Source organism: Microbacterium sp. 22296 (genome assembly GCF_052045385.1).
Classification (GTDB): Bacteria; Actinomycetota; Actinomycetes; order Actinomycetales; family Microbacteriaceae; genus Microbacterium.
Map to the genome: position 1 here is coordinate 111,790 of NZ_JBQEOS010000003.1, position 448,050 is coordinate 559,839.

The window sequence follows — 448,050 nt, forward strand, 5'->3', positions numbered from 1 at the left end:
CACGACCTGGGTCGGGAAGGCGGTTCGGGATGAGCTACGACGCCGGCGCGCTGATCTTCAAGATCCAGACGGCGGGGGCGCAGACCTTCCAGTCGGACATGTCGTCGGCGGACCAGGCGATCGAGAAAGTCGGCCGGACATCCGCTGAGGCCACCCCCAAGGTCGAGCGCACCGGCGACGCCGTCGACAAGACCGGCAAGAAGGCGAAGGACGCGAAGGCGCCCCTCGACGAGCAGGCGAAGTCAACGAAGGGCGTCGGCGACGAGTCCGAGACCGCGTCGAAGAAGCAGCAGAAGCAGGCCCAGTCGACCGAGGAGCAGATCGCGGCAGCCCGGGAGCTGTCGAAGGTCCTCCTGGTCGCTGGTGCCGCCACCGCCGCCGTGGTGGCGCTGTCGGTGGCGAAGTACGCCGAGTTCGACAAGGCCATGTCGCAGACGGGCGCCGCCACCATGGCCACCGCTGCCGAGCAGAAGGAGCTCGGCGAGGCCGCGCTGAAGGCCGGCGCCGACACCGCCTACTCGGCGTCCGAAGCCGCCGCCGCGGAGGAGGAGCTCGCCAAGGCGGGCCAGTCCGTCTCCGACATCGTCGGCGGCTCCCTTAACGGCGCGCTCGCTCTCGCCGCCGCGGGGCAGCTGCAGGTCGCCCGGTCTGCCGAGATCATGGCGACCACGCTCACCCAGTTCCGTCTCCCGGCATCCGAGGCCGCCCATGTCTCCGACGTCCTCGCGGCTGGAGCCGGCAAGGCGCAGGGGTCGGTCGACGACCTCGCGCTCGCGCTGAGCTACGTCGGACCCCTCGCTGGGTCCGTGGGTCTCTCCCTCAACGAGACCGCCGGGACGATCGCCTACTTCGCGACGCAGGGCATCATCGGCGAGAAGGCCGGCACCTCCCTCCGCGGTGTGCTCGCCAGCCTCCAAGCACCGTCCGCGGCCGCAGAGAAGGAGCTCGCGAAGTACAACATCAGCGTCTTCGACGCGCAGGGCAACATGCTCTCCCTCGCGGGCATCGCCGACCAGCTGCAGAGCAAGCTCGGCGGCCTCACCGAGCAGGAGCGTCTCGCCGCGCTCGGCCGGATCTTCGGCAACGAGTCCCTCAACGCCGCGACGCTGCTCTACGAAGGCGGCTCCGCCAAGATCACCGAGTGGACCGACGCGGTCGACGACTCTGGGTACGCCGCCGAGCAGGCCGCCATGCGGCAAGATAACCTCGCCGGCGACATCGAGAAGCTGGGCGGGGCATTCGACACCGCCCTGATCCGCACCGGGTCCGGCGCGAATGACGTACTCCGACAGATGGTGCAGATCGCGACCCTGCTGGTCGACAGCTACGGCGAGATGCCCGCGCCGGTGCAGACCACCGCGCTCGTGCTCGGCGTCGCCGCCGCCGCGACGCTGCTGTTCGCGGGCGGCGCCGTGCAGGTGCGCGCCCGCCTGATCGAGCTGCAGACCGAGTTCGCCAAGACCAACGCCAGCATGCGCACCACCGCGCTCGTCGGCGCGGGTGCGGCGCTCGCGCTCACTGGCATCGTCACCGTCATCGCGCTCGTCGTCGCCCGACAGGCGGAGATGAACGCGGGTGCGGCCGAGTTCGCGGACACCCTCGACGACGTGACCGGAGCGGCCACCGAGAACACGCGCGCCATGATCGCGAAGAAGCTGGCCGACGCCGACGTCTTCGAGCAGGCCACGAAGATCGGCATCAGCCAGAAGGAGCTCACCGACGCCCTCTACGAGGGTGGCGACGCTGCGCAGTCGGTCGTCGAACGGTTCAAGTCAGCAAGCGCCGCGACAGGCGGATTCGACATCGGCCTGTCCAACGCGAGCCAGGCCGTCCGCGACATGAGCACCCAGCTCGACGACTCGAAGACCCGTCACGACGACGTCAAGGCCGCCACCGAGGGATCGACGGCCGCGACAGGGGCGGGCACGGAGGTCACGAAGACTGCGGCCGCCGCATACCTCGAGGCGTCCGAGGGTGTCCGCTCCCTGGAGGACGAGCTCAGCAGCCTCATCGACACCATCAATGAGGCGAACGGCGTGGGCCAGGACGCGGTCAGCGCGAATATCGACTACCGGGACGCTCTCTCGAAGGTCGACGAGACCATCCAGAAGGCCCGCGAGGGCCAGGAGGGCTATTCGCTCTCTCTGGACCAGGGCACCCAGGTCGGCCGTGACAACCTCGGCATGCTGAACGACCTGGCAGCCTCGTCGCAGAACGCAGCCGACAAGCAGTTCGCGCTCGATGGCAACACGCAGAGCTATCGGGCCTCGCTCGAGGCTGGCCGGCAGGCGCTCATCCAGCGGGCGCAGGACCTCGGGTACAACGCCGACGAAGCTGCGTCCCTGGCGGATCAGATCTACCGGATCCCCTCCGAGACGGAGTGGGAGGTCATCGCGCAGACCTCCGGCGCACGGCGTGAGCTGGAGGGATTCTTCACGTCGTACAACGGGCGTCGGATCAACGTGACCGTCGACGCCACCGGCGGGCAGACCTACCAGATCGCTGGGACGACGGTGAAGTACAACGCCGACGGCGGGAAGGTCGAGTTCTACGCGGACGGCGGCCGACGCGGCGAGAACCACGTCGCGCAGTTCGCTCGCGCCGGCACCTACCGGGTGTGGGCCGAGGACGAGACCGGCGGCGAGTGGTACCTGCCCAACTCCCCCGCCAAGCGCGACCGGTCCCTCGTCATCGCCCAACAGATGCTCAACGAGTGGGGCTTCGAGATGGTGCCGAAGGGCGCTTCCTCGGGTGCCGCTGTGGGCACTTCGTCCGCTGCACCCTCGCTGGACGGCATGGTCATCACGGGCACCCTCCAGATCGGCGGCGACGGTCTCGGCCGCATCATCGACGGGCGCATCCACCAGGCGCGCTCCGAATCCAGCCGCAACCTGACCAGTGGGGAGTCCTCACGGTGATCGCAACCCTCGTCGCTCGCACCGACTTCGCCCCCGTCCCGCGAGTCGAGTTCCGTCTCGACCCGCTCGACGTGGTCGACGGCGGAGCGTCCGCCGCGGCCGGAACGAACGTGATCAGCGGGGGCACGCCCGCAAGCACGGGCAGCGAGGTCAACGGTGGCGCGGCATCCCTCGTCGCTGTCGACGTGCCCACCGGCACGGAAACCGTCACGCTGTGGCGTCTCGACGCCGACCGAGACCGGAAGATCCAGGGGGCGGTCAACCGCCCCCTCGGGTCGACGGTCTCGATCCTCGACTACGCCGCCCCGCCGAACGCCTCATGCACGTACGAGATCGAGTTCGAGAACGCGTCCGGCCCGATCGGTCGCGCCACGGTCGGGACCACGTTCCTCCCCTGGCATGCCCCCTCGGAGTACGTGCTCATCCAGAACCCGCTCAACCCGAACCTCAACGCGCTCGTGAAGAACATGGCGGGCTCGTGGCCGTCGATCCAGCGCACCGTCCCCGGTGTCGACATCGTCACCGAGGGTGAGGACCTGCCCATCTTCGTCGGCGCCGGTCCCCTCAGCGGCATCCAGGACCTCGCGGTCGACTTCCTCGCCGAGACGCGCGAGACCGCCGGGAAGGTCTGGGCGACACTCGGCACCCGACAGAACCCGCAGATCAAGGTGTGGCTGATCCGCTCCCCCAACCCCGGCGTACTGCCCGCGGTGTTCTACGGCCGAGTGTCCGCGCCCCAGGAAATCGACGAGACCGTCAGCGAGTCGACCGCGACCCGCGTGTCTCGGTTCCGCGCGACGCTGACGGAGACCCGACAGCCCGCACCGGCGTTGCTCGCACCATCGCTCCGATACTCCGACCTCGCGGCAGCCCTCGGTGGCAGCTACACCAGCATCGCGCGGGCGCTGCCGAGGTACAGCCAGTGGGCATCTGCATGGGAATACGCCGGCGCCGCCGGGTGAGGAGGCCCCCGTGAGGCAGGTGTCCGACCGCACAGCGCAGGCCCTCGCCGACGGCGGGTACGACGTGCAGTGGGTCTTCGACCTCATATACGACGGCGACCGTCGACTCCCCAACGTCGAGATCGAGCGGGCGCCGGCGCTCACCTGGGACGGCACACGGTTCGTCGTCGCGACGGGCACCTCCCGCGTGGTGTGGACCGACGACCACGCGAGGTCGCTCATCCCGCACGATATCGGTGACTGGTTCTCCCCGTTCGGCGCCGAGATGCAAGTCGACTGCCTGATCGGCGGAGGTGTGTTCACTGAGCGCATCCCGCAGGGTCGGCTGGTCATCACCGACGTCCCGGACGCTGTCGAGGCGCGCATGCTCTGGGAGGGACGCCTCATCCACCCCGGTGAAGCGTTCACCGTCGAGCTCAAGGACCCTCTCGTGAGAGTGCAGCGCGACGACTTCCCCTTTCCCACGACGCCGGCGACGTCCTCGACGTGGGCCGAAGTGCAAGCCATCACCGGGCTACCCGTCATCCGCAATGTGCCGGATGCCGCGGTCCCGACGATCGCGTACGAAGGGTCGCGCGAGGACGCGGTGAAAGCGCTGTTCGACCGGATCGACGCGTGGCCGCACGTCGATTCTTCGGGCGCGCTCACTGCTCGGCCGAAGGCGTGGCCGGACCCCGTCGGCTCGCTGCGGAACGTTCTGTCCGCGCCGTCCTCGATGACGTCGACCTACACCTACAACCGCGTCGTCGTCGTCGGGAAATCGCCCACCGGGGATCCTCTCTACGGCGTGCGAGAGATCACGGCAGGGTTCCTCCGTGTCCGCAACCACGACGGCTCGCAGTCGCCCTACGGCGGCGCCACCTACCGGTACGCGTCGGAGATGCTCACCACCCAAGAACAGGTCGACGCGTACGCCGCGGAGCTGCTCCCCCGCGTCGCCCGCGTCCGCTCCGTGACCCGCCAGGTGACGGTCGCGTTCACCCCGCTCATCGAGGTCGGCGATGTCCTCACCTTCGCCGACACCGGACGCTTCGGTGGCGACCCCGTCCGCGTTCAGCGCGTCGTGCCCGGGGACGGGGTGACGTCGCTCATGGTGGAGGTGCCCGATGCTGGATGACGCCGCGGTCCGCCTCCTCCTTGGCAAGAAGAGCCGCGTCACCACCTACGTCGGCCGGTACGTCGGCAACGAAGGCATGACGGCGCTCGTCGACCTCGGCGCCGAACGCATCCACGTCCCCTTCCTCACGAGCATCGTTCCCGAGGTGAACGAAGCCGTGCACGTCTGGTCAATCGACGGGTCACTCTTCCTGGTGGGCACGACTGCGCCGAAGCCCGGCATGGGAATCGTCGTCACCGCCGTCGGCGCGGACCAGGTGAGGGTCACGACCGACTTCGGCGACTTCGTCATGCCGTACGGACCCCCGACGGAACCCCCGGTGTCCGGGGACACCGTCGCGGTGATCTGGCCGGGACCGTCCTGCGTGAAGCTGTCCACGTCCCCCGAGCCTGTCCTCCCGCCGCCCCCGCCAGACGGTGGCGGCGGCTCCTCACCGCAGGTGCACACGCAGGTCTTCCGCGCCGTCGACGCTGGGTCCACGGACCGAGGTTCCACCCGCTGGTGGACAGACCGCCCGTACGCCTCGAACTCCACCTTCGGCGCCTGGTTCTACGGCAGCCAGATCAAGGACACCATCCCCGCCGGCGCCGAGTTCGTGAGCCTCGAGATCTACATCGCCTACCAGCAGCGGCAGGGCGATGCGCCACGCTTCGCTCTCCACGACCAGCGCGGAAAAGCCGGTGTGCCCGGGTTCTGGGGCTACACCGAGTGGGCTCCTGCAGGCGGCGACTTCCGCACGCCGCCGGACCCGGCGGGCTGGTTCCACGCCCTCAAAGCGGGCGGTGACCGCTGGGGCGTCGGGCTGAACCAGGGCGGCTACAACATCTTTCGTTCGCTCGCGCAGGACGGTCAGTCCGGCGCACTCAAAATCACATGGAGGTCCTGATATGGGCTGGGTCGAAAACGCCGACGGGACTGTCACCATCACAGACGACGCGGCCAGCGGCGGCGGCCCCGCCGAGGACATGCAGAAAATCCACGACGTCGCCGTGCGCCTCGGTGGCCTCCTCAAGGGCACGCGCCAGGCGCGTGAGAACCTCACCGCCTCACAGACCCGGAACGGGTGGGTCTACGTCGAGACGGACACCGGTGGTGTCTACGAGCGCATCAGCGGCGAGTGGCGGCTCATCGCGGGCGGGAACCGGCTCACCACGTACCGCAGCAACACAGCGTTGCCCGGCGTCGTGACTCCCCTCATCCGCACGGGCTTCGCGTCGGGACGCACCGAGCCCGGCGGTCAGCTGATCCACAACTTCGCGGAAGCGTTCCCGTCAGCCTGCATCGGCGTCGTGCTGATGATCGACAACCAGTCGAACTTCGCCCCGACGGCGGGCGCTTACCCGTACCTCATCGCCACGACCGTGACTCGACAGGGTTTCCAGTCGTTCTGGCCGGACCGAGCCAACACGGAAGTGGCGACAGCCTTCATCGCCTACGGCTACTGAACGGAGAGCACCGTGACCATCGACAGCATTCCCGGCCGCGACCAGATCGTCGAGATCCTCAAGGCCGAAGGTGCCCCACCGCACATCGTGCTCGACATCGGCGGCAGCGCCGACCTGAACGGCGACGGCCTCGTCCGCGCGTTCCTCGACGAGCACGGCGAGCTGCAGATCGAGGACGTGTGACATGGGCTACTCATTCCCCGGTCAGCGCGTCGACCTCGGCGGCGGCCGCGGCTGGCTCGACCGCCCCCATGCCGATTCCATCTTCCGCATCGACCGTGAGATCGGGCACCTCCTGCAGATCACGGAGGCCGGGCGCACCTGGGACGAGCAGAACGCCCACTTCCAGACCTACCTCCGAGTCGGATACCCGATAGCCCTGAGCCCGGACACGCCCAGCGTGCACCAGGAGGGCGGCGCGATCGACTCCAACGAGGCGCAGCAGATGCAGACGCGCATGGAAGACCACGGGTGGCGGCGCACCGTCTACCGGTGGGTCAACGGCGTCTGGACCCTCGTCGAGCGCTGGCACTACGAGCGGTTCGCGCACCTCGACAACCACCGCAACGACCCGGCGCTCGCCGGCGGGAACGCCACACCCATCTCCGAGGAGGACGACATGTTCGACGACCAGGCCAGGCAGGACGCGAAGGACCGCCACGCGGAACTCATGACGGCGCTCGAGAAGGTGCACCGCGCCGCAGCGCCGTACAAGATCATCTCGTGGGGCACCGGGCTGATCGCAGTCAACCCGATGAACGGAAAGTTCTGGATCCTGCCCGCCGGCTACTCCGAGCTGCTGCAGGGCCTCGGCTACACGGGCGGGAGCGCGTTCCGCGCCGACGACGCGCAGCTCGGGTTCGCAACGGGGTTCCTGCCCGCCACCATCGGCGACACAGTCGAGGTTGGCGGGGACGGCTTCACCGACGCCGACCTTGAGGCCATCAAGACGGCCATCGCTCAGGCGCAGGTGGCGGTCACGCCCGAGCAGCTGCAGACCCTCCTCGACACGGTCGGCGCCGCGGCGCGCGACGGTGGCGAGGAAGGTGCGAAGAAGGCGCTGCAGGAGCTCACGTTCGTCGTCACGGCGTCCTGATGGTCGCCGTCCGTGTGAAGCGGGCCTGGGAGTCGATCACCGAGCCCCGCCACCTCAAGCTGACCTACTTCGTGCTGTACGGGGTGGCGCTGATGACGGGCTTCGCGACTCTCCTGCGCCCGCCGCAGTCCATCGAGGGTGCTCTCGGGACGCCGCTCACGGCAGCGTGGGCGGCGTTCGTCATCATGGGAGCCTTCGGGGGCCTGCTGACGGTGTTCCCGGGGTGGTGGTTCGCTGAGCGCCTGTCGATCGTCATGATCTGGGTGGGCGCGGCGATCTACTTCATCGTCGTCCTGTCGTTGCACCTCTCGCAGTCCGGGTCTCGCCTCACGCAGATGGGGTGGATCGCGCTCGGCGCGGGCCTGTTCTTCGTTCGCTGGTTGCTCATCAGGAAGTACACCTTCGAGCCCCGGGGGTGACGTGGATACCGCACAACTGCTGACCCTGCTTCTCACCTCGTCCGTCGTCGGCGGAGTGCTCACCAAGTCCATCGACTGGATCCGGGACGCCCGGGCCGGTCACATGGAACGCCGGCGCGCTGAGGTCGACAAGGCCATCGGGGAGCGCGACCGCGCCCGCGCCGACCGCGACCAGGCGCTGCTCGACCTCGCCGCCGAGAAGGCCGCACGAGCGGCCGACGTGGGCTGGTGGGAACGGTGGGCTCGCATCCTCGAGGAAGCCCTCGCGCTCGCGCGCCGACGCTTCATCGACGCGCCGTGCACCGACCCCGACGAGCTCGAGCCCTACCCGCCGCGGCCCAGCCGCGACAAACCCTGACCCCGGCACCGTGTCGGGGTCTTCGTCTTGAAAGGACACCCCCGCATGAACACTCCCGAGATCTGGTTCAAGGGCCAGCGAGTCCTCCGCACGATCGTGCAGGCGCTCGTCATCCTCGTGCCCATCGTGAACGGTGTCGGCCTCGCCGGCGCCGCGTACCTGCGTGAGCAGACCGACGTGGTCATCCCCCCGTCCGTCTTCCTCGTGCTGAACGCGATCGTCGCTGTCACCGCCCTGCTCATGGGTCTGTCGGCGCGCGTCATGGCGGTCCCCGGTGTGAACGACATCCTCACCCGCGTCGGCCTCGGTTCGGTGCCGAAGTCGCGCGTCCAGGACGGCGCCGCGCTGCCCGACCCCAAGGTCTCGACCCGCGCCGAGTTCCAGGCCGCGCTCGACGACCGCGACGACTCCGGCCAGTGACCCATGACGGGCAGGGCGGGCGAGCGCGTGACGCCGCTCATGCGCCAGATGCACGTGTTCTTTGTCCTCGCGGACATCGACCTCGCCCTGCTCGTCGTCCTCATCCACTGCCTCGTCTGGCGGTCCTTATGATCGCCGGCGCTGGCGCCCTCACCATCTACTTCTCTCCCCGCCGCGGTCGCACCCGCACTGTCCGAACGGAGTAGCCGCATGGCTCTTGCTCAGATCATCCTCCGTCGCGGCACGGCCGCCGAGTGGGCCACCTCTAACCCGGTCCTCGCCGCAGGTGAGTTCGGTTACGACACGACCGCGAAGCGGGCGAAGGTCGGCGACGGGGCCGCAGCTTGGACTGCGCTCTCGTGGGTGACGATGAGCGCCGCTGACGTCGCTCGCCTGGAATCCGCGGCAGAGGCTCTGAACGGAGCCACAGCTCCGACGGACGCCGCGATGGCGAGCGTGCAGGCGAATCCCGCGTCTGCGTTCGTGCAGGCGCAGCGGCTTACGATCAGCGGCATCGTCGCCCCGGACTTCCAGCGCCTCGAGCGCAACCTCGAAGGCGTCCCCCTGACCGTCTACGGCGATTCGCAGGCGAAGAACCCCAGCCAGGGCGCGGACACCGGCACCCAGTTCTCTGATCGGCTGAACGGACGCCAGCGGTTCCGCAACTACGACAACCGCGGCGTCGCCGGCACCACCATGGGGGAGATCGCGTCAGCAGTCGTGTCGTCGTGGTCGGCGAACTCGCGCGGGCTGGTGCTGGTGTGCTCCGGGATCGGCAACACGTCCACCCAGTATGGTGCCGACGGGCAGGCGTCCGCGGCGCGCGCGTTCCGCACGATCATGGCCGTGCTGTCGTCGCGGGCACGGTTCCCGTTCTCGTCGACGACGTTCGCGTTCGACGGGTCGTGGTCCGCGGGCGCGTCCGGGGTCGCCAACGCCGTCTTCGACTTCGGCGTGAACGGCGACACCGCCTACCTGCTCGTCAACACCTCCACCGGCTCCGGCGGGGTGCTCGAGATCCGCGACGGCAGCCGCCTCATCACCACCATCGACACGGGCAGCCACAAGGCGGTCTTCCCCGGGGCGTACAAACTCAGCGGACTAGGGTCCGGCGATCACATCCTCCGCGGCAAGCTGATCTCCGGATCGGTCACGGTCGTCGGCCTCGTCATCCCCTCAGCGACACCCGCACAGATCGCGTGGGTGACCGTCGAACCGTCCCGATCCAACGTCGCCCAACGGCAGACGTACGTCGACGCATGCGCTGCAGTCCTGACCGACTTCCCCACCGTGGTGCGCATCACCCCGGCATCGGACTGGAACCCGCTGCAGCACATCAGCGACGAGGACGGTCTGCACCTCAACGATCGCGGCAACGCCTACATGGCCGACCGCATCGAGACGGTCCTCGCGAGCACCCTCGACTTCTCGCAGGGCCTCAACCGGCTCACCCGGACCACCGCCGCCGCCGCGTACACGGGGCCGATCCCGAACCCGCTCATCGTGGTCACGACGTACTCGGGTGACAGCTTCGACCGCCCTAACGGGGTACTCGGTAACAGCGAGGTCGGGAACAAGGCGTGGACGCTGTCGACCGCTTCGTCGGTGTCGATCGTCGACAACGCGGCGGAGTGGGCCACCGCGTCCGCCACGGCGGGTACCATCGCGTACGTCGATGACGGGCAGGGCGGCGGCAAGTTCACCGCGGAGGGCATCAACGCCCAGTCGTTCGGCCTATTCGCCTGTGGTGACGCGTCGCTGAACGGGTACTACTTCTTCCACAGCAACAACAACGGCTGGCGCATCGGTATCCGCACCTCTTCGGGCTTCACTGCTCTCGCGACGGCAGGGTCCACCACGCCTCCTTCGAGCGCCGTGACCATCGCGCTCGTGAGAGGAGCGAACGGGGCACTCTCGGGCTTCGTCGACGGAACGCCCGTCGTAAGCGCGACCGACACGACCTACAGCGGCACCCGACACGGCATCATTTCACTCGTGGCCGGACGCCGAATCACCGCCTGGCGCCACACCGATCAATAATCCATCGGAGGCTCTAGCTGCGTGTGAACTCTGAACGCATGTACCGCCCTCGGCGAGCCTTATCGGGCTCGTCGGGGGCGGTTTCGTCGTTCCTAGGCGCCGCGGCGTAAGCGGCCACGATGCCCGCGACCGGGAAATACAGGAACGGGTCGATGAGCTGGTTCGACACCCACCCACCTAGCAGCCAGACAACGACGCCCACCGCGAGGTAGACCGTCAGACCATGCTCAAAGCCGCGCGCCTTCCACGCGTCCCGGATGCTCAGCACCCAGTAGCTGCCGACAGCGAGGAACAGCAGAAGACCACCCGCGGCGAGGAGCTGGAGGTAGATGTTATGAGCGAGGAGCACATACTCGATGCCGAGTCCGTGCAGCGGTGAGTGCTGAAAATCGAGGAGCGCCTGGGCGGCGAGGGCGGCGCGCCCCTCGTCGCTCTGCACAGCATTGGTGCTCGTGAATCGGAAGAGCTCGGACGTCTGCTCGATGATCGAAGGGGCGAGCACGAGTGCGTAGACCACGACCGCAGTGATGAGGCCGAGGAGCCAGGGGATGACGCGACGGCTTCGTGTGGCGAAGAGCAGCACGAGCAGGATGCCGACGATGACACCGGCTTGAGCGGCACGCGATCCAGAGAAGATCGCACCGGCGGAAGTGATCGCAACGAGCAGTAGTCCGAGCCAGCGGCGGCGACCCATGATCCAGAGTGCTGCAGGGGCGGCGATGGCGCAGCTGATTCCGAGGCTGTTGGGGTGAAAGCTGAGACCTGCGCCGCGGCTGAGTCCGTTCTCGAAGCCGAGGAGAGTGAGGGAGATATTCGTGATACCGGCGAAGTCGAGGACGGCGACGAGCCCACTCACCGCTGCGCCGACGACCCATGCCGAGATGACGCGGGGTACCCACGCGGGTCGCCGGCGGGCCGCGTGAGCCAGCACAGCCGGGAGGATCGTCATCGCGAGCAGCCACTGACCGGCGCGGACCCACGGGTTGATGGTGGTGACGTCGAGGGCGGTCACATACTCGAATCGACCCAGCAAATAGGACGGGTCGACGGGAACGACCGCGTGCACGCCCAGCACGATTGCAACGGCCAGCGCGGGGAGCCAGATCCACGCCCGGGTGCGTCCTGGTGCACGTGCAGCGAGCGAGTCGAAGGCGATCAGGATGGCGGCTAAGACGAGGAATAGGACGCCGGGGCGGTTCCCGGCGATGCTGAGTGCGTTCCACGGTGACGTGAGCGCGGCGGCCATGAGGAGCACGCCCCCGACGTCCGTCAATGTCCACTTGCCGGGTCTTATTGTCGTGGCGACATTCGCGCCGGGAGGGATCAAGCGCGACCGGCCCATTGTCGACTGGTACCCGTAGCTGTTCCCCATGCGCCCGATTGTATGTGACCGATCAGTCGATTCATTCCGACTCCTGATAGCACCACCCAGAACGAAGAAGCCCCCGGCTCCCCTGTTCATGACGAGCGGATTGCCGGGGCGTTTCGTCGTTCACCGGGTGCGCAGTATCTCCCGCAGCGGCCGCGGCCATCTCGCCCGACCACTCGATCACCGAGGCCGGGTCGTAGCGTCCGTGCACGTCAGGGAGCGGACCGACACCGGACTCGTTCCAGGCGCGAAGAGTGGAGCGGCGGACGCCGAGGTGGCATGCTGCTGCGCGGGCGGTGAGATGTTTGCTGGTCATCATGGTGACGACGCTAGGAGGCGTGGCATACACGCCACCGCTATCCGTCTCGGACTTCACCCGGCCCCTCACCCCGCGGGCGTCGGCGGCACGTACGCGGGCCCGAAGCCGGTCGTCCCGTGCGCGGGCGCAGAGCGCTTCTCTCGACCCGTCGGCGCCCACTCCTCGGCGCCCGGGACGCTCTCGATGATCGCGGCCACCAGCACTGCGGTGTGCTCATCGTCGTAGTAACCCGCCCACCGGCCTACCTCGAACGCGAGCACGTCGCCCCGGTCGCCAGCCACATCGAACAGCTCGGCGATGACGGGCGCCGGGTCGGTCGTGTACCTGTTGCGCGAGCAGATCGTCGACAAGTGGATGCCGAGCGCGACGTCGGGGTGCAGCGGACGGGACATGCGGCGAGGGTACGCTCCACCACCGACAACGAGAACGCCCCTCCCGCATTCGGCGTGCTGGGAGGGGCGTTCTGTCGCGTCAGGCGGGCGCGTGGAGTGGCTCAGCCCACCTTGGTCCAGGTGCCGCAGCGCTTCGTCTGGAAGTCTTGACCATCGCCGACAGTGACGGTCAGGACACCCGTTGAACCCAGGTCGTTCGACTCAATGTCGTCGTAGTTCGTGCCGGAAACGTAGATGGCCCAGTAGCAGCTGCTGTTCGAATTCTGAGTGCGGTAGGTGCCCGCCTCCATCGAGACGCCGACGGTATACGTCCCGTCGGCGAGAGACGTCTGCCGGACGAACTGCTCCTTCGCCGTGATCGCGTCCTCGCGTCCCTTCACCGCCGCCTCACGATCAGCGATTGCCCCCTCCGCGGCCGCCACCGTCTGCTCCCGCTCTGTGAGCTCAGCCTGCGGGACGAGGTTCCCCACCGCACGGTCGCGGTCGGACTCTGCGCGGGTCACGCTCGACTCGAGCTGCGAGATCGTGGTTGCCTGCTCCGCGCTCCGGTCACGAAGCACCGCCCAGTTCGAGGCGTTCTGCGCGGCGATGCTGCTCGCGACGATAGTGCCGATGATGCCCAGTGCGGCGACCGATGCGACCGCTACGACACCGGCGCGCACGCCGACTGACGAAATGTTCCAGAGGGTCTTCGGGCCGGGCTTCGGCGGGGCGACGTCTGATGACGTCGGGCTCGTGGGCGTACTCATGATCGTGCTCTTTCTGATGGTGCCCGCGTCCCCCAGTGGGCGGGCGTCGCACAACGATAGCGAGAGCTTGCGGGGTGGGCCGATCGCGATACCGAAACGTGACGGCGGCAATGTCGGAGGTCACCTGCAGACTGGCCACATGACCAGCATCCTCACGACGGAGCTGCTCGACTTCGAAGAGCAGTGGCCTAGATGGTCCGGCTCGAAGGACGAGGCGATCCGCGCGCGCTTCGACGTCACGCCGGCACGGTACTTCCAGGTCCTGCACCGCGTCATCGACACCCACGACGCTCTCGCCGCGCGCCCCATGCTCGTGCATCGCTTGAGGCGGCGGCGCGACGAAGCCGTGCAGCATCACCGTCGTCGCCACGCGAGTTGAAAGCGATGGGTTTCCGATGGGCTGGGCCCGATCTGACCGATCATCGAGGTCGAGGTCCCCGGAAAAACGTGCCGGCTACAGGACTTGAACCTGCAACCCCCGTATTACAAGTACGGTGCGCTACCAATTGCGCCAAGCCGGCGTGAGACACCGCGGGCGTCTCGGAGGACGAGTCTAGGCCGTGGGCCGCATCACTCGCGGTGCATACCGCTCCGGCGGTCCCAGTCGAGGGACTTGAACTGCAGGAACGAGCAGAGGTTGCCGGCGATGACGAGCTCGGCCGCGAGACTGGCCATCTCGTGCGGTGTGAGCGTGAGGTCATCGGGGCGTGCGCTGAGCGTCGCCTCCCACAACGGTTCGTCGTAGCCGCGGGGCTGCATGTAGATCGACGCGTTCGCGTTCGACAGGCTGATCACCACGAGGCCGGTGTCCTGGCCGTCCGCGTCCTCTTGGTCGACGACCTTGATCTTGCCCGCGACGAGGTGGCCCTGGTCGCGGAATTCCTGCACCCAGATCTTCAGCTGATCACGGGACCGCCGCGGCGGGGAGTCCTCGATCTCATCGTTCATGACAACAGAATCGCACACCGTCGCCTCCGCCGAGAGATCGGTTCAGCCCGCGGGCGTGGTCGACGGTGCCGGGGTAGCGGTGGAGTAATAGGCGTTGCTGTCGACCGTGAGCACGAACTGCGCGAACTCCTTCGCGTCGTCCATGTTGCCGACGTACGGCGTGCCGTTCACGAGCACGGTGGCGGTGGAGGTGAGCGCTTGTCCGTCCGTACCGGGCAGCCCCTTGATCGCGCGATCGGTGGCGGCCTTCGCCCAGGCGGTGTAGGTCTCGTCCTCGATGCACGACCGCACGGTCGCGACGTCGCTCACCCCCGCGCCCTGAGCCATGTCGGCCAGCTGCTGGTCGCTGTAGCCGTCGGTGTCGACGGCGGGCTGCGTGGTGAGCAGCTCGTGGTTGAAGGCGAAGAAGCGGTCCGAGGCGTGGGTCGCCACGCACGCGGCGGCTCCGGCGGCGCGCAGGCTGTACTTCGTGCCGTTCGACTTCGACGTGAGCATGGCCACGGGGTAGTAGGTGAGCGTGGCGGCGTCGTCGCCCACCCACTTCGACAACTGCGTCGCGTTGGCGGATTGGAACTCGCGCGCCTCCGTGGAGAGGTAGTCGACGTAGACGCGGATGTCGACGGGAGCGGCCGTCGAGGTCGGCTCGGGGGTGGGCTCCGCGGTCGGTGCAGCCTCGGCCGCCTTGGTCGCGGCCGTGCCGTCGACGGTCTGGTCGGCCAGGGGGTTCGCGACCTGCGGAGCGTTGGTGATGAGGAATCCGTCGTCGCTGGCGGCACCCGGAAGCGCTTGCGAGCGGTCTTCGCGCGAGTTCAGCGCGGCCGAGACGCCCACGGCGCCGATGCCGATCACCGCGACGGCGCCGACGGCGATGGCGGAGCGCCGCGCGATGCGCCAGCGCGTCTGCTTCGCCTTGACCTGCTGCGCCTTCTCGCGCACCGCTTCGCGACGGTCGCGTTCGGCGGGCGCATTCGCTGAGGGGTCGTGGGACATGAAACCTTCCGGACGCGGGTGATCGCCGCATGAAACGAGGGGGTTCGCACGGGTGGGCGAACGAGGACCGATGGTAGCCACGCTGGCTGAGAAATGACCAGACACGTGCCATACTGACCCTGCGTGCACTGTCGCGCGCACGGGGTCGCCCCCGTTCATTCCATTCACTACGGATCGTCCGGCACGTACCTGCCGGTGAAGGAGAAGAAAACATGGCGTCCGTCACCTTCGACAACGCAACCCGTCTGTACCCCGGCGGAACCCGCGCCGCCGTCGACAAGTTGAGCCTCGACGTCGCAGACGGTGAGTTCCTCGTCCTCGTCGGCCCCTCCGGCTGCGGCAAGTCCACGTCGCTGCGCATGCTCGCCGGCCTCGAAGAGGTCAACTCGGGCCGCATCCTGATCGGTGACCGCGATGTCACCGACGTGCCCCCGAAAGACCGCGACATCGCGATGGTGTTCCAGAACTACGCGCTGTACCCGCACATGACCGTCGCCGAGAACATGGGCTTCGCGCTGAAGATCGCCGGTGTCGGCAAAGAGGACCGCGCCGCCCGCGTGCTCGAGGCCGCCAAGCTCCTCGATCTCGAGCAGTACCTCACGCGCAAGCCGAAGGCCCTCTCGGGTGGTCAGCGTCAGCGCGTCGCCATGGGCCGCGCGATCGTCCGTCAGCCCCAGGTGTTCCTCATGGACGAGCCGCTGTCGAACCTCGACGCCAAGCTCCGCGTCCAGACGCGCACCCAGATCGCGTCGCTGCAGCGTCGCCTCGGCGTCACCACGGTCTACGTCACGCACGACCAGACCGAGGCCCTCACCATGGGCGACCGCATCGCGGTCCTCAAGGACGGCCTTCTCCAGCAGGTCGGCACCCCGCGCGACCTCTACGAGACCCCGAAGAACGTCTTCGTCGCCGGCTTCATCGGCTCGCCCGCGATGAACCTCTTCACGGCCGACCTGGCCGAGGGCGGCGTGCGCTTCGGCGACATGGTCGTCCCCGTCGAGGCCGACACGATCGGCAAGGCGCACGGCTCCGAGGTCACCATCGGTGTGCGCCCCGAAGACATCCAGGTCGCCCCGGCCGACGGCCGCGGCCTGAAGGTCGTCGTCGACCTCGTGGAAGAGCTCGGCGCCGACGGTTACCTCTACGGTCACACCGAGATCAACGGCAAGCGCACCGACCTGGTCGCGCGCGTCGACGGTCGCCGTCACCCCAACGCGGGCGAGACGGTCGTGCTGGCTCCGGTCCCCGGCCACGTGCACGTGTTCGACCTCGAGTCGGGCGACCGCCTGACCGACCGGGCCATCGCTTCGGCCTGACCCACGCACCGACGCGGCGCGTCCCCGGTCCCNGGGCCGGGGGCGCGCCGCACTGTTTCCCGGAGGTTCCCGTGTCCGAATCCCTCAGCATCACGGCCAGCGCCGTCGATCCGGGGCTCCTGCAGCTGCCGTGGTCGACGGGACTCGGCGAGTGGCCGAGCAGCCACATCGTGGCGCTTCCCAAGGGCATCTCGCGTCACCTCGTGCGCTTCGCCACCCTTTCCGGTCGCGTCGTCGCCATCAAGGAGACGACCGAGGAGATGGCGCGTCGCGAGTACGACATGCTCGGCAACCTCGACCGCCTCGCCGCGCCCTGCGTCGACCGCATCGCGGTGATCGCCGGGCGCACCGATGCATCGGGCCGGCCGTTGCCCGCCGCGCTCGTCACGGCGCATCTGCGCTTCTCACTCCCCTATCGCGCACTCTTCACGCAGGTGCTGCGACCGCACACGGCCACGCGTCTCGTCGACGCCCTCGCCGTGCTGCTCGTGCGTCTGCACAACGTGGGGTTCTACTGGGGTGACGTGTCGCTGTCGAACACCCTGTTCCGCCGCGACGCGGGTGAGTTCGCCGCCTACCTCGTCGACGCCGAGACGGGCGAGCTTCACGGCAACCGCCTGAGCCCTGGCCAGCGTGCGCACGACCTCGACATCGCGCGGACGAACATCGCGGGCGAGATCATGGACCTCGAGGCCGGGGGCCGCCTCGAAGGCGGGGTGGATGCCATCGCCATCGCCGACGGCCTGGTGTCGTCGTATCACTCGCTGTGGGGCGCGCTCACCGACAAGGAGTCCTTCGCGGTCGACGAGTCCTGGCGCATCACCGAGCGCGTGCATCGTCTCAATGCGCTCGGCTTCGACATCGGCGAGATGTCGATCCGTACGGCGGTCGACGGCACGCAGGTGTCGATCCAGCCGAAGGTCGTGGATGCCGGACACCACCAGCGTCGACTGCTCCGGCTCACGGGGCTCGACGTCGAGGAGAATCAGGCCCGCCGTCTGCTCAACGACCTCGACGAGTTCCGCGCGCGTGTCTCGCGGCTCGGCGCCGATGAGGAGATGGTCGCGCACGAATGGCTCACGCGCGTGTTCGAGCCGATCGTCATGGCCATCCCGTGGGACCTTCGGGCCAAGCTCGAGCCGGCGGAGGTGTTCCACCAGGTGCTCGAGCACCGGTGGTACATGTCGCAGGCGCGGGGGCGCTCGGTGCCCCTCGCCGAGGTCGTGAGTTCGTATATCGACGACGTGCTGCGCCACCGCCGCGACGAGGCGACCGTGATGGGTCCGCCGACCGACACCATGTCGGTGCCGACGGTCTCTGATGCCGACGCCCCCGCCACCGGCGAGGTCCCCACGACCGACACCGACCTGGTCGACTGGCGCGACCTGGTCTGACGCGCCGCGCCCCGAACCCCTCGCGAGATCAGACGATCAGTACGACATCACACGCTCCTCCGGCGCAGGAGCGGGTCACCTCGTCACGATCGTGTGATCTGGCGCCCACCGAGCGAGCGCACGTCGCACCGGAGACGACAGAGGCCGTGGCATCCGGGATCAGGTCCGGGATGCCACGGCCTCTGCCGTGCGCGGGCTCAGTATCCGACGGTGAACCGCTCCCGCGTGTGCTTCGGCTGTTCGATCTCGTCGAGGACGGCGACGGCGAAGTCGGCGCCGCCGATGAAGGAGTCGCCGTTGTCGTCGACGACGAGGACGTCGCCGCCGTCGCGGTAGGTGCCGGTGCGCTCCCCCGGCGCCCAGGAGCCGAAGCCGCCGGCCGGGTGCACGTAGAACCAGTCCCGGCCGGTGTCGTCGGCCTGGAGGTCTTCGAGGATGCCGATGGCCTCGCGGGCCTCGGGCTTGTACTCCTCGGCGAACCCGTCGGTGTCGATCAGGCGCGGACCGCCCTCGGCGGCGAGCGAACCGCCCGCCCCGCCGACGACGCCCAGACGCACGTTCTCGGGCAGCGCGGTGATCAGCTCGGCGACTGCGGGGCGCAGCTTGCCCTCCATGTCGCCGCGCGGGGCGACGGCCGAGACCACGACGTCGACGCCCTCGAGCTGCGCGACGAGACCGGGCACGTCGAGAACGGTGCCCTCGATGTACGTGGCCCCCTCGATGCGCTCGGCGGGGACGGAACGGGCGATCGATACGACCGTGTGGCCGCGACGGACAGCCTCGGTCACGATGTGGCCACCGGCGTAGCCGGTGCCTCCGATGACGGCGATGCGGGGCATGGTGTTCCTTTCGTCGGTCGTGCGCGGAGCAGACCTCGTCATCGTCCAGCGTGCCGTGTTCCCGACGGCCCGGCAATGCGACGGGGGAGGTCCTCCCCTCTTTCAGAGCAGGGTGAGGTTCGTCACTCGGCGGCGCGCAGCGTCGACACCTGGTACAGGGCGACGGATGCCGCGATACCGGCGTTGAGCGACTCGGTGGCGGCCGTGATCGGGATCGACACGACCTGATCGCACGTCTCGGTGACGAGGCGCGACAGGCCCTTGCCCTCGGAGCCCACGACGATGAGGACCGGCCGGTCCGCGAGCTCGAGGGAGGGCAGCGACACGTCGCCGTCGCCGTCGAGCCCCAGGACGAACACGCCCTGCTTCTTGAACTCCTTCAGCGTCGCCGTGAGGTTCGCCGCCAGAGCGACGGGGATCCGGGCGGCAGCGCCCGCGCTGGTCTTCCACGCGGCGGAGTTGACGCTCGCCGAACGGCGCTGAGGAATGATGAGCCCCTGACCGCCGAAGGCGCCCGTGGAGCGGATGATCGCGCCGAGGTTGCGCGGGTCGGTCACACCGTCGAGCGCCACCAGCAGCGGCACCTCGCCGCGGTCGATGATCTGCTCGAGCAGATCCTGCGGGTGGGCGTAGGAGTACGGCGGCACCTTGAGCGCGACGCCCTGGTGCACTCCGTCGAAACCGGCCATGCGGTCGAGCTCGGGGCGGGTGACCTCGAGCACCGGGATGCCGCGGTTCGTCGCGATCGACAGCATCTCTTTGACGCGGTCGTCCATCTCGACGCGCTGGGCGATGTACATCGCCGTGGCGGGGATCTTCGCGCGAAGAGCCTCGAGCACCGAGTTGCGGCCGGTGACCGTCTCGGTGTCGTCGGCGGCCTTGGGGCTCTTGCGGTTGGGGTTGCCGACGGCGCGGACGCCGGGCCGGCCCTTGCCGCCGGCGGCGGCGTAGCGCTCCTCAGCGGCCTTGCGCTTGCCGGCGGGGTGCCAGGCGCGGTCCTCCGCCTTGGGGGTGGGGCCCCGCCCCTCGAGCGCCTTGCGGACGTGGCCGCCGGTGCCCTTGAGGGGGCCCTTCTTCTTGCCGGGGTTGCGTGCTCCAGGGCGTCCGGGCTTAGGCATCGATACTCCAATGTGTTCCGGCCGGAGTGTCCTCCAGCGTGATTCCGGCGGCGGCGACGGCATCGCGGATGCGGTCGGCGGCAGCCCAGTCCTTGTCGGCGCGAGCGCGGGCGCGCTGCGCGATCATCTCCCGCAGGAGGGCGTCGAGGGTCGAGTCGGCGGTCCCCGTGGCCGTGGCGGCCTCGGTGGCATCCAGACCCAGGATGTCGACCATGGCGGCGACCGAACGGTGCGCCGCGATAGCGGCGTCGAGGTCTCCCCCGTCGATCGCGGCGTTGCCCGCTCGCACGGCCTCGTGGAGCACGGCGATCGCCTGCGGCACGCCGAGGTCGTCGTCCAGCGCTGCGGCGAAGGCTGCGGGGATCTCGCCCGGGACGATCACCAGCGGATCGGCGCCCGCGGCCCGCAGCACGCGCTGACGGAAGGTGGAGATGCGCTCGAGTGCGCTGGCCGCCTCCGCGAACGCGCGGTCGGACACGTCGAGGCTCGACCGGTAGTGCGCGGCAGCGAGGGCGTACCGCACGACCATCGGGTCGTGTTCGGCGAGTACCTCGGCGGCGAGGACGAAATTGCCGAGCGACTTCGACATCTTCTGCCCGTCGACGGTGACGAGGCCGTTGTGCACCCAGTAGCGGGCGAAGGCGTCGCCAGCGGCGGTCGACTGGGCGATCTCGTTCTCGTGGTGGGGGAAGCGCAGATCGAGCCCACCGCCGTGGATGTCGAACTCCGTTCCGAGATAGCGGCGCGACATCGCCGAGCACTCGATGTGCCAGCCGGGCCGACCGTCTCCCCAGGGCGAAGCCCAGGTGGCCGATCCGGGCTCCCCGGGCTTGGCGCCCTTCCAGAGGGCGAAGTCGCGCGGGTCGCGCTTGCCGCGCGGGTCGGCGTCGGCCGCGGGCTCCATGGCATCCAGGCTCTGTCGGGTGAGCTCCCCGTAGGCGGGCCACGAGCGCACGTCGAAGTAGACGTCTCCGGCGGCCGCGTAGGCGTGGCCGCGCTCGATGAGCTCGGCGATGAGCTCCTGCATCTGGGTGATCGACGCGGTGGCGCGCGGTTCGTAGGTGGGGGGCAGGATGCCGATGGCGGCGTAGGCCCGCGAGAACTCGAGCTCCATGCGGTAGGCGAGCGCCCACCACGGTTCCCCCTCGGTCGCGTTGGCGAGCACCTTGTCGTCGATGTCGGTGACGTTTCGCACGAACGTCACCCGCCCGAAGCGGTGGGTGAGCCAACGGCGCAGCAGGTCGAAGGCGAGAGCGGCGCGCACGTGTCCGATGTGGGGCCCGGACTGAACGGTCGGTCCGCAGACGTAGACGGTGATGTTCGAGGGGTCGAGTGGGATGAAGTCGCGCAGGTCTTGCGCCCTCGAGTCGTACAGCCGAACAGTCACCGCTCAACCCTACCGGCCACCCCGTGCGCGACACCTGGGGGAAACACGCAGCGGCTACGGTGCGGGTATGCCGCTGCTCATCCGCCCCGACGACCTCACCGGCGCCGAGTCCCGCGCCCTGGTCGCCGCCCACCTGGCGGGGATGCTCGAGAACACCCCGGCCGAGAGCATGCACGCCCTCGACGTCGACCGTCTCAGCGCCGACGGCGTCACGGTCTGGTCGGCATGGATCGACGACGAGCTCGCCGGCATCGGCGCGTGCAAGGACCTCGGGCGCGACCGAGCCGAGCTGAAGTCGATGCGTGTCGTCGAGCGCTTCCTCGGGCAGGGGATCGGGCGGGCGATGCTGCGTCACATCATGGAGGACGCCGCCGAGCGCGGCATCCGGAGCCTGTGGCTCGAGACCGGGAGCACCGACGACTTCGCCGCCGCCCGCGGGTTGTACGCGAGCGAGGGGTTCCGCGAGTGCGAGGCGTTCGCTCCCTACGCGCCGGATCCGCTGTCGACCTTCATGACCCGCGAACTCTAGAGCGGCAGCACCAGGGCGGTGGCGAAGGCCGCGACCCCCTCGGTGCGCCCCGTGAAGCCGAGTCCGTCGGTGGTCGTCGCGCTGACGGACACCGCCGCTCCCCCCAGGGCCGCCGACAGCGCCCGCTCGGCCTCGACGCGGCGTGCCGCGAAGCGGGGGCGGTTGGCCTGCACCTGCACCGAGACGTTGCCGACCCGCCACCCCGCCGCGCGCAGCAGTTCCGCGGTGTGGGCGAGGAACGCCTCGGCGTGGGCACCGGCGAACTCGGGGCGATCGGTGCCGAAGTGGGTGCCGATGTCGCCCAGTCCGGCCGCCGCCAGCAGGGCGTCGACGATGGCGTGCGCCACCGCATCGCCGTCGGAGTGTCCCGACAGGGCCTGCTCCCCCGGCCATTCGAGGCCCGCGAGCCACAGCGTGCCCTCGCCGCCGAACCCGTGCACGTCGGTGCCGATTCCCACGCGAGGCGCGAGAGCCGTCGGGGAGGGGACGGATGCCGGCGGGGCGAGGGCGAGCAGGGCGCGTGCGCGTTCGAGATCCGGGGTGGTGGTGATCTTGAAGGCCACCGCGTCGCCGTCGACGACGGCGACGTCGTGTCCGGCCGCAGCCACCAGCGCCGCATCGTCGGTGTGGTCGGCATCGACCGCGCTCAGGGCCGCGCGCAGGACCTGTACGCGGAAGGCCTGCGGGGTCTGCGCGGCCGCCAATTCGCTGCGATCGACGGCGGCGACGACGCGACCGCTCGCGTCCACCCGTTTGATCGTGTCGACGACCGGCACGGCGGGGATGACGGCGACGGCGCCGGCCTCGACGCGGGCGACCACGCGCTCGAACACCGCGGCCGGGGTCAGGGCGCGGGCCGCGTCGTGGATGAGCACCGTGGCGATGTCGTCGCGAAGGACCGCGAGCCCCGCAGCCACCGACTCCTGACGGGTGGTCCCGCCCACGACGACCTCCACCGGGCGCGGCTCGCCGTCTGCGGCGTCGCGCGCGATGTCGGAAGCCTGGGCCTCGTGGTCCGCGGGGACGACGATCACCACCTGCTCCGGCCGCGCCTGGAAGACACCGCGGAGGGCGTGATGAAGGATCGACCGACCATCGAGGGCCACGAACGCCTTCGGCACCCCGCCGCGAAGACGGGTACCGGAGCCGGCGGCCACGACGATGACCGCGAAACGCGGATCCGGAGCGTGAGTCACCCGTTCACGCTAGCGCGACGACACCCGGAGGAGTCGCACGGCGAGCGTCGTCAGGAGGCGAGGACCTCGTCGAGCACGACGCTCGCGCGGTCTTCGTCGGTCTTCTCGGCCAGAGCGAGCTCCGACACGAGGATCTGACGAGCCTTCGCCAGCATGCGCTTCTCGCCCGCGGACAGGCCGCGATCCTGATCGCGGCGCCACAGATCGCGCACGACCTCGCTCACCTTGATCACATCACCCGACGCCAGCTTCTCGAGGTTCGCCTTGTAACGGCGCGACCAGTTGGTCGGCTCCTCGGTGAACGGTGCGCGCAGCACCTCGAACACGCGGTCGAGACCCTCTCTGCCGATCACGTCGCGAACGCCGACGAGGTCGACGTTGTCGGCCGGGACCTCGATGACGAGGTCTCCCTGCGTGACGTTGAGCTTCAAGTACTTCTTCGTCTCGCCCTTGATGACGCGTTCTTTGACCTCGATGATCGTGGCCGCGCCATGGTGCGGGTAAACGACGGTCTCGCCAACCTCAAAAAGCATGGAGTTATGTCCTTTCGGCAACATCCAGGATACCACAGGCCTGCATGCGCTATTGTTCCGCCCACCTTTCGCCCCTCCCCCTCGCGCGCGGGCGGTGCACGCCCTCGCGTCCGCGGGCGCGTGCCGCGCGAGCGGGACGCGCGCCGGGGACCCCGTAGGATGAGAGGGATGCCGTCTGTCGATCTTGGAGGATCCGTGAAAACGCGCCTGATCGCGTCCGTCGCCCTGGGTGCCGCTGTTCTGCTGGGCACGACGGGGTGCAACCTCATCGCTCCGCAGGCGACCACCATCGACTACTCGGCGTCGGACGGCGTGAACGTCCCCGCCGACGCCGGTCCCCTGTCCGTGCGCAACGCCCTGATCGTCGCCAACGACGACGGTACGACCGGAAACCTCGTGGCCGCGATCGTCAACGACACCGCCGACCAACTGGTGCTGCGCATCGAGGTCGGCGAGGGCTCCTCCGCCGTCCGCGCCGCCGTCAACGTGCCGGCCAACCGCACGCTCAGCCTCGGCGACCCGACGGACGACGTCGAGCCGCTGCGCCTCGACGACATCGACGCCGTCCCCGGCTCCACCGTCCCGGTCTACTTCCAGTCCGGTGACGGCCAGGGGTCGCTCATGCAGGTGCCCGTCCTCGACGGCGCCCTCGAATACCTCGCGCCCCTCGCCCCGACGCCCGAGGTGACCGTGAGCCTCGCGCCGATCCCCACGAACACGGCGACGCCGACGCCGACCGCGACACCGACGCCCTCCTCCTGAGGACGACGACCCTCTCCTTCAAGACGACGAAGGCGCCGAGCATCGCTTCGGCGCCTTCGTCGTTTTCGCGGTCATGCCTCGAAGCGATACCCCAGTCCGCGAACGGTGACCAGCATGCTGGGCTCGCTCGGGTTCGACTCGATGCGCGAACGGATCCGCTTGATGTGCACGTCGAGCGTCTTGGTGTCGCCGAAGTAGTCGGTGCCCCACACGCGATCGATGAGCTGTCCGCGCGTCAGCACGCGGCCCGCGTTGCGCATCAGCACCTCGAGCAGCTCGAACTCCTTCAGCGGCATGTTGATCTCGCCGCCGTCGACGGCGACGGTGTGGCGGTCGATGTCGAGCACCACGCGGCCACCCGCCAGCACGCGATCGTCGAGGTCGGCGTCGTCGGGCGTGCGGCGGCGCAGTACCGCGCGCATACGCGCCAGCAGCTCCCGCGTCGAGTACGGCTTCGTGACGTAGTCGTCGGCGCCGAGCTCGAGCCCCACGACGATGTCGACCTCCGAGTCCTTGGCCGTCAGCATGATGATGGGCACCTGAGACGTCAACCGCAGCTGCCGGCAGACCTCGGTGCCCGGCATCCCGGGGAGCATGAGATCCAGCAGCAGGATGTCGGCACCGCGCTCGCGGAAAGCGGCGAGAGCGAGTGCGCCGTCCTCGGCGATCTCGACCTCGTATCCTTCGCGGCGCAGCAGGTAGGCCAGCGGGTCGGCCAGATCGGGCTCGTCCTCGACGATCAGAACGCGAGTCATGCGGTTTCTTCTTTCACGGGAGCGGAAGACGCGGCGGAGGCCTTGCGGCCCTTGCGACGCTGCTTCGGACGGACCATGTCGAGATCGGGGGTCTCGGACAACGGGAGGCGGATGGTGAAGGTCGAGCCGCGGTCCGGCCGCGACCACAGCCGCACCTCGCCACCGTGGCGCTGGACGGCGTGCTTGACGATCGAGAGGCCGAGTCCGGTGCCGCCCGTTCGGCGCGAACGCGCCTGGTCGGCGCGATAGAACCGTTCGAACACCCGGTGCTGGTCGCCCTCGGGTATGCCGATGCCGCGGTCGGTGACGGCGATCTCGACGACATCGACGTCGAGCTTGACGCCGACCCCGACCTTCGAACCCTGCGGCGAATACGCGATCGCGTTGGCGATGAGGTTGCCCACGGCCTCCGTGAGGATCTGGGGCTCGCCGCGCACCCAGAGGCCCTTCGTGCCGCCGCGCACGACGACCACCTGCGCCGAGTCCGCTTGCACCGCGTGCGACTCGACGGCGGCGGTGACGACCTCGTCGATCGACACATCGCGCACGTCGCGCAGCTCGTCGGATGCCTGGAGGCGCGACAGGCTCAGGATGCGATTGACCAGCGCGCTCAACCGCGCCACCTCGGCCTGCATGCGCGCGGCGAAGTGGCGCACCTGGTCGGGGTCGTCGGCGGCCGACTCGATGGCCTCGGCGAGGAGGCTGACGGCGCCGACCGGCGTCTTCAACTCGTGGGAGGTGTTGGCGACGAAATCGCGCCGCATCTCTTCCACCCGCTCGCGCTCGGTGATGTCGCGGAGCACGACGAGGGTGAGCCGGTTGGAGATCGGCGTCGCGCGCACGGCGACGAGCCGGGCCTCCGCGGGTGCGGCACCCCGGCGCAGGCGGAGGTTCTCGGCAACGGCGGCACCCGTGTCGCGGGCGACGCGTGCCACCCGCTTCAGCTCGTCGCTGGCGACGACCTCCCCCGTGTGCACGCCGAACACCTCGGCGGCGGGAGAGAGCGCCAGGACGGTCGAGGAGGTGTCGCACACGAAGGCGGGGTCGTCCATCGCCTCGAGCATGGCGTCCACGCCCTCCGGCACATCGACGGTCGTCTCGGCGAGAGAACGGTCGCGGGCCCGCAGAGCTGCGACGACCAGGCCGACCAGGGCGGCTCCGATCAGCAGACCCGCGAAGAGCGAGAGCAGCGCGAGCTGCGGCTGTTGCATGCCCCCAGCGTAAACGGGAGGATGCGGCTTCACCCGCCGTTCACCCCCGCCCCCGGCCCGCCGAACGCTACTATTCACTGTCACAGCACCACTCGTTAACCTTCGCTGGACAGAATCCCGGAGGGTTGCGGGACATATCTGTGCCGTGCCGCCGACGAGGAAGGTACCCGCCATGCGCGAAGTATTCCACCAGTCCCTCGAGGACGTTCAGAACCGCCTGGTCGAGATCGCCGACCTCGTGACCATCGCGATCGACCGTGCCACGCGCGCGTTCGGCACGAGTGACGTCGCGCTCGCCGAAGAAGTCATCGAAGCCGACGCGATCATCGACGAGAAGGCCGTCGCTCTCGACGAGCTGGCCATCGAGATCCTCGCCCGCCAGCAGCCGGTCGCCCGCGACCTGCGCATCGTCGTCACCGCGCTGCGCGTGAGCGCGTCGCTCGAGCGCATGGGCGACATGGCCGAGCACATCGCCCAGCTCGCCCGCTCGCGATTCCCGGAGCGCGCGATCCCCAAGGGCCTCAAGTCGACGTTCACCCGCATGGGCGAGCTCGACGTCGAGGTCGCGCGCAAGCTCGCCGAGCTGCTGCGCACGCAAGACCTCCGGGTCGCCGAGGCCATTCGCGACGCCGACGACGACATCGACGAGCTGCACCTGAGCGTCTTCGAGAAGGTTCTGGGCGACTCGTGGAAGGGCGAGGCGACGGCCACGGTCGACGCGACGCTGGCGAGCCGCTACCACGAGCGTTTCGCCGACCACGCGGTGTCGGTCGCCAAGAAGGTCACCTATCTCGCGACCGGTGACTGGGCCGGTGCCGACGAAGACGTCTCGTACGAACCCAGCCCGGCCATCTGAGCACGAACGACGAAGGGGGTGGATGCCGATCGGCATCCACCCCCTTCGTCGTTCGCTGTCAGTGCTTGTTGCCCTGAGCGGCCACGGCCGCAGCGCCGGCCGCGGCGGCCTCGGGGTCGAGGTACTCGCCCGGTCCGACCGGGGTGAGGTCATCGTTCAGACGGTAGACGAGCGGGATACCCGTGGGGATGTTCAGCTCGGCGATATCGGCGTCGCTGATGCCCTCGAGGTGCTTCACGAGACCGCGCAGCGAGTTGCCGTGCGCGGTGACGAGCACCGTCTTACCCGCCTGAAGATCGGGGACGATGTCGCTGTGCCAGTAGGGCAGCATGCGGTCGATGACAATCTTCAGCGACTCGGTGTCGGGCACCTCGCCGTCGATGCCGTCGTAGCGGGGGTCGCCGACCTGGCTGTACTGGTCGTCGGCGGGCAGGGCCGGCGGCGGCACGTCGAACGAACGGCGCCACAGCATGAACTGATCGTTGCCGAACTCCTCGAGCGTCTGCGCCTTGTCCTTGCCCTGCAGAGCACCGTAGTGACGCTCGTTGAGGCGCCAGGAGCGCTTCACGGGGATCCAGAGACGGTCGGCCGCGTCGAGGGCGATGTTCGCCGTCTGGATGGCGCGGCTGAGGACGGAGGTGTGCAGAACGTCGGGCAGCACGCCGGACTCGGCGAGCAGCTCGCCGCCGCGCTTCGCCTCGGCCTTGCCCTGGTCGGTGAGTCGCACGTCGACCCAGCCGGTGAACTGGTTGGTCTTGTTCCACTCGCTCTGCCCATGGCGGAGGAGGATCAGCGTGTGAGGCATGACTCCATGCTATCGACGCGCGGGCGCCGATCAGGAGCCGCGGCTGGCATCATGTCGGACGTGACCTCCTCCCCCGTCGGCCGTCCCACCCGCGGCACGACCGGGGTCAACCGCCTGCGCCGGGTCGACCGGTGGATCGCCCGTCATCCGGCCCTGCGCCGCACCGACGACCCCCTCGTGGTCGATCTCGGTTTCGGCGCGAGCGCGGTCACACCCCTCGAGCTGCACGCCCGCCTCGTCCGCGAGCGACCGGATGCCACGGTGCTCGGCCTCGAAATCGATGCCGACCGCGTGGCCCGTGCGCGCGAGCAGGCCGCGGGCGTCTCCGGGGTGTCCTTCGCCCGCGGCGGATTCGAGGTGCCCACCGCCGAGGGACGACGCCCCGCGATCATCCGTGCGATGAACGTCCTGCGTCAGTACGACGAGCCCGACGTCGCCGGTGCGTGGGCGCGCATGTGCGCGCGCCTCCAACCGGGCGGCATCCTCGTCGAGGGCACGTGCGACGAGATCGGCCGAGTCGTCACCTGGGCGGAGGTGGGGGCGGACGCGGTGCCCCGGAGCTTGACGATCTCGCTCCGCCTCACCGAGCTGGACACCCCCGCCATCGCGGCCGAGCGCCTGCCCAAATCCCTGATCCACCGCAACGTCGAGGGCGAACGGGTGCACGCATTCGTGGCATCCCTCGACCGGGAGTGGACGCGAGCGGCGGCGCTCGCACCCTTCGGTGCCGCACACCGCTGGCGCACCGCGATGACGGGGCTGCAGGACGCCGGCTGGCCGCTCGTGCGTCGCGAGCGCTGGCGGCTGGGCGAGGTCGGCGTCGCGTGGGCGGCCGTCGCGCCGCGGTGAGCCGGGGAACCGGGGACGCCGCCGCCCGGGCGCCGCCTCAGATGCGCGGGAGCAGAGCACGCGCTTCGGCGGAGGGCATTCCGGCCGCGGTCAGCAGATCGACGGCCAAGGGGCGCATCGCGGCGACGAGGTTGAGTTCGCCGACCCCGCCGTCCGGTAGCAGCGCCGCCGGGTCCAGGCGACGGATGACGCCGACCACCGCGGAGCGCGCCGCCGGCTCGAGCGAGATGTCGTCGAGGCTGTCGCGCACCAGCGACGCGCCCCGGGCGAGCTCGGCCAGCAGGTCGGCCGGTATCGGTCGCGTCTCGCCGTCCGCGCAGAGGTAGGCCGCGCGGCGGGCCACGACCCGCAGATTGCGCGTCGCCAGGTCCAGCGACTGCCTCACCCGCTCATGGCGCTGCAGCTCCGTACGCTGGCGGCGGAGGAACGGCGAGATGCGCGCGACCTCGCGGCCCGACTCCAGCGAACCGCTCCACGCATCGACGTAGGTCTGCAGCGACCGGGCACGCTCGAGACCCCGCTCGGCACGGACGCGGTCGCCCCGGCGCAGCGCTCTCACGATGGTCGCCATCGCGACCTCGAGCGCGTCGAACAGCTCGTCGGCGTCGCGCAGTTCGGTGCGTCGCAGCGTCCTCGGGATCAGCGCCGTCACGATGAGCGCCGCGGCCCCGCCGATCGCGCCGTCGACGAGACGCAGGAACGGCGCTCCCGTGACAACGACCAAGGCGATCAGCGACTGCACCACCGCCGCCAGGGCGAACCCCGGCTGCGGGGAGAGGAAGCGGGCGACCAGCAGCGTGGTCGTCATGGCCACCGCGATCTGCCACCAGCCGCTCCCCGCGGTCACCAGCACGATCTCGGCGATGAGGATGCCCACCAGCATGCCCATGACGGTCTCGGCCACACGCCACGGACGCGCGTCGCGCACGAGACCGAGACTCGACACCGTCACGGTCGCCGCCAGCAGCGGCACCGGATGCCCGAGCACGAAGTGGGCGAACGCGTATGCCGCGGTCGCGGCGACGACGATCTGCGCGACCGCCGGGAGCGAGTCGCGCACGCGCGCGACGCGTCGCCGCAGCGTGGAGCGCAGGCGCGAACGGGGAACGACGACCCCGACGGTCGTCGAGGGATCGTCGGCGGTCATTCCGCCGCGCGGCGGCGTCCGAGGCGGGGCATCCGCGGAATGGACGCGGTGGCCCCCGCATCTGCGGGCACGACCGTCTCGGCCGCGGCGGCGAGCGGGCCGTCGGCGGTGTCGACGACGAGCGGCACACCCTCGGGTGCGGTGCGCTTGATGAGGGCCAGGGCGATCGGCCCCTCCTCGTGGTGCACGGCGACCGAGGTGATGGCGCCGACCACGGCGTCACCGACGCGTACGGCATCGCCGCGGACGGGGAGGACGTTGTCGCTTCCGTCGAGCTGCAGGGCCACCACACGTCGGGGCGGGTGTCCGAGGTTGTGGACCTTGGCCACCGTCTCCTGACCGCGGTAGCAGCCCTTCGACAGGTGCACCGCCGTGCGCAGCCAATCCACCTCGTGCGGCAGCAGGCGTTCGTCGGCGTCGACACCGACGCGCGGGCGCCAGGCGGCGACACGCAGCGCCTCGACGGCATCCAGGCCCGCGAAGGCGATCTCGCCGCGGACGGCGCCGTCGAGCACGCGGCCGAACTCCTCGGCATCCACGATCGCCTCGGCCCAGTCGCGCTCGGCGCCGGGGTGCGGTTCGACACGGGCGTACGCCCAGCCGCCGGGTGAGACCGCGGGCCAGGGGTCGACCCAGACGGGGGCGACGGTGCGCAGGGCCGAGACGGCCGCGCGCGTTCCGCCCACGACGACGAGATCGGCGGAACGGTCCTGCACGTCGACGCGCAGACGGAAACGCATGCGGGTGAGCCAGGTCGCCAGCGCTTCGGCGTCGGACGCGTCGACGACCAGCCACGTCGTCTCGCCGTCGTCGACCACCGCGGCCGCGTGCTCCACGCGCCCCTGCGGGTCGAGGATCAGCAGCTCGGTGGACACCCCGGGCTCCAGATGCGTCAGCGCCTGCGACGACAGCGAGTCGAGCCAGCTGCGGCGGTCCTCGCCGCCGACGGAGATGACGCGCCGGTCGCCCAGGGGCGCGAGCGCCGAGCCGGATGCCAACCGTCGCTGCTCGGCGACGGGTGATCCGACGTGGCGCAGCCCGCGGTCGTCCAGCACGGCACCGGGGACGTCGGCGAGGGTGACCATGATCACTCCGCCCGCGCGAGTCGCGCCGAGGCGTGCGACGCCAGTTCGCGGCCCAGGGCGGCGATGTCCCACGCCCACAGAAGGTGGTTGTCGACCAGGCCGTACAGCCGCGTCGCGGCGGCGTAGTGCTTGGCTCCGGCGGTGCGCACGACGGCATCCGTCGCCAGATCGATCCGGGGTCCCTTGACCTGACCGACGTAGAGCTCCAGGATGCCGTCGGCGTGCGCCAGGCTGACCTCGATGTCGAAGCCGCCGTCGGCGTTGCGCAGGGCCTCGACGTCGTCGGCCGTGCGGGCGACGGGCGGCTGCGTGGCCGGAAGGAGCCCGGGACCGGCATCGGCCTCGCCGACCGGTCGCGCCAGGCGCCAATAGCCGATCTCGGAGACGAGGGGGCGTCGCTCTTCGCCGTCGAGCAGCCACGCGTCGGCGGAGTAGTTGAGGAAGGCTCCGCCGTCGTGGCTGAAGCTCACACGGTGCGCGAACTCCCCCGAGAACGCACGACCCTCCGCCTCATAGTCGATGACGCCGGTGCCCTCCCAGACGCCGACGAGCCACGAGAGGGGAACGAGGTCGGCCGGAAGGTCGGTCGGGATCTCGATCACGACGCGCTCAGCGCTGGCCGCGATAGAGGTTCCAGATGACCGTTCCGGACACGAAGGCGATCGCCAGCGAGGCGAGTCCGAGAAGTCCCACGAAGAACAGTTCGAGCGCGAGGAGGTCCATGCCCCAACTCTAGCCCGAGACCAGGGATGCCAGACCGAAACCGAGCGTGATCACCCCGAGCACGACGAGCGCACCCAATGAACTCAGCGCCATCCGCTGGATGAACGCCTGCGACCGGCCGTACCAGAGCTGCACGGCGAACGACACGATCACGCAGCCGCCGAGGGCCACCGCGATCCATTGCGCACGCCACACCTCGGGGGCGAAGACCCCGATGAGGACACCCGCCACGGCTGCGAGGGCCCATACCGCGACGACACCGGCGTAAGTGCGGCGCGGAGCGAGGTCGGGAGTGGACATGTCCCCATCATCACTCAGGACCCCCGTCGCGCGCACGTGCAGCGCCGGTGATGAGGCCGTGGCCGCGTCACCCTAAGATGATCGGGTGCGCGACACGCCGCACGGGAGGTCCTCTTGGCACAGCTTCTGGTACTCAGCTCCGCCCCGGGCGGCGGCGCTGCCCTGCCCGCGCTCGAACTGCTGAGCCACCGCGTGCGGCAGATCCCGGCCGAGGCAGCGCAGCTGGTGAACGCCCCCAGCGCCGACGTCATCTTCGTCGACGCGCGCTTCGACCTCGTCGGCGCCAAATCGCTGTGCAAGATCATGTCGACCACCGGCGTCGAGGCCCCGCTGGTGCTCATCATCACCGAGGGCGGCCTCACCGCGGTCTCCACCGACTGGGGCATTGACGACGTCGTGCTCGTCGGCGCGGGTCCCGCCGAGATCGACGCCCGCATCCGACTGGCCATGGGCCGGCAGACGGCCGATCAGGTGTCCACGCGCATCCAGACCTCGGGCATCACGATCGACGAGTCGTCGTACTCGGCGAAGGTGCACGGGAAGCCGCTCGACCTCACGTACAAGGAGTTCCAGCTCCTGCACTTCTTCGCCACGCACCCTTCTCGCGTCTTCACGCGCGAGCAGCTGCTCAGCGAGGTCTGGGGCTACGACTACTTCGGTGGCACCCGCACGGTCGACGTGCACGTGCGGCGCCTGCGCGCCAAGCTCGGCGACCTCGAGCAGCTCATCGGCACCGTGCGCAACGTCGGCTACCGCTTCAACGTGTACGAGGACGACGCGCCCGTCGCGGCATCCGCCCCCGTCTGACCCGACGCGTACCACCCGTTCACTCGCGTGTCACCGACCCCTGCCATGATGTGGGGATGATGGAACACGACGTGCTGGATACGGGGCTCGGCGACGCCGACGACGACGACTTCGACGAGGCCGTCGAGGCGGAAGACGACCAGTTGCCCGACCACCGGTACCTCGACCGGGAGGTGAGCTGGTTGGCCTTCAACCAGCGCGTCCTCGAGTTGGCGGAAGATCCGACGGTTCCCGTGCTGGAGCGCGCGAACTTCCTCGCCATCTTCGCCAGCAACCTCGACGAGTTCTTCATGGTGCGTGTCGCGGGTCTCAAGCGCCGCATCGTCACCGGGCTCGCCGTGCCCACCAACGTCGGGCGGGCACCTCTCGACGTGCTCGCCGACATCTCGGCCGAGGCCCACCGCCTGCAGCTGCGCCACGCAGCGGCGTGGACCGAGAAGGTGCGGCCCGCGCTCGCGGAGGCCGGTATCGAGGTCGTGTCGTGGGACTCCCTCGACGAAGACACCGCCGCTCGACTGACCGAGTACTTCCAGCGCAACGTCTTCCCCGTGCTGATGCCGCTGGCCGTCGATCCGGCGCACCCCTTCCCCTACATCTCGGGCCTCTCCCTCAACCTCGCCATCCGCATCCGCAACGCCCGCACCGGTCGTCAGGAGTTCGCGCGCCTGAAGGTGCCGCCCATGCTGCCGCGCTTCGTCGAGGTGCAGGGCGAGGGACCGGGCGTGCGGTATCTCCCGCTCGAGGAGCTCATCTCCAACCACCTCGAAGACCTCTTCCCGGGCATGGAGGTGCTCGACCACCACGCGTTCCGTCTGACGCGCAACGAAGACATGACGATCGAGGAGGATGAGACCGAGAACCTCATCCAGGCCCTCGAGGCCGAGCTGCTGCGCCGCCGCTTCGGCCCGCCCATCCGTCTCGAGATCACCGAGGACATGGATGACGTCACCCGCTCGCTGCTGCTGAGCGAGCTCGACATCACCGAGCAGGAGGTCTACCGCCTTCCCGGCGCCCTCGACCTGCGCGGATTGTTCGATCTCTCGCGCATCGACCGCCCCGACCTGCGGTACCCGCCGCACGTGCCCAAGACCGCTCTGCCGTTCCAGCCGCCGGAGCAGAACGGCCGTGCCGACCTCTTCCGCGCGATCCGCAAGAGCGACGTACTCGTGCACCACCCGTACGAATCGTTCGCGACGAGCGTGCAGGCCTTCCTCGAGCAGGCCGCGCGCGACCCGCACGTGCTCGCCATCAAGCAGACCCTCTACCGCACCTCGGGCGACAGCCCCATCGTGCAGGCCCTCATCGACGCCGCCGAAGCCGGCAAGCAGGTCCTCGCCCTCGTCGAGGTCAAGGCGCGCTTCGACGAGGCGAACAACATCGTCTGGGCCCGCAAGCTCGAGAAGGCCGGTGTCCACGTCGTCTACGGCCTCGTGGGATTGAAGACCCATTGCAAGCTCGCCCTCGTCATCCGTGAAGAAGAGGGGCGACTGCGCCACTACAGCCACGTGGGCACCGGCAACTACAACCCCAAGACGAGCCGCATCTACGAGGACTTCGGCCTCTTCACCGTGGACGATCAGGTGGGTCGCGACCTCACCCGGCTGTTCAACGAGCTCAGCGGCTACGCGATCGAGAAGAAGTTCAAGCGCCTGCTCGTCGCTCCCCTGCACCTGCGCAAGGGCCTGCTGCGCCACATCGACAAGGAGCGTCGCAACGCGCTCGAGGGCAAACCCTCCGGCGTTCGCATCAAGGTGAACTCGATGGTCGATGAAGAGATCATCGACGCGCTGTACCGCGCCAGCCAGGCGGGGGTCCCGGTCGAGGTGTGGGTGCGCGGCATCTGCTCGATCAGGCCGGGAGTGCCGGGCATGAGCGAGAACATCATCGTGCGCTCCATCCTCGGCCGCTACCTCGAGCACTCGCGCATCTTCTCGTTCGCGAACGACGGCGATCCGCAGATCTTCATCGGCAGCGCCGACATGATGCACCGCAACCTCGACCGCCGCGTCGAGGCGCTCGTGCGCGTGGTCGACGAGAGCCAGCTGCGCGAGCTCACCGCGTTGTTCGACCTCGCGATGGACGACGGCACGAGTTCGTGGCACCTCGGGTCGGAGGGCGAGTGGACACGTCACAGCGTCGCCGCCGACGGAACGGCCCTGCTCGACCTGCAGGAGCACACGATGTCGCGCATCCAGCGCAAGCGCCGCGCCCGGACGGCACGATGACGGAAACCGCCGTCTATGCCGCCGGCGGCGTCGTGTGGCGCCGGGTCGAAGGCAAACTCCGTATCCTGCTTATCCACCGCACCAAGTACCGCGACCTGACCCTGCCCAAGGGCAAGGTCGATCCCGGCGAGACGCTCGCCGAGACGGCGGTCCGCGAGATCCGCGAGGAGACCGGCATCCGTGTCGCTCTCGGGGTGCCCGTGGGCGTCTCCCGGTATCGGATGCCGAACTCGCGAACGAAGATCGTGCACTACTGGGCGGCCGAGGCCACCGATGCGGCCGTGCGCACGTCGTCGTTCGTCCCCAACAAAGAGGTGGCGGCGATCGAGTGGGTCAGCATGAAGAAGGCGCGCAAGCACCTCAGCTACCCGGTCGACATCGAGATCCTCGACGAGTTCGCCCGCATCGTCGACGAACAGGCCCTGCCGACGTTCCCGATCGTGGTGCTGCGCCACGGCAAGGCGCGCTCGCGCGAGGAATGGGACGGCATCGACACCGATCGCCCGCTCACCGCGCGCGGCCGTAAGCAGGCCCAGGCCATCGTCGGACCTCTGCTGGCCTTCGGGGTGCGTCGCGTGCTCTCGAGTCCCGCAGAACGGTGCGTGCGAACCGCGACCCCGATCGCTCAGGCAGTCGGGCAGCGGGTGCAGCTGACGGCCGACATCAGCCAGGATGCGTGGGAACAGGGCCACGCCGATGCGCGCGCCGTCATCGGCCAGCGCGTACGCGCGCGCAAGCCCGTGGTCCTGACCAGTCACAGCCCCGTTCTGCCGTCCCTTCTGCACGAGCTCGCCCTCGCGACCGGAACGATGAGCGGTTCCTACCTCGGCAGCGCGTCCACCCTGGAACCGGGCGCGTTCTCGGTCGCCCACGTGCCGGTCGAACACCCCGGCGCCGGTATCGTCGCGATCGAGACGCACGAACCACGGGCGTGACGCTCCCGCCGGGCATCCACGTCGCGTGGCGGGCGGCTCCCCCCGATGAGCCGCGGAGGGATGCGTCGCGGGCCCTGCTCGCCGAGCTGCTCCCGGGCGCGCGATTCGTCTCGCGATGCCCGCTCTGCGGGGGAGATCACGGCCGGATACGAGTGGAAGACAGGGATGCCGCGGTGTCGGTGTCCTACGTCCCCGGGTGGACCGTCGTCGCCGTGACACGTCATCACGATCGACTCGGCGTCGATGCCGTGCCGGCGGACGCCGGGGAGTTGAATCGCGTGCTGACCGGTGCGGCGGATGCACGGGCCTGGGCGCGTGCGGAAGCGGTGTTGAAAGCCGACGGCCGGGGTCTGGCCGTGGATCCGGCGCGCGTCCGCGTGCGTGAGGATGCGGATGGGTGGTCGGCGCACGTCGTCGAGCGTCCCGGTGGCCAGCAGGCAACGACCGGCTGGCGTGGGTGGGATCTCGCGGGCCCCGAGGGAGTCGTGGCGGCTCTCGCCGTCGCCCGGCCACGCTGAGGCCGTCGCGTCGGGCGTGCGCACCCGGCGGCCGGCGTCCGGTCCCGCGGAGCCACTACGAATGTCGCATGCTCCTGCCGGGTGAAGCCCTTCCACCCCTTCCGCCGCGCGCCGCCGACCTCGACGACGACTTCGCAGATCGATGCCGCCGCCGGCCCGTACCCGAAGTCCTTCGTCATTCACCGGATTCGCAGCTGGAGCGGGTGACCCGCACGGAATCCCGCGCGGATCAGGGGCGCGACGGCAGAGCTTCGGAATCGATCCAGCGCGACAGCACCGCAGCGGCATCCGGTCCGCCCGCGCTCTCGACGGCGACGCGGAAGTCGGCGGTCGCGACCAACCCGTGCCGATGCTGCGACGTCCACGAGCGCACCAGATCGAAGAACGCCCGGTCGCCCAGCGTCCGCCGCAGGGCGTGGAGCGTGAGTGCTCCGCGCTTGTAGACGCGGTCGTCGAACATGTCGTCGGGTCCGGGGTCGACCAGCAGCAGATCGCGCGGTTTGGCGGCGAGACGGGCGTAGTGGTCGGCGACGCAGGTCTCGACCGGCACACCGCCCGAGGCGTCCGACCACAGCCACTCGGCGTAACAGGCGAACCCCTCGTTGAGCCAGATGTCGCGCCAGCGCGCGATGCCGACGCTGTTGCCGAACCACTGGTGTGCCAGCTCGTGCGCCACCAGCCGCTGCGCGGCCGGGACGAGGTGGTTCATGCCGAAGACGGCGAGCCCTTGCGCCTCGAGCGGGATCTCCAGCTCATCGGCCGTCACGACCAGCGAACAGGAGTCCTGCGGATAGGGCCCGAAGAACCGGTCGAACACGCGCAGCATCTCGGGCACCGCGGCGAAGGCGCGATCGACCGCGGCGCTCAGAGACGGAGGTGCGGTGACGCTGATCGGCGGAACGGCATCCACTCCTCCGCCGGCGAGCGGACGCGTGCGATAGCGCCCGACGTGGACGGCGGCGAGATACGTCGCGGTCGGCACGTCGGAGGTGAACGTCGTCGTCGTGCGCCCGCCGCGTCGCGTGGTCGCTCCGGCGACGCCGGTCGCGGCGACCGTATACCCGTCGTCGACGGTGATCTCCATCCGCATCCGGGCACGATCGTCGGGCCGGTCGTTGCACGGGAACCAGGTCGGCGCACCGATCGGCTGGCCCGCCACCAGCGCGCCGTCGGTCAGCTCCTCCCACCCGACCGCGCCCCAGCGCGAGCGTCGTGGGGCCGGCGCACCCGCGTACACCACCTCGACCTCGAACACGTCGCCCGCGGCGAGCGGCCGCGGGGGCGTCACGCGCAGCACGCGCGGACCCGCGGCGAAGCGAGCCACGGCCCCGTCGACGCGGACGCGCGACGTGCGCAGCCCCACCAGATCGAGGGCGAACGAGGTCAGCGGCGCACGCGCCACGGCCACGATGGTCGCCGTCCCCTCGAGACGGTTGGTGCGCACGCGGTAGCCGAGCGCGAGGTCGTAGGAGCGCACACCGTACGACGCGTCACCGCTCTGCGGGGCGTACGGATCCGTCCCGCTCACGTCGTCGACTGGTAGGCGCGCACCTTCACCGCACGCCAGGGTCCGATGGGGTTCCCGCTCCAGCGCGACCCGACCGGAACGGTCTCGCCGCGCATGACGAGCGAGGCGGGACCCACGGTGGCGTGCGCCCCGAGCGTGGATGCCGGCAGCACCACGCTGTGCGGGCCCAGGGTGGCCCCGGATTCCAGCTCGACGGTGTCCATGCTCATGATTCGATCATGGAACAGATGCGTCTGAACGACGCATCCGCGATTGACGGTTGACGCATCGCCCAAAGTGACCAGGTCGGGTTCGGGCAGCCAATAACTGTCGCACCACACGCCCCGGCCGATCTTGGCCCCCAGGGTCCGCAGCCACACGGCGAGCGCCGGCGTCCCCGACGCCGCACGGGCGAACCAGGGTGCGGCGACCATCTCGGTGAACGTGTCCGACACCTCGGTGCGCCACACGAAGCTCGACCACAGCGGCTGCTCGCCCGCCCGGATGACGCCGACGATCGCCCACTTCGCGACGGTCGACACCCCTGCCGCGACCGCTCCGGCGGCCAACAGGACGACGCCCGACAGCAGCAGCGTCCACAGCGGGCCCGCGCTCTCCCACAGCGCTGCGAGCGTGAACAGCACGCCCAGGCCGATGCCGCAGGTCACCACGACCGGCACGAAACGGCAGAGTTCCCAGAGCGTGCGGGCGAGGCGGAGGCCCGGTCCGGGGTTGTAGGTGCGGGAGTCGTCGCCCCCGGCGGACAGTCGCCGCAGGCGCACCGCCGGCGACCCGAGCCACGACGATCCGGCCTTGGCCTTGGGCGGAGCCGCCGACAGCACGGCGACGAGCCCATCGCGAGGCACGCGGTGGCCGGGGGCGGCCATGCCGGAGTTGCCGAGGAACGCGCGCTTTCCGATGCGCACCTGCCCGACGCGCAGCCAGCCCGCGCGCAATTCGTAAGAGGCGACCATGGTGTCGTCGGCGAGGAACGCCCCGTCTTCGATGCGCGCCATCGAGGGGATGAGCAGGACGGTGGACGCCTCGACGTCGCGGCCGACGCGCGCGCCCAGCATCCGCAGCCAGACGGGGGTGAACAGCGACGAGTAGAGCGGGAAGAGGATCGTGCGGGCGGCATCCAGGAGTCGTTCGATGCTCCATGCCTGCCAGGCGACCCGGCTGCGCACCGGGAACGTGCCCTCGGGCAGACCGATCGAGAGCAGGCGGACGAGCAGGACGACGGATGCCGCGAACACCAGGCCCGTGAGGGCGACCGCGGGGACGAGCCACGCGAACGCGGCGGCGGTCGCCTGGCCGAGGTCGTCGGCCCCGCGCATCCCGAACGCGATGACGAGTCCCCCCGCGGTGAACGCGGCCAGCGGGAGCAGGGCGAGAACGACCGCGGAGACGGCGTAGGCCCACACCCACCGCGTCGGTGCCGGCGGACGCTCGGTCGGCCAGCCCTTCGCCGTGCCGCCCACGCGGACGGCGGGAGAGCCCGCCCACGACTGGTCGGCCTTGACACGACCGAAGACCGCCGAGCCGGGGGCGATCTCGGCGCGACGGCCGATACGGGCGCCGGGGGCGAGCGTCGAGCGCGCACCCACCGTGGCATCCGCCCCGATCCGGACCTGGCCGATGCGCACGAGGTCACCGTCGATCCAGTACCCCGTCAGGTCGACCTCCGGCTCGATCGACGCACCGTCGCCGACCTCCAGCATTCCCGTGACGGGCGGCAGGGCGTGCAGGTCGACGTTGCGACCGATCCGCGCGCCCAGCGCCCGCGCGTAGTAGGACACCCAGGGGGCGCCGGCCAGACCCACGGCATCCACCTGAGCGGCGATCTGCTCGGCCAGCCACAACCGGATGTGCACCCATCCCCCGCGGGGGTAGTCGCCCGGTCGCACGTCCGCCAGCAGAAGACGAGCGGATGCCACGGCGATCGCCATGCGTCCGAACGGGGTCGCGAACACCAGCAGGCCGCCGACGAGCGCGGGCCAGGGCACGCTCGGCAGCACGTCGAAGCCCGGGACGAGCTGCAGGATCGCGGAGGCCGTCAACAGGTACAGCAGCCAACGCACCCCGGAGAGGATGAACAGGGGGGCGCCGAGGAGCGTCTGCGCCCACTGCGTCGAGCGGGGCGTGGGCGCCGCACGGTGGAACTCCGCGGGCGCCTCGTCGGCGAGTTGCGGACCCAGTGCCTTGGCCATCGCGCCCAGCCGCGGCACGTCGTAGATGTCGGCCACCGAGAACTCCGGTACCCGCGTGCGGATGCGCGAGACGAGCTGCGCGGCGGCGAGCGAACCCCCGCCGAGGTCGAAGAAGTCGGTCTTGCGATCGGTCACGGCAAGACCCAGAACCGCCTGCCACTGCTCGGCGAGCCAGCTCTCGTCGGCGGAGAAGTCGGTGGCCGCGGGCGCCTCGACGCCCGGCAGCGGCCACGGCAGAGCGGCACGGTCGACCTTGCCCGAGGTGCGGACGGGCAGGGCGTCGACGACGCCGAGGAGGGGGATGGTCGCCGCGGGGAGCCGCTCGGAGAGCAGAGCGCGGGCCGCACCCCGGTCGAGCTCGACGCCCTCGTCCATCACCAGGTAGCCGACGAGCACCGGCACCCCCGCGTCGGTGGTGCGCACGGCCACCGTGGCCGCGCTGACGCCCGGGAGGTCCTGCAGCGCCGACTCGACCTCGCCCAGTTCGATGCGCCGGCCGCCGACCTTGACCTGGTCGTCGGCGCGGCCCTGGAACACCAGTCCCTCGGGTTCGAAGCGCACGAGGTCGCCGGAGCGGTAGGCCCGGTCCCAGCCGAGCGTCGGCATGGGTGCGTACTTCTCGGCGTCCTTCGCCGGGTCCAGGTATCGAGCGAGACCGACTCCGCCGATGATCAGCTCACCCACCTGCCCCTCGGCGACAGGGAGTCCCTCGGCGTCCACGACGGCGAGCGCCCACCCGTCGAGCGGCAGGCCGATGCGCACGGGCAGGGATCCGTCGAGCGGGGCGGCGCAGGCGACGACGGTCGCTTCGGTGGGGCCGTAGGTGTTCCACACCTCGCGTCCGTCGGCGACGAGACGGGCGGCGAGCTCGGGCGGGCACGCCTCGCCGCCGAAGATCAGCAGCCGCACGTTCTCGATCGAGTCCGCCGGCCACATCGCGGCCAACGTCGGCACGGTCGACACCACCGTGATGCCCTGACGCAGCAGCCACGGCGCGAGATCCTCACCCGAGCGGACGAGCGAGCGCGGCGCGGGCACGAGGCACGCGCCGTGACCCCACGCGAGCCACATCTCCTCGCACGAGGCGTCGAACGCCACCGACAGACCGGCGAGCACGCGGTCGCCGGGGCCGAGCGGCTCCTGCTGGAGGAAGATGCGGGCCTCGGCTTCGACGAACGCCGCCGCCGAGCGGTGCGAGACCGCGACGCCCTTGGGAACGCCGGTGGAGCCGGAGGTGAAGATGATCCACGCGTCGTCGTCGACAGTGGGCGGGGCGACGATGGGCACCGCGTTGGTGCTCGGGTGGGGGGCGTCGCCGTCGTAGAGGCGTACGAGGTCGGCATCCTGCGCGACGAACTCGCCCTCCCCCGCGACGATGCCGCGGACGCCCGCCTCGCCGAACACGAGGCGGGCGCGGTCGTCGGGATCGTCGGCGTCGACGGGAACGTAGGCGGCACCGGCCGCCATCACCGCGAGGATCGAGACGTAGAGCTCCTTCGAGCCCGAGGGCATGCGCACACCGACCCGGTCCCCTCGGCGGACGCCCGCCTCGTGCAGGGCCGCCGCCGTCCGCCACACCCGCGCGAGCAGTTCGCGGTAGCTGAGAGCGCCCGAGCCGTCGTCGATGGCGGATGCTTCCGGATGCCGCGCGGCGACGTCGGCGAGGATGTCGATGAGGGTGCGCGCGAGAGGGGCGGCCGTCGTCCGATCGAGCGGAGCCTGCGGTGTGGAAGCGAGGGTCGTCACGGGGGTGAACAGTACAACGCCCGGGGAAACACCCCGGAAAGGCCGCACCGGTTCACCTCCCGTTCACCCCCGCAACGCAGTCTCTTAAGAGTGACTGTTTACCGTTCACGGCGAACCCTGCACCGGGTTCCTGTTCCCGACATGCGAAGGATTCACCCCGTGAAGATCTCCCGAATCGCCCAGCTGGGCACCCTGGCCGCCGTGGCCTCCCTGACGCTCGCCGGTTGCGCCGGCCCCTCCAGCTCCACTCCCGCCGCCGGCACCTCGGAGTCCCCCTCCTCCGCCGACGTGGCGTTCACGGTCGACCCCAACCTCTCCGGCACCATCACCGCCGGTGGCTCGAGCGCCCAGTCCAACGCGCAGGCCGCGTGGACCAGCGCCTACAACGCCCAGGCCAAGGGCGTCACCATCAACTACGACAAGTCGCAGGGCTCCGGCGGTGGCGTCACGAACTTCCTCAGCGGCGCCTACGACTTCGCCGGCTCCGACGCCCCCCTCAACGCCGACCAGACCGCGCAGTCCGCAGCCCTGTGCACCGAGGGCGGCGTCAACATCCCCGTGTACCTCGACGGCGTCGCCATCATCTTCAACATTCCCGGCGTCACCGACCTGAAGCTCTCGGGCGAGACGATCGCGAAGATCTTCGCCCTGCAGATCACCGACTGGTCCGACCCGGCCATCACCGCCGACAACGGCACGGCGCTCCCCGCCGGCACCATCACCACCGTCGCGCGTTCGGACGGCTCGGGCACCACCCAGAACCTGACCAACTACCTCGCGGCCACCCAGTCGTCGGTCTGGACCGCTCCCGCGGGCAAGGACTGGCCGATCGAGGGCAACGTCTCGAAGCAGAAGGGCGGCTCGGGCGTCGTCGAGGCCGTCAAGGCCGGCTCCGGCACCATCGGCTACGCCGACCATTCCGCCATCGGCGACCTGAACGCCGCCGCGATCGTCACCGACGGCACCGCGGTCCCCTACAGCGCCGAGGCCGTCACCGCGACGTTCGAGGCCGCTGCGGTCGACGCCAGCAACGGCGTCGAGGGCGACCTGTCGAAGAAGTTCGACTACTCGAAGCTGACCGCCGACTCCTACCCGATCCCGCTCGTGTCGTACGCGATCACCTGCTCGACGTTCAAGGACGCCGCTCAGGCCGAGCTCGTGAAGTCGTACCTCGGCTTCGTCACCAGCACGCTCGGCCAGCAGGTCGCGGCCAAGAACGCCGGCTCCGCGCCGCTGCCCGACTCGGTGCTCGAGGCTGCCTCCGAGACGCTCGCGGCCATCAAGTAAACATCTCTTCGGACTCGGCCCGGCTCGCACTCTCGTGCGGGTCGGGCCGGGCTGATCGGAACGGTCGACCACGTCGAACGCTCCGCTGAGCCGAATCCTCACAGAGCCACCCGACCGAGGAGCACCCATGACCCGTGCCGAGCGTGAGGTCCCCCGTGACTGACACCGTCGCCGAGAAAGAGACCTCGCCGGTCTCACCTACCCCACCCCGCGCCAGCATCGTGGGCAAGCGCCGGGTCGGTGACACCGTCTTCCTGGGCCTGTCGACCACCGCCGCCGTCTCGATCATGATCATCCTCGCGGGTGTGGCGATCTTCCTGATCATCCGCGGCCTGCCTGCCATCACGGCGAACTGGAGCGAGGGAGACCTCGCCGGATACCAGAACGGGTCGTGGACCAACTTCTGGGAGTACGTGGGCCCGCTGCTGTTCGGCAGCATCTGGGCCGCGTTCATCGCCATGGTCATCGGAACCCCCGTGGCCATCGGCATCGCGCTGTTCATCTCGCACTACGCGCCCCGCCGCATCGCCGGAGCGCTCGGCTACATCGTCGACCTCCTGGCGGCGGTCCCCTCCATCGTCTTCGGCCTCTGGGGCATCATCGTCATGCGCCCGCTGCTGCTCCCGGTCGGCGAGTTCCTCAACCAGTACCTCGGGTGGATCCCGCTCTTCAACGGGCCGGTCTCGTCCACCGGTTCCACCATGCTCACCGGTGGCGTCGTGCTGGCGGTGATGATCCTCCCGATCGTCACCTCGATCACCCGCGAGATCTTCCTCCAGACCCCTCGCCTGCACGAGGAGGCGGCCCTGGCCCTCGGCGCGACGCGGTGGGAGATGATCCGCCTGTCGGTGTTCCCCTACGCCCGCAGCGGCATGGTCTCGGCCACGCTCCTCGGGCTCGGCCGCGCGCTCGGCGAGACGATGGCCATCGCGCTGATCATCTCGCCCAGCCTGATCTACTCGGTGCTGCTGCTCACCGACGGCTACAACTCGCAGACCATCGCCGCCAACATCGCACTGAACTTCCCCATCGCCACCGACCTGCAGCGCTCCGCGCTCATCGGCACCGGTCTGATGCTGTTCGTGGTGTCGCTCGCGGTGAACATGCTCGCCCGCTACATCATCGGCGCGACGGGCCCCGGCGCCAAGGGCCGCAAGAAGGGCAAGCGCTCATGACCGTCACCACTCCCTCCGCTCCCCTGGCCCTCACCAGCGGGCAGCTCCCCCGTTACATCGAGCCCGCGATGCTGGCGGGCGTGGCGGTCGTCATCGCCGGCGTGCAGCTGCTCATGGGCGGCTTCAACCTCGCGGCGTGGTTGATCCTGACGGCGGTGATCTATCTGATCGCCATCGGCGTCGGCTCCTCGATCGTCGAGAACCGCCGCAAGGCCGTCGACCGCGTCGTGCGCGGTCTGGTCACGGCGGCCTTCCTGCTGGCGTTGGCACCGCTCGTCTCCACGCTGTTCACCGTGGTCTCCAAGGGCCTCGCGGTGGTCAACCTGCAGTTCATCACGCAGGTGGGCGGGACCGCGTTCGATCCGAACACCCTCGAGGTCGTCGCGACCGCGGGTGCGTGGCAGGCCGTCGCGGGAACGCTGATCATCACGGGGATCGCCGCGCTCATCTCGGTCCCGGTCGGCGTCCTCGCGGCGGTGTACCTCGTGGAGTACGCCCAGCCGAGCAACCCGCTCCGCCGGACCATCACCTTCCTGGTCGACGTCATGACGGGTATCCCCTCGATCGTCGCCGGTCTGTTCGCGTTCTCGCTGTTCAGCCTGGTCGTCGGCCCCAAGGCGTTCAGCGGGTTCTCGGCATCCATCGCCCTGTGCGTCCTGATGATCCCGATCGTGATCCGCTCGACCGAGGAGATGCTGCGCCTCGTGCCGGCCGACCTGCGTGAGGCATCCCTCGCGCTGGGCGTGCCCCGTTCGGCGACGATCATCAAGGTCGTGCTGCGGACGGCGGCCTCCGGCATCATCACCGGTGTCGTGCTGGCCGTGGCCCGCGTCGTGGGTGAGACCGCACCGATCTTCATCGCGGCGAGCTTCACCGACAACTTCAACGCGAACCCGTTCGAGGGCCCGATGCAGACCCTCCCCGTCATGGCGTACACCGCGTACAGCTTCCCCGGCCAGGACATCGACGCATCGCAGGCGAACGCCTGGGGTGCGGCATTCCTGCTGGTCATCCTCGTCGTCATCTTCAACCTGATCGCCCGTATCGTGGCGGCGGTGTTCGCGCCCAAGGCGCGCTGAGCCCAGAAAGGCACCTTCGTGTCCAAGAGCATCGAGGTCCAGGACCTCAACGTCTACTACAGCGAATTCCTCGCGGTCGAGGGCGTCTCGATCGACATCCAGCCTCGTTCGGTCACCGCGTTCATCGGCCCCTCGGGCTGCGGCAAGTCCACGTTCCTGCGGACGCTGAACCGCATGCACGAGGTCATCCCCGGCGGTCACGTGAAGGGTCGCGTGCTCATCGACGGCGACGACCTGTACGGTCCCGGTGTCGACCCCGTGCTCGTGCGTCGTCACGTCGGCATGGTCTTCCAGCGCCCGAACCCCTTCCCGACCATGTCGATCCGCGAGAACGTGCTTGCCGGCGCGAAGCTCAACGACAAGCGCATGTCCAAGAGCGACGCCGATGCTCTCGTCGAGAAGTCGCTCCAGGGCGCCAACCTCTGGAACGAGGTCAAGGACCGTCTCGACAAGCCCGGCGGAGGCCTCTCGGGCGGTCAGCAGCAGCGTCTGTGCATCGCTCGCGCGATCGCCGTCTCGCCCGATGTGCTGCTGATGGACGAGCCCTGCTCGGCCCTCGACCCGATCTCGACCTTTGCGATCGAAGAGCTGATCTCCGAGCTCAAGAACGACTACACGATCGTCATCGTCACGCACAACATGCAGCAGGCGTCGCGCGTGAGCGACAAGACGGCGTTCTTCAACATCGCCGGCACCGGCAAGCCCGGCAAACTCATCGAGTACAACGACACCTCGACGATCTTCACGTCGCCGACGGTGCAGGCCACCGAGGACTACGTGTCGGGCCGCTTCGGATAAGCATCCGTCTCCGCGCGAAAGCCCCGCTCCGGCGGGGCTTTCGTGGTTTGCGGATACCGAGCCCCGGCATCGCCTCGCGCCCGGGGGCACGATCCGGCGCCCCCTGGCCGCGGTGCGGGCCGGCTCAGTCGCGTGGACTGAGCAGATAGGCGTTCAGCTCGTCGGTGAAGGCGCTGTCGACCGGGAGGGCCTGCCCGTCCACCGACGAGACCGGGGCCGCGAGACGCACGCTCGACAGCAGCCACGCGGCATCCGCCTCCGCCAGCTCGGTGACCGAAACCGCGGCGTAGTCCGTGGCGAACCCCCGCTGTTCGAGGTGTGCGAACAGGCTCAGCTGGGTGGTTCCGTGCAGGATGCCGGTGCTCGGCGCGGGCGTGACGAAGCGGTCCCCGACCCGCAGGATCACGGATGCCGTGGGCGCCTCGAGCACGAAGCCGTCGCTGCTGACGAAGACGGCGTCATCGGCCCCGCGACGCTTGGCCTCGCGGATGGCGGCCATGTTCGTCGCGTACGACAGGGTCTTGGCGCCCAGGAGAAGCCACGGCGCGCGGGCGGGCACGTCGAGCGCATAGCCGCGGTCGAGGGTCGCCACGCGCACACCGTCGGTGCGGGCCGCGGTGTTGTCGGGTGCGTCGGCGAGGGTGATCCACGCGGTCGGCGCGTCCGTTCCCTCGACCCCACGGCTCAGAAGGAGCTTCATCACGTTCTCGCCCCGCCCCGCCCCGCGGGCCACCCTCACGATCGCCTCTCGCCACTGCGCGAGGTTCGGCGCGGGCAGATCGCACAGCCGGGCCGAATGGGCGAGGCGCTCGAGGTGGGGCTCGACCTCCTGCGGGTGGGCGTCGACGACGCCGAGCGACTCGAAGACGCCGTCACCGCGCTGGGCGCTGAGTTCTCCGACCGGAAGAGCGGGAGTGGACGGATCGATCACGCGGAACGTGTCGGCGAAGGTCGCCCTCCGATTGACGGATGCCACGGGGTCGATGCGGAGAGCGGAGCGCAAGGCCATGCAACGAGCCTACGCGGCTGCTCCGACACGGCTCGGGGCGGATTCGGCGGTACGGGGCGGGGTCGTCGCGCCCCGAACCGTCGATCGCGCTCGGGAGCCGACGCGCCCGGCACGTGTCAACGGGGCCGCGGATGGGAATGACTCGGGCTCGCTCTTGTTACACTCTTCTAGCCGGGCCGCAGTAACCCCGGGCTCCATCTTTTGCCGCTCTGAGCGGCCATGCGCCGAGAGGCGTTCTGCGGTCCGGCACCTTCTTGCTCCTCGTCCGTCGTCGGGCGGGTCGAGCGCCGGATCCGCGAACCGTGGAGAGTACCGGGAGCTGGCGTCGTCTGGTGCGGTGACCCGGCCCCGGATGCCGCGCCGGCTCAGGTCAGCGCGTCGCGACGCCAGAGCGCCGCGCACGCCGACAGGTCTTCGGCGTAGGTCGCCAGGCGCAGGGCCCGCGTGGTCAGGGCGCTCGCACGCTCCGACTCGGTGATCTCGTAGTCGTCGGCGAGGTGGGTGGAACCCGCTGCCTGCACGCGGCAGAAGGCTGCCGCACGATCGAGCGCGACCGCGAAGTCTCCCTCGAACAGTCCCCGGAGGATCGTGTCGATGAGGTGCATCAGCTCCTCGGGCCCGGCAGGTGCCGGAGCGCCCGCCACGACGGCATCCACGGTCGCGATCTCCACCCGACCGCGCTCGTAGAGCAGCGCCGCGGTCGCCGCGTCGTCGTGGATCATGAGCTGCAGGAGGTACAGCCGCCACAGCGCGCCCGGAAGGGAGCGGGCCGGCGAACGCGACCACAACTCGGCGATGTCGTCGATGCCGTGATCGTCGGTGAAGGCCACGAGACGCTCGACGATGTCGGCCGCGGGATCAGCGCGCACGCGAGACATGAGGGCGTGAGCCGTGCTGTGGGCCACACGCGACACCTCGGCGGGGTCGTCGGCCGCGAAGAGACGGTCGAACAGCTCGGCCGGGCGCCGCACCGGCTTGTGGAATTCGCGAGAAGAATCGCTCATCCGTCCAGGCTATGCGTTCGCCCGACGCACCCGGCTCGGGACCCGCCCCGAACGATCGCGTCAGGCCGTGGCGACGGCGACGACCGGCGCGGTGCTCGGTGTGCCATCGGGCGACCCGCCCGCCGGCTCGATCGTGACCGCGATCACATCACCGGCATGCATCTCGCCCTGCAGGACAGCGGTGGCTTTGCCGTCGGCGTCGGGTTCGAACGTCCCCGCCGCGATCGGGGTCTGGTCGCGGACGAACCACAGCTCGTACGTCGTGCCGTCGGCGAGCTCGGGCATTCCGTCGGCCACCAGCACGCTCTGGCCCGTCGAGGGCGACCAGTGCGCCGTGGCGACGGTCCCGTCGGACATCGTCGCAGACGCCGACTGCGCGTCGGGGGCATCCTGGATCTGCTCGAGGGCGACGACGGCCGCGGGAGGCGCGAAGAACTGACTCACGGTCACCGCTCCGAAGCCGAGCACCAGCACGGCGGCGAACGACGCGGCGAGAGCGAACCACCGCTTCATTCCCCAGCCCGTCCGGCCGGACGCGCGGAGGGCGACGGGCTCACGCACGGGCGCCGCCGGAGCGGTGCCCACGGCGGCGAAATCCTCTTCGTCGGCGGAGGTCGGTCCCGTCTGCGGACCCGCTGACTCCTGGGGGAGTTCGGAGATACGGGCGAACAACGACGCTCGCACCGCGGGCGGTGGCTCGACCGGTTCGACGGAGGCGCTGAGGAGGGCGACCGTGTCGGCCGCTCCACGCACGTGGTGGTCCCAGTGCGGATTACCCGCGAGAGCCTCCTGGTACGCGCGTTCATCTGCCTCGGATAGCGCATTCAGCGCATGTCCGACGGCGAGGTCGGCGAAGTCCCTCTCGTTCACTTGTCCACCCCCATCTCCATCCTCAGACGCGACAAACCGTCGCGCATCCTGGTCTTTACCGTACCGAGCGGTGCCCCGACGAGGGTTGCGATCTCACTTTGGCTGTACCCACCGAAGTAGGCCAGCGTGAGCGCTTCCTTCTGAGCGTCGGGAAGCGTCGCCAGTGCATCGACGACGCGCCGCCCCTCCATTTTCAGTTCGACTTTTTCGGATACGTCGTCGTAAGCGACATCCATATCCCGGAAGCCCGCTCGCACGTCTCGATCGACGCTCGACTGCGATGACCGCACGCGGTCCACCGCTCGTCGGTGCGCGATCGTGAGTATCCACGATCTTCCTTGACCTCTATTCGGAGTGAACTTCGCGGCGGATTGCCAGATCTCGAGGAAGACCTCCTGCAACACCTCTTCGCTCTGCGACCGGTCGACCAGGACACGACGGATGAGACCGAAGGCGCGAGAGGCGAGGGAGTCGTACACCTCGGCGAAGGCCGCACGGTCGCCGTCGGCGACACGCAGCAACAGGATGCCGATGTGATCGACCTTCTCGAGCCCCTCGTCGGGCAGGTCGAAACCGTCGATCACCATGGCATCCATCATTCCGTACCGCCGAGGCGATTCCTGTACGCGCGCGCGAGCACGCGAAAGGTCTGCACGAACCGTTACATACGACCTCCCCCTCGGGGATTCCAACGGACCGCGAAATATTCCAAAGAATATTTATTTGACTCTGACCAGGTTTTCTTCCGTACGCGGATGCCGTCAAACGACCGAATCGCGAACATTCCGCAATCCGTTCCCTCGGGGGTCCCGAAGACCATGTGTAAGCCGCTCCACGGCGAACCGCCCCTCGCACCGGGGTGTCCCTGACGGGTCGCAGACGCGATCCGAACGATTTCGGAGGAATGTCATGCTCACCAAGAAGAAGCCTGTCGTCGCCGGTCTCGCCCTCGTTCTGGGCTCGGCCTTCGCTCTCACCGCATGTTCGGGCGGCACCACCTCGGGTGGCACGGCCACCGAGGAGAGCACCGCCCCCTCGATGGAGGCGTCCCCCTCGATGTCGGCCTCGGCATCCGCCATGGACCCGGCCGCCAACCTCGTCGGCCCCGGCTGCGCCGGCTACGCCGAGACCGTCCCCTCGGGTGCCGGTTCGGTCGCAGGCATGGCCGCTGACCCGGTCGCCGTCGCCGCCTCGAACAACCCGCTCCTCACCACGCTCACCGCGGCGGTCAGCGGGCAGCTGAACCCCAACGTGAACCTGGTCGACACGCTGAACGGCAGCGAGTTCACCGTCTTCGCCCCCGTCGACGACGCGTTCGCGAAGATCGATGCCGCGACCATCGAGACGCTGAAGACCGACACCGACCTGCTCACGTCGATCCTCACCTACCACGTCGTCCCCGGCCAGATCGCGCCCGACGAGATCGATGGCACGCACACCACGGTCCAGGGTGCGGACGTCACGGTCGCCGGCTCCGGCGACTCGATCACGGTCAACGGCACCTCGAACGTCATCTGCGGTGGCGTCCAGACCGCCAACGCCACGGTGTACCTCATCGACACGGTGCTGATGCCCCCGGCGTAAGTCCTCGACGCGTGAGCGATCACGCATCGACCGATCGATGACCGATCGGAACTGACGGCGAGAGCCGGACCCCAGGCGAGGGGGTCCGGCTCTCGCTCTTTTTCGTGCGTCAGTCGGCACCGACGACGCGTGTCACCTCGTCTTGCACGATGCGTGCCGCGGTGGGGCCGGCGTTCATGAACCACGGGTCGAAGTCGACGGCCGTCGTACGCCCGGCCGCCACGGCGTCGAGTGTGGGCCACAGCGGCGCCTCCTCGATGAACGCGACGCCCTGGCCGGTGCCGGCGTAGAACACATGATCCGCATCGGCGAGGTCGATCTGCTCCGCGCTGATCTCCTGCGACGTCTCGTCGAACTGCTGCGAGGCCGGGCGTCCGAGTCCGAGGTCTTCCGCGATCCCCCCGGCGAACGAGGGCACCCCCATGATGCGCGTGCGATCGCCCGTCGACTGCAGGAACGACACCGTCGGATCACCCGCGGGGTGCGTCCGCGCGAACGCCGCGCTATCGGAATGGAGCGCGTCGAGGATGCCGCGAGCGGCGCCCTCGTCGCCGAGCGCGTCGGCGATGAGCAGGAAGTCGCTCTTCCAGTTCACCCCGTTGCCCTTCGTCACCACGGTCGGGGCGATCGCCGACAGGGAGTCGTACAGTTCCGCACCCCGCGTCGCGTTGATGAGGATGAGATCAGGGGCGGCCTGCGCGACCGCTTCGAGGTCGGGCTCGGTGCGCTGGCCGATGTCGGTCATGGAGGCGAGCGCAGCGACATCCTGGGGGAAGGCGTCGAGCAGGTAGTCCGGCACCAGTCCGCTGTTCTCGGCACGGGTGGCGGCCGCCGGCACCGTGCCCAGCGTCAGGAGCGCGTCGAGCTGACCGGTGGACACGACGGCGATGCGGGACGGCCGGGTGGGGATCTCGGTCACGCCTTCGAAGTGCGTCACCTCGCGGGGGAAGACACCGTCGGGCTCCGTCGAGCCCATGCCGGGCTCGAGGTCGCGCGACACGACCCACTCCCCCGAGGCGCCGGCCTCGGCGTCGACGGAGGATGCCGGAGCGGCGGCGCCGGCGCAGCCGCTGAGCGCGAGGACGGTCATCGCTGCGACGGCGGCGGCGAACGGACGGAAACGGGCGGGGGAAGACGGAGAACGAAACGCGATCACCCGCTTAGGTTATCCTTACCTTCGTGCTCGATCCGTCCGCCGCGACTCACCCGGCGACCGCGGCTCACCTGTTCGAGCGCCGGCGGGAGGCGCGGCGGCGGGTGACAGGACTGACCCTCGTCGCCCTCGTCCTGCTGATCGGCCTCGTCGTCGCGAGCCTCGCGGTGGGGTCACGCGCTCTCGCTCCCGTAGACGTCCTGTCCGCACTGTTCTCGGACCGGCGGGATGCCGTCGGCGTCATCGTCTTCGACCTCCGCATCCCCCGCACGCTCACCGCATTGCTGGCCGGATCGTGCCTGGGTGTCGCGGGGGTGCTCATGCAGGCCGTCACCCGCAACCCCCTCGCCGACCCGGGGCTCTTGGGCGTCAACGCCGGGGCGGCGGTGGGCGTCGTCGTCGCCATCGCGTTCTTCGGCGTGGGCACGGCCGCCGGATACGTCTGGTTCGCTTTCGCGGGAGCGGCGGGAGCGGCCCTCCTGGTGAACGCCGCCGCACGGCCGGGTCGACGCGGCGACACGGTCGGCCTCGTTCTGGCGGGGGTCGCCTTGAGCGCCTGCCTCGGCGCCGTCGTCCGGATCATCACCCTCGCCGACGACGACACGTTCGAATCGTTCCGCTTCTGGGCGGTCGGCTCGTTCGAGCGACGTGACCCCGACGTCGCCGCTCAGCTGCTGCCCGTCGCGATCGCGGGAGTCGTCCTGGCCGCCGCGGTCGCCCGCGGACTCGACCAGGTGCAGCTCGGCGCCGACCTGTCGCGTTCGCTCGGGGTGTCCCCGGCGTTCGTCGTGGTCGTGGCCGGTACGGCCATCACCCTCCTGTGCGCGGTGGCGACCTCCGCCGCGGGGCCCCTGGCCTTCATCGGACTGCTCGTCGCCCACATCGTGCGAGGTGTCGTCGGCCGCAGCGTGCGCTCCTCACTCGCCCTGGCCGCTCTGACCGGCGCCGCACTCACCCTCGCCAGCGACGTGATCGGTCGCATCATCGCCCTCCCGGGCGAGGTCGAGGCGGGCATCGTCGCCGCCTTCGTCGGAGCTCCCCTGCTGCTCTGGCTCGTCGTGAGGGGGACGTCATGACGCGCGCGGCCGTCGCGCGTCGGCACCGTCGGTACGCGTTCGTCACCGCGGCCACCGTCGCCGTCGCGATCGTCGCCGCGACCGTCGGGGTGACGACCGGGTCGTTCCAGGCGTCGCTCGTCGACGTGGCATCCGCCCTCGCCGGCAGTGCCGACGGCCGCACGAGCGTCGTGGTGATGGGCCTGCGCGTCCCGCGGGTCATCGCTGCCCTGGCGATCGGTGCGGCCCTGGGACTCGCCGGCGCCGTCTTCCAGACCCTCGCCCGCAACCCGCTCGCCAGCCCCGACATCGTGGGGTTCACCGCCGGATCCGCCACCGGCGCGTTGATCGGGCTCATCGTCATCGCGCCCACCGCGTCCCCCGCCGCGGGGGCGTGGATGGGCGGGCTGCTCACGGTCACGGTCGTCATGCTCCTCGCGCGCAGCGTCGGCGTCTCGCGCGAACGGACGATTCTCGCGGGCATCGCGCTGTCCACGCTGCTCGCGGCGGTCAACGACTACCTGCTCACGCGCGCGCCCGTCGAGATCGCGCGCAACGCCGACCAGTGGTTGCACGGGAGCCTCGCCGCGACCTCGATGGACGACGTCGCCCTCCTGCTCGGCGCCCTCGGCATCCTGAGCGTCGTCCTCGCCCTCGTGCACAGGGACCTCCGCGCGCTCGAGCTCGGCGAGGACACCGCGCGCTCCCTGGGCGTGCACACCGGGCGCGTGCGCCTGCTCCTGGTCGTGGTCGCGGCGCTGCTGACGGGAACGGCCACCGCGGTGTCGGGTCCCATCGGGTTCATCGCCCTCGCCGCGCCCCAGCTCGCCCGGCGGACGCTGGGCACCAGTGGCATCCCCCTGTTCGGTTCAGCGCTGACGGGCGCGGTGGTCCTCGTCATCGCCGACGTGGTGGCGCAGCGTGCGCTCGCCCCCCTGCAGATCCCGGTGGGTCTGCTGACCGGCGTCGTCGGCGGTGCCTACCTCTTCTGGATCGTCGCCCGCACGCGGCGATGAGCGCGAAGCCCCGGCGGCTCCCGGTAGGCTGGAGGCATCAGGGCCTGTAGCTCAGTTGGCAGAGCATCGGACTTTTAATCCGCGGGTCGAGGGTTCGAGCCCCTCCGGGCCCACCACCTCCCCCTCGAACACGACGACGTCCGCGGACATCCGGGCCTCGCCCTCGCCGACCCGGTCGCCTAACGGACGACGACCGCCGTCGGCGCCGACGTCTGCTGCGCCGAGGTGAAGCCGACCTTGCTCCCGGTGACGGTGACGGTGATCCGTTTGCCGACCTGCGTCGTGGCGACCTTCCACGTCTTGCCCGTCGCACCGGCGATATCGACACCGTTCGCTTTCCACCGGTAGGTCAGGGTGACCGGGCTGGGCGTCCACGTGCCCGGCGATGCGGTCAGGGTCGACCCGAGCTTCGCGGCGCCGCTGATGGTGGGGGTGACCGCGCCGAGCGTGCCGGCGGTGACGGGCGCCGTCGGCAGCGAGGTTGCGGCATCCGATCCGTCCAGGGCCGAGACCGTGACGGAGATGCGCTTGCCGACCGCCGCGCCCGGAACGGTGAACGAGGCGGACGTGGCGCCGGAGACCGCGACGCCGTCGGCTTGCCACTGATATGTCACCGGCACTGTGCGGCCGGAGACCGCAACCAGGGTCGAACCCGCCGTGGCGGTGCCCGTGATCGTCGGAACCGCCGGCGCCGGAGAGGACCGATACACCGCGACGTGTTCGACCGACATCGTGCCCCCCGAGGTCTTCGGCGCCGCCGCGCTGTCGCATCCGCAGACCCCGTTGGGCAGCCCCCCGCCGATGGCGAGGTTGAGGATGAGGAAGTAGTCGTTGGGGATGGCTGCGTCCCACGCGCTCTCGCCGACCTCCGCCTCCTCGACGACGTGTGTGCGGACGCCGTCGACGAAGAACTCCAGCCGTTCGGCCCCGGGCTCCGTGCGATCGATTAGCGCCGAGTACGTGTGGAACCCGGTCAGGCAGGACGCGCACTCCATGAGGCCGCTGGTGATGCCGAACGGCTCGTCGCAGGCACCCCCGTCGGGAAGGTCGCAGTGCAGCGTCTGGAGGAGCTGAGGTGTGCCGTTCACCGCCTCGAGCATGTCGAACTCTCCCGTGCGCGGCCAGTCGATCTGCGCGTTCGCGTCGCGGCCGAGAGCCCAGAAGGCCGCCCAATACCCGGTCGGATCGGCGACGGCGGGCAGTCGAACGGATGCCGTCATGAGCAGTCGTCCGCCCTCGGGCGCTGAGAACGACTTGTCGACGGTGACGATCCGCCCCGAGGTCCACGAGCCGGACGCATCGCGGAGAGCACGGATGCCGAGGGCGCCGGTCCCGTCGAGGAACACGTTCGCGGTGGACGCGGTGGTGCGGTCGACCGCGCCCGTCCCCCACGTCCCGATCTCGTGCTCCCACTGCGGACCGACCGCGGCGCCGGCGGGTCCGTCGAAGTCGTCGCGGAGCAACGTCGACCACCCCGTTGCGTCGGCGGGCGCAGATGCGATGACCGCCGTCGGTGCGGCGTCCACGGATTCCTCCGCAGCCACGGCCGCGCCCGGTGCGCCGGCAAGGGCCACGAGAGCGAGGAGGGCGAGCACGACGGCCGCGCGACGCGGCACCGGAAAACGACCGAGCATGACGAGTCCTGTCTCTTGAATACCGCACGAAAGAGATCACCGTTACTCACGGCCGTCGTTTCACACGACCCTTGAATGAATCTGAGCAGATGCTGATAAATCGCGCAAGAAGTGCCCTTTCTCTTGCTTTTCTTTTCTTGCGCTGATCTTGAGCTTCCCTCGCGTCCCCCCTCACCGCATCTCGTATTCGTCCGCATAGATTCGACGGTGTTCGGAGCGCACGGCGAACCGGACAGTCCGCGCGAGCGGCAGCGGGGGCTGCGAGATTTCCATCGGCGAGCCCATCCCGGCGCACGAGCGTGCGCGGGGCGACGAGAGGATCCCGATGACGACCACCACCCGGCGTGCCCACGAGCACGCGTCACCCGCTCTGCGCCGGGCGTCATGGGAGGCTGCGCCCGAGAACCTTCCGACTCGGCGCTCGCAGAGCTCGCGCCGCCGCACCTCCCCCTCGATCAGCGAACTCGATCGTCCGACGGCGCCGAGCCTGCGTCGCGCCCTCGCGTCCTCCGCGACCGGGCAGCGGCACGCCGAGGTCTCGGTCTTCGCGACGACCCCGACGAGGAAGCGGCACGGTGAGGGCTCCGTCTTCGCGACCACTCCGACCGCGGAGCGGCACACGGAGGTCTCGGTGTTCACGGGCTCCGCACTCGAGACCCCGCTTCCGACCGACGCGGAGGCGCCGGTCGCCACCCCCACGCGCCGTCGTCGCGCCGGTGCCCGCACCGGGAGCCTCGTCGCCGCCCTCCCCGCTCACAACGAGGAAGACGGCATCGCCGCCGCGATCCTGGGCCTGCAGAACCAGACGTCCCCGCCGGACCACATCGTCGTGATCGCCGACAACTGCACCGACCGCACGGTCGAGATCGCCCGCGCACACGGCGCCGAGGTGTTCGTCACGACCGACAACACCCACAAGAAGGCCGGAGCGCTCAACCAGTTCCTGGCCGAAACGCTCCCCCACCTGCGGGAAGACGACGTGGTCCTCGTCCAGGACGCCGACTCGGCGCTGGACCCGGACTTCCTCGAGATCGCCCGCAAGAACCTCCGCGGGCGCATCGGCGCCGTCGGCGGTGTCTTCCGCGGAAGCGAGGGCGGCGGCTTCGTCGGGCACCTCCAGCGCAACGAGTACGCGCGCTACGCCCGCGACGTGCGGCGCCTGCGCGGAAAATGTCTCGTCGTCACAGGAACCGCCGCCGTGCTGCAGGTCGGCCTGCTGCGCCGGATCGGAGAAGCTCGCCTGGCCGGCGAGCTGCCCGCGGGCGACGGCCGGGGCGGCGTGTACGACACCTCGGTGCTCACCGAGGACAACGAGCTCACCTTCGCCATCCGCCACCTCGGCTACGACGTGCTCAGCCCCGCCGGGTGCACCCTCGTGACAGAGGTCATGCCGACGTGGCGGCAGCTGTGGAACCAGCGCCTGCGGTGGAAGCGCGGGGCGGTCGAGAACTGCGTGCAGTACGGCCTGACGCGGGTCACGGCACCGTACTGGGGACGTCAGCTGCTCACGATGATCGGCTGCGTCATCACCTACGTCTACCTCGCCACGATCGTCTACGCGATCGGGTGGGGCAACTTCGCGGTCCAGCCGTTCTGGCTGGGCGTCACCGTCATCTTCATCGTCGAACGCATCGTCACCGTCCGCGACCGCGGATGGCGGCACATGGTCCTCGCCGGCCTGATGTACGAGCTCGTCATCGACCTTTTCCTACAGATCGTCCACACCAAGGCATACCTGGACGCGTTGACACGACGTCGACGCGACTGGTGAACGGAGAAACACCCATGTACAACAACATCGCCTCATCCACCGGAGCCGGCGTCGGCGCGGGAGCACTCGCCATGACCGGCTTCAACTCGGTCTGGCTCGGTCTCGCGGCCTTCGCCCTGATCGCCGCCGGTACCGCGGTCATGCGCATCCTCCCCCGCCGCACGCGCGAGTCCTGAACAAGCGACCCCACCCCTAGACGGCCGTCGGCGCTCACGCGCCGGCGGCCGTCGCCCCGTGGACTGCCGACGCCCGGCATCCACCGACTCTGAGAGCCGACGCGCGCCCACCCCCGTGTTCGGCGACGACCACCGTGTTGTTCGCAGCGGGCCTTGGTTCGCACCCGACTCCCACCATCCGAGACACGGACGACGTAAAGGACTCACGCACTACGGGTCCCTCGGGCGTCGGTGCGAGGATGTGGGCATGGCATTCGGGATGGCCCGGAACGTGCTGCGCCCCGCGGACTCCGCGCGCGCGGATCGCGTGACGTACGTCGAGCTGTTCTTCGACCTGGTCTTCGTCCTCGCGTTGACCCAGCTGTCCGCCTACCTCTCCGAGAACCACACGCCGCTGGGGGCCCTGGAGGTCGCCGTCATGATGTGCGCCTTGTGGTGGGCATGGGTGTCGACCACTTGGGTGACGAATTGGCTCGATCCCATGAAGCTGCCCGTCCGCGGGGCGGTGATCGCGCTGGCCTTCGTCGCCCTCGTGATGAGCGTCTCGATCGCCGAGGCCTTCGGCGATCGCGCGTGGGCATTCGCCATCGCGTACGTCATCCTTCAGGTGGGGCGCACGGGGTTCATCGTCTGGGCGACGATCCGCCACGACCGCGCGGTCGCCCGCGACTTCTCTCTCGTGCTCGGCTGGACGGTCGCCAGCAGCGCCCTGTGGATCGTCGGCGCACTGCTGCCCCTCACCTGGCAATTGCCGTTCTGGGCCGCGGCACTCGCTGTCGAACTGGCCGGAACGATCCTGGGGTTCCCCGTCCCGGGCCGAGGCAGAGTGATGCTGCAGTCCTGGGACCTGTCCGGCCCCCACATCGCCGAACGCACGGCGCTGTTCGTGCTCATCGCCCTGGGCGAGGGGTTGCTCGTCACGGGCTTCGCTTTCGTCGAGAAGGAGTCGTCGACGTCATCGATCGCCGCGATGGTGACGGCGTTCGTCGCCGCGGCGGCCACCTGGTGGATCTATTTCGACCATGGCGAGCGCGTCGGCGCCGAAGCGATCGAGGCGTCGGATGAGCCGGGCCGGCTCGCTCGCACCGCCTACACCTGGGTGCATCTTCTGATCATCGCGGGCATCGTGCTGATGAGCGTGGGCGACAAACAGATGCTCACGCATCCCGACCAGCGCGGTCTCGCGACCACGATCGTGATCGTCGGCGCGCCCGTCCTCTTCCTCACCGGCACCGTGGCGTTCCGTCGCGTCCTCGAGAGTCGCTGGTCGCGACCTCAGCTTCTCGGTCTTCTTGCTCTCGCCGTGCTCGCGGGTGCGGCATCCGTCGTCCCGGTCTTCGATGCGCTCAGGCTGTCGATCGCGTGCGCGATGCTCCTCGTGGGTGTCGCTGCAGGCGAGACCGTCGAGCGCGTCCGTCGCGGCCGTCGCGCCGGCGGATGACCGGTCACGCTGATGATCGATCTCGACCGAGCGTCAGCAGTCCATCCCCGAGTCGGGCTCAGCGAAGCTCGGTCCGCGTGATCGCCACTGACGGACTTCGCCGACGAACATTCTGGTTGCCGCGATCACACCGGCGGCCACGATGAGCACGAACGGCACGGCCGCGAAGGCGGACTGGGAGATGGTCGCATCCGACATCCACCTCGAGTCCGGCCATGGCTTGGCACTCCAGTTGCCGTCAGCCGCGGCGAGAGCATCAACGATCGATACCGGTATCAGGACCAGCAACGCCGCGAAGAGAACCGCGACGGCGAGCGTGTTCCAGGGGAAGCTTGCGAATCTGCCGACGCGCCCCGGTGGTGTCCTCCGACGTCGCCGGGTCTGTCCCGTCGTCATTCGTCGCCGAACGGGATCACTCGCGGTTCAGCCTCTCGCCCGGGAGGCCAGAGTTCGACGCGTGCCAGGGGATAGGGGGCGGTCGACATGATGGGCTCGAGCAGTTTCCACATCGCCTCGCGGTCATCGCCGAAGAAGTAGAGGGAGTACTCCGAGTCGCCCACCTCGTTGCCGTCCAGGTAGCCGAGGCCCGTCGACTCGATGGCGGTCATCGCGCGGTCCTCGAGAGGCCACATGACATCCAGCAGATTCTCGGGGCCGAACTCGTCCTGCAGGGCGAAGACGACGAGCACGGTTTCGACGGTGAAGTCAGCGTCGTCGGCGAGCAGGTCTTCGGAGATGCCCTCCCCGTCGACGACCGTCCAGGATCCCTGCTCGGGCATCGGATCCGGGGGCGGCAGGATGGCGCACCCGACGGCGAGCATCGTCAGCGCCAGGACGGGGGCGAGAGAGACGCCGCGCAGGACACGCGGGCGGGCGGCCCGTTCCGACATGATCACGCCCCCAGTATGCCGACCGGACGGCGCATTCCCATCCTCAGCCGAGCAGCGCCACACCGAACCCGGCGACCACCTCGCGCACCTCCCTCAGGTAGCGCTGAGCCTGCTCGGTCAGCGGGATCGCGCTGCGTCCGATCCAACCGATCTCGATCCGCTCGTCGACGTCGAGGGGGACGGCGACGATCTCGGGGTCGAGGTCGTCGCTGATGATTCCGGTCGAGATGGTGTAGCCGTCGAGGCCGATCATGAGGTTGAAGATCGTCGCGCGATCGGACACCCGGATCTCCTGCGCGCTCGACAGGGTCGAGAGGATCTCCTCGGCGAAGTAGAAGGAGTTGTTCGCGCCCTGGTCGAAGGTGAGCCGGGGCAGACCTGCGAGGTCGTCGAGGGTCGCCCGGGCTCGGGATGCCAGCGGGTTCCGCCGTGAGACGAAGATGTGCGGCGCGGCAACGAAGAGCGGGTGGAAGACCAGCCCCGAATCGCGCAGCAGCTTGTCGAGCACGTTGCGGTTGAAATCGTTGCGGAACAGGATGCCGAGCTCGCTACGGAGGGTCCGGACGTCTTCGATGATGTCGAACGTCCGCGTCTCCCGGAGCGAGAATTCGTACTCCGCGGCATCCGTCGCCTTCACCATGCGGACGAACGCGTCGACGACGAAGGAGTAGTGCTGTGCCGAGACGCCGAGAAGGCGCCGCGAGGGCGGGCGGCCGAGGTAACGCTGCTCGAGAAGCTCGGCCTGCTCGACCACTTGACGTGCGTATCCGAGGAACTCGACGCCGTCGACGGTGAGGGTCACGCCGCGGGCGGAGCGGGTCAGCAGATCGCGCCCCACCCGCGTCTCGAGGTCGCGCATCGCCGCCGACATCGTCGGCTGGGCGACGAACAGCAGATCGGCGGCTGCGCTGATCGACCCCTCGGCGGCGACCTCGATGAAGTACTGGAGCTGCTGCAGCGTGATGCCGCTCGTCCGCTTGGGCATAGGGAGAGGCTATAGCAGGGCATAGCGTCGCGGAATTACCCGATGCCCCCTCTCCCCCTGCACGATGAGGACACCGACTTCTCTCGAGACCCGCCCGGTCTCCCGCTCCCCCGGATTGGCATCCCCATGTCGAACGACATCACGTTCCGCATCACCACCACCCGCTTCGACGAGGACTACGCACCCGCCGAGGGATCGCGCGTCACGACGAACTTCGCCAACCTCGCCCGCGGAGACGGACGTCAGCAGAACCTGCGTAACGCCCTGTCGATGATCGACCGTCGCTGCAACGACCTCGCGTCCGGCGACGGTCCGGACTCCGGTCGCTACCGCGTCGAGCTCGACATCATCTCCGTTCAGCTGCAGTTCTCCGACGGCGCCGACGAGGAGTTCCCCGTCATCGAGGTGCTCGAGGTGCACATCCTCGACACGCTCACCGGCGAGCGCCACCAGGGCATCGTCGGCAACAACTTCTCGTCTTACCTGCGCGACTACGACTTCAGCATCGTGCTCCCCGCAGCCCAGGCCGCCGCGGGTGGTTTCTCGGTTCCCGACGATTTCGGCGACCTCCACGGCAAGCTGTTCTCGCACTTCCTCGACTCCGCGGCCTACCGCGAGCGGTTCCCGCTCCCGCCCGTCATCTGCATCAGCGTCTCGACGAGCCGCACCTATCACCGCACCGGCGTCGAGCACCCCGCCCTGGGGGTGGAGTACGCGCAGGATGCCACCTCGTCGCTGACCGACCAGTACTTCGGCAAGATGGGGCTGCAGGTGCGCTACTTCATGCCGCGCGGCAGCGTCGCACCCCTGGCGTTCTACTTCCGGGGGGATCTGCTGAGCGACTACACCGATCTGCAATTGATCGGCACGGTCAGCACCATGGAGACCTTCCAGAAGATCTACCGTCCCGAGATCTACAACGCCCGCGTCCCCGCGGGCGAGGTCTACCGCCCGAGCCTCGAGGCCGCGGACTTCGAGCCGACCGAGGTCACGTACGACCGCGTCGAACGGAGTCAACTCGCCGTCGTACAGGGCCGTTACGCCGAGGAGCACTTCGTGAAGCCGCACCGCGCGATCCTCGACCAGTGGGCCGCCGACTACGCTCTGGCCGCCCGATGACCCGCGAAGGAACGACCGCCGCGTCGACGCTCCTGCCCACCTCGACGGTCGGAAGCCTCCCCAAGCCCGCGTGGCTCGCCAAGCCCGAGGTGCTGTGGTCGCCATGGGAGCTCGAGGGCGACGTGCTCGTCGAGGGCAAGCACGACGCCCTGCGCTCCGCGGTGCAGGAGCAGGAGCGTCGCGGCCTCGACATCATCAGCGACGGCGAGCAGACCCGTCAGCACTTCGTCACGACCTTCATCGAGCACCTCGAGGGTGTCGACTTCGAACACCGCGAGACCGTCCGCATCCGCGACCGGTACGACGCGAGCGTGCCGACCGTCGTCGGCGAAGTGAGCCGCCGCGCGCCCGTGTTCGTGAAGGATGCCGCGTTCCTCCGCGCGCAGACCGATCGACCCATCAAGTGGGCGCTGCCCGGCCCCATGACGATGATCGACACGCTCGCCGACCGCCACTACCGCAGCCGTGAGAAGCTCGCGTGGGAGTTCGCCACCATCCTTAACCAGGAGGCGCGAGAGCTCGAGGCCGCCGGGGTCGACATCATCCAGTTCGACGAGCCCGCCTTCAACGTCTTCTTCGACGAGATGAAGGACTGGGGCGTCGCCGCCCTCGAGCGCGCTGCCGAGGGCCTGAACGCCCAGACGGCCGTGCACATCTGCTACGGGTACGGGATCAAGGCGAACACCGACTGGAAGGCCACGCTCGGGTCGGAGTGGCGTCAGTACGAGGAGTCGTTCCCCCTGCTGCAGCAGTCCACTCTCGACATCGTCTCGCTCGAGAGCCACCGCTCGAACGTGCCGATCGACCTGATCGAACTCATCCGCGGCAAGAAGATCATGCTCGGCGCCCTCGATGTCGCCAGCGAGCGCATCGAGACCCCCGAGGAGGTCGCCGAGACCCTGCGTCGCGCGTTGCGGTTCGTCGACGCCGACAAGCTCATCCCCAGCTCTAACTGCGGTATGGCGCCGCTGCCTCGCCAGGTCGCGTTCGACAAGATCAGCGCGCTCTCCGCGGGAGCGCGGCTGCTGCGCGAGGAGCTGGCCGGCGCGGCCTCCTGACCGGCGCCTCGATCGGAGCTCGCGAGGGATGCCACGGCATCCCGGGCCGTCTCCGCGTCCGCGGCCGCCAGGATGCCGAGGCGTCACGGCAGGCGTCACCCGCGGGCGAGCGAGAACGGGTCGGGCATGGCAGAGTCGAGGCAACCCGCCCGCGCCCTCCGAGGAGCACCATGCCCATCGACGCCGATGACCCCCGCCTGACCTCTCCGTTCGAGGCCGCCGCCACCCGCTACGACGACGTGCCGTTCCTGCGCGCGGGCTCCAGCGGCATCCCGCTCCCCCGCATCTCGCTCGGCCTCTGGCAGAACTTCGGCAGCGCGCGTCCACTCGACGTGCAGCGCGACATCCTGCGGCACGCCTTCGATCGGGGCGTCGTGCACATCGATCTCGCCAACAACTACGGTCCGCCGTACGGGGCGGCGGAGTCGACCTTCGGGACGGTGCTCGACAGCGACCTGCGCCGCTACCGCGACGAGCTGTTCCTCTCGACCAAGGCCGGGTACGACATGTGGCCCGGTCCCTACGGCGACGGCGGATCGCGCAAGTACCTCGTGCGCTCACTCGAACAGAGCCTGACGCGCATGCGCACCGACTACGTCGACGTGTTCTACTCGCACCGCGTCGACCCCGACACGCCGATCGAAGAGACCGTGCACGCCCTCGTCGACATCGTGCGCAGCGGCAAAGCCCTCTACGCCGGCATCTCGAACTACCCCGCCGACCTCACCCGTCGTGCGCACGAGCTGCTGGCCGCCGAAGGCGTGCGCCTGTTCATCCACCAGCCGCGGTACTCGCTGTTCGACCGCACCCCGGAAGCCGAGCTGTTCCCGACGCTGCGCGAGCTCGCCGTCGGCAGCGCCGTGTTCTCGCCGCTCGCGCAGGGCCTGCTCACCGCGAAGTACCTCGACGGGACGGTGCCCGCCGACTCCCGCGCCGCCGACAGCCGGTTCCTCGACGCCTCGGCGCTCACCGACGACTACCTCGAGCGCATCCGCGGCATCGACGGCGTCGCCCGTGAGGCCGGCCTCTCGATCCCGCAACTCGCCGTCGCCTGGGTGCTGCGCGACCCTGTCGTCACCACCGCGATCATCGGCGCCTCGCGCACGAGCCAGATCGACGACGCGGTCTCCGCCAGCTCCACGCCCCTGCCCGACGACGTCGTCGCCGCCCTCGAGCCGTTCGCGGCCGGGATGGGCGAGCGCATCGCCTGAGCCGGCGTCGCAGCACACCGGGCGGCGGGGCGCAAGCGTGCCGGCATCCGTCATCCGATCCTGTCTGCTGGAGTCTCCAGACGCGACAGAAGGAGGCGCCATGGGTGTCGGACGGTGGATCGGAACCGGAGCGGTAGGACTGGCCGGGGCGGTGCTGGCACGCACAGCGATCGGGCGTGCGGTCGCCGCGGGTACCGTCGCATACCGGGTGTGGAACGACCCGAAGGTGCAGAAGGTGCGGCGCCGGGTGGTGGCCAAGCTCGCCAAGCAGCGTCGCGCGCGCTGATCGGACGGCGTTCCCCTCGCGTTCAGCGCGGTCCTCGGTGCGAGGCAGCAGGGACGCGAGGGGACGTGGATGCCGTGATCGTTGAGCACGGATCCGCATCGGTGCGGCGGTGGTCGGTGTCACTCCCCGGGTATGAACGCGCGGTCCGACGGAACCGGCGTGCCGGACGCCCGGCCCCTCGTGTCGGGGCGTCAGGGCGCGCGGACCGTCACGTCGCGGTGGACAGGCAGCGGCGACAGGGGTTTCGTCACCCCGAAGGCGAAGGTCGTGTCGATCGACGACAGTGAGGGAATCGCTCGGAGGTGCTCGCGCAGCAGACGCTCGTACTCGTCGAAGCTGGGGGTCACGACGCGGACGAGGTAGTCCCAATCGCCGGCGAGCAGGTGCGCCTCGACGATCCACGGGATGGCGCGCAACCGTTCTTCCACCGCGTCCACGGTCGAGCCCTCGTGCGAGGCCAGACGCAGTCGCACGAAGGCCGTGATCTCGAGGTCGACGGCCTTGGGCGAGACCACCGCGCGGTATCCGGAGATCACGCCCGTGTCCTCGAGACGGCGGACGCGGCGCAGGCACGGCGAGGGCGAGAGCCCGACGCGATCGGCCAACTCCTGATTCGTGAGCCGTCCGTCGCGTTGCAGCTCGGCGAGGATGAGTCGGTCGATCACGTCCAAGCCGGTCATTCAGCAGATTCTGCCAACGAAGGCCCCTCCCACGCAATATCCGCAATCGCCTGCCGCGCCATCCTTCCTACGCTCGCAGGGTGACGACGTTCGCCCTCCCTCGCCCCACCGCGGTGCCGCGCCGAACGATCGTCGGCGTCGTCGCCGTCGCCGCCGTCGTCTGCCTGTGGTCGTCGTTCGCGCTGTCCACGCGCGCGCTCGAGACGACCGGAATGACCATGGGAGATGCCGCGATCATGCGTTTCGGGGTGCCGGCCATCGCCCTCGCCCCCTGGATCCCCCGGACCCTACGGCGCCTGCGGGGCGAGCGCGTCCGCGTGATCGCTCTCGTGCTGCTCGCAGGACTCCCCCATTTCCTGCTGTTCGCCTGGGGGGCGCACCTGACCTCGGCGGCGCTGACCGGACTGCTCGTGCCCGGTACCGTGCCCCTGTTCGTGACGCTGCTGCTCTTCCTCGCCTTTCGTTCGTCGGTCTCCCGCCGCCGCCTGATCGCCCTCGGAGCCATCGTCGTCGGGATCGCCGTGAGCGCCACCCTCACCGGCGGCCCCGCCGGTCCGGACGGAATAGCCGTCCTGATGGCGGCGGGCTTCGTCTGGGCGGCCTACACGATCGGGCTGTCGCGCACGCGACTCGACCCGCTGGGGGTCATCGCCCTCGTCTCGCTCACCTCGTTCATCGCGGCGCTCGTGCTCACCGCGGCCGGAGCATTGCCGTCGCAGCTCTTCAGCGGAACCGTCGACGTGCCCGCGTGGGGGGCCTACGCCCTCGTGCAGGGCGTGGGCACCGGCATGCTGTCCACCGCCTGCTACGTCGTAGCCGTGAAGAACCTCGGCAGCAGCATCACCGCCGCAGCCGGCGCCCTCAGCCCCGTGCTCACCGCGCTGGTCGCCGTCCCCCTCCTCGGCGAGCCGCTCACGGCCGGACTCGGCATCGCGCTCGTGCTGATCGTGTCGGGGGTCGTGGCTTTCGCGCTCGCCCCGGCCCACGCGGCGCGGACCTCGGCCGGCCCGCGGCGCTGACCTCGTCCGCCGACCCCCGGCGCCGACCTCGCCCGCCGACCCTGGCGCCGACCCCGCCCCGCCGACGACAGCGCGAGGGTGCGAACACGGGCCTCGGGCGTGGCATCCGATCCCCCTTCCGCTCCGAACAAGATACGAGGCGGGGTCGCGCGTGCGTGGCACCCGGAAACGAGGATGCAATGACCACTCAGACCGCGGCCCACACCGACGATGCGACCGGGGTGCGCCGCCCGCACGCGTGGATCTGGGCGGCCCTCGCCGGCATCGCGTCGGCCGCCGTCCTTCTCGCTGTCGCGGAACTGTTCGCCGCCCTCGTCGCCCGCTCGGCCAGCCCCGTGCTGGCGGTCGGTTCGTTCATCGTCGACATCGTGCCGCGCCCGCTGAAGGAGCTCGCGATCACCCTGTTCGGCGAGACCGACAAGATCGCCCTCCTCGCGGGCGTCGGCGTGGGTGCGGCCGTCGCCGCAGCCGTGGCCGGAATCTTGCAGTACCGGTTCCGTCCGGTCGGCGCGGTGCTCATCGGCATCGGCGGAGCGTTGGCCACGGCCGCGATCATCACCCGCACCGGAGCCGGAGCCCTCGCGTGGCTGCCCCCGGTCCTCGGAACGATCGCCGGGATCTTCGTCCTCGTCTTCGCCGTCGCGCGCCTGAAGCGGTGGGTCGACGCGGCCCGCGACGACGACTCCCGCATCGCCGGCACGAACCGCCGACAGTTCCTGCTCTTCACCGGCATCTCGACGATCGGTGCCGTGCTCGTCGGCGTGGGCTCGCGCATCCTCAACGCCACCACCTCGTCGGTGGCTGCGGCGCGAGACGCGCTGCGGCTCCCCGCGGCGCGCACCACCGTCACGGTGCCCGACGGGGCGAACTGGGAGATCGACGGCCTCACTCCGATCATCACGCCCAACGACGACTTCTACCGCGTCGACACCGCCCTGACCGTGCCGAACGTCGACCCGACCACGTGGAGCCTGTCGATCGACGGCATGGTCGACAACCCGATCGAGCTGAGCTTCGACCAACTGGTGGGAATGGGACTCGACGAGTACGGCGTGACCCTCACCTGCGTCTCGAACGAGGTCGGCGGCGGTCTCGTCGGCAACGCCATCTGGACCGGTGTCCCCATCCGTGACGTGCTGCGTATGGCGGGCGTGCAAGCCGACGCCGACATGGTGCTGTCGGAGAGCGTCGACGGGTATACGGCATCCACTCCCCTGTCGTCACTGACCGACGACAACCTGGATGCCATCTTCGCCGTCGCGATGAACGGCGACCCGCTGCCGTTCGACCACGGGTTCCCCGTGCGCATGGTGGTCCCGGGGCTCTACGGCTACGTGTCGGCGACGAAGTGGGTCACCAAGCTCACCGTGACGCGATTCGACCGCGACGAGGCGTACTGGACCCCCCGCGGGTACTCCGCCGAGGCTCCCATCAAGATGTCCTCGCGCGTGGACACCCCCAAGATCGGTGCCCCGGTCACCGCCGGAGCGATCGTCATCGCCGGCATGGCCTGGGCGCAGCCCGTGGGCGTCGCGAAGGTCGAGGTCAGCATCGACGACGGCGACTGGCAGGAGACGCAGCTGTCGACACCCATCAACGACCAGTCGTGGGTGCAGTGGAAGCTGGACTGGAACGCCGAGCCCGGGTCGCACTACATCGCGGTGCGCGCGACCGACAAGCAGGGCAACCTGCAGATCCAGGATCAGGCTCCCATCGCCCCCGACGGTTCGAGCGGCTGGCAGCGCACCTTGGTCACCGTCTCGTCGTAACGGGGCGGACGCGCACCGGTGGCGCGGTGTCAATCGCTGTCGGACGACCGGTCGGCTCGGGCATGATCGCTGTATGCCTCCCGAACGTTCGCCCCTCCCTCGCCGAGCGCGGGTATGAGCGTCGTCCCCGGCGGGCAGCCGCCGGGAGAACTCTCCGGCCGCGCCCCGCACGCCCTGGCGAGCATCCGCCGATCGATACCGCGTGACTGGGACGAACAGGTCGACCTGTTCGCCATCGTCAAGCTCGACAGCGGTGGCTTCGTGCGCGGATGGAACCTGGGCGCCGAGCGGATCAAGGGCTACACCGAAGACGAGATCATCGGATGCCATTTCTCGCAGTTCTACCGCGAGGACGCCCGTCGCCGCGGCGTACCCGATCACCTGCTCGCCGCCGCTCAGCGCGACGGTCACGTCGAGGACACGGGGTGGCGGGTCCGCAACGACGGCAGCGAGTTCTGGGCGCGCGTGACCATCTCGGCGATCCGCAACGACCAGGGTCAGGTGCTCGGGTTCGTGAAGATCGTGCGCGACCTGACGAGCGAGAAGCAGGCGTCGGACGACCGCGCCGCCGCACGGCGTGCCGTGGCTCGTGATCTGCTCTCCCCCGCGACGGCGCTGCACGAACTCCTCGCGCTCCTCGGCGACGAGCTCGGTCCCGACCATCGCGTGCTGCGGCTCGCGGCGGAGGCGACCGACCGCATCCTCGTGGTGACGGAGACGCTCGGGGGCGTCGCGGACACGCCCGCTCGGCGGGGCCGGCGGAGCGAGACCTTCGACGCGGTCGCGCGCGACGCGGTCACGCTCGTGCTCCCCGGTGACACGCACGGCCGCGTCGTGTTCGGACAGATGGATGCCGTGCCCGTCTGCGCCGACGGGAGAGGACTGCGCAACGCGGTCGCGCACGTGCTCGAGAACGCCGCCAAGTACTCCGACGACGTCATCGACGTCGATGCGTACGAGACCGACGAGGGTGCCGCCGTCCGCGTGCACGATCGTGGGCGCGGCATCCGCGCCGATGATCTGGTCGCCATCATGCAGGACGGCAACCGCGGACGCACGGGCGATGCGCAAGACGGTGCCGACGAAGGTGGTCTGACGAAGGCACGGCGCATCGCCGGCGAGCACGGCGGCATGCTGCGCATCACCAGCGTCCCGGGCGAGGGGACGACCGTGACGATCACGGTTCCCCGCTCCGACGACTCGCTGTCGTGCTGACCCGGTTTCAGTCCTCGGAGACGGCCAGTTCCGCTCCTGCCGCGGCGATCTCGGTCAATGCGGCGTCGCTCGAGACGGGATGCACGCCCGCGACGAGGTCGGTGAGCACGCGCACGCGGCGCCCGGCCGCCAAGGCGTCGAGAGCGGACGCCCGCACGCAGTAGTCGGTGGCGATGCCGACGACGTCGATGTCGCGGATGCCGTGGGCGTCGAGGATCTCCGCCGCGGTCTCGCCGCCGTCGGAGACGCCCTCGAAGAGGGAGTACGCGGGCTTTCCCTGCCCCTTCTTGAGGTGGTGGGTGACGCGCGAGGTGTCGAACACGTCGTCGTAGGCGGCGCCGTACGTGCCGCCGACGCAGTGCACCGGCCACGTGTCGACGAAATCGGGCTCGGACGAGAAGTGCCCGCCGTTGTCGTCGTCGCCGTTGTGCCAGTCGCGCGAGGCGACGACGAGCGCGTAATCGTCGGCATGGGCCCCGAGGTAGCGCGAGATCCGCTCGGCGACCGCGTCACCGCCCTCGACTCCGAGGGCACCGCGCTCGGTGAAGTCGTTCTGCACGTCGACGATGAACAGGGCACGGGTCATGCGTCGAGCCTACGCGCGCGTCGTCCGCCCGCGCCCCGGATCGAGACGTCGGGGTCGATCGCGTCGGCATCCGTCCGGCCCCGCTTCGAGGGCCACCAGGTGACACCTGACGCGTGGATCCTCAGCCGCGGACGAAGAGCATCACGACGGAGACGACGAAAGCCACGACCCCCAGCGCCAGCACCCCCACCGCCAGCAACGACACGAACCGCACCAGCGGCGAGGAGCGCGTCAGGCGCATGCGGTGCTCGCTCCCCCGCCGATAGAAGATGTCGATCATGTCGGCCGACCCCACCTTGGCGTCGTCGTGCGCTGACAGCGCCGCCTCGTTCACGCCGCCGTCATGGTCGAACCACCGAACGACCCGCCCCTCGTCGACACGCTCCACCACGGCCCGGGCGGGCATCCACGTGCCGTCGGCGAGCAGGAGGAACACCGCGGCGAGGGCGAGCAGCAGACCCGCGCCCAGGCCCACCCACGTGAAGATCTCGATGAGGGCGTCGATCGCATTCGACACGGGCACTCCAGCGGGTAGCGGACGGGCACGACCGTCGTGGGGGTGGGTCTGCCAGCTTATCGGTCGGGTTCGCCGGCCCCGCGGCCTCTCGGCACCGGGATGGTGTCGCGGAGGCTCGAACCGACCGGATGACTTCCGCTCCGGCGAGCGCACGCGCACCGCTCAGGCGGGCGTCGCGATCCCGGCAGACGGGAAAAGGCCCCCACCCGGTGGAAGCGGGTGAGGGCCTTCGGAGCCGCCTAAGGGAATCGAACCCTTGACCTATTCATTACGAGTGAATCGCTCTGCCGTCTGAGCTAAGGCGGCACGTGCGCGCTGTCGCGTGCACGATCATCGAGTTTACATGCTTCAGCGCACTCGGACGCACACAGCCGATGGAGCGGTCAGTAGTCGCCGCTCGCGGTCCTGTCGGCGAGGATGTCGCGGCTGGACGACAGGCCCAGGCGCGTCGCTCCCGCGGCGATCATCTGCTCGGCGGCGTCCCGCGTGCGTACACCGCCCGAGGCCTTGACCTCGGCCCGATCACCGACCGTGCGCTTCATCAGCTCGACCGCGTGAACGCTGGCGCCGCCGGCCGGGTGGAACCCCGTGGAGGTCTTGACGAAGTCGGCTCCTGCGGCCACCGCCGCCTCGCACACGGCCACGATGGCTTCGTCGCTCAGAGCCGCCGACTCGATGATGACCTTGAGCACCGTGGGCGCCGGGACGGCGTCGCGCACCGCGCGGATCTCGGCCTCGACGGTGTCGTAGCGCCCCTCGACGGCGGCGCCCACGTCGATCACCATGTCGATCTCGTCAGCGCCCTGAGCGACCGACAGCGCCGCCTCGGCCGCCTTGATCTCGGCATGGTGCTTGCCGCTGGGGAAACCGCAGACGACGGCGAGCTTCACCCCCTCGGGCACCTCCACCGGCAGGAACGACGGCGAGATGCAGACGCTGTAGGTACCCAGCGCGGCGCCCTCGGCGATGAGTCGTTCGACGTCGGCACGGGTGGCCTCGGGCTTGAGCAGGGTGTGGTCGATGTACGTCGCCAGGTCGGCGGTGGGCGCGGTCATAGGGTTCTCCTCGGGGTGTGACGAACCAAGCGTAGGCGAGGTCGTCATTCGCAGCGCAGTCCCGCCTCGGGCACGGTGCCGTCGACGAGGTAGTCGTCCACGGCGCCGTTCACACAGGCGTTTCCCTTGTTGTAGGCGAGGTGGCCTTCGCCGACGTAGGTCACGAGCACGCCCTGCGAGAGCTGATCGGCGAGCGCCTGCGCCTCGGTATAGGGCGTGGCCGGGTCACCGGTGGTGCCGAGCACGACGATGGGCGGCGAGCCGGGCGCGGTGATCTCGGCGCGCGTCCCCGTCGGGGGCGCGGGCCACGCGGCGCACGGGTCGGGACCCACCCAGTAGGGCGCCACGACAGGCGCCTTCTGTTCGAGCTCCGCCTCGAGCGCCTCGTCGTCGGTGTCGGCCTCGTCGGGATAGTCGACGCAGTTGTACGCCCTCAGCGCCTCGAGGGTGTTGCTCGAGTACTGCCCGTTCTCGCGTCCGTTGTAGAAGTCGGCCAGCTGGAAGGCGACCGACGCGTCACCGTTCTGCACGTCGGTGAGGGCGGTGCGCAGATACGGCCAGCTCTGATCGCTGTACAGAGCGGCGAGGACGGCCGTCACGAGGGTGTCCGCGCCGAGGCTGCGGCCGTCGCCGTTGGTCAGCGGACGCGCGTCGACCCGCTCCAGCAGCGCGCTCAGGTCGCTCATCGCGTCATCGACGGAGCCCGCGAACGGGCAGTCCGAACGCGTCAGGCAGTCGGCCATGAAGGCGCGCAGTGCGTTCTCGAAGCCCACGGCCTGAGCGATGCCGCTCGCACTGCCGGGGAGGCTCGGATCGATGCCGCCATCGAGCACCATCCGCCCGACGCGTTCGGGGAACAGGCCGGCATAGGTGGCTCCGAGGAGCGAACCGTACGAGAAGCCGAGGTAGGAGAGCTTCGCGTCACCCAGGACCGCGCGCAGCAGATCCATGTCGCGCGCGGCGTTCTCGGTCGAGATGTAGGGCAGGATGCCATCACTCCCCGCCTCGCACGCTCGGGCGAAATCTGCTTGACGCTGCTCGAGCGCGGCGTCGCGCTCGTCGCTCCCCCGCTTCCCCGGCGGGACGTCGTACAGGAAGGCGTCCATATCGGCCGCGTCGTAACAGGTCACGGCCGACGACTGCCCGACCCCCCTCGGGTCGAACCCGATCACGTCGTACGAGGCGGTGAGGGTCTCGTCGGCCACCAGCGACAGCGAGTCGCGCACGGTGTCGACTCCGCTCACGCCCGGTCCCCCGGGATTGGTGAGCAACGACCCCAGCGGCTGACCCGATGTCGCACGATGGCGGATCACGGCCAGCTGCAGGTCACCGGCAGACGGATCCGCGTAGTCGCGGGGGGCGGTGACCGTCGTGCAGTCGAAGCCGACGCTGCCGCAGTCGCTCCACGTCAGCGTCTGGCCGTAGTACGGCAGGAGGGACGCCTCGATGCCGTCGGTCTGCGGCGCGAGCGAGCGCTCCGTGTCGGGCGCCATCGGCGGGATCTGAGCGTAGAGACACCCGCTCAGCACGAGGGCGAGACCCGCCATCCCCGCGATGACGGCGGTCACGCGACGGCGCAGGCTCACGGTGCCGAACCGTTCGCCACGGTGATCATGAGGCTCTCCAGCGCCAGCGGCGGGGCGGCGTTCTGTTCGAGGTTGCGGCGCGTGACCGTGATGCGATCGAGCACACCGAGGGTGCGGGCGGGCGTCCACTCCGCGGCGAGGGAGCGCAGGGCGTCGATCCGCTCGCTGTTGACGAGATCCCCCTCACGGCCGTACTGGATCATCACGACATCGCGGAACAGCGACTGCAGATCGGTGAGCACCCGGTCGATACCGTCGCGGAGGCTGCGGGTGGCCCGGCGCTTCTGGTCGTCTTCGAGGGCGTTGACCTGCCCGCGCACCGAGGGCGGCACGGCGGCGCCCTCGGCGACGCCGAGCATGCGCAGCAGCGACCGGCGCTCTTCTTCGTCGCGGGTGGCGGTGAGGGCCTTGGCGTCCTCGGTGGCCAGGCGCACCATGCGACCCGCGACGTCGACGGCGTCGCCGATGCCCCGCACCGCGAGGACGGCGGAGAGTGTTTCGGCGCGGCGTGCCCGTGCGTCGTCGTCGGTCGCGAGACGCTGGGCCATACCGATGTGGCGCTGCGCGTGGCGAGCCGACTCCTCGGCGATCTCGGCGGAGACACCGGTGCGCTCGACGATGAGCGCTGCGACGTCGGCGACCGACGGTTCGCGGAGGCGGAGTACCCGCACCCGTGAACGGATGGTGGGCAGCAGATCGGCGTCGCTCGGCGCGCAGAGCACCCAGACGGTCTTTTCGGGCGGTTCCTCGAGAGCCTTCAGAAGCACGTTGGACGTGCGCTCCGACATGCGATCGGCGTCTTCGACCACGATCACGCGGTGCCTGCCGAGAGACGGCGCGAACGACGCACGTTCGACGAGGCGACGGGCCTCGTCGATCCGGATCACGACCTGTTCCGTGCGCAATGCCGTCAGATCGGGGTGCGTGCGCGCGAGCACCTGACGTTGGCCGCGCTCATCGCCCGGGTCGGCGATCAGCGCGGCGGCGAACGCATAGGCGAGGGTGGAGCGCCCCGACCCGGGCGGGCCGGTGATGAGCCAGGCGTGCGCGAGGGAGGAGGGGGTGGATGCCGCCGCGCGCAGCGATGCGACCGCCTCGTCTTGCCCCCACACGGCGTCCCACGGGAAGGGCGCCGGGCCGACGGCCTGCGGGGACGGATCGAGGGCGACGGACATGGGCTCCAGCCTAACCGCGGGGTCGGACACCGCCGCTGGCGTTCGGCTGTGCAAAACCTCGGCGGTGTGGGCGGGGAGCACCGAGTGCGCCGCGAGCCAGGGACGATGGATGCCGTTGCGGATCGTCCGACGTCTGCGCCGCGCCCGCGTCAGACCTCGACGCGTCGCCCGCAGCGGCATCCCGCACCGCCGCCTGCGCGGCTCAGTCCAGACGCTCCGCGACCGCCGCGCGCACGAGGGCGGCGAGGTCGCCGGGGGCCGCTTCCGCGTCGAGCACGAGGAAACGCCGGGGTTCGGCGTCGGCGAGGGCGAGGAAACCGGCGCGCACGCGCGCGTGGAAGTCCTCCTTCTCCGCCTCCAGTCGGTCGAAGGGTTTGTCGTCGGCGTCGAGACGGCGGCGCGCAGCGGCGGGGTCGAGGTCGAGGAGCACGGTCAGGTCGGGGAGCAGTCCGTCGGTCGCCCACAGCGACAGCGCGCGAACGTCGTCGGCGTCGAGGACCCGGCCGGCGCCCTGGTAGGCGACGGACGAGTCGAGGTAGCGGTCCTGGATGACGACGTCGCCACGTGCCACGGCCGGACGCACGTGCGTGGCGATGTGATGCGCGCGATCGGCGGCGTAGAGCAGTGCCTCGGCGCGGGCGTCGATGTGGCCGCGGTGATGCAGGACGATGTCACGAATACGCACACCGACGTCGGTTCCACCCGGCTCGCGGGTGCGCACGACCCGCCGACCCCGCTCCTCGAGCCAGCGCTCGAGAAGCGACGCCTGCGTGGTCTTTCCCGCGCCGTCCCCGCCCTCGAAGGTGATGAACAGCCCGGGCCCCCCGGCCGCCGCGGCCCGGGGGGCGTGCAGCGGCCGGGTGAGGTCGTCGGTCACGACGTCTTCGCCGGCGCCTTGCGCGGGGTCGTGGTGCCCGTCGTCGACGTCGCTGCGGCCGTGGTCGCGGCAGCCTTGGTCGCGGGCGTCTTCGTCGCCGGGGCCTTCGCCGCGGTCGTCCGCGTCGCGGTCGACTTCGTCGCCGTCGCCCGAGTCGCCGTCGTCTTCGCTCCCGCGGTCTTCGTCGCCGCGGTCTTGGTGGCCGCCGTCTTCGTCGCCGCGGTCTTCGTCGCCGCGGTCTTCGTCGCCGCGGTCTTCGTCGCCGCGGTCTTGCGGGCCGGGGCCGCCTTCTTGGGAGCCGGTCCCTTCGCCCGCTTGTCGGCGATGAGTTCGATCGCGCGCTCGAAGGTGATCTCCAATGCGTTCTCGCCGCGGGGAACTGTTGCGTTGGTCTCGCCGTCGGTGACGTACGGACCGAACCGGCCGTCCTTGAGCTTGATCGGCTTGCCGCTGACGGGATCCGCGTCGAACTCCTTCAGCGCGCTCGAAGCCCGGCGCGCGCCGTACTTGGGCTCCGCGTACTTGGCGAGCGCCTGTTCGAGGGTGATGTCGAAGATCTGCTTCTCGTCGTCGAGTGAGCGGGAATCGGTCCCCTTCTTCAGGTAGGGACCGAAGCGGCCGTTCTGCGCGGTGATCTCGGCACCGGTCTCGGGGTCGGTGCCCACGACGCGCGGGAGCGAGAGCAGCTGCAGTGCGGTGTCGAGATCGACGGTGTCGACCGACATCGACCGGAACAGCGACGCGGTGCGCGGCTTGGGAGCCGCTTCCTTCTTCGCTCCCCGCTTCTTGGGCTGTTCGACGACCTCGCCCGTGGCCTGGTCGACCTCGTCGGGCTCCTCGGCATCCACTTCCTGCACGTAGGGGCCGAAGCGGCCGTCTTTGACGACGACGAGCTTGCCGTTCTCGGGGTTCTCCCCCAGCACCCGGTCACCCGCGACGGGGGCGTCGATGAGTTCCTGCGCCTTGGCGGGAGTGAGTTCGTCGGGCGCGAGATCCTCGGGGATGTTGACGATCCGCGGCTTCGCCTCGGCATCGGCTGCTGGATCGGTGATCTCCAGGTACGGTCCGTACTTGCCGAAGCGCAGGGTGGCGGTGTCGGTGATCCGCGTCGAGTTCAGCTCGCGCGCGTCGATCTCACCGAGATTGTCCACGATGTGGCGCAGGCCCACCTGCTTGTCCGACCCGAAGTAGAACGACTTCAGCCACTCGGTGCGTCGTTGCTCGCCGCGCGCGATGGCGTCGAGATCGTCTTCGAGGGCGGCAGTGAAGTCGTAGTCGACCAGGTCGGCGAAGTGCTCCTCGAGCAGTCGCACCACGCTGAACGCGAGCCAACTGGGAACGAGGGCCTGACCGCGCTTGGTGACGTACCCGCGGTCGAGGATCACGCCGATGATGCTGGCGAAGGTCGACGGGCGACCGATCCCCTTCTCTTCGAGCGCCTTGACCAGGCTCGCTTCGGTATAGCGGGGCTTCGGCGAGGTGCTGTGCCCCTTGGGCTCCACGTCGCTGACCGCGAGTTCGTCGCCCACCGCGACAGCCGGGAGCGACTGGTCGGCGTCGTCATCGTTGCGCTTCTCGTCGGCGCCCTCTTCGTACGCTTCGAGGAATCCCTTGAAGGTGTAGACGGTTCCGGATGCCGTGAACTCGGCGACCTTGGCCCCGGCATCCACCGTGAGGGTGACCGTGGTCGTCTCGTACTTGGCATCCGCCATCTGACTGGCGACGGTGCGCTTCCAGATGAGGTCGTAGAGCTTCTGCTCGTCGCGGTCGAGCGACGAGGCGAGCGATGCCGGCGTGCGGAAGGTCTCGCCCGACGGACGGATGGCCTCGTGCGCCTCCTGCGCGTTCTTCGACTTGCTCTTGTAGACGCGGGGGTTCGCCGGCACCGCTTTGTCGCCGTAGAGGGCGACGGCCTGCGCGCGCGCAGCCGAAACGGCCTGACCCGACAGGGCGACCGAGTCGGTACGCATGTAGGTGATGAAGCCCTTCTCGTAGAGCCGCTGAGCGACGCCCATGGCGTGCTTGGCGCTCATGGAGAGCTTGCGACCCGCCTCCTGCTGAAGGGTGGAGGTGGTGAAGGGGGCGCGCGGGCTGCGCGTGCCCGGCTTCGCCTCGACCTTGGCGACGGTGGCACGCCCGGCCTCGGTGATGGCATCGGCCAAGGCGCGGGCCTCGGTCTCGTCGAGGACGACGACGGCCTTCTTGAGCTGGCCGAGGTCGTCGTAGTCGCCGCCGCGCGCGATGGGGGCGCCGTCGAGGCGGTTGAGTCGCGTGGTGAACGACGAGCCCGATCGGGAGGCGAGCGCCTCGACGTCCCAGTACGAAGCCGAGACGAACGCCATGCGCTCGCGCTCGCGCTCCACGACCATGCGTGTCGCCGCCGACTGGACGCGGCCGGCACTCAGCGCCGTACCCTCACGTCCGGAACCGACCTTGCGCCATAGCACCGGGGAGACGTCCCAGCCGTAGAGCCGGTCGAGCACGCGACGCGTCTCCTGGGCATCGACGAGGGAGACGTCGAGCTCGCGTGTGTGCTCGGCGGCGTCCTGGATGGCGTCCTTGGTGATCTCGTGGAAGATCATGCGACGGACGGGGACCTTGGGCTTGAGTACTTCCAAGAGGTGCCACGCGATGGCCTCGCCCTCGCGATCACCATCAGTGGCGAGCAGGACTTCGTCGGCACCCTTGAGCGCGCGCTTCAACTCGGCGACCGTCTTGGTCTTGCGGTCGTTCACGACGTAGAAGGGGTCGAAGTCGTTCTCGACATCGATGGAGTACTTGCCGTACGCCGCCTTCTTGTCGGCCGGGATCTCTTTCTTCGACGCCAGGTCGCGGATGTGACCGACCGAGCTGAGCACCTCGTAGTCGTCGCCGAGGTATCCCTGGATCGACTTCATCTTCGTCGGGGACTCGACGATGACGAGTTTCTTGCCGTTTGCCACTGGGGTCCTTTCGTCGATGCACACCATACACACGCCTCCCTGTTCGGGTTCCGGGAGGTCTCACGGGGCGGACGGTTCGGGAGGTCCGGCCCGGGAGCGCGCATCGAATGGAATTCCACCGTACGCCCCACCGACGGAGATGGTGGCGATGAGACCCTCCAGATCGCACTGGGTCAGGCGGACCTCGTTCGCCGCGGCGATCCGGCCGGCCTGCTCGCACGGCTCGCCCGGCACGGCTCCGCTCACGGCGTCTGCCGCCGCGAGCGCGGCCGCGTCGGCGACACCGGCCACCCGCTGCGCTTCGATCGCCGCGGCGCCCGCGATCCCGAGCGACACGGTCACGGCCACCAACGTCGCCACAACGCCGACGATCGAGACGCTGCCCGCCATCAACGGCCTCCGTCGAGCGCGCACGCTCGGGCCGTGACGGCGGGCAGCGGCGGTCCCACCGCAACCGGCGCCGCCGCCGCCACGCACACCAGCCCGTCGTGACGGTCGACGGACGCCGTTCCGCCCGTCGCGGCGATTCCCGCGAGGGCCTCGGCGTCACCCCGGCCGAGCAGCCGCGCGGCCTCCGTCGCGGCGTGTTGCAGACGTACCGTCGCCGCCGCCGATCCGAGGACGCCGACGCCGAGCGCGAGGACGATGATCACCGCCGGCAGGGCCACCGCGAACTCGGCGGTGACGGCTCCCCGGTCATCGAGCTGTCGACGCGTCATTGCACGGTGAGCGCGCGCCGGACCAGATCGGTCAGGATGCCGCGGACCTCGTCGCTGCGCATGATGACGACCAGCAGGCCCGCGAAGGCGACGGCCGCCATCGTCCGACCCCTCGCGCCTACTGGCGCTTCCGCCGGTGCTCCCGCCGTTCTCCTGGTCCGTCACGACCCAGAAAGCCGCCGCCTAAAGCGGGCTCCCAAGCTCCCGGCGGCGAACGTTCGCCGGGTCACCCAGGGCCGAAGCTCACCCAGGACGAGAGTCCGACCGGGGCGAGGCCCGCCCAGATTAAGGAAAAGACAATGACCGTGAACACCGACCCGTTCGTTCGGGCCTTCCTGACGTTCCGCTCCTCCCTCCTGGTGGCCGTGGACTACCAGAACCCGAACTACACGAACAGCGCCATCCACCGCGAGCGGCTCGCGCAGCTGGAAAAGGCCCGCGAGTCGCTGCTCGCCCAGATCCCGGCGGAGTCGAAGACCGACCCCAACGTCGGCATCGCGGAGGTGCTGGGCAAGCTGGCCCCGAAGAACGCCGACGACGTGGCGCTCCAGCGGATGGAGTGGGAGAAGGTGTCGAGCCTGATCCGCGCGGGCCGTTCCCTGGAGGCGCTGATCCTGTCGGCACAGCCGCTCCGTCTCGCGGCGATCGCGAACTGGATCAAGGTGTCGGACGAGGCGCTGACATCCGGCGACTCGGAGGGCGTGGCCGAGGAGGTGCGGGCGCTCGTCTACTCCCGCCTGGTCGACCTCGGGGTGCCCGAGGCCATCGCCGCCCGTGACGTCGTGGAGGACGCGAATGTCGTGTCCGCGTGGCGTGACGTGCTGCTCGGCGCGGTGGAGGGTGCGGCTTCCGTGGGCGCGCTCGGTCGCCTCTACAAGGTGGACCCGGCGGGTTACGCGGCGCTCGGCATCGAAGAGACGCTGTCGCGTGACGTGGCGCTGGACGAGAAGGTGCAGCGGCTGGACCGTCTGAGCCAGTCCGAGCACCCCGCCCCGGCGCTTCGCTACTAAACCGTTCGAGGGGCGGCGGGCTACGCGCTCGCCGCCCGCCCCTCTATAGGAAGTGCATCAAATGGCTAGTGGTGTGAAGACATCACCCGAAGTGCGGAGCCGGGTAGTCGAGCTTGTGCGGTCGGGTGAGACGCGCATGGCGGTTGCGCGAGACGTGGGCATCAGTGCGCGGACGGTTTCGGAGATCGTCAAGGCAACGCCGGGCGTCGAGTTCGCGCGGACGGGCCAGGGTTCCTCAGGCACGCCCGAGGCGATGGCGAAGGCGCGGGGCGTCATGAGCGAGTACGCGCGCCATCGCCGCGCCAAACTGGCGGACCGCATCATGGACGAAGCGGAGCGGATCCTCGACCAACTGGGTGCCACGTTGCCCCCTCGGGACCGACTCGCGCTGAACCAGGCGCTGGCTGCTAACGGCAAGGGCTACGAGTCGTACACGACGCTTGAAGCGAAGGCGGCACCGGACATGGAGTACGCAAAGGGGCTGATCGTCACGTTCAGCGAGGCAGCGGCTCAGGTGAGCCTGGTGCTTGGCGCTCCCCGGCCTGGCCTCATACAAGAATGAGCCTGCCCTGCGATGAGTCCCGGTTTCACCGGGAAACTCATCGGTCACGGCGACCTGAAGCTCCGAGTGCGGCCACGATGCGCCGCTAGTGTCATGAAGGTGAAGGTATTCATCAGCTGGTCCGGCCCACGCAGCCGCGCCATGGCCGACGCTCTGCGCGACTGGATCCACGACGTCATCCAGAACGTCGAGTGTTTCTGCTCTACTGAGGACATACGAGCGGGGCAGCGTTGGAACAACGAAGTCAACAGTTGGTTAAGCGAGACAGATTTCGGCGTGCTGTGCGTAACGCCTGAGAACATGAGCGCGCCTTGGTTGAACTTCGAAGCGGGTGCTCTCGCAAAGCGGATCGATGACGACGCGCGCGTTGTCCCGGTGACTCTTGGTTTCCAGCCAGCTGCCCTCGAGGAACCGCTGAAGCAGTTCAACGGGGTTCCCGCCGATCGGACCGGCTTCCTGCGGCTAATGAAGTCAATCGCTGAGATTGCTCACCCCACCATGAACATCGAACGACACTTCGACCGGTGGTGGGGGGATCTCGAGGAGAAGATCCAAGAGATTCCGAGCGCCGATGTGCAAGTGAGCGAGCCCCAGCCGCCCGACGTGTCCGAGATGTTTACGGACATCATGTCGTCCATCCGCGGGCTGACCAACGAACTCCGACACCGTTCGCCTGCGGCCAGCAGCAGCAGCAGCAGCCTGTCCGCGAGCGAGTATCGGTCAATCGCCGGGGTCTTGGCCGAGAACGCAGAGCTCCGCGAGAATGTATTGGCCGGGAACCCGAGCGCCCTACGTTACCTCCGCGCTCAGGCGAAGCACCAGAGAGACGCAGCGTCTGGTTCTCCGCTCTCCCTGAAGCTACAGGCGATCCGTGATGCCCAAAACCGAGACATCCTCGAGCAAGCCCTCTTTCAGGAGGCGGCCGAGCGATCTCGCAACCAAGCACCCGACGATTCTGGCGACGAGGAATTAGACGGATGACCGGCATCAGTCGGGCTACCGGAGCAGGCCGGCCTTGCGGCCTTCTTCCGTTAAGTAAGACACGAACGCAGAGCAAGTGACCAGCACGTATTTGGCGAGTGCCTGGTCCGCGTCGGCGGCCTCAATCCCGCCGTGTCGAATGCCGTCGTCGTCGGACGTCCAGCCGTACATTTGCGACCAAGCACCCTTGAGTGCAGGGTGAATGGTTAGCCCGGCTGCCTCGATCTTCCTCAGGCCCGCCCCCAATGTCCTCTCCCCAGTCACCTTCTTTACGATGGCCTCGACAGCCGAGATGGACTCCTTGATTGAGTTGGGGTAGTCAGGAGTGGTGCGGTCTGCAAAAAGGTCGACTGCGCGATTTAACGCATGACGAGCGCCTCCGACTACGGACGCGTCATCTATTGCTCTTACAATTGCTTCTGACTCGGTACTGGAGTCAATAGGCGTTATCTCCGATCCGATCATCCGATAGCCGACGAGATGTCGTTCAAACATCTCATTAAGCATGCGTTGGAACACACGCCTTAGGGAGGCGGACCGAGGAGTCTCATTCTGCTCCCAATACTTTGTGAATGCCTCCAGTAGATCTAGAACCTCATTCCACTCGGCCGTGTAGACCGCGCTCTTGATCTTGTCCCAGACTGCCCAATCCCTAGGCCTCTCGTCGCGATCCTCGCGGAAGTACCAGACCCACACAGCGTCGAGAAGGCGGTTACATGTGCGGTCGCCGGCGTACTTGTCGAACTCGCCAGGCAGAATGGCGAGTAGGTTCCAGATCGTATGGCGAGACTCGTCGTCAAGGGTCTCGCGCTGCATCACTGTTCGCACCTCTTTGTAGCCGTGCCGCTCTGAGAATGAAGCCATGAAGTCAACCTAGTCGGCACATCCGGCCACGGACTCGGTCAGACATCGGGGTGCGGGAGGGTTAGTCGTGCACCGTCGCCGAAGCCCTCGGTATCATCGGCACGTGCACCCAAGCCACCAGAGTGACTATCAACCGCTGTCAGGTGTGCTCACGCTGATGGGCCCCAAGATCGTTGGCTTGATTCAGGACCTCCTGGGCACCACCAACGTCGGCGTGCTGGACATCAGCCACCGAGTGAAAACGAGGGAGAGCGCCACCAAGAAGATCGACGCCAGCGGGGGCCGGTTCGAAACGTTCCAAGACCTCCACGACATGTTGGGCGTGCGCGTCGTCACCTACTTGCAGAGCGACGTTGACATGGTGGTGAAGATCCTCTCCGAGAATCTTGATGTGGACGCTGGTCGGTCGTCAAACAAGGCGAGCATGCTCGACCCGGATCGATTCGGCTACCTCTCCCACCACCTCGTTGTGAAGCTAAACGGTGCACGCGCGACCTTAGGCGAGTACAAGCCCTACGCCGATATGTACTTCGAGGTTCAGATTCGGTCGATCCTCCAACACGCGTGGGCCCAGATCGAGCATGACCTCGGCTACAAGTCGCCGTCTGGAATCCCTTCTGGCTTGAAGAGGCGTTTCGCTCGACTGGCTGGTCTCCTCGAGACAGCGGACTACGAATTCGATGCCCTTCGTGACGAGACCACGAGGCACGCCAGCCTCGTCAAGATGGCGATTGAGAGTGGAGACGACGCTGCTGTGGACCAGGACTCGATCGAGGCGCTCGTAGCATCCAACGGTGCCACGAGTCGTGCCGATAGGGCGATTGCTGCGGGGATCGGCGCGACCATCGAAAACAACATTTCCAGTGAGTACGCGAGCAGACGTGCCGCCGAACTCCAACAAGTCGGTCTGGGCGCGATCTCTGAAGTTGAGGAAGCGCTTGAGGCGCAGTTCGATGGGCTGGTCCAGTTTGCAATCGCATGGCTGGGCGACCCCGGCACGCGCCCGAGCATCGACGAATTCTACGAAGCGGACGAGGTGCCGGACAACCTCGATCGGGACGGGCGTTATCTCACACTCTCGCCCGGCGTCAGCCTCTTCTATCTGTACCTGCACAGGCAGATGCAAGGCGACGACCCGCAAAGTGAGCTCGTTCACGTTGCCCACATGGACAACCCCGCGTTCTTCGGACGCTTCCAGGAATTGCACCGCAACTTCTTCGGCTGAGACCAAACCACCAGGGGTCGAGCTTCCCCACTCGGTAGCATTGCCACATGGATGCGATAGGGATCGGGTGGACGATCGCGGGCGTGCTCGTGGCGGTCGTATTCGGCGTGGCCGGGCTCGTCACGTGGTTGGTCAGCTACCAGCGGTCTCACCCGAAACGCCGCATCGAGTGGAGTCATACTAGCAAGCCCGTCATCGGCGGCGACCTGGCGGAGAGCGACATTGAATTCAGGGTGAAGGGTACCGAGGTTCGGCTACCGTTCTTCAACGAATTTACCCTGCGGTCCAATAGTCGAGCCGACATTCCCTCGACCTTGTTCGACGGCGGCAAGCCAATCACCTTGAAGGTGCGCGGTGGTGCGGTTGTGGTCGGTGATTTCTCGGGCGACATAAAACATAACGGCGCTATGGGAGGTTCCGGGATGAGCTGGGTCCACTTCGACTACGGACCACAGCTCATACGAAAACACGGTTCGTCGTCCTTTTTCTTTGTGTCAGAAGGGCCCGCGTCTGTCGAAGTTGAGTCTCCCCTGATTGACGTGGGACTAAAACGGACAGTACAGACTGTCGGAATGGAGGGAGGTGGACTGCGTCGTGCCGCGTTTGCATCTGCCGCGACTGCCGCCGCGACAACCGTTGCTGTTGTGTTAGCGACAAGTTTGCTGTTCCCAAATCGATAATACGACGAAGCCCCCGTCGAAACGGGGGCCAGCCGAGATAGACAGCAACCGGAGCCAACCGGTCGGGCCAATTTTACCGCGCCTCGCTTGCGCACGGAATTTCGCCAGTGACGTGACTGGGAGTCACACAGCTGGCTCCCAGTTTCGTGGCTTGCTTGACAAGTACTGCGCGTAGTGGAAGGGGGACAGATAGACAACAAAACAGCTTCCCCAGAGCTGGCTAGAAGACACCTTGCTCCGGGGAGTCGGTAGAACCGACAGTCGCAACCCACGCCCGTGGAATCCGGGTCGCTCACCGCGTGTCATCAGATGCGGTGAGCAACGGAACCACGGGCGTTTGTCGTACACGCGCCCGTTCATCACGGAGCCAACCATGCGACACACAATTGCCACCGCTCACTGGAGCGCCGAATCCCTGCCCCCGGAGGACCTTCGACGGCTCCTTCACGTGCTCTTCGACGCGACCACAGAGGCCACGAAGTGACCGCCCTCGGAACGCGGGCCGTTGCGGAGCACCGGGACGACCCCCGGATTCCGACGTTCAGAGACGACCTGAGGGCGCTCGTGAACCCCAAGACCTGGCTCGACGTTTACATCGCAACCGGGTCCTGGGCTTGTGTCCTCGGCATCCTCCTGGTGGTGCACACGTGAGCCCTCGGGAGGTGTCACTGCACAACGCCCGGAACGGCTACCCCGGCTTCGTCGTGCGCCCCGACAAAACCCCCTTCGCTGGCGAGACCGCCTGGGAATCCCGAGCGACTATCAACGAGCACGCGCTCAACCGCATGTTCGACCTCCACCCGGACGGTATTCCTGCCGTGGCCCCTGGGGTCGCACACCTCACCGTCATCGATGTCGACCGCAAACCCGGGAAACCTGACGGCCTCGTCTCACTCGCCCAGTACGACGTCGACCTGATGGCTAACGGCGCGCCCAGCTTCCCCTCAATCTCCGGGCTCGGAACGCACCACTGGTTCGCCGGGACGTCCACATCGGTGAACCACGTCCTACCCGGCGTCGACCGCAAGAGCGGCGGCGGCTATGTAGTCGTCCCCTACCTGCTGCCACCGGCCCAGACCATAACCGCAACACCGCCCCCCATCCTCCGCGGCGGGAAAGTCGGCACCCAGGCAGCCGCAGAGTCGTCCTACCGCGACGGCTCGCGAACGTGGCTGGCGGAGAACAGGACCGGTCGCACCCTCAGCCACGCCGTCGCACGCTCGGTTCGCCCGCTGATCGCGGGCGAATCGTTCGCCGGACACGAAGCAATGCTCCGGTTTCAGATTCATCTCGTGAAGCTCGCCACCGAGGGACACCCCGGGGTCCCTGAAGCACTCGAGTTCGCACGAGGCGCATGGCTCGATACCCCGCACTCATCCGCCGAGGACCCCGCCCGCGAATGGGACGTCGCCCTCGACAGAGCAATCGCTAAGTACGGAGGAACCCGACCGTGAGCCCCAAAATTCAGAGCCCCCGTCCCAGCGGCGCCCTCACCCCGCGGGAACACAGCCTCAAGCTGCCGAAGGAAGAAGACAAGCCCAGCGCCTACCGTCAGACCCTCGACTTCCTGCACTCCGCATACGAGTTCTTCCACACCCCGGACGGCGAACCGTACGCAGTGCCGCGACAAGGCGTCCGACGCCCGATCATGCTGTCGGAGAAAGGCGAGGGTGGGCTGAAAGGACAAGCCCAGTACGACTACGAACGCCGCACCGGCAAACCCGTCAACAGCGCCGCCCTCACCCAAGCGCTCATCTCGCTCTACCAGGTCGCACTGCGGGAGGCGGAGGAAGTCCGGCTGCACCTACGAGCCGCACGTCCGACACCAGGCACCGTGGTGCTCGACCTAGCCCAGCCCGGCAACACCCTGTGCGTGGTCGTGACCGGCGACGGATGGCGAATCGAAGACACACCGCCGGCCGGAGTCGCCTTCCGCCTCGCGAACAGCACCCGCCCGCTCCCCGTCCCCGTGGCCGGGGGCCAGCCGGACGTCCTCCGTGGACTGCTCGGATGGTCCGCAACCGACGCTCGCTGGATGCTTACCCGCGGTTGGCTCGCCGCCGCGCTCCTGCCCGACATCGCGAGGCCCGTGCTCTTCTTCCACGGTCGCGCCGGGTCCTCGAAAACCACCAAAGCCGTAACCGTGGTCTCGGTGCTCGACCCCCGGGACGAGCTCGGCTCTTCGTTCGGAAAGAACGAACGCGACGAAGTGGCCATGGCATCCAACCGGTACCTCGTCGGGTTCGACAACGTGTCCCGCGCCTCCGAGGAAACCTCGGACCGCCTGTCGCGACTGGTCACCGGGACGAGCGACGAACGCCGCACCCTCTACAGCGACAACGACCAGTTCATCGTGTCGTTCCGTCGCACCGGTGTCATCACTGGCCTCTCGGTCCCGAACTTCAAAGCGGACGCCCTCGAGCGACTGATCCAAATTCAATGCGACACCATCCCGGCCACGCAACGGAGGTCGGAGAAGGCGATCGCCGAGGAGCGTGTTGCGAAGCACCCGTCGACCCTCGGAGCGGTACTGACCGACCTGTCCACGATCCTTCGCAACCTCCCGGCGAGCGAGGCTCGAAAAGGCGGGAAACCGCGAATGGCAGACTTCGCCGACGCACTCCACGCACTCGACCCAGCAGTCGAGGCAGCGTTCGTCCGGGCGGCGTCTGACGCGATGGTGGAGGCTGCCGAGTCGGATCCGTTCGTCATGACAATCCAACGCTGGCTGGCCCAAGAGACCCTCCCGGCGAAATACAGCGCCACCGAAGCCCACGCGAGGGCAGCGCGCCACCGCGACGAACAAGACCGCGACCTGCACGTCTGGTGGCCAAAAGACGGCAGAGCGTTCGCCGGGGCGCTCACCCGCCAGGCGGGCCCCCTCGAAGCTGTCGGCATCCGCGCAACAAGCTCCCGCACCGGCCGTTCCCGCGCCTGGGTGTTCGACAGCACGATCAACCCCCAAACGGACGACGGCGAGCTGATCGGCAAAGAGGAGGAGGCCTGGTGAACGCCAAGAACGCACCCGCGACCCACGTCACGCACCTCACTTCAATCCGTGGTGACGCGAGTGACGCGAAACGCGGGGTGACGCGGATGGTGACGCGAAACGCCTCCATGGTGACGCGAAACGAGCTCGCGTCACCTCTCGCGTCACCACCTCCGGCCCGTCATGACGCGGTGGAACCGTTTCCAGTGACGCGAATGACGCGAAACGCGGGGATTCCCTACCCCCTCCATTCGATAAGAGGGGAAGGAAACCCGCGAGAGGGCACCCCCCAGAGAGGTCCCGCGTCTCACGTCACCCGCGTCACCACCCTCCCCGGCACCCACGGAGCAGACAAACCCTCCACTGTTTGGCGCTGTTTCGCGCGCGAAGGAGGTGCCGCATGACCGGCTCGACGTTCGCCCTTCCCGAGTGGCTCGCTTCGCACACGAAGGAGGTGCGTGGCTGGTCGGCGGTGCGAGGCCCGAACCCGCGTTGCCAGGTCGGCGTGTGCGACCGGACGGTGCATTCGCTGGGCCTGTGCTCGAGGCACTACGACCGGTTCCGTCGCGTCGCGGCTTCCGCCGGTCTGAGTTTGGCCGCGTGGATCCCGTCTCACGGCCGAGAGGTCACCGCGGCGGCTGCGGCTGCGTCCTCGGGGAGCAGTTGTTGGGTCGAGAACTGCGAGCGAGATGCGAACCGAAACGGGCTCTGCAAGGCGCACTACAAGCTGGCCCGCTCGCGGTTCCGACCCAAATCGGCAGGGGTCGTCCTGTCATCCGACGCAGTACCAACCACCACAACGACCAAGGAGGTCGACTGAAATGAGCGAGAACCACAACTACGCAGCACAGCTCGCCACGGACACGAAGGACGCCAAACGCGCGCCGGAGGTGGCCGCGTGGCTTCGGCTCGGGCCGCGCTACCTGCAGGAACTCGTGGAGTTCCGGCGCGAACGTCTGCTCGGGCAGGGCTACCCCGAGGAGCACGTCGAAGCTCGCGCCGCCGAGTCGGTACTCCACGACCTCGGGCGGATCGGAGGCCAGGGCGGTGCCGTGCGGTTCGACGGGTCACAGTTCTACCTGGACGAGGCCCGCCGCGCCCAGATCGACGCTTGGGTGCGTGAGGATGCCGAGCGCGTGCCGCTTGCGCCCGGTGCCGACGAGGACGACCTGTGAGCAGCGAGTCCGATCCGTTCGAGCCCGTAGAGGTCGACGGGTACGCTCCGCCTCTCGGCCCCGGTGAGGAGTGGGTGATGCCGCTCGGCCGACCTAACGACCGGCTGGCAGTGATGACCGTCCCCGAAGATGCGCCTCCCGCGATCCGGGAGGGAATTGCGCGCCGACACGTACAGATCGCCGAGGGGAAATGTCCGTGCGGGGGCCCGCTGCTGTGGGCAGACGAACTGAACGAGGAACAGCTGCTCCGGCTTCTCACGCTCGGTTGGTTCCGCGACTCACCCGTCGCGCACGTGCACTTTGGCGACTGCCCCGCGGGAGACGCAGTGATGGTGCCTGCGTTAGCAGCGTGGCATGGCGAACGGCACGCGGGTGACGATGTCGACTAGAGCCCCGGTCACGAGGGCGAGGTCACTCCACCCCGAGTGCCTCATTCAGTTTCTCTACGGCGTTCTTCAGCTTGCCGTCGCGGTTCCTGGTGCCGCTCTTCGACTCGATGTAACTCGCGTCGTCGTCCATAAACCGTCTCGTCACCTCGACGGGAGCACTCTGGGCGTTTGGAGTCGTGGCCCACACGTACAGGCGACCTGTCTCCTGGGTCTCGCCATCCTTCCGTTTGGTTGTGATGAAGACCGTGGCCCCCGTCTCGAGGTTGTACCAGTAGTCGCCTACAGCTTCCCCGGGGACCCGCTCCGCGCCGGGGATGGGGTCGGTCTGTCCTTCGATGTAAAGCCACATGGGCGTCAGAGTACCCGGCCTCCCGTGGGCCTACCGGTGCGGGTGTCGGCGGCATCTGGAACGGGATCGTTTCAGCCGTGCGCGGAGCGGTCGGTCAGGTCCTCGGCGTCGTCGGCGGTCTGTGGGGTCGAGTGATGGGCTTCTTCTCCGGCGCGGGTTCCTGGCTTTACAACACCGGCCGCGACCTGATCCTCGGCCTCGGCAACGGTATTGCTTCGATGGCTCAGAACGTCATCAACTCCATCTCGAACGTGGTCAACGGGGCCATCGACTGGGCGAAGAAGACACTCGGCATCGCCTCACCGTCGAAACTGTTCCGCTCGTTCGGTGTCTTCGTCGGCGAGGGTCTCGTCCTGGGGTTGGCGTCGATGCAGGGCGCTGTGGGCGACGAGTTCCAGCGGATGGTGCAGTTCCCGGCGTCGTCGGTGGGCGCGCTGACCTTCGACTCGGTGGCTCTGAACACGTTGGTCCTGGATTCGGTGGGCGTGGTGGGCTCGGGCGGCGAGAGCGGCGGCACGACCATCAACAACACGACGAAGAACGTCACCTACGTGGCGGCGGAGAATCAGTCGCTCTCCTCCGAGGAAGCCGTGTACGCGGCTCTGGGTTCCCCGCGGGTGAGGGAATGACGGCGGCGGTTCCCGGTCGCCTCGACGGACGACCGTCGCCTACTCCGGGGGAAGCCCCGTCCGTGACCTCGTCAGGACCGACCCCCACCGGACCCGCGTCGGGGCCGTCGAGGTTACGGACGACCCCGTCCGTGCCCGAGGAGTGCCACCAGCACGGCCTGCCCGGGTGTCTGTTCTGCGTTCCGCCGGTCACCTCGACGCGCAAGGTCGCGACGGTCGGAGAGGTGGAGGCGGCGCGTGGTGTCCTCAACGATGCCCTGGGCTTCGCGCGCGAGGTCTCGGTCCCGGTGCCCTGTCTCGGCCCGGACGGTACCCGTTGGACGTCGGACGACCCTCGGGAGCAGGGGCTTGCCGCTGAGGCGTGCGCGGAGTGTCCACTACTCGCGCAGTGCGGCAACTACGCGCGGCTCGCTCGTGAACCGGCCGGGGTGTGGGGCGGTCGAGTGCACGCCGCCCGGGCGGGGCATCGCGACGCTGTGGACGTGGTGACCCTGACGGGGGCGACCCCGAAGCGCCCGCCAAGCGACGGCTCGGATTGCCTATGCGGTTGCGACGGCAGGACGCGCGGCGGTTGGTACCGCCCGGGGCACGACGTGCGCCACGTCGGAACCCTCGCCGCCGACGTGCGCGCCGGACGGGTGCCCCTCGACCAAGCGTCGAGAGCGCTCGCACACAGCCCGCGCCTGGGGGCGAGGCTCGTTCAGCAACTGGGACGAACTACCCGACGTGGTTGATTGTGTGGCGTTTCCCGGCCTGTTTTTCTGGTTGATGAACACAAATACCCGATCAGAGGCAGATAAACCTCGAAAGGTTCAAGATATGATCAATCGCCGTCAGGGAGCGTCTTGATGGCCGCGTCCAACGCTCCCATGGTGAGGTTCTTTGACCCCGCAGAGCGCAAAGCGGTCGACCGCAAGCGCGCATCGAAGCACCCGCCCGCGGCCGAACCGCGATACGCGCCCTGGGTGCAGATCCTCGGACGCGCGATGACCGAATACTCACTCGACCGCTACCCCGAGGCCGCGCTCGCGAACGCCCTGGAGAACTTCGAGGAAGCCAATGAGCGGGCCGCGGATCCCACCAGCCCTGAGGACTTCGAAGAGGTTCGGGAGCGCACCTTCACGCTGATCGGGTGGGACCAGTGAGCGCCGCGAACCCGCCTCGGACCAAGCTCTGTCCCAGCTGCCGACGTAGGCAGCCGCTCGACGCGTTCGCTCTCCGCGAGAAAGGCGGCACCGCCCGCCAGGGTTGGTGCCGCGCTTGCTTCCGGGACGTGAAGCGCGCGAACCGGGCGCCCGACCTCCCCGTCAGCGACGATCCCGCCGCGCTCAGCGTCGAAGAGGTGGCTATCGCGACCCTCGTCATCGCCGCCACCACCCCACCCATCACCGGCACCCCCAGCGCCCTGGCAAACGAAGCGGTCGACACCTGGCGAGTGGTCTACCCGCTCCTGCGCACCATAGCCGCAAGCCACGGCCTCACCCTCACTCAGCCGGTCGGCTGGCCCGCCGCCTCCCAAGTGCTCGCCGAAGCGAACGCACAGATCCCCACCGAAACGGAGTCCCGCCGATGAGCAGCACGAAGGCTCTCCGAGCAGCCACCTACCGCCGTGTTTCCTCTGAGGGGCAGAAAGACAACACGTCCCTGCCGGAGCAGCGTCGCAAGACCCGAGAAGAGGTCGAACGACGTGGCTGGACCCTGGTCACCGAGTACGCCGACGAGGGCCTCTCCGGTACCGACGCCAACCGCCCCGGCTGGCGGCAGATGCTCGCCGACGCCGAAGCCGGGAAGTTCGACGTCCTGGTCGTACTCAACACCAAGCGATTCGCCCGGAAGTCGTGGCACGCCATCAAGGAGATGGAGAACCTGCTCGAACTCGGGGTGTCCCTGGTCTCCCTCCAGGAGTCGTTCGACCTCTCCACCCCCGCAGGGCGCGCGATGTTCGGGATGTCCGCGGTGTTCGCCAACCTCGACCGCGACTCCATCATTGAGAACACCGTCGCCGGACAACGGGCGCTAGCACGCGAGAACCGACTCCCCGGCGGTGAGCCCCCTTACGGCTACCGGCGGGAGGGTCAGCGACGCACCTCCGTCGTGGTCCCCGACGAGGCCGAACGCGAGGTGCTCCGACTCGGGTACGACTTGCTGGTGAAGCGACGCCTCAACGCTTACCAACTGGCGGACCGACTGAACGACGCCGGGGTGCGGCCCCGCAAGGCGGACCGCTGGTCGGCGGAGGTCGTCCGCGGTATCTGGCGCAACGCCACAAACGCCACGGGCAAAGTGATCTGGGGCGCGCCGAAGGCCAGCGAGGCGGGCGGCCAGCGCCGCCACAAGGCCAAGGTGGACCGTCAGGGGAACCCAGTGCACGGCGGCGCGGTCGAGGTCGACCTCGGCAACCCCACGTTCACCGTGGCGCAGCACCGGTCCGTCGTGCGGGCACTCGAACGCCGCATCACTGGGACCGCTGCCAAGCCCGCGGTGTCCCGGCTGCTGACGGGCCGGGTCTTCTCGACCGAGGGTCATGCCATGTACGCGGTGAACCTGCCGCGCGAGGCGTGGGAGGGTGCCTACCGGTGTTCGAAGCGACGCGCGTCCGCGGGTGACGAGCGTTGCACCTGCTCGCAGCTTCGGGCGAAGCCCATCGAGGACACGGTGTGGGCGGCTGTGGCCGAACTGCTGGGCGACCCCGCACGGCTGGAACAGGCGGCGCGCCTGTACCTTGCGCTGCCCGACGACAACTCGGACTCTGAGGCGGACGCCCGGGCGCTCGCCGGGGTGGAGGCGGAGGTCGGGAAGCTGGAGCGTGCGTTGACGCGGGCGGAGCGGGGCGTCCTGATGGCGGACACGGCCGACGACGAGCGTCGCCAGCAGGCGATGGTGTCGGAACTGAAAGGTGAACTGACCGCGGCGCGAGAACGCCTCACCGGCTACCTGGCTCTTGTGTCGTCCGCCGAGGCCCGTGGTCAGGCGTTGCAGGACGTTGCCGCGCTGGCCGAACGGGCGCGGGGCCGTCTGCAGACAATGGGTGCGGCGGAGCGCGCGGAGGTCGTGCGGATTCTCCGGGTCTCCGTTGTCGTGGGCGGTGAGATCACCGCGGGCGAGGCGCAGACGCTCGTCATCTCGGGGGTCGTGGACCCGCGCCTGTGGGTGCCGTCGTCCGGTAGCGGGTCGGAGGGCTCCGGCACGACTCCTGCCGACCGGGACGCCCAGTCAGCACCGGGCGTCGCCCCATGGTCGCGATGGCGTACTCGGCCGTCGCGGCTCCGCGGTCGTCGAGGAACAGCGCGCCGGCGCGCGCTGTCGTCAACGGCGGCAGGGCGGCCGCGGGGAGCTGCGGACGGTGGGCGTTGAGGAAGGTGGTCATGGGGACTCCTGGGGTAGAGGGTGAGGGAGAGGACATCGAGGGGGAGGTGGGAGGTCACGGAAGGGCCCCGGACCTCAGGATGCCGAGCATCATCGGGGCGACAGCGAGGAGGAGGAACGCGGGAAGCGTGCAGATCCCGAGCGGGAGCAGCAGCCGCGTCGACAACCGTGCCGCCGCGGTGCGCCCCGCTGTCCGTGCGCGCTGTCGGGCGAGCCACGCGTCGGCGCGAAGCAACTCCGCAGCGGGGACCCCGGCGCGGTCGGCGAACGCGACCGTCTGCGCAGCGTCGTCGGGCGAGCCGTCGGCGGGGTGGGAACCCAACGCGGTGTCCACCAGCGAACGCGCCCGATCGGCGGACACTCCGCCCGAGAGGGCGACCGCCCACAGTTCGGCGCGGAGTCCCGGGACCGCCGTGGGCGGACGAGCGCGGCGCGTGAGCCGTCGCGACCACGACTGGGCGATCACGAGCAGAAGGGTGCCCGATGCGAGGCAGGCGATACCCGCCGGGTCGGAGACCAGGATGCCGACGGAGTCGAACCCGAGGGCCATCCCCATCGGCACGCCCAGGACGGGCAACCACCCCAGGAGCCTGGCCGTGGCGGCGGGCTCCGCGAGTGCGACGCTCACATCGGCGACGACCTCGGTCGCGTCGCGGAGCGCTCCGCCCACCGCCCGGAGCGTGTCGGCGAGCGGCGCGCCCGTGTGGACGGCGACAGACCAGATCGCCGCGACGTCCGCCCACGACCCCTCCGCCGCAGCGAGCACGGCGCCGACGTCGTCGCCCCCGGCAGCGGCGTGTGCGGCGGCGCGGCAGACGGGGTCTCCGGTGTCGGCGAGGTGCCTCCAGGCGCTCGCCGGGGTCAGCCCGGCCGAAAGCAGGACCGCGAGGCGCATGACGGTCTCGATCGGATCCGCCGCACGGGCGCCGAGGCCGTCGCGCGCGAGGGTTCTCACGTCCACCGCTCGGGCTCGATCGTGATGCGCCCGGCGTGAACGACGGGGCGCCCCCAGCCGGTCACGCGCCGTCGCCCATCGACCCTCTCGACGTGGACGACCGCATCGATGGCGCTGACCGTCTGTCGCGCCGTCGCGACGGCATCCATCCCCGCGAGCGCTCCGAGCGCCTCGAGCCGGGCAGCGACGTCGGTGAGCCCGCTCGCGTGGAGGGTTCCCGCCCCTCCGTCGTGACCGGTGTTGAGCGCCATGAGCAGCTCCCGGAGCTCCTCGCCGCGGCATTCGCCCACGACCAGCCGGTCGGGCCGCATCCTGAGCGCCTCGCGCACCAGGCGGGTCAGCGGGATCCCGCCGGTGCCCTCGATGTTGGGCTGCCGTGCTTCGAGGGCGACGTGCTGCGGGTGCGCGGGGCGCAGCTCCGCCACCTCCTCGACCGTGATGATGCGCTGCGAGGACGGCACGTGCGACAGCAGGGCGGACAGCAGCGTCGTCTTCCCGGCCCCGGTCGCCCCCGTGATCAGCACGTTCTCACGTCGCTCCACCAGGCGCTGAAGGCGCCGACGCTGGGGAGCGGAGAGCATGCCGCCGCGCTCGAGATCCGACAGATCCGGCGCGTCCCAGCGCGGTACGCGTATCGACAGCGACGTGCCGCTCGCGGCGACCGGGGCGAGGACGGCGTGGACGCGCACCCCTCGATGGAGACGGACGTCGACGCACGGCGAGGCGTCGTCGAGGTGACGCCCGCCCAGCGCGATCAGGCGGACGGCGACATGGCGTACCTCGGTCTCGCTCGCGCGCCACGACGACACGCGTTCGGCGCCGTCGCCCCGGTCGACGAAGAGGCCCCGGTCGCCGTTGATGAAGAGATCGGTGACGGCGGGATCGTCGAGGAACGGGCGAAGGAAGGCCAACGCCGGATCCCGCCAGGCTGCGGAGGCGGGGTCGGGGTCGATCGGATGGACCGGAGCGAGCGAGGACATGCCGATGACCGTACGGACGGTGTCGGGTCCGCCGTCGGCTGCGAGGGGCTATCCGTGGACGACCGGGGGCACGAGCCCCCTGGGGAGAGGCCTTGCCGAACCGTCTCACCCTGTCTCCGCACGATCGGCGTCGGGGCGGCAGAAGAAGAGGCGGCATCCCGTCAGTGGGGGGCGAGGGATGCCGCCGTGCGGCCGGAGGAATATTGGGGGGCTCCCCCCGGACGCAAATGCCGGAAGCGATGTTCGGGCACCCCTAGATTACGCATGCCGAAAACTCCGCACCAACTCGACGCACCCATTCATAGCGATATATCACCTGTTTCGCCTAATTCCGGATGCCAACTATCGGAGGTGGCCCCGGCCGGAGGGGGTCGATAGCGTGGCGCGGGTGAAGACGCCCTGCGCTGACGCGGGCGTCACGTAACGCGAAGGAGCGCCGCGATGAGCAGCCAGATCGACCATCTCCTCTCCGAATCCCGTCGGTTCGCGCCGTCGGCCGAGTTCGCAGACAATGCCGTGGGCGATCGCGGCCTCTACGAGCGCGCGGCCGCCGACCGCGAGGGTTTCTGGGCCGAACAGGCGCGCGACCTGCATTGGCACACGCCTTTCACGCAGGTGCTGGATTGGTCCAACCCGCCGTTCGCCGAGTGGTTCGCCGATGGCGAGCTGAACGTCGCGTACAACTGCCTCGACCGTCACGTCGAGGCGGGTCACGGCGACCGCATCGCACTGCGCTGGGAGGGTGAGCCCGGCGACCAGCGCAACGTCAGCTACGCGGAACTCACCGACGAGGTGAAGCGCCTCTCGAACGTCCTCCTCGACCTCGGTATCGAGCGCGGCGACCGCGTCGCGATCTACCTGCCGATGATCCCCGAGGCCATCGCCTCGATGCTCGCCGTCGCCCGCATCGGCGCCGTGCACTCCGTCGTCTTCGGCGGCTTCTCGGCCGACAGCCTGCGCTCCCGCATCGACGACGCCGGCGCCAAGCTCGTCATCACCGCCGACGGCGGATGGCGCAAAGGCAAGGTCTCCCCTCTCAAGCCCGCGGTGGATCAAGCTCTCGCCGACCGCAACGGGTCCGGCATCCAGGAGACCGTCGAGCACGTGCTGGTGGTCAAGCGCGGCGAGAACGACGTCGAGTGGAGCGACGACCGCGACGTCTGGTGGCACGACGTCGTCCCGTCGGCGTCGGCCGAGCACGAGGCCGAGGCCTTCCCCGCCGAGACGCCGCTGTTCATCCTGTACACCTCGGGGACGACGGGGAAGCCCAAGGGCATCCTGCACACCTCGGGCGGCTATCTCACGCAGGCGGCGTTCACCAACCGCGTCGTGCACGACGTCCACCCCGAGTCCGACATCTACTGGTGCACGGCGGACATCGGCTGGATCACCGGACACACCTACGTCGCGTACGGGCCCCTCGCCAACGGGGCGACGCAGCTGTTGTACGAGGGCACCCCCGACACGCCCCACCCCGGCCGCTGGTGGGAACTCATCGAGAAGCACGGCGTGACCGTCTTCTACACCGCGCCCACGGCCATCCGCTCGTTCATGAAGATCGGCCGCGACGTACCCCAGGAGTTCGACCTGTCCTCGCTGCGCCTGCTCGGATCGGTGGGCGAGCCCATCAACCCCGAGGCGTGGGTCTGGTACCGCGAGATCATCGGTGCCGACCGGACACCGATCGTCGACACGTGGTGGCAGACCGAGACCGGCGCGATCATGATCTCGGCCCTCCCGGGGGTGACCGAGACGAAGCCCGGTTCGGCGCAGGTCCCGCTGCCCGGCATCTCGATCGCCGTCGTCGATGACAGCGGCGAACCCGTCGCCAACGGCAGCGGGGGCCTGCTCGTCGTCACGGAGCCGTGGCCCAGCATGCTCCGCGGCATCTGGGGCGACCCCGATCGCTACCGCGAGACGTACTGGGACAAGTTCGCCGACAAGGGGTACTACTTCGCCGGCGACGGCGCGCGTCTCGACGAGGACGGCGACGTCTGGCTCCTCGGGCGCGTGGACGACGTGATGAACGTCTCGGGGCACCGCCTGTCGACGGCCGAGATCGAGTCCGCCCTCGTCGGGCACGAGGGCGTGGCCGAAGCGGCCGTGGTGGGGGCGTCGGACGAGACCACGGGCCAGGCGGTCGTCGCGTTCGTGATCATCAAGAGCCGCTACCTGAAGCAGAAGCCCGTCGACGGACTCGGCGACGAGCTCCGGCGGTGGGTCGGCGAGCAGATCGGCCCCATCGCCCGCCCGCGCGACGTCTACATCGTCGGAGAGCTGCCCAAGACCCGATCGGGGAAGATCATGCGCCGCCTTCTGCGCGATGTGGCCGAAGGCCGCGAGGTCGGCGACACCACGACGCTGGCCGACACCGCGGTGATGAGCGTGATCAGCGCCCAGGTGAAATGACGCCGTCGTCGTGGGGATGCCGGCGGGCCGGACGTCCCCACGACGACGAGTGACGCGGCGTCACCGCCCGCAGACACGAAGACGGGGCCGTTCATGCGAACGGCCCCGTCTCGTCGTCATCAGATGGAGCGGCGGCGACGCAGCAGCAGGATGAAGGCACCGGCCGCGAGGACACCGGCGGCGATCAGCGCGATCGGCAGCAGAGCGGCGCCGGACATACCGGTCGTCGCGAGCGAGCCCTTACCGGACTGCCCGTTGCCGGCCGGCACGGGAACCGCGGTCGCGGTGGCCGTGGGCGTAGCGGTGGGTGCGACCGTCGGCGTGGAGGTGGCCGTCGGCGTGGCGGTCGGAGTCGGGCCACCGGTCGGGGCCGTCGTCGGCGTCGGCGTGGACGTCGGCTGAGCGGTCGGCGTGGCCGTCGGCGTCGCGGTGGGCGTCGCGGTCGGCGTGGCCGTCGGCGTCGCCGTGGGCGTTGCGGTCGGGGTGGGCGTCGGCGTCGGCGTCGGCGTCGGCGGCAGGTCGCAACCGATCACGGTGACGCGCGAGTCCCAGGCGGTGATGATGCCCGAGGTCCACTCGGGGTCCCCGCCGCGCGAGGAGGAACCGAACGCGACACCCGCGGTGGTGTCGAGATCGCTGCAGTCGTACCCGTCGAACGTCGCCCCCCAGGTCCACGTCTCACCGGGCGCGAAGCGCTTCTCGCTGAAGGTCTCGACCCACCCGTTGGTCTGGGCGACCGTCGCCGAGCCGTAAGCGGTGACGGCCGAGGTGTTCTTCGCCCAGACCGAGACCGCGACCTCGTCGGCCGTGGTGAAGTCCAGCGTGACCCGGACATCACCGGTGATGTCGGCCGCGTAGGCGGCGGGGACGGTGATCCCGGCGCCGACCGCGAGGGCGAGCGCCGTTGCGCCGGCCGCCCAGAATTTCGTCGTGTTCTTCATCTTTCCCCGTTTTCCCCTAAAGAATGTGCCCCCCACATCACGTGGAAGGCGAGCGCGGGTGCGCTTCCCCGTAAATACCCTAATCATTCGATGGGCATATTCTGAAAACCGAAATGACGCGCTAGGTTACGCTTTCGCTTCCTGGCGCTGCCGCCGGTGATCAGACGACGGTGAAGACGACTTCGACCTCGACCGGGCTGTCCAGGGGAAGGACGGGCACACCGACCGCAGAACGCGCGTGCACGCCGGCCTCACCGAAGACCTCGCCGAGGAATTCGCTCGCGCCGTTGATGACGGCCGGCTGGCCGGTGAAGTCGGGGACGGATGCCACGAAGCCGGTGAGTTTGAGCACACCGCCGAGGTTGTCGACGCCGCCGACGACCGCAGCCGCCGCCGCAATGGCATTGAGCGCGCACTGGCGCGCGTACGACCTGGCGTCCGCCGGAGTGACGAGACCGTCGGACTCGCCGACCTTGCCCGTCGCCGGGAGGGCCCCCTGCATCATCGGCAGCTGGCCCGAGGTGTACACGAGATCGCCGTGACGCTTCGCCGGGATGTAGGCGGCGACGGGGGGAACGACGGCCGGAACGTCGACGCCGAGTGCGGCGAGGCGATCGGAGACGCTCACTGCTGACCCTCGAACTGACGCGCAGCGGCCTCGGCGGCGCCGAGCCCGGTGTTGGCGGTTCCGCCGCCGGTCGGACGCTTGAGGTACGCCACGAGTCCCCCCTCGGGACCGGTCACCACCTGAACGAGCTCCCACCCCTGCTTGCCCCAGTTATTGAGGATGGCGGCGGTGTTGTGGATCAGCAGCGGAGTGGTGAGGTATTCCCACGTGGTCATTGTCGGGCTCCCGGCGATGGTTCGGCGCGCAGCGATCGCGCGCACGGACGGATGGCGTACGCGCGCGAGCGCACGCCTTCAAGGCATCGCCCAGCAACGTCGCTTAGCATCAAGCCTATGCCCGAGAACAAACGTACGGCTAGCGGTGCCCTCGGCGGCATCCTGGGCCTCGTCGGACTCAGCGCGGTCGCCGGACTCCTGGTGACCGCAGCCGTCACGCCGGCCATCGCCGTCTCCGGTGCCGCTGCCTCCAGCGCCATCACGATCTTCGACAAGATGCCGAGCTATCTGCAGCCCGATGAGCTCATGCAGCCCACGACGCTGATGGCGGGCGACCGGGTGCTGGCGAAGTTCTACGACCAGAACCGCTCCCCCGTCACCTTCGAGCAGATCGCGCCGGTCATGTACGACGCGGTCCTGTCGTCGGAAGACCCCCGCTACTACCAGCACGGCGGTGTCGACCTGATCGGCACCACGCGCGCCCTGCTGAACAACGCCGCGAGCGGTGAGACGCAGGGTGGGTCCTCGATCAGCCAGCAGTACGTCAAGAACGTGCTCGTGCAGCGCTGCGAGCGCGACGCCAAGGCCGTCGAACCCACTGACGCCGACCCCATCGGCAAGACCCGCGACGAGGCCCTCATCGAGTGCGCGTCCGCCGCCGTCCAGGCCGAGGGCGCCGAGGGCTACCAGCGCAAGCTGCAGGAGATGCGCTACGCCATCCAGCTCGAGAAGGAGTACTCGAAGGATCAGATCCTTCTGGGCTACCTCAACATCGCCAACTTCGGCGGGGTGACCTACGGCATCGACGCCGCGGCCAAGCGCTACTTCGACATCTCGGCCTCGCAGCTGAACATCGGACAGTCCGCGATCCTCGCCGGCATGGTGCAGAACCCCAACCGCTTCCGCATCGACCGGGTCGACGGCTCGATCATCGACGCCGACGGAACGGCGTACAACAAGCAGCCCGACGGCTCGATCGACGACGTCGACCAGAGCACCATCCAGGGGCTCTACACGCTGCGCGACAACGGCGAGATCACGCAGGAGCAGCTCGTCGCGGCCGCCGACGGCTACAGCGAGACCAAGGGTCGTCAGCTGTACGTGCTGAGCCGTATGGAGGCCGACGGCAAGATCACGCACGAGCAGTACGTGCAGTTCGCCGTCGAGCCCATCACCCCGAAGATCTCGGAGACCGAGCAGGGCTGCGGTTCCTCGGGCGCCCCGTACTTCTGCCAGTACGTCGTCTCGACGATCCTGAACGACCCGGCCTTCGGCGCCGAGACCGACGATCGCGTGCGCGCCCTGCGCCAGGACGGCCTGACCATCCAGACCACCCTGGACTGGCGGATGCAGGATGCCGCGCAGACCACGATGAACGAGAACACCCCTCAGAGCGTCGAGGGGATGAAGTTCGGCTCGACTGCCGTGAGCCTCGAAGCGAAGACGGGACGCGTGCTCGCCATCGCGCAGAACACCAAGTTCACACAGGATCCGGAGCTGGCGCAGTCCGACCCGTCGTACAACTCCATCGTCTTCGCCGGCGACCGCGACAACGGCGGCTCGATCGGTTTCAGCGTCGGATCGACCTTCAAGCTCTTCACGCTCGTCGACTGGCTCGAGAAGGGCCACTCGCTCAACGAGACGCTGAACGGTCGCCTGCGGCCCGTCCCGAACATGACGAACTCCTGTTCCGGGGACTGGATCAACCAGGAGAACACCACCATCAACAACTTCGCGCGCAACCAGGGCTACGTCGGGACGCCGATGATGTTCACGCGTGACTCCCTGAACACCGGCTACCTGGCCATGGCGGCGGAGCTCGACCTGTGCGACATCGCCAAGGTCGTGAAAAAGCTCGGCGTGACCAAGGGGACCGGCGAAGACATCGAGATGCAGAACGCCAACGAGGTCATCGGCAGCGACAACGTCTCGCCCATCGCCATGGCGGGCGCTTACGCGACCGTCGCCAACGGCGGCAACCAGTGCCAGCCCAAGGTCATCGACAAGGTCACGACCGCCGACGGCGAGGAGCGCCCGATCCCGGAGCGCACCTGCACCCCGGCCCTGACCCCGGAGATCGCTGCGACCACCGCCTACGCCCTCCAGGGCGTCATGGCCCGCGGCGGCACCGGTGCCACGGCGAATCCGTTCGACGGCACCGCCGTGATGGGCAAGACCGGAACCCACGAGGGCCACGAGACCTGGATGATCGAATCGTCGACCAACGCCACCACCGCGGTGTGGGTCGGCAACTGGGACGGCGACGTCGATCTGTTCGGGCAGTACTTCAACGGCACCCAGCTGAGCGACATGCGGTACGTGCTCGCGCGGGACATCCAGAGCGCCGCGAACGAGTTCTACGGTGGCGACCGGTTCCCGGACCCCGTCTCGAACCTGCTGCGCACACAGCAGCGCGACCTGCCGAACGTCGTCGGTCAGAGCATCGACAGCGCGCGCTCGACCTTGACCGGCGCCGGATTCCGGGTCACGGTGGGCGATCCCGTCGACTCCGCTTCCGGTGAAGACACCGTCGCCGCGCAGAGCCCCAACGGTGGCTCCGCCCCGGCCGGCTCGACCATCACCATCAACCCCGGCAACGGCCAGAGCGGGACGGTACCGAACGTCGACGGACAGACGGTCAACGCCGCCCGTGCGGCTCTCTCCGGCGCGGGGTACGGCAACGTCTCGATCGGGTCGTGTCAGACGGATGCCAACGCCCCGGCGGAGGGTCAGGTCGTCAGCACCAACCCGGCCGGGGGTACCGGTGCGAACAAGAACACGACGGTCGCACTGTCGGTCGTGGCGAAGGCCTGCCCGTGACGCGCCCCGTGGTGACCGCCGCCCTCGCACCCCTCGGGGTCGCGGGGGCGGCGGCTGTCGGGGCCACCATCTGGGGCGTGGGCATCGAGCGCTATCTCTTCACGGTGCGCTATCACGCGCTCCGGGTGCTGCCGAAGGGCGCAGAGCCCCTCCGTGTGCTCCACGTCTCCGACGCTCACATGGCGCCGTGGCAGCACCGTAAGCAGGAGTGGATGGCACGTCTGGCGGAGCTCTCCCCCGATCTCGTCGTCAACACCGGAGACAACCTCGGACACCGCGACGGACTCACCGGGGTCAGCACGGCCATGTCCCCTCTCCGCGGCGTACCGGGTCTGGTGGTCCACGGCTCGAACGACTACCAGGAGCCGGCTCCGCGCAACCCGTTCCGCTATTTCATCGGGCCGTCGGGGCACCTCCCGGCGCACAAGCATCTCGACGTCGACGCACTGGATCGGTTCTTCGCCGACGACCTCGGGTGGAGCATCCTCGATGACACGGCGGTCTCTTTGGAGATCAAGGGGCTGCGTGTGACCGCCTTCGGCGTGAACGACGGCCACCGCGGCTGGGACCACCCCGAGCTGATCCCGCCGGTCGTCGAGACCCTGGATGCCGCCGACGTCACGCTCGGCGTGATGCACGCACCCTACCGACGCACGCTCGACACCTTCACCGGCTTCGGCGCCGACGTGCTGCTGGCGGGTCACACGCACGGCGGACAGGTGCGCGTGCCGTTCAGCCGGAACGCGCTCGTATCCAACTGCGACATCCCGCTCGACCAGGCCCGAGGTCTCAGCGAATGGACGCACGACGGACGCACCGTGCCGTTGAACGTGAGCGCGGGCCTGGGCCATTCGATCTACGCGCCCGTGCGGTTCGGATGCCGCCCCGAGGCGACGCTCCTCACGCTGCTGCCTCGCTGAGGCGTCCTCCCCACCTGCCTGAAGGGCCGATCCATCCACGGATCGGCCCTTTTCCTCGCTGTCGCGGGTGCACTGTGGCGGACTATCGAGTCTCCTCGAACGAAGGGACACCCCGCATGCACCACCCTCCTCCGTCACCTCGACGAACTCTCGCCGCCCTCGCCGTCATCGGGGCGCTGCTCGGCGGTCTCGGGTTGGCTCCGGCCGCCCATGCCGCTGAGCGCGGCACCGGTTTCGGCACATGGGCGCCGCTGTCGCGCACGGGCTGGCACGGTTCGATGCGCGTGGGCGACGTGCACACCTACTGCATCCATCCGGGCCTCCCCGTCGCCACCGAGCCCACCGCCGACCGCGGTGTCTCGTCGGATGTCAACGGCCTGAGCGCGCAGCAGCTAGTGTCGATCAACCACCTCGTCAGCGCCTACGGCCAGACCGACGATCCCGTGCAGGCGGCCGGTGTCGGGTGGGCCGTCAAGGCGATCGTCGACCGCGACACCACCCTTCACTCGTGGGGCTACACGGGCGACAGCTTCCCGGAGGCGATCGACCACATCATGCGTCGCGCCAGCCCCGAGAACAGCGCGGCCGTGCAGGAACGGGCCGTGCGCTACCTCGCCGAGGCCGAGAGCATCGCCGTTCCACGCGTCGGAGGCACGCTCGCGCTGACGACCCGCGACGACGACCCGACCCGCGGCACCGTGATGGCCGACGTGGACCCCTCCGCCACGGGCACCCTCCACCTCGAGAACGCCGTCTTCGCCGACACCGGTCGAGGTGATCGCGCGGACGTGAGAGCCGGGCAGAATTACGACATCATCGCGCCCGCATCGTCTTCCGACGACGGGCGTCCGTACAGCGTCCGCGTGTCGGGCACCTTCTCCGTCCGCTCCGCCGCGATCCACTACTTCTCCACGCCCGGCCAGCAGGAATCGGCCGGGCCCGCGGACCCGACGACATTCTCGCTGTCGGCCGTGGACGCGTCACCCCGTCCCGTGCGTTTCTCCCCCCGCATCGAAACGACCGCCCGCATCGAAGACGGTCGTTTCCTCGATCGCGTCACCGTGTCGTCCGCCGACGGCGTCTGGCCCCGCAAAGCAGACGGTTCGTTCGTCGTGATCACCGCTACCGCGGACGTCTACCGCACGGGCGCCTATCCGGCCGAGTCGGCGGAGATCCCGTCGAACCTCGACCCCGTGATGCGACTCGACCTGCGAACGGACCCGGGCATCGGGGCCGGCGCCTACGAGGTGCTGTCGGAGCACCTGCCCGGACCGGGTGTCTACACGGCCGTGTGGCGCGTCGACCGAGCAGATCAGGATGCCGACGCCCTCGCACATCTGCCCGGTGACTACCGCTGGCAGGAGCGCTTCGCCTCCCCCGCGCAGACCGAGCAGCTCGTGCCCACACCTCCCCCGAGCGATCCCCGGCCTTCTGCCACGCCCCCGGCCGCGACGACGGCCCCGCCGGCTCCCGCGCAGTCCGCGCCCGCCGCCCCCGCTGCGCTGGCGATGACGGGGATGTCCGCGGCGTCGTTGGGCGGCGTGGGCGGGGCGGCCGCCGCGGTGATCGGGGTCGGGGCGATCGCCTGGAGTGTGGCCCGGCGTCGGTTCACTCCGCGGAGCTGACCGCCTCGGGCGCCTGATCGGGTGCGGCGACCTGGTCCTGCCGGTGGCCCCGTCGCCGCCGCGGGAGACGGGTCGGTCACGCCGATCGCTTCGCACTCGCGGCCGTCCTCGTCACCCCGCGTCGAGGACGGCCGCGAATCATCCCCTCCCCGGTGGATACGGCCTCGACGAGAGCCTGTCGAACACCCACGACGCGCCCGAGCCTCCGCTCTGGTTCGGAGCAGGGGCCGGAACAGGGTAGACTTTTCAAGTTGCTCACGGGGTGTGGCGCAGCTTGGTAGCGCGCGTCGTTCGGGACGACGAGGCCGCAGGTTCAAATCCTGTCACCCCGACCAAATTAGAAATCTCACCTCGCTCATCGAGCGAGTACGGAGATTCGGCGACAGAGCCCCCCGCGGATCGCGGGGGGCTCTCTTGCATGAACAGCCGATCCGTCGGCGTGGACCTGGACCGGTGGGCCTCAACGAGGGCGGCGCCCCCTCCCGCAGCGACCATCGCCGCGCGCATCGCGGCCGTCGACGGACGCGATACGCGCCACCTCACTCCCGGTCGCCCGGAATTCACCCGACAGGAGCGGTGACACGCCCCCCGTAGAATCATGCTGGGGCCGTCTGCGGCTCCGCCGTGTGCGCCCCGAAGGGCGTTGATCACCGCGACCCCGAGACCTCCAGGAGAATCGTGTCCGACGCCTCGCCCCGCCTCGTCGCCTTCGACCTCGACGACACCCTCGCCCCGTCGAAGTCTGCCATCGACCCCCGCATCGGCGAGCTGCTCCTCGCTCTCGCCGAGCGCGTCGAGGTCGCCATCATCTCGGGCGGGCAGCTGCAGCAGTTCCGGACGCAGGTCGTCGAGCGCCTGCCGCAGGCCGCATCCACGCTGCTCGCGCACTTCCACCTCATGCCCACCTGTGGCACGCAGTACTACCGCCTGAACACCGAGGGCATCGAGACGGTCTACTCCCACTCCCTCACCGACGACGAGAAGCAGCGCGCACTGTCGGCCGTCCGTGAAGAAGCCGAGCGACTGGGCCTCTGGGAGGCCGAGCCGTGGGGCGACATCCTCGAAGACCGCGGCTCGCAGATCACCTTCTCGGCCCTGGGGCAGTCCGCGCCTCTCGAGGCGAAGATGGCGTGGGACCCCGCGGGCGAGAAGAAGAACAGTCTGCGTGAGGCGGTGGCGGCCCGCATCCCCGACCTCGAGGTGCGCTCGGGTGGCTCCACGTCGGTCGACATCACCCACCGCGGGATCGACAAGGCCTACGGCATGAACAAGCTCGTCGAGGCCACGGGGATCCCCCTCGATGACATGCTCTTCGTGGGCGACCGCCTCGACCCCGACGGCAACGACTACCCGGTGCTCGCCATGGGTGTCGAATGCCACGCCGTTCACGGCTGGGAAGACACCGCCGCGTTCCTCGAGAAGCTCCTGCCGACCCTGCCGGAGCGCGCCGAGGTCTGAGCGACGGGCGCCGCGCCCGGCGGCGTTACCGGGGTCCCGGCCGCTTCCACCAGCGCAGCGACCTCACCGTCGAGAGGACAGACGATCCTCCCCCGCCCGACCACCCCACCGCCGAGGTTCGGGGACAGTCAGCCCAGGCCGCTCCACGAGCTCGCCCCCCAGCGGCCATCGAACCCGAGGTCGGCGCGGCGACCTCAGAGGATCTGACCGATCGGCTCCCGCTTCTCTGCCTGGAAGCGGTCTTCCGTGCGGCCGTAGGCCCAGTAACCCGACAGCGACACCTGGTCACGCGCCAGCCCCCAGCGGCCGAAGACGATGTCGCGCATCGCCTTCATGCTCTCACGCTCCCCGTGCGCGAACACGTGGCCCCGCCCGTCCAACGGATGCCAGTCAGCCACCGCGTCGGCGAGAACGGGGGTCGCGCCGGCCTCGGCTGCGCCGCGATGCACCCACTCGATGCGCACCCCGGCCGGGGCCGCGAGATCGAGCTGCTCGTCGGCGGACTGCACTTCGAGGAACGCCACGCCGGCGGCATCCGCGGGCAGGGCTTCGAGAGCCGCCGCGACGGCCGGGATCGCCGACTCGTCGCCGACGAACAGGTGCCAGTCCGCAGTGGGGTCGGGCGCGTATCCACCGCCGGGCGAGGACACCACCAGGCGATCACCGACTTGCGCGCGCGCGGCCCAGGGGCCGGCCAGTCCCTCGTCTCCGTGCACGACGAAATCGATGGTGAGCTGATCGCCGTCCACCGCGCGGACCGTGTACGTGCGGGTCACGGGGAGGTCTCGGGCGGGAAGGGTCTCGCGGAGCGCAACGAGATCGTACGGCGGCTCGAGACCGAGCTCCGGCTTGGCGAAGGTGATCTTGACGTAACGATCCGTGTGCGGGCTCTCGCGGAACGCGGCGAGGTCGGCGCCGCGCGCCTGGACGCGCACGAGGTGCGGGCTCAGACGCTCGGTCGAGACGACGTGCAGGATGTGCTGGGGACGCGGCGGACGCGCGGGTCGATCTGTCACGTGGTTCTCCTCAGGCGCTGGTCACGATCGCGGAGTCGGCGGCGTGGGCACGCTCGGCGTGCGCCACCTCCGTGTAGTAGCGGGTGATGTGGGCGCGGACGGCCTCACGGGCCTCGTCGGCCTCGCCGCGCGACACCGCCTCGACGATGTGCCGGTGCTCGCGCCGCAGTCGATCCACGACCGTCGGCCACGCGTCCAGGCGGGCCGCGCCAGCCGCCGTGTACGCCTCGATGGAATTGCGGAGCCCGGCCATCATGGCCGAGACCACGGCGTTGCCCGACACTTCGGCGAGGGTCTGGTGGAAGCGCGCGTCGAGGGCGAGGAACTCCTCGGGGGTGAGGCCGTCAGCATCCATCGCCCCCAGGACGTCGTGGACCCCGGAGAGGTCGGCGCCCTGCTGCGCGAGACGCTCGGCGACGTCGCACTCGAGCACGACGCGCGTGCGCACGACATCGGCCAGGGGGAAGCCGTTCGCCGCCACCTGCAGCCGCAGGAAGGCCGCCAGGCCCCCGCGGGGGGTGGTGACGATCATGGCCCCCGCCGTGGGTCCCGAGCCCGTCGCGGTACGCACGACCCCGAGCACCTCGAGCACGCGGACGGCTTCGCGCACGCTCGACCGGCCCACGCCGAGCTGCGTCGCGAGTTCTCGTTCCGGCGCCAGCCGGTCGCCGGCCACGAGACGCCCGTCGCGCAGATCGCTCTCGATGCGCTCGAGGACGACCTGCCACGCGCGCAGTGCGGTGCTGGTCATGGCATCCCCTGTTCGACCGGTCGTGTTGCGTGACCGGACCACACCACCCTACGCGCGGATGATCAGGCGTCGGCGGTCGTGACGTACCCGGCGGGGTTGGTGGTCTGCCAGTTCCAGTAATCGCGGCACGCGTCGTCGATCGACAGGCGCGTACGCCACCCCAGCAGCTCACCGGCCTTCGTCGGGTCGCAGTACGTGGCCGCGACGTCACCGGGGCGGCGGTCGAGGATCTTCTTCGGCAGGTCATGACCCACCGCCTTCTCGAACGACGCCACGAGCTCCAGCACGCTCACCGGGCGACCTGTGCCGAGGTTGAACACCTGGTGCCCGGGCTGAGCCTGCTCGAGGGCCGCGACGTGCCCCTCGGCGAGGTCGACGACGTGGATGTAGTCGCGCAGGCCCGTGCCGTCGGGGGTGTCGTAGTCGTCGCCGAAGACGCCGATCTCGTCGAGCGTGCCGATCGCGACGCGCGAGACGTACGGCATCAGGTTGTTCGGAATGCCGGCGGGGTCTTCACCGATGAGGCCCGACGGGTGAGCACCCACCGGGTTGAAGTAGCGCAGCACCGTGACGTTCAGCTCGGGGTTCACCCGCGCCACGTCGGCCAGCACGACCTCGTTCATGCGCTTGGACTTGCTGTACGCGTTGGACAGGTCGACGCTCGTGGTCGACTCCTCGGTGAACGGCAGGTCGGCCGGGTCGGAGTACACGGTTCCGGTGCTGGAGAACACGAACGAGCGGATACCGTGCGCGAGACCCACGCGCAGCAGCGCGAACGTGGTGTCGAGATTGTTGGAGTAGTAGGCCAGCGGCTTCTGCGTCGACTCGCCGACGGCCTTGAACGCCGCGAGGTGGATGATCGCGTCGATCGGGCCGTGCTCCTCGAACGCGGCGGTGACGACGGCGTCATCGGCGGCGTCTCCGACGACCAGGGGCGCGGGCTTGCCGGTGATCTGCTCCACCCTCTCGGCGGCGACGGCGTGCGTCCCGGACAGGTCGTCGAGGAGGACGACATCGTGACCGGCCTCGAGAAGAGCCACGGCCGTGTGAGTTCCGATGTAACCGGCACCGCCGGCCAGGAGTACGCGCATGCCCCCAGGCTATCGGTCCCCGGCGGCATACCCCGCGGCCGACTCCTCCGCCTCGGGGGCCACCGTGTCAGCGTCCGTCGAGCCGTCCTCCGGATTCACGGAGGTAGCAGACGGCGCACATGGATTCGTACGTGACCTCGCCCTGAATCTGCCCCTCGTCGATCGCGACCTGGTCTCCGTCGAAGACGAAACGACCGCCGACCAGACGAGCGTTGAAGATCGCCTTGCGGCCGCAGCGACAGATGGTCTTGAGCTCCTCGAGGCTGTGGGCGATCTCGAGCAGGCGCGCGGACCCGGGGAAGGCCTCGGTGCGGAAGTCAGTGCGGATGCCGTAGGCGAGCACCGGGATGCCATCGAGCACCGCCACGCGCAGCAGATCGTCGACCTGCGCCGGCGTGAAGAACTGCGCCTCGTCGACCAGCAGACAGGCGACGGGCGCGGGTCCCGCCGCGGCATGGAACACCGCCCGCAGGTCGTCATCGGCCCGAACGAGGAAGTCGACCGCCCGGGACACGCCCAGGCGGCTCTCGATCTGGCCGGCACCCTTGGTGTCGATCTCGGGCTTCGCGAGCAGCACGCGCTGGCCGCGCTCCTCGTAGTTGTACGCCGCCTGCAGCAGGGCCGTGGACTTGCCCGAGTTCATCGCCCCGTAGCGGAAGTACAGCTTCGCCACGCGCGGCTCAGGGGTTGATCGCGAGCGCGCGAGCAGTGGCATCCAACTCTTTGCGAGCCATCTCGGGCCGCGTGTTGAGCGTCTCACCGTAGCTGGGGATGAGGTCGCGAAGACGCGGCTCCCACGCGGGCATGCGCTCGGGGAAGCAGGTCTTGATCAGTCCGAGCATGATCGAGACGGCGGTGGACGCGCCCGGGGAGGCACCGAGGAGACCGGCGATCGAACGGTCCTCCGACGTGATGACCTCCGTGCCGAACTGCAGCACGCCGCCCTTGTCCTTATCGCGCTTCATCACCTGAGCGCGCTGACCGGCGTCGAGCAGTTCCCAGTCCTCGTCCTTGGCCGTGGGCATGAAGTCGCGCAGGCTGTCGACCTTCTTCGCGTGGGTCTTCAGGAGTTCGCCGACGAGGTACTTGATGAGGCTGGGGTTGTCGATCGCGACCTTGAGCATGGGCCCGATGTTGTGCGGGCGCACCTGCGTGACGATGTCGAGCATCGAGCCGTTCTTCAAGAACTTGGGGCTGAAGGTGGCGAAGGGACCGAAGAGCAGCGCGGACTCGCCGTCGACGACGCGGGTGTCCAGGTGGGGCACCGACATGGGCGGCGCGCCGACCGAGGCCTGCGAGTAGACCTTCGCGCGGTGCTGGGACACGATGTCGGGGTTCGAGGTCTTCAGCCACTGCCCGCCGATGGGGAAGACACCGTATCCCTTGATCTCGGGGATGCCGGAACGCTGGAGGAGTTTGAGAGCCCACCCGCCCGCACCGACGAACACGAACTTCGCGTTGATCGAGCCGGGGGTACCACCGATCACGTGGCGGTAGGAGACCTCCCAGGTGCCGTCCTTCTGCTTCTTCAGCTTCTTGACGTCGTGGTTGGTGACGACCTCGACGCCCTTCTCGCGCAGGTTCGCGAAGAGCTGCCGCGTGAGCGAGCCGAAGTCGACGTCGGTGCCGGCGGGGACGCGCGTGGCCGCGAAGGGCTCCCCCTTGCGCCGCTTCTGCATGAGCAGCGGCGCCCACTGGTTGATGACGCGCGAGTCCTCGCTGTACTCGATCCCCTCGAACAGCGGCTGCTGCCTGAGCACCTCGTAGCGCTTACGGAGGAAGGCGACGTCTTTCTCACCGCGGACGAAGGTCATGTGAGGCGTGGCGTTGATGAACGTCGACGGCTCGTCGAGCACCCCCTCGGCGACGAGCGAGGCCCACAGCTGCCGGCTCTGCTGGAACTGCTCGTTGATCGTGACCGCCTTGGCCGGGTCGATCGAGCCGTCCTTGCCTTCGGGCGTGTAGTTGAGCTCGCACAGCGCGGCGTGACCGGTGCCGGCGTTGTTCCAGGCGTTCGAGCTCTCCTGCGCGACATCGCTCAAGCGCTCCAGGACCGCGATCTTCAGATCGGGCTGGAGATCCTTCAGCAGCGTGCCGAGAGTGGCGGACATGATGCCGCCACCGATGAGGAGAACATCGACGTTTTCAGTCACTCGATGATTCTAGGTGCGAGCCGTGAGGTGTCTCGACATCGAGAGATCGGTCGGTTCGATGTCGAGACAACCCCGGGTTCACGGCATCCGGATGCCGTCGGCTCAGACGCGCGCGGAGAGCTTCTGCGCGACGATCTCGGCGATCTGCACGGCGTTCAGCGCCGCGCCCTTGCGCAGGTTGTCGTTGCTGATGAAGAGCACGAGCCCCTTGCCCTCGGGAGCGGACTGATCGGCGCGGATACGGCCCACGTAGCTCGGGTCGGTGCCGGCGGCCTGAAGAGGGGTGGGCACCTCTTCGAGCTGCACGCCGGGGGCGTCGGCGAGGAGCTCGCGGGCACGTTCGGGCGTGATGTCGCGGGCGAACTCGGCGTTGATGCTGAGCGAGTGGCCCGTGAAGACGGGGACACGGACGCAGGTGCCCGCGACGCGGAGGTCAGGCAGCTCGAGGATCTTGCGGCTCTCGTTGCGCAGCTTCTTCTCTTCGTCGGTCTCGTTCTGGCCGTCGTCGACGAGGTTGCCGGCGAAGGGGATGACGTCGAACGCGATCGGCGCGACGTACTTCTCGGGCGCGGGGAAATCGAGAGCGGAGCCGTCGCGGACGAGACGCTCCACGTCGCCCTGCGCGAGCACGCCCTCGACCTGGCCGAGGAGCTCCTGGGCACCCGCCAGGCCCGAGCCGCTCACGGCCTGGTAGGTGCTGACGATCAGTCGTTCGAGGCCCGCCTCGGTGTCGAGCACCTTGAGCACCGGCATCGCGGCCATCGTGGTGCAGTTGGGGTTGGCCACGATGCCCTTGACGGCCTGGTCGATCGCGTGCGGGTTGACCTCGCTCACGACGAGGGGGACCTCGGCATCCATGCGCCACGCGCTGGAGTTGTCGATCACGAGGGCACCGGCCTCGGCGAAGCGGGGGGCGTGGGCGCGCGAACCGGTGGCGCCGGCGGAGAAGAGCGCGACCTCGACGCCCGCCGGGTCGGCCGTGGCCACGTCCTCGACAATCACGGAGTGCCCGCCGAACTCGATCGACGTACCGGCCGAGCGCGCGGTGGCGAACAGGCGCAGCTCGCGGATCGGGAACGAGCGCTCGGCGAGGATCTCGAGCATGACGGTGCCGACCTGGCCGGTGGCGCCGACGACGGCGAGGGAGATTCCGGAATCGGAGATGCGGGTCATGCGAAGTACCTCGGGTGTTCGGGAGTGGGTGCCGCGACGACGGCGTTCGGGTCAGGGTAGCGCGAGAGACGGGGATGCCGCCGACGGCGGTGACACGGCGCAGGAAGATTGACGGTTCCGCACGGGTGCGCGGCCGGAATCCGCTGCTTCCGAAGCCGCCCGCCGGAAAACTCCTGCGCGGTGTCGCACGTCCGGAGCGGTCAGCTCATCGCTGCGGCGCCGAACGAGACGCTGAAGCGCTCGCACCACAGGTCGACCGTGCGGAAGGTCGACAGATCGACCTCGGCCGGGATGTCGTACAGCTGATCGCCGAGGTTGCCGCGGAGGGGGCCGAGGTCGACGTGTTCGTACGACGCCGCCGTGTACCATCCGTCGCGCCCCTCGACCACCGGTCCGGCGCTGAGCCACACATGCACATCGGGCCCGTTCGATGTCGCGAGCCCGACGAGCGCCAGCTGCCGAGTGCCGTCAGCATTCTGGATGACGCGGACCGACCCCGATGTCTCGTGTTCGTGACCGATCAGCGACCCCGTCAGGAGATCGACCGGACCGATGGGCGCGGAGGGCGTCGGATCGCCCGAGGGCGTCGGATCGGGAGAAGTCATCGCCATATCGATGGGTTCGACGACGGCGGACGGCGTCGTCGCCGGTGCGGGGATCTCGTCAGCGACGCGCACGTCGACGAAGAGCAACCACGGTTGGAACACCAACCCGGCCACAACCAGGGCGACCATCCCGGCGGCCCCGAGAGCCCAACCGAACACGAACCGTCTCGACCGCTGCCGCCGCGCCATCGTCGCCCCCGCTCGTCGGGAGCAGATTAGACCGCGGGGCTGGGGAGGACCTGCGAAAGGCGCGTCAGCGACCGGTGCCGGCGTGGACGGTTGCTTCGTCGTCGCCGTCGAGACCATAGGCGGTGTGCACGAGGCGCGCGGCCTCGGCGAGATCGACGCCGCGCACGACGACCGAGATGCGGATCTCGGAGGTCGAGATCATCTCGATGTTCACACCCGCCATGCTCAGCGCCTCGAACAGCGTCGCCGAGACACCGGAGTGCGTGCGCATGCCGGCGCCGACGACCGACAGCTTGCCGATCTGGTCGTCGTGCACGAGGCTCTCGAACCCGACCTCGGACTGCTCGGCGGCGAGAGCGCGAAGGGCGGTCGCGGCATCGGTCTTGGGGAGCGTGAAGGAGATGTCGGTGCGCGCGGTCGCGGCGGCCGAGACGTTCTGCACGATCATGTCCACGTTGGCGCCGGACTTCGCGACGATCTTGAAGATATCGGCCGCCTTGCCGGGCACGTCGGGAACGCCGATGACGGTGATCTTCGCCTGGCTGAGGTCGGTGGCGACGCCGGCGACGATGGGCTCTTCCATGGTGTCTCCCTCGGGGACGAGCGGTGAAGTCTTCGAGGCGTCGAGCACCCAGGTGCCCTCGCCCGAGCTGAACGTGGAACGCGCGTGGATGAGCACGCCGTGGCGGCGGGCGTACTCGACGGCACGGATGTAGAGGACCTTCGCGCCGTTGGCGGCGAGCTCGAGCATCTCTTCGCTGCCGACGCGGGAGAGCTTGCGGGCGAGCGGCACGACGCGCGGGTCGGCGGTGAAGATGCCGTCGACATCGCTGTAGATCTCGCAGACATCCGCGTTCAGCGCCGCGGCGAGCGCCACGGCGGTGGTGTCGGAGCCACCACGACCGAGGGTCGTGATGTCACGGGTATCGCGGTTGAAGCCCTGGAAGCCGGCGACGATGACGATCGCGCCCTCGTCCAGCGCCTCGCGCAGGCGCACGGGGGTGACGTCGACGATGCGGGCCGCGCCGTGCGTGGCATCCGTGATCATGCCGGCCTGGCTGCCGGTGAAGGAGCGGGCTTCGAACCCCATCGAGTGGATCGCCATGGCCAGCAGCGCCATCGAGATGCGCTCCCCGCTGGACAGCAGCATGTCGAGTTCACGGGGCGCGGGGATCGGCGCCACCTGGCCCGCGAGATCGAGCAGCTCGTCGGTGGTGTCGCCCATGGCGCTGACCGCGACGACGACCTCATGGCCGGCGCGACGCGTGTCGACGATGCGCTTGGCGACCCGCTTGATGCTCTCGGCGTCGGCGACGGACGAGCCGCCGTATTTCTGGACGATCAGAGCCATGAGGAGAACTCCCGGGAGGGGCGTGCGTCGGGATACCACGACGGGGCGCCCGGATGCCGCGCCCGAGGGTTCATCTTACGGAACGCCGTATACGCGCCCGTACATGCCCCCCGTCCCGTCATGCGATCGGCCTCGTGCGACCCGGGGCGATTCCAGATCACCCGCGGATAGGATCGACGGGTTCCACCCCCTCCCCCTGGAGCGATCTCATGCCGCTCACCCCCGGTACCTGGCTGTCCTCGCTGCGTCGCCTCACGCACTCCGCCGACGCGGCATCCCTCGACACGACCCTCCTCCCCGTCGTCGACGAGGCATTGGCGACCCGCATCCTCGACCTCGCCATCCGCATCGGCGAGACGATGCTCGTCGTCGGTGCCCCCGCGAACGAGGTGACCCTGACGATCGTGCGGGTGTGCGGGGCATACGGACTCGACCCCGTCCATGTCGATGTGACGTACAACTCCATCACCATCGCGCACAGCCGCCCGGGCGCGAGCCACCCGACGACCCTCCTGCGCGTGGTGCGCGGGTCCGTGCCCGACCACGCCAAACTGCAGCGTCTGCAGGCGCTGGTGACCGAGGTCGCCGACGGTCTCGCGCTGGATGACGCGATCGTGCGCTGCCGCGCGATCCGGCGGCTGCCGTTCCGCTACCGCCCGGGCATCGTGATCGTCTCGCAGGCGTCGCTCGCCGCGGGTGTCGCGATCATGTTCGGCGCCAACTGGCTCGCGCTGGTGCTGTCGTTCATCGCCGCAGCCCTGGCCGCCACCACCCAGCACATGATGGCGCGAGTGCGAGTGCCCTACTTCTTCGCCCAGATCGCGGGCGGTTTCGTGCTGACCGTCGTGGCGGCCCTCTCTCCCCTGCTGCGGTACACCGGCCTGGATGCCGCCGTGGACATCCGTCCGTCGGTGATCGTGGCATCCGGAATCGTCCTCATGCTGGCGGGACTCACCGTGGTGGGCGCGGCACAGGACGCCATCGACGGATTCGCGCTGACCGCGACCGGTCGCATCCTCGAACTCACGACGCAGACCCTCGGTGTGGTGCTGGGCATCCTTGCCGGGCTCGAGACCGTGCGCGTGATCGGGCTGGGCATGTCGCCTCCGTCGAACGCGCTGCCGCTCGGGCCCCTCACCGTGCAGTTCGTCGGTGCGGCGGTGATCGCGATCGCGGTGGCGGTCTACAACGGCGCGGGAACGAGGATCATCGTCGTCTCCGCAGCCCTCAGCCTCGTCGCGTGGGCGGGGTACGTGGGGGCGACGGCGCTGGGCTTCGAGGTGGCCGCCGCCAGCGGTGTGGGCGCCTTCATCGGCAGCTTCGCGGGCATCGTGGTGGCCTACCGCCTTCACGTGCCGTCGGTGGCCATCACCACCGCCGCGATCCTGCCGCTCGTGCCGGGTGCCGCGGTCTTCCGCGGACTGCTCGGCATCGTGGAGTCGGGCGACGACGCCGCCGTGCTCATGACCGGCGTCACGACCCTCGCGGGGGCTGCGACCATCGGAATCGCCCTCGCCGTCGGCGCCTCGCTCGGCATCTACCTCGGCCAGCCGGTGCGCGCGACGCTGTCGAGCGTCACCCGGGCGCGGGCGCGGGCTCGGGGGTAGGACGCGCGTCTCACGCCAGCGGGGGCCGGGTCAGAGCGTGCGGCGACCCTCGAAGGCCCGCCCGAGCGTGACCTCGTCGGCGTACTCGAGATCTCCGCCGACGGGCAGACCGGATGCCAGGCGGGTGACGCGGATCTCGAGAGTGTGCAGCAGCCGGCTGAGGTATGTGGCCGTGGCCTCGCCCTCGAGGTTGGGGTTGGTGGCGAGGATGACCTCTTGCACCGTCCCGTCTGCGAGCCGCTGCATGAGTTGCGTGATGCGCAGGTCGTCGGGACCGATGCCGGCGATGGGGCTGATCGCGCCGCCGAGCACGTGGTACAACCCGCGGAACTCACGCGTGCGTTCGATCGCCGCGACGTCTTTGGCGTCTTCGACGACGCAGATGAGGGCCGGGTTGCGTCGAGGATCGCGGCAGATCGAACAGCGGTCCTGCTCGGACACGTTGCCGCAGATCTCGCAGAACTTCACCTTGTCGCGGATCTCACCGAGCAGCGTGGACAGGCGCGAGACGTCGAACGACGGTGACTGCAGGATGTGGAACGCGATGCGCTGCGCCGACTTCGGGCCGATCCCCGGGAGGCGGCCGAACTCGTCGATCAGGTCTTGCACGATGCCGTCGTACATCAGCTGAACCTCGTCGGGGGCTCGTAGGGCTCGTCGCGCACGTAGGTGGCGCCGAGCATCTGGCGGACGACCGCTTCGCCGTACCGCTGCACGCCGCCGCGGAGCGGAGCCATGCGCGGGACGACGACGGGGGGAAGGGGCGCCTCGGCATCGTCGGCCGGCGGGATGACGTCGTCGTCGTCGACCTCGTCGGGGGCGGGCACCGAGGGGGTCACCTCGCGCGGCGGGAGCACGACGCCGGGGTGGACCGCGAAGGTCTCGGGCGACGCAGCGACATCGTCGGGCTCGTCGTCGACGGCCAGTGNAGGGACCGGCGGACGCGACGTCACCCTGGAGAGAGGATGCGGCGGAGGGCGTCATCGTCCCGGTCGGCCCCGGCCCCACGACGTCGGCGGACGGGATGGGGGCGACGGCCCACTCCGTGACCGACGCGGTGTACGGCGCCGCCGACCGCGGGGCGGAGGGAGCGCCCGCGGAAGCCCCGCCGCGAGGGGCGTCGGATCCGCCCGCCGGGCTGCGCGGCGGCGAGCCGGGGCCGGAACCTCCCCGACCGTCGTCGTCGAGACGCGCGAGATACTTCACGCGGACGCCGAGGACGGTCTGGATCGCCTGGCGCAGGTCTTCGCTCGCACCTCCATCGGGCGTTCGCGTCTTGAAGGCGTTCAGGTCGCCGACTGCTCGGAACGACAGTGTCAGCACGTCGTCGTCGAAGGCGCGCACGGTCGCCGTGGACACGACGAGCCACGACGCGCGACTCGCGACTTCGAGCTGGGCGAGGATCTCCGGCCACGCGTCGCGCAGGTGGCCGAGTTCGATCGGCCCGACCGGTGTGACCGGCGGGGTCGGGGCGGTGGCCTCCAGCGGTGACACGTCGTCGGTGGCTGCCGTCGATGCCGCGGGTGAGGGAACCGGTGCGGCGTCGCCGGCGGCGGCGGGCGGTGCGGCGTCGCGGGGGGCGGCAGGCACCACGGCCTCGCGGACAGCAGGCGGTGCGGGGTCGCCAGCGGCGGCGGACGGCGCGGCGTCGCCGGCGGCAGGCGGCACGTCCCCCGCGGGCGCTGCAGCAGGTTCCCGGTTGGCGGATGCCGGCGCGGTCGAGGCGGGACCGGCCACCTCCGTCGCCGGAGCGTCGGCATCAGGCGAGTTGTCGCGCGTCGCCGCCGCATCGGGAGCACCGTCGACAGCCGCGGTCAGCGACGTGTCGGCGGTGGGAGCGGTGTCGAACGGATGCGGGTCGGCATCGGTGCGCGCGCCGGGTGTGCGCCCGCGCCCGGGCTCGGCGACCGGTTCGGGCTCGTCGAACGGTGGCGGCGCATCGTCATCGGTGAGCGGCGGTGCGTCGTCGTCGAACGCGCCGCGCGCACGCATCGCCTCGGGACGGGCGGGTGCCCCCGGCGCACGCGAGGACTCTTGCGGCGAAAGCGGCGCGGTGGTCTCGGCAGCCGGTGCCGCGGTAGGGGGCACGGTTCCGCCGGGGGAGGCGATCGCGGGCGTGGCGACACCCGGTGCGGCGATGGCGGGCGGCGCGACCCGGGACGCGACCGGAGGGGCGGTCGATGCCCCCGGCGAGGCGATGCCCGGTGACGCCACGGAGGGCGAGGCGATACCGGGAGACGCGATCGCCGCGGAGGCGACCCGCGGCGACCGCGCCGCGGCATCCGTCGTTCCGGGTGCGGCGATATCGGCGGCGGGCGACGCGGGGCGGCCGGTGGCCGGGGCGAGCTGCGGGGCGGCCGACGTGGCACCGCGAGCCGCATCGAGATCGTGGGCCGCGGCGGGTGAGGTGCCCTGCGACACCCCCGCGTGGGTGAGCACACGAGCGACGAGCAGCTCGAGCTGCAGGCGCGGGGAGGTGGCGCCCGTCATCTCGTCGAGAGCGGCCACCACGAGGTCGGCCGTGCGCGAGAGGCGATGTACGCCGAAGGCGGTCGCCTGACGTGCCATGCGCTCGAGTTCGTCGTCGGGCACCCCGCGCAGCACGGCGGATGCCCCGGCACCGGTCGCCGCGACGATGATGAGGTCGCGAAGCCGCTCGAGCAGGTCGTCGACGAAGCGGCGGGGATCCTGCCCGGTCTGCACGACCCGGTCGACGGCGGCGAAGGCTCCCCCGCCGTCGTTCGACGCGAACGCGTCGACGACCTCGTCGAGGAGCTCGGAGTGGGTGTACCCCAGCAGCGCGACGGCCCGCTCGTACCGGACGAGGACGCGGCCGGCCGGCTCGTCTTCCGAGCCCGTGGACGGGTCGGATCCGGCGATGAGCTGGTCGAGAAGCGAGAGCGTGTCACGGGGCGACCCGCCCCCGGCACGCACGACGAGCGGCAGCACCCCGGCCTCGACGCCGACCCCCTCGGTCTCGCACAGCTCTTGGACGTACTCGAGCATGGCCGCAGGCGGGACGAGCCGGAACGGGTAATGGTGCGTGCGCGAACGGATGGTGCCGAGCACCTTCTCGGGCTCGGTCGTGGCGAAGATGAACTTCACGTGCGCGGGTGGCTCTTCGACGAGCTTCAGCAGAGCGTTGAAGCCCTGCTGCGTGACCATATGGGCCTCGTCGAGGATGAAGATCTTGAAACGATCGCGAGCGGGAGCGAAGATCGCGCGCTCACGCAGATCGCGGGCGTCGTCGACACCGTTGTGGCTGGCCGCGTCGATCTCGACCACGTCGAGGGATCCGCCGCCGCCGCGACCCAGCTCGACACAGCTGTCGCACGTGCCGCAGGGGGTGTCGGTGGGGCCGGCTGCGCAGTTGAGGCAACGAGCGAGAATGCGGGCCGACGTGGTCTTCCCGCAGCCGCGCGGACCCGAGAAGAGATACGCGTGACCCACGCGATCGCTACGGAGCGCGGTCATCAGCGGCTCGGTCACCTGCGACTGCCCGATCATCTCGCCGAACGCCTCGGGGCGGTATCGGCGGTACAGGGCTGTCGTCACCAGACCAGCCTACGGCGTCCCTCCGACATCGCCTCCGACGCCCCCTCCTCCGGCGCTCGACGCCCGAGCGGATGGGTCCCGGCTCGCGGATCAACGCATCCCGGCTCGCGGCGTCCCGGCTCGCGGATCCACGCATCCCGGTGTCCCGGCATCCCTTCCGTCATCCCCCCGGAAACGCCGAACGCGGCGACCCCTCACCCGAGGAGGTCGCCGCGTCCGACGTCGTTCAGAACCCGCCGTCGAGGCCGACCGCGATGGGGGCGGCGTCGTCGTCGTTCACGACCGGGATCGTCGCCGTGACGATGGGCACCGACGCCGACAGCAGCGTGCCGTCCTCGCGCACCGAGCCCTCGAGCTGACGGATCGAGGGGCGGCCCGGACGCACCGGACCCTGCCCGTGCAGCGCCACGCGCACCGTCTCGCCGGGGGCGACGGTGTAGTCGACCCCGCGCACGGCGAAGGTGACGGGCGCGCCCTGCTCCCCCGCGCGCAGCGTCAGCGCGTTCGTGGTGAGGGTGACGTTGAGCCGCGTCCCGTGCCAGTGCAGCACGTACGACAGCTCGGGCCAATCGGCGGGCAGACGCGGGTCGAAGGTGAGCAGCCCGAAGTGGTCGCGCATACCGCCGAAACCGCTGACGAGCGCCGTCCACACCCCGCCGGCCGACGCCACGTGCACGCCGTCGGACGCGTTGTGATGCAGATCGCCGAGGTCGACGAACGCCGCCTGACGGAAGTACTCCAGCGCCAGGTCCTGGTAGCCCACCTCGGCGGCCAGGATCGACTGCACGACCGCCGACAGCGTCGAGTCACCGGTGGTCAGCGGGTCGTAGTACTCGAAGTCGGCGAGCTTCTCGGCATCCGTGAAGTGGTTTCCCTGCAGGAAGAGCGCGAGCACCACGTCGGCCTGCTTCAGCACCTGGTAGCGGTAGATCACCAGCGGGTGGAAGTGCAACAGCAGCGGTCGCTGGTCGGGAGGGGTGTTCTCGAGGTCCCAGATCTCGCGTTCGAGGAACACGGCGTCTTGCGGATGGATGCCGAGCGCCTCGCTGAACGGGATGTGCATGGCCTCGGCCGCCTTCTCCCACCGCTCGGGCTCGGAGGGGTCGAGGTTCATGCGCTCGGCCATGTGCGCGTACGCGTCGGGGTCGTTGTCGGCGAGGTCGCGGACCGTGCGGGCGGCGAAGCGCAGGTTGAAACGCGCCATCACATTGGTGAAGAGGTTGTCGTTGACGACGGTGGTGTACTCGTCGGGACCCGTCACGCCGTGGATGTGGAACGAGTCGTGCTCGCCGTCGTCGGCGGCGTCGCTCGAGCGCCAGAAGCCCAGCGTCGACCACAGCCGCGCGGTGTCGACGGCGATGTCCACGCCCTCGCGGGCGAGGAACTCCTCGTCGCCCGTCGCCCGCACGTACTTCGCCAGGGCGAAGGCGACGTCGGCGTTGATGTGGTACTGGGCGGTGCCGGCGGCGTAGTAAGCGGATGCCTCTTCGCCGTTGATCGTGCGCCAGGGGAAGAGCGCGCCGGCCTCGTTGAGCTGGTGCGCGCGCTTGCGCGCCGCGGGCAGCATCAGGTAGCGCATGCGCAGGGCGTTGCGCGCCCAGAGGGGCGAGGTGTACGCCAGGAACGGCAGCACGTACACCTCGGTGTCCCAGAAGTAGTGCCCGCTGTATCCCGAGCCGGTGACGCCCTTCGCGGGGACGCCCTGGCCGTCGGCGCGGGCTGCCGCCTGCGCGAGCTGGAACAGGCACCAGCGCGTCGCCTGCTGCAGATCGCCGTGTCCGCCGATGCGCACGTCGGAGCGGTCCCAGAAGTCGGCGTACCAGTCGATCTGCTGGGCGAACAGCCCCTCGATGCCGGTCTCGACCGCACGATCGAGGGTGCGGCGGCACCGGTCGAGCAGTTCACCCGTGGGGACGCCCCGAGACGTGTGGTAGCTGACCAGCTTGGTGATCGTGGTGGGGACGCCGGCGCGCGCTTGAACGCGGTAGACGTTCTTGGCGATGTCGGGCTCGATGAGACGCCTCGAGGTGTACTCGTTCTGCGTGTCGATGAGGTGGTCGGCGATGACCGCGAGCGTCATGTTCGACTCGCTGACCTCGTAGCTCAGGGCCGAGCGCTCACCGTCCTGCCAGTACTCGCGCGGCTGCAGCACGCGATCGCTCAGCTTCTCGGTCTTGCGCGGGTCGAATCCCGCCTTCCCGGATGCCATCGGCGAGCCGCCGTAGATGCCCTCGCCGTCCTGACGGTTCAGCAACTGACTGCTGACGGTGACGGGGGCGTCGGCGTCGAGCACCGTCACGGTGAGGCGGAGCACCGCGAGGTGCTTCTCATCGAACGACACGAAGCGTTCGTCTTCGATGCGCACACGTTTGCCGGAGGGGGTGACCCATAGGAGGTTCCGACGCAGGATGCCCTGGCGCATGTCGAGGACGCGCTCGTACTCGCGGACGTCGGCGACATCGAGCGAGAGCGGCTCGTCGTCGACGTAGACGCGCAGCACCTTGGCGTCGGGGGCGTTGATGATGGTCTGGCCGACCTCGGCGAAGCCGTACGCCTGCTCGGCGTGACGGATGGGGAACGTCTCGTGGAACCCGTTGATGTACGTGCCCTGCTCGAGGGCGAAGCGGCCCTCGATCGAGTTGCCGCGCAGGCCCAGATAGCCGTTGCCGACGGCGAAGAGGGTCTCGGTGACCCCCACGTCGTCCAGCGAGAACTCGGTCTCGACGAGGCGCCATTCGTCGACGGGGAAACGATCGCGATCGATCATCGGGGTGCCTTCCGGTGGCGGGTTCGGAGTCGGCGCGGAACGACGGCATGCCGATCGCGCGGGTGGAGCTCGGGTTCGCCGCTCGGGGACGACGAGGGGGTGTCGCGTGCAGGCGACGGCTCAGTCTACGAACGCGGCGAGGTCGTCGACGACCACCGTCGCACCGGCGGCGGTGAGGTCGTCGGCACCGACACCGCGATCGACGCCGACCACGACGGCGTAGCCGGCCGCCGCGGCGGAGCGCACCCCGCTGAGGGCGTCCTCGACGGCGACCGAGCGGGCCGGGTCGACGCCGAGCATGCGGGCGGCCTCGGCGAACACGTCGGGGGCCGGCTTGGACGACAGATGATCGCGCTCGGCGACCACGCCGTCCATGACGACCGGGAACCGGTCGCGGATGCCGGCGGCCTCGAGCACCTCGACCGCGTTCTTGGAGCTGGAGACGACGGCGATCGGCGTGCCCGCTGCCTGCAGCGTGTCGAGCAGGGCGATCGAGCCCGGGTAGGGCTGGATGCCCTCGCTGCGCAGGATGCGCGAGAACACCACGTTCTTGCGGTTGCCGACGCCGCAGACGGTGTCTTCGGACGGGTCGTCGGAGGGGTCTCCCCAGGGCACCTCGACATCGCGACTGCGCAGGAGGGAGGCGACGCCGTCGTAGCGCTTCTTCCCGTCGACGTACTCGAAATAGTCGCGATCGGTGTAGGCCGGCTCGATCCGCCACGCGGCGAAGAGCTCGTCGAACATCTCTTTCCACGCGCGCATGTGCACCTCGGCGGTGGGGGTGAGCACCCCGTCGAGGTCGAACAGGACGCCCTCGAACGTCGTGAGGTCGGGCAGGGCGGAGGTGTCGGTCACGGGTGTGCTCCAGATCGGCAAGACGACGACGGCCGGCCGCCGTCGCGGGCTCAGAGTAGTGGGGTGGGGTGTCTCAGGAGGTGACCGACAGCGTCTGCCGAGCGATCTCGAGCTCTTCGTCGGTGGGGACGACCAGCACGGTGACGCGGGAGGCGTCGGTGGAGATGCGCCGGATGCCGCGCTCTCGACGCTCGTTGCGCTCGGGGTCGATCTCGACGCCCGCGAAACCGAGGGTGGCCATGGCCTCTTCGCGGACGCGGATCGAATTCTCACCCACGCCCGCGGTGAACGAGATCACATCGACGCCGTCGAGCTGCGCGAGGTAGGAGCCCGCGTAGGCGCGGAGACGGTGGATGTAGACGTCGAAGGCGAGCTGAGCGGCCGGGTCGCCGGCATCCCGTCGCTCTCCGATGTCGCGCATGTCACTGACGCCTGCGAGCCCCTTGAGCCCCGAGCGCTTGTTGAGCAGGGTGTCGAGATCGGCGATGGACATGTCGGCGCGGCGCGCGAGATGGAAGAGCACGGCCGGGTCGAGGTCGCCGGAGCGGGTGCCCATGACCAGGCCCTCGAGGGGGGTCAGGCCCATCGAGGTGTCGACGGAGCGACCGCCCTCGATCGCCGCGACCGACGCGCCGTTGCCCAGGTGGAAGACGATCTGCTTGAGCTCGCTGAGCGGACGACCGACGAATTGCGCGGCGGCCTCGCTGACGAACTTGTGGCTCGTGCCGTGGAACCCGTATCGACGGATGCGGTGCGCCTCGGCGAGCTCGCGGTCGATGGCGTACGTGTAGGCCTCGGGAGCCAGCGACTGGTGGAACGCCGTGTCGAAGACCGCGACGTGCGGGACCTCGGGGAACGCCATCTTCGCCGCCACGATGCCGGCCAGGTTGGCCGGGTTGTGGAGGGGCGCCAGCACCGACAACTCGTCGATGTTGATCTCCACCAGCGGGGTGACGACGGTGGGCGCGAAGAAGCGGGCGCCGCCGTGGACGACGCGGTGCCCGACGGCGACGGGGGCGTGATCGTCGAGTGAGGGACCGTGGGCGGCGAAGGCGTCGAGCATGACGGTGAAGCCGGCGGTGTGATCGGGGATGTCGCGTTCGATCGTGTAGGTGGCGTCGGTCACGGCAGGAGCCGCGTCACCGGATGCCAGGGCTGCCGCCTCGACGGTGTGCCGGGCGATGCCCGTGCCCTCGCCGATGCGCTCGACCAGCCCCGAGGCGAGCACCCGCTCGTGCTCCATGTCGAGCAGCTGGTACTTGAACGACGACGAACCGCTGTTGACGACGAGGACGACGTTCACGACGCGCTCCCTTCGGCGTGGGCCTCGACGGCCGGGCTTCCCTGGGCCTGGATCGCCGTGATCGCGATGGTGTTGACGATGTCGTCGACGAGCGCGCCGCGCGAGAGATCGTTGATGGGCTTGTTCAGGCCCTGAAGGACCGGCCCGATCGCCACCGCGCCGGCCGAGCGCTGCACGGCCTTGTAGGTGTTGTTGCCGGTGTTCAGATCGGGGAACACGAACACGGTGGCGCGTCCCGCGACCGCGGAGCCGGGCATCTTGGCCCGTGCGACGGCCGCGTCGGCGGCGGCGTCGTACTGGATCGGCCCCTCGACCAGCAGCTCGGGGGCGCGTTCGCGAACGAGGGCCGTGGCCGTGCGCACCTTCTCGACGTCGGCGCCCGTGCCGGACTCCCCCGTCGAGTACGACAGCATCGCCACGCGGGGGTCGATGCCGAACTGCTCGGCCGTCGCCGCCGACGACACCGCGATGTCGGCGAGCTGCTCGCTGGTGGGGTCGGGGATGACGGCGCAGTCGCCGTAGACGAGCACGCGGTCGGCCAGTGCCATGAGGAAGACGCTCGAGACGACCGAGACGCCCGGAGCGGTCTTGATGATCTCGAACGCCGGGCGGATGGTGTGGGCCGTGGTGTGCGCCGCGCCCGAGACCATGCCGTCGGCCAGCCCCAGGTGCACCATGAGCGTGCCGAAGTACGACACGTCGGTGACCGTGTCGGCGGCCTGGGCGTGGGTGACGCCCTTGTGGGCGCGCAGCCGTGCGTATTCGGTGGCGAACTTCTCGACGTGCACGGCGTCGAAGGGGCTCAGCACCTCGGCATCGCGGATGTCGATGCCGAGCTCGATCGCGCGCCCGCGCACCTCGATCGGCTCGCCGAGGATGGTCAGATCGGCGATGCCGCGCGCCAGCACGGTGGCCGCGGCGCGGAGCACGCGGTCGTCGGTTCCTTCGGGCAGGACGATGCGGCGCTTGTCGGTGCGGGCGCGGTCGACGAGGCCGTACTCGAACATGAGCGGGGTGACGACGCTCGGGCGGGCGACGCCCAGCTCGCGCGTGAGCTGTTCGGTGTCGACGTGACGCTCGAACAGCGCGAGGGCGGTGTCGTACCGGTGCTGCGAGTCGGCGGCGAGGCGCCCCCGGGTGTTCATGATGCGCACGGCGGTGTCGTAGGTGCCCAGATCGGTGGCGATGATCGGCAGCGGCGATCCGAGGCCGTCGATGAGGCGCACGATCGCGTCGGGGAGCTCGAACCCGCCGTTGAGCACGATCCCGGCGAGCGACGGGAAGGTGCCCGAGGCGTTGGCCAGGAGCGCCGCGAGGAGCACCTCGGTGCGGTCGGCGGGGATGACCACGACCGCGGATTCCTTCAGACGCGGCAGCACGTTGACCATCGACATGCCCGCGACCACGACGCCGAGGACTTCGCGGGTGAGAAGCGCCGGATCGCCCTTGATGAGCTCGCCCTCGACCGAGCGCAGCACGCCGCGCATCGAGGGGGCGATGAGGAACCGGTCTTCGGGCAGCGCCCACACGGGCACGGTGCGCTGCTCGGCGGTACCGCCGACGACTCCGGCCGCGTCGACGACGTGGCGAACGGATGCCACGACCTCGTCGAGGCGATCGGCGTCGGCGCGGTTGGCGATCACGGCGAACAGTGCCGCGCGCTCGTGCTGCAGCTCGGAGATGGCCAGGGAGGCGATCTGACCGACTTCCTGCGGAGTGCGGGCCACGGAGAGACCGAGCGTCTCGCTGTGGCCCTGCTGCGCCCGGCCGCCGAGCACGAGCAGCACCGGCGCGCCGAGGTTGGCCGCGATGCGGGCGTTGAACGCGAGCTCGGCGGGGCTGCCCACGTCGGTGTAGTCGCTGCCGATGATGACGACGGCGTCGCACTGCGCCTCGACGGCCTTGTAGCGCTCGACGATGCGGGCGAGCGCGGCATCGGCGTCGTCGCGCACGTCGTCGTAGGTGACGCCGACGCAGTCGTCGTAGGCGAGGTCGACGCTGTCGTGATCGAGCAGCATCTCGAGCACGTAGTCGCGTTCGGCGATGGAGCGCGCGATGGGCCGGAACACCCCCGCGCGCGGAGTGACGCGGCTGAGCGCGTCGAGCACGCCCAACGCCACGGAGGACTTGCCCGAATGACCTTCGGCCGACGTGATGTAGATGCTCTGCGTCACGCCATCAGCCTATTGCGGGCCCCCGACATCGCCCCGGGGTTGCTTCGGCGTCGAGTGATCAGGTGCGCACCGGGAGGACTCGCGCGCCCGCCGACCGCAGCTTCGCGGCGAGGGCGGCGTCGTCCGGGAGATCGGCGATGATCCCGCTCACGGCGTCGAGCGGCAGGATGCCGAACCGCGACGCCGCGGCCAGCTTCTCCTCGCTCGCGAGCACGAACGTCTCGGCGGCGCGCTCGGCGAGTACGCGCTTCATGGCCGCCTCATCGGCATCCCCCGTCGTCAGCCCCGCCGTCGGGTGCACGCCCGTGACGCCCAGGAAGAACACGTCTACACGGAGGTTCTGCGCCGACTCGACGGCCGCGGCACCGCACGCCACCGCGGAGTGCTTGAACACCCGGCCGCCGATCACGATGACCTCCGCGTCGTGGTGGAGCAGGGCGGCGGCGATCGTGGGCGAATGGGTGATGACCGTGCCGGCGAAGGTGCGCGGCAGCGCGTCGACGAGCGCGAGCGTCGTCGTCCCCCCGTCCAACAGCACGGTCGCACCGGGCTCGATGAGTGCGACCGCCGCGGCGGCCACGCGCGCCTTACTGTCACGGGCGACCTCGCGCCGCGCGGAGTAGTCGGCGACGGCCGGAGAGGCGGGCAGGGCGCCGCCGTAGACGCGGACGGCGAGGCCCGCGGCATCCAGTTCTCGGAGATCCCGGCGGATGCTGTCTTCGGAGAGGCCGAGTTCGACGGCGACGTCTTTGACGACGAGGCGTCCGTCGCGGCGCAGGCGGTCGAGCAGGGCGTCTTTTCGGGCGGCGGCCAGCATCATATACACACTCTTGCACGTTTCTGCACTATGGTTCCGATTTATGAGCACGTCTTTCCGCCCCGGAACCACCGTCCCCGACCATCGCGGGCGCACCGATCTGCACCTGACCGGCCGCGACCTCGATCGGAACCCCCGCGTGAAGATCGACGATGTCGAGCTCGTCGCCGCCGGATGGCACGTGCTGCGCAAGACGACCCTCCGCTACCGCGGCGACGACGGCCGGTGGCTCACGCAGACGCGCGAGACGTACGACCGCGGCAACGGCGCCACGATCCTGCTCTACGACCCCGAGCGGCGCACCGTGCTGCTCACCCGGCAGTTCCGCTACCCGGTCTACGTCAACGACCACCCCGACGGGATGCTGATCGAAACCGCCGCGGGCCTCCTCGACGACGACGACCCGGTCACCGCGATCCGCCGCGAGGCCGAGGAGGAGACGGGCGTGCGCGTCGACGACGTGCAACCCGTGTTCGAGGTCTACATGAGCCCGGGATCGGTGACCGAGCGCCTGCACTTCTTCGCGGCGGCCTACGACGGATCGACGCGCGTGGGCGACCGCGGCGGTCTCGTCGAGGAGGGCGAGGAGATCGAGATCCTGGAGTACGCGATCGACGAGGCGGTGTCGATGATCCGCGAGGGATCGATTCAGGATGCCAAGACCATCATGCTGCTGCAGTGGGCGGTGCTGGACGGACCCTTCGCTCGCCGGTGAGGAGCCGGTCGGCCGAGACCGTCCGGTGCGACGCCCCTCGGCGGGGTCGTCGCACCGGAGACGATCAGGAGGCGCTGACCGTGTTCTGCTGCAGGACGGCCTCGAGCTCGACCGTCGTCGGCGGGTTCGCACCCGCACGGCTGACGGTGACGCCCGCGGCGGTCGCGGCCGCGAGCCCGGCCGCCCGGAGCTCGGCCTCGTCGAAACGCCCCTCGATGACGCGCTCGACACCGATCTTCTGGGCGAGGGCCGCGATCAGCCCCGACATGTAGGAGTCGCCGGCGCCGATCGTGTCCACGACCTCGACCGGGAGGGTCGGCACGTGCAGTTCGCCGGCGCGCGTGGAGAGCGTGCTCCCGTGGGCACCGCGGGTGACGACGACGATCGACGCCCCCTGCTCGAGCAACCGCGCCGCGGCCGAAGCCGGATCGTCGGGGTAGAGCCACTCGGCATCCTCGTCGCTCAGCTTCACCACCGTCGCGCGGGCGGCGTACCGGTGCACGAGATCGCGCGTCTCAGCCACCGACGGGAGCAGGGCCGGGCGCACGTTGGGGTCGAAGCTCACGAGCACGTCGCGCGGCAGCGCCTCGGCGAGCTCGACCACCCGGTGCGCGCCGGGAGGACGCAGCGCGCCCACCGACCCGACGTGCACGATGCCGAAGCCGTCGGTACGCGGCGCGCGGGCGAACTCCCACGAGAGGTCGAAGTCGTACGTCGCCGAGCCGTCGGCCCCGATGTGCGCCCGGGCGGTCGACGTGCGCTCCTGATCGACAGCCGTCTGCACCACGTCGACGCCGGAGTGCTCGACGTGCGCGGCGATGAGACGCCCCCGCTCGTCGTCGGCGAACTCGGTGGCGAAGGTCGTCTCGACGCCGAGCCGCGACAGGCCCACGGCGACGTTCAGGGGGCTGCCGCCCACGTGTTCGCTCTCGACGCCGGTGCGGTCGACGATGTCGATCAGCGCCTCGCCGATGACGAGGGCTCGGACCGAAGGAATGGATGCGCTCATGACACCGGATTCAACCACGTCAGCGTGGACCCGCCACCGATGACGTGGGGCGCGAACGCCTCGTTGAAGGCGGCGCAGTGACTCGTCGCCAGATGCGCCTGGAATGCGGCCTCGTCGGCGTACTCCTCGTAGACGAAGAAGCTGTCGGGGTCATCGGCCAGCCGGTGGGCGTCGAAGCGCACGTTTCCGGGTTCGGCTGAGACGTCGTCGCCGTAACCGCGGAGGAGGCCGGCGACCGTGTCGCCCTTCCCCTCCTCGGCCGTGAACTGCGCGTAGAGGTACTTGCCGGTCACAGCGTCTGCGCGCCCGTCATGATCGCCACGGCTTCGCTCATGGTGTGGGAGGAGGGGGTGATGGTGCCGGCGCGCTTGCCGAGACGCTGGATGTGGATGCGATCGGCCACCTCGAACACGTGAGGCATGTTGTGGCTGATCAGGATGACGGGCACCCCGTTGTCGCGCAGGCGCTTGATGAGCTCGAGCACCTGGTTGCTCTCGCGCACACCGAGGGCCGCAGTGGGCTCATCGAGCACCACGACCTTGGATCCGAACGCCGCGGCGCGGGCGACCGCGACGGCCTGACGCTGGCCGCCGGAGAGGTTCTCGATCGCGACCGTGACGTCCTGCAGGGTCGAGATGCCCAGACGCGTGAGTTCGTCGCGGGCGTTCTTGCGCATGGTCTTGGTGTCGAGCATGCGGAAGACCGACCCGAGCGGACCCGGACGCCGGATCTCGCGACCGAGGTACATGTTGGCGGCCACATCCAGCGCGGGCGAGACCGCGAGCGACTGGTAGACGGTCTCGATGCCGGCCTCCCGTGCGTCCTGCGGGCGGCGGAAGGTCACCGGCTGGCCGTCGAGGCGCAGCTCGCCCCCGTCGGGGATCTCGGCCCCCGTCAGGCACTTGATGAGCGTCGTCTTGCCGGCGCCGTTGTCGCCGATGATGGCGAGCACCTCGCCGGCGTAGAGGTCGAGGCTGACGCCGTCGAGACCGACGACGTGCCCATAGGTCTTGACGAGGCGCGTGGCCGAGAGGACGGGCGTGCGCGTGTCGGTTGCTGCGGCGTTCACTTGCGAACCTTCCGAATCCACTGGTCGATCGAGACGGCGACGATGACGAGCACACCGACGGCGAGGGTCTGGTAGAGCACGTCGAGGCCGGCGAGGGCGAGGCCGTTGCGGAAGACGCCGACGATGAGCGCACCGAGGAGGGTGCCCCACACGTTGCCGCGTCCGCCGAACAGGCTGATGCCGCCGATGACCACGGCCGTGATCGCGTTGAGGTTGGCGTCGACGGCGGCGTTGGGGCTCGACCCGAAGTCGCGACCGATCTGGATCCAGGCGGCGAGGGCGACGATGGCGCCGGCCGCGAGGTACACGCTCAGCAGCACGCGGTTGACCCGGATGCCGCTGAGGCGGGCCGCCTCCTTGTCGTCGCCGACGGCGTACACGTGGCGCCCCCAGGCGGTCCGTCCGAGGGCGTAGGAGACGACGGCGTAGACGAGGATCATCAGGAACACCCCGAACGTCACGTCGACGCCGATGTGGAAGGTCGTTCCGGTGAAGGTGAGGATCTCGGGCAGGTCGCTCCCCTGGACGGTCGCACCGTTGGAGAGCAGCAGCAACAGCGCCGTGAAGATGCTGAGCGTGCCGAGGGTGACGATGAAGGGCGGCAGGTTCAGGCGGGTCACCAGCATGCCGTTGACGAGGCCGGTCAGCACACCGGCGATGAGCCCGACCACCAGGGCGAGAGGGCCGGGGATGCCGAGCCCCGCGGCCGCGTTGCCCATCACCACGGAGCTGAGGATCATCGCGGCACCGACGGACAGGTCGATACCCGCGGTCAGGATGACGAGCGTCTGCGCGACGCCCAGCGTGCCGATCACGGCCACCTGCTGCGTGATGAGCGAGAGGTTGGCCGGGGCGAGGAAGCGGGGATTGATGATGCCGAAGACGATGACGGCGACGACGAGCACGATGGCCGGACTGACGGCCGGGTAGCGGTACAGGACGTTGCGCACGCGCTGCATCGGCGTCTGGCGCGAGATGAACTCGTCGGCCAGGTGCAGGGCCGACGTCGGCGGCGCGGTCTGGGGAGTGGAGGGTGTTTGTGACATGAGGGTCTTCCCGGTCGCGGGTGGGAGGTCGGGGGNCGCCCCCGGGTGATCACTCGCCCCAGCAGGTGCTGGCGGCGTCGGCGGAGGTGAGGCTCTCGATCCCCGTCTGCGGCTCGTCGGTGACGAGCTGCTGTCCGGTGCTGAAGAAGTCGAGGCCGTCGGACGGCTTCGGGGCCTCGCCGCCGCGGGCGATCGTGGCGATGGCTTCCATGCCGAGCGAGGCCATCTTCGACGGGTACTGCTGCGCGGTCGCGCCGATGATGCCGTCCTTGACGTACCCGACGCCCGTGCAGCCGCCGTCGACCGAGACGATGATGACGTCGTTCTCCTTGCCGGCGGCCTTCAGCGCCTGGTAGGCGCCGTAGGCGGCGGGCTCGTTGATCGTGTACACGACGTTGATGTTCGGGTCCTTCGACAGCAGCGTCTCCATCGCGGAGCGTCCGCCGTCCTCCGCACCCTGCGTGGCCTGGTGGCCGGCGATCGTGTAGGAGCCGCCCTTGCCACCGGTGTAGGAGCCCGACGGGGCCTCCGAGCCGTTCTTGCTGGGGTCGGGGACGTCGATGCCCATTCCCTTGAGGAAGCCCTGGTCGCGCGCGGTGTCGACGGTGACGATCTGGTCACTGAAGAGGTCGAGCATCGCGATGTTGGCGGTCTCACCGGCCAGCTTCTCGGCGGTCCACTGGCCGATCAGTTCCCCGGCGGCGAAGTTGTCGGTGGCGAAGGTGATGTCGACGGAGTCGGCGGGGTCGGGCACGGTGTCCAGCGCGATGACGTACAGGCCGGCCTTGCGCGCCTTCTCGATCTCATTGATGACGGCGGGGCCGTTGGGGGTGATGAGGATGCCCTTGTCACCCCGGGAGATGGCGTTCTCGATGGCCTGGATCTGGCTGTCGGTGTCGCCGTCCTTCTTGCCGGCGGCGAGCGTCAGCTTGACGTTGGCCTTGTCGGCGTCGGCCTGTGCGGCCTCCTCCATCGAGACGAAGAAGGGGTTGCTCGTGGTCTTGACGATCAGGGTCACGCCCACCTGCTCGTCGGCGCCGGCGGGAGCGGCGGAGGTCGCGGATCCCGCGGGAGAGGAGCAGCCGGTGAGGGCGAGGGCTGCGACGGCGGCGATCGAGGCTGCCGTGAGAAGGGCGCGGGACGTCGAGTGCTGCGGCATGGATATGGTCCTTTGATGGTCGGGGACTGCTCTGTCGAAACCGGACTGACAACGGTGTCAGTCACAGGTGTACCCGAAGTGCTTATAGAGTGCAAGAACCAATCGATCAAAAGAGTTCGAAGTGATGACACCGTTATCAGGCAGACCCGATGCCCGCGAGGGCTCCGTCGCCATTCGCTCCGTCACGATCCGCGACGTCGCACTGCACGCCGGCGTCGGGATCAAGACCGTCTCGCGCGTCATCAACAACGAGCCCAACGTGGCCGCAGCCACCGCCGCCCGCATTCGCGCGTCGATCGCCGAACTGCAGTGGGAGCCCGATGCGTACGCGGCGAACCTCCGCCGCACGATGACGCGCACGCAGACCCTCGGGCTGCTGCTCGGAAACGTGGCGAACCCGTTCTCGGCGACCATCCACCGCGCGATCGAGGATGTGGCGATCCACCGCGACGTCGCGGTGTTCGCCTCGAGCCTCGACGACGATCCCGACCGCGAGATCGCCGCGGTGGGCGCATTCGTCCGGCGCAAGGTCGACGGCCTCATCCTCACCTGCATCGCCGGGAGCCAGGCGTACCTGAGCGAGATGGTCCCCGAGAAGATGCCGGTCGTCTTCATCGACCGCGAGCCCGCCGACCTCGCGGCCGACCTCGTGCACGCAGACAACGTCGGCGGTGCGGCGCTGGCCACCCGTCATGTGCTCGGCTACGGGCACCGCACGATCGCGCTGCTGCTCGACCGCCACGACATCTGGACCGCCCGAGAGCGCGAGCGCGGGTTCCGCGAGGCGACCGCGGAGTTCGGGCTGCCCGAAACGTCGACCGTCATCGTCCGCGACCTCACCGATCAGGCGGCCGCGGAACGGGCCGTACTGGAGCTCATGGCATTGCCCACTCCCCCGACGGCGATCGTCAGCGGGCAGAACCTCATCACGATCGGCGCGGTGCACGCCCTCCGCCGTCTGGGCCGACACCACGATGTGGCCCTCATCGGGTTCGACGACGTCGATCTCGCCGACCTGATGGAACCCGGCATCAGCGTCATCGCCCAGCGCCCGCAGGAGATCGGGGTGCGGGCGGCCGAGATGCTGTTCGAGACCCTCGACGGCGTTGCGCGCATGTCGCCGCGCCGGGTCGTCGTGCCCGTCGACCTGATCCCCCGCGGATCGGGAGAGATCCGCCCGCGCTGACCACGGATCGGGAGGGATCCGCCCGCGCCGACCGCGGCATCGACCGGAAAGCATCCGCCGAGGCTGTCGCCGCCGCGATCACCCGCGGACGGCACCGCGGCCGCCGGACCCGCCGAGTCGGGCGGCCCACCCACCCGCGCCGGGCGGGTCGCCGATTCCGGGCATGAAAAAGACCCTCCGCGCACCCGGTAGAGCCTGGTTACCCTTGCTACGTTTCCGTCCTGGGGGAGTTGGCCTGGATGCCGCCACGCGGAGAGCCGAGTTCAGCTTACCCGACGCGCGAGCCGGATCCATCCCGGCGGGGTCTCCCACGCCCGCGGTCGCTGCGCCCCCTCGCGCCCCGCGGCGTCTCGTGGACGCGGTGGAGCCGGCGCCCGTCACACCACCAGGGGAGCCAGCTCATCGGCAGCCGGACGCAGTGCCGACAGCGTCAGCTCGGGCTCGTCGACGCGGTGGCGGGCGCCCGAGAAGCCCAGGGCCCCCGCGAACGCACCGGCGGCATCGCGCAACGGGATCGCGAGGCACCCGGCGGTCGCCGTGACCTCGCCGCTCTGACGCGTCGCGCCCCACCGCGCGAGGTCGACGCGCGCGGCCTCGACCGCCGCCCCCCGCGCGCTGTCGTCGCCGACGAGCATCAGGCGTCCCAGCGCGTAGCGTTCCGGCTCGCGCGCGAGGCGTGCGTGATCGGAGAGGGGGAAGTCGGGGTCGGCGTCGAGCACGACGACGCGTCCGTCGACGAAGAGCACGACGTGCACACCGCCGCGGACACGGCGGCGGACGTCGTCGACGACCGCTCGTGCGGCCGAGGAGAGCCGCGCCGGCGGCGCGGCGAGCGCGGCGAGCTGGGCGACCTTGGCACCCAGCGCGAAGCCCGACAGGTCGGGGGTGCGCACGAGGTACTCGTCCTCGACGAGGAGGTTGAGCAGTCGATAGGTGGTCGCTCGGGGAAGGCCCAGTTCCGCGGACAGTCGTTGCGCCGTGACACCCGCACCGAGGTGCGCCACGGCCTCCAGCACCGACAGCGCCGAGTGGACCGCGCCGGGTTGTCGAGCGGTCAGCGCCGGAACCGCGCGGTCACCCATCGCGGGGAGGCCTCGGCGAGGGGACTCCCCCGAGCACCTGGGCGGCGACCGGCTCGTCGTACGCGCCGATCGAGCCCGGACCGTGGCGGCGGCGGAGCGCGAAGACGACCACCACGAAGACGGCCGCGAGAACCCCGACCACGGCCAGGCTGCTCCCTCCGCTCGCGGTGTCGTCGATGAAGAAGGCCACCAGAGCGGCCGTGAGCGCCACGGCGGCCAGCGCCGACACGATCGCGGCGCCGGCGGTCGCCTCGCCGATGCGGCGCAGGAAGACCGGCGCGGCCAGGCACACGAGGATGTAGGCGACGATGTACCCGGCGGCGCCGACCGACAGCGTCACGTGCATCGCATCGCGCATGTCGACTCCCCCACCCACCAGCAAGAGGGGCACGGCAGCGATCACCGGGAGCGCCAGCAAGACGGCCGCGGCCGGCGTGCCGAAGCGCGCGTGCGTACGCCCGACGCGCGCGGGGAGCACCCCGTCGCGGCTCAGCGAGAACAGGACGCGCACGAGCGCCGTCGTCGAGCCGATGGCGCACGCGACGAACGACGCCGCGATACCCACGTCTGCCACGACGCCCCATCCGCCCAGACCGTAGGCGGCAGCGAGGTCGTTCATCGGCGACGCGCTGGCGGCCAGGTCGGCACCGAGCGCGTCGAATCCCGCGACCTGAGTGATGGCCGCGAGCAGGTAGAGCACCCCCGAGATGACCACCGTGCCCGTGATCGCCCGCGGCACGTTGCGAAGGGGCGAGACCGCTTCGACGCCCAGCGTCGCCGCCGATTCGAAACCGACGAAAGCAGTGACGGCGATCACGGCACCGGCGGCGACGGCGAACGCCTCTCCGCCCGTCCTCGGCACCGCCAGCACGACCCCGAGGTCGATCGGCCCGACGTGCGCCAGCAGCACCGCGAGGAGCACGATGATCAGGGCGACCGAGAGCGCCTCGACCACGAGGGCGACCCGCGCCGACACGTGGATGCCGCGCACGAGCACGAAGGCGACGATCGCCGTCTGCGCGAGGATGGCACCCGCCGCGACGACCGGGCGGTCGAGCCCCGGCCAGAGACCCGCCAGGAGGTACGTCGAGTAGTAGGCGCCGCCGAGAAGAGCGAACATCGCCACCGCCGCGTACCCGGTGACGATCGCGGCACCGGTGGCGAGTCCCGCGCGGGTGCCGAGACCCCGCGCGGTGTAGGTGTAGAGGCCCCCGGCGGTCGCGAAGCGCCGGGCGAACTGCGCGACGGTGCGGGATACCCCGAAGCTGAGCACGGCCGCCGCGGCGATCGCCGCCACGGTCATGCCGGGAGCGACGCCGGCCACCAGCAGCACCACGGTGGTGGCCGCCGCCGCCGGGGCCACGGCCGACACCGACTGGGCGGCCAGATCCAGGATGCCGATGCGGCGGCGCTCCAGGCCGTGCAGCGGGGAGCGTTCGCCGAAACCGGCGACGGGGGTGGGCCGCGCGATGGCGCGGGAGAGTGCGGTCATGTCGTCTCCGTCGGGATCAGCCGACCGTACGCCGCGGGGGTTGCCCCGTCGCGACACGCGTGTTTCCGGGGCGTGTCATCGACTGAGACAGAGCCGGGGGACGGTCTCACTCGCGGGCGCGACACCTTCATACGCCCCTCACGACGCCGCAACGGACGCGGAGCACTCTCGGTTGCACACCCGAAACCCGGAGGAACCGATATGACCCAGCTCGAATCGAAGGGGGTGGCGGCGTCCGCGAAACGGACCCTGCAGGGCTCCCTCGGCGTCACGGCGATCGTCTTCATGGTGGTCGCCGCCGCCTCGCCCCTCACCGTCGTCGGCGGGGCCGCCCCGCTCGGCATCCTGCTCGGCAACGGGGTGGGGTACCCCGCCCTGTACGCCGTGAGCGCCGTCATCCTGCTGCTGTTCGCGGTGGGCCTCGCCGCCATGGCGCGACACGTTCCGCGCCCGGGTGCGTTCTTCACCTACATCGGCTACGGCCTCGGACGGCCCGCCGGCCTGGCCGCGGCGTGGACGGCGATGCTGACCTACACGACCATCCAGGTCGCGGTGTACGGGTACATGGGTTATCTGCTCGAGATCACCGTCATCTCGGTGGGCGGCCCGCAACTGCCCTGGTGGCTGTACGCGCTGGCGAGCGTGGCCCTGGTCGGCATCCTCGGCTATCGGCACATCGACCTGTCGAGCAAGGTTCTGGGCGTCCTCCTGCTCGCCGAGGTCGCGATCGTCCTCGTGCTCGTGGCCGCCGTCGTCGTCCGGGGCGGGCCGGAAGGGCTGAGCGCCGCGCCCTTCGAACCGGCCAACGTGGTCAGCGGTTCGCCGGGTGTGGGCCTCATGTTCGCGATCGCCGCCTTCATCGGCTTCGAGGCCACCGCGATCTTCCGCGACGAGGCCCGCGACCCCGACCGCACGATCCCGCGCGCCACCTACGGCGCGGTCATCGGCATCGGCGTCTTCTACACGCTGTCGGCGTGGGGACTGATCATGGCGTGGGGTCCGAACGGCATCATGGCCGCCGCCGCCGAGAATCCCGCCACCCTCATGCTGCGCACCGTGTCGATCTACCTCGGGGCGGTGGGCGAGGTGTTCGTGAACGTGCTGCTGCTGACCTCGATGTTCGCGTGCGTGCTGTCGTTCCACAACGTGCTCACCCGCTATCAGCACGCCATGTCGACCGCCGGGGTGCTCCCCGACGCGCTCTCGAACGTGCACGCACGACACCTCTCCCCGCACGTGTCGTCGCTGGTGCAGACGGGCACGGCCGGGGTGCTCCTCGCGGGCTCGGCGCTGCTGGGCCTCGATCCCCTGCTGCAGGTCTTCACGTGGCTCTCGGGGGTGGCGACGGTCGCGATCGTCGCGCTGATGGCCGTCACCTCGGTCGCGGTGATCGTGTACTTCGCGCGGAACCGTCAGGATCGCCGCCCGTGGAACACGGTCATCGCTCCGACCCTGGGCTTCGTCGGACTCATCCTCTCGGCCGCGGTCATCGTGGCGTACTTCCCCGTGATGGTCGGCGACGTGGATGCCGACGGCGCCCCCGTCTTCGGCGCGGTCACGTGGACGCTCCTGGGGCTGACGGTCCTCGTGCCCGTGTTCGGCGTCGCCCAGGCCGCGTGGATCCGCCGTCGGCGGCCCGCGGCGTACGTCAAGCTCACCGACGCCATCGCCGGCTGATCTTCGGACGCCGCGCGCCTGGGCGCCGTGACGCGCGGCATCCCTCCCCTCGCCCCTCCCCTCGCAACGACCGTTCCACCCGAGAGAGACACCATGACCCTCACCGATCCGACCACCACCGCCTTCGCCGCTCCCGCGGCGCCGGCCCACCCCCTCGCCTCGCTCACGGCCGCCGAGATCACCGCCGTCCACGCGATCGTCGCCGGTCTCACCGGCATCGATGAGGCGACCCGTTTCGCCTACGTCGGCCTCGAAGAAGCCCCCAAGGCCGAGGTGCTGGCGTGGGAGCGCGGCGGGTCCCCCGCGCCCGAGCGCCGCGCCCGGGTCCAGCTGCTGAACCTGCGCACCGCGCACTCGCTCGACCTCGTCGTCTCGCTCGCGACCGGAGCCGTGCTGCGCGAGACCGAGCTCGACGGCTCCGACGGGCAGCTCCCCATCCTCGACGCCGAGTTCGAGGAGGTCGGCGTCATCGCGAACGAGAGCGACGTCTGGGTCGCCGCCCTCGCCGCGCGCGGCCTGACCACGGCCGACGTCGTGCTCGTACCGCTGTCGGCGGGGCACTACGGCTACGAGAACGAGGTGGGCCGCCGGGTGCTGCGCACTTTCGCGTTCCGCCAGGACCACCCCGCCGACCACCCGTGGGCGCACCCCGTCGACGGTCTCACCGCCTACATCGACGTCGCAGCCCGCGCCGTCATCGAGGTCGTCGACACCCCCGGGTTCACCGTGCCCGAGACCCACGGCAACTTCGATGACCCCGAGCTGCAGGGTCCGCCGTTGGAGGGGCTGAAGCCCATTGTCATCACTCAGCCCGAGGGTTCGAGCTTCACGGTCGACGGCGAGCACGTCACGTGGGGCGAGTGGGACCTCCGCATCGGCTTCGACACCCGCGAGGGACTCATCGTGCGCCAGCTCTCGTTCGCGGGCCGCCCGGTGATGTATCGCGGATCGATCAGCGAGATGGTCGTGCCCTACGCCGATCCCGCACCCAACCGCTTCTGGCAGAACTACTTCGACACCGGCGAGTACCTCTTCGGTCGCTACACGAACGAGCTCGAGCTCGGCTGCGACTGCGTCGGAGACATCACCTACGTGGACGCCGTGCTGTCGGACGAGAACGGGATGCCGCGGACCGTCCGCAACGCCGTGTGCATGCACGAGGAGGACTTCGGCGCCCTCTGGAAGCACACCGACATCTTCACCGGGTCGAGCGAGGTGCGCCGGTCCCGGCGTCTCGTCATCTCGTTCTTCACCACGGTGGGCAACTACGACTACGGCTTCTACTGGTACCTCTACCTCGACGGCACCATCGAGTGCGAGGCCAAGCTCACCGGCATCCTGTTCACCTCCGCCTACCCGGGGGCGGACTACCCCTACGCGTCGGAGGTGGCGCCGGGCCTCGGGGCGCCCTACCACCAGCACCTGTTCTCGGCGCGACTGGACATGACCGTCGACGGGGTCGCCAACGTCGTCAACGAGATCGACGCGGTGCGCGTGCCGATCTCGGCCGACAACCCCGCCGGCAACGCCTTCACCAAGAAGGTGACACCGATCACCTCCGAGAAGGTCTCGGGTCGTCTCGCCGACGGAGCGGTCAGCCGCGTCTGGCAGATCGCCTCGACCGAGAAGACGACCGAACGCGGCCAGGCGACGTCGTACATGCTCTTCCCCACCGAGACGCCCGTGCTGCTCGCCGACGACGACTCCTCGATCGCCGCGCGCGCCGCCTTCGCCACGAAGAACCTCTTCGTGACGAAGTACGACCCCGACGAGCGATATGCCGCGGGCGACTTCGTCAACCAGCACCCCGGCGGCGCCGGCATCCCGGCCTTCATCGCGGGCGACGAGCCCCTCGTCGGTGAGGACGTCGTGCTCTGGCACACCTTCGGCCTGACGCACTTCCCGCGCAACGAGGACTGGCCGGTCATGCCGATGGACTACGCGAAGTTCACGCTCAAGCCGTACAACTTCTTCGAGCGGAACCCCGTGCTCAACGTCCCGGCACCGGCGTCGACCCACTGCGCCCCCGCGGCCCACGGTGACGCGCACGGCGAACCGTCGGCATCCGGATGCCACTGCTGAGGCGATGAGCGAGATCCTCCACGCCTGGGCGGTCGCGCCCGCGGCGATCGGCGCGTGCTGTCTGGCCGCCGACCGCGCGCGGGTGCGACCGCCCGAGGTCGTGGCATCCGTCCTCATGCTGCTGGCGATGCTGGATGCCGCCGCGTTCGGCGTGATCGCGCCGGTGTACTGGACGGCGCTGCTGCTGGTCGCCGCGGTGGCGCTCGCGGTCTGGCGGCGGTCGCGACAGCGGCGGATGCCGCGGACCCCGACGCTGATGACCCTTCACACCACGGTCGGCATGGTCGTCATGGGGGCGCTGCACCTGGGCATGGGAGGCCACACGGCGGCACACTCCCACGGTCCCGCGCTCGGCCCGGTGCTCGGCGCCGCGGTGCTCGGCTATGCCGCCCTCTCGGTCGCGGCCGGCCGGCGGATGCGGGCGAGGCTCGACCGAGCGCAGATCGGCGCCATGGCGGCATCCGTCATCCTCATGGGCGTCGCCGCGCTCTGACCCCGCACATGACGGTGCGGCCGGGGGNCACCGCGTCTTCTTCGGGCCCGACGGCGCCGGCTGTCAGCGCTTCAGGCGCAGCGTCACCAGCTGGAACGGACGCAGGTCGAGCTCGACCGAGCCGCCCGCGACGCCCGACACCGCGGCCGCGTCGACCTCGCGCTCGAGCAGGTCGGTCTCGGCGACACCCGTGACCTCGAAGCCGGCCTCGAGACGGGCGTGGGCTCGCTGGCCGAGTGCCTCGTACAGGCGCACCACCACGTCGCCCGAGCCGTCCTGGGCGAGCTTGATCGCCTCGACGACGACGCCGGGCTCATCGATCGACACGAGCGGCGCCACCGACTCCTCGGCGGCGTCGGTGACGACGCGCTCCGGCAGGTTGGTGCGATAGCCCTCGGCGACCGCGTCGACGACGTCGGCGCCGACCACGATGCCCACCTCGAGGTGGTGCGCGCCCTGGTCCTGCCCCGGGTCGGGGAACATCGCCGAGCGGATGATCGACAGCCGCACGAGCGAGTAGGTGCCGCCCGCCTCGCGCTCGTGGCGCGTGATGTCGTGACCATAGGTCGAGTCGTTGGTGACGGCGACGCCGAAGTCGCTCTCGCCGACGCGCACCCAGCGGTGCGCGGCGGTCTCGAAGCGCGCCGAATCCCACGAGGTGTTCGTGTGGGTCGGGCGCACGATGTGTCCGAACTGGATCTCGGATGCCGCGCGGTCGGTGTGCACGTCGACGGGGACGCGGAGCTTGAGCAGCTTCTGCTGCTCGTGCCAGTCGACGTCGAGCGACAGGCGTACCGTGCGCGAACCCTCGGCGAGGGCGATGCGCTGGACGACGGTGGAGTCGCCGACCGCGCGTTCCACCACGATCGCATCGCCGTCGACAGCGACCCGCTCGGCGGTGTCGAGGGCGGTGGCGTGGCGGCGGTAGGTCTCGTCGATGTCCCACGCGTCCCACTGGGTGGGGGTGTCGCGGAAGATCTCGAACTGGCCCGCCACCTGTCCCGCGGGCACGACCTCGCGACCGGATGCCAGATCGACCAGCGAGGTGATCAGGCCGCGGCCGTCGATCTCGGCGCGGACGAGGCCGTTCTCGAGCACCCAGCCGTCGCCCTCGGCGCGGGGGGCGACGTCGCCGGCGGGGGTCGCCGCGGCGATCGCCAGCGCGGGGGTGCCGGCGCGGCGGTGTGGGGCGGCGTTCGCCACGACCGCCCGGTCGCCGGTTCCGACCAGCGCGCGGAGGCTGTCGGCGATGACCTGCTCGAGCTCCGTCGCGATGGCTTCGTAGTTGCGCTCGGCATCCCGGTGCACCCAGGCGATGGAGGTGCCGGGCAGGATGTCGTGGAACTGCTGCAGCAGCACCAGGCGCCAGAGGCGCTGGAACGTCTCGGCCGGGTAGGCGGCACCGGTGCGTACGGTCGCGGTCGCCGCCCACAGCTCGGCCTCGCGCAGGAGGTGCTCGCTGCGACGGTTGCCCTGCTTGGTGCGCAGCTGGCTGGTGTAGGTGCCGCGGTGGAACTCGAGGTACAGCTCCCCCGCCCATACGGCCGGATCGGCGTACTCGGCCTCGGCCGTCTCGAAGAACTCCCGCGGGGTGGAGTGCTTCACGATCGGCGCGCCCTCGAGCGAGTGCGTGCGGGCGATCGTCGCCGTCATCTCGCGCGTGGGTCCGCCGCCGCCGTCGCCGAAGCCGTAGGGCAGGAGCGACGTGCGCGCGCGCCCCTTGTCGGAGAAGTTGCGCTCGGCGTGGGCGAGGTCGGCGGCGGTGACCTCGGAGTTGTACTTGTCGACCGGCGGGAAGTGCGTGAAGATGCGCGAGCCGTCGATGCCCTCCCAGCGGAAGGTGTGGTGCGGGATGCGGTTGGTCTCGTTCCACGAGATCTTCTGCGTGAGGAACCAGCGGGCGCCGGCGGCCTTCATGATCTGCGGCAGGGCTCCGCTGTAGCCGAACGAGTCGGGCAGCCACACCTCTTCGGTGTCGATGCCGAACTCCTCGAGGAAGAAGGTCTTGCCCTCCACGAACTGGCGGGCCATGGCCTCGCCGCCGACCATGTTGGTGTCGGATTCGACCCACATGCCGCCCACGGGCACGAAGCGTCCCTCGGCGACGCGCGCCTTGAGCCGCTCCCAGAGCGCCGGGTAGTGCTCCTTCATCCAGGCGAACTGCTGCGCCGACGAGCTCGCGAAGACGAACCCGGGATCTTCGTCCATGAGCGAGAGCACGTTGCTGAACGTGCGCGAGACCTTTCGGGCGGTCTCGCGCACGGGCCAGAGCCAGGCCGAGTCGATGTGCGCGTGTCCGACGGCGTGCAGCACGTGGGCGCTGGATGCCGCGGGCGCCTGCATCAGGGGGGCGAGTACGTCGCGACCGGCCTGGGCGGTGCCGGCGACGTCGTCGGGATCGACGGTGTCGATCGCGGCATCCATCGCCTCGAGCAGGGTCGCTCGGCGCGCGGAGGTCGCGTCGAGTTCGGCGATCAGCCCGTGGAGGAGACGGAAGTCCTGCAGGAGCTCCCACACCGCGACGTCGCGCAGGCCGATCGACATCTCGCGCAGCACGTAGAGAGGAGCGTCTCCCGCGGTCGCGGGGTCGCCGACCGGGGTGGGCTCGAAGGTGAAGAGGCTGCCCACATCGGGGTTGGAGGCGGCCTCGACCAGCACGTCGACGCGACCCTCGGCGTCGACGGCCGCCGCGGTGGCGTTGTTGAAGGGAGAGATGCCCTTGATCGGGGCGCCGTCGCGGTTCCAGATCAGCGCCTCGCACTGGAAGCCGCTCTGACCGGCCGTGAAGCCGAGGTCGACGACGAACTCGGCGACCGTGCCCTCGGGCAGCGCGCCCGCGGCGTCGCGCCACGCGGACGGGACTTCGCCCGACACGGCGAACCAGGTGGTGCCCCACGCCCGGCCCCAGGGCGTTCCGATCGCGAAGGGGCGGTACTCGGCATCCCGAGCGTGGTCGAAGGTCACGGGCTCGCCGGGAGCCTCCCAGGCCGAGATCTCGAGGGGCTGGCGGGCGCGGTAGACGGCGGGGGCGAGACGCTCGCGGACGAAGCGTTCGATGCGCATCTCGATGAGCGCGGTGCGGTCGTGCATGGAAGTGGGTTCCTTGTCTGGGGGGACGGGTCAGCCCTTGACGGCGCCGGCGAGAGCCGACGGGCCGCCGAGCCCGCGCTGCACGAGGACGTACAGACCGAGGACGGGCAGGGAGTAGACGATCGAGTAGGCCGCGAGCTGGCCGTAGGCCACGGCTCCGAAGGACCCGAAGAAGTTGAAGATGCTGACGGCCGCGGGCTGATAGTCGGGGCTGAGCAGCAGCACGAAGGGGACGAAGAAGTTCCCCCACGCCTGGATGAACGTGAAGATGAACACCACGGCGATCCCGGGGCGCATGAGCGGGAGCACGATCTGCACGAGCGTGCGCATGGATCCCGCACCGTCCATCCAGGCCGCGTGCTCGAGCTCGACGGGCACGCCGTCCATGAAGTTCTTCATCATCCAGATCGCGATCGGCAGGGCGCTCGCGGTGAGGAACAGGATCGTGCCGCCGACGGAGTCGATGAGGTTCAGCTGCACGAACAGGCTGTAGACCGGCACCATGATCGCCGTGATCGGCAGGCACGTGCCGAACAGCACCGCGTAGAGGAAGGGCTTCCCCACGCGCATCTTGTACCGCGACAGGGGGTAGGCCGCCAGCGAAGCGAGCACGACCGTGGCGATCGCGGTGCCGCCCGCGAGCAGCACGCTGTTCCACAGCGGGAGGAACAGCAGGTCGGGCTTCATCACGGCGGTGAAGTTGTCGAGCGTGATCACCTCGGGCATCTTGATCGCGAGCGTCGGCTGCGCGTCGAGGGAGGCGGTCACGAGCCAGATGAGCGGCACGACGAACAGGATGCCGATCACGATGAGCAGCGTGTTGCTCAGGATCCGCAGCGCCCGCGTACGCGGCGACGACAGAGACGCCTTGGTCTTCTTCGGAGCCCGGGAGACGGACCGGCTGCGACCGGTCACCTCGGGGAGGGTCGTGGTGGCGCTCATGACGAGACCTCCTCGCGCAGCGCGCGGACGTAGAAGAAGGAGAAGATCGCGCCGATGAGAAGCATGATCGTGGCGATGGCCGTGCCGTAGCCCAGCTCGCCGAACTTCAGACCCTGCTGGTAGGCGAGGATCGGCAGCGTCGTGCTGGCGTTGCCGGGGCCGCCGCCGGTCATGACGAAGATGAGCGTGAAGACCGAGAGGGTCTGCAGGGTGACGATCATCGAGTTGGTGCCGATGGTGGATCGGATCATCGGGATGGTGATGAAGAAGAGGCGCTTGATGCCGCTGGCCCCGTCGACCTCGGCGGCCTCGGTGATCTCGGGCGGCACGTCGGCGAGGGCCGCGGAGTAGACCATCATCGAGAACGCGGTCCCGCGCCAGATGTTGGCGAAGATGACCATCAGCACGGGCATCGTGAACAGCCAGCTGACCGGCTCCGCGCCGAAGAGGGCCAGGATGCCGTTGAGGGTGCCGTTGTCGCGGAAGAAGGCGTACGCGGCGAACGCCGCGACGATCTCGGGGAGCACCCACGCCGTGACGACGATGGTGCCGACCACGGCGGTGACGACGCGGTTGCCCGATCGCATCATGAGCGCCAGGGCCAAGCCGAGCACGTTCTGCCCGATGACGGCGGAGAAGAACACGAACACGACCGTGTTGATCACCGAGACGGGGAAGTCGGGGGCCTTGAAGAGCTGGGTGTAGTTGTCGAAGCCGATGAACTCGCTCGCGACGGCGGTCGATCCCGACAGGGTCGCGTTGGTGAGGGATCCCCACAGCGACACCAGGATGGGGCCGAGGAGGAACACCGCCAGCAGCAGCGCTGCCGGCAGGAGAGGGAGCGCCCGGGCCGACGACCGGAGGCCGCGCGTCTTCACGCGCGACCCCCGGCCGGTGCCGGTCGCCCCGGTGTGGGCCAGGGCGGTCACGGTCAGCCCTTCTGGGTGTTCTCTTCGCCGACGATGCCGATGACGGCCTGGTCGTATGCTGCGGCCGCGTCGGAGACGCTCGACTGCCCGGTCATGACGGCTTCCATGGCGACCTGGATCTGGTTCGAGATCTTGTCGTAGTCCTCGGTCGCGGGACGGAAGTGCGTGGTGTCGACGAAGCTCGAGAAGGTCTCGAAGCTGGGGTTCGCGTCGAGGTACTCGCTGGACTCGGCGACGTCCGCGCGGACGGCGATCTGGCTGTTGTCGATGCCGTAGGCGGTGGCGTTGTCCTTGTTCACCGCGGTCGAGAGGAAGTCCCACGCGGCGTCGGCGTTCTTGGTGTTCTTGCCGATGGCGAGGGTCCATCCGCCCGACATGCTGGTGCTGCCGGGCGCCTGGCCGTCCTGCGTGGGCATGGCGGCGATGCCGAGGGCGTCACTCCACTCGGGCCACGCGGCCGAACCGCCCTCGACCCACGCGGCCGACTGCCACGAGCCGTCGAGCGCCATCGCGAGCTTGCCGGAAGGCAGCCAGTCGGCGGTCACGCTGGTGAAGATGTTGGGGTCGAGCGCCTGCTGCAGCGACGGGCCGAGGCCGCCCTGGTAGACGTCGGAGACGAACTGCAGCGAGTCCTTGAAGCCCTGGCTGCCGACGACCCACTTCTTGCTGTCGGTGTCGTAGAGGGTGTCCTCGGTGCCGTAGAGCAGCATCTCGAGGCCCTGCATGGATGCCGCCTCACCGGCGGTCTTGCCCGAGTAGACGTTGAGGGGGATGACGTCGGGGTTCGACGCCTTGACCTTCTCGGCGGCGGAGAGCACGTCGTCCCAGGTCTCGGGCTGCCACGGCACGGGGATGCCGGCGGCGGTGAAGACGGCCTTGTTGTACCAGAGGCCGCGGGTGTCGGTTCCGAGCGAGACGCCGTAGGTCTTGCCGTCGGGGCCGAGGCCGGCCTGCTTGGCGCCCTCGGCGAACTGCGACCAGTCCTCCCACTTCGCGAGGTAGTCGTCGAGGGGCAGCAGGTAGCCGGCGGCCGCGTCGGACTGGATCTTGAACGTGTCTTCGTACTGCACGTCGGGGGCGGTGCTGGCCGACTTGTTCATCAGCGCGAGCTTCGTGTAGTAGTCGGCGCCCTCGGCCTGGATCGGGACGAGCTCGACGGTCATGCCCTCGTGGGCGGCCTCGTACTGCTGCTTCGCGGTCTCCATCAGCGTCTGCATCGCGTTGAAGGTCGCGGTGGTCTGGTAGGCCACTCGGATGGTCGTGCTGTCGCCCGCGTCGGCGCTGCCGCCGGAGCAGCCGGCCAGAGCCACGGTCAGGGCGGTGGCGGTCAGAAGACCGGTCGCCATCGTCAGTTTCTTCATGGAAGCTCCCTTGCTCGGGTGGAGACACCGCGTCGCCAGGAACTTTTATAAATCAAATGGACTAACTCGGCAAGTCCGGGTGGGATCCTCTCGGTAACGATCCAGCCACGGACGCCGGTGAACCGCGGAAAACCGCCTCAGAGGGCGATCATCATGCGGGCGGGCCTCGCCGCGAACGCGCCGTCGAGCAACAGGCAGGCGGCTCCCACCGCGGCCACGTCGACACCGACGAGGGAGCGGCGGACGACGATGGCCCGCGTCGAGGTCGACACCGGGTCGCTCGCCACCCGCGCGGCCACCGTGTCGCCGAGCACCTCCGCGAGCCGTTCCCAAACCGGGCCGCCCAGCACGACCTCGTCGACATCGAGGAGATTGTTGGTCACCACCAGGGCGCGCGCGATTCGCTCCCCCGCCCGCTCCAGCACCTCCACCGCCCGCGCATCGCCGCGGCGCGCGCTCGCGACCAGGCGATCGAGGTGGGGACGCGTGTCTCCCGCTTCTCCCGGGTCGGATCCGGCTTCGGCGAGGAGCACGCGCGGTTCGATCGACACCCCGAGGCACCCGCGTGACCCGCACTCGCAGCGCGGTCCGTCGGGGTCGACCACCACGTGGGCGATGCCGCCCGCGTTGCCGGTGCGCCCGCGCACCGGCGCGCCCGAGATGGCCACTCCGAGGCCGACACCGGCGCCGTAGTACAGGAACATCGCGTCGGTCAGCCGGTCGGAGCGGTCGAACCACATCTCGCCGACCATCGCCGCGGTGACGTCCTTCTCGACGAGGACCGGCAGGCCGGTCACCGCACCGAGGTCTTCGCGAACGTTGACGTTGTGCCACTGCGGGAGCAGCGGCGGATCGAGCAGGCGTCCGCCCCGGGCGTCGAAGGGACCGGGAGCGGCCACGCCCACACCCAGCACGAGATGGCGGGCGATGCCGGCGCGCTCGACGATCGCGTCGACGGCGGCGCCCACGGCATCCACCAGTTCCGCGGGACTCGCGTGAGGTGCGCGCGGGATCTCGTCGTGGACGATGACCTCGCCCGCCATGTCGACGACGACGATCGTGTCGACGACGGGGTCGAGGTGGACGCCGACGGCGAAGCGGGAGCGGGGATCCAGTTTCAACAGCGTCCGCGGCTTGCCGGGGCCGGAGATGACCTTGCCCGCCTCGACGATGAGGCCCTCGTCAGCGAGGCGTCGGGTGACGTTGCTCAACGTCTGGGCGCTCAGCCCGGTGCGGGCCGAGAGTTCGACGCGGCTGAGACCCTCGGGCGAACGGCGGATGAGGTCGAGCACCAGTGTCTGGTTGTACTCCCCCACCGCGGGCAGGTTGGATCCCGTACGCATGGCCCCCGCCTTCGTTCGCCGGTCCGCGGCGCGGCCCCTCGCCTTTCAGGGTACGCCCGCCCCGCGCGGACCCCGGGCACCGGACGCCGAGGGCCGCGCAGAGCGGGCTCACCTTCGCGAAGGTGACCGTCCCCCGCGGCCCACGGACTCCCGGCAGACGACCGCGGTCGGACGTCAGGACTGCAGCGCGAGCGCCGCCGCGCCCAGCAAGGGGCCGTCACCGTCGAGGCCGGACCCGACGACGCGGCAGCGGCGCGCGTACGCGTGCAGAGACGCCGCTCGGGCCGCCTCGCTCACCTGGTCGATGTAGTCGGGGGCCACGTGCGAGAACCCGCCGGCGATGGCGACGGCCTCGAGGTCGCACAGGGTCGCCGCCGCGGCGATGGCCTGGCCGACCGCGGTGGCCGAGCGGCGGACGGCAGCGATCGCGATCTCGTCGCCGGCCGCGTGCGCGGCGGCCAGATCCAGGCCGGTCTCGCCCTCCCACCCCTGCGCCCGCGCCCAGGCGACGGTCCCCGGGCCGGCGGCGACCGCCTCGAGGGTGGATGCCACGACCTCATCGCCCTCGATGGTGCGCACGAACGTCTGACCGAGGTGGCCCGCGTTGCCGCTGGCGCCCGTCACCGGCCGACCACCCAGCACGAAGCCGCCGCCGACGCCCGTGGACACCACGATCGCCATCGCGTCGTCGACGCCCACCAGGGCGCCGCGCCAGTGCTCGGCCAGCGCGATGCACGTGCCGTCGAGGGCGAGGTGGATCGGTCCGTCGACGAGTCCCGCCAGAACGTCGTCGATCGCCAGCCCCGCCGCCAGGGGGAGGTTCAGCGGAGAGACCGAGCGAGAGGGCAGATCGACCGGGCCGGCACTGCCGACGCCGATGGCTCCGACGGTGACTCCGCGGACCGCCGCGAGCGCTCCCTCGGCGGCCTCCCGCACGTTGCGCGCGATGGTCTCGCGGTCGTTCTCTCGACCGGTCGGGCGACGGGTCACGCTCTCGCGGACGACCTCTCCCGAGGCCGAGACGACAGCGGCGTCGACCTTGGTTCCGCCGATGTCGACGGCGAGCACGTGGGTGAAAGCGGGCAGGGACATACGCGGGCTCCTCGGGTAGGACAACGTTGCCCGATCATAGGGCCGCCGAACGACCGGGTCATTCGCCTCGACCGCAGCCGCCGTCGGTACAGCGTGGGGCACCCTACGTCTTCCGCTTCGCCGTCCCCGCCTACGGAGCGCGCGGGCAGCACACCACATCGCGGATGCACAGGGGGTCCTCCCCTGTGCACCTGCTGCGTTCGGGCCCCACCCCCGCGCCCGCAGGTTACGATCAGGTCACGGCGGCCGCGACGCGCCTCCGGACCATCCGCAACGCGAGGGATGCCATGGACGAGACCATCACGCCCGAGGCGACCAGTCGGCTGCGCCGCGCTGATTCCGCCCCCACCCGGAACGGCCTGGACGAGCCCCTCACCGCGGAGTCGTTCGCCCGCCTGACCGGGGACATCATCGCCTCCGTCTCACGGGTCATCGACGGCAAGCCGCACGCCGTCCGCAGCGCCCTCATCGCCCTCCTGGCCGAGGGTCACCTGCTCATCGAAGACGTGCCGGGTGTCGGCAAGACGATGCTCGCCCGGGCGATCGCGGCGACGATCGACGCGGACGTCCGTCGCATCCAGTTCACCCCCGATCTGCTGCCCGGCGACATCACCGGCGTGTCCGTGTTCAACCCGGTGCAGCGCCAGTTCGAGTTCACGCCGGGTGCGGTGTTCGCGCACATCGTGATCGCCGACGAGATCAACCGCTCCTCCCCCAAGACGCAGTCGTCGCTTCTGGAGGCGATGGAAGAGCGTCAGGTGACCGTCGACGGCCGCACGCACGTGCTCCCCTCGCCGTTCCTCGTCGTGGCGACGCAGAACCCGTTCGAGATGGAGGGCACCTACGCGCTCCCCGAGGCGCAGCGCGACCGTTTCCTGCTGCGCATCTCGATGGGATACCCGGATGCCGCGGCCGAGGCGCTCATGCTCCGTCAGCGCGACGCGGTCAACCCGCTCGACGGCCTGACGCCGGTCGCCTCGGCGCGGGAGGTCACCGCGATGATCGCCTGGGCGCGCGGCGTGCATGTCGCCCCCGCGCTCGAGGAGTACGTCGTCGCCCTCGCGCAGGCCACGCGCAGCCACCCCGACATCCGCCTCGGCGCCAGCCCGCGCGCGACCCTGCAGCTCGTTCGCGCGGCGAAGGTGCGCGCCGCCCTCGACGCCCGCTCGTACGTGATACCCGACGACATCACCGAACTTCTGTCGCCGGTGTTCGCGCACCGTCTCATCCCGAACCGGTCCGCCGCGGGCGGGAGGGCCGGGGCCGCCGTCGTGGTCGAGGCGCTGGAGCGCATCGCCGCGAGCGTGCGGGTGCCCCTCGCATCACGCCCGTGAGGTCGGTGGTGCGACGCCGGTGGCCCTTCACCCTGCGGGGGACGGGCGCCCTGCTGCTCGCCGTCGCGGCGTTCCTCATCGCCGAACGAGCCGGCATCCCCGAGCTGCTGTACTTCGCGACCCTTCTGGCAGCGCTCCTGGTGGCCGCGGCCATCGCCCTCCTGCTCACGCGCGGGGCCGGCACCGTCACCCGCGTCGTCTCCCCCGACGTCCCCGAGGTGGGCGGCGCCGCGACGGTGACCGTTCGCGCGGGCATGCGCAGCGCTCTGCCGAGCGGCCCCGGCCGGTGGTCCGACACCCTCCCCCCGGCACTCGCGGGCCGCACCGAGGGCACCTCTCCGGCCACCGGCTCGGCACTGTCGGGCGACGGAGCCGCCGTACAGGTCCGCTACGAGATGGTCGGCGTGACGCGCGGCATCCATGCTCTGGGCCCGTTCGAGGTGACGACCACCGATCCGTTCGGGCTCCTGCAGCGACGTCTCGCGCTGGGGCGTAAGACTGCCGTGACCGTCGCGCCGGCCATCGTCGACCTCTCGCCGCTTCCCCGCGCCTCGGGCGAGGCCGGCGGCAGCCGCCAGACGTCGACCCTGCAGCTCGGGCAGGGGTCCGACAACCTCGTCGCGCGTCCCTACGCCCCGGGCGACTCGATGCGCCGCATCCACTGGCGCGCCACCGCCCACCGCGACACGCTCATGGTGCGTCAAGAGGAGCAGGAATCGAGCCCGGCGGCCACCGTCGTGCTCGACCGCGCGCTCTCGCGGTGGTCCCCGCTCGCAGCGAGTGACCCGGGTGCCGATGAGGCCTTCGAGACGGCGGTCACGGCCTGCGTCTCGGTCGTCGCGCGCCTCGTGCACGAGGGGTACACGGTCGACGTCGTGGACAGCGACGGCAGTCTGCTGATGGACCCGGTCGAGGGCGGCGACGACGGAGAAGCGCGGGCGGCGTCCGCCGGTTTCGCCGTCCTGCGCGCTCGCACCGACGATCCCGCGCGCCGCGTGGTGCCGGCATCGGCCGCGGCCCTCTCGGGCCCCGTCGTGGTGATCACGGGCACGCTCGAGTCCGACGATCGCACCACCCTGGGGGTCGTGGCCCACCACTCGGCGCTGCCGGTGCTGCTCGTGGTGGCCGAGCGGGCGGAGCTCGAGGGCCTGCGGGCCGGGGGGTGGCGCGCCGCCGTCCTGTGGCCCGGGGGCGACGTCGCCGCCGCGTGGGACGACGCGATGGAGCAGGGGTACGCCGGTGTCGACCGCTGATGTGACGGTGCTGCGCACTCCGCGGCGCCGGCGCGACGCGACGCTCCTGACCGTCGGTCTGTTCGCCGCGATCGCGAGCGCCCTGCTGCCGGTGTTCTCGGTCATCGCGCCGGGGCCGTGGGTCGCGGGGGCCGTCTTCGTCACGGCCGCCGTTCTGGGAGCGGGGCTGCTCGTTCGTGTCGGGCGCCTGCCGGCGGTGCTCGCGAGCGTCGTCGAGATCGCCGTGGGGATCGTGCTGCTGACCGCGATCTTCGGCCGCTCCAGCGCCCTGCTCGGGGTGATCCCGACCCCGGCGACCTTCGCGTCGGTGCCGGATCTGCTGGCTGCGGCGTCGGAGGAGATCCGCGTCGGGGTCGCGCCGGTGGACGCGCAGACGGGCTTGTCGTTCCTGCTGGTCGCCGCCATCGCCGGCCTCGCGGTGGTGCTCGACCACGTCGTCCTGACGGCCCGGATGCCGCTGCTCGCCGGCGTCGGTCTGGTCGCGGTGTCGCTGATCCCCACGATCGCCATCCCCTCCGACATCGACATCGCGGGTTTCGTGCTGCTGGCGGCGGCGCTGATGTTCCTCCTGCGCGTCGACACACGCGCCCGGACGGCGACCTCGTCGTCGCGCGCCGATCCGCGGCCCGTGCGCGGTGTCTCGGCGACCGCCCTGGGCGTCGCCGCCGTCGCCGTGATCGTCGCGGTGGTCGCCACCCCGCTGCTGCCCCAACCGGACCTGCGCTTCGCGACCGGGGGCACCGGCGGTATCGGCACCACGATCAATCCCAACCTCGAGCTGGGCAACGACCTGCGCCAGCCGCGCGAGGTCGAGGTGCTCACGGTGCGCACCACGGCACCCACGGCCCCGTACCTCCGAGCCGTGACCCTCTCGCGCTTCGACGGTGCCGTGTGGCAACCCGACAGTTCCGACACCGTGCCCGTTCCGGCCGAGGGCGCCGTGTTCGCCCCCGTCACCGTCGCCGAGGGCATCACGGTCGCGGATGACGACACCACGGTGACCATCGATCAGCTCGACAGCCCCTGGCTGCCGGTGCCCTACCCCGCGTCCAGCGTGACCGGGCTCACCGGCGACTGGCTCGGGATGCCGCAGAACCGCACCGTCGTCACCCGCGCGGGGTCCACCCGCGAGCAGGTCTACGAGGTGCAGGCCGTCGTGCCGCGGCCCACGCTCGAGCAGATCCGCTCGAGCGCGGTGGGGGGACCCGATCTCGACCCGACGCTGACGTCCCTGCCGGACGACGTGCCCTCCGTCATCGGCGACACCGCACGCGAGGTGACCGCGGGCGCGCAGTCGCCCTACGACCAGCTCCTGGCGCTGCAGACGTGGTTCCGCAGCAGCGCGTTCCGCTACTCGCTCGACGCCCCCGTCGACTCGGGCTTCGACGGCGCGGGAGTGGATGCCGTCGCCGACTTCCTCGAGGTGCGCGCGGGCTACTGCGTGCACTACGCGTCCGCCTTCGCGGTGATGGCGCGCTCGCTCGGCATCCCCACGCGCATCGTCATCGGCTATCTGCCGGGGACCGCGTCGACCACCGCTCAGCAGGGCGGCACGGAGTACACGGTGAGCTCCAGCCAGTTGCACGCGTGGCCCGAGGTGTCGTTCGAGGGCATCGGATGGGTGCCCTTCGAGCCCACCAACAGCCTCGGCGTGCCCACGAACTTCGCGTCGGGATCGGGGTCGGGAGGGTCGGCGACGACGGACACCCCGGAACCGGATGCCGCGTCCCCCGACGCGCAGCCCTCGACGGCGCCGTCGCAGGCCGGCCGTCCCGACCTGGGCGAGCAGGACGGCCCCGGCGTCTCCGCGAGCGGACGGACCTCGACGTCCTGGGTCGCTCCCTCTCTCGCCGGTCTCGCGGTCGTGCTGCTCCTGCTGGTGCCCTCGGTCCTGCGCGTCCTGCGGCGGCGTCGACACCTCGCCCACGCGCGCGCCGGAGACCCCGTCGCCGCGTGGAGGGTGCTGCAGGACGAGGCGGTGGACCTCGGCATCCGGTCGTCGTCCGCCGAGTCGCCCCGCGCGTTCGCCGCGCGTCTGACCGCCGAGCACGGCATCGACGCCGACGACGTCGATCTGCTGCGCGCGGCGGTGGAACGCGTCAGCTACGCCGAGGACGCCGTGGACCCCGCGAGCGGGCCGGGTCTCGTCGCGGCCGTGGAGCGCATCCGGACTCGCTTGCGTGCCGGGGCCTCCCCCGCTCGTCGCGTGATCGCGAGCGTCTTCCCCCGCTCGCTCGTCGTGCGCCCCGGCGCGGTGGAGACGGAGCGCGAGACGGTCGGCAGCTGAGGGCGCCGCACCCTCCCGGAGGAGGGGAAACCGGTATCCGGGGCGGAGACGGGGGAAAGACGATGAGCCCCACCCCTGGGGGTGAGGCTCATCGTGTGGCGGAAGTGACAGGATTTGAACCTGCGAGGCGAGTTACCCCGCCTACATGGATTCCAGCCATGCTCCTTAGGCCGCTCGGACACACTTCCAACAGGAAAGCTTACACGGCGACGAGGCTCTCCCCCGCCGCGGCCGGGCCGCGACGTCAGACGGGATCGACCGATCCCAGGCCGGCCACGATGCCCCGCACGTCCTCGGGATCGAAGACGTCCTCGGACGCGGCGAGCTCCGCCGGCGTGAACCAGCGCACGTCGACGATGTCGTCCTGCTCGCTCGCGGTCCAGGCATCCCGTGCGATCTCGAAGCGCGCGGTGCGCAGCACGAAGTACACCGCGGTACGGCGCTCGTACTCCTCTGCCGGGGGGAGCGCGATGTCGCGGAACGCGACCGGCTCGCCCACGGCATCCACCCGGAGGCCCGTCTCCTCGTACAGCTCGCGCACAGCGGCGGTCGCGGCATCCTCCCCCGGATCGATCCCTCCGCCGACGGTGAGCCAGCGGGCCGGACGCACGCGTCGACCCCAGTGCTGCTTCATCAGCAGCAGCGCCCCGTCCTCGTCGAACACCAGCACGCGAGCGGTGCGCCGTGTCTTCGGCTCCGTCTGATCCGTCACACCGAGCAGTCTCTCAGAGCACGTGCTTGGGCAGGCGGTGGAGCGTGACGGCGCCGACGGCCCGGAACGGATGCAGGGGATCCGGCGTCTCCGACCCCGTCGGGCCGCCGAGCTCAATGTGCACGACGGCGCTCATGAGCGAATAGGCATCCATCCGGTCCCAGCCGTGCACCTCGACGAGCGTGTCGAAGACGTCTTCGTAGCCGCGCCGGATGCTCTCCTGCACGGGGTCGCCGAGGCCGACGAAGATCCACTCGTCGGCGGTCTCGACGCGTGGCGCGCGGAAACCGGCATCCTTCACCAGATCGATCGAGACGACCGCGATCCCCGCGGCCTCGATGGCGACGAACGACGACTCCCCTCGCGCCATGACGGCGTGGATGTCGCCGATCGAGAGCAGTCCGCCGTCGACCTCCACCGGCAGGTACACCGTCGCACCGGGAGCGACGTCGGTGAGGTCCATGTTGCCGCCGAGAGCCGTGGTGGGCATCACCGTGGAGTGCGTGCCCACGGCGGGCGCCGTGCCGATGCAGCCGATCATCGGGCGGGCGGGTACGACGTGGCGAGCGGTGACGTGCACCCCGTCTGCGTCGATCGGCACGCGGCGGCTCACCACGTGATCGGGCATGCGGTGCGAGAGCGCCCCCGCACCCGGGAGACTCTGCGACCAGCCCGACTCCGGGAGGCGGATCTCGTGCACGCGGACCGCGAGGGCGTCTCCGGGTCGCGCCCCCTCGACGTACACCGGCCCGGTCACCGGGTTGATCGGTGCGGTGAGAGCGCCGAGGTCGCCGTGCTCGTGGAGCTCGCGATAGACGGCGTCGTCGGTGTGGAACGCCACCGTCTCCCCCGTGCCGGGCATGAGCCGCAGCACGGGGGCGATGTCGGCGGCGAAGCCCGGTCGCCCGAGCTCCGCGCCCAGGACGTGGTCGAAGGTCACCGGGACACCGTCTCGCCGCCGCCCTCACCGGCGGTGGAGGTCGCGTGCTCGGGCAGCGGTCCGCTCGCGCCGCCGCTCTTGCGGGCGAAGATCACGTAGACGATCGCGCCGACGACGAGCCACAGGATGCCGCCGACCTTCGCGGTGATGTCGGCGTTGAGCAGTACGTACCCGATGATCAGGAAGCCCACGGCGGGTACGACGAGGTGGAGCAGGTAGTTCTTCGACTTCCTCTTGCCGAGGTAGTACACCGCGACCGAGACGTGCAGCAGGAGGAATCCGAGAAGGGCGCCGAAGTTCACCAGCGAGGAGATGACGGCGATCTGACCGACGAAGAACAGCACGAGCACGAGCGAGACGCCGCTGACGAGCAGGATCGCGGCCATGGGCACCTGACGGGAGTTGACCTTCGACAGGAAGGCGGGAAGGCGCCGGTCGCGGCTCATCGAGTACAGCAGGCGCGAGGTGGCCGCCTGCGCGGCGACGGCGTTGGCGATGCCCACCGCGACGACGTTGACGGCGAGGAACGCGGTCGCCCACCCGGATCCGGCGGCCTTGGCCACGAGCACGAAGAAGGCGTTGTTGACCTCGTCGTCGCCGAAGGTGATGGTTCCGGCGGCGAGGGCGCTGGCGAACCAGGTCTGCGTGACGAAGAGCACCGCCACCACGAGCAGGGCGATCACCATGGCGCGACCGGCCGAGCTGCGGTTGCCGGTGGACTCCTCGGCCATGGTCGAGATGCCGTCGAAGCCGAGGAAGCTCAGCACGGCGATCGAGAGGGCGGTGGCGATCAGGGCGGGGTTGACCTTCTCGGCGTCCCACACGGGGGCGATCGTGAACTCGGCGCCCGGGATGGTGCCCGCGTTCAACGCGGTCACGGCGATGACGACGAAGATGACCACGAACGTGAGCTGGATGAGCAGCATGACGCGGTTCGCGAGCTTGATCGAGCCGATGCCCGCCACGTTGATGAGCGTGTTGACGATGACGAAGACGACCGCCCAGATCCACTGCGGCACGTCGGGGAAGATCCCCGCCATCGACGACGCGGCGAACACGTAGAGAAGGGTCGGCACGAGCAGGTAGTCGAGCAGGATCGCCCACCCGGCGAAGAAGCCCACCGTCGGGTGCAGACCCCGGCCGACGTACGAGAACACCGAGCCGGCGATGGGGAACGCCTTCGACATCTGCGCGTAGGCGAGGGCGGTGAAGATCATCGCCACGACACCCGTGAGGTAGACCAGCGGCACCATGCCGTCCGCGGCGTTGTAGACCACGCCGAAGATCGCCCAGGGGGCGATGGGCACCATGAACACGAGCCCGTAGACCACGAGGTCGAGGGTGGACATGGAGCGCTTGAGCTCCTGCTTGTAGCCGAACGACTCCAGCGATTGCTGGGCCTCGGGGGCGGGGTGCGACATCGGGTCTCCTGGTTCGGGTGGGTGGGGCGCCCGGCGGGGCGGTGGATCGGGATGCGTCGGGTGGGGCGGGGCGGGGCGGGAAGCGTCAGGGAAGGGGCGCGAGGAAGTCCGCGATGACCGCGCGGAAGGCGTCGGGCATCTCGAGGTGGGTGCAGTGGCTCGCTCCGGCGAAGACGTGCGAGCGGGCGTCGGGGATGTGCTCCACGAACGGCTCCCACGTCTCGGGGGTGGCCTCGTCGAACTCCCCGGCGACGACGAGAGTGGGGACGGCGACCTGCGGAAGGCGGTCGATGATCGTCCAGTCGCGGCCGGTGCCGACGACGTGGAACTCGTTGGGTCCGTTCATCGTGAAGTACACGGTCGGATCGGCGAGCATCTGCTGCTCGCTGTCGACGAAGTCCTGCGGCATGGGGGTGACGCGGCAGACGTGTCGCTCGTAGAACTGCCGCGTGGCATCCACGTACTCGGGGTGATCGAGGGTGCCGTCGGCCTCGTGACGGTCGAGGGCCTCGCGGGCCGCGACCGGCAGTTCGGAACGCAGGCGCGCCGCGCCCGCGAGCCAGAGTGCCATGGAGGCCGGGGAGTTGCAGATCTCGAGGCTCCGCAGGCCCGCGGGCTGTCGCACCGCGATCTCGGCGCCGAGCATGCCGCCCCACGACTGGCCGAGCACGTGGTACTCGTCGACGCCCAGTGCCTCGCGCAGGTTGTGGAACTCGTCGACGAAGAGCTGCGGCACCCACTGCGAGGCCGGGGCCTCGGGGTGGTGCGAGCTCTTGCCGCAGCCGATCTGGTCGTAGTGCACGACGGTGCGTCCGGTCAGATCGGCGAGGGCGTCGAGGTTCGACACGTAGTCGTGGGCCATTCCGGGTCCGCCGTGGAGCACGAACAGCGGAGCCTTGCCGGTGGGTTCGGCGGGCTCCGTGAGGCGCGCCCAGGTGAAGCCGTCGTGGAAGGGGACGGTGGTCTCGCGTTGCATGGTGTCATCGTGGACCCGGTAATGGTTCGTTGGCAAACCTTTTCTTGGGAATTAACATGGAGGAAACGACGGGAGCCCATGGCAGACACCGACGACGCCTCCCTGGTGGAACGCGTCACCGAGCGCCTCATCACCGCGGTCGCGGTGGGCGAATTCCTGCCCGGCACGCGCCTGCCCGCCGAGCGCGACCTCTCCCCCCTGCTGGGTGTCGGCCGCACGACCGTTCGGGCCGCCCTCGACGATCTGGCCGTGCGTGGGCTGATCGAGAAGAGACGCGGCCGCGCCGGCGGCACGTTCGTCGCCGCGCAGTGGCCGGCCTCGATCGTCGTCGGCGTGGACCGCTGGTTCGAGCAGCGCTGGAACGACCTCGTCGACGCCTGCACGGCCAGCTCGATGCTGCACGCCTCGCTCGCCCGCCTCGCCGCCGAGAGGCGCACGGATGCCGACATCGCCGTCATCCGCGAGCGCCTGGGCGCGTTCCACGCGGCGGATTCGGGCGGTCCGAAACAGCGCGCCGACAGCCTGCTGCACCTGGCGATCATCGACGCCGCGCACAACGCCGCGCTGCGCGACATCCTGCTCGATCACGAACGTCACCTCTCGCTCTCGGCGCCCGCGCACCCCTGGGGCGACCGCGAGAGCCACCGTCGCATGGAGTCTCGCGCCGCGCGCGAACACGACGCGATCGTCGCCGCGATCGTGGACGCCGCACCCGACGAGGCCGCCGACCTCGCCCGCCGCCACGTGCAGATCGACATCGAGCTCTTCACCGAGGCACGCGAGTTCGCCCGCCTCCGGGCCGCCGCCGCGTCGACGAGCTGACCCGCGCGCGACGCTCAGCCGCGCAGGCGTTCCTCGAGCCCGATGCGCACCGCGGGCCACTCCTCGCGGAGGATCGAGAAGTACAGCGTGTCGCCGACGCTGCCGTCGGGTGCGATGCGGTGGTGGCGCAACCGCCCCTCGGGCGTGGCACCGAGACGCTCGATCGCCCGGGCGCTGCGCGCATTGCGCGCGTCGCACCTCAGGGCGACGCGGTTCAGGCCCCACACGTCGAAGGCCTGCCCCAGCAGCAGCAGCTTCGCCGCGGGATTCGTCCGCCCGCCCTGGAACGCCCGACCGTACCAGGTCGTTCCGATCTCGACCCGACCCTGGGCCGGCGCGTAGTCGTAGAACGTCGTCGATCCGCGGATGCCGCCGGTGTCGGCATCCCGCACCGTGAAGGCGAACATCCCCGGCGTCTCGCGCTGCTGCGCGACACGCTCGGCGTAGGCCTGCTCCGATGCGGGCCAGGGCGTCGTCATCCCGGCCCAGATCGAGGCGTCGGTGAGCGCCCACGCCTCTGCGGCGTCGTCGGGATGTGCGGGAGTGAGACGGATGCCGTGGCCCTCGAGCACGAGGTCGTGTGCGGTCACCGCGCCTCCAACTGCGCGACGAAATCGTCGGCCGCGTCGAGCTTGCGGCGAAGGTCGTCGCGGCGCGTGACGGCTTCGTCGCGGATGTCGGCCAGGCGAGCGGCCAGCGCCGCATCGGAGGGGTCGGCGTCGAGCCCGTCGACGACGGCGAGCAGTTCGCCCATCTGCTCGAGCGAGTACCCCAGCGGCTTCATCCGACGGATGAGCAGCAGCCGCGACTCGTCGTCGACGGTGTACAGCCGGAATCCGCCGTCGCTGCGCGCCGAGGGTCGCAGCAGCCCGATCTCGTCGTAGTGGCGGAGCGTGCGGATGGACAACCCGGTGCGTTCGGCGAGCTCGCCGATCTGCATCGGTCGCTGAGCGGTCATGGCATCCCCCGTTTCCGCAACCCTCTCGTTACGGTAGAGTTAGTTCGGTCGCGATCGCGACCCCCCTATTCTTCCCCGCGCCGACGCGGGTTCCCTCCCACCTCTCGGAGCATCTTCATGACCGACGTCCTCGCGCGCACGCGGCCCGAACCCACCGTGCTCCAGGCCCTGCGCTCCCCCCGCCTCCTCACCCGCGAGGCCCTCGCGGGTCTCGTGGTGGCCATCGCGCTCATCCCCGAGGCCATCGCGTTCTCGATCATCGCGGGTGTCGACCCGCGGCTCGGCCTGTTCTCCTCGTTCGTGATGGCGGTCGCGATCGCCTTCCTCGGCGGGCGACCCGCGATGATCACCGCCGCCACGGGCGCGATCGCCCTCGTCATCGCCCCGGTCGCCCGCGAGCACGGGGTCGACTATCTGCTCGCGACGGTGATCCTCGGCGGCATCCTGCAGGTGATCCTCGGACTCCTCGGCGTCGCCAAGCTCATGCGCTACATCCCCCGGAGCGTGATGGTCGGCTTCGTCAACGCGCTGGCGATCCTCATCTTCACCGCCCAGGTGCCGCAGCTCATCGGCGTGCCGTGGGCGGTCTACCCGATCGCCGCGGCGGGCCTCGCGATCATGTACCTGCTGCCTCGCCTCACCAAGGCGGTACCGGCGCCCCTCGTCGCCATCGTGCTGCTGACCGGCGCGGCCGTGGTCTTCGGCATCTCGGTGCCGACGGTGGGCGACCAGGGCGCGCTGCCCGACAGCCTGCCCGCGCTGCTGTTCCCGAACGTGCCGATCTCGCTCGACACCCTCGCGATCATCTTCCCGTTCGCGGTGGCGATGGCCATCGTGGGGCTGCTCGAATCGCTGATGACCGCCGCCCTGGTCGACGACATCACCGACACCCCCTCCTCGAAGACGCGCGAGTCGCTGGGCCAGGGCGCGGCCAACGTGCTGTCGGGCGTCTTCGGCGGTATGGGCGGCTGCGCGATGATCGGCCAGACCATGATCAACGTGAAGGCCTCGGGCGCCCGCACCCGCATCTCGACCTTCCTCGCCGGCGTGTTCCTGCTCGTGCTCGTGCTGGTGTTCGGCGACGTGGTGGCCATCATCCCCATGGCGGTGCTCGTGGCCGTGATGATCGTCGTCTCGGTCGCGACCTTCGACTGGCACAGCATCCGTCCCTCGACGCTGCGCCGGATGCCGCTGAGCGAGACCGTCGTGATGGTGCTGACGGTGGCGGTGACGGTGTGGACCCACAACCTCGCGATCGGGGTCGGTGTGGGCGTGATCGCTGCGGCGGTGCTGTTCGCCCGGCGCGTGGCGAATCTGACCACCGTGACGCGCTCGGTCGAGGGCGACACCGCCCGGTACGTCGTCGAGGGTGCGCTGTTCTTCGCCTCGAGCAACGACCTGACGACGAAGTTCGCCTATCACCGCGATCCGGCGCGGGTCGTCATCGATCTGTCGCGATCGCACGTGTGGGACGCCTCGACCGTGGCGGCGCTGGATGCCGTGCAGACGAAGTACGCGCATCTCGGCACCACCGTGGAACTCGAGGGGATGAACACCGCCGCTCGGCGCTTCCACGGGCGCCTCACCGGGGGGCTCGGCGCGGGTCACTGACCGCGACCACCCGCCGAGATCCCTGCGCACGCCCGCGGGGGTGGTGCCGGAGGGATCGGAGACGGGCGGAGACCCCCGGGCCGGGAGGATGCCGCGACCCGGCCTCGCCCTCCGCTCGCCGGATCTCCTCCGCTTCGCACCATCCCGCCGCATCCCCCCTCCGGCCGGGAGGTTCGGCGGCGACTCGCGTCAGGAGCGCAGCGTCGTGGAGGGTGTCTCGCCGAACTCTCCGCGGTACATCGCGGCGAAGCGTCCGAGGTTGGAGAATCCCCACCGCGCGGCGATGGCCGCGACCGTCTCGATCGAGGGGTCGGCGCTGCGCAGTTCCGCGCGCGCCGCGTCGAGGCGAACCCGGCGCAGGTACTGCATCGGCGTGCGGCCGGTGGCCGCCCGGAAGGCGTACTGCAGCCCCCGTGGCGACAGTCGAGCCGCCTGGGCGATGTCGGCGAGCACGACGGGCTCGGCGGCGTGCGCCTCCACATAGGCCTTGGCGCGACGCACCGGGGCGGGCAACGGACGCGACGGACGACCCGCGGCGAGCGCGTCGGTGAACGTGGTGGGGAACGCCAGAAGCGACGCCTCGAGCATGAGCGTGCGGGCCTGCTGCTCGATGATCGGGGTGCGCTCGGGCGAGCGCAGCAGCACGTCGCGGGTGTACTCCCACGTGCGCGTCCAGTAGCGCAGCCGCTGCTCGCTGACGGGCGCGTACCCGGTGGCCCGAACGCGCAGGGTGTCGTCGCCGGACAGCCGGCGCGCGGCCTCGTCGAAGTCCGACCGGGCGAAGGACACGGCGGTGCCCGCGATGCGACCGGTGAAGGCGAACTCGATCGGGCGGTCGACCACCATGAACGGCACCGCGGTGTCGATGCGTTCGCGCCGGTACGTCCCCGTCACCCGGGGACCGGCGATACGACCGACCACGACCTGGTCGAGGGGGTCGGACTCCACCATCATCGTGGAGCCCATCGTGTAGTCGCAGAATCCGAAACCCGGTTCGGAGGCGGCATGCCATGCGAGGGCCGGCTGGATGGCCTCGGCGCGTGCGATGCGCGCACCCGGGACGATCGTCTGCCACAGGTGCTCGACGGTCTCAGCGTCACGGGTCTCGATGTTGGTGTGCTCCACGAGTGTTTCCTAAATCGTCCGAGAATGTGCGGCAAGACCATTGCATTGTTCGACCCGAGCACGTATGGGAACGCTCTCATCGGATCGGCGAAGCGGCCCGCGATCGTCATCGATACCCCGCACCCGCACTCCACCGTAACCTTTGAAACGGCTTTGGTGCACATTTCGCATATGTAGCCGCGATGCGCGCCACCTCGTCCGGCAGACGCACCCTCCGGCCGCGGCCCTCGACCGCCGTCGGCAGGTCAGGCCACCGCGCGCAGTGACAGCTCTGCGGACGCCACCGTCGTCGTTCCGCGGCGCGGGCCATCGTGCGGCACTCGTCGACCCGCGCCGAGACGCTCCTCGCCCGCCATAATGAGGGGGGTCGCCTTTCGGCGCCCGTTCTGGAAGGGATGCCGATGCCGTTTCGCACCATGACGACGCTGCAGTCCTGGGTCGATGATTTCCGTGCCCTCGGCTACAACGACGCCGACATTCTTCGCGTCATCCCGCAGGACGTCGGAGAAGATGCGGATGCGGGATTGATCGCCGCCCGCCTGCGCAGTGTCTCGACGACCTTCTACGTCGCTCCGGGCGCTGCCGAAGGGTCGACGGAGTGGTCCGTCACCTTCGAACCGCGCGAGGACGCCGCGCCCCTCCCCGCGGGACGGGTGATGGCCCTGTCGGGCGAACTCGCGACCCTCGCGGCTCTGTGCTCGTTCCTGCAGGCGCGATCCGAGGCGTTCCTCGCCGCCCGCGGCACCTGAGCACGCGCATCCACCGAGGCACCGACCCGACGGGGCGGTTCGCCGATGGCGGCACCGCGCGACGACGCCCACGCGGGGAGCCGGCCCGAACCCTCGCCGGCGGAGGAAACCCGACCCGCGGTTCAGACGGCGACCGCGGCGACGATGTGCTCGAGCAGGAGCGCCGCCCGTCGCGCCTCGGCCGGATCGAGCCCAGCGATCGCCGATTCGATGTCGGCGTCGAACGCCCGCAGCGACGACCACGGCGGCGCATCGAGGTCGACGGTCGCCGTGATGTGGTTGACGCGGCGGTCGTCGTCGTCGAGGTCGCGACGCACCGCGCCGCGCTGAACGAGACGATCGATGAGGGTCGTCACGCCCGCCGACGTGATGCCGAGGTGGTCGCGCACGTGCGAGGGGCGGGCACCCGGATTCTCCGCGACGAAGAGCAGAGCGCGGGCGTCGAGTTCGTTCACGCCCAGCGCGCGACGCGCCTCGGCCCCGGCCGTTCGTCTCGCCTCGCCGTAAGCCAGCAGGGATCGACCGAGTGCCGACCCGGTCACGGGCGACGAAGAAGTCTCGGATGAGGTCTGCACGACCCATGATCGTACCCAGTTCCTCCGTGTACGCGCGCAGCCTCCGCTCCGCGCGTCACGTCCGGCGCAGCGGGACCGGCAGCCCGTCGTGCACTGCGGACACACCGCCCGGACTCCCGCGGCGCGCGCGCCGGCGGCTCTGTCCCGGACCGCGGGCCGCACGCACGATGTGCGCGGGCGCGTCGCGACGGCGCACGCCCGACCCGTCCGCATGGGGCCCTGCGCAGCTCGCCGCAGATGTCAAGCGGGCCGCAGACGACCTCGTCCGGGGATAGGACTGTGACCATCAGCACCCCGCGACACGGCGGGGACTCGACCCGTCGGGAGACGGGCGGACATCCCGTCGGGAGACGGGAGCGAGGAGAGACACCATGATCTACGGAGAGCACGGCGGACAGCAGGCACGCTCAGGGTGGAGCACCGCGATGTCGGCCGCCATGGGCGACGGTATCGTCCCGCGTTCGAGCGAACAGCCCCGGGAGCGCACCGCCGCGCGCTGGCCTTGGTCGCGCATGCGCGACGCCGGCACGACGACGCAGGCGGCGCCCCGCGCCTGAAGACCGCCCCATCCCCCGACGCGTCGACTCCCACCCCCCGTGGAGTCGGCGCGTCGGCGCGTCGTGGAGGTGATCGAGCACCCGCCGGACGGGTGTCGACACCTCACCCGTGGGTTCGCCCACAGGGCCGACCGCACGGTTCACCCCGTCCGTCCGTCTAGCCGCGCAGAGCGGCGACGATACGCGACCGCGCGGCCGCCCCCGCCCGGGTGGGGAGCAGCGGGAAGTCGTGCACGGCGCCCGCGCGCTCGAGGAAGGTGACCTCGACGCCGGATGCCCGCGCCTTCTCGACCAGGAGATGGGCGTCGGGGTTCAGGATGTCGCGCGTGCCCGACGCGATCAGCAGAGGACCGAGGTCGTGCAGATCGCCGAAGAGCGGGCTGACGACGGGGTCGGCGAGGGAGAGGTCGCCCGCCCACTTCTCAGCGAGGACACGGCAGCCGTCGACGCCCAGCCACGGGTCCGTGGGCAGGACCTCGGGGATGCGGGGATTCGAGATCGTGAGGTCGAGCGCCGGAGCGATGAGGACCGTGCGGATCCCCGTGACGCCGGCGTCGCGTAGCGCGAGTGCGGCCGAGAGCGCGATCTGCCCCCCGGCCGAGTCCCCGGCGAGGTGGACGGGCTGACCCGTTCGCCGCAACGCGGCGTGCAGACGGAGCACGAGCGCGTTCGCCTCCCCCGCGTCGCCGTCCGGGAGCAGGCGCCAGATGGGCACGGTCACGGTGACCCGGGATTCGGCGGCGATCTGGAAGATCAGGGCCCAGTGCTGCGAGCGGATCGTGTTGATCCACCCTCCGCCGTGCGTGTAGATGACGTGACCCGAAGAGCCACGCGACGCGGGTGACACGGTGTAGACCGGTGTCCCTCCGTCGCGATCGACGGTGATCGAGACATCGGGTCGGATGCGCGTGGGCGGGCCGTAGGCAGCCGGTCGGAGAGCTCGGTCGCGGATGGCCTCATGAGCCCCCTGCGCGGTCCGGAACGGCCTGTTCGCGTGGATGAGGCCGAGAATGGCGGGGAAGATCGCCTCGGGAAGGTACATCGCCGTCTCCTTCGTCGGGGGGTGACAAAGCCGCAACCCGGGCGTGCGAGGGGTGCGAGCGTGCGCTGATTGTGTCAGACGATCGCGCGGATCACCCGTCGGGTCGTTCGGGCACCGCGCAGCACGGGCGATCGACCGCGGCGCGAGCGCGCAGCCGGTGACCGCGTGTGCGGGCGTCCCGCACACGCGCACGCCGGCGCGCGGAAGTTCGCGCACGCACACCGCCGGCATCCGCGTGCGCGGGCGTTCATTCGATGGTCGCCCGGGCGTAACCCACGACCCGGGTCGGACCCTTCAGCATGGGACGACCGCGACCGCGGTGCTGGCATCCCGACCCGGAGGCGACCCGATGACCCGACCCGTCCGTGTGCTGTCGCTGTACGAGGGATTCTTCGCCGGCGGGGCGCGCATCCTGCACTCCGATGTCGTGGCGGGCCTGACCCGCGGTGGATCCCAGCAGCACCGCGTGCTCTCGCTGACCTCGGCCGCGCGTCGCGATGCGTCGCTGCAGCGCGCCCGTGACGACGGTCGCTTCCGCCGCCTGCGCACCGCGGGCGTGCGGATCGACACGTTCGACCGCGTCGCCGGGGACCGCCCCCTGGCGCCCGAGGACTTCACGATCGACGAACTGGTCCACGCCGCATCGCTCTTCGCCGAGGCCGACGTGGTGCTCTCGCTGAAGGAGCAGCCGCTGAGCCTCGTCGTCGCGCTGCAGCGTGCCGGTCTCCTCCCCGACCGCCCGATCGCCGCGTGCCTGCACCGCTCCGACCCGACCCACTCGGGTCCGGCCCTCGGATGGCTCGCCGACACCGCCGCGTCCGGGGCGGTGACGGCGACGATCGCGTGCGCCGAGTCCACCTCGATCGCCTACGCGCGGGCCGGAGTGGCCGCAGCGACCTCGTGGGTCATCGACAACGGCATCGACACCCGGCGTTTCCGCCCGGGCACACGGGCCGAACGCTCTCGCATCCGTGCCGGCCTCGGCATCCCGGAATCGGCGCCCGTCGTCATCCTGGCCGCACGATTCGACGCGATGAAGGATCCGGGTCTGTTCCTGCGCGCCGTCGCCCGGCACGCGCGCCGCACGCCCGGAGCGCACTACGTCGTGTGCGGGGCGGGCATGACCTCCGACAACCCCGCCTTCCTCGCGCTGCGGGCCGAGAGCGGCGTGGGGCCGGAGGTGCCCGTCCACGCCCTGGGTCTGCGCGACGACGTGCCCGAGCTGTACCGCGCCGCCGACATCGTCGCCCTCACCAGTGCGTACGGCGAGGCCTCACCGCTGTGCCTCGCCGAGGGCGCGGCATCCGGAGCCGTGCCGGTGACCACCGACGTCGGCGACGCCGCGCGCGTCGTCGCGGGCTTCGGTGTGGTGACCGCGCGCGACGAGGAAGCGATCACCGCGGCGTGGGACGACGTGCTGGAGCGGCGTTCGATGCTGCGCGCGGCGGCACTCGCCGCGCGCGGGCGTCTCGACCGGCGCCGGATGATCGACGAGTACCGCGGGGCCATCACGGGCCTGCTTCAGCCCGCTGTCCTGGCCGCCTGAAGCCCGCGGGCCGGGTGAGCCCGGGCCGCCCGGTGCGCCCGGGTGTCAGCGCGTCGGCGCACCGGTACGGCGGATGCCCCACGCCGCCACCGCCGTGCACAGTGCGCAGACGGCCGCCGTGGCCCCGAGCAGCACCCCCATCGGCGCGGATGAGCTGAGGGCGGCCAGCGCCGCCGGCAGGAGGAACCCCAGATACGTCAGCGAGTAGTACGCGGCCGTGATGCCCGCGAGATCCTCGGGACGCGCGAGCGACTGCGTGGTCGACAAGTCGAAGACCATCGCGAGCCCGTAGCCCGCGCCGAAGACGGGCGCGGCGACGAGCACGATCCACACCTGCACGATGCTTCCGACGATGCCGAGCACCAGACCCGCCAGCAGCACCGGGCGCCGACCGTACCGGTCGGACCAGGCACCCGACAGCGCGAACCCCGGCACGATCCCGAAGACGTACGCTCCGAGCAGGATGTCGACCTGCACCTGGGAGAACCCCTGCACGAGCCGGTAGTACTGCATGAGCGGCAGGAAGTGATTGCCGCCCCAACCGAGGACGATGAGCGCCGGGGCGACGAGGAGCCAGGACCGGGTGGGGCGGACGACGGCCACGGGGCCTCTCTCGCGTAGGGGACGTCGGCGGACCATCTTCTCGCGGCGACAGGGGGGACGCGCGATCGACGCACCCGTACCCGCCCGGCGGTCGGCGGCTGATCAGTCCTGCGTGTCGGGCTGGTAGACCTTGCGGAACGCGTCTTTGCGCGCGATCCTGCCACCGCGGGACTCGTAGATGTCGCAGCCGCGGGTGGTCAGGATCGTCCCGTCGGGGCCGGGTCCGGTGAACGACCACGTGGCCGCCCCACGACGCCCCGCGATGATCGGCGGACGCGCCGGGGGTCCACCGTTCGCACCCGGAGCACCCCGGACCGGCCCTCGCCGGCCCCGCGGATCGGGGCCCGCGGCACCATAGACGCCGTGCTGACGGTGCGCCATCCCCGCGCCGGGGGAGCGTCGCCGTGCCTAAGGTGAGTCATGACCGCGCGCATCCTCTCGATCGGCACGGCCCTCCCCGATACGCGCGTCGAGCAGTCCACCCTTCGCGACCTGTTCGCCGCACAGCCCGGCTTCGACCGTATGAGCCGGAGACTGGTGGGAGCCGCCTTCGACGCCGCCGCGATCGACACCCGACACGTGGTGCTGCCGCAGTTGGCCGGAGGCGACGGTGACGGCCTCGGGGTGCGCGACGGCGACACGCTGCTCATGCCCTCCACCGGCGCCCGCAACGACGAGTACCGCCGCACCGCACCGGCCCTCTTCGCGGAGGCGTCGCGCCTCGCGATCGCCGGATCGGGATACGACGCGGATGCCGTGACGCACGTCGTCACGGTCTCGTGCACCGGCATGTTCGCCCCCGGCCCCGATTACCACCTCGTGCGGGATCTCGGCCTCTCGCCGACCGTCGAGCGCTATCACCTCGGTTTCATCGGCTGCGCGGCGGCCATCCCCGCGCTGCGGCTGGCGGCGCGCATCGTCGGCGCCGACCCGTCGGCGGTCGTGCTCGTCGCCTGCGCGGAGCTGTGTTCGCTGCACTGGCAGACCTCGTCGCACCCCGACCAGATCGTCGCCGCCTCGGTCTTCGCCGACGGCGCGGGCGCCGCGGTCGTGGCATCCGGAGACTCCGCCCACGACGGTCTCGACCTCGACGACTTCGCCACGCACGTGACCGACGAGGGCGAGAAGGACATGGCCTGGACCGTGGGCGACTCGGGCTTCGAGATGACGCTGACTCCCGAGGTGCCGCGCATCATCGGACGCGAGATCTCGGCCATCGCCGCCGACGTCGTCGGCGACCTCGCCGCGGTCGACGCGTGGGCCGTGCATCCGGGTGGGCGGAGCATCCTCGATCGGGTCGAGAACGCCCTCGGACTGGATGCCGCAGCCCTCGCCGCCTCGCGCGACGTGCTGCGCCGGCACGGCAACATGTCGAGCGCGACGCTGATGTTCATCCTGCGCGACCTGCTCGCCGACGCCGCCCGCGTCGAGGGCGACCGGGTCGCGGCGCTGGCCTTCGGTCCGGGGCTCACGGTCGAGGCGGCGAAGATCACCGTGCGCCGCCCACGATCGTGAGTCGTACCGCCCGCCCACTCGGGCTCGCGCGGCGCGATACGGAGCTCACCGAGTTGATGGACGATCCCGAATGCGATCCGCGGTCCCTGGCCGCCACCTACCGCCGGTTCGACGTCGTCAACCGTTTGGTGTCGGCGTGGGGGCGGGTCTACCGCACGCGGGTGGCGCCCGAGCTGCGCGCCCTCGGCCGCCCGGCCCGTGTGCTCGACCTCGGTTCGGGCGGCGGCGACGTCGTCGTGCGTCTGGCCGCCCTGGCCGCCCGCGACGGTCTCGACGTCGAGTGGGTCGGCGCCGACCCCGACCCGCGGGCGCACGAGGCCGCCCGGATGCGGCAGCGGCCGGGGGTGCGGTTCGTCGCGGCGGGTTCGCGCGAGCTTCTGGCCGCCGGCGAGCGGTTCGATCTCGTCGTGAGCAACCACGTGCTCCACCATCTCGACGCCGAGGGCCTGCGCTGGTTCGCCGACGACTCGCTCGCCCTCTCGCGCGGCGCCGTTCTGCACGCCGACATCGCGCGCGGCCGACGGGCGTACGCCCTGTACGCCGTGGGCATCACCCCTCTCTCGGCCGGCACGTTCCTTCGCGTCGACGGGCTGCGCTCCATCCGACGCAGCTATCGCGCGCCCGAGTTGGCCGCCGCGCTCGGCTCCCCCTGGCAGGTGCAGACGCCGGCACCGTTCCGCGTGCTCGCCGTCGCCCGGGGACGGGCGGATGCCGATGCCTGAGGTGCTCGTCGTCGGCGCGGGTCCCGTGGGTCTCGCCCTCGCCGCCGACCTGCGCACCCGGGGCGTCGACGTCGAGATCGTCGAGCGCCGCGTCGACGCCGGGGGTGGGACGCGGGCCATCGGCATCCATTCCCCCGCCCTGACGCTGCTCGAGGCGTGCGGCGCGACCGATGGCATCCGGGCCGATGCCGTGCGGATCGACCGCGGCGAGGCGCGCGCCGACGGCCGGGTGATCGCCGAGATCCGGTTCGAGCGTCTGCGGGCCCGGCATCCTTATGTCGCGGCGTTGGCGCAGACCGACACGATGCGCGTGCTGTCCGCCCTGGCCCCTCCGATACGCCGGGGAACAGCCGTCGAGGCGCTGCACTCCGACGGCGACGGCGTGCGGGCGGAGGTGTCGGGGCCCGGCGGACGGGCCGAGATCCGCGCCGGCGTGGTGGTCGTGGCATCCGGGTGGGCGGGACGCGCACTCGTCTACCGCGACGGCGCCGTTCGCACGCGCCACTACCCCGACCGCTACGTCATGGCCGATGTCGTGGCAACCGGTGGTCCCGTGGCTCGGGTGCACCTCGAACGCGGGGGTGTGGTGGAGTCGTTCCCGCTGCCCGGTGGTCGCCGAAGGCTGGTCGCGTGGGCCGGATCGAGCGAGGTCGGGGATGCCGATGCCTTCCTGCGCGAAGCGGTCGCCGTCCGTACCGGGGTCGAGATCGAGATCGCCGGGGCCTCGACCTTCGGCGTACGCCGCGCCGTCGCCCCGGCTCTGCGGCGCGGGCGCATCGTGGTCGTGGGCGACGCCGGGCACGAGGTCAGCCCGATCGGCGGGCAGGGCATGAACCTCGGTCTGCTCGACGCGCTGACCCTGTCGCCTCTGCTCGCGCCGTGGGTGCGCGGGGGCGAGGACGCCGGCCTCGCGCGCTGGGAACGAGACCGGCTCGCCTCGGCCCGGCACGCGGCCCGGCTGGCGTTCCTCAACACCCTGCTCGGGCGGGCGGCGGGTCCGGCCGCGCACCGGATGCGGACCGGCGCGCTGCGGACGCTGTTGCGGGGACCGGGGGGCGCGGCGTTCACGCGCGCGTATGCGATGAGGTTCGACCGGGCGGCGCCCGGCACCTGATGCGGCGGGCCGCGGCTGCCGCGCCTGCACGACGGCGGCGCACGGGAGGGGCGCGCGACGAGACCCGGGGCGTCAGGAGACGACGAGTTGCACCGCGAGCAGGAGCGCCGCGACCATCGTCAACCGGAACACGGCTCGGCCCGGGGGGCGCACCAGCACGAGTACGGCGGTCGCGACGGCCACCGCGACCGCGGCGACGAAGAACGCCACCCGGACGGCCCCGAGTTGGCCACCCGGGCCGAGCAGCACCGCCAGAGCCCCGACGACGATCCCCGCGGCGGCCAGCAGCACGGACGCCCGCGCGCCGAGGCGGTGCGGAAGGCCGCGGACGCCGGTGCGGCGATCGTCGTCGAGGTCGCGCACGACGTTGGTCAGGTGCACCGCAGCACCCAGGGCGGCACCCGCGACCGAGGCCCACACCGCGGCGAGCGCGGGGGCCGAGGTCGAGAGGGTGGCGAACGAGGGGAACAGTCCGAAGCTCAGCAGGAACGGCACGATCGAGAACGCCGTCGACTTCAGCCCCGCGTTGTACGCCCACGCCGAGGCGAGCGCGACGGAGTGGGCCGCCACGAGCCCGGGACCCAGCGGGATCGACAAGGCGAGCGCGACGACGACGGCTCCCACGCCGACGGCCAGCGCCCGGCCCGCGGTGACCGCTCCCCCGGCGATGGGCTTGTCGGTGCGCCCGACCGCGGCATCCCGCGCCGCGTCGATCGCGTCGTTCGAGAGCCCCACCGACACCTGCCCCGCGAAGACCGCGGCCACGAGCACGAGGAGGCGTCCGGGATCGACGCCGGCGGCGATGCCGAGCGCGAGCGAGAGGGCCGTGACCACGAGCGTGGGTCCGGGGTGGGTGGACGCCCACAGCGCTCCGACGACGCCCGCGCGCCCGAGGGGAGTGCGAGCGAGGGGCGGCTCCGCCGCGGCATCCGTCACCCGATGACGCTACCGCGGGGCGGGCATCGCGGGCCCGCGCGTCTCGCCGCCCGGGGATGCGCCGCGGTGTCGAAGGCGCGATGATCGCGCCCGAGAATCCTTGGCACTCGCAGCACCCGAGTGCTAATCTCTACGTAGTTGAGCGCATCAGACTCAACTTCACCGAACATCGGGGATGCCACACCCCGACCGATCGACAAGGAGAACGACAATGGCCACCTACGACCCCTTCCGCGACCTCGACCGTCTGGCGTCGACCCTTCTCGACGCACGCCGTGGCGGCGGCCCCCGACGGATGCCCATGGACCTCTACCGCGACGGCGACCACTACGTCCTCGCCGCCGACCTGCCCGGCGTCGACCCCGGGTCGGTCGACATCGACGTCGACGGCCAGCTGCTGACGATCCGCGCCGAACGCACGTTGGGCTCCGGCGAGGGCGTGAAGTGGATCACGCGCGAGCGCGAGACGGCATCCTTCGTCCGTCAGCTCAACCTCGGCCAGGGGATCGACACCGAGGGCATCAGCGCTTCGTACCGCAACGGTGTGCTGAGCGTGACGATCCCCGTGAGCGAGAAGGCGAAGCCGCGGCGCATCGCTGTGTCGACCGACGAGCACGATGGCGTCATCGAGGCGCACGAGAGCTCGCCGCAGCTCATCGAGCAGTAGAGCCGAGCGGGGCGGGGGCGCGGTCCTTTCGAGGACCGCTCCCCCGTAACCTGCGCGCACGGTCCGAGTCTGCATCCGCGGGGGCACCTGCTCCCGCCCGACCACCCTCGGGCCCCCCGCCGAAAGCGTCCCGCCCACCGTGACGATATCGCCGCGGGCACAGCGACGCCCCGGGACCGTTACGGGCACCCGGGGCGTCGGAGAAGCCTCAGAGGTCCTCGGGGGCGAGGTCGCCCTGACCCTCTTCGCCGAGCTCGACGACCCCGGGATCCTGACCCTGCGAGTCGGTGCCGGTGGCGAGGGCGTGGATGTCCTCCTGCGGGATGTCGCTGTCGTCAGCGGGGATCTCGGCCGGGTCGGCACCCGTGGCGGTGTCCGGGTTGATGTCGGCGGGATCGGCGCCCTCGTCGAGTGCCGTGGTCGCGTCCCACTCGGCCTGCGCCGGGTCGAGCGCGGGGTCGGGCTGGATGGACGTGTCGCCGTCGCGCAGGGGCTGCACGCCCGCGATTCCCGCGTCAGCGGCGGGGGGCGTCGCGGCGGTGGTCGGGTCGATCGAAGCGTCGCTCATGGGGGGTCCTTCCGTCGGACGCGTGTCACCGCGAGGATCAGCGGCTGCTCTCATCCCACACGCCGCGCCCGTCCCCGCCGTGCCCCTTGACACGCGTCGCGCGTGCGTCGTCGCGCCGGACCGCGCCGCCTCCCGTGCGCTGCGGTCGCCGGCGGAGCCGCTGTCAAGGCGCTGGCGCCTCCGGACCGGGCGGGCGAGCGTGAGGGCGACGAGAGGATCCCCCATGAACGACTCCCGAACAGCCGCGCCCGCGCGCATCGTCGTCATCGGCGGGGGGAACGCGGGACTGTCGGTGGCGGGCCGCCTGCACCGTGCCCGCGCCGGCGACATCACCGTGATCGAACCGCGCGAGAAGCACGTGTTCGCGCCGTTGCAGTCCCACATCGCCGGGGGTGCCGCGCGCGCCTCCGAAGCCGTTCGCCGTCAGGCCGACGTCACTCCCCGCGGGGCACGGTGGCTGCGCGACGAGGTCTTCACCGTCGATGCCGAGGCCCGGCGTGTGCACCTCGTCTCGGGCGAGCACCTCGACTACGACCAGTTGGTGGTCTGCGCCGGCATGCGGATGGCCTGGGAGCAGATCCCCGGCCTGCCCGAGGCGATGGCGGATCCGACGGGCATCTCGAACTACGACTTCGACCTCGCCGCGAAAGCGTCGCCGGTGCTCCGCGACCTGCGCTCGGGCACCGTCGTGTTCACCCAGCCCCCGGAGCCGGCGTCGTGCGGCGCCGCGGCGCAGAAGCCGATGTACCTCGCGTGCGACTGGTGGCGCGCGATCGGCGTGCGCGATGACATCCGCGTCGTGTTCGTCTGCCCCGACCCCGTGCCCTTCGGCATCCCCGCGATCGACCGGGAGCTGCGACGCAAGCTCGACGAGTACGGCATCGAGGTGCGCTACAGCCGGCAGCTCCGATCCGTGGATGCCGCGTCGCGCACGCTCGTCATCGGCCACGGCGACGCCGACCGCGACTCCGCCCGCGACGAGACGCTGTCCTACGACGTGTTGCATGCGGTGCCGCCGCAGCGCGCGCCGGAATGGATCGCCGGGAGCGGGTTGGCGGCATCCGGTGATCCGCACGGCTTCGTCGACGTCGACCCCGAGACGTTCCAGCATGTGCGCCACCCCGAGGTCTGGTCCGTGGGAGATGCCGCGGCGAGCACCACGCGCCGCTCGGGCGGAGCGATACGGCAACAGGCCAAGGTGCTCGTGAAGAACATGACGGCCGTTCGCCAGGGGCGCACTCCGTCGGCGAGATACACCGGCTACAGCGTCGTCCCCTTCACGGTGTCACGCGGAACGGTCGTATTCGCGGAGTTCGACCGGCGGGGGCGCCTGCAGCCGACGATCCCGTTCTGGCGCTCGCTGTATCGCGAGCGGCGGCTGTCGTGGATCGCCGACCGGCGCATCCTGCCGTGGGTGTACTGGCACCTGATCCTGCGCGGCCTCGCCTGACGCGCGTCGGCGCCGCGTCCCGGCATCCGCTGGCCGGACCGCGCGCGCCGGGCGGGCTGCGGGCCCTGCTGGCATCGAGAAACGCCCTCCGCGTCGAGAAANGTTTCTCGACGCGAGGAGCGTTTCTCGCGGGTAAAACCCTCGCGTATAGGGCACGGAACACGATCCCTCAACCCCGGGGGCGCGTCCGCCGCGCCGCGCGAAGACTGGAGCCAGCCCCGGAACCTATACGAAAGAGGACACCATGGCACAGGTCATCGAAACCGTCGACGTCAACGTTCCCGTCCGCGTCGCCTACAACCAGTGGACGCAGTTCGAGGAGTTCCCGCACTTCATGAGCTTCGTCGAGTCGATCACGCAGAAGAGCGAGACGCTGACCCACTGGAAAGTGAAGATCGCCGGAGCCGAGCGCGAGTTCGACGCCGAGATCACCGAGCAGCACCCCGACGAGCGAGTCGCCTGGAACAGCGTCGGCGGCGACGAGAACCACGCCGGCGTCGTGACCTTCCACCGTCTGTCGGACGACGAGACGCGCGTCACCGTGCAGATCGACTGGGAGCCCACCGGCGTGCTTGAGAAGCTGGGTGCCGTGTTCGGCGCCGATGACTTCTCGGTCAAGAAGGACCTCGCCAACTTCAAGGAGTACATCGAGTCGCGCGGTGCCGAGTCCGGCGCCTGGCGCGGCGACGTCAGCTGACGTCACCCGCCGCAGAAGCCGGGCCCNAAGGACGGGCCCGGCTTCCGCTCTGCGGGGTTCACCACTGCGGGTGGATCTCCGCCCGCAGGCGCCTGTCGTACACCTCGCGCACGAGAGCGTCGAACGCGGCCAGGTCGAAGCCGCCGTCGAGGAGGTCGGCCGCCGCGGCGTTCGACGCCGCCTGGGCGACCGAACGTGCGCCCGGGATGACCGAGGTGACACCGGTGCGCGACGCGATCCACGCCAGCGTCGCCGCCGGCAACGTCACATCCCCGGGCAGTGATGACTTCAGCTCGTCGGCCGCCGCCACGCCCTCGTCGAACGGCACCCCCGAGAACGTCTCGCCCTTGTCGAACGCTTCGCCGTTGCGGTTGTACGTGCGGTGGTCGTCCTTGTCGAACGTGGTGTCGCGGGTGTACTTCCCCGAGAGCAGGCCGCTCGCGAGGGGAACACGCGCGAGGACCGCCACGTTCTTCTCGGCCGCGAGCGGCAGCACCTCGTCGAGGGGCTTCAGGCGGAACGGGTTGAAGATGATCTGCAGGTTCGTCAGGTTCGGGCGACGAAGCGCCGAGAGAGCCTGGTCCATCGTCTCGACCGACGCGCCGTACGCGGCGATGACGCCCTCGGACACGAGCTGGTCGAGCGCCTCCCACGTGGCGTCGTCGTCGATCACGGTGGACGGCGGGCAGTGCAGCTGCACGAGGTCGAGGGTGTCCTGTCCGAGCAGGCGGCGGGACCGGTCGAGCCAGTCGCGGAAATTCTCCATGACGTAGTTCTCGGGCACCTGGTCTTCGCGGCGCCCCATCTTCGTCGCGACCGTGATGCCCGTGGCGTCCGTGCCCCTGAGGAACTTTCCGATGATCTCTTCCGATCGACCGTCGCCGTAGACGTCGGCGGTGTCGAAGAGCGTGACGCCGGCGTCGGCCGCGGCGCCGAGCACCGCGAGGGCCTCGTCTTCTCCGACCCCGCCCCAGTCGGGGCCAAGCTGCCAGGTGCCGAGGCCGATCGCCGAGACCTCGCGGCCGGTCCGGGAGAGGGGGCGCTGCTGCATTGCGGTTCCTTTCGACGCGTCCCTCGAGCCTAGCCAGCCCCTCCGACAGCGGGGTCGCGGGGCGGTGGATGCCGAGACCCGGCGAGCGCAACCCCGGCCTTCCCCGCGTTCCCGGCGCTTAGCGTGGCCGCCACACCGATCAGGAGGATCACCATGGACGCTCCCGCCGATCGACTCCCCGGAGCCGACGAAGAGAACATCATCCCCGAGTCCGAGGGGCTCGCCGCCGACGTTCCCGCGGGTGCCGCGGGAGCCGACACGGGTGCCGTGGGCGCCGCCCGGATCGACGCCGACGACGAGGCCCGCATCCAGAACATCTCGAGCCAGAACGACCTGCCCGGTGTCGGCACGCGCGCAGCCGACGGCCCTACGGAGCGCGACACCCACGGCGACGGCGTCTCCACCTCCCGCCACACCGAGGATGCCGACGACTCCGGGCAGGAGGCGGGCGCTCCGGCATCCTCGCCGCGGACCGCCGACGGTGGTGGGCCGCACATCGACAGCGAGGACCCCATCGCGAAGTTCCAGCCGGGCGTGGACCGCGATTCGGCGGCGTCCAGCAAGATCGCCCGGAGCCTGCCCGACCCTGACAGAGCCTGACCGATACGCGCGGCGGGGTCCCGGTCCCTTCGACAGGCTCAGGGACCTCGTAAAGCCCGCACACGCGGGATCCCGGTCCCATCGACAGGCTCAGGGACCTCGCCGACGGAGGAGGCTGAGCCTGTCGAAACCTCCGGCCGCGCACCGGGGCTCGCGCCGCCCACCCCGGAGACGTCGCCACGAGGGGGAATCGCTCGCGCCTGGCAGGCTGGGACGATGGACGACCTCCGCCTCGAATCGCTCCCGCCCGCGCTCGACGACTACCTCGAGTTGCGGCGCGCCTCGGGCCTCACCCCGAAGCGGCCCGACCAGGGCGGCCCGGCACTGACCAACAGCTGGGCGTGGCGGAGGATCACGGATGCCACGGGCCGGGCGGTCGCGATGGGGCGGGTGGTCGGCGACGGCGGGTGGTACTTCCTCATCGCCGATATGGCGACCCTGCCCGCGTATCAGCGGCGGGGTCTGGGCCGCCGCATCCTCGAGGAGCTCCTCGCGGAGATCCGCGCGAAGGCCCCCGAGGGGGCGTACGTGACCCTGCTCGCGGACCCACCGGGTCAGGCGCTGTACCGCAGCCTCGGTTTCACTGAGCCGACGACCGGTTCGGTGACGATGCACCAGCTGCTCACCTGACCGGCGGCGGCGCGGGTCAGGTGGCGCCTGACCCCCGCGTCACCGCGGCGCCACCCGCCGAGAGCGTGTCGCCGCCGACGCATCCGCGTCCTGCGGCCGCCGTGTCAGCGGGTCGCCGAGTCAGCGGGTCGCCGTGTCGCTCCGCTCCGACGAGGACGTCCGCCGCGCCCGCCACCCGAGCAGCAGGTCGAGCACCACGAACACCACGAGCGTGTAGCCGACGAACGGCAGCACCAGCCCGATCGCCACGGCGGCGACGAGGACCGCTCCGACTCCCCACCACGGCGCGTGGCGCAGCACACCCCGCGCGGGCGCCGACGCGAGTCCCCGTGTCGGTCGACGCTTCCACCACATCGCGTAGCCGAGCACGACGAGCGTCGCGATCCCGAGCGCGAGGGCGAACAGCGCGAGCTGGTTGACGAGGCCGAACATCGTGCCCGAGTGCAGGTCGATGCCCCACCGCGACAGCTTCGCCAGTAGGGGGTAGTCGGCGAAGTCGACCCGGTCGATCACGGTCATGCTCGAGCCGTCGATGGCCACGGCATCCACCTCCGTGGGGTAGCTGCGATGGATCTCCTGCACGACCCACGCTCTGCCCGCGGCGGACGGCGGGCGGATCTCGACGTCGCCGCTGTCGACGTTCAGGCGCTGCGAGATCGCGAGCACGGCGTCGAAGGTGGCCGCGTCGGTCTGCCCGCTCTGTGCCGATGCGGCACCGCCGTGGTGGGCGTGGTCGCCCCCGCTCGGGGCCGACCCGTCGAGCGTGGTCGTCAGCGCGGGGGTACCGCCGCCGATCGCCGCGCGCAGATCGCTCACGTTCGCTCCCGCGAAGGTGGACCACGTGATGCCCGTGGCAGAGAGGAACAGCGCCCCGAGCACGACCCAGACCCCCACCGCCGAGTGCCACCCCGACAGCCGCCGGTATCCCCCGTGACGGCGGTTCGGCCGTATCACGTCGCGACGGCCTCGACGCGACCGAGCGAATCGGCCGATCCACAGCCCCAGCCCCGCGAGGGCGACGATCCCGAGCCAGGATGCCGCGAGCTCGCTGTACCACCGGCCGACGTCGCCGAGGTGGAGCGATCGGTGCAGGTCGCTGATCCAATGCCGCAGCGGCAGCGCGCCGCTCGTGCCGTACGCGGCGAGGTCGCCGCGGATCTCGGTCGTGGCCGGGTCGACGAAGATCGCCCGCGTCGTGCTCTCGGGTAGTGACTCGTCGGCGAACATCACGCGGGTCGTGTCGCCGGGTGAGGGCGCCGGGCGCACCGCGACGGGCGACGCGCCGTCGTCGAGATAGGTCTGGGCCGCGGCGATCTGGTCGGCCAGGGGCACCGACGCGGCATCCGAGGCCGCCGTCAGCTCATGCGCGTAGATCACTTTCTCGAGCGTCGGCGTGATCGCGTACAACGCGCCGCTGACCGCAGCGACGAGGATGAACGGCCCGACGAGGAGGCCGGCGAAGAAGTGCAGGCGTCGCAGGAGCGGGGTGAACCAGCCGGCGGCCGATCTGCCCGCGCCGGACCCGGATGCCGCGGCGCCCGCCGATGCGGTGCGCGCCGACGACGACCCGACCGCGGGACCACCGGATGCCGCGGCGCCGGACGTGCCGTCGGGCTCGAGGGTCGTGGTCACGTCGGGATCCCCTCTCCGACGAGACCGCCTTCGCGGCAACCGGGAGAGAGGGCGAAGACGATCGAGCCGTCGGGGGTCGTCCACTCGTCGAGGAGGTCGAGCTCGTCGAGTCTGTTGGGGAGGGGCACGAGTTGCCTTTCGATGTCTGCCGGCCACGACACGGGCGACGGGCCCGTGTCGCGGCCAGGACCTTTCCGCCCGCGAGGACACGGAAGCGGAACGGGGGAAGCACTTTCCGAATGCGCGTGGCATCCGTCGTGGCGTGCGCGTACGCACGCCGGGGACCGACCGGCGGGCATAGCACGCCGGAACGGGTGCGACGACAGCGGGTGTCTCACGGTGGGGAGGCGCCCGAGAGGGACGCGGACGGCCGCCTCGGGTGCGGACCCCGCGTCAGGACGACCCGGAGGGACTCCTCGACACGAGGACGATCGCACCCGGCTCGAACGGCCGGATCCCCCACCCGTCGGCGGGTGGGGTAGAGCTCAGGATGCCGCGAGCGGGGGGCCGCGCCGACGGGTCGACTCGGCGATGACGGCGGAGACCGGGAGCATGTCGGCCACGATCAGCGCGGGGATGCGGCGTACCGAAGCGGGTCCGGCGACGGTGGCGACGATACGGGCACGCGAACGGACCCAAGCCACGCAGCGAACCGCGAGGTCGCGCAGGACGGTGACGGTGCGTTCGCCCCGGTGCAGCAGCGCGGTCGTGGCCACGGCGGCGACGAAGTGTCCGACCCACATCGCGGCATCCGCAGTGGCGATCGGAGCCGCGACGATCTGAGCCGAGACCTCGCCCGTCAGCAGGGGCGGGGCGCCGTGGATGTGCCCGGCGGTCCCGGAGCGGTAGCTCCCGAGCACGAACAGCGTGTGGAACGACAGCTGGCTGACGGCGACGGCGAGGCCGAGGCGCACGGGAGAGAGGCGGCGCCCGGCGAGGGTCGTGCACACCACGAACGACAGCGCGAGCGGAACCGCGATGCCGAAGACACCCGGCACCTGTCCACCGCCGGAGACGTGGGAGAGCAGAGCGACGAAGGTGGCGACGGATGCCGCGACGGTTCCCCGCGCGACGCGCGGGCCCCGGCTCTGTCGACGCATGGGCTCCATTGTGTCAGCCCCGGGTGGTTCGCTCCGAGCGACTGGATAGCATCGACCGACGACAGGAGCACCCGTGGCCGATGAGCGCACCGATCCCGACGACCGGAAGCGGACCGCGGGGCGACCCCGCGTCGTGATCGCGGGAGCGAGCGGCTTCGTCGGGCGGGCGCTGGCGCGCGCGTTCGAGGACGACGGCTACGACGTGTTCACCGTCGGCCGCGCCGGATCGGCGGTGTGGGGCGATGCGGGGGCGATCGAGCGCCTCGTCGACGGCGCCGACGTGGTGGTGAACCTCGCGGGCAAGATCGTGTCGTGCCGGTACACCGACGCGAATCGCGACGAGATCCTGCGTTCCCGCGTCGACACGACCCGAGAGCTGCACGCCGCCGTCGCCGCGGCCGCTCGTCCGCCGCGTGTGTGGATGAACGCCTCCACCGCCACCGTCTACCGGCACGAGACCGAACGCGGCAACGACGAGACCGACGGGATCCTCGGCGAGGGCTTCTCGGTCGACGTGGCGACGAGCTGGGAGCGCGCGTTCTTCGCCGGCGATCTACCCGCCACCCGTCGAGTGGCGCTGCGCATGGCGATCGTCCTCGGAGACGGGCCCGCGACCCGCATGCTCTTCGCGCTGGGGCGCCTGGGACTCGGCGGGCCGCAGCTCGACAGCTGGTGGTTCCCGCACCGTCGTTACCGCGGCATCGGCGCGCACCCCACCGGTGCGGTGTGGTCGAGCTGGCACCGCACGTCGGGACGACAGCGTTTCAGCTGGATCCACATCGACGACGTCGTGGCATCCGTCCGCTTCCTCCGCGACCGCGGCGACATCTCGGGTCCGGTCAACCTCGCCGCGCCGGGCGTCAGCGACAACCGCACGCTGATGCGCGAGATCCGGCGGGTGTCCCGGATGCCGCGGGGTGTTCCGGCCTTCCGGTGGATGCTCGATCCCGCCATGGCCCTCCTGCGCAACGAACCGGAACTCGTCCTGAAGAGCCGCTGGGCGGTGCCGCGCGTGCTCACCGAGGCGGGTTTCTCGTTCCGCCACCCCGAGCTCGGCCCCGCGCTCGACGCGGTCGCAGCCGTGCACCGGCCACGTGCGAGCGACCTGTTCTCGGCGTGAATCCATCGCACCGCACCCGCGGCGCGGACGCGCCGAGCGGCGGGAGTCCACCGCCGCGGTGACGCCAGCGGCTCGGGATCGATGGATGCCGTGCGGCGTCGCGCGCGTCAGACTTTGCGGCGCACGAAGCGCAGGACCGCCATGACGGCCCCGACGATCAGGATGATGAGGCCGATCCACAGGAGGAACTTCACAGCCTCGACGAAGACGCCGAGGAGCAGGAGGACGAGACCGACGATGACGAGGACGATGGCGAGAGCAGGCATGACCCGACCTTCCGCCTCTGCGGAGCCTCCTCCTATGGCCTTGACACCCCGACACGTGCGCGACAGTGCGCCTGTCAAGACCGCTGCGGTCGCAGCGACCCGGGTTTAGCGTCGAGCCATCACGACCCAGGAGGCGGCGATGGTTGAGCGCGATGTCAACGGACACGGCACGGGACCCGACGAGGGCGAGTACACCGATCTGCAACTGCCCGACGGGACGGAGGATCGCGGGAGCTCCGATCTGCCGGGCGAGTACGTCGACCGTCAGAACGTCGACGGCACGCGGGAGCGCCCCCGGTCCGACGAGGCGGGCGCCTACACCGACGTGCAGCTGCCCGGCGGCGACGAGTCGCGGGAGGACGTCGACGATCCCGGCGAGTACACCGACCGCGACCGTTGACCGCTCAGCGGTCCAGCGTCGTCTGGGGTGCGGAGCCGTACGCGGCGCGGTACGCCGCAGCGAACGCGGCCCGGTCGATGAAGCCCCACCGCGTGGCGACCTCGTCGACCGTGACGCAGGTCGGGTCCGCTCCGATGAGGTCGGCGTGCGCGGCGCTCACGCGGGCGGTCGCGAGGTACTCCTCGGGAGTGTCGGCGAGCTGGCCGTTGGCGGCGAAGGCGCGCCGCAGGCCCAGGGTCGAGGTGCCCACGGCGCGGGCGGCGTCGTCGATCGTGATGGCCAGCGACGCGTGATCGTCGATCCAGGCCATCGCCGAGGTGTAGATCGACGCCTGCTCCAACGCGGAGGCCCGACGCTCCCGCGGGTCGCCGGTGAGGGGGAAAGCCTCGAGGGTCGCGGCCATGAGCGACCGTCGCACGTGCGCGCGGGCGAGGGGCTCGGCCATCACCGGCAGCTGGGTCTGCGCCCAGCGGATCGTGGCGAGCCAGTAGTCGCGCATGCGGCGCGATACCGGCTCGGTGTGGGCGAAGCGGACAGTCAGCGCGTCGTCGCCGTAGATCGCTCGCGCCGACTCGGTGAGCCAGGCCACGTCGAACGCGACGAGCTGCAGCGTCGTGTCCTCGGGGTGACCCACGAATTCCTGGCCGGGCTGCACGAGGCCCGGCTCGACGCTGTACTCCCCCGAGCTCGACCCCACCGTCCATGCGTACCCCGGGGTCGAGGTGGCGAAATAGAAGCGGTCCGCCTCGTAGATCACCTCCGCACGGCATCGCCACATCAGTCGGCGCAACGAGAACGACGCATCCCCCACCGCATGCTCGGTGAACGACGCCTGATCCGCCTGGACGTCGATGCGTCCGTACTGGGCCCGCAGCCATGCCTGCGTCTCGGCCACGTCGGTGGTGCGGACGCTCGTATCGAAGAAGTCGTTCATGGGGGTATTCGCCCATCAGCGAGAACACAGGGCGCACACGCCCATGATAGTTAACCCGACCGCCTCCGTCGTCACGAAGGACCCCATGCCGAACTCGCCGTCCGTCCGCCCCATCACCCCCGACGATGCCGGTGAGGTGCTGACCGTCCAGCGCGCCGCCTTCGCGAGCGAAGCCCTGATCTACGGCGACCCCGATATGCCGCCGCTGACCCAGACCCTCGAAGAGCTGCGGGCCGAACTCGTCGAGAATCTCGGCTGCGTGGCCATGACGGCGCACCGCATCGTGGGGGCGGTACGCGCGCGCCTCGACGGCGACCTCTTGCTCATCGGGCGCCTCGCCATCGCGCCCGACCAGCAGGGTGAGGGGCTCGGCACCCTCCTCCTGGACGCCGTCGAGCAGCGGGGCCGCGAGGCCGGCGCGACCGCATCGGAGCTGTTCACCGGGGGCTTGAGCGAGGCGAATCAGCGACTGTACGAGCGGGAGGGGTATCACCGTACCGAGGAGACGGCCGACGGAGAGATCTTCTACCGCAAGCCCCTCGTCTGACGCCGCCGGCGGTTTCGACGGGCTCGGCCCCTCCCCCGCCCGGGCCGCGCACACGCCCCGGGCTCGCGGCGCAGGTCCCCGGCTCGCGGCGCTGCTCCCGGGCCCGCGGCGCATTTCCCCGGCTCGTGGCGCGGCTCCCGGGCGCGCGGCAAAGGTCCCTGAGCCCGTCGAAGGGACCGAGACCCCCACACGGCGCCCCGGCAACGCACATCGCCGGGCCCGTGGCACAGGTCCCTGAGCCCGTCGAAGGGACCGAGACCCCCACGCGGAAGAGGCCGCCGCCCGCATCCGGACGACGGCCCCTCCCTCGCCACTGCTTACGGCGTCGGCATTCCGCCGTTGACGTTCAGCGTCTCGCCGATGACGTAGCTCGACTCCGCCGAGGCGAGGTAGACGTACGCCGGAGCGAGCTCTGCGGGCTGACCCATGCGTCCGAGCGGGGTCTCCTCGCCGAACTCGTCGACCTTCTCGTCGGGCTGCCCGTCGGTGACCTGCAGCGGCGTCCAGATCGGACCGGGGGCGACGGCGTTCACGCGGATGCCCTTGGGCGCCAGCTGCTGGCCGAGGGCCTTGGTGAAGGTGTTGATGGTCGACTTCGTCGAGGCGTAGTCGACGAGGATCGGTGCGGGAGAGTACGCCTGGATCGACGTGGTGTTGATGATGGTCGAGCCGGGTGCGAGGTGGGGCACCGCCTCCTTGCAGATCCAGAACATCGCGTAGACGTTGGTCTTGAAGGTGTCGTCGAACTGCTCGTCGCTCAGCGTGGTGATGTCTTCGTTGAAGATCTGCTTCCCACCGTTGTTGACGACGATGTCGAGGCCGCCGAGGCCCTCGACGGCTTCCTTCACCAGCGTGCGGGCGTACTCGCGCTCACGCAGATCGCCGGGGATCTGCACGACGGTCGCGCCGGCATCGCGGAGGATCCCGGCGATGCGGTCGGCATCCACCTTCTCCTCGGGCAGGTACGACATCGCGACCGACGCCCCCTCCCGGGCGAAGGCGATGGCCGTGGCGGCACCGATACCGGAGTCGGCGCCCGTGATGAGAGCCTTGCGACCCGTGAGTCGGTCGGATCCGACATAGGTGTCCTCACCGAGGGCCGCCTTCGGCGTCAGTTCGGCGTCGAGCCCGGGCTCGGTCGCCTCCTGCGCCTTCGGGTCGATGTCGGCATAGAGCTTCGTGGGATCGGTGAACGTGTACTGCGTGCTCATGGCGAGTCCTTTCAGGGGGATGCCGGGGCGGAACCGCACCGGCGGGGGTCAATGTCCGCGGGGGTCAATGTCCGCGGAGGTCGGCATCGTCGACGAGATCGCGGATGACGAGGGCGGCGTTGATGAGCGCGAGGTGGCTGAGTGCCTGCGGGAGGTTCCCCCAGAACGCACCGTCGGCCTCGGCGATCATCTCCGCATAGATGCCGACGTCGTTGCCCTGGGCGACGAGCGCGTCCATCGCCTCGACCGCCTCGTCGTGCCGGCCGACGCATGCGAGGGCCGTCGCACGCCAGAAGGCGCAGGCGACGAAGGTCTGCTCCTCCTGGTCCATGCCGGTGTACCGGTACACGAGGTGGTTCTCGGTGGTGAGACGCTCGGTGATGGCATCCAAGGTCTTGGACATCCGCTCGCCGCGGTCGAAGCCGGTGGGCGCGTGCAGCAGTACCGAGGCGTCGAGGTCGTCGCTGCCGGGCGCGATCGTGTAGGCCTCGAGCTTCTCCGACCAGCAGCGTTCCTCGACCCACGCGTGGACGCGGTCGCGCTCGGCACGCCAGCGGTCGCCGTTGTCGGGGATGTGTCCGCCCGCGGCCAGCCACTGGGCGTCGTCGAGCGCCTTCCAGCAGCCCATCTTCGACGACGTGTAATGGCGCAGCTCCGGGAGCTCCCACATGCCGGAGTCCTCGCGCCGCCACAGGTCGCACGTGCGGTCGGCGACATCGGCGAGCAGGCGCCCGGTCTGGATGTCGAGACGGTTGCCGGCCTCGACGTAGGTGCGGCAGAGGGCGATGAGGTCGCCGTAGACGCCGAGCTGCAGCTGCCCCTGCGCGGGATTCCCGGTCACGACGGGCTGATTGCCGTTCCAGCCGGGCACGTCGTGCTTCTCGAGCCCGATCTCGGCGTCGCCGTCGAGGGTGTACATCACCTGCACCTCGGGGCCGTTTCTGCGGATCGTGCGCAGCAGCCACGAGATCGCCGCGTGCGTCTCCTCGCGCAGGCCGAATCCCACCCACGCGTGGGCGGTGTAGGCGAGATCGCGCACCCAGGCGTAGCGGTAGTCCCAGTTCTTGCCGCCGCGCGGGTTCTCCGGCAACGACGTGGTCGCGGCCGCCGCGATCGCACCGGTCGGGCTGAAGAGAAGGAGCTTCAGGGCCAGGGCGCTGCGCTGGACGTCATCGGCCCAGGGTCCCTCGTACGAGAACTCGTCCGACCACATCGTCCACCCGTCGACGGTGCGGTCGATGCCGCGGTCGACGTTCTTCGCGTCGGGCACACGGAGCGGTTCCCCCTCGGTGGCGGCGATCACGAGCAGATGCCGGGAGCCCGCCGCCGTGGTGAAGCCGCCGTCGATGCTCTCGTTCCCGGAGTCCGGCTCGCCGTGGAGTCCGTGCTCGTGGCCGACGACGGCGAGCGAGACGTGACCGATGCGCATGATCGAGAAGCCGTCGATACGTTCGGTCCACGGAGCCGCCGAGCGCAGCATCGTTCCCGGTTGCACGCACCAGGCGAACTCGACCTCGCCCTTCACCCCGTCGATGCGACGAGCGAGCTCGGCCCAGGGCAGGCGACCGGCGATGCCGGTCACCATCGCATCGGTGACCCTCGCGATGCCGGAGTCGGTGGTGAACGTCGTCTCGAGCACGTTCGTACGCGGGATGTATCGGCGGGTGACCTCGTACTCCCCCACCGGAGCGAGCTGGATGCACCCGCCGGCCGCTTCATCGACGATCCGCGCGAACACGGGCCGGGAGTGGATGTTGGGCAACGGCAGCCAATCGACCGAACCGTCCAGGCCGATCAGGGCGACCGTGCGACCGTCGCCGATCGCCGCGTAGTCGCGCAAGGGTCGGGACGGAGAAGGAGGGGTCGGGGGCACGTGTTCACGCTAGGAACGCTCCCGGCCGGATGGGCCGGGGTTGTCCCATCGGGTGCGAGCGGCTACGGACGGCCGACGGCTACCTCTCCTCCGGCGCGCTCGCAACCCCCGCAGGGCCCGCGGGCACCCGGCCTAACGTCGCTACCGACCCCGAGTCGAAAGGAACGCGCATGTCCACCACCACGAAGGACACTCCCACCAAGAACCGTCGTCGCCCCGCGCGCGGAGGCAGCGGCCCCGAGACCACCGACGAGCAGAACGCCGAGAAGGGCTTTCAGGCGTCGGAGAAGCTGACCGAAGCGCTGCAGGCCGTCCTGGTCGACCTGATCGAGCTGTCGGTCCAGGGCAAGCAGGCCCACTGGAACGTCGTCGGCAAGAACTTCCGCGACACCCACCTGCAGCTCGATGAGATCATCGACGCCGCGCGCGAATTCGGTGACGAGGTCGCCGAGCGCATGCGCGCGCTGCACGCTCTGCCCGACGGTCGCAGCGACACCGTCGCCGAGACCACGACGCTCCCCGAGTTCCCGCAGGGTGAGGTCGACACCGCTGAGGTCATCGACCTCATCACGGAGCGTCTCGACGCGACCGTGGGCACCGTCCGCGACGTGCACGACGGCGTCGATGAGGAAGACCCCACGAGCGCCGACATCCTGCACGGCGTGCTCGAGCGCCTCGAGCAGCTGTCGTGGATGGTCAGCGCCGAGAACCGCGTCGCCCGAAAGTCGTAATCAGCGACGAACACACCGGATGCCGGGGCCTCAGGGCCTCGGCATCCGTCGTCGTTGCGATGCCCCGGGGACGTCGACAGGCTCAGCCCCTCTGGCGCGACGCGCAGGGCCTCGCGCGAGCCCGTCCAAGGGCGGTCCCTGAGCTCGCCGAAGGGCAGTCCCTAGACCCGTCGAAGGGCGGTCCCTGAGCTTATCGAAGGGCCGTCCCTGAGCCTATCGAAGGGCCGTCCCTGAGCCTGTCGAAGGGCCGTCCCTGAGCCTGTCGAAGGGCCGTCCCTGAGCCTGTCGAAGGGCGGTCCCTGAGCCTGTCGAAGGGCGGTCCCTGAGCCTGTCGAAGGGCGGTCCCTGAGCCTGTCGAAGGCTCAGCCCCGTGCGATGAGGAAGGGAGGGTGAGGACCTTCGATCCGGGCCAACGCGATCTTGACGTCCGTCAGCGTCGCGCCCACCTCCGCGATTCGTCGGTCGACCTCCGCGAATCGGCGGTCGACCTCCGCGAATCGGCGGTCTACCTGCGCGAATCGCTCGTCTGTGCTCGCCTCGAGACGATCGAAGCGTCGATCCACGCGATCGAAACGCTCGTCCGTGCGCTGCTCCAGCCGTGCCAGCATCCACTTCATTCCGCCCAGGATGGCGACGGCGAAGGTCAGGAAGAACGCGGCGAGGGCGACGAACGCCTGCGCGGCATCGAGGGTCACGAGCGGTCCTTCCTGTCCACGGGATGCGTCGAATGTACGTCACTCCGCCTACGACGAGTCATGTGCACGTGCGATGTGCGGAGAATTTCACCCGAACCCTGCGTGTGGAGGAACCGTCAGAGCCGCAGCACCTCGGTGACCCGCACGACCGCCGTCCCCTCCTCCTCGGAGGCGGCGAGGTCGACCTCGGCGCGAATGCGCCAATCGTGGTCGCCCGCGGGATCGTCGATGGTCTGCTCGACCCGCCACCGGCCCTGTGCGGCGTCGGACTCGTCGATGTGCACGAGGGCCGACGACCGGGACGCTCCGCCGGTGCCGATCGCATCGTGCTCGTCGAAGTACCGGTCGAGAACGTCGGGCCACCCGGCATCCGGATCCAGCTCGACCAGCTCGTCATCGCGCTGCAGCGCTGCGAGCTGCACACGGCGGAACATCTCGTTGCGCACGAGCACGACGAAGGCCCGCCGGTTGGTGAGGATCGACGGCGGAGCCGGCGGCACCACGGGCGCGTCGGGATCGTCCGCCGGGTTGATCAGCTGCTCCCACTCGTCGACGAGACTCGAATCGACCTGACGGACGAGCTCGCCGAGCCAGGCGATGAGATCCAGCAGGTCGGGCGTCTGCGCATCGACAGGGACCGTCTGACGGATCGCCCGGTACGCGTCGCTCAGGTAGCGCAGCACCAGGCCCTCGCTGCGAGCCAGCTGGTAGAGCGAGACGTACTCGCCGAAGGAGCACGCCCGTTCGAACATGTCGCGCACGACCGACTTGGGCGACAGCTCGAAGTCGCGGATCCAGGGCTGGCTGGATGCGAACACCTCGTACGCCTGCGCGAGGAGGTCGTCGAGGGGTTTGGGCCAGGTGATCTCCTCGAGCAGCTCCATGCGCTCGTCGTACTCGATGCCCTCGCGCTTCATCGCCGCCACGGCCTCGCCGCGCGCGCGGAACTGCTGCTGCGACAGGATCGGGCGCGGGTCGTCGAGGGTCGCCTCGATGACGCTCACCACGTCGAGCGCGTAGTGCCCCGTGCCCACGCCGCCGGCGGCGGCCGTGGCATCCGGCCCCCTCCCCAGCTCCACCTCGGGGTCGAGCATCTCGATCGCGGCGAGCGCGAACGGCGACAACGGTTGGTTGAGCGCGAAGTTCGGCTGCAGGTCGACGGTGAGCCGAATGCGCGAGTCGCCAATATTCGTCGCTTCAGGGCCGCTCGAAGCGACGGATTCCGGCGACTCACGCGGGGGGACGACCTCGACCACGCCCGCCTGCACCAGGGTGCGGAAGATCGCGATCGCGCGGCGTGCCAACTCGTACTGGCGCGCGCGCGGCTCGTGGTTGTCGAAGACGAGGGAGCGGACGTTCGCGAACACGTCGCCGCCGCGCGCGATGACGTTGATGAGCATGGCGGCGCTGAGCTTCATCTGCGGCTGCAGCGGTTCGGGCTCGGCCACCACGAGCCGGTCGTAGCTCTGCTCGGTCCAGTTGACGAAGCCCTGCGGCGCCTTCTTGCGGACGATCTTCTTCTGCTTCTTGAGGTCGTCGCCGGCCTTGAGGATTTGAGCTGCGTTCTCGATCTCGTGGTCGGGCGCCATGACGACGACCGTTCCCGCGGTGTCGTAGCCTGCGCGGCCGGCGCGACCCGCGATCTGGTGGAACTCGCGCGCGGAGAGCTGGCGCATGCGCGTGCCGTCGTACTTGGTCAGCGCGGTCATGAGCACGGTGCGGATCGGCACGTTGATGCCGACCCCGAGGGTGTCGGTGCCGCAGATGACGCGCAGGAGCCCCCGCTGCGCGAGCGTCTCGACCAGCCGCCGGTAGCGGGGCAGCATCCCGGCGTGGTGCACGCCGATGCCGGCGCGGACGTAGCGCGAGAGCGTCTTGCCGAAGCCGGTGGTGAAGCGGAATCCGCCGATCGCCTCGGCGATCTCGTCGCGCTGCTCGCGCCCGATGATGCGGATCGACGACAGCGCCTGCGCCCGCTCCATGGCCGCGGCCTGCGAGAAGTGCACGACGTAGATCGGCGCCTGCTTGGTGTCGAGCAGCTCCTGCACGGTCTCGTGCACGGGGGTGCGGGCGTACTCGAAGTGCAGGGGCACGGGGCGCTCGACGCCGGTGACGCGCGCGGTGGGGCGGCCGGTGCGGCGGGAGAGGTCGTCGGCGATGTCGGTGACGTCGCCCAGGGTCGCCGACATCAGGATGAACTGCGCGCGTGTCAGCAGCAGCAGCGGCACCTGCCACGCCCACCCGCGGTCGGCCTCGCCGTAATAGTGGAACTCGTCCATGACGACCTGATCGACGTGCGCGTCGGCACCCTGGCGGAGGGCGAGATTCGCGAGGATCTCGGCGGTGCAGCAGACGATCGGCGCATCCGCGTTGACCGAGGAGTCGCCCGTGACCATGCCGACGTTCTCGGCGCCGAAGATGTCGACCAGCGCGAAGAACTTCTCGCTCACCAGTGCCTTGATCGGCGCCGTGTAATAGGTGCGGCCGCCCCGGGCGAGGGATGCCGCGTGCGCGGCGACCGCGACGAGCGACTTGCCCGTGCCGGTGGGCGTGGAGAGGATGACGTTCGCCCCCGAGACGATCTCGATGACCGCCTCGTCCTGCGCGGGATACAGCGTCAGGCCGCGCGAGGTCGCCCACTCGACGAAGCCGAGGTACACGGCATCCGGATCGGCACCGGTCGGCACATGTTCGAGGAGGGGGGTCACTCCCCCACCCTCTCATCCGCCGACCGGCGGGGCCCTTCGACAAGCTCAGGGACCACCCTTCGACAAGCTCAGGGACGACTCGGCGAGGTGGCTGAGCCCGTCGAAGCCACCGGTCCGCGCCCCGCGCGTCAGCCCCGGTCGGCGAAGACGCCCACGTTCTCGCCATCGAAGACGAACTGCACGCTGGTGCCGATCGGGAAACGCTCGACGAACGCGTCCGGCATCCCCTCGGCCACCACGAACTCCACCGTGGCGGGGAAGACCCCCGCGCCGCAGCCGCCGTACACGAAGTCGCCGCTGACGCCGCGCGCACCCCGCAGCGACACTTCGGAGGTCTCGAGCAGGTACACGCACGGGCTGAGGTTCTCAGTCGAATCGACCTGCGCGAAGCCCACGAAGGCGGTGACTCCGTAGAAGTCCTTGAACGCGCGCTCCGCACCCGTGCGCTGGCCGAAGATGGCCGGGGTCTCGGTGTCGGGGTCGGACTCGAGGGTGCCGACCTGCGGTGCGCCCACCGAACTCGACACGGGCACGAAAGTGACGGTGAGCGCCGTCGCCGCGCTCGCCAGCGCGGTGACGGCGGCGAGCGAGATCGCCCATGCCCACAGCTGGCGTCTCGACCGCACGAGCGGGCGGCGCTCCCGGGGGACCTCGTCCTCGGGCGCCTCGGAGTCGCCGGGGTCTCCTGCGACGTCATCGACATCGGATGCCGTCGGCCCGGCCGGGACATCCGGCCCCGGTGTCGGCGGCGGGGGCGAAGACCGCTCGCGCCGCTCGAGTTCTTCGAGAACCGACAGCCGCTCCGAGGCGACCGGGTCGTCGGCGATATCCGCGTCGGGGCCGTAGGCCCGGGCGCGCAGGCGACGCAGCTCGTGGCGTACGTCGTCGTCCATGCTGAGAATGCTTCCACACCTCGGACGGTCCGGGGTCGTCCGGCGGTCCATGCGTGGGAATAGACCGGGACGACCCGCGTTTCACCTCGTATGCGTTCCTTCGGCACCCTCTCCTTCGGCCACTACGGCCCCCTCGGCGGCGGGCACCAGCTGACCGCCGGCGACTCGATGCTGCAGGCGATCGACCTCGCCCAGGGCATGGACGACCTCGGGGTCAACGGCACCTCGTTCCGCGTGCACCACTTCGCCCGCCAACAAGCGGCGCCGATGCCCCTGCTCGCCGCGATCGCCGCCCGCACCTCGCGCATCGAGGTCGGCACCGGCGTCATCGACATGCGGTACGAGAACCCGCTCATGCTCGCCGAGGAGGCGGCATCCGTGGACCTGATCAGCGGCAACCGCCTCGCACTCGGAGTCAGCCGCGGTTCACCCGAGACGGTCGTCCGTGGATACGAGGCGTTCGGCTACACCGGGTCGACCGACCCGCGCGGGGGTGACCTCGCGCGCGAGCACTTCGACCTGTTCCTGCGCGCCGTCGACGGCGAGGGTCTCGCCGAGCGCGACCCGCACAGCCCCTTCGGCGGCGGAACGGGCCTGCAGCGCATCGAACCGCACTCCCCGGGCCTGCGACAGCGCATCTGGTGGGGCGCCGGCACCACGGCGACCGCCGAGTGGGCGGGTCGCATCGGGGTGAACCTCATGTCGTCGACGCTGCTCACAGAGGCCGACGGCACCCCCTTCGACATCCTGCAGGCGCAGCAGCTCGACGCCTTCCGCGCCGCGTGGCGCGAGGCGGGGCACGCGGGCGAGCCGCGGACCTCCGTCAGCCGCAGCATCTTCCCGATCGTCACGGCCGAGGACGAGATGTACTTCGGCGGGTCGGCGGGCAGCGACCAGATCGGCGTCATCGACGGCATGCGCTCGACCTTCGGCAAGACGTACGCGGCCACCCCCGACAGGCTGGTGGATCAGCTTCAGAACGACGCCGCGGTGATGAGCGCCGATACGCTGATGCTCACGATCCCGAGCCAGATGGGCGTGGAGTTCAACCTGCGCCTCGTCGAGAACTTCGCGCAGCACGTCGCCCCTGCCCTGGGGTGGGTGCCGACGCACGCGCAGGCCGCGGTGTGAGCGTCCTCGGCGGCATCCGTTCTCGCTGAGTCCCGGATGCCGCCGAGGTCCCAGCCGGGACGGGAAGTCGCGCTGGCCCGACGATCCCCGTCGGGCAGGTGATCGTGGCGGGCCGCTCTGCTCAGCGCAGGCCTGCGGCTGCGCGCGAGCGCGCGATCGTCTGCGTCACGAGGTACTCGCCCCACGCCACGGCGTAGGCGCCGAGGGCCGCCCACGTCCAGGCGGCGGGCAGGAGTCCGACGAGGCCGAGCAGCGACGCCACGGCCAGGGCTGTGACGACGATGAGCACGGGCAGAACGACCCGCTCCCCGACGGAGGGACCGGCGGCCCACCAGATCGCGAAGATCGCGCCGGCCGTGGCGACGAGCAGGATGACGGGGGTCCACCACGACCCGAGCGCGCCCATCGTGACCGCGGCGCCGACACCGGCGATCGCGAGCGAGGCGGTGCGCAACTGCCGAGTGGTCGTGGCGCGAGCAGCGGGCGTGCGGGCGGCGGGGGTGCGGGACGCGGAGGGGATGACGGGCTCCTTCTCGAAACGGGGTCGCCTCTCAGCGTAGACAGGATGCCGAGGGACGGACTGTTTACGGTGGAACGATGACCCTCAGCCTCAGCCGCGTCGACGCCGCCGCGCGGGACCGCGACGGTGTGATCGCCTTCCTCACCGGGAACGCCTTCCCCTTCCACGTGCGGCAGCGACTCACCGCTGCGCAGGTCGCCGCCGACATCGACGCCGGGCGCTGGGGCGATGACCGCACCGAGGCGTTCTGGATCGACGACGACGAACGCGGGCGTCTCGGCCTCGTGCGGCTGGAAGACCTCGACGACCCAACGGCGATGATCGATCTCCGTCTCGCCGAACGGTGGCGCGGCCGCGGCGTGGGCGCGGGAGTGCTCGCCCTCGCCGCAGAGCACGCGTTCCGCACGCACGCCGGTGTCGTCCGCGTCGAGGGTCACACGCGCGAAGACAACGTCGCGATGCGCCGCACCTTCGAGAAGAGCGGGTGGGTGCGCGAGGGCTGGTTCCGCGACGGCTGGCCCGTACTGGGCGGCGCGCCCATGGCCACGGTCGCGTACGCCGTGCTGCGGCGCGACGGGGCGGGCGGCGCGCCGACGCCCGTCCCGCGTGGACCCGAGGTCACTCTCTCGGGTGAACTGCGGTGCACCGACGACGAGCAGGCCGATCGCGTACGCGCGCATCTGACGGAGCATGTGACGCTGACCCGCGCCGAGCCGGGATGCGTCGCCTTCGACGTGGACCCGACCGAACGGCCCGGCGTCTGGCGGGTCCACGAACGTTTCATCGACGAAGCTGCATTCGACGCGCATCAGCGGCGCGTCGCGACGAGCCTGTGGGGCGCGGCTACAGCGGGCGTCGAACGCCGTTACACCGTCCGCGGACGCCACCAGGATGCCGCACGACTCGTCGCCGACGCCTGGGCCGCGGAGGAACGCCTGCTGGATCCGGCCGTTCGTGGTGACGCCGACGATCTGGCCGGGCTGCTCGCGAACGACTTCACCGAGATCGGTCAGTCGGGGCGCCGCTGGACCCGAGCCGACATCATCGACGCCCTCATCGCCGAGACCCCGAACTCTGGTCCACCGGTGATCGAGGAACGGGAGGGTCGCCCCCTCGGACCCGACACCGTGCTGCTGACCTACCTGTTGAGAATCGACGACCGCCGGAGCCGCCGCTCATCGGTGTGGCGCTGCGACCCCCGACCTCGCTGCGTGTTCCACCAGGGAACGACGCTGCCCGACTGACTCAGGGAGCAGCCGGGAACGCGGGGCGTGCAACGGGGGCGGATTCGGGGTTCGCCCGACGGAACGCGGCGAGGTCTCGCACGTTCTTCTGCACCGCGACGACGGCGAACAGGCTCATCGCGAACCCGATGCCGTAGAAGCCCTTCTCCGACAGCAACAGCTCGGCGTTCCAGAGACCGATCACCATCAGGGTCAGCGACACCAGCAGCATCCCCCACGCCACGCCGAGATAGGCACCCGTCACGGGGACGTCCTCCGCGCGGTCGCGCACCGCCTTCTGCACGCTGATCGCGGCGAAGAGGCCGAGGAGGAACACCGCCAGGAAGAACCCCTTCTCCGACAGCAGCATCCGCGCGTTGTACAACCCGACGAAGTACACCGAGGCGCCCAGTCCGAGCGCCACCCACGACGCTCCGACGAACGCTCCGGTCGGTCGACCGAGCACCTGCTGCTTCTGGATATCCGACATGGCCCCCACCCTTCTTCCGTCCCCGGTCGGGGACATATTCCGTGGCGGAGAACCTAGCGCTCATCGCATGCGGGTGGAGACATGTGAGCGGACCTGGCGAGGGATACCGCCTCGGGAGACACGATCCGCTTCGTCCGCCGTGCGCGAACTCCTCCGCAGCGCGGCGGCGACGATGGTTTGCTGGGCCCCATGCGACGCATCCTCATCCTCGGCGGAACGGCCTGGCTCGGCCGCGCGACAGCGGCGGCGGCGGTCGCATCCGGCGCCGACGTCGTCTGCCTCGCGCGCGGCGAGGCCGGATCGGTCGCACCGGGCGCACGACTCGTGCGCGCCGATCGACGCTCTCCGCACGCCTACGACGCCCTCGACGGCGAGTGGGACGACGTCGTCGAGCTGTCGTGGGATCCGGGGTTCGTGGCCTCCGGACTCGACGCCCTCGCCGACCGCGCGGCGCACTGGACGCTCGTCTCGAGCGTCTCGGTGTACGCCCGCTCCGACGTCCCGTTCGCCGACGAGAACGCGGAGCTCGTCGAGCCCGACGACCTCTCGCAGTACCCGGATGCCAAGGTGCACGCCGAACGCCTCACCTCGGCGCGCCTGGGCGAGCGCGCCCTCCTCGCCCGAGCGGGCCTCATCGTGGGTCCCGGCGACCCCACGGATCGTTTCGGCTACTGGCCGGCGCGTTTCGCCCGCGGGGGACGCGTGCTGACGCCGGAGACGAACGGGCGGTTCGTCCAGGGCATCGACGTCGACGACCTCGCCGCGTGGATCGAGAGGGCCGGCAGAAGGGGCGTCTCCGGGCCGATCAACGCGGTCGGCGAGGAGTACCCGATGGCTGCGGTCCTCGCGGCGGCGAAAGACGCATCCGGTGAGGACGGCGAGATGGTGCCCCTCGACGACCCCACCCTCGAAGCCGGGGGCGTGCAGCACTGGATGGGTCCGCGGTCGCTCCCGCTGTGGCTCCCCTCCGCGGCGCGGGGCTTCTCGCGACGCAGCGACGCCGCCTTCGTGGCATCCGAGGGTCGCCGGCGTCCCCTTTCCGAGACGATGCGACGCACCCTCGACGACGAACGCACGCGCGGCCTGGACCGTCCCCGACTCGCGGGTCTCACACCCGCCGAAGAGGCCGAGGTGCTCGCGGGCTCGACACGGCCATAGCGGACCCGGACTCAGCGTCCGTTGCGATCGGCGGCGGAGCGCGGCGGCGCGGAGGCCACCTCGAGCCGGTCCAGGCCGCGCAGTGACGTCCAGATCAGCTCCTCGCCCTTGGCCGCGTGCTGCGAAGCCCGCACGGCCCGCTCGTCGGCCCACGAGTTGAGCACGTGGCCGCTGTGGCCCCGGACGTGCTCGAGCACCACGTCGGGCAGCCCGGCCGCGCGGCGGGCGTCTCGCGCGGCGATCAGTGCCTCGAGGATGCCCTGGTTGGCGACGGGCCTCTTCGCGCTGGTGACCCACCCGCGACGGCGGTGGCCGTCCATCCACGACGAGTAGGTGTCGATGGCGTACTTCGAATCGGCCTGCACGACGAGCTCGCGCACGTCGGCGTGATCGGTGATCGCGTGGAGCAGGCCCAGCAGCTCACCGATGTTGTTCGTGCCGGCGGGGATCGAACCCGCCGCCCAGTGTCCGTCCTCGCCGACCCAGGCCCAGCCGGCGGGTCCGGGATTGCCCTTGCAGGCTCCGTCGGTGGCGACGACGTAACGGTCGGAGGAGGTGCGGCCGGAGGAACTGCTCATCCCTCTAGTCTCCCCTCTCGCCCGCGTCGCCCCCGCCGCGGACCCCGTTCGAGCCGGGCCGGCCAGGTCCCCCCGACCCCCTACGGGGGTGAGCGCGGGGGTGAACATCGGCGTCGGCGCGCAAGCAGGGCGAGACGGGACGCGAGAGGGGCGCTCACCCCGTGCGAATCTGGCGCGATCCGCGCCGCCGCGCGAGTCGTCCTCTCGAGAAGGTCCGCCGTCATGTCGACAGATTCCCGTCCCCGCGCCCGTCTCCGCCCCGCCGCCGTCGCCGCACTCGCGATCGCGGGCATCGCCGTCGCCGGGGCCGTGGGCTTCCTCATCTGGCTGCTGGCCGCGCCGGCCGACACGAACTCCGAGGCGACGCAGCGCCTCGTGCAGTGGCAGGAGGTGTTCGAGAAGTATCGGGCCGCCAACGGCTCCCTCCCCGACATGGCGGCCGGCGGCTACTGCCTGGGCGACGGGTTCCCGGTCGGCACCGGGGGAACCGCAAATTGCCGTGACTACGAGAGCACCACGTACTACACCCAGGATGCGAGCGCGCCGCTGATGACCGCCCTCGAGACGGTCGGCGACCTTCCGTCGGGGGCGACGACACCGGTGCGCGGCACGGTCGGGCCCTACGCGCTCTACGACGAAGCGGGGGTGCGGCTGCTCACTCCCGAGGAGGGCACGTGCGAGGCCCCCGCCGTCGAGGTGTGGACCGACGGCGGAGGCCTCTTCGTGTGTCAGATCCTGCTGGAACGCTGAGACCGTCGGCTCAATCGCGGCCGCTCTCGGCCTTCTTCTGGCCCGCCTCGAGCACATCGCCGGCGGGCAGTTCCTGGTGACCGCCGAACTGCAGGCGCATCGCCGAGAGCACCTGGTTGGCGAAGTGGTCCTCGCCGCGCGAGGCGAACCGCTCGAACAGTGACGCGGCCAGCACCGGTACGGGAACCCCCGTGTCGACCGCGGCCTTGACCGTCCAGCGTCCTTCGCCCGAGTCGGACACGCGCCCGGCGAGTCCGTCGAGCGTGGGGTTCTGCGCGAGGGCGGCGGCGGTGAGGTCGAGGAGCCACGACGAGATGACCGACCCGCGGCGCCAGAGCTCGGTCACGCGGGCGGTGTCGATGTCGAACTGGTAGTACTCGGGCTCTTCGAGGGGGGCGATCTCGGCCGAGTGCTCGCCCTGGTGAAGGCCCGCGTCGGCGTTGTTCAGAACGTTGAGCCCCTCGGCGAGCGCGGCCATGATGCCGTACTCGATGCCGTTGTGCACCATCTTCACGAAATGGCCGGCTCCGGAGGGTCCGCAGTGCAGATACCCGCGCTCCTCGGTCGTGAACTCGCCGGTGCGGCCCGGCGTGCGCTCGATCTCTCCCGGCCCGGGGGCGATCGTCCGCAGCACGGGCTCGAGGTGCGTGACGGCCTCCTCGTGACCGCCGACCATCAGGCAGTAGCCGCGCTCGAGACCGAAGACGCCGCCGCTGGTTCCGACATCGACGTAGTGGATGCCGCTGTCGTTCAGCTTCGCGGCGCGACGCACGTCGTCACGGTAGTTGGAGTTGCCGCCGTCGATGATGATGTCGCCGGGCTCGAGCACTTCGGCGACCTGGTCGACGACCTTCCCGGTGAGACCGGCGGGGATCATCAACCACACCGCGCGGGGCTTCTGCAGCTTCGAGGCGAGATCGGCGATGCTCGTCGCCCCGGTGGCGCCCTCCGCGACGAGGGCGGCCACGGCATCCTGATTCACGTCGAACACGACGCAGTCGTGACCGTCCTTCATGAGCCTGCGGACGATGTTGGCGCCCATTCGTCCGAGTCCGACCATGGCGAGTTGCATCCGTACCCCGTTCGTCGTGGATCACGGCCGCCGCACGCGGCCCCTCCGCGAGTCTAGGAGCCGACCGGGCGCCCGGGGATCGGTGCTAGCCCTGGAAATCGTCGGGATCGACGTCGTCGAGGAAGCGGCGGAACTCCTTCACGCGCTCCTCCTCGGCCGAGGCGTCGAGCTCCACCGCCTCGTCGGGCACGCCCGCCTCGGCGAGGACGTCGTCCGCCACCCAGATCGGGGCGTCGACGCGGGCGCCCAGGGCGATGGCATCCGAGGGGCGGGCATCGAACGTGCGCTGCCCCGCCGCGGTGTTCAGCACCACGCGGGCGTGGAAGGTCCCCTCGTCGAGGTGGGTGACCTCGACCCGATCGACGGACGCCGACAATTCGCCCAGCATCGCCGTCATGAGGTCGTGCGCGAGCGGACGCGGCGACGGGGTGCCCTCGATCGCGACGAGGATCGACATGGCCTCCTGCGGTCCGATCCACACGGGCAGCACCCGATCGCCGTCCGCGTCGGTGTCGACCGGCTTCAGCAGGATCACGTGCTGCTGGGCCGGGTCGAGGGCCACTCCGACCACGCGCACCCGGATCATCCGCCCATCGTACGGCGCTCCGCCGGCGGGGAGGCGGGCGAGCACATCGCGCGGACGACGTCAGCGCAGGATGCCGAGCGCCCGCGCCGCCGACACCGCCGCGGTGCGGGATGACACACCGAGCTTGGAGAACACGTGAGCGAGGTGCGACTTCACCGTCGCGTCGGTGATGTGCAGTCGACGAGCGACCTCGGCGTTGGACGCCCCGCGAGCGACCAGGCGCAGCACCTCGATCTCGCGCGCCGACAACGTCACGCGCGGTTCGCGCAGGCGCGCGAGCAGCCGACCGGCGATCGAGGGGGCCAGGGCGCTCTGGCCGGAGGCAGCCGCGCGCACGCCCGCAAGCAGTTCGTGGGGCGGGGCGTCTTTGAGGAGGTACCCGCTCGCCCCCGCCTCGACGGCCCCGAGGATGTCGCCGTCGGTGTCGTAGTTGGTCAGGACGAGCACGTACGGCGGAGCGGCCAGTGCACGCACCCGCCGGGTGGCGTCGGCTCCGGCGGCACGATCCCCGAACTGCAGGTCCATCAGCACGAGCTCGGGTGCGAGCTCATCGGCGAGAGCCACCGCCTCGTCGGGCGTGGCGGCCTCACCGACGACCTCGATGTCCGCCTCGTCATCCAGAAGCGCGCGCACACCCGCCCGCACCACCGGGTGGTCGTCGGCGATGACCACACGGATCACGGCGCACCCGCCGGTAGCGTCACCGCGATCGTCGTGCCCGCGCCGGGGGCGCTGACGACGTCGAGGTGGCCGTCGAGCTGATCGACGCGTTCGCGCATGGCGCGCAGGCCGAAGGAGTCGGTCGCGGATGCCGCCCGCTCGGCCCCGCGCGGATCGAACCCCGCCCCGTCGTCGGTGATCTCGAGACGCACCGCGTCGTCGGTGCGGTCGAGCCGGATGCCGACGCGACCGGCGCGGGCGTGCTGTGCGACGTTCGCGAGAGCGCCCTGTGCGACGCGCAGCAGAGCCGTCTGCGCGTCCATGGGCAACGACAGCTCCCGCGGGACCTCGACGGCGACCGGCACGCCCTCACGCGCACCCCAGCCCTCCGCGAGACGGTCGAGCGCCGCCCCCAGCCCGCTGTCGAGGCTCGGAGGGGCCAGCTCGCGGATGAAGCGGCGGGTCTCGGCGAGTCCGTCGGCCGCCGCGCGCCGCGCGAGGCGCACATGCCCGATGCCGGGGCCCGTGGCATTCGCCCGCTCCGCGGCGTACAACAGCATCTGGATACTCGACAGCCCCTGCGCCACGGTGTCGTGGATCTCGCGCGCCAGCCGCGCGCGTTCAGCGAGCACCCCCTGCTCGCGTTCCGCCGCGGCGAGCCGGTCGCGCGTGGCGATGAGCTCGGCCATGAGGGCCTCGCGCTCGGCCGCACGGCGCTCGAGCGCCGCGTAGCCCAGGCCGATCAGCAGGGCGACGCCGGCGCCCACGACGGGCCCCACGACCCCGCCGACGGTCAGGCCGCCGTGCACGGCGAACGCCGCGATCGTGAGAGCCGTGGTCGCCACCACCGCGACGGGCCCGGCCGCCCCGGGGAGCAGGTGCAGGTAGAGGAAGAACAGCGGGAAGACGAGGTAGGCCGCCTCGGGAACGAGCCACACGAGGGCCGCCCACACGACGGTGAGCGCCGCGAGCCACACGATTCCGGCGCCGGAGCGGCCCGTGCGCGAGATCGCGATGCCGGAGAGGTAGAGGACGCCGAGTGCTCCCGCCAGCACCAGGGCGATGACGGGCGCGCTCGTCAGGAGCACCCGCACGACGACCAGCGCGAGCAGTCCGCCGAACAGCACGTGCAGACCGGCGCGCAGACCCGCGAAGACGGGGGCGAGGGTGCGATGGGGCATATCGGAGTCCAGGCTACGGATGCCGGGGCCCCGGCGGATCATCCGAAAGGTGGAGAGCGAGTTCGCCCGGGCCGCCGATGACCCCGCACCCCGTCGCGGGGAGGGTGGGAGGACACCGGCGAGATCCGCCGGCGGAAGGAGGCGACGTGTACGTCGCATGGCGCGATCTGCGGTTCGCCCGCGGGCGATTCGCCCTCATCGGGGCGGTCGTCGCCCTCATCACCCTGCTCGTCGGCTTCCTCTCGGGACTCACCGGGGGCCTGGCCGCACAGAACGTCTCGGCGGTGCTGGCCCTGCCCGGCGATCGTCTGGTGCTGCAGCCGGTCGGTGATGCGGCGGCGACGTTCGCCGACTCGGCGATCGACGACGCCACGGTCACCGCGTGGCGCGAGGCACCGGGGGTCGAGCGCGTCACGGCGATCGGCATCCGGCAGACCCGTGCCGAGGGCCCGAGCGGTACGGGCGGGGTTGCGCTGTTCGGTCTCGACGAGGGAACGACCTTCCCGGCCCCGCCTCGCGACGACGAGATGGTCCTCTCGTCCGGTGCGGCGACGGTGCTGAACGCCTCGGTCGGAGAGAGGGTCACGGTCGCGGGCTCCCCCTACACCGTGTCGGCCGTGGGCGCGGACCTCTCCTACAGCCACACCCCGGTCGTCTCCCTCACCCCGGCGGCGTGGCGCGCGCTCGACGAACGCCTCGGCGGCTCGGGCACCGCGACGGTGCTGGCGGTGTCGGGGGCCCCCGCGTGGGACGTCGTCGCCGCGGACACCGGCACGATCGCATCCACCCCGCTCTCGAGCCTGACGGCACTGCCCACCTTCCGCTCCGAGATCGGATCTCTGGCCCTGATGATCGCGATGCTCTTCGGTGTCTCGGCGCTCGTCGTCGGCGCCTTCTTCACCGTCTGGACCATGCAGCGGGCCGGTGACATCGCGGTGCTGAAGGCCCTCGGGGCGAGCACCGCGGCACTCGTCCGCGACGCGCTCGGGCAGGCCCTCGTCGTGCTCGTGCTGGGCGTCGGGGTGGGCATCGGACTCACCGCGGCCCTCGGGGCGTTCGCGGGCGGAGCGCTGCCGTTCGTCCTCAGCCCGCTCACGACCCTCGCCCCCGCGGTCGTCATGATCGCGCTGGGCCTGATCGGTGCGGCCGTGTCGCTGCGCACCGTCACGACCTCCGACCCCCTCACAGCCCTCGGGAGCACACGATGATCCTTCTCGACGACGTCACCCTCACCTACCCCGACGGCGACGCGCGCGTCAGCGCGGTCGACCACGTCACCCTCGAGGGCCGACCGGGCGTCCTCACCGGCATCACCGGGCCCTCGGGCTCCGGCAAGTCGAGCCTGCTCGCCCTCGCCGCCACCCTGGTACGCCCGGACTCCGGTCGCGTCGTCGTCGACGGTGTGGATGCCACCGACCTCCGCGCCGGCGAGCGCACGGCCCTCCGCAGCGAGCGCATCGGCATCGTGTTCCAACAACCGCAGCTCCTGCCCGCCCTCACCGTTCGCGAGCAACTGCGCGTGATGGCCGAGCTCGGCGGGCGGGGTCGCCGCGAGCGGCGCGCGGCGGTGCGCGGACGCGTCGACGAGCTGCTGCTCGCCGTGGGGCTCGACGCCCACGGCGATCGCCGACCCGCCCAGCTGTCGGGCGGGCAACGCCAGCGCGTCGCCATCGCCCGCGCGCTCGTGCACGAGCCAAGGGTTCTTCTGGTCGACGAACCGACGAGCGCCCTGGACAGCGCCCGGGGCGGCGAGATCATGGCAGTGCTGTCGCGCCTGACGCGCGAGCGGCAGACGGCGACTCTGCTCGTCACGCATGACCTCGTGCACGCGGGGACGCTCGACGAGACGATGGAGGTCGTCGACGGGCGGGCCCGCCGCGTCGCCGCGTCGGTCTGAAGCCGACGCGTCAGGGGGCGTCACCAGCCGTAGCTGTTGAACCATTCCCGGCGCCGGTCGGCCTCCTCGCGCGTCTCGTCGCCACGCCACGAGTCGTGCGGGGCGAGCACCCCGTTTACAGGCGTCACGAACGCCCAGCAGACGGGGCAGAGCGCGCGCCCCCCGGGGAATCCGTCGGCGAGTGTCGGCGCGGCCTCGGCGGGCGTCCCGGCCCCGGTGCATTCCGGTGGGTCGGCCTGCAGCTCGCTCCACAGCAGACGCCCACCCGTGCGATGGTGCAGGCCTCGATGGCCGTCCTCACGTGTGCAGATCTCGCCGTTTCTTCGGCTGAGGCACAGTCTCCGAGCGGCGCCCGGAAGAGCCGCCAGCGTTCTCGTCATCCTTCGATTGTCTCCGCGGAGAGCGCAGCGGGGGCAGCGCCGGGATCCGAACAGGGCGGTGGGGTCCGGTGGGGAAAGGTTGGGTGGTCATCTCCGACCACCCCGGGTGCGACTGTTGTGCATGTCGACCTCCTGATGCACCGACCATCCCTCGCCGCGGGGCGGAAGCCGAGGGGGTTGACACGGCGGAGGACAGTGCTACCCATACCCCATGGGGGTATCCTGGATCCATGCACGGGTATGAGGGCAATAAAGACGACCTCCTCAAGCGCCTACGTCGCGCGGAGGGACAGGTGCGCGGCATCGCGCGCATGGTCGACGACGATCAGTACTGCATCGACATCCTCACCCAGGTGTCCGCGGTGACGAAGGCTCTCGAGAACGTCGCCCTCTCGCTCCTCGACGACCACCTCTCGCACTGCGTCGCCGAGGCGGCCGCCCAGGGCGGGCCCGTCGCCGAAGAGAAACTGAAAGAAGCCAACCAGGCCATCGCCCGGCTGGTCCGTTCGTGAAGGAGACTCCCATGACCGAGCAGCGCATCGACCTCGGCCTGACCGCCACCCCCTCCCCGTCCGGCGGATGCGGCGACGGGTGCGGGTGCGGCGCCGGAAGCGCGGCGTCATCCACCCCCACGCCCCAGACCGCGACGAGCGAGCTCCGCGTCGAGGGCATGACGTGCGCCCACTGCGTACGCGCGGTCACCGAGGAGCTCACTGCGCTCGACGGAGTCGACGTCGTCGATGTCGATCTGCACGAAGGAGGCGTCTCGCTCGTGCGCATCGCGCGCGCCGCAGACGTGAGCGACGACGCCCTCGCGGCGGCGATCGACGAGGCGGGCTACACCCTCGCGCGCTGAGCGACGGCGCTCGGCGACAGCCCCGGGCGACAGCACTTTGGGGCGGCCTTGAGCGACCGCGCTGAGGGGCGGCCTTGAAGGACCGCGCACCGAGGCGAGCACGCGCGGCACGACGATTCGGCGCCTCGCGCCCACGTTCGCCGAGGCGGAGGCGCGCCCGCGCAGGGAACGACCGGATGTCGGGGGAAGCCCCCGTCAGAGCACGCGGCGAACGAGCACGTCGACGGCGGCGTGGAAGGTGACGTGTTGCGACACCTCGACCGCGCGGTCGTACCGCGCTCCCCCGAGGGCGACGAACACCGCGCCGACGACCTCGACGTACCCGACGATGTACCCCCCGCGGCTGACCTCGTAGAGGTCGAGGTCGATACGCGTCCAGGGGATCTCCGTCGACGCGTCGATCGACCCCGTCGGGGCGAGGTCGGCGGCGATCGGGCGCGATGTCTTCGACGAACCCCGGCGGCTGAGTGGCGCTTCCATGACCATGCGAGAACTCCTTCGGTCGTCCGGGGTGTTCTCAGAATGGAGCGTCGAGCCGCCACGAGTTCCGGGGTTGACGGATTCCCGCCTCGGCGTTAGCCGTGCCCTACCCGGTTGATCGGACCGGCCGGCCGCGGCGCGGGCGGTCCTCGGACAACGCGAACGGGGTCGCCCTAAGGAGACTCCGGACTCGCCTGATGTGACGTGCGCGCACACCGAAAACAATGAAGAACCATCTCGTGCGTTAGCGAGAAGCAGTAGTCTCTGCCACACCCCCAAGCCTGAGCCAGTTCCTCCATTGCAAAAAGTTGCTACCGAGACCGCGCGCTCCAGAGGATCTGCTGGACGGCTCTCAACGCGCTGCGGATTGACGCGCCGCCATCAACTGTCGAATCAATCTCATAAGCCATCTCAACCCAGGATTGAAGGGAAGCGCGATCGCCGACGACGACCTGGCCCATGAGAGAGAAAATAATATCGTCATACTCGTCGCAGATCTCCGGCACGAGGGGGCCAACGCCGGCCAAATCCAGCTGGCCTAGGATAGCCCTCGATCTCGCGATTGCTTTCGCCAGATCGTTCGTCCAACTATCGACATCAGCACCCTCACTCCAAACCCTTCCCAGCCTGCGCATCAAACACGTTGCTCGCCGCCGCGATAACCACGAGCTTCCGCTGATTCCATTCAATGCGCTGACCAGCGTATAAATATCTGCTTCGGGTACCATCGGACGAGGGAGGCAATATAGGAGAAGTCGGGCGAATGTGAATCTTACAATCACCACATCTTCTGATCGATCCACAACGACCCGATTTGCTGATGTCGCCACTATGAGATGCCTTCCCGCACTTGGCAGAGCAGAGATACTTCAACGAGCGTAACGGGACCATCTCGACCTGGATGTGGCATAAACAGACGTCACAGCGCGGCTTCTGTTTCCTACCGTCACGGTTGAGGTTCGTCCAACGAGCTTGGTAGAAAGACCATATCTTCCGACTGAGCCACGCTGAATAATCGTAGACTTGCTCGCGATAGTCCTCACCATTCTGGTGGCGCTGACGCCCCTGATTACCATCTGTTCGGTCGCGTGCATAGAAACCGACCGAATCATCCCAGAACTAACTACCCGAACCGCGGCTGCGACAACGGGGCGTGCAGCGAGAGCAATGCCGAAACGGACGCCCAGAGTCGCTGCGCGTAATCCCAGTCCGGCAACCGTACCGACTCCGGGAACGAACATAAGCGCGACGGACGCGACATCCAGCACCGCAAGCCAGTCGACCTCGAACTTTCCCGTTAGGTCGTTCTTGCCGATGGGGTCGGTGGGCCAGACGTAGTCGTTGTCGACGCCGCCCTCGGCCGGGTCGACCTGCAGGAACCGACCCAACGCCGGAACGTACAAACGGGCGCCCATCTCGATCACCAGCGCCGACTCCAACGCCTCGGTCAGCTTCTGCGCCCCCTGATGCCAGCCCGTCGTGCCGTTCACCGACCCGGACTCATTCGCCGCGCCCGCCCCCAACGCCAACGTCGACATGTCCAATGGCTGACCGAACGGGTCGTACAGCTGCACAGCCGACGACGACGAACCATCCCCCGTGGTCAACGTGTGACCCTGCAGCGACGGGTACGACCAGGTCGCCGCCCCCGACGCGGGGACGTCGACCGTCACCCCACCCGGAAGCGACAAGAACACCACTGGCGCGGCATCCCCCGTCACCACCGCCCACGGGCTGTCACTCGCGCCGGCATAGATGTACCGCGTCGTCACCTTCGGAGCATCCCCCACCGGATCCACCGACCGCGACACCACACGACCCAACGCGTCCCGCACCAGCGACACCTTCGACCCCGCGTACGTCCGCGTCCCGATGTGGCGGTTATCGGCGTCGTAGGAGAACATCAGGTCCGACAACCGCGCACGTCGTAACCTCCCGTCCATGATGGCCACGAACGAACGACGACGAATCGCGAATCTTCGAACCACCTCTTTCCATCAAGAGGAGATGTAAGCAGATGGGTTTGACGTCCCCACCAATGACCTCGACGTCTTACACGCACGAATCCGTAGTCGGCGGCATGACTGATATGGGCGATTGCCCAGTCAGAACGGTCTTCGAATGGAGCGTCATCTAAAGAGTCCGCCTCCCAGTGCGCTCCCTCAAACTCTAAGTACAGAGAAACTGTGGTGTCGGTGAGTCGCACGGTCGGGGCGTTCTGATCGTACGGACGTATCAACACTTGTCCACGACCGACCCACTCAGGCGGTACGACGAACGAGACACTCGCGCGCCTACCTGCCGCGGTGACTGTCGTCGAAACGATGTGCGCAAGGAGATCATCGGGGTCCACGCAAGCTCCTCCCCTTCGTCCGTGGACGGGAGCGCCGGGGCATCCTCGGCGGTGGCGACCGGGGCATCGACCGAGGGGGTCGCCGCGCGGGCGGCGTCTGCCGGCACGCCCACGCCGATGAGGAGGGCGATCGTCGCGACGATCGACACGAGCGAGAGACGAGGATGAGAAGGCACGGGCAACCCCCGGAAGGCCGCCGGCGTGGCGGTCGACGTCGCCTGGATTCGGGCAACGCTGATCGTGCGCATAGCGTTCGTCCAGGAATCGCCGATCCCCCGGAATGACGCGGATCGCGCCAGCCGAATTCACCCGCGACTCATCCCGATCCGGGTCCCCGACCCTCGCTCGTCAGTCGACCACCGCCGGGTCCGTCGTCGGCAGCGCGCAGGTCAAGGCGCGGCGGCCGTCACGATCGATCGCGCTCGGCCCACACGACGGCACCGCCGGAGCGGCCGACGCCAGGTCGCCCACCACCGCGAGCGGGATCTAACCGAGGGAACGGGCGGGCCTACCTCGGCGAGGCCGGTCCTCGGACAGGTCGAACGCGGTCGCCCCGGCGGCGAGCACCGCCACCTCGTCGAGCCATCGCAGATCGGCCGCGAGCCGCGCGCGCCGGGCCGCGCGCACGATCGCCGCGGGCACGGCATCCGCGTCCCTTTCCTCCGACTCAGTCTCGGCCTCGGCCTCGGCCTCGGCGAGCGCCGCGCGGACGGCCGCGCGCTGGGCGAACAGGATGCCACCGATGTCGGCACCCGGCAGCGTCACCGCCAGGGCGACCTTCAACGCCACGTCGTCGCGCCCCTCCGCGAGCGAGGCTGTGGACAGCCACGTGCGAACCTCGTTGCGTCCCGCCTCGGTGGGCTCCCACAGCACGCGCGCCTCGTCGTCGATGCCGGCGCCGGTCACCAGTCCGTCGCGCTCGAGCCGCTCGAGCGTCGTGTACACCTGCCCGACGTTGACCCGCGCGCCCGTGCGCCGCTCGTATTCGGCGCGCAGTTGGGAGCCGTAGCAGGCGCCGCGATCGAGGATCGCGAGCAGGCTCAGACGGACGGACACAGGCGGCTCCAGGCGGGTCAGAAATGACTTGCCGAGTATATCGTTCGACGCCGAGCCATCCCCCGACGCGCCGAACAGCTGCGGCGTAACATGTGGTCTGACCACACATTCCGGTTCGATCGGAGGCTCCCGATGGAGTGGCTCGACCCCCTGGCTCTCGCCCGCTGGCAGTTCGGGTTGACGACGCTGTACCACTTCCTGTTCGTGCCGCTGACGCTCGGGATGTCGCTCATCGTGGCGATCTTCCAGACCGTCTGGTACCGCACGGGTGACGTGCGATGGCTGCACCTGACGCGCTTCTTCGGGAAGATCTTCCTCATCAACTTCGCCATGGGCGTCGTGACCGGCATCGTGCAGGAGTTCCAGTTCGGCATGAACTGGTCGGCCTACTCGCGGTTCGTCGGCGACGTGTTCGGTGCGCCCCTCGCCTTCGAGGGCCTGCTCGCGTTCTTCCTCGAGGCGACCTTCATCGGCCTGTGGATCTTCGGGTGGGACAAGCTCCCGCGCCTCGCGCACCTCGCGAGCATCTGGATGGCGTCGATCGGCGCAACACTGTCGGCGTACTTCATCATCGCCGCGAACGCATTCATGCAGAACCCGGTGGGCTACCAGATGTCGACCGAGGGCCACCGCGCCGAACTCGTCGACTTCTGGGCCCTGCTGACCAATCCCGTCGCCCTCGCCGCCTTCCCCCACACGATCTTCGCGGGCTGGATGTTCGCCGCGATGGTGGTCGTCGCCGTCTCCGCCTGGCACATGGCCCGGGGCCGCAACACCGACATGATGCGCAAGACGCTCCGCTTCGGCCTGTGGGGCACGCTCGTGTCGTTCGTGCTCGTCGCGATCGTCGGCGACCAGCTGAGCCTGGTGATGGTGGCGACCCAGCCGATGAAGATGGCGGCCGCCGAGGCGACCTTCAACACCGTGTGCGGACAGGACGCCTCGTTCTCGATCTTCACCCTCGGCACCCCCGACGGAACCAGCGAGCTGTTCTCGATCCGCGTGCCGTTCCTGCTCAGCATCCTGTCGACGCACTCGCTCGACGGCTGCGTCGAGGGCATCAACGACCTCAACACCCTCTACAGCCAGGAGATGTTCCCGCAGTTCGCCGACCAGGTCGACGGCAACTTCGCCCCCGTCCTCTGGGTCACCTACTGGGCGTTCCGCTGGATGATCGCCCTCGGCGGCATCGCCGCTCTCGTCAGCGTCGTGGGCCTGTGGGTCACGCGCAAGAACGCCAAGCGCCCCGTCGCCGGCTGGATGTGGCGCGTCGCGATCTGGGCCGCTCCCCTGCCGATGCTCGCGAGCCTCGTCGGCTGGGTCTTCACCGAGATGGGCCGGCAGCCGTGGATCGTCTTCGGCCTCATGCTCACCGAGGACGGCGTCTCGCCCAGCGTCCCGGGCTGGAGCGTGCTGATCTCGCTCGTGGCGTTCACCCTCGTGTACGCCAGCCTGGCTGTCGTGGAATTCGGACTCATCAAGAAGTACGCGCAGAAGGGCCCCGACCCGCTGCCGGATCCGGATGCCGAGCACGACGACTCCATCGAGAACACCCCGACCACGGTCTACTAGGAGCACACCATGGATCTCGCGTACCTCTGGTTCTGGATCGTCGCGTTCCTCTTCGTCGGCTACTTCGTGCTCGACGGGTTCGACTTCGGTGTGGGGATGTCGATCCCCTTCCTCGGCAAGGACGACATCGCCCGCCGGCAGATCATCAACACGATCGGTCCGGTGTGGGACCTCAACGAGACGTGGGTCATCGTCGCCGGTGCCGCCCTGTTCGCGTCGTTCCCCGAGTGGTACGCGACGCTCTTCAGCGGGTTCTACCTGCCCCTGCTGGCGATCCTGCTCGCGCTCATCGCCCGCGGCGTCTCGTTCGAGTACCGCCACCAGCGCGACTCGCTCGCCTGGAAGCGGGGCTTCGACCGCATGATCTTCTTCGGCTCGGCGGCACCCGCCTTCCTCTGGGGCGTCGCGTTCGCCAACATCGTGCAGGGCGTTCCCCTGGATGCCGACCACGAGTACGCCGGCACGGTGCTCACGCTGCTGAACCCCTACGGCATCCTGGGCGGGCTGACGACGCTCACGCTGTTCTTCCTCCACGGGCTGTACTTCGTCGCGCTGAAGACCGACGGGCAGGTGCGCGCCGACGCCCGGCGCCTCGCGGGTCGCGCCGGTCTGATCACGATCGCCCTCGCGGCCGTGTTCCTCGGATGGACGATCGCCCAGGCCACGCAGGCCCCGCTGTTCCTCGGCGTCGTGGCGCTGTCGGGCATCGCCGCACTGACCCTCATCGGCTCGTGCGTCGCGAACTCCCGCGACCGGGAGGGCACCGCCTTCACCCTCGGCGCCGTCACGATCGTGACGGCGGTGGCGGCATTGTTCTTCGCGCTCTTCCCCAACGTCATGCCCTCGACCCTGGCCGGGGGCGCGAGCCTCACGATCGACAACGCCTCGAGCACCGACTACACCCTGACCATCATGAGCTGGGCCGCGCTGATCTTCCTCCCGCTGATCCTCGCCTACCAGGGATGGACGTACTGGGTGTTCCGCAAGCGCGTCACCCGCGCCCGGATCGAGAAGGCCGCGCTCGTCGCGCACTGATCCCATGAAACCCGTCGACCCGCGGCTGCTCCGCTACGCCACCGCCTCCCGCGGCTTCTTCGCGGTGAGCGCGGCGATCGTCCTCGCCCAGACGGGCGCGATCGTCGGCTTCGCGTGGGCGCTCACGAGCGCGCTGGTGGGCGCGATCCAGGGGCAGCCGGTCGGCGAGCTGTGGGGCCACCTCGGGGCCGCGGCATCCTTCGCCCTGCTCAGGGGGCTGCTGATCGCCGCCTCCGAGCGCACCTCGGCTCGCGGGGCGACGGCGGCCTCGGCGCAGTTGCGCGAGGCCCTGGTCGCCGCGGTGGGTCGTCTCGGTCCGCGCTGGCTCGGCGAGCGCAACGCCGCCGCCCTCTCGGTGACCGCCGGCCACGGCCTCGAGGCGCTCGACGCGTACTTCGGCCGCTACCTCCCGCAGCTGGTCGCCACCGCGATCACGACGCCGATCCTCATCGGCGCGATGACCCTCGCCGACCCGCTCTCGGGTCTGACGGTGGTGCTCACCATCCCGCTCATCCCGCTCTTCATGGTGCTGATCGGCCTGGCCACGCAGGGCGTGCAGCAGAAGCAGTACCGCACGCTGGGCCGGCTCGCGGCGCGCTTCGCCGACACCGTCGACGGGCTGGGGACGCTGAAGGCCTTCGGCCGGCAGCACCGCGCGGCCGCCTCCATCGAGACGGTCACCCGCGACTACAAGCGCGAGACGATGACCGTGCTGCGCGTGTCGTTCCTCTCGGGCTTCGCGCTGGAGTTCCTGGCATCCATCTCGGTCGCCATCATCGCCGTGACGATCGGGTTCCGCCTGCTCGCCGGGGATCTCTCGCTGCTCGTCGGGCTCTTCGTGCTGCTCCTCGCCCCCGAGGCGTATCTGCCGCTGCGGCAGGTGGGCGTGCAGTTCCACGCCGCGAGCGAGGGGGTGGCCGCGACGGAGGAGATCTTCGACGCGCTGGACGCGGCTCGCACGAGCACCGAACCGGATGCCGGGGCCCCCGCCGGCGGATCGACACTGACGCTCGACCGGGTACGCGTTCGGCGCGAGGGGCACGTGCTGCCGGAGGTGTCGCTGTCGGTCGGTCCGGGCGAGATCGTGCTGGTGACCGGCCCGAGCGGCGTCGGCAAGTCGTCGCTGCTGGCTGCGGTGCTGGGTTTCGCGCCGTACGACGGAGCGATGCGCATCGACGGCGCCCCGGTTCCGCACGCGCGCGGCTCGATCGCCTGGGCGGGCCAGCGGGCCGGGCTGGTGACAGGATCGGTGGCCGACAATGTCTCTCTCGGCTCCGCGCCCGATCCCCGGCGCATCGCCGCGGCGCTGGCCGACGCGGGGGCGGCGGACCTCGACCCCGCCACGGCGCTGGGCGCTGCCGGCGCGGGACTCTCGGGCGGTGAGTCCCAGCGCGTCGCCGTCGCGCGGGCGCTGTACCGCGCGCGGACCGGGGGCGTGTCCGTGCTCGTGCTCGACGAGCCCTCGAGCGCCTTGGATGCCGCGACCGAGGCTCACCTGTGGGCGACCCTCCGCCGTGAGGCCGACGCTGGCCGCGGGGTGCTGCTGGTGTCGCACCGCCCCTCCGCCCGTGCGATCGCCGACCGCGTCGTCGAGCTGCGCGGTGCGCGTGCGTGGCATCCTGCGGGCCGCGATGCCGTTTCCGCGCCGGTTCGCGCCGGCGCTGCTCGCCGGGTTCGGCACCGCCGCGAGCGCCGTCGCGCTGCTCGCCGCGAGCGCGTGGCTCATCGCCCGCGCGGCGGAGCAGCCGCTGGTGATGTACCTCTCGGTCGCGGTCGTCGGGGTGCGCGCGTTCGCGCTGTCGCGCGGGGTGTTCCGCTACCTCGAACGTCTCACCGGCCACGACGCGGCGCTGCACCAGCTCGCCGGGGTGCGCGCCGATCTCGTCCGCGACCTCGTGCCCCTCGCCCCCGACGGGCTCGGGCGCGCCCAGCGCGGCGGATTGCTGTCGAGCGTCGTCGACGACGTCGAGGAACTGCAGAACCTGCCGCTGCGCGTCGTGCTTCCGCTGGTCACCGCCGTCACCACCGCGCTGGCCGCGGTCGTGTTCACGGCCTTCGTATCGTGGCCCGCTGCCCTCACGATGCTCGGGTGCCTGGCCGCGGCCTTCGCCGTCGCCGTCGCGGTCGGCTGGGCGGCGGGTGCCCGCGCCGAACGCGCGATCGCCCCGCTGCGCGCCGCCGTCGCCGACGCGGTGCACGACCTCGTCACGAACCTCGACGTGCTCACCGCCTACGGCGCCGTGGATGCCGCCCGCGACCGCGTGCGCGCAGCCGATGCGACGCTGCGCCGCGCGGTGGTCCGCCGGGGCGGCGCGCAAGGGCTCACCTCGGGTGCGGTGTCGGTCCTCGCGGGCGTCGCGTCTCTCGCCGCCCTCGTCGTCGCCGCCCCGGCCGTGACCGGCGGCGCCCTGTCGGGGCCGGGACTGGCCGTGGTCGTGCTGCTGCCGATGGCGGTGTTCGAGGTGTTCGGCCCGGTGCCCCTCGCGCTTGCTTCGTCGCGGCAGGTGCGCGCCGCCGCGGAGCGCATCGACGCCGCGGTTCCCGAGCGGATCCCCGATGGCCTCCCCCGCGACGAGCCGGCCGCGACCGGTGAGGCCCCGGCGCTCGGCGCGGGTCTGGAGCTGAGCGGCGTCGGGGCGCACTGGCCGTCGCGGTCCGACGCCGACGGCGACGCGGGCCGCCTCGACGACGTCGACCTGCACGTCGGCCCCGGCGAGCGCGTGCTCGTGACCGGTCCGAGCGGTGCGGGAAAGACGACCCTGGCGCACGTACTCGTGCGGTTCCTCGACTTCTCCGGGTCGTTCCGCATCGGGGGCGTCGACGCGCGCGCGATCTCGGGCGACGACCTTCGCCGCACGATCGGGCTGATCGAGCAGTCGCCGTACCTGTTCGACGAATCGGTGCGGCAGAACCTGCTGTTCGCCCGCGACACGGCCACCGACGTCGACCTCTGGGCCGTGCTGTCCCGTGTCGGCCTCGCCGAGTGGACCCGCGAGCGCGGCGGTCTCGACGCGCGCGTCGGCGATCGCGGCGGGTTGGTCTCGGGCGGGCAGGCTCAGCGCCTCGCGCTCGCCCGGGCTCTGCTTCGCGGCTTCCCCGTGCTCGTGCTCGACGAGCCGACCGCGGGCGTGGACCCCGCGGCATCCGATGCCCTGCTCACCGACCTCCTCGGGGCGGTCGGGCGGGAGCAGGCCGTGGTGCTCGTCTCGCACGTCGAGGTGCCGCCCGGGCTGGTCGACCGCGAGGTGCGCCTCGAGGGCGGTCGCATCGTCCCGGCATGACCCTCGCCTGCCCCACGACGTCGAAGGCCCGTCGAGTGTCCGGAACACGCCGGCGTGCCCCGCGACGCGACGGCGTGTCGTGGACACTCGACGCCGGTGACGAGCACCTCAGGATGCCGGGACGAAGCGCACGCGATCGGGCGGGACGCTCAGCCGTACGGTGTCCCCCGAGCCCAGCGCCGCGGCCTCGCCCGGGGGGACCTCGGCGACGCCCCGGTCGGTGACCACGCGCACGCCCGTCGGGGTCGGCTCGAGGTGCGACACCGTCGCCGGGATCCCCTCCCCGAGGCGCGCGTCGACCGCGCGGAAGACCGCGGCCAGCGCACGCCCGTCCATGGCCGCGAGCGCCAGGGAGTCGGCATCCGTCGAGGCGAGCCGCAGTCCGCCGCCCTCGAACCCCCCGTTCGCGGCGACCCCCACGATCCGTTCGAGCCCGGCGATCTTCGCGGCGACCTCGGTCGCCGGGGCCGCGAGCACCGCGCGCACCGTGCCGTCCTGCGTGACGCTGCCCCTCTCGACGATCACCAGTCGATCGGCGAGGGCCGCGGCATCCACCGCGTCGTGGGTGACCGCGATGGTGGTGAGCCCTGCGAGGCGCTCGCGCAGCATCGAGCGGATCTCCGACGCCGTCACGGCGTCGAGCGCGACGAGCGGCTCGTCGAGCAGGATCACGCGGGGTCCCGCGGCGAGGGCCCGGGCGACCGCGACCCGCTGCTGCTCTCCGCCCGACAGCTGCGCGGGCCGGCGGTCTCCCGCGCTCGGGAGCCCGACACGGTCGAGCCACTCGTCGGCGCGGGATCGGGCGACGGATGCCGAGATCCCCGCGGAGCGCGGCCCGAAGGCGACGTTCTCGCGCGCGGTGAGGTGCGGGAAGAGCCGGGCGTCCTGCCCGAGGAGCACGATCCCGCGGTGCATCGGGGCGGTGCGCAGGCGCGGCGGCCGGTCGAGCACGCGCCCGTCGACCGCGATCTCGCCCCCGTCCAGCGGGGTGAGGCCGGCGAGGGCGGTGAGCAGCGTGGACTTGCCCGCGCCGCTGCGACCCATGACCGCGACGGTCTCGCCGGGCGCCACGTCGAGGGCGATGTCGACGTCGAAGTCGCGCCGGCGCACGAGCAGGCGGGCCCGCAGAGCGGCGGCGATCGGGGCCGGCGCCCCGTCATCCGGCGCCGCGATGCTCTCGGCGCGGGGCGCGGCGGCGACCCCCTCGACGTCCCGCGGGCGACGGCCGGGCATCCCGGCATCCGGGGCCGTCATCGCCCCACCCCCGGCCGCCACCCGCGCACCAGCAGCAGGACCGCGATCGCCGTCACGAGCAGCAGCAGCGACAGCGCCACCGCGGTCCCCTGCGACACGCCCGCGCCGTTGAACGCCGTGTAGATCGCGAGCGGCATCGTCTGCGTCACGCCGGGGCGGTTGCCCGCGAACAGCGCGGTCGCCCCGAACTCCCCGATCGCCCGCGCGAAGCACAGCACGACCCCCGCGACGATGCCGGGGGCCGCGAGCGGGAGCGTGATGCGCCGCAGGATCGTCGCGCGCGACGCGCCGAGCGAGGCGGCCGTGCGCTCGAACTCCACGCCGGTGGTGCGCAGGGCGCCCTCGACCGCGAGAACGAGGAACGGCAGCGCCACGAACACCTGCGCCAGCACGACCGCGGCCGTGGTGAAGGGCAACCCGAGCGCACCCAGCGGCCCCGTGCGCCCAAACAGGTAGAGCAGGGCCACACCGCCCACCATCGGCGGGAGCACGAGCGGCACCGTCACGACAGCGCGCAGCACCGCCGCCAGACGCGCGGAGCTGCGAGCGATGACGAGGGCGAGGGGGATGCCGATGACCGCGCACACCGCGGTCGCCGCGGCGCCCGTGCCCAGCGACAGTCCCAGCGCCGACAGCGCCGCGGGCGAGGTGACGTCGCTCCACAGCGAGGCCCACTGCACGCGCGCGACCAGAGCCGTCAGGGGCACGAGCAGGAACGCGAGACCGACCACCGCCGGCACCGCGAGCCAGCGCGGGAGGAAACCCCGGCCGGTCACGGCGCCCGGAAGCCCGCGTCGGCGAGGATCTTCTGCCCCTCGTCCGACAGCACGAAGGCGACGAAGGCCGCCGCGGCGTCGGGGTTCGGAGCGTCGGCGAGCGCCGCGATCGGGTACCGGTTCACCACGGCATCCGCGCCCGCGGGGACGATGGCCTCGACGTCGTCGCGTCCGACCACGTCGGTCGCGTAGACGAGGCCCGCGTCGGCCTCCCCCGCCGCGACCTTGGTCAGCACGGCGGTGACGTTCTGCTCGGCACTCGCGGGGGTCACCGCGACGCCTGCGTTCGACAGCAGAGTCTGCGACGCCGCCCCGCAGGGAACCTCCGGCGCACACAGCACCGTCGTCACCCGCGCGAGGTCGGCGAGAGTCGCAACCGCCCCGGGGTTGCCCGACGGGACGGCGATGACGAGGGTGTTCGCGGCGAAGACCTGCGGGTCGGGGGCCTGGGCTGCGACCTTCGCCATGTTCTTCTCGTCGGCCGAGGCGAAGACGTCGGCGGGCGCCCCCTCGCCGATCTGGGTGGCCAGCGTGCTGGACCCGTCGTACACCGGACTCACCGTGACCCCGGGGGTGGCGTCCTCGAACGCCCGCGCGATCTCGTCGAACGAGCGCTGCAGCGACGCGGCGGCGTAGACCTCGACGGTCCCGGACGGACCGTCGGCGGATGCCGCGGGTGCGGGCGGAGTGCTCGCGCACCCGGCCAGGAGCGCGGCGGCGGCGACGACGGCGAGGAGACGGAGGGAGCGGGACATGGCATCCTTTCGGCGACGCCGGCGGGCCGCATGTCTCCAGTATTCCGTATCTGCGGATACCGAGGGCGTCTGAGTCCGCGCGTGCGGGCTCCGGAAGGGGTGGATCGGCGGGTCCTGGCAGCATGACGATCCACCGGGTAGGAACGGGGGGTGCGAAGAACCACGTGAGCGACCTGACCAGCCTGGGCGACTTCCTGCAGCGACGCCGCGAGGCCCTGCAGCCCGAAGACGTCGGGCTCCCGCGCGGAGTCCGCCGTCGCACGGCGGGATTGCGCCGCGAAGAGGTCGCTCTACTGAGCCACATGTCGACCGACTACTACGCCCGCCTCGAACGGGGTACGGGGCCCACACCGTCCGAGCAGATGCTGACCGCGCTCGCCCAGGGCCTGCACCTGAGCCTCGCCGAGCGCGATCACCTGTTCCATCTCGCGGGGCACCGGCCGCCCCTGCGCCACTCCGGCACCGAGCACATCAGCCCCGGCATGCTGCGCGTGCTCGACCGACTCGACGACACCCCCGCCGAGATCGTCACGGAGTTGGGCGAGACGCTCCGGCAGAGCCGACTGGGAGTCGCCCTCCTGGGCGATGCCACCCTGCGCTCGGGACCCGCGCGCACCATCGGATACCGCTGGTTCACCGACGCGTCGGCACGCGCCGCCTATCCCCCCGAGGAGCAGGCGGCGCTCTCCCGCGTGTACGCCGCGGGTCTGCGCGAGCACGTCGCCGCCCACGGCCCCGGGTCGCGCGCCGCCGAGCTGGCCGACGACCTGCGCGCGCGCAGCAACGACTTCGCCGCCCTGTGGCTCGCCCACGAGGTCGGCGCGCGACCCCCGGAGGTCAAACGCTTCCTGCATCCCGAGGTCGGCCGGCTCGACCTGTCGTGTCAGACGCTTCTCGACCCGGACCACTCCCATCGCCTGCTCGTCTACACCGCGCAGCCCGGCAGCGAGAGTGCCGAGAAACTCCGACTGCTCGCGGTCATCGGGGCCGCCTCCGCCCGCTGAGGGGTGGATCGGCGATCAGTGGGTGAGCGGGCACTGGTCGCCCGGCACCGACCGCGGAAGCATCGAGTCATCCCACGAAAGGACCGCTCATGTCTCCCGAATCCCCCCGCTCCCTGCGCGGCCGCCTGGCCGTCGTCACCGGCGCCAGCGACGGCATCGGCACGGTCATCGCGACGCGCCTCGCCGAGCTCGGCGCCGAGGTGGTGCTGCCCGTCCGCTCCGCCGAGAAGGGCCGGCGCGCGCTCGACGCCGTGCGTCGCGTCGTCCCGGATGCCGTCGCCTCGACGCGCACGCTCGACCTCGCGAGCCTCGCCTCGGTCGACGCGCTCGTGCGCGGTCTCCGCGAGGAGGGTCGACCCGTCCACCTTCTCGTCAACAACGCCGGGGTGATGACCCCTCCGCACCGACAGGAGACCGCCGACGGGTTCGAGCTGCAGTGGGGCACCAATCACCTCGGCCACGCAGCGCTGACGCTCGGCCTGCTCCCCCTGCTGCGCGCCGGGGGCGCGCGGGTGGTCCACCAGACGAGCATCGCGGCCCGCCGCGGTCGGTTCGACGCCGCCGCCGTCGCCGCGGAGCCGTACGACGCCATGGCGTCCTACGTGCAGTCGAAGATCGCGATCGGGCTGTTCGCCCGCGACCTGCAGGAGCGCAGCCGCACCGAGGGCTGGGGCATCACCAGCACGCTCGCCCACCCGGGCGTCTCGCCCACGAACCTTCTCGCCGCCCAACCCGGCCTCGGACGCGAACGCGAGCTCGCCGGGCGCCGCGTCATCCGACTGCTGTCACGACTGCACATCACCGGCACGGTGGCATCCGCCGCCGAGCCGGCCGTGCTCGCCGCCACGGTCCCGATCTCCGACGGCACGTTCTTCGGCCCGTCGCGTCTGATCGGCGGCCCCGCGAAAGCGCTCGAGGCGTGGGAGCCGTTCCGGCGCGACGACGACGCGCGACGGCTCTGGGCCCTGACGCTCGACGCGATCGGCTCGCGCTTCGCGGCGTGATCCGCGGCCGTGATCCGCGAACCGGCATCTCGCCGATCTCTCGGGGCTGTGCGACGCCGACTCGTCGACGCGAGGAGGTGCGCGACGGCGCCCACCCGCACCCGGAGCCGCGATGTCGAGGGCGAATGCGGCGACCTCAGCCCCGCGGCGCCTCCACCGTCACCACCGTCGCTTTGACCGAGGCGACCGCGAGCGAGCCCGGCTCGAGCTCGAGGTCGCGCGCCGCCTCGGCCGACATGAGCGAGACCACCCGGTGCGGTCCGCACTGCAGATCGACCTGCGCCATCACGCCGTCGATCTGCACGCGCGTGACGATCCCGGTGAAGCGGTTGCGCGCACTCGAGGCGATCCCGGTCGGGTCGTCGGGCTCGTCGGCGAGCGCGACCGCGCGTTCCGCCAGGGCGGCGCCGGGGATCTCGATCGGAGACGCCCCCGTGGTGGGCAGCATCCCCTGGTCGATCCACCGGCGCACCGTGTCGTCGCTGACCCCGAGCAGGCGAGCGGCCGTGGCGATGCGGAAGGTGTTCGGCATCCCTCGACCGTACTGCCCCGCCGCAGCGTGTCGTCGCCGGCCCTCTCACGTGGACCGGAGGTCTCGCGCGGGAGGAGCCTCGGACGGCGGAGGACGCGAGGCGCCGAAGCCGTCCGCTGTTCCCTGAATCTCCTCCCGCCTCGACCCGGCGTGACGCACTCGGCCCCACGTCCGTCGCGCTGACCTAGGCTCGACCCATGGATGCCGATCACGCGAGCGCGACGCGACGGCCGGTGGCCGTGGCCCTCGGCGCCACCGTGACCTCATCGGGAGCGACCGCCCTCCCCGCGACCGGAGCCCCGGCATCCGCCACCGGCGCCACCGCCCTCGCGGCGACCGGCGCCGCGACCGACGGCGGCCTCCTCGACCGCTTCGGCCGCGTCGCCACCGATCTCCGCGTCTCGGTGATCGACAAGTGCAACCTGCGCTGCACGTACTGCATGCCGGCCGACGGGATGCCGTGGCTCCCGCAGTCGCAACTGATGTCGACCGACGAGATCCGGCGCATCGTGCGCGTGGCGGTGCAGTCGCTGGGCGCCGAAGAGCTGCGGCTCACCGGGGGCGAGCCCCTCGTGCGCAAAGACCTCGAGTTCATCATCGCCGGCATCCGCGAGGACAACCCCGACCTGCCCATCTCGATGACGACCAACGCCGTCGGCCTCGACCGCCGGGCGCAGGGGCTGAAAGACGCGGGGCTGACCCGTGTGAACGTCTCTCTCGACACCCTGCACCCCGAGACCTTCGCGGAGCTCACCCGCCGCCCGCACCTCGACAAGGTGCTCGCGGGCCTGAAGGCCGCGCGGGCTGCGGGCCTCGGTCCGATCAAGATCAACGCGGTGCTCCTGCGCGGGATCAACGACACCGAGATCGTGTCCCTCGTCGACTGGGCGGTCTCGAACGGCTTCGAGATGCGCTTCATCGAAGACATGCCGCTCGACGGCGACCGCTCGTGGACGGCGACGAACGTCATCTCGGCGCACGACATCCGCGCCGAGATCGAGACGGCGTTCTCCCTCGCCCCCGACCCCCGCGGGCGGGGCGCGGCCCCGGCCGAGCGGTGGGAGGTGCGCCGCCCCGGTGAGACGGTGGTGGCCGGCCACGTCGGCATCATCTCCTCGGTCACCGAGCCCTTCTGCGCCGCGTGCACGCGCACCCGCGTGACCGCCGACGGCAAGGTGCGCTCGTGCCTGTTCTCGCACGAAGAGACCGACCTGCTCGCCACGCTGCGCGCGGGCGCCGACGACGAGGGCATCGCGCAGGTCTGGCGGGACGCCATGTGGGCCAAGCCCCGCGCGCACGGCTCCGACCGCGTCGGGCTCGCGCGTGCCGACTTCGTGCAGCCCGAGCGCACGATGAGCGCGATCGGCGGATGAGGCCGCTCGTCGAGCCGGTGGCATCGCTCGCCCCCGAAGAACTCATCCGCACCGCCCGTCACGCCGTGCTCGTCGCGATCGGCGAAGAGGGCCAGCGCCGTCTCGCCGCGGCCCGCATCGCGGTGGTCGGAGCGGGGGGTCTGGGCTCGCCCGTGCTGCTCGCCCTCGCCGCCGCGGGTGTCGGCGAGCTCGTGATCATCGACGACGACACCGTCGAGCGCACGAACCTGCAGCGCCAGCTGATGCACCGCGTCGACGACATCGGCACCGCCAAGACCGCCTCCGCCGCACGTGCCGTGCGGGATCTCTCGCCTCTCACCCTCGTCCATGAGCGGAACATCCGACTGACCTCCGACAACGCGCGGGAGCTCTTCGCGGGCGCCCACCTCGTGATCGACGGCAGCGACACCTTCGACACCCGCGAGGCCGTCGCCGCCGCGGCCGAGGACCTCGGCATCCCGCTCGTCTGGGGCGCCGTACAGGAGTGGGCGGCGCAGGTGACGGTGTTCTGGTCGTCCCCACCCGAGGGTCACGCACCCGTGGTGCTCGGGGACCTGTTCCCTCCGGGTTCCGCCGGCGAACCGCCCACGTGCGCGCAGGTCGGCGTGCTCGGCTCCCTGTGCGTACAGGTCGGCGGCATGCTGGCCACCGAGGCGATAAAGCTCGTCACCGGCGCGGGCGAGCCGCTGCTCGGCCGGCTCGTCGTGATCGACGCCCTCCGCGCCCGTCATGACGTCCTCCCGCTCGTCCCCGCACCCCGCCCCTGACCCGGAGGCCCCGATGACCGCGCTCCTCACCGTGGAACAGCACCGCGACCGCATCCTGGCCGCCGTGGCGTCCCTCCCCTCCGAGAGGGTCGCCCTCGCCGACGCGTCCGGCCGCACCCTGACCGAGTCCGTGCTCGCCGCGCACGATCTGCCCGGCTTCGACAACTCCTCGATGGACGGTTTCGCCGTGCGCTTCGTCGATGTCGAGGGCGCGGATGCCGATCGCCCGGTGACCCTGCGCGTGGTCGTCGATCTGCCCGCCGGCACCGATGACGACCCCGCCCTCTCCCCCGGCGAGGCCGCGCGGATCATGACCGGCGCCGCCGTGCCCGCCGACGCCGACGCGATCGTGCCGTTCGAAGACACCGCGGGCGGCCTCGCGGACTCGCTCGACACCGTGGAGGTGCGCCGAGCGCCTGCCGCGTCGGGGGCGTTCATCCGCCGCCGCGGGGGCGACACGCACGCGGGCGACACCGTGCTCTCCCCGGGCGAACGCCTGGGAGCCTTCGCGCTGGCCGCCGCGGCCGCCGCGGGCGTCGACGCGGTGAGCGTCGCCCGCCGCCCCCGCGTGGCCGTCATCTCCACCGGCAGCGAACTGGTGGCTCCGGGCACCGCTCCTGGTCGCGGCCAGACGCCCGATTCGAACGCGACCCTGCTCGCGGCGCTCGTCGCGGCGGCCGACGCCGACGTCGAGCTCGTCGACCGCGTCGGCGACGATCCCGCCGGCATCGACGCCGTGCTGGAACGCTCGCGCCGCGCCGACGTCGTCGTCTTCACCGGCGGGGTGAGCGCCGGCGCCTACGAGCCGGTGCGCCTGGCGCTGAGCGATCGCATCGCCTTCGACAAGGTCGCGATGCAGCCCGGCAAGCCGCAGGCGTTCGGCGTGCTCGACGACGGCCGTCTCGTGTTCGGCCTTCCCGGCAATCCCGTCAGCGTGGCGGTGTCGTTCGAGGTCTTCGTACGGCCGGCACTCCTGGCGATGCAGGGCCGCGCGGCGATCGACCGGCGCCTCGCCCGGCTCACGGCATCCGAGAGCTGGACGACCCCACCCGGACGCCGCCAATACCTCCCCGCCGCGATCGACCTGGCCGCCGGCACCGTGCGCCCCGCCACCGCCGGGGGCTCCGGATCGCACCTGGCCGCCTCGCTCGCGCGCGCGGAAGCCTTCGCGATCGTCCCCGCCGAGGTGTCCACCGTGTCGGTGGGCGACCCTCTCGATGTCATGCTGATTCCATGACCTTCACCCACCTGGATGCCGCGGGCAACGCCCGCATGGTCGACGTCACCCTGAAGCAGCCCACCGTCCGGACCGCCACCGCGCGCGGCTTCGTCCGGTGCGCGCCCGAGGTCGTGGCGGCCCTCCGCGACGGCACCACCCCCAAGGGCGATGTGCTCGCGGTCGCCCGCATCTCCGGTATCCAGGCCGCGAAGTCCACCCCCGCGCTGCTCCCCCTCGCGCACGTGATCGGCGTGCACCGCGCCTCGGTCGATCTCGAGATCACCGACGAGGGCGTCGAGATCGAGGCGACGGTCGGGACCGCTGACCGCACCGGCGTCGAAATGGAGGCGCTCACGAGCGTCTCGGTCGCCGCCCTCGCCATCGTCGACATGGTGAAGGGCATGGACAAGGGCACGTTCATCGAGAACGTGCGCATCGTGTCCAAGACCGGCGGCAAGTCCGGCGACTGGCTGCGCCCGGGCGAGGGCGATGCCCCCGCGGCCGAGGAGGAATCCGCGTGAGCGTCCGCGTCCGTTACTTCGCGGCCGCCGCCGAAGCCGCCGGCACCGACGCCGAGGACCGCGCCGAGTCGACCCTCGCGGCCCTGCGCTCCGGCCTCGTCGTCGACCACCCGGCGCTCGGCGGCATCCTGGACCGCTGCGCCGTGCTCGTCGACGGCACCCGACACGACGACGACGCGCCTCTCGCGGGCGTCACCCACGTCGACGTGCTGCCGCCCTTCGCCGGCGGCTGAGCCGCCTCGGGGGAAGCCGGCACGGAGCCGACCCGCGTGGCGCTGCACCCGGGTCCGGACTCACACCAGTTCGAGGTGTGCAGCGAGCGACGGCGCGCGGCGCTCCCGCGCGATCGCCTCGATGGCGACCAGAACGTCCATCGCCGGCGTGACCGATCCGCTCAGATACGACGTCATGCGCGGCCTCGATGTGCCGAGTCGCTGAGCGAGCTGCGCGTGCGTGAGGCCGGTGGCGCGAAAAGCCGCTCGCAGCCGCTCGCGTGCTTCCTCTTCCGCAGAACGAGTGCGAGCGGCGAGCGCCGCATCCAGCAGCATCACCGTCGCCTCCGACTCGGCCGCTTCGCGCGCGTCGTCGTAAATAGCGCGAAGGTCGGGGGCGTCCGCCACCGCCTCGATGAGCTTGCGCCAGTCGACGGCGTATCCCCGATCGATCGCGGCGAGCATTCCCTCGAAGCCCCACGACTCGACGGGGTCGTCCGGGGTCGCGTCGATATTACGGAAACGTAGGGGCACGGCGAGTCCGATCAGATCAGGTGGACGGAGAGAGCGCGGCACTCGGCGACGACGTCGTCCCACTCGCGCCAGCGGGACACGAGCCCCTTGTAGGTGGCGAGCCCGGCAATCGATCGGCGGTCTCTGGGTGCCGGAGCGGCGAGCTGTCGGGCCAGCTGGGCCTGCACGGGGCGATCCTCGGGATGCGAGGGATCCGTGTAGTACTCGTCGATGCCCCGCAGGATGCCGCCGATGTCGGCGGGGCCGAAAGCCCCGGACAGCGCGGCGACGTCGAGGTAATCGCGCATCTGGTTGCGCTTGACGATCAGGAAGCCTTTGACGCGAGCGATCTCGGCGACCGTCGGCACCGTGACCTCTCCTCCCGACGGGAGTGTGACGCGTTGGACCTCGAGCGGGGAACGACGGATGAGCTGCCGCACGCCGGCTTCGATGCCGCCCAACTCGCCCAGGATGATCTTCCCCGGCACGGCTCGGTTGAGAACGAAGTCGCCGTCACGCTCGAGAGCGTCCAGCACGACATCGAATCGATCCCGGAGGTCCGTGAGCACGTGATCGTGGTCGGTCGACATTCGATGGCGCGCGTACAGGGCCGCCGCGGAGCCGCCGACCAGAACGGCATCCGGAACGAGCTCCTGCAGCCGCGCCGCCGAGTCGAGAACGTCCGCCAGCCCGGCGGGAAGATCCGAATCCATGATCGCGATGGTATCAGATCCGATACTCAGCCCCCCAGGCCCTTCCACTGCGTCGCCCCGTCGGCCTCGACCTGCCGTTTCCACACGGGCAGGTCGGTCTTGATCGTCTCGATCACTCTCCGACAGACCTCGAACGCCTCGCCCCGGTGACCCGATGCCACGGCGATCACGACCGCCGCCTCGCCCACGCCGAGCCGACCCACGCGGTGGCTGACCGCGACGATCGCGTCGGTGCCCTCGGCGGCCGCGGCCGCGATGCGGTGCAGCGCCTGCTCGGCGTCGGGGTGCGCGCTGTACTCGAGGGCGACGACGGCGTCGGACGCGTCGGGGTCGGTGTCGCGCACGCGACCGACGAAGGTCGTCACGGCTCCCGACGAGGAGTCCTCGACGGCGTCGAGGTGGGCATCGAGGTCGAGCGGCGTCTCGGAGAGGCGGGCGATGCGCACGGAGTCGGTGTGCACGACCCCCTCCGACGTTCCTGCGTGCGGCGAACCGCTGTCGGGCGTGGTCATGAGTGGTCTCCTCCGGCGAGTTGGTCGAGCACGTGCGGGGCGATCTCGACGATGACTGCGATCCCGGATGCCACGGCCCGCGTCGAACCGGGCAGGTTGACGATCAGCGTGCCGGGGTCCACCATCCCGGCGAGCCCCCGCGAGATGATCGAGAGGGGGGTATCGGACACGCCACGGCGGCGTAGTTCCTCCGCGATACCGGGCAGCTCGCGGTCCAACACGCGCGCGGTGCCCTCGGGCGTGCGATCGCGCGGCGCCACGCCCGTGCCGCCGGTCGTGACGACCAGTCCGGATCCGGCCGCGACGACCTCGCGCAGGGCAGCCTCGACGCTGTCCGCGCCGTCGGGGACGACGATCGCGTCGGGGCAGGCGAACCCGGCGTCGCGCAGCAGAGACACGGCCAGGGGTCCCCCACGGTCTTCGCGGAGTCCCGCGGCGGAGCGGTCGGAGACGGTGATCACCCGGGCGGAATGCGGCACGTGCTCAGCCTAGGTGCGACCGGATGCAAAGGGCAGGGCGCCGCGGCGAATGTCCGACGCATTCCCTCCGCGACATCGCGGGATCCCGACGGAGGCCCTCGCCGGCGAAGTCGCGCTCCCCTGGGCAACCCGCCGTGTTCGCGGGACGACCCGGCGTCACCCCCCGATCGTCTCGACCTCCGGAACCTCCGGTGCGATGCGTCCCGCCTCGGACTGCGGCTCGGGTTCTTCGCGCTGCACGTGCTCGGCGGCGGCGGTGATGCGCCGCGCCATCCCGCTGAAGATGAGGCCGTGGAACGGCAGCACGGCCATCCAGTACAGACGTCCGGCGAGCCCGGTCGGGAAGAACAGCGCACGCTGATCGAATCGCGCCCCGTCGCCCTCGGGGGTCGCGCGCAGTTCGAGCCACGCGCCGCCCGGGACCTTCATCTCGGCGCGGAGCCGCAGCAGGTGGCCGGGCTCGATGGCCTCGACGCGCCAGAAGTCGAGCGCGTCGCCGACGGTGACGACCGAGCGGCTCCGACGCCCGCGCGCGAGGCCCACGCCGCCGACGAGTCGGTCCATCCAGCCGCGGATCGCCCACAGCAGCGGCGAGGAGTACCACCCGTTCTCTCCCCCGATCCCCTCGATCACCGACCACAGCTGCTTGGCGTTCGCCGTGGTGGTCATCGAGCGCTTGTCGGTGTAGACCAGGCGACCGGCCCAGTCGGGGTCGCTCGGCAGCGGGTCGCTCGGAACGCCCGAGACCTCGGCATCCAGCCAACTGGTCTCGATGTCGTCGTTGTTCACGCGGCGCATCGCCAGCCGGACCGCCTCACGGTAGGGCATCAGCCCCGCCTCGGGACGCGGGATGAGGTCGTCGACCGCCCGGTCTTTCACGACGCAGTCGTTCTGCAGCGACTCCACCAGCGGGCGGGCGATCGACTTCGGAATCGGCGTGACGAGGTTGACCCAGTGCGACGCGAGTCGGGGCGTGAGCACGGGCAGCGACGCGATCGGGCGCTGGTTCAGCCCCGCCTCGAGGGCGTAGCCGTTCATCATCTGCCCGTACCGCAGCACGTCGGGCCCGCCGATGTCGACCGCGCGGTTGACGTTGGGGGCCACGCGCGCGGCGCCGAGCAGGTAGTGCAGCACGTCGCGCACCGCGATCGGCTGGATGTGGTTGCGCACCCACTTCGGCGCGGGCATGTACGGGAGCACGTCGGTCAGGTGGCGCACCATCTCGAACGACGCCGACCCCGACCCGATGACGACCCCGGCCTGCAGCACGAGGGTGGGCACCCCGCTCGACATGAGGATCGAGCCCACCTCCACGCGCGAGCGCAGGTGGGCCGAGAGGGTCGCGTCGTCGGGATGCAGTCCGCCGAGGTACACGATGCGGTGGACGGATGCCGCGGCCGCCGCGTCGGCGACGGTCTGCGCCGCACGCCGGTCGGTGCTCTCGAAGTCGCGACCGCCCCCCATCGAGTGGATCAGGTAGTAGACGATGTCGACGTCGGCGACGGCCTCGGCGACCGCCGAGGTGTCGGTCGCGTCGCCCTTCACGACCTCGACGTCGTCGCCCCACGGGAACGCCGCCGCGCGCCGCGGGTCACGGGCGAGGACGCGCACGCGGTAGCCCGCCGAGATCAGGCGCGGCACGAGGCGCCCGCCCAGGTAACCGGTGGCTCCGAGCACCAGCGCACGGGGTTTGGACCCGTCGTCGCGGGGCTGGGCGATGAGGGCGGGTTCGCGGCCGGTGGGTGTGGTCAGCTCGCTCATGCCCGACACCGTACGCCGGGCCTCCGACATCGCCGGGGGCTTGACGGCGGCGCGAGGGCGGGTGCGATCGACTCCCCGTCCGCGGCGTCCCGCGCGACCGGGCCGCGAACGACGGCATGCGAGCAGCGCCACGTCCGGGTGCCCGGCGGTGGCATTAGGGTGAGCGCGTGAGTGACGCCTCTCCCGGCCCGGTGGCCGCGGCCCCCGCCGGTCGATTCCGCGGTTCTATCGCCGGCGGCGCACGCCGGTGGCTCGGCATCCGCTACGGCCGGGCGCCCGTCGGCGACCTGCGTTGGACGGCCGCCGCGCCCGCGCCCGATCTGGCCGACGAGGTCGATGCGCGGGTCTTCGGCGCGGCCTGCCCGCAGCCGCCGAGTCCCCTCCCCCTCGGTGACGGCATCGCCCAGAGCGAGGACTGCCTGTTCCTCAACGTCTGGGTCCCGGATGCCGAGACCCCGACACCGCGTCCGGTGATGGTCTGGCTGCACGGCGGCGCGTACATCTTCGGAGCCGCCAGCCAACGCACGTACGACGGAGCCCGACTCGCCGTGGCGGGCGACGTCGTCGTCGTCACCCTCAACTACCGTCTCGGCCCGTTCGGCTTCCTCGACCTCGACGCCGTCGTGCCGGGGGCCGGCTTCGACGGCAACCTCGCGCTGCGCGACGTGCTGCTCGCCCTCGACTGGGTCCAGCGCAACATCGCCGCATTCGGGGGTGACCCCCACCAGGTCACGCTGTTCGGCGAATCGGCGGGCGGCGGACTGGTCACGACGCTGCTGGCCACGCCGTCGGCATCCGGTCTCTTCCACCGCGCGATCGCGCAGTCCTCGCCCGCGTCGAGCGTGTACGGCCGCGAACGCGCCCGCGGTGTCGCGAGCCGCTACGTCGAGCTGCTCGGCATCGACGCGACGGCCCCGGATGCCGCCGAGGCGCTGCGCAAGATCGACGCCCGGGTGCTGTCCGAGACCGGCCAGCGGCTGTACGCCGAGATCCCCACCGATGATCCGGGCACCCTCGCCTTCGCTCCTCTCGTCGACGGCGAGCTCGTCCCCGACGCGCCGGTGTCGGTGCTGAGCGAGGGACGCGCGCTCCCGGTCCCGCTGATGATCGGAACCAACAAGGACGAGGCTTCGCTCTTCGCCTACATGAAGTCTCCGCTGATCCCCATCACGGGCGAACGCATCGAGCGCATGTTCGCCGACATGGCGGCCGACAACCCCGAGGTCGTGCTCCCGGAACGCGCGCAGGTTCTCGCCGCGTACGAGGACGTGCGTCACCGCGCCCTCGGTCTCGGCATCGCCGGCGACATCGGCTTCCGTCTGCCCACCCTGTGGGTCGCCCAGGGCCACAGCGCGGTCGCGCCCGTGCACCTCTACCGGTTCGACCACAGCACGCCGTTCCTCCGGCTCGTACGACTCGGGGCGACGCACGGCAGCGAGTTGATCTACGTCTGGGGCACCCTCGACGGCGGACCGAAGGACCTCACCTTCCGCCTCGGCGGACGTCGCACCGGCGAGGAGGTGTCGGCCCGCATGCAGCAGCGCTGGACGGCGTTCGCCCACGGTCGGGAGCCCGCGGCATCCGGAGCCCCCGAGTGGCCCGCTTACACCGTCGAATCCCGGGCGACCCTCGTCATCGATCGAACCGACCGGGTCGTCGACGATCTCGACGCGGGGCTCCGCCGCGCGTGGGGCGAGAACGTGCTCAGCTTCACGTAGCACCCCGCCCCGCCGCTGCGCCCCGACTGGCATCGCCGCGAGGATGAGGGTAGGGGTAGAAGGATGAACGAGAATCGCCCCTCGGCATCCCCCTCCCCCCGTCTCGAGGTCGACGACGTCATCGTCGTCGACACGAAGCGCGTGCGCACAGCGATCGGCGGAACCGTCGTCGGCAACTTCATGGAGTGGTTCGACTTCGGGATCTACGGCTACCTCGCGTTGACCCTCACCGCGGTCTTCGCCTCGGACGTCCCCGACCCCTGGGGCCTGCTGGTCACCCTCCTCGGTTTCGCCATTTCCTTCCTCGTCCGTCCCTTCGGAGGCTTCGTCCTCGGCCCCCTCGGCGACCGCATCGGCCGGCAGAAGGTGCTCTTCCTCACGATGGCGATGATGGCCACCGCGACCGCTCTCATCGGCATCCTGCCCACGTCCGCGCAGATCGGGCTGTGGGCGATCGTGCCGCTGTATCTGCTGAAGATGGTGCAGGGCTTCTCCACCGGAGGGGAGTACGCGGGAGCGACCACCTACGTCTCGGAGTTCTCCCCCGACCGCCGTCGCGGCTTCTGGTCGTCGTGGCTGGACGTGGGCTCGTACGTCGGTTTCGCCGCGGGCGCGTCGGCCGTGGCGTTGACGACCGCGATCACCACCTCGATCTCGGGCGAGAACGCCATGGTCGAGTACGGCTGGCGCATCCCGTTCCTGCTCGCCATCCCGCTCGGCATCGTGGCCATCTATTTCCGCCTGCGTATCCCGGAGACCCCCGCGTTCGAGCAGTCCGGCACCCACGAGACCGACGCCGATGACCCGATGGCGCGCCAGAACCTGGTCGGTATCGTGCGTCATCACTGGCGCGCTCTGTTGATCGGCATCGCCCTGGTCGCCGCCACCAACACCGCCGGCTACGCGCTGACCAGCTACATGCCCACGTACCTCGAGAAAGAGGTGGGCGTCTCCAACATCGCCGCCGCCGTCGCGACGGTCCCGGTGCTGCTGGTGATGTCGGCGTCGCTCCCGCTGATCGGGCGCCTCAGCGACCGCATCGGCCGCAAGCCCGTCTATGCGATCGCCGCGGGGTCCGCGCTGGTCCTGCTGGTGCCGGCTTTCCTGATCATGCAGATCGGCGAACTCTGGGCGGTCATGATCGCGCTCTGCATGGCCGCGGTGCCGGTGGCCTTCTACGTGGCGATCTCGGCATCCGCGCTGCCCGCGCTGTTCCCCACCGCGTCGCGCTTCGGCGCCATGGCCGTGGCGTACAACGTCGCCGTGTCGCTGTTCGGCGGGACGACGCCCCTGTTCAGCCAGGCCCTGATCGACTGGACCGGCAACACCCTCATGCCCGCGTTCTACATCATGTTCTTCGCCGCCCTGGGGCTCGTCGCGCTGCTGTCGATGCGCGAGACCGCCCGGCGGCCGCTGCTCGGCTCGCTACCGACGGTGGAGACCCCCGCCGAGGCGGAGGCGGTCGTCGCGCGGCAGGATCGCGACCCGCTCATCGACACGTCGACGATGCCGCTGGCGACCCGTCGGTCCTGACACGATCCGGGCCCACGGCCCGCGTGCCCCCGAGCGACCCGCTCACCGCCGACGGCTGTTGCCGAACAACCCCCGGATGACGCCGGTGACGATCGACTTCGTCGCCCCGCGCCCGAGCAGACCGTCCAGCCCGGGGGCGGGGGCGCTCGCGCGCGACCGCGGTGCCGCCGTGGACCTCAGGATCCGCTCGTACTCCTGCTGCGCCTTCTTCTGCGCGGCGGCGTTCGCCTTGTCGATCGCGGCCTTCTGCTTGGCGTACTCGGCCTCGTCGGCGGCGGCCTTCTCCGCGCGTTCCTCCGCCTCGCGCGCCTCGGTCGCGGCCTGCATCCGCGCGCCGAGGATCTCCCGCGCCGACTCGCGGTCGATCGGTGTTCCGTAGGTGGCGAAGAGGGGGGATGCCGTCACGGCCGACGCCATCGCGTCGGCGGCGATCGGCGACATCGACGCCCGCGGCGCGAACATGCGGGTCCAGGCGACCGGGGTCGGCGCGCCGCGCTCGCTCATGACCGTGATGATCGCCTCCCCCGTCCCCAGCTCCTGCAGCACGCGCTCGAGGTCGTACCCGGAATCGGGGTAGGTGCGCACCGACGCGCGCAGCGCCTTGGCGTCGTCGGGGGTGAAGGCGCGCAGCGCGTGCTGCACGCGTGAGCCCAACTGCGCGAGCACGTCGCCGGGCACGTCCTTGGGCGTCTGCGTCACGAAGAACACGCCCACACCCTTCGAACGGATCAGGCGCACGGTCTGCGTGATCGCCGAGAGGAACGCCTTCGACGCGTCGCGGAAGAGCAGGTGCGCCTCGTCGAAGAAGAACACCAGCTTGGGCTTGTCGACGTCGCCCACCTCGGGCAGCACCTCGTAGAGCTCTGCCAGCAGGTACATCAAGAAGGTCGAGTACAGCTCCGGACGGGATGCCACGTTGGGCACCTCCAGCAGACTCACGATGCCGACGCCCTCGGCATCCGTCCGGAGGAACACGCGCACGTCGAGTTCGGGCTCGCCGAAGAACGACTCCGCCCCCGCCGCGGAGAAGGCGACCAGCTCCCGCAGGATCACCCCCGCGGTGGCGGCCGAGAGCCCGCCGATCCCCCTGAGCTCCGCCTTGCCCTCCTCGCCGGTGAGGTACGTCAGCACGGCGCGCAGGTCCGACAGGTCGACAAGGGCGAGGCCCTTCTCGTCGGCGTAGTGGAAGACGAGTCCGAGGCTCGACTCCTGGGTGGGGTTCAGGCCCAGCACCCTGCTGAGCAGCAGGGGCCCGAAGCCCGACACCGTCGCCCGCACCGGGATACCCGACCCCACGTCGTCGCCCAGCGCATAGAACTCGGTCGGGAACGCCCGCGGGGACCAGTCCTGTCCCAGGGCGGACGTGCGGGCGGCGAGCTTCTCGCTCGGGGTGCCGGGCGCGGCGACACCGGAGAGGTCGCCCTTGATGTCGGCGGCGAACACCGGCACACCGTTCTCCGACAGCTGTTCGGCGAGCAGCTGCAGCGTGCGCGTCTTGCCGGTGCCCGTCGCCCCGGCTACGAGGCCGTGACGGTTGACCATGGCGAGGGGGATGCGGACGGGAACGGATGCCACCGGCCCGCCGTTCATCAGCACACCGAGGTCCAGCGCCGCGGCACCCGCGGCATATCCGGCGGCGATGCCCGAGACCTGCGCCGGGGTGAGGGGAGCATCGGATGCCGCGGACGCATCCGGCGCCGACCCGGCCGGTGCCGCTGCCGTGGGCGTCGCCCCTTCGGCGCGGTCCGCATCGAGCGCCGGGCCTGATGTCGGGACGGCCTGATCCGTCGCGCGATCGCCGCCGCCCGCGGCACTGTCGCCCGCTGCCCCGGCACCCGCGGCGCCTTCGCCCGCTGCGCCGGCACCCGCGGCGCCTTCGCCCGCCGCCCCGGCGCCCGCCGCACGCACGCGCGCGGCTGCCGCTGCGGCCTCCGCCGCGGCGAGGTCGGCGCGCGCGCGGGCCAGACGCAGCTCGGCCTCGGCCGCCTCCGCCTCGGCTCTGAGTCGTGCCACCTCGGCATCCGCCGCGGAGGGAACGGGGGCTGCGTCGCCGGGCTCGCTCATGGGCGTCAGCCTACGGCGAGGTCGGCGCCTCGGCACCCGATCTTCGGGCGCGTCGAATCTTCAGCCTGTCCTCGTCACGTGCGCGCAGGCGCGAGAACACCGCCGCCAGCACGAGCGCGGCTCCGGCTCCCACCAGCGCCCCACCTATCGTGTCCGACAGCCAGTGCGCGTGCAGGTACGTCCGGCTGAACGCCATCAGCACGACCCAGGCGACGCCGACGATCCTCACCCACACGCGGGGGAAGAGCACCGCCGCGACCACGGCGATCGTCGCCGCGTTCGCCGTGTGCCCCGAGGGGAAGGAGCCGTAATCGCTCAGGATGAGGATGTCTTCCGGACGCGCCCGGCCGAAGGTCTGCTTGATCACTTGCACCAGCAGGGCACTGCCCACCGACGCCGCGAGGAAGTACACCGCCGACCATCGTCGTCGCGACAGGAAAAGCGCCGCAGCCCCCACGAGCGGCACGATCAGCACCGCGGTGAGATGGCCCCCCACGGTGTCCATCACGAGGGCGAACACGTATACCGGCTGCGAGGGGGCCGCGGCGAAGAGTTGGTTCCACCACACGTCGATCGCGAACGGGCTGGGTCCGCGGAAGAACACCCACGCCCCGAGTCCGCACGCGAGCGCGATGAGCACGACACCCATCACGGCACGCGAGCGCTGTGGACGCGTGTCGAGCACGGCCTCGATCGCGCTGTCGCCTGTCGACCTGTCATCCATCGACTCATGATGCCGTCTCGGGCGCCCCCCGCGGAATGGTCATACGCACGGGCGGACTCTCGCGACCGCTCTGCTACTGTTCGCCGCGGCACAGCGCCTGCCGACGCCGGATGCCGTGAACCGCCCTGTCGACGGGCCACGTGCGGTGCCGGCCCACCGTCCCCGCTGGACGGCGGGGCGTCTTCCGTACGACCGTCGCGCCTCAGGGTGCGAGACGCTCCACCGTCCGCGGACGCACGAGCGTCCACAGCGCGATCACGCCGATCACGGCGCAGCCGACCATCACCGATGCCATCGTCGTGGCGGTGATGCCCGACCCCGTCGCGAGCAGGCCGACGAGCGGCGAGATGACACCCGCGACGCCGAAGTTGGCGGCGCCGATGATCGACTGCGCCGTACCCGCCGCCTTGCCGTGCCGGTCGAGCGCGAGCACCTGCGCGCAGGGGAAGGTGAACCCGCACGCGGTCATGAAGAAGAAGAGGGGGATGATGGTGCCCCACAGGCCCAGTCCGAGCTGGTCGGTGAGCACGATCGCCCCACCCGCGAGCACCAGCACCGCGGTCGACACCGCGAGGACCCACTGCGGCCCGAAGCGGGCGGCGAGCCGCGAGGCCACCTGCACGCCCACGACCACGCCCACCGAGTTGACGGCGAACAGCACGCCGTACTGCTGCGGGTTGAAGCCGTACGTCACCTGGAACAGGAACGAGGATGCCGAAAGGTACGAGAACAGCCCGCTGAACGCCATCGCGCCGATGACGAGCACACCGATGAACACGCGGTCACGGAACACGCTGCCGTAGCGCTGCCAGACGGTCGTGGCACCCGGACCGCCGCGGCGAGCCGGCGGCAGGGTCTCGGGGATGAAGATGATGGCCGACACCAGCATCACGGCGCCGTAGATCGCGAGCACCACGAAGATGCCGCGCCAGTTCATCACCAGCAGCAGCGCCGAACCCGCCAACGGCGCGAGCACGGGAGCGACACCCGACACCATCGCCATGCGCGAGAGCATGACGACCAGGCGGCGGCCACCGAACAGGTCGCGGATGATGGCGGCGGCCACGACACCACCGGCGGCGGCGCCGGCGCCCATCAGCACGCGAGCGACCGAGAGGGTGCCGAGGGTCGGGGCGAGCGCGGCGAAGATGCTCGCGGCCACGTGCAGGGCGGTCACCGAGAGCAGGGGCAATCGCCGCCCGACCTTGTCGCTGAGCGGCCCGACGATCAGCTGCCCGAGGGCGAAGCCGATCATCGTGCCGGTCAGGGTGAGCTGGATCGCCGCGGCGGTCGTCTGGAAGTCGGCCTCGAGCACCGGGAACGCCGGCAGGTAGAGGTCGATCGTGAAGGGGCCGAGCGCGGTGAGCGCGCCGAGCAGCACGATGTACAGCACCCGCCGCGACGACGGGATGGCGTCGCCGGGATGCAGCACGATCGGCGCGGTGGCGGGGTTCTTGCCCAGGGTCCGGATGGCCCCGGTGGAGGCGTCGGCGGGGCGCGAGGGCGCGGTGGAGGGAGTGATCACGGGGTGGGGGGAGGTATCGAGCACGCGGTTGGTTTCGTTTCGTCACGCCGGACAGCCCGACGCTGTCGGGCTGAGAAAAGTGGGGGGATCATCGAACCTCGAATCGATTCGACCTCGTCATACTATCGCGACTCCCCCGCCCGCCACCATCCCGGCTCGGGGGTTCCTCCCAGGCCATCGGCCCATTCGCCCGAATAGGCTGGACGTGTCGGCGGACGCCGATGTGTCCCGCCCCGAAGAGAGACAGAACACAGCGCATGACCTCCCCCTCCGATAAGCGAGCGAGCGGCAACCCCGCCAAGCAGGCTCAGATCGACCTCACCGTCAAGCAGCAGCGCGAGCAGAAGCGCCAGGAGAAGCTGGCCGAGTACCAGAAGCAGGTGGCGCGTCGTAAGCGCGGCAAGCTCGTGTGGTGGGTCGTCGGCTCGGTGGCATCCATCGCCGTCATCGGACTGGTTGTGGCGTCCTTCGTGTTCGCCCCCGCCCCCGCGCCCAGCTACGAGGCGGGCAACTCCACGGGGCAGGAGATCAGCGGCGTAGAGACCTTCGAGAACCGCTCCGACCACGTGCAGGGCACGGTGACGTACGAGCAGAACCCGCCCGCCGGTGGGCCCCACAACCCCTACTGGCTCAACTGCGGCGTCTACACCGAGCCGCAGGCGAACGAGAACGCGGTGCACTCGATGGAGCACGGCGCCATCTGGGTCACCTACGACCCGGTCCGCGTCGACGAGGCCGGCATCGACGCCCTCAAGGCCGTCATGCCCTCGAGCTACGTCATCCTCTCGCCCTACTCCGGCATGGACACCGCCGTGGCCGTCAGCGGGTGGAACCACCAGCTCAAGGTCGACGACCCGGCCGACCCGCGCATCAAGGACTTCTTCACCGAGTTCTGGCGCAGCCAGAACGTCCCCGAGCCCAACGCCTCCTGCTCCGGCGCGATCAACGGCCCGGGCAAGGCCTGATGACCGACGACGCTCCGGCGGCGCGTCCCGCGGTCCGTTGGATCGTCGTCGCGGTCGTGGCCGTCGCGGTGGTGGCCGTGGCCTTCGCGATCGGACGCTTCACGGCGTTCGGCGCGACGGCCGCGCCCGCGCACCCGTCGGAGACCTCGGCCGACGCGGGCTTCGCTCGCGATATGCAGGTGCACCATACGCAGGCTGTGCTCATGGCGATGGAGATCTACCGCAAGACCGACGACGATGAGCTGCGCACCCTCTCGTACGACATCGCGACGGGCCAGTCCGGCCAGCGCGGCGAGATGTACGGATGGCTGGTCGAGTGGGGCCTCCCGCAGGCGTCGAGCCAGCCCCTCATGACGTGGATGGAGGCGTCGGGCGAGCACAGCCACGGCGACGCCGCGGCGCTCACGCAGGAGCAGCTTCTCGCCGAGATGGGAATGGCCTCGGATGCCGAGCTCGACGAGCTCCGCTCGCTCCAGGGCCAGCCCGCCGACTGCCTGTTCCTCTCCCTGATGATCCGCCACCACCAGGGAGCGATCCCCATGGCTCAGGCCGTCATCGAGCTCGGCGACGACGCGCGCGTGAAAGAAGTCGCCGGCACGATCGTCAGCGGCCAGTCCGCCGAGATCGACGCGATGCGCGACATCCAGTCGCGCCTCGGCTGCACCGCCTGATCCGCCGCCCCGCGCCATCGCGCCCCCGCCTCGTCGCGCCCCCGCGCCGTCGCGCCGTCGCGCCCCCGCCCTCTTCCGCTGAGAAACGCCCTCCCGCGGAGAACACGCCTCGTCCCGCCGTTCCTCCCCGCCCATCGCGTTTCTCACCGCCGAACGCATCGCGCCCCACCCGGCGCCCCCGCACCGTGGCGCCCCCGCGCCGTAGTGCCCTCGTGCTGCGGCGTCCCCGCCCTCATTCGCTGAGAAACGCCCTCCCGCCGAAGAAACGCCTCGCCCCGCCGTTTCTCCCCGCGCACCGCGTTTCTCACCGCCGACTTAGCCACGCCACGCCACCACGCTCCGGCCGCACCACCCCCGCGCCACCGCCGTCCCGGACATGACGACGGGGCGCGGCATCCACCCGGATGCCGCGCCCCTCGCGTGAGGATCGGACCTCAGCCCTTCGTCGCGCCCGCCAGCAGGCCGCGCACGAAGAAGCGCTGCAGCAGGAAGAACACGACCAGCGGCACGAGGATCGAGATGAACGTTCCCGCCGACTGCAGGAACCACTGATCGCCCCAGGTCCCCGACAACGAGTTCAGCGATTGCGTCAACGGAAGGGAGGACGATGGCGCGAAGATCGTCGCCACCAGCAGGTCGTTCCAGACCCAGATGAACTCCAGCACCGCGAACGAGGCCAGCGCGGGAGCCGCCAACGGCAGGATCAGGCGGAAGAAGATCTGACCGTGTCCCGCACCGTCGACGCGGGCGGCCTCGATGACCTCGGCGGGGATCTCGGCGATGAAGTTGTGCAGCAGGAAGATCGCCAGCGGCATCGCGAAGATCACGTGCGCGATCCACACGGTGGCGAAGCTGTGCTCGACACCCCGCAGGTCGAAGCCCGGGAAGATCGTCACCTCGTTGATCGTCAGTCCCCGCGAGAACAGGCTGAGCAGCGGCACGAGGGCCATCTGCAGCGGCACGATCTGCAGCGCGAAGATGAAGATGAAGAAGAAGTTCCGGCCCTTGAAGTCGATCCACGCGAAGGCGTACGCGATGAGCGACGCGACCGCGAGGGCGAACAGCACGACCGGGATCGTGATCGCCAGCGAGTTCAGGAACGACTGCGCCAGTGTCAGGGCGGTGCCGCCCGACGTGAGCGCGAGCCGGTAGTTCTCCAGCGTGAATGCCGGGTCGACGAAGACCGTCCACCATCCGGTGGACTGCGTGTCGGATCCGGGACGGAACGACGTGATGAACAGGCCGAAGGTCGGAATGGTCCAGAAGAACGCGATCGCGATGGCCGCGATCGTCGCCCCCTTCGAGGTCAGACGCTTACGCGCCATCGCCTCGTGCTTGCGCGTGTCGCGGGCGACCTGACGCGCCGAGCGGGTGTCGGATGTGGGCTCGAGCACCACGGTGGAGGTGGTCATCGCACTTCCCTCTGCTTCCGGATCTGGCGCACGTTGAAGATGATCAGCGGCAGCACGAAGACGAACAGCACGACCGCGAGCGCCGCGGAGTGCCCGTAGCTCTGGAACCGCTGCTGCTGGTTCACCATCTCGAAGGCGAGCACGGTCGAGTCGTTGCGCCCGCCGGTCATGACGGCGACGATGTCGTAGATCTTGAGCGCACCGATGGCGATCGTGGTGAGCACCACGATGAGCGACGAACGGATGCCGGGGACCGTGACGTTGATGAACCGCTCCCACGCGCTCGCTCCGTCGAGCTCGGCTGCCTCGTTCTGCTCCGGCGGGACGGCCTTGATGGCCGCCGACAGGATGACCATCGCCAGGCCCGTCTGACTCCAGATGAAGACCACCACGAGCAGGAGGGTGTTGATCAGCGGCGCCGCCGACAGCCACGAGATCGGCTGGCCGCCGAACGCGGTGACGATGGCGTTCAGGATGCCGAGCTGGTCGCCCTGGCGGAAGTCGTAGACGAACTTCCAGATGATGCCCGCGCCGACGAACGAGATGGCGAAGGGCATGAAGATGAGCACCTTCAGGTACTTCTCCCCCGCAGCCCGGTCGATGAAGACCGCGTAGGCGAGGCCGATCGCCGTGGCGATGGTCGGTGCGAGCAGCACCCAGATGAGGGTGTTGATGACCGACCAGAAACCCTCGGGGTTTGTGAACGTCCAGATGTAGTTCTCGAGGCCGACGAAGTTGTCGCCGGTCTTGTCGAAGAACGACTGGAAGAAGGTGGTGATCGCCGGGTACACCAGTCCGAGCAGGAGCAGGATCGCGGCGGGTGCCGCGAACAGGATGAGCTGGAACAGGTATCCCGCGCCCTGGCGGGAGCGGTAGTCGGCGTAGAACAGGATCGCGCCGAGGATGACGGCGATGCCCAGCACGTAAACGACGGCGTTCTGGTAGGGACGCAGCAGCATGAAGGCCAGCACGGGGATGGCGAAGCACGCCACCAGCCGCAGCCAGAAGTACCCCTTGCCCGACCGCGGCGCGTACTCGATGAGCAGCAGCAGGATGCCGACGACGGCACCGAAGGCGACGAGCACGAGCGGGATCTGCACGATCGGGTTGAGCCCGCCGAGCCAGATGAAGAAGCTGTTGAGCGAGAACCCGAGCGTGGTCGGCTTGGTCTCGGCCGGTGCCCGCGTGACCATGAAGAGGAAGAGGGCCACCACCAGGATGAGGCCCACGAGCACCACGAGCAGCGTGGTGCGGTGCGTGGTCGCGGAGCCGCGTGACGCGGGCTTCCCCCGGCCAGTCGGCGGTGGCGACGCCGTCGGCGTCTTCTCCGCGTTCTTGATATCGGTCATGACGTCCCTCCCGAACACGCCTTCGTGCTCATCGATGAGTGCCCGTGCGGTGCGTGGGGCGGATTATGAGTATGGACCGGATGGGCCGCCCGCACAGCGGGCGGCCCATCGATTCGTCGGTTCCGACTAGTTGTCGTAACCGGCCTGGATGTCGCTGAGCACCTGGTCGGTGGGGGTGCCGTCGATCCAGCTGACCATGCCCTTCCAGAAGGAGCCCGAACCGACGGTCGCCGGCATCAGGTCGGAGGCGTCGAAACGCAGGGTGGTGTTCGGGTCCTGCAGCGTCTTCATCGCCTCGGTGAGGAACTCGCTCGAAGCGAGCGAGGGGTCCGCGCCCTTGTTGGCGGAGATCACGCCGCCGAGCTTGACGCGGGCGTCGGCGAACTCGGGCGTCGACATGAACTCGACGACCTTCTGCACGCTCTCGTCCTCGGAGAAGGCCGCGACGAACTCGCCGCCGCCCTCGACTGCGAGCTCGCCCTCGGTGACACCGGGGGTCAGGAACGCGTACACGTCACCGTCGGGGGCGATGGTCGGGGTCTGACCGGCGGCGTTGGTCACCGTCAGGAAGTTGGCCGAGAGGAACGAGGCCTGGTGAGTCATCGGGCAGCTGCCGTCGGCCACCTTGGCGGCGACGTCGGCGAAGGCGGTCGAGTTGATGCTGCTGACGTCACCGAAACCGGCGTTGACGTACGACGGGTTGAGGAGGATGTCGCCCACGGCGTCGAAAGCCGCCTTGATCTGAGGGTCGGTGAACTTGACCTCGTTGGCGACCCACTGGTCGTACACGTCGGGGCCGGAGAGGCGCAGCACCATGTCCTCGACCCAGTCGGTGCCGGGCCAGCCGGACGCGGCGTCCGAGGCGAAGCCGGCGCACCACGGGGCGGCGCCGGTCTTCTGCTGGATGGTCGCGGTGAGGGTCATGAGCTCGTCGAGGGTCTTGGGGACCTCGACGCCCCACTCCTTGAACTTCGCCGGGGAGTACCAGACGTAGCCCTTGAGGTTGGCGAGCATCGGGGCGGCGTAGAAGGTGCCGTCCTCGGTGCCGTACGACTTCCAGTCCTCGCCCCAGTACTCGTCGACGTTCGACGAGACGGCGTCGGACGCTGCCTGCACCTCGCCGGTGCCGATGAGGGTCTTGAGCAGACCCGGCTGCGGAACGATCGCGATGTCGGGGGCGTCTCCACCCGACACCTTCGTCACGATGTTGCCCTCGAAGCTCTTGTCACCGGTGTACACGACCTTGATGCCGGTGTCCGCGGTGAACTGCTCGAAGCTCTGGTTCAGCGCGTCTGCTTCGGTACCGGTGATACCGCCGGAGATGCGGACCGTGGTCTCGCCCCCGCCCGATGCGCTCCCACCGCTGCTGTCGCCTTCGGCGCAGCCCGCGAGAGCGATCGCACCGACCGCCAGCAGCCCGACAGGCGCCAGCAGGCGAGTCCGCTGTGACATACCCATGTGGTCTCTCCTCTTTGAGTTCTGTGGTGCTCCGGATCCCGTCGGGAACCGATTCCAGGTAACCGTAGAGCCAATCCACAAGACTCGCAACCCGACGCACATCACGAACCGGTAACTAGCGGAATTGCGGCGAACTACGCACCTGACCAGAACAGGAACCGGTTCCACTTTCGGCCGATGTCGGATAATCTTCTTCGACGTCGACACGGACGTCGACACAGGACGAGGAAGACCACGCATGAGCGGAATCGCCGAGGTGGCGCGCCTGGCAGGCGTGTCCAAGTCGACCGCCAGCCGCGCCCTCACGGGTGGTGGCTACGTCTCCGACGGCACACGCCAACGCGTCGCCGATGCGGCGGCATCCCTGGGATACGTCCCCTCGACGAGTGCCGTGAGCCTGGCCACGGGCCGTACGCGGACGATCGCGCTGATCGTGCCGAAGGTGAACCGGTGGTACTTCGGTGCGATCGTCGAGGGCGTCGAGCGCACCCTCATCCCGCTCGGCTACGACGTCACCCTCTACGTCGCCGAACCCGGATCACGCGACCGGGAGAGCCTGTACTCGACCTACCTGGCGCGCAAGCGCTTCGACGGCATCATCGCAGTCGCGCTCGAGCCCGACGACGCCGATCTCGAGCGTCTCGCCAATATCGGAAAGCCCGTCGTCAGTATCGGAAACGCCCTCTCCGGCGTACCGACGCTCGGGCTCGACAACATCGCGATCACCCGCATCATCACGCAGCACCTGATCGCGCTGGGGCACACCGACATCGCCTTCGTCGGCAGCACTCCCCCGACCGACGCGCCCGCGAAAGACGTCGACGAGCGCTCCATCGGCTACCGCAACGCCATGAATGACAACGGCCTGGCCGTGCGCATCCGCAACGTCCCCTCCACCTTGACGATCACCGACGCGTACGCTGCGGCGGCGTCGTTCCTCGCCGACGCGGCCTCGCGTCCGACGGGCGTGGTCGCCGCGTGCGACGAGGTCGCGATCGGGGTGATCATCGCCGCACGACGCATGGGGATCTCGGTGCCGACCGAGCTCAGCGTGGTGGGCATCGACGGTCATGACTACGCCGAGATGTTCTCCCTCACCACGGTCGAACAGTTCCCCCTCGCGCAGGGCATCGAGGCGACCAGGATCCTCGTCTCGATGATCGAGGGCACGGGTGACGCTCCACGCCGCACCGAAGCCGATACGCGACTGGTCGTGCGCACCTCCACCGCTCCCCCGCGCTCCGCGTGAGACGGCGGGGATTCCGGATGCCACGGCCTCCGGGGCCATCCGCTCGCGTCGACGAGGGCCCCGGATGCCATGGCATCCGGGGCCCTCGTGCCGTTCCGCGTCAGTCGCTCTGGCGAACCGACCGGCGACGCGCGACCACGCCGAGCCCGAGCAGGGCGAGCGCGGCGAGTACACCGGCGCCCATCCAGCCCGTGTCGACGCCCGTGGTGGGGAGCGATCCAGCCTGGCCCGCGCCACCGCCCTGACCCGCGCCGCCGCCCTGGCCCGCACCGGAGCCCGAGCCGTCACCGCCGCCGAGAACTCCGACCTGCAGAGGCACCCGCACGCTCGTGCCGGTCGGCTGTGCCACCAGGCTGACGTCGAGCACGTCCGCCGCGTCGGCCGGAATGGCGAGCGCGACCGTCGACGTACCGGCTGCGACAGGGAACTCCGCGGTGTACGATCCCCACGACGCCGACAGCGAGGTGTTCTCCGGTGCGCCGAGCGAGGTCAGGTCGAGGTTCGAGACGGTGAGCGTCACGTCCCCTCCGGGCACGACCTCTGCCGGTACACCCGAGACCTGCACCGCGCGCGCGGTGAAGTCGGGCGTGAGACCCGGGTTGGCCTTCAGATAAGCGATCCAGCCGTCGCGGTCGATGAGGCCGGAGTCCCGCGTGTCCGCACCCTGGCCCAGCGCGGCGAACGCGTCGCCGCCCTGCAGAAGGAAGCTGAAGGAGCCGACACGGTACTGCGCCGCGGGGTCGACGGCCACCCCGTCGATCCAGATGCCGGTGATGCGCTGCCCCGCGCCCCGCGAGACGTCGTAGGTGACGCGGACGTTGTCCGAGACGCCGAGGGCCAGGTCGCGATCGCGACCGGCCGTGTCGCCCCACTGCTGCTCGAGCGCGAGCCGCAGCTGCTCCCCCGTCAGCGTCGTGGTCCAGAGGTTGTTGACGAACGGAAGCACCGCGTTGGCCTCCGCCAACGTGATGACCCCGTCCCCGCCGTAGAGCAGCTCGGCACGCAGACCGCCCGGATTCACCAGGGCGATTTCGGCGCCCCCGCGGAGGGGATCCGCGAGGGTGTCGCGCAGTGCGTCGGCGACCAGCCCACCCAGCGCGGACTGCTTGGAGCGGTCGTCTCGCTGTCCGCCGGTGTAGACGCCGTCGACGTAGGAGCCGCCGCGGAACGCCGTGGTGATGTCGGCGGTGACCGATCCGACCGGCTCGGCGCCGACGCGGTCGGCCTCGGCCCGGGCGAGCTTCACGATCTCGTCGACCGCCGCCACGCGCGGATAGGTTTCGATCAGTTCGGCGTCCAGCGCGGCGCTGTTGGCGGCCGTCTGCGCGGCGTCGTTCGGAACGGTGACCGCGGCGAGCCGGGGCACGTTCCGCGCCGAGGAATCCACGACGTCACCGTTCTCACGGTTCACGGTCAGCACGATCTCGCCGATGTTCTCGCCGTAGCTCCCGGTCTGCACGATCGGGCGGGTGCCCTCCGCGCCGGGGATCGGAGCGTTCCACGCGTATTTCTGGTGGGTGTGACCGGTGAAGATCGCATCGACCGCGGCATCCGTTTCGTTCACGATCTTCGCGAAGGCGCCACCGGCCGCGACCGCCTCCTCGATGGTCTCACCGGTGGAGTCGCCCTCGGCGGCGCCCTCGTGGTACTCGGCGACGATGACGTCGACCCGGTCCTCGATCTCGGCGACCACGCGGTTCACCTCGGTGACGGGCTCGCGGAACTCGATGCCCTCGATGCCGCCGGGCGAGACGAGCTGAGACGTCTCCTGCGTGACGGCGCCGATGACGCCCACGCGCACCCCGTCGACCTCGAAGATCGCGTACTCGTCGAGCAGCGGCTGCCCATCCTTGTAGACGTTCGCGGCGAGGTACGGGAAGTCCGCCCACGCGCTCACCTCGTCGACGAGCGCGTCGGCACCGCGGTCGAACTCGTGGTTGCCCGTGGCGGATGCCGCGAGCTCGAGCGCGTTGAGCACCTCGATGGTCGGCTCGTCGTCGAAGTACGCCGAGGCGAAGAGCGAAGCGCCGATGTTGTCGCCGTTGGACAGGAAGAGGGTGTTGTCCTCACCTGCCTCGGCGCGCAGCTTCTCGACCGTGCCGGCGAACTTCACAGTGTTGGCGTCGATACGGCCGTGGAAGTCGTTGATGCCGAGCAGGGTGATGTCGGTGGTCTCGGGGCCGAGGTCGAGCCCCACGATCACCGGGTCGTGATCGCTGGAGCGGTAGGGCGAGGCCTCGTAGAAGTTCAGCACGTTGTAGTTGAAGCGGCTGTACTCCAGAGCCAGCGCCTCGACGGCGTTGATGTTCCAGATGTCGGTGCCGGTGACCAGCTCACGCGCCGACGGCGACGCCAGCACGTGGTCGAGCGATCCGGACTGGCCGCTGAACGAGTAGGAGTACTCGCCCGTTCCGGCCTCGAGCGGTTCGAAGCCGTACTCGCGCAGCTTCAGGATCGGGTCCTCCTGCGTGTAGGCGTTGAAGTCGCCGAGCAGGAACACGTCGTCGGTGCCGACCTCGGCCGCGCGGGCGGCGGCGAACTTCCCGAGGGCGTCCGCCTGACGGACGCGGTCCCCGTTGAAGGCTCCCTGGATGCCGTTGGCGTTGTCACCGGTGGCCGCGGGGCGGCTGTCGCCCTTGGACTTGAAGTGATTCACGATCGCCAGGATCTTGGCATCCGGTGAGGAGACCGGAGCGAACGCCTGCGCGAGCGGCTGACGGGCGTTGCGGAACGCCGGGTCGTCGAGGATGACGCTCTCACCCGACGGCGCGACCACGGCCTTCTTGTAGATGAAGGCGGTGCGGATGACGTCCTCGGATGCCGGGAGCACGGCGGGCGAGGGAACGAACGCCCACTGCGGCGAACCGAGCGCGGCGTTCAGAGCGTCGACGAGGGTCGACAACGCGGCATCCCGGCTCTCACCGAAGACGGCCGAGTTCTCGATCTCCTCGAGCGAGACGACGTCGGCTCCGAGCCCGTTGACGGCGGCGACGATCTTGGTCTGCTGGCGCTGGAGGTTCTCGGCATCGGCGGCGCCGCGTGGTCCCGGAGAGGGGCAGGTGTCCGCGGTGATGGGGTTGCCCTCGCGGTCCTTGTAGGTCGAGGTGCAGCCGACGCTCTCGGCGGTGGTGGTGAAGTAGTTCAGCACGTTGAAGCTCGAGATCTTCACGTTGCCGCCGACGGCCTCGGGGGCCGCGGTGCGGGTGTTCTCGAACGTCGCGGGCTGGACGGTGTCCTTGTTGTCGACGGTCAGCTGCTGCGTCGGCTGGAACTTCCACGCGTTGTTGCGGAAGTCGAGGATGACCGGCGTCTCGAACGACACGGGCGCACCCACGCGCACCGGCTCGGTGAGCGAGACGTACGGCAGCGGGATGCCCTTGTTAGCGTCGTTCAGGAAGTTGATCGACGCACCGTCGTCGAGCACGACCGCGCGTGCCTTGTTGTCGGCGACGGCCGCGACGTACTCCGGGCTGTCGGGGCGCGCCACGTCGGTGGGGGTGCGCAACGGCGTCCCGCCCGCGGCGAGACCCACCTCGGCGTACTGGTTGGTCGAGTAGGTGTTCGTGACGGTGAATTCGCCCTGCGGCTCGAGGAGCATGCCCTCGAACTTCTCGCGCTCTTCATCGGTCTTCGGCCACGAGATCTTCGCGGGCTGCACGGCGTCGGCCTGCTCCGTCAGGATGCCGACCGCAGCGCCGTCGGCGGTGATCTGCGTCTGGCCGGCGAACTCGGTCGCCGTACCCGTGACCTCGACGTGCTGGCCGATCGACACCTTCGCGGTGGCGTCGGAGCCGTAGACGAAGATGGCGTCGGAGGCGGTGTGGGTGGCCGGGTCGAGCTGGCCCCCCGTGCCGGGCGTCTGGATGTAGAACCCGTTGTATCCGCCCGTCGGGTAGGCGGCGGTCACGACGCCGCGCGTGGTGACCGTGGCACCGGCGAGGGGAGTCGTTGCTCCGGTGCCCTGGATGTCGCGGATGGGCGTGACCGCGCCGGGGGTGACCGTCGGCGCGGGCGTCGGCGTGACCGTCGGCGTCGCGGTGGGTGCGGGCGTTGCGGTGGGTGCGGGCGTCGGTGTGACCGCGCCTCCCGAGCCTTGCGGCGTCACCGAGGTGGTGTTGGTGAAGTCGAGGGAGTTGTCGTTCGTGTCGACGAAGCCCGTGCGCACGAGCGCATTCGCGGTGCCGTTCGGTCCATCGACCGTCGCCGCCCGCGTTTCGAAGCTGGCGGCTGCGCCGTAGCCGAGGAAGTCGACGACGCGGCCGTCGGCGACGGAACCCGCGGGTACCGCGACCGGCTCCGCGACGTTCGCGAGGAAGAGCTGGCCCGTGGTGCCCGAGGGGTTCAGACCCGCGCTCGTGATGTCGGCGGTGGGGAGGTCGGCACCGTTGGCGCCGTTGCCCGGGAGTCCGATCAGGTAGTAGCCGCCGGGGGCGATCGATCCGGTCAACGGCTGCGTGTTCGCGCCGGTCGGGGCGTCGGCGCTGCCGGCGGAGCGGTATTGCAGCGACCATCCGCTGAGGTCTTGCGCGGTGTCGCCGGCGTTGTACAGCTCGACGAACTTCTTGTTGAAGAACGCGTTGGCGCTCCCACCCTTCAGGTAGGCCTCGTTGATCACCACCCGGGGGCCGTCGGCCGCGAAGGCCGGAAGAGGAACGAGGGCGGAACCGAGAAGAGCGGCGCCGAGGGCGGCGCTCAGCGCGGTCGTGAAGCGGCGTGCGGGCACGCGCGACGAAGCGATGGGCATGAGACTCCTGGTACCGACGCGCGAACGATCGACGTCGGATGGGGGGATCGACGGGGGTTCCCCACGACCGTAAACGATGGGCATACGGTTTTCCCAGACTTATACATTTCGATCTGGTGAACATCGGTCCCTCGACTGATGAAACCGGGTTCCACTCCGTGCGCGTCGTCCGGAAGGTCCCGAATGCCATGCCCCCGCCCCGGAGGTCGACCGGCGCCGCGCCGCGCTCGGCGTCGACTCCCCCCGCCGGAAACGACGAAGACCCGGATGCCACTGGCATCCGGGTCTTCGTGTATCGCGTTACCGCGACCGCGTGAAGCGTGATTACTTCAGGGTCACCGTGGCGCCGGCGGCCTCGAGGGCCTCCTTGGCCTTGTCGGCGGTCTCCTTGTTCGCGCCCTCGAGCACGGCCTTGGGAGCGCCATCGACGACGGCCTTGGCCTCGCCGAGGCCGAGCGAGGTGAGCTCGCGGACGACCTTGATGACCTGGATCTTCTTGTCACCGGCGGCCTCGAGGACGACGTCGAACGAGTCCTTCTCCTCGACCTCTTCGGCGGGGGCGGCGCCACCGGCGGCGGGGCCGGCCACGGCCACGGGGGCGGCAGCGGTGACGTCGAAGGTCTCCTCGAACGCCTTGACGAACTCGGACAGCTCGATGAGCGTGAGCTCCTTGAACGCGTCGAGCAGCTCTTCGGTGCTGAGCTTAGCCATGTTGTATCTCCTTGATCGGGTTAATCAGCCGGGCCGGGTCAGGCCGCGGTGTCCTGCTTCTCGCGCAGCGCGTCGACCGTGCGAACGGCCTTCGACGGAAGCGCCTGGAAGACGTATGCCGCCTTGGTCATCGTCGCCTTCATCGCACCGGCGAGCTTCGCCAGCAGGACTTCACGGCTTTCGAGATCGGCGAGCTTGTTGACCTCAGCAGCGGTCAGGGGGGCGCCATCGAAGTAGCCGCCCTTCACCACGAGCTGAGGGTTAGCCTTGGCGAAGGCACGCAGGCTCTTCGCGACGGCGACGGGGTCGCCGTGCACGAACGCGATGGCGGACGGGCCCTTGAGCTCGTCATCCAGTCCCGTGACCCCCGCGTTGGACGCGGCGATCTTGGTCAGCGTGTTCTTCACCACGGCGTAATCCGCGTCCTGACGGATGTCGTTGCGCAGCTGCTTGAGCTGGGCAACCGTCAGACCGCGGTACTCGGTCAGCAGAACGGCGGTCGAGTTCTCGAAGTTCTTCGTGAGCTCGGCGACCGATGCATCCTTCTGCGCCATGGCCACTCCTTGTGTGTACGAGGCGCTCCGCGATGGCGGGGCGCCGGCCGAAGACACCGGGTCTGGGCAAAAAGAAGAGCTCCGGCGCAGGCGCACGGAGCTCGGATTCCCTCTCGGGAGGAGTTCAAGTGACCTGCGTAGGTTCTCTGCTTCTCAGCAGACGCTTCGACCGAAGTGCAAGCACTCCGATAACCGACGGTCTTTGGCTTGGACCCCACTGTACCCGACCGTCGCGTCCGTCGCCAATCGGCCCGCCCCGCCCCGCCCCGGCCGCGACTGCCCTCGACGTCGAGATGACTCGCGTTCACCGAGATGACGCGGCATTCGCGCGAATCGCGGGTCATCTCGTGCATCTGCGGTCATCTCGGCGACCCGGCGGGGCCGGTGGCGGGCGCGCCATGCGCTCAGTGCGGAGGGCGTACGCCGAAGGCCGCGAGGCGGGCGGCCAGTGCCTCGGGTGTCCGAACGTCTTCGAAGCCCCCTCGGCACAACCTCCACTGCGTCGTGCCCCGGATCCAGTCCTCGCGGCGCTTCTCGTCGAGCAGGACCCTCTCGACAGATCGTCCACCGCGCATCGCGGCATCCCGATATTTGACCTCGCCGTCGAACTCCCAGAACGTCCGCACGTCGCGCAATCCGATGTCGACGAAGTAGTCGGCCCCTCGCGGCCCGGCGACGGCGACCTGAAGGTCGATCTGCTGAAATCCGATGCGGTGCAACTGCAACCGGCTGATGCTTTCGCCGGGCAGCTCGGCGCGACCGTCTGCGAACTCGATCACCCAGCGCGCGCGACGGACGCCTCGTCGACCCGACGCCTGGTCTGCTCGTCGGCGCAGGCGCTCCCTCCATCGCTCCTGAGCCGCAGCATCGAATCGGCGCGCCGACACCGTCTCGCGTCGCAGCGCCGCGTCCGCGCAGGCCAGCGCCATTTCAAGCGAAGCCGTGCGGGCGACATCGAACACGGTCCGGTCGACGCTGGTGCAGGTGACACCCTCTACCGACACGACATCGTCACCGGGGAGCGCATCGAGGTGGCGTCGCAGCCCGTCGCGGCTGGATCCACCGACGCGACCTGCGAGCGTCACCTCTACCGCGCGGTCGCCGAATCGGTACTGCGGCAACCCGTGAAGGACCGCCGCAGAGAGGTGAGAAACCACCGCCGACCCGCCGCGCATGCACCTCGACGCCGCATGCACGGCAATCCTGTGCCGCTCCGCCGGCGGCCGCGCGAGATACACCTCTCGATCGACGTAAGCGCCGGATTGCAGCCGGAGCCATGGTCCACCCCGTGACGCGAGCGCCAGAACACCCGCGGGCACGCCGCGGGAGAGCAGGTCTTCACGGGTGAAGAGCCCGTCGCTGAAGCCCCACGCCTGCCGCTCTTCCCGCCCCATCCGTCGATGCTGCGGCATCCTCGGTCCCGCGCGCTGACCCCCGCCCGAATCTGTGGACCCCGTCCCCCACCCCCTCCCCCGTGGAGGAGGGCTCGCGCCCGGTCACACCTGCGCCGAGATCACACCCGTTCGCCGAGATGACCCACCATGTCCATCAACCGCCGGTGATTTCGCGAAGCGCCGGTCATCTCGGCGCCTGCAGGGCACACCGCGGGCGGCGCCGACAGGCCACCGCGGAGAACAGCAGCTCAGGAGACGCGCGGCTCGGGCAGCAGCGCCCGGGTCATGCGCACGATGCGCGAGGGCGTGCGCGCGCCCAGCCAGACCGTGCAGATCGGGTCGTCACCGCAGGCCCACTCCGCGCACCAGGCGTGGATCGCCTGCGCGAGACGTTCGCCGCGCGGACGGAGCCCGCCGTCGAGCGACCGGTCGAGCCAGCTCACCCGGCCCTCGCGGGCGTCGATGATGCCGACCTGAGCGGACCCGCACACCTCCACCAGCACCGTCAGGTGCGCTGCGGGCGACAGGGCGGCGGCGATGCGCCGCATCTCGGGAAGGTTCCGCGCGTCTCCGCCGAGCAGCACCGCCCCCTCGAGATCGCACCAGCGGCCGCCGTCGGGGCGGCGCAGCGGACCGGTATCCGGATTCATGCCCATCAACTTAGGACACCCTTACCTCGACCACAAGGCCCCGGATGCCGACGCGCCGAGCTTCGCCTCCGGTCCACGCGCGAGCGGGGTTAGGGTCGAACGCATGTCCCCCGAGTTCGTCGCGTCTCGCAGCGCCGACCTCGACGCACGCATCGTCGCCGACTCGCGCGACCGGGTGGCCTGGATCCGTGCGCGGTCCCGCGGGATCACCGCCACCGACGTGGCGACTCTCACGAGCCCGAACGCGATCTCGCGAGCGGCGGATGCCAAGCTCATGGGCTCGAACTTCTCGGGCAACGCCTTCACGGCGCACGGCCGTCGACGCGAGCCCGAGATCGCCGCCTGGGTGGCCGCGACGCACGGCATCCGCCCCTCGTCGGCGCTGTATCACGCGGTCGTCGAGAAGAGGCACCTGGCGACCCCCGACGGCGTCGTCGTCGACGGGGAGGGTCGCGTGATCCTCGCCGAGATCAAGACCACCAACAAAGCGTGGCGCTCGATCCCCCGCACGTACATGCGGCAGATCTGGTGGCAGCAGCACGTCCTCGGGGCGGAGCGCACCCTCGTGGCGTGGGAGCAGCACGACGGCTTCGTCCCCCTGCACGACGAACCCCGCTGCCAGTGGATCGACCGCGACGAGCGCGAGATCGGCAAGCTCGTGAACCTGGCGACATCCCTCATCGACGAGCTCTACCGCCGCACGATGCAGGCGCGGCAGCCGCGCCCCGAGCCCGTGCGCCCCGAACCCACCGAGAGGTACCGCGCACTCGCGCTCCTCGATTAATAGTTGACGCAAGTCAAACATCAGGCGTATCGTTGACATCAGTCAACTAATCGCGCCAGCGTCGTCGCGGCATCCGTCCCCCACGTGGAGTTCCGCATGACAACCGTTTCCCCTGAGACCGCCGCGCCGCGGCGCGTGCTCCCGGCCCTCATCGGGCTGCTGCTCGGCACCTTCGTGTCGATGCTCGCCTCGACCGTCGTCTCGACGTCGCTGCCCGTCATCGTGCACGACCTGTCGGGCGACCAGAACGCCTACACCTGGGTCATCACCGCGACCCTGCTCACCACCGCGATCTCGACCCCCATCTGGGGCAAGCTCGCCGACCTGTTCAACCGCAAGGTGCTCATCCAGGTCGCGATCGCGATCTTCGTGCTCGCCACCGCCGCCGCCGGCTTCTCGCAGAACACCGACATGCTCATCGGCTTCCGGGCCGTCCAGGGCCTCGGCGCCGGTGGCCTCGCGGCCCTCAGCCAGGTCATCATGGCCGACATCATCAGCCCGCGCGAGCGCGGTCGCTACATGGGCCTCTTCGGTGCCGTCATGGCCGTGGCCACGGTCGGCGGCCCCCTCCTCGGCGGTGTCATCACCGATGCGTTCGGCTGGCGGTGGAACTTCTTCGTCGCCCTCCCCTTCGCGGTCGCCGCTCTGCTCATCCAGCAGCGCACGCTGCACTTGCCGGTCCGCGCGAAGCGCAAGGTGAAGATCGACTACGTCGGCATCGTCCTGCTGTCCACCGCTGTGTCGCTCCTGCTCATCTGGGTGACCAACGCCGGCTCCTCCTACGAGTGGGCCAGCGTCGAAACGGCTCTCATGGTCGGCGGGGCCGTCCTCGCCGCCGTCCTGTTCGTCGTCGTCGAACTGCGCTCCTCGGAGCCGCTCGTGCCCCTCACGCTGTTCCGCGACGCCACCTTCACCCTCGCCACGATCGCCTCCATCGCGACGGGACTGGCGATGTTCGGCACCTCGGTGTTCCTCAGCCAGTACATGCAGATGGCCCGCGGAGCCACGCCCACCGAGGCGGGCATCATGACCATCCCCATGATCGGCGGCCTCCTGGTGTCCTCGATCGTCGTGGGTGCGCTCATCTCGCGCTTCGGCACCTGGAAGCCGTTCCTCATCGCGGGTGGGGCGCTGCTCATCGCGGGCTCGTTCCTGCTGTCGACCATCCACTACGACACGAACTTCGCCCTCGTCTCGCTTTACATGGCCCTGCTCGGCGCGGGCGTCGGCATGACGATGCAGAACCTCGTCCTCATCGTGCAGAACACCGCCGACCCCGAACAGATGGGTGCGGCGAGCTCGGGAGTGACGTTCTTCCGCAGCCTCGGCGGCACCATCGGCGTCTCCGTCATGGGTGCCGCTCTCGCCAGCATGGCGGCGAGCCTGTTCGCGGACCGCGCAGCCGACCTGCAAACGGCGATCATGGGGCTCGGCGCGAACGGCGCGGCTGTGGCCGAGTCGCTGCAATCGGGCACGATCCCGCAGGTCTCGGCCCTCCCCGAGACCGTCCGCGTCATCGTCGAGGACATCTACGCCCAGGCCATCGCGCACTCCTTCCTCATCGCGGTGCCCGTCGCCGTGGTCAGCCTCATCGCCATCCTGTTCCTGCCGAATCGGCCGCTCACCCGCATGACCACGAGCGAACGCGTGGCGGCCAGCGAAGCCGACCTCGCCACCGTCTCGGTCCCCGCGGCCATGGCCACCCTCTCCGCGACCGGGTCGGTGCGCACCCTGCAGGCCGACGCCGGCACCCTCTCCGCCACGGGTTCGGTGCGCACCCCGGATGCCGCAGGCTCCCGCGGCACCCACCGCAGCGCCGAGATGGGAGAGGATGGCTGACGTGATGAGCGACGTGACCGATGACCGCCGGGAGGCCGTACAGGCCCTGGAATCGTCGTTCTCGGAACTCATGACCGTGTTCCGCCGCTTCGTCTCCGAGGCGGCGGAGCGCGTGAGTCCCGGAATGCTCCCGGCCACGTTCAAGGCGCTCTCCGTCGTGAGCCGTTTCGGACCGCTGACACTCTCGGCCCTGGCCGAGCGTCTGGCCGCCGACAAGGGATTCCTCAGCCGGTCGATCACCGAGCTCGAGGAGCTCGGGCTCGTCACCCGCACCCCCGACCCCAACGACGGCAGATCGCGCCTCATCGCCGTCACCGAACTCGGTCATCGCCGTCTCGCCGACGCCCGGGCCCCGCACGAGAGCCGGCTCTTCGAGGCGATCGCCGACTGGTCGATCGACGACATCCGCCACCTCTCGACGCTGCTGCACGCGCTGGCCGTGGGCGAGGTCCCCGTCCGGGACTGACGGCTCAGCGGTGTCGGCCGCTGTCGCGGCCCGGGCGGGCGCGCGACCGCCGCGGTGATCGCTCGAGAAACGCGGTTCGCGGCGAGAAACCGCGCGACGAGGCGTTTCATCGAGCGGGCCGCGTTTCTTGCGGCGCGAATCCCATGCCTCGGGCAGACGGGATGCCACTCGGCGCGGGCTTCGCGACACGGTGACGGGAGCGAAACACCGTCGAGACAATGACGCGCTTGACTGGGCTGGCCGGGGCGGAGCCGCCTCGACTGCGAACACCCCGCGAGAGAGAGCGCCCGATGAGATTCCGATCGACGCGTCCCGAGACCGCCCCGCACCCCGCTCCGGCGGTGCCCGAGACGATGCGGTCGGCGGTCTTCGACGCGCCCGGCTCAGCCGACGTGCTGCACATCGCCGAGACCGCGGTGCCGCGGCCGGTGCTGAGCGAGGTGCTCGTGCGAGTGGTCGCGGCGGGTATCAACCCCATCGATGCCAAGACGCGCGCCGGACGCGGGATGGCGGCATCCATCGACTCCTGGCCCGCGGTGCTCGGGCTCGACGTCAGCGGTGTCGTCGTGCGCGCCCCGTTCGACGCGCATCCGTTCCCGGTCGGCACGGAGGTCTACGGCATGGCAGCCGTCCCCCGCACCGCCGGCACATACGCCGAGTACGTCGTCGTCCCGACCCTCTCGCTCGCCCGCAAGCCCCTCTCCCTCTCGCACGTCGAGGCCGCGGGGGTGCCGGTCGCCGCCCTCACCGCCTGGGGAATCGTCGTCGAGACGGCGCTCGCCCATCAGGGGCAGCGCATCCTCATCCACGCGGGCGGCGGCGGAGTGGGACACTTCGCGGTGCAGTTCGCCTCGTACTTCGGCGCGCACGTCATCGCCACCGGGTCCACGCGCAATCTCGCGTGGCTCCGCGAGCTCGGTGCGGCGGAGGTGGTCGACTACACCTCGACGCGGTTCGAAGACGTGCTGGACGACGTCGACGTGGTCATCGACCTCATCGGCGATGTCGCCGACGACACCGGCACCCGCTCGCTCGAGGTCCTCCGCCCGGGCGGCCTGCTGATCGAGGTCCCCACCGGTGCGTGGCCCGGGTTCCGCGAGGCGGCGGCGGCTCGCGGCATCCGCTGCACCGATTACAAGACGATCCCCGACGGCAGCGCTCTCGCCACCATCGCGCGCCTCTTGGATTCCGGCGCCGTGCGGGTCTACGTCGACCGCGTGTTCGACCTGGCCGAGGCGGCAGCCGCGCACGCCGAGCTCGAACGCGGGCACACCCGCGGCAAGATCGTGCTGCGGGTCGGCGCCGACTGACGTCACGCCGCGAGCACGCGGCGCCCCTCGCTGACGATCTCGTCGGCGACGTCGTCGAGCAGCGCCGAGGTGAGGTTCCACTGCTGCCAGAACAGCGGCACGTCGACGGGGTCCTCGCCCAGGCGCACGAGCGCGCCGGCCACGAGGCCCGCCGCGGACTGGAAGCCCGGCAGCAGCCCCCACCCCAGCCCCAGTTCGATCGCCGTGGCGAAGTCCTGGGATGCCGGCACGCGGTGCCGCGGGGGCCCCGCTGCGGCCACACCCCGACGGGCGAGCCAGCGCGACTGGAGGTCGTCGCGTCGGTCGAAGTCGACCACCGGCGCCGCGCCGAGCGCGTCCGGGTCGGCGCCGGAGGGGAACCACCGCGCCGCGAAGCCCGCCGTGGCCACCGCCTCGTAGCGCAGCACCCCCAACCGCCGCACGCGGCACCCGGCGACCGGGGCTTCTCGCGACGTGACGGCGGCCATCACCGTTCCGGATTCGAGCAGTCCCGCCGTGAAGTCCTGGTCGTCCCGGTGCAGGTCGAACACGACAGGGCGGCGCGCCGCGACGCGGGCCAGTGGGGGCAGGAACCAGGTGGCCAGCGAGTCGGCGTTCACCGCAAGGGGTACGGATGCCACCGACCCGCCCTCCGCCCCCATCGCGGCGAGCGCGTCGTGCTCCAGCAGCGAGAGCTGGCGCGCGAGCCGCACCACGGCGTCCCCCGCCTCGGTGGTGCGCACGGGCTTCGAGCGGACGAGCACGACCCGTCCGAGCTGATCCTCGAGAGCGCGTACGCGCTGACTCACCGCGGAGGGAGTGATGTGCAGACGACGGGCGGCGGCATCCAGGGTCCCTTCCTCCACCACGACGGCGAGGGTGCGGGCCAGGTCGAGCGGAACGGACATGAAGCGATGCTAACGGTCCTTCAGAATCCTGAGCTGGCCTTGTGCTCGACGTCGCTCTAGCGTCGGAACGTGCTCACTCCCCTGCTCGCCGGCCTCGGCCTCGGCTTCTCACTCATCATCGCCATCGGCGCCCAGAATCTGTTCGTCCTGCGACAGGGCGTCCGGCGCGATCACCTGCTCGCGGTCGTCGCGGTGTGCGCGCTCTCCGACGCCGTGCTGATCCTGCTCGGTGTCTCGGGGATCGGTCTCGTGCTGCAGGCCGTGCCGTGGCTGATCGTCGTCGTGCGCTGGGCGGGGGCCGCGTTCCTCGTCGGGTACGGCGCGCTCGCGGCGCGGCGCGCCCTGCGCCCCAGCGGCGAGACCCTGCGGGTGACCACCGCGACCTCCTCGTCGACGGGTGCCGGAAGCACCGCGCTGCGCACCCGTACGACGCTCACCGCCACCGTGTTGACGTGTCTCGCGCTCACGTGGCTCAACCCGCACGTCTACCTCGACACCGTCTTCCTGCTCGGTTCCGTGGCATCCACCCACGGCGACGGCCGCTGGGCGTTCGCGGTCGGCGCCTGCATCGCGAGCCTCGCCTGGTTCTCGGCGCTGGGTTTCGGCGCCCGCTACCTCGGACGGTGGCTCGACACTCCCCGCGCGTGGCGCATCCTCGACGCGGTCATCGCCGTGGTGATGTTCGCGATCGCACTCTTACTCGTGCTGCCGCACTGACGCGGGCGGGGTCGCGGCTCCGCGCTCCTCGGGGCGCGGTGGAGGGGTCCGATGCGCGATCACCCGTATGGGCGCGGTCAGCCGCTCGGGGCGGCACACGCATGCCCCGAAGCACCGAATCCGCCCCGAACCCGTGGACGCGACCGCCCCGTCCGAGAGAATGACGCCATGCGAGCAGTGACGATCACGGTGCGCGGGCGAGTGCAGGGCGTCGGCTTCCGCTACGCCCTGCAGAACGAGGCGCAGCGGGCGGGCGCCCGTGGCTGGGTGCGGAACCGTGGGGACGGCTCGGTCGAGGCGCTCATCGCGGGTGAGGCGACGACCGTCGACACCGTGGTCGCCTGGGCCCGCGTGGGGCCGCCGTCAGCGAGGGTCGACCGCGTCGACGCCGTGGACAGCAGCGAGACACCTCCCGACGGTTTCGACATCCGCGCGACGGCCTGATCGGACGCCGCGTGCGCCAGCGGGTTCGCGAACGCGGATCCCACGGTCGGAACCGCGCGAGATCGGCACCATCGTGCGAGGTGCCGGCGGAAGCGGAGCGGTCAGCCGGGAACGCCGGCGCGCAGCTCGGCGAGGACCGCCGCGGCGTCGTCGAGACGCGCGAGCGCGGCCGACTGCCCCGCCCACAGCGACACGAGATCGGCGTCGCCCGACGCGGTCGCCGCCGCACGGAACACCCCCGTGAGCCAGTTCTGCGCGGGAAAAGGCGCGACCATGCCCGACGTCTCGAGCTCGCGCATCGCGCGATTCGGGATGCCACGAGCCAGCCGTCCGCTCATCGCCCGCGTCAGGACCGTGTCGGTGTCGGTGGAGGTGGCGATCGCCACGCGGTGGCCCTCCGTCGCGGCGGACTGCCGGGTGCGGAGGAACGCCGTACCGACCTGGACGCCCGCGGCTCCCAGCGCGAAAGCGGCCGCCACCCCCCGACGGTCGGCGATGCCCCCTGCCGCGATCACCGGGATGCCCACGGCGTCGACGACCTGCGGCACCAGCGCGAAGGTTCCGACGAGCGAGTGCGCGGGGTCGCGCAGGAAAGACACCCGATGTCCCCCGGCCTCCGACCCCGTCGCGACGACGGCGTCGACGCCCGCGGCCTCGAGTGCCACCGCCTCGGCGACCGATGTGGCGGTTCCGACGACCGGGATGCCGAGGGAGTTCGCGCGGGCGAGGGTGTCGGCATCCGGAATTCCGAAGACGACGCTCAGCACGTCGGGGCGGGCATCGAAGACCGCGTCTAGCTGGGCGGCCAGCGTCGGCATGAAGGTTGCCGGGGGCACGGGCGGGGTGACACCCGCGGCCGCGAAGAGCGGCGCGGCCGCGCGAAGGAAGGGGACGATGTCGACGTCCGCGGGGGCGACCTCGTCGCCGCGGGGCCACCACAGATTCACCGCGATCGGGCCCGACGTCGCCGAGCGCAATGCGGCGACCGTGTCGCGGATGCGTTCGGGCGTATAGCCGTACAGCCCGAACGACCCCAGGCCGCCGCCGTCACTGACCGCCGCGGTCAACGCGACCGACGAGAGGCCGCCGAACGGACCGAGCACGACCGGTGTGTCGATTCCGAGCAGATCTTCGAGGCGTCGCATGCCCCGACGCTACTGCGCGCGGGGATGGTCGCGCGGAGGGTTTCTCCGTCGGCGACTCTTGCGGCCTCACGCCGCGGCCGGTATCAGGACTCGTCGCTCGCCGCCGGGTCGGGACCGTCGAGGGGACGCAGCAAGCGATCGAGGAAGCGACGCGTACGCTCCTTCTTCGGCTGCCGCAGAATCTCCGACGGGGCTCCGCGCTCGACGATCACGCCCTCGTCGAAGAACAGCACCTCGTCGGCCACCTCGCGGGCGAAGCCGAGCTCGTGGGTGACGATGACCATCGTCCACCCCTCGTTCGCGAGTTCGCGCAGCACCGTCAGCACCTCACCGACCAACTCGGGGTCGAGGGCACTGGTGGGCTCGTCGAACAGCAGCAGCTGCGGCTCGAGCGCGAGCGCGCGCACGATCCCGACCCGCTGCTGCTGACCACCTGACAGTTCGGACGGGTAGGCGTCGCGCTTCTCCGACAGACCGACACGCGCCAGCAGCCGCTCGGCCCGCTCCACGGCCTGGACCCGGGGGACGCCGTGCGCGTGCACCGGCCCCTCGATGACGTTCTGGATGACCGTCAGGTGCGGGAACAGGTTGTGGTGCTGGAACACCATCGCCGAACGGTCGCGCAGCGCCGTCCGATCGCCCTTGGTCACCTTCGTGTCGAAGTCGACGCGTGGCCCTCCCTCGAACGACACGACTCCGGCATCCGGGGTCTCCAAACCGTTCAGGCAGCGCAGCACCGTCGTCTTGCCCGACCCGGAAGGCCCGATCAATACCAGGACGTCGCCGCGACGCACCTCGAGATCGACACCGGCGAGCACGCGATTCGACCCGAAGCTCTTCTTGAGCCCGGCGACCTGCAGGAGGGGATTCTCAGTGGGCGACATGGCGATCCAACCTCTTCTCGAGGGCGTTCTGCCCGAACGACAACACCAGGCAGAACAGCCAGTAGATGAGCGCGGCCTCCAGATACACCGCCATGAACTCGTACGAGAAGGCGGCGATGTTCTGGGCCTGACGGAACAGTTCCGAGACCAGGATGAGGGATGCCAGTGAGCTGTCCTTCACGAGCGAGATGAACGTGTTCGACAGGGGCGGCACCGACACGCGCGCCGCCTGCGGCAGGATGATGCGTGTCAGCGTCTTGGCAGGCGAGAGACCCACGGTGTGTGCAGCCTCCCACTGTCCGCGGGGAACCGAGAGGATGGCCGCGCGGATGACCTCGGCGGCGTACCCGCCGACGTTCAGCGAGAAGGCGATGACGGCTGCGGGAAACGGGTCGATCGTGATGTTCAGCGACGGCAGACCGTAGAAGATCACGAAGAGCTGCACCAGAAGAGGTGTGCCGCGGATGATCGAGATGTAGAACCGGGCGATGCCCGACAGCACGACGTTGGGCGACAACCGCAGCAGCGCCATGAACAACGCGATCACGAGACCGATCGCGAACGACGCCAGCGACAAGGGGATGGTGCCTCGCAACCCCGCCAGCACCATCGGCCAGAACGAGTCGAGCATCAGGGTCCAGATGTCGTTCATGGGCCTCCTTCCTCCGCCGGGCGCACCGCCCGGATCCTGCCCGCGCGCGCTCGCGCACACGCCGACGCGGACCGACCGACTCCCACGCTAGGGGCGGGAGCCGGTCGATCCGCGGGGCTTTACAGCGGGTCCTTACTGCGTGACGTCTGCGCCGAAGTACTTCTCGCTGATCTCCGCGAGCGTGCCGTCGGCGCGCAGCTCCTCGAGCGCGCCGTCGACGGCCTGAGCGAGGGCATCTTGGCCCTTCTTGAAGGCGAACGCGCTCTCCGAGGTGTCCTCGGTCTCGGCGGCGATCTTCAGGCCCGTCGGGCTGTTCGTCTTCTCGTAGTCGAGGTAGGTGAGTTGGTCGTTGACCGTGGCATCCACGCGGCCTTGCTTGAGCAGGGCGACGGCCTGGGCCCAGCCCTCGACGGCCTCGACCTGCGCGCCGCTCTCGGTCGCCAGTTCGTACCAGTTGCTCGTCAGCGACTGCGCGGTGGTCTTGCCCGACAGATCGGCGAAGCTCGCGATCGAGTCGTCGGTGTCGGTGGTCACGACCACGCCGCGCGACACGGTGTACGGGGTGCTGAAGGTGTACTTCTCTTCACGTTCGGGGTTGATCGACACCTGGTTGGCGATGACGTCGAAGCGTCCCGCGTCGAGACCGGCGAAGATGGCATCCCACTGGGTCTCCTCGAACTTCACCGGGAGACCGAGCTTCTCGCCCACGGCCTGGGCGATCTCGACGTCGAAGCCGGTGAGGTCGCCCGCGCCCTCGTGGTACGAGAACGGACGGTAGGTCCCCTCGGTGGCGACGGTCAAGGTGCCGTCCGAGACGAGACCGTATTCGGACCCCGCTCCCGGGGTGGCTCCGGGAGTCGCACCGCCGCTGCAGGCGGTCAGCGCGAGGGCGCTCAGGCCCAGGGTGGCGGCGAGGACGGTCAGACGGCGACGGGGCATAGCTGTTCCAGACATGGTGATGGGGGGGTGGCGCGATCGGCGCCCTCAAGCAGAACACGGGCGCGCACCGGTCTCTTCCCGGATGACGCTGTGTTGCACATTCGTGCGGGATCGGAGACGCGCTCGGAGTGAAGGCCCCTGAGCCCGTCGGAGGGACCGGTGCCCGACAACGCCCGGAGCGGAGGTTCTCGCGCCCGTCGATGGGACCGGTGCGGGCGCCGCCCGCTCGGCCGGGGCATACAGAAGCCCCGCCGGCTCGAGGCTCGGCGGGGCTTCCGGATGACGCAGGCGTCAGGCGATGACGTTGACGTCCAGCGGGATGCCGGGACCGAAGGTGGTCGAGACGGCGCCCTTCTGGATGTAGCGGCCCTTCGAGCTGGACGGCTTGAGGCGGACGATCTCCTCCAGCGCGGCCTTCAGGTTCTCGTCGAGCTGCTCGGCCGAGAACGACGCCTTGCCGACGACGAAGTGCACGTTGGCGTGCTTGTCGACGCGGAACTCGATCTTTCCGCCTTTGATCTCCTCGACGGCCTTGGCCGGGTTGGGGGTCACGGTGCCGGTCTTGGGGTTCGGCATGAGGCCACGGGGTCCGAGGACCTTACCGAGGCGTCCGACCTGGCCCATGAGCTCGGGCGTGGCGACGGCGGCGTCGAACGACGTGTACCCGCCCGCGACCTTCTCGATCAGCTCGGCGCCACCGACCTCGTCGGCGCCGGCGGCGAGGGCCGCCTCGGCCGCGGGGCCGTTGGCGAAGACGATGACGCGCGCGGTCTTACCCGTGCCGTGGGGCAGGATGACCGTGCCGCGGACCATCTGGTCGGCCTTACGGGGGTCGACCGAGAGCTTCAGCGCGACCTCGACGGTCGAGTCGAACTTCTTCGAGCCGGTCTCCTTCGCGAGGGCGACGGCCTCGGTCGGGGTGTAGAACGTGTCGGCCGCGATCTTCTCAGCAGCGGCGCGGAATGCCTTGGACTTGGTAGCCATTGTTATCTCCCTCAGTCCTCGACCGTGATGCCCATGGAACGGGCGGTGCCGGCGATGATCTTCGAGGCGGCCTCGATGTCGTTCGCGTTCAGGTCGGGCTGCTTCGTGGTGGCGATCTCGCGGACCTGCTCCTTGGTCAGCTTGCCGACCTTGGTGGTGTGCGGGGTGGGCGAACCCTTCGCGAGGCCGGCGGCCTTCTTGATGAGCTCTGCAGCCGGGGGCGTCTTCAGGATGAACGTGAAGCTGCGGTCCTCGTAGACGGTGATCTCGACGGGGATGACGTTGCCGCGCTGGGCCTCGGTCGCCGCGTTGTACGCCTTGCAGAACTCCATGATGTTGACGCCGTGCTGACCGAGCGCCGGACCGATCGGCGGCGCGGGGTTGGCCGCGCCCGCCTTGATCTGGAGCTTGATCAGGCCGGTCACCTTTTTCTTGGGTGCCATATCCTTTTCCTCTCTCGAGCGAGGGCCTTGCGGCTCCCTCTCTCCCGCACACCCGGCGGTTCCGGGCAGCGGTCGTCGCGCGCCGAAGCACGCAACCTTGCCATTGTACGCGACATCGCGCCCTCCGGCATCCATCGCCTTCCGTCCTCACGCCGCACCCCGTCCTCGCGGCGGCGCTCCGTCCCCGCGGTGCTCCGTCCTCGCCGCGGCGCTCCGTCCTCGCGGCGGCGCTCCGTCCTCGCGGCTCTGTCCGGCGCGGTCGCGTGTGCGCGTTCTCGCCGCGGCGCTCCGTCCTCGCCGCGGTCGTCCTCGCGGCTCTGTCCGGCTCGGTCGCGTATGCGCGTTCTCGCCGCGGCGCTCCGTCCTCGCCGCGATACTCCGTCCTCGCGGCTCTGTCCGGCGCGGTCGCGTGTGCGCGTTCTCGATCATGAGAAACGCTATCGACGGGATGAAACAGGGCAACACGACGTTTCTCCCACTGGATCGCGTTTCTCGACCCGTGTAGCTGACGTCAGGCGGTGGTGCAGCGCAGGTCGTTGTCTCACGAGAAACGCGATCGGCGGGCGGAAACGGCGTGTCAGGACGTTTCTCCCCGCACGTCGCGTTTCTCGGGGATATCGAGGCTCGGGGGGTGAGCTGGGGACGAGGTTATCCACAGGGGGCCCGGATCGCGGTCGCGGGCGTGCGATCCTCGGCGCATGGAGACGTCCGCGCGCCCGCAACCGGCACCGCTACCGCTGATACGAGCGGTCGACGCGGCGCAGGGCGGACACTACCCGCACGCTGACAGATCGCTACGGCGGGTACGGTCCGGCATCTACGTCGAGCGGATCGGGTGGGAGTCCCTGCCCGAATGGGATCGATACCTCGTCCGAGTGCACGCGTATGCGATCGCCCACCCCCGCGCCGTCTTCTCGCACGAGTCAGCCGCGGCACTGCTGGGGTTGCCACTCTTCGGCCACCCCCGCATGATCCATCTTTTCGACGCGCGACGATCGAAGTCGTTGGTGCACGGCGACGTCGTGGCACACACGAGTCTCGACTCGAGAGCGACGATCGAGGTCAGTGGTATCCGCGTGACGACGGCCGCGGACACCGCGATCGACCTCGTGCGCTGCCTGCCCCCGGCACTGGGACTGGCGGTGACGGACGCCGCGATCCGTCTGCACGGAGCGACTCTGCACCGACTTCGCGAGATCGCCGACGGTCAGCGGAGCATCCGCGGCCGACGGCGGCTCCAATGGGTTCTCGAATCGGCCGACGGCGGCGCGGAATCCGCGGCCGAGTCCATCAGCCGCGCCGTCGCTCTGTGGTGCGGGTTCCCGGCGCCGATCCTGCAGGCTGAGCACCGCCTGGGGACCAGGCGCTACCGGTCCGACCTGTGCTGGCCCGAGTTCCGCGTACTCGGCGAGGTGGACGGCTGGGGCAAATACTCCGCCGGCGACTCGCCCGAGACGGTGCTGCGCGACGAGAAGCGCCGCGAAGACGCCCTCCGCCGGATCGGGTGGCGTATCGCGCGATGGGAGTACGCCGACGCGCTCGGCGTCGACGGCCTGCGCAACGCTCTGCTGGCGGCAGGGCTCCCGGTCACCGGCGCCCCCGACTCCGCGAACCTCCGCACCATCGCTCGCAACCCGCGCTCGTGGTGACGCACGCCCGCGGGCTCCACGCACACCGGCCGGCTCCACGCACGCCGGCGTCCACTGCCGATTCGCACGTCCGCAGGCTCGGTGCGTGCCGTCGGGTGGAGCAACGAGCTGCGGTGATGCGCTGCGGCGATCGAATGAGCACCGAGAAACGGCATCCGCGGGCAGAAACAACACGACAACGCGTTTTCCCCCGCAGATAGCGTTTCTCAACGGTCCGCCCTACGCCCATCCACGCATCCCGCCGCGGCGCCCTCACGCTCAGGCGACCTCACGCTCCGCACGCGCTGACACCCCCACGCGCCTCTCTCACGCGCTGCGAGAAACGGCATCCGTTCGCAGAAACAACACCGGAACGCGTTTCTCCCCGCCAATAGCGTTTCTCCGACGGTCCGCCCCACGCCCATCCGCGCATCCCGCCGCGGCGACCTCACGCGCCGCACGCTGCGACACCCCGACGCGCCTCTCGCACGCGCTGCGAGAAACGGCATCCGTTCGCAGAAACAACACGACAACGCGTTTCTCCCCGCGGATAGCGTTTCTCAACGGTCCGCCCCACGCCCATCCGCGCATCCCGCCCCGGCGACCTCACGCGCCGCACGCTGCGACACCCCGACGCGCCTCTCTCACGCGCTGCGAGAAACGGCATCCGTTCGCAGAAACAACACGACAACGCGTTTCTCCCCGCAGATGGCGTTTCTCGGCGAACCAACCCACGACGCGAACCAACCCACGGCGCGAGCCAACCCACGGCGCGGGCCAACCCACGGCGCGGGCGAACCCACGGCGCGAGCCAACCCACGACGCGAACCAACCCACGGCGCGAGCCAACCCACGGCGCGGGCGAACCTACGGCGACGGGACGAGGAGCGGACGAAACGGCGAACGCCCCGCGCGACGTGAGCCGGGCGGGGCGTTCGGGCGACGCGAGGGCGTCAGACCATCTTGGTGACCTGGTCGAACGAGAGCTCGACGGGGGTCTCGCGCTCGAAGAGCGACACGAGGACCGTGAGCTTGCCGCTCTCGGGCTTGATCTCGCTGATCGTGCCGGGAAGACCCGCGAACGAGCCCTCCTTGATCGTGATCGTCTCGCCGGTCTCGAAGTCGACCTCGGCGGGGATGACGCGCTGAGCCGTTGCCGAGCCCTTGGCTGCGCCGGCCTTGGCGGGAGCGGACTCCTTGACCTCGACCAGACTCTTCAGCATGTTGAACGCCTCATCGAAGCGCAGCGGCGTGGGGTTGTGGGCGTTGCCCACGAAGCCGGTCACACCGGGGGTGTGGCGCACGACCGACCAGGTGTCTTCGTTGAGGTCCATGCGCACCAGCACGTAGCCGGGGATGCGCACGCGGTTGACCATCTTGCGCTGGCCGTTCTTGATCTCGACGACGTCCTCCATGGGGACCTCGACCTGGTAGATGTCGTCTTCGACCTCGAGCGTCGACTTGCGCTGCTCGATGTTGGCCTTCACCTTGCGCTCGAATCCGGCGTAGGAGTGGATGACGTACCACTTGCCCGGCAGCGACCGCAGTTCGGTGCGGTACGCCTCGTAGGGGTCGGCGTCTTCGTCGTCCTCGGAGTCGAGGTCGGTGGGGGCGTCGGCGGCGGACTCGCCGGCCTCGACCTCGTCGACCACGCTCGTTGCGGCGGAGACGTCGTCGACGAAGTCCTCGTCGAGCACGGGCTCGTCGGGTTCGCCGTTGACGTCGGGGCCGTCATAGGGGGTGACCTCGTCAGCGGCCTCGGCGGCCTCTTCGGCCTGCTCCTCGGCGAGGGAGTCGTTCAGCACCTCGGCTGCCGCCTCGGCCTCGCTGGTCTCGTCGATCTCGAGAGCGTCGTTCACGATCGCGTCCGCCTCCGGGTCGGTGATGTCGATGTCGCTGAGGTCGGCGTCGTCGACCTCGTCTTCGTCGTCCACGATGTGCACGGCGGAGTGCTCGGCCGAGTCGGAGGCGCGCTCCTGGGACTCGAGCACGTTGCCCTCCTGGGCTTCGTCGTCCTCGCTGGACTGCTCCGCTGCCGTCGCCCAATCGGCGTCGTCGACATATCTTTCAGACACTGTGATCTCTTCCGTTCAGAGGCGGCCGCTCTTGGCGCCGCACGTCCGCACGAACGCCGGTCAGGCGCCGGCGGTACCGGGGACGCCGAAGACGGCGGTGGTGATCCACACGAACAGCACGTCGAGGCCATAGACGATCGCCATCATGACGACGACGAAACCGAGGACCACGGCGGTGAACTTCAGCAGTTCCTGCCGCGTCGGCGTGACGACCTTGCGGAGTTCTGCGAAGACCTGACGGATGAAGAGGGCGATCCGCGCGAAGAAGTTCAGCTTCTTCTCACGGGGGGCGCCGCGCTCGGCGACGATCTCGCCGCTCGCCTCGTCCTGCGTCATCGAACCACCTTGGTCTGTGTCTGTGCCAGCGTGCGCTGTGCGCAGGGCGGACAGGAATCGAACCTGCAACCTGCGGTTTTGGAGACCGCTGCTCTGCCAATTGAGCTACCGCCCTAAGATCCCGAGGGATCCGGGGTGCGAAACCGGCGCGCTTCCGCCTGGAATTCCTCGGGGAGGGATGCCGTGTACCCGGGGGCACAGCGAAAGAGTGCAGATTTCGACTGCACTGCCCAGTCTATGTCATGTGCTGCAGCCTGGCGAACCGGACGACACCGACCGGCCGCCGCCGCCCACTCCGAAGTGGCCGACGGCGACCGGTCGGGTCGAGCCTCACAACGTCTGGCGCATCACCACCGCGTAGTCCGTGAAGGACTGGCCGGGGGTGCCCGTCGCCAGCCGGACCTCGACCTTGTCGCCCGGCGCGAAGGTGCCGCGCGGCGTGACGATCACGGCGGCTCCGTCGTTGCGGGACGCCAGGTAGTACCGATGACCGTTCCAGGTCTCGCCGACGTATTTCCCGTTGACGAAGATCATCACGCGCCGGGTGGATGCCACCACCGAGGCGGGCAGGGCGACCTCGACGTTCCCCGACTTCGTCCGCTGCACACGCGGGGGTGCGCCGTTCAATGCTGCCCGGACGATCGTGGTCGTCTTCACCGTCGCACCCCACCCGGGAACACCGGCGTGAGTCCCCACCCGCACGACCGCGCCGGGATCGACACGGGCGAACACGGAGACCGACTTGTCGGCGTTGATCCGCATGCCGAGGTAGTAGGCGTGACCGTCGTACATCTCGCCCGCGTATTTCTCGTCGGCCCAGATCATCAGCCGGGTCCGGGAGAAGAAGAGGTCATGGCTCACGGTCAGGGTCACCAGGCCGTCCACGGCGGACAACTGCTGCACGCCCGCATCGGCATCCACCGGGGTGCTCGAGGGAGACGGCGCCGGCTTCCCGGGAACCGACGGGGACGGCGACGGCTTCGCGGGAACCGACGGCGACGGGGACGGCGACGGCTTCGGAGCCGACGGCGACGGGGACGGCGACGGCTTCGAGGGCACCGATGGCGACGGCGACGGTTTCGGGGCCAGCACGGAGGTCACGGTCGCGCTCGAACTGCGAGCGGTCGCGTAGCCGTTGCGCGTGGACGAGCCGTCCTCTTTCGACACCTGGAGGACGCCGACGACCTGCCCGTTCAGCAGCACGGGTGCTCCGAGGTCTGACACCGTTGCACGACTCGCGCTGGTCCGCACCATCAGCAGGTCTCCGCCGCCGAGCTGGTCACGCTCGGTCGAATCCGCCGCACCGTCCACGACGATGGCGACGGGGTCGGCCGGGCTCCCCGCCGAGTACAGCTGGAGCGATTGTCCGACGGGGACGACACTGGTCGTGTCGATCTTCGGATAGGAGCCGAGCGGAACCTTCTGGGAGAGGTGGACCATGCGCACTCCCCCGGAGGGCGAGTCGACGATCCGGTCGACGCCCGCGTCCATGCCGGGCCCGTCCTTCGTCGAATAGTGCACGGATTTCGCCCCGCACTGCGTGGCCGTGATCACCCAGGAGTCGGACACCGCCGTTCCCGTACACACGTGATCGCCGTCGTTGACGGTCGTGAGCCACGCGACGGAAGCGGTCGGGGCGGCGCGGCGGGCGCGTTCGTTCGCGCGAGCGACGGGACTGCTGTCGAGACAGATCTTCTGCGTGGAGCGGTCATCGCAGACGAAGAGCTGGCTGCGCTTGCCCGCCGAATCCTTCGCCGGGAAGGTCGCCGTCGCCTGGTCGGTCCATCTCTGGTTCGTGTCCTTCGCCACGAAGGTGATCGTCCCCGTGATCGAGCGAGTCAGCTGGGCGTAGGCGATCCAGGCCACCCCGTTGGCCGGAACCATCGCCGTCACCGTCTGCGCGAGCGCCTGCGTGTCGGTCCAGGCCTTGCCCACGTTCCACGACTGCTCGACCGTCCACTCGGTCTTGGCGAAACCCTCGATGCCCGCCGCGAACTTCACCGAGTACTTATAGGTGTAGCCGAAGCTGGTGGTCACCGATTTCGACTCCGAGAGCTGGATCGTCGTCGGCACGGGGGTCTGCGTGAAGTTGTACGCCGGCCTCCCGATGGGCTCCGGGGCCGTGAGGGCGGGTTCCGAGGTCGCACCGGCGAGGTAGGAGCACGTCACCCACTTGCCTTGGTCGCACTGTCCGGACGCCCACCGCGTCGCCCGGGCCTGTACCGCGCCGGTGATCTCGGCATTGCGGGACTTGTCCCACCCCTCGAAGTACGCATGCTGACGGAAGATCTCGCTGCTGCGGCACGAGTGCAGCTCCATCGCGGAACGCGGCGGCCACACCCGACGAATCGTCTCGGTGCAGCGATCGTCCGCCGTGCCGTCGTTCTTTCCGACACGACGCAGGACGAAGGTGTTGTCGTCGGAGTTCTGGAAATACCAACGCTGCCCGGTGGCTCCCGTGCAGGGGACGGCGCGGAGCTCGTCATGGTCGTCCGCCGACACGCAGTGGTCACGGGCGTCGCGGATGTAGACCGATCCGTCGCCGACGTCCTGGAAGTTGAAGCGGGAGTCCTCGGTGCGATCGCCCCACCACACGGCATCCTGATAGGGCCGCGACTCCCACACGGCTCCCCAGGACGCGTTGATGACGACATCGCACACGTCGTAGGCGCACGTCGTCGCCGTGTCTGCGTGCGCCGCCGGCGCGGCGGAGACGACGCCGGCCGAGAGGATGACGACCAACGCCGACAGAGTCGCCAGCGCCCTCCAGATATGAGCGATCAGTGGTCGGATGAACATGCGAACCCTCCTCAGGAGGCACGCCACCGCGGCGAGCCGGACACACGATGGCACCCGCTCTCCGACCGATCGCGCGGCCCCGCTCTCCGGGCCCACGGAAATCCGGGCGTGGAAGGATTCTCGACACGAGTCGGTTACCGCACGTCCACCGCAGGATCGCCCGCGGTCTCGCCTCGCCGGCGGATTCGCGTCCTATCCGCAGCACGACGCGAAGAGAGGAGCGGAGGCGCGTCCGGCGCTCCCGCTCCCCTCTTCGCCTCAGGCCGTGCGGATGAGCTTCTTGTTCACGAACTCGTCGGCCGCGAGCAGGCCCATCTCGCGCGAGGTGCCGCTGCGCTTGACCCCGCCGAAAGGGAGCTCGGGCGAGTCGGCGAGCACGACGTTCACATAGACCATGCCGGCCTCGATCCGGTCGGCGATGCGCTGCGCCTGCTCGGCATCCGTGGTGAAGACGTAGGAGCCGAGCCCGTAGCCGGTGCCGTTGGCGATCTCGATCGCCTCCTCCTCGTCGGCGACCCGGTAGACGGTGCCGACGGGGCCGAAGAACTCCTCGCCGTACGCGTCCATGTCGGGCGTGATGCCCGAGAGCACGGTGCCGGGGTAGAACGCCCCGTCGCGCGTGCCGCCGACCTCCACCGTCGCGCCCTGGGACACGGCGCGCTGCACCTGCTCGTCGAGGCGCTCGGCTGCCGCGAGCGACGACAAGGGCCCCAGGACGGTGTCCTCGGCGAACGGGTCGCCGACCTTCGCCTCACCGAGGGCCGCGGTGAACTTCGACAGGAACGCGTCGTAGAGGTCGTCGATCACGATGAAGCGCTTGGCGGCGTTGCACGACTGGCCGTTGTTGTCGAGGCGTGCGTCGACGGCAGCCTGCACGGTGGCATCCAGGTCATCCGTGGACAGCAGGATGAACGGGTCGGACCCGCCGAGTTCGAGGGCGACCTTCTTGAGGTTGCGGCCGGCGATCTCGGCGACGGCGGCACCGGCGCGCTCCGAGCCGGTGACCGACACGCCCTGCACGCGCGGGTCGGCGATGATGGTCGCCGCCTGGTCGTTGGTCGCGCGGATGTTGACGTAGGCACCGTCGGGCAGCCCCGCGTCGCGGTAGATCGCCTGCAGTGCCTCGGCCGACTCGGGGCACTGGGGGGCGTGCTTGAGCAGGATCGTGTTGCCGACGGCGAGGTTCGGGGCGGCGAAACGGGCGACCTGGTAGTAGGGGAAGTTCCACGGCATGATGCCGAGCAGCACGCCCAGCGGCGAGCGGCGGATCACCGCCGTGCCCTCGCCCAGGATGTCGAGCGGGCTGTCGCCCGTGATCTTGTCGATGTTGTCGGCGTAGTACTCGGTGATGTCGGCGGCGAAGTCGACCTCGCCGAGGGCCGCCTCGAGCGGCTTGCCCATCTCGCGGACGATGATCGCGGCGAGGTCGTCGCGGCGCTCGCGGTGCAGCTCGGCCACGCGGCGGAGCGCGTCGGCCCGGCCGGCCGGTGCGGTCCGCGACCAGGTGCGGTAGCCCTGGTGGGCGGATGCCAGGGCGTCCTCGACTCCGGCGTCGGTCAGCGTGTCGTACTCGGCGAGGGTCTCTCCCGTTGCGGGGTTGACGACGGCGTAGTCGCTCATGGTGCTCCTTGTCGTTTCGATGTCAGGACGTGCGGCGGCGCTGGCGGGCCTGTCGACCCAGGGTCTCACTGCGTGAGGGGGTCAGGACGTGCGGCGGCGGCGGGCGCTGGCGGGTGCCTCCCGACCCAGGGTTTCACCGCGGAAGAAGGCGGGGCTGGCGACGCGCTGGGCGATCATCAGGACAAGACCCACGACGATGATGACGACGGTGATGACGAAGACCAGTCCGACGCCGCCGATGTTGGACCCCGACCCGTACTCGGGGTCGGCGCTGTCGATGAGGGTCGTCACGAACAGCACGGCCAGGATGACCCCACCCACGAGCGGGGCGAGGAGTGTCAGGAAGAAGTTGCGCGCGGAGTCGAACCACTGCTTGCGGAAATACCAGACGCACGCGAACGCCGTGAGGCCGTAGTAGAAGCAGATCATCGCGCCGAGTGCGGTGATCGTGTCCGTCAGCACGTTCTCGCTGAGCACCCGCATGATCGCGTAGAACGCCGAGGCGACGACGGCCGACACGATCGTGGCGTAACCGGGGGTGAAGAACCGCGGGCTCACCTTCGCGAACTTCTTCGGCAGGGCGTCGTAGTGCGCCATGGCCAGCAGGGTCCGCGCCGGGCCGACGAAGGTCGCCTGGAGCGAGGATGCCGAGCTGGTCAGGACCGCGAGGGACACGAGGAACGCGAGGGGTCCGAGGATGGGTCCCGAGAGGTGGAAGAAGACGTTCTCCTGGATGTCCTCGTTGCCCAGGCCCAGCTCGCCGGTGCCGTTGCCCGCGAACATCAGCAGCGCGACCGCGATGAGCAGGTACAGCGCCACGATGAGGAAGACCGTGACCGTCGCGGCGCGCCCCGGGGTGCGGTCGGGATCTTTCGTCTCCTCGTTCATGGTGAGGATGACGTCCCATCCCCAGAAGATGAAGATCGACAGCGAGAGTCCCGCGGCGAAGGAACTGAACGACTCCACTTCGAACGGGTTGAACCACGACGCCTGCACGGGGCTCGCGTCGAAGGCGTTGCCGCTCATCATCTCGACCACGGCGGCGCCGGCGAACACCAGCAGCACGAGGATCTGGAACCCGACCAGGCCGTACTGCAGGCGCTGCGTCGTCTGCAGATCGCGGTACGACACCACCGTCGCCAGGAACATGAACAGCAGGCACACCGCGATGTTGATCGGGACGACCCGCGTGAGCTCCGCGATGTCGGCGTTGCCGCTGATCTGCGCGATCAGCAGGAACAGGAAGTCGACCGCGATCCCGGCGAGATTCGACAGCACGATCACGGTGGCGGCAACCAGGCCCCAGCCCGCCATCCAGCCGACCCAGGGGCCGAAGGCCCGCGCCGCCCACGTGAACGAGGTCCCGGCATCCGGCATCCGGGAATTCAGCTCGCGATAACCGAGGGCGACGAGCAGCATGGGGATGAAGCCGACGAGGATGATCGCCGGCACCTGAAACCCGACGGCCGAGACCGTGGGGCCGAGGGCACCGGTCAGAGTGTAGGCCGGGGCGATGGTGGAGATGCCGATGACGACGGCGCCGATCATGCCGATCGAACCGACGCGCAGGCCCTTGTTCGAGATGCCGGTGGTGACGGCACTATCGGGGGACGCGCTCGCACCGCGGGTTGCATCGGTCATGACGAGACCTCCTGGGTGCGGGGCACCACGATCATCGGAACGGGCAGGGCGCGCAGGATCCGCCCCGCGGTGGAGCCGAGGAACAGGCGACGCGGCTGGGCGAGGCGACTCGAACCGACCAGTGCGATCTCACCGGGCTGCCACTCGATTCGCGAGACCGCGTCTTCGATGTCGCTCCCCGTGCCCACGACGGCCTCGGCCGGCACTTCGGCAGGGAGCGCTGCGCGCGCAGCCTCCAGCACGCTCGCGGCGTGCGTCTGGCCGGTGAGACGGGTGAGCCCGGCGTCGACGCGGTTCGGCAGGTCGACGCCGGCGAGGGAGAGCAACCGCAGCGGCGCGTGGGTGCGACGCGAGACGGACGCGGCGGTGCGGAGGAGCTCGTCAGCGCCCGGGCGGGTGCCGATCGCGGCGGTGACGCGGGGAAGACCGACGTCCGGGTCGATCACGCGCGCCCCTTCCTGCGCGAGGGCGACGGGGACCGGGGCCGAGTGCACGAGCTCCTCGGCGGTGGTGCCGAGGCGGTGACGACCGCGAGGGCCTCCCCCGCCCGTGCCGACGACGATGACGCCGGCGTCGAACTCCTCCGCGGCGGCGACGAGACCGTCCGAGACGGCGGAGGCGTGTCGGACGTGGCCCCGGATGCCGGGGAACGGCGCGAGCGCGTCGCGCAGCCATCCGCGAGCGGTGTCTTCGACGAGACGCTCGTACGACGCATCGGTCGGGATCGAGACGTTGCCCTCGGCCGACGGCAGCACGACGACGGCGTGCACGGGGGCGCCCAACGCCGCTCCCAGGCGTGCGCCGAGCGCGAGGGCGTCGGCGCCCGCGTCGGTGGCCGCGTAGCCGACGACGACGCGATCGCCGGTCATCCGCGCGTCCGTTCGAGGATCTCGTCGGCGGCGCGGTGCCCCTGCCGGATCGCCCCGTCGACGTGCTGGTAGCCCGCCCCCGCCATGTCGCTGCACGCGAGGTGGATCGGCCCGACGGGCTGACGCTGATCGGCGCCGTAGCGGTGGAGCCCACCCAGGTCGAAGCTCGCGGCGTACGCCCCGCGGGTCCACTCCTCGGTGCCCCAGTCGCTCTCGTAGTAGACGACGGGGTTCTTCGCCTCGGGACCGTAGTAGTGCGAGAGCGACTCGAGGATGCGCTCCTTGCGCTCCTCGGCGCTGAGGCGGAAAAGGTCGTCGGCGTTCTGGTCGGAGACGAAGCCGACGAGGGTGCCGCGCTCGTCGCCGTGGTTGGTGTTGTCGTAGGCCTCGTGGCACAGCTCGTAGGGGCTGAACGCCGTTCCGGACAGGCCCTGCTCGCGCCAGAACGGCGTCTCGTACACCGCGTGCACCTTGATCACGAAGCCCATCGAGATGTGCTGGTGCATCTGGTGCTGCAGGCGGGGCATCGGCGGCTCGAACGAGATGCGCGAGTACAGCACCGGGGCCAGGGCCAGGATGGCGAAGCGGGCGCGGACGGTGACGCCCTCGGCGATCACCGTGACGCCGTCGGAGGAGGATGCCGCGGCCTCGACGCGTGCCGTCAGCGCCCGCAGGTCCGCCACCCGTCGGCCCGTGTCGGCCGGGCGATCCGGCGTCGCCGTCTCGGCGCCCCAGATGATGCGGCGGACCGGCTGATCGAGGAAGACGTCGTCGCCGAGACGCTCGGCCAGCAGCTCGGGCACCTGCTGGAGGCCGCCCGCGACCCGCTTGTCGAGGATGAAGTCGGCGTCGACGAGGTGCGAGTACGACCCCGCGGATGCCGCCATGAGCAGCGACTGCAGCAGCGAGAAGGTGTGCGTGGGCTTGGTGAGCATCGCCGAGCCCGTGGCGAACGCGAGGTTGCGCACGGCTTCGTCGTCGTCGGTCTGCGCCCGCAGCCAGGCGTCCCACGAGATCTTGTCCCACTCGGCGGCGTTCGGGTGCTCCCACGGCTTGTCGGGGTCGATCTCTGCCACCATGGCATCCAGCCGCGCGGTGATCTCGTCGATGGTCTTCTCGGTCTCGGGTGCGACCGGGAACATCTCCCCCGTGAAGCGCTTCGCCTCGCCGTCGGCACCGACGTACACGCTGTCGCCCTCGCGGTAGCGGCTGTAGGTGGTCAGGCCGAGATCCGCCACGGTGTCGATCAGCGCGGTCTGATCGGGAGAGACCCACTGACCGCCGAGCTCGAGCATCGCGCCGTCGATCACGTCGGTCCACAGACGTCCCCCGACGCGGTCGCGCGCCTCGAGGACGGCGACCGAGAGACCGGCCTTGCGCAGGTCGTTGGCGGCGGTGAGTCCGGCGGCGCCGGCTCCGATCACGACCACGTCACGGGTGATGTCGTCCATGGGCTCTTCTTCCTTCTCGTTCACGTCTGCGTGTTCTGCGGGACCGCTCGGGTTCGGCGGGAGTCCTCGACCCGGCGGCGGGAGGGCCCGTCGCCGAGAAGGTGGTCAGTTGCGGGCGAGGGCTGCCGCCACGATGTCGAGCCCCTCGTGCAGCAGCTCGTCGCCGATCGACAGCGGCGGGAGGAACCGGATGACGTTGCCGTAGGTGCCGCAGGTGAGGACGATGACGCCCTCGGCGATCGACGCCTTGGCGACGGCCGCGGTGAGGGCGGCGTCGGGTGCGCCGGTGGTCGGGTCGACGAACTCGGCGGCGATCATCGCGCCGTGCCCGCGCACGTCTCCGATGCGGGGGTCGTTCGCTTGGAGGGCGTGGAGGCGATCCTTCAGCGCGGCGCCGATCTGCTGCGCACGCTCGATGAGTCCCTCGTTCTCGAACGCGTCGATGGAGGCCAGAGCCGCGGCGCACGCGACCGGGTTGCCGCCGTATGTTCCGCCGAGGCCGCCCGTGTGGGTGGCATCCATGATCTCCGCCCGGCCCGTCACGGCCGCGAGCGGCAGGCCCGCGGCGATGCCCTTGGCGGTGGTGACCAGGTCGGGGACGATGCCGAAGTGCTCGCTGGCGAACATCGCGCCGGTGCGGGCGAAGCCGGACTGCACCTCGTCGGCGATGAAGACGACGCCGTTGTCGCGGCACCAGTCGACGATCGCGTTCAGGAACCCGTCGGCGGGCACGATGAAGCCGCCCTCGCCCTGGATGGGTTCGATGATGACGGCGGCGAGGTTCTCGGCGCCGACCTGCTTCTCGATGAGCGAGATCGCCTTGGCGGCGGCTTCGGGACCGGTGAGTCCGTCGCGGTACGGGTACGACAGCGGGGCGCGGTAGACCTCGGCCGCGAAGGGCCCGAAGCCGCTCTTGTACGGCATGTTCTTCGCCGTCAGCGCCATCGTGAGGTTGGTGCGGCCGTGGTAGGCGTGGTCGAACGCGACGACGGCCTGGCGACCCGTGAACTTCCGGGCGATCTTCACGGCGTTCTCGACGGCCTCGGCGCCGGAGTTGAACAGCGCGCTCTTCTTGGCGTGGTCGCCGGGAGTGAGGCGGTTCAGCGCCTCGGCGACGGCGACGTAGGAGTCGTAGGGCGAGATCATGAAGCACGTGTGGGTGAAGGCGGCGACCTGCTCCTGCACGGCGGCGACGACGGCGGGATGGGCGTTGCCGACGCTGGTGACGGCGATGCCCGAGCCGAGGTCGATGAGGGAGTTGCCGTCGGCGTCGACGACGACTCCGCCGCCCGCGGCGACCGCGTGGATGGGGACGGTGTGCCCGACACCGGATGCCACGGCCGCGGCCTTGCGATCGAGCAGCTCCTGCGAACGGGGGCCGGGGATGGCGGTGACGAGGCGGCGCTCCTGGGCGAGGGACGGACCGCCGACGGTGGGGAGGGTGTCGAGGCTCATGGCGGCGATGCTACGGAGGGCGCGACACGCGTCGCACTCTCCTGGATGTACAGTCGCTCGCACCGACATATACGTCTCGTACAGGAGGAAGCATGGTCGACACCGCCGTCGCTCCGCCCAGCCTGCGCGCGCTCCTCGCGCGTCGCGACCTGCATCTGCGCCTCGTCGTCGAGGAGCACGATCTCGCCCCCGGCAGCATGGACCGGCCGGTGCGCTGGGTGCATTCCAGCGACCTCGCCGACCCGACGCCCTTCCTCAGCGAGGGGCTGGTCCTGCTGACCACCGGCACGCAGTTCGCCGGCGCCACGGACGCGGACTACACCGCGTACGTGTCACGACTCGTCGCCCGCGGGGTGCGCGCGCTGGGGTTCGGCACCGAAGTCGTGCGAGACGGCATCCCCCCGACCCTGACGCAGGCGTGCATGGCGGCCGGGATGCCGTTGTTCGAGGTTCCGTACCGTACGCCGTTCATCGCGGTCGCGCGCGCCGGCGCCGAGGCGATCGCCGCCGACGCCTACGCCCGCCGCAGTTGGTCGCTCGCCGCGCAGCGGGCCGTGTCGCTCGCAGCCCTCCGCCCCGACGGTCTCTCGGCCACCCTCGCCGAGCTGTCCCGCCAGCTCGGCTGCTGGGTGGGGCTGTTCGATGCCGCGGGGGCCCTGCGCGACGCCCACCCCGCGGGCACGCTGGACTCGGCGGCGGTGGATGCCGCCTCGGCCGAGGTGACCGCGATGCTGCGCCGGGGGACGCGGGCGGCCGGCGCCATCCGGGTCGGTGACACGTCGGTGACCGTGCAGACGCTCGGTCGCGGCGGACACCTCCGCGGAGCCCTCGCGATAGCCTCCGACGACCTCGACCACGAAGCACGCAGCGTCGTCACCGCGGTGGTGGCCATGGCCGCGCTCGCCCTGGAGCAGCAGGACGGTCTGGGGCGGGCGGTCAGCATGTTCCGCGCGGGCCTCGTGCAGTCGCTGATCGGCGACGATCCCACGCTCGCGCGCCGCGCTGCGCGCGATCTGCTCGGCCCGCTCCCCACCGCGCCCGTCGTCGTGGCGCTGACCCCCGCGGCATCCGGCCGCTCCACCGCGCTCACGGAATGGCTCGAGCGACGCGGGCAGGAGCACCGCGGCGAGGTGTTCTTCGGCCGGGGTGACGACGGCCTGGTCATCGTGGTGCCGGCGGGCGCGCGTGAACTGCTCGCCGAGATCGCGGACCGGTTCGAGACGGTGGTCGGGTGCTCCGCCGCGACGGGCTACGACGGGTTCTCCCGCGCCCTCACCCAGGCGCGCACCGCACGGGATCGGGTCACGACGCCGGGTGTCGCCGACTTCGCCGACACCGCCCGGGCAGGCCTCATCGCCGCGCTGGGCTCGGAGGCGGCCCGGACGGTCGCGGCCGGGAGCCTCGAACCGCTCCGCCGGCACGACGTCGAACAGGGCTCCGCGCTCGTGAGCACGCTGGACGCCTGGCTCGCCAACGACTGCTCGCACGAGGCGACGGCGCACGCGCTCGGCATCCACCGCCACACCGTGCGGGCCCGCATCGCTCACGCCGAGCGCGTGGCCGAGCGCGACCTGTCGTCGTTCGCAGCCCGCGCGGAGCTCTGGGCAGCATTGCGGCTATCGGAGTAGGCGCGCGCCTGGCCCCCCGCGGTCGGAAGCGCGACCACCCCGAGCTCTCGACAGCCGGCCGGACGCGCTACTCCCGCGCCGGATCGACCGGCGCGAAACGCCGGAGGCTCTCGGGCGAGGTCAGGCGCGACGCCGCGAGCGAACCGGCGACGGCGAGGAAGATCGGCACCAACAGCGTGAAACCGGTGTCGGTGAACTCGATGACGAGCGCGATCGCGGTGAAGGGCGCGCGCATGTTGGATGCCAGGAACGCCGCCGCCGCGACGATCGCCAAGGCCGTGGCATCCGCTCCCGGCCAGACGAACGCCCAACCGGCGGCCGCCGCCGCGCCCAGTGCCGCACCGATCGCGACCGACGGCTGCAGCGTGCCGCCGATCGCCCCGGCACCGAGCGAGACCGAGGTCGCGACGTACTTCATCAGCGCGAGCGCGATGAGCAGGATCGCGGGCTCGGAGAGGTCGAACGCCGCCGCCGCCAGGGAGCGACCGTTGCCGAGGATGAGGGGGAAGACCGCGCCGAGTGCTCCGACGGCCGCGAAAGCGACGGGAAGGACCACGAGCAGCCGCCACCCCTCGGGACGGAACCGCGAGAGCGTCTTGGTCACGGCGGAGAAGCTCGACGCTCCCCATCCCATCAGGGGCCCGATCAGGATCGCGGCGACGATCAGGGAGGCGTTCACCTCGACGGATGCCACGGAGTACAGCGAGCCGTCACCGACGAGCGGGCGCGCGACGAGGGTCGCGAGAGAGCTCGCGGCGAGCGCGACCACCGCCGCGCCGACGCTGAATTGCGCGAGCAGGATCTCGATGGCGAAGAGGGCGCCGCCGAGGGGCACGTTGTAGACGGCGGCCAGACCGGCCCCGGCGGCGGAGGCGATGAGGATGCGAGACCACCGGGCGTCGAGGCGGAACCACCGCACGATCTTCGACCCCGCCATCGCCGACAGCTCGCGCGGCGCGACCTCCTTACCGATCGACGCTCCCATCGCGACCGACCCCACCTGGAGGACGGTGTCGACGAGGGTCTCCCACCACGGCATCCGCGCCCCGTCCACCCCCTGCTCGACCGTGGCGAGGCGTCGGCCGAACCGGCGGAGCAGGTACCACCCGACGGCGACGACGGCGCCGGCGCCGCCCACCGTCGCGATCGGAAGCCACCAGGGGTCGGGGACGGCGAAGCCGTCGAGGAACGGCCCCTCCTCGTGCCCCCACACCAGATGCTCCAGACTGTGGGCGATCCAGACCAGCAGGAGCACGGCGAGACCCGCGCCGACGCCGACGAGCGCGGTCGAAGCCCCCAGCCGCACGAGCGAGCCGAGTCCCCCACGTCGGGAGCGGAGGGGCGTGGTGGGCGCTGTCATCCGCTCACGGTAACCGACCCGTGTGTCGCGCTGATGGCGCGCTAGCGTGACGGCATGACGCCCCCGCCTCCCCTGCCGCCCCGGCGTGGTGTCGACGTTCTCGGCATCGTCGCGGTGTGCCTCGCGAGCCTCGTGACCCTTCCGACCCTGGCGGTCTTCCTGATCGGCCTGATTCCCGAGATGAACGCGATCTGGTGGCTCGGGATCGTGCTCCTGCCCCTCCTCGTCCTCGACGGAGCCCTCGTCGTGGTCCTCGCCGTCATCGGCATCACGGTCGGCGTGCGACGTCACGGTCCCCGGGCGATCTCGATCGTGGCGCTGGTGGTCGGCATCCTGATGCTCCTTCCCGCCTTCCTGCTCTGGACGGGATCGGCGATCTGAGCCTCGGCGCGCCGGGATGGGAACACTAGGCTCGGGTCCGTGACTTCCCGAGCTCCTCTCTCCCGCAAGCTGTCCGCGATCGCCGAGTCCGCGACCCTCAAGGTCGACGCCAAGGCCAAGGCCCTGCAGGCCGCCGGCCGTCCGGTGATCTCCTATGCGGCCGGAGAACCCGATTTCGCGACCCCCTCGTTCATCGTGGACGCCGCCGCCGACGCGCTGCAGGACCCGAAGAACTACCGCTACACGCCGGCCGCGGGCCTTCCCGTGCTGCGTGAGGCGATCGCCGCGAAGACGCTGCGCGATTCGGGACTCGAGGTCGCCCCCTCGCAGGTCATCGTCACGAACGGCGGCAAGCAGTCGGTCTACCAGGCGTTCCAGACCGTGGTGAACCCCGGCGACGAGGTGCTGCTGCCCGCGCCGTACTGGACGACCTACCCCGAGGCCATCGCGCTGGCCGACGGCACCCCCGTCGAGGTCTTCGCGGGCGCCGACCAGGACTACAAGGTCACCGTCGCCCAGCTCGAGGCGGCTCGCACCGACAAGACGACGGTGCTCGTGTTCGTGTCCCCCTCGAACCCGACCGGTTCGGTCTACACGCCCGAGGAGACCGCCGAGATCGGCCGCTGGGCTCTCGAGCACGGCATCTGGGTCATCACCGACGAGATCTACCAGAACCTCACCTACGAGGGCGTCCGTGCCGTGTCGATCGTCGAGGCCGTGCCCGAGCTCGCGCAGCAGACCATCCTCGTCAACGGCGTCGCGAAGACCTACGCCATGACCGGATGGCGCGTGGGCTGGATGGTGGGACCGGCGGATGCCATGAAGCTCGCCGGCAACCTGCAGTCGCACCTGTCGAGCAACGTCAACAACGTCGCCCAGATCGCCGCCGCGGCCGCCCTCAACGGCCCGCAGGACGAGGCCGAGCAGTTCCGTCTCGCTTTCGACCGCCGCCGGAAGCTGATCGTCTCGGAACTGTCCAAGATCGAGGGTGTCGAGGTACCGAACCCCCTCGGCGCGTTCTACGTCTACCCCGACGTGCAGGGTCTGCTGAACCGCGAGTGGGACGGGGTGACGCCCACGACCTCGCTCGAGTTGGCCGACCTCATCCTCGAGAAGGCCGAGGTGGCCGTGGTGCCCGGCGAGGCCTTCGGCCCGAGCGGCTACCTGCGCCTGTCGTACGCACTCGGCGACGAGCAGCTCCTCGAGGGCGTGCAGCGCCTGCAGCGACTGTTCGCCTGAGCTCTCTCGCGCGAGTCGCCAAAAATTGTCGCCTTTGGGGGGCCTCAAGCGACAATTCTTGGCGACTCACGCGGGGCTGGGGATAAGTCGGACGGCAATCTCGGACGGCGCGGCACGATCGACGGATGCCGTCGAACTCGCGACCCGAAGGACCCGCCGCCGCTTTCACCATCGCCGAGGGCGCCGCGCACGGGCTCACACCGAGTACCTTGCGCTCGAGAGCGTGGGCAGCGGCGCACAGTGGCATCCGGATCGCCCCTGAGGCCTCGGAACGCGAGAGCCTGGCTGCGTTGCTGCGAGCCGTGCCGGGTCGCTCGTTCGTCTGCGGTCCGTCCGCAGCGATCCTTCACGGCCTTCCCTTACCGGGACCGGTGGAGGTGCGGGCGAGGGAGTGCCCCGTCATCGGCGTGCCCGCCGGGTCGAACCGGATCCGCCGTCCAGGCGTCGTCGGCCGCTCGCTCCTGGTCGCCCCGGGTGATCTCGTCGAGGTGGACGGCATCCGGTGCACCTCGCCGCTGCGCACGTGGGCAGAGCTCGCCGAGACGCTCAGCGTCGCGCAGCTGACCGCTGTCTCCGACCGGCTCATCTCACGTCGACATCCGATGGCCACTCGTGAGGACCTCGAGAGAACCCATCGACGGTTTCTCGGCGGTCGCGGATCGAAGCGCCGTCGCCTCGCGGTCGACTTCGCCGACGAGGGGGCGGAGTCGCCGAAGGAATCCGAACTGAGGGTCCTGCTGATCATGGCGGGGCTGCCCGCACCGGAGACCAATGTCGAGATCTACGACGGTTCACGTTTCGTCGCGCGGGTGGATCTGCTCTACCGGTTCGCGCGGCAGATCATCGAATTTGACGGCGATCATCATCGCGATCCCGACCAGTGGAGCCGCGACCAGATTCGGAGGGCGGAACTGGAATCTCTCGGGTACCGCATGACGGTTGTGACCCGCCGCGACTTCGACGCCCCCGCCGCCCTCATCTCCCGCATCCGTCGCCTTCTCGCGGCACCCGCGTGAGTTGCCAGAATCTGTCGCTTCAGACATCCCGCAGGCGACAAATCTTGGCGACTCGCGCGGGAGGGGGCGGGCTACAGCTCGACGCCCACCAGCACCGGTTCGGGCTGCAGCACCAGGCCGAACTCCGACGCCACACGGCTCTGCACGAAGCGGGCGAGCTCGGCGATCTCGGCCGCCGTGGCCTCGCCGCGATTGGTCAGCGCGAGGGTGTGCTTGGTCGACAGGCCGGCGCGCGAGCGCGGGAAGCGGAATCCGCGCGAGAGCCCGGCGTTCTCGATCAGCCAGGCTGCGCTCACCTTCACCTCGCGCTGTTCGACGGGGGGAGGGGGGAGGATGCCGTCGAACGCCGCCAGCGGGATCACTCTGACCGGGTCGAGCTCGGGCGTCATGGGCCACTTCGGGCACGCCGCGGGCAGCGTCCGGGCGAACGCCTCGGAGACGATGGCGTTCTGGAAGAACGAGCCGGCGCTCCAGGTATCGGGGTCTTCGGCGTCGAGCACCATTCCCTTGCGCGCGCGGGTGGCGAGGACGTGGTCGCGGATCCAGCGCAGCGACACCGCGTCGGCGGCATCCACTCCCAGGGCGGCGCGCAGCTGATCGCCGGGGATCGGGCGCTCGCCGTCACCGACGCGCTCGAGCTCGAGAGTGACCGAGAGGATGACGGCGGAGCGCTGGGGCGTGGACCCGTAGTGCTGCTTGAGAACGGACGTGCGGAACCCGAGGCCGAGGTCGGAAGCGGGAACGATCGACACCTCGCCGCTCGCCTCATCGATCACCTCGACCTCGACGAGGGTCTGCACGATCTCCTGCCCGTAGGCGCCGATGTTCTGCACCGGCGCCGCACCGACCGTGCCGGGGATCCCCGACATGGCCTCGATTCCAGCCAACCCGCGCTCCACCGTCTCGGCGACGAGCGCGTCCCAGTCGTGGCCGGCCTGCACCCGCAGGCGGACGGCGGCGTCACGCGAGCCGGGCAGTTCTTCGATACCGGTCGACCGTACGCGGACGACGGTGCCGTCGAAGGGCTCGTCGTCGACGAAGATGTTGGACCCGCCGCCGAGCACGAACCACGGCTCGCCGCCGGTCCACACCTCGCGAAGGACGGCCACGAGCTCGTCGGCGGAGTACGCGTCGACGAGGCGGGCGGGCTCCCCTCCGGTGCGGAGGGTCGTCAGGCGCGACAGCGGGATCGGGGCGACCTCGGGCATCAGCTCACCCGCACCCGTACCTGCGCCTTGCCGAGCACCGAGGTACCGGCGAACGTCACGGTGAGGTCGACGCGCGCCGTCTCGTCGTCGACGGCGCCGACCTCGGCGCGCACGTGGATGTCGGCGCCGGTCATGGCGTCCACGATCACGGGACGCGTGAACTTCACGCCGCACTCGGCGATCAGGCCGGGATCCCCCAGGGCGTCGGTGACGATGCCGACGGCGATCCCCATGGTGAGCATGCCGTGCGCGAGCACGCCCGGCAGGCCGACCGCCGCGGCAACGTCGTCGTTGTAGTGGATGGGGTTGAAGTCGTTCGATGCGCCCGCGTACCGCACGAGCGACTCGCGCGTGAGGTGCACGGAGCGTTCGGCGATGATCTGGCCCACGGTGAAATCGCTCATGCGTCGGAGTCCCCCACGAGAAGAATGCTGGTGGTGGTCACGACGTGGGCGCCGTCTGCATCCACGACCTCGGCCTCCATCGTGACCATGGAGCTACCCCGCATCGCGCGGACGCCGGCGACCGTGAGCGTCGCGACCAGTTCGTCTCCGGCGACGATCGGCCGCGAGTAGCGGAAGCGCTGCTCTGCGTGCACGACGCGCGACAGTTCGATGCCGGATTCCGGGTAGGCCAGCATCTGCTGCAGCGTGATGTCCTGCATGACGATGGCGAACGTCGGCGGCGCGACGACGTCGGCGTAGCCGAGCGCGCGAGCCGCGTCGGGGTCGACGTGCTGCGGAGCGTCGGCGAAGACGGAACGTGCGAACTCTCGCACTTTCTCTCGACCGACCAGATACGGCGCGGTCGGCGGGAAGGCGCGACCGACCAGTTCGGGATTCACGGGCATCGAATCAGTCTATCGACGCGACCCGACGCCCTCTCAGCGCTGGTGGCGACCTCGGACGGCCTTGATCGCCATCTGCACGGCGATGAAGGCCAGGAACACGGAGAACAGGATGTTGCCGACGAGCGGGTCGACGAGGGTGGCGATGAAGGCGCCCAGCGCGGTCGTCGTACAGGCGGCGAGACCGACGAACGCCGCCGCCCGGAGGTCGACATTGGACCGGCGGAGGTTGCCGATGGTGCCCGAGACGGCTGCGGGGATCATCATCAGCAGCGAGGTGCCCTTGGCGATGAGGTCGCTGGTGCCGAAGAGCAGCATCAGCGCCGGCACGACGATGATGCCGCCACCCACGCCGAGGAGACCGGCCAGGATGCCGGTGATCACCCCGAGCACGCCGAGCAGCGGGCCCGTGATCCAGGTCAGGACGAGCTCGGCGTCGCGCGAGGGGACGACGAAATAGAGGCTGACAATGACGACGGCGAGGAACGCCACGAACGACCACCGCAGCGCGGTCTGCGACAGCTTGGGAAGCAGCCACGTGCCGATCTGCGCGCCAACCACGGCACCGGCGGCGAGGATGAGCGCGGGAAGCCACGCCACCGATCCGTGCACCGCGTAGGAGATGACGCCCACGGATGCCGTGGGGACGATGGCCGCCAGAGAGGTTCCCGCGGCGAGCCGCTGGTCGAAACCGAGAAGGAGCACGAGCAGGGGGACGATGACGGTGCCGCCGCCCACGCCGAAGAGACCGGACAGGAGTCCGGCCAGAAGACCCACGCCGATGCAGACGAGGTAGAACCGGGTGGAGCGGACAGGGCGGGTGTCGGAGGTCACGGGCGCGGGGTTCCTTCGGAAGACGGTCCACGGCGGCGAAGCGCCACCGACCAACCAGTCTTCCACTCGCGCGAGGCGCGACGGGACGGCATCCGCCGGCTCACGCGCCGCGCGGGAAAGAAAGCGGCCCCCGGTGGTCCGAAGCCGCGTCCACCGGGGGCCGTCGCCCTCACAGGTCAAGCTGGACGGTGACCCGAACACCGGCCGGCGACCACTCGCGTGAGGGTGCGACAAGATGACAATAAATCCAACGGCCTCCGCCGATCGACCGGTTGACGACGGTAGCTCGGAGTGCTAACTACTTATGTCGCTAGTTGTTCGCTCGTGGCCGGGAATGCCCACCCCGCGCGCGCCGTTGCACCCCCGCATGACAACCGTAGGAATCATCGGAGCAGGACACATCGGCTCGGCGCTCGCCCAGGGCTTCGCGAAGAACGGCTACGACGTCGTGATCGCCAACTCACGGGGGCCTCGAGACGCTCACCGACCTCGTCGCGTCGGTCGGCGACAAGGCCCGCGCGGCAACGGCCCACGACGCCGCGGAAGCCGGTGACTTCGTCGTGGTCACGGTGCCGCTGAAGGCGATCGCCGAGGTGCCCGTCGCCCCTCTCGCCGGCAAGATCGTGCTCGACACCAACAACTACTACTTCGAGCGCGATGGGCGCATCGCCGAGCTCGACGAGAAGAAGACGACCACCTCGCAGATGCTTCAGGATCACCTGCCGCAGTCGCACGTCGTGAAGGCGTTCAACCACATCATGGCCGCCGACATCCTCACCGACGGCGCCCCCGTCGGTACCGAGAACCGCCGCGCTCTGGCCACCTCCGGCGACTCCGACGAGGCCGTGGCCCTCGTCACCCGCGTCTACGACGAATTCGGCTTCGATACCGTCAACGTCGGTCCGCTCAGCGAGAGCTGGCGCGTCGAGCGCGACCAGCCGGCCTACGTCGTGCGGCAGAACGCCGACGAGCTGACGCAGAACCTGGCTCGCGCCGAGCGCTGACACGCTCCGCACCACTGAGAAACGGCATCCGCGCCCGGAAACGACCCGTTGAGGCGTTTCCCGGTGCGGATGCCGTTTCTCGATGCCTCGCGGTACCCCGGGAGTGGCGGAGCGTCGAGCTCAGAGCGACGCGAGCGCCTGGTCCACGTCGGCGACGAGGTCGTCGACCGACTCGATGCCGACCGACAGGCGGACGATCGTGTCGGGGACCGCGAGCTCGGTCCCACGGACGGAGGCGTGGGTCATGGCATCCGGGTAGTTCACGAGCGACTCCACGCCCCCGAGCGACTCCGCGAGGGTGAACAGGCGCGTCGACTCCGCGAAACGACGGGCGGTCGCGCCGTCCGCCAGGGCGAGCGAGACGATGCCGCCGAAGCCGCTCATCTGCGTCGCCGCGAGGTCGTGGCCCGGGTGCGCGGGGAGCCCCGGGTAGTACACCGTCGCGACCCGATCGTGCCGCGCCAGGTATTCGGCCACGGCCTGCGCGTTCGAGCTGTGACGCTGCATGCGGATGCCGAGCGTCTTGATGCCGCGCGTGGTGAGGTACGCGTCGAACGGCCCGGACACCGCCCCCGCGGCGAACTGCAGGAACTGCGTCTTCTCGGCGAGGTCGGCATCGGCGAAGGCCAACGCACCGCCCACGACGTCGCTGTGGCCGCCCAGGTACTTGGTCGCCGAGTGCACCACCACGTCGGCGCCCAGTGCGATGGGGCGCTGCAGCGCGGGCGAGGCGAAGGTGTTGTCGACCACGACGATCGCGCCCGCCGCGTGCCCGAGACGAGCGAGACCGGCGATGTCGGTGATGCGCAGCATCGGATTGCTGGGTGTCTCGACCCAGACCATGCGCGGCGCGCGCTCTTCGATCGCCGCGGCGACGGCATCCAGGTCGCTCATGTCGACGACGCGGAGCTTCACTCCCCACGGCCCCAGAACCCGCGCGAGCAGGCGATAGGTGCCGCCGTACACGTCGTTGCCCAGCAGCACCTCGTCGCCGGGCACGAGTGCCGCGCGCAGCAGCGCGTCTTCGCCGGCCAGGCCGGAGGCGAACGACAGGGCGCGGACGGCTCCCTCGAGTGCGGCGATCTGCGACTCCAGCGCGGTGCGCGTGGGGTTGCCGCTGCGGCCGTACTCGTAGCCGCCGCGCAGGCCGCCGATGCCGTCCTGCGCGTACGTGGTGGACACGTGGAGCGGCGGGATGACCGCACCGGTCGTCTCATCGGGGGCCTGACCCGCGTGGACGGCGAGGCTGTCGAATCCGCGGGCGGCGTCGTGGGTGCTCATGGTGTGTGCTCCTGGGTGCTCGGGGGGATGACGGATGCCTCGGCTGTAACGTCGTAGCCCCGCGCGGTCATCCACTCGTCGTCGAAGATCTTGCTGAGATAGCCCCGACCGTGGTCGGGCAGCACTACGACCACCACCGCCTCGGCCGGCAGATCGCGGGCGACGCGGAGGGCGGCGACGACGGCCATGCCGCTGGAACCGCCCACGAGCAGCCCCTCCTCGCGCGCGAGGCGCCGCGTCATCGCGAACGACTCGGCGTCGGAGACGCGCTCGTACCCGTCGACGAGCGAGGGGTCGAAGGCCGGCGGCCAGAAGTCCTCGCCCACACCCTCGACGTCGTAACCGTGGATCTCGTCACCCGAATAGATCGAGCCCACCGGGTCGGCGCCCACGATGCGCACGCGGTCCCCCGCCACCTCGCGCAGGTAGCGACCGGTGCCGGTGATGGTGCCCCCCGTGCCGACGCCGGCGACGAAGTGGGTGAGCTCGCCCTCGGTGTCACGCCAGATCTCGGGACCGGTGGTCTCGTAGTGACTGCGCGGACCGTTCGGGTTGGCGTACTGGTTGGGTTTGAAGGCGCCCGGGATCTCGCGGACGAGACGGTCGGAGACGCTGTAATACGAGTTCGGGTCGTCGGGCTCGACGTTCGTCGGCGTCACCACGACCTCGGCGCCGTAGGCCCGGAGGACGGCGCGCTTGTCTTCGGCCACCTTGTCGGGCACCACGAAGACGCAGCGGTAGCCGCGCTGCTGGGCGATGAGCGCCAACCCGACCCCGGTGTTGCCGCTGGTGGGCTCGACGATCACGCCGCCCGGACGCAGCAGACCGTCGCGCTCGGCGGCATCCACGATGTTGGCGGCGATGCGGTCCTTCGCCGACCCGCCGGGGTTGAAGTACTCGATCTTCGCGAGAACGGTGGCGGCGATGCCATCGGTCACGCGGGTGAGACGGACGAGGGGGGTGTTGCCGACGAGGTCGGCGACGCTGTGGGCGTAACGCACGATGGATTCCTGGGGATGAGTGCGCCGGAGGGCGCGGCTGACGGGGTCGTCGAAGGAACGCGGAGAGCGTTCAGCGACAACAGCGACAGGTCAGCACGCCGTCAGCATACCGCGACTGCTCCGGCGTCACGACACCGCTCCGAGGAACTCCTCGAAGCTCTGCGCCGCGCGGCCCGTCACCCGTTCGACGTCGCCCGAGACGGTGGCGAGGTCTCCGCTGGCGATGGCGGTGTAGGTGCTGACCCACGCGTCGACCTGCCAGCGCGGGGCGCCGTACGCCGCGCGCGACGCGTAGGCCTCGTCGAGGCTCTCGTCGACGAACCGCACGGGGTGGCCCCGCACCGCGGAGATCTTCTCGGCGACCTGCGTCAACGTCAGGGCCTCGGGGCCCGTCAGGTCGTACGAGGTGTCGGCGTGAGCGGCCGGATCGAGCAGCACCGACACCGCGGTGGCCGCCACGTCGGAGCGGGACACGAGCGAGCACCGCCCGTCGGCCGCCGGCCCCCGGATGACGCCGTCGTCACCGGCGAACAGCTCCATCATGTCCATGTAGAAGTTGTCGCGAAGGAACGTCCAGGTCATCCCGGAGGCGCGGATGACGTCCTCTGTCGCAGCGTGATCACGGCCGAGCGTGAAGACGGCGTCCGGGGCCGCCGCGAGGAACGACGTGTAGACGATCGAACGGACACCGGCGTCGGCGGCCGCCTCGACGAAGGTGCGGTGGTGCTCCACGCGATCGGCGGTCTCCGACGCCGAGACCATGAAGAGCGTCTCGACCCCCTGCAGGGCCGCGCGGGCGGCATCCGCGTCGGAGTAGCGGGCGACCTGCACCTCCCCCCGGTCGAGAGAGGGGGCGCGTGTTGCGTCGCGCACGAGAAGGCGCTGGGGGATGCCGCGGGCGGCGAGGTCGCGGGCCACGCGACCTCCCACGGCGCCGGTGGATCCGGTGACGGCGATCAGGGGCGACGAGGGCATTCGGCCTCCGGGAGGGAATGAGGGGTGCTCCCAGGGTATGCCGCTCCCGACCCCCGAGTCCGTGAAACGGCTCAGGAGGCGGGGACCACCAGACGCGCCACGCGCACCCGGACGCGAGACGGCACATCGTCGACACCCGCGCCCCGCGCCGCGGCGGCGACCGCGGTGGCGACCGTCGCCGCATCGTCGTTCTGCGACACCCCGATGCACACGGTGATCGCGCGGGCTCCGGCCGCCTCCTCGACGGAGGCGAGCGAGCCCTCGACCTCGGCGACGTGCTCGATCGCGCGGGCCACCACGGGACGGGCCGAGTACGTCTCGCGTACCCCCTCGACCGCGGTCACGGCGAGGTCGATACGCGGAGCCAGCTCTGCGGCGGTGATCGCGGTCATTCGTCGTCTCCCTCGTCCATGTGCACGTCACCCACGGTGACGTCGACGCGGCCCACCCTCAGGTCGCCGTGGTGCTCGATCGCCGTACGGATGCCGGTGCGCATCTCTTCGACCGCCACCGTCATCGCGCGGCCGAAGCGCACGCTCACGGTGACGCGCACGTCGAGCGGGGCTCCGGGCTCCGGCTGGTTCAGGCGCACGCGGCCGACCAGCACGCCCTCGATGCCGTCGCCCACGGTGCGGATGAGCTCGTAGAGCGCCCCCTCGGTGACGACGATCTCCGTGCCGTCGTCGGTACGGGCGAGCGGGATGTCACGGCCGGCGCGGAACTCGCGCATCACCTGCCGCATGATGCTGTCGTACCAGGACTCGGCGAGCGGCTCAGCCGCCTGCTCCTCCACGATCTCGCGGGACAGGCGCCCCATCCGCTCCATGGATGCCAAGATCGCCTGGCACTCGGCGTTGCGCTCGATGGCGGGGATACGGGGGGTGCGCCCACGATCGAGGTAGGCGGAGAGGTCTTCGAGGGAGTACCCCGAGCCTCCGATCTCTTCGCTGTGCTCGCTCATTTCGGTCACCTCCACTCCTGCATACGTTCCAACACGGTCTTGCGGGCGCGGGCGAGACGGCCCCGCACGGTCGCCGCGGTCTCTCCGACCTCGACGGCGATCTCGTCGTAGCTGTGCCCGCCGACCTCGCGCAGCACCCACACGACTCGCAGATCCTCGGGCAGGTCGGCGAGCACCTTCTTCAGCGCGCCCATCTGCGACGATGCCACAACCGAGCGCTCGGGGTCATCCGTGGCCGACACCATCTGCTCGTCGATCTGCTCCGAGATCTTGCGCGAGCGCATCCGGTCGGTGACCTTGCGCGACACGATCGTGGTGAGCCAGCTGCGCACCTTCTCGGGATCGGTGAGGTCGGGCAGTCGACGCCACGCGGTGATGAGCGCCTCCTGCACGCAGTCGTCGGCGTCGGCGCGGGAACCCGTCAACTTCGTCGCGAAGGCGACGAGGAACGGGGCATGCCGCCGCACCAGCACTCCGAAGGCGAGCTGATCGCCGTCGGCCGCGCGCGATGCGAGGAACGCATCGGTGGCGGAGGACATAGAGGGCATCGCGGTTCCTGTCAGAAATTTCTCGGCCTCGATCCGTGACATTTCACGAACCGCTTCCGTCTCCTTAGCGAACACCCCCACGGTCGATATGGCCCGGGATCTTGACGAAAGGATGCTCCTCATGGCACAGAACGCCTCCCTCCCCCGCGACGCCCGCACCGACGGCGGCAAGACCGTCATCGTCGACCCCGTGGTCGCCAAGGTCGCCGGCATCGCCGCAGCCGAAGTCCCCGGCGTCCACGCCCTCGGTGGCGGCGCCGCTCGCGTCATCGGCAACATCCGCCAGGCCGTGGGTGCGAAGGACTACGCCCAGGGCGTGAGCGTCGAGGTGGGCGAGACCGAGGTCGCCGCCGACATCGCGATCCAGGTCGACTACCCCGAGCGCATCCAGCGCGTCGCCGCGAACGTACGCTCGGCCGTCGAGAAGGCGATCACCGACATCGTGGGCATGAAGGTCGTGGAGGTCAACGTGACCGTGGTCGACGTGTTCATCCCGGGCGACGACGAGGACGACGAGGAAGAGCCGCGCGTCCACTGACCCGTGCTCCGGCCCGCGAGCTCGTGCTCGCGGGCCGTTCGTCGTCAACCCGCCGCCCGGTGTCGGCGCTCGACGCTATCTTCGACTGCACACCGACTCGAAGGATCTCCATGCGCATCGCCCTCACCGGTTCCTCCGGCAAGCTCGGCACCGTCGTCGCCCGCGAACTGCGTGCCGCCGGACACGACGTCATCGGCCTCGACATCCACGGCGAACGCGGCCCCGGCTTCGTGCAGGTCGAGCTCACCGACTACGGCCAGGTCATCGACGCCCTCGCCGGGGTGAACGATCAGCACACGGGCTTCGACGCCGTCGTCCACCTCGGGGCGATCCCCGCGCCCGGCATCCGCTCCGACGTCGCCACGTTCCACAACAACATGACGAGCACGTTCAACGTGTTCTGGGCGGCCGTGCGGCTCGGCATCCGCAAGATCGTCTACGCCTCGAGCGAGACGGTACTGGGGCTTCCGTTCGACGTCCCGCCGCCCTACATCCCGGTCGACGAGGAGTACGCCCCTCGCCCCGAGTCGGTGTACTCGCTCGTCAAGACCCTCGAAGAACGTCTTGCGACCGAACTGGTGAGATGGCATCCCGACCTCTCGATCACGGCGCTCCGATTCTCGAACGTCATGGTCCCCGCCGACTACGCGGAGTTCCCCTTCGACGCCGACGCGCGCACCCGCAAGTGGAATCTGTGGGGCTACATCGACGCGCGTGACGGCGCGCAGTCGATCCAACGCGCTCTCGAGAACGCACCGACCGGCTTCGACACGTTCATCATCGCCGCCGCCGACACGGTCATGACCCGCCCGAATGCCGAACTGGTCGCCGAGGTCTTCCCCGGGGTCGAGACGCGGGGCGAGCTGGGCGAGAACACCACGTTGCTCTCGATCGACAAGGCGCGACGTCTGCTCGGCTACGACCCCCAGCACTCGTGGCGCGACCGCGGATGAGCTCCCCCGACGATCAGCCGGTCATCCCCCTGCCGACGGCTCACGAGAAGGAAGTCAGCTTCCTGGCTCGCAGCGGAGCCGTCGTGACCCTGAGACTCATCGACACGGGCCGATACGAGGTCAAGCTCGACACCCGTGGCGACTACACCGCCGTGCTGCTTCACGACGGCGACACGTTCGAGCTGCATCCCGCGCCGGGGGTGCACGCCCTGGGCGGTACGGGGCTGACGGCCGCCCAGATTTACGAGGGGTTCTGATCCGGGACGCAACCCCCGCGGCCGGCCCGGCGGTGCGGGCTTGACTGGGGTCACCGACCCGCCAGGAGGACCATCGTGAGCGACGCCGCCGACAGCTACGACATTGCCGTGATCGGCGCCGGCCCCGCCGGTACCGCAGCGGCGCTCCGGGCGGCGGAGCTCGGGGCGTCCGTCGTCGTGCTCGAGGCCGACCGGGTCGGCGGCACGTGTATCAACACGGGCTGCGTACCCACCCGCGTGCTCGCGAAGGCCGCGCGGCTCATGCGCGAGACGCGATCGGCCGATGATTACGGCATCGTCGTCGATGAGCCCCGGGTGGACTGGTCGGCGGTGGTGTCCCGCGTGCACGAACGCGTGGACGCCGTGCGCTCCATCAAGCGCGAGGCGGAGCGCTTCGCCGACGTCGGCATCGACCTGATCCACGAGGGCCGCGCGCGCTTCGTCGACGATCACACCCTCGAGCTCGACAGCGGCCGACGCGTGCGCGCCGAGTCGATCCTCGTGTGCGTCGGGGGACACTCCCGGCGCCTCCCCATCCCCGGTGCCGAACTCGCGACCGTGCCCGAAGACCTGCTGTCACTGCCCGAGCTCCCCCGCCGCGTCGCCGTCATCGGTGCCGGCAACACGGGCGCGCAGCTGGTGACGGTGTTCCGTTCGTTCGGTGCCGAGGTGACCCTGCTCGACGTCGCACCACGCGTGCTCATGGCATCCGATGCCCGCATCTCGAACGCCATCGCCGAGTCGTTCGCCGCGCACGGCGTCGCCGTGCACACGGGAATCGACACCGTCGAGCGCCTCGACGAGCACGACGGCGCGATCCGTCTGACCTGGCGCGAGAGCGACGAGGCGCGCACCGTCGATGTCGACGTGGTCATCATGGCCACGGGATGGCCCGCCGACGTCGACGACCTCGGTCTCGACCGCGCGGGCGTCGAGGTGGAGCGCTCGGCGATCCCCGTCGACCGCTACTTCCGCACGGTCGTGCCGCACATCCTCGCCGTGGGCGACGCGAACGGCCGCGACATGCTGGTGCAGGCGGCGCAGTTCGAGGGCGAGGCGGCCGCAGAGAACGCGGTGCTGGGCGCGAACCGACGCACCCCGCACCACCTGCTCCCCGCCGGCGGGTTCACCGACCCCGATTACGCCGGCGTCGGGCTCACCGAGGAGCAGGCGCGGGACCGCGATCCCTCGTGCGTCGTGGCGACGGTGCGCTTCGCCGACCTCGACCGCGCGGTGATCGACGACCGCGAGAACGGCTTCCTCACGCTCATCGCGGACCGTCGCCGCGAGCTCCTCCTCGGTGCGCACGCGGTGGGCGAGAACGCCGTCGAGGTCATCCAGTCGGTCACCACGGCGATGGCCGCGGGTATCGACGTCGCCACCCTCGCCGGTGTGCGCTTCGCCTACCCCACCTACAGCGCGGTGATCGGCAACGCGGCGCGGGCGCTGCTGCGGGTCGACTCCCCGGCGCTGCTGGAGTGACACACTGACACCGTGACCGCCGCGAACCCCGCCCCGATTCCCCCCAGCTCCCCCGCGCGGCGCGGGCGTCCGGGCTACGACCGCGAGGGCATCCTCGCCGTCGCGGTGCAGGTGTTCAACGAGCAGGGCTACGACGCCACGAGCGTGTCCGACCTCGCCCGGCGCCTGGGGCTCACGAAATCGGCGCTCTACCATCACTTCTCCTCGAAGGAGGAATTGCTCTCCGTGGCCGTCGAGGCGGCTCTGGGCGGCCTCGAGGCGGTCTTCGACGACCCCCGCGCCTCCGCGGGGGCGGCATCCGATCGCCTCCGGTTCGTGCTCGTCGGAGCGACCGACGTGCTCGTCACCCGACTGCCCGCGGTGACACTGCTGCTGAGGGTGCGCGGGAACAGCCCCGTCGAGCAGGCGGCGCTCGAGCGGCGACGCGCGTTCGATCACCGGGTCACCGCCCTCGTCGCCGACGCACAGGCCGAGGGCGATGTGCGCGACGACGTCGACGCGGCCGTCGCCGCACGCCTGCTGTTCGGCATGATCAACTCCGTCGTGGAGTGGTACCGCCCGGGCGGCGGTGTCGACGGCGGACGCCTCGGGGCCGACATCGTGCGCATCGCCCTCGACGGCCTGCGCACGTCCTGACCCGATCCCGTCGACCTAGCTGTCACCGACCGATCGTTCAGGAATAGTGTCGAGGAAGGGCCGCCCCACGGTGGGCGGCGGAAGGAGCGGGTCATGACGCCCTGGACGATCGTCCCCGGAGACCTCGACGAGCGCCTCGGCATCACCGTGGTCGAGCAGTCCGCCGACCGTGTCCGAGCGGTCATGCCGGTCGATGGCAACACGCAGTCGCTCGGGCGCCTGCACGGTGGGGCGACGGCCGCCCTCGCCGAAGCCGTCGGATCGTGGGCGGCGATGATCCACGCGTCGACTCTGGGCAAGGTCTGCGTGGGCGTCGATCTCAACATCACCCATCACCGCGGCGCGCGCGAGGGGCGGATCCACGCCGTCGCGACCCCCGCCCACCGCGGACGCCGCGTGGCCACCTACGACGTCGTCGTCCGCGACGATGCGGATCGACTCATCGCGACCGCGCGCATCACGAACCTCATCGTCGACCCGGACTGACGCGGACGCTCCGACGCTCGGGCCCGATGGCGGCGTTCCGAGGGGTTGCACTGCCCCCACGCAGTGCAACCCCTCACCCGCCGAGGTCAGTCCCGAACATCTGTCGGCGGGCGTGCGGGTGTCGTCTCGAAGCCGGAGCAGACACCCACCCCCATCAGTGAGGTGTCTGCCGGGCACGGATCCTTACATCGCCCCCGGAAAATTTTCCCGTCGCTTCGACGTGTAAGGATTTGACTCGTTCAGACACTTCCCCATCGAATACACGGAGATACACACCGGTGATCGACGAGTCGGATTTCGTGGTGCTCTTCCGCGAGCACTACAACGCCGTTCTTCGATTCATCGAACGACGAGTCTCGGATCGTGAGGCCGCCGCCGACCTCACGATGGACTGCTTCGAGATCGCCTGGCGCAAACGCGATCCGCGCGATCCGTTCGGACTGCCCTGGTTGTACCGCACCGCACGCAATCTCATTGCGAATGAATATCGGCGACGTGATCGAGAGGGGGCCCTGTGGACGCATATCGAGGACCACGTGCGCACCCTCGCGAGCGAGGCGGAGCCCGCGATGACCGCGCGCCTGCTGGATGCCATCCGGGCGCTGCCCGAACGCGAGCGCGAGATCCTCTGGCTGACGTACTGGGAGGAGCTCTCCGCCGCCGAGGTCTCGGTCGTGATCGGGCTGAGCGAAGGCGCCGTGTGGACGCGACTGAACCGTGTGCGCGCACGACTGCGTCCCCTGCTGCTCAGCGCGACCTCGACCGGCGAGGAGGTGCGCGATGAACGACGATGAGCTCGCACGTGCTCTGCGCGGTCTGGACCCCGCGCGCACCCCGGTCGATGCCCCGATCCCTCTCGACGCGGAACGACGTGTTCGCGAGATCGTCGGCCGACCCGGCGCCCGTCGACGCCGTCCGACCTTCGCCATCGCCTCCGCCGCCGCGGCCGTGGTGCTCGTGCTCGCCATCGTGTCGGGAGTGCTCTGGATGCCGGCGCCCTCGGCCCACGCCCTCACCCCCAAGCCCCTCGTGTACTCCGCCGTCGCCGATGACGCGTCGCGGATCATCTCCGAAGCACAGCGCCGTCTGGCCGAGTCGACGACGCAGCTCGCGCCGGAGCGCCGATCGCTGTCGCTGGGGTGGTACTTCAGCGGCTCGCCCGACGAGGCGGAGGCCACGGTCTTCCGTCGCGAGTGGGTGGACGTGCGCTGGGCCGAGAATCTATCGGGGTCCATCGTCACCCTGGCGGCCGAGGCGACCAACGCCGACGGCGACACGGTGCCCGCGGACGATCCGACCCCCGGAACCGTGGTGGGCGACCTGCAGTTCGTGCAGAACCAGTTCTCCCCGCTGTCGCGCACACCACCCGCCCCGACCGCCGACACCATGCGGTCGCTGATCGTCGCCTCGACGGGCGCGAGCGAAGCCCTCACGGCGGGCGACGTGATGCTGGGAGTGCGGTCCTTGCAGAGCGAGTGGACGCTCACCGGGAGCCAGCAATCGGCCCTGCTCGACGTGGTCGCGTCCGCCCCCGGGCTGCGCGTCCTCGGCGTCACGAACGACCGCCTGGGTCGCCCTGTCGTCGGGCTCGGCGGCATCCCCTCGACCGCGACCACCTCCGACGTCACGCTGCTCATCTCCACCGAGACGGGCCGCATCGTGGGGTACGAATCGGCTCTCGTCGAGGACAACCCGAACCTCAAGCTCCCCGCCGGATCGATCACCGACTACATCCTGTGGGATGTACGCGACAGGAAGGACGCTCCGCAATGACCGCACCCGAAGACCTCCACCCCGACATCGCCGCGGCTCTCGAGGAGATCCCCGGCGGGGTCGTGATCGACGCGACCCACGCGCACTGGCCTGACCTCGGCATGACCATGGACGTGCCGCCCGGCGACGAGGAGAAGGCCGTCGGCAGTTGCGCCACCGGCAACGTGTGCGCCTTCAATGGAACGGGACTGTCGGGCACGCGGGTGTCGTGGTCGTCGTGCGGCACGTACGCGCCGGGCATGACCGTGCGTTCCATCGCCAACGCCCGCTCCGCCGGCTACGCGCAGGCGCGGTCGTCGTCGGGGTCGGTACTGGCCACTGCGATCGCCGGCTCGTGGGCGAACGTCTCGGGCAGCGTCGCCGACGTGCGGTGCGTTCCCTGATCGGCCGGTCCGCCTAGGCCACCGGCTCACCGCCAGGGGCGTTCCGACCGGCGGCGCCAATAGTCGCCCGGGTCGTCCGCGAGCCGGACGAGCACCGCGGGATCGACCTCGACGGCTCGTGCCTCGACACCGCGGCGGAGGTGCTCGACGGTCGTCGCCCCGCTCAGCACGATGTCCGCGAACGGCTGTGCGAGCGCCGCACCGAGCGCGAACAGATCGGGGGCGACCCCGGATGCCGCAGACGCGAGATCGCCGCCCGGCACGGCGGACGCGAGTTCGCCGTTTGCCAACGCCTCTTTGACCACCACGGTCCAGCCCGCGTCGTGCGCCTCGCTCAACGCGCCCCCGACGGAGGACTCCCGCAGATTCCATGTCGACTGCACCACAGTGAAGGGACTGTCGTCGAGGTGCATCGCCGCGCGGATGACGTCGGCCTGTCGCGGACCGCTCGTCGACAGCCCCACCCGCACGCCCTCGGCGCGCAGTCGTCGCATCCGCTGGAGCACCTCGAGGTCGGCGAGCGCGGGGCTGTCGGGGGTGACGGAATGGATCAGGGAGAGATCCGGCGGCGACCCGAGAGCCGCGATCGTCTCGGGCCACTGCCTGTCGAACATCGCCGCCGAGTGCTCCTTGCGCTCGTGCACGGCGGCATCCATCCTCCACTCGCCGACGTAGGCGTAGCCCCACTTCGAACCGATCACGAGCTCGGAGCGCCTGCCGGGATGCGCCGCGAGCCAGCCCCCGAGGAACTCCTCGGCGAGTCCGTACGAGCGCGCCGCATCGACGTACCGGATGCCGAGACCCCACGCCTCGTCGAGAAGGGCGTGCGCGCGCGTCCGCAGCGCCTCGACCGACCGGTCGGCCGGGTCGCCGAGGTCGTCATCGCGGTCGGTGGTGATGTACGCCGGCCGGCCGACGGCGGCGAGACCGAAACCCATGCGGGCGGAAGAAGCGGGCATGCTCCGACGTTATCCGCGGTGCGGTGCCAATGGACACGACACCGCGGGAACGGAGGATTCATGAGCTATGCGAACGCCATCGCCGGCGAGGCGCAGCCCATCTGCCCCGCCTGCGGCGTGACGATGCACCCCCTCCTCGACGAGGGCATACCCGCAGACGAGTGCCGCGAGTGCGGGTTCCGGGTGGAGTGGCCCGCAGCGGATGCCGCGCGCGAGGGCGACGACGACGAGCGGGACACGCGCTGGGACTGAGCGCTGCGGCGTGCGCGGGCGCGCCCCGCACGGGTCGCGTTCGGCGCGTGCGCCGCTAGATCACGTCGAAGGGGATGTCTCCGTCGCTGTAGTCCCGATCGACTTCCGGGGTGTATCGCAGGCGTCGTCCGTCGGCTGTGTCGGCGCTGAGCGGCACGGTCGCGACAGCGATGACGATGGATGTCGTCGTCGTGACGAAGAAGCTGACACGCTGGCCGCCGTCGACGGTGACGTTCAAGAAGCCACCCCCGGCTCGCGCCGCGCGCAGCACCTGGGCCCGCAGATCGTCGAGACCCTCGAGAGGTCCGAGCGCGAACGTCGACCCATCCACGGTGAGATGGATCCGCTCGATACTGTTCGGCATGGGCGCACGCTAGCCGTCCCCCATGGGACACCCCATGGGGTTGCCCCGACGAGGAGTGTGACGCACACTGCGCAGACACGGGTCAAGGCCGACGGATCCCTGAGGGTCGCGACGGTCGGGGTGGCATACTCGCCCCTATGCGACCGCTCGAAGACTCGCCACCCCGCCGCTCCCACGCACAGCTCGAAAGCTGGGTCGAGGAGTTCGAGCAGGAGGAGCACTGCATCGCCGGCTCCATCACCGTCGCCCCTCAGGAAGACGGGGACACGGATGACACCGGGCTCGTCATCCTGCGTCTGCGCAACACCTCGACGTCCATCTTCATGAAGCCCCGCAGCTACGACGACCCGGTCTGGGAGTTGACGCTCACCGAGCGGCCTGACGACCTGGTGATGACCGTGCACGACATCGCCAGCCTTGCCGCCGAGTACGTCATCGCGAGCAACCTCTGCACCTTCCTGCAGTGGAAGTCGCTGGAATGGGACCGGCAGAGCGGCCGGCGCGCGGCCTGAGCACGAACGACAGAAGCCCCGGCGGGAGCCGGGGCTTCTCTGCGTCTTCGGTAGCGGGAGCGGGGCTTGAACCCGCGACCTCACGATTGTGTTCCGGGCTCAATCAGGTGTTCTTGCGGGGTATCGGAGGATGCGGGTCTCACGCGCAGACTGATCAAGGGGTATCAGCAGGCCGCAAGGACGCCCACCCATTCTGCGGGGTAAGTGCGGGGTTCTGGTCAGGTCCGATCCCAGGTCCGACCTCGGGAACAGCCCGCATTTCAAATGCGAGATGTCCTGGACTTGATGGCATTTCAGATGCGACCAACCCATCCGCCTTCGGAACACGAAACGGTCGCATCCCAAATGCGACCGTGGCACCGAACCTCTCGTGAGATGCGGAACGGGTCGCGTTTCAAACGCGACCGTGATCCGGGGATAGCTCGCGTTTAAAACGCGAGATGCACGAATGGCGTCTACTGCGTGGAAACCCTTGGCTGCGAGGCAAGTCAGGCCTACGTCACCGGGCCAAGCATGTTGGCGGAGCCGACGAAATGGTCAAGGGTGCTCGGCTTCGTGTACTCCTCGGTGGTGCGTCACGTAAGTGTGACATGACCCCTTTCAACCGCGTCTGCTCTGCGCGGTCGCTCCTCAATCGAGGTCATCTCGAACGTTCCGATGTCACTCAGCCGCCGCCCATAGGGCTCGGTCTCTCCATGCCAACGCAAGTTCAAGTTCCATCGTGCAGTCGTGTTCCGTGCCTCGAGCTCCCCGTCGGAGGCGACACGGATGATAAGAACGTCCGCGTCGATGTCGGCTGTTGCCTCCACAGTCAAGTCAAAGACGTTTTCGCCGTAGCGTTTCCTGACTATGACGCCGGACTCCGCCAGCGACACCGCGTTCACGCGGCTCACGTCCGCGTAGTCGGGCCCCGGCGGAGTCCACGGAGTGATGTCGGCCCCGGTCAGCGCCTCAGCAATGGCATCCTCGATCGCGTCAAGGCCGAAGCCGAGCCGGGAAAGGTCAAACGGACCGTCCTCGTACTCACCCGGGAACTCGATACCGGTCAGGGACCGAAGGACCGTCAGATCCCCCTCCGCGTTCAAACATTGCAGTTCCTCGCGAAGTTCGTTCTGTCGCTTCGTGAAGATTGCGTCATCGGACAGGAACGTCAGCCTGTGAAACGGATCGTCTTCGAGTTGATCAAGCGCGGTGAGCCAGATAAGCGTGTCGCGATACCCCTCACCGCGCTCATCGAATGGCGCCACGCGATCCACCGCACGTTGCACGATGGCCAGGTGATCCTCATCGGCCGGTCTCGCTATCTCGAAACCCACCTCGCGCAGTCGCGCGTCAAGAGCCGCAGGATAGCCCTGTTCCTCAGCTGTATAGACGGCTAGCAGCGCCTCAGCGGCCCTCCTCGCCTTCGGGGACGACTTGCGAAGAGCACTCGCGACCTGTTTGACCTTGTCTTCGACGTGCCGACGATAGCCGCCGATAACCTCCAGACGGGCTACCGACGGCAGAACGAGGCGTAGACGACCCGCTTTGATTGCAGCAGACGCGGCGTCCCACTTTCGGTCTCGCAGGAACCAGTCCTTCATCAAGATGTTTGCGTCTACAACTACAAGCACGGACGGACCCTCTTCTAAAATCCCTGGTGTCGCTGGAACCTAGTCGGACCTGATAGGCCATCGAAGGTTGCGTCGCAGCGGGGCACCGAACCGGCCACCAAGCATCCCGCAGTTGGTCCGCGAGGGAACCAGCGGCGAGGCCCTTCATCTCTCCTCATTGTGACAGCGCGCAAAAGCAGCCTCGGCGAGCCACGCGCGAACATCCTCGACGGTGTATCGGCGACGGGAACGCAGCGGACCAACCCCGTAGAACATTTGTTCTACACTGGTGCGTCTCGGCCGGAGAAAGGATCCGGCGCACCCGTGAGCGATTGGCACCCCATCATGGCCGCCGTCGAGGGGCCCACCGGCACGTGGCGAATGGTGGACCCGTCAGGCTGGGAGTACGGGCGCGTCGAGATCCGTCGTGTCATGAACGGCGAGCAGGTGGCCTACAAGGCTGTCCACCGCGGCGACGTCCTCGGCTGGTCCCACACTCTCCGGCTTGCCTGCTACAAGATCCATATGGCTGATCTCGCGAAGATGGGTAACCCAGGGCCTCCTGCTGCCGACTGGGGCGACAGGACCCGAAACGGCCGACGCAAGTAGCCAACTAGGGCAGTGGCGGGGAATACGCAAACCGCCCCCAGGGGCGGCCAGCGTGGCTAGAGGTTCAGTCCCGCTCCCGATTGTAGCGTTCGTAGACTTCGCGGGTCTCGGCGGACCCGAGATCCAGACGGTCACGCCACCACTGCTCGAGTTCTGCGTCCGTTGCCGATTCCGGAACACTTGGCTTCAACGGAACACCGTTCGGCAAGAATCCGATTCCCATGGTTCAGTCTCCTTCGCGTCCAGGTTGGTGCGAGCTAGGCGCACCGGCGATCTCCACATCCACAGCGTGCCGCGGACGTCCTGTCGCGCCTGATGTTGTCAACGCCACTCTCTCGGCAGCAATCGCGACTGCAATCATCCAGCCCTGAGTCTCAAGATACTCGTGATCCGACGTGTGCAAGGCCGCCTTGTCGTCCGAGATTGCCAACAGAAGACCCACAACCTGGCGGTCATCTTTTGGCGAGTCGAAGACGGGGACTCCGACTCCCGTCACGTAGGTGTGATCCCCCGAAAGGAAAGGTGAACCCCATAGCTCGAAGTCAGCGGGCGACAGGGATGTCTGGCCGCTGTTGACAGTGGCGATGAGTTGCCGCGTGGTCTCGTTCTGTCGCGACGACACAGTGACGGCCCATGGAGCCGAGCTGCCGTCGTTCGTCTTCAATTTCTTGTACATCTGAGTCTGGGTGGCGTCAGCTCTCTTGAAGTATGCGACGTCAATGCGAGCAGATCGACCGTCGACCGTTTCGGTCCCGGAAAAGGTGCGGCCTCGAAAATAGGTGTTGCAAGCCGACAACGTGTGCACCAAATACTCGTTCGTTCTCTCGCCCGCCTCGACCTGACGCAGCTTTGCAATCAAGTATGAGGCGCGACCTCTAACAGACTCAAGAGCGAAGGATTGAGCACCGCTGCGTCGGTTGTAGCCCTCGCGCGTACGCAGGTGCTGGACTCCGCGAGCAACGATGGGCGGCAGCAGGATGAGCAAGAGGCTGGCCAGGACGATCTGCCACTTCCATCCCTGAACGAAGTCCGCCAGTCCTGATGGCGAGGGGTAGAGCTGGAACTCTACGAATGCCAGGACGATTGTTCCCGGCACCACGAACCAAAGTTCCGCGTTGGCGATGAAGAAGCGGAGATCGCGTGGTCCCTGCCATCTAGCCGGAACACGACCCTTTTTGGATGTCTTCGCCACGCCTCAGAGTCCCCCCGGCCTACGTCAGTATCGGCGAGCTTATCGTGAGCGCCCGTCGGATCCCTCGTGCGCAGGAGATACGAAGCACGGCATACGGGGTGTCCACTCCACACGGGGCGCACACCACACACTGGCCTCTTTCTAGGAGACGGTCTTCGCCCTTATCTCGACCAGGCAGTCCTAGATTCGGCCAGCGCCACGATCAGTCGCCGGTGATAACCGGCCCTGTTTCGCCAGCGTCGAAGTAACGCGAATGCGTGCGCTGCAGGGTTTCAAGAGAGTCGCTGTTGAGCGACACGATCTCCCAGTTTCGATCCGTTCGCTGAGCCTCGAGCTCAAGTCTGCAGAGCAGCGCGCGCCTTGGGCCGTCCGCACCGCGAAATTCCTGGACACGGTTCACCCCGGTCGGCCGGTGATACTCGATCAGGAATCCGGACATGGGGCCTATCCTAGCCTGAGGCCTCTGAAGTGGGCATGGGCGAAGTCCATGCGTAGTGAGAACTCGGCTTCCGTCTCGCGCAACGTCGCCTTAGCCTCCTCGTAAAGCCGAGCGCTTTCCTCGACCTGGCGCCGCGTCGAGCGATCCAAGTTGGCTGAGGCAGTCCGCAACTGGCGCATCATCGCCTCGAGGCCAGGTAAAGCGGCCCTGTACGCCTCCATCTGCGCCACCGCGCCGGTCGAAAGCTCCTGCAGCATGCGGACTAGACCAGCTTCCGCGTCCCCCTCAGGAAGGACGCCATACCGAATGTCGCGTCCGAGGAGGTCAGCCGCCGCCTCGTACGTATTGGCCCACTGCCCCTGCAGATGCGTGCGGATCTGGATCTCCACCTTCGCCGGCAGGCGAAGCCATAGGTGTAAGGCTCTGTATCCGCTATGCGGCTGCACCCGAAGGTCTCTCACCGCCTCAGAACCATGATCAAAGTGCGCCCCGATGATACGCGCCACATCGTCTTGTTGCTCGAGTGACATCTCCGCCTCGAACCGGACTCCCGCTACGTCCTGCACCGATGGGAGCGGAGTCCCTGGGTCTCGCCGGAGCTTCTCCCGCAGGGTGTCAATCGTCTTGGGACGTGATGTGATCTCCGGTTTTGCGGCTCCGAGTACTTCCGACCAGTCGAGCGCTTCAATGCTCTCTTGCACCTCGATCGCGACGTCGTTATACCAGAGCATCACCTCTGGATACTCGGGACCTCCCTCCGGCGTTGGCGTTTCATCTCGGATACTCCGACTCAATTTCTTGAGCTGGTTCGTCGACCACGGAGGCGTCTGCACATTCGAATCTTAGTTAACGGACACATGCGGATGACGGGCGCACCTCAACCGCTCTGCGAGAGGACAGCCTTCGTGCCGTCGATCCAGTAGGCGAGCTTGCCCATGAGCTGTGCGACGTCAGCTTGTTCGGCGCGGGTCACGATGTGCTTCGTCAGTCGGCCTGCGACCGCGAGCGACATGTCGACGACGAACTCCGGGTGTGTGTCGCCGTAGCGGTCGTGCAGGTGCAGGAACTCCGGGACCGCCTTGTAGGGGTCTTCTAAGAGCTGAATGGTGACCGCGATGCAATACCGGTTGACCGCGTTGGCGGTCATCGTGTCGAGGAGGAACCTGTCGTCGGGCCCGACGTTCGGGAGCTTCGGAAGGTCGATCACCGCAAACCTCCCTGATCGCCTGCGAACACGTTGCGCACCACGGTTGCCGCCACTCCGGCCGCTGCGTCTTGCACGTATGCCCTGAGTGTTGTGCCGTCATCGAGCCGCAGCATGAGGTTCTCGGGGAACTGGGCCGTGACTGCAACCTGTGTCATACCCGCGGCACCGCGCTGCACTCCGAGACGATCGCCCGTCGCCTCCCAGATCTTGATGTTGCGGTCCCGCTGCGAGGGCTTGCCCGAGATGTAGGACTCCCAAATGGTGTCCTTCTCCGCGAACTTGTGGATCGCTGCCGCGGTGCCTCGGTAGATGCCCGTATCGACGCCTCCACCGTTCTCGAACTGGATCTGACGCAGCCCGTTCGCGTAGTCGGACATGTTGCCGTTTTCGCTCTTGTAGCCGTCCAGCAGAGGGCCGACCTGTGGTCCGGTTCCGCCGCCGATCTGGGTGGATCCGATCATGGTCAGGGTGACCGTGCGGTTCCTGATGTTCTCCCACAGGTTCTTGAACGCCTCGGCACGGTTCATGGCCTGCTGGGTCTCGGCGATCACCTTCCACTCGGTGGACGGGGGGATACGGAAGATCTCGTCCGCGAGGGCGCCGGCCTGGTCGGCGTTGTAGCCGAGCTGCTGCGCCCGGTCGATGAGGGCCTGCCGGCTGTTTTCAAGGGTCGCGCGGTAGTTGGCGGTGTCGCCGTCCAGCTTGAATTGGGCGAGGGCTGCGTCCTGCGCTTGCTTCGACAGTTCGACGAGCATGTCCTTGTTGTTGCGACCTGCCTGCGTCCCTGTGTCGAGGGTGAGCGCGTACCCGTCGACACCATCGCGGGCTTTCTGGATCGCCTCGTCAACACCGGCCAGAGCGTTCTGATAATCGATGTTCGCGGTGATCGCGTCCTGCCCGATGCCGTTGGCTTCCATGATCTGGTCGATGAGCTGATCGAGCGAGTTGGACAGGTCCGTGACCCCGCTCGCGGCCTCCATGTAGGCGTCAGCGGCGGACTGCGTTACCGGGATCCCTTCCTCTTGTACCTGCTGTTTCTGCTGCGCCATCTTCATCGCGACCTCGAGCGAGCGAGCCTCCCCGAGCACGGACGTCGACACGAGAGTCGAGAGAGACGACACCTCGGTCAGCGACAGCCCGAGCTCATCCGCGAGGCGCGCCGCTTCCTGCGTGTCGCCCTGACCGGCTTTCAGTACCGAGCTGAGGGCTTCCAGCGCATCGACGCTGCCGCTCGCGGCATCCGTCACGGTATCCAGGTCAAGGGACAACTTCTCGGCTGCGTCGTACGCGGAACCGCGGGAGAAACCAAGCCACGACTTCTCCACCGCGAGGGCCTCCTTCGCCATTTCCCGGGTCGAGGCCGTGACCTGACCCGATACGTCATCGAGGGTGTCGGCGTACGCCTCCGCGGCTGCCTGGGCCCTCGCCTGCTCGCTGATGATGTACCCGACGACGGTTGTCAGGCCGGCGATCGCGAGGCCGGCCACGCCCGCCTTGAGGGCGACGGAAGTCAGGGAGATATTCGAGGCGTCGACAGCGGCTTTCCACTGCAACACGCGCGGGACAGCCGCGACCGCAGTTCCACCGAACAGGAGCACCGCGGCGGTACCGGCGCCGATGGCCAACGTCGCGGCCTGCACCGGACTAGCCAGCTCGGAGTACCCGCTTGTCAGGAATGTGAGGCTCTGCACGATTGCGCGGAGCGTGTCGTTCGCGGCGGATCCCGTCTGGATCAGAGCGGAGTCCACCGCCCCGCCGAGTCCTTCAAGGTCACCCTTGAGGTTGTCGAGGCGCATACGGGCGGTCTCGGCCGCGTAGCCGCTGTCGTTGACTCTGTCGCTCCACTCTTGTACGCCGGTCGCACCAGCCTTGTAGAGGGCTGTGGCGGCGGTGATCGTCTCGCGACCAAAGATCACCCCGAGGGATGCTTGACGCGAGGCGTCGTCCATGCCCGTGTACGCCTTGGACAGTTCGCCCGCGGCGTTCTGCATGCCGAGGAACTGACCGTTTGCGCCGTAGAGGTTCAGGCCCAGGCGCTCGATCTCCTTGCTGGCCGCGCCAGACGGTGCCGTGAGCGACGAGAGCACGCCACGGAGTGACGTACCGGCCTGCTCACCGATGATGCCTTGCTGCGCGAAGAGGGCGAGGACACCGGTCGTCTCTTCCAGGGAGACACCCATCGACGCGGCGACGGGGCCGACGAACTTGAGACCGTTCGCGAGGTCGTCGACCGATCCCATCGCCTTGCCGGCGCCCGCGGCGAGAACGTCGGCGACGTGGCCCGCCTGGTTGCCGTCGAGGCTGAACTGATTGAGGGCGGTCGAGGTCACTTCCGCGGCACGGGCAACACCCAGACCGCCGGCTGCGGCCAGGTCGAGAGATCCCGCGAGACCGCCGGCCATGATGTCAGCCGTCGACACACCCGCCTTTGCCAGTTCCTCAATGGCGCCCGCCGCTTCCGTGGCGGAGAACACGGTCGACGCGCCCGCGTCGATCGCGGCATTCCGCAAGAGACCCATGTTCGACGTGCTCTCATGCGTTGCGGCCTGCACGCTCGACATAGCGGCGTCGAACTCGGCGAACTTGCTGATCGCCACCCCGACGCCCGCGGCGAGAAGGCTACCCATGAGCGTCGCACCTGCGGCGATGCCGTCGTACGCCTCTCGCATCTGGGCCAGCTTCTCGCCCTCCGCGCCTAGATCACGGGTGGCTTTCGCGGCCTTGTTCATGCCGTCGACGAACCCCTGATACGAGGCAGTCAGCGAGACCTTGACTGTGCGGTCAACCATGACGGCTCCCGTCTCGCGTGGCCGCGGTGGCGGCGGTCTGATCAGTCATCGGTGATCCCTTCGGGTGGGGGTGCTGAAACGTTTTGAAGCTGACAGACCCCGGAGAGCCCTCTCCGGCGGTTCAAGGGGTTGGGTCGGCCGCAGGGAGGGGGCCAGTGCCTCAGAGGACGACATAGGCGCCTGCGGAGAGGAGGGTTCGGGTCCGGTCGCGCTCGCGGCTTCGGATCGTGTACAGGTCGTCAACGGCTTTCGCGGCGTCGGGGTAGGCGTTGGCGTACTCCTGCACGACGTCGGACCACGGGCTGCCGCTACCCCCAATGCCGGCGAGGGCCTGAGCTACCGGGTCGGCGTCCTGCTGCGTGACAGCGCGCATGAGGTAGGCGCGGGCTAGCTCCCGGTCGTTGGTGTTGATCGCGCTGCGCATGGCGGCGAGGGCGTCGGTCGCGTTAGTGGTGCGGTTGGCTCGGTCCTGCGCGTCTCGGAAGCTGATCAGGTCAGCACCCGAGGCGGATCCCACGGTCCCGCCGATGCTGCGCTCGAGCGACTGGATCTCGGCGGCGATCGCTTCATTCTCCTGACGCTGCAAATCGGCGACCTCGCTCGTCACCCGCTCTTTCGTGCCGCCGAGCTTGAGGCTCTTGCCCTCGTTGCTGAGTGTGGTGTCCGCGCGGACGTCGGCGGTCACACGCCGGTAGTTGCTGATCCGGTTGGCGGCGTCGGCTCGGAGGGCTTCGATCTTCCGGTCGAGGGTTTCCAGTGACATGAGGGGGCTCCTAGTGCTTCGTGTACGTGTCGATGTACGTCTGCGCGTCAGCGGTCGTGACGCACCAGGCGTTGCCGGTCTTCGTGGCGGGGAGCGTGCCGATCGCGATGTCGTTTCGGATGGTGCGCCCTGCCCTTCCCGTTGCGGCGGTGAGGTGGTTCACCGTCCACACGTCACGTTCCTCGGATGCCACGGGATGCCGCGTCTCAATGCCAGTTCTGGCAATGTCGGGTCGCTGCATCGAGAGCTGCCACACAGACACCAGGAGGTCGTAGAACTTCCGGTCCCCGCCGCGGTGCTTCACACGGAGGTCGTTCAACTGCGCCTGCTGCCACAGCATCGCCGCGTCTGCGGGGCTGAGGATGAGGACAGGACCGTCCGTGATCCGGCTCAAGCCGCGACCCCCAAACCCGTACATAGAAGTTTTCGCATCTCCGACGGTTCGGGGTGTCTGGGGCTCGAGAGGGTCTCCCCCGCCGGGGGGTGGGGGGTGTTCCGCGTCGGGCGCAGGAGGGTCGTAGCGGAGAAAGGATCGCGCTCACCTGCTTCGCTTCCCGTGTTCCTCGTACCTTCATCCGAGGGGGTGGCGTTGACGCCCGACGCGGTGGTGTTCATGCCTGCGCGGTGCCCTGCTGTTCGGCTTCGTAGTACCCGATCGCGATGCGCATGGTGGGTCGGCTCCCGACAAGGCGGTTGAACTGTGCTCGCTCCTCGGGGATCTCGGAGTCGCGAAGCTGAATGAGCCGATCGAGGTTGTCGCGCTCCTGCTGCCGGGTCACCAGGCGCTCCCCTTCGCGGTGCGCCGGCTGACGTCCGCCGCCGTCGCCGGGTAGAACGCGACGCTGGGCTGCTGCTCCCGGGCCGCTTCCAGTCGCACGATGGGAAGCCCTGCGGCGTCGTGGGCGCGGTGAGCGCCGCAGTCCTGGCAGTGAGTGGTGACGACCCCGTAGCCGGGGTCTCCGGGGCGAGACGTGAGTGTGTGGTTGGTGGTCTCGATGCGCTCGGCGGGGCATCGGAAGTGGTGGTCGACGTAGTTGACGGCGGCTTCCTGGATCTCCGTCCAACCGTTCTCGGCGGCGAGGTCGAGCATGCGCTCGGCGGTCTCGCGATCTCCGTTCCGCAGTGCGGACTGGAACGTCAGGAGCGCTTCGCTTGCGCTGATGGTCTTGGTAGCGGTGGCCACGGTGTGCCCTTTCAGTGTTTGCGGTGGCCCGCGATGTGCGCCCGAGCTGCGGAGTCCGCGATAACCCATGCGTGGCCGGGTCTGCTGGCCAATAGGTCGCGGTTCCTGATATCTCGTCGTACTGTTCGCGGTGTTCTGTGAGTTGCTCTGGCCAGTTGTTCGACTGTCCACTCACTACGCTCGTCGGTGTCCGGGATTGTCCGGGGTTCATGTCCGGGGACGGACACGGCAGAGAATGCACCCTCACCGAACTCCGTTAGCAACTGGAATAGGCGGTCGTCGCTGCGCTGTCTCTCTCTCCGAACGGCGCCCATATTCGTCGCGTGCCAGATAATCGACATTTCTTCGGCCGTGAAATAACGACCCGGCTTATCAATGCGTGTACTCATCTGCACCGCCCCATGTCGGCGGGTCGTGCTGTGGTCCCCGCAACTGGATTCGAACCAGTGGCATCCGACTTAGAAGGTCGTCGCTCTTCCGCTGAGCTATGCAGGGCGGTGGTCATGCGGTCTTCGCCGTGGGTCGCTCGGGCTTGCCGTACGGGATGCCAGCCCAGAACCCGGCATCCGGTTTCGCCGTGCGGGCGTAATCGGTGCACAGGTCGAACAGGGGGCACTTCCTGCACAGCTTGCGCATCCGCGAGTAGTCGGCCGTCGAGAGCGTGCCCTTCTCGGCGATGAACATGTCGTCGCCCTCGCACGCGGGTCGCGCCTCAAGGCCGGCGCGAGTCAGGGTCTCAAGCTTCGCGCCGGCCTTCGTGCGAGTGATGGTGTCCGTCATGCGTCGGCCGGCTCGTGGATCGGGACCGTGATGTCACGGACCTCAGTTGAACTGAGGGAGCGGTAGTACGCGGCTCGCTCCCGAGCGAACGCGGCAGGGTCGTTCCAGGTGCGAGTGAGGGCGTCGAAGTTCGCGGGCTTGGGTGCGGGAGAGTTCATGCGGTCACCTCGTGAAGTCGTTTGCGCAGGACGGCGGCGGGGTTGTTGGCTCCGGTGATGGGTTGTTCGGTGACGGCCTTGATTTTGAGGTAACCGTCCCAAGGGTCTCCCTGGCCGATGCGATAGGCCTCGGGGAGTAGGTCGCTTGCGGGGATGGGGAGGCTTCGTTCTCGGCAGAGGGTGGTCAGAGCGTTGACCGCGTTGGGCTCGTGCTTGTGTGTTGCCGCTAGCTTTTTCCCTTCCCTTCTATTCGTCGCGGGATATCCCGCGAGGTTGCCCGCGAGGTTGCCCGCGAGGTTGCCCGCGAGGTTGGGAGAGTTATCCACAGGCGAGTTCGCGGGATATCCCGCGAGGTCGGTTTCAGCTCGGGTCGCGGGATATCCCGCGAGGTTGTCGACCAGCAGACGCCACCGGGTCACCCGTCCCGGCCGCGGTGGAGACTCGGGCTCGATCACGTTCTGCTGCTGCAGGGCGTCGAAAGCGTTACGAACATCGCGCTCCGTCATGCCACCGATCAACCCGGCCAGGGTGCTCACCGAAGGCCACGCGATCGCGTCCGCATTCGCAAACGTCGAAAGCGCGACGAGCGCCCGACCGATCGCGTGACCACCGATCTGCTTCGTTCCTGCGGGGTGCTGCTGCAGGGCCCACATCACGAGGTCATCTCTCATAAACCACCTCGTTCCGGGCAGGGCAGCGCCCCGAGGGAACCCCTACGAACCCTCGGGACGCTGATCATGTGCGGGTCACCCATCCAGACCCTGAAGCTGTTCCGACACGGCCACAGAGCGCCGTAAGGGCTTGCTCCGCTCCCACTCGTCGGCCAGGGCGATGAGGTGTCGAGCGGCATCCCGTGCCGTCTCAACGCTCAACTCCTGCGCGATCAAGTCGGCCGTGTCAAGGATGACGATCGCGACCGTCTCCCCGGTCTGAACGTCGCAGGCTCGCTGTACGAAGTCGACGCTCACAGCTGTACTCCCGATGAGAGGTCAATCATCATCTCGAGTTCGAGTTGCAGAAGCGGGTCCTGCACCATGGGCCCAGCTACCATCCGAAAGTGGAAGGTGCCGTCGGGCCTCCGCGTCCGCCGAGCGATGTGGCGGTACCTGTGAAAGAGCTCGCCCGTCAACAACAGGGTCCGCTCAGTCTCCGCACGATCCGCCGCGGTCGCATCGTGAAAATGGCGGACGATGAACCGTCTCTGCGAGGGGATCCTGAAGATCCGGTGGGTGAATCGCACGAGTTGCGCGTTGGCGGCCTCCGCATAGTGCACGTTCGACGGCGAGTCCGTGGGACTCACTTCGATTAAGTAGCCGGCGTAAGCGCACTGGCGAGTGCCGGTGGTTTGTGGGATGATCATTTTGAGCATTTCGGCGCCCTCCTTGAGCGTCACACCCTCGGAAACCGCTGCAACGGTGCCGGGGGTTTTTTCTCGTTTGGTGGCGGCCGTTGCGACCGCCACGGAATGTTTCATCAGTCGGCTGAACCTCCGGTTTCCAGAGAGTTCAACCAGGCGATTACGTCCTGCCGCAAATACAAAACGCGACCGCCTGCCTTCCTGAACTTCGGCCCCTTTCCCTCCATCGCCCAGCGAGCGAGGGTCGGCTTTGAGATGCCCGTGAACCCGGACACTGCGTCGCGGCTTGCTACCTCCGGCAGGTCGACGGTCGTGGTGACCACGATGACCTCCTCTCATGTCCCCAAATCGGTTGGTGTGTGTACCGTATCAGAACATTGTTCCTAGTGGGTATAACTCGCAGTCGATTTCGGTACACTGCCGACGTGGATGCAAAGACAATGGATGAGCGCTTCTCCGAGGCGTTCCGTTTGGCACGTCAGGTAGCGGGTCTGAGTCAGGCGGAGGTCGCCGCGCAGATGGCAGACTTCGGTTACGAGATGGCGCAACCCGTGATCGGGAAGATCGAGCGCGGCGAAAGACGGGTCAGCATCGGCGAAGGTGAAGCGCTGAGCTCAATTGTGGGCCGCACTACCCGCAGCCTGCTTGAGGGACCTCAGACCCTCCGCATCGAGCTCGGGGCTGAACATGTACGACTTCGTCGCTCCGCTCTGATCGAGGCGGTCGAGCGGTTCCAGTCCGCGCAGATGGCTCTTGCGCAGGCACTCGACACGACGGATGATCTCGGCAATCATCGTTGGTCTACCTTCGCGGCCAATACGGCCGAGCTCTTGCTCCGCGAGACCCCTCGAGATGTTCTTGACGCGTACGAGAAGGACACACAGGCAGCTATGACAGCCAGCCGCCTACGCGATCAGATGGACGAGGGATCCGAGGAGTACGACGCACGCGACCTACTATCCGAGGGGACGTCGCCGCACCTCTTCCACATGATGCAAAGCCGTGGCGACGCCATCGACTCCCGGATTTCTGCTCGTGGCTTCGAAGAGGCTTGGAGCGCAATGCGAGGAGGCATTGACGGTCATGGCGCGACCCCGAACACCGCTTAGCAGCTACGGCACGATCCACGCCATCCTCGTTGAGCCTGGCAAGTGGCGGGCGCGGACGCGCTACCGGTTCGATGACGGCAAACTCCGGCAGGTCGAACGGTTCGCTTCTAGCGAGGCCAAGGCGAAAGCCAAGCTGCGCGCCGCTCTCGTCGATATCCAGACCTCGACCGCGGCGGAGGTCAAGCGAGAGACAAGGCTCCGCGATCTTGGCGAGCGGTTTCTCTCGGCGAAGGCAGGGCGAGCGCCTCGCACCGTCGACACCTATGAGCGAGCCGTCCGCAAGATCATTGCCCCGCGTATCGGAGACCTCGCCGTCAGCGAGGCGACGCCGGATCGCCTGCAGCGTTTCCTCGACTCCGTCGCGTCAGAGGTAGGGGTGGGCACCGCGAAGACCGTGCGCTCCGTGCTGTCGGGAATGCTCGGGCTCGCCACTCGGGCCGATGCTGTCCGTGCAAACCCCGTGCGCGAGTTGGCACCGCTCGAGCAGAAGGCGAAGGGCGCGACGCCCATCCCCGTCGACGAGCTTGCCGGCATTCTCGCGAAGCTCCGAAGCGATGAGCGAGCGGGCGAGCTCGATCTCGTCGACATCGTCGAGTTCATCGCCGGCACCGGTGTCCGCATCGGCGAAGCGTGCGCGATCGCGTGGGAGGACGTCGACCTCGAGGCCGGGACGGTTAGCATCCGCGCGAACGCGGTGCGCGCCACGGGCCGCGGCCTCATCCGCCAGACGCACACGAAGACCGAGGCAGGTGTACGACGCATCCGAGTCCCCGGAGGCGTCCTCGGCATACTCGGCGACAGGCGCCTCCGGGGCGGCCCCAACCGTGGTCTTGATCTCGTGTTCCCGACGTCGATGGGAAACCTACGGGATCCGCGCAACACGTCACGGGACTGGGCGGAGGCGCGGGCGCGACTCGGAATCGGCGACTACTCGTTCCATAGCTTTCGGAAGACGGTCGCCACGGCGCTAGATCAGGCGGGCCTTAGCGCCCGCGACATCGCAGAGTACCTCGGCCACGCGGACCCGTCGCTAACGATGGGTACCTACATGTCGAAGACCGTCGGCGGGACCCGCGCGGCGAAAGCCCTCGATCAGGTGATGAACGGATGAGGGGCCCTGATTGCTCCCCGTCGGATGCACCCAGGGCCCCAGCAATCTGGCGCCTTACGCGAAGTGAACTTCTCGAGGGGCCAGGATGAACGGTCGGTCCTCGACCAGACGAGCCGGGAGCCGAACGCCATTCGGCTTCAGCGACAGGTACTCAATGAACATGCCGACTGTCGCGTCGCTGCCGGGGCGCTGTCCATCCGATGCAAGATCTTCCGCGCTCTCGACGTCGAGAGCGCCGGAGGAATCCACGAACGCCAGCATGCAGACGCTGTCGCCAGCATCGACGAAGACATTGGCATAACCGCCGACGTTCTCAATACGGCGCAGCAGTACCGCCAGCCGCTCGCCCCCGAGGGCGGCGACGACTGGGTGCCTCCCGTTGTTGTCCACCACCGGCAACTCTGTGTCGGCGAGTGAGCCAATCGCGAGGTTCGTATTGATCGAACGACGAAACTTGTCGAGTTCGGACTCGGTGTACATGTTCACGACCTCCCATCTCGAATCATAATCGCTACGGTCACTGCGATGGTGTTGGCTTGGCCGAACGCTTTCTCAACATCGTCAATGGAGTCGAGACGAAGAATCAACTCGTGCTCCTCCATGTCGTTGGGCGGATGCAAATGGCATCGGCCACCGGAGCAGTCGATCCGCGCAACTTCCTGCCAGGCATCGGCAACTGCCCAGTCTCCCGTCTCCACCAGCATGAGGAAATCGACGAGACGACCCTCGGAGCGCCACGTCCAGATCGAGATGCGCAGGTTCGCACTGTCGTCGATCGACAGGTACCACTCCTTAGACGAGCAATCGTCTCGATCCGGAGGTCTGTAGTCTCCTTGCTCGCGAGCGAACTCGGCCTCCATCGCCTTGCGCGCCTCGTTCAAAGCTTTGCGACGCTGCTTCGGCCCCTCATGCCCCATAAAAGTCACCCTAGGCCTGCGCGAAGCCGGACGACGCGTTCGACGCACCGCGCCAAACTCAATCTGCGGGGTTTGTGCGGGATACCCCGCCCTATAACGAAATCAGCCCCGGCGGAAACCGGGGCTGATCGGGCAATTCGGTAGCGGGAGCGGGGCTTGAACCCGCGACCTCACGATTATGAGTCGTGCGCTCTCACCAACTGAGCTACCCCGCCGCACGGCATCCACTGTTCAGAGATGAACACCTTGAGCCCCGAGTCAGGATTGAACTGACGACCCCTTCCTTACCATGGAAGTGCTCTGCCACTGAGCTATCGGGGCGTACCCGGATCGCTCCGGGCAACTTGAAGAGGATATCAGACCGCGACACCCTCCCACCAATCGGCTCAGCCGCCGGTGTGCTGACGCAGCCACACGATCGGGTCGATCGGGGTGGTGCCGTTCTGGAGGATCTCGACGTGCGTGTGGGCACCGAACGAGCGGCCCGTGTTGCCGGTGCGGCCGAGGAACTGGCCGACCTTCACGTGCTGACCCTGCGTGACCTGGAGCGAGCCGTACTGCATGTGTCCGTACCGGCTCGAGACGAGCTGACCGTCGATCTCGTGATCGATCAAGACCGTCACACCGAACGCGCCGCCCTGCTCGGTCGCGATGCGGACGGTGCCGTCGGCGATCGACTGCACGGGCGAGCCTTCGCCGGGCACGAAGTCGGCACCCTCGTGCATGGTGCCGTCGCGCATGCCGAAGCCGTACGTGATGGGCACACCGACCGCGAAGGGCCACTGGATGGGCGCGGTGGGGTCGTTGACGTAGAAGTTGGACGGGTTGGTGATACCCGAGTCGGCGGCCATCTGCGCGTAGGTGGTCGCGCTGTAGCCGTCGGAGCGGTCGACGACAGCCGCCTGCGCCGCGGCGGGAGCGACGTAGGCCTGGATGGCGTCCTCGGATGCCGCGACGTCGCCGCCGACGGCGAGGCGGGTGGTGACGGTCTCGCTCGCGGTGACGCTCTCGGTGCCGCTCGCCGAGGCGAGGGCGCTCACCGGCATGGTCATGCCCACCGTGAGCAGCCCCACGACACCCATGACGCCGACGGAGAACGACGTGGCCGCGATGCGGCGTGCGGTGCGGCGCGAGCCGGTCGTGGCCGTGGCCGGAAGACCCTCGGCGACGGGCTGCGCGGGGGCGACGACACGGTGCTGCTGAACGGCGGTCTCCCCGGTGAACGCGAAGAGGCGCGCGGCCGACGCGAACTCGTCGTCGTCGGGGACGTCCGCGGCATCGGCGGCCTGCTCGGCGCGCGGCGACTCGACGGCGGGGGCATCGGCGGCCTGCTCGGCGCGCGGCGACTCGACGGCGGGGGCGTCGGCGGCCTGTGCCTCGGCGGCGGGCGTCTCGGCGGCCGGCGTCTCGGTGCCGTCGAGGATGACCGACTCCTGCGGGCGACGGCGCGCACGACGCGAGGAGCCGGGGAGGGTGATCGGCGACGTCGGCAGCGTGACGGGCGTCGTGGCGACGTCGTGGTCGGCGCTCTGCAGGATGACGGAGACCTCGTCGGAGGACCGCTCGTCGACCACGGTGACCTCGAGGGCGTCGGACTCGTCACCGACGGAGGGCGTGGCATCCGTTTCAGGGAGCGTGGCGTCGATCGTTGCGGCGATCACCGTCTCGAGGACGGCGGCGGCCACGTTCTCGATCAGCTCGGGCTGTGCGGCGTTCTCGGAGTCGACCGGAGCCGGGTCGCTCGCACCGTGGCGACGCATCTCGGCTCGGGTCGGCCGGACGGCGACCTCGTTGGCGGGAGTGAGGTGGCGACGGGACCGCCGGGTGGGGGCAGGCTCGATCGGGAATGCTTCTGACGGCAACGCGCGATGGCTCTCGTGTCGTGTCGCGCAAGAGGCGACGGCTTCGGGCTGTAGGGCTTGGCCATCTCCGCAGTTTCGGGTTGCGGAAGATAACGAACTGGTAAACACCCTACCCCGGTCTTCTGAGAAAGCGATGAGCGGGAGGGGTCACCTCTCGAAATCGAGCAGCGGCTCGAGCCGCGAGAAGAAGTCGGGGCCTGCCGCGATCACCATGCCGTTGCCCGGGCGACCGCCGGGCGCGCCGCCGACCCGCCCCCCGGCCTCCTCGACCAGCAACGCCCCGGCCGCGTGGTCCCACGGATGCGTCCCGCGCTCGTAATAGGCGTCGACGCGCCCGGCCGCAACGGACGCCAGGTCGAGCGAGGCCGCCCCGATGCGGCGCACATCGCGCGCGATCGGCATGACGCGCGAGAGCTGCGCGAGCGCCGGGCCGTGCGTCTCGGGGTTGTAACCGAACCCCGTCGCGACGAGTCCACCGGCCTCGCCCACTTCGCTGACCGAGAGGCGTTGGTCGCCGAGCCAGGCTCCGCCCCCGCGAGCGGCACGGAAAAGCTCCCCCGTCACGGGATTGAAGACGGCCCCGGCGAGCGCCGTCCACGACGCGGTCTCGGCCGTGCCCTCGACGGCGGCGATACTCACCGCCCAGGCCGGGATGCCGTAGGCGTAGTTGACGGTTCCGTCGATCGGATCGACGACCCACGTGATGCCGCTCGTGCCCTCTTCGGCTCCGGACTCCTCGCCGAAGAATCCGTCGTCCGGCCGCACTCGCTCGAGCTCTGATCGGATGAAGGCCTCGACCTCGCGGTCTGCGGCGGTGACGATGTCGGCGGCGGCCGACTTCGTGGCCGCGACGGTGACCCCTTCCTGACGGCGGCGGTGGGCGAGCACCCCCGCCTCTCGTGCGATGCGGGTGGCGATGTCGAGCAGATCCGCGGGTGAGGTCATGGCATCCACGCTACTGCGCCACCCCTCTCGCCGAATTCGCGCCTGTGGATACCGTGGAGAACATGACAGCTTCGGATTCTCGCCGGTACGACGTCGTCATCGTGGGAGGAGGGCACAACGCCCTCGTCGCCGCGGCCTACCTCGCCCGGGCCGGGCGCCGTGTCGTGGTGATCGAGCGAACGGATGCCGTCGGCGGCGCCGCCGTGTCGGAACGCCCGTGGCGCGGGGTCGACGCGCGACTGTCGCGGTACTCCTACCTCGTCAGCCTGCTGCCGCAGAAGATCATCGACGACCTCGGCCTGCACATCGAGCTGCGGCGACGCCGGTACTCGTCCTACACCCCCGATCCGGTCGACCCGTCGCGCGGCATCCTGATCGACAACGAGGATGCCGAGGCCACGGCCGCGTCGTTCGCCCGCACCCTGGGAGACACCGAGGAGGCCGAGCGGTTCGCCGCGTTCGGGGAGCGCCTGGCGCCCCTCGGTCGCGCGGTGTTCCCGACGATGACCGAGCCCCTGCCCACCGCCGACGAGGTGCGCGAGAAGATCGGCGACGACGCGCTGTTCTCGGCGCTGACGGAGCGTCCGCTCGGCGACCTGCTGCGCGCGTCGTTCGACAGCGACCTGGTGCGCGGCATCGCGCTGACCGACGGGCTGATCGGCACGTTCGCGTCGTCCGACGACCCCTCACTCGCGCAGAACCGCTGCTTCCTCTACCACGTCATCGGCGGCGAGACCGGGCACTGGGACGTCCCCGTCGGCGGAATGGGCGCGGTCACGGCGGAGCTCGAACGCGCCGCGCGCGAGGCCGGAGCGCAGATCGTCACGGGCGTCGAGGTCATCTCGATCTCACCCGATGGCGACGTGCACACCATGACCGATCGATCGGAAGTGTTCCACGGCGAGCTCGTGCTCAGCGGTGTCGGGCGCGCGGTGCTCGACCGGTTGCTCGCCGCGGGCGGTTCCACGACCACCGGCGCCCCGGAGCCCGAGGGCGCGCAGGTCAAGGTGAACATGCTGCTGTCGCGACTGCCCCGACTGCGCGACACCTCGATCACCCCCGAGGCCGCCTTCTCGGGCACCTTCCACGTCAACGAGACGATGACCCAGTTGGATGCCGCGCACGTGGCGGCATCCGCGGGCGTCCTCCCCGAGCCGCTCCCCGTGGAGATCTACTGCCACTCGCTGACCGACCCCTCGATCCTCGGCGACGACCTGCGGGCATCGGGCGCGCAGACCTTGACGATGTTCGGACTGCAGGTGCCGCATCGCCTGATCGATGACACCGACCCCGTCGCCGCCGGGGCACGACTTCTGGCTGCGGCGCAGGCGTCATTGGACACGGTGCTCGCCGAGCCGCTGCGCGACTGCATCCTGCGTGCGCCCGACGGGCGGCTGTGTATCGAAGCCCGCACCACGAGCGACCTGGAGAAGTCGCTGAACATGGTGGGTGGGGACATCTTCCACGGCGCGCTGTCATGGCCGTGGCTGTCTTCACCCGCGCACTCCCCCGCAGAACGGTGGGGCGTGGCGACACCGCACTCGCGCGTCCTGCTGTGCGGGTCGAGCGCGCAGCGGGGCGGGGCGGTCAGCGGCATCGGGGGGCAGAACGCGGCGATGGCTGCGCTGGAGATCCTGGATCGGTAGGGCGGGGCGTGAGGGCTTGCGGGGCTGAGGCGGGTGGGGCGCCTTCCACCAGCATCGCCGCCCTTCTGAGCGGTTCGCTCCCTGGCACCAGCGCCTGATCGGGCCGGCTGGTCGACTCATACCCCCGGTCGGGCCCGCCCCTCGACGGGACCCTCCGATCACGTCCGCCCCGCGACCCGAACTCCGGCCGGGTCCGCCCCTCGACGGCGCCCTCCGACCACGTCCACCTTCCGGCGCCGGTCTTGTGGTCACGTAACGCGGCGATGCCGCTTTCTGAATCGCAGGCGGGCAGTTCCTCGACACTCAGCTCTGAAGGTGCCGTGCCACCGGACCAGCTCGCGAGCGGCTTCGGAGGCGACGCGCGGCACAGCTCTGTCCACTCACCCCTGGAGCTCTACGCTCGATGCTCCGCCGACGTCCACCCGGCGGAACCACCCGCACCGGCGTGTGCGCGCAGGACGGCGAGCACCACATCGATCGCCTCCACGAGTGCGACGGTCGATGGCTCGGCGTACCCGAAGACGATCCCCGCCGGCAGGGACACGGCAGCACCCTCCCAGACGTAGGCCGCGAGGGGCGCGACACGAAGGCCCCGCTCAGCGAGATCAGCGACGATCGCGCGCTCCGTGTCCTCGCCCCTCCCGGGCAGCAGCGCCACCGCGTGCAGGCCACCATCCGTGGCCACGAGCTCGACGCCGGGCACGCCCGCGAAGGCTTCGAGCAGAAGGCGGCGGCGATGGCGGTACTCGCGCCGCCGCCGCGCCGTGTGTCGCGCGAGCGAGCCCTCCGCGAGGTACAGCGCCAGCGCGTGCTGCTGCACGAGCGAGACCGGCAGATCGAGATCGTCGCGCGTCGCGCGGATGCGCTCGCCCACTACGCCGGTCGAGATGACCCAGCCGCAACGGACCGCGGGAGTGAGTGTCTTCGACAGGCTGCCGATGAGCACCACCCGCGCAGGATCGAGCAGATGCAGCGGAGGAAGGGGCGCACGGCCATGGGGGAACTCGCTGTCGTAGTCGTCTTCGATGACGACGACGTCCTCGCGGTCGGCCCAGGCGAGCAGACGGGCCCGCGCCTCGGCATCCAATCGACTTCCGAGCGGGTAATGGTGGTGCGGCGTGACGATGAACGCGTCGAGATCACGGTGACGCTCGACGGCCTCGAGGTCGAGCCCCGCGCCGAGACGCACGGGGAGGGGAACGGCGTCGATTCCGAGCCGGCGGAGCATTCGATGAACACGCGGATACCCGGGGTTCTCGAAGCCGACCCGCAAACGCGACCCGCCGCCGCGGGGCGACAGCGCGAGCAGGGTCAGGAGCATGGCGTCGCTGGTGCCGGCGGTGACGACGACCTCGGATGCCGCCACATCGAGCCCGCGCGCCCGACCGAGGTACCGGGCGATCTCCGCCCGCAGAGCCGGTGCACCCGCGGTGTCGGAGACGTCCGAATCGGGGTCGCCCGCCGTCGCCCGCCGCCACGCCGAACGCCACGCCGCGTCGGCGAGCCCCGTCGTGCCGGGCCGCCCCGGACGCAGGTCCATCAGCGGCGACTCCTCCACAGCGCTCGTGTCGGCACACTCACGCAGAGCCGGTGAACGAGCCGTGACCTCGGCGACGACGGTCGCACCCCCCGGTCGGGGAAGCAGGTAGCCCTCGCCCGCGAGGATCTCGTATGCGGCGACGACGGTGCCGCGGGCGACACCGAGATCGGCGGCGAGCGCGCGGGTCGACGGCACCGCTTCTCCCCCGCTCACGCGTCCCGCGAGCACCGCTGCGCGCAGCCCGTGCGCGAGTTGCTCGTGCAGCGGCACGGCCGAACCGCGGTCCAGGATGCCGAGGGAGATCACGCACGAAGTCTGCCACTGGTCCACGCGAAAGCACGAGAAGTGGACTACAGGATGGTCCAGCGGAGGGGGTGCAATCGGAGCATGACCGAGATGTCCGCCAACCCGCAGCCTCAGACAGACCTACCCCGGGCCGACCTGCCCCGCACCGAGCGGCCCCGCACCGAACTGCCCCGCACCGATCTTCCCCGCGCCGAGCCGCCTCTCACCGACCTGCCCCTCACCGCTCTCACCCGCGTCCGGCGCGGAGCGCACCACCAGCGCACGGATCGCGCCGCACTGTACGACGTGATCGACGGCGCGCTGTCGGGAACATTGGCCATCGTGCGTGATGACCGGCCCGTTGCCCTGCCGATCGGCATCGGGCGCGACGGCGACGACGTGCTCCTGCACGGATCGACCGGCAGCGATTTCTTCCGTCGTATCGCCGCGGGCGCCCCGGTCTGCCTCACGGTGACCCACCTGCTGGGCCTCAAGTACGCCCGGTCGCTCTTCGACAGCTCGATGCGCTACCGGTGCGCCGTCGTGCACGGGGTCGCATCCGTCGTCCCCCCGGCGCAGAAGGAGGCCGCGCTGCTCGCGCTATCGGAGCACCTCATGCCCGGACGAAGCGAAGACGTACGCCCGATGACCGCCCGCGAGCTCGCGGCGACCATGGTGCTGCGCCTCCCTCTGGCCGAGGCGAGCGTCAAGGACAACGCGGGCTCCCTCGTGGAGAGCGACGACGACGGCGAGGACCGCTCGGTGTGGGCGGGGATGCTCCCGCTGCGGGTCGTCGCGGGTGACCCGGTGACCTCGCCCCAGACCGTCGCGGGCGTTCCCGTCCCGAAATCCGTGGGCCGAGCGGCGCGGCGCGTCGCCGCGTCGGGAACGATCTGAGCGGCACGGCCGGAGGGCGCACATCGACGCCGCGCGAGCGAGGAGCAACGAGTTGCGAGCGACACGGCGACACGACGTCCGCATGACCAGGGCGGGGCCGATCCGATAGAACGGCCCCGCCCTCCGCGGTCGTCACCGCCCGACGAGCGGGGGGACCTCGTGTCGACGCGGTGTGCCGAAGCGGTGCGCCGTGATCGACACGGCCTGCTCGCGCACGAACGGCAGCAGCTCGACGTACCCCGCGCGGGTGACCGCGCCGGCGTAGACGGCGAGCGAGGGCGAGCCACCGGTGGCCTCGGCGAGCGCGGCCGGTGAGCCGCCGAGCAGCCGGACGCGTCCGCCCACCCGGGCGAGGCGCGCGGCGCGGCGACCCCACTCGACGCCGTCCTCGACGGCGGCGCGCACGCCGACGCCCTCGAGCCACGCCCGCACGGCCGGTGTCAGGTCGCGAGCGGCGCTGACCGTCACCGACGACCCCGCCCGCACACCCGCCGCGACCACGCGCACCAGAGCCGCCTCGGACGCGTCCTCCAGGCGCACGGTCACGGGCACGGCGGCGTAGCGCAGCACGTTCTGCTCCGACTCCAACCCGGTGACATCCCGGGCGACCGAGAACTCCGAGGCCCACGCGGCGGCATCGCTCGAGAGGGCGGATGCCAGCCACTCCCGCTCAGAGGCGGGCACTGCGGCCGACGCCGGCGCGGTGAGCGCGTCGGGGGACCGCGGCGCCGAGGTGTCGGCATCCGTCCACGTCCCGAACCCGAAGAGGTAGTGGGGGCCGCCGGCCTTCGTGCCCGCCCCCACCGCGGACTTCTTCCACCCGCCGAACGGCTGGCGCTGCACGATCGCGCCCGTGGTGCCGCGGTTGACGTAGACGTTGCCGGCCTCGATGCGCGCGAGCCACGTGTCGATCTCCGCCGCATCGAGGGAGTGCAAGCCCGAGGTGAGGCCGTACTCGATAGCGTTGACGATCTCGATCGCCCCCTCGAGCGTCTCGGCGGTCATGATGCCGAGCACCGGACCGAAGTATTCCGTGCGGTGGAAGGCGCTGCCCGGTTGCACCCCCTCACGGATGCCTGGGCGCCAGAGCATCCCGTCGTCATCGAGCCGGCGAGGCTCGACGACCCAGCGCTGGCCGGGCTCGAGCGAGGTGAGCGCCGTCAGGAGCTTCCCCCGCGCCGGTTCGATGAGTGGTCCCACCCGCGAGGCCTCGTCCCACGGCATCCCCACCTCGAGCGAGGTGACGGCGTCGACGAGCTGGTCGCGGAAGCGGCGCGAGTGAGCGACCGATCCGACGAGCACGACGAGGGATGCCGCGGAGCACTTCTGGCCCGCGTGGCCGAAGGCCGACATCGCGACGTCCTTCGCCGCGAGGTCGAGGTCGGCGCTGGGGGTGACGATCACGGCGTTCTTGCCGCTCGTCTCCGCCAGCAACGGCAGATCGGGACGGAACGAGCGGAACAGCTCGGCCGTCTCGTACGCGCCGGTCAACACGACCCGCTCGACGGCCGGGTGCGTGAGCAGCTGCCGACCGAGGTCGTTCTCGGACACCTGCACGAGCTTCAGCACCTCGCGGGGCACTCCCGCCTCCCACAGCGCCTCCACCATCACGGCGCCGGAGCGCTCGGCGAGGGCCGCGGGCTTGATGACCACCGCGGACCCGGCGGCGAGCGCGGCGAGAGTCGAGCCGGCGGGGATCGCGACGGGGAAGTTCCACGGAGGGGTGACCACGGTCACACCGACCGGGGTGAAGGTCGCACCGTCGACGTCCTCGAGCGTGCGCGCCTGCTCGGCGTAGTAGTGCGCGAAGTCGATCGCCTCCGACACCTCGGGGTCGCTCTGCTCGATGACCTTCCCGCACTCGGCGCCCATGACCTCGAGAAGGTCGGCACGACGGGCTTCGAGCGCGTCCCCCGCGCGGTGCAGGATCGCGGCGCGCTCCGCAGCGCCCCGCTCGCGCCAGCTCGCGGCCGCCGCCGCCGCATCCCGGATCAGCGCGTTCAGGGCGCCCTCGTCTGTCACGGTGTGCGCGGCGATGCTCGCACGGCCCAGGTCCGAGTGCTCCATCCGCGCGACGATCGCACGCGCCCAGTCGCGGTTGGCCGCGATCGCCGGGTCGGAATCAGGGGTGTTGCGGAAACCGTGCGTCGGCGCGGGCTCGGCGGGTGCGGTGCGGTCCTGCACGCGGTTCGAGGCGGGCACACCCTCGGGCATGTCGGCGAGGGATGCCAGGAAGCGGTCGCGCTCGCGGGCGAACAACGCCGCGTGGGTGTCGAGGTCGAACACCGCCGACATGAAGTTCTCGCTCGAGGCGCCCTCTTCGAGGCGGCGGATGAGGTACGCGATCGCGACGTCGAACTCCTGCGGGTGCACGACCGGGGTGTACAGCAGGATCGCGCCGACCGTCCGGCGCACGACGGCCTGCTGGGCTGTGGCCATACCGAGCAGCATCTCGACCTCGATGCCGGGCGTGCCCGTCGATGAGATCGCACCCCGCCGCTCCGCGAGAAGCCACGCGAGGGCGACGTCGAAGAGGTTGTGTCCGGCCACGCCGATCCGCACGTTCGCGGTGTGCTCGGGCCGCAGCGCGTAGTCGAGCACCGCCTTGTAGGACGCGTCGGTCGCCTGCTTCGACGACCAGGTGGCCAGCGGCCAGTCGTGCACGTCGGCATCCACCCGTTCCATCGGCAGATTGGCGCCCTTGACGACCCGCACCTTGATGGGCGCTCCCCCGGATGCCACCCGGCGGGCGGTCCACTCCTGCAGCCGGATCATCGCGGCGAGCGCGTCGGGGAGGTACGCCTGCAGCACGATGCCGGCCTCGACGCCGTGGAACTCGGGTTCGCCGAGCAGCGTCTCGAAGACCGCGAGGGTGAGATCGAGGTCCTTGAACTCCTCCATGTCGAGGTTGAGGAACGTGCCGGTCTCCTTCGCCACCCGGTACAGGGGCCGAAGCGCGGCGACCGCGTCGGACACGGCGGCGTCGAACGCCCACGGCGTGTGCGGGGCGACGGTCGACGACACCTTGATCGAGACGTAGTCCACTTCGTCGCGCGCGAGCAGTTTGCGCGTTCCGGCGAGCCGGCGCGCGGCCTCCTTCTTGCCGAGGATCGCCTCGCCGAGCAGGTTCACGTTGAGACGGATGCCGTCCCCTCGGCCCCGGATCGAGGTGATGGCCTCGCCGAGCTTGCGGTCGGTCGCGTCGACGATGAGGTGGCGCACCATCGAGCGCAGCGCGGTGCGGGCCGCGGGGACGACGACCCGCGGGAGGATCGGCGCGGCCACGGCGCCGAGGCGGATCGCGGCCTTCAGATGCAGCGGGAGGAAGCCGGGGATCAGAGGGGTGAGAGCGGCGAGGTTCCGCGCGGCGACGCGCACGTCGTCGGGGCGCACGACGCCGTCGACGAAGCCCACCGTGAAGTCCAGGCCGTGGGGGTCGCGCAGCACACCGGCGAGGCGCTCGGCGGAGACGTCGACCGGCTCTTCCCGACTCTCGGCGAGCCAGCGGCGCACGAGGGCGATCGCCTCGTCGGCCAACTCGGCGGGCGAGACCAGCCCTGCGGGCGTGACCAGCTCGGCGGGCGGACCCGGCTCGGCGGGGGTGGTGCCGGGAGATGCGTCGGTGAGCGACATGGCGGTCCTTCCGTGGATGACCTCAGCATGCAGCCCTCTTCTCGTCGGGAAAAGCGATGATTGATGACGGGTTATGTTCGACAGAACCGAAGGGATGCGATGTTCGATCTCCGCCGTCTGCGCCTGCTGCACGAGCTGTCGATGCGCGGCACCCTCGCCGCGGTCGCGGAGGCCCTCTCTTACAGCCCGTCTACCATCTCGCAGCAGCTCGCGCTGCTCGAACGCGAAGCCGGGGTGCCGCTCCTCGAGCCCGACGGGCGGCGCCTCCGCCTGACCGCCCAGGGCGCTGCCCTCGCCGCGCACGCCGCGCGCATGCTCGACGCCGACGAGGCGGCTCGCGCCGAGCTCGAACGCCTGCGACCCTCCCTCGCACCGGTGCGCGTCGCGGTGATGCAGTCCGCCGCCCACGGCCTGCTCCCCCGTGCCCTCGACGCCCTCGCCGAGAGCGAGCCGCAGCTGCGCATCGAGGTGGCCGAACTCGCCCCGGAGGAGGGCCTGTTCGAGGTCGCGGCGCGCGGCTTCGACCTCGCCGTCGCCGAGCAGTACCCCGGCCACACGCGCGAGCACCGCGACGGCATCGAGCGGAGCCTGTTGGGACGGGACGCCATCCGCCTCGCGGCCGCGCACGGCGATCCGGCTCTCCGCCTGGAAGACCTTCGCGACCGCGCGTGGGTCATGGAACCCGTGGGCACCGCCGCCCGGCAGTGGGCGACCCAGCAGTGCCGCGCAGCGGGCTTCGAACCCGATGTGCGGTTCGAGATGGCCGACCTGACCGCGCACGTGCGGCTGGTGGCATCCGGGCACGCGGTCGGCATGATCCCCGACCTCGTCTTCGCCGGGGATACTCCGCCGGTCCGCCTGGTGGACCTGCCGGGCGAGCCGCGCCGCGAGGTCTTCACGGCGGTGCGCCGCGGAACGGCCGACCGCCTCGGCGTACGCGCGGTGCGCAGAGCACTGCAGGTGGCGTACGACCGGGGCGGCCGGGAGACGGATCAGCGGTGACGGGTGGCGCGAGCCCCGCGTCAGCGCGTGAGCGCGATCTCGTTCGGCGTCTCGTCGAGGGTGACGCTCTCGACGATCTCTCCGGTGGTGAGGTCGACCGCGTGCACGGCGTTCTTCGCGGGCTCGGTCACGTAGGCGAGGTCGCCCGACACCTTGATCGCCGGGTGGGCGTCCTGCCATTCGACCGGACCCTCCCAGGCGTCGATCACGGGGTAGGACGCCGTGAGCTCGCCGGTGGCCGGGTCGAGCACGTGGATCGAACCGTCGGTGGCGAGGATGTAACCGAGGTCGCCGGGACCGCGGGCGATGTCACGGAAGGTGTACTCCACGCCCTCGGGCAGATCGATCACGCGCTGGGTCTTCGCGGCGGTGTCGATGAGCGCGACGCGGTGCAACAGGTAGCCCTCGGCATCCCGGTCGTCCTTGTAGTCGCCGACGACGAGGGCACTGTCCTCGCTGACGTAGGCGTTCCCCATGCGGCCGTAGGGCTGGTCGGGCGCGGTGAGCTTGGTGAAGGTGCCCTGGTCGTACACGAGAGCGCCGTTCTCGCATCCGAAGACCACGACCTCGTCTTTCGCGGTGCCCTCGCCGTGGACGCCCGGGCAGTCGTTGCTCTGGGCGATGGTCGCGCCCGATTCGTCCTGAGCGACGACGCCGTTGCGGCCGTCGGCGTTGCCCACCGTGGTGAGGAAGGTTCCGTCCTCCAGCACGATCGATACGCCGTGGTGCGCCTCGACACCGGGAATGGTCTCGACCGCGGGGAGCTCGTCGGTGGATGCCAGCAGGGCGTCGGTGTCGAAGATGGTCGAGTCGCTCGTGCCGTCGGCGTACAGCACGGTGGTACCGCCGTGCGTGACGACATGGCCGGGCTTGGCGGCCGCGAACACGAGGTCGGTGAGCTCGGGCTCGGCGGTGGGGGTCCCGGCATCCAGGACCTGGAAGCCCTCGCTCGTGGTGACCATGATGTGGCGGCCGTCGCCGGCGGAGTTCAGGCGGGTGAACTCCTCCGACGTGAAGTCACCGAGGGTCTCGAGGCTCTGCCCGTCGAGCACGACGATCCCGCCGGGGTACGACAGGGCGACGCGAGTGGCGGCGTCACCCGCGGAGGGAGCGTCGGAGGCGGGAGCGGCCGAGCCGGTGCCGGCGCCGCCGGCGCAGGCCGAGAGACCGACCGTGGCTCCGACCGCGAGGGCGAGCAGACCCGCGCGGCGGAGGCGATCCGCGCGGAGGAAGGAACTGCGCATGTGATTCTCTTTCTGGGTGAGGACCCGCGGCGGGGCGAGGGTCCGGGGGATGACGCGGCGACGATGCGCGCCGTGTCGGGGCTCTTGTGTCGGGGCTCCTGTGACGGCCTCAGGGAGCGAGACCGGCGCGGATGCGCTCGGTGTTGACGCGCATCATGGTCAGGTAGTCGGGGGCCCCGCCGGCGGCATCGGTGAGCGACTCGGTGAAGAGCTCGGTCACCGCGACCTGCCGGTCCGCCTCGTCGGCGAGCGCCCGCACGAGGCGGTCGGGCGACGACGACTCCGCGAAGATCGTCGGTACACCGGCCTCGTCGATGGCCGACACGAGATCGGCGAGGTCGCTCGTGCTGGGCGCGGCCAGGGTCGTGCCCCCGGGGATGACGGCCCCCACCAGGCGGAAGTCGAAGCGGTCGGCGAGGTAGCCGAAGACGTGGTGGTTGGTGACGAGCGCCCGCCGCTCCGCCGGAATGCCTGCGAAGGCGGCGGTCATCTCGGCATCCAGGTCGGTGAGCTCGGCGCGGTAGGCGGCGGCGCGGTCGGTGACCGCGGCCCCTCCCACCTCCTCGAGGACGGGAGTCAGGGCGTCGACGACCGCGATCATCTGCGCGGGGTCCGTCCAGAAATGGGGATCGTCGGCGCCGCCGGCGTCGGTCGACGTGTACGGGAGCACGGTGACGGCGTCTTCCGCCACGAAGGTGCGGACCCCCTCGGATGCCGCGGCGTCGAGGTGCTGCTGCAGTCCCTCTTCCAGTCCGATGCCGTTGGCCACCAACAGGTCGGCGGAGCGCATGCGCGCGGCCTCGGCGGCGGAGATCTCGAACGAGTGCGGATCGGCGCCCGGACGCATGAGGGTCAGGACCTCGACGTCGTCGCCGACGAGGTTCGACACGACATCGCCCAGGATGTTCGTCGTCACCACGACCAGCGGGCGATCGGATGCCACCGGGCCCGCGCATCCGCTGAGGGCGAGGACAGCCGCCGCGAGCGCGACGGCGAGGATCTTCTTCATGGGTCAGCGTCCCGTCTCGGCGACGAAGAGCGGCGTGCGCTCGGGCGTGAACTCGCGGGCGATGCGGGCGTCGTCGGCGAAGTCGAGCTCCCACATCCGGCCCTCCGCGGGTCCGCTGAGGTAGGCCCGCTGCTGGTCGGCGATGAGACTCACCGGCTGCCCGCCTGCCAGGCTCGCGCCCACGAGTGCAGCGGTTGTCGCGCGCAACGCACCGGTCTCGCCGTCGAGCACGAGCACGCGACCGTCGGCCGTGAGGGCGAGCAGGTTCGCGTCCTTGTCGTCGACCGCCGTGACCTGCACGACCGGTTCGGGGGTCGGCAGGAGTGCCCACGACCGCTCTCGCGTGTCGAGCATCCACACTCCGACCCCCTCGGCGACCGCCGCGACCGTCGGCCGTCCCTCGCGGTTCGCGAATGCGGTGGCGCGCGGCGCGGTCGTGCCCGCGGGATAGGGGATGCGCTCGACGGCGGGGCGCTCGTCGGCGACGGTGACGAGGAGGGCGGCGTCCCGGCATCCGATCACCGCGCCGACGCGGGTGGTGACGGTGCCGGCGGGGTCAGCGCAGGGAGCGGCCTCGCCGATGGTCGAGCCGTCGCTCGCGTGCAGCGTCACCTCGCCGCCCGCGGCGACCGTCGCGAACGAGCCGGCGGGCACGACCAGCCCCGCGCCGGGCACGCTCTGCAGCCGGAAGGTCTCGACGACCTCTCCCTTCGACAGCGCCTCGGTGTCGAGGAGCACGGCCTCCCCCGATCCCGGGAAGAAGAGCCCCGTGCCCCCGGTGGTCGACGAGTTCGACGTCGCCACGACGGCGACCCCGTCACCCTCGACCTCGCCGAGCAGGCGCGGTTCGGCGCGGTAGTAGTGAAAGTGGTCGACGTGGTCCCACGTCCACACCCCGCTGTCGACGAGGGAGACACCCGTCTCGTCGGCCGCGAACAGGTATCGACCGTCGGAGTGCATCGACAGCGGAGGGCGCACCGAGCCGAGCTCGGCCGTGGTCTCCTCGAGCAGGTCGAGGTGCGACACGCGCCCCTCCCCGTCGATCGAGGTCAGGCCGACGGCGGGTTCGGCGAGCTCCGCGGCGCCGGCGATCTCGCCGTGGGTGTCGGCCGAGGGTTCGGTGGGCATGTCGGCGGGAGACGCGGGGGCGGCGCAACCGGCGAGGGCGACGATCAGCAGCGCCCCCAGGGGAGCGAGCCGCCGAGGGGAGGCGGGGTGGGGCATGAGCACTCTCCGGATCAGGCGTGAAGAAGGACAGGGGATGCCGCGCGGCGGCGCACGGCGTCGCGGCCGGCGCGCAGCGCCCACGAGACACCGGCCGCGCCGATGGCGGCGGCGGCGATCGTGGCGCCGGCGGCGGTCGCCGCGTGCCACGAGATGAGGAGCCCCGCCGCGACGGCGGCCGCGCCGACGGCGGCGGCGAGCACCATGGTCGTGGGGATGCGGTGGGTCCATTGGCGGGCGGCGACCGCGGGGGCGACCAGCAGCCCGACCACCAGCAGGGATCCGACCGCCTGATACGACGCGACGACGGCGAGGGTGACGAGACCGACCAGCACGGTCTGCGCGAGACGCGGCCCGAGACCGAGCACACGTGCGACGCGCTCGTCGATCGCGAGGGCGACGAGCGAGCGGTGCGCCATCACGGCCGCGGTCAGACCGACGGCCACGGCGACAGCGAGGACGACGAGGTCCCCCACGCCGATGGCCAGGATGTCGCCGAACAGGATCGCCGTGGCATCCGTCGCGAAGCTCCCGGCGTGCGAGATGACGATGACGCCGAGCGCGAGCATGCCGACGAACAGCAGGCCGATGCTCGTGTCGTACGACAGCTTCGCGCGGCGCTGCAGCGCCCCGATGCCGAGGCTCATGACGACGGCGCTCGCCGCGGCTCCGAGGAGCACCGGCAGGCCCAGCACGGTCGCGAGGGCGACGCCGGGGAGCATGCCGTGCGCCAGCGCCTCGCCCAGGAACGCCATCCCCCGCACGATCACCCACGTGCCGGCGATCGCGCACAGGATCGCCACGAGAACGCCCCCGAGCAGCGCACGCTGCACGAATTCGAGGGCGAAGGGTTCGGAGAGCCAGGACACGATGCCCGACCGTAGCGAGAATGAGAACGATTCTCAAACTCGTATGATGGATGCCATGTCTCTCACCGCCATCGTCGCGCGCGCCCTCACAGTGGACTTCGGCGGCGCCCTCGCCCTCGACGACGTCGATGTCGACATCGCCGCGGCATCCCTGACAGTCATCGTCGGCCCGAACGGGGCAGGCAAGTCCACCCTGCTCGAGGTGCTGGCCGGAGCGCGAGAGCCCTCGTCCGGATCCGTCGAGGTCGGAGCACACTCACGCGCCTTCGTCCCGCAACGCGCCGCTGTGTCGGAACACCTGCCGCTCACGGTGCGTGACGTCGTGTCGGTGGGCGCCTGGGGACGCGCCGGAGCCCTCCGTCGCCTCGACGCGTCCGACCGCGCCGCGATCGATGCGGCGATGGTGCGACTCGACATCGCGGCCGTGGCACGCCACCCGTTCGCCTCGCTGTCGGGTGGTCAGCGTCAGCGCGCGCTGCTCGCGCAGGGACTCGCCCGGAGGGCCGGCATCCTGCTGCTCGACGAACCCACGACGGGACTCGATGCGGCGAGCGCGGAGCGCAACCGCGCCGCGATCGCCCACGAGTGCGCCCGTGGAGCCACCGTCGTCTGCGTCAGCCACGACGACCGGCTGATCTCCGACGCCGATCACCTGGTCGAGCTCGATGCGGGCCGCGTGCGCGTGGCGCACGCTTCGCCGGAGGGCGTCAGAGCCGCCCGCGCACCCGTTCGGTGATGCGCACCAAGACCTCGGCGGCGGCTCGGGCGACCTCGACGGGTTCGACGTGGACGGCCGACTCCACCTCACGCGGGAACCGGCGGAGCGCTGCCCACGGCTCGGTGTCGAGATCGACCTCGAGGTGAATGTGGTTCACGCGCCGGTCGTCGGCGTCGAGCTCGCGACGCAGAAGCCCGCGGCCGATGAGGCGGTCGACGAGGGTCGTGACGCCCGCTGCGGTGACCCCGAGGCGCCCCCGCAGATCCGAGGGACGGATGCCGGGCTCATCGGCGATGTGCGACAACGCCGCCGCTTCGAGCTCACTGATGGAGAGGTCACGGCGAGCCTGGGCGACGGCCTCGTCGCGGGCGGTGACGTAGTCATCGAGTGCGGTCATCAACGCCGAGGTGTGCGACAACGTCATCCCCCTCCTCAGCGTGATCCGGCCGACCACTACCCCCACCATAGTGAAGAAAATGAATATTTCGTGAAAATAATTAAGTTTGTGAAATACGTGCTAGTTTAATTTTTAGCCGTCCCCCCATTCACGACCGAAGGAGATCACCATGGCCACTCTGTTCTACGGTTCCGACGTAGCGCCCATCTCGCTTCCGGATCGCCTGATGGGCTACATCAAGGTGATCGCGTCGACGAAACTGCGACGCGGCGAATCCTTCACCTTCACCTGGACGGGCACCGCGGGCGAGCCCGGGCGCTCCACCATCTGGCTCCAGCCGGCGATCCCCCTCCGTTTCGTCTTCGACTCCCCCGAGCCCGAGCAGCTCGTCGGCGACTATCTGCGCGCCCTGGCCGACCAGGCCAACGCCGCGTCGGGTCTCGTCGTCGACGTGCGCACGTGGGAAGCCGCCGAAGAGGCCGCGCACGCACCGGCGCACGCCGCTCGCGCTGCCGGTCGTGCGGTGCGCGCGGCCTGAGCGCGCCCGTCATGCCCGCGCGGGCGCACCGCGTGAGCACGATTCTGGCCCCGGTCCAATCTCCTCCGTCATAATGTGAGGGTCCGCGTGATATTCACGCGAACGGATCGGAGAGAGCCGTGCCGATACGGAGCCTGCTCGACAAGGACCTCCTCGAGGACTGGCTGGCACAGTTCCGCCGTCTCGGCTACCTCACCGGCAGCGAGATCCGACTACTCGAACAGGACGACGAGACCGATCCCGACTCGGGCCTGATCGTCGTGGACCTCAGCGGCGCCAAGACCGTCACCTACCTGCAGCCGATCGCCGGCGGCGACGGCGCCTGGAAGGCGACGATGGAGGCGCGCGACACCACCATCGAGCTCGACGCCGTCGAACTCGTGAACCTCGGGAACGAGGTCGTCGTACTCGCAGCACTGGTGTCGTTCCTCGAGGTGCGGTCGAGAGCACTGCTCGCCGCCGACTGAGACCTCGTCGATACAACGAAGAAGGGCACCCGATCGGGTGCCCTTTTCAGGTGGTGGCGAGTGAGGGATTCGAACCCCCGAATGCAATGCAGTCTGATTTACAGTCAGATCCCTTTGGCCGCTTGGGTAACTCGCCAGATGCGCACCCGCCCGGCTTTTGCAGTCGACCAGAGGCGCGATAAATCACTCTACTATCCCGGGAGCAGTGCCTCAAACCACGGGGCGAACCGTCAGCGTGAGACGTCGGCGGTGTCCAGCACCCGTGCGACGAACTCCTCCGCACGACGCTTCGTGCCATCGATCTTGCGGTCCACGCTCGCGCGGATCTCGCTCGGCGCGAGCGGGGCAGCCAGGCGCACCGTTTCGTGGCAGGACATGTCGGCGCAGATGTAGGTTCCGATGGTGTCACCGTGCTCCCCGGCCTCTCCCGCGCGGCGGGCGGTGAACAGCGATACCTGATCGCCGGGCTGCATCGTGTGGCACAGGTTGCACATCGCCGACCGAGCGCGGGACTGCCCCTCGGCGGCGCGCAGCACGATGCCGGCCGCCACGCCCTGATGCTCGGTCACGATGTAGCCGCGGCCGCGGGAGCGGGGGTCTCGCCAAGCGAGGAAGTCGAGGTGGTCCCAATCGGTCAGCACGAAGTCGTGCGGCAGGGCGATGATCCGCAGCTCGTCGGGGGTGGCGTTGACCAACGTGCCCCTGACCTCGTCTTCGGTGAGTGCTCGCATGGCATCCGAGTCTACGAGCGTACGGGTAGCATGCGGCGATGGAGCCCTTCGTCCTGCGCACCGCGGGGCTGGTCCTCGACCAGCCGACCTCCGCCGACGTCGACGACATCGCCCGGTACTGCTCCGACCCCGTCTTCGAACGCTTCCTCACGATCCCCTGGCCCTACCACCGGACGGATGCCGTGGCCTTCGTCGATCGATACGTCACCGCCGGATGGGCCGACGATAGCGAGTGGACGTGGGCGATCCGCAAGGGTGACGACTCTCCCCTGCTCGGCGTGATCGGCGTGCGGCGGGAGATCGGCATGGTCGGCTTCTGGCTCGGCGCCGAGCACCGCGGACGCGGCATCCTGCCCGAGGCCCTCACCGCGGTGGTCGATGCGGTCTTCTCCCGCACCGCGCGCGACGACGTCCGCTGGGAGTGCGTGATCGGCAACACGGCGTCGATGCGGGTCGCGCAGAAGTGCGGGTTCACTTTCACCGGCGCGGGATTAGGCCAGGTGCTCGGACGCACCGGCGCGCCCTCGGCATCCTGGACCGCCGTGCTGCGGCGCGACGACGACCGCGCCCCCAAAGCGGGCTGGCCCGAGGTCGCCTGAAGCGGGCACAGGACCCGCTCCCGACACTGCCCGCAGCTCGCTGTCCAGGGGCTGCGCGCGGGAGCCTCGCGAATAGAATCGACGCATGGCTGATTCTTCGTTCGACATCGTGTCCAAGATCGACCGGCAGGAAGCCGACAACGCGCTCAACCAGGCCCACAAAGAGGTCGAGCAGCGTTACGACTTCAAGGGCACCGACGCCTCGATCGCGTGGAGCGGCGAGTCCATCGTCATCAAGGCGAACTCCGAGGAGCGCGCCAACGCCGTGCTCGACGTCTTCCAGACCAAGCTGATCAAGCGCGGCATCTCGCTGAAGAGCCTCGAGAGCGGCGAGCCGACGCAGAGCGGCAAGGAGTACCGCATCACCTCCACGCTGAAGGAGGGCATCTCGCAGGATGACGCGAAGAAGATCGGCAAGATCATCCGCGACGAGGGCCCCAAGGGCGTGAAGTCGCAGATCCAGGGCGACGAACTGCGTGTGCAGTCGAAGTCGCGCGACGACCTGCAGGAGGTGCAGCGCCTGCTCAAGGCCGCCGACCTCGACGTCGACCTGCAGTTCACGAACTACCGCTGAGCCGGCCCGCGGGAGGGATGCCATGGCCGTCCGCGTCGATCTGAACATCTCGCTCGACGGGGTGGCGATGCCCGCCGACCCGACGCCCGAGAACCCGATGGGCGAAGACTGGGGCCGACTCGTCGTCGACTACATGGCGACCAGGACGTTCCGCGAGCGCGTCTTCGGCGACACTTCCGGCGCCGGTACGACCGGCGTCGACGACCGCTACGCGTCCGCGTACTTCGCGGGCGTCGGCGCCGAGGTCATGGGCGCCGCGATGTTCGGCCTCCACTCCTTCCCCGACGACCCTGACTGGCGCGGATGGTGGGGCGACGAGCCGCCGTTCCGGGTACCTGTGATCGTGCTCACGCATCGCGAGCGCGCGCCGATCGCCTTCGCCAACGGCACGCGTTTCGAGTTCTCGTCCGAAAGCATCACGGATGCCGTCGCACGGGCGCGTGAGCTCGCCGGTGGCGGCGACGTCCGGGTGGGCGGCGGACTCTCCACCGTCCGCTCCGCGCTGGAAGCGGACCTCGTCGACCGACTCCACGTCGCGGTGCGCCCCGTCATCCTCGGTCGAGGGGGACGACTGTGGGACGACCTGCGCGGACTCGACACCCGTTTCACCGTCACCTCCGAGGTGGCGGAGAGCGGGGTCGTGCACGTCACCTTCGCGCGATGAGCACCCTGCTCGATCCGCTCACCTGCCCGACGTGCGGGGATCCACTGCGCTTCGAGATCCTCGACGACGAACGCTTCCTCGTCGCATGGTCGTGCGTGAACTGCGGGCTCATCCGCACGACCGAGCCGGTCTGACGGGACGTCAGTTTCCGCGCAACGCGGTATCCGTCCACTCCACACAGGTGATCTCACCGCGCGCGACGGCCTCTTCGCGCTGACGCAGTTCGACGCGGCGGATCTTGCCCGAGATCGTCTTGGGCAGCTCGAAGAACTCCACGCGCCGCACCCGCTGGTACGGCGCGAGCCGCTCGCGCGCGAACCGCAGGATGTCGAGCGCGACCTCTTCGCCCGCCTCGCGCCCGCCGGCCAGCACGATGTACGCCTTGGGAACGGCGAGCCGCAGCTCATCGGGGGCGGGCACGACCGCCGCCTCGACCACCGCGGGGTGCTCGATGAGCACGCTCTCGAGCTCGAAGGGGCTGATCTTGTAGTCCGACGCCTTGAAGACGTCGTCGGTGCGGCCGATGTAGGTGATGCTGCCGGTCTCGTCGCGGCGGGCGACGTCGCCGGTGTGGAAGAGCCCGTCGGCGAACGCCTCGGCGTTGCGGGCGGCATCGCCGACGTAGCCGGTCATCAGGTTGAGCGGGCGATCGGTGAGGTCGAGGCAGATCTCGCCCTCGTCGGTGGGAGCTCCGGTGACGGGGTCGACGAGCACCACGGGGCATCCCGGCAGGGGCCGACCCATCGAGCCCGGAACGAGCGAAGCCCCGGGAGTGTTGGCCACGACCGCGGTCATCTCGGTCTGCCCGTACCCGTCGCGGATGTCGAGTCCCCACGCGCGCTGCACCGAGGCGATCACCTCGGGGTTCAACGGCTCCCCCGCCGACACGACCTCGCGGAGCGCTCCGCGTCTACCCGTCAGATCGGCCTGGATCAGCATGCGCCACACCGTCGGCGGCGCGCAGAACGTCGTCACGCGATCCGCTTCGAGTTCCGCCAGCAGCCGCCCCGCGGAGAACCGCGAGTAGTTCAGCGCGAGCACGGTCGCCCCCGCGATCCACGGCGCGAAGAACAGACTCCACGCGTGCTTCGCCCACCCGGGTGAGCTGATGGCGAGGTGCACGTCGCCGGGCTGCAGCCCCAACCAGTACATCGTGCTGAGGTGGCCGACCGGATAGGAGGCGTGCGTGTGCTCGACGAGCTTGGGCTTCGACGTGGTGCCCGAGGTGAAATACAGGAGGAGTCGGTCGTCGGCGGTGGTTTCCGGATGCCGAGCGGGCGCGGCGTCCATCGCGAACGCGTCGTCGTAGGTCGCCCAGCCCGGGTGCTCGCCGCCCACGACGATGCGGCCGAGTCCGTCGGGGAGGTCGTCGAACTTCTCGGCATCCTCCGCTCCGACGATCACGTGCCGGATCTCGGCGCGCTGAATGCGGTCGCCGAGGTCGGTGGCGCCGAGGGCGGTCGTGGTCGGCGCGATCACGCCGCCGAGTTTCATGATCGCGAGCATCGCCTCCCACAGCTCCACCCGGTTGTCCAGCATGAGAAGCACGGTCTCGCCGCGACGGACATCTCGGGATGCCAACCACGCGGCGACCTGGTCGGAGCGGTGTGCCAGCTCGTCGAAAGTGCGCTGGTGGTGGGTGCCGTCGTCATCGACGACGATCAACGCGAGCGCGTCGTTGCCCCGCGCCATCGGGTCGAACCAGTCGATCGCCCAGTTGAACGGCCCGTCGAACCGCGGCCAGGTGAACCGCGCGGCCCGGTCGGGATCGGTGCGCGCGGCGAGGAGTTCGTCGCGCGCGGCCCGGTAGCGCTCGGTCGCGGACGCGTCGGTGGGGATCATGGGGCTCCTTCGATCCCGTCCTACGCTAGCCCTCCGTCCGGGCGACGGCCGCGCGTCAGCGCACGAGCGGAGCCGTCGAGGAGCGCGGGATGAGTGTCGGCATGACGCGCTCGATGCGCCCATCGGGACCGTCCGTCAGCAGCAGGTCGAGGGCGACCTCGGCGACCCGGTCGAAGTGCGTGTGCACCGAGGTCAGCGGCACCGGCAGGCGCGCGACGAGCGGGATGTCGTTGTACCCCACGATCGACAGGTCGCGCCCGGCTTCCATCCCGAGCGACTGCGCGACGGTCGAGACCCCGACGGCGAGGTTGTCGTTCGCGGCGAACACCGCGGTGGGCCGGTCGGGGGCGTCGAGGAGCCGACGCGCGGCTTCGATGCCGTGGTCGAGGCCATAGCCGACGGCCAGCACGCGTCCGTCTGCGAGATCGACGCCCGCTTCGCGCAGTGCACGCTCGGCGCCCGCTCGACGGTCGCGACCGCTCGAGGTGAACCACGGCCCGGTCACGATGGCGATGTCGCGGTGCCCGAGGTCGAGCAGATGGCGGACGGCGAGGTAGCCGCCCGTCTCGTCGTCTCCGAGCGACGACGGGCTGACGTCGTCGGTGCGCAGGGCGAGCACGTGCGGGATGCCGCGCTCGCGAAGCGATGCCGGAAGGGCATCGTCCAAGCGCGCTGTGGCGAGAACGAGGCCGTCGACGCCGCGATCCAGCAGCGTCTCGGTGGCTCGGCGCTCCTCATCGGCATCGTCGCCGCAGGTCGCCACGACGGCGAAGTATCCGCGTCGCCTTGACGCCCGCTCGACCGCCTCGAACATGAGTGCCATGACGGCATCCGTCAGGCGCGGCACGAGGACGCCGATCGTCGCCGTCGCGCCACGGCGCAGGCTCGAGGCCGACACGTTGCGCCGATAGCCGAGTTCGTCGGCCACCGCGCGTACGCGCTTCGCCGTCGCAGAGGACGACGGCGGGGTGCGGTCGTCGAGGACGCGACTGACGGTGGAGATGCTGACCCCGGATGCCGAGGCCACGTCCTTCAACGTGACGATGTGGCGTTCGGCGACCTCGATGTCGTCCATGGCACCTCCTTCTGCCCCAGCCTACCGGGCCGCGAAGGATCCTTCCCGGGAACGTTTTCACATTCGGTCTTGACATCTTCACGCCACCGAAGGCACACTTGCAATCGTTCCCGCAAACGTTCTCATCCCGAGAACGCTCGACGAAGAGAAGGAGACGACAATGGTCCTCGACCTCCGCGGCCTGAACCCCGCCCCCGTTACCCCGTTCACCCCCGATGGCGACGTCGACTACGCCGCCATCCAGCGCCTGGGTTCGTGGCTCGGCTCGATCGACGGCGTGAAGAGCCTCGTCGTCCTGGGCCACGCCGGCGAGGGAACCTTCCTCACCGAGAAGGAGCAGCTCGACGTCATCCGCGCGTTCCGCGACTCCGTCGACGACCGCCTGCCGATCATCGCCGGCATCACCAAGGAGGGGAACCTCACCGCCGCGCTCGAGGCGAAGGATGCCGCGGACGCCGGCGCGAAGGGCGCTCTGGTCTACCCCTCGCACGGGTGGCTGCGCTTCGGCTTCCAGCCCGGCGCCCCGCAGACCCGCTACCGCGCCATCTGGGAGGAGTCGGGTCTCGAGGAGATCCTCTTCCAGTACCCCGACAACACCAAGGCCTCCTACGACCTCGACACCCAGCTCGAGATCGCCGGCCAAGAGGGCGTGAACCACACCAAGAACGGCGTCCGCAACATGCGCCGCTGGTACACCGAGATCCCCGCGCTGCGCGCGGCCTTCCCGGAGCTGCAGGTGCTCTCGTGCCACGACGAGTACCTGCTGCCGACGATGTTCGACGTCGACGGCCTGCTGGTGGGCTACGGCAACATCGCCCCCGAGCTGCTCGTGGAGCTCATCGAGGCCGGCAAGGCGCGGGATTACGCCGCAGCCCACGCCATCCACGAACGCCTGCTCCCCGTGACCAAGGCCGTGTACCACCGCGGCTCCCACATGGAGGGTACGGTCGCCCTCAAGTGGGGCCTGGTCAACCGTGGCATCCTGGATCACGCCACCGTGCGCGAGCCCCTTCTGCCCCTTCCGGCCGGAGCCGACGCCGAGATCGCCGCGGCCTTCGTCTCGGCGGACCTCGGCAGCGTGACCGTCTCGGCGTAACACCCGCGGGGCGGCCGGTGGGCCGGCCGCCCCTCATGACCCATCACGTCAACGACGACGGAAGGACTACCCATGAGCGATCGCACCACCAGACGACCTCCCGCGACCCCCGGCACCGGACACGGACGCATCTCGACCGAGACGGTGCGCAGCATCGTCGACTCCCACCGCACCCGGCGCACGTTCTGGCGCCGGCTCGCCCTCATCGGGCCCGCCTTCGTCGCGGGCGCCTGGCAATTCGGCCCCGGCAACCTCACCACCGCGATGAACGCCGGTGCCCTCTACGGTTACACCCTCATCTGGGTCATCATCGTCTCGACCATCCTGATGATCTTCCTCACCGACATGAGCGTGCGCCTCGGCATCCGTACGCCCGTGTCGCTCATCTCGTCGATCAAGGACTCCCTCGGAACGTGGGCGGGCGTGGTCGCGGGCATCGGCGTCTTCCTCATCACACTGTGCTTCTCGGTCGGCAACGCGGTCGGCTCCGGCGTGGGTCTGTCGATGCTGATCCCCGGCACCTCGCCGGTGATGTGGACGATCATCTGCACGGTGCTCGTCGGCTCGATCCTGCTGCTGAAGAAGATCTACGGCGTCGTCGAGAAGATCCTCATCGCGATCGTGGCGCTCATGGCGTTCTGCTTCATCGTCTCCGCCTTCGCCTCGAACCCCGACTGGGCAGCCGCCGGTGCAGGTCTGATCCCGATCGTCCCCGGCGGGGCATGGCTGCTGATCATCGGCCTCGTTGGAACCAATTTCTCCATCAACGCCGCGTTCTTCGCCTCGTACGGCACGAAGGCCCGCGAGCGCACCGCAGACGAATATCGCGACATCACCATCGTCGACACGATCCCCGGCATCGTCGCGCCCGGCATCATGACGGCGCTGGTGATCGTGGTGGCCGCCGCGGTGCTCGGTCAGACCGGCGCCGACACGCCCGGCGCCTTCACCGGGCTCGCGCGGATCTTCGAGCCTGTCGCCGGCCCGGTCGGCGCGTGGATCTTCGCGCTGGGGTTCTTCGGCGCGGCCTTCTCGTCGATGATCCCCAACTGCATCGCGGGCGGAACGATGCTCTCGGATGCCGTGGGCCGCGGCGCCTCCGCCGAGACCCTCACCGCTCGGTTGGGCAGCGCATTCATCCTCGCGTTCGGTATCGGGGTGACCATCGCGTTCGCGGGGACGTCGCCGGTCCAGCTCATCGTGATCGCCCAGGCCCTGACGGTGCTGTTCGCGCCGATCCTGGCCGCGCTGATCGTCGTGATGGCCAACAACCGCGCGCTCATGGGACCGCTGCGCAACCGTTGGTGGCAGAACCTCGCCGGTGCGGTCGGTCTCCTCGCGGTCTTCGCGCTGTCGATCCGCCTCCTGGTGAGCCTGATCGGCGGCTGACCCGGCTCTCCGCGGGGGCCCGATCTTNTCGGGCCCCCGCCTCGTCAATGCCCGCCGCGGAGGAATGCTCAGAACGCGCAAACGGGCGCGGTCGATCAGTCGCGGAGGTGCTGCGCGAGGTCGGCGATCTCGTCGAGGTGAACGCGCATGGCCGCCTCCGCGGCATCCGGGTTCGCCGCCCGCAGGGCACGCAGGATGCGGGCGTGCCCCTCGTGGGAGAGGCGGCGACCGCCGGCGGCGACGTGCGAGAAGAGCCGGGCCTCGAGCGTCCACGACACCGTCAGCTCACTGAGGGACGCGAGGAGCGGGTTGCGCGTGGCCGAGGCGACACCGGCGTGGAACGCGATGTCGAGCTGCACCGACCGCTCGCCGTCGAGCACGGTGCTCGACTCAGCGACGACCGCGCCGAGGGCGTCGAGCTCGGCGGCGTCGATGCGGGTCGCGGCGAGGCGGGCGATCTGCGGCTCGACGACGGTTCGGAACTCGGATGCCGCCGCGATCGACGTCGGATCGTCGTCGCGCCACGAGGCGAGCGCGGTGGAGATCGGCACGCGAGCGCTCACCCGTGTGCCGCTGCCCTGACGTCGCTCGATGAGTCCGGCCGACTGCAGGCGCAGTAACGCCTCGCGCACCGCCGATCGCGAGACCACGAGTTGTTCGGCCAAGTCGCGCTCGGTGGCCAGCCGGTCACCGGGCTTCAAGACCCCCGCCAGGATCAGGGCGCGCAGCCGCGCCACGATCTCCTCATGCACCGAGCCGCCGTGCCGCTCCAGCGGCGCGAGCGTCGCGTGATCGCTCATGGACCCTCCCGCGTTCATCCTCTCAGGTGGCTTCCGTGACCGGATCCCGATTGGTCAGACCGTAACGGCATGGAAACACGCCAAAACTGTTCTCGAAACGACGCCGATCCACAATTGGACCGACCAAGGGACGTCTGCGGAGGAGCGGTCATGACGAACAACGACATCACGAACGGTGGTCGCGGTCTCGCGACCACCTGGCGCATCCTGCGCCACCCGGCGAGCCTCATCGCCCTCGCGGCGGTGCTGGGCATCGTCTTCGGCCTCGCCACCGGCGAATGGGCCGCCAACCTCAAGTTCGTCGGCGACCTGTTCATCCGCCTCATCCAGATGGCGATCGTGCCGCTCGTGATGGCCTCGGTGATCGTGGCTACCGGCTCCATGACCGGTTCGGGGATGGGTCGTCTCGCCGGACGCACCTTCGCGTGGATGATCGGCTTCTCCGTCGTCGCCGCGATCGTCGGCTGGGCGCTCGCGACCCTGGTTCAGCCCGGAGCCGGTATCGACTACTCCGGCGCCGTCGACCCGGCGCTGCAGGAGGCCGCGAAGCCCACCGGCTGGCAGGAGACGGTGCTCGGCTTCGTCTCGACGAACATCTTCAACGCGATGTCGACCGCGAGCATGCTGCCCATCATCGTCTTCTCGCTGTTGTTCGGGCTCGCCCTCAACGGCTACGTCCGCACGACCGGCAACAGGCTCGTCGTCACCCTGCTCGATCAGCTGCAGCAGATCATCCTCGGCATGATCCGCCTGGTCATGCGCATCGCGCCGATCGGGGTGTTCTGCCTCCTGGCCGCCCTCGCCGGCGACGTCGGCTTCGCCGTGGTGACCACAGCGCTGTCGTACCTGGGCTCCACGCTCGTGGGCGTGCTCATCGTCACCGCGTTGTTCGTCGTCGTCGTCAGCGTGCGCACCCGCCTCAACCCGGCCGCCCTCCCCGGCAAGCTCGCCGAGCAGACGGTCATCGCCGTCACGACGACGAGCTCGGCCGTGACCTTCCCCACCGTGCTGAAGAACGCCGTCGAGAAGGTCGGCATCAGCCAGCGCGTGGCGAACTTCACCCTGTCGGTCGGCCTGACCATGGGCTCCTACGGCGCGGTGCTGAACTACACGATCGTCATCCTCTTCCTCGCCCAGGCCGGACGGGTCGAGCTGACGCCCGGGCAGATCATCCTCGGCATGGCGCTGGCGATCATGCTGAACATGGGCACCATCACCGTCCCCGGCGGCTTCGCCGTCGCCGCGACCTTCCTCGCCACGTCGCTCGGTCTGCCGCTCGAAGCCGTCGGACTGCTCATCGCCGTGGACTGGTTCACCGGGATCTTCCGCACCTTCCTCAACGTCAACGGCGACACGATGGTCGCGATGCTCGTGGCGAACGGCACCGACGAGATCGATCGTGACGTCTACGCCGGACGCAAGAGCGTCACCGCCGCGGCGGTGCAGGACGAGGAGCTCGCAGAGAAGTACGCGGCTGCTGACCGCGCGGACTGACGCGTTGCGCGCGAGGGAGGGCCGGCTCTCGGGCCGGCCCTCCTGGCGTGTCGGCGCCGGCTCGCAGCACGGGTCCACGGCGGGCGGACCGGTCCCTCGGGCCGGGCGTGCACAACTCCGGAGATCTATCGGGCAGCACCCTGGACAGAGGGCCGCTGAAGCTGTGCGCGCAACGGATCACCGGAGTTACGCACGCCCCCGGCACCGCCGCCGCAATCCGCCTCGATCCGCCCTTGGCACCGCCGCCGCAATCCGACGCAATCCGCCGCCGCGATGCCGCGTCCGGTCTCCTACCCGCTCGGCCCGCTTCCTGCGCACACCTCCGGAGATCCGCTGCGCAACGGCCTTGAGAACGGTGATCCGGGCAGTGCGCCCACCGATTTTCCGGAGTTGTAGACGACCCGTGGCGCCGACTGGCCCGCGACCGGCGCTTCCCGTCAGCGCGGCGACGCGTCCTCGCGCTCCGCGCGCTCCTTCGCGCGCTCCAGCGCGCGCTTGCGCGCGGCGCGGGCGTCCCCTTCGAGCTTCTCGGCCTTCGCCTCGTCGCGCGTGAGGTTGACCCCCGTCTCGGGGTCGAACAGGTGCAGCGAATCCGGCGAGAACCACAGGCGCGCGGCGTCTCCGGCGCGGATGGAGCTCATGGCATCCAGGGCCACGACGAGTTCGGTGCGCAGGCTCTCGCCGTCGAGGTCGCGGTCGAGCTCCGACAGCTTGTCCTTCACCGTGGGGTCGGTCTCGTACGGCACGTAGGCGTAGAGCACCTCGCCGAGCCACTCGGTCATCTCGATGTCGAGCTCAGTCGCGATACCCCCGGAGAGGTCGCGCTCCGTGGAGTCGGCGTCTTCGAACGCGTCGGGGCGCACGCCCACGATCACGAGATCACGCCCCTCGACTGCCCTGCGGAGGCGGTCGTCGAGCGGCACGTCGGCGATCGGCAGGCGCAGGGTGTCGCCGTCGACCGTGCCGCTGAGGAAGTTCATGGGCGGCGAGCCGATGAAGCCGGCGACGAAGAGGTTCACCGGCTGGTCGTACAGCCCGCGGGGACTCGCGACCTGCTGCAGCTCGCCCCGGCGCAGCACCGCGACGCGGTCGCCGAGAGTCATCGCCTCCGTCTGGTCGTGCGTGACGTAGACGGTCGTGATGCCGAGCGAGCGCTGCAGGCGCGCGATCTCGGTGCGCATCTGCCCGCGCAGCTTCGCGTCGAGGTTCGACAGCGGCTCGTCGAACAGGAATGCGCTGGCGTTGCGCACGATCGCGCGGCCCATCGCCACGCGCTGGCGCTGGCCGCCCGAGAGGTTCGCGGGCTTGCGCTCGAGGTGCTCGTCGAGTTCGAGCAGCTTCGAGGCCCGGCGCACGCGCTCGTCGATCTCCTCGTCGCTGAGGTCGCTCGACTTCAGCCGCATCGGGAAGGCGATGTTCTCGTACACCGTGAGGTGCGGGTACAGGGCGTAGTTCTGGAAGACCATCGCCAGGTTCCGGTCTTTCGGCGCCTTGTCGTTGACCACCTCGTCGGCGATCCTCAGCTCGCCGTCGGAGATGTCCTCGAGTCCCACGATCATGCGCAGCAGCGTCGACTTGCCGCAGCCCGAGGGTCCCACCAGGATCACGAACTCGCCGTCGGCGATGTCGAGGTCGACGCCTTTGACCGCGGTGAAGCCGTCGTCGTAGGTCTTGACGATTCTGTTCAGAGTGATGGATGCCATGAGGTGCTGCTCCTTTAACCCTTGACCGCGCCCTGGGTGAGACCCGACACGATCCGACGCTGGAAGATGACGACGACGATGACGATGGGGATGGTCACCACGATGGCGGCGGCCGAGATGGCGCCGGTGGGTTCCTCGAACTGCGAAGCGCCCGTGAAGAACGACAGGGCCGCGGGCACCGGGCGGGCGGCATCCGTCGAGGTCAGCGAGATGCCGTAGACGAAGTCGTTCCACGCGATGAAGAACGCGATGATCGCGGTGGTGAACACCCCGGGGGCCGCGAGCGGCACCACGGTCTTGCGGAACGCCTCGAAGGGGGTGGCGCCGTCGACCTGCGCCGCCTGCTCGAGCTCCCACGGGATCTGGCGGAAGAAGGCCGCGAGGGTCCAGATCGAGATCGGGAGGGTGAGCGAGAGGTACGGGATGATCAGCCCGAGCCAGGTGTCGTAGAGGCCGACGACGCGCCACAGGTTGAACAGCGGTGTGACGATCGAGACGATCGGGAACACCGACACCGCGAGCGCCGTGGTGAGGATGATGCGCTTGCCCGGGAAGTCGAGCCGCGCGATCGCGTAGGCGCAGAGCGTGGCCAGCACCACCGCGATGAAGGTCGCGATGAGGGAGATGCCGATCGAGTTGCGCAGCGCCGGCAGGAACAGATCCTGCGCGCTGCCTCCCGGGGCGAGGATCGTGGCGTAGTTGTCGAGCGTCCACTCGGTGGGCAGCAGCGTCCCCGAGAACAGTCCCGCCTGCGTCTTGAACGACGTCATGAGGATCGAGAACACCGGGAAGAGCGACCACACCAGGACGAGGGCGATGATCACGAGCCATGTGATCCGCTGGGGCCAGGTCATTGCGCGCATCAGCTGCACACTCCTTCACACCGGATGCCGGTTCGCGAGCCCGCGGGAACGCCCATCACGAGTTCCTCCCTGCGGAAAGGTCCACTTTGAAGCCCTTGATGAAGATGCCGGCGATGATCAGGACGCTGAGGAACAGCAGCACGGAGATCGCCGAGCCCAACCCGATCTCGAGCCGACCGATCGAGGTGTTGTACGCCAGCAGCGACAGCGCCTCGGTGTTGTTGGCACCCGCGGTCATGATGAAGATGTTGTCGAAAATGCGGAACGCCTCGAGCGTACGGAAGAGCACCGCGACCATGATCGCGGCCTTCATGTTCGGCAGGATGACGCGGCGCAGCACCTCCCATGAGGTGGCGCCGTCGACCTTGGCCGCCTCCTCCAGGTCGCCCGGCACCTGCGCGAGCCCCGACAGCAGCAGGAGGGAGATGAAGGGCGTGGTCTTCCACACCTCGCTGAGGATGATGACGGTGAGCGACGTGCCCTGGTAGGCGAACCAGTTGAGGTTCTCGTCGAACCCGGGGATCCACGACAGCCAGCTGTTGACGTACCCGCCGGAGTTGATGTCGAAGGCGTAGAAGAACGCGAAGGCCGACACGACGGTGATGATGCCGTAGGGCACGAGGATCGCCGTGCGGGCGAAGCCGCGGAGCTTCTTGATGGCCCGGTGCATGACGAGGGCGAAACCGAAGCCGATGATCAGTTCGAGCAGCACCGTCACGACCGTGATGAACAGCGTCACCCCCATCGACTGCCAGAACGCCGGGTCGCCCAGGATCACCTGGTAGTTGCGGAACCAGATGAACTCGCGGTCGTCCGGCGCGGTCAGGCGCAGGCTGAAGAGGGAGTCCCACAGGGCCTGCACGATCGGGTACAGGGTGACCAGCAGCATGATGCCGAAGGCGGGGCCCGCGAGCATCCACCCCAGCCGGGCCTCGGCACGCGCCCGGTCGGAGCGCCGTTTCTTGGTCGGGGCGGGCGGATCCGCGCGCCGTTCGGCGCGGGTGACGGTCGTGTCGGTCACAGCAGTCGCTCCCCTCTGAGCACCGCGAGGATGAAGTCGGTCGAGGACTGCGGCGTCGAGTCGGGGTTCACCGCGTTCGGCGGATGCCAGGTGCGCTGCAGACCGATGGAGATCTCGTTGTAATACGGCGTCTGCGGTCGCGGGGCGCCCAGCTGCAACGACTCCGCGATGGTCGAGGCCATCGGGAACTTCTCGTTCACCTCGGCGTCGTCGTACGCGGCGAGGTTGGACGGCGGGTTGCCGTTGGTGACGAAGTACTGCGCCTGGTTCTCGGGGCTCACGATGCACGCCACCGCCTGCCAGGCGAGGTCGACGTTCTCGCTGTACGCCCCGACGCCGAGGTTGATCCCGCCCACCGGCGGAGCGGCGGGGGTCTCGGCATCCACGCGGGGGTACACCGCCCAGCCCAGGTCGTCGACGACCTCGGGAGCTGCGGCCTGCATGGCGGGGTAGACGAAGGGCCAGTTGACCATGAACGAGCCGTTGTCGCCCTGGAACAGGTTCATGCTGGCGTTCTCGTCGGCGGTGGGAAGCCCGGGTCCGCCGAGCCCCGAGGAGCCGATGCGCCCGATGATGTCGGCCGCCGCCTTACCGGCATCCGATTCGAGGCCGAGCTGCATCTCGTCGGGCTTGGCGTCGGGGTTCTCCAGGATCTGCCCGCCGGCCGAGGCGACGAGCGCGTTGATCCACACGGTCAGCGACTCGGCGAGCGCCCCCTGCACGCCGAGCTGCTTGTTCTGGTCCTGGGCGGCCTGGATGATCTGATCCCACGTGACCGGCTGGGTCATGTCGAGACCCGCGGCCTCGGCGACCGACTTGCGATACCAGAGCAGCTGCGTGTTGGCCCAGAAGGGCACGGTCACGAGCTCGCCGTTCCAGCTCGCCGACTGCACCGCGCCCTGCACGACTCCGTCGGTGTTCTGCAGGTCGGCGGGCACCGGCGCGAGGAAGCCGGGCTCGGCGAGCTCGGGGATGAAGGGCGGGTCGAGGCTCATGATGTCGAGCGAGCGGTCGCTGGCGGCGAGGCGCCGGGCAAGCTGTTCGCGCTGCGAGGCCGCGTCGCGCGGGAGCAGCGAGGTCTCGATGCGGTATGCCCCGTTCGCCGCCTCCGTGCAGGATGCCGCGATCTCGGCCTGACCGCCGTCGTCGGGGTTGATGTACCAGGTGAGAGTCGGCACTCCATCTCCGGCTGAGCAGGCGCTGAGCGTACCCGCCAAGGCCAGCGCCGACGCTCCGGCAACGATCCGTCTCACCGTTCGCATCCGGCCCCCTCGCCTCCGTGCGCGGGGCGTCGGTACCCGGCGTCGTCTCCCCATCCTGCCGACCGGCGTGGATTCGAGATCTCAGGCTTGCCCCGGGAACGGGCGCGGTGGTACTCGCGCGAAAGACGAACCGCCCCGTCCGAAGACGGGGCGGTTCGAACGCTGCGGCTACTCGCCGCGCGAAATCGCGATCATCTCGTCGCGGGGAACGACCTTGATGCGCGCCCGCTCGTGCGGGGCACCGAGTGCCATCTCGTGCTCGTCGAGGCGGTGCCAGCCGTCGAGGTCGGTCCAGCGGACCCCGCGCTCCGCGAGAAGGGCCGGGATGGCCTCCTCTTCGGGGTGGGCGGGACGCCACCACTCGCTCTGGTCGTTGATGACGTGGCGCACCGTCTCCATGGCATCCGACTTCGTGTGTCCGATGAGGCCGACGGGCCCGCGCTTGATCCACCCGGTGGCGTAGACGCCGGGGACGCGCGAGTTCGAGTCGGCCGACAGCACCTGACCCTCGTGGTTCGGGATGACTCCGTGACGCTCGTCGAAGGGAACGTCTCTCAGCGGCGAACCGAAGTAGCCGACCGCGCGGTAGATCGCCTGGATCTCCACCTCGCGGATCTCGCCGGTACCGACGACCCCACCCTCGGCGTCGGGCCGGGTGCGCTCGTAGCGCAGGGCGGCGACACGCCCCTCGGTGTCTTTCACGACCTCGAGCGGCTTCGCCCAGAAGTGCAGGTGCAGACGGCGCGAGGCTTCTCCCCCGGCGCCGTTGGCCCCCGGGCGCGTACGCCACTGCTGCAGCACGCGGTCGATGACCTTGACCTGCTTGTTCGTCTCGATGGCCGCCTTCGAGGCCTCGTCGTAGTCGAAGTCCTCGTCGTAGACGACCATGTCGACGTCGCGCAGCTCGCCGAGCTCGCGAAGTTCGAGCGGGGTGAACTTCACGTGCGCCGGGCCGCGGCGCCCGAACACGTGCACGTCGGTGACGGGCGAGGCCTTCAGTCCCTGGTACACGTTGTCGGGGACTTCGGTGGGAAGGAGGTCGTCGGCGTGCTTGGCGAGCATGCGCGTGATGTCGAGGGCCACGTTGCCGTTGCCGATCACCGCGACCGACTCGGCTTCCAGCGGCCACTCGCGCGGCACGTCGGGGTGCCCGTCGAACCAGCTGACGAAGTCGGCGGCACCGTATGAACCGTGCGCGTCGATACCGGGGATGTCGAGGTCGGCGTCGCGGATCGCACCGGTCGAGAAGATCACGGCGTTGTAGTGCTGCTTGAGATCGTCGAGAGTGATGTCCTCCCCGAATCGCACATTGCCGAAGATGCGGATGTCGCCGCGGTCGAGCACCTCGCGCAGCGCCGTGACGACGCCCTTGATGCGGGGGTGGTCGGGAGCGACGCCGTAGCGCACGAGCCCGTACGGCGCGGGCAGCTGCTCGAAGAGGTCGATCGAGACGTCGAATCGACGCTCGGCCTTCAGCAGGATGTCGGCGGCGTAGATGCCGGCGGGGCCGGCTCCGACGATGGCGAGGCGCAGCTTCGTCATGGGGTCCTCTCGATCGGGATCGGGGGGGGTGGGAATGTGGTCAGGCCGAGCGGTCGGCCACGGCGCGGGCGAAACGCGTCAGCGCCTCGCGCACGGCACCGTCGGGCAGGGGCGCGAGGGCGTCGATCGCCTCTTGCGACCACTGGTGCGCAAGACGCAGGGTCTCGTGCGTCGTCTCGTGATCGCGCAGCTCCGCGAGGGCGGCATCGAGGATCGACGGGTCGGCGCCGGCGGCGATGCGTTCCTGCCCCTCGTCGATGCGGGCGCGGAGGTCGGCGGATGCCGCGTCGGAGCGGTGCCCGAGCAGCAGGTACGGCATGGTGGGCACGCCCGCACGCAGGTCGGTGCCGGGAACCTTGCCGGTCTCGGACGGGTCGGGCGAGAGGTCGATCACGTCGTCGAGCAGCTGGAAGGCGACACCGGCCTTCTCGCCGAAGACGACCATGGGCTGCTCGTACTCCTCGGGCGCACCCGAGTAGATGACGCCCGACTGGGCGGCGGCCGCGATGAGGGAGCCGGTCTTGTCGGCGAGCACCCTCAGGTAGAAGTCGACGGGCTCGTCGCCCTCCTGCGGGCCGACCGTCTCGTGCATCTGTCCGAGCACGAGCCGTTCGAACGTGTCGGCCTGCAGCTGGATCGCGCGCTCACCGCGTCGTGCCATGAGCTGGCTCGCGCGGGCGAAGAGCAGGTCGCCGGTGAGGATGGCGATGTTATTGCCCCACACCGTCTGGGCGCTCGGCACTCCGCGGCGCTTGTCGGCGCCGTCCATGACGTCGTCGTGGTACAGCGAACCGAGGTGCGTGAGCTCCAGCGCCGTGGCGACCTCGACGACCTCGCGGGTGGTGCCCCGGCCGAGCTGGGCGGTGAGGATCGCGAGCATCGGCCGCACGCGCTTGCCGCCGGCCTCGTAGAGGTAGCGCGCGGTGACGTCGGCGAGCTTGTCGGCGCTTCGCACCTCGCCCTCGAGCTCGGTCTCGACGAGCGCGAGCCCCGCCTCGACGGTGGTGAGAAGGGTGCGCGAGCGGAGGCCTGCGAAGATGCGGTCACTCAGGCCCAGCTTGCCCGACAGGCGGGAGCCGGCCGCGGGCGGTCTCGGGGTCACGCTGTCAGCCTAGCCTGGCGCGCTGAGGCGCAGCCGCGGGTATCTCGACGCTTGACAGCGCCCCGCTGGGGAGGAGGCACCGGGCGGGGGCCGGAATCACTCCGCCGGACGGATGCCGCGGTGCAGCGCCACGATGCCGAACGACAGGTTGCGGTACTCCACGTCATCCCATCCCGAGTCGCGCATCCACCGGGCCAGCGTCGGCTGGTCGGGCCAGTCGCGGATCGACTCGTTGAGGTAGTCGTACGCCTCGGCGTTGCTGCTCACGGCTTTCGCGACGATCGGCAGGACACGGTCGTTGTAGAACCGGTAGAGGCCGTTGAAGACGGGGGACGGCGGGTGCGAGAACTCGCACACGACGATGCGCCCGCCGGGACGCGTCACCCTCCGGAGTTCGCGGAGCGCCCGGCGCGGGTCGTTGACGTTGCGCAGCCCGAACGACATCGTGACCGCGTCGAACTCGCCGTCGGCGAAGGGGAGGTCGGTGGCATCCGCCTGCACGAACTCGAGGTTCGGCACGTTCCCGTGACGTCGGCGACCTTCGGCGATCATGCCGCGCGAGAAGTCGGCGGCGACCACGTGGGCGCCGCTGGGCACGAACGCCATCGACGACGTGCCGGTGCCGGCCGCGAGGTCGAGGATGCGCTCGCCCTTCTTCGGCGCCACGGCCCGCAGGGTCGCCGTCCGCCACAGGCGGTCGTTGCCGAGACTGAGCACCGAATTGGTGCGGTCGTAGGCGGCGGCGACCTGGTCGAACATGCCACTGACGCGCTGCGGGTCTTTGCCGAGGTCGGCGCGGTTGGGGTCGCTGCTCACCCGTCGAGTCTAGGCCGGGGCGACGGGGCGGTCGCCGGGGGTTGCGAGAGCTGCGAGCCGCTCCAGCCACGGCCCGGTGACCGCGTCCGAGAACGGCGCCTCGTGCGCGCGCACCCGGTGCTCGAGATCGGTGGCCGTGGCATCCAGGTGGTCGACGATCTCGGGCGGATAGCCGTAGCGCACGCGGTGCTCGTCCCACTCGTCGCGGTCGTCGATCCACGTTCCGCGGCCGTCGGTGCGACGCACGACGTCGAGGTCCATGTCGATGCCGCGGGGCACGCCGTCGTCATGCCACCGGACGTCCCACGCCAGGTCGATGTAGACGGCGACGGGGTGGGGAGCGGCGTTGTGGGTGAAGGCCCAATCGCCGCTCGCGGGCACCAGCGTGACGTTGGGCTGGCGGCACACGAATTCCGCACCCGGTCGGGCGCTGCGCCAGCCCACCTGCTGGCCGAACCACTCGCCCCACTCGTCGGAGCCGAGGTACACGCTGTCCTGCACCCAGTGCGGCGAGCCGTCCCACTTGCGCCACTCGAACAGCAGGCGGGTGCCGGGGGCGGGACGGTTTTCCATGCTCCGGAGTCTAAAACGCTCCCGACTCCGGGTCTCCGCGCGCTCGCGGACACGACGCAGGAGTTCGGGAGCTCGACGTGGGAAAGCCCGCGCCGCGATGCCCCCGCGAGCCGAGTCTCCTGCGTCGTGGACGCCGCGTCTGCTCGACGCTGAAGCATCCGGATGCCGCGCACCTCCGCACCGATCAGCGCGGGTCTACGCTGAAAGACGTGCTCGAACCCGCGGATGACGTCGTGCCGCGCCTGCGCGTGGTCACGCGCGAACTGTCGCCGATGGATGACGTGCTGGCCTACACGACCTCGTACGACCCCCTGTTCTGGAGCCGTCGGGGCGAGTCGCTCGCAGCCTTCGGCGACCTCCTGACGCTGCGCTATTCGGGCGAACGCCCGGGCGATGCCACGATCTCGGAGCGCTGGCGGGCGATCGCCGCAGCCGCCGAGATCGACGACCCCGTGCAGCTGCCCGGAACAGGTCTCGTCGCCTTCGGATCCTTCGTGTTCGACCCGCGGTCCGAGCGCGAGAACGTCCTGCGCGTGCCCGGCATGATCGTCGGTCGGCACAGCGGCCGCGCCTGGGTCACGCGCCTCGCCTTCGACGACACCCCCGACGAGCCGGAGCCCGAACTGCCGCCCCGCTCCCCCTTCGGACCGCACTGGTCGGCGACGCTGGGCCCCGGGCAGCAGACGGCCGAGAAGTACCAGGATGCCGTCCGCCAGGCCATCGAGGCCATCGGCGCCCGCGAAGTGGCCAAAGTGGTGCTGGCCCGCGACATCGTCGGCACCGTCCCCGCCGGCTCCGACCTGCGTCGACTGGTGCGCTCGCTCCTCGAGGGCTATCCCGACTGCTGGGTGTTCGCCGTCGACGGCCTCATCGGTGCGAGTCCCGAAACGCTGGTGACGGTGTCGGGAGGCACGGTGACCGCGCGGGTGCTGGCCGGCACGGTGGCACGCGGCGGCGACGCCGACGCCGATGTCGCGGCATCCGTTGGTCTGAGCCGCAGCACGAAGGATCAGGACGAGCACCGCTTCGCCGTGCAGAGCGTGCTGAAGTCGCTCGGCCCGCACACCTCCTCACTGGCCGCCGAAGACCAGCCCTTCACGCTGAAGCTCCCCAACGTCTGGCATCTCGCCACCGACGTCGAGGGGGTGCTGAGCGCGGATGCATCCTCGCTCGACCTGCTGTCGGTGCTTCACCCGACGGCCGCCGTCGCCGGCACGCCGACCGCCGCCGCGATCGAGCTCATCCGCCGACTCGAGCCGTTCGACCGCGGCCGGTACGCCGGCGCCGTGGGCTGGACGAGCGCCTCCGGCGACGGCGAGTGGGCCATCGCCCTGCGGTGCGCGCAGATCGACCGCGCGGCTCCGTCGTCACCGACGGCGCCGATCACCGCCTACGCGGGGGCGGGCATCGTGTCCGAGAGCGTCCCCGAGTCGGAACTGCTCGAGACGCGCGTGAAGTTCCGCCCCATCGTCGAGGCTCTCGCCTGATCTCGACCCGGTTCGACCGGCGGGATCAGGATGCCGCGAGACGGCGCTTCTGCTCCTCGACGTCGTAGTCGGCCGCCGGCCACCGCGGATCGATGTCGGAGAGGGCGTCGAGGAGCAGCTGCTGCACCGCGAGACGCGCGTACCACTTGCGGTCGGCGGGCACGACGTGCCAGGGCGCGACCGGCGTCGACGTGCGCTCGACGGCGACCTGATACGCGTCCATGTAGTCGTCCCACAGCTGCCGCTCATCGACGTCGCCCGGGTTGTATTTCCAGTGCTTCTCCGGGCGGTCGAGGCGCTCGGCGAGGCGCTCCCGCTGCTCGTCCTTCGAGATGTGCAGCATGACCTTGACCATTCGGATGCCCATCTCGACCGCCTGTGCCTCGAAGGCCACGATGGCGCCGTAACGCCGCTCGATCTCATCGGACGGAGCGAGGGACCGCACCCTTCCGATGAGTACGTCTTCGTAGTGCGACCGGTCGAAGACGCCGATGCGCCCGGCGTCCGGGAGGCGCTTCTCGATGCGCCAGAGGAAATCGTGCGACAGCTCCTCAGCGGTGGGTTTCTTGAACGAGGCGAGCTCGACGCCCTGCGGATCCACGGCACCCACGACGTGTCGCACGATGCCGCCCTTGCCGGCGGTGTCCATCGCCTGCAGCACCAGCAGCACCGATCCCGTCGCCGTGCCCGCCACGCTCTGCGCGAAGAGCCGCTCCTGCAGGTCCTCCAAGGGCTCGCGGCCCGCCTCGAGGTCGGCTTTGCCGGCGTCCTTGTCGCCGTCGTACCCGGGCGTCGACCGCGGGTCGATCTCGGCGAGGCGGAAGCCGGGCTCGACACGGAGCACGTCGGAGGCGGGCGTGGACCATCTGCTGCTCGTACTCATCCCGACATCGTGCCGCGGCATCCGGGTGCGCACCACCCGTTGACGGACGGGATCAGCGCGGCAGGGGGACCTCGATGAGCTGCCGCCCACCGGTCGGAGCCGTGAGCACCTGGTCGAGCGCGACCCGGGTGGTGCAGCGGTGGTATTCCCAGCCGAATGCGAGCGCGAGCTGCTCGAGCCGCGCGGTGTGCGGGGTGTACTGCACGCGCGACATCGCGTCGGCACCGGCGATCCCCGCCACCTCGAGTCCGTCGAAGATCGTGCCGCCGCCGTCGTTTCCGACGACGACCTGCAGCCGAGGCTCCGCCTCGCCGGGGGGAAGCAACAGAGCGCCCATGTCGTGGAGGAATGCCAGGTCGCCCAGCAGCAGGCGCGTGACACCCGGCCGTTCGTCGGTCTGGCTGGCCAGCGCCACTCCGCTCGCCGTGGCGATCGTGCCGTCGATGCCCGCCAGGCCGCGGTTGGCGTGCACGGCGACTTTCTTGCCGCCCAGCAGTTCGTCGGCGACGCGCACGAGCCGTGACGAACCGAAGACGAGGCGGTCGTGCGGCCAGGTGGCGCGCCACAGCGCATCGACGAGGGCGGCGCGATCCACCGGCGCACGCATCACCTCGACCTCGGCGCTGATGGCCCCGAGCCTTTCGTGCGGAACGGCGGATGCCAGGCCCTCGGCGTCGGGGGCGCGCGGCGACAGGTCGACGGCCGCGTCACGCGAGGCGCGCATCCACTCCCCCAGCCACGTGCGATCCGCTTCCCCCGTGACCCGCACGGAATCGACCGCGACGGTCGCGCCGTTGAGGTTGACGGGTTCACCGGGTCCGCGGACGGCGAGGACCTCGACATCGTCGCGGCCCAGCAGCATCGCGACCTCGCGGCTGAGCGTCGGACGCCCGAACAGCACGACCCTCTCGATGCGGCCGCCCAGCGAGGGCTCGCGCAGCAACGCGCGGTAGCCGTGCACGATCTGGCGGCCGAAGCGCGCACCGCTGACGATCTCGGCGACGAGGGGGAACCCGCCCGCGTGGGCGAAGTGCTCCGCCGCGGGCCCCGCGTCTGCGCCCGCGACGACGATCGTGCGCGGTCCGGTCTCGATGCGATGCGCAGCCTCGGGATCGGGGGCGACGTCGGCGATGCCGATCCCCCCTCCCCCCTGGTAGAGCGCACCCGACGCGTCCTGGCTCGGATCCGGGGTGGACTCCATGGCGCGGGATGCCGCCCGCTCGGTGAGCCACACCGGCACGGCACCCGCGAGAGGCTCACGGAAGGGCACGTTGACGTGTACCGGTCCGGCCGCGCGCGTGCCTTCGCCGAGGGAGGCGGCGAGCGCCTCGCCCGCCATCGCATCGAGGGCGCCGGTCTGCTCGCCGGTGCCATCGGCGTCGATCGTCCCGGGAACGGCGAGGTCGGCCTCGAACCGCACCGCCGAGCGGAACAGCCCCGGCTGCCGGGTCGTCTGGTTGGCGCCGACGCCGCGCAGCTCCGGCGGACGGTCGGCGGTGAGCAGCAGCAGGGGCACACCCGCGTGGTGGGCCTCGAGGGCGGCCGGGAGGAGATTCGCAACAGCGGTGCCCGAGGTGCACACCACGACCGCCGGCGTGCCCGTCTCACGTCCGATGCCGAGGGCGGTGAAGCCGGCGACGCGCTCGTCGATGCGGACGTGGAGGTGGATGAGACCCGCGCGTTCCAGGTCGGCGGCGACCAGCGCCAACGCCTGGGATCGCGAACCGGGACTGACCACGACGTGGCGCACGCCCCGCGAGACGAATCCGGCGAGGAGCGCTGCGGCGGCATCGGTCGCGGGCGCGCCCGAGCGATCGTTCAGCGAGGCCACGACGGCTCAGCCGACGGCGCCGCGCTGCCCGCGGGTGTCGTCGTCGCCCTTCCCCGGAGGGGTGTCGGGATCGGTCGACTTCTTCGGGGGCTGCGGGTCGTCGGCCTCGGAGTCGAGCTGTGCAAGCTCCTCTTCGAGGCGACGGATCCGCTCGTCCTGGTCGGCACGAGCAGACGCCGTCATGCGCCCGAGGAACTCGGGGTCGTCGTCGGGAGCGCGACGGACGGCTGAGGTCTTGCCCGCCGCGCGACCGCGACCGATCACGAACCACAGGATGCCGCCGAGCACCGGCAGCAGAATGACGATCGCCATCCACGCACCCTTGCTCACCCCGCGGTGCCGTGAGGGAGCCTGCACGGCGCAGTCCACGATCGTGTAGACCCAGAAGACGGTCGCCACGAGCGCCAGGATGAGAAGCAACCGTGCCATGAGCCGATTCTACGTGCGTCTGCTGTACGGCGGCCCCGAGGCGCGTTCCGGTCTTCCGCCGTCGAACCACCCGCAAGAGCGGTGGGGACGACGGTCGTAGACTGGATGCATGCGCGCTCGTTCGGCTCTGGTCTATACGGTGCTGCGACTTCTCGCGTTCCTGGTGCCGCTCGGCATCCTGCTGCTGTTCCCCGTCTTCCAGGAATTGCCCTGGCTCGCGGCGATCTTCGCGGCCCTCATCGGCTTCAGCCTGTCGCTGCTTTTCCTGCGTCGCCCGCTGGAGAACGTCACGGGCGGCCTCGCCGAGCGTCGTGCGCAGCGCACCGCCACCGGGCGCCGCACGGGTGCCGAGACGGATGCGGATGCCGAGGACGCCGTGCTCGACGCCACGCGTCACGACGCCGGCCCCGAGGCCGACGCGGAGCGCTGAGGCGACTCGCCCGACCCGGGTATCCCGCAGGCTCACGGCATCCCGATCGGGTCATCCGCGACATCGGACCGAGGTGTGTCCCGCTCCGGCGCGACTCCTCCCGCTCAGCCCGCGAAGGCCCAGAACAGCAGCGCGCCATAGGCCACCGAGGTGAAGCTCGTGACCTGCAGCGCGGTGATGAGCTCGCGCGGCGCGCGGTACGTCCACACGATGAGGATGGCCGCGAGCCCGCCGAGCAGCGCGATGAGCGTGAGCCACGCGATCGGGTAGACGAGCGCCAGGAACACGGCGATGCCGAACGGAACGAGCACGAACACCGTGAAGAGCACCTGGGTGGCGCGTCGACCGATCAGCACCGACAGCGTGCGCTTGCCGGCGAGGCGGTCCTGGTCGATGTCACGCAGGTTGTTCGCGAGGAGCACGGCGCACGCCAACAGACCCGCGGCGACCGCGCCGAACCACGCCTCCTGCGGCAGCGACCGCACCTGCAGCCACGTCGTGCCGAGGGTGGCGACGAGGCCGAAGAAGACGAACACGAACAGCTCGCCCATGGCGTTGTAGCCGTAGGGGCGCTTGCCCCCGGTGTAGAACCACGCGGCGACGATGCACACCGCCCCGACCAGGATGAGCCACCACTGCCCCGTGCGGATGACGAGGGCCAGGCCGATCACCGCGGCGAGCGCGAAGAACGCCAGGGCCACGATCAACACCGTGCGGGGCTTCGCCTTCTTGCCACCGGTCAGGCGGCCGGGTCCGACCCGCACGTCGTCGGTCCCTCGGATGCCGTCGGAGTAGTCGTTGGCGTAGTTGACGCCGATCTGCAGGGCGAACGCCACGGCCAGGCACGCGAGGGCGATCACCCAGTGGAGCTGCTCGTCGACGAGGGTCGCCGCGCCCGTTCCGATCAGGACGGGGGTGATCGCGAGGGGCAGTGTCCGAAGCCGGGCCGCCGCGATCCAATCCCGAGCTGTGGCAGGGGCGACGGCCTGCGGTGCGCCACCCTTCGCCTTCTGCGGGTTGCCTCCGGGGCGACGCTTCTTGGCCGGGGTCGAACGCTTACGAGACGGTGCTGCCACGGAGGGTCATCCTATGCCCGTGGGCTCCGCGCGAGCATCGCGCGGAGGGCCGCTCGGTCCGGCTTCCCCGACGACAGGGCGGGCAGTTCCTCGACCGCGACGACGCGCGCCGGTCGCGCGGGCGCTCCCACCGCGTCGCCCACGACCTCCCGCACTTGCGCGAGGACCGTCTCCACGTTTCCGGCCGCGAGCCCCGGCACCACCACGGCCGACCCCTGGCCCCACTCGGCATCGGGCATCGGCACCACCACGGCCGACGCGAGCCCCGGGATGCCGCGGACGGCGGCTTCGACGCGATCGAGCGACACGTTCACCCCGCCCGAGACGATGACGTTGTCGAGACGGCCGGTGACCCTCAGCACCCCGTCGACGATCTCGCCGCCGTCGCCCGTGCGGTACCAGCGCGTGCCGGTGGAATCGAGGGGGAAGACGGATGCCGTGCGTGCAGAGTCGCCGAGGTATCCGTCGGCGAGCATCGGGCCCGACAAGAGCACCTCGCCGTCGGCGACGCGCATGTCGACGCCGTCGAGGGGAACGCCGTCGTAGACGCAACCACCGCTGGTCTCGCTGGAGCCATAGGTGCGGACGATGCGCGCGCCGAGCGCCTCCGCGCGCCTGCTGACGGAGGGCGCGAGCGCCTGCCCACCGATGAGGATGGCCTCGAACGACCGCAGGGCCTGCGCGACGGTGGCGTCATGCTCGGCGGCATCCAGGAGTCTCTGCAGCTGCGCCGGGACGAGGGAGGTGTAGCTCGGAACACGCTCGCCGTCGGCGTGCGAGGCCATCCCGAGAGCCGCCGCGGCGAACGGTTCGGGTCGGAAGGGACCGCTCACGACGGCGGGCTCGCGATCGGCGATCAACGCCCGGACGATGACCTGCACGCCCGCCACATACGTCGCCGGCACGGCGAGGAGCCAGGCGCCCTCGCCGATGCGGGCGGCGGTCGCATACGCACTGCTGATGAGGGCGTTGCGACTGATCACGACCGACTTCGGCACCCCCGTCGAGCCCGACGTCGTCACGACGGCGGCGGTCCCCGGGGGAACGTCGCCGACGAGGCCCGCCCCTCCGAGGGAGATCGCGGGACCTGCCCCGAGCACGGCCGCACGCAGCGCCCGCACGACGTCTCGCGGATTCTCGGATGCCGGAGGCTCGAGCTTCACGCGCAGCGCCCGTCGGACGCGATACCCGTCATGCGCGGTGCCGCTCGTCTCAGTAGTGCCACGGCACGCCCGACCAGTCGGGATCGCGCTTCTCGAGGAAGGAGTCGCGCCCCTCGGCCGCCTCGTCGGTGCCGTAGGCGAGGCGGGTGGCTTCGCCGGCGAAGAGCTGCTGACCGACGAGACCGTCGTCGACGGCGTTGAAGGCGTACTTCAGCATCCGGATGGCCGTGGGCGATTTGGTGAGGATCGTGCGAGCCATGGCGAGGGCCTCGCGCTCGAGCTCGGCGTGGGGGACGACGCGGTTGACCGCCCCCATCTCGTACGCCCGGTCGGAAGAGTACTCCTCCGCGAGGAAGAAGATCTCGCGCGCGAACTTCTGCCCGATCTGGCGTGCGAAGTACGCGGAGCCGTAACCGGCGTCGAACGAGCCCACGTCGGCATCCGTCTGTTTGAAACGACCGTGCTCCCGGCTCGCGATCGACAGGTCGCACACGACGTTGAGGGAGTGTCCCCCGCCCGCGGCCCACCCCGGGACGACCGCGATGACGACCTTCGGCATGAACCGGATGAGGCGCTGCACCTCGAGGATGTGCAGGCGTCCCGCGCGACCCGGATCGTGGACGGCCGTCTCGTCGTGCGAGTACTTGTAGCCGTCGCGCCCACGGATGCGCTGGTCGCCGCCCGAGCAGAAGGCCCAACCGCCGTCCTTCGCGCTCGGTCCGTTGCCGGTCAGCAGCACGACGCCGATCCGGTGGTCCTGACGGGCGATGTCGAGCGCGCGATACAGCTCGTCGACGGTGTGCGGGCGGAAGGCGTTGCGCACCTCGGGCCGATCGAACGCGATGCGGGCGACGCGCCCGTCGTGCGTGACGTGGGCGGTGATGTCGGTGTAGTCCGCGGCCTCGGGGGCCAGGGTCCACTCCGCGGGGTCGAAGAGTTCGGAGACGGTCACCCGGTCAGCCTCACGCGTTCTTGGCGTCGCGCCAGCGGAGCCAGCGTTCGATGATCGAGTAATCCCAGTCGGGACCCGAGAAGCCCAGGGTGAACAGGCGCGTGCCGGCGTCGAAGAGCGCGTCCGCCACGGTCTCGTCGCGATCCTTCAGCTCATTCGACACGATCAAACCGGACAGATCGCGCCCCTCGGCCTCGGCCCACTTCTCGATGACACCGAACTTGTGGGGCAGCTCATCGGGGGTGACGAAGCTGTGCCAGATGTCGGCGTGCCGGGCGACGATGCGAAGCGTCTTCTGCTCGCCCTTGCCGCCGATCATCACGGGGATCTCGCGGGTGGGCGCGGGGTTGAGCTTGCCCCAGCGTTCGACGACGCGGTCGAGGTCGGCGGCGAGCGCGTTCAGGCGGGATCCTGCGGTACCGAAGTCGTAGCCGTACTCGTCGTAATCGCGCTGGAACCACCCCGACCCGGTGCCGAAGATGAAGCGGCCGGCGTCGCCGCCCTTCTTGCTGATGTGGTCGATCGTGCGGGCCATATCTGCCTGCAGGTCGGCGCCGCGGTAGCTGTTGCAATTGACCAGGGCTCCGAACTCGACGCGCTCGGTCTGCTCGGCCCAGGCCGCCAACATCGTCCACGACTCGAAGTGCTCGCCGTCGGGATCGCCGTACAGCGGGAAGAAGTGATCCCAGTTGAACAGGATGTCGACGCCCATCTCTTCCAGGCGGAAGACGGCGTCGCGGATGTCGGAGTACTGCACGTGCTGCGGCTGGATCTGGACGCCGAGCCGGACGGGGGTGTCGAAGAGCATGCGGTCAGCCTATTCCGGGCCACCGACACCGGGGCCAGGATGGGGACATGAGCACCACGCCCCTCCCCCCACTCGCCGACGTCCTCGCCACCGCACGAGTGGTCGCGCTTCCCCTGGCCGCGCGGTTCCGTGGCATTCAGACCCGAGAAGCCGTGGTGTTCGAGGGACCGCGGGGGTGGACGGAATTCTCCCCCTTCACGGAGTACGCCGACGCCGAAGCGGCGACCTGGCTCGCCGGCGCCCTCGACTTCGGGTGGGAGCCCGCACCGCCGGCGCAGCGCGACGAGATCCCGGTCAACGCCACGGTGCCCGCGGTCGCGGCATCCGATGTGGCCGGCATCCTCGCCCGATACGACGGATGCCGCACGGCGAAGGTGAAAGTGGCCGAGGCGGGGCAGACGCTCGCCGACGACGTGGCCCGCGTCCGGGCGGTGCGCGAGGTCATGGGACCGGAGGGTCGGGTGCGCATCGACGCCAACGCCGCATGGAACGTCGATGAGGCCGAGCGAGCCGTGCACGCGCTCGCCGGATTCGACCTGGAATACGTGGAGCAGCCGTGCTCCGAGGTCGACGAACTCGCCGAGCTGCGTGAGCGTATCGCCTATCTCGACATCCCGGTCGCCGCCGATGAGAGCGTGCGCAAGGCCGCCGATCCCCTCCTGGTAGCCCGCGCCGGGGCTGCCGACCTGCTGGTGATCAAGGCGCAGCCGTTGGGCGGAGTCCACGCGGCACTCGACCTCGTCGCCCAGGCGGGGCTGCCGGCGGTGGTGTCCAGCGCGCTCGACACCTCTATCGGACTGTCGATGGGGGTCGCCCTCGCCGCCGCGTTGCCGCAGCTCGACTTCGATTGCGGTCTCGGCACCGCGTCGTTGTTCACGGCCGACGTCGTGGCATCCCCGCTCATCGCGCGCGGGGGCGTGCTGTCGCTCGAACGCCCGCGGCCCTCGTCCGCCGACCTCGACCGCGTGGCCGCCGACGACGAGCGTCGCGACTGGTGGCTGGAGCGCCTGCGCCGGTGCTACGACCTGCTCGACGTCACTCGAGGATGAGCCCGACCACCTGAGAGAGCCGCTCGGCCAGTCCCGAGCGGGACAGCGCCGGCGCCTGACGGAGGAGCAGGGCGGTCTCCGACGTCGAGATCCACACCGACAGCAGAAGCTCCGTCGCGACGTCGGCGGGGACGCGCAGCGACAACCCGCGAGCCTCGGCGATGTCGCGGACGAGCTGGGTGACGCTCTCGCCCAACCCCTGGTTCAGCGCGAGATAGGCCTGAGCGAACTCGGGATTGCGCAGGGCCTGCAAGCGCGTCTCCGCGCCGAGGAGCACGTCGAGGCGATCCTCCCCCGTCGCCTCGAGCACCTCGTGCACGAGCTGCATCACGTCGTCGGCGGTGTCGAGACCGCGATCCTCGATCGAGGTCACTCGCTCCCTCACCGCAGCGATGGTGATTTCGGCGGATCGCGCGCACAGCGCCAGGAACAACTCCTCCTTCGAGGCGAAGTTGGAGTAGAAAGCGCCGCGCGTGAAGCCCGCTCGCTCGCACACGGTCTCGACCGAGGCGGCGTCGATTCCGACCTCGGCGAACACTTCGGCTGCGGCGTCCATGAGGCGGGTGCGGGTGTTCTCCCGGCGGCGCGTCGTCGCGGGCGCGGAATCGGTCATCCGAGACCTCCAGTCCTCGGGTGAAATCCAGGTTCGATCCCACCATCGCCGACTACGATACATTGATGTATCCGATACGGTGATGTATCGACCTGTTCGCCGATCGTGGGAGCCACCGTGTCGACATTCCTGTACACCCTGGGTCGCTGGTCGTTCCGCCACCCCTGGCGCGTCCTGACCGCGTGGCTCCTGATTCTGGTCGTCGCCGGCGGCGGGGTCGCGCTCTTCGCGAAGGGGACCGACAACACCTTCACGATCCCGGGCACCGAGTCGCAGGCCGGCCTCGAGATGCTCGAGCGCACGTTCCCGCAGGTCAGCGGCGCGAGCGCCGAGATCATCGTGGTCGCCGCCGACGGTGCGAGCGTCCGCGACCAGGCATATCAGACGGCCATCGCGACGACCACGGCCGATGTCGGTGGGCTCGACTTCGTCGAGGCGGTCACCGACCCGTACGACTCGCGCATCGCGGGCGGCATCGCCGACGACGATCGCGCGGCCATCGTCCGCATCCAATTCTCCGGCGAGGCGACCGCCGTACCCCAGGCCACGGAAGACGGGCTCCGCGACGCCGCCACCGCCCTCGGATCCGCCCTGCCCTCCGGTTCGCAAGCCGTCCTCGGCGGCCAACTCTTCGCCACCGAGATCCCCGGAGCGACCCTCACCGAGGCCCTCGGCGTGGTGATCGCCGCCCTCGTCCTGATGCTGACATTCCGCTCCTTCCTGGTGGCCGGAATGCCGTTGGCCACCGCGATCCTCGGTGTCGCTCTCTCGATCGCCCTCATCTTCATCGCCACGGGCTTCGCGACCGTTTCGTCGACGACGCCGCTTCTGGCGGTCATGCTGGGCCTGGCGGTGGGCATCGACTACGCCCTCTTCATCGTGTCGCGGCATCAAGACCAGACGAGAGCGGGAATGGACCCCGAGGAGTCGACCGCACGGGCCGTCGGCACGGCCGGCTCGGCCGTCGTCTTCGCCGGTATCACGGTGCTCATCGCCCTCATCGGGCTGAGCTTCGCCGGCATCCCGTTCCTGACGACGATGGGTATCGCCGCGTCGGTCGCGGTGGCGATCGCGGTGTGCGTCGGGCTCACCCTGACCCCCGCGCTGCTGGGGTTCGCCGGCCACCGCGTGGTCGGGTGGGGGTTCACGCGACCGAAGAAGCGCGCTCGCGGCGCCGACGACGACCCGGCCGAAGCCGCCCGGGCTGCCGCCGAGAGCCGGGAGAAGGCGGACACCGCGGCCATCCGCGCGCAGCGCAACGGACCCGCGAAGCGCTGGGTGGGGCTGGTGACACGGCATCCTGTGGTCACCACGGTCGGCATCGTCGCCCTCCTCGGAACGGCAGCGATCCCCGCCGCGTCGCTCGCCCTCACCCTGCCGAACGCCGGACAGCTGCCCGAGGGCGACGAGGCCCGCGTCGCGTACGAGTTGACCGACGAATACTTCGGGCCGGGCGCCAACGGCCCGCTCATCATGACCGGCACCATCGTCACGAGCAACGACCCGCTCACACTGATGACCGACATCGGCGACGAGATCGCGAAGATCCCCGGTGTGGCCGAGGTCGCGCTGGCGACGCCGAATGAGACCGCCGACACCGGCATCGTGCAGATCGTCCCCGAGACCGCGCCCGACGACCCGCGTACCGCCGACCTCGTCCGGGAGCTGCGCGCGCAAGAAGACCGCTTGTACGACGAGTTCGGCGTGCGCCTCCTCGTCACCGGATACACCGCCGTCACCATCGACATCTCCGACCAGCTCGGGGCGGCGCTGCTGCCTTTCGGCCTCTTCGTGGTCGGTCTGTCGCTCATCCTGCTGATGATCGTCTTCCGCTCGATCTGGGTGCCCCTCACCGCCGCCGGCGGCTACCTGCTGTCGGTCGCCGCCGCCTTCGGCGTCGTGGCCGCGGTGTTCGAGTGGGGATGGTTCGCCGATGCACTGCATGTGGCCAAGGTCGGTCCCATCATCAGCTTCATGCCGATCGTCGTGATGGGCGTGCTCTTCGGTCTCGCCATGGACTATCAGGTGTTCCTCGTCTCGCGCATGCGAGAGGACTACGTGCACGCCGATCGCGAGGGCCGCGCACCCCGGGAGGTAGCGCTCGGAGCCGTGCGCAGCGGCTTCGCGGCATCCGCACGTGTGGTCGTCGCGGCCGCCGTCATCATGTTCGCCGTCTTCGTGGCGTTCGTCCCCGAGGGCGATTCGAGCCTCAAGCCCATCGCGCTCGGTCTGGCCGTCGGCGTCGCCGTCGATGCCTTCCTCGTGCGCATGACGCTCGTGCCCGCCGTCCTCGCCCTGCTGGGCGACAAAGCATGGTGGATGCCGCGCTGGCTCGATCGGCTGCTCCCTAAATTCGACGTCGAGGGCGAAGCGGTCGAACGCGAAGTGCGGCTCGCCGACTGGCCCGCCGAGCCGGGTATGGCGGTCGCGGCCGACGCTCTGGGTACCGTCCCGACCTCGGATGCCGAGGAGCCCGTTTTCCGCGACGTCTCCGTGCGCCTGGGGTACGGGGGGACGCTGCTGGTCACGGGCGAGACGCGCACCACCCGCACCCTGCTGCTCGCTGTCGCAGGTCGACTGTCGAAGATCGAGGGACAGCTGCGCGTCGACGGGTTGCTCGTGCCCGAGCGCGCCGGCGCCGTGCGAGCGCGCGTCGGCGTCGCCCTGCTCGACGATTCCGCGACTGCCGGCGCCGAGGTCGTTCAGGCGGTCGGCGGAGGGGCGCGCATCGTCGTGGTGTCCGACATCGACCGCCTCGACGACGATGCCCGCGACGAGGTCGCGCAGGTTCTGCGTCGGGCTTCGACGGCGGCGCGCGAGTCATCCGATGACGCCTCGTCGCCCTTCACCCTCATCGCCTCGGCGCGCGACGAACGCCGAGCCCTCGCCCTGCTCGCCGCGGCGCAGCGGCCCGATGTGGCCTCCCTCACCCTCCCGACCCGGCGCCGTCATCACCCGACGGAACCGACGCAACCGGAATCCTTCGCCGATATCTCCGAGGTGTTCGCATGACTCTCCCCGTCGAGCGCTCCCGCTCGCGCCGCCCCGTCACCTGGCTGACGCTGATCGGTGTCCTCCTCCTGCCCGCGGTCATCGGCGGCATCCTCGTGGGCGCGCTGTACAACCCCACCGACCGACTCGATAACATCACGGCCGCGATCGTCAACGACGACAAAGCCGTCGAGCTCGACGGCCAGCTCGTCCCCCTCGGCCGCCAGCTCACCGGTGGGCTGGTCAAGGGCGCCGACGACCAGCCCAGCAACATCGACTGGGTGATCTCCAACGACGACGACGCCGCGGCGGGCCTTGCGGACGGCACGTACACCGCCGTCGTGACGATCCCCGAGAACTTCACCGCCGCGTCCCTCTCGACCCGCCCCGGCGAGACTCCCATCAAGGCGACCATCGGTGTGCAGACCGCCCCCGACGCGCGCGTCGTCGACGGTGCGATCACCGCGCAGCTGGCCTCCACCGCGTCGAGCGTCTACGGCAGCGAGCTGTCATCGCAGTACCTCAAGAACGTGTTCCTCGGATTCAGCACGCTCGGCGACCAGCTCGGTCAGGCAGCCGGCGGCGCGCACCAGCTGGCCGACGGCGCCTCGCAGGCCGCCACCGGTGCGGGCGACCTGCAGGACGGCGTGGGTCGACTCTCCGACGGAGCCGGCGCCCTCTCGAGCGGAGTGGGTCAGCTGGCCACGGGAGCCGACCAGCTCTCGGGTGGCGTCGGTCTGCTCTCCACCGGCGCGGGAGCCCTCTCGAACGGTGCGGGTCAGCTCGCGGCCGGGGCGGGCGCGCTTTCAGGCGGTGCCACCCAGATCTCGAGCGGCGCAACGGGACTCGCCGACGGTGCCGATCAGCTGGCAGGCGGTGCCGCCCAGCTCGCCACCGGCACACGCGACGCCGCGGCCGGGGTCGGACGACTCGCCGTCGGCGCCGATGGCATCGCCGAGGGCAACCGCCAGCTCGCCGAGCAGGTCGGACAGATCGCCGATGCCATTCCTCCGGGCTTCGAGCAGGCAGCGAACGACGTGGCCGACGCCGCCCCCCAGGTCGACGACGCACTGGTCACGGCCGCCGCCGATCTGCAGCGCCTCGCTGACTCCTGCGATGCGACTACCAGCCCTGAGCTGTGCGCGCAGTTGCGCATCGCCTCCGATCGGGCCAACGCCGCACTCCCCCGTGCACAGCAGACCGTGACGGACATCGGGCGGATCGCACGACAGGCGGCCCAGCTCCCCGCTGGCGTCCGTACCATCGCCGACGCGAACGCGCAGCTGGCAGACGGGGCCGCAGGCCTGGCCGTCGGCGCCCGCGACGCAGAGAGCGGGCTGAACACGATCGCCGGTGGCATCGACGGTGTTGCAACGGGCGCGACCGGACTCGGCGACGGTGCGCGACAGCTGGGCACCGGTGCGAACGCACTGAGCTCGGGTGCGTCGCAACTGGCCGGCGGACTCGCGCAGACGCGTGACGGCGCGGCCCAGCTCGCCACGGGCGCGCAAGACGCCGCGGGCGGCGCCTCCCAGCTCGCGACCGGGGCGCAGGGGGCCGCCGACGGCGCCTCCCAGCTCGCGACGGGCGCCCAGGGCGCCGCCGACGGCGCCGGTCAACTCGCCGACGGTGTGGATCAGGTGGCATCCGGAACCACATCCCTCGCCGACGGCCTCGACAGCGCCGTGTCCCAGCTCCCGACCTACACCGACGCCGAGGCGGCGACCCTCGCCGACGTCGTCGCCGACCCCGTCTCCGCGACCGGGGCGAGCGATTCCCTCTTCGGCCTCGCAGCGGTCCCTCTCCTGGCGATGGCGGTGCTGTGGTTCGGCGGGCTCGCCTCGTTCGTGGCGTTCCAGGCCGTCTCGGCACGGGCGCTCACGAGCCGGCGTCCCTCGGCCCTCGTCGCCCTGCGGGGCTTCCTGCCAGCGGCCGGCGTCGGCGCCGCGCAGGGTCTGCTGGTCGCAGCGGTCGTGCAGGTGGCATCGCGCTACGACTGGGGCGACTGGGCACTCTTCGCGCTGATCTGCATCGCCGCGGGAATCGCCTTCGCGGCCGTTCATCAGGCTCTTGTCGCCGTGTTCGGTGGCGCCGGGCGCTGGGTGGCCGCCGTCATCGGCGCGCTCGCTCTCGGAGCGACGATCGTGTCGACCGTACCTCCCGCCCTCGCCGCGGCCTCCGCCCTGATGCCCACCGCGCCGGTGTACGACGCGATGCTCGGTGCACTGTCGTCTTCGGGCGGTGTCGCCGCAGGCATCACGGGGTTCGTGGTCTGGGCAGTGCTCTCGCTGATCGTCACGACGTTGGCCGTGGTGCGCCGCCGCACGACCTCCGCGAAGGCCGCCGCCCAGCCCGCCTGACCGCCACCGCGCCGCCGCGCGAACCCCACGGACGCCGCCGCCCAGCCCGCCTGAGCGCCACCGCGCCGCCGCGCGATCCCCGCGAACGCCGCCGCCCAGCCCGCCCACGCGCGCCGCCGCGCCCACCGTGCCGCCGCGCGACCCCCACGAACACCGCCGTCCAGCCCCCTTCGGCGCAGGGCCGCTCGGCCCGCCTGAGTCCGAGCGCGGCGGCTCGGACTCGCCGACGCAACCGCGCCGCTGCTCCGGCGTCCACTGCGGCCCCATCGAGTGTCCAGAACACCCGGAGGTTTTCTCGCGGCGACCGCGTGTTTCGGACACTCGATGGGTAGGGATCCGGGCAGCGCACCGAACCCGACGACCCGCCCGCCTCCTCCCCACGCCGCACATCCAGCGATCGATCCACGGATGCCGTGGAATGCGCTGTCCGGCCGGCACGGATGCGCTGTGGTCGGTGGATGCGACGCCAGCCTCTCCCCGACGATCTCGGACCCGCGTTCACGGTGCGCGAGGCGCTGGGCCTCGGAGTCCGACGAGACCGATTGACGGCGCGCGACCTTCGTGCGCCGTTCCACGGCATCAGAACGCGTGCGGATGCCATGGCGGAAGAGGTTCTGTCACGGTGCCGCACCTATGAGCCGCGCCTGACGTCGGCACAGTTCTTCAGCCACACGACGGCGGCGGCCTTGTGGGACCTCCCGTCGGCGTCGTTCGACGCGACGCGCCTGCACGTCTCGGCTCTTCCGCCCGCCCGAGAGCCGCGGACACGCGGTATCACGGGGCACCGCCTCGACCTGCCGATCGAACACCTGACACTGCGACACGGTCTGCCTGTGCCCACGGCGGCCGAGACCTGGGCCCAGCTAGGTGGTTTCTCCCGTGTCGAAGACCTGGTCGCCGTCGGCGACGCCATCCTCACCCGGCGACTGGCCGAACGCGCGAATCTGGAAGAAGCGACTCATCGCCTCGCGCGGCGCGGAGTGAGCAATCTTCGCGCGGCTCTGCCCCTGCTCCGAGCGGGAGCGGAATCACCCCGGGAGTCCCTCGTGCGCCTCATCCTCGTCCGAGCGGGTCTCCCCGAACCCGAACTCAACCGCGACCTCCGCGACGACAGCGGTCATTTCGTTGCGCGTCTCGACCTCGCCTACCCCGAGTACCGGGTGGCTGTCGAGTACGACGGAAGGCAGCACGCCGACCTGACGCAGTTCCGACGCGATGCCGACCGCTGGCCGGCCATCGCCGCGCAGGGGTGGATGCTGGTGCGTGTCGTCGATCACCATCTCCGCGATCCCGTCCGATTCGTCGTCGCACCCGTCGAGCGCGTCCTCCGCTCCCGAGGGTGGCGTCCTTGACGCGATCGAGTGTCCGAAACACCCGGACCGATTCAAAACCCGTCCGGGTGTTTTGGACACTCGGCAGCGGCAGGACGCGCAGCCCGACGCACAGAGGGCCCGCCCGGCGACAGCCGGACGGGCCCGAAAGCGAAGCGCGCGCCCTACGTCGTCAGCCCGCTGTACGCGTGCAGTCCCTTGAAGAAGACGTTGACGATGGTGAAGTTGAACAGCACCGCGGTGAAGCCGATGATCGACAACCACGCCGATCGCGTGCCGCGCCAACCGCGGGTCGCACGGGCGTGGATGTATCCGGCGTAGAGCACCCAGATGACGAAGGTCCAGACTTCCTTGGTGTCGAACCCCCAGAAACGGCCCCATGCGTCGTTCGCCCAGATGGAACCGGCGATCAGGGTGAAGGTCCAGAAGATGAATCCGACGATCGCGAAGCGGTAGGCCAGCGACTCGAGGGCGTCGGCGTTCGGAACCGTGCGCAGGAAGCTGCGCTTGGGCTCGGCATCCGCCGGCGTCTCGGCGAGCTTGCGCTCGCGCCGCGCCTGGACGAGCTGCACGACGGAGAGCCCGAAGGCGAGCGCGAACAGCGCCGTCGCCAGGCTCGCGACGAACACGTGCACGACGAGCCACACCGACTTCAGCGGATCGGCCAGCGGCACCACCTCGACGTGGAACGCCAACGTCGCACCACCGAGCAGCAGCACCGCGAGGCCGGTCATGAGCGACCCGAGGAAACGCAGGTCGTAGCGGGTCAGCACGACGAGGTAGACCGCGATGATCAGCAGCAGGCCGGTCATGGCGAACTCGTACATGTTCGACCACGGCACGCGCTCGGCCGCGATCCCGCGCAGCACCGTCGCGACGAGGTGGAAGACGAAGCCGAGCGCCGTCAGCACCGTGCCCAGTCGCGCCCAGAGGTAGCGGGGCTTCGCCGCGGAAGTGGATGCCGACGACCCGCCGCCCGCGGAGATCACTCCCCCGCCGCCCGCGGTCACGAGCTCGCGCGCGACGACCTCGTCTTTCGCCTTGAGCGCGAGGTCGGAGCGGCGCGCGAGGTCGATGGCGTAGGCGATGAACGCCAGCACGTAGATGGCGACCGCCGTCCACACCAGGAGGAGGGAGATCTCGTCGAGGAGAAGAGGGTCGGTTCCGGGCATGGTCTCAGTCTACTTTTCCGGTGTCGGGGTGGCTCTGCGGAGGTGTGGGCGGTCCAGCGTCGGGACCGACCGGTCGCGTGCCCGCGTCGGAATCGGGCCGGCCCTGCGAGGGCAGAGCGGCGCCGTGCTTGTCGACGAGCTGGTCGACGGCGGCGGCGAGGGTCGGGTCCTCCCCGCGCGCGAGACCGGCGTACTCGATCGACACCCCGTTCGCGGACGGGGTCGCCCTGACCCACATGCGCCGCCGCGGGACGAACAGCGCCGCCAGCAGACCGAACAGCGCGAGCAGGGCGAACGCGAGCACCCACGGTCCGGCCAGATCGCGGTGGATCGACAGCGATGCGAAACGCTTGACCGAACCGTCGTAGCCGGATGCACCGGCCGGGGCCTCGTTCTCGAACGTGATGGTGCCCAGGCCGTTGGGAAGGTCTTCGGTCTGACCGGGCATGAGCTGGAGAGCCGGGTTGCCGCTGTCGCCCCCGGCGATCTGGGTCATGCCCGAGGGGTCGAGGGTGTACACCGAGCGAGGGGTGCCGTCGTCGATGCCGAGATCGCCCTCGTAGACCCGCAATGTCAGCACGGGGTACTCGAGATCGCCGTAGGTGGAGGTGAGCGCCCCCGAGGGCAGCACGTCCATCGTCGGGTAGAAGAAGCCGAGCAGGCCGAGCTGTTCGGGCAGGCCGTCGGCGACTTTGATCACGCCGAGCGAGGTCATGTTGGCATCCTGGGGAAGGAAGGCGACCGAGTCGTGGAACACCTCCCGACCGTCGGCATCGCGGATCGTGACAGTGGGCGCGTACCCGTTTCCGAGGAGGTAGACGCGGTCTCCGCGCACATCGAGCGGGTGGTTGACGCGCACCTCGCCGTCCTGCGGGTCGCCGCCGGGAGCCCGGGTGGTCACGTGGGCGACGAAGTCGCCGGCCTGCCCCGAGCCGGGTTGGCCCGGAGGCACGTAGCTCACATCGAACTGATCGAGCGTCATCGAATAGGGCGTGAGGGTGTCGCCGCTGACGAAGCGACCCGGGTTGAAGGAGGAGTAGTCGAGCAGGCTGTTCGCGAACGCCTGGCCCTCCACGAGCACGCGCTGGCCGGTGTAGGTGAATCCGCCGCCCACACCGACCGCGACGAGCACGCCGACCAGGGCCGCGTGGAAGACGAGGTTCCCCGTCTCACGCAGGTAGCCGCGCTCGGCCGACACGGAGAACGTCCCCCGACCGTCGTACCGGGCGACCCGGTAACCGCTCTTGCGCAGCTGGGCTGCGGCGGTGTCGACGGCGGCGGANCATCCGCATCCCCGTCGACCGCGACCGTGCGGGTGCGGTGGTCGTCGAGGCGCGACAGGCGGGCGGGCGTGCGCGGGGGCTGCGAGCGAAGGGCTTTCCAGTGGTGCTTGGTGCGGGGCAGCACGCAGCCGATCAGCGAGATGAACAGCAGGAGGTAGATCGCCGAGAACCACGGCGAGGTGTACACGTCGAACAGGCTCAGCTTGTCGAGCACCGGTGCGAGGTCGGGGTTGTCGGTGAAGTACTGCGTGACACCGTTGGGATCGGCGGTGCGCTGCGGCACGAGAGAGCCCGGCACCGCCGCGATCGCGAGCAGCAGCAGCAGCACGAGCGCCGTGCGCATCGACGTGAGCTGACGCCAGCCCCAGCGGGCCCACCCCACGACACCGAGCCGCGGCTGGGTGATGTCGTCGGCGTCGGAGGCCGCGGCGGCGTCGGCGTGGTCGGACGGGCGCAGGACGCCGTCCGTCGGCTCCGGACGCGAGGAGTCAGAGGGGGAGCTGGACACCGCTCATCACCCCCTGCAGGGACGACATCCACGCGCCCCAGACGCCGGTCACCATCGCGAGTCCCAGAACGACGAGCAGGATTCCGCCGACGATGTTGACCGCGCGGATGTGCTTGCGCAGGAACGCGACGGACCGGGTCGCCCATCCGAAACCGAGCGCCAGGAGGAGGAACGGGATGCCGAGACCCAGCGAGTACGCCAGCCCCAGCAGGGCGGCGCGACCGGGGTCTCCGAGGTTGTACGACACCGAGAGGATGGCCGTCAGCGTCGGGCCGATGCACGGCGTCCATCCGACGCCGAGCGCGATACCGAGCAGTGGCGCCCCGATGAGACCGAGGTTGCCCTTGGCCTGCATCCGCACCGACCGCTGCGCGATGCCGAACAGGCCGATGAACACCAGCCCCATCAGGATGATCACCACGCCCAGCACGCGCGTGATCACGTCGCCGTAGCGGGTGAAGAACGCTCCCGCCGCTCCCCCGAGGACGTTGAACGCCATGAAGACCACGGTGAATCCGGCGATGAACAGCAGCGTCCCGCCCAGCAGGCGACCACGACCGGCGGATGCCGAGCCCCCACGCGGAGCGACGGCACCGCCGATGTAGCCCAGGTAGCCGGGCACGAGCGGCAGCACGCAGGGCGAGAGGAACGAGATGAGGCCGGCGGCCAGGGCGATGGGCACGGCGACCCACAGCGCCCCGTCGAAGACGAGGGCTCCGGGATTCACGCGTCCTCCGCGACCAGGGTGCGAACGATCGCCTCGAGGATCGACGCCTCGGGCAGTTCGCCGACGATGCGTGCCGCGACACGCCCCTGCTTGTCGAGCACGAGGGTGGTCGGGGTGGCGTTCAACGGCGTCTTGTCGTTGAACGCGAGCTTCAGCTCGGCGTCGCCCACGGCCATCGCGCTCGGGTAGGAGATGCCGTGATCGCGCGCGAACGACTGCGCGGTCGCGGGCTGGTCGTAGGTGTTGATGCCGAGGAAGGCGACGTCCTGGCCCTCGAAGGTCTTGTACGCCTGCTCCAGACGGGGTGCCTCGATGATGCAGGGGCCGCAGGTGGCGTACCAGAAGTTCACCACGAGCACCTTGCCGTCGTAGTCGGCGCTCGACACGGCGGACCCGTCGTCGAGCGTGCCGGCGAAGTCGACCGGCTCCCCGCGATTGTCCGGCGGGATCTCGGCGGTCTGGAAGCCGTTCGCGGCGATGTAGCCCTTGTTGTCCCCGGCGCGGTACTGGTCGGCGAGCGGGTCGGCGGTGCAGGCCGCCAGGCCCACGATGAGTCCCGCAGCGGCGGCCAGGGACCCCGCGGCGGTGAGGATTCGGCGCATCACACGGCTCCTACGTCGACGGCTCCGGCGGTGGATGCCGGCTCGGCGTACGCCACCTCGACCCAGCGCGTCGAGCCGTCGGCGCCGTCTCGCCGCTCGAAACTCGTCACGCTCGACAGCGCGCACCGGCGCTTGCGAGGGTCGTGGCGGGTGGGTTGGTGGGAGAGGGCGAGGTGGGTCACCCAGATCGGCAGCTGGTGCGAGACGACGACGACGTCGCCCGAGGGCACCCGCTCCCAGGCGTCGGCCATGGCATCCGTCATCCGGGCGACGATGCGCTCGTACGGCTCACCCCAGCTGGGCACGGCCGGGCGGCTCAGGTGGCGCCAGTTCAGCGGGTTGGCCAGCGCCCGCTTCATGCGGCGCCCCTCGAAGACGTTGGTCGGCTCGATCACCCGGTCGTCGATGTAGGCCTCAACGCCGAACATCTCGGTGAAGGGTTCCGACGACTCGCGCGTGCGTTGCAGCGGAGAGACCACCAGCGCGCTCACGGGCCGGTCGAGCCCGCGCACGTACTCGGCGGCCTGACGTGCCATCCGCCGACCCGCGACGCTGAGGCCGAATCCGGGGAGCCGACCGTACAGCACGCGACGGGGGTTGTGGACCTCTCCGTGGCGCACGAGATGCAGGCGATCGGCGGTCACGTTCCGAGTCTAGGCGCGGGTTCTGTGGTCTGACTGAGCGGGCGGTCCGGTTGCTTCGACGTGGAGATACCGCGATCGATCAGGCGTCTTTGCGCGATCCGAGCAGCGATCGGATGCGGTTGTAGAGGAAGAGTGCCACCCCGATGCCCACCGCCGCGATGACCACGTACTGCAGGATCGAGGCGTACTCCTCGACGATGTGCCAGTTCTCGCCCAGCAGGTAGCCCGAGAGCACGAAGATCGTGTTCCAGATCAAGCTGCCCGCACCCGTGAGAAGGCCGAAGCGCCACATCGGCATCTTCGACACCCCCGCGGGAATGGAGATGAGGCTTCGGAAGATCGGGATCATGCGCCCGAAGAACACCGCCTTGCCCCCGTGCCGCTCGAACCACGCCACCGTGCGATCGACGTCTTCGGGGTGCAGCAGCGGCATCTTCGCGGCGAAGGCGCGCAGACGCGCGGCACCGAGCCAGCGGCCGAGACCGTAGAGCATGAACGCGCCGACGACCGATCCGATCGTCGTCCACAGCAGGGCTTCGAAGAGCGTGAAGGACCCGCGGCTCGCCGTCAGCCCCGCCATCGGCAGAACGACCTCGCTGGGCAGCGGCGGGAAGAGATTCTCGAGCGCGATCGCGACGCCCGCACCCACCGGGCCGATGATCTCCATGAGCGAGACGGTCCAGTCGGCGAGCGACGTCAGCCACGATTGCCCCTCGCCGGAGTTCGAACCGGCTCGCAGAAGAGGAAGGGTGAGGGTGTCGGTCATCGGGTGCCTTCGCGCTCGGTGATCGGCCGCCCGAACGGACGCCGCTTTCAGGCTACGGCCCGCGCCGGCGCGAATCCTGGGGGTTGCCCCCGAGCGAGGGCATGCCGCATGGCCCGCACCCGCGGCCCGTTGCGTCGCGACCAGCGCACGTAGGATGGTCGATCGTGAGCGAACGCGTCCTGGTCAACCAGCTGAAATCCCTCCCCGCCGGCGCCGTCGAGGTGTCGGGATGGGTCGAAACCGTGCGCGATCAGAAGAAGGTGCAGTTCGTCGTCCTCCGTGACGAGACCGGCGCCGTTCAGCTGGTGAACCCGGCGACGCGTCCGTCCGCCCCCTCTACCGAGGGCGACTCCGCTCCCGAACAGGATGCCGGGGCCCTGGCCCTGACCGAGACGATCGGCGCTCTCGCCACCGGCACCTTCCTGACCGTCCGCGGCGAGCTCAAGCACGACGAGCGCGTCAAGCTCGGCGGGGTCGAGATCAAGGTCGGCGAGCTCGTCATCGCGGCCGCGGCGAACCCCGAGACCCCGATCGCGGCGGACAGCAGCCCCGATAAGCGCATGGACTGGCGTTTCATCGACCTGCGTCAGCGCCGCAACAACCTCATCTTCCGCGTCCAGACCACGCTCGAGCACGCGATGCGCACGTACTGGGTCGAGCGCGACTACATCGAGGTGCACTCGCCCAAGCTCATGGCATCCCCGTCGGAGTCGAACGCGGAGCTGTTCGAGGTGCCCTACTTCGAGGACAAGACGGCCTATCTCGCGCAGAGCCCGCAGTTCTTCAAGCAGATGGCCCAGGTCGCCGGCTTCGGCAAGATCTTCGAGATCGCGCCCGCCTTCCGCGCCGACCCCTCGTTCACGAGCCGCCACGCGACCGAGTTCACCTCGATCGACGCCGAGATCAGCTGGATCGATTCGCACGAAGACGTTGCACGCATGCAGGAGGAACTGCTGCAGACGGCGTTCCAGGCCGTCGCCGACAAACACGGCGCCGAGATCCAGGAGCTGTTCGGCATCGAGGTTCAGGTGCCGTCGCTGCCCTTCCCGCGCATCCCCCTCGCCGAGGCCCGCGAGATCGTCGCCGCCCGCGGTTACGAGATCCCCCGCACCGACGGAGACCTCGACCCCGAGGGCGAGCGTCAGATCGCCGCTCACGTGGCCGAGGCCTTCGGCCACCAGTTCGTCTTCATCACCGACTACCACCCCGAGATCCGCGCCTTCTATCACATGCGTGACGAGGAGACCGGGCTCACCAAGTCGTACGACCTGCTCTTCAACGGCGTCGAGATCACCACCGGCGCGCAGCGCGAGCACCGTGTCGACGTGCTGATCGAGCAGGCGAAGGAGAAGGGGCTCGACCCCGAGCACCTCGATTTCTACCTGGACTTCTTCCGGTTCGGAGCGCCGCCGCACGGTGGTTTCGGCATGGGCCTCGCCCGTGTGCTCATGCTGCTGTTGGGCGAGTCCTCCATCCGCGAGGTCACCTACCTCTTCCGCGGACCGACTCGTCTGGCCCCGTAAGCACCGCGTCCGCACCGACGTCCGCGATTCGACCGAGCGACGCCCGGGGTTCACTCCCCGGGCGTTCGCGCGTCATCGGCGAACCCTACCGTGGGGCGCATGGTCGCCGTCACGCCCGTGGATCCCGTGGGGGTCGGGCGCGCGCCGCGCCCCCGGGGCTGGTCGATCGTCTTCCGCGGCGTCAGCCGTGATCGTGCGGGCGTCCGGGTGCTGCACGACATCGACCTCGAGGTCGCGGCGGGTCGGATCGCGGCGATCGTCGGCCCGTCGGGGTGCGGGGCCTCGACACTGCTGCGGCTCGCCACGGGTGCCGAGCGTTGTGACGCCGGGACCGTGCAGGTGGAGGGGCGCGCGGGCGCTGCCGCCCCGCGCCTGCCGATGGTCGCGGACCGCGTGGCAGCCCCGCGCTTCGGTCGCGTGCGCGCGTCGATCACCGCGGTGGCTCGCCACGCCGGCGTCGTCGACCCCGACCTCGAGACCGACCGCCTGTGCGAGATCGTCGGGCTGGACGCACCGGATGCCGCCGTCTCCCGGTTGGCGCTCGGCGACCGCCAGCGCTGGGCGGTGGCGCGGGTCCTCGCATCCCGCCCGCGCGCCCTCCTGCTCGACGACGCCCTCGCAGCGCTCCACACCACCGCCCGTGCGCAGACGCGCGACCGTCTCGTCCGCGAGCTGCGCGAGCGCGGGGTGACGACCCTCTGGGCCACGCGCGACACCGCCGAGGGGGCAGCCGTCGCCGACGATCTCGTCGTGATGGATGAGGGGCGGATCATCGCCCGGGGCTCTCCCACCGAGGTCTACGGACGCGTCGGAGATGCGGCCGTCGCGGAGGTCCTGGGCCCCGTCAGCACGGTGCCCGGGATCGTCGAGGGCGCCGTCGTCGAGGTCTGGGGTCAGCGCCTGCCCCTCGCCGGCACGGCGCACGACGGTCACTGCGAGGTGGTGGTCCGGCCCGAGAACGTGATGCTGGTCGCGGCCGATGCGCCGGGCGTGGACGCCATCGTGCGGGACACGACGTTCCTCGGCAGCGTCCGCCGTGCGACCGTCCTCACCGCAGACGGAAGCCGCGTCATGGTCGAACATCCCGCCGAGCGGCGTCTGGACCACGACGCCCGCGTGCGCATCGCCCTCGCCCCGGTGCCGGCGAGCGTTCTCTCACAGGACTGACGACGGCGGCTCGCGCCGCGAACGAGCCGCCCAGCGCCGGAGCGCGTGCATGCCCGGACCGGAAAGTTCCGCGGGCGCCCGCGAGGGACAGGTCTCAGAAGGGGTAGTCGACGCTGGAGCGATCGGCGACGACCGAGCGGATGAACGCCGCGACCTCCTGATGGGCCGGGTGCACCTGGTACCGCTCGAGGGCGGCGGGGTCGGCGAACTCGCTCACGAGTGCGACGTCCCAGTTCGACTGGGGATTGACGACGTTGCGGCCTACCTCGATGTGGTCGATGTCGGTCACGACCTCGCGGAGAGCGAGGAGCTTCTCGGCGATCTGCTCGGCGTGCAGTGCCCGGGTGTCGGCGTCGTCGGCCGCCAGTTTCCACAGGACGATGTGACGGATGCTCACGAGGGGGCTCCTTCGGAATCGGCCGCGATCAACGCGGCTCGCAGGCGGTCGGCGGAGACCCGCCAGTGGGCGTGCAATTCGCCGTCGATGAGGACGACGGGGATCTTCTCCCACCAGACGGCGTGCAGTGCCGCATCGTCGGCGATCGAGGCCTGCTCGATCTCGATGCGCTCGGCGACGCTCGCGGGAAGGTCGGCGACGACCGTCTCGACGATCTGCTCGGCCACATCGCACAGATGGCAATCGGGCTTGCCGATCAGCGTGAGGGTGGTCACACGTCCATCCTAGGAGGGTCGGACGTGCTCAGGCCTCGACGGTGTATCCCGCCGCGATCCATTCACCCGTGCCACCCTCGACGTTCGTCACGTCGTGACCGCGCGCGGCGAGCGCCTCGGTCACGCGCGCCGAGCGGCCGCCGACCTGGCAGATGACGTCGAAGGGCTCCGCCGGCAGCTCGTCGAGGTGCTCGCCCAGGGTGGACATCGGCAGGTTGACCGCGCCGGGCACGTGGCCCGCGGCGAACTCGTGCTCCTCGCGCACGTCGACCAGGGGACGCTCGCGTCCCGCGTGCAGGTCGTGGACCGTGATGGACTGCATGCTTTCCCTCCTGACGGGCGAAGCGACGAACAGGATGCCGAGGCACCCCCGACGCGCGCGACGGATACACGAAGCGCCCGTCGCATCGGACAGGCGCTCGGTGTGGTGGCCGCGTTACTTCTTGTTGCGGCGCTGGTGACGAGTCTTGCGAAGCAGCTTGCGGTGCTTCTTCTTCGCCATGCGCTTACGGCGCTTCTTGATGACAGAACCCACGGAAAACCTCACTAAGTCGGGGTCTGGGTGCCGATTTCGGCCCCCGGGAACAGCAGGCGATGGAAAAAAGCCTCGGATCAGTCTAGCCGACGTCGGACACCGGTCGCTGCACGACCTCGGCGACCGCCGATTCGGGCACGCGGTAGCTGCGTCCGAAGCGCACGGCGGGCAGTTCGCCGGCGTGCACGAGCCGATAGACGGTCATCTTCGACACGCGCATGAGCTCGGCGACCTCGGCGACCGTCAGGAATCGCACGTCCGGCAGCTCGGCCATCGCTCACCCCTCGTTCCGGGTGGACTCACCCTCTGATGCTGAGCACACTCTAGGGTCTGGTCGCGACGGCTGTAAACCGGTGGGCCGCCTGTGACGCGTGTGCATTCCCGATGCCGCACACGATGGCATCCGGCGTCGCCCTCGGGCGAGGATCAGCGTCCGGGGAGCTTGCGCAGCGCCGTCGAGAACGAGTGCTTGACCGACGCCGCAGCGCGGCCGACGACCTCGGCGGCATGCACGGCGGACTCGGGCAGGGCCGGCTCGTTCTCTTCGTCCATGGAGAAGAACGGCACCAGCCAGTCGTCGACCTCGTCGAGGGGCGCGACCGTGAGGCTGTAATAGCGGTGCTGACCCATCTCGCGCACCGAGACCAACTCGGCCTCCCGGAGTACCTTGAGGTGCTTGGACACGGTGGGTTGACTGACCCCCAGCGATGCGACGATCTGCGACACGCTGGTGCCGCGCTCCCCACCGGTCGCCCGGTCCAGGAGCAGCTGAAGGATGTCGCGACGCGTGCCGTCAGCGATCACGTCGAAGATGTCCGCCATGGCATCAGGTTAGCCAAGCCCCGGCCCGAGTACCATGATCGGGGTTCGGGCACCGAAGGGAGCGGCGCATGGCGGCGACGCCGAACGAGGTGCGACTGCCGGTGCGATTACGTCGCATCGCGTTCACGGCATGGGATGGTCTGCGCAATCTGACGACCGCTTCGCCCGCGCGTTTCGCGGTTCTGGTCTTCGTGACCCTCATCCTGCTGTTCACGGCCCTCTTCTCGCTCCCGGCCGCATCCGCCGACGGGCAGGTCACTCCGTTGGCCGACGCCCTCTTCACCGCCGTGTCGACGATCTGCGTGACGGGCCTCTCCACGGTCGACATGTACTCGCACTGGTCGCCGCTCGGACACGCGATCACCTACATCGGCGTCAACGTCGGCGCTCTCGGCGTGCTCACCCTGGCATCCATCCTCGGCCTCGTGATCTCGAAGCGACTGGGGCTGCGCGCCAAGCTCATCGCGGCGGGCGACAGCAATCCGCTGCGCGCCCACGGCGGGCCCGTCAACGAGGGCCAGACCGTGCGTCTGGGCGAGGTCGGTCAGCTGCTTCGCACCGTGGCGCTGTCGACCCTGGTGATCGAGGCGGTCCTGACGGTGCTGATCTACCCCGCGCTCGTGGTCGGGGGGATCGATCCCCTCGTGGCCCTGTGGGAGGCGCCGTACTACGCCGCGATGGCCTTCACCAACACCGGATTCGTCCCCAACGCCGACGGGCTCACTCCCTTCGCGCAGGACTACTTCCTGTTGACGGTGCTCATGTTGGGCGTGTTCCTGGGGTCCATCGGATTCCCCGTCATCTTCACGCTCTGGCGCCACCACTGGCGGTTCCGGCAGTGGTCGCTGCACACGAAGCTCACGTTGATCACGACGGTCGTCCTGTTCGTGCTGGGCGCGGGATTCATCCTCCTGCTGGAATACGACAACCCGCTCACATTCGGGAGCATGGATGCATGGGACACGACGTTCCAGGCGTTCTTCCTCTCGGCCATGACGCGCTCGGGCGGCTTCAGCGTCATCGACATCGGCGACCTGAACGGCGCCACCCTCATCGTCGGCTCCATGCTGATGTTCGTCGGCGGCGGCTCGGCCTCCACCGCCGGCGGCATCAAGGTCACCACCCTGGCCGTGCTGGCACTCGCGGTGTTCTCCGAGGCCAAGGGGCGCCCGTCGGTCCAGGCGTTCGGCCGTCGCATCCCGAGCGATGTGCAGCGGGTCGCCCTCTCCGTCGTGGCCTGGGGCGCCACGATCGTCGCGATCTCCACGGTCACGATCAGCCGCATCACCGACGCCCCCATCGAGTACGTCCTGTTCGACGTCATCTCGGGGTTCGCCACGGTGGGACTGTCGACCGGGCTCACGGCCGAGCTGCCCGACCCCGCCGTCTACGTGATGGCGGCGACGATGTTCATGGGGCGCATTGGTACTGTGACTCTCGCCGCGGCGGTCGCCGCGGCCTCTCGCTCGCAGCTGTACGCGCTGCCCGTGGAAAGGCCGATCGTTGGTTGAACGGATTCGCAGCGACGCGCCCGTCCTGGTGATCGGCCTGGGCCGGTTCGGGGCCGCGTGCGCGGGAGAGCTCGACCGACTCGACCGCGACGTGCTCGCCGTCGACGGCAACCTCGAGCTCGTGCAGAAGTGGTCGGAGCGCGTGACCCACGCCGTCCAGGCCGACGCGCGCAACATCGACGCTCTCCGCCAGATCGGCGCGCAGGACTTCCAGGTCGCGGTCGTGGCCGTCGGTTCGCTCATCGAGGCGTCGGTGCTCATCACGGCGAACCTCGTCGACCTGAAGGTGCCGCAGATCTGGGCGAAGGCGGTGTCCCAGTCGCACGGCAAGATCCTCGCCCGCGTGGGGGCGAATCACGTCATCTACCCCGAGGCCGAGGCCGGCGAGCGCGTCGCGCACCTCGTGAGCGGGCGGATGCTGGACTTCATCCGCTTCGACGACGACTTCGTGCTCGCCAAGATGTACCCGCCGAAACTCGTGCGTGGCGTGGGGCTGAACGAGTCGGGCGTGCGCTCGAGGTACAACGTCACCGTCGTGGGCGTGAAGAGCCCGGGTCGCCCGTTCCGGTACGCCGAAGCCAACACGGTCGTGACCAATCACGACCTCATCATCGTCTCGGGAACCAATTCCGACATCGAGCGTTTCGCGGCGCTCGACCGCTGACTCCGTCGGGGCTCGCCCCCGCGGACTGCGCCCGCCCGCCGTCTCCTGCCTTCGAGAAGCGCTCTCCGCGCGTCGCGCCCGGCCCGCCCGCCGTCTCCTGGCCTCGAGAAACGCTATCGGCGCGAGGAAACGCCTCGAGGGGGCGTTCCTCGCCGCGGCGAGCGTTTCTCGCGAGGGAAGACCCGCGTCACGCGTCGATGTCGAGCACGACCTCGACGTCGTCGTCTACCGCGAGACCCTCGGCATCTTGCAGCGCCTTCTTGACCGGCACGATGTACCCGCCGTCCTTCGGCCAGAGCGCGGTCGTCACCGTCGTCGAACCGATGGTGACGGATGCCGGGATCATGCCCCAGCCGTACGTCACCACGGGCGCGATCTCGGCGATCATCGCCGCCTCGGTCTCGGGCACGGAGACGAAGTGGAACGGCGCGGGACCGCGCCAGAACCAGATCGGACCCGAGAACCGCAGTCGCACGGCTCAGCCCCCGGCGGCCAGTTCCTTGGCGCGGGCGAGGGCTGCCTCGGCGGCGCGGGCGAATGTGTCGTTGAGACGCGCCTCCTGCAGCACGGCGATCGCACGCTCGGTCGTGCCCTTGGGGCTCGTGACGCGACGGCGGAGTTCTGCGGGGTCGACGTCGGACGCGGCCATCAGGCTCGTCGCGCCGATGAAGGTCTGCTCGGCGAGCAGCCGCGCCTGGTCATGGTCGAAGCCCATGCGAACGGCGGCCTCGGTGAACGCCTCGACCAGGAGGAAGACGTAGGCCGGACCGGAACCGGAGATGGTGGACAGCGCATCGATCTGCGCCTCGGGCACCTCGACGACCGCCCCCACCGTCTCGAACAGGGCGCGCACGACGGCCACGTCGTCGTCGGAGGCCGAGGGACCCGCCGCGAGCCCCGTGACGCCCTTGCCGACGAGCGACGGAGTGTTGGGCATCGACCGCAGCGTGGAGACGTCGTCGCCGAGGTGACGCGCGAAGGTCTCGAGCGTCACGCCCGCGGCGAGGCTCACCACCACCGCGCCGGGGCGGAGGTGCGGGGCGATCTCGGTCAGCAGGTCGGGCACCATCGCGGGCTTGACGCCGACGAGCACGATGTCGGCGGATGCCACGGCGTGGGCGTTCCCGGCCGGCTGCGCCTCGAGGGCGACGCTCGTGACACCCTCGAGATCGGCGAGCTCCGCGGCCTTCGCGATCGATCGGTTGGTCGCGGTGACGCCACCGCCGGTGAGTCCGGCGGCGACGAGGCCGCGGAGGATGGCTCCCCCCATCGAACCCGCTCCGATGATCGCGATCGGGGGCAGCGAGGTCGTGGCATCCGTCATGCCCCCAGTCTACGAAGCGCCTCCGACATCCGTCCGGCGGCGCCGTCGAACGGTGAGCGGTGCGCGGGCGCCAGCAAGACGAAGGCGGCGCGCCTTCCCACGGGAGATGTCGGGGGTGCACGCGGCGTGCGCAGAGGGCGCAACCTGAGTGCGGCCGATAGGGGCGCGCGTTAGAGTCGGAAACCGGTGTACGGGAGCACTGTCGAGCGACACGGAGGACCTGCCATGACACTCTTCGACGGCATCACCGCGCGTCTGGTCGAGACGGACCGACTCGGTGTCAACGTTCTCGAACGTGCCGGCGACGACCCCGGCACCACGGCCGACCAGACCGTCGTCTTCGTGCACGGCAACGTCTCCTCGTCGCTGTTCTGGCAGGAGATCATGCAGGACCTGCCGAGCGAGCTGCGCGTGCTCGCGGTCGATCTGCGCGGCTTCGGACGCACCGAGCACACGCCGATCGACGCCACCCGCGGCGTCCGCGACTTCAGCGACGACCTTCACGCAACGCTGCAGGCCCTCGGGGTCTCCGAGGCGCACCTCGTCGGCTGGTCGATGGGCGGCGGCGTCGTGCTGCAGTACGCGCTCGATCACCCGGTGCTCTCGCTCACGCTGCAGGCGCCGGTGTCGCCGTACGGCTTCGGCGGTACCCGCCGCGACGGATCACGTCTCTCCGACGAGGACGCCGGCACGGGCGCCGGCGCCGCCAACGAGGACTTCGTGCAGCGCCTCATCGATCACGACACCACGGCCGACGCCCCGACGTCCCCGCGCTCGGTGTTCCGTTCCGCGTACGTCGCGCCGGAGTACACGAGCGAACACGAGGACGTCTGGGTCGAGTCGATGCTGTCGACCTCGACAGCGGGCGGAAACTACCCCGGAGATGCTGTCGCGACGACGACCTGGCCCGGTTTCGCCCCCGGAACGACGGGCGTGCTCAACACCCTGTCCCCCAAGTACTTCGACGTGTCCGGGATCGTCGACCTCGCGACCAAGCCCCCGATCCTCTGGATCCACGGCACCGCCGATGCGATCATCTCCGACACGTCGTTCTCCGACCTCAACCACCTGGGCTCGCTCGGGGTCGTCCCGGGCTGGCCCGGGGCGGATGTCGCTCCGGCGCAGCCGATGGTGACGCAGACGCGCGACGTCCTCGCGGCGTACGCGGCCGCGGGCGGCGAGGTGACGGAGGTGTCGGTCGACGGAGCCGGACACTCGGTGCACCTCGAGCGGCCCGCGCAGTTCCGTCGGGCACTTCTCACGCACATCGGCTACGTCGGACGCCCCGCCGACCCCGCCCCGCCCACCGAGGCGATCATCCTGCGCTCCGCCGACTGACACGGCGCCGCCGTCCCTTCCCCCGGAGGTCCCCGTGGAGTACTGCCTGTTCACCGAGCCCCAGCAGGGGTTCTCGTACGACGACCAGCTCGCCTTCGCGCAGTCCGCGGAGCGACATGGCCTCGACGGGTTCTTCCGCTCCGACCACTACCTGCGCATGGGCGAGGGCGATCCGCGACCGGGCCCGACCGACGCCTGGACGACCCTGGCCGGGCTCGCTCGCGAGACCTCGCGCATCCGGCTCGGCACGCTGGTGTCGTCGGTGACCTACCGTGTGCCCGCGATCCTCGGGATACAGGTCGCCCAGGTCGACGCGATGTCGGGTGGCCGCGTCGAGCTCGGGCTCGGCACCGGATGGTTCGAGCGTGAGCACCGCGCCTACGGCATCCCGTTCCCCGCCAAGAGGTTCGACCTGCTCGAGGAGCAGTTGCAGGTCGTCACGGGACTGTGGTCGACCCCGGATGCCGAGACCTACTCGTTCCACGGTGAGCACTATCGACTGGACGAGGCGCCGGCCTTGCCCAAACCGGTGCAGTCACCCGTGCCCGTGATCGTGGGCGGCGGCGGGCCGAGGCGCACTCCCGCGCTCGCCGCGCGTTTCGCGACCGAGTTCAACATCGGCTTCGTCGCGGAAGATGTCGTGGCGGAGAAGTTCGCCGTCGTGCGGGCCGCGTGCGAGGCGATCGGACGCGACCCGCGGACGCTGAAGCTCTCGGTGGCGCTGCCCACGATCGTCGGCCGCGACGACGCGGAGATCTCGCGCCGAGCCGAAGCGGTCGGGCAGTCCCGCGAGCAGTTCGACAACGGCGCGAACATCATCGGCACACCCGAGCAGGTCGCCGAGAAGGTACGCCGGTTGCAGGCGACCGGTGCCGAGCGGGTGTACTTCCAGCTCCTCGACCTGCGCGACACCGATCAGGCCGATCAGATCGGCGCCGACGTGCGGCCTCTGCTGCCGCGCTGAGCCCGGTCGTGCGGGTCGTGCGGTGCGGCCGTGTCGGGGCCTGCTGCCGGTGCGGCCGGCTCCGGCGCGTCGGAACAGGGTGACGGACGTCCGTCGGTCCTGTCGTGACGAGCCCGGTCGGCGCGCGTCGCGAGGATATCCCCGCGGGCAGGTGAGCATGCGCCGTCGGCGCTGAGCGACGGGAATCCCGCGGCTCCTCCGGCTCGTCTCAGCGGCGGTCTTCGAAGAACTCCCGGAGCTGAGCAGCGGCCGTCCGCTCCTCGACTCCGCCGACGACCTCGACCCGGTACGGCAGACGGCGGTCGCGCAGGACGTCGTACATCGATCCGGCGGCACCCGCCTTGGCATCCCACGATCCGAACACCACGCGGGCGACCCGTGCCTGCAGGATCGCGCCGGCGCACATCACGCACGGCTCCAGCGTCACCACGAGCGTGCAGTCGGCGAGGTGCCACGACCCGATCCGGGATGCCGCTTCGCGCAGAGCCACGATCTCGGCGTGCGCCGTGGGATCGTTCGTCCGTTCGCGGAGGTTCCGTCCCTCTCCCACGATCGACCCGTCGGCGTCCATGACGACGGCGCCCACGGGCACGTCCCCCTCGGCCGCCGCCGCCGAGGCGAGCGCGAACGCCCGGTGCATCGCGGCGAGGTCACGGGCGGTGGGGGTCACGGGTCTCCGGAAAAAGGGACGGGGTCGTACGGGGGAAGCCGTTAGCCTTGAGCCTATGCGTGTCCACGTCGCCGACCACCCCCTCATCACCCACAAGCTGACGGTGCTGCGCGACGTGCAGACGTCGTCGCCGGTGTTCCGCCAGCTGACCGAGGAGCTCGTGACGCTGCTCGCGTACGAAGCGACCCGCAACGTGCGCGTCGAGCCCATCGAGATCCAGACCCCGGTGACCACCACCGAAGGTGTGAAGATCAGCGAGCCCCGCCCGATCGTCGTGCCGATCCTGCGGGCCGGTCTCGGCATGCTCGAGGGCATGGTGAAGCTCCTCCCCACCGCCGAGGTCGGTTTCCTCGGCATGGTGCGCGACGAGCAGACCTTCGAGCCCACGACCTACGCCGAGCGCCTTCCCGACGACCTCAGCGATCGCCAGTGCTTCGTGCTCGACCCGATGCTGGCCACCGGAGGATCGCTCGGCGCGGCCATCAACTTCCTCTTCGCGCGCGGGGCGCAGGACGTCACGGCGATCTGCCTGCTGGGTGCCCCCGAGGGCGTCGCCGCGATCGAGAAGCAGGTCGAGGGCCACGACGTCACCCTCGTGCTCGGCGCCGTCGACGAGCGCCTCAACGAGAAGGGCTACATCGTGCCCGGCCTCGGCGACGCCGGCGACCGCCTGTACGGCACCGCCTAAGGCTCGCCGGCCGGCCCGGCTGGACGGCGCACGCGGCTCCCGATCAGTCGGCCCCGTCGACGAGACGCGCGAACGCGCTCAGCCGTGCCACGCCCTCGGGCGTGCGCGGCAGGTCGTCGAGCAGGGCAGGGGAATACACGACGTACGCCGCCTGCATCGCGCGGGAGATCGCGACGTTGATGCGATTGCGCAGCAGGAGGAACTCGAGCCCGCGCGGCGCTTCGCGTCCGGACGACGCGGCCAGGGTGAGGATGGCCACCACGGCCTCTTTGCCCTGGAATCGATCGACCGTGCCCACGGGCACGTCGGCGAAACCCTGAGCGGCGAGCGCCTCTTCGACGGCCACCTGCTGGGCGTTGTACGGCGTGATGACGATGATGTCTTCGGGGCGGAGAGCGCGGGGCTGCTGAACGGTGGCGCTGTCGCCCGCGCCGCCTTCGGCGCCGGTCCATCGGCGCCCCACCAGCTCGGCGACCAGGCGCGCGACCTCGGCGGCCTCCTCGACGGAGCAGGTGGAGTTACCGGTGTGACGCACCGGGACGACATGCACGCCGGGTTCGACGCCCTCGAGCCGACGGAGAGCGGTCGAGGGGTGGGCCGCGAGAAGACCCTCGTACGACAGCTGCGACACCGGCCCCGCGACAGCGGGGTGCATGCGGCGGGTGCGGGCCAGGAAGTAGCCGAGTTCGGGCGGGACCACCTCTGCGCCGTCGATGATCCACCCCAACGCCGAGGTGTCGACCGGCTCGGGGTGCGTTCCCTGGCTCACCTGTGGGAGTTGCTGCGGGTCGCCGAGCAGCAGCAGGCGCTGAGCCGCGAGCGAGACGGCGATGGTGGACGCCAGTGAGAACTGCCCGGCCTCGTCGATCACGAGGAGATCGAGGCTGCCCCGCGGGATGCGCGCCTCGTGACTGAAGTCCCAGGCGGTTCCGCCGACGACGAACCCGCTCGCGGCGTTCTCGGCGGTGAAGGCGGCGATTCCGTTCTTCGGGAGCACGGTGAACGCGTGCGCGACGCTCGTGTCTTTGGGGGCCTTGCCGACACGGGATGCCGGGACCCCGGCCGCGATGACCTGATCGAGCATGTGCTCGATCGTCGCGTGCGATTGGGCGACCACGCCGATGCGGTAGCCCCGTTCCGCCACGAGCCGGGCGATGACATGCGACCCGACGTACGTCTTGCCGGTCCCGGGAGGACCCTGAACGGCCAGATAGCTGTGGTCGAGATCGACCACGCTGCGGGCGATCGCGGTCACCTCGTCGTCGCCGGAGGGATCGCCCCCGACGGGGTCGGCCGCGCCGGCGCCCGCGACAGCGGAGACGGGGGCGAGAGCGCCGGAGAGCGTGCGCGGGGGAATGCGGCGCAGGATGTCGGCAGCGGCCCCGTGCGGGATCGTCGGCGCCGCGGTCAGCACCGCGTCGGCCCACGCGTCGATCGCCTTCTGCTGGTTGCCCGCGCGCGGGGGCGCCGCGGGCGTCAGCGCAAGCGGCAGTTCGTGCCACGTGACACCGTCTGCAGCGATCTCTTCGACGATCGCACCGTCGTCGAGCACCTCGCGCACGGTCACGCGACGCGCGCCGTGGATCCATCGCGGACGGGTCTCGATCGGGAACGGGGCGGGCAGGTCGTAGATCGCGAACGGATCGGCATCCACGCTCAGGCGCGTGCCGGGAGCGAGTTCTCCCCGCAACTCGACGAGTCGACGCTCGGAACCGCGACCCGACTCGGCGATGTGCCAATCGGCCACCACCCGCGACCGGGCGGCGTCCACGACCACGACATCGCGCGTCTCTTCCCATACCGACACGGGCTCCCGCAGGCGAAGGAAGTGGGTCGCCCAGTAGGTCTTCTCTTCACGCGGGTAGTAGTCGATCGCCGCGGCGGCGAGGCGCAGCGCCTGGGCGTCGGGAGTGTCGAGGCCCGACCGAGCCACGTCGGCGGCCCAGCGTTGCAGAGCGGTCGCCCGGGGAGACGGCTCGTAGGCCTGCTCGTCGGGCTCGGCGCTGCGCGCGGGTACGGCCCCGGATTCTCGCGCGCGGTCGACCAGCCAGTCACGCAGGCGCCGGGTGGAGACGCAATCGTAGCGGTTGTAGTCGGCGAGGTCGTCGAGCACCCGCTGCGCGGCCTCGACGTCGCCGTCCGCGGAGAGGGCACGCGCTTCGACGTACTTCACGATCGAATCGTCACCGCGCTGGACGTCGCTCGTGCGGACCTCGTCGCCCATGTACAGCGGCTCCAGCTTCTTGATCGAATACGACCGGGATCCCACCCGGAGCGCTCGCCTCACCACCGGATAGAGGTCGACGAAGACGCCGTCGCGCAGGAGCCGATCGACGTCGGCCTCGCGCACCCCGTAGCGTGCGGCCATCGTCAGCAGGTGGGTCGGCTCATACGGGGCGTAGTGATAGATGTGCATGTCGGGGTGCTGCGTGCGGCGCAGCGCCACCATATCGAGGAACCTCTCGAGCGCGGCGCGTTCCTCGTCGAAGGTGTGCGCCCACAGCGCTCCATAGGTCTCGCGCGTGTCGACCCAGCCGAACAGGTAGTCGATCCCCCAGTGCTCGCCGACACCCTCGGTGTAGAGGGGGTCCCCCTCGAAGTCGAAGAACAGGTCGCCGTGATCCGGACGAGGCAGCACCCCGAGGGACTTGGGCGCCACGACCTCGAAGGTGGGGATCGCGTGCGCCGGGTCGTCGTCGGACGGCACCCCCGCGGGGCTGTCGAGCTGCAGCCGCGCCTGAGTGCGCAGCGACGCGAACGTGTCGGCGCTCATGGCGGCGGGGGGCTCGGTGGCCACGGCGAGGGCGTCGATCGTCAGGATGCCTCCTGCCCGCAGGCGGTCGCGCTGCACGGGCCGCATGCCCGCGACGAGCAGGAGGTCGCGGTGCGAGACGACCTCGATCTCGCAGCTCGCGCATCGTCCGCAGGCGACGATGCCGAGATCACCGCGCGCATCGCCCCACCCGATGACGGGGCCGGCGGCGCCGAGGCCCACCTCACGGTCGGCGATCAGGGTGCGGAGCCGCTCGCGCCGGAGGCGGAAGACGGGGAGCAGGTCGTCGACGCGGTGCGTGCTCGTGGAGCCGTCGCCGAGCAGCAGCTGCACCTCGGCCGACCGGGGTACTGCGAGCCGGTCGAGCTGGTCCACGTAGGCGGCGAGCTGCATCAGGGCCGTGACGCGAGCACGGCGGGCGAGTTTGGTGTCCTGCACGATCCACGGCCGAGTGCCGTCGGCTCCGGGCACGGGCTCGCGGACGAGGAAGTCGGCGAAGCCGACGAACTCGTCGGTCGCGAAGGCAGCCTGGTAGACGACCTCGGCGGCGGGGTCGGCGAGTGCAGCGTCGGTGAGGCGCACGGCCTCGGCGAGCGCCTCGGCGTCGGACGACCGGGCGGCGGGGATCTCGCGGACGGCGTCACCGAGCCGCGCCCGGTACTCCTCGAGCACGCGCACCTCGTGCGCAGTGCCCAGTCGTGCGGCGCGTTCGAGCGTGGCGTCCACCGGGTCGTCGACGGCGGCGATGCGCCCGAGCTTGGCGTCGATGGCGCGCAGCCACGCGAACTCGCACTCGGCCGCAGCCTTGAGGTCGCTGGCGCTCCAGACGATGCGCGCGTCGCGCTCGATGTACCGCATGGCCTCCACGCTAACCGCGACCTCCGACATCGCCCGCCCGGCATCCACAGACCCCGCCTGCGCGATCCCGCCACCGGAGTGTCGGAGGGGCCTGTCAGACTGGACCGGTGATCACCGACCTGCCGTTCGAGAGCGTCTACCGGCACGGGTTCGCGCGCGTGGCCGCGTGCACGATCCCCGTCGCAGTCGCCGACCCCGCGACCAACGCCGACGCCGTACTCGACTCCGCCCGCGCATGCGATGCCGAGGGCGTCGCGGTCGCGGTGTTCCCCGAGCTCTGCCTCACCGGGTACGCGATCGACGACCTGGTCATGCAGGATCCGCTCCTCGATGCCGTCGAAGCGGCCCTCGAGCGCCTGGTCTCGGCATCCGCAGACCTCTTGCCGGTCCTGCTGGTGGGCGCGCCGCTCCGGCACGGCAACCGGCTCTTCAACTGCGCCGTGGTCATCCATCGCGCTCGCATCCTCGGTGTCGTCCCCAAGGCGTATCTCCCGACCTATCGCGAGTTCTACGAACAGCGCTGGTACGCCCGCGGCGACGACCAGGCGGGGCAGCACATCCTCGTCGCCGGCGAGACGGTGCCGTTCGGACCCGATCTGCTCTTCGAGGCCGCCGACGTACCGGGGCTCACGCTGCACGCCGAGGTGTGCGAAGACGTCTGGGTGCCGATCCCGCCCTCGTCCGGCGCCGCCCTCGCGGGCGCGACCGTGCTCGCGAATCTGTCGGGCAGCCCCATCACCATCGGGCGCGCCGACGATCGCACCCTGCTCGCGCAATCGCAGTCCCTACGCTGCCTCGCGGCGTACGTGTACGCCGCCGCCGGTCAGGGCGAGTCGACCAACGACGTCTCGTGGGACGGCCAGACGATGATCCACGAGGGCGGTCGGCTGCTCGCCACGACCGAGCGGTTCCCCGACGGACCGCGTCGGAGTGTCGCCGACGTCGACCTCGATCGGCTCCGGCAGGACCGCATCCGCCAGGGCACGTTCGACGACAACCGCCGCACGACCGCACCCGCGTTCCGCACGGTGCCGTTCGAGCTCGCACCGCCCGCGAGCGACATCGGGCTGCGGCGGGCCCTCGACCGCTTCCCCTTCGTCCCCGACGACCCCGCCCGGCTCGCACAGGACTGCTACGAGGCGTTCAACATCCAGGTGTCGGGCCTCGTGCAGCGGCTCCGGGCCATCGGCGATCCGAAGCCCGTCCTCGGTGTCAGCGGGGGCCTCGACTCCACCCACGCGCTCCTGGTGATCGCCCGGGCCATGGACCGCATGGGACGCCCCCGCAGCGACATCCTCACCTACACGCTCCCGGGCTTCGCCACGAGCGAGAAGACCAAGCGCAACGCGATCGCCCTCGCCGAGGCGGTCGGCGCCTCGATCGAGGAGATCGACATCCGTCCGGCGGCGTCCGAGATGCTCGCCCGCATGGGACACCCTTTCGCCTCGGGTGAGCCGGTACACGACGTCACGTTCGAGAACGTGCAGGCGGGGTTGCGCACCGACTACCTCTTCCGCCTCGCCAACCAGAACGGCGGCATCGTCATCGGCACAGGTGACCTGTCCGAGATCGCCCTCGGCTGGTCGACCTACGGCGTCGGCGATCAGATGAGCCACTACTCGGTGAACCCCGGTGTACCCAAGACCCTCATCCAGCACGTCATCCGGTGGGTCATCTCCGCGGACGAGCTGAGTGCGGCCACCGTCGAGGTGTTGCGGGCCGTGCTCGACACCGAGATCAGCCCCGAGCTGGTGCCCGCCGGTCAAGACGGACGCATGCAATCGACGGAAGACCGCATCGGTCCCTACAACCTGCACGACTTCACGCTGTACCACGTGCTGCGATTCGGCTTCCGTCCCTCGAAGATCGCCTTCCTCGCCGCCCATGCCTGGACGGATCCGAATGCCGGGGCGTGGCCCCCGGGTTACCCCGAGGGTGAACGGCCGGCGTACGACCTGGTCACCGTGGCGAAGTGGCTGGAGGTGTTCCTGCAGCGCTTCTTCGGTTTCGCGCAATTCAAGCGCACGGCCATCCCCAACGGACCGAAAGTATCGCCCGCGGGGTCCCTGTCACCGCGCGGCGACTGGCGCGCGCCGTCCGACGGCAACGCGCGCGCGTGGCTCGCCGACCTGCACGCCGCGGTGCCAGAGGCGTTCGCCGAGTGAGCCGGCCGCGGCGGGCCCTCAGCCGTCGCCTTACCAGCCCATCGAGCCCGGGACACCCTTGAAGGGACCCGCGAGGTCGCCCGTCACCCATCCGCCGTAGAAGCCGCCCGGCTGAGGTTGGACGGTCTCTCCCCCGAGGATGACCGCATCCATGGGGCCCGCATACACGGCGACGCGGTCGTGCAGAACCTCGTACCCGGGCATGGGACGGGGGTAGTTCCACGCGGCCCTCTCGGCGACCGCTCCCCCGCCCCCGTGCACGTCGAAGTACCGCGCTGCGCCCTTGAACTCGCAGAACGACGCGCCCTGCCCGAGCGTCAGCGGCAGCGTGAAAGCGGCGATCGGCACGTAGTACACGGGCGGGTGGCTCGTCTCGAGGACGCGGACGACGTCGTCGGTATCGACGATGCGACTGCCGCCGAAGTCGATCTGCACGCGCCGCCTCTCGCGCTCGACGCGGGGCGGACGGGGATAGTCCCACACCGACTCCTGGCCGGGACGGACGGGGTCGGGAACGGGGCGCGCCATGCACCTACGCTACGCCGGGTCGGCGCCGCGGGGGCCGATCACTTCGTGACGACGGCGGGCCGCCTGGGGATGACCGCACGGGGGCCCCACACGTTTTCGATAACCTGGGGCGGAAGGGGGCAGCGTGAGCGAGCAGAGAGTGGCGACGGACAGTCGTCGTTACCGCGTGTATCAGATCATCGGCATCGTGGTGGCGGTCCTGTTCCTGGCCCTCGGTGTCGCTGCCTTCCTCGCCGGCGGCGGGCCCATCATCGCCGCCATCGCCGTCATCGGAGGTCTCGCCGTGCTGATCGTCTCGATCGTGATGATGGTGCGCTCGTGAGCGCCCCGGGTGAAGACGGCGGCAAGAAGAAGTTCCCGCCCGGCACGGTCGTCATCTGGATAGCGGGTGCCGGAATCGGTCTCTGGCTCCTGGTCAGCGGACTGATCGGCATCCTCTCCGGCGGAAGCTGAACCGGCGCGTCACGGGAATGCCCACGGGCGAGGGTCGTTGTGTTCAGGGTCAGCGACCCCCTTCCGAAAGGACATCATGACGCGCATCGGACGCAGCGACCTCGACATCTTCCCGCTCTCGCTCGGAGGCAACGTCTTCGGCTGGACGGCCGATCGAGACGCGTCGTTCGCGGTGCTCGACGCCTTCCGTGACGGAGGGGGCGACTTCATCGACACCGCCGACGGGTACAGCGCCTGGGTCCCCGGCAATTCGGGCGGCGAGAGCGAGACCCTGATCGGCGAGTGGCTCGCTTCCCGCAAGCCCTCCGACGTCGTCGTCGCGACGAAGGTGAGCACGCACCCGGACTTCCGCGGCCTGTCGGGCGCGAACGTGCGAGCCGCCGCCGAGGCGTCGCTGAAGCGGCTCGGCGTCGAGACCATCGACCTGTACTACGCGCACTTCGACGACGCCGACACTCCCCTGGAAGAGACCGTCGCCGCCTTCGCCGGTCTCGTCCGTGACGGGCTCGTACGCTACGTGGGCGTCTCGAACTACACCGCCGAGCGCATCCGCGAATGGGTGTCGCTCGCCGAGGCCGCGGGTGCCGATCTTCCCGTCGCCGTGCAACCGCACTACAACCTCGTGCACCGCACCGAGATCGAGCGGGAGATCGTGCCCGTCGCGCAGCAGTACGACATGTCGCTCGTGCCCTACTACGCCTTGGCGAGCGGGTTCCTCACCGGCAAGTACCGTTCGGCGGATGCCGCGGGCGACTCGCCGCGCGCGGGAGGCGCCGCGAAGCTGGCCACACCCGCGGGCCTCGCCCTGATCGACGCGCTCGAAGACGTCGGAGCCGCGCACGGCGCGTCGATCGCCACGACCGCCCTGGCGTGGTTGCGCGCTCAGCCGACGGTGGCCGCACCCATCGCGAGCGCGTCGAGGGTCGAGCAGGTCGCAGATCTGCTGGCCGGGGCTTCGCTGGAGCTGACGTCGGACGAGATCGCCCGACTGTCGGAGGCGTCGGAGCCGGCACAGGCGTGACGGTGTGGATCGGGCCCCGCTGGGGTCCGATCCGCCGGCCCGGCCCGACCCGGTAGGACGACGGTCGTCGACGGGCGAGAATGGAGGGGTGAAGCTCCTCGTCGCCGCCCATGTGTCCGAACTCACCGCTTTCGAGGCGGACATCCCCGGTTTCGACGTGCTGCTGACCGGTGTGGGAAAGATCCCGGCCGCGTCCGCCCTCACCCGTGCCCTGTGCCAGGGCGAGTACGACGAGATCGTCGTCGTCGGTACCGCCGGCGCGATCGACGATGCGGTGGAGGGCGGGATCTACGACATCGCCGCGGCGATCCAGCACGATGTGAAGGGGCTCGACGGCACCTTCGGTGAACACGTCTCATTGCCGCCGCGTGTCGACACCGGCCATGACGGACTGATCATCGCCACCGGTGATCATTTCGTCGACGACGCCGAGACCGTAGCCCTGATCCGCGGCCTCGGAGCCCGGCTCGTCGACATGGAGTCGTACGCGCTCATCTGGGTCGCACAGCAGTTCGGCGTACCCATCCGCGTGCTGAGGGCCGTCTCGGACCGCGCGCAGGACGGCGCCACGGAGCTGTGGGACGTCGTGGTCGAGCGGTGCAGTCACCAACTGCGCGACGAACTTCGCACCCGCTACGGCGTCTGACCGGGGGTCCCCGCCTCGCCCGACCCACTCCAGCCCCCGCCTCGCGCGACCCGCTCCACCGCGACCCGAAAGGATCGCGCCGCGAACGCCTGGCACACCCCCGGTCAGGGGGTCTGCGATCCCGTCTTCGCGCGCTTGGCCAGGTCGGCCACGCCCACGATGAGCGCGAGGCCCAGGAAGACGCCGACGGTGATCATGCCGGACGCGTAAGCGTCGTGGTACAGCACCACCGTGTCAGCCACCGTGTCCTGTTCGCGGTAGACGGTGGCGTAGAACAGCGCCAGGGCGATCGCCGTCCCGACGGCGGTGCCGATGCGTTGACCGAGCTGACCGACCGAGCCGGCGACGCCTCCACTGCGCACCGGGATGTCGGCGAGCGTGAGGGTCTGGTTCGGCGAGATCACGAGACCTCCCGCGAAGCCGCCGAACGTCATCACGGCGGCCATCGCCCACGGGGTCCACTCGGGAGGCGTGAACAACGCCACGAGGACGAGTCCCCCGGCCGTCGCGACCATGCCGAGGATCCCCCACACCACGAGCGGGCGGCCCAGCCGCGTGACGAGGTTTCCGCCGATCCACGAACTCCACGCGGAGGCGACCGCGAACCCGATCGTCACCATGCCCGCGAACACCGGTTCGAGTCCGAGCCCACCCTGGAGGAACAACGTGCCCAACAGGAACATCGCCGGTATCGCGGAGAAGTACGCCGTCGAGATGAGAACGCCATTGCGATAAGACGCGAGCGAGAAGATCGAGAAGGGCATGAGCGGCATCCGTCCGCGCTCCGCGTAGCGTCGCTCCCAGAACACGAAGGCCGCGGCGAAGACCACGGATGCCACCAGCAGCCACCACCGGTTCGGATCGTCGCCGGGACTACCGGTGGTGAACAGGAACGGCCACATCAGCGCGAGGATCGTCGCCGCGAACAGCAGGATGCCCACCGGATCGAGATCGAGGCGGCGGTGCGACTTCGTGCGGGTGTCGGGGAGGAGCCAGGCGGCCAGCACGATGACGATGGCGACGAGGGGGATGTTGATCCAGAAGATCAGACGCCACCCGTCGGTGTCTCCTCCCAGCGCGATGAGGAGTCCGCCGAGGGTCGGTCCGAACGCCGTCGCGATACCGATCGTGGCGCCGAACAGACCGAAGGCGCGCCCGCGCTCTTTGCCCTGGAACAGCTGCTGCACCAGACCCAGCACCTGAGGCATCTGGATGCCGGCGGCCACGCCCTGCAGAAGGCGAGCGACCAGCAGCACGGTGGTGTTCGGCGCGAGGGCGCACGCCAGGCTCGTCACGAGGAACAATGAGAGGCCGACGAGGAACAGCACGCGGCGCGACCGCAGGTCTCCCAGACGCCCGGCCGGCACGAGCACAAGGCCGAACGTCAGGATGTATCCCGAGACGACGAGCTGCAGCTCGGTGGGCCCGGCGTTCAGCGCCGCCTCGATCGAGGGCAGAGCGACGTTGACCTTCGTCAGGTCGAGAATGGTCAGCGCCGCCACCGCGACCGCCACCCAGTACGCCCGCCATCGGTGCCGCGGCGACAGGTCGATGTCGCGGGTGATCGGCGCGGACGGTTTCGAGGAGGTGGAGGACTGATCAGACATCGGGAGGGACGCTACTCCGGGCCCCCGACATCACCCCCGGGCTTGCGCTCGGAGGCCGGCGGCGCCGTGTCGCGCCCGCGGCGAGGGTCGCCCGGGGTCAGTCCACCTCGCGGCGGGCGAACACGGCACGCAGCACGAAGAAGACGATCAGGGCCACGACGGCCACCGCGATCAGCCGGAAGGCGAAGGCGATCAAGGAGAAGAGAATGTTGACCAGCACCCAGGCGATGATCACGGCGACGACGACGCCGACGATGGTCCACAGTGTGCTCTTGCGCATGCGACAAGCCTAGAGGCGATGCCACCGCCGAGCGTCAGCCGCGGGACAGCACCACGTCGTGATGGATCACGCTCGGCCCCCGTGGAGTCGCGGTCACGTGCAACTGCGCAGGCAGCTGGTCCTTCATCGAGGCCACGTGGCTGATGACACCCACCGTGCGACCGCCCTGCCGCAGCTCGTCGAGCGTGCGCATGGCGAGATCGAGGGTGTCGTCGTCGAGCGAACCGAAACCCTCGTCGATGAACAGCGTGTCGAGACGGAGACCCCCGGCGCGCGCGGTGACGACCTCGGCGAGCCCGAGAGCGAGAGCGAGGGATGTGAGGAAGGTCTCTCCGCCGGACAGCGACTGCGGCGGACGGCACTGCCCGGTGAAGGCATCCATGATCTCGAGTCCGAGGCCGCTGGAGGCGCCCCGGGCGGCGAGCGCATCGGTGTGCTGGAGGCGATATCGTCCGGCCGACATGTGCTCGAGACGCAGATTGGCCGCGGTCACGATCTCTTCGAGTTCCGCCGCGAGCACGAACGTCTCGAGCGTCATGCGACGTGTGTTGGGCGCCCGCCCGGCGACCGTGTCGGCCAGGCGGGCGATGACGGCGTACTCATCCGCCAGGCTCGCGATCGAGGCGTGGCCGGCGTCGACGCGCTGAGCGAGGGATCGCAGCCGGTCGGCGAGACCGCGTGCCCCCGCATGGGCGGCGGCGATCATCTGCACGGCTTCGCGCGTCGATGCCACCTCGGCGGCAAAGGGGGCCAGGTCGATCGGTTCGTCTCCGGCGTCGACCAGCATCAGTTCGAGATCGAACAGGCGCTGCCGCGTCGCGGCGAGCGCCGCGTCGTACTCGGCTGCGGCCGTGTCGAGGCTCCGGCGGTGCGCAGCCGATCGGAGCGCCGCGGTGACCGCGCCCACGTCGTCGAACGAACTGTCGGCGACGAGAGCGGCGAGGGCGCTGTCGGCGTCGCGTCGAGCGTCACGCGCGACCGCGACCGCCGACCGCGCCGAGATGAGCCGGCGTACGGCGTCGCGTCGTGCGCGGAGATCTTCCTGCCGGGCGGCTACGGTGTCGAAGCCGCCGCGGGCGGCCTCGACCTCGCCGCCGAGCGCTTCGGCACGCTGTCGTGCGAGGGCGAGGTCTTGCCGGGCGACGGCGAGCTCAGCGCCCAGAGTGTCGAGCCGACGGGCGATGGCCGCCTCGAGGTCGGCAGCGCGCGTGCGATCAGCTCTGACCCGGTCGTACTCGTCGACATCGGCCGCCGCGGCGAGGAGAGCGTCGTCGGTCGTCGCGAGGCGCGCGTTCAGGACGTCGACGCTCTCACCTCCGGCGAGGGCCGCGGCCAAGGCATGCGCGTCGCGGGCGACCCGCGCGGCGTCGGCGGCGAGCTGATCGCCCTCGACCGCGGCGTTCTTGCGGTCCTCCGCGGCAGCGAGGTCGGCATCGCTCACGGATTCGTCGGAGCCGCGAGCGGGGTGGGGGTGCTCGCGCGCGCCGCACACCGCGCAGGGCTCACCGTCGACCAGCTCGCGTGCCAGCTCGACCGCGGCACCGGACAGGCGGCGACGCAGGAGCGTCATCCATGCGTCGATCGCACGCTGGAGCTCGTCGGCGCGCACCAGTGCGGCGAGGTCGGCCTGATCGCGCTGTTCGAGAAGACGGGCCGCCTCGCGCGCGGCGGCGAGACGACGCGACGTCTCGTCGCGAAGCGCGAGAGCGGCGTCGCGTCGTGCGTCGGCACCCGCCAGTTCGCTGATGCGATCGTCGAGTGCGCGAAGCATGTCGGGGACCTCGAGACGTTCGACGGCGAGCTTCTGCCGCTCGGCCTCGACGGTGTCGACACGCCCCCGCAGGCGGTTCACGTCGCGATCGAGATCGGCGAGTTCGCGCTCGACCGTCAGCGCCGCCTCGCCGCGCGAGAGCAGAGCGGTGAGCGCGTCATCGCGCGAACCCAGGTCGGCGTCGTCGGCGAGCACCTCGTCCACGACGAGGACCCCGGCGTCGGCTGCGTCGAGTCCCTCGTCGGCTCGGGCGCACGCTCGGCGGGCGGCCTCGGCCGTCTCGATCGCGGAGCGGAGCTCTTCGGCGCCGGCGGCGGCCTCGGCTTCTCGGCGGATGGCGGCGATCGCCTCGGCCTCGGCCTCGAGGCTTCGGAGCCTCTCGCGCTCGGCGAGCCGGTCGCGCTGCCGTTCGGCCAGCGAACGGGCTTCGCGCTCGGCGATCAGGGCGGCGTCGAGTCGCGCGTCGACGGTGTGATTCTCGCGCGCGAGGGTGTCGACCCGGTAGTCGGCGCGCTCGACGGCGCGGACGACCGATGCGAGCCGCTGCGCGATGCCGCGGACGGCTCCCTCGTCGTCGCCCGGGATCGGGCCGTGGTGCTCGCGCTCGTCGAGCTCGTCGACGAGTCGCTCGGCCTCGTCGAGCAGGGTCGCCACCTCGACGCCCTCGGCGGCCAGACGCTCGTTCGCGCGCTTCCGACGCTCGTCGAGGTCGGCGGCGTACTGCTCGAAGGACCGCGTGCCGAACAGGGTGCGCAGAAGTGTCAGCCGCTCGTCGTTCTTGGCGAGGAGGAAGCGGGCGAAACGGTTCTGCGCCAGCAGGATGACCTGCAGGAACTGCTGCTGGGTGAGCCCGAGGATCTCGTCGAGGCGGGCCGCCACGTCGACCGGCCGCGCGGCGACCCCCGTCCACCCCTCGGGGGCGAGTACCTCGAGCAGGGCTCGGTGCGGCTCTCTCGTCGTGCCGCCGCCCCGCCGCTTGGGCCGCTCGAACTCCGGCGATCGCGTGATACGCCAGCGTTCGCCCTCGGCGCTGAACTCCAGCGTGACACGGGTGGGGTCGTCGGGACCGCAGTGGTCGCTTCGCAGACGCCGTTCCGCTCCGTCGTAGCGGGGGACGCCGCCGTAGAGGGCGTAGCAGACGCCGTCGAGCACACTGGACTTGCCCGCGCCGGTGCGGCCCGTGATGAGGAAGATGCCGTCGTCGGCGAAGGCGTCGAAGTCGACTTCTTGCGCGTCGAGGAACGGGCCGAATCCCTCGAGTTCGAGTCGGTGCAGTTTCATGCGCGCGCCTCGGCCACGGTGCGGGCGGCGAGCACGTCACGGATGAGTTCGCGTTCAGCCGTCGACGCGCCCTCGCCCTCGCGCACATGCGCGAGGAAGGCGTCGATCACCTCTGCGTCGTCTCGAGCCGCGCGCACGCGCCGCGCGTAGCCGGCACCGTCGTCGACCGAGGACGCGGCAGGAAGGTGCACGACGGTGGCACACCACGGGAAGCGCGTCTGCAGGCGACGCATGGGATCGGGCTGAGGGGTGGGGTCGGTGTACTCCGCGCGCACCCACTGCTCGCCGTGATCGGAGAACCGTTCGTCGGTCAGGAGGTCGTCGAGCGGCCCCCGCAGGGTGACGAGGGAACGCGGCACCGGGAGATCGAGCCACCGCACCGACGACAAGCCGGCCGCATCGAGATCGACGAGCCATGACCCGCGGGGTTTTCCCGCTTCGCCGAAGCTGTAGTGCAGCGGGGCTCCCGCGTATCGCACGCGGTCCGAGAGCTGTTGACGGCCGTGGATGTGTCCGAGCGCGACGTAATCGGGGCCGTCGAACGTCGACAGGGGAACGACGTCGAGTCCCCCCTGTCGGATCTCGCGCTCGACGCCGGGCGTCGACTCGACACCGGCGGCGAAGCAGTGAGCGGCGACGATCGAACGCCCCCCGCGCGCGGCCGCATCGGCGCGCACGAGATCGAGAGCGTGCGCCATGGTCTGCGCCTGGCTGCGCAGCTCGACACCCGTCCACAGGTGTCTGACGATGGCGGGCTCGAGATAGGGGATGCCGTAGACGTGTACGGGACCGTGATCGTCGGCGAAGGTCACCGGGGTGCCGACCGCCGAGGGGTCCGTCACCACCGTGATGTCGTCGCGGAGCAGGGCCGATTGGAAACCGAGACGGGCCGCGGAGTCGTGGTTGCCGCTGGTGACCAGCACCCGGGCACCCGCGTCGGCGAGGGCGGCGAGGGTGCTCGAGAGCACGGGATAGCACGCCGCCGACGGCGCAGCGGAGTCGAACACGTCGCCCGCCACGATGACGAGATCGACCTCGTTCTCGCGGACCTGATCCACGAGCACGCGGAGCACGTCGATGAGCGCGTCGAGGGTGGAGTGCCCGTGGAACGAGCGCCCGATGTGCCAGTCGGAGGTGTGCAGGATGCGCATGCAGCCACGGTACGTCGCACCTCCGACATCGGGTCGCAGCAAACGCGCGGACGCGAGTCGCACGAACGCCCCGCACACGAGAACGCCCCGCCCGCCTCGACGGCGGGACGGGGCGTCTGCGGGTGATCAGCCGCCGGCGACCTCGGCCGCGAGGGCACGGATACGGTCGTCGCCGAGGTCGAGCCCGACGTCGGTGAACCGCTGCCGCAGGACGTCGGCGATGCGGGCCTCGCTCTTGTCGCCGACATCGGCCCGCGTCTGGACGATGACGCCGCGGATGCGTGCCTCGTCGTCTGTGGGGTGCGTGTCCATCGCCGGTTCGGACTGCTCGCCCGGTCGCGGGGCCTTTCGGTCGCGGTGCACGGCACCGCCGACCGAGTCGGCCGCGTCGGCACCTCCATCGGGACCGGAACCAGGCTCGGGGGCCCGGGTTGCATCCGACATATCAGTCCTCCGTGCTCAGGTCGGGGTCGATGCCCTGGCTTGCGGCATCGCCTTCGATGGGGTCAGAGGGTGCGGCGTCGTTCAGGCGCGCAGACCCCTTCGCGTGATCGTTGCGCTCGGCGGTTTCGCCGTCGGCGACATCGCCACTCTCCCACCCACCGGGCGGGTCGGCGTCGATGACGCCCTCGGGCAGATCGCGGTCGTCGTTCATGACTTCCCCTTTCGAGGTCTCCAGCTTGGTCGCGTCGGACGAACCACGGGCGGGGGTTGACGTCCGCGTGCACGCGCGTACGAGTTCAGACGGTCACGACGCCGGGCGCTGGTGCAGGATGCCGGCGCGCTCGGGATGGGCGTCGAACCACTCCCCCACGTACCAGCACACCGGGATGACCTCGCGCTCACCGGCCCCTTCGATCGCGTCGACCGCGCGCTCCGTGACGATGGCGGCGTAGCCGTGCCCTCGAAAGGTCGGGATGGTGAAGGCGCGGGTGAGGGCGATCGTGCGCCCGTCGTCGCGGTAGTCGAGGACGGAGACGAGGTCGTCGCCGCGGTGGAGGGTGAAACGGGACGCCGTCTTGTCGTCGGCGAAATGCAGATCGGACATGCGGAGAGGCTACGCCGGTCATCATCTCCGCCGACGGGATGACACAGAATGCACGGCGGCACCGCAGGTTCGTGGGCACGGGCTGAGCAGAATGCGCGAGACCCGCACCGTGGTCATGATTTGACGTCGTCCGACGCGGTGGGTAATAATGCCGCCATGACTGACTTCGCGCGTTCTCTGTCCGCCCGGGAGGCGAACGGGACTGCCGGCATGATGATGCCCGGCCGCGTTGTCATGCCCTGTCGAATGTGCCGCTGACCGCGACCCTCGAACGTCACGACCTCGTGCTTCTGAACGCCGACGTCGTCCTCCGGTCGCCTGGCATCCGCGTCGATCACGCGTCCGCCTGCGCCGCTCTCCGGCCCCTCGGCCCTCACCTCCCGTCGAACCCCGCTCACGATGACGCCCGGGTTCACACACCCAAGGATTTCTCCTCATGTCGCTCTCCGCAGTCCTCGACCGTCCCGTGACCGCCTCCATCCGCCCCGCCGCCGCCGGCCCGGCACCCTCGCCGCAGCCCGCCGCCCCCGAGACAGCCGCCCCGGCGCCCGCACGCGCCGCCGCCTCGACCGCCCCTCGCGGTTTCGCGCTGTACGTCGGCATCGATGAAGAGAAAGCCGCCGCCGCCGGTGTGAGCCTGGGAACGCTCGTCGAGGCGCTCCGCCGCACGCTCGGCGAACTCGCCCCCGCCGCCGAGACCTACGCCACGGTCGCCCTGGCGCCGGTGGGATCGGGCGGCCGCGACGTCGACGTCGTCCGCCTCGCTCTGCACGAACCCTCCGCCGTCGCCCGCACGAAGGAGGAGCCCGCCGAGGAGGACCGTGCCGCCGGCGGCGTCGTCGTCGACATCTCGCGCAAGCGCGTGCTCATCGACGGGGAATCCGCCGCCTTCACCTTCAAGGAATTCGAGCTACTGCAGTACCTCGTGCTGCGCGAGGGCCGCACGATCGAGCGCACCGAGCTCGTGTCGTCTCTGTGGGAGGGGTCCACCGACGACGACGCCCCCGGCGAGCGCACCATCGACGTGCACGTCCGACGCCTCCGCGCGAAGCTCGGGGCCTATGAGGACATCGTCCGCACCGTGCGCGGCGTCGGCTACCGCTTCGACCGTCACGCGGACGTCTCGATCCGCTACGGTCACGGCACGCCGTCGCCCGACCGCTTCTGATCGCGACGCACACGTCGGGCTCGGCCACCCGGCCACGCGACCTCGTGACATCGCCGGGGATTCGGGTTCCGCGGATCCCGGATGCCGCGATGTCGGCGGTCCGACGTAAGGTGTCGCCATGAGATCGACCGGGGTCCGCTCGCGGCAGGCGCCGCGCGATCTCCCCGCGCCGACCGAACGACCCCTCGAGTCGGACTACCGGCCCGACCGACCCGTCGACGTCGGGCGTGCCGTGTCGGCGCAACGCCACGGCAGCAACGATCCCACCTACGTCGCGACGGCTCCCCTCGGGGCGGGCGGAGTCGTGTGGCGTGTGAGCCGCACACCACTGGGTGTCGCCACCCTCGCGCTCCGCCAGCGGGCGGGGGGAAGCGTCCGGGCAGCGGCCTGGGGGCCTGGTGCACCCTGGGCTCTCGACCAGCTGCCCGCATTGTGCGGTGCGCACGACGACCCCGACGGGTTCGATCCATCGCCGCATCCGTCGGTCGCCGAGTGGCACCGTCGTCACCCCGATCTGCGCATCGGTCGCACCGACCTCGTCTTCGACGCCCTCGTCAGCGCGATCATGGAGCAGAAGGTCACGAGCATGCAGGCGTTCTCGGCATGGCGCAGCATCGTCACCTGGTACGGCGAGCGCGCACCGGGGCCGACCCCTCGCCCCATGTTCGCCCCGCCCGACATCGAGGGGTGGCGCCATGTGCCCTCGTGGGCGTGGCACCGCGCCGGACTCGAGCCTCCGCAGTCGCGCACCATCGTCGAGAGCGCGCGTCGGGGCACGTCGATCGTCCGCGCCGCGACAGCGGCCGCCGACGGTGAGGGCCGCGACCGAGTCTTCATCAGCATCCGCGGCGTGGGCATCTGGACGAGCGCCGAGACGCGCATCCGTGCTTTCGGCGATCCGGATGCCGTGAGCACGGGCGACTACCACCTCGCGCACCAGGTGGGCTTCGCCCTGACGGGCCACCGTACCGATGACGACGGCATGCTGGAGCTGCTCGAACCGTTCGCCGGCCATCGTCAGCGGGTGATCCGCCTGATCTACGCCGGATCATCGCTCGAGCCGCGCCGCGGACCGCGGCTCAGTCCCGAGGACCACCTCGACCGCTGACCCGTCTCGGCGCGCCAGCACCGCGACACGAGTTCGTCGCGATACCGCTGCCCCGCACCGGCTCTCCGCAGCACGGCTGCGCCCCTGTCGAGCCATCCCCGCGTGGACGACGACACCTCAGTGGGCCCGTGGTGCCCGCCAGTATCCCGTGAACGAGATCATCCGTTTGTCGACGCCGACCCGCACCCAGTGCCGGCGCATCGCCGCGACCAGGGACTGCTCCCCCGCCACCCAGGCGTAGGCGGGGACGACGGCACCCGCGTCGCTCGCCCCGACCGCCGCGGTCGACACAGCAGAGCCCGGGGTCGCGTGAGGATGGTCGCGCACGATCCACGAGACGCGCCCCGGCCCCTCCGGCGTCGCACCGTAGGCTGTGCGACATGACGCAGACGGGAACCGGCTGGCCGCGCGGCCGCACGTACTGGGTGCTGGGCAGCCTGCTCCTCTTCGGACTGGGGGTCCTGTTCGGCCTGGTGTGGCAGAACGTGTGGCTGGGGCTGGTCATCGCCGCGGCGGTGTCGGTGGGCTGGCTGATCGCGTACGAGTCCAGCCGCGGCCGCAACGTGGGCGTGAACGACGAAGACAACGGCATCCAGCTCTGAGGTCTCACCGGTAGTAGACCGCGAGCGGGTACGGCCCGTCGCGGCGCACCTGGACGGGAGTGCCGAAGACCTCCTCGAGCGTGGACGAGGTCATGAACTCGTCGGGGGTACCGACGTGCACCACCCGCCCCTCGGACAGCGCGACGATCCGATCGGCGTAGGCCGCGGCGAAGTTGACGTCGTGGACGACGACGACGATCGTCTTGCCGAGCTCGTCCGCCGCACGGCGAAGCCGACCTATCATGGCGACCGCGTGCCTGATGTCGAGGTTGTTCAGCGGCTCGTCGAGCAGGATGTAGTCGGTGTCCTGCGCGAGGACCATCGCGACGTACGCTCGCTGGCGCTGACCGCCCGACAGCTGGTCGAGGTAGCGGCCCGACAGCTCGGTGAGGTCGAGGAAGGCCATCGCCTCGTCGATCTTGACGTGGTCGGCGGCGGTGAGACGCCCCTGCGAGTGCGGGAAGCGCCCGAAACCGACGAGCTCGCGCACGGTGAGCCGGGTGACGAAATGATTCTCCTGCCGCAGGATCGAGACGACCTTCGCCAGTGCGCGCCCCGGGGTCGACGTCACGTCGTCGCCCGCGACCGTGACGCGACCGCTCGTCGCCGCGGCCAGGCGCCCGACGATGGTGAGCAGCGTCGATTTACCGGCGCCGTTGGGACCCACCAGCGCGGTGACCCCGCCGGCGGGGATGTCGAGGGTTACGGGACCGAGCACGGTCTTGTCGCCGTAGGTCATGGTGACGTCGGTGAGCGAGATCACGGGACGCGCCGTCCCGGTGAGCGGGTGGGCATCAGAGACTTCCCTTCCGGAGGAGGTAGACGAGGAAGAAGACGCCGCCGACGAACTCGATGATGATCGAGAGCATGCCGGCCGCGTAGAACAGGTGCCGCAGGACGAAGTACCCGCCCAGGAGCGTCGCCATACCCAGCAGCGCCGCGAAGGGCAGCACCACGCGGTGCTGCGACGATCCCGCCAGCTGGTACGCGAGGGTCGCGACGAGGAAGCCGAAGAACGTCATCGGGCCGACCATGGTGGTCGACACCGAGATGAGCACGGCGACGACGACGAGCATCCCGATGACCTCGCGCCGGTAGGCGAGCCCGAGGTTGACGGATGCCTCACGGCCGAGCGCCAGCACGTCCAGGCGGTGTCGCGCGCGCCAGACGACCGCGAGAATCGCGGCGACGACCAGCGCCGCCCACGGGAGGTAGTCGGCATCCGAGTTCGAGAGGTTCCCGAAGAGACGGGCCGAGAGGATGTCGAAGTCACTCGGGGTGAGCAGGCGCTGCATGACGGTCGACAGCGAGCTGAATCCGACGCCCAGCACGACCCCCACCAACAGCATGATGTGGAGGTTGCCGCGGCGACCGGCGAAGAGCCACCCGTAGAGGAGCGTCGCGAAGCCGACCATCAACACGCTCTGCACGGCGACCTTGAGCAGCCCGTCGGTGGCCGACAGGGCGGCGCTGCCGAAGAAGAACACCAGCGCGGTCTGCATCACGACGTACAGCGCGTCGAACCCCATGATCGACGGGGTGAGGATGCGATTCGCCGTCGCCGTGTGGAACAGCACCGTCGCCACCGCCTGACAGCACGCGACCAGCGCGATGGTGGCCAGGCTCACCACGCGCAGGTTCACCGCCAGCCAGAAGGCCCGCGAACCGGGTTCCCCCGGGACGTTCCAGGTGAGCACGCCGACGGCGGCGACCGCCACGACGAGGATCAGGATGCCGAAGCGCAGGGCGATCCGGGGACGACGGGCCGCGAGCGCCGGGGCCGACCGCGTCAGGGTGTCAGCCACGGGCGCGCATCCTCAACAGCAGGGTGATGAACACGGCGGAGCCGACGACCCCGAGGATCATCGAGACGGGGACCTCGAACGGCATCCGGATGAGGCGTCCGACGATGTCGCAGACGACGACGATCGCCACGCCCCCGATGCACACCCAGGGCAGGTTCCTGCGGGCGTTGTCTCCTCGCCACATCGACACGAGGTTCGGAACGACCAGGCCCAGGAACGGCAGGAAGCCGACGACCACGGTCGTGACGCCCGTGGCGACCGCGACGAGCCCGGTACCGATGAGCAGGACGCGGGTGTGGTCGAGGCCGACCGAGGTGGCGATGTCGCGGCCCAGACCGGCGACGGTGATGCGGTCGGCGTAGAGGAACACCAGCAGCACGACGATCGCGACGACCCAGAGCACCTCGTAGCGTCCGCGGACGATGGAGGTGAAGCTGCCCATAAACCACGTGCCGAGCATCTGCAGAGAGTTCGTCGACACGGCCAGATAGGTCGTGAAGGCCGAGACCACCGCCCCGAGCATGATGCCGATGAGCGGCACGACGAGCGAGGAGCGCAGGGAGATGCGCTGCAGGATGCCGATGAAGATCATGGTCCCGACGAAAGCGACGAGGGATGCCACGATCATCCGCACGGGGAGGGGCGAGGCCGGTGCGATCAGCACCGTGACGAGCAGGCCCAGCGCCGCCCATTCCGACGTCCCCGTGGTGGAGGGCTCGACGAAGCGGTTCTGCGTGAGCAGCTGCATGATCAGGCCCGAGACGGCCATCGCGCAGCCGGCGAGGACGAGCGCGAGGGTGCGGGGTACGCGCGAGATGAAGAACATCTCGCTCCCGAAGTCGTCGGAGGTCAGATCGTAGGCGCCGACGAACAGCGACACGACGATGAGCGCGACGACGCCGATCACGGCGAGCGGCAGCGCCGACCGTGCGCGCGGGTGGGTGGCGGTGACAGTCATGGCATCCGTCCCGCCCCACGCGCGTGAGGGGTCATTCTCTGTCGCCTCGGAGCAGCACAGGCGACAGATGTCGACCCCTCACGCGAGGGGGCCGGGCATGGGCTCAGGAGGCGAAGGCCTCGGCGGCCGAACGGTAGAGCTGGGTGTACGCCTGAATGCCTTCGTCGAGGTAGAAGCTCCCGTCGAGATAGACGATCTGGCCCTTCTGCACGGCCGGGACGTTCTTGAGGGCCTCGGCGTTCTCGACGAGTTCCTTCGCCGAGACGTAGCCGTCTTCGCCGAACATCGCGTCGCGGTCGAGCACGAACAGCCACTCGGGGTTCGCCGCGGCGATCGCCTCGACGCTGATGTCGTCGCCGTGCGAGGCGTCTTCCGCGGACCGCTCCAGGGCGGGGGTGAGCCCCAGGGTCGGGAAGAGCACACCGACACCACGACCCTCACCGGGAGCGGCGTACGCGATCTTGCCGCCCGAGGTGATGAGACCCATGACGCTCTGGGACGGGTCGTAGGCCGCCTTCGCCTCGGCGATCGCGTCATCGAGGTCGGCCGAGAGCTGCGCCGCCTCGTCGTTCTTGTCGAAGACCTGACCCAGGATCGTGGTCTGGCGCTTCAGCTCCGAGGCATGGTCCTCACCGTCGCGGGGGCTCGTCTCGATCGTCGCCGGCTGGATCTCCTTCAGCTGGTCGTAGATCTCGCGGAAGCGGTAGCCGCCCACGATCAGATCGGGTTCGGCGGCGAGGATGTTCTCGATGTTCGGCTCACGGTGCAGACCCGCGTCGAGCACCTCGTCGCCGCCGGAGAGCGAGGGCCAGAGGTCGTACATGAGGGGCTTCGGGGCCGCGACGAGGGTTACGCCCCATTCGCTCAGCGTCTCGAAGGTGGTGTTGTCGAGGGCGACCACCCGCTCGGGGGCGACGGGCACGTCGATCGATCCGTGGTTGTCTTCGACGGTGACGGTCGTCGGCGCGGCGGTCTCCTCGGCGGGCGCGGCTGCCCCCGAGGCGCAGCCGGCGAGGGCGAGGGTGGCCACCAGCGAGGCGGCGGCGAGGGGACGGAACAGGCGGGTGCTCATGCGAATCTCTCCAGTGCTGTGTGCGAGTCGAGCCGCCACCGGCAGGGATGGCGGTCAATTCGTTAGGTTAGCCTTACCTACATGCCCATGTCGAACCAGAGCATCTCCGCCCGCCTCGAGCCCCGTCGCCACGACCTCGTCTTCCGTTCGGCGATCCTCGCTCGACGGACGCACGTGACGCCGTCGTACGTGCGCCTGCGTCTCGAGGGGCCCGAACTGAGCGGCTTCGACTCCCCCGGCGCCGACGACCACATCCGCGTCTTCTTCCCGTCGCGCGCCGCCGACGACCTCCGCTCCGCGCCGAGCCGCGAGTACACGCCGGTGACCTGGGATGCCACGGACGGCTGGCTCGACATCGACGTCGCGCTGCACGGGGCCGGCGTCGGCAGCCGGTGGGCCGAGACGGCCGCCATCGGCGCACCGGTGGGCGTAGGCGGCCCCCGCGGCTCGATGGTGCTGGTGGGACGCCCCGACGCATGGCTGCTCGCCGGCGACGAGACGGCGGTGCCCGCGATCCGTCGGTTCGCCGCGCAGATGGACGACGACGCCGTCGGTCGCATCGCCGTCGAGGTGCCGGATGCCGCGCACGATCTCCCCGTCGCCGCACCTCCGGGCGTCGAGGTGGTGCAGCTGCACCGGGGTCGGCGCCCCGCGGGCGAGGAACTCGTCGACTGGCTCGACTCCCTCGACGTCGAGGAGCGTCCCGATGGATGCGTCTTCGGCTTCGTCGCCGCCGAGCAGTCCGTAGTGCGCGCAGGGCGCGGGCTCCTTCTGGACCGGTGGGCGGGCGACCCCGCCGCCACGGTGGTGAAGGGCTACTGGAAGCGCGGCGTCACGGAGTACCACGCGCCGCACTAAGAGCGCTAGAGCGACACCTCGTCGTCATGCGACACGTAAAGCGCGCACGTGGTGTCGTAGTAGTCGCGCGTCTCGCCGGCGGGATGCAGACCGATCCGCTCGGCGACGGCACCGGATGCCGTGTTCGCCGGGTTCGTGACCGCCACGATTCGACGGATGCCGTGGTCTCGAGCGAGTCCCATGACCGCGGCCGCCGCCTCCGTCGCGTGGCCGTCGCCCCACGCATCGGGGTGGAAGTGCCACCCGATCTCGATATCGTCGGGACGCCCATCGGAGGCCCCGGCCGACCACGGAATGCGCTTCAGAAGCACCGACCCGAGGCGCGCTCCACCGGGGGTCGCGACCGCTCGCACACCGAGGACGCCGTCGGCCAGACCCGCCCAGCGATCGAGCAGGGCGTCGACCTCGGACGCGTCGACCATCACCCGCCCGTCGCCCAGGTAGCGACGCACCTCGCGGCGGCGGTACATGTCGAACAGGAACGCCCGATCGGCGTCGTCGCGCGTCCATTCGCGGAGGACGAGACGCTCCGTGACGAGGCGCGTGCGCCGCATCGGAACGTGCGGAATGCCGTCTTCGGCGAAGGGCGGGCCGGACACGACGAAGCCGAAGCGCCCGTACCACCCCGCGAGGTGCGCCTGTGCGTCGAGCAGGATCGGGATGCCGGGCGCCTCGGCGTCGAGAACGTCGACGGCCGCGCGCATGAGATCGGCGGCGATACCGCGGCCCCGCGCATCGGGGGCGGTGGCGACGCGACCGATGCGCGTGTTCTGCGCCTCGCGGAGGATGCGCAACGTGGCCAGCACATCGTCGCCCTCGACCGCCCACATGAGCTCGGCACCGGACTCGATGTCGCGGCCGTCGATCTCGGGGTAGGCGGCCTGCTGCTCGACGACGAACACGGTGACCCGAAGCCACAGCAGGCGGTAGAGGGTGAGGGGGTCGATCGCGGCGACGGGCGCCCGATGCAGGGTGACGGCCATCTTTCGACCGTACCCCGCGGCTCCGACATCTCTCCTCCGCGGGCCGGGCGAGGAACCGACCCGACGCGGGATACCGCCTCCCGTCCAGCATCGAGACCCTGCCACGGATGGACCGGCCCCGCAGGGGCGCGCTACCCTCCGGACATGTCATTCCAGTCTTATCTCGACAACATCGAAACCAAGACCGGGCTGACCCCGCGCCAGTTCATCGCCCTGGCGGAGGAGCGGGGGTTCGGCCCGGGCACGAAGGCGACTCCCATCCTGGAGTGGCTGAAAGACGACTACGACCTCGGCCGCGGTCACGGCATGGCGCTCGTGCACGTCATCACGAAGGGGCCGAAGATCAGCGACACCCACGTCGGCAAGACGGGTGCGCACGGCGACAAGAGCGACACGCTCTGGCTCGACGGGGCAGCGAGCAACTCCGACCGCTGATCCCGCGCGCAGGCGGACGCCCCCTCGGCGAACCCGCGCCGAGAGGCGCGGCACCCGGTCAGTCCGACGGTCCCGTCGCGAAACGCCGCGACGCCGCCACCTGCTCCGCCACGCGCCGCAGCGCCAGGATCAGCGGCTCCACGAGCGCGGTGCCGAGCACGACGTAACGCACGGCATCCTCGATCGACGTGTCGGGCGTCGCCGCGAGTTCCGCCTCGGCGATGGCGGAGAGGTGGAAGAGATACGCCTCCATGACCCGTTCCGGCACGGTGAACCCCGCCCGGTCCAGCCCGGCCAGAGCGTGGGCGACCGCGGCGACCTGGTCGGGGAAGCACTTCTCGGCGTCGCCCCCCATGCGTTCGAGCAGCGCGGTCGCCGCCGTCAGGTCGATGCCGGCCGGAACGACCGGGGTGACGGCCGCGTTGGCAGCACCGAGAAGGTCGTAGGGATTCGCGGGCGGCTCCTCCAGCACGCCGACCACCTTGCGCACGCCCGCGATGCCGACGCCGGCGTCGACGAGCGCGCGGATCACACCGAGACGCTGCGCATGCTCCGTGCCGTACGACGCCTGCGTCGGCGAGGTGCGCTCACCCTCGGGCAGGAGTTTCTCGCGGAGGTAGTACTTGATCGTGGCGACGGGCACGCCGGTTCGCGTCGCCAGTTCCGAGATGCGCACGATCTTCCTCCTTGACTCGATAGCGATACTATCCAACACTGGATAGCAACACTATCGAGTGAGGACGTGCCATGGCATCCATCAATCCGGGTCGGATGACCCACCGTTACGACGGCGAACTCGTCGTCTTCCACATCGGGATGACCGTCAACAAATGGTGGCGAGTAGACCAGTGGATGCCGCTCATGGGCGACATGCCGCGGATGCTCCGCGAGCTGAGCGTCGACCCCGACTCGGGCCTGCTCGGATTCTCGATGCTCCTCGGGGCTCGCGGGCCCTACCTCGTGCAGTACTGGTCGTCGCTCGACAAGCTCTACGCGTACGCCTCCGCTCCCCAGCAGGAGCACCGACCGGCGTGGACGCGCTTCAACAAGCGCGCGAGGAAGACGCCCGGCGCGGTCGGCATCTGGCACGAGACCCACGTCGTCGAACGAGCCGAGACCATCTACGTCGCAACGCCGCCCATGGGCCTGCCCAAAGCCACCGAGACCGTGCCGATCGCATCGCGTCACGACCGGGCGCGGGCACGCCTGGCCGATGGTCGGACGCACGGCGACGCGGCGCGTGACTGAGGGCCAGACTGGGAAGATGACCTCGATCCTGACCACCGCCCCGGAACTGCACGCCGCCCTCGCCGGGGGGTCGTACCCCGACGGCGGGTCCGTGCGGGTGCTCGATGTCCGTTGGCGGCTCGAACGGCCCGACGGACTCCCCGAGTACCGCGAGGGACACATCCCCGGCGCTCAGTACGTCGACCTCGACCACGACCTCGCAGCCCACGGCGACCCGACCGACGGGCGGCATCCGATCCCGCCGATCGAGACGCTGCAGGCCGCGGCACGGCGTTGGGGAATCGACGCCGGTGACACGGTCGTCGTCTACGACGACTTGAAGAACATGTCGAGCGCACGGGCCTGGTGGCTGCTGCGCCACGCCGGCGTCGACGATGTGCGACTGCTCGACGGATCGCTGCGGGCATGGACCGATGCCGGCTTCGACCTGGAGGACGGGGATGCAGAGACACCCGCGCCGGGCTCGGTCTCGTTGACGTACGGGGCGTTGCCGGTGCTCGACCTCGACGCCGTGGGCCGCTTCGCCGACGAGGATCTGCTCCTCGACGCCCGCGCGGGAGAGCGCTACCGGGGCGAGGTCGAACCGATCGACCCGCGCGCGGGACACGTACCGGGCGCCGTCAGCGCGCCGACGAGCGAGAACGTCGACGCCGACGGAAGATTCCGCTCGCCCGACGAGCTGCGATCGCGATTCCGGATGCTGGGAGCCGAGGACGGCGTGTCGGTCGGCGTCTACTGCGGTTCCGGCGTCACGGCCGCGCACCAGGCGGTGGCACTCTCCCTCGCGGGATACGAACCGCGCGTGTTCCCCGGGTCGTGGAGCCAGTGGTCGAACCATCCGGAGCTGCCCGTGGCCACGGGGCCCGACCCCCGCTAGGCCCAGAGGTCGCTGACCGGGACCGCCCTCCCCAGGACGTTCTGTGCGGCACGGTGGCCCGAGAGCATCGCGCCCGGCACGGTCGCGGGATCGTCGCCCCACGTCGCCTCCCCGGCCAGATGCAGCACGCCTCCCACCGGCTCCGCGAGATCATCGTGGTCGGCGCCGACCGAGCCCGGCAGCATGTACGCGTACGACCCGCGCGAGAACGGGTCGTCCTGCCAGCGGGTCACGACAGCGCTGGTGGGCTCGGGTACCGCGTCGCCGTAGAGCCGTCGCAGCTGCGCCAGAGTGGATGCCACGATCTCGTCGTCGCCCCAGGTGCGCGTGGCCTGCGCCGCGGGTCCGGCGGCGAAGGTCAGCAGCGCGGGTTCGTCGTGCAGGCGCCCGAGGTCGTACCAGGAGTGCCACCACTGCCCTTCGTCGCCGAGCTGGCGGATGCCGTAGACCCCGGCGTCCCAGAACCGTTCGGCGAATCGCAGCACGACCTTCTCGAACGCGTTCATCCGCAGCAGGCCGAGCGCGCGGCGGTGTCGTTCGGGCAGCGCGGGCTCGATGACGACGTCACCGGCGTCCAGGACGCCGACGGGAACGGTCACGACGGCGTCGGCGGCGGCGAAGGTTCCGCGATCGGTGTCGACCGCCACACCCGTCGACGACCACCGCACCCGAGACGCCACGTGCGCGAGGCGCAGGTCGAGCCCCTCGGCAAGGTGCTGCGCGAGTTCGTCGTACCCCCGCGGAAAGACCACCTCGTCGCCGTTCACGGTGTCATCGTCGAGGCCGTGGGCCCCGAGTCCCGCCATCCCGACGCCGTACTGCTCCTGCGCGCGCCGGTCGTTGTACTCGCGCACGCGCTCCTTCCGCTCCGCGTCCCAATCCTGCATCCCCAGGGCCGTCGCAACGACATCGGCGTACGTCGCCTCGGCCGGGGCGACGGCGATGACATCGACCAGCGTCGCGTTCAGCGCACGCACGTCGTCGGCGTACTGCCGCACGGCGGGGGTGTCGAGCCGCCGGCCGGAGGCGTCGAAATAGGCCAGCGGACGACTGTCGGGCTGATAGCCGCCGACCGTGAACTCCACCATCGGCATCCCGAAGGCCCGCGCCGCCGCAGCGACCGGGCTGTCGGTGATGCCGTGGATCCACGAGGCTCCGCGGTCGGTGACGTGTCCGTCGGTACGGTCGGTGAAGACGCGGCCGCCCACACGCCCGCGTGCCTCCAGGACGACGACGCGGCGTCCCGCTCGGGCGAGCAGCCGGGCCGCGGAGAGGCCCGCCACTCCCGCGCCCACGACGATGGTGTCGACCGTCTCCATGTGTCCTCCGGGCTCTCGGTTCCCGCGACGGTACTGCGGCCGCGGGGGTGGCGGCATCCGCCGCTCCGGACAATCGTCGGCCCGCGGGTGGCCGTCGCGTACAGCCTCAGCCGACGCCTATCGGCGGCGCGGTCCTCGGCTCACGCCTCGGGGAAGAGCTCCGAGAGGGTGGTGGGGACGCCGTGGTCGATGTTGGAGGGGGCACGGTGACGTGCGCGGGCGACGACCTCCGGGTGGGCGTTGGCCATGGCGAACGACCAGTCGGCGGCATCCATCATCTCGAGATCGTTGAGGTAGTCGCCGAACGCCGCCGTCTGCGCGGGGGTGACCGCGAGGGCCGCCTGCAATCGGCGGAGGGCCGCGCCTTTGTCGACGCCGGGGTTCATGATGTCGACCCAGTGCGGCGACGAGACCACCACGCGATGCGTCGCCGCGATGTCGTCGAGCGCGCGCCCCACGCTGTGCGCCGCCTCGGCGAAGTCGTAGACGGCGATCTTGAGGACGTCGTCGTCGACGGCGAGCACGTCGTCGACCTCTTCGAGCGCGGCGTAGTAGGTGGACGCCCGGGCCCGGAACGCGTCGTCCGTGCGCTCGATGTAGGCGGATCGCTTGCCGCACACGACGACACCGAGGTCGTACCCTGCGGCCGCGAGCGACCGCAGCCTCCCGACAGCACGTTCGACGACCTCGGTGTCGAGCGCGTCGGACGCCACCTCGACGCCGGCGCGCACGACGTACGCCCCGTTCTCGGCGATGAAGGTCATGGCATCCGCCGCCGCACCGAACGTGGCACGCAGGGTCGCGAGCTGTCTTCCGGATGCCGGGACGAAGGCGACTCCGCGATCCGCGAGTCGCGGCAGGAGAGCCCACAGCGGTGCGGGGACGTTCCCGTCGCCGTCGAGGAGCGTACCGTCCATGTCGACGGCGACCAGGCGGATGTCGTGGGTCACGGCATCCATCCTTCCAGGCGCGGAGAAGCGGTGCGAAAACCTCCCAACCCCTGGGAGGTCCCCGGGACTCGCACGGGTGCATGCAATCATGAGGAGGACGATCGCCCGATCGCGCCGACCAATGGAGAGCGGATGCCCCCCATCTGGAGACGACTCGTTCCCCGCAGTGTGCGTCTGCGTAGCCGGCTGCGGCTGAAGGACGGCCGCTGGCGCCTCGCGACGCCCGACCGCGTGCTGCTCGAAGACGTCATCGTGCCCGGGTTCCTCGGCAAGGACGACATCCGGCGGATGCTCGACGTCGGGGTCGCCTGGTACACGCGCACGTATCCCCGGCTCTACCGGGGCATCGAGTACCACACGATCGACGTCGACCCCGCGATGCAGCGGATCGCGGGACGCCACCACCACACCCTCTCGATGACCGATCTCGCCACGGTCTACCCCGCCGACACCTTCGATCTGGTCGTGTGCAACGGCGTCTTCGGGTGGGGACTCGACACCGCCGACGAGGTCGCGCGCGGCCTCGAGGCGTGCGCGAACGTGCTCCGGCCAGGCGGGTGGCTCGTGGTGGGCTGGAACGACATGGACGGGCGGCGCATCCCCGACCTCGACGCGCTCGCGGCCGTCCGCTTCGATCGCGCGGTACTCCCCGCGACGGGCGCCGACCACGTCGTGACCTCGACCCCCTACGCCCACCGATACGACTTCTTCACCCGCCGGTGAACGCGCAGACGCCGATGATCGCGGGAATCTGGGCGCACTACGACGACGATCTGCTGTTCGCCGTCCCGACGATCGACGAGGCGATCCTCGCCGGTCACGGTGTTCGCCAGCTCTTCCTGACCGCTTCCGATGCTGGCAGCGGCATGTCGCCGTACGTCGACGGGCGCGAGACGGGCATCCGCGCCGCCTACGACGTCATGCGCGGGTCGGCGACGGCCTGGTCGGATCGACGGGACGTGCTGTCGAACGGCGTCACCGTCACGACGACCTCCCCCGACGACGACCCCCGAATCTCGCTGTCGTTCCTGCGCCTGCCCGACGGCGGGCTCACCGGGGGCGGCTGGTATGCGACCGGTTACCGGACGATCACCAAGCTCCTCGGTGGGAACGCGTCCTCGCTGACGACGCTCGACACCGGGCAGGACCTCACCACCGCGCGACTGATCACCACCGTCGCCGCGTTCATCGCCGACGCGGGAGCGACGGCGGTCATCACGACCCTGCCCGACTTCGCGGCGGCGGGCGAGGGCGACCACCCCGATCACGGTGGCGCGGGCCGACTCGTGGCCGCAGCGGTCGATGCGGGACTTCTCGACGGCGCGATCGTCCGCTACGCCGTCGGATACCCGGGCCGCACGTGGCCGGCGAACCTCGACGACGAGACGGTCGACCGCAAACTCTCGGTCTTCGCCGCCTACGGCGCGCATGACGAGGTCGTCCGGCGCGCTCCGGACGCGTACCTCGCGATGCCCGGCCTCGGCGACTGGCTGCGGCGCGAACATCTCATCGACGACCGCGACGTCGCGCGGACCTCGCGCGCCTCGACCGCCGCGCCCGGTGACGGCGAAGCGGCGCCGAGCCGCGTGAGGGTACCCCGCGACGCCTGAGACGGCGACGGTCGTGCGGCCCCCGAGGGCGGCAGACGTCACGAGCCCCCGCAGCCGAAGCGGTGCGGTCGCCCCCCTCGCGCAGGCGGGTCCTGTGGCGCGTCGGCTGCGACGGAGGAAGAAACCTATGAATAACGAAAAGATCACGGCCATCTCTTCCGCTCCGTTACCTCACCGTTATAGAGTGCATTCACGGTAGTTGTTTTGCTGTGGCAGCTACCGACATGTGATTGCAGGACACTCTGGTGCAGGACCGGGCCGGTCGGGATCCCCGACCGGCCCGTCTTCGTCTGTACGACGCCGCCTCCCGGCGCGAGGATGGACACGTGAAGGACGCAGAGCTCACCGAACCCGACGGCCGCATCGTGCTCGTGCGGCACGGCGAGACGGAATGGAGCCGCAGCGGGCGGCACACCGGCCTCACCGACATCCCGCTGACCGAGACGGGCGCCTACAAGGCCGAGCTCGCCGGAACCCTGCTCGCGATGCGACGCTACGACCTCGTGCTCACGAGCCCGCTGCGTCGCGCCGTGGAGACCGCCGCTCGCGCCGGCTACCCGGACGCACGGCCGGAGCCGCGCCTGGTGGAGTGGGACTACGGCGCCTACGAGGGCCTGACGACGCCCGAGATCGTCGAACGACTCGGCCACCCGTGGACGGTGTGGGACGGAACGCCACCGGGCGAGACACCCGGCGAGTCCATCGGGGAGGTCACGGCCCGGGCCGAGTCCCTGCTCGGCGAGCTGCGGCCCCGGGCGAGGGCCGGCGAGCAGGTCCTGCTGTTCTCGCACGGGCACTTCCTCCGCGCGCTCGCCGGCACCTGGATCGGCCTCACCGCCGCCGGCGGCCGCTCCTTCGTGTTGGGCACCTCCGCGGTGAGCGAGCTGGGCTTCGAGCACGGTACCGAGGTCATCACGCAGTGGAACCACGTGCGCGGGCGGTGACGATCCGGCTCGGTCGAGCCCCGGCGAAAACCGGTCACGAAAATGTAACGACACCCTCTTCCCTTCCGTTATCCCACCGTTATAGAGTGCTCGAACGGTAGTTGTTTTGCTGTGGCAGCTACCGACATGTGATTGCAGGACACTCTTGGTGCAGGGACAAGGGCCGGTCGGAAGCCTCTCCGACCGGCCCTTACTCTTTCCCCTCGCGCCCGCCCCTCCCTCACCCGACGCGCGGGCCGAAACGCCGGACCGGAATGGGCACCGTCGCCTCTACGCTGAAGAGATGACCGATCGACGCCTCGCCGTACAGGCCTGGGAGAGCCTCTTCCGCGCGCAGCATGAGGTGTTCGAAGACATCCGCGGCGACTTCGACAGCACCGACCTGACGCAGGCCGAGTACGACGTGCTGCTCACCGTCACACGGGCCCCGCACATGACGGCGAGACTGCGCGACGTCACCGGCAATATGCTCATCAGCCAACCGAGCGTCTCGCGCCTGGTCGAGCGGATGGTGACGCGCGGACTGCTGACCAAGTGCGCCGACCCGGACGACGGTCGCGGGTCGCTCGTCTCCGCCACCGAGAGCGGCGCGGTGGTGTTCCGTCGACTGGCCGCCGCGCACGGCCGTTCGATCGCCGAGCGCATGGCCCGCCTCGACAACGACGAGCTCGCGCAGCTGCACGCTCTCACCGCGAAACTCCGCGACGGAGCCTGAGGGTTCACCGGGGCCGGCCGGCCCGGCCCTCGCCCGCTTGCCACATCGCTCTGCACGCTCGCCGCGTCCCCTGGCTCGGCCCGCCCCGCAGCCCCGCCCGCCGAGACCGCATACGTTCGCCGAGACAGCATCCCGTGGCACGCGAACGCATACGTTCTCGTTGATCGGATGCGGTTTCGCGAGCGACGCCGCCCGCCCCTCAGCACTCGATGACGTTGACCGCGAGGCCGCCCTCGCTGGTCTCCTTGTACTTCGTCGACATGTCGATGCCCGTCTGCCGCATCGTCTCGACGACCGCGTCGAGCGAGACGTAGTGACTGCCGTCGCCGCGCAGGGCGAGGCGCGCGGCGGTCACGGCCGTGGAGGCTGCGATGGCGTTGCGCTCGATGCACGGGATCTGCACGAGCCCCCCGACCGGGTCGCACGTGAGGCCCAGGTGATGCTCCATCGCGATCTCGGCCGCGTTCTCGATCTGCCGGTTCGTGCCGCCCATGACAGCGGTCAGGCCTCCCGCGGCCATCGCGCACGCCGAGCCGACCTCGGCCTGGCATCCGCCCTCCGCTCCCGAGATCGACGCGTTGGCCTTGAAGAGCGAGCCCAGCGCCGTCGCCGTCAACAGGAACCGGCGGATGCCGCGTCGACGGTTCGCCTCGGCGACGTCGCCGTCATCCCATCCCGACACCTCGGTGCGCGTGACCGCGTGTCCGTCGAAGCCGAGCAGGGCGCTGCCGACGAGCTCGCCGTGCGGCGTCACGGCGTTGCCGATGCCGAGGCCGGAGTCGGCGAGGAAGCGCCACCAGTACATGGCCACGGCCGGCAGGATCCCCGCCGCTCCGTTCGTCGGAGCGGTCACGACGCGCCCACCCGCCGCGTTCTCTTCGTTGACGGCGAGGGCGAAGGCGCCGAGCCACTCCCCCGGCAGCTCGCGGTGCCCCTCGGCCTCGATGGCGTCGAGCTGACCGCGGATGACGGCGGCCCGGCGCTTGACCCTCAGGATGCCCGGGAGCACGCCGTCGTTCCGCAGGCCCGCGTTGACGCAGGCCGCCATGGCGTCCCAGATGCGGTCGAGGCCGGCAGCGATCTCTTCGTCGGAGCGGAGTGCCTCTTCGTTGAGCCGCGCCGCCTCGGCGATCGTGATGCCGCGCTCGTCGCACAACGCGATGAGGGTGGCGGCGTCGTCGAAGGCGAGCGGCATCGGCGCCGCCGACACGCGCGCCGGCTCGCCGTCGCGGCGGATGAAGCCCCCGCCGATCGAGTAGTACGTGTCGTCGGCGATCGCCGCGCCGTCAGCGTCGCGGGCGACCAGGGTCATCGCGTTGGGGTGACCGGGTAGGCGCGTGCGGGGCTCTAGCGAGATGTCGGCCTTCGCGAACGGGATCTCGTGCGTACCGGCCAGCACGAGGGGGCGCCCGTCGGGCCAGTCCGACCACGCCCGTCGCACGGCATCCGGATCGACCGTCTCGGGGTCGAGGCCCTGCAACCCCGCGACGACAGCGTCGGGGGTGCCATGACCGATACCGGTCGCGCCGAGCGAGCCGTAGAGCACGCAGGACACGGATGCCACCCGCTCGAGGGCGTCGTCGCCCCGCAGCCGGCTGACGAAATCGACGGCGGCCCTCATGGGGCCGACGGTGTGGGAGCTCGAGGGTCCGATCCCGATGGAGAACAGCTCGAACGCGGAGGTGTATGCGCTCATCCCGCCAGCGTACGTCGCCCTCCCGACACCTGCCGGTCACCTCCCCGCCACGCCCGGGATGCGCGACGTTCGGGGCCGATTAGACGTCCCACACGGTCCCGGCTATGCTTGACCACGGCCTGCGCGCCGTATCGCGCGGAGGTCCTGCGCCCGTAGCTCAATGGATAGAGCATCTGACTACGGATCAGAAGGTTAGGGGTTCGAGTCCCTTCGGGCGCACACTGTGTTGAGACAGTGACAAGCCCCGGCCGTGAGGAAACTCCGGCCGGGGCTTTTTTCGTTCCCGGCGCCCGCACTCCGAGAGCGTGAGGCGCCAAGAATCGTCGCCTCGAGAGCTGTTTGAGCGACAATTCTTGGCACGTCACGCGGGAGGCGGCTCAGCCCGAGGCGGACGCCTCGCCGCGATGCGCGGCATCCATCTCCTCCGAGTGCAGGTGCAGGATCGCCAGAGACTCGCGGAGCGAGCCGAGCGGCGCCTCGATGTCGTCGTAGTGGTGCACGAAGCCGTTGGCATCCCGCGCGCTCACCGAGACCAGCGCATAACCGGGACGCGGCACCCGCGCCTTCCGACCGAACCGTCGCTCCGCCATGGCATCCACCTTCCGTCGCGGCCGAGATTACCGCGGCCGGAGCGCGAGGCCGGTCAGCGCGCGGCCGACTTCTTCTTCTTGCCGGTCTTGCCGCCGCCGGTGGTGGCCGGAGGCGTCGCCTCCGACGCCGCCTCGTCTGCGACGGCCCTGTCTTTCGCCCGCCGTTTCGCCTGCGAGGCGAGTCGGGCGAGGTCGACCATGCGCAGGGCATCCATACGGGCCTTGCGCATCTGGGCGTATTCGGGATCGGCGTCCGCGGTCATGCCCTCGACATCGAGTCGCTGACTCAGGTTCGCCTCGACGTCGCCCCAGGCCGCGATCCTCGCGTCGGCGACCAGACCGGCGACACGCCCCGGATCGGCCGCGAAGGCGCGGAGTTCTTTCGCGACCCCCCGTGACTGCTTGGCCCGCCGGCGCAGATTGCGGGTGTCGCGGTCGCGATAGTCGTGTGTGCCCGAGGAGTCGGAGAACCGCCCCCACGCGCGTTTGCGCTGATGCGTCACCCGCTCGGCGGCCTGGTCCTGCTCATCGGCCAGCGCACTGAGGATCGCGCGGGCGAACTCGGCGAAGACGTCGCCGTCGAACTGGCCGCCCCGGGCGATCGTCTCGACCAGGATGCGATTGCGCACGGCGAGCCTCGCCGCGGCCGTCGCGATCGACAGTCCCTCGGCGATGGCCTCTTTCGTGCGCCCCACGGCACCTCCCCTCCCAGGCTATCGTCCGCGGGGGGCGCCGCACTCAGCCTCCCGAGCGCCCGGCGACGGGGCGTCGGGCAATCCGCTGCCCCGCGAGCTCCGAAGATCACGTAGCGGCGATGCGGACGGCACCAGCCGCCGGTGGGGGCGCACCGACGACTGGTTGAGATCATGGAAGAACCCGTACGACTGCACATTTCCGACGGCGTGGCACGGGTGACCCTGAACCGCCCCGATGACGGGAACGCCGTCAGCCTCGAACTCGCGCGGGCCCTGCGTCGCGTCGTGGAACGCGTCGTCGAGATCGCGCCGCGGGTCGTGGTGCTCACGGGCGAGGGGGGCACCTTCTGCTCCGGTGGCGATGTCGTCGAGATGGCCGCGGCCGATGACCTGGGCGGCTTCGTGTACGAACTCGCGACGACCTTCCACGGCGCTCTCGCGAGACTTTCCGACATCGACGCGGTCATCATCGCGGCGGTGGACGGTGTCGCGGCGGGCGGCGGGCTCGGACTGGCGCTGTGCGCGGACGTGGTCCTCGCCTCCGAACGCGCCCTCTTCCTCACCGCGTACGAGGCCATCGGGCTGAGCCCCGACAGTGGTGCGTCCTACCTGCTGCCCCGGGTCATCGGCGCTTCGCGTGCGCGCGCCATGAGCGCGGTCGGTCTTCGACTGGATGCCGCGTCTGCCCACGACATCGGTCTTGTCCACGCCGTCCTGCCGACGGCCGAGCTCGACGATGCCGTATGGGCGATGGCCACCCGGCTCGCCGCGCGTCCGCAGACGCACATGGCCGCATCGCGCGCACTGTTCCGCGGCGCCGATCCGAGAGAGTTCCGCCGTCATCTCGACGCGGAGGCGCGGGCCATCAGTGTCGCGGCGGCATCGCCCGACGCCGTGCGCCTCATCCGTGAGCACGCCGTCCGCGCCGAGCGCAGCGCCGCTGCCCTCCGGCGTCGTGCTGAGCGGGCCCGAGCGGCATAGGCGAGAGTCGCGCGTAGCGCAATCCCCTCGGACCCCCGAGGTCGACCTCGTACTTTCGGATGCGTTGCGGAGGGCCTCGGAGAGTACTCGGGGGCCTTCTGTCGTTTCACGGGTCCTGCCGGAACATCGATGTCGTCCGCGAAGGCAATCCGATGCACGGTCTTCCTCCGAACAGGTGGTGAGGCGGCCGTACGGTCGCCGCCAACAACCTGGGAGGTTCATCATGAGCTCGTCACCCAACCGCATCGTGGCCACCGTCTTCGGCGCTGTCTACCTGCTCGTCGGTCTGCTCGGCTTCGCCGTCACCGGCGGCGTCGGTTTCATCGCCACCGAGGGCAACCTGCTGCTCGGCATCTTCGCGGTCAACCCGCTGCACAACATCGCTCACCTCCTGATCGGTGGCGCTCTGCTGGTCGCCGGCCTCGCGAACGCGCGTGCCGCGAAGGGCGTCAACACCACCGTCGGCGCCGTCTACCTGCTGCTCGGCATCGTCGGCTTCTTCCTCGTCGGCACCGCCGCCAACATCCTCGCGCTGAACACCGCCGACCACTTCCTGCACCTCGCCAGCGCGGTCGTGCTGCTGGGTGTCGGTCTCGGCACCGAGCGCAGCATCCCGCGCACCGCGGCGGTCTGAGCATGAACGCCGCGACCTTCGTGCGGTCGTGGCCCTCCGTATCCGCGTGGGGGGCCGGACTCATCGTCGCCGCCCTCGGCGCGGGCGCGATCGTCCGCTCCGATTCCGGGGCCCCCGCAACGGGCCTCGGGATCGGGATGGTAGTCCTGGGCCTCGCCTCCCTCGCGTGGGGAGCCGCGGCCCTGTCCACCGGGCGCCTCGTCGTGCCGCGGATGACGCTCGCGGGCGCACTGATCGCGCTCCTGGCCACCACCGCACTTATGTTCATCGCCCCGGCCCACACCAGCATCATCGCCGCGGCCGCGGCATCCGTCCTCCTCGTCGTCGTGGGCGCGACGGTGGCCGTGCACCTGCGCCGCCGTCGGAGCACCTCTTCGCCGAGAACGGCACAGCCGATGAGCGTGACGGGCCTGCTCGTGGCCGCCGCGGTGATCGCGGTGCTCGTCACCCCCGCCCTCGGCGCGACGCAGGATGCCGTGCTGCTGCGCGACGACGGCACCGTCCCGGTCGTCACTCATGAGGGGCACTGACCCCTCGACCCGGTGGTCGTCACGGCGGCGAAGCATCCCGGAGCCCGTGTGCGCGAACGGTGGCACGCTGGAAGGGTGACCGACGCCACCTCTTCCCCCGTGCCCGGCTGGATCACGTCGCTGCGCGGCAAGATCCTCGTGGCCCTGGCCGGTGATCCCACCGGAATGGCGCCGTACGTGCGGGCGATCGCCGACGGCGACGACACCGGGTACTTCGTCGAGAACGGTCCCGCCTGGACGGTGCACGCCGGAATGGGCACGCTCGTGGCCGGCATCCGGGCCCTCCTCCTCCAGGCTCTTCACCCGGGCGCCCTCGCCGGAGTGCACGACTGGTCCCGCTACCGCGAAGACCCGATCGGCCGTCTCACCGGCACGGTGCGCTGGGTGATCACGCTCACGTATGGATCGAAGACGCAGGCGGATGCCGAGACCCGCCGTGTCGGACGCTTCCACCAGCGCGTCAAAGGCGAGTACCGCGCGGGCGACGGCGCCGAACGCACGTACACGGCGGAGGCGACCGACCTCGTCCGCTGGGTGCACCTCGCGTTCACCGACGCCTTCCTCGCCGGCCACGAGGTGTCGAAGAAGCCCATCCCCGGCGGACCCGACGCTTACGTCGCGGACTGGGCGACGGCCGGACGGTTGATGCGCGTCGTCGACCCTCCCCTCACCCGGGACGCGCTGCGCAGCGAGATCGATGGCTTCTCCGAGCGCGGCGAGTTGCGCGGCGGAGATCGCGTCGACGAGGTCGTGCGGTTCTTGCGCAAGCCGCCGTTCCCCGGCGTCATGGGGGTGGCCTACCGCGTGCTGTTCGCGGCGGCGGTGGCGACCATCCCCCGCCGCTACCGCAAGATGCTGGGCGTGCGGCGGTGGCCGCTGCCGGTGCTGACGCTGACGCGCGTGATCCTGCGCATCACCGAACGCGCCCTGGGGTCGGGACCGCGCGCACAGGACATGGCGTACAAGCGTCTGCGGAGGCTCGAGCGGGAGGCGGCGTGAGCGAGGATCCGCGCCAGGCGGCTGAACGGTACCGCCTCGATCGTCGACTCCGGGAGGCGGGTCTCGCCCCGTCGACCGACGAGCGCCCGGCGGCCGAGGAGGCGCGCGACGCGGCGTCGGGGCCGGCGCGAGGATCGACGTCGGCCGAACGCGCGGCCTACGTCGAGACCGCGATCCAGCAGGCCATGCGTCGGGGCGAATTCGACGACCTGCCCGGCGCGGGAAAGCCCCTGCCCGACCTCGGGGGCGGGCACGACCCGGATTGGTGGATCCGCCGCAAGATCGAGAGGGAGAAGCTCACCGGCCTCGGGCCACCGGCCCTCACCCTGCGTGTCGAGCACGCCGAGATGGCGGAACGACTCGATGCCATCGCGCGCGAGCCCGACGTGCGCGAAGCCGTCGAGGACTTCAACCGTCGGGTGATCGAGGCACGGCGGCAGCTGCTCGGCGGACCGCCGGTGGTGACGCCCACCGTCGACGTGGAGGCCGAAGTGGCCGCGTGGGCGGCTCGACGACGTGCACGCGAGGCGGCCGCGACCGTGGAGAGTCCCGCGCGCAGGCGGCGGTGGTTCGGGCGGCGCTGACGCACGATCCCTTCGACAGGCTCAGGGACCTTCGACAGGCTCAGGGACCTTCGACAGGCTCAGGGACCTTCGCTCGAAGGGGCCGCGTCCGTCGAAGCCACCGGGCGTCCCGGCTCAGAGCGCGGCCAGAGCCTCCGCGCGCTCCACCAGGGCTCGAGCCCGAGCGAGGGTCGGAGCGTACGAACCGTCGACGGGGCCGTCCGGGGTCGCCGACAGCAGTGACCTCGCGGCGTCCACCTCGGCGGGCGACGGCGTGAAGCCCGCGTGCGCGCCCGCGATGGCGGCATCCTGAAGCGCCAGCGTGCCGGTGAAGCCCATGTCGACCGCGTGCAGCGCGGCATCCCGAGCCTGCTCGATCGGACCGCAGGGGCCGTCGATGGGCCCCGCGATCCCCGCCGCAGCGGAGGCCACCACGAGCTGCGCCCGCGGCCACGACAGCGCGATGCGATCAGCCGCCATGCCCGTGTCGCGCCGGAAGTCCCCCGTCCCGAACGCGAGACGGCGTGTGGCGGGGTGCGCGGCGATCGCCGGAGCCGCCAGGAGCGCCGCGGCCGACTCGACCATCGCCACGATCGGCGCACCCGGGAGAAGGGATGCCGCGACGTGGGCGACGTCGTCGGGGCCGGCGCACATCGCCAGCACGACGCCGGCCAGGCGACCCTCGAGATCCCGGCACAGGGCCAGGTCGTCGTCGCCGTCGCGCGTGCCGGCGGCGCTGATCCGCAGCCAGACGGGGGCATCGGCGGCGGCACGATACGCCCGCTCCCGCCCCTCGGCCTTACGGCCCGAGGGGAGACCGTCTTCGAGGTCGAGAACGAGGACGTCGGCCGCGGTGTCGAGGCCGCCCGCGAGAGGCGAGCGCAGCATCCACGTGCGGGCGAGGTCCGCACGCGCGGGGGCGGGGGCGGCCGAAGCCGCCCCCGCCGGGGTGTGCGCGATGGTCACGAACGGCTCCGAGCCGCCGCCTCCGCCTCCGCTTTGGCGCGGAAGGTGTTCAGCGTGTCGGTGTCGACCCGGGCGGGACCCACGCCCACCTCTGCCGAAGCGATCTTCTTGGCGTCCGCCGAGGTGTTGACCGAACCGTGGTCGTCACCGGTCAGCAGGCTCTCGTCGAAGGGGATGTTGCCCGCGAGGACCTCGCGGACGCGCTGGCCGTCGTACTGCTTCGTCCAGGCGCCGATGAGCATGGTGGCCACGGCGTTGCCCGTGAAGTTGGTGACGGCGCGGGCCTCGGACATGAAGCGGTCGATTCCGACGATGACGCCGACGCCGTTGACCAGGTCGGGGCGGTAGGCCGAGAGACCACCCGCGAGCGTCGCGAGTCCCGCACCGGTGACCCCTGCCGCACCCTTCGAGGCGATGATCATGAAGACCATGAGGCCGATCTGCTCGGGGATCGACATCGGGGCGCCCATGGCCGAAGCGATGAACAGCGACGCCATGGTCAGGTAGATCGCGGTGCCGTCGAGGTTGAAGGAGTAACCGGTCGGGACGGTGATGCCCACGACGGGCTTGGAGACACCCAGGTGCTCCATCTTCGCGATCAGGCGGGGAAGAGCGGCCTCGGACGACGAGGTGCCGACGATGAGCAGGTACTCGCGGCCCAGGTACTTCATCAGCGTGAAGATGTTGACGCGGGTCACGGCGTAGAGCAGGCCGCCCAGGACGCCGACGATGAAGACGAAGCACGTCAGGTAGAACGCACCCATCAGGATGCCGAGGCTGATGACGGCCGCGAAGCCGGTCTTGCCGACGACGGCCGCGATGGCGCCGAACGCACCCAGCGGGGCGAGCCAGAGGATCATGCCGAGGATGCGGAAGACCAGAACCTGGAAGTTGCGGATCGCGTCGACCATCTTGGCGCCGCGGTCGCCCATGCGCTGCAGGGCGAAGCCGACGAGCAGGGCGATGAAGAGCACCTGGAGGATGCTGCCGCCGGTGAACGCCGAGAAGAAGGTCGTCGGAATGATGCCGAGAATGAATTCCTGCGTGGTGGTGGGCTCGGCCGCCGCCTCGTAGGTGGCGCCGGCGATGTTCAGGCCCTCACCGGGGTGGATGATGTTGCCGACGATGAGGCCGATGATCAGCGCGAACGACGACATGATCAGGAAGTAGATCATCGCCAGGCCGCCGATCTTGCCGACCGTGGAGGCCTTGGCGATCGATCCGATGCCGACGACGATCGTGCAGAAGATCACCGGGGCGATCATCATCTTGATGAGGCTGACGAAGCCCTTGCCGATCGGTTCGAGCGTCGTGGCGAACGCGGGGGCCACGAGGCCCACGATGATGCCGCCGACGACGGCGATGATCACCGAGATGTACAGCCAGTGATTCGGGTCGATCTTCTTGCGAGGCCGACCGTCGCGAGTGGTGCGGAGTGAAAGAGCCATCAGCGCCTATCCCCTCTTCCTAACGTCATTGTTAATTTCCGGCGGAGCGCCGGGTGGGTGAGATGTCTTTTGTCTCCGGCGGGGCCGCCGGTGGATGTCATGACTGTGGTCCACGGCGAGCCCCCCGACGATTTGTGGTCGTATTGTTCACGGCATGGACGCGAAAGGGCGAGGGATGCGACTGAGCGTGGGCGGGCGACTGGCCCTCGTGTCGCTCGGCGTCGTCGTCCTCGTCGCCGGCGTGCTCGCCGCGCTCCTGTCTGTGCAGTTGAGCGACTCCGGGCAGCGCGAAGCCGAGCAGGTGACGCGCTCGGTTGCCGAGACGTTCGCGCACGAGGCGGAGATCGCCGCTCTCGTCGTCGCCCGCGACTCCGACCGCCTGCAGCCGATGGTGGAGCAGATCCTCCCCGACGCCGACCTCTCGTTCGTCACGATCATGACCCCCGACGGCATCCGTCTCACCCACCGGAACCGCTCCGAGATCGGCCTGGAGTACCAGGGTTCACGGGCCGAGGCCCTCGCGGGCGAGAGCTTCACTGAGGTCTACGTGGGAACGCTCGGACCGTCGGTGCGCACCATCGTGCCCATCCGCGAGGGGGGTGACGAGCAGGGACCCATCGTGGGCCTCGTCGCCGTGGGCGTGACGCTCGGTGCCGTGCAGCAGGACCTCGCCGCCCGTGTTCCGCTGATCGTGGCGGCATCCGCGGCCATCGTCGGCTTCGGTGTCCTGGGGGCGCTGTTCGTGCGCCGCAGTGCGCGTCGCGTGACCGGTTCGTACACGCCCCGAGAACTGTCGCGCCTCGTCGAGAGTTACGAGACGGTGCTCCACTCTCTGCGCGAGGGACTCGTGGTCAGCGACCGCGACGGACGCATCGTGCTCTACAACGACGAGGCCGCCGACCTCCTGGGCCTGCCGCCGGCCATCACCGGCCAGGTCTCGCTCGACCCGCACGACGTCGACATGGACGCCGATCTCGCGGACGCCATCGCCGGGGGCCGCCGCATGGTCGAGGAGACCGTCGTCAACGGAGAGCGCGTGCTGCTGGTCAACCAGGAGGAGGCGCGCGATCTCGCGGGCCGGCGCGCGCCCGAGCGCGGACGCGTGATGACCCTGCGCGACCGCTCCGAGCTGCAAGCCCTGCTGGGCGAGCTGGAGGGCGTGCGCACGCTCAGCGACACCCTGCGCTCCCAGACGCACGAGCACGGCAACCGCCTGCACGCGTTGCTGGCGCTTCTCGAGCTCGGACGCATCGACGAGGCGCGGCGGTTGATCGTGGCATCCACGGAGGACCGGCAGGAACTCGCCGACCGCCTCGTCTCGGACGACGACGACGCCGTCGTGGTCGCCCTGCTGCTCGGCAAGCTCGACGAGGCCGCCGAGCGGGGCGTGCGTCTCGACCTCGACGTCGCCGAGCCGGCCCCCCGCGTTCCGCTGGCGGCGCCGGAAGCGGTGACGGTGGTCGGCAACCTCGTCGACAACGCCTTGGATGCCGCGTCCGCGGGCGCCGAACCGCGCTGGGTGCGCGTGTCCCTCACCGCCCGCGAGGGCGACGCGGTGCTCGAGGTCGCCGACAGCGGCGCAGGCTTCGATCCGTCTCTGCGCGACCCGTTCGCCTACGGCGCCTCGACCAAGCCCGCGCACGCACCGGGCGGCCGCGGTGTGGGCCTCGCCCTCGTGCGCGACATCGTCGCCGCGCGCGGGGGGACGCTGCAGGTGGCGGCCGAACCGACGACGGTGCGGGTGTTCCTGCCCGTCATGACCGAGCAGGTGCCGGCATGATCCGCGTGCTGGTCGTCGACGACGACGCTCTCGCGCTCGAGCTCCATTCGGCGTATGTCGCGCGGGTCCCCGGCTTCGAGGTCGTCGGACAGGCGTCGGGTGCCCGCGCGGCGCTGACCGCGCTGGCCGACCCCGAACGCCGGATCGACCTGGTGCTGCTGGACATGACCATGCCCGACGGCACCGGTCTCGACGTCGCACGGCGCGTACGGGCGATGGGCTCGCGCGTCGACATCATCGCCGTCACAGCGGTGCGGGATGCCGCGACCGTGCGCGCCGCGGTCTCGATCGGCGTCGTGCAGTACCTGATCAAACCGTTCGCGTTCGGGGCGTTCCGCGAACGTCTGGAGGCCTACCGCGCCTACGTCGAGGGCCTGGACCGTGCCGCGGGCGAGGCGACGCAGTCCGAGGTGGATGCGCTGCTCGGGTCTCTCCGCACGGTCGCGCCGCCGGCCATGCCGAAGGGACTGAGCGACGAGACGCTGCAGTCCGTGGCCGAACACGTGCGCACGGCATCCGGGGCCGTCTCCTCGACCGAGGTCGGTGAGAGCGAGGGGATGTCGCGGGTCACCGCCCGGCGCTACCTGGAGCATCTCGCCGACGTCGGGCGCGTGCGCCGCGAACCGCGGTACGGCGGTCAGGGCCGCCCCGAGATCACGTACGCCTGGGTGCGGGGCTGACGGCGTCGGCCCACCGTTCTGCCCGCGCGAGGCTCCAAGAGCCCACCCAGCTCCAGAGCCCGTCGAACCTTCGGAGACCGCCGAGGTTCTGAGTTAGCCGAGGCTCCTGAGTTTGCCGAGGCTCCTGAGTTTGCCGAGGCTCCTGAGCTCGCCGAGGCTCCTGAGACCGCCGAGGCTCCTGAGACCGCCGAGGCTCCTGAGACCGCCGAGGCTCCTGAGACCGCCGAGGTTCCTCAGCTTTCCGAGGTACCTGAGCTTGCCGAGGTTCCTCAGCTTTCCGAGGTACCTGAGCTTGCCGAGGTTCCTGAGCTTGCCGAGGTACCTGAGCTTGTCGAAGGAACCGGGACTTCCGGAAAAACGATCGCCCCCGCCCATTCGACCGCCCGACGAAGCCCTGAGCTCGTCGCCGGAATGGTCACCGCACCCGCTCATCCACAGCCGCGAACAGCGACCGACATGCCAAGGGCACAATCTCGGGATGGCCTGGACATACATCCTCGAGTGCCGAGGCGGCGCGTACTACGTCGGAAGCACCGGTCGTGAGCTCGAGAGTCGCGTCTGGGAGCACAACCACGACGATGACCTCGCAGCATCCTTCACGCGGAAACGCCGGCCCGTGCGGGTGGTCTACGCGGAGTGGTTCGACACCGTAGACCTCGCCTTCGAGCGAGAGAAGCAGCTTCAAGGGTGGCGTCGAGAGAAGAAGCTGGCGCTCATCGCCGAACGCAGCGGGGATCTCCCGCGGCTGTCGCGAAACAGTTCAGCGGGCTCTCGCCTTCCCGATTCGTGACGCTGGAGGGTCTCGGAGGGACCGGGGGCTTCGACAAGCTCAGCCACCTACGACGCTGCAGGCTCACACGGAACGTAATTCGACGAACCCGCCGGAGGGACCGGGGGCTTCGACAGGCTCAGCCACCTACGACGCTGCAGGCTCACACAGAACGAAAATCCCCGGCCCGCCGAAGGGGACCGGGGGCTTCGACAGGCTCAGCCACCTACGACGCTGCAGGCTCACACGGAACGAAATTCGACGAACCCGCCGAAGGGACCGGGGGCTTCGACAAGCTCAGCCACCTACGCCACGGCACAAGACCGGAGGCTTCGACAAGCTCAGCCACCTACGCCGCGGGGAGGGAACGTTCGGTGGTCGTCAGAGGTCGAAGGCGGCGCGGACGCCCTCGTTCACCACGACGCCGGCGCGCACGTTCAGGCCCTTGGCGAGGGCGGGATCGGCGGATGCCGCGGCCTCCCACCCGGCGTCGGCGATGCGCGTGATGTAGGGAAGGGTCGCGTTCGACAGGGCGCGGGTCGAGGTGTGCGGCACCGCACCGGGCATGTTCGCGACGCAGTAGTAGAGCGCCTCGTGGACGCGGAACGTGGGCGCGTCGTGCGTCGTCGGACGCGAGCCCTCGAAGCAGCCGCCCTGATCGATCGCGATGTCGACGAGCACGGCGCCCGGCTTCATCGCGCGGACCATGTCGTCGGTGACGAGTTTGGGGGCTGCGGCCCCCGGGATCAGCACGGAACCGATCACGAGGTCGGCGTCGGCGAGCTGCTCGGCGATCTCGAGACGCGTCGAGGCACGCGTCTCGATCGCTCCCCCGAAGCGTTCCTCGAGCTGGCGGAGCTTGGGCAGCGAGATGTCGACGACCGTGACACGGGCGCCGAGCCCCAGGGCGTTGGCCGCGGCGTGCTCGCCCGCGACTCCCCCGCCGATCACGACGACCTTCGCCCGCGGGGTGCCGGGGACGCCGCCGGGGAGCAGGCCGCGCCCGCCCGAGGCGCGCAGCAGGTGGTGGGCACCCTCGATGATCGACAGGCGCCCGGCGACCTCGCTCATGGGCGCGAGAAGAGGAAGCGCGCGGTCGGTAGTCTGCACGGTCTCGTAGGCGACCGCGGTGGTGCCCGCTGCCATGAGGGCGTCGGTGAGCGGACGGTCGGCGGCGAGGTGCAAGTACGTGAAGAGCGTGAGGTCGCGGCGCAGGAAGCCGTACTCGGGCGCGATGGGCTCCTTGACCTTGACCAGCAGCTCGGCGCGGGCCCAGGTCTCATCGGCGGTGGCGACGATCTCCGCTCCGGCGGCACGGTACTGCTCGTCGCTGAACCCGCTGCCCTCGCCCGCCCCGGCCTGAACGAGCACCTCGTGACCGCGGTGGACGAGCGAATCCACCCCGGCCGGCGTCATCGCGACACGGTTCTCGTTGTTCTTGATCTCGGCCGGCACACTGACGCGCATGGGTTCCTCCTCGAGCGGATGAGCGTTGCCGAGAGAATCGCAGAAAGTCGTGTTTCCGTGGTGTTTCTCCGAAGATTCTTCGAACGTTATGACCCGTTCGGCGCTAGCGTCGGGAGAATGACCCCCTCGGCATTAGATCGAACGAAGGATCTACGATGATCGATGACGACCTGCATCCGCTCGACGCGCGCATCATCGAGCTGCTGTCCGCCGACGCCCGCACGACGAACGCCGCGCTGGCCGAGGCCCTGGGTGTCGCGGCATCCACCGCTCATGCCCGCGTGCGCTCCCTCGTCGACCGGGGTCTCATCGCCGGGTTCCACGCCGCCGTCGACCAGAGCCGTCTGGGGCGCGGATTGCAGGCGATCGTGGGGGTGACCCTGCGTCCGGGCCAGCGCCACGAGAGCATCCGCGCCTTCGCGCACGACGTGCGCCGGCATCCGGACGTCATCCAACTGTTCTTCCTCGGCGGGGCCGACGACTTCCTCGTGCACATCGCCGTCGACGACTCCTCGGCCGTGCGCCGCTTCGTCGTCGACCATCTCTCCGCGCGGCACAGCGTGGCCTCCACGCGCACGAGCATCATCTTCGAGTACCACCGCAACGCCGTCGCGGCGGACTTCGACTGAGGCGGGCGGGGCCATCACCCGGGCGGGGCGGCTCCGGTCGTCGGCGGCGCGGCGGGGCGGCTCCGGTCGTCGGCGGCGCGGCGGGGCGGCTCCGGTCGTCGGCGGCGCGGCGACGCAACGCAGGAGATCCGGTCGGGCCGGCGCGGTCACAGGCGGTTTCCTCGGCCGCGGAGTGGTGGATCTCCTGCGTTGTGCCGCGCGAGCAGCGCGGCCGCGGCTCGGGGCGCGGGGCTGCGGTCGGCGGGGCCGCGGGAAGTGCCGGGGGGCGATCAGCGCAGGGCGGCGGCGATCGCGGCGATGTCGGCGGGGGTGGAGCGGCAGCACCCGCCGACGAGGCGTGCGCCCGCCGCCACCCACGCCGGAACTTCGTCGGCCAGCGCCGCGGGGGCGCCGAGCCAGGTGCGCGTGGCGGCGTCCCACCGCTCGCCCGTGTTCGGGTAGGCGACGGAGGGGATGCCGGGAACCTCGGCGAGCGCGGGCAGCACCGTCGCGGGAGCACAGCAGTTGACGCCCACCGCGATCACGCCGGGGACGGATGCCGCGAGGCGCAGGGCGGCCGCGCGCGAGCCGTGAACGGCGAACCCCGTACTGTCGGCCGAGAGGCTCACGAAAGCGGGGACGCCGAGGTCGGCGAGCTCGAGCGCGAGCGCCTCGACCTCGAGCGGCGAAGGGATGGTCTCGACGGCGAGGAGGTCGGCGCCGGCCGCGGCGAGCACGTCCAAGCGACGCCGGTGCGCGTCGCGCAGCTGCGCGACGGTCAGGCCGTAGTCGCCCGTGTACTCGCTGCCGTCCGCGCGCAGCGCGCCGATCGGGCCGACGGATGCGGCGACCACGACGTCCGCGGCCTCGCGAGCGAGCGACACCGAGCGGGTCAGGAGCGTCTCGACGTCGGCATCCGGGATCCGTCCGTCGAATCCCACCTGGTAGGAGGCGGTGATGACGACCTCGGCGCCCGCTGCGGCGAAGGCGGCGTGAGCGGCGCGCACCTCGTCGGGTGCATCGCGCAGCACGCGGGCCGACCACAGCTCCGAGGTGACGTCGTTGCCGCGGGCCTCCAGCAGGGTGCCGAGTCCGCCGTCGAGGACGACCGGGCGCAACGCGAGGGTGTCGGCGAGGTCGATCACGCCTCGTGCGTCTCGCCAGCCGCGAGCACGCGCAGGGCGCTCGCCAACAGGGCCTGGTCGCCACGGCTGACGTCGCGCAGGGCCTCGGCCTCGAGGCGGACGAGCTCGGTCATCGCGGCATCCACCCGTTCGATGCCCTCGGGGGTGATGGCGACGAGGATCGCGCGACCGTCCGACGGGTTCGGGCGGCGGTGCACGAGGCCGCGCTCGGCGAGCTTGTCGAGGCGGTTGGTCATGGCCGCGCTGCCGATCATCGTGGCCGCGATCAGACGCGTCGCGCTGAGCTCGGTGCCCGCGCGACGGAGGACGGCGAGCACGTCGAATTCCCAGACGGCGATGCCCGCGCTCGCGAAGGCCTTGGCACGCAGCTTCGACAGGTGGAATGCCGCGCGACGCAGACGGGACATGACGTCGAGGGGCGTCAGATCGACCTCGGGCAGCAGCTGCGACCACGCGTCGATGAGGAGGTCGACCTCGTCGTCTTTGCTGCTCGCGATAGGCATGCTTCGACGGTACCGGAGCGCCGGGGACTCGGGGCGCATGCCCGCGCCGCGCACGGCGGCGGTTCCCCCGATCGAATATGCACGAAACGCCGCGTCGGCAGCGGCCCTCGCGGCGCACGGTGGACATCCGACACGGTCGGTCCCGGATGCCGGCATCCCGGCGCGGCGTCGGCTCAGCGTCCGCGCGGCGGCGCTGTCGTCCCCCGCGCGACAAGGCGAGTCGGCAGTTCGATGTGCGTCTCGGGCAGCTCTTCGCCGGAGAGGAGGGCGAGCACCATCCGCACGGCTTCGGCTCCGAGACTCTTCATCGGCTGCCGCACCGTCGTCAGCCCGGGTTGCGCGCGTGCCGCCTCGGGCACGTCGTCGAAGCCGACGACCGAGAGATCGTCGGGCACGCGCAGTCCGCGCCCGCGGGCGACCTCCACGATGGACAGCGCCGAGAGGTCGTTCGCCGCGAACACCGCGGTCGGCGGGTCGGCGAGCGCCAGCATCGCATCGGCGGCCTCGCGCGCCACGTCCTGCTCATAGCGACCGACGCCGACGAGGGACGCATCGAACGGGATGCCGGCGGCCGCCAGTCCCGCGCGATAGCCCGAGGCCCGTGCCACCGCCGAATGCAGGTCGGGACGGCCGGCGATGAAGCCGATGCGGCGGTGCCCGAGCTGCACGAGATGGTGGACCGCCTGCTGAGCACCGGTGTAGCTGTCGGACTCGACGGTGGGCACGTCGCCGCGGCCGGTGTGCGGGTCGATCGCGACGATCGGCACCTCCCCGGCGACGTTGACGACTGTGGGCGTCACGATGATGGCCGCGTCGATCAGGGTGCCGCTCAAGCGGCTGAGCGAGCGTCTCTCCCACCCCTCGCCGTCGCGACGTGCACCGGTGTAGGCGAGCAGGTCGTACCCGGTGCCGGACAGCGCTTTCCCGACGCCTTTGAGGATCTCGGCCGAGAACGGCTCGATGTCGGCCACCAGCACCCCGATCACTCCGGTGCGCCGGGACCGCATGCTGCTGGCGACGAGGCTGGACTCGTAGCCGAGCGACCGCACGGCATCCAGAACCTTCTCCACCGTCGCGGGCGAGACCCCGTAGCGGCCGTTCACGGCCTTCGACACCGTGGCGACCGACACACCGGCCGCGGCGGCGACGTCGTGAATGGTCGCTCGTCTGGTCATGGCACCCGACCCTAGCGTGGAAAACATTTTCGAAAACGTTTGACGACCCTCTCGCGCCGGGTCACACTGCTCAGACCCGCGGACACGGCACAACCCCGCGAGACGGCACCGCCGCTGACCACCGACGCTCCCCCGCGGACGCACCTCGACGAAGAGAAACGGGAATCACATGAAAACGCGCACGATCCTCGCCGGAACGGCCCTCGCCGTCGCCGGCACCCTCGCCCTCGCCGGCTGCGCCGGCGGCGGAAGCGGCCAGAACGCCGACGGCTCGGTCACTCTGACGCTCTGGCACAACTCCACCACCGGCGACGGCAAGCAGTACTGGGAAGACACCGCGGCCGCATTCGAAGAGGCGAACCCCGGCGTCACGATCGAGATCCAGGCGCTGCAGAACGAGGAGTTGGACGGCAAGCTGCAGACCGCCCTGAACTCCGGCGACGCCCCCGACATCTTCCTCGCACGCGGCAGCGGCAAGCTCGCCGACATGGTCGAGGCCGGTCAGGCCATGGACCTCACCGACAAGATCTCACCCGAGACCAAGACGACGCTCGGCGCCTCGCTCGGCGCGTTCGAGGTCGACGGCAAGAACTACGGCATGCCCGTCGCCGTGCTCCCCTCGGGGATCTTCACCTCCCAGGACCTGCTGACCGCCGCCGATGTCACGGTGGCTCCCGCGACCATCTCCGACCTCGAAGCGGCGAACACGAAGATCCGTGCGACCGGCGTCGCCCCCATCGCCGTCGGCGCCAAGGACGCGTGGCCCGCCGCGCACTGGTATTACAACTTCGCCTTGCGCGCGTGCGCCAAGGACGTCCTGGACTCTGCGGCCGAGACGCGCAGCTTCGACGACCCCTGCTGGCTCGACGCGGGTGAGAACCTGCAGTCGTTCCTCGCGACGCAGCCGTTCAACGAGGGCTTCCTCACCACCGCCGCCCAGCAGGGAGCCGGTTCGTCGGCGGGCCTGCTCGCCAACCACCAGGCCGCGATGGAGCTGATGGGCGCGTGGAACCCCGGCGTGATCGCCTCGCTCACCCCCGACGAGCAGCCGCTCGCCGACCTCGGCTGGTTCCCGTTCCCCGAGGTCCCCGGCGGTGACGGCGAGGAGGGCGCGATCATGGGCGGCGTCGACGGGTACTCGTGCTGGGTCAACGCACCGGCGCAGTGCACCGACTTCTTGAACTTCGTGGTCAACCAGGAGAACCAGGAGCGCTACGCCGACGCCTTCCAGACGATCCCCGCCTCGAGTGAGGCGACCGGTGCCGTCACCACGCCCGCCCTGCAGTCGGCGTTGCAGGCCTACACCGACGCGCCCTACGTCTCGGTGTGGCTGGACACCCTCTACGGCCAGAACATCGGCAACGCGCTCAACGTCGCCGTGGTCGACATGTTCGCCGGCAAGGGAAGCCCGCAGGACATCGTCGACGGCGTCAACGCGGCCGCCGCCCGCTCCTGAGGACACCGCACATGACCAGTCAACTCGCCTCCCAGGCGACAACGGCCGGGGTGGGCCACCCGGTCGAGGACGACGCCGCTCGCGTCGCTTCGGCCGGGCGGCCGCCCGTGCGGCGGCGCCGTGAGAACTGGCGTATCCGCGGCGAACTCGCGATCCTGCTGGGGCCTGCCCTCGTGGTCTTCGTGTCCTTCGTCATCCTGCCGGTCGTGCTCGCCGCCTACTACGGCTTCTACAGCTGGTCGGGCTTCGGCACACCCGTCGACTTCGTCGGCATCCGCAACTACGTCACGATCCTCACCGACCCCGCCTTCCACGAGGCGCTCGGCCACAACGCCTTCATCGTCATCGGCTCGCTCGTCCTGCAGGGTCCCCTGGCGCTCGGTCTGGCGCTCCTGCTGAACCGCAAGATGCGGGCGCAGTCGCTCATCCGCGTGCTGATCTTCGTGCCCTACGTCATCTCCGAGGTCGTCGTCGGCCTCGGCTGGGGTCTGATGCTGCAGTCCGGCGGGGCGCTGAACGGCGCGCTCGAGAAGATCGGGCTGGGCGCCCTCCGGGCCGACTGGATCTCCGACCCCGCGTTGGCGATCTGGACCCTGCTCATCATCATCACGTGGAAGTACATCGGCTTCGCCGTCATCCTCTTCCTCGCCGGCCTCCAGGGAATCCCCGAGGAGCTCAGCGAAGCGGCCGCGATCGACGGCGCCTCCTTCTGGCAGATCCAGCGGCACATCGTGCTGCCGCTCATGGGCCCGACCATCCGCATCTGGGCGTTCCTGTCGATCATCGGCTCACTGCAGCTGTTCGACCTCGTCTGGATCATCTGGGGGCAGTACGTCGCCTCGACCGCCGGCACCTCGACGATGGCCACGTACATGGTCGCGAACGGTCGCAACGCCGGCAGCTTCGGCTACGGCAGCGCCGTGGCCGTGGTCATGTTCCTCATCTCGCTCGCCGTCGCCCTCGTCTACCAACGCTTCGTGCTGCGCCGCGACACGGCCGGCGCCCTCACGGGAGGCTCGAAATGACCGCAACCGCCACCCTCATCGCGCCGAAGGTGCCGCGCCGGCGTCCTGCCGGGGCGAGTCGCGGCTCGTCCGTGGCCGTCGGCTTCGTCGCCCTGCTGCTGATCGGCATGATGCTCGCGCCGGTCGTCTACATCATCCTCGGCGGGTTCCGCTCCAACGCCGAGATCACCGTCGACCCCGCGGGCTTGCCGACCGTGTGGAACTGGCAGAACTACGCCGACGTCCTCGCCAGCGGGGTCTTCTGGGGCCAGGTCGGCAACTCCACGATCGCCGCCGTCGCGACGACCCTGTTCGTCGTGGCGCTGGGGATGATGGCGGCGTACGCCCTGGCCCGCTACCGGTTCCGCGGACGCGGCGCGCTGTACGCGCTGTTCACGGCGGGCCTGATGTTCCCGATGACCGTCGCCATCACGCCGCTGTACATCCTGGTGCGCAACATCGGACTGACGAACTCGTTGGCGGGCGTCATCGTGCCGCAGATCGCCTTCGCGCTGCCGCTGACGATCATCATCCTGTCGCCGTTCCTGGCCGCCATCCCACAGGAGCTGCAGGAAGCGGCATCCATCGACGGTCTCGGCCGCCTCGGGTTCTTCTGGCGCATGGTGCTGCCGCTCGCCGTGCCCGCGGTCGTGACGGTCGGCATCCTGGCCTTCGTCAACAGCTGGAACTCGTACATGCTGCCGCTGTTCATCCTCAACAACGAAGCCGCGTACACGCTGCCGCTGGGTACACAGGCCTTCGCCTCGCAGTACTCCGTCGACACCGCGCGCGTGCTCGCATTCACCTCGCTGTCGATGATCCCCGCTCTGCTGTTCTTCAGCGTGTTCGAGCGGCGCATCGTCGGCGGCCTGACCGGCGCCGTGAAGGGCTGATCGACCATGACCATGAACGACACCGCCGTCGGTGCTGCCCTCACCACCGGCGCCTCCCCCCGGGTGCAGGCGCTGGTCGCCGAGATGACCCTCGACGAGAAGCTGGCGCAGCTCGTCGGCTACTGGGTCGATCAGGGCGACGAGGTCGTCGCGCCCCTCTCGGGCGAGAAGGTCACCACCACCGCCTACACGGATGCCACGGTGCACGGCCTCGGCCATCTCACCCGCGTCTACGGCACGCGGCCGGTCGACCCGGTCGAGCGCGCGCAGTGGCTATGGGGCGAGCAACGTCGCCTGCAGACCGAGACGCGCCTGGGCATTCCCGCCCTCGTCCACGAGGAGTGCCTCACCGGGTTCGCGGCGTGGAAGGCCGCGACCTTCCCCACCCCCCTCGCCTGGGGCGCATCGTTCGATCCGGATGCCGTGGAGCTCATGGCCTCCGCCATCGGCCGCTCCATGCGCGAGGTCGGCGTGCACCAGGGACTCGCTCCCGTGCTCGACGTCGTGCGCGACGCGCGGTGGGGACGCGTCGACGAGTGCATCGCCGAAGACCCCTACGTCGTCGGCACGATCGGCACCGCGTACGTGCGCGGCCTGCAGGCGGCGGGCGTCCACGCGACCCTCAAGCACTTCGTGGGCTACTCCGCCTCGCGTGCCGGGCGCAATCACGCCCCCGTCTCGGTGGGTCGGCGCGAGCTGCAGGACGTATTCCTCCCGCCCTTCGAGATGGCCGTGCGCGACGGCGGGGTGCGCAGCGTCATGAACTCGTACACCGAGATCGACGGGGTGCCCGTGGCATCCGACCCGGAGCTGCTCACCGACCTGCTCCGCCGCAGCTGGGGCTTCGACGGCACGGTGGTCTCCGACTACTTCGCCGTGGAGTTCCTGCGCTCGATGCACGGCGTCGCCGGCTCCCTCGGCGAGGCGGCGCAGCTCGCGCTGGAAGCGGGGATCGACGTGGAGCTGCCCGGCCCGGACGCGTATCCGCACCTGGCCGAGCGGGTGGCATCCGGAGCCCTCCCCGAGTCCGTGGTCGATCGCGCCGTCGCCCGCGTGCTCGCCGAGAAGGAGGAGCTCGGGCTGCTCGACGCCGACTTCTCGCAGCCCCCGACCACGATCGACCTCGACGACGCCGAGCACCGGTCGCTGGCCCGCCGCGTCGCGGAGGAGTCGGTCGTCCTGCTGCGCAACGACGGCGTCCTGCCCCTCGCCCCGGGGCGTCGGATCGCGGTCATCGGACCCAACGCCGACAGCACCGACGCGCTGATGGGCTGCTACTCGTTCGCCAACCATGTGCTCGCGCACCACCCGGGGGTGCCGCTGGGAGTGTCGCTGCCGACCGTGCGCGACGCCCTGACGGCGCGGTTCGGCGACGTGTCGTACGCCGTCGGCTGCGCGGTGGAGGATGCGGATTCCTCCGACATGGATGCCGCGGTGGCGGCGGCCCGCGAGGCCGAGATCGCGATCGTCGTCGTCGGCGACCGCGCCGGGCTCTTCGGCCGCGGCACCGTCGGCGAGGGCAACGACGCCGACACCCTCGATCTGCCCGGCGTGCAGCGCGAGCTCGTCGAGGCCGTCATGGCCACCGGCACCCCGGTCGTGCTCGTACTGCTGACCGGCCGGCCCTACGCCCTCGACTGGGCGCTCGACACCGCCGACGGCCCCGCGGCGGTGCTGCAGGCCTTCTTCCCCGGCGAAGAGGGGGCGCCGGCGCTCGCATCCCTCATCGCGGGGGATGCCACGCCCTCGGGCCGCCTGCCCGTCTCGCTCCCCCGCTCCGCCGGGTCGCAGCCGTACTCGTACCTGCACCCGCTGCTCGGCGGGCCCTCGGGTGTGACGAGCACCGATCCGACGCCCGTGCGGCCGTTCGGCTTCGGGCTGTCGTACACGACGTTCGAACGCGCGGAGCTGCGGGTGGACGGGATGCGCGCCGGGGAATCGGCATCCGTCGCCGAGGTCCGCGCGGGCGACGCGTTCACCGTGACCGCCCGCGTGACGAACACGGGAGCGGTGCGCGGAGCCGACGTGGTGCAGGTCTACGCGTATCGGGCCGTGGCGAGCGTCACGCGGCCCGTCGCCGCGCTCGCGGCGTACGCGCGCGTCGAGCTCGAGCCCGGCGAGAGCGCGGAGGTGCGTTTCACCGTGCCCGCGTCGCGTCTGGCCTACAGCGATCGCGCGATGCGTCGCGTCGTCGAGCCGGGCGAGGTTGAACTACGGCTCGGGTCCTCGTGCGCGTCGGTGGATGCCGCTCTGCCGCTGCGGATCACCGGCGCGGTGTACGAGCTGAGCGTGGACGATGCGCGCGTGGTCGACGTGGAGGTGCGGCGGGGCTGAGGCGTCGCGGTGCGGGCGTGCACGGCGCGACGCGGGCATGCACGGCGCGACATGGGCGGAGCGGGAGCGCGCGGCGACCGCCCGCCCCATCCGCGTTAGCGTTGACCGACGCCATCGCCGCCGCGGAAGGACCCGATGACACCTCACGACGAGACCGCTCCCCCCGCCGCGGACGCCCACGGCGAGGCGGCGTCCCCCGCGCACGACGGTGTCGTCGGCAACCCGGCATCCCGCATCTTCCCCGACCGCGACGACGCCCGGACCGACCCCTGGTCGGTCGACCTCGAGCGCATCCAATTCTCGCCCTACTTCTCGCGCCTGTCGGCCGTGACGCAGGTGGTGTCGCCGTCGATCGGCGGCGCCCCCGTGCACAACCGGCTGACCCACACGCTCAAGGTCAGCGCGATCGCGCGGGTCGTCGCCCTGCAGCTCAACACCCGCTCGCGCCGGGCCGGCGACGGCGACGTGTGCAACGCCACCGTCGTCGAGGCTGCGGCCTACGCGCACGACCTCGGACACCCGCCCTTCGGACACCTCGGCGAATCGACGCTCGACCGTCTCGCCCGCACAGAGCTGGGCCTCGACGACGGGTTCGAGGGCAACGCGCAGACCTACCGCATCCTCACCGCGCTCGACGTGGTCGAGAACGCTCCGCGCGGGCTCAACCTCACCGCCGCGGTACGCGCGGCGTCGGCGAAGTACCCGTGGGCGCCGTCGGTCGACGCGACCGAGATCGAACGGATCGGCGCGCCCCGTGGCATCCGTCGCTCTCCTGACGGCGCGTACCGCGTGCACAAGTATTCGGCGTACGACCTCGACCTCGCCGACCTCGACGAGGCCCGCCAGGGCGTGGATGCCGAGCCGTTGCGCCAGAACATCGAGGGCGCCGTGATGGACCTCGCCGACGACATCGCGTACTCGGTGCACGACGTCGACGACTTCTACCGCGCCGGCATCCTGGACCACGCGCCCATCGCGGCGGAGTTCCGCGGCTGGCTCGACGACGTGCTCGAGTGGCGATCGCGCGACGACGCCGAGGTGCGCGCCGAGCTCGCGCCCGGCGCAGGGCTGGAGCGCCTCCGCCGCAAGATGCGCCGCGACGACCCGTGGATCGCCGACGACGAGGCCTTCCTCGCCGCCGTCAGCGACGTGGATGCCGAGTTGGTCACCGACCTGCTCGCCCGCCCCTTCGACGGCTCGCTCACGGCCGAGCGCCGACTCGCGGGCTTCACCGACCGGTGGATCCGGCGGTTCCAGGAATCGGCGCGGTTGCGCCCGCTCGACACCCCGCGCGCCGGTCCCGTCGTGCTCTCGCCGTGGGCGTGGCACCACGTGGAGGTGCTGAAATTCGTGCACAAGCGGTTCGTGCTGAGCCGCCCCGACCTCGCGATCCAGCAGCGCGGCATGAGCCGGATCCTCGCCCGCTCGGTGCGCGCGCTCGGCGAATGGCTCGACGACGACCTCGATCGCGCCCGCACCCCGCGACGCCTGCGCGAGCTCATCGCGCTCGCCCACGAGCAGTACACCGCCCTCCCCGCCGAACGCCGACCCTCGGATGCCGAGGCCGAGACGCTCGCCCGCTCCCGCGGGATCATCGACTACGTGGCATCCCTCACCGACGCGCAGGCGTTCGCCCTGTCGGAGGCGATCTCGGGTCGCGCGGATCGGCTGTGGGCACTGGGGCAGCGGCTGTGAGCGGCGGGGACGCACCGCGCGAGCGCTGAGTTCCCTGGTTCGGGGCGCGATCCGCCGCGTGGGGCGCGAGATCCCCGCCCCGAACGGCGGATGTCGCCCCGAACCCGACACCACGGCGCGAGGCGGGGCCGCCTCAGGGAATCAGACGCGCGGCGCGGTAGCGCTCGAACAGGCGGGTGAACGAGTCGCGCGTGCGGTGATGCTCGGTGAAGCCCGCCAGGCGGCTCTTCGACATGTCCGTCATCACTTCGATCTCGCGCCCGAGATCGGCATCCGTGTGCCACCACGAGGCGACGCGGGTGATGTCGGGCTCGATGAGTCCGTGCTGCGCGACGATCTCCGCCCACACCGGTGCCGCATCCGCCATCTGCTCCTCGAACGGTCGCGGTGCGGTGTCGAAGCCCTCGGCCTCGACCCCGAGGTCGGCCGCGATGCGCGGCCACATCCACCGCCAGCGGAAGACGTCGCCGTTCGCCGTGTTGAACGCCTCGTCGGCCCCCTCGGGGTGAGTGCTCGCCCACACCATCTGGTTCGCGAGCAGGTCGGCGTCGGTGACATCGGTGAGGCCGTTCCACTGCGTCTCGCTCCCGGGGAAGACGAACGGCCGACCCGTGTGACGGCTGATCGCGGCGGCGACCGCGATCGTGAGGCCCATGTTCATCGCGTTGCCGACCGCGTGGCCCAAGACCGTGTGCGAGCGGTGGACCGACCACGTGAAGCCTTGGCGCTCGGCCGCCGCGAAGAGCTCGTCCTCCTGGGCGTAGTAGAAGTTGTCGACGTCCAGTCGAGGCTCGTCCTCGTGGAACGGGGTGTCGGGCATCTCCCCCTGGCCGTAGGCCTCGAACGGCCCGAGGTAATGCTTCAACCCCGTCATCAGCGCGACGTGGCGCACCGGAGCGTCTGCCAGTGCCGCCAGCAGATCGCGCACCATTCCGCCGTTGACGGCGATGTTCTCGGCCTCGGTGGCCTGCCGCGACCACGCGGTGAAGAACACGTGGGTGACCGGGATGCCGCGCAAGGCGCTGTGCAACGCCTCGGGCGAACGCAGGTCGGCGGATCGCCAGGTGACGCCGGGTCGCTCCGCCCCGGGCCGCCGGGACAGGGCCGTCACCGCCCACCCGTCGTCGGAGAGACGGTCGAGGAGGGCGCCGCCGGCGATACCGGTCGCGCCGACCACGAGGGCGTGTGAGGAGTCAGTCAAGAGCGTTCTCCCGATCGGGTCGAGGTGGATACGGGGGAACGAGGGACGTCGAAGAGGTATTCCCCGGCTCGGCGGGACGCGTCTACGATCGGCGGATGCTGAGCGCCAGGGATCCTCTCCCCGCGCGACCCCGCCGAGTCGCCGTCGCGGGGGTGTCGGGAGTGGGCAAGACGACGCTGGCGCGGCGGATCGCCGCGGTCGCCGGCATCCCCCACACCGAGATCGACGCGCTGTTCCATGGCCCGGACTGGACGCCCCGGCCGGCATTCGTCGATGACGTGCGCGCCCTCGTCGCTCGGGACACCTGGGTGACCGAGTGGCAGTATTCCTCAGCGCGGCCCCTGCTGGCCGCACGCGCCGACCTGCTGGTGTGGCTCGACCTGCCGTTCTGGCGGGTCACCCTCCCGCGCGTCGTGTCGCGGACGCTGCGGCGGCGACTCCGCGCAGAGCAGCTGTGGAACGGCAATCTCGAGCCGCCACTGCACACGTTCTTCACCGACCCGGAGCACATCGTCCGATGGTCCGTCTCGACCCGCAACACCTATCGCGAACGCATTCGGGTCCTCCGCCCCGACCTCCCGGTCGTGCGCCTGCGTTCGCCGCGGGAGGTCGAGCGGTGGCTAACGGGTCCGATGAAGGATGCCACCGGCTGATCGATCGGTCGGCCCCTCCGCGGGACAGAGAGCGCTCGCCGCAGACTTGGGCGCTAGTTCGCGTGCGAGCCGAGAGTTCGCGAGCCCCCGCAAGATGGCGCGAGCGCTGCCCAGCCTGCAGCCGTCAGCAGGGCGTCCTCTCATCGGTGGCCGGATTTGAGGGCGGGGCGTGCTTGCCGCCACATCGGCATCGCCCTAGCGTGGACGGATGAGACGCCCCGTCGGGATCACCCTCGTCGCCGTGACGGCATCCGTCCTCATGGGATGCGCGGCTGGACCGGTCGCCCTCGGCAGTCCGGGACGCCCCCCGATCTTCGACCGACCGCAGACCGATCAGGACGTACTGCCGGATGCCATCCCCGACGACGGGTACGTGGCCGACTCGATCCGCTACGTCGGCGAGGACTCGGTCGGTGGACGCTATTGGGTGGCCCTGCTCGAGGACGAGTCGGAATGCATCATCGCTGACGCCACGGGTGCGGGCGATTGGGCGGGCTTCTGCGGCCGGAGCGGCCTGCTGGGGACTTTGAACGACGGCACCACCGTGAGCTTCGCCACGGCATCGCAGAGTCCCGACCCGACTTCCACTGAGCGGGTCGGGGACGCCATCCTCGTGGGGCGCCCGTGAGCCGGTCGACGCGGTCCGAGGACCACGCGCGATGAAATCGTCATATCCGATCCCCGGCGACCCCTGGCCCCCCGATATGACCATGACGGTCGAGGACCGCCCGACCACCGTGAACGAGATGTTGTGGGTGCGTGAGGCGTTCGCACTGAACGTGACCGGTGATGCACCGCCGCCGCTGCTCGACACCCCCGCGCCGGCGTCCCGACCCCTGACCGATGCCGAACGCGACCACTGGGCGACGGCCTGGCCGGGCCTCTGGTCGCAAGTCGTCGACCACGCCGGCCGCCTCCACGACCGGGAGGCGATGGACCGCCTCATGCACCGCGACACCCCGCCCGACGAGCGCGAGACTCTTCTCCACCGCCTGAGCGGGCCGTCATGGCGCGACGAGTTCGGTGACGAGGTGTTCGACGACCCGTCCTACCGGGCCTGGGACGCGCGCTCGTTCGAGGCGGTTCGCTCGGCGCACCCGCGGAGCCTCGAGGCACAGCCCGAGCGGCGGGCCGTCTCCGAACTGGCGTCGGCGTGGGGCAGGGGGCTCGTGAAGGTCGTCGTCCTCGCCTGCGAGGGCACCCACGTTCGAACACTCCCGCCGCAGGGCCTGCTGGTCACCGCGGGCGACCGCGCCGAAGACGCCTCCTACCGCGAGGCACTCACGTCCTTCCGCCCCCGCTGAGTCCATCGAGACGCACTCGAGTACCGACACCGCGGGCGATCGACGTCGAAAGAGCCATCCACGCGGAGGAAATCACACCGACGGCGGATGCGCTGGGAACGCGGAACGCCTCTCGGTGCGGGGGTGGGACCCGCACCGAGAGGCGGTGGGCTCAGCCGCAGGAACGCGCCGGGTAGGCGGCATCCAGCTGGGACTGGACCTGTCGTCCGTCGACCGTCGCCGTCGCGGTGACCGCGACCGTGCCGGCACTCAGGTTCGCCTGGCGGGTGGTGAAGACGTGCGAGGACGTCTTCCCCGCGGCGATCGAGGCGATCGACGTGGTGCCGAACGACGACGACAGGTCGGCCGCGACGGCCGTCTCGTCGTTGTTCGTCAGCTGCACCGCGACGTACGCCTTACCGGCGATGCACCGCACCGACGCCGTCGCCGCGACGTCGAGCGACGGAGCCGCCTCGGCCTCGGTGAACGCGTAGGTGTCGACCTCGAACAGGTCGCCGGCCGGTCCGCTGAACGTGAAGTAGACGTCTTGCGTTCCGGTGGCACCCGTCAGATCGGCCGAGAGCTCGGTCCACTGACCAGCGGCGCCGGTCACGTCGATGGTTCCGAGGATCTGGCCCGTGGCGCTGCCCGAACGGACGTCGATCTTGCCGCCGGACTGCAGCGGCTTGACCTTCGCGGTCACCTTCGCGGCGCCGTTCTCACCGAACGCCACCGACGACAGCCCCGTCCAGTCACCGTTGTCGATGTCCTTCACGACGAGGTTCGGGGCCGCGGCGCCGAACTCGGTCGATCCGCCGTCGATCTTCGCGGTCGCGATGCCCTTGGTCCAGCCGAGGGTCTCGGCTTCGAACGTGCGGAACGGGGAGAAGTCGCGCACCTGTTCGACGCCTGCGTAGTCGCCGACGACCTGGTTGACGGTGCCGTCGTCCTTGAAGGTCAGCTCCTGCAGGTGAGCGCTGCGGTACCCCTGGGTGGTGTTGCCGTTGATGCGCTTGTTCAGCGTGGGCGCGTGGTACGAGAAGTAGTACTTGCCCTCGTACTCGAACGCCGACTGGTGGTTGTTACCACCGGTGCCCGCTCCGAAGAACTGCGACTGGTTGGGGAACATCACGCCGGCGTAGGCCTCTTTGGGCCACGACATCGGATCGTCCGAGATCATGTAGCCGATCTCGCCACCGCCCGGGTACCCGGGCACGCGGGGCTGGTTGCCGCCGAAGTCGTTGCCGCCGAAGTGCGATGAGTACGACAGGTAGTACTTCTCGCCGCGCTTGAACACCTGGGCCGCTTCGAACGCGACCGGGGCGTCGACGACGGCCGCCGTGCCCGTGGTCGAGATCATGTCGTCGCCGAGTTCGATGACGCGGATGTTCTTCGGGTTGTTGAAGCGCTCCTCGGCCGGGAAGCTGGTCGAGGCCGGACCTCCGCCGAAGAAGAGGTACTGCTTGCCGTCGTCGTCCACCAGCGGCGCCGGGTCGAACAGCCAGTTCACGCCCTGGGCGCCCGGGGTGCTGCTGTTGATGAGCGTGCTCGTACGCTCGCTCGTCCACGGACCCAGCGGGGAGTCTCCGGTCACGACGTTGCTGGAGCCGCCTCCGTTGGCGTAGTAGAGGAAGAACTTCTCCTTGCCGTCGACGACCTTGCTCTCGATGCCGGGAGCCCACGAGTTGCCCGTGAAGGGGGCGATGCCGTTCGGACCCGCCACCTGGATCTCGCCGTGGTCGACCCAGTTCACCAGGTCGTCCGACGAGATCAGCGTGATCTGGTTGATCGCGCCGTAGTTGATCTGCGGCGAGACGCCGGTGTTCGAGTCGGGCGCATATCCCTGCGTGTCGTTGGTCATGTACATGTACACGCGACCGTCGTG

Annotated in this window: 437 protein-coding genes, 11 tRNA genes, 1 other RNA gene and 6 pseudogenes (1 of these 455 only partly in view); 196 read left to right on the forward strand and 259 right to left on the reverse strand. The window is 70.1% G+C overall.

Going from position 1 to position 448,050, the window contains the following annotated elements:
- The first annotated feature begins 29 nt into the window (after positions 1 to 29).
- The 12 genes from ACTJJP_RS06880 (at position 30) to ACTJJP_RS06935 (ending at position 10,775) form a co-directional block, all read left to right on the forward strand.
- Positions 30 to 2,918 (forward strand): phage tail tape measure protein, encoded by a 2,889-nt coding sequence (locus ACTJJP_RS06880; protein ID WP_440774280.1) that lies wholly within the window; start codon positions 30 to 32, stop codon positions 2,916 to 2,918.
- The gene (locus ACTJJP_RS06885; protein WP_440774281.1) at positions 2,915 to 3,880 is read left to right on the forward strand and encodes a hypothetical protein; all 966 of its coding nucleotides are present in this window, start codon (positions 2,915 to 2,917) and stop codon (positions 3,878 to 3,880) included. Before ACTJJP_RS06880 ends, ACTJJP_RS06885 begins: the two co-directional genes overlap by 4 nt.
- A 10-nt stretch (positions 3,881 to 3,890) precedes the next feature.
- A complete protein-coding gene (locus ACTJJP_RS06890) occupies positions 3,891 to 4,997 on the forward strand; it encodes a hypothetical protein (RefSeq protein WP_440774282.1) in 1,107 nt (368 codons plus the stop codon).
- Positions 4,987 to 5,883 (forward strand): hypothetical protein, encoded by an 897-nt coding sequence (locus ACTJJP_RS06895; RefSeq protein WP_440774283.1) that lies wholly within the window; start codon positions 4,987 to 4,989, stop codon positions 5,881 to 5,883. The genes ACTJJP_RS06890 and ACTJJP_RS06895 overlap by 11 nt, the downstream gene beginning before the upstream one ends.
- Before the next feature lies 1 nt (position 5,884).
- A complete protein-coding gene (locus ACTJJP_RS06900) occupies positions 5,885 to 6,442 on the forward strand; it encodes a hypothetical protein (RefSeq protein WP_440774284.1) in 558 nt (185 codons plus the stop codon).
- Positions 6,443 to 6,454: 12 nt separating this feature from the next.
- Positions 6,455 to 6,625, forward strand: a complete 171-nt coding sequence (locus ACTJJP_RS06905; RefSeq protein ID WP_440774285.1) for a hypothetical protein — start codon at positions 6,455 to 6,457, stop codon at positions 6,623 to 6,625.
- Position 6,626: 1 nt separating this feature from the next.
- Positions 6,627 to 7,538: a hypothetical protein gene (locus tag ACTJJP_RS06910; protein WP_440774286.1), complete on the forward strand. Its 912-nt coding sequence runs from the start codon at positions 6,627 to 6,629 to the stop codon at positions 7,536 to 7,538.
- The gene (locus ACTJJP_RS06915; RefSeq protein ID WP_440774287.1) at positions 7,538 to 7,957 is read left to right on the forward strand and encodes a hypothetical protein; all 420 of its coding nucleotides are present in this window, start codon (positions 7,538 to 7,540) and stop codon (positions 7,955 to 7,957) included. The genes ACTJJP_RS06910 and ACTJJP_RS06915 overlap by 1 nt, the downstream gene beginning before the upstream one ends.
- A gap of 1 nt (position 7,958) precedes the next feature.
- Entirely contained in the window at positions 7,959 to 8,315 is a 357-nt protein-coding gene (locus ACTJJP_RS06920; RefSeq protein ID WP_440774288.1) for a hypothetical protein, read from the forward strand.
- Between the two features lie 45 nt (positions 8,316 to 8,360).
- Positions 8,361 to 8,735, forward strand: coding sequence for a hypothetical protein (locus ACTJJP_RS06925; RefSeq protein ID WP_440774289.1), 375 nt, complete (start codon positions 8,361 to 8,363; stop codon positions 8,733 to 8,735).
- 3 nt (positions 8,736 to 8,738) lie between these two features.
- Complete coding sequence (locus ACTJJP_RS06930; RefSeq protein ID WP_440774290.1) at positions 8,739 to 8,867, forward strand: hypothetical protein; 129 nt, start codon at positions 8,739 to 8,741, stop codon at positions 8,865 to 8,867.
- A gap of 78 nt (positions 8,868 to 8,945) precedes the next feature.
- A complete protein-coding gene (locus tag ACTJJP_RS06935) occupies positions 8,946 to 10,775 on the forward strand; it encodes a hypothetical protein (protein ID WP_440774291.1) in 1,830 nt (609 codons plus the stop codon).
- A gap of 13 nt (positions 10,776 to 10,788) precedes the next feature.
- Here the strand turns inward: ACTJJP_RS06935 and ACTJJP_RS06940 are convergent, their stop codons facing one another.
- From ACTJJP_RS06940 to ACTJJP_RS06950, 3 genes are all read right to left on the reverse strand, one after another.
- Positions 10,789 to 12,147 (reverse strand): O-antigen ligase family protein, encoded by a 1,359-nt coding sequence (locus ACTJJP_RS06940; protein ID WP_440774292.1) that lies wholly within the window; start codon positions 12,145 to 12,147, stop codon positions 10,789 to 10,791.
- Between the two features lie 381 nt (positions 12,148 to 12,528).
- Positions 12,529 to 12,855, reverse strand: coding sequence for a hypothetical protein (locus tag ACTJJP_RS06945; protein ID WP_440774293.1), 327 nt, complete (start codon positions 12,853 to 12,855; stop codon positions 12,529 to 12,531).
- Positions 12,856 to 12,956: 101 nt separating this feature from the next.
- Positions 12,957 to 13,517, reverse strand: coding sequence for a hypothetical protein (locus tag ACTJJP_RS06950; RefSeq protein WP_440774294.1), 561 nt, complete (start codon positions 13,515 to 13,517; stop codon positions 12,957 to 12,959).
- 226 nt (positions 13,518 to 13,743) lie between these two features.
- Between ACTJJP_RS06950 and ACTJJP_RS06955 the strand changes: the two genes are divergently transcribed.
- The gene (locus tag ACTJJP_RS06955) at positions 13,744 to 13,983 is read left to right on the forward strand and encodes a DUF3263 domain-containing protein (RefSeq protein WP_440774295.1); all 240 of its coding nucleotides are present in this window, start codon (positions 13,744 to 13,746) and stop codon (positions 13,981 to 13,983) included.
- A 69-nt stretch (positions 13,984 to 14,052) separates the two neighbouring features.
- Here ACTJJP_RS06955 and ACTJJP_RS06960 read toward each other — a convergent pair.
- From ACTJJP_RS06960 to ACTJJP_RS06970, 3 genes are all read right to left on the reverse strand, one after another.
- Positions 14,053 to 14,125 (reverse strand) — tRNA-Thr (locus tag ACTJJP_RS06960).
- Positions 14,126 to 14,174: 49 nt separating this feature from the next.
- Positions 14,175 to 14,552 carry a hypothetical protein gene (locus ACTJJP_RS06965; RefSeq protein WP_440774296.1) on the reverse strand — a complete coding sequence of 126 codons (378 nt, stop codon included), beginning with the start codon at positions 14,550 to 14,552 and terminating at the stop codon, positions 14,175 to 14,177.
- A 42-nt stretch (positions 14,553 to 14,594) separates the two neighbouring features.
- Positions 14,595 to 15,542, reverse strand: coding sequence for a DsbA family protein (locus tag ACTJJP_RS06970; RefSeq protein ID WP_440774297.1), 948 nt, complete (start codon positions 15,540 to 15,542; stop codon positions 14,595 to 14,597).
- A 212-nt stretch (positions 15,543 to 15,754) separates the two neighbouring features.
- Between ACTJJP_RS06970 and ACTJJP_RS06975 the strand changes: the two genes are divergently transcribed.
- The gene (locus ACTJJP_RS06975) at positions 15,755 to 16,858 is read left to right on the forward strand and encodes an ABC transporter ATP-binding protein (RefSeq protein WP_440774298.1); all 1,104 of its coding nucleotides are present in this window, start codon (positions 15,755 to 15,757) and stop codon (positions 16,856 to 16,858) included.
- Between the two features lie 71 nt (positions 16,859 to 16,929).
- On the forward strand, positions 16,930 to 18,252 hold the full coding sequence (locus ACTJJP_RS06980) for a DUF4032 domain-containing protein (protein ID WP_440774299.1): 1,323 nt from the start codon (positions 16,930 to 16,932) through the stop codon (positions 18,250 to 18,252).
- A gap of 197 nt (positions 18,253 to 18,449) precedes the next feature.
- Here the strand turns inward: ACTJJP_RS06980 and ACTJJP_RS06985 are convergent, their stop codons facing one another.
- The 3 genes from ACTJJP_RS06985 to cysS form a co-directional block, all read right to left on the reverse strand.
- Positions 18,450 to 19,091: an NAD(P)-dependent oxidoreductase gene (locus tag ACTJJP_RS06985; protein WP_440774300.1), complete on the reverse strand. Its 642-nt coding sequence runs from the start codon at positions 19,089 to 19,091 to the stop codon at positions 18,450 to 18,452.
- Positions 19,092 to 19,213: 122 nt separating this feature from the next.
- Complete coding sequence (gene rlmB, locus ACTJJP_RS06990) at positions 19,214 to 20,209, reverse strand: 23S rRNA (guanosine(2251)-2'-O)-methyltransferase RlmB (RefSeq protein ID WP_440774301.1); 996 nt, start codon at positions 20,207 to 20,209, stop codon at positions 19,214 to 19,216.
- Positions 20,202 to 21,596, reverse strand: coding sequence for a cysteine--tRNA ligase (cysS, locus tag ACTJJP_RS06995; RefSeq protein WP_440774302.1), 1,395 nt, complete (start codon positions 21,594 to 21,596; stop codon positions 20,202 to 20,204). Before cysS ends, rlmB begins: the two co-directional genes overlap by 8 nt.
- A gap of 67 nt (positions 21,597 to 21,663) precedes the next feature.
- Between cysS and ACTJJP_RS07000 the strand changes: the two genes are divergently transcribed.
- Complete coding sequence (locus tag ACTJJP_RS07000; RefSeq protein ID WP_440774303.1) at positions 21,664 to 22,125, forward strand: GNAT family N-acetyltransferase; 462 nt, start codon at positions 21,664 to 21,666, stop codon at positions 22,123 to 22,125.
- Here ACTJJP_RS07000 and ispD read toward each other — a convergent pair.
- Positions 22,122 to 23,321, reverse strand: a complete 1,200-nt coding sequence (gene ispD / locus ACTJJP_RS07005) for a 2-C-methyl-D-erythritol 4-phosphate cytidylyltransferase (protein WP_440774304.1) — start codon at positions 23,319 to 23,321, stop codon at positions 22,122 to 22,124. The genes ACTJJP_RS07000 and ispD overlap by 4 nt on opposite strands.
- 50 nt (positions 23,322 to 23,371) lie before the next feature.
- On the reverse strand, positions 23,372 to 23,854 hold the full coding sequence (locus tag ACTJJP_RS07010) for a CarD family transcriptional regulator (protein ID WP_058233016.1): 483 nt from the start codon (positions 23,852 to 23,854) through the stop codon (positions 23,372 to 23,374).
- Between the two features lie 195 nt (positions 23,855 to 24,049).
- Between ACTJJP_RS07010 and ACTJJP_RS07015 the strand changes: the two genes are divergently transcribed.
- Positions 24,050 to 24,616, forward strand: a complete 567-nt coding sequence (locus tag ACTJJP_RS07015) for a DNA modification methylase (RefSeq protein WP_440774305.1) — start codon at positions 24,050 to 24,052, stop codon at positions 24,614 to 24,616.
- Between the two features lie 71 nt (positions 24,617 to 24,687).
- Here ACTJJP_RS07015 and ACTJJP_RS07020 read toward each other — a convergent pair whose 3' ends face one another.
- On the reverse strand, positions 24,688 to 25,371 hold the full coding sequence (locus tag ACTJJP_RS07020) for a response regulator (RefSeq protein WP_440774306.1): 684 nt from the start codon (positions 25,369 to 25,371) through the stop codon (positions 24,688 to 24,690).
- Entirely contained in the window at positions 25,368 to 26,582 is a 1,215-nt protein-coding gene (locus ACTJJP_RS07025) for a sensor histidine kinase (protein WP_440774307.1), read from the reverse strand. The genes ACTJJP_RS07020 and ACTJJP_RS07025 overlap by 4 nt, the downstream gene beginning before the upstream one ends.
- A gap of 172 nt (positions 26,583 to 26,754) precedes the next feature.
- Between ACTJJP_RS07025 and phoU the strand changes: the two genes are divergently transcribed.
- Positions 26,755 to 27,438, forward strand: coding sequence for a phosphate signaling complex protein PhoU (gene phoU / locus ACTJJP_RS07030; protein ID WP_440774308.1), 684 nt, complete (start codon positions 26,755 to 26,757; stop codon positions 27,436 to 27,438).
- A gap of 58 nt (positions 27,439 to 27,496) precedes the next feature.
- On the opposite strand, the gene ACTJJP_RS07035 is transcribed toward phoU, so the two are convergent.
- A complete protein-coding gene (locus ACTJJP_RS07035) occupies positions 27,497 to 28,243 on the reverse strand; it encodes a phosphoglyceromutase (RefSeq protein ID WP_314452704.1) in 747 nt (248 codons plus the stop codon).
- 51 nt (positions 28,244 to 28,294) lie between these two features.
- Here ACTJJP_RS07035 and ACTJJP_RS07040 point away from each other — a divergent pair, with 51 nt between their 5' ends.
- Entirely contained in the window at positions 28,295 to 29,092 is a 798-nt protein-coding gene (locus ACTJJP_RS07040; RefSeq protein WP_440774309.1) for a class I SAM-dependent methyltransferase, read from the forward strand.
- Between the two features lie 37 nt (positions 29,093 to 29,129).
- On the opposite strand, the gene ACTJJP_RS07045 is transcribed toward ACTJJP_RS07040, so the two are convergent.
- From ACTJJP_RS07045 to ACTJJP_RS07060, 4 genes are all read right to left on the reverse strand, one after another.
- Positions 29,130 to 30,239 carry an FUSC family protein gene (locus tag ACTJJP_RS07045; RefSeq protein WP_440774310.1) on the reverse strand — a complete coding sequence of 370 codons (1,110 nt, stop codon included), beginning with the start codon at positions 30,237 to 30,239 and terminating at the stop codon, positions 29,130 to 29,132.
- Positions 30,236 to 31,324 carry a CAF17-like 4Fe-4S cluster assembly/insertion protein YgfZ gene (gene ygfZ, locus ACTJJP_RS07050; RefSeq protein WP_440774311.1) on the reverse strand — a complete coding sequence of 363 codons (1,089 nt, stop codon included), beginning with the start codon at positions 31,322 to 31,324 and terminating at the stop codon, positions 30,236 to 30,238. The genes ACTJJP_RS07045 and ygfZ overlap by 4 nt, the downstream gene beginning before the upstream one ends.
- Positions 31,325 to 31,326: 2 nt before the next feature.
- Positions 31,327 to 31,926 (reverse strand): FABP family protein, encoded by a 600-nt coding sequence (locus ACTJJP_RS07055; protein ID WP_440774312.1) that lies wholly within the window; start codon positions 31,924 to 31,926, stop codon positions 31,327 to 31,329.
- Between the two features lie 130 nt (positions 31,927 to 32,056).
- Complete coding sequence (locus tag ACTJJP_RS07060) at positions 32,057 to 32,347, reverse strand: hypothetical protein (RefSeq protein ID WP_440774313.1); 291 nt, start codon at positions 32,345 to 32,347, stop codon at positions 32,057 to 32,059.
- A 114-nt stretch (positions 32,348 to 32,461) separates the two neighbouring features.
- Between ACTJJP_RS07060 and ACTJJP_RS07065 the strand changes: the two genes are divergently transcribed.
- From ACTJJP_RS07065 to ACTJJP_RS07080, 4 genes are read left to right on the forward strand one after another with little or no spacing between them, the layout of a single operon-like run.
- A complete protein-coding gene (locus ACTJJP_RS07065) occupies positions 32,462 to 33,154 on the forward strand; it encodes a response regulator transcription factor (RefSeq protein ID WP_440774314.1) in 693 nt (230 codons plus the stop codon).
- Positions 33,155 to 33,210: 56 nt separating this feature from the next.
- A complete protein-coding gene (locus ACTJJP_RS07070; protein ID WP_440774315.1) occupies positions 33,211 to 35,379 on the forward strand; it encodes an RNA degradosome polyphosphate kinase in 2,169 nt (722 codons plus the stop codon).
- Entirely contained in the window at positions 35,376 to 36,314 is a 939-nt protein-coding gene (locus ACTJJP_RS07075) for an NUDIX hydrolase (protein ID WP_440774316.1), read from the forward strand. Before ACTJJP_RS07070 ends, ACTJJP_RS07075 begins: the two co-directional genes overlap by 4 nt.
- Positions 36,311 to 36,832 (forward strand): hypothetical protein, encoded by a 522-nt coding sequence (locus tag ACTJJP_RS07080; protein ID WP_440774317.1) that lies wholly within the window; start codon positions 36,311 to 36,313, stop codon positions 36,830 to 36,832. Before ACTJJP_RS07075 ends, ACTJJP_RS07080 begins: the two co-directional genes overlap by 4 nt.
- A gap of 229 nt (positions 36,833 to 37,061) precedes the next feature.
- Here the strand turns inward: ACTJJP_RS07080 and ACTJJP_RS07085 are convergent, their stop codons facing one another.
- On the reverse strand, positions 37,062 to 38,360 hold the full coding sequence (locus ACTJJP_RS07085) for a M1 family metallopeptidase (RefSeq protein WP_440774318.1): 1,299 nt from the start codon (positions 38,358 to 38,360) through the stop codon (positions 37,062 to 37,064).
- Complete coding sequence (locus tag ACTJJP_RS07090) at positions 38,357 to 42,295, reverse strand: Pls/PosA family non-ribosomal peptide synthetase (RefSeq protein ID WP_440774319.1); 3,939 nt, start codon at positions 42,293 to 42,295, stop codon at positions 38,357 to 38,359. The genes ACTJJP_RS07085 and ACTJJP_RS07090 overlap by 4 nt, the downstream gene beginning before the upstream one ends.
- A gap of 159 nt (positions 42,296 to 42,454) precedes the next feature.
- On the opposite strand from ACTJJP_RS07090, the gene ACTJJP_RS07095 reads away from it, so the two are divergent.
- The 4 genes from ACTJJP_RS07095 to pstB all read left to right on the forward strand — a co-directional run bounded on the left by ACTJJP_RS07095 (position 42,455) and on the right by pstB (position 46,634).
- A complete protein-coding gene (locus ACTJJP_RS07095) occupies positions 42,455 to 43,582 on the forward strand; it encodes a PstS family phosphate ABC transporter substrate-binding protein (RefSeq protein WP_440774320.1) in 1,128 nt (375 codons plus the stop codon).
- A 155-nt stretch (positions 43,583 to 43,737) separates the two neighbouring features.
- Complete coding sequence (gene pstC, locus ACTJJP_RS07100; protein WP_440774321.1) at positions 43,738 to 44,757, forward strand: phosphate ABC transporter permease subunit PstC; 1,020 nt, start codon at positions 43,738 to 43,740, stop codon at positions 44,755 to 44,757.
- Positions 44,754 to 45,836, forward strand: coding sequence for a phosphate ABC transporter permease PstA (gene pstA, locus ACTJJP_RS07105; protein WP_440774322.1), 1,083 nt, complete (start codon positions 44,754 to 44,756; stop codon positions 45,834 to 45,836). Before pstC ends, pstA begins: the two co-directional genes overlap by 4 nt.
- An 18-nt stretch (positions 45,837 to 45,854) precedes the next feature.
- The gene (pstB, locus tag ACTJJP_RS07110; RefSeq protein ID WP_440774323.1) at positions 45,855 to 46,634 is read left to right on the forward strand and encodes a phosphate ABC transporter ATP-binding protein PstB; all 780 of its coding nucleotides are present in this window, start codon (positions 45,855 to 45,857) and stop codon (positions 46,632 to 46,634) included.
- A gap of 124 nt (positions 46,635 to 46,758) precedes the next feature.
- On the opposite strand, the gene ACTJJP_RS07115 is transcribed toward pstB, so the two are convergent.
- From ACTJJP_RS07115 to sigK, 4 genes are all read right to left on the reverse strand, one after another.
- On the reverse strand, positions 46,759 to 47,643 hold the full coding sequence (locus ACTJJP_RS07115) for an aminodeoxychorismate lyase (RefSeq protein WP_440774324.1): 885 nt from the start codon (positions 47,641 to 47,643) through the stop codon (positions 46,759 to 46,761).
- Between the two features lie 365 nt (positions 47,644 to 48,008).
- On the reverse strand, positions 48,009 to 48,647 hold the full coding sequence (locus tag ACTJJP_RS07120; RefSeq protein ID WP_440774325.1) for a DNA-directed RNA polymerase subunit beta: 639 nt from the start codon (positions 48,645 to 48,647) through the stop codon (positions 48,009 to 48,011).
- Between the two features lie 60 nt (positions 48,648 to 48,707).
- A complete protein-coding gene (locus tag ACTJJP_RS07125) occupies positions 48,708 to 49,517 on the reverse strand; it encodes an anti-sigma factor (protein ID WP_440774326.1) in 810 nt (269 codons plus the stop codon).
- Positions 49,514 to 50,104: an ECF RNA polymerase sigma factor SigK gene (gene sigK / locus ACTJJP_RS07130; protein WP_440774327.1), complete on the reverse strand. Its 591-nt coding sequence runs from the start codon at positions 50,102 to 50,104 to the stop codon at positions 49,514 to 49,516. Before sigK ends, ACTJJP_RS07125 begins: the two co-directional genes overlap by 4 nt.
- A 322-nt stretch (positions 50,105 to 50,426) precedes the next feature.
- On the opposite strand from sigK, the gene ACTJJP_RS07135 reads away from it, so the two are divergent.
- Complete coding sequence (locus tag ACTJJP_RS07135) at positions 50,427 to 51,101, forward strand: fasciclin domain-containing protein (protein ID WP_440774328.1); 675 nt, start codon at positions 50,427 to 50,429, stop codon at positions 51,099 to 51,101.
- 109 nt (positions 51,102 to 51,210) lie between these two features.
- Here ACTJJP_RS07135 and ACTJJP_RS07140 read toward each other — a convergent pair whose 3' ends face one another.
- Positions 51,211 to 52,257: an ABC transporter substrate-binding protein gene (locus ACTJJP_RS07140; RefSeq protein ID WP_440774329.1), complete on the reverse strand. Its 1,047-nt coding sequence runs from the start codon at positions 52,255 to 52,257 to the stop codon at positions 51,211 to 51,213.
- 23 nt (positions 52,258 to 52,280) lie between these two features.
- Between ACTJJP_RS07140 and ACTJJP_RS07145 the strand changes: the two genes are divergently transcribed.
- The 3 genes from ACTJJP_RS07145 to ACTJJP_RS07155 all read left to right on the forward strand — a co-directional run bounded on the left by ACTJJP_RS07145 (position 52,281) and on the right by ACTJJP_RS07155 (position 54,441).
- Positions 52,281 to 53,330, forward strand: coding sequence for a FecCD family ABC transporter permease (locus tag ACTJJP_RS07145; RefSeq protein ID WP_440774330.1), 1,050 nt, complete (start codon positions 52,281 to 52,283; stop codon positions 53,328 to 53,330).
- Positions 53,327 to 54,325: a FecCD family ABC transporter permease gene (locus ACTJJP_RS07150; protein ID WP_440774331.1), complete on the forward strand. Its 999-nt coding sequence runs from the start codon at positions 53,327 to 53,329 to the stop codon at positions 54,323 to 54,325. The genes ACTJJP_RS07145 and ACTJJP_RS07150 overlap by 4 nt, the downstream gene beginning before the upstream one ends.
- Positions 54,326 to 54,365: 40 nt before the next feature.
- Positions 54,366 to 54,441: transfer RNA gene (locus tag ACTJJP_RS07155), tRNA-Lys, on the forward strand.
- A gap of 63 nt (positions 54,442 to 54,504) precedes the next feature.
- Here the strand turns inward: ACTJJP_RS07155 and ACTJJP_RS07160 are convergent.
- Positions 54,505 to 55,959, reverse strand: coding sequence for a hypothetical protein (locus ACTJJP_RS07160; RefSeq protein WP_440774332.1), 1,455 nt, complete (start codon positions 55,957 to 55,959; stop codon positions 54,505 to 54,507).
- Positions 55,960 to 56,284: 325 nt separating this feature from the next.
- On the opposite strand from ACTJJP_RS07160, the gene ACTJJP_RS07165 reads away from it, so the two are divergent.
- The 3 genes from ACTJJP_RS07165 (at position 56,285) to ACTJJP_RS07175 (ending at position 59,347) form a co-directional block, all read left to right on the forward strand.
- Positions 56,285 to 57,730, forward strand: a complete 1,446-nt coding sequence (locus tag ACTJJP_RS07165) for a glycosyltransferase family 2 protein (RefSeq protein ID WP_440774333.1) — start codon at positions 56,285 to 56,287, stop codon at positions 57,728 to 57,730.
- A gap of 14 nt (positions 57,731 to 57,744) precedes the next feature.
- On the forward strand, positions 57,745 to 57,906 hold the full coding sequence (locus ACTJJP_RS07170; RefSeq protein WP_440774334.1) for a hypothetical protein: 162 nt from the start codon (positions 57,745 to 57,747) through the stop codon (positions 57,904 to 57,906).
- A 247-nt stretch (positions 57,907 to 58,153) separates the two neighbouring features.
- The gene (locus ACTJJP_RS07175) at positions 58,154 to 59,347 is read left to right on the forward strand and encodes a low temperature requirement protein A (RefSeq protein ID WP_440774335.1); all 1,194 of its coding nucleotides are present in this window, start codon (positions 58,154 to 58,156) and stop codon (positions 59,345 to 59,347) included.
- A gap of 33 nt (positions 59,348 to 59,380) precedes the next feature.
- Here the strand turns inward: ACTJJP_RS07175 and ACTJJP_RS07180 are convergent, their stop codons facing one another.
- The 3 genes from ACTJJP_RS07180 to ACTJJP_RS07190 form a co-directional block, all read right to left on the reverse strand.
- Entirely contained in the window at positions 59,381 to 59,545 is a 165-nt protein-coding gene (locus tag ACTJJP_RS07180) for a hypothetical protein (RefSeq protein ID WP_440774336.1), read from the reverse strand.
- A 194-nt stretch (positions 59,546 to 59,739) separates the two neighbouring features.
- Positions 59,740 to 60,243 (reverse strand): hypothetical protein, encoded by a 504-nt coding sequence (locus ACTJJP_RS07185; protein WP_440774337.1) that lies wholly within the window; start codon positions 60,241 to 60,243, stop codon positions 59,740 to 59,742.
- Between the two features lie 37 nt (positions 60,244 to 60,280).
- Positions 60,281 to 61,222 carry a LysR family transcriptional regulator gene (locus ACTJJP_RS07190; protein WP_440774338.1) on the reverse strand — a complete coding sequence of 314 codons (942 nt, stop codon included), beginning with the start codon at positions 61,220 to 61,222 and terminating at the stop codon, positions 60,281 to 60,283.
- Between the two features lie 126 nt (positions 61,223 to 61,348).
- Here ACTJJP_RS07190 and ACTJJP_RS07195 point away from each other — a divergent pair, with 126 nt between their 5' ends.
- From ACTJJP_RS07195 to ACTJJP_RS07210, 4 genes are all read left to right on the forward strand, one after another.
- On the forward strand, positions 61,349 to 62,341 hold the full coding sequence (locus ACTJJP_RS07195; protein WP_440774339.1) for a putative oxygenase MesX: 993 nt from the start codon (positions 61,349 to 61,351) through the stop codon (positions 62,339 to 62,341).
- Positions 62,338 to 63,399 carry a methionine synthase gene (locus ACTJJP_RS07200; RefSeq protein WP_440774340.1) on the forward strand — a complete coding sequence of 354 codons (1,062 nt, stop codon included), beginning with the start codon at positions 62,338 to 62,340 and terminating at the stop codon, positions 63,397 to 63,399. Before ACTJJP_RS07195 ends, ACTJJP_RS07200 begins: the two co-directional genes overlap by 4 nt.
- Before the next feature lie 170 nt (positions 63,400 to 63,569).
- On the forward strand, positions 63,570 to 64,610 hold the full coding sequence (locus tag ACTJJP_RS07205; RefSeq protein ID WP_440774341.1) for an aldo/keto reductase: 1,041 nt from the start codon (positions 63,570 to 63,572) through the stop codon (positions 64,608 to 64,610).
- A 100-nt stretch (positions 64,611 to 64,710) separates the two neighbouring features.
- Positions 64,711 to 64,896: a hypothetical protein gene (locus ACTJJP_RS07210; RefSeq protein WP_440774342.1), complete on the forward strand. Its 186-nt coding sequence runs from the start codon at positions 64,711 to 64,713 to the stop codon at positions 64,894 to 64,896.
- 191 nt (positions 64,897 to 65,087) lie between these two features.
- Here ACTJJP_RS07210 and ACTJJP_RS07215 read toward each other — a convergent pair whose 3' ends face one another.
- Positions 65,088 to 65,576 carry an Lrp/AsnC family transcriptional regulator gene (locus ACTJJP_RS07215; RefSeq protein ID WP_440774343.1) on the reverse strand — a complete coding sequence of 163 codons (489 nt, stop codon included), beginning with the start codon at positions 65,574 to 65,576 and terminating at the stop codon, positions 65,088 to 65,090.
- An 80-nt stretch (positions 65,577 to 65,656) separates the two neighbouring features.
- Between ACTJJP_RS07215 and ACTJJP_RS07220 the strand changes: the two genes are divergently transcribed.
- From ACTJJP_RS07220 to ACTJJP_RS07230, 3 genes are all read left to right on the forward strand, one after another.
- Complete coding sequence (locus tag ACTJJP_RS07220) at positions 65,657 to 66,595, forward strand: DMT family transporter (RefSeq protein ID WP_440774344.1); 939 nt, start codon at positions 65,657 to 65,659, stop codon at positions 66,593 to 66,595.
- Positions 66,596 to 66,774: 179 nt separating this feature from the next.
- Positions 66,775 to 68,364, forward strand: coding sequence for a molybdopterin-dependent oxidoreductase (locus ACTJJP_RS07225; protein WP_440774345.1), 1,590 nt, complete (start codon positions 66,775 to 66,777; stop codon positions 68,362 to 68,364).
- A gap of 114 nt (positions 68,365 to 68,478) precedes the next feature.
- A complete protein-coding gene (locus ACTJJP_RS07230) occupies positions 68,479 to 69,579 on the forward strand; it encodes a PAS domain-containing sensor histidine kinase (RefSeq protein WP_440774346.1) in 1,101 nt (366 codons plus the stop codon).
- Positions 69,580 to 69,586: 7 nt separating this feature from the next.
- On the opposite strand, the gene ACTJJP_RS07235 is transcribed toward ACTJJP_RS07230, so the two are convergent.
- The 11 genes and pseudogenes from ACTJJP_RS07235 to ACTJJP_RS07285 all read right to left on the reverse strand — a co-directional run.
- The gene (locus ACTJJP_RS07235) at positions 69,587 to 70,165 is read right to left on the reverse strand and encodes an isochorismatase family protein (protein ID WP_440774347.1); all 579 of its coding nucleotides are present in this window, start codon (positions 70,163 to 70,165) and stop codon (positions 69,587 to 69,589) included.
- Positions 70,166 to 70,286: 121 nt separating this feature from the next.
- On the reverse strand, positions 70,287 to 70,682 hold the full coding sequence (locus tag ACTJJP_RS07240; RefSeq protein WP_440774348.1) for a hypothetical protein: 396 nt from the start codon (positions 70,680 to 70,682) through the stop codon (positions 70,287 to 70,289).
- Between the two features lie 233 nt (positions 70,683 to 70,915).
- Positions 70,916 to 70,988 (reverse strand) — tRNA-Thr (locus ACTJJP_RS07245).
- A 77-nt stretch (positions 70,989 to 71,065) separates the two neighbouring features.
- The gene (deoC, locus tag ACTJJP_RS07250; protein WP_440774349.1) at positions 71,066 to 71,785 is read right to left on the reverse strand and encodes a deoxyribose-phosphate aldolase; all 720 of its coding nucleotides are present in this window, start codon (positions 71,783 to 71,785) and stop codon (positions 71,066 to 71,068) included.
- Positions 71,782 to 73,284, reverse strand: a complete 1,503-nt coding sequence (locus ACTJJP_RS07255) for an alpha/beta hydrolase (protein WP_440774707.1) — start codon at positions 73,282 to 73,284, stop codon at positions 71,782 to 71,784. Before ACTJJP_RS07255 ends, deoC begins: the two co-directional genes overlap by 4 nt.
- Positions 73,285 to 73,319: 35 nt before the next feature.
- Complete coding sequence (locus ACTJJP_RS07260; protein WP_440774350.1) at positions 73,320 to 74,498, reverse strand: DNA polymerase III subunit delta'; 1,179 nt, start codon at positions 74,496 to 74,498, stop codon at positions 73,320 to 73,322.
- 202 nt (positions 74,499 to 74,700) lie between these two features.
- Complete coding sequence (tmk, locus tag ACTJJP_RS07265) at positions 74,701 to 75,375, reverse strand: dTMP kinase (RefSeq protein WP_440774351.1); 675 nt, start codon at positions 75,373 to 75,375, stop codon at positions 74,701 to 74,703.
- On the reverse strand, positions 75,372 to 78,317 hold the full coding sequence (gene topA / locus ACTJJP_RS07270) for a type I DNA topoisomerase (protein WP_440774352.1): 2,946 nt from the start codon (positions 78,315 to 78,317) through the stop codon (positions 75,372 to 75,374). The genes tmk and topA overlap by 4 nt, the downstream gene beginning before the upstream one ends.
- A gap of 60 nt (positions 78,318 to 78,377) precedes the next feature.
- Positions 78,378 to 78,707 (reverse strand): Rv3654c family TadE-like protein, encoded by a 330-nt coding sequence (locus tag ACTJJP_RS07275; RefSeq protein ID WP_440774353.1) that lies wholly within the window; start codon positions 78,705 to 78,707, stop codon positions 78,378 to 78,380.
- Positions 78,707 to 79,036 (reverse strand): TadE family type IV pilus minor pilin, encoded by a 330-nt coding sequence (locus ACTJJP_RS07280; protein WP_440774354.1) that lies wholly within the window; start codon positions 79,034 to 79,036, stop codon positions 78,707 to 78,709. Before ACTJJP_RS07280 ends, ACTJJP_RS07275 begins: the two co-directional genes overlap by 1 nt.
- Positions 79,033 to 79,140 (reverse strand): annotated as a pseudogene (locus ACTJJP_RS07285) (DUF4244 domain-containing protein); the annotation flags it as partial. The gene ACTJJP_RS07280 and the pseudogene ACTJJP_RS07285, both read right to left, overlap by 4 nt.
- Before the next feature lie 195 nt (positions 79,141 to 79,335).
- Between ACTJJP_RS07285 and ACTJJP_RS07290 the strand changes: the two are divergent.
- From ACTJJP_RS07290 to ACTJJP_RS07300, 3 genes are all read left to right on the forward strand, one after another.
- The gene (locus ACTJJP_RS07290) at positions 79,336 to 80,046 is read left to right on the forward strand and encodes a hypothetical protein (protein WP_440774355.1); all 711 of its coding nucleotides are present in this window, start codon (positions 79,336 to 79,338) and stop codon (positions 80,044 to 80,046) included.
- A gap of 73 nt (positions 80,047 to 80,119) precedes the next feature.
- A complete protein-coding gene (locus tag ACTJJP_RS07295; RefSeq protein WP_440774356.1) occupies positions 80,120 to 80,608 on the forward strand; it encodes a helix-turn-helix domain-containing protein in 489 nt (162 codons plus the stop codon).
- 99 nt (positions 80,609 to 80,707) lie between these two features.
- The gene (locus tag ACTJJP_RS07300) at positions 80,708 to 81,589 is read left to right on the forward strand and encodes a toll/interleukin-1 receptor domain-containing protein (protein WP_440774357.1); all 882 of its coding nucleotides are present in this window, start codon (positions 80,708 to 80,710) and stop codon (positions 81,587 to 81,589) included.
- Between the two features lie 15 nt (positions 81,590 to 81,604).
- On the opposite strand, the gene ACTJJP_RS07305 is transcribed toward ACTJJP_RS07300, so the two are convergent.
- Positions 81,605 to 82,453 carry an AbiJ-NTD4 domain-containing protein gene (locus tag ACTJJP_RS07305; protein ID WP_440774358.1) on the reverse strand — a complete coding sequence of 283 codons (849 nt, stop codon included), beginning with the start codon at positions 82,451 to 82,453 and terminating at the stop codon, positions 81,605 to 81,607.
- Between the two features lie 157 nt (positions 82,454 to 82,610).
- On the opposite strand from ACTJJP_RS07305, the gene ACTJJP_RS07310 reads away from it, so the two are divergent.
- From ACTJJP_RS07310 to ACTJJP_RS07330, 5 genes are all read left to right on the forward strand, one after another.
- Positions 82,611 to 83,678 carry a GTP pyrophosphokinase gene (locus ACTJJP_RS07310; protein WP_440774359.1) on the forward strand — a complete coding sequence of 356 codons (1,068 nt, stop codon included), beginning with the start codon at positions 82,611 to 82,613 and terminating at the stop codon, positions 83,676 to 83,678.
- Positions 83,679 to 83,725: 47 nt separating this feature from the next.
- Positions 83,726 to 84,358 (forward strand): hypothetical protein, encoded by a 633-nt coding sequence (locus ACTJJP_RS07315; protein ID WP_440774360.1) that lies wholly within the window; start codon positions 83,726 to 83,728, stop codon positions 84,356 to 84,358.
- 662 nt (positions 84,359 to 85,020) lie between these two features.
- On the forward strand, positions 85,021 to 85,812 hold the full coding sequence (locus tag ACTJJP_RS07320) for a bifunctional DNA primase/polymerase (RefSeq protein ID WP_440774361.1): 792 nt from the start codon (positions 85,021 to 85,023) through the stop codon (positions 85,810 to 85,812).
- Positions 85,809 to 87,368, forward strand: a complete 1,560-nt coding sequence (locus ACTJJP_RS07325; protein ID WP_440774362.1) for a hypothetical protein — start codon at positions 85,809 to 85,811, stop codon at positions 87,366 to 87,368. Before ACTJJP_RS07320 ends, ACTJJP_RS07325 begins: the two co-directional genes overlap by 4 nt.
- Positions 87,369 to 88,168: 800 nt before the next feature.
- Positions 88,169 to 88,522 carry a hypothetical protein gene (locus ACTJJP_RS07330; protein ID WP_440774363.1) on the forward strand — a complete coding sequence of 118 codons (354 nt, stop codon included), beginning with the start codon at positions 88,169 to 88,171 and terminating at the stop codon, positions 88,520 to 88,522.
- Between the two features lie 411 nt (positions 88,523 to 88,933).
- On the opposite strand, the gene ACTJJP_RS07335 is transcribed toward ACTJJP_RS07330, so the two are convergent.
- Positions 88,934 to 89,260: a hypothetical protein gene (locus ACTJJP_RS07335; RefSeq protein ID WP_440774364.1), complete on the reverse strand. Its 327-nt coding sequence runs from the start codon at positions 89,258 to 89,260 to the stop codon at positions 88,934 to 88,936.
- 77 nt (positions 89,261 to 89,337) lie between these two features.
- Between ACTJJP_RS07335 and ACTJJP_RS07340 the strand changes: the two genes are divergently transcribed.
- The 5 genes from ACTJJP_RS07340 (at position 89,338) to ACTJJP_RS07360 (ending at position 93,243) form a co-directional block, all read left to right on the forward strand.
- On the forward strand, positions 89,338 to 89,889 hold the full coding sequence (locus ACTJJP_RS07340; protein ID WP_440774365.1) for a hypothetical protein: 552 nt from the start codon (positions 89,338 to 89,340) through the stop codon (positions 89,887 to 89,889).
- The gene (locus tag ACTJJP_RS07345) at positions 89,886 to 90,623 is read left to right on the forward strand and encodes a WhiB family transcriptional regulator (protein WP_440774366.1); all 738 of its coding nucleotides are present in this window, start codon (positions 89,886 to 89,888) and stop codon (positions 90,621 to 90,623) included. Before ACTJJP_RS07340 ends, ACTJJP_RS07345 begins: the two co-directional genes overlap by 4 nt.
- A gap of 252 nt (positions 90,624 to 90,875) precedes the next feature.
- Positions 90,876 to 91,034, forward strand: coding sequence for a hypothetical protein (locus ACTJJP_RS07350; RefSeq protein ID WP_440774367.1), 159 nt, complete (start codon positions 90,876 to 90,878; stop codon positions 91,032 to 91,034).
- Positions 91,035 to 91,162: 128 nt separating this feature from the next.
- Positions 91,163 to 91,462, forward strand: a complete 300-nt coding sequence (locus ACTJJP_RS07355; RefSeq protein WP_440774368.1) for a hypothetical protein — start codon at positions 91,163 to 91,165, stop codon at positions 91,460 to 91,462.
- The gene (locus ACTJJP_RS07360) at positions 91,459 to 93,243 is read left to right on the forward strand and encodes a recombinase family protein (protein ID WP_440774369.1); all 1,785 of its coding nucleotides are present in this window, start codon (positions 91,459 to 91,461) and stop codon (positions 93,241 to 93,243) included. The genes ACTJJP_RS07355 and ACTJJP_RS07360 overlap by 4 nt, the downstream gene beginning before the upstream one ends.
- 67 nt (positions 93,244 to 93,310) lie before the next feature.
- Here ACTJJP_RS07360 and ACTJJP_RS07365 read toward each other — a convergent pair whose 3' ends face one another.
- Positions 93,311 to 94,210 (reverse strand): type II secretion system F family protein, encoded by a 900-nt coding sequence (locus ACTJJP_RS07365; RefSeq protein ID WP_440774370.1) that lies wholly within the window; start codon positions 94,208 to 94,210, stop codon positions 93,311 to 93,313.
- Entirely contained in the window at positions 94,207 to 95,190 is a 984-nt protein-coding gene (locus ACTJJP_RS07370) for a TadA family conjugal transfer-associated ATPase (RefSeq protein WP_440774371.1), read from the reverse strand. Before ACTJJP_RS07370 ends, ACTJJP_RS07365 begins: the two co-directional genes overlap by 4 nt.
- A gap of 441 nt (positions 95,191 to 95,631) precedes the next feature.
- Here ACTJJP_RS07370 and acs point away from each other — a divergent pair, with 441 nt between their 5' ends.
- A complete protein-coding gene (gene acs / locus ACTJJP_RS07375) occupies positions 95,632 to 97,599 on the forward strand; it encodes an acetate--CoA ligase (RefSeq protein ID WP_440774372.1) in 1,968 nt (655 codons plus the stop codon).
- A gap of 119 nt (positions 97,600 to 97,718) precedes the next feature.
- Here acs and ACTJJP_RS07380 read toward each other — a convergent pair whose 3' ends face one another.
- The 3 genes from ACTJJP_RS07380 to ACTJJP_RS07390 all read right to left on the reverse strand — a co-directional run bounded on the left by ACTJJP_RS07380 (position 97,719) and on the right by ACTJJP_RS07390 (position 99,383).
- Positions 97,719 to 98,540: a hypothetical protein gene (locus ACTJJP_RS07380; RefSeq protein ID WP_440774373.1), complete on the reverse strand. Its 822-nt coding sequence runs from the start codon at positions 98,538 to 98,540 to the stop codon at positions 97,719 to 97,721.
- A gap of 160 nt (positions 98,541 to 98,700) precedes the next feature.
- A complete protein-coding gene (locus ACTJJP_RS07385; protein WP_440774374.1) occupies positions 98,701 to 99,168 on the reverse strand; it encodes a RidA family protein in 468 nt (155 codons plus the stop codon).
- The gene (locus ACTJJP_RS07390) at positions 99,165 to 99,383 is read right to left on the reverse strand and encodes a hypothetical protein (RefSeq protein WP_440774375.1); all 219 of its coding nucleotides are present in this window, start codon (positions 99,381 to 99,383) and stop codon (positions 99,165 to 99,167) included. Before ACTJJP_RS07390 ends, ACTJJP_RS07385 begins: the two co-directional genes overlap by 4 nt.
- Positions 99,384 to 99,500: 117 nt before the next feature.
- Here ACTJJP_RS07390 and ACTJJP_RS07395 point away from each other — a divergent pair, with 117 nt between their 5' ends.
- The 5 genes from ACTJJP_RS07395 (at position 99,501) to ACTJJP_RS07415 (ending at position 106,206) form a co-directional block, all read left to right on the forward strand.
- Positions 99,501 to 102,203: a transglycosylase domain-containing protein gene (locus ACTJJP_RS07395; RefSeq protein ID WP_440774376.1), complete on the forward strand. Its 2,703-nt coding sequence runs from the start codon at positions 99,501 to 99,503 to the stop codon at positions 102,201 to 102,203.
- Complete coding sequence (locus ACTJJP_RS07400) at positions 102,200 to 103,123, forward strand: metallophosphoesterase (protein WP_440774377.1); 924 nt, start codon at positions 102,200 to 102,202, stop codon at positions 103,121 to 103,123. The genes ACTJJP_RS07395 and ACTJJP_RS07400 overlap by 4 nt, the downstream gene beginning before the upstream one ends.
- 116 nt (positions 103,124 to 103,239) lie before the next feature.
- Positions 103,240 to 104,748: a hypothetical protein gene (locus ACTJJP_RS07405; protein WP_440774378.1), complete on the forward strand. Its 1,509-nt coding sequence runs from the start codon at positions 103,240 to 103,242 to the stop codon at positions 104,746 to 104,748.
- A 258-nt stretch (positions 104,749 to 105,006) separates the two neighbouring features.
- A tRNA-Pro gene (locus ACTJJP_RS07410) sits at positions 105,007 to 105,083 on the forward strand.
- 343 nt (positions 105,084 to 105,426) lie between these two features.
- Positions 105,427 to 106,206 carry an HAD-IIB family hydrolase gene (locus ACTJJP_RS07415; RefSeq protein ID WP_440774379.1) on the forward strand — a complete coding sequence of 260 codons (780 nt, stop codon included), beginning with the start codon at positions 105,427 to 105,429 and terminating at the stop codon, positions 106,204 to 106,206.
- 194 nt (positions 106,207 to 106,400) lie between these two features.
- On the opposite strand, the gene ACTJJP_RS07420 is transcribed toward ACTJJP_RS07415, so the two are convergent.
- From ACTJJP_RS07420 to ACTJJP_RS07455, 8 genes are all read right to left on the reverse strand, one after another.
- Entirely contained in the window at positions 106,401 to 107,222 is an 822-nt protein-coding gene (locus ACTJJP_RS07420) for a siderophore-interacting protein (protein WP_440774380.1), read from the reverse strand.
- Between the two features lie 10 nt (positions 107,223 to 107,232).
- The gene (locus ACTJJP_RS07425; RefSeq protein WP_440774381.1) at positions 107,233 to 107,973 is read right to left on the reverse strand and encodes a FadR/GntR family transcriptional regulator; all 741 of its coding nucleotides are present in this window, start codon (positions 107,971 to 107,973) and stop codon (positions 107,233 to 107,235) included.
- Between the two features lie 62 nt (positions 107,974 to 108,035).
- The gene (galE, locus tag ACTJJP_RS07430; RefSeq protein ID WP_440774382.1) at positions 108,036 to 109,064 is read right to left on the reverse strand and encodes a UDP-glucose 4-epimerase GalE; all 1,029 of its coding nucleotides are present in this window, start codon (positions 109,062 to 109,064) and stop codon (positions 108,036 to 108,038) included.
- A 67-nt stretch (positions 109,065 to 109,131) separates the two neighbouring features.
- Entirely contained in the window at positions 109,132 to 109,737 is a 606-nt protein-coding gene (locus ACTJJP_RS07435) for a thymidine kinase (protein ID WP_440774708.1), read from the reverse strand.
- Positions 109,738 to 109,744: 7 nt separating this feature from the next.
- Positions 109,745 to 111,217, reverse strand: a complete 1,473-nt coding sequence (locus ACTJJP_RS07440) for a malate:quinone oxidoreductase (protein ID WP_440774383.1) — start codon at positions 111,215 to 111,217, stop codon at positions 109,745 to 109,747.
- A gap of 102 nt (positions 111,218 to 111,319) precedes the next feature.
- Positions 111,320 to 112,390 carry an aspartate-semialdehyde dehydrogenase gene (locus tag ACTJJP_RS07445; protein WP_440774384.1) on the reverse strand — a complete coding sequence of 357 codons (1,071 nt, stop codon included), beginning with the start codon at positions 112,388 to 112,390 and terminating at the stop codon, positions 111,320 to 111,322.
- A gap of 200 nt (positions 112,391 to 112,590) precedes the next feature.
- Positions 112,591 to 113,154: a DM13 domain-containing protein gene (locus ACTJJP_RS07450; protein ID WP_440774385.1), complete on the reverse strand. Its 564-nt coding sequence runs from the start codon at positions 113,152 to 113,154 to the stop codon at positions 112,591 to 112,593.
- A 94-nt stretch (positions 113,155 to 113,248) separates the two neighbouring features.
- Positions 113,249 to 114,535: an aspartate kinase gene (locus tag ACTJJP_RS07455; protein WP_440774386.1), complete on the reverse strand. Its 1,287-nt coding sequence runs from the start codon at positions 114,533 to 114,535 to the stop codon at positions 113,249 to 113,251.
- A gap of 209 nt (positions 114,536 to 114,744) precedes the next feature.
- On the opposite strand from ACTJJP_RS07455, the gene ACTJJP_RS07460 reads away from it, so the two are divergent.
- Complete coding sequence (locus ACTJJP_RS07460) at positions 114,745 to 116,142, forward strand: threonine/serine ThrE exporter family protein (protein ID WP_440774387.1); 1,398 nt, start codon at positions 114,745 to 114,747, stop codon at positions 116,140 to 116,142.
- A gap of 30 nt (positions 116,143 to 116,172) precedes the next feature.
- On the opposite strand, the gene recR is transcribed toward ACTJJP_RS07460, so the two are convergent.
- The 7 genes and pseudogenes from recR to ACTJJP_RS07495 all read right to left on the reverse strand — a co-directional run bounded on the left by recR (position 116,173) and on the right by ACTJJP_RS07495 (position 127,616).
- On the reverse strand, positions 116,173 to 117,126 hold the full coding sequence (gene recR, locus ACTJJP_RS07465; protein WP_440774709.1) for a recombination mediator RecR: 954 nt from the start codon (positions 117,124 to 117,126) through the stop codon (positions 116,173 to 116,175).
- 693 nt (positions 117,127 to 117,819) lie between these two features.
- Positions 117,820 to 119,697, reverse strand: a pseudogene (locus ACTJJP_RS07470) (DNA polymerase III subunit gamma and tau); the annotation flags it as partial.
- A gap of 226 nt (positions 119,698 to 119,923) precedes the next feature.
- The gene (locus ACTJJP_RS07475) at positions 119,924 to 122,464 is read right to left on the reverse strand and encodes a glycoside hydrolase family 65 protein (protein ID WP_440774388.1); all 2,541 of its coding nucleotides are present in this window, start codon (positions 122,462 to 122,464) and stop codon (positions 119,924 to 119,926) included.
- Between the two features lie 120 nt (positions 122,465 to 122,584).
- The gene (locus ACTJJP_RS07480) at positions 122,585 to 123,319 is read right to left on the reverse strand and encodes an HAD family hydrolase (protein WP_440774389.1); all 735 of its coding nucleotides are present in this window, start codon (positions 123,317 to 123,319) and stop codon (positions 122,585 to 122,587) included.
- Positions 123,320 to 123,392: 73 nt separating this feature from the next.
- Positions 123,393 to 124,622, reverse strand: coding sequence for an acetate/propionate family kinase (locus ACTJJP_RS07485; protein ID WP_440774390.1), 1,230 nt, complete (start codon positions 124,620 to 124,622; stop codon positions 123,393 to 123,395).
- Positions 124,619 to 126,796, reverse strand: a complete 2,178-nt coding sequence (gene pta / locus ACTJJP_RS07490; RefSeq protein ID WP_440774391.1) for a phosphate acetyltransferase — start codon at positions 126,794 to 126,796, stop codon at positions 124,619 to 124,621. Before pta ends, ACTJJP_RS07485 begins: the two co-directional genes overlap by 4 nt.
- Before the next feature lie 58 nt (positions 126,797 to 126,854).
- The gene (locus tag ACTJJP_RS07495) at positions 126,855 to 127,616 is read right to left on the reverse strand and encodes a DeoR/GlpR family DNA-binding transcription regulator (RefSeq protein ID WP_440774392.1); all 762 of its coding nucleotides are present in this window, start codon (positions 127,614 to 127,616) and stop codon (positions 126,855 to 126,857) included.
- 40 nt (positions 127,617 to 127,656) lie between these two features.
- Between ACTJJP_RS07495 and ACTJJP_RS07500 the strand changes: the two genes are divergently transcribed.
- Complete coding sequence (locus ACTJJP_RS07500) at positions 127,657 to 128,328, forward strand: NUDIX domain-containing protein (RefSeq protein ID WP_440774393.1); 672 nt, start codon at positions 127,657 to 127,659, stop codon at positions 128,326 to 128,328.
- Between the two features lie 64 nt (positions 128,329 to 128,392).
- Here the strand turns inward: ACTJJP_RS07500 and ACTJJP_RS07505 are convergent, their stop codons facing one another.
- The 5 genes from ACTJJP_RS07505 to ACTJJP_RS07525 form a co-directional block, all read right to left on the reverse strand.
- Complete coding sequence (locus ACTJJP_RS07505) at positions 128,393 to 129,337, reverse strand: carbohydrate kinase family protein (protein ID WP_440774394.1); 945 nt, start codon at positions 129,335 to 129,337, stop codon at positions 128,393 to 128,395.
- Positions 129,334 to 129,630 carry a putative quinol monooxygenase gene (locus ACTJJP_RS07510; protein WP_440774395.1) on the reverse strand — a complete coding sequence of 99 codons (297 nt, stop codon included), beginning with the start codon at positions 129,628 to 129,630 and terminating at the stop codon, positions 129,334 to 129,336. The genes ACTJJP_RS07505 and ACTJJP_RS07510 overlap by 4 nt, the downstream gene beginning before the upstream one ends.
- On the reverse strand, positions 129,627 to 130,406 hold the full coding sequence (locus ACTJJP_RS07515) for an ATP-binding cassette domain-containing protein (RefSeq protein WP_440774396.1): 780 nt from the start codon (positions 130,404 to 130,406) through the stop codon (positions 129,627 to 129,629). Before ACTJJP_RS07515 ends, ACTJJP_RS07510 begins: the two co-directional genes overlap by 4 nt.
- Positions 130,403 to 131,452, reverse strand: a complete 1,050-nt coding sequence (locus ACTJJP_RS07520) for an ABC transporter permease (protein WP_440774397.1) — start codon at positions 131,450 to 131,452, stop codon at positions 130,403 to 130,405. Before ACTJJP_RS07520 ends, ACTJJP_RS07515 begins: the two co-directional genes overlap by 4 nt.
- Before the next feature lie 49 nt (positions 131,453 to 131,501).
- Positions 131,502 to 132,611, reverse strand: a complete 1,110-nt coding sequence (locus tag ACTJJP_RS07525; RefSeq protein ID WP_440774398.1) for a substrate-binding domain-containing protein — start codon at positions 132,609 to 132,611, stop codon at positions 131,502 to 131,504.
- A 124-nt stretch (positions 132,612 to 132,735) separates the two neighbouring features.
- Between ACTJJP_RS07525 and ACTJJP_RS07530 the strand changes: the two genes are divergently transcribed.
- Complete coding sequence (locus ACTJJP_RS07530; protein WP_440774399.1) at positions 132,736 to 133,797, forward strand: LacI family DNA-binding transcriptional regulator; 1,062 nt, start codon at positions 132,736 to 132,738, stop codon at positions 133,795 to 133,797.
- Positions 133,798 to 133,962: 165 nt separating this feature from the next.
- Here the strand turns inward: ACTJJP_RS07530 and ffs are convergent.
- The 3 genes from ffs to ACTJJP_RS07545 all read right to left on the reverse strand — a co-directional run bounded on the left by ffs (position 133,963) and on the right by ACTJJP_RS07545 (position 136,371).
- Positions 133,963 to 134,059: signal recognition particle sRNA small type (gene ffs / locus ACTJJP_RS07535), an RNA gene on the reverse strand.
- A 115-nt stretch (positions 134,060 to 134,174) separates the two neighbouring features.
- The gene (locus tag ACTJJP_RS07540) at positions 134,175 to 134,879 is read right to left on the reverse strand and encodes a helix-turn-helix domain-containing protein (RefSeq protein ID WP_440774400.1); all 705 of its coding nucleotides are present in this window, start codon (positions 134,877 to 134,879) and stop codon (positions 134,175 to 134,177) included.
- On the reverse strand, positions 134,872 to 136,371 hold the full coding sequence (locus ACTJJP_RS07545) for an APC family permease (RefSeq protein WP_440774401.1): 1,500 nt from the start codon (positions 136,369 to 136,371) through the stop codon (positions 134,872 to 134,874). Before ACTJJP_RS07545 ends, ACTJJP_RS07540 begins: the two co-directional genes overlap by 8 nt.
- Before the next feature lie 201 nt (positions 136,372 to 136,572).
- Between ACTJJP_RS07545 and ACTJJP_RS07550 the strand changes: the two genes are divergently transcribed.
- From ACTJJP_RS07550 to ACTJJP_RS07560, 3 genes are all read left to right on the forward strand, one after another.
- On the forward strand, positions 136,573 to 138,048 hold the full coding sequence (locus ACTJJP_RS07550; RefSeq protein ID WP_440774402.1) for an APC family permease: 1,476 nt from the start codon (positions 136,573 to 136,575) through the stop codon (positions 138,046 to 138,048).
- A gap of 93 nt (positions 138,049 to 138,141) precedes the next feature.
- On the forward strand, positions 138,142 to 140,130 hold the full coding sequence (locus ACTJJP_RS07555) for a primary-amine oxidase (RefSeq protein WP_440774403.1): 1,989 nt from the start codon (positions 138,142 to 138,144) through the stop codon (positions 140,128 to 140,130).
- Positions 140,131 to 140,134: 4 nt separating this feature from the next.
- The gene (locus ACTJJP_RS07560; protein ID WP_440774404.1) at positions 140,135 to 140,623 is read left to right on the forward strand and encodes a hypothetical protein; all 489 of its coding nucleotides are present in this window, start codon (positions 140,135 to 140,137) and stop codon (positions 140,621 to 140,623) included.
- 63 nt (positions 140,624 to 140,686) lie between these two features.
- On the opposite strand, the gene ACTJJP_RS07565 is transcribed toward ACTJJP_RS07560, so the two are convergent.
- From ACTJJP_RS07565 to ACTJJP_RS07590, 6 genes are all read right to left on the reverse strand, one after another.
- Positions 140,687 to 143,713, reverse strand: a complete 3,027-nt coding sequence (locus tag ACTJJP_RS07565) for an alpha-mannosidase (RefSeq protein ID WP_440774405.1) — start codon at positions 143,711 to 143,713, stop codon at positions 140,687 to 140,689.
- A gap of 30 nt (positions 143,714 to 143,743) precedes the next feature.
- Positions 143,744 to 144,655, reverse strand: coding sequence for a carbohydrate ABC transporter permease (locus tag ACTJJP_RS07570; protein WP_440774406.1), 912 nt, complete (start codon positions 144,653 to 144,655; stop codon positions 143,744 to 143,746).
- A complete protein-coding gene (locus ACTJJP_RS07575) occupies positions 144,652 to 145,584 on the reverse strand; it encodes a carbohydrate ABC transporter permease (RefSeq protein WP_440774407.1) in 933 nt (310 codons plus the stop codon). The genes ACTJJP_RS07570 and ACTJJP_RS07575 overlap by 4 nt, the downstream gene beginning before the upstream one ends.
- A gap of 2 nt (positions 145,585 to 145,586) precedes the next feature.
- A complete protein-coding gene (locus ACTJJP_RS07580; protein WP_440774408.1) occupies positions 145,587 to 146,945 on the reverse strand; it encodes an extracellular solute-binding protein in 1,359 nt (452 codons plus the stop codon).
- Between the two features lie 137 nt (positions 146,946 to 147,082).
- Positions 147,083 to 148,288, reverse strand: a complete 1,206-nt coding sequence (locus ACTJJP_RS07585; RefSeq protein ID WP_440774409.1) for an ROK family protein — start codon at positions 148,286 to 148,288, stop codon at positions 147,083 to 147,085.
- A 174-nt stretch (positions 148,289 to 148,462) separates the two neighbouring features.
- Entirely contained in the window at positions 148,463 to 149,380 is a 918-nt protein-coding gene (locus ACTJJP_RS07590; protein WP_440774410.1) for an ROK family protein, read from the reverse strand.
- Positions 149,381 to 149,667: 287 nt separating this feature from the next.
- Between ACTJJP_RS07590 and ACTJJP_RS07595 the strand changes: the two genes are divergently transcribed.
- Genes ACTJJP_RS07595 through ACTJJP_RS07605 form a run of 3 tightly spaced genes read left to right on the forward strand, consistent with a single transcriptional unit; the run spans position 149,668 to position 154,254 of the window.
- The gene (locus ACTJJP_RS07595; protein WP_440774411.1) at positions 149,668 to 150,714 is read left to right on the forward strand and encodes an AAA family ATPase; all 1,047 of its coding nucleotides are present in this window, start codon (positions 149,668 to 149,670) and stop codon (positions 150,712 to 150,714) included.
- Entirely contained in the window at positions 150,711 to 151,967 is a 1,257-nt protein-coding gene (locus tag ACTJJP_RS07600) for a DUF58 domain-containing protein (RefSeq protein ID WP_440774412.1), read from the forward strand. The genes ACTJJP_RS07595 and ACTJJP_RS07600 overlap by 4 nt, the downstream gene beginning before the upstream one ends.
- Positions 151,954 to 154,254 carry a DUF3488 and transglutaminase-like domain-containing protein gene (locus ACTJJP_RS07605; RefSeq protein WP_440774413.1) on the forward strand — a complete coding sequence of 767 codons (2,301 nt, stop codon included), beginning with the start codon at positions 151,954 to 151,956 and terminating at the stop codon, positions 154,252 to 154,254. Before ACTJJP_RS07600 ends, ACTJJP_RS07605 begins: the two co-directional genes overlap by 14 nt.
- A gap of 96 nt (positions 154,255 to 154,350) precedes the next feature.
- On the opposite strand, the gene ACTJJP_RS07610 is transcribed toward ACTJJP_RS07605, so the two are convergent.
- From ACTJJP_RS07610 to ACTJJP_RS07630, 5 genes are all read right to left on the reverse strand, one after another.
- Positions 154,351 to 154,442, reverse strand: a tRNA-Ser gene (locus ACTJJP_RS07610).
- A gap of 56 nt (positions 154,443 to 154,498) precedes the next feature.
- Positions 154,499 to 154,966 carry an NUDIX hydrolase gene (locus tag ACTJJP_RS07615; RefSeq protein WP_440774414.1) on the reverse strand — a complete coding sequence of 156 codons (468 nt, stop codon included), beginning with the start codon at positions 154,964 to 154,966 and terminating at the stop codon, positions 154,499 to 154,501.
- Between the two features lie 13 nt (positions 154,967 to 154,979).
- Positions 154,980 to 155,906 carry an acetamidase/formamidase family protein gene (locus ACTJJP_RS07620; protein WP_440774415.1) on the reverse strand — a complete coding sequence of 309 codons (927 nt, stop codon included), beginning with the start codon at positions 155,904 to 155,906 and terminating at the stop codon, positions 154,980 to 154,982.
- Complete coding sequence (locus ACTJJP_RS07625) at positions 155,903 to 157,327, reverse strand: APC family permease (RefSeq protein ID WP_440774416.1); 1,425 nt, start codon at positions 157,325 to 157,327, stop codon at positions 155,903 to 155,905. The genes ACTJJP_RS07620 and ACTJJP_RS07625 overlap by 4 nt, the downstream gene beginning before the upstream one ends.
- Positions 157,328 to 157,412: 85 nt before the next feature.
- Positions 157,413 to 158,303, reverse strand: coding sequence for a proline iminopeptidase-family hydrolase (locus ACTJJP_RS07630; RefSeq protein ID WP_440774417.1), 891 nt, complete (start codon positions 158,301 to 158,303; stop codon positions 157,413 to 157,415).
- A gap of 78 nt (positions 158,304 to 158,381) precedes the next feature.
- Here ACTJJP_RS07630 and ACTJJP_RS07635 point away from each other — a divergent pair, with 78 nt between their 5' ends.
- Positions 158,382 to 159,125: a FadR/GntR family transcriptional regulator gene (locus tag ACTJJP_RS07635; RefSeq protein WP_440774418.1), complete on the forward strand. Its 744-nt coding sequence runs from the start codon at positions 158,382 to 158,384 to the stop codon at positions 159,123 to 159,125.
- Positions 159,126 to 159,139: 14 nt separating this feature from the next.
- Here the strand turns inward: ACTJJP_RS07635 and ACTJJP_RS07640 are convergent, their stop codons facing one another.
- Together ACTJJP_RS07640 and ACTJJP_RS07645 are read right to left on the reverse strand one after the other, a co-directional pair.
- Positions 159,140 to 159,715, reverse strand: a complete 576-nt coding sequence (locus ACTJJP_RS07640) for a GNAT family N-acetyltransferase (protein ID WP_440774419.1) — start codon at positions 159,713 to 159,715, stop codon at positions 159,140 to 159,142.
- On the reverse strand, positions 159,712 to 160,083 hold the full coding sequence (locus ACTJJP_RS07645) for a MerR family transcriptional regulator (protein ID WP_440774420.1): 372 nt from the start codon (positions 160,081 to 160,083) through the stop codon (positions 159,712 to 159,714). Before ACTJJP_RS07645 ends, ACTJJP_RS07640 begins: the two co-directional genes overlap by 4 nt.
- Positions 160,084 to 160,200: 117 nt before the next feature.
- On the opposite strand from ACTJJP_RS07645, the gene ACTJJP_RS07650 reads away from it, so the two are divergent.
- Positions 160,201 to 161,694, forward strand: coding sequence for a SulP family inorganic anion transporter (locus ACTJJP_RS07650; protein ID WP_440774421.1), 1,494 nt, complete (start codon positions 160,201 to 160,203; stop codon positions 161,692 to 161,694).
- A 189-nt stretch (positions 161,695 to 161,883) separates the two neighbouring features.
- On the opposite strand, the gene ACTJJP_RS07655 is transcribed toward ACTJJP_RS07650, so the two are convergent.
- Positions 161,884 to 162,819, reverse strand: a complete 936-nt coding sequence (locus ACTJJP_RS07655) for a helix-turn-helix domain-containing protein (protein ID WP_440774422.1) — start codon at positions 162,817 to 162,819, stop codon at positions 161,884 to 161,886.
- Between the two features lie 401 nt (positions 162,820 to 163,220).
- On the opposite strand from ACTJJP_RS07655, the gene ACTJJP_RS07660 reads away from it, so the two are divergent.
- The gene (locus ACTJJP_RS07660) at positions 163,221 to 163,568 is read left to right on the forward strand and encodes a hypothetical protein (RefSeq protein ID WP_440774423.1); all 348 of its coding nucleotides are present in this window, start codon (positions 163,221 to 163,223) and stop codon (positions 163,566 to 163,568) included.
- 122 nt (positions 163,569 to 163,690) lie between these two features.
- Here ACTJJP_RS07660 and ACTJJP_RS07665 read toward each other — a convergent pair whose 3' ends face one another.
- On the reverse strand, positions 163,691 to 164,143 hold the full coding sequence (locus tag ACTJJP_RS07665) for a MarR family transcriptional regulator (protein ID WP_440774424.1): 453 nt from the start codon (positions 164,141 to 164,143) through the stop codon (positions 163,691 to 163,693).
- A 371-nt stretch (positions 164,144 to 164,514) separates the two neighbouring features.
- On the opposite strand from ACTJJP_RS07665, the gene ACTJJP_RS07670 reads away from it, so the two are divergent.
- Positions 164,515 to 164,700, forward strand: coding sequence for a hypothetical protein (locus tag ACTJJP_RS07670; RefSeq protein WP_440774425.1), 186 nt, complete (start codon positions 164,515 to 164,517; stop codon positions 164,698 to 164,700).
- Positions 164,701 to 164,857: 157 nt separating this feature from the next.
- On the opposite strand, the gene ACTJJP_RS07675 is transcribed toward ACTJJP_RS07670, so the two are convergent.
- On the reverse strand, positions 164,858 to 165,742 hold the full coding sequence (locus tag ACTJJP_RS07675; RefSeq protein ID WP_440774426.1) for an alpha/beta hydrolase fold domain-containing protein: 885 nt from the start codon (positions 165,740 to 165,742) through the stop codon (positions 164,858 to 164,860).
- A gap of 349 nt (positions 165,743 to 166,091) precedes the next feature.
- Between ACTJJP_RS07675 and ACTJJP_RS07680 the strand changes: the two genes are divergently transcribed.
- On the forward strand, positions 166,092 to 167,288 hold the full coding sequence (locus ACTJJP_RS07680; RefSeq protein ID WP_440774427.1) for a glycosyltransferase: 1,197 nt from the start codon (positions 166,092 to 166,094) through the stop codon (positions 167,286 to 167,288).
- Positions 167,289 to 167,333: 45 nt separating this feature from the next.
- Here ACTJJP_RS07680 and ACTJJP_RS07685 read toward each other — a convergent pair whose 3' ends face one another.
- Both ACTJJP_RS07685 and ACTJJP_RS07690 read right to left on the reverse strand, forming a co-directional pair.
- On the reverse strand, positions 167,334 to 167,891 hold the full coding sequence (locus ACTJJP_RS07685) for an MFS transporter (RefSeq protein WP_440774428.1): 558 nt from the start codon (positions 167,889 to 167,891) through the stop codon (positions 167,334 to 167,336).
- A 102-nt stretch (positions 167,892 to 167,993) separates the two neighbouring features.
- Positions 167,994 to 168,272, reverse strand: coding sequence for a hypothetical protein (locus tag ACTJJP_RS07690; protein WP_440774429.1), 279 nt, complete (start codon positions 168,270 to 168,272; stop codon positions 167,994 to 167,996).
- Positions 168,273 to 168,311: 39 nt separating this feature from the next.
- Here ACTJJP_RS07690 and ACTJJP_RS07695 point away from each other — a divergent pair, with 39 nt between their 5' ends.
- From ACTJJP_RS07695 to ACTJJP_RS07705, 3 genes are read left to right on the forward strand one after another with little or no spacing between them, the layout of a single operon-like run.
- Positions 168,312 to 169,406 carry a type III polyketide synthase gene (locus tag ACTJJP_RS07695; RefSeq protein ID WP_440774430.1) on the forward strand — a complete coding sequence of 365 codons (1,095 nt, stop codon included), beginning with the start codon at positions 168,312 to 168,314 and terminating at the stop codon, positions 169,404 to 169,406.
- Positions 169,403 to 170,128: a methyltransferase domain-containing protein gene (locus ACTJJP_RS07700; RefSeq protein ID WP_440774431.1), complete on the forward strand. Its 726-nt coding sequence runs from the start codon at positions 169,403 to 169,405 to the stop codon at positions 170,126 to 170,128. The genes ACTJJP_RS07695 and ACTJJP_RS07700 overlap by 4 nt, the downstream gene beginning before the upstream one ends.
- On the forward strand, positions 170,121 to 171,242 hold the full coding sequence (locus ACTJJP_RS07705; RefSeq protein WP_440774432.1) for an FAD-dependent oxidoreductase: 1,122 nt from the start codon (positions 170,121 to 170,123) through the stop codon (positions 171,240 to 171,242). The genes ACTJJP_RS07700 and ACTJJP_RS07705 overlap by 8 nt, the downstream gene beginning before the upstream one ends.
- A gap of 72 nt (positions 171,243 to 171,314) precedes the next feature.
- Here ACTJJP_RS07705 and ACTJJP_RS07710 read toward each other — a convergent pair whose 3' ends face one another.
- Positions 171,315 to 172,178 carry a UbiA family prenyltransferase gene (locus ACTJJP_RS07710; protein ID WP_440774433.1) on the reverse strand — a complete coding sequence of 288 codons (864 nt, stop codon included), beginning with the start codon at positions 172,176 to 172,178 and terminating at the stop codon, positions 171,315 to 171,317.
- Positions 172,179 to 172,389: 211 nt separating this feature from the next.
- Between ACTJJP_RS07710 and ACTJJP_RS07715 the strand changes: the two genes are divergently transcribed.
- Entirely contained in the window at positions 172,390 to 172,845 is a 456-nt protein-coding gene (locus ACTJJP_RS07715; protein WP_440774434.1) for an Hsp20/alpha crystallin family protein, read from the forward strand.
- Between the two features lie 208 nt (positions 172,846 to 173,053).
- Here ACTJJP_RS07715 and ACTJJP_RS07720 read toward each other — a convergent pair whose 3' ends face one another.
- Positions 173,054 to 173,413 carry a sugar ABC transporter ATPase gene (locus ACTJJP_RS07720; RefSeq protein WP_440774435.1) on the reverse strand — a complete coding sequence of 120 codons (360 nt, stop codon included), beginning with the start codon at positions 173,411 to 173,413 and terminating at the stop codon, positions 173,054 to 173,056.
- Positions 173,414 to 173,636: 223 nt separating this feature from the next.
- Here ACTJJP_RS07720 and ACTJJP_RS07725 point away from each other — a divergent pair, with 223 nt between their 5' ends.
- Together ACTJJP_RS07725 and ACTJJP_RS07730 are read left to right on the forward strand one after the other, a co-directional pair.
- Positions 173,637 to 174,863, forward strand: a complete 1,227-nt coding sequence (locus ACTJJP_RS07725; protein WP_440774436.1) for an NAD(P)/FAD-dependent oxidoreductase — start codon at positions 173,637 to 173,639, stop codon at positions 174,861 to 174,863.
- Positions 174,864 to 175,107: 244 nt separating this feature from the next.
- On the forward strand, positions 175,108 to 175,560 hold the full coding sequence (locus ACTJJP_RS07730; RefSeq protein ID WP_440774437.1) for an SRPBCC family protein: 453 nt from the start codon (positions 175,108 to 175,110) through the stop codon (positions 175,558 to 175,560).
- Between the two features lie 58 nt (positions 175,561 to 175,618).
- Here ACTJJP_RS07730 and ACTJJP_RS07735 read toward each other — a convergent pair whose 3' ends face one another.
- On the reverse strand, positions 175,619 to 176,611 hold the full coding sequence (locus ACTJJP_RS07735) for an aldo/keto reductase (protein WP_440774438.1): 993 nt from the start codon (positions 176,609 to 176,611) through the stop codon (positions 175,619 to 175,621).
- 153 nt (positions 176,612 to 176,764) lie between these two features.
- Here ACTJJP_RS07735 and ACTJJP_RS07740 point away from each other — a divergent pair, with 153 nt between their 5' ends.
- Entirely contained in the window at positions 176,765 to 177,211 is a 447-nt protein-coding gene (locus ACTJJP_RS07740; RefSeq protein WP_440774439.1) for a hypothetical protein, read from the forward strand.
- Positions 177,212 to 177,427: 216 nt separating this feature from the next.
- On the forward strand, positions 177,428 to 177,841 hold the full coding sequence (locus ACTJJP_RS07745; RefSeq protein WP_440774440.1) for a GNAT family N-acetyltransferase: 414 nt from the start codon (positions 177,428 to 177,430) through the stop codon (positions 177,839 to 177,841).
- Between the two features lie 120 nt (positions 177,842 to 177,961).
- Here the strand turns inward: ACTJJP_RS07745 and ACTJJP_RS07750 are convergent, their stop codons facing one another.
- The 3 genes from ACTJJP_RS07750 to ACTJJP_RS07760 form a co-directional block, all read right to left on the reverse strand.
- Positions 177,962 to 179,473: a PepSY-associated TM helix domain-containing protein gene (locus tag ACTJJP_RS07750; RefSeq protein ID WP_440774441.1), complete on the reverse strand. Its 1,512-nt coding sequence runs from the start codon at positions 179,471 to 179,473 to the stop codon at positions 177,962 to 177,964.
- The gene (locus ACTJJP_RS07755; protein ID WP_440774442.1) at positions 179,470 to 179,601 is read right to left on the reverse strand and encodes a hypothetical protein; all 132 of its coding nucleotides are present in this window, start codon (positions 179,599 to 179,601) and stop codon (positions 179,470 to 179,472) included. The genes ACTJJP_RS07750 and ACTJJP_RS07755 overlap by 4 nt, the downstream gene beginning before the upstream one ends.
- A 357-nt stretch (positions 179,602 to 179,958) precedes the next feature.
- Positions 179,959 to 180,573, reverse strand: coding sequence for a hypothetical protein (locus ACTJJP_RS07760; protein ID WP_440774443.1), 615 nt, complete (start codon positions 180,571 to 180,573; stop codon positions 179,959 to 179,961).
- 73 nt (positions 180,574 to 180,646) lie between these two features.
- Here ACTJJP_RS07760 and ACTJJP_RS07765 point away from each other — a divergent pair, with 73 nt between their 5' ends.
- The gene (locus ACTJJP_RS07765; protein ID WP_440774444.1) at positions 180,647 to 181,693 is read left to right on the forward strand and encodes an epimerase; all 1,047 of its coding nucleotides are present in this window, start codon (positions 180,647 to 180,649) and stop codon (positions 181,691 to 181,693) included.
- A 107-nt stretch (positions 181,694 to 181,800) separates the two neighbouring features.
- On the opposite strand, the gene ACTJJP_RS07770 is transcribed toward ACTJJP_RS07765, so the two are convergent.
- The gene (locus ACTJJP_RS07770; protein ID WP_440774445.1) at positions 181,801 to 181,959 is read right to left on the reverse strand and encodes a hypothetical protein; all 159 of its coding nucleotides are present in this window, start codon (positions 181,957 to 181,959) and stop codon (positions 181,801 to 181,803) included.
- A 139-nt stretch (positions 181,960 to 182,098) separates the two neighbouring features.
- Here ACTJJP_RS07770 and ACTJJP_RS07775 point away from each other — a divergent pair, with 139 nt between their 5' ends.
- Complete coding sequence (locus ACTJJP_RS07775) at positions 182,099 to 182,359, forward strand: hypothetical protein (RefSeq protein ID WP_440774446.1); 261 nt, start codon at positions 182,099 to 182,101, stop codon at positions 182,357 to 182,359.
- A 4-nt stretch (positions 182,360 to 182,363) separates the two neighbouring features.
- On the opposite strand, the gene ACTJJP_RS07780 is transcribed toward ACTJJP_RS07775, so the two are convergent.
- On the reverse strand, positions 182,364 to 183,293 hold the full coding sequence (locus tag ACTJJP_RS07780) for a helix-turn-helix domain-containing protein (RefSeq protein ID WP_440774447.1): 930 nt from the start codon (positions 183,291 to 183,293) through the stop codon (positions 182,364 to 182,366).
- A gap of 85 nt (positions 183,294 to 183,378) precedes the next feature.
- Here ACTJJP_RS07780 and ACTJJP_RS07785 point away from each other — a divergent pair, with 85 nt between their 5' ends.
- Positions 183,379 to 183,840 (forward strand): GNAT family N-acetyltransferase, encoded by a 462-nt coding sequence (locus ACTJJP_RS07785; protein ID WP_440774448.1) that lies wholly within the window; start codon positions 183,379 to 183,381, stop codon positions 183,838 to 183,840.
- A gap of 317 nt (positions 183,841 to 184,157) precedes the next feature.
- Here the strand turns inward: ACTJJP_RS07785 and ACTJJP_RS07790 are convergent, their stop codons facing one another.
- Positions 184,158 to 185,051 carry an SDR family oxidoreductase gene (locus tag ACTJJP_RS07790; RefSeq protein ID WP_440774449.1) on the reverse strand — a complete coding sequence of 298 codons (894 nt, stop codon included), beginning with the start codon at positions 185,049 to 185,051 and terminating at the stop codon, positions 184,158 to 184,160.
- Positions 185,052 to 185,115: 64 nt separating this feature from the next.
- Positions 185,116 to 186,924: a glycoside hydrolase family 15 protein gene (locus tag ACTJJP_RS07795; RefSeq protein WP_440774450.1), complete on the reverse strand. Its 1,809-nt coding sequence runs from the start codon at positions 186,922 to 186,924 to the stop codon at positions 185,116 to 185,118.
- Positions 186,925 to 187,094: 170 nt separating this feature from the next.
- On the opposite strand from ACTJJP_RS07795, the gene ACTJJP_RS07800 reads away from it, so the two are divergent.
- Positions 187,095 to 187,655: a Dps family protein gene (locus tag ACTJJP_RS07800; RefSeq protein WP_440774451.1), complete on the forward strand. Its 561-nt coding sequence runs from the start codon at positions 187,095 to 187,097 to the stop codon at positions 187,653 to 187,655.
- 362 nt (positions 187,656 to 188,017) lie between these two features.
- On the opposite strand, the gene ACTJJP_RS07805 is transcribed toward ACTJJP_RS07800, so the two are convergent.
- From ACTJJP_RS07805 to ACTJJP_RS07815, 3 genes are all read right to left on the reverse strand, one after another.
- The gene (locus ACTJJP_RS07805) at positions 188,018 to 188,350 is read right to left on the reverse strand and encodes a hypothetical protein (protein WP_440774452.1); all 333 of its coding nucleotides are present in this window, start codon (positions 188,348 to 188,350) and stop codon (positions 188,018 to 188,020) included.
- A gap of 116 nt (positions 188,351 to 188,466) precedes the next feature.
- Entirely contained in the window at positions 188,467 to 191,058 is a 2,592-nt protein-coding gene (locus ACTJJP_RS07810; protein ID WP_440774453.1) for a DEAD/DEAH box helicase, read from the reverse strand.
- Positions 191,059 to 191,186: 128 nt separating this feature from the next.
- Positions 191,187 to 191,951 carry a hypothetical protein gene (locus ACTJJP_RS07815; RefSeq protein ID WP_440774454.1) on the reverse strand — a complete coding sequence of 255 codons (765 nt, stop codon included), beginning with the start codon at positions 191,949 to 191,951 and terminating at the stop codon, positions 191,187 to 191,189.
- A gap of 90 nt (positions 191,952 to 192,041) precedes the next feature.
- Between ACTJJP_RS07815 and ACTJJP_RS07820 the strand changes: the two genes are divergently transcribed.
- Positions 192,042 to 193,082 (forward strand): LLM class flavin-dependent oxidoreductase, encoded by a 1,041-nt coding sequence (locus tag ACTJJP_RS07820; protein ID WP_440774455.1) that lies wholly within the window; start codon positions 192,042 to 192,044, stop codon positions 193,080 to 193,082.
- A 121-nt stretch (positions 193,083 to 193,203) separates the two neighbouring features.
- Here ACTJJP_RS07820 and ACTJJP_RS07825 read toward each other — a convergent pair whose 3' ends face one another.
- Entirely contained in the window at positions 193,204 to 193,536 is a 333-nt protein-coding gene (locus tag ACTJJP_RS07825) for a hypothetical protein (RefSeq protein ID WP_440774456.1), read from the reverse strand.
- 143 nt (positions 193,537 to 193,679) lie between these two features.
- Here ACTJJP_RS07825 and ACTJJP_RS07830 point away from each other — a divergent pair, with 143 nt between their 5' ends.
- Complete coding sequence (locus tag ACTJJP_RS07830) at positions 193,680 to 194,846, forward strand: GNAT family N-acetyltransferase (protein WP_440774457.1); 1,167 nt, start codon at positions 193,680 to 193,682, stop codon at positions 194,844 to 194,846.
- Between the two features lies 1 nt (position 194,847).
- On the opposite strand, the gene yiaA is transcribed toward ACTJJP_RS07830, so the two are convergent.
- Complete coding sequence (gene yiaA, locus ACTJJP_RS07835; protein WP_440774458.1) at positions 194,848 to 195,315, reverse strand: inner membrane protein YiaA; 468 nt, start codon at positions 195,313 to 195,315, stop codon at positions 194,848 to 194,850.
- A 189-nt stretch (positions 195,316 to 195,504) separates the two neighbouring features.
- Here yiaA and ACTJJP_RS07840 point away from each other — a divergent pair, with 189 nt between their 5' ends.
- On the forward strand, positions 195,505 to 196,473 hold the full coding sequence (locus ACTJJP_RS07840) for an NAD-dependent epimerase/dehydratase family protein (protein WP_440774459.1): 969 nt from the start codon (positions 195,505 to 195,507) through the stop codon (positions 196,471 to 196,473).
- A gap of 11 nt (positions 196,474 to 196,484) precedes the next feature.
- Here ACTJJP_RS07840 and ACTJJP_RS07845 read toward each other — a convergent pair whose 3' ends face one another.
- Entirely contained in the window at positions 196,485 to 197,051 is a 567-nt protein-coding gene (locus ACTJJP_RS07845; protein WP_440774460.1) for a ribonuclease H family protein, read from the reverse strand.
- A gap of 222 nt (positions 197,052 to 197,273) precedes the next feature.
- Between ACTJJP_RS07845 and ACTJJP_RS07850 the strand changes: the two genes are divergently transcribed.
- Positions 197,274 to 197,801, forward strand: a complete 528-nt coding sequence (locus ACTJJP_RS07850) for a hypothetical protein (protein WP_440774461.1) — start codon at positions 197,274 to 197,276, stop codon at positions 197,799 to 197,801.
- A 10-nt stretch (positions 197,802 to 197,811) separates the two neighbouring features.
- On the opposite strand, the gene gnd is transcribed toward ACTJJP_RS07850, so the two are convergent.
- The 4 genes from gnd to ACTJJP_RS07870 form a co-directional block, all read right to left on the reverse strand.
- Positions 197,812 to 198,873: a phosphogluconate dehydrogenase (NAD(+)-dependent, decarboxylating) gene (gene gnd, locus ACTJJP_RS07855; RefSeq protein ID WP_440774462.1), complete on the reverse strand. Its 1,062-nt coding sequence runs from the start codon at positions 198,871 to 198,873 to the stop codon at positions 197,812 to 197,814.
- 85 nt (positions 198,874 to 198,958) lie between these two features.
- The gene (locus tag ACTJJP_RS07860) at positions 198,959 to 199,459 is read right to left on the reverse strand and encodes a bifunctional nuclease family protein (RefSeq protein WP_440774463.1); all 501 of its coding nucleotides are present in this window, start codon (positions 199,457 to 199,459) and stop codon (positions 198,959 to 198,961) included.
- Between the two features lie 60 nt (positions 199,460 to 199,519).
- Positions 199,520 to 200,140, reverse strand: coding sequence for a response regulator (locus tag ACTJJP_RS07865; protein ID WP_440774464.1), 621 nt, complete (start codon positions 200,138 to 200,140; stop codon positions 199,520 to 199,522).
- A complete protein-coding gene (locus tag ACTJJP_RS07870) occupies positions 200,137 to 201,300 on the reverse strand; it encodes a sensor histidine kinase (protein WP_440774465.1) in 1,164 nt (387 codons plus the stop codon). The genes ACTJJP_RS07865 and ACTJJP_RS07870 overlap by 4 nt, the downstream gene beginning before the upstream one ends.
- A gap of 146 nt (positions 201,301 to 201,446) precedes the next feature.
- Here ACTJJP_RS07870 and ACTJJP_RS07875 point away from each other — a divergent pair, with 146 nt between their 5' ends.
- A complete protein-coding gene (locus ACTJJP_RS07875) occupies positions 201,447 to 202,508 on the forward strand; it encodes an FtsX-like permease family protein (protein WP_440774466.1) in 1,062 nt (353 codons plus the stop codon).
- Positions 202,505 to 203,197, forward strand: coding sequence for an ABC transporter ATP-binding protein (locus tag ACTJJP_RS07880; protein WP_440774467.1), 693 nt, complete (start codon positions 202,505 to 202,507; stop codon positions 203,195 to 203,197). Before ACTJJP_RS07875 ends, ACTJJP_RS07880 begins: the two co-directional genes overlap by 4 nt.
- A gap of 20 nt (positions 203,198 to 203,217) precedes the next feature.
- On the opposite strand, the gene ACTJJP_RS07885 is transcribed toward ACTJJP_RS07880, so the two are convergent.
- Positions 203,218 to 203,577, reverse strand: coding sequence for a hypothetical protein (locus ACTJJP_RS07885; RefSeq protein WP_440774468.1), 360 nt, complete (start codon positions 203,575 to 203,577; stop codon positions 203,218 to 203,220).
- A gap of 230 nt (positions 203,578 to 203,807) precedes the next feature.
- On the opposite strand from ACTJJP_RS07885, the gene ACTJJP_RS07890 reads away from it, so the two are divergent.
- Both ACTJJP_RS07890 and ACTJJP_RS07895 read left to right on the forward strand, forming a co-directional pair.
- Positions 203,808 to 204,089, forward strand: a complete 282-nt coding sequence (locus tag ACTJJP_RS07890; RefSeq protein ID WP_055956168.1) for a metal-sensitive transcriptional regulator — start codon at positions 203,808 to 203,810, stop codon at positions 204,087 to 204,089.
- Positions 204,090 to 204,100: 11 nt separating this feature from the next.
- The gene (locus ACTJJP_RS07895; protein ID WP_440774469.1) at positions 204,101 to 204,433 is read left to right on the forward strand and encodes a heavy-metal-associated domain-containing protein; all 333 of its coding nucleotides are present in this window, start codon (positions 204,101 to 204,103) and stop codon (positions 204,431 to 204,433) included.
- A gap of 195 nt (positions 204,434 to 204,628) precedes the next feature.
- Here the strand turns inward: ACTJJP_RS07895 and ACTJJP_RS07900 are convergent, their stop codons facing one another.
- The 3 genes from ACTJJP_RS07900 to ACTJJP_RS07910 form a co-directional block, all read right to left on the reverse strand.
- Entirely contained in the window at positions 204,629 to 204,919 is a 291-nt protein-coding gene (locus ACTJJP_RS07900) for a hypothetical protein (protein WP_440774470.1), read from the reverse strand.
- A gap of 863 nt (positions 204,920 to 205,782) precedes the next feature.
- Positions 205,783 to 206,865: a hypothetical protein gene (locus tag ACTJJP_RS07905; protein ID WP_440774471.1), complete on the reverse strand. Its 1,083-nt coding sequence runs from the start codon at positions 206,863 to 206,865 to the stop codon at positions 205,783 to 205,785.
- An 887-nt stretch (positions 206,866 to 207,752) separates the two neighbouring features.
- Positions 207,753 to 208,322 (reverse strand): PadR family transcriptional regulator, encoded by a 570-nt coding sequence (locus ACTJJP_RS07910; RefSeq protein WP_440774472.1) that lies wholly within the window; start codon positions 208,320 to 208,322, stop codon positions 207,753 to 207,755.
- A 132-nt stretch (positions 208,323 to 208,454) separates the two neighbouring features.
- Between ACTJJP_RS07910 and ACTJJP_RS07915 the strand changes: the two genes are divergently transcribed.
- The 4 genes and pseudogenes from ACTJJP_RS07915 to cydC all read left to right on the forward strand — a co-directional run bounded on the left by ACTJJP_RS07915 (position 208,455) and on the right by cydC (position 214,210).
- Positions 208,455 to 209,894, forward strand: a complete 1,440-nt coding sequence (locus tag ACTJJP_RS07915) for a cytochrome ubiquinol oxidase subunit I (protein ID WP_440774473.1) — start codon at positions 208,455 to 208,457, stop codon at positions 209,892 to 209,894.
- A 9-nt stretch (positions 209,895 to 209,903) separates the two neighbouring features.
- Positions 209,904 to 210,929, forward strand: a complete 1,026-nt coding sequence (cydB, locus tag ACTJJP_RS07920) for a cytochrome d ubiquinol oxidase subunit II (RefSeq protein ID WP_440774474.1) — start codon at positions 209,904 to 209,906, stop codon at positions 210,927 to 210,929.
- 4 nt (positions 210,930 to 210,933) lie between these two features.
- Positions 210,934 to 212,466: pseudogene (gene cydD / locus ACTJJP_RS07925) on the forward strand (thiol reductant ABC exporter subunit CydD); the annotation flags it as partial.
- Positions 212,467 to 212,560: 94 nt separating this feature from the next.
- The gene (cydC, locus tag ACTJJP_RS07930; protein WP_440774710.1) at positions 212,561 to 214,210 is read left to right on the forward strand and encodes a thiol reductant ABC exporter subunit CydC; all 1,650 of its coding nucleotides are present in this window, start codon (positions 212,561 to 212,563) and stop codon (positions 214,208 to 214,210) included.
- A 108-nt stretch (positions 214,211 to 214,318) separates the two neighbouring features.
- On the opposite strand, the gene ACTJJP_RS07935 is transcribed toward cydC, so the two are convergent.
- From ACTJJP_RS07935 to modA, 3 genes are read right to left on the reverse strand one after another with little or no spacing between them, the layout of a single operon-like run.
- A complete protein-coding gene (locus tag ACTJJP_RS07935) occupies positions 214,319 to 215,464 on the reverse strand; it encodes a sulfate/molybdate ABC transporter ATP-binding protein (RefSeq protein ID WP_440774475.1) in 1,146 nt (381 codons plus the stop codon).
- The gene (modB, locus tag ACTJJP_RS07940) at positions 215,461 to 216,240 is read right to left on the reverse strand and encodes a molybdate ABC transporter permease subunit (RefSeq protein ID WP_316004678.1); all 780 of its coding nucleotides are present in this window, start codon (positions 216,238 to 216,240) and stop codon (positions 215,461 to 215,463) included. Before modB ends, ACTJJP_RS07935 begins: the two co-directional genes overlap by 4 nt.
- Positions 216,237 to 216,995 carry a molybdate ABC transporter substrate-binding protein gene (modA, locus tag ACTJJP_RS07945; protein ID WP_440774476.1) on the reverse strand — a complete coding sequence of 253 codons (759 nt, stop codon included), beginning with the start codon at positions 216,993 to 216,995 and terminating at the stop codon, positions 216,237 to 216,239. The genes modB and modA overlap by 4 nt, the downstream gene beginning before the upstream one ends.
- Before the next feature lie 122 nt (positions 216,996 to 217,117).
- Here modA and ACTJJP_RS07950 point away from each other — a divergent pair, with 122 nt between their 5' ends.
- Together ACTJJP_RS07950 and ACTJJP_RS07955 are read left to right on the forward strand one after the other, a co-directional pair.
- Positions 217,118 to 217,999: a helix-turn-helix transcriptional regulator gene (locus ACTJJP_RS07950; protein ID WP_440774477.1), complete on the forward strand. Its 882-nt coding sequence runs from the start codon at positions 217,118 to 217,120 to the stop codon at positions 217,997 to 217,999.
- Positions 218,000 to 218,088: 89 nt separating this feature from the next.
- Positions 218,089 to 219,003, forward strand: a complete 915-nt coding sequence (locus ACTJJP_RS07955; protein ID WP_440774478.1) for an SDR family oxidoreductase — start codon at positions 218,089 to 218,091, stop codon at positions 219,001 to 219,003.
- A gap of 136 nt (positions 219,004 to 219,139) precedes the next feature.
- Here the strand turns inward: ACTJJP_RS07955 and ACTJJP_RS07960 are convergent, their stop codons facing one another.
- Positions 219,140 to 219,535, reverse strand: coding sequence for a TOBE domain-containing protein (locus ACTJJP_RS07960; RefSeq protein ID WP_440774479.1), 396 nt, complete (start codon positions 219,533 to 219,535; stop codon positions 219,140 to 219,142).
- Between the two features lie 197 nt (positions 219,536 to 219,732).
- Between ACTJJP_RS07960 and moaA the strand changes: the two genes are divergently transcribed.
- Genes moaA through ACTJJP_RS07985 form a run of 5 tightly spaced genes read left to right on the forward strand, consistent with a single transcriptional unit; the run spans position 219,733 to position 223,648 of the window.
- Entirely contained in the window at positions 219,733 to 220,908 is a 1,176-nt protein-coding gene (gene moaA, locus ACTJJP_RS07965; protein ID WP_440774480.1) for a GTP 3',8-cyclase MoaA, read from the forward strand.
- On the forward strand, positions 220,905 to 221,675 hold the full coding sequence (locus ACTJJP_RS07970) for a HesA/MoeB/ThiF family protein (RefSeq protein ID WP_440774481.1): 771 nt from the start codon (positions 220,905 to 220,907) through the stop codon (positions 221,673 to 221,675). Before moaA ends, ACTJJP_RS07970 begins: the two co-directional genes overlap by 4 nt.
- A 13-nt stretch (positions 221,676 to 221,688) precedes the next feature.
- Positions 221,689 to 222,912, forward strand: a complete 1,224-nt coding sequence (locus tag ACTJJP_RS07975) for a molybdopterin molybdotransferase MoeA (RefSeq protein WP_440774482.1) — start codon at positions 221,689 to 221,691, stop codon at positions 222,910 to 222,912.
- Positions 222,909 to 223,415: a cyclic pyranopterin monophosphate synthase MoaC gene (gene moaC / locus ACTJJP_RS07980; protein WP_440774483.1), complete on the forward strand. Its 507-nt coding sequence runs from the start codon at positions 222,909 to 222,911 to the stop codon at positions 223,413 to 223,415. Before ACTJJP_RS07975 ends, moaC begins: the two co-directional genes overlap by 4 nt.
- A complete protein-coding gene (locus ACTJJP_RS07985; protein ID WP_440774484.1) occupies positions 223,412 to 223,648 on the forward strand; it encodes a MoaD/ThiS family protein in 237 nt (78 codons plus the stop codon). Before moaC ends, ACTJJP_RS07985 begins: the two co-directional genes overlap by 4 nt.
- 60 nt (positions 223,649 to 223,708) lie before the next feature.
- Here ACTJJP_RS07985 and ACTJJP_RS07990 read toward each other — a convergent pair whose 3' ends face one another.
- The 5 genes from ACTJJP_RS07990 to ACTJJP_RS08010 form a co-directional block, all read right to left on the reverse strand.
- Entirely contained in the window at positions 223,709 to 224,161 is a 453-nt protein-coding gene (locus tag ACTJJP_RS07990; RefSeq protein ID WP_440774485.1) for a helix-turn-helix domain-containing protein, read from the reverse strand.
- Between the two features lie 11 nt (positions 224,162 to 224,172).
- A complete protein-coding gene (locus ACTJJP_RS07995) occupies positions 224,173 to 224,853 on the reverse strand; it encodes a hypothetical protein (RefSeq protein WP_440774486.1) in 681 nt (226 codons plus the stop codon).
- Positions 224,854 to 224,879: 26 nt separating this feature from the next.
- The gene (locus ACTJJP_RS08000; protein WP_440774487.1) at positions 224,880 to 225,365 is read right to left on the reverse strand and encodes a molybdenum cofactor biosynthesis protein MoaE; all 486 of its coding nucleotides are present in this window, start codon (positions 225,363 to 225,365) and stop codon (positions 224,880 to 224,882) included.
- On the reverse strand, positions 225,362 to 225,844 hold the full coding sequence (locus tag ACTJJP_RS08005; protein ID WP_440774488.1) for a MogA/MoaB family molybdenum cofactor biosynthesis protein: 483 nt from the start codon (positions 225,842 to 225,844) through the stop codon (positions 225,362 to 225,364). Before ACTJJP_RS08005 ends, ACTJJP_RS08000 begins: the two co-directional genes overlap by 4 nt.
- Before the next feature lie 156 nt (positions 225,845 to 226,000).
- A complete protein-coding gene (locus ACTJJP_RS08010; protein ID WP_440774489.1) occupies positions 226,001 to 227,605 on the reverse strand; it encodes an SDR family oxidoreductase in 1,605 nt (534 codons plus the stop codon).
- A 167-nt stretch (positions 227,606 to 227,772) separates the two neighbouring features.
- Here ACTJJP_RS08010 and ACTJJP_RS08015 point away from each other — a divergent pair, with 167 nt between their 5' ends.
- Entirely contained in the window at positions 227,773 to 229,323 is a 1,551-nt protein-coding gene (locus ACTJJP_RS08015) for a carboxylesterase/lipase family protein (RefSeq protein WP_440774490.1), read from the forward strand.
- 63 nt (positions 229,324 to 229,386) lie between these two features.
- Positions 229,387 to 230,856 carry an MFS transporter gene (locus tag ACTJJP_RS08020; RefSeq protein WP_440774491.1) on the forward strand — a complete coding sequence of 490 codons (1,470 nt, stop codon included), beginning with the start codon at positions 229,387 to 229,389 and terminating at the stop codon, positions 230,854 to 230,856.
- 42 nt (positions 230,857 to 230,898) lie between these two features.
- Here the strand turns inward: ACTJJP_RS08020 and ACTJJP_RS08025 are convergent, their stop codons facing one another.
- From ACTJJP_RS08025 to ACTJJP_RS08035, 3 genes are all read right to left on the reverse strand, one after another.
- Positions 230,899 to 232,920 (reverse strand): helicase HerA-like domain-containing protein, encoded by a 2,022-nt coding sequence (locus ACTJJP_RS08025; RefSeq protein WP_440774492.1) that lies wholly within the window; start codon positions 232,918 to 232,920, stop codon positions 230,899 to 230,901.
- A gap of 10 nt (positions 232,921 to 232,930) precedes the next feature.
- Positions 232,931 to 233,644: a phosphatase PAP2 family protein gene (locus ACTJJP_RS08030; RefSeq protein WP_440774493.1), complete on the reverse strand. Its 714-nt coding sequence runs from the start codon at positions 233,642 to 233,644 to the stop codon at positions 232,931 to 232,933.
- A 202-nt stretch (positions 233,645 to 233,846) separates the two neighbouring features.
- Positions 233,847 to 235,193: a multidrug effflux MFS transporter gene (locus ACTJJP_RS08035; protein ID WP_440774494.1), complete on the reverse strand. Its 1,347-nt coding sequence runs from the start codon at positions 235,191 to 235,193 to the stop codon at positions 233,847 to 233,849.
- Positions 235,194 to 235,426: 233 nt separating this feature from the next.
- Between ACTJJP_RS08035 and ACTJJP_RS08040 the strand changes: the two genes are divergently transcribed.
- Together ACTJJP_RS08040 and ACTJJP_RS08045 are read left to right on the forward strand one after the other, a co-directional pair.
- Complete coding sequence (locus tag ACTJJP_RS08040) at positions 235,427 to 236,134, forward strand: DUF3105 domain-containing protein (RefSeq protein ID WP_440774495.1); 708 nt, start codon at positions 235,427 to 235,429, stop codon at positions 236,132 to 236,134.
- Entirely contained in the window at positions 236,134 to 236,805 is a 672-nt protein-coding gene (locus ACTJJP_RS08045) for a DUF305 domain-containing protein (RefSeq protein ID WP_440774496.1), read from the forward strand. The genes ACTJJP_RS08040 and ACTJJP_RS08045 overlap by 1 nt, the downstream gene beginning before the upstream one ends.
- A 434-nt stretch (positions 236,806 to 237,239) precedes the next feature.
- Here the strand turns inward: ACTJJP_RS08045 and ACTJJP_RS08050 are convergent, their stop codons facing one another.
- The 3 genes from ACTJJP_RS08050 to ACTJJP_RS08060 all read right to left on the reverse strand — a co-directional run bounded on the left by ACTJJP_RS08050 (position 237,240) and on the right by ACTJJP_RS08060 (position 241,024).
- A complete protein-coding gene (locus ACTJJP_RS08050) occupies positions 237,240 to 238,217 on the reverse strand; it encodes a carbohydrate ABC transporter permease (protein WP_440774497.1) in 978 nt (325 codons plus the stop codon).
- Positions 238,214 to 239,566: a carbohydrate ABC transporter permease gene (locus ACTJJP_RS08055; protein ID WP_440774498.1), complete on the reverse strand. Its 1,353-nt coding sequence runs from the start codon at positions 239,564 to 239,566 to the stop codon at positions 238,214 to 238,216. The genes ACTJJP_RS08050 and ACTJJP_RS08055 overlap by 4 nt, the downstream gene beginning before the upstream one ends.
- A gap of 126 nt (positions 239,567 to 239,692) precedes the next feature.
- The gene (locus ACTJJP_RS08060) at positions 239,693 to 241,024 is read right to left on the reverse strand and encodes an ABC transporter substrate-binding protein (RefSeq protein WP_440774499.1); all 1,332 of its coding nucleotides are present in this window, start codon (positions 241,022 to 241,024) and stop codon (positions 239,693 to 239,695) included.
- Positions 241,025 to 241,262: 238 nt separating this feature from the next.
- On the opposite strand from ACTJJP_RS08060, the gene ACTJJP_RS08065 reads away from it, so the two are divergent.
- Positions 241,263 to 242,273, forward strand: a complete 1,011-nt coding sequence (locus tag ACTJJP_RS08065) for a LacI family DNA-binding transcriptional regulator (RefSeq protein ID WP_440774500.1) — start codon at positions 241,263 to 241,265, stop codon at positions 242,271 to 242,273.
- A gap of 100 nt (positions 242,274 to 242,373) precedes the next feature.
- Here the strand turns inward: ACTJJP_RS08065 and ACTJJP_RS08070 are convergent, their stop codons facing one another.
- The 5 genes from ACTJJP_RS08070 to ACTJJP_RS08090 form a co-directional block, all read right to left on the reverse strand.
- Positions 242,374 to 247,017, reverse strand: coding sequence for an ExeM/NucH family extracellular endonuclease (locus tag ACTJJP_RS08070; RefSeq protein WP_440774501.1), 4,644 nt, complete (start codon positions 247,015 to 247,017; stop codon positions 242,374 to 242,376).
- Between the two features lie 324 nt (positions 247,018 to 247,341).
- Positions 247,342 to 247,728, reverse strand: coding sequence for a 50S ribosomal protein L7/L12 (gene rplL, locus ACTJJP_RS08075; protein ID WP_058232706.1), 387 nt, complete (start codon positions 247,726 to 247,728; stop codon positions 247,342 to 247,344).
- Between the two features lie 38 nt (positions 247,729 to 247,766).
- Complete coding sequence (gene rplJ / locus ACTJJP_RS08080) at positions 247,767 to 248,282, reverse strand: 50S ribosomal protein L10 (RefSeq protein WP_058232707.1); 516 nt, start codon at positions 248,280 to 248,282, stop codon at positions 247,767 to 247,769.
- Between the two features lie 404 nt (positions 248,283 to 248,686).
- Positions 248,687 to 249,439: a hypothetical protein gene (locus ACTJJP_RS08085; RefSeq protein WP_440774502.1), complete on the reverse strand. Its 753-nt coding sequence runs from the start codon at positions 249,437 to 249,439 to the stop codon at positions 248,687 to 248,689.
- 485 nt (positions 249,440 to 249,924) lie between these two features.
- Positions 249,925 to 250,326: a hypothetical protein gene (locus ACTJJP_RS08090; RefSeq protein WP_440774503.1), complete on the reverse strand. Its 402-nt coding sequence runs from the start codon at positions 250,324 to 250,326 to the stop codon at positions 249,925 to 249,927.
- 103 nt (positions 250,327 to 250,429) lie between these two features.
- Here ACTJJP_RS08090 and ACTJJP_RS08095 point away from each other — a divergent pair, with 103 nt between their 5' ends.
- From ACTJJP_RS08095 to ACTJJP_RS08110, 4 genes are all read left to right on the forward strand, one after another.
- On the forward strand, positions 250,430 to 251,110 hold the full coding sequence (locus ACTJJP_RS08095; RefSeq protein ID WP_440774504.1) for a YqaJ viral recombinase family protein: 681 nt from the start codon (positions 250,430 to 250,432) through the stop codon (positions 251,108 to 251,110).
- Between the two features lie 96 nt (positions 251,111 to 251,206).
- Positions 251,207 to 252,949, forward strand: coding sequence for an MDR family MFS transporter (locus ACTJJP_RS08100; protein ID WP_440774505.1), 1,743 nt, complete (start codon positions 251,207 to 251,209; stop codon positions 252,947 to 252,949).
- Positions 252,950 to 252,953: 4 nt separating this feature from the next.
- Positions 252,954 to 253,415, forward strand: a complete 462-nt coding sequence (locus ACTJJP_RS08105; RefSeq protein ID WP_440774506.1) for a MarR family winged helix-turn-helix transcriptional regulator — start codon at positions 252,954 to 252,956, stop codon at positions 253,413 to 253,415.
- A gap of 290 nt (positions 253,416 to 253,705) precedes the next feature.
- Positions 253,706 to 254,725 (forward strand): NADP-dependent oxidoreductase, encoded by a 1,020-nt coding sequence (locus ACTJJP_RS08110; protein WP_440774507.1) that lies wholly within the window; start codon positions 253,706 to 253,708, stop codon positions 254,723 to 254,725.
- Between the two features lie 2 nt (positions 254,726 to 254,727).
- Here ACTJJP_RS08110 and ACTJJP_RS08115 read toward each other — a convergent pair whose 3' ends face one another.
- Positions 254,728 to 255,612 carry a LysR family transcriptional regulator ArgP gene (locus tag ACTJJP_RS08115; protein ID WP_440774508.1) on the reverse strand — a complete coding sequence of 295 codons (885 nt, stop codon included), beginning with the start codon at positions 255,610 to 255,612 and terminating at the stop codon, positions 254,728 to 254,730.
- Positions 255,613 to 255,681: 69 nt separating this feature from the next.
- Between ACTJJP_RS08115 and ACTJJP_RS08120 the strand changes: the two genes are divergently transcribed.
- Complete coding sequence (locus tag ACTJJP_RS08120; protein ID WP_440774509.1) at positions 255,682 to 256,329, forward strand: LysE/ArgO family amino acid transporter; 648 nt, start codon at positions 255,682 to 255,684, stop codon at positions 256,327 to 256,329.
- Between the two features lie 168 nt (positions 256,330 to 256,497).
- Positions 256,498 to 256,773 carry an acylphosphatase gene (locus ACTJJP_RS08125; protein WP_440774510.1) on the forward strand — a complete coding sequence of 92 codons (276 nt, stop codon included), beginning with the start codon at positions 256,498 to 256,500 and terminating at the stop codon, positions 256,771 to 256,773.
- Positions 256,774 to 256,874: 101 nt separating this feature from the next.
- On the opposite strand, the gene ACTJJP_RS08130 is transcribed toward ACTJJP_RS08125, so the two are convergent.
- From ACTJJP_RS08130 to rplK, 6 genes are all read right to left on the reverse strand, one after another.
- A complete protein-coding gene (locus ACTJJP_RS08130; protein ID WP_440774511.1) occupies positions 256,875 to 257,918 on the reverse strand; it encodes an NAD(P)H-dependent flavin oxidoreductase in 1,044 nt (347 codons plus the stop codon).
- 83 nt (positions 257,919 to 258,001) lie between these two features.
- On the reverse strand, positions 258,002 to 258,802 hold the full coding sequence (locus ACTJJP_RS08135; RefSeq protein WP_440774512.1) for an amino acid ABC transporter ATP-binding protein: 801 nt from the start codon (positions 258,800 to 258,802) through the stop codon (positions 258,002 to 258,004).
- Complete coding sequence (locus ACTJJP_RS08140) at positions 258,789 to 259,454, reverse strand: amino acid ABC transporter permease (protein ID WP_440774513.1); 666 nt, start codon at positions 259,452 to 259,454, stop codon at positions 258,789 to 258,791. Before ACTJJP_RS08140 ends, ACTJJP_RS08135 begins: the two co-directional genes overlap by 14 nt.
- 132 nt (positions 259,455 to 259,586) lie before the next feature.
- On the reverse strand, positions 259,587 to 260,393 hold the full coding sequence (locus tag ACTJJP_RS08145; protein WP_440774514.1) for an amino acid ABC transporter substrate-binding protein: 807 nt from the start codon (positions 260,391 to 260,393) through the stop codon (positions 259,587 to 259,589).
- A 291-nt stretch (positions 260,394 to 260,684) separates the two neighbouring features.
- Positions 260,685 to 261,377, reverse strand: coding sequence for a 50S ribosomal protein L1 (gene rplA / locus ACTJJP_RS08150; protein WP_440774515.1), 693 nt, complete (start codon positions 261,375 to 261,377; stop codon positions 260,685 to 260,687).
- Positions 261,378 to 261,388: 11 nt separating this feature from the next.
- Complete coding sequence (gene rplK / locus ACTJJP_RS08155) at positions 261,389 to 261,820, reverse strand: 50S ribosomal protein L11 (protein WP_058232721.1); 432 nt, start codon at positions 261,818 to 261,820, stop codon at positions 261,389 to 261,391.
- A gap of 698 nt (positions 261,821 to 262,518) precedes the next feature.
- On the opposite strand from rplK, the gene ACTJJP_RS08160 reads away from it, so the two are divergent.
- Positions 262,519 to 263,469 (forward strand): hypothetical protein, encoded by a 951-nt coding sequence (locus tag ACTJJP_RS08160; RefSeq protein ID WP_440774516.1) that lies wholly within the window; start codon positions 262,519 to 262,521, stop codon positions 263,467 to 263,469.
- A gap of 932 nt (positions 263,470 to 264,401) precedes the next feature.
- Here the strand turns inward: ACTJJP_RS08160 and nusG are convergent.
- The 9 genes from nusG to gabT all read right to left on the reverse strand — a co-directional run bounded on the left by nusG (position 264,402) and on the right by gabT (position 275,694).
- On the reverse strand, positions 264,402 to 265,523 hold the full coding sequence (gene nusG / locus ACTJJP_RS08165; RefSeq protein ID WP_440774517.1) for a transcription termination/antitermination protein NusG: 1,122 nt from the start codon (positions 265,521 to 265,523) through the stop codon (positions 264,402 to 264,404).
- Between the two features lie 60 nt (positions 265,524 to 265,583).
- Positions 265,584 to 265,859, reverse strand: coding sequence for a preprotein translocase subunit SecE (gene secE, locus ACTJJP_RS08170; RefSeq protein ID WP_183420560.1), 276 nt, complete (start codon positions 265,857 to 265,859; stop codon positions 265,584 to 265,586).
- 42 nt (positions 265,860 to 265,901) lie between these two features.
- Positions 265,902 to 265,974, reverse strand: a tRNA-Trp gene (locus tag ACTJJP_RS08175).
- Between the two features lie 215 nt (positions 265,975 to 266,189).
- Positions 266,190 to 268,658: a hypothetical protein gene (locus ACTJJP_RS08180; RefSeq protein WP_440774518.1), complete on the reverse strand. Its 2,469-nt coding sequence runs from the start codon at positions 268,656 to 268,658 to the stop codon at positions 266,190 to 266,192.
- A 258-nt stretch (positions 268,659 to 268,916) separates the two neighbouring features.
- Positions 268,917 to 270,278, reverse strand: coding sequence for an NAD-dependent succinate-semialdehyde dehydrogenase (locus ACTJJP_RS08185; RefSeq protein WP_440774519.1), 1,362 nt, complete (start codon positions 270,276 to 270,278; stop codon positions 268,917 to 268,919).
- Positions 270,279 to 270,359: 81 nt separating this feature from the next.
- Positions 270,360 to 271,919, reverse strand: a complete 1,560-nt coding sequence (locus ACTJJP_RS08190) for an APC family permease (RefSeq protein WP_440774520.1) — start codon at positions 271,917 to 271,919, stop codon at positions 270,360 to 270,362.
- The gene (locus ACTJJP_RS08195; RefSeq protein WP_440774521.1) at positions 271,916 to 272,788 is read right to left on the reverse strand and encodes a universal stress protein; all 873 of its coding nucleotides are present in this window, start codon (positions 272,786 to 272,788) and stop codon (positions 271,916 to 271,918) included. Before ACTJJP_RS08195 ends, ACTJJP_RS08190 begins: the two co-directional genes overlap by 4 nt.
- A complete protein-coding gene (locus tag ACTJJP_RS08200) occupies positions 272,785 to 274,239 on the reverse strand; it encodes a flavin monoamine oxidase family protein (protein WP_440774522.1) in 1,455 nt (484 codons plus the stop codon). Before ACTJJP_RS08200 ends, ACTJJP_RS08195 begins: the two co-directional genes overlap by 4 nt.
- Positions 274,240 to 274,344: 105 nt before the next feature.
- On the reverse strand, positions 274,345 to 275,694 hold the full coding sequence (gene gabT, locus ACTJJP_RS08205) for a 4-aminobutyrate--2-oxoglutarate transaminase (RefSeq protein WP_440774523.1): 1,350 nt from the start codon (positions 275,692 to 275,694) through the stop codon (positions 274,345 to 274,347).
- A gap of 92 nt (positions 275,695 to 275,786) precedes the next feature.
- Between gabT and ACTJJP_RS08210 the strand changes: the two genes are divergently transcribed.
- On the forward strand, positions 275,787 to 277,322 hold the full coding sequence (locus ACTJJP_RS08210; RefSeq protein ID WP_440774524.1) for a PucR family transcriptional regulator: 1,536 nt from the start codon (positions 275,787 to 275,789) through the stop codon (positions 277,320 to 277,322).
- A gap of 67 nt (positions 277,323 to 277,389) precedes the next feature.
- Here the strand turns inward: ACTJJP_RS08210 and ACTJJP_RS08215 are convergent, their stop codons facing one another.
- Entirely contained in the window at positions 277,390 to 278,682 is a 1,293-nt protein-coding gene (locus tag ACTJJP_RS08215; RefSeq protein ID WP_440774525.1) for a chloride channel protein, read from the reverse strand.
- Between the two features lie 54 nt (positions 278,683 to 278,736).
- On the opposite strand from ACTJJP_RS08215, the gene ACTJJP_RS08220 reads away from it, so the two are divergent.
- The 3 genes from ACTJJP_RS08220 (at position 278,737) to ACTJJP_RS08230 (ending at position 281,318) form a co-directional block, all read left to right on the forward strand.
- Positions 278,737 to 279,063: a hypothetical protein gene (locus ACTJJP_RS08220; protein ID WP_440774526.1), complete on the forward strand. Its 327-nt coding sequence runs from the start codon at positions 278,737 to 278,739 to the stop codon at positions 279,061 to 279,063.
- A gap of 39 nt (positions 279,064 to 279,102) precedes the next feature.
- Positions 279,103 to 280,302 carry a pyridoxal phosphate-dependent aminotransferase gene (locus ACTJJP_RS08225; RefSeq protein WP_440774527.1) on the forward strand — a complete coding sequence of 400 codons (1,200 nt, stop codon included), beginning with the start codon at positions 279,103 to 279,105 and terminating at the stop codon, positions 280,300 to 280,302.
- Between the two features lie 407 nt (positions 280,303 to 280,709).
- The gene (locus tag ACTJJP_RS08230) at positions 280,710 to 281,318 is read left to right on the forward strand and encodes a hypothetical protein (RefSeq protein WP_440774528.1); all 609 of its coding nucleotides are present in this window, start codon (positions 280,710 to 280,712) and stop codon (positions 281,316 to 281,318) included.
- A 71-nt stretch (positions 281,319 to 281,389) separates the two neighbouring features.
- Here the strand turns inward: ACTJJP_RS08230 and ACTJJP_RS08235 are convergent, their stop codons facing one another.
- Genes ACTJJP_RS08235 through ACTJJP_RS08250 form a run of 4 tightly spaced genes read right to left on the reverse strand, consistent with a single transcriptional unit; the run spans position 281,390 to position 284,261 of the window.
- Positions 281,390 to 282,526, reverse strand: a complete 1,137-nt coding sequence (locus ACTJJP_RS08235; protein WP_440774529.1) for a UDP-N-acetylmuramate dehydrogenase — start codon at positions 282,524 to 282,526, stop codon at positions 281,390 to 281,392.
- Positions 282,526 to 282,930: a MaoC/PaaZ C-terminal domain-containing protein gene (locus ACTJJP_RS08240; RefSeq protein ID WP_440774530.1), complete on the reverse strand. Its 405-nt coding sequence runs from the start codon at positions 282,928 to 282,930 to the stop codon at positions 282,526 to 282,528. Before ACTJJP_RS08240 ends, ACTJJP_RS08235 begins: the two co-directional genes overlap by 1 nt.
- A complete protein-coding gene (locus ACTJJP_RS08245) occupies positions 282,927 to 283,376 on the reverse strand; it encodes an FAS1-like dehydratase domain-containing protein (protein WP_440774531.1) in 450 nt (149 codons plus the stop codon). The genes ACTJJP_RS08240 and ACTJJP_RS08245 overlap by 4 nt, the downstream gene beginning before the upstream one ends.
- A 33-nt stretch (positions 283,377 to 283,409) precedes the next feature.
- On the reverse strand, positions 283,410 to 284,261 hold the full coding sequence (locus ACTJJP_RS08250; protein WP_440774711.1) for a sulfite exporter TauE/SafE family protein: 852 nt from the start codon (positions 284,259 to 284,261) through the stop codon (positions 283,410 to 283,412).
- Positions 284,262 to 284,574: 313 nt separating this feature from the next.
- Here ACTJJP_RS08250 and ACTJJP_RS08255 point away from each other — a divergent pair.
- Positions 284,575 to 285,211: pseudogene (locus ACTJJP_RS08255) on the forward strand (NADPH-dependent F420 reductase).
- Positions 285,212 to 285,331: 120 nt separating this feature from the next.
- Here ACTJJP_RS08255 and ACTJJP_RS08260 read toward each other — a convergent pair.
- From ACTJJP_RS08260 to ACTJJP_RS08285, 6 genes are all read right to left on the reverse strand, one after another.
- Complete coding sequence (locus ACTJJP_RS08260; RefSeq protein WP_440774532.1) at positions 285,332 to 286,492, reverse strand: cystathionine gamma-synthase; 1,161 nt, start codon at positions 286,490 to 286,492, stop codon at positions 285,332 to 285,334.
- Entirely contained in the window at positions 286,489 to 287,493 is a 1,005-nt protein-coding gene (locus ACTJJP_RS08265) for a pyridoxal-phosphate dependent enzyme (RefSeq protein WP_440774533.1), read from the reverse strand. Before ACTJJP_RS08265 ends, ACTJJP_RS08260 begins: the two co-directional genes overlap by 4 nt.
- A gap of 126 nt (positions 287,494 to 287,619) precedes the next feature.
- Positions 287,620 to 288,468 carry an SDR family oxidoreductase gene (locus tag ACTJJP_RS08270; RefSeq protein WP_440774534.1) on the reverse strand — a complete coding sequence of 283 codons (849 nt, stop codon included), beginning with the start codon at positions 288,466 to 288,468 and terminating at the stop codon, positions 287,620 to 287,622.
- A gap of 71 nt (positions 288,469 to 288,539) precedes the next feature.
- A complete protein-coding gene (locus tag ACTJJP_RS08275) occupies positions 288,540 to 288,860 on the reverse strand; it encodes a hypothetical protein (RefSeq protein WP_440774535.1) in 321 nt (106 codons plus the stop codon).
- Entirely contained in the window at positions 288,857 to 289,429 is a 573-nt protein-coding gene (locus tag ACTJJP_RS08280; RefSeq protein ID WP_440774536.1) for an Asp23/Gls24 family envelope stress response protein, read from the reverse strand. The genes ACTJJP_RS08275 and ACTJJP_RS08280 overlap by 4 nt, the downstream gene beginning before the upstream one ends.
- A 5-nt stretch (positions 289,430 to 289,434) precedes the next feature.
- Entirely contained in the window at positions 289,435 to 289,977 is a 543-nt protein-coding gene (locus ACTJJP_RS08285) for an RNA polymerase sigma factor (RefSeq protein WP_440774537.1), read from the reverse strand.
- Between the two features lie 121 nt (positions 289,978 to 290,098).
- On the opposite strand from ACTJJP_RS08285, the gene ACTJJP_RS08290 reads away from it, so the two are divergent.
- The 9 genes from ACTJJP_RS08290 (at position 290,099) to ACTJJP_RS08330 (ending at position 296,485) form a co-directional block, all read left to right on the forward strand.
- The gene (locus ACTJJP_RS08290; protein WP_440774538.1) at positions 290,099 to 290,515 is read left to right on the forward strand and encodes an Asp23/Gls24 family envelope stress response protein; all 417 of its coding nucleotides are present in this window, start codon (positions 290,099 to 290,101) and stop codon (positions 290,513 to 290,515) included.
- A 110-nt stretch (positions 290,516 to 290,625) separates the two neighbouring features.
- Positions 290,626 to 291,468 carry an NAD-dependent epimerase/dehydratase family protein gene (locus tag ACTJJP_RS08295; protein WP_440774539.1) on the forward strand — a complete coding sequence of 281 codons (843 nt, stop codon included), beginning with the start codon at positions 290,626 to 290,628 and terminating at the stop codon, positions 291,466 to 291,468.
- Positions 291,465 to 291,725 (forward strand): hypothetical protein, encoded by a 261-nt coding sequence (locus ACTJJP_RS08300; protein WP_440774540.1) that lies wholly within the window; start codon positions 291,465 to 291,467, stop codon positions 291,723 to 291,725. The genes ACTJJP_RS08295 and ACTJJP_RS08300 overlap by 4 nt, the downstream gene beginning before the upstream one ends.
- 75 nt (positions 291,726 to 291,800) lie before the next feature.
- A complete protein-coding gene (locus tag ACTJJP_RS08305; RefSeq protein ID WP_440774541.1) occupies positions 291,801 to 293,207 on the forward strand; it encodes a dihydrolipoyl dehydrogenase family protein in 1,407 nt (468 codons plus the stop codon).
- A 12-nt stretch (positions 293,208 to 293,219) separates the two neighbouring features.
- The gene (locus tag ACTJJP_RS08310) at positions 293,220 to 293,843 is read left to right on the forward strand and encodes a TetR family transcriptional regulator (protein WP_440774542.1); all 624 of its coding nucleotides are present in this window, start codon (positions 293,220 to 293,222) and stop codon (positions 293,841 to 293,843) included.
- A 93-nt stretch (positions 293,844 to 293,936) separates the two neighbouring features.
- Positions 293,937 to 294,329 carry a PaaI family thioesterase gene (locus tag ACTJJP_RS08315; RefSeq protein WP_440774543.1) on the forward strand — a complete coding sequence of 131 codons (393 nt, stop codon included), beginning with the start codon at positions 293,937 to 293,939 and terminating at the stop codon, positions 294,327 to 294,329.
- Between the two features lie 278 nt (positions 294,330 to 294,607).
- Positions 294,608 to 295,123 carry an RNA polymerase sigma factor gene (locus ACTJJP_RS08320; RefSeq protein WP_440774544.1) on the forward strand — a complete coding sequence of 172 codons (516 nt, stop codon included), beginning with the start codon at positions 294,608 to 294,610 and terminating at the stop codon, positions 295,121 to 295,123.
- The gene (locus ACTJJP_RS08325) at positions 295,110 to 296,102 is read left to right on the forward strand and encodes a hypothetical protein (RefSeq protein WP_440774545.1); all 993 of its coding nucleotides are present in this window, start codon (positions 295,110 to 295,112) and stop codon (positions 296,100 to 296,102) included. The genes ACTJJP_RS08320 and ACTJJP_RS08325 overlap by 14 nt, the downstream gene beginning before the upstream one ends.
- On the forward strand, positions 296,099 to 296,485 hold the full coding sequence (locus ACTJJP_RS08330; RefSeq protein ID WP_440774546.1) for a hypothetical protein: 387 nt from the start codon (positions 296,099 to 296,101) through the stop codon (positions 296,483 to 296,485). The genes ACTJJP_RS08325 and ACTJJP_RS08330 overlap by 4 nt, the downstream gene beginning before the upstream one ends.
- Before the next feature lie 26 nt (positions 296,486 to 296,511).
- On the opposite strand, the gene ACTJJP_RS08335 is transcribed toward ACTJJP_RS08330, so the two are convergent.
- The gene (locus ACTJJP_RS08335) at positions 296,512 to 297,444 is read right to left on the reverse strand and encodes an aldo/keto reductase (RefSeq protein ID WP_440774547.1); all 933 of its coding nucleotides are present in this window, start codon (positions 297,442 to 297,444) and stop codon (positions 296,512 to 296,514) included.
- Positions 297,445 to 297,504: 60 nt separating this feature from the next.
- Here ACTJJP_RS08335 and ACTJJP_RS08340 point away from each other — a divergent pair, with 60 nt between their 5' ends.
- A complete protein-coding gene (locus ACTJJP_RS08340) occupies positions 297,505 to 297,696 on the forward strand; it encodes a zf-TFIIB domain-containing protein (RefSeq protein WP_440774548.1) in 192 nt (63 codons plus the stop codon).
- 55 nt (positions 297,697 to 297,751) lie between these two features.
- Here ACTJJP_RS08340 and ACTJJP_RS08345 read toward each other — a convergent pair whose 3' ends face one another.
- The gene (locus ACTJJP_RS08345) at positions 297,752 to 298,060 is read right to left on the reverse strand and encodes a hypothetical protein (RefSeq protein ID WP_440774549.1); all 309 of its coding nucleotides are present in this window, start codon (positions 298,058 to 298,060) and stop codon (positions 297,752 to 297,754) included.
- 137 nt (positions 298,061 to 298,197) lie between these two features.
- Between ACTJJP_RS08345 and ACTJJP_RS08350 the strand changes: the two genes are divergently transcribed.
- Positions 298,198 to 298,572 (forward strand): hypothetical protein, encoded by a 375-nt coding sequence (locus ACTJJP_RS08350; RefSeq protein ID WP_440774550.1) that lies wholly within the window; start codon positions 298,198 to 298,200, stop codon positions 298,570 to 298,572.
- A 575-nt stretch (positions 298,573 to 299,147) separates the two neighbouring features.
- On the opposite strand, the gene ACTJJP_RS08355 is transcribed toward ACTJJP_RS08350, so the two are convergent.
- Positions 299,148 to 300,185: a PIN domain-containing protein gene (locus ACTJJP_RS08355; protein ID WP_440774551.1), complete on the reverse strand. Its 1,038-nt coding sequence runs from the start codon at positions 300,183 to 300,185 to the stop codon at positions 299,148 to 299,150.
- A gap of 303 nt (positions 300,186 to 300,488) precedes the next feature.
- On the opposite strand from ACTJJP_RS08355, the gene ACTJJP_RS08360 reads away from it, so the two are divergent.
- Entirely contained in the window at positions 300,489 to 300,773 is a 285-nt protein-coding gene (locus tag ACTJJP_RS08360; protein ID WP_440774552.1) for a hypothetical protein, read from the forward strand.
- Between the two features lie 226 nt (positions 300,774 to 300,999).
- Here ACTJJP_RS08360 and ACTJJP_RS08365 read toward each other — a convergent pair whose 3' ends face one another.
- The 16 genes from ACTJJP_RS08365 to ACTJJP_RS08440 form a co-directional block, all read right to left on the reverse strand.
- Positions 301,000 to 301,965, reverse strand: a complete 966-nt coding sequence (locus ACTJJP_RS08365; protein ID WP_440774553.1) for a hypothetical protein — start codon at positions 301,963 to 301,965, stop codon at positions 301,000 to 301,002.
- 202 nt (positions 301,966 to 302,167) lie between these two features.
- The gene (locus tag ACTJJP_RS08370) at positions 302,168 to 302,404 is read right to left on the reverse strand and encodes a hypothetical protein (RefSeq protein ID WP_440774554.1); all 237 of its coding nucleotides are present in this window, start codon (positions 302,402 to 302,404) and stop codon (positions 302,168 to 302,170) included.
- Between the two features lie 5 nt (positions 302,405 to 302,409).
- Positions 302,410 to 303,237, reverse strand: coding sequence for a hypothetical protein (locus ACTJJP_RS08375; RefSeq protein ID WP_440774555.1), 828 nt, complete (start codon positions 303,235 to 303,237; stop codon positions 302,410 to 302,412).
- Positions 303,238 to 303,281: 44 nt separating this feature from the next.
- Positions 303,282 to 303,611, reverse strand: coding sequence for a hypothetical protein (locus ACTJJP_RS08380; protein WP_440774556.1), 330 nt, complete (start codon positions 303,609 to 303,611; stop codon positions 303,282 to 303,284).
- Positions 303,608 to 306,400 carry a phage tail tape measure protein gene (locus ACTJJP_RS08385; RefSeq protein ID WP_440774557.1) on the reverse strand — a complete coding sequence of 931 codons (2,793 nt, stop codon included), beginning with the start codon at positions 306,398 to 306,400 and terminating at the stop codon, positions 303,608 to 303,610. The genes ACTJJP_RS08380 and ACTJJP_RS08385 overlap by 4 nt, the downstream gene beginning before the upstream one ends.
- Positions 306,401 to 306,560: 160 nt before the next feature.
- Positions 306,561 to 307,163 (reverse strand): hypothetical protein, encoded by a 603-nt coding sequence (locus tag ACTJJP_RS08390; RefSeq protein WP_440774558.1) that lies wholly within the window; start codon positions 307,161 to 307,163, stop codon positions 306,561 to 306,563.
- A 10-nt stretch (positions 307,164 to 307,173) separates the two neighbouring features.
- Entirely contained in the window at positions 307,174 to 307,557 is a 384-nt protein-coding gene (locus ACTJJP_RS08395) for a hypothetical protein (RefSeq protein WP_440774559.1), read from the reverse strand.
- Positions 307,558 to 307,774: 217 nt separating this feature from the next.
- Positions 307,775 to 307,942, reverse strand: a complete 168-nt coding sequence (locus ACTJJP_RS08400) for a hypothetical protein (RefSeq protein ID WP_440774560.1) — start codon at positions 307,940 to 307,942, stop codon at positions 307,775 to 307,777.
- Positions 307,939 to 308,346: a hypothetical protein gene (locus ACTJJP_RS08405; RefSeq protein ID WP_440774561.1), complete on the reverse strand. Its 408-nt coding sequence runs from the start codon at positions 308,344 to 308,346 to the stop codon at positions 307,939 to 307,941. Before ACTJJP_RS08405 ends, ACTJJP_RS08400 begins: the two co-directional genes overlap by 4 nt.
- A gap of 420 nt (positions 308,347 to 308,766) precedes the next feature.
- Positions 308,767 to 308,841 (reverse strand) — tRNA-Arg (locus tag ACTJJP_RS08410).
- 6 nt (positions 308,842 to 308,847) lie between these two features.
- Positions 308,848 to 309,126, reverse strand: a complete 279-nt coding sequence (locus tag ACTJJP_RS08415; protein ID WP_440774562.1) for a WhiB family transcriptional regulator — start codon at positions 309,124 to 309,126, stop codon at positions 308,848 to 308,850.
- Positions 309,123 to 309,284, reverse strand: coding sequence for a hypothetical protein (locus ACTJJP_RS08420; protein ID WP_440774563.1), 162 nt, complete (start codon positions 309,282 to 309,284; stop codon positions 309,123 to 309,125). Before ACTJJP_RS08420 ends, ACTJJP_RS08415 begins: the two co-directional genes overlap by 4 nt.
- Positions 309,281 to 309,955: a hypothetical protein gene (locus ACTJJP_RS08425; RefSeq protein ID WP_440774564.1), complete on the reverse strand. Its 675-nt coding sequence runs from the start codon at positions 309,953 to 309,955 to the stop codon at positions 309,281 to 309,283. The genes ACTJJP_RS08420 and ACTJJP_RS08425 overlap by 4 nt, the downstream gene beginning before the upstream one ends.
- Before the next feature lie 75 nt (positions 309,956 to 310,030).
- The gene (locus ACTJJP_RS08430) at positions 310,031 to 310,252 is read right to left on the reverse strand and encodes a hypothetical protein (RefSeq protein ID WP_440774565.1); all 222 of its coding nucleotides are present in this window, start codon (positions 310,250 to 310,252) and stop codon (positions 310,031 to 310,033) included.
- Positions 310,249 to 310,758, reverse strand: coding sequence for a hypothetical protein (locus tag ACTJJP_RS08435; RefSeq protein WP_440774566.1), 510 nt, complete (start codon positions 310,756 to 310,758; stop codon positions 310,249 to 310,251). The genes ACTJJP_RS08430 and ACTJJP_RS08435 overlap by 4 nt, the downstream gene beginning before the upstream one ends.
- Positions 310,758 to 310,964 (reverse strand): helix-turn-helix transcriptional regulator, encoded by a 207-nt coding sequence (locus ACTJJP_RS08440; RefSeq protein ID WP_440774567.1) that lies wholly within the window; start codon positions 310,962 to 310,964, stop codon positions 310,758 to 310,760. The genes ACTJJP_RS08435 and ACTJJP_RS08440 overlap by 1 nt, the downstream gene beginning before the upstream one ends.
- A gap of 102 nt (positions 310,965 to 311,066) precedes the next feature.
- Here ACTJJP_RS08440 and ACTJJP_RS08445 point away from each other — a divergent pair, with 102 nt between their 5' ends.
- On the forward strand, positions 311,067 to 311,750 hold the full coding sequence (locus ACTJJP_RS08445) for a helix-turn-helix domain-containing protein (protein ID WP_440774568.1): 684 nt from the start codon (positions 311,067 to 311,069) through the stop codon (positions 311,748 to 311,750).
- Complete coding sequence (locus ACTJJP_RS08450) at positions 311,725 to 312,861, forward strand: site-specific integrase (protein ID WP_440774569.1); 1,137 nt, start codon at positions 311,725 to 311,727, stop codon at positions 312,859 to 312,861. Before ACTJJP_RS08445 ends, ACTJJP_RS08450 begins: the two co-directional genes overlap by 26 nt.
- A 54-nt stretch (positions 312,862 to 312,915) precedes the next feature.
- Here the strand turns inward: ACTJJP_RS08450 and ACTJJP_RS08455 are convergent, their stop codons facing one another.
- The 6 genes from ACTJJP_RS08455 to ACTJJP_RS08480 form a co-directional block, all read right to left on the reverse strand.
- Positions 312,916 to 313,347: a hypothetical protein gene (locus ACTJJP_RS08455; RefSeq protein WP_440774570.1), complete on the reverse strand. Its 432-nt coding sequence runs from the start codon at positions 313,345 to 313,347 to the stop codon at positions 312,916 to 312,918.
- Complete coding sequence (locus ACTJJP_RS08460) at positions 313,344 to 313,778, reverse strand: hypothetical protein (protein ID WP_440774571.1); 435 nt, start codon at positions 313,776 to 313,778, stop codon at positions 313,344 to 313,346. Before ACTJJP_RS08460 ends, ACTJJP_RS08455 begins: the two co-directional genes overlap by 4 nt.
- A gap of 141 nt (positions 313,779 to 313,919) precedes the next feature.
- Positions 313,920 to 313,993, reverse strand: a tRNA-Met gene (locus ACTJJP_RS08465).
- A 34-nt stretch (positions 313,994 to 314,027) separates the two neighbouring features.
- A tRNA-Thr gene (locus ACTJJP_RS08470) sits at positions 314,028 to 314,099 on the reverse strand.
- A gap of 65 nt (positions 314,100 to 314,164) precedes the next feature.
- A complete protein-coding gene (locus ACTJJP_RS08475; RefSeq protein ID WP_440774572.1) occupies positions 314,165 to 315,538 on the reverse strand; it encodes a M23 family metallopeptidase in 1,374 nt (457 codons plus the stop codon).
- 249 nt (positions 315,539 to 315,787) lie between these two features.
- Positions 315,788 to 316,585, reverse strand: coding sequence for an inositol monophosphatase family protein (locus ACTJJP_RS08480; RefSeq protein ID WP_440774573.1), 798 nt, complete (start codon positions 316,583 to 316,585; stop codon positions 315,788 to 315,790).
- Between the two features lie 62 nt (positions 316,586 to 316,647).
- Here ACTJJP_RS08480 and ACTJJP_RS08485 point away from each other — a divergent pair, with 62 nt between their 5' ends.
- The gene (locus tag ACTJJP_RS08485; protein ID WP_440774574.1) at positions 316,648 to 318,231 is read left to right on the forward strand and encodes a phytoene desaturase family protein; all 1,584 of its coding nucleotides are present in this window, start codon (positions 316,648 to 316,650) and stop codon (positions 318,229 to 318,231) included.
- Between the two features lie 394 nt (positions 318,232 to 318,625).
- Here ACTJJP_RS08485 and pdxR read toward each other — a convergent pair whose 3' ends face one another.
- The gene (pdxR, locus tag ACTJJP_RS08490; protein ID WP_440774575.1) at positions 318,626 to 320,077 is read right to left on the reverse strand and encodes a MocR-like pyridoxine biosynthesis transcription factor PdxR; all 1,452 of its coding nucleotides are present in this window, start codon (positions 320,075 to 320,077) and stop codon (positions 318,626 to 318,628) included.
- A gap of 81 nt (positions 320,078 to 320,158) precedes the next feature.
- Between pdxR and ACTJJP_RS08495 the strand changes: the two genes are divergently transcribed.
- On the forward strand, positions 320,159 to 320,953 hold the full coding sequence (locus tag ACTJJP_RS08495) for a pyridoxamine 5'-phosphate oxidase family protein (RefSeq protein WP_440774576.1): 795 nt from the start codon (positions 320,159 to 320,161) through the stop codon (positions 320,951 to 320,953).
- A gap of 132 nt (positions 320,954 to 321,085) precedes the next feature.
- On the opposite strand, the gene ACTJJP_RS08500 is transcribed toward ACTJJP_RS08495, so the two are convergent.
- Positions 321,086 to 324,586, reverse strand: a complete 3,501-nt coding sequence (locus ACTJJP_RS08500; protein WP_440774577.1) for a bifunctional proline dehydrogenase/L-glutamate gamma-semialdehyde dehydrogenase — start codon at positions 324,584 to 324,586, stop codon at positions 321,086 to 321,088.
- Between the two features lie 99 nt (positions 324,587 to 324,685).
- Here ACTJJP_RS08500 and ACTJJP_RS08505 point away from each other — a divergent pair, with 99 nt between their 5' ends.
- A complete protein-coding gene (locus ACTJJP_RS08505) occupies positions 324,686 to 325,588 on the forward strand; it encodes a LysR family transcriptional regulator (protein WP_440774578.1) in 903 nt (300 codons plus the stop codon).
- A gap of 20 nt (positions 325,589 to 325,608) precedes the next feature.
- On the opposite strand, the gene aztD is transcribed toward ACTJJP_RS08505, so the two are convergent.
- The 4 genes from aztD to aztB form a co-directional block, all read right to left on the reverse strand.
- Positions 325,609 to 326,832: a zinc metallochaperone AztD gene (gene aztD / locus ACTJJP_RS08510; RefSeq protein WP_440774579.1), complete on the reverse strand. Its 1,224-nt coding sequence runs from the start codon at positions 326,830 to 326,832 to the stop codon at positions 325,609 to 325,611.
- Between the two features lie 109 nt (positions 326,833 to 326,941).
- Positions 326,942 to 327,841 (reverse strand): zinc ABC transporter substrate-binding protein AztC, encoded by a 900-nt coding sequence (gene aztC, locus ACTJJP_RS08515; RefSeq protein WP_440774580.1) that lies wholly within the window; start codon positions 327,839 to 327,841, stop codon positions 326,942 to 326,944.
- 3 nt (positions 327,842 to 327,844) lie between these two features.
- Positions 327,845 to 329,065, reverse strand: coding sequence for an ABC transporter (locus ACTJJP_RS08520; protein ID WP_440774581.1), 1,221 nt, complete (start codon positions 329,063 to 329,065; stop codon positions 327,845 to 327,847).
- Between the two features lie 14 nt (positions 329,066 to 329,079).
- Positions 329,080 to 329,934 (reverse strand): zinc ABC transporter permease AztB, encoded by an 855-nt coding sequence (gene aztB, locus ACTJJP_RS08525; protein ID WP_440774582.1) that lies wholly within the window; start codon positions 329,932 to 329,934, stop codon positions 329,080 to 329,082.
- A 55-nt stretch (positions 329,935 to 329,989) separates the two neighbouring features.
- Here aztB and aztA point away from each other — a divergent pair, with 55 nt between their 5' ends.
- Complete coding sequence (gene aztA / locus ACTJJP_RS08530; protein WP_440774583.1) at positions 329,990 to 330,670, forward strand: zinc ABC transporter ATP-binding protein AztA; 681 nt, start codon at positions 329,990 to 329,992, stop codon at positions 330,668 to 330,670.
- Here the strand turns inward: aztA and ACTJJP_RS08535 are convergent.
- Positions 330,642 to 331,076: a MarR family winged helix-turn-helix transcriptional regulator gene (locus tag ACTJJP_RS08535; RefSeq protein WP_440774584.1), complete on the reverse strand. Its 435-nt coding sequence runs from the start codon at positions 331,074 to 331,076 to the stop codon at positions 330,642 to 330,644. The two genes, aztA and ACTJJP_RS08535, sit on opposite strands and share 29 nt — an antisense overlap.
- A 142-nt stretch (positions 331,077 to 331,218) precedes the next feature.
- Between ACTJJP_RS08535 and ACTJJP_RS08540 the strand changes: the two genes are divergently transcribed.
- Positions 331,219 to 331,587 carry a DUF7882 family protein gene (locus ACTJJP_RS08540; protein ID WP_440774585.1) on the forward strand — a complete coding sequence of 123 codons (369 nt, stop codon included), beginning with the start codon at positions 331,219 to 331,221 and terminating at the stop codon, positions 331,585 to 331,587.
- A 119-nt stretch (positions 331,588 to 331,706) separates the two neighbouring features.
- A complete protein-coding gene (locus tag ACTJJP_RS08545) occupies positions 331,707 to 332,054 on the forward strand; it encodes a hypothetical protein (protein WP_440774586.1) in 348 nt (115 codons plus the stop codon).
- 51 nt (positions 332,055 to 332,105) lie between these two features.
- Here ACTJJP_RS08545 and ACTJJP_RS08550 read toward each other — a convergent pair.
- Positions 332,106 to 332,190: transfer RNA gene (locus ACTJJP_RS08550), tRNA-Tyr, on the reverse strand.
- 94 nt (positions 332,191 to 332,284) lie between these two features.
- On the reverse strand, positions 332,285 to 332,785 hold the full coding sequence (locus tag ACTJJP_RS08555; RefSeq protein ID WP_440774587.1) for an FBP domain-containing protein: 501 nt from the start codon (positions 332,783 to 332,785) through the stop codon (positions 332,285 to 332,287).
- 38 nt (positions 332,786 to 332,823) lie between these two features.
- Between ACTJJP_RS08555 and ACTJJP_RS08560 the strand changes: the two genes are divergently transcribed.
- The 4 genes from ACTJJP_RS08560 to ACTJJP_RS08575 all read left to right on the forward strand — a co-directional run bounded on the left by ACTJJP_RS08560 (position 332,824) and on the right by ACTJJP_RS08575 (position 334,756).
- Entirely contained in the window at positions 332,824 to 333,384 is a 561-nt protein-coding gene (locus tag ACTJJP_RS08560; protein ID WP_440774588.1) for a GNAT family N-acetyltransferase, read from the forward strand.
- Between the two features lie 85 nt (positions 333,385 to 333,469).
- A complete protein-coding gene (locus tag ACTJJP_RS08565) occupies positions 333,470 to 333,958 on the forward strand; it encodes a YajQ family cyclic di-GMP-binding protein (RefSeq protein WP_440774589.1) in 489 nt (162 codons plus the stop codon).
- 22 nt (positions 333,959 to 333,980) lie between these two features.
- Complete coding sequence (locus ACTJJP_RS08570; protein ID WP_440774590.1) at positions 333,981 to 334,622, forward strand: dihydrofolate reductase family protein; 642 nt, start codon at positions 333,981 to 333,983, stop codon at positions 334,620 to 334,622.
- Positions 334,619 to 334,756 (forward strand): hypothetical protein, encoded by a 138-nt coding sequence (locus ACTJJP_RS08575; RefSeq protein ID WP_440774591.1) that lies wholly within the window; start codon positions 334,619 to 334,621, stop codon positions 334,754 to 334,756. The genes ACTJJP_RS08570 and ACTJJP_RS08575 overlap by 4 nt, the downstream gene beginning before the upstream one ends.
- A gap of 7 nt (positions 334,757 to 334,763) precedes the next feature.
- Here the strand turns inward: ACTJJP_RS08575 and ACTJJP_RS08580 are convergent, their stop codons facing one another.
- On the reverse strand, positions 334,764 to 336,464 hold the full coding sequence (locus ACTJJP_RS08580) for an AMP-binding protein (protein WP_440774592.1): 1,701 nt from the start codon (positions 336,462 to 336,464) through the stop codon (positions 334,764 to 334,766).
- A gap of 55 nt (positions 336,465 to 336,519) precedes the next feature.
- Entirely contained in the window at positions 336,520 to 337,539 is a 1,020-nt protein-coding gene (locus ACTJJP_RS08585; RefSeq protein WP_440774593.1) for a LacI family DNA-binding transcriptional regulator, read from the reverse strand.
- A gap of 160 nt (positions 337,540 to 337,699) precedes the next feature.
- Between ACTJJP_RS08585 and ACTJJP_RS08590 the strand changes: the two genes are divergently transcribed.
- Together ACTJJP_RS08590 and ACTJJP_RS08595 are read left to right on the forward strand one after the other, a co-directional pair.
- Positions 337,700 to 338,635 carry a dihydrodipicolinate synthase family protein gene (locus ACTJJP_RS08590; protein ID WP_440774594.1) on the forward strand — a complete coding sequence of 312 codons (936 nt, stop codon included), beginning with the start codon at positions 337,700 to 337,702 and terminating at the stop codon, positions 338,633 to 338,635.
- 72 nt (positions 338,636 to 338,707) lie between these two features.
- Positions 338,708 to 340,024, forward strand: coding sequence for an Nramp family divalent metal transporter (locus tag ACTJJP_RS08595; RefSeq protein WP_440774595.1), 1,317 nt, complete (start codon positions 338,708 to 338,710; stop codon positions 340,022 to 340,024).
- A 95-nt stretch (positions 340,025 to 340,119) separates the two neighbouring features.
- Here the strand turns inward: ACTJJP_RS08595 and ACTJJP_RS08600 are convergent, their stop codons facing one another.
- Positions 340,120 to 340,824 carry a FadR/GntR family transcriptional regulator gene (locus ACTJJP_RS08600; protein WP_440774596.1) on the reverse strand — a complete coding sequence of 235 codons (705 nt, stop codon included), beginning with the start codon at positions 340,822 to 340,824 and terminating at the stop codon, positions 340,120 to 340,122.
- A gap of 150 nt (positions 340,825 to 340,974) precedes the next feature.
- Here ACTJJP_RS08600 and ACTJJP_RS08605 point away from each other — a divergent pair, with 150 nt between their 5' ends.
- Positions 340,975 to 342,318, forward strand: coding sequence for a dicarboxylate/amino acid:cation symporter (locus ACTJJP_RS08605; RefSeq protein ID WP_440774597.1), 1,344 nt, complete (start codon positions 340,975 to 340,977; stop codon positions 342,316 to 342,318).
- A 437-nt stretch (positions 342,319 to 342,755) separates the two neighbouring features.
- On the opposite strand, the gene ACTJJP_RS08610 is transcribed toward ACTJJP_RS08605, so the two are convergent.
- The 8 genes from ACTJJP_RS08610 to ACTJJP_RS08645 all read right to left on the reverse strand — a co-directional run bounded on the left by ACTJJP_RS08610 (position 342,756) and on the right by ACTJJP_RS08645 (position 351,200).
- Positions 342,756 to 344,021, reverse strand: a complete 1,266-nt coding sequence (locus ACTJJP_RS08610; protein ID WP_440774598.1) for an ABC transporter ATP-binding protein — start codon at positions 344,019 to 344,021, stop codon at positions 342,756 to 342,758.
- 14 nt (positions 344,022 to 344,035) lie between these two features.
- Positions 344,036 to 344,884, reverse strand: a complete 849-nt coding sequence (locus ACTJJP_RS08615) for a carbohydrate ABC transporter permease (protein ID WP_298873913.1) — start codon at positions 344,882 to 344,884, stop codon at positions 344,036 to 344,038.
- Between the two features lie 55 nt (positions 344,885 to 344,939).
- Complete coding sequence (locus ACTJJP_RS08620; RefSeq protein WP_440774599.1) at positions 344,940 to 345,905, reverse strand: carbohydrate ABC transporter permease; 966 nt, start codon at positions 345,903 to 345,905, stop codon at positions 344,940 to 344,942.
- On the reverse strand, positions 345,902 to 347,167 hold the full coding sequence (locus ACTJJP_RS08625; RefSeq protein ID WP_440774600.1) for an extracellular solute-binding protein: 1,266 nt from the start codon (positions 347,165 to 347,167) through the stop codon (positions 345,902 to 345,904). The genes ACTJJP_RS08620 and ACTJJP_RS08625 overlap by 4 nt, the downstream gene beginning before the upstream one ends.
- Positions 347,168 to 347,335: 168 nt before the next feature.
- A complete protein-coding gene (locus ACTJJP_RS08630; RefSeq protein ID WP_440774601.1) occupies positions 347,336 to 348,709 on the reverse strand; it encodes an FAD-dependent oxidoreductase in 1,374 nt (457 codons plus the stop codon).
- 40 nt (positions 348,710 to 348,749) lie between these two features.
- Positions 348,750 to 349,811 carry a polyprenyl synthetase family protein gene (locus ACTJJP_RS08635; RefSeq protein WP_440774602.1) on the reverse strand — a complete coding sequence of 354 codons (1,062 nt, stop codon included), beginning with the start codon at positions 349,809 to 349,811 and terminating at the stop codon, positions 348,750 to 348,752.
- A gap of 96 nt (positions 349,812 to 349,907) precedes the next feature.
- Positions 349,908 to 350,570 carry a class I SAM-dependent methyltransferase gene (locus ACTJJP_RS08640; protein ID WP_440774712.1) on the reverse strand — a complete coding sequence of 221 codons (663 nt, stop codon included), beginning with the start codon at positions 350,568 to 350,570 and terminating at the stop codon, positions 349,908 to 349,910.
- A 66-nt stretch (positions 350,571 to 350,636) separates the two neighbouring features.
- Positions 350,637 to 351,200, reverse strand: coding sequence for a DUF402 domain-containing protein (locus ACTJJP_RS08645; protein ID WP_440774603.1), 564 nt, complete (start codon positions 351,198 to 351,200; stop codon positions 350,637 to 350,639).
- A gap of 272 nt (positions 351,201 to 351,472) precedes the next feature.
- Between ACTJJP_RS08645 and ACTJJP_RS08650 the strand changes: the two genes are divergently transcribed.
- Positions 351,473 to 352,687, forward strand: a complete 1,215-nt coding sequence (locus tag ACTJJP_RS08650; protein ID WP_440774713.1) for an isochorismate synthase — start codon at positions 351,473 to 351,475, stop codon at positions 352,685 to 352,687.
- 25 nt (positions 352,688 to 352,712) lie between these two features.
- Here ACTJJP_RS08650 and ACTJJP_RS08655 read toward each other — a convergent pair whose 3' ends face one another.
- From ACTJJP_RS08655 to ACTJJP_RS08665, 3 genes are read right to left on the reverse strand one after another with little or no spacing between them, the layout of a single operon-like run.
- A complete protein-coding gene (locus tag ACTJJP_RS08655) occupies positions 352,713 to 353,570 on the reverse strand; it encodes a polyphosphate kinase 2 family protein (RefSeq protein ID WP_440774604.1) in 858 nt (285 codons plus the stop codon).
- A gap of 52 nt (positions 353,571 to 353,622) precedes the next feature.
- Positions 353,623 to 355,401 (reverse strand): 2-succinyl-5-enolpyruvyl-6-hydroxy-3-cyclohexene-1-carboxylic-acid synthase, encoded by a 1,779-nt coding sequence (menD, locus tag ACTJJP_RS08660; protein ID WP_440774605.1) that lies wholly within the window; start codon positions 355,399 to 355,401, stop codon positions 353,623 to 353,625.
- Between the two features lie 6 nt (positions 355,402 to 355,407).
- A complete protein-coding gene (locus ACTJJP_RS08665; RefSeq protein ID WP_440774606.1) occupies positions 355,408 to 355,830 on the reverse strand; it encodes a PLD nuclease N-terminal domain-containing protein in 423 nt (140 codons plus the stop codon).
- 109 nt (positions 355,831 to 355,939) lie between these two features.
- On the opposite strand from ACTJJP_RS08665, the gene ACTJJP_RS08670 reads away from it, so the two are divergent.
- Positions 355,940 to 356,260, forward strand: a complete 321-nt coding sequence (locus ACTJJP_RS08670; RefSeq protein ID WP_440774607.1) for a DUF4229 domain-containing protein — start codon at positions 355,940 to 355,942, stop codon at positions 356,258 to 356,260.
- Positions 356,261 to 356,364: 104 nt separating this feature from the next.
- Here the strand turns inward: ACTJJP_RS08670 and ACTJJP_RS08675 are convergent, their stop codons facing one another.
- The 4 genes from ACTJJP_RS08675 to ACTJJP_RS08690 are packed head-to-tail and all read right to left on the reverse strand — an operon-like array spanning position 356,365 to position 360,259.
- A complete protein-coding gene (locus ACTJJP_RS08675) occupies positions 356,365 to 357,336 on the reverse strand; it encodes a 1,4-dihydroxy-2-naphthoate polyprenyltransferase (protein WP_440774608.1) in 972 nt (323 codons plus the stop codon).
- A gap of 11 nt (positions 357,337 to 357,347) precedes the next feature.
- Positions 357,348 to 358,499 (reverse strand): AMP-binding protein, encoded by a 1,152-nt coding sequence (locus ACTJJP_RS08680; protein ID WP_440774609.1) that lies wholly within the window; start codon positions 358,497 to 358,499, stop codon positions 357,348 to 357,350.
- A 49-nt stretch (positions 358,500 to 358,548) separates the two neighbouring features.
- Positions 358,549 to 359,451: a 1,4-dihydroxy-2-naphthoyl-CoA synthase gene (locus ACTJJP_RS08685; RefSeq protein ID WP_440774610.1), complete on the reverse strand. Its 903-nt coding sequence runs from the start codon at positions 359,449 to 359,451 to the stop codon at positions 358,549 to 358,551.
- Between the two features lie 10 nt (positions 359,452 to 359,461).
- Complete coding sequence (locus ACTJJP_RS08690) at positions 359,462 to 360,259, reverse strand: LLM class F420-dependent oxidoreductase (RefSeq protein WP_440774611.1); 798 nt, start codon at positions 360,257 to 360,259, stop codon at positions 359,462 to 359,464.
- Between the two features lie 47 nt (positions 360,260 to 360,306).
- Here ACTJJP_RS08690 and ACTJJP_RS08695 point away from each other — a divergent pair, with 47 nt between their 5' ends.
- Positions 360,307 to 361,308 carry an o-succinylbenzoate synthase gene (locus ACTJJP_RS08695; RefSeq protein WP_440774612.1) on the forward strand — a complete coding sequence of 334 codons (1,002 nt, stop codon included), beginning with the start codon at positions 360,307 to 360,309 and terminating at the stop codon, positions 361,306 to 361,308.
- Here the strand turns inward: ACTJJP_RS08695 and ACTJJP_RS08700 are convergent.
- Entirely contained in the window at positions 361,295 to 361,921 is a 627-nt protein-coding gene (locus ACTJJP_RS08700) for a TetR/AcrR family transcriptional regulator (protein ID WP_440774613.1), read from the reverse strand. The two genes, ACTJJP_RS08695 and ACTJJP_RS08700, sit on opposite strands and share 14 nt — an antisense overlap.
- 117 nt (positions 361,922 to 362,038) lie before the next feature.
- Here ACTJJP_RS08700 and ACTJJP_RS08705 point away from each other — a divergent pair, with 117 nt between their 5' ends.
- The 3 genes from ACTJJP_RS08705 (at position 362,039) to ACTJJP_RS08715 (ending at position 368,624) form a co-directional block, all read left to right on the forward strand.
- On the forward strand, positions 362,039 to 364,933 hold the full coding sequence (locus tag ACTJJP_RS08705) for an MMPL family transporter (protein ID WP_440774614.1): 2,895 nt from the start codon (positions 362,039 to 362,041) through the stop codon (positions 364,931 to 364,933).
- Positions 364,930 to 367,272 (forward strand): YhgE/Pip family protein, encoded by a 2,343-nt coding sequence (locus tag ACTJJP_RS08710; protein ID WP_440774615.1) that lies wholly within the window; start codon positions 364,930 to 364,932, stop codon positions 367,270 to 367,272. Before ACTJJP_RS08705 ends, ACTJJP_RS08710 begins: the two co-directional genes overlap by 4 nt.
- A gap of 458 nt (positions 367,273 to 367,730) precedes the next feature.
- A complete protein-coding gene (locus ACTJJP_RS08715; protein ID WP_440774616.1) occupies positions 367,731 to 368,624 on the forward strand; it encodes a hypothetical protein in 894 nt (297 codons plus the stop codon).
- Positions 368,625 to 368,767: 143 nt separating this feature from the next.
- Here the strand turns inward: ACTJJP_RS08715 and ccsB are convergent, their stop codons facing one another.
- The 6 genes and pseudogenes from ccsB to ACTJJP_RS08745 all read right to left on the reverse strand — a co-directional run bounded on the left by ccsB (position 368,768) and on the right by ACTJJP_RS08745 (position 374,305).
- A complete protein-coding gene (gene ccsB, locus ACTJJP_RS08720; protein WP_440774617.1) occupies positions 368,768 to 369,775 on the reverse strand; it encodes a c-type cytochrome biogenesis protein CcsB in 1,008 nt (335 codons plus the stop codon).
- A 4-nt stretch (positions 369,776 to 369,779) separates the two neighbouring features.
- Positions 369,780 to 371,566: pseudogene (resB, locus tag ACTJJP_RS08725) on the reverse strand (cytochrome c biogenesis protein ResB).
- Positions 371,547 to 372,293, reverse strand: coding sequence for a cytochrome c biogenesis CcdA family protein (locus tag ACTJJP_RS08730; RefSeq protein ID WP_440774618.1), 747 nt, complete (start codon positions 372,291 to 372,293; stop codon positions 371,547 to 371,549). Before ACTJJP_RS08730 ends, resB begins: the two are co-directional and overlap by 20 nt.
- Positions 372,290 to 372,895, reverse strand: coding sequence for a TlpA family protein disulfide reductase (locus ACTJJP_RS08735; protein ID WP_440774619.1), 606 nt, complete (start codon positions 372,893 to 372,895; stop codon positions 372,290 to 372,292). The genes ACTJJP_RS08730 and ACTJJP_RS08735 overlap by 4 nt, the downstream gene beginning before the upstream one ends.
- Positions 372,895 to 373,539 carry a histidine phosphatase family protein gene (locus ACTJJP_RS08740; RefSeq protein WP_440774620.1) on the reverse strand — a complete coding sequence of 215 codons (645 nt, stop codon included), beginning with the start codon at positions 373,537 to 373,539 and terminating at the stop codon, positions 372,895 to 372,897. The genes ACTJJP_RS08735 and ACTJJP_RS08740 overlap by 1 nt, the downstream gene beginning before the upstream one ends.
- Before the next feature lie 79 nt (positions 373,540 to 373,618).
- Entirely contained in the window at positions 373,619 to 374,305 is a 687-nt protein-coding gene (locus tag ACTJJP_RS08745; protein WP_440774621.1) for a DedA family protein, read from the reverse strand.
- A 164-nt stretch (positions 374,306 to 374,469) separates the two neighbouring features.
- On the opposite strand from ACTJJP_RS08745, the gene aspS reads away from it, so the two are divergent.
- The gene (aspS, locus tag ACTJJP_RS08750; RefSeq protein WP_440774622.1) at positions 374,470 to 375,828 is read left to right on the forward strand and encodes an aspartate--tRNA(Asn) ligase; all 1,359 of its coding nucleotides are present in this window, start codon (positions 374,470 to 374,472) and stop codon (positions 375,826 to 375,828) included.
- A 99-nt stretch (positions 375,829 to 375,927) separates the two neighbouring features.
- Positions 375,928 to 376,995: an ATP-binding cassette domain-containing protein gene (locus ACTJJP_RS08755; protein ID WP_440774623.1), complete on the forward strand. Its 1,068-nt coding sequence runs from the start codon at positions 375,928 to 375,930 to the stop codon at positions 376,993 to 376,995.
- A gap of 94 nt (positions 376,996 to 377,089) precedes the next feature.
- Here ACTJJP_RS08755 and ACTJJP_RS08760 read toward each other — a convergent pair whose 3' ends face one another.
- From ACTJJP_RS08760 to ACTJJP_RS08785, 6 genes are all read right to left on the reverse strand, one after another.
- On the reverse strand, positions 377,090 to 377,392 hold the full coding sequence (locus ACTJJP_RS08760) for a Dabb family protein (RefSeq protein WP_440774624.1): 303 nt from the start codon (positions 377,390 to 377,392) through the stop codon (positions 377,090 to 377,092).
- Positions 377,389 to 377,667 carry a glutaredoxin family protein gene (locus ACTJJP_RS08765; protein WP_440774625.1) on the reverse strand — a complete coding sequence of 93 codons (279 nt, stop codon included), beginning with the start codon at positions 377,665 to 377,667 and terminating at the stop codon, positions 377,389 to 377,391. Before ACTJJP_RS08765 ends, ACTJJP_RS08760 begins: the two co-directional genes overlap by 4 nt.
- Before the next feature lie 28 nt (positions 377,668 to 377,695).
- Positions 377,696 to 377,989 (reverse strand): rhodanese-like domain-containing protein, encoded by a 294-nt coding sequence (locus ACTJJP_RS08770; RefSeq protein ID WP_440774626.1) that lies wholly within the window; start codon positions 377,987 to 377,989, stop codon positions 377,696 to 377,698.
- 114 nt (positions 377,990 to 378,103) lie between these two features.
- The gene (locus tag ACTJJP_RS08775; RefSeq protein ID WP_003792170.1) at positions 378,104 to 378,202 is read right to left on the reverse strand and encodes a 30S ribosomal protein bS22; all 99 of its coding nucleotides are present in this window, start codon (positions 378,200 to 378,202) and stop codon (positions 378,104 to 378,106) included.
- Between the two features lie 82 nt (positions 378,203 to 378,284).
- Positions 378,285 to 378,476: a helix-turn-helix domain-containing protein gene (locus ACTJJP_RS08780; RefSeq protein ID WP_055839125.1), complete on the reverse strand. Its 192-nt coding sequence runs from the start codon at positions 378,474 to 378,476 to the stop codon at positions 378,285 to 378,287.
- A 152-nt stretch (positions 378,477 to 378,628) separates the two neighbouring features.
- Positions 378,629 to 379,024 carry an ArsR/SmtB family transcription factor gene (locus ACTJJP_RS08785; RefSeq protein WP_440774627.1) on the reverse strand — a complete coding sequence of 132 codons (396 nt, stop codon included), beginning with the start codon at positions 379,022 to 379,024 and terminating at the stop codon, positions 378,629 to 378,631.
- 68 nt (positions 379,025 to 379,092) lie between these two features.
- On the opposite strand from ACTJJP_RS08785, the gene ACTJJP_RS08790 reads away from it, so the two are divergent.
- Together ACTJJP_RS08790 and ACTJJP_RS08795 are read left to right on the forward strand one after the other, a co-directional pair.
- The gene (locus ACTJJP_RS08790) at positions 379,093 to 380,535 is read left to right on the forward strand and encodes a TrkH family potassium uptake protein (RefSeq protein ID WP_440774628.1); all 1,443 of its coding nucleotides are present in this window, start codon (positions 379,093 to 379,095) and stop codon (positions 380,533 to 380,535) included.
- Complete coding sequence (locus ACTJJP_RS08795; RefSeq protein ID WP_440774629.1) at positions 380,528 to 381,199, forward strand: potassium channel family protein; 672 nt, start codon at positions 380,528 to 380,530, stop codon at positions 381,197 to 381,199. The genes ACTJJP_RS08790 and ACTJJP_RS08795 overlap by 8 nt, the downstream gene beginning before the upstream one ends.
- Before the next feature lie 187 nt (positions 381,200 to 381,386).
- Here ACTJJP_RS08795 and ACTJJP_RS08800 read toward each other — a convergent pair whose 3' ends face one another.
- Positions 381,387 to 381,674, reverse strand: coding sequence for a DUF1905 domain-containing protein (locus tag ACTJJP_RS08800; RefSeq protein WP_440774630.1), 288 nt, complete (start codon positions 381,672 to 381,674; stop codon positions 381,387 to 381,389).
- A gap of 3 nt (positions 381,675 to 381,677) precedes the next feature.
- Complete coding sequence (gene proC / locus ACTJJP_RS08805) at positions 381,678 to 382,523, reverse strand: pyrroline-5-carboxylate reductase (RefSeq protein WP_440774631.1); 846 nt, start codon at positions 382,521 to 382,523, stop codon at positions 381,678 to 381,680.
- 225 nt (positions 382,524 to 382,748) lie between these two features.
- On the opposite strand from proC, the gene ACTJJP_RS08810 reads away from it, so the two are divergent.
- Positions 382,749 to 383,861: an alpha/beta hydrolase gene (locus ACTJJP_RS08810; protein WP_440774632.1), complete on the forward strand. Its 1,113-nt coding sequence runs from the start codon at positions 382,749 to 382,751 to the stop codon at positions 383,859 to 383,861.
- Between the two features lie 34 nt (positions 383,862 to 383,895).
- Positions 383,896 to 384,825, forward strand: coding sequence for an LLM class F420-dependent oxidoreductase (locus ACTJJP_RS08815; protein WP_440774633.1), 930 nt, complete (start codon positions 383,896 to 383,898; stop codon positions 384,823 to 384,825).
- 208 nt (positions 384,826 to 385,033) lie between these two features.
- Here ACTJJP_RS08815 and tadA read toward each other — a convergent pair whose 3' ends face one another.
- A complete protein-coding gene (tadA, locus tag ACTJJP_RS08820) occupies positions 385,034 to 385,465 on the reverse strand; it encodes a tRNA adenosine(34) deaminase TadA (protein WP_440774714.1) in 432 nt (143 codons plus the stop codon).
- Between the two features lie 85 nt (positions 385,466 to 385,550).
- On the opposite strand from tadA, the gene upp reads away from it, so the two are divergent.
- The gene (gene upp / locus ACTJJP_RS08825) at positions 385,551 to 386,183 is read left to right on the forward strand and encodes a uracil phosphoribosyltransferase (RefSeq protein WP_183420661.1); all 633 of its coding nucleotides are present in this window, start codon (positions 385,551 to 385,553) and stop codon (positions 386,181 to 386,183) included.
- Positions 386,184 to 386,226: 43 nt separating this feature from the next.
- Here upp and ACTJJP_RS08830 read toward each other — a convergent pair whose 3' ends face one another.
- Positions 386,227 to 389,814: a TM0106 family RecB-like putative nuclease gene (locus tag ACTJJP_RS08830; RefSeq protein ID WP_440774634.1), complete on the reverse strand. Its 3,588-nt coding sequence runs from the start codon at positions 389,812 to 389,814 to the stop codon at positions 386,227 to 386,229.
- A 107-nt stretch (positions 389,815 to 389,921) separates the two neighbouring features.
- On the opposite strand from ACTJJP_RS08830, the gene ACTJJP_RS08835 reads away from it, so the two are divergent.
- Complete coding sequence (locus ACTJJP_RS08835) at positions 389,922 to 391,979, forward strand: NAD(+) synthase (protein ID WP_440774635.1); 2,058 nt, start codon at positions 389,922 to 389,924, stop codon at positions 391,977 to 391,979.
- Between the two features lie 30 nt (positions 391,980 to 392,009).
- On the opposite strand, the gene ACTJJP_RS08840 is transcribed toward ACTJJP_RS08835, so the two are convergent.
- Complete coding sequence (locus ACTJJP_RS08840; RefSeq protein ID WP_440774636.1) at positions 392,010 to 392,507, reverse strand: DUF427 domain-containing protein; 498 nt, start codon at positions 392,505 to 392,507, stop codon at positions 392,010 to 392,012.
- Positions 392,508 to 392,631: 124 nt separating this feature from the next.
- Between ACTJJP_RS08840 and ACTJJP_RS08845 the strand changes: the two genes are divergently transcribed.
- From ACTJJP_RS08845 to ACTJJP_RS08860, 4 genes are all read left to right on the forward strand, one after another.
- Entirely contained in the window at positions 392,632 to 392,829 is a 198-nt protein-coding gene (locus tag ACTJJP_RS08845) for a hypothetical protein (protein ID WP_440774637.1), read from the forward strand.
- Positions 392,826 to 392,960, forward strand: a complete 135-nt coding sequence (locus ACTJJP_RS08850) for a hypothetical protein (protein WP_440774638.1) — start codon at positions 392,826 to 392,828, stop codon at positions 392,958 to 392,960. Before ACTJJP_RS08845 ends, ACTJJP_RS08850 begins: the two co-directional genes overlap by 4 nt.
- A gap of 76 nt (positions 392,961 to 393,036) precedes the next feature.
- Entirely contained in the window at positions 393,037 to 393,981 is a 945-nt protein-coding gene (locus ACTJJP_RS08855; RefSeq protein ID WP_440774639.1) for an aldo/keto reductase, read from the forward strand.
- Positions 393,982 to 394,069: 88 nt separating this feature from the next.
- On the forward strand, positions 394,070 to 394,627 hold the full coding sequence (locus ACTJJP_RS08860) for a phosphorylase family protein (protein WP_440774640.1): 558 nt from the start codon (positions 394,070 to 394,072) through the stop codon (positions 394,625 to 394,627).
- Between the two features lie 104 nt (positions 394,628 to 394,731).
- Here the strand turns inward: ACTJJP_RS08860 and ACTJJP_RS08865 are convergent, their stop codons facing one another.
- The 8 genes from ACTJJP_RS08865 to ACTJJP_RS08900 form a co-directional block, all read right to left on the reverse strand.
- The gene (locus tag ACTJJP_RS08865) at positions 394,732 to 396,234 is read right to left on the reverse strand and encodes an MFS transporter (RefSeq protein WP_440774641.1); all 1,503 of its coding nucleotides are present in this window, start codon (positions 396,232 to 396,234) and stop codon (positions 394,732 to 394,734) included.
- A 97-nt stretch (positions 396,235 to 396,331) separates the two neighbouring features.
- Positions 396,332 to 396,514 carry a hypothetical protein gene (locus tag ACTJJP_RS08870; RefSeq protein WP_285136338.1) on the reverse strand — a complete coding sequence of 61 codons (183 nt, stop codon included), beginning with the start codon at positions 396,512 to 396,514 and terminating at the stop codon, positions 396,332 to 396,334.
- Between the two features lie 34 nt (positions 396,515 to 396,548).
- Positions 396,549 to 399,566, reverse strand: a complete 3,018-nt coding sequence (locus ACTJJP_RS08875) for an AAA family ATPase (protein ID WP_440774642.1) — start codon at positions 399,564 to 399,566, stop codon at positions 396,549 to 396,551.
- Positions 399,563 to 400,717 (reverse strand): exonuclease SbcCD subunit D, encoded by a 1,155-nt coding sequence (locus ACTJJP_RS08880; RefSeq protein WP_440774643.1) that lies wholly within the window; start codon positions 400,715 to 400,717, stop codon positions 399,563 to 399,565. The genes ACTJJP_RS08875 and ACTJJP_RS08880 overlap by 4 nt, the downstream gene beginning before the upstream one ends.
- A 126-nt stretch (positions 400,718 to 400,843) precedes the next feature.
- Entirely contained in the window at positions 400,844 to 401,161 is a 318-nt protein-coding gene (locus tag ACTJJP_RS08885) for a hypothetical protein (protein ID WP_440774644.1), read from the reverse strand.
- 1 nt (position 401,162) lies between these two features.
- Positions 401,163 to 401,372: a hypothetical protein gene (locus ACTJJP_RS08890; RefSeq protein ID WP_440774645.1), complete on the reverse strand. Its 210-nt coding sequence runs from the start codon at positions 401,370 to 401,372 to the stop codon at positions 401,163 to 401,165.
- A 93-nt stretch (positions 401,373 to 401,465) separates the two neighbouring features.
- On the reverse strand, positions 401,466 to 401,765 hold the full coding sequence (locus tag ACTJJP_RS08895; RefSeq protein ID WP_440774646.1) for a GNAT family N-acetyltransferase: 300 nt from the start codon (positions 401,763 to 401,765) through the stop codon (positions 401,466 to 401,468).
- A gap of 113 nt (positions 401,766 to 401,878) precedes the next feature.
- Positions 401,879 to 402,103, reverse strand: a complete 225-nt coding sequence (locus ACTJJP_RS08900; protein WP_440774647.1) for a hypothetical protein — start codon at positions 402,101 to 402,103, stop codon at positions 401,879 to 401,881.
- 98 nt (positions 402,104 to 402,201) lie between these two features.
- On the opposite strand from ACTJJP_RS08900, the gene ACTJJP_RS08905 reads away from it, so the two are divergent.
- Complete coding sequence (locus ACTJJP_RS08905) at positions 402,202 to 402,933, forward strand: winged helix-turn-helix domain-containing protein (protein ID WP_440774648.1); 732 nt, start codon at positions 402,202 to 402,204, stop codon at positions 402,931 to 402,933.
- A 118-nt stretch (positions 402,934 to 403,051) separates the two neighbouring features.
- Positions 403,052 to 404,041, forward strand: coding sequence for a DNA-3-methyladenine glycosylase family protein (locus ACTJJP_RS08910; RefSeq protein WP_440774649.1), 990 nt, complete (start codon positions 403,052 to 403,054; stop codon positions 404,039 to 404,041).
- Positions 404,042 to 404,158: 117 nt separating this feature from the next.
- Here the strand turns inward: ACTJJP_RS08910 and ACTJJP_RS08915 are convergent.
- Positions 404,159 to 404,374 (reverse strand): annotated as a pseudogene (locus ACTJJP_RS08915) (SIP domain-containing protein); the annotation flags it as partial.
- A gap of 47 nt (positions 404,375 to 404,421) precedes the next feature.
- Between ACTJJP_RS08915 and ACTJJP_RS08920 the strand changes: the two are divergent.
- Positions 404,422 to 404,643 (forward strand): hypothetical protein, encoded by a 222-nt coding sequence (locus ACTJJP_RS08920; protein WP_440774650.1) that lies wholly within the window; start codon positions 404,422 to 404,424, stop codon positions 404,641 to 404,643.
- A 4-nt stretch (positions 404,644 to 404,647) separates the two neighbouring features.
- Here ACTJJP_RS08920 and ACTJJP_RS08925 read toward each other — a convergent pair whose 3' ends face one another.
- The 4 genes from ACTJJP_RS08925 to ACTJJP_RS08940 all read right to left on the reverse strand — a co-directional run bounded on the left by ACTJJP_RS08925 (position 404,648) and on the right by ACTJJP_RS08940 (position 408,478).
- A complete protein-coding gene (locus ACTJJP_RS08925) occupies positions 404,648 to 405,406 on the reverse strand; it encodes an iron ABC transporter ATP-binding protein (protein WP_440774651.1) in 759 nt (252 codons plus the stop codon).
- Positions 405,407 to 405,437: 31 nt separating this feature from the next.
- On the reverse strand, positions 405,438 to 406,448 hold the full coding sequence (locus ACTJJP_RS08930; protein WP_440774652.1) for an iron chelate uptake ABC transporter family permease subunit: 1,011 nt from the start codon (positions 406,446 to 406,448) through the stop codon (positions 405,438 to 405,440).
- Positions 406,441 to 407,406: an ABC transporter permease gene (locus ACTJJP_RS08935; protein ID WP_440774653.1), complete on the reverse strand. Its 966-nt coding sequence runs from the start codon at positions 407,404 to 407,406 to the stop codon at positions 406,441 to 406,443. Before ACTJJP_RS08935 ends, ACTJJP_RS08930 begins: the two co-directional genes overlap by 8 nt.
- Before the next feature lie 103 nt (positions 407,407 to 407,509).
- Positions 407,510 to 408,478, reverse strand: coding sequence for a siderophore ABC transporter substrate-binding protein (locus ACTJJP_RS08940; RefSeq protein ID WP_440774654.1), 969 nt, complete (start codon positions 408,476 to 408,478; stop codon positions 407,510 to 407,512).
- 81 nt (positions 408,479 to 408,559) lie between these two features.
- Between ACTJJP_RS08940 and ACTJJP_RS08945 the strand changes: the two genes are divergently transcribed.
- Complete coding sequence (locus ACTJJP_RS08945) at positions 408,560 to 409,336, forward strand: siderophore-interacting protein (protein ID WP_440774655.1); 777 nt, start codon at positions 408,560 to 408,562, stop codon at positions 409,334 to 409,336.
- Positions 409,337 to 409,341: 5 nt separating this feature from the next.
- On the opposite strand, the gene ACTJJP_RS08950 is transcribed toward ACTJJP_RS08945, so the two are convergent.
- A complete protein-coding gene (locus tag ACTJJP_RS08950; protein WP_440774656.1) occupies positions 409,342 to 410,319 on the reverse strand; it encodes a GNAT family N-acetyltransferase in 978 nt (325 codons plus the stop codon).
- 144 nt (positions 410,320 to 410,463) lie between these two features.
- On the opposite strand from ACTJJP_RS08950, the gene ACTJJP_RS08955 reads away from it, so the two are divergent.
- The gene (locus ACTJJP_RS08955) at positions 410,464 to 410,754 is read left to right on the forward strand and encodes a DUF4287 domain-containing protein (protein ID WP_440774657.1); all 291 of its coding nucleotides are present in this window, start codon (positions 410,464 to 410,466) and stop codon (positions 410,752 to 410,754) included.
- Positions 410,755 to 410,812: 58 nt separating this feature from the next.
- On the opposite strand, the gene ACTJJP_RS08960 is transcribed toward ACTJJP_RS08955, so the two are convergent.
- The gene (locus ACTJJP_RS08960; protein WP_440774658.1) at positions 410,813 to 411,430 is read right to left on the reverse strand and encodes a MerR family transcriptional regulator; all 618 of its coding nucleotides are present in this window, start codon (positions 411,428 to 411,430) and stop codon (positions 410,813 to 410,815) included.
- Positions 411,431 to 411,501: 71 nt separating this feature from the next.
- Between ACTJJP_RS08960 and ACTJJP_RS08965 the strand changes: the two genes are divergently transcribed.
- Entirely contained in the window at positions 411,502 to 412,002 is a 501-nt protein-coding gene (locus tag ACTJJP_RS08965) for a DUF4188 domain-containing protein (protein WP_440774659.1), read from the forward strand.
- Between the two features lie 16 nt (positions 412,003 to 412,018).
- Positions 412,019 to 412,879, forward strand: coding sequence for a sulfurtransferase (locus ACTJJP_RS08970; RefSeq protein ID WP_440774660.1), 861 nt, complete (start codon positions 412,019 to 412,021; stop codon positions 412,877 to 412,879).
- Here the strand turns inward: ACTJJP_RS08970 and ACTJJP_RS08975 are convergent.
- On the reverse strand, positions 412,876 to 414,198 hold the full coding sequence (locus ACTJJP_RS08975) for a flavin monoamine oxidase family protein (protein ID WP_440774661.1): 1,323 nt from the start codon (positions 414,196 to 414,198) through the stop codon (positions 412,876 to 412,878). The genes ACTJJP_RS08970 and ACTJJP_RS08975 overlap by 4 nt on opposite strands.
- Positions 414,199 to 414,338: 140 nt before the next feature.
- The gene (locus ACTJJP_RS08980; RefSeq protein WP_440774662.1) at positions 414,339 to 415,157 is read right to left on the reverse strand and encodes a Cof-type HAD-IIB family hydrolase; all 819 of its coding nucleotides are present in this window, start codon (positions 415,155 to 415,157) and stop codon (positions 414,339 to 414,341) included.
- Between the two features lie 123 nt (positions 415,158 to 415,280).
- On the opposite strand from ACTJJP_RS08980, the gene ACTJJP_RS08985 reads away from it, so the two are divergent.
- The 4 genes from ACTJJP_RS08985 to ACTJJP_RS09000 all read left to right on the forward strand — a co-directional run bounded on the left by ACTJJP_RS08985 (position 415,281) and on the right by ACTJJP_RS09000 (position 418,417).
- Complete coding sequence (locus tag ACTJJP_RS08985) at positions 415,281 to 415,871, forward strand: class I SAM-dependent methyltransferase (protein WP_440774663.1); 591 nt, start codon at positions 415,281 to 415,283, stop codon at positions 415,869 to 415,871.
- The gene (locus ACTJJP_RS08990) at positions 415,868 to 416,758 is read left to right on the forward strand and encodes a PIG-L family deacetylase (RefSeq protein WP_440774664.1); all 891 of its coding nucleotides are present in this window, start codon (positions 415,868 to 415,870) and stop codon (positions 416,756 to 416,758) included. Before ACTJJP_RS08985 ends, ACTJJP_RS08990 begins: the two co-directional genes overlap by 4 nt.
- 326 nt (positions 416,759 to 417,084) lie before the next feature.
- Positions 417,085 to 417,702: a histidine phosphatase family protein gene (locus ACTJJP_RS08995; RefSeq protein ID WP_440774665.1), complete on the forward strand. Its 618-nt coding sequence runs from the start codon at positions 417,085 to 417,087 to the stop codon at positions 417,700 to 417,702.
- A gap of 283 nt (positions 417,703 to 417,985) precedes the next feature.
- Entirely contained in the window at positions 417,986 to 418,417 is a 432-nt protein-coding gene (locus ACTJJP_RS09000; protein ID WP_440774666.1) for a MarR family winged helix-turn-helix transcriptional regulator, read from the forward strand.
- Positions 418,418 to 418,616: 199 nt separating this feature from the next.
- On the opposite strand, the gene ACTJJP_RS09005 is transcribed toward ACTJJP_RS09000, so the two are convergent.
- Entirely contained in the window at positions 418,617 to 420,113 is a 1,497-nt protein-coding gene (locus ACTJJP_RS09005; protein WP_440774667.1) for an L-serine ammonia-lyase, iron-sulfur-dependent, subunit alpha, read from the reverse strand.
- A gap of 146 nt (positions 420,114 to 420,259) precedes the next feature.
- Here ACTJJP_RS09005 and ACTJJP_RS09010 point away from each other — a divergent pair.
- A tRNA-Arg gene (locus tag ACTJJP_RS09010) sits at positions 420,260 to 420,332 on the forward strand.
- 158 nt (positions 420,333 to 420,490) lie between these two features.
- Here the strand turns inward: ACTJJP_RS09010 and ACTJJP_RS09015 are convergent.
- Both ACTJJP_RS09015 and ACTJJP_RS09020 read right to left on the reverse strand, forming a co-directional pair.
- The gene (locus ACTJJP_RS09015; protein ID WP_243223733.1) at positions 420,491 to 420,703 is read right to left on the reverse strand and encodes a hypothetical protein; all 213 of its coding nucleotides are present in this window, start codon (positions 420,701 to 420,703) and stop codon (positions 420,491 to 420,493) included.
- A 53-nt stretch (positions 420,704 to 420,756) separates the two neighbouring features.
- Positions 420,757 to 421,398: an asparagine synthase gene (locus tag ACTJJP_RS09020; RefSeq protein WP_440774668.1), complete on the reverse strand. Its 642-nt coding sequence runs from the start codon at positions 421,396 to 421,398 to the stop codon at positions 420,757 to 420,759.
- A 171-nt stretch (positions 421,399 to 421,569) separates the two neighbouring features.
- Between ACTJJP_RS09020 and ACTJJP_RS09025 the strand changes: the two genes are divergently transcribed.
- From ACTJJP_RS09025 to ACTJJP_RS09045, 5 genes are all read left to right on the forward strand, one after another.
- Entirely contained in the window at positions 421,570 to 422,379 is an 810-nt protein-coding gene (locus tag ACTJJP_RS09025) for an enoyl-CoA hydratase/isomerase family protein (RefSeq protein WP_440774669.1), read from the forward strand.
- Positions 422,380 to 422,602: 223 nt separating this feature from the next.
- Entirely contained in the window at positions 422,603 to 423,013 is a 411-nt protein-coding gene (locus ACTJJP_RS09030) for a DUF4383 domain-containing protein (protein WP_440774670.1), read from the forward strand.
- Positions 423,014 to 423,015: 2 nt separating this feature from the next.
- Positions 423,016 to 423,543 carry a hypothetical protein gene (locus tag ACTJJP_RS09035; protein ID WP_440774671.1) on the forward strand — a complete coding sequence of 176 codons (528 nt, stop codon included), beginning with the start codon at positions 423,016 to 423,018 and terminating at the stop codon, positions 423,541 to 423,543.
- Between the two features lie 165 nt (positions 423,544 to 423,708).
- Entirely contained in the window at positions 423,709 to 424,542 is an 834-nt protein-coding gene (locus ACTJJP_RS09040; protein ID WP_440774715.1) for an oxygenase MpaB family protein, read from the forward strand.
- A complete protein-coding gene (locus ACTJJP_RS09045; RefSeq protein ID WP_440774672.1) occupies positions 424,539 to 425,126 on the forward strand; it encodes a DUF1992 domain-containing protein in 588 nt (195 codons plus the stop codon). The genes ACTJJP_RS09040 and ACTJJP_RS09045 overlap by 4 nt, the downstream gene beginning before the upstream one ends.
- A gap of 114 nt (positions 425,127 to 425,240) precedes the next feature.
- Here the strand turns inward: ACTJJP_RS09045 and ACTJJP_RS09050 are convergent, their stop codons facing one another.
- Positions 425,241 to 426,071 (reverse strand): HpcH/HpaI aldolase/citrate lyase family protein, encoded by an 831-nt coding sequence (locus ACTJJP_RS09050; protein WP_440774673.1) that lies wholly within the window; start codon positions 426,069 to 426,071, stop codon positions 425,241 to 425,243.
- Positions 426,068 to 427,519: a cation:dicarboxylate symporter family transporter gene (locus tag ACTJJP_RS09055; RefSeq protein WP_440774674.1), complete on the reverse strand. Its 1,452-nt coding sequence runs from the start codon at positions 427,517 to 427,519 to the stop codon at positions 426,068 to 426,070. The genes ACTJJP_RS09050 and ACTJJP_RS09055 overlap by 4 nt, the downstream gene beginning before the upstream one ends.
- Before the next feature lie 154 nt (positions 427,520 to 427,673).
- On the opposite strand from ACTJJP_RS09055, the gene ACTJJP_RS09060 reads away from it, so the two are divergent.
- Positions 427,674 to 429,299, forward strand: a complete 1,626-nt coding sequence (locus tag ACTJJP_RS09060) for an ATP-binding protein (RefSeq protein ID WP_440774675.1) — start codon at positions 427,674 to 427,676, stop codon at positions 429,297 to 429,299.
- A complete protein-coding gene (locus tag ACTJJP_RS09065; protein ID WP_440774676.1) occupies positions 429,296 to 429,979 on the forward strand; it encodes a response regulator in 684 nt (227 codons plus the stop codon). The genes ACTJJP_RS09060 and ACTJJP_RS09065 overlap by 4 nt, the downstream gene beginning before the upstream one ends.
- Before the next feature lie 93 nt (positions 429,980 to 430,072).
- Here the strand turns inward: ACTJJP_RS09065 and ACTJJP_RS09070 are convergent, their stop codons facing one another.
- Positions 430,073 to 430,411: a hypothetical protein gene (locus ACTJJP_RS09070; RefSeq protein WP_440774677.1), complete on the reverse strand. Its 339-nt coding sequence runs from the start codon at positions 430,409 to 430,411 to the stop codon at positions 430,073 to 430,075.
- 46 nt (positions 430,412 to 430,457) lie between these two features.
- On the opposite strand from ACTJJP_RS09070, the gene ACTJJP_RS09075 reads away from it, so the two are divergent.
- A complete protein-coding gene (locus ACTJJP_RS09075) occupies positions 430,458 to 430,769 on the forward strand; it encodes a GIY-YIG nuclease family protein (RefSeq protein ID WP_440774678.1) in 312 nt (103 codons plus the stop codon).
- A 360-nt stretch (positions 430,770 to 431,129) separates the two neighbouring features.
- On the opposite strand, the gene ald is transcribed toward ACTJJP_RS09075, so the two are convergent.
- The gene (gene ald / locus ACTJJP_RS09080) at positions 431,130 to 432,215 is read right to left on the reverse strand and encodes an alanine dehydrogenase (RefSeq protein WP_440774679.1); all 1,086 of its coding nucleotides are present in this window, start codon (positions 432,213 to 432,215) and stop codon (positions 431,130 to 431,132) included.
- 155 nt (positions 432,216 to 432,370) lie between these two features.
- Here ald and ACTJJP_RS09085 point away from each other — a divergent pair, with 155 nt between their 5' ends.
- Positions 432,371 to 432,844 (forward strand): Lrp/AsnC family transcriptional regulator, encoded by a 474-nt coding sequence (locus tag ACTJJP_RS09085; RefSeq protein WP_440774680.1) that lies wholly within the window; start codon positions 432,371 to 432,373, stop codon positions 432,842 to 432,844.
- A gap of 269 nt (positions 432,845 to 433,113) precedes the next feature.
- On the opposite strand, the gene mmuM is transcribed toward ACTJJP_RS09085, so the two are convergent.
- The 3 genes from mmuM to ACTJJP_RS09100 all read right to left on the reverse strand — a co-directional run bounded on the left by mmuM (position 433,114) and on the right by ACTJJP_RS09100 (position 435,646).
- Entirely contained in the window at positions 433,114 to 433,968 is an 855-nt protein-coding gene (gene mmuM, locus ACTJJP_RS09090) for a homocysteine S-methyltransferase (protein ID WP_440774681.1), read from the reverse strand.
- The gene (locus tag ACTJJP_RS09095; RefSeq protein WP_440774682.1) at positions 433,965 to 434,471 is read right to left on the reverse strand and encodes a MarR family winged helix-turn-helix transcriptional regulator; all 507 of its coding nucleotides are present in this window, start codon (positions 434,469 to 434,471) and stop codon (positions 433,965 to 433,967) included. Before ACTJJP_RS09095 ends, mmuM begins: the two co-directional genes overlap by 4 nt.
- Before the next feature lie 173 nt (positions 434,472 to 434,644).
- Positions 434,645 to 435,646, reverse strand: coding sequence for a LacI family DNA-binding transcriptional regulator (locus ACTJJP_RS09100; protein WP_440774683.1), 1,002 nt, complete (start codon positions 435,644 to 435,646; stop codon positions 434,645 to 434,647).
- A gap of 169 nt (positions 435,647 to 435,815) precedes the next feature.
- On the opposite strand from ACTJJP_RS09100, the gene ACTJJP_RS09105 reads away from it, so the two are divergent.
- The 5 genes from ACTJJP_RS09105 (at position 435,816) to ACTJJP_RS09125 (ending at position 443,028) form a co-directional block, all read left to right on the forward strand.
- Positions 435,816 to 437,102 carry an ABC transporter substrate-binding protein gene (locus ACTJJP_RS09105; protein ID WP_440774684.1) on the forward strand — a complete coding sequence of 429 codons (1,287 nt, stop codon included), beginning with the start codon at positions 435,816 to 435,818 and terminating at the stop codon, positions 437,100 to 437,102.
- A gap of 11 nt (positions 437,103 to 437,113) precedes the next feature.
- The gene (locus ACTJJP_RS09110) at positions 437,114 to 438,127 is read left to right on the forward strand and encodes a carbohydrate ABC transporter permease (RefSeq protein WP_440774685.1); all 1,014 of its coding nucleotides are present in this window, start codon (positions 437,114 to 437,116) and stop codon (positions 438,125 to 438,127) included.
- Positions 438,124 to 438,999: a carbohydrate ABC transporter permease gene (locus ACTJJP_RS09115; RefSeq protein ID WP_440774686.1), complete on the forward strand. Its 876-nt coding sequence runs from the start codon at positions 438,124 to 438,126 to the stop codon at positions 438,997 to 438,999. Before ACTJJP_RS09110 ends, ACTJJP_RS09115 begins: the two co-directional genes overlap by 4 nt.
- 6 nt (positions 439,000 to 439,005) lie before the next feature.
- Complete coding sequence (locus ACTJJP_RS09120; protein ID WP_440774687.1) at positions 439,006 to 441,333, forward strand: beta-glucosidase; 2,328 nt, start codon at positions 439,006 to 439,008, stop codon at positions 441,331 to 441,333.
- A gap of 135 nt (positions 441,334 to 441,468) precedes the next feature.
- Positions 441,469 to 443,028, forward strand: a complete 1,560-nt coding sequence (locus tag ACTJJP_RS09125; protein WP_440774688.1) for a deoxyguanosinetriphosphate triphosphohydrolase family protein — start codon at positions 441,469 to 441,471, stop codon at positions 443,026 to 443,028.
- Positions 443,029 to 443,161: 133 nt separating this feature from the next.
- Here ACTJJP_RS09125 and ACTJJP_RS09130 read toward each other — a convergent pair whose 3' ends face one another.
- Positions 443,162 to 444,229, reverse strand: a complete 1,068-nt coding sequence (locus ACTJJP_RS09130) for an SDR family oxidoreductase (RefSeq protein ID WP_440774689.1) — start codon at positions 444,227 to 444,229, stop codon at positions 443,162 to 443,164.
- Positions 444,230 to 444,324: 95 nt separating this feature from the next.
- On the opposite strand from ACTJJP_RS09130, the gene ACTJJP_RS09135 reads away from it, so the two are divergent.
- The 3 genes from ACTJJP_RS09135 to ACTJJP_RS09145 all read left to right on the forward strand — a co-directional run bounded on the left by ACTJJP_RS09135 (position 444,325) and on the right by ACTJJP_RS09145 (position 446,186).
- The gene (locus tag ACTJJP_RS09135) at positions 444,325 to 444,882 is read left to right on the forward strand and encodes an AAA family ATPase (RefSeq protein ID WP_440774690.1); all 558 of its coding nucleotides are present in this window, start codon (positions 444,325 to 444,327) and stop codon (positions 444,880 to 444,882) included.
- Positions 444,883 to 445,090: 208 nt separating this feature from the next.
- Complete coding sequence (locus ACTJJP_RS09140; RefSeq protein WP_440774691.1) at positions 445,091 to 445,510, forward strand: hypothetical protein; 420 nt, start codon at positions 445,091 to 445,093, stop codon at positions 445,508 to 445,510.
- A gap of 31 nt (positions 445,511 to 445,541) precedes the next feature.
- Entirely contained in the window at positions 445,542 to 446,186 is a 645-nt protein-coding gene (locus tag ACTJJP_RS09145; RefSeq protein WP_440774692.1) for a hypothetical protein, read from the forward strand.
- 151 nt (positions 446,187 to 446,337) lie between these two features.
- Here the strand turns inward: ACTJJP_RS09145 and ACTJJP_RS09150 are convergent, their stop codons facing one another.
- Positions 446,338 to 448,050, reverse strand: the 3' portion of a protein-coding gene (locus ACTJJP_RS09150; RefSeq protein WP_440774693.1) for a family 43 glycosylhydrolase. Its footprint extends 711 nt past the window's final position; only the last 1,713 of its 2,424 coding nucleotides appear in the window; its start codon lies beyond the right edge, outside the window; it ends in the stop codon at positions 446,338 to 446,340.

Coding starts and splice junctions, on each gene's coding strand:
- ACTJJP_RS06880 (WP_440774280.1), top strand. CDS start 30: ATGAGCTACGACGCCGGCGCGCTGATCTTCAAGATCCAGACGGCGGGG.
- ACTJJP_RS06895 (WP_440774283.1), top strand. CDS start 4,987: ATGCTGGATGACGCCGCGGTCCGCCTCCTCCTTGGCAAGAAGAGCCGC.
- ACTJJP_RS06900 (WP_440774284.1), top strand. CDS start 5,885: ATGGGCTGGGTCGAAAACGCCGACGGGACTGTCACCATCACAGACGAC.
- ACTJJP_RS06910 (WP_440774286.1), top strand. CDS start 6,627: ATGGGCTACTCATTCCCCGGTCAGCGCGTCGACCTCGGCGGCGGCCGC.
- ACTJJP_RS06915 (WP_440774287.1), top strand. CDS start 7,538: ATGGTCGCCGTCCGTGTGAAGCGGGCCTGGGAGTCGATCACCGAGCCC.
- ACTJJP_RS06925 (WP_440774289.1), top strand. CDS start 8,361: ATGAACACTCCCGAGATCTGGTTCAAGGGCCAGCGAGTCCTCCGCACG.
- ACTJJP_RS06930 (WP_440774290.1), top strand. CDS start 8,739: ATGACGGGCAGGGCGGGCGAGCGCGTGACGCCGCTCATGCGCCAGATG.
- ACTJJP_RS06935 (WP_440774291.1), top strand. CDS start 8,946: ATGGCTCTTGCTCAGATCATCCTCCGTCGCGGCACGGCCGCCGAGTGG.
- ACTJJP_RS06940 (WP_440774292.1), bottom strand. CDS start 12,147: ATGGGGAACAGCTACGGGTACCAGTCGACAATGGGCCGGTCGCGCTTG.
- ACTJJP_RS06945 (WP_440774293.1), bottom strand. CDS start 12,855: ATGTCCCGTCCGCTGCACCCCGACGTCGCGCTCGGCATCCACTTGTCG.
- ACTJJP_RS06955 (WP_440774295.1), top strand. CDS start 13,744: ATGACCAGCATCCTCACGACGGAGCTGCTCGACTTCGAAGAGCAGTGG.
- ACTJJP_RS06965 (WP_440774296.1), bottom strand. CDS start 14,552: ATGAACGATGAGATCGAGGACTCCCCGCCGCGGCGGTCCCGTGATCAG.
- ACTJJP_RS06970 (WP_440774297.1), bottom strand. CDS start 15,542: ATGTCCCACGACCCCTCAGCGAATGCGCCCGCCGAACGCGACCGTCGC.
- ACTJJP_RS06975 (WP_440774298.1), top strand. CDS start 15,755: ATGGCGTCCGTCACCTTCGACAACGCAACCCGTCTGTACCCCGGCGGA.
- ACTJJP_RS06985 (WP_440774300.1), bottom strand. CDS start 19,091: ATGCCCCGCATCGCCGTCATCGGAGGCACCGGCTACGCCGGTGGCCAC.
- rlmB (WP_440774301.1), bottom strand. CDS start 20,209: ATGCCTAAGCCCGGACGCCCTGGAGCACGCAACCCCGGCAAGAAGAAG.
- ACTJJP_RS07000 (WP_440774303.1), top strand. CDS start 21,664: ATGCCGCTGCTCATCCGCCCCGACGACCTCACCGGCGCCGAGTCCCGC.
- ACTJJP_RS07010 (WP_058233016.1), bottom strand. CDS start 23,854: ATGCTTTTTGAGGTTGGCGAGACCGTCGTTTACCCGCACCATGGCGCG.
- ACTJJP_RS07020 (WP_440774306.1), bottom strand. CDS start 25,371: ATGACTCGCGTTCTGATCGTCGAGGACGAGCCCGATCTGGCCGACCCG.
- ACTJJP_RS07025 (WP_440774307.1), bottom strand. CDS start 26,582: ATGCAACAGCCGCAGCTCGCGCTGCTCTCGCTCTTCGCGGGTCTGCTG.
- phoU (WP_440774308.1), top strand. CDS start 26,755: ATGCGCGAAGTATTCCACCAGTCCCTCGAGGACGTTCAGAACCGCCTG.
- ACTJJP_RS07035 (WP_314452704.1), bottom strand. CDS start 28,243: ATGCCTCACACGCTGATCCTCCTCCGCCATGGGCAGAGCGAGTGGAAC.
- ACTJJP_RS07040 (WP_440774309.1), top strand. CDS start 28,295: ATGTCGGACGTGACCTCCTCCCCCGTCGGCCGTCCCACCCGCGGCACG.
- ACTJJP_RS07045 (WP_440774310.1), bottom strand. CDS start 30,239: ATGACCGCCGACGATCCCTCGACGACCGTCGGGGTCGTCGTTCCCCGT.
- ygfZ (WP_440774311.1), bottom strand. CDS start 31,324: ATGGTCACCCTCGCCGACGTCCCCGGTGCCGTGCTGGACGACCGCGGG.
- ACTJJP_RS07060 (WP_440774313.1), bottom strand. CDS start 32,347: ATGTCCACTCCCGACCTCGCTCCGCGCCGCACTTACGCCGGTGTCGTC.
- ACTJJP_RS07070 (WP_440774315.1), top strand. CDS start 33,211: ATGATGGAACACGACGTGCTGGATACGGGGCTCGGCGACGCCGACGAC.
- ACTJJP_RS07075 (WP_440774316.1), top strand. CDS start 35,376: ATGACGGAAACCGCCGTCTATGCCGCCGGCGGCGTCGTGTGGCGCCGG.
- pstA (WP_440774322.1), top strand. CDS start 44,754: ATGACCGTCACCACTCCCTCCGCTCCCCTGGCCCTCACCAGCGGGCAG.
- ACTJJP_RS07115 (WP_440774324.1), bottom strand. CDS start 47,643: ATGGCCTTGCGCTCCGCTCTCCGCATCGACCCCGTGGCATCCGTCAAT.
- ACTJJP_RS07120 (WP_440774325.1), bottom strand. CDS start 48,647: ATGAGCGATTCTTCTCGCGAATTCCACAAGCCGGTGCGGCGCCCGGCC.
- sigK (WP_440774327.1), bottom strand. CDS start 50,104: ATGGTGATCGACGGTTTCGACCTGCCCGACGAGGGGCTCGAGAAGGTC.
- ACTJJP_RS07135 (WP_440774328.1), top strand. CDS start 50,427: ATGCTCACCAAGAAGAAGCCTGTCGTCGCCGGTCTCGCCCTCGTTCTG.
- ACTJJP_RS07150 (WP_440774331.1), top strand. CDS start 53,327: ATGACGCGCGCGGCCGTCGCGCGTCGGCACCGTCGGTACGCGTTCGTC.
- ACTJJP_RS07160 (WP_440774332.1), bottom strand. CDS start 55,959: ATGCTCGGTCGTTTTCCGGTGCCGCGTCGCGCGGCCGTCGTGCTCGCC.
- ACTJJP_RS07165 (WP_440774333.1), top strand. CDS start 56,285: ATGACGACCACCACCCGGCGTGCCCACGAGCACGCGTCACCCGCTCTG.
- ACTJJP_RS07170 (WP_440774334.1), top strand. CDS start 57,745: ATGTACAACAACATCGCCTCATCCACCGGAGCCGGCGTCGGCGCGGGA.
- ACTJJP_RS07175 (WP_440774335.1), top strand. CDS start 58,154: ATGGCATTCGGGATGGCCCGGAACGTGCTGCGCCCCGCGGACTCCGCG.
- ACTJJP_RS07180 (WP_440774336.1), bottom strand. CDS start 59,545: ATGTCGGATGCGACCATCTCCCAGTCCGCCTTCGCGGCCGTGCCGTTC.
- ACTJJP_RS07190 (WP_440774338.1), bottom strand. CDS start 61,222: ATGCCCAAGCGGACGAGCGGCATCACGCTGCAGCAGCTCCAGTACTTC.
- ACTJJP_RS07195 (WP_440774339.1), top strand. CDS start 61,349: ATGTCGAACGACATCACGTTCCGCATCACCACCACCCGCTTCGACGAG.
- ACTJJP_RS07200 (WP_440774340.1), top strand. CDS start 62,338: ATGACCCGCGAAGGAACGACCGCCGCGTCGACGCTCCTGCCCACCTCG.
- ACTJJP_RS07205 (WP_440774341.1), top strand. CDS start 63,570: ATGCCCATCGACGCCGATGACCCCCGCCTGACCTCTCCGTTCGAGGCC.
- ACTJJP_RS07210 (WP_440774342.1), top strand. CDS start 64,711: ATGGGTGTCGGACGGTGGATCGGAACCGGAGCGGTAGGACTGGCCGGG.
- ACTJJP_RS07215 (WP_440774343.1), bottom strand. CDS start 65,576: ATGACCGGCTTGGACGTGATCGACCGACTCATCCTCGCCGAGCTGCAA.
- ACTJJP_RS07225 (WP_440774345.1), top strand. CDS start 66,775: ATGACCACTCAGACCGCGGCCCACACCGACGATGCGACCGGGGTGCGC.
- ACTJJP_RS07230 (WP_440774346.1), top strand. CDS start 68,479: ATGAGCGTCGTCCCCGGCGGGCAGCCGCCGGGAGAACTCTCCGGCCGC.
- ACTJJP_RS07235 (WP_440774347.1), bottom strand. CDS start 70,165: ATGACCCGTGCCCTGTTCATCGTCGACGTGCAGAACGACTTCACCGAG.
- deoC (WP_440774349.1), bottom strand. CDS start 71,785: ATGACGACCTCGCCTACGCTTGGTTCGTCACACCCCGAGGAGAACCCT.
- ACTJJP_RS07255 (WP_440774707.1), bottom strand. CDS start 73,284: ATGGCGGGTCTCGCCCTCGTGCTGAGCGGGTGTCTCTACGCTCAGATC.
- ACTJJP_RS07260 (WP_440774350.1), bottom strand. CDS start 74,498: ATGTCCGTCGCCCTCGATCCGTCCCCGCAGGCCGTCGGCCCGGCGCCC.
- ACTJJP_RS07275 (WP_440774353.1), bottom strand. CDS start 78,707: ATGGCGGGCAGCGTCTCGATCGTCGGCGTTGTGGCGACGTTGGTGGCC.
- ACTJJP_RS07280 (WP_440774354.1), bottom strand. CDS start 79,036: ATGACGCGTCGACAGCTCGATGACCGGGGAGCCGTCACCGCCGAGTTC.
- ACTJJP_RS07290 (WP_440774355.1), top strand. CDS start 79,336: ATGACCGTGAACACCGACCCGTTCGTTCGGGCCTTCCTGACGTTCCGC.
- ACTJJP_RS07305 (WP_440774358.1), bottom strand. CDS start 82,453: ATGGCTTCATTCTCAGAGCGGCACGGCTACAAAGAGGTGCGAACAGTG.
- ACTJJP_RS07310 (WP_440774359.1), top strand. CDS start 82,611: ATGGGCCCCAAGATCGTTGGCTTGATTCAGGACCTCCTGGGCACCACC.
- ACTJJP_RS07315 (WP_440774360.1), top strand. CDS start 83,726: ATGGATGCGATAGGGATCGGGTGGACGATCGCGGGCGTGCTCGTGGCG.
- ACTJJP_RS07330 (WP_440774363.1), top strand. CDS start 88,169: ATGAGCGAGAACCACAACTACGCAGCACAGCTCGCCACGGACACGAAG.
- ACTJJP_RS07335 (WP_440774364.1), bottom strand. CDS start 89,260: ATGTGGCTTTACATCGAAGGACAGACCGACCCCATCCCCGGCGCGGAG.
- ACTJJP_RS07345 (WP_440774366.1), top strand. CDS start 89,886: ATGACGGCGGCGGTTCCCGGTCGCCTCGACGGACGACCGTCGCCTACT.
- ACTJJP_RS07350 (WP_440774367.1), top strand. CDS start 90,876: ATGACCGAATACTCACTCGACCGCTACCCCGAGGCCGCGCTCGCGAAC.
- ACTJJP_RS07360 (WP_440774369.1), top strand. CDS start 91,459: ATGAGCAGCACGAAGGCTCTCCGAGCAGCCACCTACCGCCGTGTTTCC.
- ACTJJP_RS07370 (WP_440774371.1), bottom strand. CDS start 95,190: ATGTCCTCGCTCGCTCCGGTCCATCCGATCGACCCCGACCCCGCCTCC.
- acs (WP_440774372.1), top strand. CDS start 95,632: ATGAGCAGCCAGATCGACCATCTCCTCTCCGAATCCCGTCGGTTCGCG.
- ACTJJP_RS07380 (WP_440774373.1), bottom strand. CDS start 98,540: ATGAAGAACACGACGAAATTCTGGGCGGCCGGCGCAACGGCGCTCGCC.
- ACTJJP_RS07390 (WP_440774375.1), bottom strand. CDS start 99,383: ATGACCACGTGGGAATACCTCACCACTCCGCTGCTGATCCACAACACC.
- ACTJJP_RS07395 (WP_440774376.1), top strand. CDS start 99,501: ATGCCCGAGAACAAACGTACGGCTAGCGGTGCCCTCGGCGGCATCCTG.
- ACTJJP_RS07405 (WP_440774378.1), top strand. CDS start 103,240: ATGCACCACCCTCCTCCGTCACCTCGACGAACTCTCGCCGCCCTCGCC.
- ACTJJP_RS07425 (WP_440774381.1), bottom strand. CDS start 107,973: ATGACCAGCACCGCACTGCGCGCGTGGCAGGTCGTCCTCGAGCGCATC.
- galE (WP_440774382.1), bottom strand. CDS start 109,064: ATGCGCGTACTCCTGGCCGGCGGTGCCGGTTACATCGGAACTCACACG.
- ACTJJP_RS07445 (WP_440774384.1), bottom strand. CDS start 112,390: ATGACCCGCATCTCCGATTCCGGAATCTCCCTCGCCGTCGTCGGCGCC.
- ACTJJP_RS07455 (WP_440774386.1), bottom strand. CDS start 114,535: ATGGCTCTGATCGTCCAGAAATACGGCGGCTCGTCCGTCGCCGACGCC.
- ACTJJP_RS07460 (WP_440774387.1), top strand. CDS start 114,745: ATGCCGCTCACCCCCGGTACCTGGCTGTCCTCGCTGCGTCGCCTCACG.
- ACTJJP_RS07475 (WP_440774388.1), bottom strand. CDS start 122,464: ATGATCGATCGCGATCGTTTCCCCGTCGACGAATGGCGCCTCGTCGAG.
- ACTJJP_RS07495 (WP_440774392.1), bottom strand. CDS start 127,616: ATGATGCTGGCCGCCGCCCGAAAAGACGCCCTGCTCGACCGCCTGCGC.
- ACTJJP_RS07500 (WP_440774393.1), top strand. CDS start 127,657: ATGAGCACGTCTTTCCGCCCCGGAACCACCGTCCCCGACCATCGCGGG.
- ACTJJP_RS07505 (WP_440774394.1), bottom strand. CDS start 129,337: ATGAGCGCATCCATTCCTTCGGTCCGAGCCCTCGTCATCGGCGAGGCG.
- ACTJJP_RS07520 (WP_440774397.1), bottom strand. CDS start 131,452: ATGTCACAAACACCCTCCACTCCCCAGACCGCGCCGCCGACGTCGGCC.
- ACTJJP_RS07525 (WP_440774398.1), bottom strand. CDS start 132,611: ATGCCGCAGCACTCGACGTCCCGCGCCCTTCTCACGGCAGCCTCGATC.
- ACTJJP_RS07530 (WP_440774399.1), top strand. CDS start 132,736: ATGACACCGTTATCAGGCAGACCCGATGCCCGCGAGGGCTCCGTCGCC.
- ACTJJP_RS07540 (WP_440774400.1), bottom strand. CDS start 134,879: ATGGGTGACCGCGCGGTTCCGGCGCTGACCGCTCGACAACCCGGCGCG.
- ACTJJP_RS07545 (WP_440774401.1), bottom strand. CDS start 136,371: ATGACCGCACTCTCCCGCGCCATCGCGCGGCCCACCCCCGTCGCCGGT.
- ACTJJP_RS07550 (WP_440774402.1), top strand. CDS start 136,573: ATGACCCAGCTCGAATCGAAGGGGGTGGCGGCGTCCGCGAAACGGACC.
- ACTJJP_RS07555 (WP_440774403.1), top strand. CDS start 138,142: ATGACCCTCACCGATCCGACCACCACCGCCTTCGCCGCTCCCGCGGCG.
- ACTJJP_RS07560 (WP_440774404.1), top strand. CDS start 140,135: ATGAGCGAGATCCTCCACGCCTGGGCGGTCGCGCCCGCGGCGATCGGC.
- ACTJJP_RS07565 (WP_440774405.1), bottom strand. CDS start 143,713: ATGCACGACCGCACCGCGCTCATCGAGATGCGCATCGAACGCTTCGTC.
- ACTJJP_RS07570 (WP_440774406.1), bottom strand. CDS start 144,655: ATGAGCGCCACCACGACCCTCCCCGAGGTGACCGGTCGCAGCCGGTCC.
- ACTJJP_RS07580 (WP_440774408.1), bottom strand. CDS start 146,945: ATGAAGAAACTGACGATGGCGACCGGTCTTCTGACCGCCACCGCCCTG.
- ACTJJP_RS07585 (WP_440774409.1), bottom strand. CDS start 148,288: ATGCGTACGGGATCCAACCTGCCCGCGGTGGGGGAGTACAACCAGACA.
- ACTJJP_RS07590 (WP_440774410.1), bottom strand. CDS start 149,380: ATGTCCCTGCCCGCTTTCACCCACGTGCTCGCCGTCGACATCGGCGGA.
- ACTJJP_RS07595 (WP_440774411.1), top strand. CDS start 149,668: ATGGACGAGACCATCACGCCCGAGGCGACCAGTCGGCTGCGCCGCGCT.
- ACTJJP_RS07625 (WP_440774416.1), bottom strand. CDS start 157,327: ATGTCGCACCCCGCCCCCGAGGCCCAGCAATCGCTGGAGTCGTTCGGC.
- ACTJJP_RS07630 (WP_440774417.1), bottom strand. CDS start 158,303: ATGCAACGCGAGACCACCGTCCCCTTCCACGACGGCTTCACCTGGGCG.
- ACTJJP_RS07635 (WP_440774418.1), top strand. CDS start 158,382: ATGGCAGACACCGACGACGCCTCCCTGGTGGAACGCGTCACCGAGCGC.
- ACTJJP_RS07645 (WP_440774420.1), bottom strand. CDS start 160,083: ATGACCGCTCAGCGACCGATGCAGATCGGCGAGCTCGCCGAACGCACC.
- ACTJJP_RS07650 (WP_440774421.1), top strand. CDS start 160,201: ATGACCGACGTCCTCGCGCGCACGCGGCCCGAACCCACCGTGCTCCAG.
- ACTJJP_RS07660 (WP_440774423.1), top strand. CDS start 163,221: ATGCCGTTTCGCACCATGACGACGCTGCAGTCCTGGGTCGATGATTTC.
- ACTJJP_RS07670 (WP_440774425.1), top strand. CDS start 164,515: ATGATCTACGGAGAGCACGGCGGACAGCAGGCACGCTCAGGGTGGAGC.
- ACTJJP_RS07675 (WP_440774426.1), bottom strand. CDS start 165,742: ATGTACCTTCCCGAGGCGATCTTCCCCGCCATTCTCGGCCTCATCCAC.
- ACTJJP_RS07680 (WP_440774427.1), top strand. CDS start 166,092: ATGACCCGACCCGTCCGTGTGCTGTCGCTGTACGAGGGATTCTTCGCC.
- ACTJJP_RS07690 (WP_440774429.1), bottom strand. CDS start 168,272: ATGGCGCACCGTCAGCACGGCGTCTATGGTGCCGCGGGCCCCGATCCG.
- ACTJJP_RS07695 (WP_440774430.1), top strand. CDS start 168,312: ATGACCGCGCGCATCCTCTCGATCGGCACGGCCCTCCCCGATACGCGC.
- ACTJJP_RS07705 (WP_440774432.1), top strand. CDS start 170,121: ATGCCTGAGGTGCTCGTCGTCGGCGCGGGTCCCGTGGGTCTCGCCCTC.
- ACTJJP_RS07715 (WP_440774434.1), top strand. CDS start 172,390: ATGGCCACCTACGACCCCTTCCGCGACCTCGACCGTCTGGCGTCGACC.
- ACTJJP_RS07720 (WP_440774435.1), bottom strand. CDS start 173,413: ATGAGCGACGCTTCGATCGACCCGACCACCGCCGCGACGCCCCCCGCC.
- ACTJJP_RS07725 (WP_440774436.1), top strand. CDS start 173,637: ATGAACGACTCCCGAACAGCCGCGCCCGCGCGCATCGTCGTCATCGGC.
- ACTJJP_RS07730 (WP_440774437.1), top strand. CDS start 175,108: ATGGCACAGGTCATCGAAACCGTCGACGTCAACGTTCCCGTCCGCGTC.
- ACTJJP_RS07735 (WP_440774438.1), bottom strand. CDS start 176,611: ATGCAGCAGCGCCCCCTCTCCCGGACCGGCCGCGAGGTCTCGGCGATC.
- ACTJJP_RS07740 (WP_440774439.1), top strand. CDS start 176,765: ATGGACGCTCCCGCCGATCGACTCCCCGGAGCCGACGAAGAGAACATC.
- ACTJJP_RS07745 (WP_440774440.1), top strand. CDS start 177,428: ATGGACGACCTCCGCCTCGAATCGCTCCCGCCCGCGCTCGACGACTAC.
- ACTJJP_RS07760 (WP_440774443.1), bottom strand. CDS start 180,573: ATGCGTCGACAGAGCCGGGGCCCGCGCGTCGCGCGGGGAACCGTCGCG.
- ACTJJP_RS07770 (WP_440774445.1), bottom strand. CDS start 181,959: ATGCCTGCTCTCGCCATCGTCCTCGTCATCGTCGGTCTCGTCCTCCTG.
- ACTJJP_RS07775 (WP_440774446.1), top strand. CDS start 182,099: ATGGTTGAGCGCGATGTCAACGGACACGGCACGGGACCCGACGAGGGC.
- ACTJJP_RS07780 (WP_440774447.1), bottom strand. CDS start 183,293: ATGAACGACTTCTTCGATACGAGCGTCCGCACCACCGACGTGGCCGAG.
- ACTJJP_RS07785 (WP_440774448.1), top strand. CDS start 183,379: ATGCCGAACTCGCCGTCCGTCCGCCCCATCACCCCCGACGATGCCGGT.
- ACTJJP_RS07790 (WP_440774449.1), bottom strand. CDS start 185,051: ATGAGCACGCAGTACACGTTCACCGATCCCACGAAGCTCTATGCCGAC.
- ACTJJP_RS07800 (WP_440774451.1), top strand. CDS start 187,095: ATGTCCACCACCACGAAGGACACTCCCACCAAGAACCGTCGTCGCCCC.
- ACTJJP_RS07815 (WP_440774454.1), bottom strand. CDS start 191,951: ATGGACGACGACGTACGCCACGAGCTGCGTCGCCTGCGCGCCCGGGCC.
- ACTJJP_RS07820 (WP_440774455.1), top strand. CDS start 192,042: ATGCGTTCCTTCGGCACCCTCTCCTTCGGCCACTACGGCCCCCTCGGC.
- ACTJJP_RS07830 (WP_440774457.1), top strand. CDS start 193,680: ATGACCCTCAGCCTCAGCCGCGTCGACGCCGCCGCGCGGGACCGCGAC.
- yiaA (WP_440774458.1), bottom strand. CDS start 195,315: ATGTCGGATATCCAGAAGCAGCAGGTGCTCGGTCGACCGACCGGAGCG.
- ACTJJP_RS07840 (WP_440774459.1), top strand. CDS start 195,505: ATGCGACGCATCCTCATCCTCGGCGGAACGGCCTGGCTCGGCCGCGCG.
- ACTJJP_RS07845 (WP_440774460.1), bottom strand. CDS start 197,051: ATGAGCAGTTCCTCCGGCCGCACCTCCTCCGACCGTTACGTCGTCGCC.
- ACTJJP_RS07850 (WP_440774461.1), top strand. CDS start 197,274: ATGTCGACAGATTCCCGTCCCCGCGCCCGTCTCCGCCCCGCCGCCGTC.
- gnd (WP_440774462.1), bottom strand. CDS start 198,873: ATGCAACTCGCCATGGTCGGACTCGGACGAATGGGCGCCAACATCGTC.
- ACTJJP_RS07860 (WP_440774463.1), bottom strand. CDS start 199,459: ATGATCCGGGTGCGCGTGGTCGGAGTGGCCCTCGACCCGGCCCAGCAG.
- ACTJJP_RS07870 (WP_440774465.1), bottom strand. CDS start 201,300: ATGCCCCATCGCACCCTCGCCCCCGTCTTCGCGGGTCTGCGCGCCGGT.
- ACTJJP_RS07880 (WP_440774467.1), top strand. CDS start 202,505: ATGATCCTTCTCGACGACGTCACCCTCACCTACCCCGACGGCGACGCG.
- ACTJJP_RS07885 (WP_440774468.1), bottom strand. CDS start 203,577: ATGACGAGAACGCTGGCGGCTCTTCCGGGCGCCGCTCGGAGACTGTGC.
- ACTJJP_RS07890 (WP_055956168.1), top strand. CDS start 203,808: ATGCACGGGTATGAGGGCAATAAAGACGACCTCCTCAAGCGCCTACGT.
- ACTJJP_RS07895 (WP_440774469.1), top strand. CDS start 204,101: ATGACCGAGCAGCGCATCGACCTCGGCCTGACCGCCACCCCCTCCCCG.
- ACTJJP_RS07900 (WP_440774470.1), bottom strand. CDS start 204,919: ATGGTCATGGAAGCGCCACTCAGCCGCCGGGGTTCGTCGAAGACATCG.
- ACTJJP_RS07915 (WP_440774473.1), top strand. CDS start 208,455: ATGGAGTGGCTCGACCCCCTGGCTCTCGCCCGCTGGCAGTTCGGGTTG.
- cydB (WP_440774474.1), top strand. CDS start 209,904: ATGGATCTCGCGTACCTCTGGTTCTGGATCGTCGCGTTCCTCTTCGTC.
- cydC (WP_440774710.1), top strand. CDS start 212,561: ATGCCGTTTCCGCGCCGGTTCGCGCCGGCGCTGCTCGCCGGGTTCGGC.
- ACTJJP_RS07935 (WP_440774475.1), bottom strand. CDS start 215,464: ATGACGGCCCCGGATGCCGGGATGCCCGGCCGTCGCCCGCGGGACGTC.
- modA (WP_440774476.1), bottom strand. CDS start 216,995: ATGTCCCGCTCCCTCCGTCTCCTCGCCGTCGTCGCCGCCGCCGCGCTC.
- ACTJJP_RS07950 (WP_440774477.1), top strand. CDS start 217,118: ATGACGATCCACCGGGTAGGAACGGGGGGTGCGAAGAACCACGTGAGC.
- ACTJJP_RS07955 (WP_440774478.1), top strand. CDS start 218,089: ATGTCTCCCGAATCCCCCCGCTCCCTGCGCGGCCGCCTGGCCGTCGTC.
- ACTJJP_RS07960 (WP_440774479.1), bottom strand. CDS start 219,535: ATGCCGAACACCTTCCGCATCGCCACGGCCGCTCGCCTGCTCGGGGTC.
- moaA (WP_440774480.1), top strand. CDS start 219,733: ATGGATGCCGATCACGCGAGCGCGACGCGACGGCCGGTGGCCGTGGCC.
- ACTJJP_RS07970 (WP_440774481.1), top strand. CDS start 220,905: ATGAGGCCGCTCGTCGAGCCGGTGGCATCGCTCGCCCCCGAAGAACTC.
- ACTJJP_RS07975 (WP_440774482.1), top strand. CDS start 221,689: ATGACCGCGCTCCTCACCGTGGAACAGCACCGCGACCGCATCCTGGCC.
- moaC (WP_440774483.1), top strand. CDS start 222,909: ATGACCTTCACCCACCTGGATGCCGCGGGCAACGCCCGCATGGTCGAC.
- ACTJJP_RS07995 (WP_440774486.1), bottom strand. CDS start 224,853: ATGGATTCGGATCTTCCCGCCGGGCTGGCGGACGTTCTCGACTCGGCG.
- ACTJJP_RS08000 (WP_440774487.1), bottom strand. CDS start 225,365: ATGACCACGCCCGACAGCGGTTCGCCGCACGCAGGAACGTCGGAGGGG.
- ACTJJP_RS08010 (WP_440774489.1), bottom strand. CDS start 227,605: ATGAGCGAGCTGACCACACCCACCGGCCGCGAACCCGCCCTCATCGCC.
- ACTJJP_RS08020 (WP_440774491.1), top strand. CDS start 229,387: ATGAACGAGAATCGCCCCTCGGCATCCCCCTCCCCCCGTCTCGAGGTC.
- ACTJJP_RS08025 (WP_440774492.1), bottom strand. CDS start 232,920: ATGAGCGAGCCCGGCGACGCAGCCCCCGTTCCCTCCGCGGCGGATGCC.
- ACTJJP_RS08030 (WP_440774493.1), bottom strand. CDS start 233,644: ATGGATGACAGGTCGACAGGCGACAGCGCGATCGAGGCCGTGCTCGAC.
- ACTJJP_RS08040 (WP_440774495.1), top strand. CDS start 235,427: ATGACCTCCCCCTCCGATAAGCGAGCGAGCGGCAACCCCGCCAAGCAG.
- ACTJJP_RS08045 (WP_440774496.1), top strand. CDS start 236,134: ATGACCGACGACGCTCCGGCGGCGCGTCCCGCGGTCCGTTGGATCGTC.
- ACTJJP_RS08050 (WP_440774497.1), bottom strand. CDS start 238,217: ATGACCACCTCCACCGTGGTGCTCGAGCCCACATCCGACACCCGCTCG.
- ACTJJP_RS08055 (WP_440774498.1), bottom strand. CDS start 239,566: ATGACCGATATCAAGAACGCGGAGAAGACGCCGACGGCGTCGCCACCG.
- ACTJJP_RS08060 (WP_440774499.1), bottom strand. CDS start 241,024: ATGGGTATGTCACAGCGGACTCGCCTGCTGGCGCCTGTCGGGCTGCTG.
- ACTJJP_RS08065 (WP_440774500.1), top strand. CDS start 241,263: ATGAGCGGAATCGCCGAGGTGGCGCGCCTGGCAGGCGTGTCCAAGTCG.
- ACTJJP_RS08070 (WP_440774501.1), bottom strand. CDS start 247,017: ATGCCCATCGCTTCGTCGCGCGTGCCCGCACGCCGCTTCACGACCGCG.
- rplL (WP_058232706.1), bottom strand. CDS start 247,728: ATGGCTAAGCTCAGCACCGAAGAGCTGCTCGACGCGTTCAAGGAGCTC.
- rplJ (WP_058232707.1), bottom strand. CDS start 248,282: ATGGCGCAGAAGGATGCATCGGTCGCCGAGCTCACGAAGAACTTCGAG.
- ACTJJP_RS08090 (WP_440774503.1), bottom strand. CDS start 250,326: ATGAATCCGGATACCGGTCCGCTGCGCCGCCCCGACGGCGGCCGCTGG.
- ACTJJP_RS08095 (WP_440774504.1), top strand. CDS start 250,430: ATGTCCCCCGAGTTCGTCGCGTCTCGCAGCGCCGACCTCGACGCACGC.
- ACTJJP_RS08100 (WP_440774505.1), top strand. CDS start 251,207: ATGACAACCGTTTCCCCTGAGACCGCCGCGCCGCGGCGCGTGCTCCCG.
- ACTJJP_RS08105 (WP_440774506.1), top strand. CDS start 252,954: ATGAGCGACGTGACCGATGACCGCCGGGAGGCCGTACAGGCCCTGGAA.
- ACTJJP_RS08110 (WP_440774507.1), top strand. CDS start 253,706: ATGAGATTCCGATCGACGCGTCCCGAGACCGCCCCGCACCCCGCTCCG.
- ACTJJP_RS08115 (WP_440774508.1), bottom strand. CDS start 255,612: ATGTCCGTTCCGCTCGACCTGGCCCGCACCCTCGCCGTCGTGGTGGAG.
- ACTJJP_RS08125 (WP_440774510.1), top strand. CDS start 256,498: ATGCGAGCAGTGACGATCACGGTGCGCGGGCGAGTGCAGGGCGTCGGC.
- ACTJJP_RS08130 (WP_440774511.1), bottom strand. CDS start 257,918: ATGCGACGCCTCGAAGATCTGCTCGGAATCGACACACCGGTCGTGCTC.
- ACTJJP_RS08135 (WP_440774512.1), bottom strand. CDS start 258,802: ATGTCGCCCACTGAGAATCCCCTCCTGCAGGTCGCCGGGCTCAAGAAG.
- ACTJJP_RS08140 (WP_440774513.1), bottom strand. CDS start 259,454: ATGAACGACATCTGGACCCTGATGCTCGACTCGTTCTGGCCGATGGTG.
- ACTJJP_RS08145 (WP_440774514.1), bottom strand. CDS start 260,393: ATGCCCCGTCGCCGTCTGACCGTCCTCGCCGCCACCCTGGGCCTGAGC.
- rplA (WP_440774515.1), bottom strand. CDS start 261,377: ATGGCTACCAAGTCCAAGGCATTCCGCGCCGCTGCTGAGAAGATCGCG.
- rplK (WP_058232721.1), bottom strand. CDS start 261,820: ATGGCACCCAAGAAAAAGGTGACCGGCCTGATCAAGCTCCAGATCAAG.
- ACTJJP_RS08160 (WP_440774516.1), top strand. CDS start 262,519: ATGGAGACGTCCGCGCGCCCGCAACCGGCACCGCTACCGCTGATACGA.
- secE (WP_183420560.1), bottom strand. CDS start 265,859: ATGACGCAGGACGAGGCGAGCGGCGAGATCGTCGCCGAGCGCGGCGCC.
- ACTJJP_RS08180 (WP_440774518.1), bottom strand. CDS start 268,658: ATGTTCATCCGACCACTGATCGCTCATATCTGGAGGGCGCTGGCGACT.
- ACTJJP_RS08185 (WP_440774519.1), bottom strand. CDS start 270,278: ATGAGCGACTACGCCGTCGTCAACCCCGCAACGGGAGAGACCCTCGCC.
- ACTJJP_RS08190 (WP_440774520.1), bottom strand. CDS start 271,919: ATGACCGATGCAACCCGCGGTGCGAGCGCGTCCCCCGATAGTGCCGTC.
- ACTJJP_RS08195 (WP_440774521.1), bottom strand. CDS start 272,788: ATGACCGGCGATCGCGTCGTCGTCGGCTACGCGGCCACCGACGCGGGC.
- ACTJJP_RS08200 (WP_440774522.1), bottom strand. CDS start 274,239: ATGGACGACATCACCCGTGACGTGGTCGTGATCGGAGCCGGCGCCGCC.
- gabT (WP_440774523.1), bottom strand. CDS start 275,694: ATGAGCCTCGACACCCTCCCCACCGTCGGCGGTCCGTCCCTCGCCCAG.
- ACTJJP_RS08210 (WP_440774524.1), top strand. CDS start 275,787: ATGGTCGACACCGCCGTCGCTCCGCCCAGCCTGCGCGCGCTCCTCGCG.
- ACTJJP_RS08215 (WP_440774525.1), bottom strand. CDS start 278,682: ATGACAGCGCCCACCACGCCCCTCCGCTCCCGACGTGGGGGACTCGGC.
- ACTJJP_RS08220 (WP_440774526.1), top strand. CDS start 278,737: ATGACGCCCCCGCCTCCCCTGCCGCCCCGGCGTGGTGTCGACGTTCTC.
- ACTJJP_RS08235 (WP_440774529.1), bottom strand. CDS start 282,526: ATGCCCGAGGTCGCCCCGATCCCGCTGTCGCGCCTGACGACCCTCCGC.
- ACTJJP_RS08240 (WP_440774530.1), bottom strand. CDS start 282,930: ATGAGCGATTTCACCGTGGGCCAGATCATCGCCGAACGCTCCGTGCAC.
- ACTJJP_RS08245 (WP_440774531.1), bottom strand. CDS start 283,376: ATGCCCGTGAATCCCGAACTGGTCGGTCGCGCCTTCCCGCCGACCGCG.
- ACTJJP_RS08260 (WP_440774532.1), bottom strand. CDS start 286,492: ATGAGCACCCACGACGCCGCCCGCGGATTCGACAGCCTCGCCGTCCAC.
- ACTJJP_RS08270 (WP_440774534.1), bottom strand. CDS start 288,468: ATGCCCTCGTCGCCCCTGATCGCCGTCACCGGATCCACCGGCGCCGTG.
- ACTJJP_RS08275 (WP_440774535.1), bottom strand. CDS start 288,860: ATGACCGCGATCACCGCCGCAGAGCTGGCTCCGCGTATCGACCTCGCC.
- ACTJJP_RS08280 (WP_440774536.1), bottom strand. CDS start 289,429: ATGAGCGAGCACAGCGAAGAGATCGGAGGCTCGGGGTACTCCCTCGAA.
- ACTJJP_RS08285 (WP_440774537.1), bottom strand. CDS start 289,977: ATGCCCTCTATGTCCTCCGCCACCGATGCGTTCCTCGCATCGCGCGCG.
- ACTJJP_RS08290 (WP_440774538.1), top strand. CDS start 290,099: ATGGCACAGAACGCCTCCCTCCCCCGCGACGCCCGCACCGACGGCGGC.
- ACTJJP_RS08295 (WP_440774539.1), top strand. CDS start 290,626: ATGCGCATCGCCCTCACCGGTTCCTCCGGCAAGCTCGGCACCGTCGTC.
- ACTJJP_RS08300 (WP_440774540.1), top strand. CDS start 291,465: ATGAGCTCCCCCGACGATCAGCCGGTCATCCCCCTGCCGACGGCTCAC.
- ACTJJP_RS08315 (WP_440774543.1), top strand. CDS start 293,937: ATGACGCCCTGGACGATCGTCCCCGGAGACCTCGACGAGCGCCTCGGC.
- ACTJJP_RS08325 (WP_440774545.1), top strand. CDS start 295,110: ATGAACGACGATGAGCTCGCACGTGCTCTGCGCGGTCTGGACCCCGCG.
- ACTJJP_RS08330 (WP_440774546.1), top strand. CDS start 296,099: ATGACCGCACCCGAAGACCTCCACCCCGACATCGCCGCGGCTCTCGAG.
- ACTJJP_RS08335 (WP_440774547.1), bottom strand. CDS start 297,444: ATGCCCGCTTCTTCCGCCCGCATGGGTTTCGGTCTCGCCGCCGTCGGC.
- ACTJJP_RS08340 (WP_440774548.1), top strand. CDS start 297,505: ATGAGCTATGCGAACGCCATCGCCGGCGAGGCGCAGCCCATCTGCCCC.
- ACTJJP_RS08345 (WP_440774549.1), bottom strand. CDS start 298,060: ATGCCGAACAGTATCGAGCGGATCCATCTCACCGTGGATGGGTCGACG.
- ACTJJP_RS08350 (WP_440774550.1), top strand. CDS start 298,198: ATGCGACCGCTCGAAGACTCGCCACCCCGCCGCTCCCACGCACAGCTC.
- ACTJJP_RS08370 (WP_440774554.1), bottom strand. CDS start 302,404: ATGTCCGGATTCCTGATCGAGTATCACCGGCCGACCGGGGTGAACCGT.
- ACTJJP_RS08385 (WP_440774557.1), bottom strand. CDS start 306,400: ATGGTTGACCGCACAGTCAAGGTCTCGCTGACTGCCTCGTATCAGGGG.
- ACTJJP_RS08390 (WP_440774558.1), bottom strand. CDS start 307,163: ATGTCACTGGAAACCCTCGACCGGAAGATCGAAGCCCTCCGAGCCGAC.
- ACTJJP_RS08415 (WP_440774562.1), bottom strand. CDS start 309,126: ATGACGGACACCATCACTCGCACGAAGGCCGGCGCGAAGCTTGAGACC.
- ACTJJP_RS08420 (WP_440774563.1), bottom strand. CDS start 309,284: ATGAACTCTCCCGCACCCAAGCCCGCGAACTTCGACGCCCTCACTCGC.
- ACTJJP_RS08425 (WP_440774564.1), bottom strand. CDS start 309,955: ATGAGAGATGACCTCGTGATGTGGGCCCTGCAGCAGCACCCCGCAGGA.
- ACTJJP_RS08435 (WP_440774566.1), bottom strand. CDS start 310,758: ATGAAACATTCCGTGGCGGTCGCAACGGCCGCCACCAAACGAGAAAAA.
- ACTJJP_RS08450 (WP_440774569.1), top strand. CDS start 311,725: ATGGCGCGACCCCGAACACCGCTTAGCAGCTACGGCACGATCCACGCC.
- ACTJJP_RS08460 (WP_440774571.1), bottom strand. CDS start 313,778: ATGGGGCATGAGGGGCCGAAGCAGCGTCGCAAAGCTTTGAACGAGGCG.
- ACTJJP_RS08475 (WP_440774572.1), bottom strand. CDS start 315,538: ATGCGTCGCCACGGTGCGAGCGACCCGGCTCCGGTCGACTCCGAGAAC.
- ACTJJP_RS08480 (WP_440774573.1), bottom strand. CDS start 316,585: ATGACCTCACCCGCGGATCTGCTCGACATCGCCACCCGCATCGCACGA.
- ACTJJP_RS08485 (WP_440774574.1), top strand. CDS start 316,648: ATGACAGCTTCGGATTCTCGCCGGTACGACGTCGTCATCGTGGGAGGA.
- ACTJJP_RS08495 (WP_440774576.1), top strand. CDS start 320,159: ATGACCGAGATGTCCGCCAACCCGCAGCCTCAGACAGACCTACCCCGG.
- ACTJJP_RS08500 (WP_440774577.1), bottom strand. CDS start 324,586: ATGTCGCTCACCGACGCATCTCCCGGCACCACCCCCGCCGAGCCGGGT.
- ACTJJP_RS08505 (WP_440774578.1), top strand. CDS start 324,686: ATGTTCGATCTCCGCCGTCTGCGCCTGCTGCACGAGCTGTCGATGCGC.
- aztD (WP_440774579.1), bottom strand. CDS start 326,832: ATGCGCAGTTCCTTCCTCCGCGCGGATCGCCTCCGCCGCGCGGGTCTG.
- aztC (WP_440774580.1), bottom strand. CDS start 327,841: ATGAAGAAGATCCTCGCCGTCGCGCTCGCGGCGGCTGTCCTCGCCCTC.
- ACTJJP_RS08520 (WP_440774581.1), bottom strand. CDS start 329,065: ATGCCCCACCCCGCCTCCCCTCGGCGGCTCGCTCCCCTGGGGGCGCTG.
- aztA (WP_440774583.1), top strand. CDS start 329,990: ATGTCTCTCACCGCCATCGTCGCGCGCGCCCTCACAGTGGACTTCGGC.
- ACTJJP_RS08535 (WP_440774584.1), bottom strand. CDS start 331,076: ATGACGTTGTCGCACACCTCGGCGTTGATGACCGCACTCGATGACTAC.
- ACTJJP_RS08540 (WP_440774585.1), top strand. CDS start 331,219: ATGGCCACTCTGTTCTACGGTTCCGACGTAGCGCCCATCTCGCTTCCG.
- ACTJJP_RS08555 (WP_440774587.1), bottom strand. CDS start 332,785: ATGCGAGCACTCACCGAAGACGAGGTCAGGGGCACGTTGGTCAACGCC.
- ACTJJP_RS08560 (WP_440774588.1), top strand. CDS start 332,824: ATGGAGCCCTTCGTCCTGCGCACCGCGGGGCTGGTCCTCGACCAGCCG.
- ACTJJP_RS08565 (WP_440774589.1), top strand. CDS start 333,470: ATGGCTGATTCTTCGTTCGACATCGTGTCCAAGATCGACCGGCAGGAA.
- ACTJJP_RS08570 (WP_440774590.1), top strand. CDS start 333,981: ATGGCCGTCCGCGTCGATCTGAACATCTCGCTCGACGGGGTGGCGATG.
- ACTJJP_RS08575 (WP_440774591.1), top strand. CDS start 334,619: ATGAGCACCCTGCTCGATCCGCTCACCTGCCCGACGTGCGGGGATCCA.
- ACTJJP_RS08580 (WP_440774592.1), bottom strand. CDS start 336,464: ATGATCCCCACCGACGCGTCCGCGACCGAGCGCTACCGGGCCGCGCGC.
- ACTJJP_RS08585 (WP_440774593.1), bottom strand. CDS start 337,539: ATGGACGACATCGAGGTCGCCGAACGCCACATCGTCACGTTGAAGGAC.
- ACTJJP_RS08590 (WP_440774594.1), top strand. CDS start 337,700: ATGGTCCTCGACCTCCGCGGCCTGAACCCCGCCCCCGTTACCCCGTTC.
- ACTJJP_RS08595 (WP_440774595.1), top strand. CDS start 338,708: ATGAGCGATCGCACCACCAGACGACCTCCCGCGACCCCCGGCACCGGA.
- ACTJJP_RS08600 (WP_440774596.1), bottom strand. CDS start 340,824: ATGAGCGATCACGCGACGCTCGCGCCGCTGGAGCGGCACGGCGGCTCG.
- ACTJJP_RS08605 (WP_440774597.1), top strand. CDS start 340,975: ATGACGAACAACGACATCACGAACGGTGGTCGCGGTCTCGCGACCACC.
- ACTJJP_RS08610 (WP_440774598.1), bottom strand. CDS start 344,021: ATGGCATCCATCACTCTGAACAGAATCGTCAAGACCTACGACGACGGC.
- ACTJJP_RS08615 (WP_298873913.1), bottom strand. CDS start 344,884: ATGCGCGCAATGACCTGGCCCCAGCGGATCACATGGCTCGTGATCATC.
- ACTJJP_RS08625 (WP_440774600.1), bottom strand. CDS start 347,167: ATGCGAACGGTGAGACGGATCGTTGCCGGAGCGTCGGCGCTGGCCTTG.
- ACTJJP_RS08630 (WP_440774601.1), bottom strand. CDS start 348,709: ATGACGAAGCTGCGCCTCGCCATCGTCGGAGCCGGCCCCGCCGGCATC.
- ACTJJP_RS08640 (WP_440774712.1), bottom strand. CDS start 350,570: ATGTTCGACCAGGTCGCCGCCGCCTACGACCGCACCAATTCGGTGCTC.
- ACTJJP_RS08645 (WP_440774603.1), bottom strand. CDS start 351,200: ATGGAAAACCGTCCCGCCCCCGGCACCCGCCTGCTGTTCGAGTGGCGC.
- ACTJJP_RS08650 (WP_440774713.1), top strand. CDS start 351,473: ATGGATGACGTGCTGGCCTACACGACCTCGTACGACCCCCTGTTCTGG.
- ACTJJP_RS08655 (WP_440774604.1), bottom strand. CDS start 353,570: ATGAGTACGAGCAGCAGATGGTCCACGCCCGCCTCCGACGTGCTCCGT.
- ACTJJP_RS08665 (WP_440774606.1), bottom strand. CDS start 355,830: ATGGCACGGTTGCTTCTCATCCTGGCGCTCGTGGCGACCGTCTTCTGG.
- ACTJJP_RS08670 (WP_440774607.1), top strand. CDS start 355,940: ATGCGCGCTCGTTCGGCTCTGGTCTATACGGTGCTGCGACTTCTCGCG.
- ACTJJP_RS08690 (WP_440774611.1), bottom strand. CDS start 360,259: ATGCTCTTCGACACCCCCGTCCGGCTCGGCGTCCAGATCCAGCCGCAG.
- ACTJJP_RS08695 (WP_440774612.1), top strand. CDS start 360,307: ATGAGCACCACGCCCCTCCCCCCACTCGCCGACGTCCTCGCCACCGCA.
- ACTJJP_RS08700 (WP_440774613.1), bottom strand. CDS start 361,921: ATGACCGATTCCGCGCCCGCGACGACGCGCCGCCGGGAGAACACCCGC.
- ACTJJP_RS08710 (WP_440774615.1), top strand. CDS start 364,930: ATGACTCTCCCCGTCGAGCGCTCCCGCTCGCGCCGCCCCGTCACCTGG.
- ACTJJP_RS08715 (WP_440774616.1), top strand. CDS start 367,731: ATGCGACGCCAGCCTCTCCCCGACGATCTCGGACCCGCGTTCACGGTG.
- ccsB (WP_440774617.1), bottom strand. CDS start 369,775: ATGCCCGGAACCGACCCTCTTCTCCTCGACGAGATCTCCCTCCTCCTG.
- ACTJJP_RS08735 (WP_440774619.1), bottom strand. CDS start 372,895: ATGCGCCGAATCCTCACCGCCGCGGGGTCCCTGGCCGCCGCTGCGGGA.
- ACTJJP_RS08745 (WP_440774621.1), bottom strand. CDS start 374,305: ATGACCGACACCCTCACCCTTCCTCTTCTGCGAGCCGGTTCGAACTCC.
- ACTJJP_RS08755 (WP_440774623.1), top strand. CDS start 375,928: ATGGTCGCCGTCACGCCCGTGGATCCCGTGGGGGTCGGGCGCGCGCCG.
- ACTJJP_RS08770 (WP_440774626.1), bottom strand. CDS start 377,989: ATGCAGTCCATCACGGTCCACGACCTGCACGCGGGACGCGAGCGTCCC.
- ACTJJP_RS08780 (WP_055839125.1), bottom strand. CDS start 378,476: ATGGCCGAGCTGCCGGACGTGCGATTCCTGACGGTCGCCGAGGTCGCC.
- ACTJJP_RS08785 (WP_440774627.1), bottom strand. CDS start 379,024: ATGGCGGACATCTTCGACGTGATCGCTGACGGCACGCGTCGCGACATC.
- ACTJJP_RS08790 (WP_440774628.1), top strand. CDS start 379,093: ATGGCGGCGACGCCGAACGAGGTGCGACTGCCGGTGCGATTACGTCGC.
- proC (WP_440774631.1), bottom strand. CDS start 382,523: ATGACGGATGCCACGACCTCGCTGCCCCCGATCGCGATCATCGGAGCG.
- ACTJJP_RS08810 (WP_440774632.1), top strand. CDS start 382,749: ATGACACTCTTCGACGGCATCACCGCGCGTCTGGTCGAGACGGACCGA.
- tadA (WP_440774714.1), bottom strand. CDS start 385,465: ATGCACCGGGCGTTCGCGCTCGCCTCGGCGGCGGCGGCCGAGGGGGAC.
- upp (WP_183420661.1), top strand. CDS start 385,551: ATGCGTGTCCACGTCGCCGACCACCCCCTCATCACCCACAAGCTGACG.
- ACTJJP_RS08830 (WP_440774634.1), bottom strand. CDS start 389,814: ATGCGGTACATCGAGCGCGACGCGCGCATCGTCTGGAGCGCCAGCGAC.
- ACTJJP_RS08840 (WP_440774636.1), bottom strand. CDS start 392,507: ATGGCGCGCCCCGTTCCCGACCCCGTCCGTCCCGGCCAGGAGTCGGTG.
- ACTJJP_RS08855 (WP_440774639.1), top strand. CDS start 393,037: ATGACGCGCATCGGACGCAGCGACCTCGACATCTTCCCGCTCTCGCTC.
- ACTJJP_RS08865 (WP_440774641.1), bottom strand. CDS start 396,234: ATGTCTGATCAGTCCTCCACCTCCTCGAAACCGTCCGCGCCGATCACC.
- ACTJJP_RS08870 (WP_285136338.1), bottom strand. CDS start 396,514: ATGCGCAAGAGCACACTGTGGACCATCGTCGGCGTCGTCGTCGCCGTG.
- ACTJJP_RS08875 (WP_440774642.1), bottom strand. CDS start 399,566: ATGAAACTGCACCGACTCGAACTCGAGGGATTCGGCCCGTTCCTCGAC.
- ACTJJP_RS08880 (WP_440774643.1), bottom strand. CDS start 400,717: ATGCGCATCCTGCACACCTCCGACTGGCACATCGGGCGCTCGTTCCAC.
- ACTJJP_RS08885 (WP_440774644.1), bottom strand. CDS start 401,161: ATGTCGGATGCAACCCGGGCCCCCGAGCCTGGTTCCGGTCCCGATGGA.
- ACTJJP_RS08890 (WP_440774645.1), bottom strand. CDS start 401,372: ATGAACGACGACCGCGATCTGCCCGAGGGCGTCATCGACGCCGACCCG.
- ACTJJP_RS08895 (WP_440774646.1), bottom strand. CDS start 401,765: ATGTCCGATCTGCATTTCGCCGACGACAAGACGGCGTCCCGTTTCACC.
- ACTJJP_RS08905 (WP_440774648.1), top strand. CDS start 402,202: ATGTCGCTCTCCGCAGTCCTCGACCGTCCCGTGACCGCCTCCATCCGC.
- ACTJJP_RS08910 (WP_440774649.1), top strand. CDS start 403,052: ATGAGATCGACCGGGGTCCGCTCGCGGCAGGCGCCGCGCGATCTCCCC.
- ACTJJP_RS08920 (WP_440774650.1), top strand. CDS start 404,422: ATGACGCAGACGGGAACCGGCTGGCCGCGCGGCCGCACGTACTGGGTG.
- ACTJJP_RS08935 (WP_440774653.1), bottom strand. CDS start 407,406: ATGACTGTCACCGCCACCCACCCGCGCGCACGGTCGGCGCTGCCGCTC.
- ACTJJP_RS08940 (WP_440774654.1), bottom strand. CDS start 408,478: ATGAGCACCCGCCTGTTCCGTCCCCTCGCCGCCGCCTCGCTGGTGGCC.
- ACTJJP_RS08945 (WP_440774655.1), top strand. CDS start 408,560: ATGCCCATGTCGAACCAGAGCATCTCCGCCCGCCTCGAGCCCCGTCGC.
- ACTJJP_RS08950 (WP_440774656.1), bottom strand. CDS start 410,319: ATGGCCGTCACCCTGCATCGGGCGCCCGTCGCCGCGATCGACCCCCTC.
- ACTJJP_RS08955 (WP_440774657.1), top strand. CDS start 410,464: ATGTCATTCCAGTCTTATCTCGACAACATCGAAACCAAGACCGGGCTG.
- ACTJJP_RS08965 (WP_440774659.1), top strand. CDS start 411,502: ATGGCATCCATCAATCCGGGTCGGATGACCCACCGTTACGACGGCGAA.
- ACTJJP_RS08970 (WP_440774660.1), top strand. CDS start 412,019: ATGACCTCGATCCTGACCACCGCCCCGGAACTGCACGCCGCCCTCGCC.
- ACTJJP_RS08975 (WP_440774661.1), bottom strand. CDS start 414,198: ATGGAGACGGTCGACACCATCGTCGTGGGCGCGGGAGTGGCGGGCCTC.
- ACTJJP_RS08980 (WP_440774662.1), bottom strand. CDS start 415,157: ATGGATGCCGTGACCCACGACATCCGCCTGGTCGCCGTCGACATGGAC.
- ACTJJP_RS08985 (WP_440774663.1), top strand. CDS start 415,281: ATGCCCCCCATCTGGAGACGACTCGTTCCCCGCAGTGTGCGTCTGCGT.
- ACTJJP_RS09000 (WP_440774666.1), top strand. CDS start 417,986: ATGACCGATCGACGCCTCGCCGTACAGGCCTGGGAGAGCCTCTTCCGC.
- ACTJJP_RS09005 (WP_440774667.1), bottom strand. CDS start 420,113: ATGAGCGCATACACCTCCGCGTTCGAGCTGTTCTCCATCGGGATCGGA.
- ACTJJP_RS09015 (WP_243223733.1), bottom strand. CDS start 420,703: ATGGCGGAGCGACGGTTCGGTCGGAAGGCGCGGGTGCCGCGTCCCGGT.
- ACTJJP_RS09025 (WP_440774669.1), top strand. CDS start 421,570: ATGGAAGAACCCGTACGACTGCACATTTCCGACGGCGTGGCACGGGTG.
- ACTJJP_RS09030 (WP_440774670.1), top strand. CDS start 422,603: ATGAGCTCGTCACCCAACCGCATCGTGGCCACCGTCTTCGGCGCTGTC.
- ACTJJP_RS09035 (WP_440774671.1), top strand. CDS start 423,016: ATGAACGCCGCGACCTTCGTGCGGTCGTGGCCCTCCGTATCCGCGTGG.
- ACTJJP_RS09040 (WP_440774715.1), top strand. CDS start 423,709: ATGGCGCCGTACGTGCGGGCGATCGCCGACGGCGACGACACCGGGTAC.
- ACTJJP_RS09055 (WP_440774674.1), bottom strand. CDS start 427,519: ATGGCTCTTTCACTCCGCACCACTCGCGACGGTCGGCCTCGCAAGAAG.
- ACTJJP_RS09060 (WP_440774675.1), top strand. CDS start 427,674: ATGGACGCGAAAGGGCGAGGGATGCGACTGAGCGTGGGCGGGCGACTG.
- ACTJJP_RS09065 (WP_440774676.1), top strand. CDS start 429,296: ATGATCCGCGTGCTGGTCGTCGACGACGACGCTCTCGCGCTCGAGCTC.
- ACTJJP_RS09070 (WP_440774677.1), bottom strand. CDS start 430,411: ATGAGCGGGTGCGGTGACCATTCCGGCGACGAGCTCAGGGCTTCGTCG.
- ACTJJP_RS09075 (WP_440774678.1), top strand. CDS start 430,458: ATGGCCTGGACATACATCCTCGAGTGCCGAGGCGGCGCGTACTACGTC.
- ald (WP_440774679.1), bottom strand. CDS start 432,215: ATGCGCGTCAGTGTGCCGGCCGAGATCAAGAACAACGAGAACCGTGTC.
- ACTJJP_RS09085 (WP_440774680.1), top strand. CDS start 432,371: ATGATCGATGACGACCTGCATCCGCTCGACGCGCGCATCATCGAGCTG.
- ACTJJP_RS09095 (WP_440774682.1), bottom strand. CDS start 434,471: ATGCCTATCGCGAGCAGCAAAGACGACGAGGTCGACCTCCTCATCGAC.
- ACTJJP_RS09100 (WP_440774683.1), bottom strand. CDS start 435,646: ATGACCAGACGAGCGACCATTCACGACGTCGCCGCCGCGGCCGGTGTG.
- ACTJJP_RS09105 (WP_440774684.1), top strand. CDS start 435,816: ATGAAAACGCGCACGATCCTCGCCGGAACGGCCCTCGCCGTCGCCGGC.
- ACTJJP_RS09110 (WP_440774685.1), top strand. CDS start 437,114: ATGACCAGTCAACTCGCCTCCCAGGCGACAACGGCCGGGGTGGGCCAC.
- ACTJJP_RS09115 (WP_440774686.1), top strand. CDS start 438,124: ATGACCGCAACCGCCACCCTCATCGCGCCGAAGGTGCCGCGCCGGCGT.
- ACTJJP_RS09120 (WP_440774687.1), top strand. CDS start 439,006: ATGACCATGAACGACACCGCCGTCGGTGCTGCCCTCACCACCGGCGCC.
- ACTJJP_RS09125 (WP_440774688.1), top strand. CDS start 441,469: ATGACACCTCACGACGAGACCGCTCCCCCCGCCGCGGACGCCCACGGC.
- ACTJJP_RS09135 (WP_440774690.1), top strand. CDS start 444,325: ATGCTGAGCGCCAGGGATCCTCTCCCCGCGCGACCCCGCCGAGTCGCC.
- ACTJJP_RS09140 (WP_440774691.1), top strand. CDS start 445,091: ATGAGACGCCCCGTCGGGATCACCCTCGTCGCCGTGACGGCATCCGTC.
- ACTJJP_RS09145 (WP_440774692.1), top strand. CDS start 445,542: ATGAAATCGTCATATCCGATCCCCGGCGACCCCTGGCCCCCCGATATG.